Genomic DNA, 461,373 nt, shown 5'->3' with positions numbered 1-461,373 from the left:
CTTGCAACGTGCGAAAACTCTCGGGGCGCTTGCGGCGTTTGGGCTCGGGCTGGTAGTGCTCGGCCACAAAGGCGCGCAGCGCCTCCACCACTTCAGGCGCAGCAGGCACCTGCTCCACGGTTTCCTGCGCGTCCAGCCAGCGGCCGGCGTCGTGGTAGCTCAGGCTCACCGCCACGGCGCGGGCCAGGGGGACCTCGCCCATGCCCGCATCTTCATCGCGGCGCCACATCACAAACCAGCAGGGGGCCGGGGAGGTGAGGTTGAGGTGGTAACCCTCGGCATCGTCGCGGAACAGCTCCACGCGAAAGCCCGGGAACAGCCAGCGCTGCTCGTGCTCGTTTTGAAGGATCTGGCGCGGCTCGGTGCCAAAGGCGGGCTCGTTGATCACCACCTCGGCCAACGACCACCGCCAGGGCTGCCAGCGGTTGTTGATGTGCTCGCACCGCATGATCACGGCAACGTCGGTGTAGGGGCGCTCAGTCATGGGCGCAGACTTTACCCCGGCGCAGCCACCTCAGACAGTTATGCCCACAAAGCCCCGCAACCCGCGTGCGGATACGCGGCGCGTCAGGCGACTTCGCTGCCGGTGCCCTGCAACACCTCCACCGCCACTGCGCAGTACTTGAACTCCGGGATCTTGCCAAAGGGGTCGAGCGCGGCATTGGTCAGCAGATTGGCCGCCGCCTCCACATACGCAAACGGCATGAACACCGTGCCGCGCGGGGTGCCGTCGTCGCGCCGCACGCGCACCTGCACCATGCCGCGCCGTGAGCGGATGCCCACCAGCGCGCCGGGCGCCACGCCCAGCCGGGCGAGTTCGTCGCCATGCAGCGATGCGGTGGCCATGGGCTCGATGGCGTCCAGCACCGTGCTGCGCCGCGTCATGCTGCCGGTGTGCCAGTGCTCCAGCTGGCGGCCGGTGATGAGCACCAGCGGGTAGTCGGCGTCGGGCTTCTCTGCCGCCGGGATCACGCTGGCGGGTACCAGTTGCAGGCGCCCCGTGGGCGTCGGGAAGTTCTCGATGAAGACGATGGGCTGGCCAGGGTCGTCGGCCGTAAGGCATGGGTAGGTCACGCTGGAGTCGCGCTCCAGCCGGTCCCAGGTGATGCCCTCAATGCTGGCGTGCATGGCCTGGCGCATTTCTTCGTACACGGCGGCCACGCCCGATTCCTCGCCCGCATAGCTCCAGTCCAGGCCCATGCGCTGGGCGATCTGCTGAATGATCCACAAATCCGGCCGTGCATCACCCGGCGGGTTCAAGGCACGACGGCCCATCTGCACCATGCGGTCGGTGTTGCTGGCGGTGCCGGTCTTCTCGGGCCAGGCGCTGGCGGGCAGCACCACGTCGGCCAGCCAGGCGGTTTCGGTCAAAAAGATGTCCTGCACCACCAGGTGCTGCAGGCTGGCCAGCGCGTGGCGCGCGTGGTTCAGGTCGGGGTCGCTCATGGCGGGGTTCTCGCCCATGATGTACATGCCGCGCACCTTGTGCGGGTCGGTGTCGGGCGCCAGGGCCTTGTGCATGATCTCGACGACCGTGTAGCCCGGCGCTTCATCGAGCTTGGTGCCCCAGAAGTCTTCAAACCACGCATGCGCCCCGGCGTTGTCCACACGCTGGTAGTTGGGGAACATCATGGGGATCAGCCCCGCGTCGCTCGCGCCCTGCACGTTGTTCTGGCCGCGCAGCGGGTGCAGGCCGGAGCCGGGCTTGCCGATCTGGCCGGTGACGGCGCACAGCGCAATCAGGCAGCGCGCGTTGTCGGTGCCGTGCACGTGCTGGCTCACGCCCATGCCCCACAAAATCATCGAGGCTTTGCTTTTTGCAAACGCCCGTGCCACCTCGCGCAGCGCCTCGACCGGGATGCCGCACACCGGCGCCATGGCCTCGGGGCTGCAGCCCATCACGTTGGCCTTGAGCGCCTCGAAGTCCGTGGTGCGGTCGCGGATAAAGGCCTCATCCACCAGGCCTTCGTCGATCACCGTGTGGATCAGTGCGTTGAGCATCGCTACGTCGGTGTCGGCCTTGAACTGCAGGGTGCGCCATGCGTGGCGGCCGATGTCGGTGATGCGCGGGTCGGCCAGCACGATTTTGGCGCCGCGCTTGGCAGCGTTCTTCATCCAGGTCGCCGCCACCGGGTGGTTGGCCGTGGGGTTGGAGCCGATCACGAAGATCAGCTCGGCATGCTCCACGTCGTGCACCGGGTTGCTCACCGCGCCGGAGCCCACGCCTTCGAGCAGCGCGGCCACGCTGGAGGCATGGCACAGCCGCGTGCAGTGGTCCACGTTGTTGCAGCCAAAGCCCGTGCGCACCAGCTTCTGGAACAGGTAGGCCTCTTCGTTGCTGCCCTTGGCCGAGCCGAAGCCCGCCAGCGCCTTGAGGCCGTGGGTGTCGCGCAGGCTTTTGAGCTGGCCCGCCGCGAGGTCCAGCGCTTCGTCCCAGGTCGCCTCGCGGAACGCCGTGCGCCAATCGGCGCCGTAGGGCATCACCTCTTTCGGCACACCGGGCTTGCGAATCAGCGGCACAGTGAGGCGGTCGGGGTGGTGGGCGTAGTCAAAGCCGAAGCGCCCTTTCACGCACAGGCGGCCGTGGTTGGCCGGGCCGTCGCGGCCTTCGACGCTGATGATCTTTTCATCGCGCACGTTGTAGGTGATGAGGCAGCCCACGCCGCAAAACGGGCAGACCGAATCGACCTTGCGGTCCACCTTTTGCGAGCCGATGTGCGTCTTGGGGCTGAGCGCACCCGTGGGGCAGGCCTGCACACATTCGCCGCAAGCCACACAGGTGCTGGCCGCCATGGGGTCGTCGAGGTCGAACACGATCTTGGAATCCGCCCCGCGCAGCGCATAGCCGATCACATCGTTCACCTGCTCTTCGCGGCAGGCGCGCACGCAGCGGTTGCACTGGATGCAGGCGTCCAGATTCACCGCCATGGCGGGGTGGCTCAGATCAGGCGCGGGCTGCTCGCGGCGCAGGGCTTTGAGGGCCGGACGCACGGCCACACCCAGGCGATCCGCCCATTCGCTCAGCTCGCCGTGCTGGCCCACCGTTTCAGCAGTTTTTGAATCAAATTGGCCTGTAGCGCTTGATGGATAAGCGCCGCCAGCTATCAATTCAGGATTATCCAATTTGCCATCGTTCCACCGGTAGCCCACATCCGGCATGTCCGACAGCAGCATCTCCACCACCATCTGCTGGCTCTTGCGCGCACGCGGGCTGGCCGCCTGCACCTTCATGCCTTCGGTGGGTGCGCGGCAGCAGCTGGGGGCCAGCGTGCGCTCGCCCGCGATCTCGACCACGCAGGCGCGGCAGTTGCCGTCGGGGCGCAGGCCGTCGGTGTAGCAAAGGTGCGGAATCTCCACCCCGTGGCGTTGCGCGGCTTTCAGGATGGTTTCGCCAGGGTGGGCGGTGACGGGCTGGCCGTCCAGCTCAAAGGCCACACCGCAGGTTGGTTGCAACGCGCTCATGGCTGGGCTCCCTTCGGCAGTTGCTCGGCCAGCGGGCTGTTGCGCGGCTTGGGCAGGTCACCCGGCCAGGGGCCCTCGCCCACCTCGTGCGCAAAGTATTTGTGGATGCAGCGGATGGGGTTGGGCGCGGCCTGGCCCAGGCCGCAGATGGACGCATCGGCCATCACCTGCGCCAGGTCGTCCAGCAGCTCTTCATCCCACTGCGGCGCCTGCATCAGCGTGGCCGCCTTGGCCGTGCCCACGCGGCAAGGCGTGCACTGGCCGCAGCTTTCGTGTTCAAAAAAGCGCATCACGTTCAGCGCAGCATCGCGCGCACTGTCGTGCTGGCTGAGCACGATGACGGCGGCCGAGCCGATGAAGCAGCCGTAGGGCTGCAGCGTGTCGAAGTCGAGCGGGATGTTGTTCAGGCTGGAAGGCAGGATGCCGCCCGAGGCGCCGCCGGGCAGGTAGGCATACAGCTGGTGGCCGTCCAGCAAACCGCCGCAGTATTCGTCGACGAGTTCCTGCACGGTGATGCCTGCGGGCGCCAGCTTCACGCCCGGGTGCTTCACCCGCCCGCTCACGCTAAAGCTGCGCAGCCCCTTGCGCCCATGGCGGCCAAAGCTGGCAAACCACTGCGGGCCACGCTCGACGATGTCGCGCACCCAGTACAGCGTCTCGAAGTTGTGCTCCAGCGTGGGCCGGCCAAACAGCCCCACCTGCGCGATGTAGGGCGGGCGCATGCGCGGCTCGCCGCGCTTGCCTTCGATGCTCTCGATCATGGCCGACTCTTCGCCGCAGATGTAGGCGCCCGCACCCCGGCGCAGCTCGATGTGCGGCAGGGGGCATGGGGGCTGGGCATGCAGGTCGTCCAGCGCCTTTTGCAGCAACGCGCGGCAGCCGTGGTATTCGTCGCGCAGGTAGATGTAGACCGCCTCGGTGCCCACCACCTGGGAGGCGATGAGCACGCCTTCCAGAAAGCGGTGCGGGTCGCGTTCCAGATAGGTACGGTCCTTGAACGTGCCGGGCTCGCCTTCGTCGATATTGACCGCCATCAGGCGCGGCGCGGGTTGGTCCCGAACAATGCGCCACTTGCGCCCTGCCGGAAAGCCCGCGCCGCCCAGGCCGCGCAGGCCCGAGTCCTCCATGGCCGACAGCACGGCCTCGGCGTCCATCTCGCCGTTGACCAGCGCGGCGGCGGTCTGGTAACCGCCGTGGGCACGGTAGGTGGCCAAGTCGGTGTGTGCGGGACTGACGGAGTCCGGCTGTGCAGGCACGCTTTGCTCGGCCAGCGCTGCAATATCAAAATTGATAGCTGCTGGCGCTTGTGGATGAAGCGCCATGGCCCGATTTGGCATCGAACTGACCTTTTCCAGCACCGCATCCACGGTGGCGTGTGGCACCGGGCACTGGTGCACCACGGCCACCGGCGCCTGTTCGCAGCGGCCCACGCAGGGCACGGCCACCACCTGCACGCCGCCCTGCCCACCATCGAGGTTCATCGCAAGCAGACGCTCGGGCAGCGCGGCCAGCAACTCACGCGCGCCCGCCATGCTGCAGCTCAGGCTGTCGCACACCCGCAGCACCAGACGGGGCACCTGGGCATCCTCGCCGCGCACGATCTCAAAGTGGTGGTAGAAGCTGGCCACCTCGTACACCTCGGCCATGGGCAGATTCATCTGCTTGGCCAGCGCCACCAGGTGCCGGTCGTGCAGCACGCCGAAGTGGTCGTTCAGGCAGTGCAGGTATTCAATGAGCAGGTCGCGCCGAAAGCCTTCGGCCGGGCGCGCGCCCAGGAGTTGCGCCACATCGGCCATCGCGGCGTCTTCAGGCTGGCGGCCCTTGAGGCGGCTTTTGCGGCGGATGCGCTCGCGCATGTCGTCCGGTGTGCCCAGGGGCACGGCGGCGGTTGGCGGGGTGGTTTTCATCGGGCCGTCATACAGGAAGAGATCAAGCGCAGGCAGTGTGGCCGTCGCCCGCCATGGCGTCAATGCCGCAGTCCCACCGCCCGGGACAGCCCCCGCCGCCGGGCGCGGGCCCTCTCGCATCAAGTGTTCTTGCTGATCGAAATCGTCGGAAACTTGTTGGAGAAGTCCTTGGCCTGCTGCGCGATCTTCACCGCCACGTCGCGCGCCATCTTCTTGTAGATCTTGGCCACGTCCCCGTCGGGGTCGGCCACCACGGTGGGCTTGCCGCTGTCGGCCTGCAGGCGGATGCTCATGTCGAGCGGCAACGCGCCCAGGTAGTCCATGTGGTATTCGGCCGCCATCTTCTTGCCGCCGTCGGCGCCAAAGATGTGCTCCACATGGCCGCAGTTGCTGCACACATGCACGGCCATGTTCTCGACGATGCCCAGGATGGGCACGCCCACCTTTTCAAACATCTTGATGCCCTTCTTGGCATCGAGCAGGGCGATGTCCTGCGGCGTGGTCACGATCACCGCGCCGGTCATGGGCACGCGCTGGCTCAGGGTGAGCTGGATATCGCCGGTGCCGGGGGGCATGTCGATGATGAGGTAGTCCAGGTCCTTCCAGTTGGTCTGGCGCAGCAGTTGCTCCAGCGCCTGGGTGGCCATGGGGCCGCGCCAGATCATGGCTTCGTCCTGGTCCACCAAAAAGCCGATGGACATGACCTGCACGCCGTAGTTCTCCAGCGGCTCCATGGTCTTGCCGTCGTCGCTTTCGGGGCGGCGGTTGATGCCCAGCATCATGGGTTGGCTGGGGCCGTAGATGTCGGCGTCGAGCACGCCCACACTGGCACCCTCGGCGGCCAGGGCCAGGGCCAGGTTGGCGGCGGTGGTGCTTTTGCCCACGCCGCCCTTGCCCGAGGCCACGGCGATGATGTTCTTGACCTGGGGCAGCAGCTGCACGCCGCGCTGCACGGCATGGGCAATCACCTTGGTGGTGATGTTGACCGACACGTTCTCCACGCCCGCCACGCCCTTGGCGGCGGCCACCAGGCTGCGGCGCAGCTCGGGCACCAGGCTCTTGGCGGGGTAGCCCAGTTCCACGTCAAAGGCCACGTCGCCGCCTGTGATCTGCAGGTTGCGCAAGGCGCGGGTGCTGACGAAATCCTTGCCCGTGTGGGGATCCAGCACGCTGGAAAGTGCGGCCAAAAGGCCCTGTTCGGTGACTGCCATTCAATAAACTCCAGAAGAGGCGGGTAGTCTAGCGAAGCGCTTCGACCCCCTTCGCATGCAGGACAATGCGCACCGCTTCGACCGTCGCTCCTCTCCACAAAGGCCCCCGTGAAATTCAAGATGTCCGAGAACTCCCTGTTTGCCATGCTGTTGCGCTCGCCGTGGTGGATCAGCTTTGTGGTGGTGGGCCTCATCACGCTGGCGGCCGGGGCGTTGTTGCCCAAGGAATATTTTGTGGTGGGCGCGCTGGCGGGCCTGCCGATTTTTGTGGTGGGTTGCATTGCCGCATGGCGGCAACTGCGCGCGCCCCGCCCCGCCCAGGTGGCCGACATGCTGCAGTCCGTGGCGGGCATGCCGTGGCGCGACTTTGCCGACACCCTGGCCGCCGCCTGGGGGCGCGCGGGCTACAAGGTCGAGCGGCTGGGCAACACCACCAGCGGGGCGGACATGCGCCTGGCCCGCGATGGCAAAACCACGCTGGTCAGCGCCAAGCGCTGGAAGGCCAGCACCCACGGCGTGGAGCCGCTGCGCGAGCTGTTTGCCGCCATGCAGGCCCAAGACGCCCCGGCCGGTATCTACGTCGTGGCCCAGGGACAACTGAGCGATAACGCGCTGGTTTTTGCCCGCGACCACGCCATCGTCGTGCTGCAAAGCACGGCCGTGGCTCATCTGCTGCTGAGCCAGGGCTGACCAAGCGTCCGCCCGGGGTGGCCTCGCAAGCCAACCGCGCCGCCGCCAAGGCCGCGTGCGTAACTTACGGGTTTTCCCAGGCGAAACGGCCCAAGCTGCGCCCCCACACTGGCAACTCCACGTCGCCCTTTCGTTCGCACGCGGCCGACCGTCATTGCACACCGTCGCCTCTTTCATGCCATTCGCCCATTCAGAGCCCGCTCGCACATCCGCCCCGGCCGCACCCGCCACCCCGGCCACCGGCCTGCTGCTGACCGGCGGCGGCGCCCGCGCGGCCTACCAGGTGGGGGTGCTAGAAGCCATTGCCGACCTTCGCAATGCCTGCGGTGAAGGCAGCAGCCCCAACCCGTTTCCCATCATCACGGGCACATCGGCCGGGGCCATCAACGCGGCCGCCCTGGCTTGCGGCGCCGACCATTTCGACCGCGCGGTGCGGCGCATTGCGCGGGTGTGGCGCCAGTTTCATGCGGGTCAGGTGTACGGCGCCGATTCGCTCTCGGTGATGCGCAGCGGCGCGCGCTGGCTGACGCTGTTGTCGATGGGCTGGGCGCTGGCGCGGTGGAGCCGCATGCGCCCCAACTCGCTGCTCAACAATGCGCCGCTGGAAAAGCTGCTCGTAAAGATGGTGCCGCTGCCGCGCCTGCCACGGCTCATCCGCCACGGCCACCTCACGGCGCTGGCGGTGACGGCATCGAGCTACAGCTCGGGCGAACACGTGACTTTTTTCGAATCGGCAGACCCCGTCAAGCCCTGGGTGCGCTCGCAGCGCAAGGCCGCGCGTGACCGCATCACCCATGAACACCTGCTGGCTTCGTCGGCCATCCCGTTCATCTTTCCGGCCAAAGGCATCACGGTGGACGGCCACACCGAGTACTTTGGCGACGGCTCCATGCGCCAGTCCGCACCCATCGCCCCCGCCATCCACCTGGGAGCCGAGCGCATCCTGGTGATTGGCGCGGGCCGCATGCATGAACCCAAGGACGATGCCGCCACCAACCCCACGCCCACCTACCCCAGCCTGGCCCAAATTGCGGGGCATGCGCTGTCCAACATTTTTCTGGACGCCCTGTCGGTGGACGTAGAGCGTGTGCTGCGCATCAACCAGACCCTGTCACTGATCCCGCCCGAGGTGCGCGTACAAAGCGCGCTGCGCCCGGTCGATCTGCTGGTCATCGCGCCCTCGCAGCGGCTTGACGCCGTGGCAGCGCGCCACGTAGGCACACTGCCGGCGCCGGTGCGCGCCATGCTGGGCGCCCTGGGGGTCACCTCCAACATGACCGACGTGCGCGGCGCAGCGCTGGCCAGCTACCTGCTGTTCGAGTCGGGCTACACCCAGGAGCTGATGGCCCTGGGCCGGGCCGACACCCTGGCCATGCGCACCGAGGTGTGCCGATTCTTTGGCTGGACGGATGCAGGCGCCGACGTGCAGACCCTGCTGCACAGCTGATCCCTGCAGCCAAGCGGCTGCACACGGGGCCATGACCCCGTTGCGGCGGCCCCCTTGCCAACCGCCTAAAATCGCGGGTTCCGCCTGAGAAAGCTGCTTTTCATGACGTCATCCGCCCGCAAACTCTTCGTTACCACCGCCCTGCCGTATGCCAACGGCAACTTCCACATCGGCCACATCATGGAATACATCCAGGCCGACATCTGGGTAAGGTTTCAGCGAATGCAGGGCAACGCGGTGAACTTCGTCGGGGCGGACGACACCCACGGCGCGCCCATCATGATTGCCGCCGAAAAGGCCGGCAAGACGCCCCAGCAGTTCGTGGCCGACATTGCTGCGGGCCGCAAGCAATACCTCGATGGTTTTCACATCAGCTTTGACAACTGGCACAGCACCGATGCGCCCGAAAACCACGCGTTGGCCCGCCAGATCTACCGCGACCTGCGCGACCGCGCCGATGGCAGCCTGATCGAAGTGCGCACCATCGAGCAGTTCTTCGACCCCGAGAAGAACATGTTCCTGCCCGACCGCTACATCAAGGGCGAATGCCCCAAGTGCCATGCCAAGGACCAGTACGGCGACAACTGCGAGGTGTGCGGCACGGTGTACGCCCCCACCGACCTCATCAACCCGTTCTCGGCTCTGTCGGGCGCCAAGCCCGAGCTGAAGCACTCCGAGCACTTCTTCTTCAAGCTGTCGGACCCACGCTGCGAGGAGTTTCTGGAAAACTGGACGCAAGACGGCAAGCTGCAGCCCGAGGTGGCCAACAAGATCAAGGAATGGTTCACCGTCCGCACCAACCCCGATGGAACCACCAGCGAGGGCCTGGGCGACTGGGACATCAGCCGCGACGCGCCCTACTTCGGTATCGAGATCCCCGACGCGCCGGGCAAGTACTTCTACGTGTGGCTGGACGCGCCCGTGGGCTACCTGGCGTCGCTGAAGAACCTGCTGGAAAAGCGCGGCGAAAGCTACGACGCCTACATGGCCGACCCGGCGATGGAGCAGTACCACTTCATCGGCAAGGACATCGTCACCTTCCACACGCTGTTCTGGCCCGCCATGCTGCACTTCAGCGGCCGCAAGACGCCCAACAACGTGTTCGTGCACGGCTTTTTGACCGTCAACAACGGCGAGAAGATGAGCAAGAGCCGGGGCACCGGCCTGGACCCGCTCAAGTACCTGAGCCTGGGCATGAACGCCGAGTGGCTGCGCTACTACCTGGCCGCCAAGCTCAGCGCGCGCAACGAAGACATCGACTTCAATGCCGAAGACTTCATGCTGCGGGTGAACAGCGATTTGATCGGCAAGTACGTGAACATTGCCAGCCGCGCGGCAGGTTTCATTACCAAGAGGTTCGAAGGGAAACTTGTCTCAGTGTTTCTCCAAGGGGACACTAAGCCTGGTGCACCAGAAGATGAGGTTGACTCAGTGATCACGACGATCATGGCGGCCGCTCCTGGAATCAAGGACGCTTACGAGAATCGCGAGTACAGCAAAGTAGCCAGAGAGATCATGTATCTGGCCGATGCGGTCAACCAATACGCTGATGAAAAGAAGCCTTGGGTTCTAGCGAAGAATGAATCTGACTCTGGAAGCCTGCAGATTGTCTGCAGCGTCCTTGTGAATTGCTTCAGGCTCCTAACGATTTACTTAAAGCCTGTGCTGCCTGGCGTGGCGACACAAGTCGAAGAAATGCTTGGATTGGAGGAAAAGCCTCTCTCATGGATCGATACCACGACTTGCCTTCCTCATGGTCACGTAATCAAGCCCTACCAGCACCTCATGCAACGCGTCACCCCAGAGCAGCTTGAGGCATTATTTGAGGCTCCAGCGCAAGCAGAACAAGCGCCTGCAGCTACAGAAACCGTAGCAACCAGCTCCCATCCCGGTGGTGAGGAGCTCGCCCCCACCATCACCATCGACGACTTCACCAAGATCGACCTGCGCATTGCGCTGATCGTGAACTGCGAGGCGGTGGAAGGATCCACCAAGCTGCTGCGCCTGACGCTGGATGTGGGCGAAGGACGCACACGGAATGTTTTCTCCGGCATCGCCAGTGCTTACAAGCCCGAAGACCTGATCGGCAAGCACACCGTGATGGTGGCCAACCTGGCTCCGCGCAAGATGAAGTTCGGCGTGAGCGAAGGCATGGTGCTGGCCGCCAGCCACGGCGACGAGAAGGCCACCCCCGGCATCTACGTGCTCAACCCCTGGCCCGGCGCAACGCCCGGCATGCGGGTGCGCTGAGAGCGAGACGGGACCCCTCCATGCGCCGCCCTGTGGCCTGCGTCGTGGTGGGCGCTGCGCTGCTGCCGCCGCTGCTGGTCGGCTGCACAGTGGTGACGGTGGCCTCCACGGCGGTCAGCGTCACGGCATCGGCCGTGGGCTTGGCGGCGGATGCCGCCGTGGGCACCGTCAAGGTGCTGGGCAAAGGGGCGGGGATGGCTGCCAACGCCCTATCCAGCGGCGGCAATGCCACGCCCGACCACAGTGGCATCGAGATCCGGGAATCCATCCGGCCGGCCCCCACGGCCGATTGAGTCGCAGGGCTGCCAGGGCCCGCAACGTGCTCACTCGCCGGTATAGCGCCCTGGCCGGTGGCTGATCCACAAAAAGCCGCTCATCACCAGCACGGCCAGCACCGAATAGGCCACGCGGTCCACCGGCACGATGAACAGCGCCAGCAGCACCACGGTGCCATCAATCATCATTTGCACCTTGCCCGCCCGCATGCCGTAGCGCGCTTGCAGGTACAGCGACACCACGGTGGCCCCGCCCAGGCTGGAGCGGTGGCGCGCCAGGAACAGGCAGCCCGTGCCCAGCAGCAGCCCGCCCAGCAGCGAGGCGAACAGCGGGTTCAGGTAGTCCACATGCATCACATGCGGAAACAGCTCGGTCAGCAGCGACAGCAGGGCCACGCAGACAAACGTTTTGATGGTGAACTCGCGGCCCATGCGCGTCCAGGCGAACCAGTAAAACGGCAGGTTCACCACAAAAAACAGCTTGCCGAACGAGATGCCCGTGACGTAGTGCAGCAAGAACGCCACGCCCGCCGTGCCGCCCACCAGCAGGCCCGCCTGGTTGAACAACATGAGCGCCATGGCCACGAACAGGGTGCCCGCAAACAGCGCCTGCACATCTTCAAACGTGCCGTGGCGCAGGGAGGATGGCGGGGCGGAGGCGTCAGGCATGGGTGGGTTCATGGGGTAGGGGCAAGCAAGCAACGCGCCAGGCAGCGGGGCGGCTGACCGCTGCAATAACAGCAGCCCGCCGCAGGATTTTCAATCATATCGGCCTGTAGCGCTTATCCATAAAGCGCAACAAGCTATTAAATAAGTAGCACCAGAATCAACAGCAAGGGCCCACGGCACGGCCGCCACGGTTGCACTTCGTCACTGGCTCACTACACTGGGGCACCGGCCTGGGCCTTCCTTCCTCACCCGCTCCCTCTCCATCCATGCGTTTCTCGCTTGCCTTTCGCCCCCGTCTGCTTGATGCGTTGCGCGGCTACAGCCGCAGCCGCTGGATGGCCGACCTGGGTGCGGGCGTCACCGTGGGCATCGTGGCGCTGCCGCTGGCCATGGCGTTTGCCATTGCCAGCGGCCTCAAGCCCGAGGCCGGGCTGTGGACGGCCATCATTGGCGGCTTTCTGGTGGCCCTGCTCGGGGGCACCAATGTGCAGATTGGCGGTCCGGCGGGGGCGTTCATCGTCATCGTCTATGGCATCGTCGAGCGCTATGGCGTGGCCAATCTGCTGATTTCCACGGCCTGCGCGGGCGTGCTGCTGTTCCTGCTTGGGATGTTCAAGCTCGGCAGCCTGGTGCGCTTTGTGCCGGTGAGCATCGTCATCGGCTTCACCAACGGCATCGCGGTGCTGATCGGGCTGTCTCAGCTCAAGGACTGGATGGGGCTGGCCATCGACAAGATGCCGGGCAACTTCTTCTCGCAGGTGCACACGCTGGCCCTGCACATCGACAGTTTCAACCCCCATGCGCTCGCGCTGGGCGCTGCCTGTCTGGGTGGGCTGTTTTTATGGCCACGGCTGTTTGTGCAGGGCTCGCCCGTGCTGCGTGTGGCCGAGGGCCACACCGTGCGCCGCTTTGCGCGCATTCCGGCGCCGGTGGTGGCGCTGGTCACGCTCACGGTGCTGGCGCGCTGGCTGGAGATGCCGGTGGAGACCATCGGCACGCGCTTTGGTGGCATTCCGCAAGAGCCGCCGGCGTTCGCACTGCCTGATTTTTCGTGGGACACGGTGCGCCTGCTGGTCACGCCCACCGTCACGATTGCGCTGCTGGGTTCCATCGAGTCGCTGCTGTGCGCGCGTGTCGCCGACCAGGTGGCCACCGACCCGCACTACCGCAAGCACGACCCCAACCAGGAGCTGATGGCCCAGGGCGTGGCTAATTTCGTAGTGCCGTTCTTCGGCGGCATGCCGGTCACCGGCACCATTGCGCGCACTGTGACCAACCTGCGCGCGGGCGCCACCAGCCCCATTGCCGGCATGGTGCATGCGGCCACGCTGGCGGTGATCGTGCTGGTGGCTTCGCCGCTGGCGCTGCACATTCCGCTGGCGGTGCTGGCCGGCATCCTGCTGCATGTGGCCTGGAACATGGGCGAATGGCACGAGTTTGCGCGCCTCAAGCATTTCAGCAACCATTACCGGTTGCTGATGCTGGGCACGTTTTTTCTCACCGTGGTGTTCGACCTCACGGTGGCGGTGGAGGTGGGGCTGGTGCTGTCGTGCGTGCTGTTCGTGCGGCGCATGAGCGCGCTGTTCCGCGCCGAGCGCGTGCCCGCGTCTACCCCTGCAGCCCAGGACGCACAGGGGCTGGCCCTGGAACCCGGCCCCCGCCCCCACATGGCCTGGCACCTGCACGGCGCGCTGTTTTTTGGCGCGGCCGCCAAGATCGACCCCATCGTGCAGGCCGTGGAGGCAGGCCCCGAAGGCCCGGAAGTGGTGCTGGATGCACGCGACCTGTTCGCACTCGACACCACGGGCCTCGAAGGCCTGGAGCAGATCCTCAAGGCCGTGGGCCAGCGTGGCGGCGTGCTGTGGGTAGTGGATGCGCAGGAGCAGCCGCGCTCGCTGATGGAGCGCTCGGGCTTCAGCGCCCGGTTGGAAAACCAGAACGCTGCGCAGACGGCAGGCGCTGCTGCCAGTCGCCCGGTGCACAGCCCGTCCAGCGCCGAAACGCCCGGTTGAAGGCGCTGGCCTCGGAGAACCCCAGCCGCCGCGCAATGCGGGCAAACGACTCGGCCCCGCCCGCCACCGCCGCGCAGGCCAGCTGCTGGCGCACGCCATCGACCAGATCGGAATACCGCGCGCCCTCGCCCAGCAGGCGCCGCGCCAAGGCCTTCTCGCCCAGCCCGAACTGCCGCGCTGCCTGGGCGCGGCCGGGCACGCTGCCGTCCAGCGCCCCCGCCAGCCACTGCGCCACCTGGGTGCGCAGCGGCACCGGGGCCGACAGCGCGGCCAGTTGCGCCGACGCGTGGGCGCGGTGCAGGCTGGCCAGTTCCGTATCGGCCTGGGGCAAGGGGTGGTCAAGCACGGCGTTGTCCAGCAGCAGGCCGTTGAAGGCCTGCTCGAACTGCACTTCGGCGCCAAACACCTCGGCATAGACCGCCAGGTCGGCCATGGGCTGGTGGCTGAACTGCACGCGTACGGGCCGCAGGGGCTGGCCGGTCACCCAGCTGCTGACGCTCACCGTCGCGGCCAGCACCGCCTCGACCTGGTGGCTGCTGAAAGCCAGGTCACCCTGCTGCGGGTGATAGACCACCCAGCTCTGCGGCTCGCCAGTAAGCATCTGAAAGCGCCCGCCGTCGCTGATGAGCCGCTGGTATTGCTGCAGCAGGCCGATGGCGCTGCGCAGCGTGGCCGACGACAGCAGGATGAAGCTCACCACATTGAAACTGCCGGGCCCCACCATGCGCCCGGCGTTCAGACCGAACGCCGGGTCGCCCGTCAAGTCGGCGGCGGCGCGCCACAGCCGGGTGATGTCGTCCACCTGCCAGCGCGGCTCGGCCAGGCGCGCCAGCGGCACCCCCGCACGGGCCAGCAGATCAGTGCGCGCAAGGCCCTGGCGCTCGGCGGCGGCCAACACGGTGTTGACCCAACTCAGGGCCACGCTGGGCGCCAAAGTCAACATAAGCGGGCTCCAGAGTCAAGTGGAAATGCATCATAAAGCGCTATCGTCAGCCGCACAAAGAAACCGCAGAGGTTCACAACAAGGAGACAAACCATGGCAGCACAGCACCATGACGTGGTGATTGTTGGCGGCGGGCTGGCCGGTATCGTCACCGCGCTCGAATGCCTGCGCGCGGGTCGCAGCGTTGCGCTGGTGGACCGCGACACGCCCGAGCGACTGGGCGGCCTGGCCCTGTGGGCGTTTGGCGGCATGGCCCTGGTGGGCACGCCGCTGCAGGCGCGCATGAAGATCCCCGACACGCCCGAGACCGCGCTGCGTGACTGGGTGCGCTTTGGCGAACTCGACGCCAACGACGCACTGGCGCTGCAGTGGGCACGCCACTACGCGGAGCATTCGCGCGCCGGGGTCTACGACTGGCTGCTCGGCGAGGGCGTGAAGTTCATGCCCGCCGTCAACTGGGTGGAGCGCGGGCGCTTTGGCGACGGCAACAGCGTGCCGCGCTACCACATCGTCTGGGGCACCGCACGTGCGCTCGCGCGCCGCATGATCGCCGCGATGCGTGCGGCCGACACCGGTGGGCGGCTCACGGTGCTGCACCGCCACCGCGCCAGCGCCCTCGACCTGCAGCAGGGCCGCACATCGGGCGTGCTGGCGGTCAACGAAGAAACCGGCGCCGAGGTGCGGCTGTCGGCCCCCGAGGTGGTGCTGGCCATGGGCGGCATCAACGGCAGCCACGAACAGACGCGCGCCAACTGGCCTGCCGACCGCCCCATGCCCGCCACCATGCTCAACGGCGCCCACCCTTTTGCGGACGGCAAGATGCACCACTGGGTGGCCGAGGCGCTGGGTGCGCGCATCAGCCGCGCGGGCGAGATGTGGAACTACGCTGCGGGCTTTCCGCACCCGTTCCCACATTTCGAGGGGCACGGCCTGTCCACCATCCCGTGCAAGTCGGCGCTGTGGCTGGACCACCAGGGCCGGCGCATCGGCCCCGAGCCACTCGTCACCGGCTTTGACACCCACTGGCTGTGCCAGCGCGTGGCCGCGCAAGAGAAGCCCTGGACCTGGCACCTGCTGAACTGGCGCATCGCGGCCAAGGAATTTGCCATCTCGGGCGCCGAGCACAACCAGCGTATTCGCGACATGCAGTTCCCCGCGTTCCTCAAGGAGACGCTGCTGGGCAATCACCGCCTCGTCAAGCAGATGGCCGCCGAAAGCAAACACTTCCTGGTGGACGACACGCTCGCCGGCCTGGCCGCCAAGATGAACGCGCTGACCGGCTCGCAGGACGTGCCGCCCGGGGCGCTGCAGGCCACGGCTGACGCCTTCGACGCCAACTTCGCCAACGGCGCCAAGCTGCACAACGACGACCAGATCCGCCGCATCCTGCACGCGCGCCAGTGGGGGCCCGACAAGCTGCGCACCTGCACGCCCGCACCGCTGCAGCAGCCCGGCGCCGGGCCATACATCGCCATCCAGATGCAGCTGATCACGCGCAAGAGCCTGGGCGGCCTGCAGACCGACCTGGGCAGCCGGGTGCTCGATGGCGCCGGCCAGCCCATCGACGGCCTGTACTGCGTGGGCGAAGCGGCTGGCTTTGGCGGCGGTGGTGCCAGCGGCAAGCGCTCGCTCGAAGGCACCTTCCTGCCGGGCTGCATCCTCACGGCGCGCGCAGCGGCGCGGCACATGGCCCCCGGGAAATAAACTTCAAATCAGCCTCTAGCGCCCGTCCATAAAGCGCAAGCAGCTATCAAAAGGAGAGTCTATGAACGGCGCACAAGCCCTGATGAAGACCCTGGTCGATGCAGGCATCGACGTCTGCTTCACCAACCCTGGCACGAGCGAGATGCACTTTGTCGCCGCGCTCGACAGCGAACCCAAGATGCGCGCCGTGCTGGCGTTGTTCGAGGGCGTGGCCACGGGCGCGGCCGACGGCTACGCGCGCATGGCAGGCAAGCCCGCCGCCACATTGCTGCACCTGGGCTGCGGCCTGGGCAACGGCCTGGCCAACCTGCACAACGCGCGCAAGGGCCGCGTGCCCGTGCTCAACATCGTGGGCGACCACGCCACCAGCCACGTGCAGTACGACGCGCAGCTGCAGTCCGACATCGAGACCGTGGCCCGCAACGCCTCCCCCTGGGTGCGCACCTCGCGGAGCACCGCCCAGCTGTGCCAGGACGCTGCCGAGGCCATAGGCGTGTGCCAGGGGCCGCCGGGCCAGGTGGCCACACTGATACTGCCCGCCGACGTGTCCTGGAGCGATGGCGGGGTCAGCGCGCCGCCACCCACCCTTGCCTCACCTGCGCCAGCAGACAGCGCCACGGTGGACGCCATCGCCCAGGCGCTGCGGGGGCCTGGCAAGAAAGCCTTGCTGCTGGGCACGCGGGCCCTGCGCGCGCCCACGCTGATGGCGGCGGCGCGCATCGCCGCGCAGACCGGTGCCCAACTGTTTGCGGAGGTCTTTCCCACACGCATCGAGCGCGGCGCAGGCCTGCCATTGGTGGAGCGCATTGCCTATCTGGCCGAGTTGGCCTCCGTGCAGCTCACCGGGCTGGACCATCTGGTGCTGGTGGATGCCAAGGCGCCTGTGTCGTTCTTTGCCTACCCCGGCAAGAAGAGCTACCTGGTGCCCGAAGGCTGCCAACTGCACACCCTGGCCACCTTCGAGCAGGACGTGGCCACCAGCCTGGACCGCCTGGTGCAGGCCCTGGGCGCCGCCAGCGCCGCCCCCGTGCTGCAGGCGCCAGAGCGCCCGGGCCGACCGCGCGGCAAGTTCACGGCAGACAAGGTGTGCAAGGCCATCGGCCACCTGATGCCGGACAACGCCATCATCGTGGACGAGGCGCAAACCTCCGGCATCATGCTGCCCCTGTACACCGCAGGCAGCCCGCGCCACGATGTGCTCACCCTCACCGGTGGCGCTATCGGCCAAGGCCTGCCCAACGCCGTGGGGGCGGCCATCGCCAGCCCGGGCCGCAAGGTGATCGCGCTGGCAGGCGACGGCTCGGCCATGTACACGCTTCAGGCGCTGTGGACCATGGCTCGCGAGCAACTCGACGTGATTTCCATCGTGTTCAACAACCGCTCCTACGCCATCCTCAACGTGGAGCTGCAGCGCGTGGGTGCGGCGGGCGCTGGCGACAAGGCCCGCAGCCAGCTTGACCTGCGTACCCCGCCCATCCACTTTGCGGCGCTGGCCGAGGGCATGGGCGTCCGCGCGCGCCGCGTCACCACCACCGAAGAGTTTCTGGCAGCCTTCGAGCATGCCCTGCGCACGCCGGGCCCACACCTCATCGACGCCGTGGTGCCTCCCACGCTGGCAGGCCTGAAGCTGCGCGTGCTGCCACACCTGCTGAAGTCACTGGCCAGCCTGCCGCCGCCAGTGGCACGGGCATTGAAACGAAAACTTGCGCCCTGAATCAGCGCCCACCCTTGAACTCGGGCGCGTCCATGTCGTCGCCCGTCTGCGTACGCAGCACAAACTGGTCAGGGCCATAGATCACCGTGAAGGCCTTGGGCTGGTTGGGCGGCGCCACAAACCGCCAGTCGGCCCAGGTTTCATTCTTGAGGGTGTACGGCGTGACCTTGGCGGGCTTGCCCAGCAGGCGGCGCACCTCGTCCATGCGCATGCCGGGCATCACACGGGCAAAGTTCTCGGGCGTGAGCACCTGGCGCAACGCGGTCATGTGGCCATCGGGGCCGATGGTGATCATGTAGTTGACCTGGCCTGCGGGCTGGCGGTTGTACTCCAGCGTGCGGGCGCCGCCGGGCTCGTCCCAGACGTTTTCGGGCGCGCCAAAGCGGTCGCGCACATCGGCTTCGGTGGAGACGCCTTCTTTGAGTTCGCTGATGCGCTGGGGGTCGCAGGCGGCAAGGGCCAGCAAGGCAATAAGGGCGATGGCCACACGCGTGGGGGCGCAATAGTTCAAGGGCATGGAGGCTCCCGGTAAAATCCAGCAAAAGAGGTTAACAGTCCATGTCCATTTTCCGCCGCCCCGATTACCAATCCGATACCACCCAGTTCATCAACCAGCTCAAGGTCACCAAGCCTGAGCTGGAAAGCCAGCAGCTCGCGGGCCGCGCACTGCTGTGGGACAAGAAGGTGGACCGCAAGATCTGGAGCGAATACCGCGACGGCCAGGTGGAACAAAAGCCCTACGTCTACCAGACCAACGCCGATTGATTCATTCGGCCGTTCAGGCATAAAAATGGCCTCTAGCGCTTACCAGAAAAGCGCTAGCAGCTATATTTTCAGTAGCAATTCATGACCACTGCGCGCCAAGCCGACGCTGCCGACACATCGGCGGGCACTGCCGCGCAGGCCGACTCGGGCATGCCCGACGTGGTCGACCAAGTGGCACTGGCGCGCCTGTATGGCGAGCCGCTCTTTGCGCTGCCCACCGATCTTTACATCCCGCCCGACGCGCTCGAAGTCTTCCTCGAAGCCTTCGAAGGGCCGCTGGACTTGCTGCTTTACCTGATCCGCAAGCAGAACTTCAACATCCTGGACATCCCCATGGTGGGGGTGACCAAGCAGTACCTGGCCTATGTGGACGAGATCCGCAACCGCAATCTGGAGCTGGCGGCCGAATACCTGCTGATGGCGGCCATGCTGATCGAGATCAAGTCGCGCATGCTGCTGCCGCCCAAGAAGCAGGCCGAAGGCGAAGAGCCCGAAGACCCGCGTGCCGAACTGGTGCGCCGCCTGCTTGAATACGAGCAAATGAAGATGGCAGCCGCGCGCCTGGGGCAAATGCCGCAGTACGGGCGCGACTTCCTGAAAGCCCAGGTCTATATCGAGCAAAGCCTGCAGCCACGCTTCCCGGAAGTGCACGTGATGGATCTTCAAGAGGCCTGGCGCGACATTTTGAAACGCGCCAAGCTCGTGCAACACCACAAGATCACCCGCGAAGAGCTCTCGGTGCGTGAATACATGAGCATGGTGCTCAAAACCCTGCAGGGACGCCGCTTTGTGGAGTTCGAAGAACTCTTCACCCCCGAGCACGGCAGCACTGTGCTGGTGGTGACCTTCATCGCCCTGCTGGAGCTGGCCAAAGAGACGCTGATCGAGATCACCCAGGCCGAGGCTTTTGCGCCCATCTACGTGCGACTGGCCTATGTACCTGCATGACACCCCCTGAGTCGCCTTCGGCGCCTTCCCCCGCTCCTTCGGGAGGGGGACGCCACCGGTGGCCTGGCAAAGCCAGTTCCACGGTGGCACTGGCCTGGAGTTGCGCCCTTTTTCAAGGCAACGACGGACCCCTATGGCATCCCACGACTTCGACGTTCTCATCGTAGGCAGCGGCCTGGCCGGGCTGTCTGCAGCGCTGCACCTGGCCCCCACACACCGGGTGGCCGTGATCACCAAACGTGCGCTGCAAGACGGCTCGAGCGCCTGGGCGCAGGGCGGCATTGCCGCCGTGCTGGCCGACGACGACAGCTTTGCCGCCCACATCGAAGACACGCTGGAGGCAGGCGCGGGCCTGTGCGATCTGGCCACCACACGCTTTGTGGTCGAGAACGCGCCCGCATCCATCGCCTGGTTGCGCGAACTGGGCGTGCCTTTCACGCTCGAAGGCGACCACCTGCACCTCACGCGCGAGGGCGGCCACAGCGCCCGCCGCATTGCGCACGTGACCGACGCCACCGGCGCCGCCGTGCAGCGCACGCTCATCGACGTGGTGCGCAGCACGCCCGGCATCACACTGTTTGAGCAGCACACGCTGGTGGACGTGATCACCACCGAGAAGCTGGGATTGAGCGGCCACCGGTGCCTGGGCCTGTATGCGCACGACAGCGAGACCGACTCTGTCGTGACCTTCCGCGCACCGCAGACCATCCTGGCCACGGGTGGTGCAGGCAAGGTGTACCTGTACACCACCAACCCCGACACCGCCACGGGCGACGGCATTGCCGCCGCCTGGCGCGCGGGCTGCCGCGTGGCGAACATGGAGTTCATCCAGTTCCACCCCACGGGCCTGTACCACCCGCACGAAAAGTCCTTCCTCATCAGCGAGGCCGTGCGCGGCGAGGGCGGCAAACTGCTACTACCGCCCTCGGCCGGCGGCACCCGCTTCATGCTGGACCACGACCCGCGTGCCGAACTGGCGCCACGCGATGTGGTGGCCCGCGCCATCGACTTCGAGATGAAAAAACACGGCCTCGATTGCGTGCACCTCGACATCTCGCACCAAAGCGCCGCGTTTTTGCAAGAGCACTTCCCCAACATCCTCGCGCACTGCGCGTCGCTGGGCATCGACATCACGAAGGAACCCATCCCCGTGGTGCCGACCGCCCACTTCACCTGCGGCGGCGTGCTGACCGACCTGGCAGGTCGCACCGACCTGCCCGGCCTGTACGCCGTGGGCGAAGTGGCCTGCACCGGCCTGCACGGCGCCAACCGGCTGGCCAGCAATTCGCTGCTCGAATGCATGGTGTTTGCCCGCGCCGCCGCGCAGGCCATTGCCGCTGCATCCACGGCCGACCTGCCCACCGTGCCCGCGTGGGACGACAGCCGCGTGACCGATGCCGACGAGTCCGTCGTCATCTCGCACAACTGGGACGAGCTGCGCCGCTTTATGTGGGATTACGTGGGCATCGTGCGCACCAACAAGCGCCTGGAGCGTGCCACCCACCGCATCGCGCTGCTGCAGGGCGAGATCCAGGAGTTTTATGCCCACTTTCACGTCACACGCGACCTGCTGGAGCTGCGCAACCTGGTGCAGGTGGCCGACCTCATCGTGCGCAGTGCACAAATGCGCCGCGAAAGCCGGGGCCTGCACTACAGCCGCGACTACCCCGAGATGGCAGCCCCGGCAGCGCCCACGCTGCTGGTGCCCCCTGCGCGCCGGTGATACCCCAACACCCCGGCGACGCCCACCGCAGTACCATCCATAGGCCGCATTTGCCCGGTGCCACCTATCCCCCTTGTTCGGAAACACCCCATGCCCCACCTGACCGTCGAATACTCCAGCAACCTGCCGCTCTACCCCGAGGCTGAAACCCTGACGGCGTTGAATGCCGCGCTGTGCGCCCACCCCGAGGTGCAGGACGAAGCCGATGTGAAGACCCGCTTTATCGTGGCCGACAGCTTCGAGATTGGCACGGCACCAGCCCAACGCGCGTTTGTGCATGCACAGCTGCGCTTGCTCGCGGGCCGCTCGCCCGAGGCCAAAAAAGGCCTGTCCGAGCGGATTGCTGCCGTGCTGCGTGAACGCACGCCACGCCCGAGTGGCGTGCTGGTGCAGTTGAGCGTGGAAGTGGTGGACATGGACCGCGGTTCGTACGCCAAAGAACGGCTGTAAAAGCCCGTTCTCGACGGCGGTCTGGGCAGTGCATTTTCACCAGATCCACCACCGTCCGTCTAATCGTGATGCGCAGCCCCCGCATCCACGTCACCGCCCAGCGACCGGCCATAGCGCAGGGCTGGGCCGCAGGGCAGTGGCTACGCGCTGGCGGTGGCCATGGCCGGGAGTGGCCGGGGCGCCGCTGACAGCCTAGAGCCCCGCGCGATGGGGTTCTGACGGCTCGGAAATGTCGCGGATGGCCTCCCCCACACCACCCCCGTCGGCCTTGGTGGCCAGGTCACCCAACGACACGATGCCCACCAGACGCTGGTCCTTGTCGACCACGGGCAGACGGCGCACCTGCTGTTTGCGCATCGATTCAAGCGCCGATGCGACGGAGTCGCTTTCGTGGCAATACAACAGGCCTTCCGACATGATCTCGCTCAGGGGTGCTTGCATGCGCTCTTGCGCAACGGCGCGCACCACGATGTCGCGGTCGGTCACCATACCCACCATGCGCACGCCGTCGCACACGGGCACAGAGCCCACGTCCAATTCGCGCATGGCCTGCGCCGCTGCAGTGATGGTGTCGGTAGGGGCCATGGTTCGAATGCCACGGGTCATGATGTCGGAGACGGTTTGCATGGTGTATTTCTCGGTGAATGGGGGAAGGTAGGGTGAGAGTGAGTGGCGGTTTGCCATGGGCTCTGCGGTGGGGTGGCTGAACAATCTGCACATGAATGCCATGAACACCATGAGCGCCATGACGCCCTGTGCAATGCCATGGTCGTGCCGCGCCCGCAGGCTGTTTGTAGGAGGCGGCTTATAGGCCTGTCAGCCGTTGCAGGATCGGGGGCTCACAGACGAACCCCGCGCAGCAAAATGCATGCACCCATTGTGTTGCGCGACGCGTGGAAACAGCGCAGGCGCGGTGGTGATGGCCGGGCGTTGGCCCTGCGGGTTACGTGATTTTTTGCTCTCTTTTCAGGAGCAGCTTACGCTTATACCCAAAGCGGTAGCGGGCCAAAAGATGTTTTTTGCAACCATCCAGAGCCTTCCAAACCCTTCCCGTGGCTGATTTGAGCTGGCTTGCACACGCTTGGGCAGGCCTGGGCACGCTTGTGCAAACCCAGCCTGCTTTGCTGCAAAGCCTCAACCGGCGTGCAAGGTGGCGTTGAGCCAGCCGCGCAGGCTGTTGATAAAAGCCCAGCCTTGTACCTTGGGCACGTCTGTCACACGCAGCACGGCCTCGATCACCCGGCCCTCACGCAACGCCACCGCGCGGCCGATGCCGGGCAGCAGGCCCGATGACAGTGGTGGGGTTACCCAGCGGCCGTCCAGCAGGGCTGCGATGTTGCCGAAGGTGCCTTCGGTGATCTCCCCAGCCTCGTTCCACAGCACGGTGTCAAACACCCCGGGGGCCTTGGGCGCAAACGCCGCATAGTGCTCGCGGCGCGTGGTCTTGTGGCGCACGAACTCGCCATGCGCTGCCCCGAATGGGCGGTCGGCGAGCTGCAGGCGCACGGGTTCGGGCGTGGGCTGCAGCGCGTGGGCCTCGGCGCGCACACCACCGTCGGCCGCCAGCAGCAGGCGCACCCGCCACGCCCCGTTCATGTGGCGCAGCACGGCGATCTGCAGCTCCTGCCGCGCGGCGTGCGGGCTCCACAAAAAACCGAAGTGCGCCGCCGCCGCCCCCATGCGCAGGACGTGCAGGTCGGCGTGCTGGAGTTTTCCATCCCGCAGCGCCAGGGTTTCCAAAATCTCGAATGGCATGCTGGCCCGCTCCACGAAGGCGCGTTTGTGGCGCCACTCCTGCCATTCTGCATCCGCCTCCGCCCCCGACGTGATGCCGCTGCCAATGCCACAGGTCGCCGTAATGGCTTGGGCTTGCGCCGAGGCTCGCAGCACCACGGTGCGTATGGGCACGTTGAAGGTGGCGGCCACGCGGTGCGTTCCGTCGAGGCCCGCTTCGCCCACGGGCCGCACCACGCCCACAGCGCCGCAGTAAACGCCGCGCGGCGCACGCTCCAGCGCCCGGATCATCTGCATGGCCCGCACCTTGGGCGCGCCGGTGACCGATCCGCACGGGAACAGCGCCGCAAACACGTCGGTCAATGTGGTGCCTGGCCGCGTGCGTGCCGTCACGTCCGAGGTCATCTGCCACACCGTGGGCAGGGCCTGCGTGGCAAACAGGGCTGGCACGCGCACGCTGTGAGGCAGCGCGATGCGAGACAGGTCGTTGCGCAGCAGGTCCACGATCATCACGTTCTCGGCCCGCTCCTTGGGCGCCGTGCGCAGGTGCTCGGCATGCGCCGCGTCCTGTTCGGGCGTCGCGCCGCGCGGGGCTGTTCCCTTCATGGGGCGGGCCAGGATGGTGCCACCGCCCGGCGCGTCCTGCCAGTCGAAGAACAGCTCGGGCGATACCGACAGCACCTGCTCATCCCCCGCGTCGATGTACGCCGCATAGCCGCCGGGCTGGGCGCGCTGCAGCGCTGCGAACAGCGCGTTGGCGCTGCCCAGCAGCATGCCGGTGAGCGGCGCGGTGTGGTTGACCTGGTACAGCTCGCCGGCGGCTATGGCCTGCTGGATGCGGGCCAGGGCGGCGTCAAATTCGCCGCGGTCGTGGCCGCCGTGCCATTGCACTTGCGCGCTGCCCGGCACGTCCCCCTCGGGCCAGGCCTGGGGCGCTTCGTACACGGCAAACCAGGCCAGCGGCCCGTCGGCCGCCTGCGTTTGCAGGGCGGCATCGAATGCGGGGGCGGCCTCGTAGCGCACATACCCTACACACCAGTGACCGCGCTGGGCGGCAACATGCACCGCGTCGAGCACACCGCGCACGTCCGCCAACGCGTGGGCCACCAGCACCTCATGGGGGGCGCCAAAGGCGTGGCGCAGGCGCGGTGCGCTAGCGTCCAGCGGCTGTGTGAAGTCGATGCGTGATGTCACCATCAAAACAGGCCATAGCGCTTGATGAATAAGCGCTATCAGCTATCAATTAAAGAGCATCCTTGTCTGCAAAGAGGCTCAGGCTGAATAAATTCAGGCAGCCCCGAGGTGGGACACCAGAGCGGCGGCGGGTTGCCCGTTCTTGAGGGCTGCCGTGAAGGCCAGCATGCGATCAATCGGCTGGCGTGCACGCGGGATCAGGGCCGCATCCACCTCAATGGCATTGGCGCCGGTCTCGAGCACGCGCGCCACATCGGCTAGGCCGTTCATCGCCATCCAGGGGCAATGCGCGCAGCTCTTGCAGGTAGCGCTGTTGCCGGCGGTGGGCGCTTCGTAAAACGTCTTGCCAGGGTTGAGCCTGCGCAGCTTGTGCATCATGCCGTTGTCGGTGGCCACGATGAATTCGGTGGCATCCATCTCGCGCGCGGCCTTGAGGATGGCGCTGGTGGACCCCACCGCGTCGGCCAGGGCGACCACGTCGGCGGGGCTTTCGGGGTGCACCAGCACCTTGGCATTCGGGTGCTCCTTTTTGAGCAGTTCCAGCTCCAGTGCCTTGAACTCGTCATGCACGATGCAGGCGCCGTTCCAGAACACCATGTCGGCCCCCGTCTCGCGCTGGATGTAGGCGCCCAGGTGGCGGTCGGGCGCCCACAGGATCTTTTGCCCTGCAGCCTTCAAGGCCCCCACGATGTCGAGCGCGCAGCTGGACGTGACGAGCCAGTCGGCCCGCGCCTTCACCGCCGCACTGGTGTTGGCATACACCACCACGGTGCGGTCGGGGTGGGCATCGCAGAACACGCTGAACGCGTCGATGGGGCAGCCCAGGTCCAGCGAACAGGTGGCATCCAGGTCGGGCATGAGCACGGTCTTTTCGGGGCTCAGGATCTTGGCCGTCTCGCCCATGAAGCGCACGCCGCTCACCACCAGCGTCTGCGCGGCATGGTCGCGGCCAAAGCGGGCCATCTCGAGCGAATCGCTCACGATGCCGCCGGTTTCCTCGGCCAGGTCCTGCAGGTCCGGGTGCACGTAGTAGTGCGACACCATCACCGCGTTTTTCTCTTTCAGCAGGCGGCGGATCTTGTCTTTGAGCGCCGCGCGCTCAGACACAGAAGGCTCGGGCGGCACGCGTGCCCAGGCGTGTTTGGTGGCGCAGACGGAGCCCGATGCCGCCTCGTCAGGCTGCTCGTATTCGACGTCGATGCGTTGGAGGGTTGTGGTGCTCATGCCAGCTCCTGCAGGCGCATCGAGAAATCAGTGGCCTTCACGTCTTTGGTCAGGGTACCGATGGAGATGCGGTCCACGCCGGTTTCAGCCAGCTCGCGCAGGCCGTCGAGCGTGACGCCGCCCGAGATTTCCAGAATCGCGCGGCCTGCGTTGATGCGCACGGCTTCACGCAGCTGTGCCAGGGGCATGTTGTCCAGCAGCACCATCTTGGCGCCTGCGTTCAGCGCCTCGGTCAGCTGCTCCAGGGTTTCGACTTCGATCTCGATGAAGCTGGCCTGAGACGCCACCTTCTCGGCAGCGCGCAGCACCGCCGCCACGCCCCCCGCAGCGGCAATGTGGTTTTCCTTGATGAGGACGGCATCGTGCAGGCCCATGCGGTGGTTGGTGCCACCGCCCACGCGCACGGCATATTTCTGCGCGCGGCGCAGGCCCGGCAGGGTCTTGCGCGTGTCCACAATGTGCGCGCGCGTGCCAACCACCACATCCACATAGGTGCGGGTTTTGGTGGCCACGGCCGACAGCAACTGCAAAAAATTGAGCGCCGTGCGCTCGGCGCTCAGCAATGCGCGTGCATCGCCTTCGAGGGTGAGCACCACCTGGTCGGGTGCGCATTGCAGGCCTTCGCCCACATGCCAGGTGGTCTGCACCGTGGGGTCGAGGGCACGCAAAGCGGCCTCGACCCAGGGCGCGCCACACACCACGGCCGCCTCGCGCGCAAGGATGCGGGCGCGGGCGCGGCGGCCCGGGGGTATCAGGCCAGCGGTCAGGTCGCCGCCGCCCACGTCCTCTGCCAGGGCCCGGGCGACATCGGCGCGGGCAAGTTCGGTCACATCGTTGTCTTGGGGCTGTGGTGTCGAGTGCGTCATGGGGCGGGAGCATAACGGGATTGGCGTGCGCTCGGCGCTGACATAGACTCGCGGCAATTTTTTTCTCCGGGAGCCTCATGACCGCCGTCAACGCAGCCTCTGCCACGCCTTATGGAACCCTGCCCCCGGCATCGCCCCTGCCACAGCGCCGCCCCGTGAGCCTGCCGCGCCTGGCGCAGATGCGCGAAGCGGGCGAAAAAATCACGATGCTGACCGCCTACGACGCCACCTTTGCCGCCACGGCCGATGCGGCGGGCGTGGACTGCATCCTGGTGGGCGACTCGCTGGGTATGGTGTGCCAGGGCCTGCCCAGCACCGTGGGGGTGGCGATCGACACCATGGCCTATCACACCGCCAGCGTGGCGCGGGGGCTGCAGCGCGTGCAAGGCACGGCGTGGCTGATTGCCGACCTGCCCTATGGCACCTATGCCGAAAGCCGCGAACAAGCCCTGCGCAACGCCTGCACGCTGATGCAGGCGGGTGCCCACATGGTCAAGCTCGAAGGCGGTGGCTGGACAGCGCCCACCGTGGAGTTTTTGGTGCAGCGCGGCGTGCCGGTGTGCGCCCACCTGGGCCTCACGCCGCAAACCGTGCACGCGCTCGGTGGCTACCGCGTGCAGGGCAAAACCGACGATGCCGCACGCACGCTGCGCCAAGAAGCCCACGAGCTGCAAGACGCAGGTGCCGCCATGCTGGTGCTGGAGATGGTGCCCGCCGCGCTGGCCGCCGACCTCACCGGCGCGCTGGCACACTGCCACACCATCGGCATTGGCGCGGGCAATGGCACCGCCGGCCAGGTGCTGGTGTTGCACGACATGCTGGGCGTGAACCTGGGCAAACCGCCCAAGTTTGTGCACAACTTCATGGCAGACGCCGGCAGCGTGCGGGGCGCCATCGAGGCCTATGTGCTGGCCGTCAAACAGGGGCGTTTTCCTAACAATGCGCTGCACGCCTGGTAGCCCCCGAAAGTTCTGTCCGGGCTGCTGCCCTCTGCCTCCCACCTCCTGCGTTTTCGATCCGCCACACCATGCTCATCGCCCACACCATCTCCGATCTGCGCCAAGCCCTGGCCACCTACCGCCACCCCGCCTTTGTACCCACCATGGGCAACCTGCACGGCGGCCATATTGCCTTGGTGCGGCAGGCCAAACCGCTGGGCGACGTGACGGTGGCCAGCATCTTTGTCAACCGCCTGCAGTTTCTGCCCCATGAAGATTTCGACAACTACCCGCGCACCTGGGACGCCGACTGCGCACAGCTGCGGGCCGCCGGTTGTGACGTGTTGTTTGCACCGCGCGAGGCCGACCTGTACCCCGAGCCCCAGACCTTCACGGTGCACCCCGACCCGGCGCTGGCCGACATGCTGGAAGGCTACTTTCGCCCCGGCTTTTTTGTCGGTGTGAGCACGGTGGTGATGAAGCTGTTTGCCTGCGTGCTGGGCCAGACCGGCGGCACGGCCGTGTTTGGCAAAAAGGACTATCAGCAGCTCATGGTCATCCGCCACATGGTGCGGCAATTTGCGCTGCCCGTCACCATCGTGGCGGGCGAAACGAGCCGGGCAGCCGATGGGCTGGCGCTGAGCTCGCGCAACGGCTACTTGAGCGCCGCCGAGCGCCAGGAGGCCGTGGCGCTATCGCACGCGCTGCACCAGCTGGCGCAGCAGTGGCAAGAGACACCGTCCGCCCAGCCCGCGCACGAGCAGCAGGCCCGGGACACCCTGATCGCCCGTGGCTGGCAACCCGACTACCTCACCGTGCGCCGCCGCCATGACCTGCTGCCCGCCACCCCGGCGGATGCACCGGGCACGCTGGTGGCGCTGGGCGCTGCGCGGCTGGGCACCACCCGGCTGATCGACAACCTGGAGTTTTAAGGCGAGGTGCCCCCCGTCATGCACCCATGGGGCCGCCGTGACGCATTCGCACCTCCCCGCATCTACCAGCAAGGCGGCAACACGTCGCAACATTTTACTACTGAATTGATAGCTGCCTGCGCTTATACATCAAGCGCTACAGGCCAATTTCACTCAAATAGTCAAGAGCGTCCGCCGACAGCATCTTGCACAACGTCGTGCACAAAGCGCAGCTTGGCGAGCGCCTGGCCCGACAGCGCGAAGGGGTAGGCATCGAGCTGCCCAAGGCTTCGGGTGAGACTGTTGAGCAGCAGCGTGAGCGGCACCAGGTGCTGCACCATGGCATCAAAACCTGGCGCGGGCCGGGCAAAAGGGTCGACGGCGGTGCTGTGCTGGGCGCCGTAGATGCCGGGCACGGTGACCTCGGTGCCAAAACTGGCCGAGGTCTCCAGCAAATCAATCATGTGCAGGTAATGGGCCCACGTCTCGGCCCAGTCCTCCCAGGGGTGCGCGGCTGCATAGGCGCTCACATAGTGCGCGGCCCAGTTGCCCTGCGCATTGCCCCGGGCGTAATGTGCATCCAGTGCCGTGGTGTAGTCCTGGCGTTCGTCGCCGAACATCTGGCGAAAGGCGTCCATGCGCCCACCGTCACGCACCAGCTGGTCCCAATAGAAATGGCCCGACTCATGCCGCAGGTGGCCCACCAGGGTGCGAAAGGGCTCCCCCAGTGCGATGCGTCGGCTGGCGCGCACGTCGTCGTCCGCCTCGGCGACGTTGAGCGTGATGGTGCCGTTGAGGTGCCCCGTGAGCACAGCGGGCCAGCCGGGCACATCCGCCAGAAACTCAAACACCGGCCCGGTGCCGCCGGGCGCAGGCTCCAGCCGCAGGCGGGCCAGGGTGTAAAACAACCGCCGCTTGGCGGCCTCGATCTGCATCCAGCGCCCGATGTTGGTGGGCTCGGACAAGTCGGGCAGCACCCGCGTCTGGCGGCAAGACGCGCACAGGTCCGACGCATCGCCCACCGGCACCGCAAAATTGCAGGCCTGGTAGACGATCTGATTGCGGCACATGCGGTAAAGCCGCCCGGCGTGCTGCGCAGCGCCGTGGCCGCCCATGCACCGCCAGACGCCCGGACCGTCCTGGGGGGAAGGAGCCAGCGCCGCCATCACCAACCTATCGGGCAGAAACGCCAGCGTGTTGCCGCAGTGAACACACTGAACGCTGTCAAAAAAAACCAGATGACCACAATGGTCGCAATTGAGTGCCCGCATGGTGTGAAGCTTAACCCCCCGTGAGGCAGAGCAAATGCCCATGGCAAAAGATCTGCCGTGACTGATGCCATGGCTGGCCCCCGGAAACGCGCCGATGGTCACTTCGATGCGTGCTGGCGCGTCTGCACGCAGGATGAATGGGCACATCATGCTGCCACTCTTCAGATCGCCTTCGCCAGGACACTCCTGCAACGAGGGCCATGTTTTCTACAAGCAAGGCGCGTACCCAGTGAGATGAGCACCGCTGACATCCACCAATCCACAAAAAAACAGGCTCCAGTGGGAGCTGGAGCCTGCTGGGGCGTTGAAGGCCGCCAGGCATCAAGACCTGCGCACCTTGCGGTACGCCTTGGCCTCAACCGCCCGGTGGCCTCAAGCGGTTCGCTCAGGGGCGCACAACAATGCTGTTGCGCACTTCACGAACATGCTTGGTGGTGCGTGCAATGTTCTCGGCTTGGTTCTTTTCGGCTTGCGACTTGGCAAAACCCGACAGTTGCACCGTGCCGTTCAGCGTTTCCACGCTGATGGCGGTGGCGGAAACCGACTTGTCTTCAGCCATCTTGGCCTTGACGGCGGTGGTGATGCCAGCATCGTCCACATACGAACCAACCGTTTGCTGCTCGCGGGCTACAGAGCAGCCCGTAGCGGTAACGATGGTGATGCCAGCAACTGCTGCAAAAGCAAGGGCGCGTGCGTATTTCATGGTGTTTTCCTTTTTCAAGAATGGTTGGAAACGCGGGTGCTGGAACAATATCAGTCCACCGGTCTGTTGCACCCTCCGCGACCGGCGAACTGGGGGGAAAATCTGAAACGACTGGTATCAACGTTCCAGTAAATCCTTCATCTCATCAGCATGCTCTTCTTCGTCGGCCAGAATGCCTTCGAACATGCGTTTGGTCGTCGGATCCTTGTCGCCGATCAACGCGATCATCTGGCGGTAAGCCTCTACCGCGATGCGTTCTGCCACCAGATTGGCCCGCACCATCTCTCGCAGGTCCAGCGCGGTGTCGTATTTCGCATGGCTGCGGCTGACAAGCGTGTCGGGATTGAAATCCGGCTCGCCACCGAGTTGCACGATCCGCTTGGCGATCTGGTCCGCGTGCGCCGCTTCTTCATTCGCATGCACCATGAACTCATTCGCAATGGCCGGCGATGCCATGCCATGCGCCGTGAAGTGGTGGCGCTTGTAGCGCAACACACACACCAGCTCGGTGGCCAATGCATCATTGAGCAGTCGCACAATGGCATCGCGGTGGGGGCCGAACGCAGGGGTGACGGCGCCGTCATCCAGGTCCGTGGCGGCGGCATGCAGTGCCTGCATGTCCAGCGTCATGCCCTTTTCGCGGGATGGTTGTTGATCTTTTTTCATGGTTCGCCTGCGGGGTGGTTATTCAATCGGGGCGCGCTTTGGATCGATGAAGGGCTCACACGCCCTTGTGGGGGACCTGGGGCGCGAGCCTCTGTCACTCTCTCAGCAAGCAGCGCGCCGACGTGACATCCAGAACGCCAGCGTTGCAAGCGCCGCACCCGATGCCGCAGCAATCATCAGAGACTTGCCAGGCTGCTCCGCCACATATTTGCCCGTGATGTCCGCAGCCTGCTGCATCTGGCGACGAGCCCGGGCGCTGGTTTCAGCGCAGTAATCGATGCTGCGAGCCGCCAGATCTTGTGCACGGGCAGCCAATTCATCAATGGCTGGATCGGCTTTGCTGCGCAGTGCGCGCACGCCTTCTTGCGCCTTGTCCAGCGACTGGTCGGCCACGTCGCGTGTCGCCTGCACGGCGTCTTGCGCACTTTGCAGCACATCGTCGGTCAGGCTGCGCACGCCATTTTTTACGGTGTCGGTAGCAGTTTGAACATTCATGGAAACTCCTTGGGATGGGGTGAAACAGCGGGGTGTGGTGTCAAAACGGGTTACCCCTTTTTGAGCAGCCCCAGCACGAAGGTCACAACAGCCATGATCACGAACACGAAGAACAGGATCTTGGCGATGCCCACGGCACCGGCAGCAATACCGCCAAAGCCGAAGAGGGCTGCAATGAGTGCGATAACCAGAAAAACAACGGCGTAATGCAACATTTCCATCTCCTTGTGTAGTGGCCGGACTGCCGGCTGATCAGGTGGCGTGAACATTTGTTCGCCTGGATTCCAATGTAGGTGGCCCGGGGTGCCGAAGATGCCGGTCCCCGGCGCACCAGCGTGTCGGTGGTGTTGCGCCAGGGGTGTAGGACAGGACGCACTCCACCAAGGCGCTGACAAAAAGCAGGGGGCCCCCGCACACAGGCAGGCATCCGGCCGCAGGCGCAGCCCTGCACCTGCGCACGAAAGCCTTCCTGGCGCACTATCTGGCAACAAACGTCCGCGCACCCAAAGCGGCGTGCAAGTCAGGGAAAAAGCAAGCCACACGCCCCAAGAGCGAACGTGTGGAGAGCGCCCCGTGCCGCAACGGGCAATGCGCACGAGGTCGCCATCGAGCAGCACCGTGGTGCGCTCAACGGCACACCCCTGCCCTACGCCTTACCTGGAGGGCGCAAACCCAAGCGGGCTACACACGCACGACAGGCGATCGCGGGATGGGCAGCACGGCAGACAAGATGGTCCCGTTGCCAGGGCGGGAGGTGATGGTGAGCCGCCCACCTGCGGCCTCCACACGGTGGCGCATTCCCGCCAAGCCATGTGATGCGGGGCGCACGGCGCTGGGCTCAAACCCGAGGCCATCGTCACGCACGTCGACGGCAACATGGGTGGGATGAGCGTGCACCGATATCAGCACCTTTTTGGCATTGGCGTATTTGCCAACGTTGGTCAGGGCCTCTTGTACCATGCGGTAAACGGTCAGTTGCGATGCATCGGGAAGGTCCACCGTCTCCAGGCTGGTGTCCACCTCGATACCCGCGCGATCACCATATTCACGCGCCAAAATTTCCAGGGCCGCAGTCAAGCCCAGGTTGGACAACGACGAAGGACGCAGGTCTTCAATGATGCGGCGCTTGAGCGCGATGCCGCTGTTGAGCGTTTCCGTGAGGTGCTTGAGCCGCTCCGCGATGTCTGGCGCTGCGGCATCAATCTTGGATTTGAGGCGCGCCACATCCAGTTTGGCGGCAGTGAGCAAGGCGCCCAGTTCGTCATGCAACTCGCGCGCCAGATGCCCTCGCTCTTCTTCGCGCACCTGCTGCAAATGGTTGGCCAGTTCCGACAAGGTGGCGGTGCGCTCTCGCACCAGGCCTTCAAGGCGGTCGCGCTCGCGCTCAAGCAGCACCTGCTCGCGTTGATTGACCACCAGCACAGCATGGGCCTGCCGCAAGTACATGTAAAACGCCAGCAAGCCGATGGCGGTGACGGTAGCGATGCCGATGCGCGAAAGCGTGAGCGACTGCTCGATCTGCTCGCGGCCCGCCTGCACACGCTTGTCGCTGCGATCTATCAGCGCCATCGCATGTTTGCGAATGCCCTCCATGTGCTCCTTGCCCACATCAGTGTTCAAGATGAACTTCCAGGCGTCTTCGTTCCCCTTTCGGCGCAGGCGCAGACTCAACTCCATCTCGGCCAGCTTGCGCGATATTTGCTGCGAAAGCTGCGCAAATTCCTGCATGTCGTCGGGCGAGGAGAGGAACTGGTTGCGCAACCGGTCCATATTGGTCTGCACCGTGGAGATCGCCTTGTCGTAGGGCTCCAGATAACTTTCATTGCCGGTGAGCAGATAACCCCGCTGCCCGGTCTCCGCATCCAGCATGCTTTGCAGCAAGGTGTTGACATCGGCGCGCGTGGTCTGGCCCAGGGCCATTTGCTCGACAGCGTCCTGAGAACGCATGTGACCTGTCTCGTTGATACCGACCAGCACCATGGCCGCGAGCAACGCCATGGGCAGGCTCAGCGCCATCTTGCGGACCCGGGGCAACCAGCGCCGGGTGTTTTCTTTGAGGTTCATAGACTTATTCTGGATAATGTGCCATCACGTCGAAGTGGCCGCATCCCGGTGCGTATCACCGCAGGGCCCTTGGACATCAAAAAGCATTGGCAGCAGGACTGCCGCCTCTCGAAAGAAAAATCAATGATCAAGATCGGCATTGTGGATGACCATGCGATTGTTCGCTCTGGGCTGCGGCAGTATCTGTCGGAGCATGTGGACCTCCGCGTGGAAGGCGAAGCGGGCAATGGCCGTGAAGCCATTGATCTCGTGCGCAACAAGGAAATCGACGTGTTGTTGATGGACCTGTCGATGCCCGGCCAAAGCGGGCTGGATGCGCTGGCCATGTTGCGCGCCAAAGCGCCCGACATGGGCATTCTGATCTTGAGCGGCTACCCGGAAGAGCACTACGCGATCAACCTGATTCGCCAAGGTGCGAGTGGCTACCTGAACAAGGAATGCGAGCCGTCGGAAATCGTGGAAGCCATTCGCACCATTGCGCTGGGGCGCCGCTACCTCACCCCCGCCGTGGCCGAACTGCTGGCCCAGCAACTCAACCGCAAAGACGACGCACCGCCGCACGAGCAATTGTCCGAGCGCGAGTTTCAGGTGTTCCTCAAGCTTGCCAAGGGCGAGACGGCTGGCGACATCGCCAAGGCCTTGTCGCTCAGCGTAAAAACGGTGAGCACCTATCGCACGCGGTTGATGGAAAAGATGAGCCTGTCGTCCAACAGCGACCTGACCTATTACGCGCTCAAGAACCGGTTGATCGACTGATACAAAGGGCCCCAGCCCACGGCATCGTGGGCGGCGACGTCTGCGCGGCAAACCTGCGCACTCACATCGCCGACCCCATCGCCATCCCCCCACCGCACGGGTCCATCTAACGCGGGTGCCTGACGCAAAAAAATCACCGGTTGTCACGAAGGATCTGAGCAAAAACCACAGCGCCCGATGGACGTGCGATGGACGTGCGATGGGTGTGCGATGGGTGTGCGATGGGTGTGCGATGGGTGTGCGTGTTGCGCATGAAGGGTGACGCAGCCACACACCACCGTGGGCCGCTACCTCACTGGCGCGGAAGGGGGGAGGTGAAAACCGGGTGTCCAACGGAATCCCCACCTGTCACGGGACTCTGGCTGTGTTGAACACAGTAGTCCACCAGTGCATCGATTTCGTTGGACTTGTCGAACACGGCATCCACGCCCAGCTGGGCACAACGCATACGCACATCCGGGGTCGCGTAATTACTCAAAACCACCATTTTCTGATCCGGACGGCGGGTGCGGCAGGCAGCCAATACACCCAACCCACTGCCTTGGCGCAAAAACAAATCGACGATGGCCAGGTCCCACTGATCGCTGTGTGTGGACAGCCAGTTTTTGCCATCGTCTTCTGTTTCTGCGATGCCTACGGCCTCCACAGAGGCCAGCTCCTCCAGCGTCCCAATCAGGTTTTCGCGGATCGTGGCGTTGTCTTCAACAATGTAGGTGCGCAGCTTCACAGACAGTCCAAGTGTGCAAGCAGCGCAGAGGTGCGCTGTTCGTACTTTTAATTTAGGCGGTTACCAAGCTTGATTCTGCCAGCGACCATACGTTGGGCCTGTAGGAACTCTCCTACCGCGCCACACTGGACGTCACATGCGCCGCAGCTCCCGCACCACACACGGCGCAGGCGGGTGCGCGTTGCACACGCATGGTGCTCCATTCCATCGACCGGCCATCCAGCATCAGCAGCCGGCCAGACAACGACTGCCCGATGCCCACCACCAGCTTGAGCGCCTCCGCTGCCTGCAGGGAACCCACCACCCCCACCAGCGGTGCCAACACCCCCATGGTGGAGCAACGCACTTCCTCGAAATCCGCATCGGGCGCAAAGATGCAGGCATAACACGGCGACTGCGCATCACGCGGGTCCACGACGGTGATCTGCGCATCGAACTGGATCACCGCGCCTGCCACCAGCGGCTTGCCATGCTGCACACAGGCGGCGTTGATGGCCTGGCGCGTAGCGTAGTTGTCGCAGCAATCGAGCACCACCGTGGCCTGCTGCACCAGGTCTGCCAGGGCAGCGCCATCGACGCGGGTTTTCAGCACCGTAACGAGCACATCGGGGTTGATGGCGAGCATCGCCTGCGCTGCGGAATCCACCTTGGACATACCTACCCGCGCAGTGGTGTGCGCAATCTGCCGCTGCAGATTGGTGAGGTCCACCACGTCGTCGTCCACCAGGGTGATGTGGCCCACACCGGCCGATGCAAGGTAAAGCGCCGCAGGCGAGCCCAACCCACCGGCACCGATGATGAGCACATGAGCCGCCAAGATGCGCTCCTGCCCTTCGATACCAATCTCGTCGAGCAGGATGTGACGGGAATAACGCAGCAGCTGGTCGTCAGTCATGGAAGGGGCGGGACAAAAAAAGTAGGAGGAGGATATGAAAAAAGCCGGGCCTCTCGCGAGACCCGGCCTGGAAGGCTGTTGGATTGAAAGCGAACGCTCAATTCTCTTTCTTTTCTTCCTTGCGTTCAGTCAGCGTCTTGCTCACCAGCACGGAGCGGCCCTTGAGCTGGTTGAGCGCCTGTACCAACTGGAAGTCCTTGTCGTTGCCAAACTCGGGAATCTTGCGGTCCGCGATCGGCTTTTTGGCTTCTTCTTCCAGGAGCTTGCGGGCTTCGTCCCGGGCCTTTTCGCGGGTCTCGTCCTTTTGCTCGGCGCCCTGGCCGCTGGCCAGATGTTTATCAAGATCGGCTTCACGCAAGCGCAAGGCCGCAAAAATGTTGCCTTCTTCCGATTCGTCAATCATCACATCGGGCACGATGCCCTTGGCCTGGATGGACTTGCCGCTCGGCGTGTAGTAACGCGCCGTCGTCAGCTTGATGCCGGTGTCCGGGCCCAGAGGCCGCACCGTTTGCACCGAGCCCTTGCCAAAGGTCTGGCTGCCCATGATGGTCGCGCGTTTGTGGTCTTGCAAAGCGCCCGCCACAATTTCGCTGGCAGAAGCCGAGCCTTCATTCACCAACACCACCAGCGGTACAGCCTTGAGCGCTGCGGGCAGGCGGCGCAATGGGTCGCCCCCGCCACGGCGCTGATAGAACTCAGGGGCCGCCTTGTAGGTCGCCTTGCTGTCGGCCAACTGGCCGTTGGTGGTAACCACCGTCACGTTCTCGGGCAGGAAAGCGGCCGAAATCGCCACGGCGGCATCCAGCAGACCACCCGGGTCATTGCGCAAATCAAGCACCATGCCCTTGAGGTTGGGCTCCAGCTTGTAGACCTCTTCAACCTTGCGCACAAAGTCATCCACGGTACGGTCCTGGAACTGCGAGAGACGAATCCACGCATAACCGGGCTCCACCACCTTGCCCTTGACCGACTGGGTCTTGATTTCTTCACGCGTGATGGTGACGGGGAACGAGCGGTTTTCCTCCTTGCGGAAGATGGTGAGCGTGACCTTGGTGTTGGGCTCGCCGCGCATCTTTTTCACGGAGTCGTTGAGGGACAGGCCCTTGACGGCCGTGTCGTCAATTTTGGTGATCAGGTCATTGGTCTTGAGGCCTGCACGAAAGGCAGGAGAGCCTTCGATGGGCGACACGATCTTGATCAGCCCGTCTTCCTGGGTGATCTCGATGCCGACCCCCACAAAACGCCCCGTCGTGCCTTCGCGGAATTCCTTGAAGGACTTCTTGTCGAAATACTGGGAGTGCGGATCGAGGCTGGACACCATGCCCGAGATGGCGTCGGTGATGAGCTTCTTGTCGTCCACCGGCTCCACGTAATCGGTCTTGATGAGGCCAAAAACCGCCGAAAGCTGCTGGATTTCTTCCAGCGGCAACGGCGTCATGGCGCCACGGGCCATCGTTTGCAGAGACACCGTTGTGAGAGCTCCCGCCATCACACCTACCGACACCCACCCTGCAATTTTGAGTTTATGACCCATAAAGACACCTTTACCGCTTCAAAACAATATACACCGAGGCCCTGCCGCCACGCCGTCACAAAGGAAGGGTGCTGACAGGCTCTTAGAAGGGCCAATGCCGCCGCAGTTCCGCATGGAAGCTCACCTTGGCGTCAATTCGCAGGGATTTCCCCCGCTCTTTACCTGTGATTTACGCCTTGCCCTGCGATGCCACGGCCGCTGCGGCTTTGGCGGCTGCTTCGGCATCACCCAGATAGTAGTGACGCAGGGGTTTGAGGTCTGCGTCGAGTTCGTATACCAGTGGAATCCCGTTGGGAATGTTCAGTCCCACGATATCGGTTTCCGAGATATTGTCGAGGTACTTCACCAGCGCGCGGATCGAGTTGCCATGGGCGGCCACCACCACCCGCTTGCCGGAACGGATGGCGGGCGCCATGGCCTCGTTCCAGAACGGCAGCACGCGGGCTACGGTGTCTTTCAGGCATTCGGTCAGGGGCACACTCTCTGCTGTCACACCAGCGTAGCGGCGGTCGCCACGTTCGCTGCGGGGGTCTGTCGCTTCCAGCGCCGGGGGGGGCGTGTCATAGCTGCGGCGCCACACCAGCACCTGCTCGTCACCGTACTGCTTGGCCATGTCGGCCTTGTTCAGGCCCTGCAGGGCGCCGTAATGGCGCTCGTTCAGGCGCCAGTCCTTGACCACGGGCAGCCAGGTGCTATCCATTTCGTCCAGCGTGTACCACAGGGTATGGATGGCGCGCTTGAGCACGCTCGTGAAGGCCAGATCAAACTCATAGCCCTCGGCCTTGAGCAGCTTGCCCGCCGACATGGCCTGGGACACACCGGTGGGGGTGAGGTCGACGTCGGTCCAGCCGGTGAAGCGGTTTTCAAGGTTCCAGGTGGATTCGCCGTGGCGAATCAAAACGAGCTTGTACATGGTTTCCCCAGGAGAGACGGGTCAAAGAAATACGGACTAAAACCTAGCATTCTAGAATTACGCTGTTCGCCAACCCAAGGAATCTCCGTGAAATTCATTATTGATAACTGGTATCTGTTCATCGTGGCACTGGCCTCGGGCAGCCTGTTGCTGTGGCCGGTGCTCAAGAACGCCAGTGGCGGCTCGCTGACGCCCGCGCGCGCCGTGCAGCTCATCAACCGCGAAAAAGCGGTGGTCATCGACGTCTGCGAGACCGAGGAATTTGCCGCAGGCCACGTGACCGGCGCCAAGAACGTGCCGCTGGGCCAGCTCGAAGAGCGCCTGCCTACGGTGGTCAAGAACAAGGCCCTGCCCGTGGTGCTGGTCTGTGCCAGTGGCGCCCGCTCCAACCGCGCCGTCGCCATTGCCAAAAAGCTGGGCTATGACAACGCCCAGTCCCTGGCTGGCGGCCTCAAGGCCTGGCGCGAGGCCAGCCTGCCGGTGGAAAAAGCCTGAACCGGCCCCATCTGCCCCACACAGCCTTTTTTTTACCGTCTTCCCAACAAAGGACCGCCATGCAAGCCGTGAAGATGTACACCACTGCCGTCTGCCCCTATTGCACACGGGCCAAGCAGCTCCTCAAGTCCAAAGGGGTCGAGCAGATCGAAGAGATCCGCATTGACACCGACCCCGCCGCGCGCAGCCACATGATGGAGATCACCGGCCGCCGCACGGTGCCGCAGATCTACATCGGCGACACGCATGTGGGCGGGCACGATGACCTGGTGGCGCTGGATGGCCGCGGCGAGCTCATGCCCCTGCTGGGCGCCGCCTGACCCTGATTGGGCGCTGCATAATGCAGCCCCATGTGCCCGCTGCGGGAGCTGCTCCCCGGCGGGTTTTGTTTTGCTAGACATTTTGTAAAAGCTCAGAGACTTCACCATGGCCGATCAAGAAAACCCCGTGTTCCAGATCCAGCGCGTCTACCTCAAGGACATGTCGCTCGAACAACCCAACTCGCCCGGCATCCTGCTCGAACAAGAGCAGCCCAGCGTGGACATCCAGTTGGGTGTGGAATCGAGCCTCGTGGCTGAAGGCATCTACGAAGTGTCCGTGACCGCCACGGTGCAGACCAAGATCAAGGACAAGACCGTGTTCCTGGTCGAAGCCAAACAAGCTGGCATCTTCGAGATCCGCAACATCCCCCAAGACCAGATGGGCCCGATCATGGGCATCGCCTGCCCGCAGATCGTGTACCCCTACCTGCGTGGCAACGTGGCCGACATCGTCAACCGCGCCGGGTTCCCACCTGTGCACCTGGCCGAGATCAACTTCCAGGGCATGTACGAACAACAGCAGGCACAGGCCGCTGGCGAACCCTCGCCCATCACCACGCAGTAATTCTGAGCGCTTCGGGTCGGTGTAGAGATTTGTTATCTTTTCGGCCTCTAGCGCTTGATATATAAGCGCTACCAGCTATGAAAATCATAGTACTAGGCGCAGGCGCATGGGGTTCTGCCGTTGCAATGAGCGCGGCGCAGAACCCGGCCGGGCACGCCGTGACCCTGTGGGCCCGCGACGGCGCCCAGGCGCAGGACATGCGCAGGCAGGGGCAGAACACACGCTATCTGCCCGGCATCCCCTTCCCTTCTTCACTCACCGTGGCCGATGGCGACTTTGCACCGCTGTTGCCTGGTGCCGACCTGGTCATCGTGGCCACGCCCATGGCGGCGCTGCGCGGCATGCTGCAGGCACTGCGTGGCCACACCACGGCCATCGCGTGGCTGTGCAAGGGGTTTGAGGCCCCGCCGAGCGACCAGCCACAGGCTGTTGGGCTGCTAGCGCATGAAGTACAAGCGCTGATAGCTCCTGAACTCATAGCAGGCGCATTCAGTGGCCCCAGCTTTGCACAGGAAGTGGCACTGGGCCAGCCCACCGCACTGGTGGCGGCCAGCGCGCATGCCAGCGTGCGCGACGCACTGGTCAACGCATTTCACAGCCCCAGCGTGCGGGTGTATGCCAATGAAGACATCGTGGGCGTCGAGGTGGGCGGCGCCGTCAAGAACGTGCTGGCCATTGCCACGGGCCTGTGCGACGGCCTGGCGCTGGGGCTCAACGCCCGGGCGGCGCTCATCACGCGGGGCCTGGCCGAGATGACTCGGCTGGGCGTGGCCCTGGGCGCTCGGGCCGACACCTTCATGGGTCTGTCGGGCCTGGGTGATCTGGTGCTGACGGCCACGGGCGACCTGTCGCGCAACCGGCGCGTGGGCATGCTGCTGGCGCAAGGCAAAAGCCTGCAACAGGCCGTGGAATCGTTGGGCCACGTGGCAGAAGGCGTTTACAGCGCCCGCACGGTGGCACAACGGGCCGACATGGTGGGTGTGGATATGCCCATCACCCGTGCCGTGGTGGCGCTGCTCGATGGGCAGCTCACCCCTGCCGATGCCGTCGTCACCCTCATGGGTCGCGGGCCGGCCTCCGAACTGATTTGAACGCAGGCATGCGGGGCGGTGCCGTCCGCCCTCGGCCATCCAATAAATAGCCAGGACACACAAGTAAAAGGCCCTTCCGGCACGCCGGAAGGGCCTTTTGGGTTCTTGGCTTTGGCAGCGGAGCGTTCAAAACACTCCGAACAGCATCAACAACAGAACAACAGACAGTGGTACGCCGAGCAGCCAGGCAATGATGGGCATGGGGATCTCCTTGAAAGGGTTGGAAGGTCAGGTGTTTCCACTTTATTTCCGGCCCCGGAGATGCCTTGTCCGGCATCGCAGCGCATGCCCGTAGGCCCCTGCCTACCTGCGCTGCCAGCACACACGCCCCACATGGCCCACATGGCCCACCTGGCCCGCATGCAGCGACTGCGTTACAGGCCTTGCTCCAGCGCCAGCAGCTCGTCCACCGTCTGGCGGCGGCGGATCAGGCGGGCCTGGCCACCGTCGACCAGCACCTCGGCAATCAGGGGACGCGTGTTGTAGTTGGAGGACATCGAAGCGCCATAAGCCCCGGTGTCGTGAATCACCAGCAGATCACCCACCTGGGCTGCAGGCAGCTCACGCGGCAGCACCACACCGCCGTCACCCTGCGTGAACACGTCGCCCGACTCGCACAGCGGGCCCGCCACCACCGTGGGCTGCTCTGCCGCCGTGGAGCCATCGCGGCGCAGCACGCTCATGGCGTGGTAGCTGCCGTACATCGACGGGCGCATGAGTTCATTGAAGCCCGTATCAACCAGCACGAAGTGGTTGTTGCCCGCGTTCTTGGTGGCGCGCACCTGGCCCAGCAGCACGCCCGATTCGGCCACCAGGTAGCGGCCCGGCTCGATCTCCAGACCGAGTTGGTGGCCTACGATGGCCTCGGCCTGCTGGCGCGCGGCGTCCCACAGGCCGTGATAGTGCTGCGTATCGACCACCGGGTCGCCACTGCGGTACGGAATGGACAAGCCGCCGCCCGCCGAGATGGCGTGCAGGTCATGCCCCGCCGCATGGGCCATGCGCACCAGGTTGACCATGGCGCCACACACTTCCTGCAAGTGGCTGTAATCAACGCCCGAGCCGATGTGCATGTGCAGGCCCACCAGCTTCAGGCCGTGCTGCTTGATCGCAGCCAGCGCCGCAGGCAGGTCGGTGTGCCAGATGCCGTGCTTGCTGTGCTCGCCGCCGGTGTTGGTCTTGTTGCTGTGGCCATGGCCAAAGCCGGGGTTGATGCGCAGCCAGACGCTATGGCCGGGCGAGCGCGCGCCCAGCTGGTGCAGCATGTCGATCGAGCCAGCGTTGACGGGCACGCCATGCTCCACCACGCAGTCCAGCGTGGCGGCGTCAAACAGGTCGGCGGTGAAGACGATCTCGGACGGCTCGCCACCGGCCTGGTAGCCCGCCGCCAGCGCACGCAGGATCTCGCCGCGCGAGACGGCGTCCACCTTCACGCCCTGCTCGCGCATGAGTTTGAGGATGTGGATGTTGGAGCAGGCCTTCTGCGCAAAGCGGATGGTCTCGAAATTGGACACCTGCGCGATGCGCTGGCGGATGGTGGCCGCGTCATACACCCACAAAGGGGTGCCGAACTGGTCGGCCAGCGACCACAGCTGGGCGGGCGTAAAAGGGTTGGACATGCGAAATGGCTCCGGGCGTGAATACGTCAAGGCGCGAATGATGCTGCCTGTTTGGCATTCAGTCCAATGCTTTGCCAAGTGGCAGGCATTCAATCTGGATATGCTTGACGGCATGAACCCGCCCCCCGCCCCCCCCCTGCCCGCCCGCATCACCCACCGGCACATCGAGGTGTTTCGTGCCGTGATGACGGCGGGCAGCGCTACCGGCGCGGCCGATCTGCTGCACAGCTCGCAGCCCACCGTGAGCCGCGAGCTGGCGCGGCTCGAATCGCTGCTGGGCTATGCGCTGTTTGAACGCGTGCAGGGCCGGTTGCGCCCCAATGCACGGGCACTGGCGCTGTGGGATGAAGTGCAGCGCTCCTGGCAAGGGCTTGAACGCGTGGTGGACCGCGCGGTGGCGCTGGGGCGGTCAGACCCTGTGCAGTTGTCGGTCTTGTGTCTGCCTGCCCTGGCCCACGCGTTGCTGCCGGGCGCCACGGCCCGGCTCATGCAGGCCCACCCACAGGCGCGCCTGTCGGTCACGCCGCAAGAGCCGCCGCTGCTCGAAGAATGGATGAGCGCCCAGCGTTTTGACCTGGGCCTGTGCGAACAAACCAGTGCGCCCCCCGGCACCCGTGCCGAGGTGCTGCTCACGCTCGACGAAGTCGCCGTGTTGCCTGCAGGCCATCCGCTGAGCTGGCAGCCCGTGCTGCAGCTGGGCGATTTTGCCAACGCGTTTTTTGTGAGCCTTTCGGCGGAAGACCCCTACCGCCGCCTGATCGACGCCCATTTTGCTCAGGCAGGGGTGGCGCGCACGCTGCGGGTGGAGACCCACAGCGCGGCAGCCGTGTGCGCCATGGTGCAGCAGGGCCTGGGGCTGGCGATCGTCAACCCGCTGACGGCGCTGGCGGCGGCCAGCGACCGGCTGGTGGTGCGGCGCCTGGCGTTTTCGATTCCATTCAGCGTCACCGCGCTGCTGCCGCTGTACCGGGCGCCGCTGCCCGAGGTAGCGCCCATGCTGCAGGCGCTGCGTAGCGAGGCATCTGACATGGCCCAGCGGTTGCAGGCGCTGGCGTGAAGGGGTTTCTTCGCCTCAACAATGCCTCGCCAATGCCTCACCCACGCCCCATCAGGCGGCAGATTGCATGCTGCGCACCTTGACGGCAAGGCGCTCTTGCACTGCCGGTGAGACAAACTTGTGCACCTCGCCACCCAGCATGGCAATTTCGCGCACAAAGGTGCTGCTGATGAACTGGTATTTGTCGCTGGGGGTAAGAAACACCGTCTCGACCTGCGGCATCAGGCTGCGGTTCATGCCGGCCAGCTGGAACTCGTAGTCAAAGTCGGTCACGGCGCGCAGGCCGCGCACCATGGCCTTGCCACCACGCGACACCACAAAGTCGCGCAGCAGGCCCGAGAAACTTTCGACCTGCACCTGCGGGTACATCTTGACGGCGTCGCGCACCATCTCGATGCGCTCTTCGAGATTGAACAGGGTCTTTTTGTGATGACCCGCCGCCACGGCCACGATCACACGTTCAAACAACTGGGTGGCCCTGCGCACCACGTCTTCATGGCCCAGGGTGATGGGGTCAAAGGTTCCGGGGTACACGGCGAGCACGTTCTGGGCCATGGTTGTTTGTCTCCTCAATGGCGAAATGGTCGTTGGCCCCAGCTCGCTCAGAGTCTTTGGGGCCGCGTGGGCGGATTATGCAGTGCACTGCAACATGGGCGGCCCCCTGGTTGAGCAGACCCCCAACGCATGCACGCACCCAGGGGCTTGCGGCAGCAGCAGCCGCCCAACCCAGCAACCCAGCGCCGCTTCGGCAACTGCAGAGCCTCTGGCCCGTTGCGCAGAACCATTCAAAAACAATAGCTGCCAGCGCTTACGGAATAAGCGCTACAAGCCTATTTGGCTCAAAATTTCCTGCTACCAAGAGCCCCCGGTTCAGGCGGCCATTTGCAGCAGGTGCGCGTGCACGGCGCCCGCTTTGAGGTGGCGAAACAGCACCAACCCCAAGGGAGCCAGCTGGGCTTCGTCAAAGGCGGCAGGGGCTTCGAGATAAATGAAACCGGCGGGCGCCACGGCGCGGGCAGCGGCTTGCAGCGCGGGCTCGTAGAGCGCGCCGTCAAACGGCGGGTCCAGCAGCACCAGATCCAGACTGGCGGGCGCCGCCTGCTTCAGGGCCGCAACGCCATCACCGCGCTGCACACGCACGGCGGTGGCCTTCAGGCGCTGCTGCAGGGTGTGCAATTGCTCCACCAACGCCGCATCGCTTTCGACCAGTTGCACGGCGGCGGCACCGCGTGAGGCGGCCTCCAGCCCCAGCGCGCCGGTGCCGGCAAAGGCATCCAGGCAGCGCCAGCCGGTCAGGTCCTGGCCCAGCCAGTTGAACAGGGTTTCGCGCACGCGGTCGGGGGTGGGGCGCAGGCCGGGGCGCTGGGCCACGGGCAGGCGGGTGCGCTTCCACTGCCCGCCGATGATGCGGATTTCACCCGTGCCCTTAGGGGCGGTGGTGGCGGCGCCTTTTTTGGCACCGGCCTTGGCGCCTTTAGCCCCTTTGGCCGCCGGGGCCTCGGGCGGCGCGGCTTGGGCCGCGCGGGCCAGACGGCCGCCCGGCAAGGATTCAGGGCGCAGGGTGGAGCGGCTCATGGGGTGGGCTTTCTAATCGAGAGGTTACGTTGCCGTGGAGGGTAACGCAGCAAAGCGTTGCGCTCAGAACGTGAACACGTTCTCAGGGTTTTGCGCCCACCACCACGGTCACCATGCGCTCGGGCTGCAGCTTGCGCGCCATGGCGGTGCGCACCTGGGCCACGGTCAAGGCCTCGACCCTGTCGGTCCAATGGTCCAGGTAGTCCAGCGGCAGATCGTTCCAGGCGATGTTGGCCACATTGCCCAGCAGCTTCTTGTTGCTGTCGATGCGCAGCGCAAAACCGCCGATGAGGTTGTCCTTGGCGGCACGCAGCTCGGCCTCGGTCGGGCCGTCGGCCACAAACCGGGCAACCACTTCGCGCGAGACTTCGACGGCCTGGGCGGCCTGGTCGGGGCGCGTCTGCAGCCCCACGGTGAAGGCCCCTGCATGCAGGCCGGGCGCAAAGTAGCTGTACACGCTGTAGCTGAGGCCCCGTTTTTCACGCACTTCGTTGGTCAGCCGCGAAACGAACCCGCCGCCGCCCAGAATGTGGTTGCCCACCAGCAACGCCAAAAAGTCAGGGTCGCGCCGCGTAAAACCGGGCTGCCCGATCAGCACATGGGCCTGGGCCGACACAAACGGGATGTTCTGCTCGGACGGCGCCGTCAAGGCAGCCACCTCGCCCACAGCGGGCAAGGGTGCGCAGTTGGCCGTGGCGGGCAGGCGCGACAGCAGGGTGGCCACCAGCGTTTGGGCCTGGGCACGCGTCACGGCGCCCACGATGCTGAACTTGGCCCTGCAGGTGGCAATGCTCTGGCGGTGAAACGCCTGCATGTCGGTCACGCCGATGCGCGCGAGTGTTTCTTCGGTGGTGCGTGCGCCATAGGGATGGCTGCCATACACGGCGGACTCGAAGGCGTGGCCAGCCACGGTGGCGGGACGGGTGTTGGACTCTTTGATGCTGGCCACCCAGCGGGCGCGGTCGCGCTGCCAGATGTCGTTGCTCCAGCTGGGCTCGGCGATCTGCCGCGCCGCCAGGCGTGCGGCACGGTCGAGCAGCGGCGCATCGGTGAGCGAACGCAGCGTGTAGTGCAGCGCATCGTTGTCTGCACCAGCGTCAAAGCTGGCACCCAGGTCGGCCCAGGCTTCGCCCAGGGCGTTTTCGTCCAGCGCGGGCTCGGCGCCCGCCGCAGTCACGCCCTTGGAGGCCATGGCGGCCACGGCGTTGGCCAGGCCCGACTGCCCCGCCGGGTCGCGGCGGCTGCCGGCGTCAAAGTCGATCTGCACGTCCACCATCGGGACCACCGGGCTTTCGACCAGGTACACCTTGGCGCCGTTGGCCTCTGTCCAGTGCTGAATGGGCAGCAGCGCCCAGGCAGAATTTGAAGCAAAAATGGCTGTAGCGCTTACCAATAAAGCGCGAGCAGCTATGGTTTTAATAGTCATGATGTGATGAGGCGCCAGAACGGGTTCAGCGAATGGAAGCGCCCAGGGGCGACGCAGGGCGGGCGCTGCGCGCATCCAGCGGCTGGGGCAGCAAGGTGGCGACCGTGAGCTGGTCATCGCCAAAATACCGGCCCGCCACGGCCTGCACCTGCGCGGGGGTCACAGTGCGCAGCAGCGCCAGCAGGCGCTCGTTGGCGTCCAGCGGAAAGCCCTGCACCCAGTTGCCGCCCAGCTCCTGGGCCTGGCTCATCACCGAATCGCGTTCGTACACGGTCGAGGCGATCCACTGTGTCTTCACGCGCGCCAGCTCGGCCTCGCTCACGCCTTCGCTGGCCACACGGGCCACTTCGGCACGCAGGGCAGCTTCCACCTGGGCGGCCGTCTTGCCGGCTGTGGGCACGCCGCTGAGCATGAACAGGCTGGGCCCGCGCCCCGTGACCATGGCCGAGCTGCTGGCGCTGTCGGCCACGCGGTTGTCGCCCTGGGTCAACGCCCGGTCCAGCCGCGCGCCGTCGTAGCCGTTGAGCACGGCGGACAACACCATGAGTGCGAGCGCATCGCGGTCGGTGTCGGTCAGGTTGTCCACGCGCTCCAGGCTGGGCGTGCGAAACGCCAGGGCCACATACGCCTGCTCGGCAGGCGCCTTGACCGCAATGCGCCGCAGCCCCTGCTGCACGGGCTCGGTGCGCGGCTTGCGCACGGGAATGGCGTGCACCGGCAGGCTGCCGTAGTATTTCTCGGCCTGTTCACGGACCTTGGCCACATCCACATCGCCCGCCACCACCACCACCGCATTGGTCGGCGTGTACCACTGGTGGTGGAAGTTGCGCACGTCATCGGGCGTCATCGCATCGAGATCGCTCATCCAGCCGACGATGGGGCGGCGGTAAGGCGACGCATTGAAGGTGGCCGCAAAAAGCTGCTCGGCCAGCATGGCGCGGGGCTGGTCTTCGGTGCGCAAGCGGCGCTCTTCCTTGACCACCTCGATCTCTTTCTTGAACTCTTCGTCCGGCCACTGGTTATGGGCAAAACGGTCGGATTCGAGCCGCATCACGTCTTCGAGGCGGTTGGCCGGAATCTGCTGGTAATAACCGGTGTAGTCGCGGCTGGTAAAGGCGTTTTCACGCCCCCCCAGGGCGGCCACCCGCCGAGAGAACTCGCCCGGCGGGACGGTTTTGGAGCCCTTGAACATCATGTGTTCGAGCGCATGGGCCACCCCCGAGGTGCCGTCCACCTCGTCCATGGAACCCACGCGCACCCACACCATGTGCACGGCAGTCGGCGCCCGGTGGTCGGGCTGCACGATCAGCTGCATGCCATTTTTCAGCGTGAACTGTTGCGCGCCTGAAGCGGTGGCAGATGTCGCGGCAGAAGGTTGAGACACCGGTGGTGATGCCGCAAAAGCAGCCCCGGACGAGAGGCAGGCCACAAGGCCCAGAAGGGTGAAAGCGCGTTTCATAGAATGGAGTGATTCTAAGAACCCGCCAATGTTCAGTTTTTTCAAGAAGAAACCCAACCCCGCACCCAACGATGCGCCCGCAACGGCCCAGCCGCCAGGCGCCTCTGCACCCGCCGCGCCGGCCCCTGTGGCTGCGCCTATTGCCGCCCCACCATCCCTGGCGCCCACGCCAGCGGTTGCCACCACGGACCCCAGCGCTGCGGTAGCCGCACCGCCCCCAGGCCCTGCGGCGCCCCCTGCCCCCACGCCAGCGCCCCCTCCGGCCCCGGGGGGATTTGGATGGCTGCGCAACCCCTTTGCGGCCAAAGCCCCCGAAGTGGTGGCGCCGCCCGTTGCAACACCAGTCGCAACGCCTGTTGAGGAGCCCCCCCGGCCGATAGCGCCCGCTGCAGCGCCTGCTGCGGCGCCATTTGCCACGCCCACCACCACGGTACAGGGGCCCGCGCCCGTCAGGGCTGCGCAGCCGATGCCCGCCCCCGCCGTGGTGCCCCCGCCTGCGCCCGTTGCCGCTGTGCCACCCGTGGTTGCCGCCGAGCGCAAAGGCTGGCTGGACCGCCTCAAGACCGGCCTGCGCAAAACCGGCAGCAGCATCACCACGGTGTTCACCGGCACCCAAATCAACGATGCGCTGTACGAAGAGCTGGAAGAAGCGCTGCTGATGGCCGACACCGGCGTGAAGGCCACCACCCACCTGCTGACGGACCTCAAGCGCCGCGTGAAGGAAAACAAGACCACCGACCCCGCCGCAGTGAAGGGCCTGCTGGCCGATGCGCTGGCCGACCTGTTGCGCCCGCTGGAAAAGGCCCTGGTCATTGGCAAATACACGCCCACGGTGATCATGGTCGCGGGCGTCAATGGCGCGGGCAAGACCACCTCCATTGGCAAGCTCACCAAACACCTCGCCGACGAAGGCGCCGCCGTGCTGCTGGCGGCGGCCGACACCTTCCGCGCCGCTGCCCGCGAGCAATTGGGCGTATGGGCCGACCGCAACACCGTCGAGATCGTGAGCCAGGAAGGCGGCGACCCCGCCGCCGTGAGCTTTGATGCCGTCACAGCGGGCAAGGCCCGTGGCAAGGACGTGGTGCTGGTGGACACCGCCGGCCGCCTGCCCACGCAGCTGCATCTGATGGAAGAGTTGAAAAAGATCCGCCGTGTGGTGACCAAGGCCGATGCCACGGCCCCGCATGAGGTGCTGCTGGTGATCGATGGCAACACCGGCCAGAACGCGCTGGCCCAGGTGCGTTCTTTTGACGACGCCTTGCAGCTCACCGGCCTGATCGTTACCAAACTCGACGGCACGGCCAAGGGCGGCGTGCTGGCGGCCATTGCGCAGGAGCGCCCGATTCCCGTCTATTTCATCGGCGTCGGCGAAAAGCTCGAAGACCTCGAAACCTTCAATGCCCGCGAGTTTGCCCAGGCCCTGCTGACTTGAGAACTTGAGAACTATCGGATTGGGGGCTGGATGAACTCAACAACCCCCGATAGCGCGAAAAATTGCCGGGCCCGGCCGGCCACCCACCCGCCAACCGTCCCACGATGGCCCCACCGGGGCCATCTTCGCATTTACGAATCGCAACAATTCCCCCATGATGGGTCTCCACTGCAATAGCCAGGAGGCCCATGTTTATTGAGCTACTCAAAGGCGTAGCCCTGCTTTTGGCCCTGTGTTTCCTGCACGGGATCAACATCCGGGTGTGGCGCCAGCACCCCGGCGTGGGGCAGGTGCTGTCGGGGGTGATCTTCGGCAGCATTTGCCTGGTCGGCATGTTCGCGCCGGTCACGATCGTCCCCGGCGTCATTTTTGATGCGCGCTCGGTGGTCCTGAGCATGGCGGGGTTGTTCGGCGGGCCGTGGGTGGCGTGCATTGCGGCGGCGATGGCCATCACAGGCCGCCTCTGGCTTGGCGGCACGGGGATGGAGGTGGGCCTGCTGGTGATTGTGCTGTGCACCGCGCTCGGGCTGGTGTACCGCCACGGGCGCGCCCTGGGCCGGGTGGGTGTGGAGCCCGTGGCGCTGGCGCTGTTCGGCCTGCTGCTGCACACCGCCGTGATTGCGCTGTTTCAGCTGCTCCCTGCAGATATTTCGCAGCGCATCAACCAGACATTGACGCTGCCCTATCTGCTGACCTTTACGCCCGCCACGGTGGTTCTGGGCCTGCTGCTACGCGACGTGGAAGACCGCATGCGCACCGAACTTTCCCTCAAGGAAAGCGCCGCCCGGCTGCATGCGATTGCCCTGGCCATACCCGATGTGCTGCTGGTGCTGGACGCCCAGGGGCGCTATGTAGAGGTGTTGTCGTCAAACGACGCAGCGCTGGCCGCCAGCGCACCACAGCTTCTCGGAAAACGGATGGATGAGATGTTGCCACCCGAACAGGCCCGTCGTTTTATGGCGCTGATACAGGAAACCTTGCGGTCGGGCGCCACCCATACCCTTGAGTACGAGATGCTCACCCTTTCGGGGCTGCGCCTTTTTGAGGGGCGCACCCAGCCCCTGGGGGTGCAGGTGCGGGGCCAGGCGGCGGTGGTGTTCCTCGCCCGGGACATCACCGAGCGCAAACACACTGAAAGCGCGCTGCGCGAATCAGAGCTGCGTTTTCGATCGCTGCTGCTCAACATCCCGTCCATCTCGGTACAAGGCTATCTGCAGGACGGCACCACCACTTACTGGAACAAGGCGTCTGAACGCCTGTACGGCTACACGGCCGACGAAGCCTTGGGCAGCAACTTGCTCGACCTCATCATTCCGCATCCCCTGCGCGAGGCCGTGCGCACCGATGTGCAGCACATGTTCGCCACTGGCGAGGTCATCCCCGCCGGTGAGTTGCAAATGCGGCGCAAGGACGGTTCGGTGGTCGATGTGTTCTCGAGCCACGCCTACATCCAGGTGCCCGGTCAGCCCCCCGAGATGTTCTGCATCGACATCGATATCTCCGACCGCAAGGCCGCCGAAGAGGAAGCCCGCTACCTGGCGTTTTACGACGCGCTCACGCAGTTGCCCAACCGGCGCCTGCTGGTGGATCGGTTGCAGCAGGTGCTTATCCACGGTGCGCGCTCTGGGGCTAACACCGCGGTGTTGTTTGTGGACCTCGACAATTTCAAGACGCTCAACGACACACGCGGCCACGAGGTGGGTGATTTGCTGCTTCGCGAGGTGGCGCGGCGCCTGCGCGACTGCGTGCGCGAGCAAGACACGGTGGCACGCCTGGGCGGTGATGAATTTGTGGTGGTGCTGCAAAACCTGAGCAGCGACGCAAGCGAAGCCGCCGCGCAGGTGCGCACCCTCGGTGAGCTGATCCTCACCCGGCTGCGCCAGCCTTATGAACTGGCAGGGCACGAACACCACTCTTCGGCCAGCGTGGGGGTCACGCTGCTCAGCCACTATCGCGACTCTGTGGACGAGGTGCTCAAGCAGGCCGACATGGCGATGTACCGGGCCAAGGATGCCGGCCGCAACACCTTGCGTTTTTTTGACCCGGACATGCAGCAGGCGGTCAACCGCCGTGCGCTGATGGAGGCCGCGCTGCACAACGGCCTGCGCCAGTCGCAGTTCTTGCTGCTGTACCAGCCGCAGGTGGACGACCAGGCGCGCATCACAGGGGCCGAGGCGCTGGTGCGCTGGCAGCACCCGGTTCAGGGCATGGTCCCGCCGTCCGAATTCATCCCCCTGGCCGAAGAATGTGGGCTGATCCTGCCCCTGGGCGATTGGGTCATGGAGACCGCCATGCGCCAACAGGCGCAGTGGCGCACCGACCCGGCCCTGGAATCCCTGTGCCTTGCCATCAACGTGAGCGCACGCCAGTTTCTGCAAGACAACTTTGTGGAGCGCGTGCTCACGCTGCTGCAGCGCACCGGCGCCAACCCCACCCGCATCAAGCTGGAGCTGACCGAAAGCCTGCTGCTGGCCAATGTGGACAACGTGATCGCCACCATGCACGCCTTGCGTGCGCATGGGCTGGGCTTCTCGCTCGACGACTTTGGCACGGGCTATTCCAGCCTCAGCTACCTCAAGCGCCTGCCACTCGATCAGATCAAGATCGACCAGGGGTTTGTGCGCGGCGTGCTGCAACACCCCAGCGACGCAGCCATCGCACGCACGATCATTGCGTTGGCCGCAAGCCTGGGCCTGGGAGTGATTGCCGAAGGGGTGGAAACCACAGAGCACCATGCGTTTTTGCTGGCGCATGGCTGCAAGGCGTTTCAGGGCTACCTGTTTGGCCGCCCGCTGGCGCTGGAGGAATTCGAAAACCGGGCGCGCCGGGGTGCTATCGAGGCCCATCTCGCCCCTCACAGCCAGCCACACTGAGCTGCGGATGGCTGGGGGCAAGGAATATTCATCAAAAATGATAGCTACTTAGCCATGCCTGATAAGCGCAGCAACCTCATTTTTTTCAAATCCATTCGAAGGTGACATAGGGCAATTCCACGGGAACTTCAGGGCTTAGCACTCAATCACAGAGAGTGCTAATATCTTGGCTTAGAGGAAAGGATTCCCGGAATGACCACTCAATCTGGAACCGCGACGATGACTTTGGCTCCCACCAGCCCCTGGGGGCTTGTGCCCCCGCTGGGCAATCTGGACGCCTACATTTCGGCCGTCAACCGCCTGCCGCTGCTCACCCACGACGAAGAGCAGACCTATGCACGCCAGCTTAAAGAAAACAACGACCTGGGCGCCGCTGGTCGGCTGGTGATGTCGCACCTGCGCTTGGTCGTATCCATTGCCCGCCAATACCAAGGCTATGGCCTGCCCCATGGCGACCTGATCCAGGAAGGCAATGTGGGCCTGATGAAGGCCGTCAAACGTTTCGATCCCGACCAGGGCGTGCGGCTGGTCAGCTACGCCATGCACTGGATCAAGGCCGAGATCCACGAATACATCCTCAAGAACTGGCGCATGGTGAAGGTGGCCACCACCAAGGCGCAGCGCAAGCTGTTCTTTAACCTGCGGTCGATGAAGCAGAGTTTCAAGGCGGACGCCGCAGCGGCCGATGCAGCCACGCACCGCGACACCCTGTCTGACCACGAGATCGATGCGGTGGCCCGGCAGCTGAACGTCAAGCGGGAAGAAGTCATCGAGATGGAAACCCGCATGTCGGGCGGCGACGTGCTGCTTGACCCAGCTCCGTCTGACGATGGTGAACAGGCGTTTGGCCCCATTGCCTATCTGGCCGATGCCTCCCACGAACCCACGGCGATGATCGAATCCCGCCAGCGTGACGCCCTCGCCACCGATGGCATTGCAACGGCGCTGGCCAGTCTGGATGATCGCAGCCGCCGCATCGTTGAAGAGCGCTGGCTCAAGGTGAACGACGACGGCAGCGGCGGCATGACGCTGCACGATCTGGCGGCGGTGTATGGCGTCAGCGCCGAGCGCATTCGCCAGATTGAAGTGGCGGCAATGAAGAAGATGAAGAAGGCGTTGGCCGAGTACGCGTGAGCGTGGGTATCGAGCGGCGGTAACATCACGTTCTTGCAGAAGTAGCCTCGCGGGGCCCCAGTTCTGGGCCCCGCGTCGTTTTGGCCCCCGCATTTCTCAAGGAGATTGTGTTCTCATGTCACGCCGCCCCGTTTCCCGCCGCGCCTCGCTGCTGATCGCTCTGGCGGCCACCGCCGCGAGCCCCTTCGCTGCCCCTTCGGTGTTCGCCCAACAGCCGGTGGCCATGGCTGCCAGCACACCAACAGCATGGCCCACCAAGCCGCTCAAGATCATCGTCGGGTTTCCCGCGGGCTCGTCCCCTGACCTCACGGCGCGCACGTTTTCAGAGCCTTTGGCGAAAGCGCTGGGCCAGCCCGTGATCGTGGAAAACAAGGTCGGCGCGGGTGGCAATATCGGCGCCGACGCCGTTGCGAAGGCGCGTGATGACCACACCATCGGTCTGATGATTAATGGCAACATGACCATTGCCAAGCTGCTCAATCCTGCGGTGCCTTATGACCCACTCAAGGATTTGGCACCCCTTAGCCTGATCGGCACGTCGCCCCTCATTTTGACGGCGCCTGTCAGTCAGCCGGGGGTGCCGGCCACCGCCAGCGCTCGTGAGTTTTTTGCGGCGGCGCGCAGCAGCGGCGACAAATGGAGCTACGGCACGCCAGGTGTGGGCACGGTGGGCCACATTGGCACCGAGTTGCTCAAGGCACGCAGCAACATCAACCCGGTGCATGTGCCCTACCCCGGCTACCCCCAGGTGGCAAACGCCATGCTGGGCGGACAGCTCCAGATGGCGCTGTTGCCGCCCGCGCTGGCCCAAGCGCAGGTGCGTGCGGGCAAGCTGCGCGCGATAGGGGTCACGTCGGCTGGCCGCAGCCCGCTGGCGCCAGACGTGCCCAGCCTGGCGGAAGTGGGCATCCAGGGCTTCAACCTGGAGATCTGGAACGCTTTTGCGGCGCCATCCACCATGCCCAAGCCTGTTCAGGCCAAGCTTGCCGCACTCATCAGCGCGATTGCCCGCAGCGAGGATGTACGCACCAAGCTGTTTCAACAGGGCTGGCAGACAGTAGGCTCGTCACCCGAAGGGCTGGCCAACCGCATCAAGGCGGACACGAGCTTGATGGGGGGCGTGATCACGATGCGCGGCATCAAGGTCGAATAGCCTGGGTGAACACAACGCCGGCTGACGCAAGCCGGGGCCACCATCGTGGCCCTTTTAAACGCGTCAGCCCGCCGCTTCCGCCAGCAAGGTCTTGATGTCTGAGGCCAGGGCCTGGGCACCGCTGCCGTAACGGCTGTACACGCGCAGCCGCCCTGCGGGGTCGTACACATAGCTGCCCGCCGAATGGTCCATGGTGTAGCTGGTGGGCGTCTTGCCATCGACCTTCTTGAAGTAAATCTTGAAGTCCTTGGCGACAGCCGCCAGTTGCTCGGGTGTGCCGTGCAAGGCAAGGAAGGTGGGGTCAAAGTTCGCCATGTAGGCCTTCAGCACCTCGGGGGTGTCGCGCTCTGGGTCCACGGTGACAAAGATCCCCTGAAGGCGGTCACCGTCTTTGCCCAGCATCTGCTTGACTTCGGCGAGTTCGGCCATGGAGGTCGGGCACACATCCGGGCATTGGGTATAGCCAAAAAACACCACCACCACCTTGCCGGCGAAGTCCTTGAGGTGACGCGCCTGCCCGTTGTGGTCTGTCAGCGGGATGTCTTTGGCGTAGTCGGCCCCTGTGATGTCCACCCCCCGGAATTCGACCTTCTTTTCAGAACAAGCACCCAACAGGCCTGCAGCGCTTATGGATAAAGCGCAAACAGCTATCATTTTAAGAGCATTTCGTTTCAGCATGGGTTTTACAGCACGTAGTGGTCCACCAGCAATGCGGCAAACAGCACGCTCAGGTGAATGAGGGAAAAACGGAAGGTTTTGCGCGCCAGTGCATCCGAATAATTGCGCCACAGCGCAAAGCCGTAGCCACAAAAACCCGCACTCAGCAGCACGGCGGCAGCCAGGTAAATCCAGGAGCTCATGCCGTAAATGAAGGGCATCAGGCAACCGGCAAAAAGAATCAGCGTGTACAGAAACACCTGCAATCGGGTGAACTCATTGCCATGCGTCACCGGGAGCATGGGCAAACCGGATTTGCGGTAGTCCTCGACGCGGTACAACGCCAGCGCCCAAAAGTGCGGCGGCGTCCACAGAAAGATGATGAGGAACAGGATGAGCGCCTCAGGGCCCACGTCATTGGTCATGGCAGCCCAGCCCAGCACCGGCGGCATGGCGCCCGACGCCCCACCAATCACGATGTTCTGCGGGGTTAGCGGCTTGAGAATCACGGTGTAGACCACGGCATAGCCCACAAAGGTGGCAAACGTGAGCCACATGGTCAGCGGGTTGACCCAGAAGTACAGCAGCGCAGAACCCGCCACACACAACACGGCCGAGAACAGCAGCGTTTGCACGTTGGACAACTCGCCCTTGGCCGTGGGCCGCCAGGCAGTGCGCTTCATCTTCGCGTCGATGCCCTGCTCCACGATGCAGTTGAACGCGGCGGCAGCGCCCGCCACCAGCCACACCCCGGCACAGGCGACCACCATATGGCCAAACTGTGCTGCAGACGGCATGCCGGGCACGGCCAGCACCATGCCGATCAGGGCGCAGAAAACAATGAGCTGCACCACCCGTGGCTTGGTCAGCGCGTAAAACTGCTGCAGACGCGACGGTGAAGAAACAGCGATGGAGGGGGCGACACTCATACGGACACTCTCGAAGCGCCGGTGGGCGCGGAAAACTCTTGGGGCACGGTTGACACCGTGCGGCTGGACACCACGGCCCAGGTCAACACCACCACCAGGGCGGCTGCACCGCCCGTGTGCAACACAGCGGCCACCAAGGGCCAGTCCAGCACCACGTTGGACAAGCCCGTGGCCAGCTGCAACAAGGCCAAAACCGCCAGCCAGCGGGTCTGGGCAGGCAGCAGGCCCTGGCGGTGAAAACGCCAGCAGACCAGGCCTAGGGCGGCCAGCACCCCATACGCCATCAAACGATGTACGTAATGAATGGCCGTAAGCCCGGCAAAACCAATGTGGCTGCCGTCTTGCAACATACCGAGCTTGCGCCAGACCTGAAAGCCCTGGGCAAAGTCCATCATGGGCCACCAGTTGCCCTGGCATTTGGGAAAGGTGGTGCAAGCCAGCACGGCGTAGTTGGTGCTGACCCAACCACCCAGCACCACTTGCAGCACCACCAGCACCCCCGTGCCGATCAGCGCCCAACGCAGTCCTGCAGAGATGGCCACAGGCAAGCGGCCTTGCGCCCATTGGGTGTGGCGCACCGCCTGCACGCACAACAAGGCGAGCAGGACCAGCCCACCGATCAGATGCAGGGTGACGATGGCGGGAAACAGCTTCATCGTCACGGTCAGCGCGCCAAAAGCACCTTGCAGGCATACCCACAGCAGCGTGATGGTGGGCCACCACGGGCTGATGGGGGGCGCGTCTCCCATCCCGCGTCGTGCCCGGCGCTGTTGCACCCATGAGGAAATGGTCAACACGATGATGAGCACGCCGACGCCCGTGGCAAGGTAGCGATGGATCATTTCGACCCAGGCCTTGCCATGTGTGACCGGGCCTGTGGGCATGGCCTCCTGCGCGGCAGATATCTCGGATCGAGCGCCCACCGGGCTCGCGCTGCCATAGCAACCCGGCCAGTCGGGGCACCCCAGCCCGGAGTCCGTCAGGCGCGTGAAGGCACCAAACAGCACCAGGTCAAACGTCAAAAACAGGGTGAGCACCGTCAGTGTCTGAATGCGCCGCATGGGCGAGCTGCGGCGGTTGCGCACCCACACCCAGGCCAGCGGGCCCAACGCGATCACAAGGCCCAGCAGCATGACCTCTGCCACGGGCGCCAGATCGTAAAGTGGCTGTGTATCGGTCATTGGCTCGCCGGCCGCCCGGCCTCATCCCAGGACGCAGAGGCGCGCAGCAGGCGCTCCAGATCGCGCTTGGCCTTTGCAGCCCCATTGGAATCCATCGCAGCCGGAAACCGCATCATCCAGTTGCCCATGGGGTCCACCACATACAGATGCTCAGCCAGCTGATGGCCCTCGGCTGGCGCCAGCCAAGCGCCCAATGCCGCTGCATCCAAGCGCAGCACAGTCGCCTTCTGCAATGCCGGAGCCAAGACTTGTGGCGGGGTAGCGGCATCGTTGATGAGCCAGACCCAGTCCATCCGGTCCTTTTCCTTGCCTAAGCTCTCGCGCAATTGCCGCTGCAGATACAGATGCTTCTGGCAGGTGGTGTCGCAGTCGCCCCCCGCCACACTCACCAACAGCCATTGGCCCTTGAGCGATGCAAGCGACACGGGACCACCCTCCAACGTGTGGGCAGTGAGGTCGGGGATGGCGCGCTGGGGATTGATCAGCTCGCCGTAGTTGCGCCGCCCTTCGGGCCGAACCACGTAATAAGTGAAATAGGACGCGATCACGGGCGCTGCACAAATGCACAGGACACCCAGCATTTTCCAGCGCCCATGGCGCGCGCGCTGCGCCGTGACCACCGCGTCACCCGCCGAGGGCAGCGTGTGCACGGTCAGGCCCAGCGGATGCTCGTCGTCGGCCTCAGGGGGCAGACTGGCTGCGCGGGCGAATGAACCGTCGGACGATTTGAAACCAGACATAGAGAATTGCAATCAGGCCGCAGAGCCCGAACCATTGAAATGCGTAACCGTAATGTTTGTCGACGCCCGAGCCCACTACGAGCCAGTCGCGTTGCAAACCCTCGCTCGCTTCCCCCGTCTGCAACACCGTGAGCGGGGCCAGAGCCAAGCCGGTTTCGGAGCGAAAGGCAGCCAGGTCGAGATTTTGCCGGATGCGGGAAGACCCCTTCGTCGGGTCTCCCCCCTGAAACTCAAACAGGCGCGATGGCGCGGCGGCCACTCGCCCTTGAACACGCACCACCAGACCCTCAGCGGTCTGCACCGGGGGCACCTGCGTGCGGTCTTCAAAATTGCGTGGCACCCAGCCTCGCTGCACGAGCACCACTCCCGCCTTCGGCCCTTGCAGCTGCAAAGGCGTGAGAACAAAAAAACCAGGTCGCCCATGCATCTGGCGGTTGTCAAGAAACACGGTGTAGGCGGGCAACCAGCGCCCTTCCAGAACCACGGCGCGGTGAACCAGTCCCTGGTGGGCTTCATCGCCAGCACGCGCAGCATCAGCGCCGGCGGAGACCAACGCCGAGCCGTCAAGGGGTGCGAGGTGGCTGCGCGCGTCGAGCAGGCTTTGTAGCGCCTCCTTTTCGGCCGCACGCGACAGTTGCCAGCGGCCGAGCGATGCCGTCACCCACATACCCGCCACGGCCGCCGCCGCAATCATCCAAAAGCGCAGGTCCAGGGAACGTTGAGCGGTTGTCACAGGATAATGGGCTCCATGAAATACCTCGTACTGGTCGCGTTCATCGGCATTTTGGCCAGCCTGGCTTCAGCCCTGTTCTTCATGATGCGCAATGGCAGCAGCGACACGGTGGAAGGCAGGGAAAAACATAAGAGCAACCCTATGGTCCGGGCACTGGCCGTTCGCGTCGGCCTGTCGATTGTGCTGTTTGTCTGCATTCTGGTGGCATGGAAGCTGGGTTATATACAACCGACGGGCCTACCAATGGCCCGCTGATTGAAGATATCCCGCCAAGAAGCGCCACACCCCGGAGAAACATCTCCAAGCCCCAAGAAAAAAAGCGCCGCGAGGCGCTTTTTTCGTCGTGCGGGGTCGGCAGCTGCTTATTACATCCAATAAACGAGCACGTACAAGCCCAGCCACACCACGTCCACAAAGTGCCAATACCAGGCGGCACCCTCGAAGCCGAAATGCTTGTCGGCAGTGAAGTGGCCCTTTTGCAGGCGCAGGGTGATCACCAACAGCATCAACATGCCCAGAAACACGTGGAACCCGTGGAACCCGGTCAGCATGAAGAAGGTGGACCCAAACACGCCCGAGCTGAGCTTGAGGTTCAACTCTGTGTAGAGGTGAAAGTACTCATAACCCTGAACAAACAAGAACAGGATGCCGAGCAGCACGGTGGTCCACATGAACGCAATGGTCTTGCCACGTTTGTTCTCACGCAGGGCGTGGTGCGCAATGGTGAGCGTGCCCCCCGAGGTCAGCAGCAGCGCCGTGTTGATGGTGGGCAGCCAGAACGGTCCCACGGTCTGGAACGGTTCCACGATGCCAGCAGGAGAACCCGTGGCACCTACCGCCAAACTAGGCCATACCGCCTTGAAATCAGGCCAGAGCAATGCATTGTCCAGGCTGCCCAGGGCAGGCACCGAATGGGCACGAGCCCACCACAATGCGGTGAAGAACGCACCGAAGAACATCACTTCGGAGAAGATGAACCAGCTCATGCTCCAGCGGTACGACAGGTCGATCTTGTGACCGTATAGCCCACCTTCGCTTTCACGCACCGCATCACCAAACCACTGGTACAAAACGAAGAGCCACCAGACCATGCCCACGGCCAGGGAATATTTACCCCATTCGTGGCCATTGATCCATTGGGCAGCGCCCAGAATCACAAGGAACAGCCCGGCCGCAGCCATGACTGGATGGCGAGACTCGGCGGGCACAAAATAATACGGGGTTGTGCCGTGGGTTGATGCACTCATTTCAGCTCCTGACTCTCAAAATCTTTGTTTTCGGCTTCGTTTTCGGTATTTGAATCAACACCATCTCACACGATCCAATTGACCAGCCCGATCAAACCGAGCACCAGCAAAAAGACTGCGAACAGCCCCACGCCGATGATGTGCAACGGATTGAGTTTCTCGACATCCTGCTGGTACTCGCTGCCTTTTCGCAGCCCAATCAACGACCACGCCACGGCACGCACCGTGCGCAGGAAAGATCCCTTGCGCGCAACGGGCGATTCCGAGGGCTTCTTATTCATGATCCCGCCTTTTGTGCACCGACAACCGGCAAGGCAACCGCTGCGGTTGATTCGGGCGCAGGGGGTGTTTTGCCGCCCACTTCAAAGAAGGTGTAGGACAAGGTGATGGTCGTCACATCCTTGGACAGGCGCGGATCAATCACAAACGCCACAGGCCATTCCTTCTTTTCGCCAGGGTCCAGGGTGTACTGGTTAAAGCAAAAACACTCCAGCTTGTTGAAATGTGCAGCGGCCTGACGCGGAGCGTAACTCGGTATCGCCTGCGCAGCCATGCGACGGTTCTGCACGTTTTGAAACTCATACATCACCGTGGCGAGCTCGCCGGGGTGCACCTGAACCGAACGCTTGGCGGGTTTGAACTGCCACGGGCCACGCGCGTTGGCATCGAACTCCACCGTGATGGTGCGGGTCTTGTCGATCTGCGTGTTGGAAGGCACCTTCACGTCTTTGCCAGCGACGCCATTCCCGGGCACCTGCCGCTCGGAGAGCGACAGAATGTTGATGCCGGTCATCTCACAGATGTGTTTGTAGATCGGGATCAACACATAGCCGAAGGCGAACATGCCAGCCGCAATCACGACCAGCTTGCCGACCATCTTGGCGTTTTCGCGGTGCAGGCTCATGGGATCGTCGGCTCAGTGAGACAACATGGCAACCTTGACCATGAAGCCCACGAAGAAAACGGCGGCTACGGATGCCAGGATCAATGCCATCCGCAGGTTGCTCTTTTTCTGTTCGGGTGTCATGGGCACTGTCCTCAGCCAATCACGCGGGTTGCAGTCGCATCCAGCTTGGGTGGATTTTCAAAGGTGTGGAAAGGTGCTGGCGAAGGGACTTCCCATTCCAGGCCTTCCGCACCATCCCAGGGTTTTTGAGGCGCCTTGGGGCCAATGCCACGCATGGCGGGGAGCACGACAGCGATGAAGAAATACACCTGCGCCAAACCAAAACCAAAAGCACCTATCGAGGCCACCGCATTGAAGTCGGCGAATTGCATGGGGTAGTCTGCATAGCGGCGTGGCATCCCCGCCAAGCCCAGGAAGTGCATCGGGAAGAAGGTGACGTTAAAGAAAATCAACGATGTCCAGAAGTGGATCTGACCGCGGGTTTCGGAATACATCACACCGGTCCACTTGGGCAACCAGTAGTACACGCCGGCAAACATGGAGAACAGCGAGCCTGCCACCAACACATAGTGAAAGTGCGCCACCACGTAGTAGGTGTCCTGCAGCTGGATATCAATGGGCGCCATGGCCAGGATGAGACCGGTGAAGCCACCAATGGTGAACACGAAAATGAAACCCACGGCAAACAGCATGGGGGTTTCAAACGTCATGGAGCCGCGCCACATGGTGGCGACCCAGTTGAAGATCTTCACGGCCGTGGGCACGGAGATCAGCATCGTGGCATACATGAAAAACAGCTGGCCTGTCACCGGCATGCCGGTCGTGAACATGTGGTGGGCCCACACGATGAACGATAGGATGGCGATCGAGGACGTGGCATAAACCATGGAGGCGTAGCCGAACAGCTTCTTGCGCGCGAAGGCCGGCACGATCTGGCTGATGATGCCGAAGGCCGGCAAGATCATGATGTACACCTCGGGGTGACCGAAGAACCAGAAGATATGCTGGTACATCACCGGATCACCGCCACCGGCGGGGTTGAAGAAGCTGGTACCAAAGTGGCGGTCTGTCAGCGTCATGGTGATGGCACCGGCCAGGACTGGCATCACGGCGATCAACAGGTAGGCAGTGATGAGCCAGGTCCAGGCAAACATCGGCATCTTCATCAGTGTCATGCCAGGGGCACGCATGTTGAGAACGGTCACGATGATGTTGATCGAACCCATGATGGAGCTGGCACCCAGGATGTGCATCGCAAAGATGCCAGCATCCATGGAGGGGCCCATCTGCAGCGTGAGCGGTGCATACAGCGTCCAACCGGCTGCGGGTGCGCCACCGGGCATGAAGAACGAACTCACCAGGGTCAGTGCGGCGGGGATCATCAGCCAGAAGCTGAAGTTATTCATCCGCGCAAAGGCCATATCGGACGCGCCGATCTGCAGTGGAATCATCCAGTTCGCAAAGCCCACGAAGGCCGGCATGATGGCGCCAAACACCATGATGAGGCCGTGCATGGTGGTCAGCTGATTGAACAGCTCAGGGTTCACCAGTTGCAGGCCGGGCTGAAAAAGTTCGGCACGAATCAGCAGCGCCAAAACGCCGCCAATCATCAGCATCGTGAACGAAAACAGCAGGTACAGCGTACCGATGTCTTTGTGGTTGGTGGCAAACACCCAGCGGCGCCAGCCAGTGGGGCCGTGATGGTGGTCGTGGCCGTCGTGTGCGTGGTCGCCAGCGTGCCCGTGGTTGTCGAGAACTGCGCTCATTTTTGATTCCTCAATACGGTAGGGCGGTGATTACTTGCCACGCAGGGCTACGACTTCAGATGGCTGCACCAGCTGACCCGTCTTGTTGGACCAGTTGTTCTTGCTGTAGGTAACCACGGCAGCAATATCGGTGTCGCTCAGTTGCGCCCACGAAGGCATGGCACCGTTGTTTTGCCCCTTGAGCAGAACGTTAATCTGTTTGGAATGGTCTGCATCCAGAACCACGGCGGCACCGTCCAGCGGCTTGATGGGGCCAGCGCCCTTGCCATTGGCTTGGTGGCAGGCGGCGCAATTCGCTGCATAGACCTTCTCACCCCGCTTCAGGATGTCATCCAGCGCCCAGACCTTCGTGGGGTCGTCGAGCTTGGTGGCGGCCTTTTTCTTCTGATCACCCACCCATGCGGTGTAGTCCTCGGCAGACACCACCTTCACATGGATCGGCATGTAGGCGTGTTCCTTGCCGCACAGCTCGGCGCACTGGCCGTAGTAATCGCCGATTTTCTCGGCACGGAACCAGGTGTCGCGCACAAACCCAGGGATCGCATCCTGCTTGATGCCGAAAGCGGGCACCATGAAGGCGTGGATCACATCGTTGGCGGTTGTGATGATGCGGATCTTCTTGTTGACCGGCACCACCATCGGGTTGTCCACCTTGAGCAGGTAGTTGTCGGGAGCGTTCTTGACGTTGCCACTGTCAGACATGGCCCGGTGGCTGCTGTCCAGGGTAGAAATGAAAGCCAGGCCCTCGCCTTCACCATTGAGGTAGTCGTAACCCCACTTCCACTGGTAACCCGTGGTCTTGATGGTCAGATCCGCGTTGGTAGTGTCCTTCTGGGCTACCAGCACCTTGGTGGCTGGCAGAGCCATCATGATCACGATGACGAAGGGAACGATCGTCCAGATCACTTCCACTGTCACCGACTCATGGAAATTGGCTGCCTTCGCCCCCCTGGAGCGGCGATGCTTCCAGATCGAATAGAACATTACGGAGAACACTGCCACAAAGATCACGGTGCAGATGACCAGCATCATCCAGTGCAGGAATTGCTGCTCTTCTGCGATCTTGGTAACAGCTGGCGCCAAGTTCAACTGGTTGACTGCAGGGCCACCAGGCAGGTCTTGAACGGCATGGGCCGCAGAGCCCACCCATGCACCGGCAATCAGCAGCAGAGAAGCCAGCTTGTTGGAAATGCTCTTCATAGTTCTCACTTACTTCTAAGCCTCAAATTAACCAATGCCTTTCGCGCACCTGCATGGGGTCAGGTTGCACGCAAGGCCATGCGGATCTCCGACGCCAGAGCCGACCGGAGTTCAGGGCGTATATAACGCCCCACCTCTACCGAACGACCCTGCGCAGACAACTTGATCAGCGAGCGATCACCGGTTTTGGGCTCTACGCACACCCGGCCCCGGTCAAATTCAGCACGCTTGAGCTTGCCTGCAGTCTCCAGTTCCACCACGAGGCGTGAGCCCTGCAGTGAAATCCTCTCACCATCCGCCGCATGGCGGCCGTATGTTGCAAAAGCAACTCCCAAAACCAAGATCTCGAGCCATGCAAACGGCATCACCAAACGGGCCCCGAGCATCCAGAAGAACGCCGCGATCCCAAGAGACACCGCGCACAAGGACACATAGATCCAGCCCATTTGCGCCGGAGTTACCGAACAGTTGCGGACTAGACGCCAGTCAATGCGCTGACCCGACACCGTTGCAAAACGAAAAACCAAGCCCATCACCGGTCATGCTCACAAGACCGCAGGTTGCCCCGCGTTTCGTGCCGCTGGCACAACGGGGCGGCCTGCAAATTTGCGCGGGAAGATGCCCGAAATCCCTATAGCCAACAATTGTAGCGTGCCTTGTTCTATGTCATTGACAGAGAGTTACAGGCTAACCTTCTTTTCCGCCATTGCGCAACATGGTGCGCATGTCTTGTAGCGAAACGGCACTGCTGGAGCTCACACGGACACGCGGCGCTGGCTTGAAAGCGTGGCCATAAATGATCTCAAACGTCAGTGCCAACTGACCCCCGTGCTGCGAGCTGGCCAAGTGATCGCCCAACGCCTGGTAGAGCATGTCTCGCCAACGCCGGCCGCGCAATGAGGGAAAGCGATCAGGGTGCAGATTGCAGCCGAGCTCACGCAGCTCCTGGACGAGGCGCTCGGGCGTGGCAAACGTGAGGGTGATGCGCTCCATGTCCATGACCGGCTCGGCAAACCCTGCGTGCAGCAGCATGTCACCCCAATCGTGCATGTCGGTGAATGCATGGCCCGCAGGAGGCCACCCCAGCGCGGCATAGACCGCATGGAGCTCCTGCAGCGTATCGGGCCCGAGGCACGAAAACATCAAATAGCCGTCTACCGCCAAGGCGCGATGCCACTGCCCGATCAAGGCCTGCGGATCTGCCGCCATGTGCAACGCCATATTGGCCCAGAGCATTTGCGCACTGGCGTCGGCAGGCGGCCCAAACTGCACACTGCCTCCCGTCCAGCGGGCCGGCTTCCACCACGGCGTTGCAAGCGACTGGCGGGCCAAGGATTCACACCGCGCAGCGGTCTCGAAAACTTGAGACCTTGCACCTGGATAGCGAGCACTCACAAGCGCATGCGCCTGCAGCCCGCCCCGCACAGCATCCCAATGGCACCAAGCATCTGGCGCCTGTCGCAACCACTGCAAACGGTCCTCCATGCGCCGAGCCACCTCCTCGTGGAGCCAGGGTGACAAAACAGGGGCAGCAGCGTGCCAACGGGCCGCAGCAACAGGATCAACGGTGGGAGGGTGCTCAGAGGACATGGCAATACACAAGGACGCGCGAGTATATTGATTCATGCTTTTCAACGGTTTGCCAAGGATTTCGCGCTGGATGCATGCTGTGGCGGGCCGCGTTCCCAGCCAGTGCTCTGTCTGCCATGCCTGGCCATCGCAGCGGATCTGCAATGCCTGCGTGGCGCGTTTCGCACAGCCGACCGCCCGTTGCCAGCGCTGCGCGCTGCACGTGCCTTCGGGCGTGGCGGTATGCGGAGCCTGTCTGCGCAAGCCGCCGAGCTTCGACGCTTGCCTGGCGGCCGTGGACTACGCCTTCCCATGGGCCGATGTGCTGGCGGACTTCAAGTTCCGAGCGGACCCAGGGCTGGCCCGCACGCTGTCTGTCGTGCTGCGCAGCACCCCTTGGGTAGAGCCCGCCATCGAGGCGGCAGACCGGCTGCTGCCCGTGCCGCTGTCCACCGACCGGTTGCGTGCGCGGGGTTTCAACCAATCTGCCTTGCTGGCACACCACCTGGCCGCCCACAAAGCCGACCCACACACCCTGCTGCGCCTGCATGCCACCGAAGCGCAAAGCAGTCTGCCGCGCGCACAGCGGCTGCGCAATCTGCACGGCGCCTTCGCGGTGGAACCCGCACGGGCAGCCGCCCTGCGCGGCCAGCATGTCTTGCTGCTCGACGATGTCATGACCACCGGCGCGACCGCGCATGCGGCGACCCAGGCCTTGCGCGAGGCGGGGGTGGCGCAAGTCACGGTGGTGGTACTGGCACGCACGGCCGTCGATGGCACAGGTTGAGCGCCATACACCGGCGCTTTGCGCAAAAAGCGCCCACGCGCCGCGCCGCCCCCAACGCCACGGTTAACGCCAGGACACTTTTGTTTACGCGTGGTTGCGTGAAGAACAACCGGTGCGATGACAATAGCCTGCATGTTCCACATTGTTCTCGTCGAGCCCGAAATCCCGCCCAACACAGGCAATGTGATCCGCCTGGCGGCCAACACCGGCAGCCAGCTGCATCTGATTGAGCCCCTGGGCTTCTCCATGGAAGACCGGCAGATGCGGCGCGCGGGGCTGGACTACCACGAATACGCGAAGGTGCAGCGCCACGCAGGCTGGACGGCCTTTTTGCGCAATGCCCAGCCCGACCCGGCCCGCATGTTTGCCATGACCACCCATGGCTCCCAGCCCGTGCACTCCAATGGCTTCCTGCCCGGCGACTGGCTGGTGTTTGGCGCCGAAACACGCGGACTGCCACCCGAGCTGCGCGACACCTTTCCGCCCGCCCAGCGACTGCGTTTACCCATGGTACCCAACCAGCGCAGCCTCAACCTGTCGAATGCCGTCGCCGTGACGGTCTTCGAAGCCTGGCGGCAAAACCAGTTTGCGATGCCCCAGGTTCAGGGGCATTAAGACGCAGACGCATCCTGACAATGGCCAGAGGCCGCACTATGCGGCATCGCCAGCAGGCAAGCCCGGGCCACACGCGATCTGTTGGCGCAAGGCCATCGTTTTGCGCACCTGCTCGCTCAAAAAGTCCAGAAACACCTTGGTGCGCGCGGGCAGCATGCGGCCCGAAGGCAATGCGGCATACACGGTGTAGCGTGCGTAAATCCAGCCCGGCAGCAACTGCACCAGCTCGCCCCGCGCCAGGTGCTCACGCGCCAGCAGGCGCGGCGCCACGGCCACACCCATGCCATCCACCGCAGCGCGCAGCAGCACCTCCGTGCTGATCGACTGCAACACCACCGACGGCATATCCAGCTCTTGGGGTGGCTGCTGCCCATCCACGGGTAACAGCCGCAGCTTGCGGCCCAACCCAGGATGGTTCCGCGCCGCCATGCCCGAATCGCGCAGGTAGTCGTGCTGCAGCAGGTCTTGGGGCTGCTCAGGCAATGGCAAGCCCTTGCGCGCCAAGTAACCAGGGGCCGCCACCACGATGGATTCGCCCTGCATCAAGGGGCGGGCGACGATGTTGGCGTCAAAGTTCTCGGCCGCCACCATGAAGGTCACATCAAACTCGTCCACCCGGCCAGAAGCATAGGCATCGATGTCGATGTCCAGCATCAGCCGGGGGTGCAGTGCGTGCCAGTCGCCGAGCAGCGGCGCCAGGAAGTTGGTGGCCAGCACCGGCGACGCCACGATGCGGATGGTGCCGCGCAAGTCCCGCGTGCTGGCCGCAGCAGCCGCTTCAGCGTCTTCAATCTCATGCAGGATGCTGCGCACCCGCGCCAGATAGGCATCGCCCGCCTCGGTCAGGGCCAGCTTGCGCGTGGTGCGCTGCAGCAGCCGCGTGCCCAGGTGCTGCTCCAGGTCCGCCACCAGCCGCGTCACCACGGGGGGCGAGAGTTCAAGCCACCGTGCGGCAGCGGCAAAGCCGCCTTCGTCAACGACGGCCTGGAACACACGCATGGTCAGAAGCCTATCCATTTGGGGAAATTATGTTTTGACCACTGGTTGGATTATTTCTGTTTTGTGAATTATTCATTGCCAAGGATGCTATTTTTCAAAGGGATAACCCTCGGTACAGTTCAACCCATCGATGAGCGACACCCCACCGGGCACTCACCGAGGCAGGACAAGACAGGCTGTAACAGAAGACCCGCCTTGCCCGGATTGAACCCAACCATTGATCTGAAAGATACGACCATGACCAACTATCGCACTCTCGCTACTGTCGCCGCCCTCGCACTGAGCGCATTCGCTGCCAATGCCCAATCGAACAACGGCGATGCCTCCATCTACCCTTCGCTGCAATCCGCACCCAGCACACTCACCCGCGAAGCCGTGATCGCCGAACTGGTTAGCGCCCGCCAAAATGGCACCCTGCCCCAAGGCGGCGAATGGTATGACGTGCCCGCACCGCTGGCACTGTCTGGCCAGTCCACCACCACGGTGACCCGTGCCGAAGTGCGTGCACAGGCCGTGGCTGCAGCCCGCGCCGGCGAAACCGCCAACGGCAACAACTGATCGCCCCTTCGGCGCAGCATTGCTACGCCGTGCCCCGATCAGGGGCTCCTGACACAAAAGCCCGCAGACCCATGTCTGCGGGCTTTTGTCGTTAAGAACCTGCGCAGCGTGCGCGCCCCCGTTGTGCGGCGCCAGAGAGGTGCTGCTTAAAGCGCCGCGCCGAAGTTGCGGGCCAGCGATTCGGCCACGCACACGGGCTTGTCGCTGCCCTCACGCTCCACCGTCACCAGCCAGGTCATCTGCATGCCGTCGGGCGCCACGGGCTCGGCAGCTTGCAGCGTCAGGCGTGCGCGCAAGCGGCTGCCCACGGGCACCGGCGCCGTAAAGCGCACCTTGTTGAGCCCATAGTTCACGCCCATGCGCGCGCCCTCGATGGTCAGGCCCGTCTCGAAGAACTGCGGGATCAGCGACAGTGTGAGAAAGCCATGTGCGATGGGCGTGCCAAACGGCCCGGCCTTGGCGCGCTCAGGGTCCACATGGATCCACTGATGATCGCCCGTGGCCTGGGCAAACAGATTGACCTGTTCCTGCGTGATTGTGATCCAGTCGGTCACGGCGACCTCCTGGCCCACACAGGCGCTGACTTCGGAGTAAGAGCGGAAGATTTTCATCCAGGCAATGTAGCGTTGCCCCCCCACGCGCCTTGTCTGGCGCGGGACAGGTGTTTTCCCTCAGCGACCTGTCAGGCGTTGAGCCATGCACAGATCCCCTGCCATTGCTCCAGATCGCGCGCCACACGGCCCGGCGCCACATCGAACAGTGTGAGGCCGTGCGCCGCCAGGTGGATGTAGTTCTGCGTATCGCGCAGATACCCCAGCACCGGAAACCCCAGGCTGTCCACAAAGTGGTGCAACTGCTCGGCAGCCTTGGTGCGCACGTCCACGCGCATGCCCACGATGCCCACCTGCACGCCTGCCGCATGGCGGTGTTCGGCCAACTGGTCCAGAAAGGCGCGCGTGGCAAAGATGTCGAACACGCTGGGCTGCAGCGGCACGATGATCTTGTCGGCGAGCTTGAGCACGTCGTTCAAGCGCCAGCCGTGCAGGCCTGCGGGTGTATCGAGCACCGCATGCGTGGTGCCCTTGGGCGGGCGGCTGATCAGGTCCGAGCTGGCATCCCAGGCGCCGATGGGGCGCGCTGCCGGCGGACGCAGCCCCAGCCAGAGCCTGGCGGACTCCTGCCGATCGGTGTCGCCCAGGATCACGGGATGCCCCTGGCTGGCGTAATACCCCGCGATGTTGGTGGACAGCGTGGACTTGCCCACGCCGCCCTTCGGATTGGCGACAACAACGACTGGCATGACAACCTCCTTGGAATCTGCGCGTCTATGCAAATACAAGCAAAATCAGGCTCTAGCACTTTATGGATAAGCGCCACCAGCTATCAAAATCAAAGCATTTTCACGGCATCAGGCATGCTGCCCGCCGCGTTTCACGAAAAACAGCCCGGCACCCACCGCCATCAGCAAACCGCCAAAGACGCGGTTTTGCGCCTGCACCGCTTTTGCGCTGCGCATGAGGCGGCGCAGCGCGCTGGCACCAAAAGCGTAGCCATGCATCACCACCACGTCCACCGTCACCGTGGTGGCGGCCATCACCAGCAGTTGCGTCCACAGCGGGCGGTTATCGGTCATGAACTGGGGCAACACGGCCACCATGAAGATGATGCCCTTGGGGTTGGTGGCATTGGTCAGAAACCCCGTGAGGCAGCGCTTTTGCCAAGGGCCGGGGGGCGTGGCCTCGTCGCCATGCATCGGCGATGCAGCCCCGGCACGCCACTGGCTGAAACCGACATAGATCAGATAGCAGGCGCCCAGCACCTTCACCACGCTGAAAGCCACCTCGGAAGCCAGCAGGAGCGAGCCCACCCCCGCGCCCGCGATGACCAGAATCAGCAACAGCCCCAGTTGCAGACCCAGGATGGTGGCGCCGGTCTTGCGCACCCCATAAGAAAGGCCATGGCTCATCGACAACACGGCGCCAGAGCCTGGCGACACCGCGATCAGGCACGACGCCGCAAAAAAAGCCAGCCAGGTATGCAAATCCATGGGGTACACCGCCACAAGCCAAGAGGGGCTGAATCTTAGCAACGCCCGATGGTGCCAGCCAAAACATCCGCAGAAATGGCCGCCAGCGCCTAACAATCATGCCTTGCAAGCTATTCAATAAATAGCATGCATCACTCACCAACGCCATGCTTGGCCCAAGACATCGCCGCAGTGCCAAAATCCGTAGGCCCCGTCGGTTTTCAGTTCCATCGCAGCGCCCCGCCTGCACCGTTTGACGTCCACACCTGATTGCACCCATCTCCCATGGCACACGCCCCCACCTGGCTCACCTACGGTTTTCTGTACCTCACGGCCGCCGTGCTGGCCGTGCCTATCGCCAAGGCGCTGGGCCTGGGCGCCATCATTGGCTACCTCGCGGCGGGCATCGCCATCGGGCCCTGGGGGCTGGGCCTGGTCAGCAACGTGCAGGACATCCTGCACTTTGCCGAGTTCGGTGTGGTGCTCATGCTCTTTCTGGTGGGGCTGGAGCTGCAACCGAGCCGCCTGTGGGCGCTGCGCCGCCCCATCTTCGGCACCGGCACCGCGCAGGTGCTGGGCTGCGCGGCCGTGCTGTTTGCGCTGGGCGCCCTCGCCGGCCTGCCCTGGCGCGTGAGCCTGGTGGGCGCTCTGGGCCTGGCGCTGTCTTCCACGGCGATTGCGCTGCAGTCGCTGGCCGAGCGCAACCTCATGCGCACGCAAAGCGGGCAGGCGGGTTTCTCCATCCTGCTGTTCCAGGACGTGGCGGCCATCCCCATTCTGGCGATGCTGCCCGTGCTGGGCGCAGCCGCTGGCGAAGGTGCAGGCCACACGCCGAGCGAGATGGTGCTGGAGGTGCTCAAGATCGTCGGCGTGATCGCCGCCATCATCCTGGGCGGGCGCCTGCTGCTGCGCCCCGTGCTGCGCTGGATCGCCAAGAGCAAAACACCCGAAGTCTTCACCGCCGCCGCCCTGCTGCTGGTGGTGGGCATTGCCTATCTGATGGTGATCGTTGGGCTGTCGATGGCGTTGGGTGCCTTTTTGGCCGGTGTGCTGCTGGCCGACAGCGAATACCGGCGCGAACTGGAGGCCGACATCGAGCCCTTCAAGGGCCTGCTGCTGGGGCTGTTCTTCATCGCCGTGGGCATGAGCATCGACTTCGGGGTGATCCTGCGCTCCCCCGGCCTCATGGCCGCCATCCTGGTCGGTTTTTTGGCGGCCAAGGCCATCGTCATCTACGCGTTGGCCCGGCTCGTCAACATCCCCTACCAGGAGCGCCCGGTGTTCACGCTGCTGCTGGCCCAGGGCGGCGAGTTTGCGTTTGTGGTGTTCCAGGCTGCCGCCGGTGCCAGCGTGTTCCCGGCAGAGACGGCCTCGCTGCTCATCGGCGCCGTGGCGCTGTCGATGCTGATCAGCCCGCTGCTGCTGGTGCTGCTGGACCGCGTGCTGCTGCGCCGCTACGCCCGCCTCAAGATCACGCCCCAGGCCGAAGAAATCTCCGAGCCGCAAGAGGCGCCCATCATCATCGCGGGCTTCGGCCGCTACGGGCAGATCGTCTCGCGCGTGCTGCTGGCCGAGGGCATCCACACCACCGTGCTGGACCACAGCGTGGACATGCTGGAGGTGGCGCGCACCTTTGGCTACCGCGTTTTTTATGGCGACGCCACGCGGCTGGACCTGCTGCGCATCGCGGGCGCCGAGCGCGCCCGCATCCTGGTCGTGGCGGTGGACGACCCCGAGCAGTCCCTCAAGATCGCCAAGCTGGCCCGCGAGCACTTCCCGCACCTGCAGATCGTGGCCCGCGCGCGCGACATCACCCACTGGAACAAGCTGCGCGACCTGGGCGTGACCCTGGTGCAGCGCGAGCTGTTCGAGTCCAGCCTCAAAAGCGCCCACACCGTGCTGGAGCTGATGGGCCTGTCGGCCGCCGAAGCCACCACCTTCACCGACCGCTTCCGCAAACACAACATCGCCCTGGCCGACCGCATGTACCCGCACCACAAAGACCAGGCGAAATACATCGCCGTGGCCCGCGAAGGCCGCAGCCAGCTGGCCGAGCAGATGGCCAAGGAGCGGCAGGAGCACGCGGCGATCTCAGCGGCGGACGTGCCGTATCCGGGGTATGGAGGCACGGAAGGCACTGAGGGGAGCGATAGGAGCGCCAGCACCCAGGATTTGAACAAAAAGCAGCCGTAGCGCTTGTCTATAAAGCGCAAGATGCTATTCATTTAATAGTAAATCAGACATCCAGGACGGTGCGGACAGGTTTCGGATAAGGCATCCAGGGGAAACCCTGCTCCTGAACCTTGCTCACGAAAGTGGCGCGCAAATCGCTTTCGCGCCATTTGTTTGGCGCGATTTCTTTTCGGGACAAACACAGTGTCCCCTCGGTGGAGGCCCGCGGGCATCCAGCACACCATGCCTACGCCACCATCAGCCACACCAACAACCCGCACAGCGCAAACCACACCCGGCCGCAAGTTTTCGCTGCCCGCCTCAATCGTCACACATCAAACGATAACTATTCGCATTACAATGCTGCACTAACTGCCAGCCAACGTCCCCTTGCAACGTGAGCCAGCGCCCCCGCGTTTGTTGACCGCTCACCTTCATCGGGACCCCATGCCTTCTCTGCCCCTGCGCTTAGCGCACGCCCCGCGCTTCTCGTTGTCTGCGCGCCCGCTCTTGTCATCGGCCCGCCAGGCCACCCTCTTCGCCCTGACCCCGCTGGCCCTATGCCTCGCGCAAGCCGCCATGGCGCAGCAGGCCAGCGCACCGGCAGCAGACGCGGCAACGACAGCCCCCCAGCTCCAGGAAGTCCGCATCAACGCCAGCACCGAAAATGACATGGGCTTTGCCCCGGTGGAGGCGCAAACCGCCAGCAAGGCGCCCATGCGGCGGCTGGAGACGCCGCAGTCCATCAGCGTGGTCACGCGCGAGCAGATGGAGTCGCGGCAGATCACCAACGTGCAGCAGGCGCTGCAGACGGTGGCGGGGGTGAGCCCGGTCAACTTCGGGCGCCGGGGGTTTGATGACCTGAACATTCGGGGCTTTCGCTCTACCGAATCCATCCTGGTCGATGGCCTGGTGCAAAGCCCGGGCATGTGGGCCAAGCTGCAGCCTTATGGGTATGAGCGGTTTGAGGTGCTCAAGGGCTCGGCCTCGGTGCTCTACGGCCAGGTGCAGCCGGGCGGCATTGTCAATGCGGTGAGCAAGCGGCCCAAGAAAGAGGCGCTGAGCGAAGTGGGCGTGGAGGTGGGCAGCTTTGGCCAGCGCACGCTGCAGGCCGACATCAACCGGCCACTGTCTGAATCGGGCAAGACGGCGCTGCGCATCAATGCGCAGGTCTCCAACGCCGACGACCCCACGCAGTTGGTCTACCGCAAGGACCGCTGGTTTGCGCCGTCGCTCTCCATCGACCTGGGCGCACAGACCGACCTGGTACTGTTTGCCACCTACAGCCAGAGCGAGTGGATGCGCCAGCAGGGCATCACGCCCTATGGCACGCTGCTGCCCAACCGCAATGGCACGTTGCCCGTCACCCTGTTCACGGGCGACCCCAGCTTTGGGGTGTATGACGTGGAGAGCACCACGGTGGGTTACGCGCTGGAGCATCGCCTGTCGGATGCCATGACCTTCCGCCAGAACGTGCGCTACCAGACCGAGAAGGGCACGGGCAACTTTGTCTCCAACCAGGCGCTGCAGGCCAACCAGCGGTTGCAAAACCGCCAGGCGACACGCCAGTACCTGGACTACGACCTGCTGGCCACCGACACCTCGCTGCTGTCGCGCTTTGAGGCGCTGGGCGTCAAGCACCAGTTGGTGACGGGGCTGGACGTGCGCTCTGGCCACTCCTACCAGGCGCAGCGCCGCTGCACCATTGGTGCGCTGGACCTGTTCAACCCGGTCTATGGCATGGCCGCTACCTGCCCCACCAACCTCACGAGCGATGCCCCCGAAAAGCTCACTGTGATGGGCCTCTATGCGCAAGACCAGATCAAGTTCGGCCAGGGCTGGACGGCCCTGGTGGGCCTGCGCAGCGACTGGTCCACCAACGACATCGATGACCGGGTGGCCAACACACAAACCCGCCAGAAGGACAGCGCCACCACGCTGTCGGCCGGGCTGGTGTATGAGTTCAAGCCGGGCTGGTCGGCCTATGGCAGCTATGGCGAGTCGTTCTTGCCCACCTCGGGCCTCAGCTTCGCGGGTACGCCTTTCGTGCCCGAGACGGGCAAGCAGTGGGAGGCGGGCGTGAAGTACGAGGCGCCCGGCGGCCAGATCACTGGCGCGCTCGCCGTCTTTGACCTGGTGCGCCAGAACGTGACCACGTCCGACCCGGTGAACACGGGCTTCAGCGTGCAGACCGGCGAGCAGCGCGCACGCGGGCTGGAGCTGGAACTGGGCGCGGACCTGAAGAACGGCTGGAAGATCACGAGCGCCTACACCTACACACAGACCGAGGTCACGCGCGACAACAACGCGGCGATTGTGGGCAAGCCGCTCAACCTCACGCCGCGCCACACGCTCACGGCCTGGGCCACCTACAAGCTGCCGCAGTATCCGCGCGTGACGCTGGGCATGGGTGGGCGGTATGTGAGCGAGCAGATCGGCTCGTACCCCTTCACGCTGCCGTCGTACGTTGTGGCCGATGCGTCCATCAGCTATGTGGGCGAGAACTACCGCATCACAGCCGGTGTGAAGAACCTGTTCGACAAGGCGTACTACGACGGCGCGATCAACGCCAATGTGGTCTCGCCCGCGCTGCCGCGCAACTTCAGCGTGGGGCTGACGTACTTCTTCTGATCCTGCCGCGACCGACTCTGCCCGCAAGCCACCCATGACCAGCCAGCGCACACTCAACCGCCTTTTTGTCCTGCACTCCTGGGCCGGCATCGTCACCGGGCTCTTGCTGTTCATCGTGTGCTTCTCGGGCGCGGTGGTGGTGTTCAAGAACGAGATCGACCTGTGGGCCAACCCGTCGCTGGCGCAGTTGCCGCGCTCTGAACAACCTGCCTCGCTCGACGTGGTGCTGGCCCAGTTGCAGGCACGCTACCCCGGCGCCACGGTGGAGACCATCGCGCTGCCCGATGCCATCAACCCGAGCTACTTCGCGTTTGTGCGCGAGCGTGGAGCCCCGGCCCACACGCGCACCAAGGTGGCCTTGCGCTCGGACACCGGCGCAGTGGTGGGCCCGGTGGACAGCCAGCTCGGCCAATACCTGCGCATGCTGCATGTGTTTTTGTTCTTCGGGCCGCGGTGGATCGTGGGCTTTCTGGGCGCGGCCATGCTGGTGCTCATCATCACGGGCATCGTCATCCATCGCAAGATCCTGGCCGAGCTGTTCACCCAGCGCTGGGGCCGCAGCTTTCGCGTGGTGATGTCGGACCTGCACAAGTCCGCAGGCATCTGGGGGTTGGGGTTTCATATCCTGATCGCCACCACGGGTGCGTGGATGGGCCTGGCGCCGCTGTTCGAGCAGGGCTACAAGTACACCACCTCCCCTGCCGGGGTCACCACCCCCAAGCTGTCGCGCAAGGCCGAGGCCGCCGAGCCCGCCCCCATGCAATCGCTGGATGCGCTGTATGCCACCGCGCAGCAGGCCGTGCCGGGGCTGGAGGCGCGTTATGTGTCCCTGCGCCGCTGGGGCACGGGCACCGCCGAGGCGGGCTTCACCGGCAACCTGCGCGGCCACCTGGCCAGCACTGCGCGGGTGGACATCAATGCGGCCACCGGCGTGCCCCAAAAGGTGCACGACCCGCGCACGGCGGGCTTCTGGTCGCTGGTCAACGGGCTCATGGAGCCGCTGCACTTTGGCGACTTTGGCGGGCTGGCGCTCAAGTGGCTGTATTTCCTTTTGGGCATGACGCCCGCGTTTTTGTCGATCTCGGGCACGCTGATCTGGCTGGATGCGCGCCAGCAGCGCCGACGCGATGCCGGGGCCGTGCAGGGCACATCGGCCAACGGGGTCACAGCGGCGGGTTGAGCCCCGCTGCGCTCCCGACTTTTCTTCCCTGCATTCCCGTTATCTCTCGGCGCCCCACCATGCAACGCTTCTTCCTGGCCCTGCACGCCACCACGCCGGCCGCGCTCATCGTGGCCGTGTTCGTGCATTTGTGGGGGCCATCGGGCCTGCCGTCGCTGGCGCAGCGGCCCGTGTGGGCGACGTGGGTGCTCATCGGCGTGTGGCTGCTGATGTCGGCGGCGGCCGCGTGGGCCCTGCGCACGCTGGCGCTGTGGCGCGTGGCGCTGGGTGGCGCGGGCGCCATGCTGGCCATCGCTGGCGTCGTGGGCCTGGTGCTGGGCAGCGCGCACGCTCTGGGCATGGCAGCCAGCCTGGTCGCCCTGGGGCTGGTCTTTGGGGGTATCGCGGTTTTCATCGAGCCGCAGCGGGTGCAGGCCCGTCGGCGCAAGGCCGTGCGCCACGCCGCTGTGGCCACATCGGGCACTGCAGCGCACCCTGCAGCCCCACGCCCGCGCTGGCATCCGCGCAGATGGAGCCGCTGGGTGGTGCCTGCCCACCTGCCGTTCTGGCTGAGCGGCGTGCTGGCAGTGGATTCGTTCCGCCTGGCGCATATCGTGGCCATCGAACCCGCGCGCTCGTCGGGCATGCTGGGCCTGCTGCTCGCCTTCTTCGTGGCCCTGCCCGCTGCCACCTTGCGCCACTGGGCGCCCCGCACCGCCGTGCTGCTGTGGGCGCTGGCCGCGCTGGGCTATGGCGGCCTGGCGGCCAAGGCCGGGCTGGTGCAATGGGCCGTAGCGTCTGCGCTGTGCACCGTGGCGGCGGGGGCGCCGCTGCTGCTGCGCGCGCGGCGGGCGCTGCACTGGCGGCGGGCGGGCTACGGTGCACCGCACACACCCCACCCAGGTCCACACCACCACCCGACGGAGGCCGCATGAACGAACTCTTCAGCGCCAGCGCCGCGCTGGCCTCACTCATCGCACTGACCCGCTGGGCGCGCACCGTGCCCACGCGCGCCTGGGGCGACGGCACAGCCCCCACCACGGCGGCATCCCGGCGCGCCTGGGTCGTGGTTCTGGCCACCCTCGCGCTGCAGGCCCTGGCGGCCACCGCTGCGGCCGGGCTGGCCGCAGGGCTGGCGCTGGTGGTGGCTGCATGGATGGCGCTGGGCTGGCTGCTCGTACTGGCCATGAACCAGTGGCCCGCCCCCAGCCTGCGCTGGGGCCAACGGCTGGGGGCGCTGGGCGGTGCGGGCTGTGTGCTTGCGCTGGTCGGGCAGCTTTTGCGGGCGTGGGGCGTGGCTTAGAGCCGGCGCATAGGCTTTCAGATACAAACAGGCTACAACGCTTGATTGACAAGCGCCAGTAGCTATATTTTTAATAGCAATCAGCACCACAGGCAGCGTGTTGCAATCCCCTGCCTGCCCCCACGGCGCCACGGCACAATCGCGCCCATGAACCTGCCACTCGACGCCCCCTGGATTCACACCCTGCGCCTCACCCTGGAGGTGGCCGCCACCATTGCGTTCGCACTCTCGGGCGTGATCGCGGCGGCGCGCAAGCGGCTCGATGCCGTGGGCGTGTGTGTGGTGGCCTTCGTGGCCGCCTTTGGTGGCGGCACGCTGCGCGACCTGCTGCTGGACCAGCGGCCTTTCTTCTGGATCCGCCACACCGAATTCGTCTGGGGCATTCTGGCGCTGTGCATCGGCGCCATGCTGTTCATGCGCCAGCGGCACTTTGAGCCCACCGAACGCGCCATGCTGCTGCCCGACGCGATCGGCCTGGGCCTGTTTGCGGCCGTGGGGGTGGACATCTCCATCGCCCTTGGCATGCCGCCGCTCATCAGCGTGATGATGGGCGTGACCACCGGCGTGTTTGGCGGCGTGCTGCGCGACGTGCTGTGCAACGAGGTGCCCCAGGCCTTCAGCGACCACCGCCCTTATACGCTGTGCGCGTTTGCCGGCGGCTGGGCCGCCGTGGCCCTGCGCTACCTGCAGGCGCCGGACTGGGCGCCGCTCGTGGCCTGCGTGCTGCTCACGGCCGGGCTGCGCGGGCTGGCACTGTGGCGCAACTGGGAATTGCCGGCCTGGCGGGTGTGACCCACAAAACACCAGGGACAGCTGCCAGCGCGCGCTGCACGGCACACGGCCCATGGAACCACCGTGACAGCCCCGCGCGGCGGGAGCCTGCACACTGGCCGCAAGGAGCCTTCGAACCATGACCCAGGACCACCCCACGCCCGCCCACCTGCGCGCCACGGCCCTCATTGACAGCGACGCACCTGCCGTCCAGGCCTTTGCCGCTGAACACGCGCGCGGCACCACCGACCGCGAACGCGCCGTGGCCCTGTACCTGGCCGTGCGCGACGGCTTTCGCTACGACCCCTACCGCATCGACCTGTCGCCCCAGGGCATGACCGCCAGCACCGTGCTGGCCAACGGCTACGGCTGGTGCGTGCCCAAGGCCGCGCTGCTCACGGCCGTGTGCCGTGCGGCGGGCATCCCGGCGCGCATAGGCTTTGCCGACGTGCGCAACCACCTGAGCACTGAGCGCATGCGCGAGACCATGAAGACCGACCTCTTCATCTGGCACGGCTACACCGACATCTGGCTGGACGGCCAATGGCGCAAGGCCACCCCCGCCTTCAACATCGAGCTGTGCGAGCGCTTTGGCCTGCTGCCGCTGGAGTTCGACGGCGAGAATGATTCCATCTACCACCCGTTCGACAAGTCAGGCGCACGCCACATGGAATACGTGCAACAGCGCGGCGCGTTTGACGACTTGCCCCTCGCGCAGATCGTGGCCGACTTTCGCACGGTGTATGGCGGCTGGCTGCAGGGCGACGCCACCCGCAGCAGCCTGCAGGACGCCAGTTTTGCCAACGACATTGAAAAGGAAGCCCGCTGATGACGCACGCCCCCGAGAACGCCACCACTGCCCCCATCCCCGCAGGTTTTGCGCCCCTGAAGGCCGGAGGCCCCTACATCCAGCACAACGGCCCGCTGTATGTGCTGCACCAGGGCAACGTGGTGAAGTTCGGCTTTCGCGTGGAGCGGCGCCACACCAACCCCATGGGCAATCTGCACGGCGGCATGATGGCCACGTTCTGCGACATGCTGGTGCCGCTGTCGGTGCACCGCAAAAGCGACCAAGTGTCGAACCGCTTCTTGCCCACCATCAGCCTGCAGATCGACTACCTGGCCCCTGCCCCGCTGGGCGCCTGGGTGGAGGGCGAGGCCGAGCCGCTGCGCATCACGCGCTCCCTAGTATTTGCGCAGGGCCTGGTCACCGCCGACGGCGTGCCCTGTGCGCGGGTGAGCGGGGTGTTCAAAATCGGGCCTGCAGTGCCGCCAGCTGCGGTGGAGTAGCCTTCCTGGCTTGCAATAATTGAGTGATGGACAACTTCACGATCGCGCTTCTGATAGCCGCAGCTTGCGTCTTTGTCGCGGCCTCAATGTGGCGCCGCAACAGGAGCGAGAAGTGGAACGCATCGTACAGGTGCTACCAATGTGGCGCGTCGCTGCGCGGGGGGTCGAAGACCGTTCGCCTCCGGATGTCGGAGACGGGCCCGGCCGAGGTAGTCGACTTTTGCCATCGCTGCGCGCGGCATAGAGTCCTGTGGGGCTGGCTTGTGACCATCCTTGTGGCTCTCTCCATTGCGCTGGGATGGTACGTGGCTTCTCACTGAAAGCGTCCGGCACCCGACACGCGCATGCGGTCGAGCCTACTCCCCCAGCGCCCCCACCACAAACTCGACAAACCGCGCCAGCTTGGGCAGTTGCCGCCGGTCGGGCGCATACACCAGATGCACCGGGCGCGGCGCAGGTAGGCAGGACTGCATCACGGGCACCAGCGCACCGCTGGCCAGGTCGTCGGCCAGGAGCACCTCGGGCTGCATGATGAGCCCCAGGCCGCGCAGCGCCGCCTGGCGCAGGCCGTCGCCCTGGTTGCAGACGAAGCGCGCGTTCTCAGGCCAGAAGAACTCTTCCTTGCCGTCGCGCAGCGTCCATTCCACCCGGCGCTGCCACACCGAGTGGCTCAGGCACTGGTGGCGGGCCAGGTCAGCCGCATGCTCGGGCCTCCCGTGGCGCTGCAGGTAGACGGGCGCAGCGGCAATCACCATGCGGTAGGGGCGCAGCGGGCGCGCCACCAGGCCCTCGTCAGACACTTTGCCGATGCGCACCGCCACGTCAAAGCCCTCGCCCGCCAGGTCCACCACGCTGTCGGTGAGCTGCAGGTCCACGCGCACCTGGTCGTGGCGCTGCAGAAAGTCGGCCACCAGCGGGGCGATCACGTGGTTGCCCAGTGTGAAAGGCGCACTCACCCGCAGCAGGCCCTGGGGCACGGCGCGGCTGCGCTCCACGGCGGATTCGGCCCAGCGCACCTGCTCCAGCACACGCTTGCTGTCTTCGTAAAACGCAGCGCCCACCTCGGTCAGGCTGTTCTGGCGCGTGCTGCGCTGGAACAGGCGCGCGCCCAGGTGGGTCTCCAGCTGCTGGATGTGCTTGCCCACCATCACGGCGGATACCTGCAGCTGGCGCGCGGCGGCGGCAAAGCTGCCCGCCTCCACCACGGCCACCATGACTTCCATGTTGCGCAGCTTGTCCATGGCAACTCCCTCAATTCCTAATTAATGGTTAGTACAAGCATAACTTGCAGGTACTTTATGCACCGATTGATTAGCAAAAGAATCGGGCTGTCAGTTCCTCATCAACCCTTTTTCACACCCAAGGAAAACACCATGTCCAAGATTCTTCTCATCGGCGCCAGCGGCACCATCGGCCAGGCCGTGCTGGCCAACCTGGGCGCACGCCACGACGTGATCACCGTGGGCCGCAGCAGCGGCACGCACCGTGCGGACTTCTCGCAGCCAGGCACGGTCGCCCAACTGTTCGAGGCCGTGGGCAAAGTGGATGCCATCGTGAGCACGGCGGGCAACCTGCACTTTGGCCCGCTGGCCGACATGACGGCCGAGCAGTTCAACGTCGGCCTGCAAGACAAGCTGCTGGGCCAAGTGCAACTGGCGCTGGTCGGCCAGAAGTATCTGAACGATGGCGGCTCCATCACGCTGACGGCGGGCATCCTGTCGATCGAGCCCATCCGCAACGGCGCCAGCGCCACGGCGGTGAACGCAGCCATCGAAGGTTTTGTGGCAGCCGCCGCCATCGAACTGCCGCGCGGCCTGCGCATCAACGCCATCAGCCCCACGGTGCTGACCGAGTCGATGGGCAGTTACGGGCCGTTCTTTCCGGGGTTCGAGCCGGTGCCCGCTGCGCGCGTGGCGCTGGCCTACCAGCGCAGCGTGGAAGGCGCGCAGACGGGGCGTGTGTACCGGGTGCAATGATCTCGTCGACCCGAATGTGAAACAAAAATAGCTGCTACCGCCCTATAAATAAGCGGTAGCAGCTATCAATTTGGTAGCTTCAACAAATCTCGGCAGCGCTTAGTCCAGGCTAGCACCCGACTCCTTGACGACCTTGCCCCACTTGATGGATTCGGCCCGGATGAAGGCGGCAAACTGCTCGGGCGTTTCGCTGTAGGTCTCGGCGCCTTGCTCGTTGATCTTCTTCTTCACCTCGGCCTGGTTCAGCACCTTGACCAGCGCAGTGTTGAGCTTGGCCAGCACCGGCGCAGGCGTGCCCGCGGGCGCGAACATGCCAAACCACGAGGTGGCTTCGTAGCCGGGTACACCGGCTTCAGCGATGGTCGGCACGTTGGGCAGCTCGGGCGAGCGCTTGGCGGTGGTCACCGCAATGGGCACCAGCTTGCCGCTGCGCACATGCTGGATGGCCGAGGGCATGTTGTCGAACATGATGCCGATCTGGTTGCCCAGCAGGTCGGTCACCGCTGGTGCGCTGCCCTTGTAGGGCACGTGCACCATGTCCACCTTGGCCAGGCTCTTGAACAGCTCGCCAGACAGGTGGATGGAACTGCCGTTACCCGACGAGCCGAAGTTGACCTTGCCCGGGTTGGCCTTGGCGTAGGCGATCAGTTCCTTCACCGTCTTGTAGGGCTGCGCCGGGTTGGCCACGAGCAGGTTGGGCACATTGGCCACGCGCGTGAGCGGTGCAAAGTCCTTGATGGGGTCGAACGGCATCTTCTTGTACAGGCTGGCATTGATGGCGTGCGTGCCCACCGTGCCCATGAAGAGCGTGTAGCCATCCGCCGGGGCCTTGGCCACCACGGTGCCGCCAATATTGCCGCCCGCACCCGCGCGGTTGTCCACGATGACGGACTGGCCCAGCTCGGTGGTCAGTGCCTGGCCGATGATGCGCGCCAGGATGTCGGTGGTGCCGCCAGCTGCGAACGGCACGACGATGGTGACGGGCTTGGTGGGGTAGCCCGCCTGCGCAAAGGCACTGGCAGGAACGGCGCCTATGGCAGCAGTGGCCAACGCGGCCAGCAATGTGCGGCGCTTGGACGGAATGTGGATCGGATTCATGTTGTCTCCTCGATGGCGGGTAGGTGAAAAGGATGGCGATGCGATGCTGCGCGGGGCTGCCGTGCAACGGGCCGCTGCGGCGTCATGCTGCGAAAAGACGCAGCCATGGCGCCAGAAGCGCTTTGGTGGCCGCTGATTTATTCCTGCACGATCGACGAAGGGTGGTTGGCCAGCGGCGTCACCTTGATCTGCATGTAGGGAAACAGCGGCAAGCCGCTGAGGATGGTGTGCAGCTCGTCGTTGCTGGCCACGTCAAAGATGCTCACGTTGGCGTATTCACCCACGACGCGCCACAGGTGGCGCCACTTGCCGTCGCGCTGCAATTGCTGCGAATACGCTTTCTCTTTGCGCTTGATCTCGTCGGCCACTTCGGGCGCCAGCGTGGACGGGATCTGCACGATCATTTCAGCCATGAACAGCATGGGCTTCTCCTTGAAAACGGATGGAAAAAGAAAGGAAGAAAGAAAGGCGCTGCGCGCTCAGAGATGCGGCCAGACCAGCATCGTGGTCGCATAGATGGCACCCACCAGCAGCATGGAAACCACCGTGTAGCCCATGATGTCCTTGAGCTTGAGTTTGGACAGCGCGAGGGCCGGCAAGATCCAGAACGGCTGCACCAGATCGTTCCAGCCGTTGCCCAGCATCACGGACATGGCCGTTTGCGCCTGCGAAGCGCCCAGCGTGGTGGCCGCGTTGATCATGAACGGACCCTGCAGCACCCAGTGGCCGCCGCCCGAGGGCGCAAAGAAGTTGATGACGAACGAGCTGACGAGGCCCCACAGCGGCAGCGTGTCTGCCGTGGAGACGCTCACGAACACATGCGCAATGGACTCCACCAGCCCCGAGCCATGCATGATGGCCATGATGCCGGCATAGAACGGGAACTGCAGAACGATCCCGCCAATGGTCTTCACGCCTTCGTTGACCTTCTCCACATACTTCATCGGCGTGCCCAGCAGCAGCACCCCGAGAAACAGGATGAAGAAATTGATCATGTTCAGGTCGAGGTTGCCGCCCTTGATGAAATGCATGGCCACATACGCCATGCCGCACAGGCCGATCAGCAGGCTCAGCAGGCGGCTGTTGTTCAGGCGATAGGCCAGCGTCTTCTCATCGCCCAGCAACTGCTCGGCACTGGCGGGCTTGGCGTCGGCCACGGTGGCCGGGTCCAGCTCCACGACGGGCTCGCCTTTCTTGGGGTGCATGGTGGCGTTGAGCAGCGGCAACGCGATCAACACGGCCAGGCTGGTCAGCAAAATGGGCGCGGAGAAGATGGTCTGCGTGAGCGGGATCAACCCCATCGTGCCTTCAAAGGCATGGCCTTTGGTGGAGATGAGCACGGGGATGGTGGCCGAAAAACCCAGGCTATACATGGTGAAGCCCGTGTACGCCGCAGCGATGATCAGCGGGTAGTGCACGCCCTTGACCTTGAGCGCGAGTTTGCGCGCCATGATGCCCCCGATCACCAGGCCAAAACCCCAGTTGAGGTAGCTGCCCACGCAGCCCACGATGGTGGCCACGATGATGGCCTGGCGCGGCGTGTGCACATGCGATGCGATGCGGTCGAGAAAGCGGTCCACGATGGGCGCGGCGGCCAGCACGTAGCCCATCACCAGAATCACGGCCATCTGCGTGGTGAATGCCAGCAGGCTCCAAAAGCCCTTGCCCCAGTCCTGCACCACATCATTGATGGGGCGGTTTTCGACACCGAAAGCGAGCGCCATGGTCAGCAGCGTGAGCATGATCGCAAAAACAAACGGATCGGGCAGGTAGCGCCGCATCAGTTCGGTAAAGAAGGCGGTGATTTTCGACATGGAAGTTGTCTCTTGGTGTGTTGTGTTGTTGGGAACGAAAGGTGATCAGTGATTCGTGGCGCTGCGCATGCCGGTCGGCTGCGCGTCAGCCGTCTGGTGGCCGCAAAGCAGGCCATGCCAGCGGCGCGCAGCGCCACAGGGGGTTGTCGTCATACCCCCGCCACGCCCACGGTCATGCCGCCGCAGACGTAGAGCACCTGGCCGGTCACGAAGCCGCTGCGGGCATCGAGCAGATACGACACGGCGTGCGCCACGTCGTCGGGCGTGCCCACGCGCTTGACGGGCACTGATTCGATGATGGCTTTCGTGCGCGGCGCATCCGGTGGATTGGCGCGGTCGAACAGCTCGGTGCGGATGGGGCCGGGGCCGATGGCGTTGGCCGTGACGCCGTGGCGGCCCAGCTCCAGCGCCCACACGCGCGTCATACCGATCAGGCCCGCCTTGGTGGCCGAATACGCAGTGCGCAACTCCTTGCCCAGCGCCGCGCGCGAGGACATGTTCACGATGCGCCCGAAGCCCGCAGCCTGCATGCCCGGCAGCAGCGCCTGCATGCACTGCAGCGCGCAGCGCAGGTTCAAGGCGACCGCCAGATCGAACTGCTCGAGCGTCTGGTCGGCCGCTTCGGCGGGCACCACGATGCCCACGTTGTTCACGAGGCGCGTGATGGGCCCGCCCGCCAGCGCCTGCTGCAATGCGCGTGCGGTGTCGGCAGTGCTGGACAGGTCGGCCTGGATGCCGCCGGGCACGTGGCCCACCACACGGTCGATGATGACGGGCTCGTAGCCGTCGGCGCGGCAGCGCTCGGCCGTGGCGGCGCCGATGCCGGCACCGCCGCCTGTGATGAGAACGCGCTCACGCGAAGAAATGGTGGTCATGGAAGGTCACTCCAGGGAAATTTTTGGGGGGATGCAGCGCTCCGTCAGATCCGTCAGAGCACACACGGATCAGAGGAAACACTGGCCTGCGACATAGGCCTTGCGCCAACGCGTGAGCGTCACGCGCTCGAACAGGCCTGCGGCGTGAAAAGGGTCTGACTCGATGAAGCACTGGGCTTCTTCGCGCGTCTCCAGCGCCACCACATAGAGGCCACCGCCCAGGTCCGTGCCGTCGTCGGCCAGCTTGGCGCCGCATGCCAGCAGCAGGGTTTTGTTCTGGTCCAGGAATTCCAGATGCGCAGCGCGGGCAGCCTTGCGCACGGCTTGGTGTTCGGGTTTGTCGAAGGTTTCGATGATGAAAGGCACAACAGTCTCCTGGTGCACGGTAGTCCGGCACATTGCAACGCCGGTCATACGGCTGTGATGGGGGCTTGCGGGCAGTGCGCACTGCCCGCAACGGGGTGACGCTCAGACGGTGGCGACGGGCGTCACGGGCGAGGCGATGGCCCCGGGTAAATTCAACGGCGGTGCCGTCAGAAGGAATCGGTAGCGGCCGCGGACGCGCAGCCATGCGGCCAGCGGCGTCAGGTGCCACAGCTCACCCAGGTGCACACCCAGCTTGAACAGGCAGTGCTCGTGCAACGGCAGCGCCGCACAGCAATCGGCACCCGGGCGGGCGGGGTGCGCCTCCACGGCATAGTTGTCAGCGGCGATGGCGGCCAGCTGGCTGTCGGTAATCCACTGCAGCAGCTTGTCGTCACGGCCATCCAGCACCGCGCAACTGCTGGCGAGTGTGGCGGGGTCGGGGTGCTTGTGCATGCCCAGCACGACCTCGGCAAAGCCCGTGTGCAGGCAAACGATGTCGCCGGGCTCCACCGCCACGTGGTCGGCGTCCAGCACACGCATCAGCGTGTCGTAGCCCACCAGCGTGCGCGAGTCGCCCAGGTGGGCACGCAGGTCGACCATCACGCCACGGCCCTGCACGCCCGTGCGCGCCATGCCCTCGATGCCGAGCGCATGCGCGGCCGAGGTGCTGGTGGCGGCGCCGGGTGCGGCGGGCACGCCCGCATCCCGCACGTCGCTCGAGCCCACAACGTCGCGGCCAGCGGCATAGCCGTTGTAGTAAAGCGCCTCGGGCAGGCCGTCGCCATTGGCGTCGAACATCGAGCCCGCATGCGCCAGGCCATCCCAATGCGTGGAGTACTGCAGGTGCAGGATGGCCAGGTCGTCCGACAGCACGTCGGTGCGGCCCGGATCCAGATCGCCCAGCAGGCAGTTGAAATTGACCAGCCCCTTGCGCAACAACGGGCGCAGCACGGGCGGTTGGCGGTTGGGGTTGAGGGCGTTGCCGCCCGGGTAATCCAGCGGCAGGCTCAGCGAGAAGGCCAGGCCTTCCTGCACTTCGGCCACGCCCTGGCGCACCTTCTCGGGCGTGAGCAGATTCAGGCGCCCCAACTGGTCGTTGGGACCGAAGTCGCCCCAGTTGGAACCTTCAGGCCGGCGTTGCCAGCGGGGGTTGATGGGTTGTTGATCCATACGCAGTGTCTCGCACGCGGTAAACGGCGTTCACCGCGCCAGAAAGGCCGCCAGCGCGGCGTCGAACGCTGCCGGGGCTTCCAGGTTGGACAGATGCGATGCCGGCACTTGGGCCACCTGCGCCCCGGTGATCGCGGCCCGCATGGCCTGCGCATCGGCCACCGTGGTCACGGGGTCGGACGCACCAGCAATCAGCAACGTGGGCACGGCGGCGGTGCCGATGGCACCTATCGCATTGCGCAGATCGGCCTGGGCCAGTGCCTCGCAGCAGGCGGCATAGCCTTCGGGTGCAATGGCTGCGATCCAGCCCTGCGCGCGGCGCACCACCTCGGGTTGTGCGGCCACAAAGGCGTCTGTAAACCAGCGGCTGGGTGACGAGGCTGCGAGCTCGGCCATGGCGGCGGTGCCTTTGTCACGCACCAGGGCCGCACGCGCGATCCATCCGTCGGCCGTGCCGATCTTGGCGGCGCTGTTGGCCACCACGAGGTGGTTCAGGCGGTGGGGCGCATTCACGCCCAGCCACAGCCCAGTCAAGCCACCCATCGAGATGCCGCAGAAGCTGGCGCGCTCGATGCCCAGCGCATCCAGCAGCGCGATCACATCGCCGCCGAGCTGGTCGAAGGTGTAGGAGCCGGGCGCGACCACGCTACCGCCGTGGCCCCGCGTGTCGTAGCGCAGCACACGGTGGGTGCGGGCGAAGCGCGCAGCTTGCGCGTCCCACATCTCCAGCGTGGTGCCCAGGGAGTTGGAGAACACCAGCACGGGGGCCTGCGCAGGGCCGTCCATGCACACGCGAAAGCTGCCGGCGGGGGTGGTGATGGAGGAGATAGACACGGAATTCTTTCAGCGGGGTTGCCGTGGCTCAGACGCGTTCGAGGATCACGGCAATGCCCTGCCCCACGCCGATGCACATGGTGCACAGCGCGTACTGGCCCGCATGTTCGTGCAGGCGGTTGACGGCGGTGGTGACCAGGCGCGAGCCGCTGGCACCCAGCGGGTGACCCAGCGCAATGGCGCCGCCCCAGGCGTTCACACGGGCGTCGTCGTCCTTGAGGCCCAGTGCGCGCAACACGGCCAGGCCTTGTGCGGCAAAGGCTTCGTTCAATTCGATCACGTCCATGTGGTCGATGGTCAGGCCCGTTTGCGCCAGCACCTTGAGCGTGGCGGGCGTGGGGCCAAAGCCCATGATGCGCGGCGCCACACCGGCCACGGCCATGCCCACCACGCGGGCGCGGGGCTTGAGGCCGTATTTGGCGGCGTTGGCTTCATCGGCCAGCAGCAGCGCGCAGGCGCCATCGTTCACACCGCTGGCATTGCCCGCCGTCACCGTGCCATCGGGCCGCACCACGCCCTTGAGCTTGGCCAGCGCTTCCAGGCTGGTCTCGCGCGGGTGTTCGTCCTGGCTGACGGTGATGGCGTCGCCCTTTTTTTGCGGGATGTGCACCGGCACGATCTCGCGCGCCAGGTGGCCGTCCTTGATGGCGGCCACGGCATTGAGCTGGCTGCGCAGGGCCATGCGGTCCTGCGCCTCACGCTCGATGCCGAAGTCGGTGGCCACGTTCTCGGCGGTTTCGGGCATCGAACCGACGCCGTACTTTTCTTTCATCAGCTTGTTGATGAAGCGCCAGCCGATGGTGGTGTCATATACCGCGTTGTTGCGGCTGAACGCCGACTCTGCCTTGGGCATGACGAACGGGGCGCGGCTCATGCTCTCCACGCCGCCAGCAATCATCAACCCTGCCTCGCCCGCCTTGATAGCGCGTGCAGCGGTGCCGACGGCATCCAGGCCCGAGCCACAGAGGCGGTTGATGGTGGCACCGGGCACTTCGATCGGCAGGCCCGCCAGCAGGCTGGCCATGTGGGCCACGTTGCGGTTGTCTTCGCCGGCCTGGTTGGCGCAGCCATAAAGCACGTCGGTGACGGCCGCCCAGTCCACGCCGGGGTTGCGGTCCATCAGGGCCTTGAGGGGAATCGCGCCCAGGTCGTCGGTGCGCACGCTGGACAGGGCGCCGCCGTAGCGGCCGAAGGGGGTGCGGATGGCGTCGCAGATGAAGGCTTGGGTGGTCATGGTTTTGTCTCCTCGGTAGGGAATGGAATGGGTGCGTCGGTCAGGCCACGGGCCGTATGGGCAGGCCCACCAGTTGCTCCAGCTCGGCATGGGCCAAACCCGGCACCACATCGATGAGCTGCAGCCCGGTGGGCGTGCAGGCCAGTGTGCACAGATCGGTGTAGATGCGCTTCACGCAGGCGACACCCGTGAGCGGGTAGGTGCAACGCTCCACGATCTTGCTGGCGCCCTGTTTGGTCAGCAGATCCATCATCACCCAGGTCTGCTTGGCGCCAATGGCCAGGTCCATGGCGCCGCCCACGGCGGGGATGGCCCCAGGCTCGCCGGTACTCCAGTTGGCCAGGTCGCCCGTGGCACTGACCTGGAAGACGCCCAGCACGCAGATATCGAGGTGGCCGCCACGCATCATCGCGAAGCTGTCGGCGTGGTGAAAATACGCGCCGCCGGGCAGCAGCGTCACAGGCTGCTTGCCGGCGTTGATGAGGTCGTAGTCCTCCAGCCCCGCAGCGGGCGCGGGGCCCATGCCCAGGATGCCGTTCTCGCTTTGCAGAATGACTTCGCGGCCTTCGGGGATGTGATTGGCCACCAGGGTCGGCTGGCCGATGCCCAGGTTGACGTAAGCGCCGTCGTGGATGTCTTGCGCCACCCGTTGTGCCAACGCTTCTTTACTACGTTTTTGATAGCTGCTCACGCTTATTCCTTGTGCGCCATAGGCCGATTTGATGCCGATTTCTTGAAACCACCGGCCTGCGTGGCCGTGCGGTCGATCTTCACAACATGCGTCACATAGATGCCGGGGGTGACGATGGCCTCGGGGTCCAGCGATCCCAGCGTGACCACCTCGTGCACCGTGGCGATGGTGGTCTTGGCGGCAGTGGCCATGACAGGGCCGAAGTTGCGCGCCGACATGCGGTAAGTGAGGTTGCCCCAGCGGTCGCCTTTCTCGGCCTTGATCAAGGCCACGTCACCGTGGATGGGGTACTCCAGCACGTAATGTTTACCGTTGATCTCGCGCGTTTCTTTGGCGGAGCCATCTGCGTTGAGCGCGAGCTCAGTGCCATAACCTGTGGGACAAAAGAAGGCGCCAATGCCCGCGCCCGCTGCACGCAGGCGCTCGGCCAGATTGCCCTGAGGCACCAGTTCGAGTTCGAGCTTGCCGCTGCGGTACAACTCATCGAACACATAGCTGTCCACCTGGCGCGGAAAGCTGCAGATGATCTTGCGCACCTGCCCGGCCTTGAGCAGCGCGGCCAGGCCTTGGTCGGCGTTGCCCGCGTTGTTGTTCACCACCGTCAGGTCCCGGGCACCGTGGGCGATGAGCCCGTCGATAAGCTCGCCAGGAATGCCGGCTGTGCCGAACCCACCTATCAACACCGTGGCACCATCCTTCACCCCTTGAAGGGCCTGGGCCACCGAGTCCGCCAGTTTGTTGATCATCGAAACGCTTTCGTGATGTGCTTGACTGCAGTTTAGAATTTGTTCGCATACAGAACAAATGTTCACTTAGAGAATTATAGATCGTACACGTATGAATTCCCAAGCCTCTGAACCCAAAGACCCCAAACCGAGCGACAGCTATGTGCAGTCGTTCGCGCGCGGGCTGGAGGTGATCCGCTCGTTCAGCGCGGCCACACCGCAGCAGACGTTGAGTGAAGTCGCCGCACAAACCGGCCTGACCCGCGCAGGCGCGCGCCGCATCCTGCTCACGCTGCAGACGCTGGGCTATGTGGAGACGGACGGCAAGCTGTTTCGCCTGAGCCCGCGCATCCTGGACCTGGGGTTTGCGTACCTCTCGTCGCTGCCCATCTGGAACCTGGCCGAGCCGGTGATGGAAGACCTGGTGGAGGAGGTGCGCGAGTCGTCATCGGCCGCCGTGCTCGACGGCCTCGACGTGGTCTATGTGCTGCGCGTGCCCACCCACAAAATCATGCGCACCACACTGGGCGTGGGTTCGCGCCTGCCCGCGTGCTGGACGTCCATGGGCCGCATGCTGCTGGCCGGGTTGCCGGACGACGAACTGCAGGCCCGGCTGCAAGGCCACCCCATGCAGCGTTTTACCGAACACACCACCACCGATGGGGATGCACTGCTGGCCCACATCCGCCAGGCGCGGCAGCAAGGCTGGTGCCTGGTGAACCAGGAACTGGAAGAAGGTTTGATATCGATTGCCGCGCCGCTGACCAACCGCACGGGGCAGACGGTGGCGGCGCTCAACATCAGCGGTCAGGCCAACCGCACCAGTGCGGCAGTGATGCAGGAGAGCCTGCTGCCCGCGCTGCTGAGCGTAGCCCGGACCATCTCGCGCATGATGGGTGCGCCGAGAGGATAAGGGTCTTTCTGAAGGGGGCAGGACGATCCCCGACCAGCACTTGAAGGATCACCCATCGCAACGAGCGCCCAGAGCTGAAGCTCCAACCCTCGTCTTACGTGGATAGGGCGAGAACCGGAGCCGCAACACCGGTCGCTCGCCACGATGGGTGAAATCAGTTCTTGCGAAAGCCCAGCACCAACACCACGCCGCCGATAACCATGGCACCCAGGCTCATCCACTGCGGAATATTGACGGATTCTTTTTCCTTTACCGTCAGTTCCAGCGGGCCCAGCTTGGCCTGTGTGGTGTCCTTGGTAAAGCTGAAACCTCCGGTCAGAAAACCAGCCAGGCCGACGACGAGTAACAGGGCACCCACCACGCGCATTGCATTCATGAAAACTCTCCCAAACACCGGGCTGTGTTGACAGTGGCGCGGCGGGCCCGGCTCCCTTTGTTTGCGCAACGCCAATATAGGTCGCCCCCCGACCTGCACACGTAGGACACAGCCGTAGACCGGCGTAACCCGCCACCGCAACACAACCTCGCACACCCCGGGAAAAAGCCTGCGTGCTACCCTTGCGCCCCATGTTCAGCCCCTCCCAATCCGACGTGCGCCGCTTTCTCTGCGGGGTACACGCCAAGACCCAAAGCGGCGCCCCCATGGAGGCCATCGAAACGCTGGCCAGCCTGTGGATTGCCGAGCACCCTGAGTACAACGCCGACCTCGCAGACGCCGATGCCGCCGTGGCGCGCAATTACGACGAAACACCGGGCCAGACCAACCCGTTTCTGCACCTGTCGATGCACTTGTCCATCAGCGAACAGTGCAGCATCGACCAGCCACGCGGCATCCGCCAGGCGGTCGAGCTGCTGACCGCGCGCCTTGATTCACTGCACGACGCCCATCACGCGGCCATGGATTGCCTGGGCGAAATGCTCTGGGAAAGCCAGCGCGCCGGCCGCCCGCCCGATGGCGATGCCTACATTGCCTGCGTGCAGCGGCGCGCTACACGCGACTGAACGCACACACCAAGGCGCACTCCACTCATGCCAGGGCACGTGGGCCCCTCGGCGGATGGATTGGGGCCGCAGCAGCCGCGCCAGCGGCGTGGTAGTCGTGCGGCACCACCAACACATCACAATCGAGCCCCGCCACCAGCCCACGCGCCATGCTGCCCAGCAGCCAGTCAATCAGCACGTGCGGGCGTGCTTTTCCGACCACCACCAGGTCCGCTTTGCTGCTTTCCTTTTGCACTCGGACCTGCAAGACCGGGTCGCCACGCCCTGTCAGCGTGCCCACGCGGTTTCTTCGAACATCGAGTGAATCGGTGAAACGGACCGCACGGCCTTCCGCATTGTTCAAAGCGAGGCGCTCGTAAGCGTGCACCACCGAGAGTTTGGCGTCGGCGCAGCGCAATTTGGTTTGACTGCGCGAATCCAGGGCGTGAAAAAGCTCCATCGCAGCCCCGACTTCAAATCCACTGGCGTACCGAACCAGCGAGCGCGAAACCTGCGAGAAATCAACCGCCACCAAAAGCTGCTGGTACGCACCCGTGGCTGGCTGCTGAACCACCAGCACCGGGCAGGGGGCTTGCTGGATCACCTGCTCCAGCGTCGGGCCGCGCCAAAACTGGGGCCACGCGCGGTGCAACCGGCGGTCGATCACCAGCAGGTCGGCTTCGCGCGCCTGCGTCAGGACATCGGGCAGCAAGTCGTTCGAGCCACTCACCGCCACGGTGGTGATGCCGTGACGCCGCGCAATTTGCCGCCCACGTTGCTCCAGGCGCGCAAAGGGATCCGAGAATTTTGGACTCGGCACCTCGGCGCCATAAAGGATGCGCAGCTCCGCCTGGTGAGCGCGGGCAAGCAGCGCGGCACGGTCAAGGCACTGTTCGGCCTGGGCAGAAAAATCGGTGAGAGCAACAATGGTCTTGAGGCGCATGGGCATTCCTGTTTCGGTGGCGAGAGACGGCGTGGACAACCGTCGTCGGCTGCGTCATCGTCAGCCCCCGGTGGGCGCATTGCACACGGGGATCAACAGAAAAAGCGCCAGGAGCATGGGCAAGGTGGGCTGGACGCGCGCTCAAACCGCGCGCTCCATGCGCGCAACCAACGCAGACACCCACACGCCTGGCAAGGTGCCCGGCGGAACTGGATGACGCTGATGAAAGAAGGAAAGGTCCGCCGGGCTTAAGAATCTGCAGCCCGCGACGCTGGTTCCGAAGCACCCGTCCTTTGCGGCACACAGACATACGCAGCAGCCAGGCGGGGCCGTGCAATGGTGGCGCGGAGAGTGGAGACCAGGAAATGCATGTGTGCCATTTTAGGAAGCCCCATCCCCCAGGGCAACGAAGCCCCCACACGGCCTGCCAGATAGCGCAATGGGAATGGGCCATGCAAAGAGGGCAAGACCCCAACGCCCACTACGCCACGCCCTTTCTCAAAGCAAAACCCACAAACAACAAAGCCCGCATGCAGCGGGCTTTGTTGTTTGTGGGGGGTGGCGCAGAGGCGCCAAGTGCGCGAACTGGGGGACTCAGCGAAACCGCGACTGGGGCACAGTGTGCAGGTCACCGTCCAGACTGCCTACGTAGCCTGCAAGCGCCTTCAACTCTGCGTTGGTGAACTGCTTGGCAACACCGCCCATGATGGCATTGCCACGGCCCACACGCGCATTCTTTTCAGACTTGTAGGACTTGAGCGCCACATACAGATAGTCAGCATGCTGGCCTGCGATCTTGGGATAGGACGGGTCGATGGGCTTGGCGAAATTGTCACCGTGGCAAGACACGCAGGCACCCTTCTTGAGCAACTCGGCCACCTGCACGCTGGGCTCGCGCGTGGGCTTGGCGGGCAACTCAAGCGCCGTCTTGCCGTGCTGCTCGTAATAGGCCGCCACATCGGCGATGTCCTGGTCAGACAGGGAATCTGCAATGCCGCGCATCGTGGGGTGTTTGCGATCGCCCTTCTTGTAGGCGTCCAGCGCAGAGGCAATGTACTTAGCGTTTTGCCCTGAGATCATGGGCACCTTGTGCACCTCAGGAAAGCTGGCCTGATAGCCCGGAATGCCGTGGCAGCCAATACACATGGCGATTTTTTGCTTGCCGGCTTCCACGTTGCCCTTGGCTTCCTGGGCGTGGGACAAGGCGGTCACGGAAGCGACAGCCAGGGCAAATAGCGTGGTCAACGTTTTGTTCATTTTGCGCGCACAATCTCGTGGAAGTTCAGCTCTGGACTCTGGTCAGCTGTCGATTATAGCCAGCGCCTGTCAAGCCCATTCATCAACGATCCGGTGATTTTCCCTTATGAAATTTGAAGGCTCCCAGAACTACGTTGCCACCCAGGACCTGATGCTGGCCGTGAATGCAGCCATCACGCTGCAACGCCCGCTCCTCATCAAAGGCGAGCCCGGCACGGGCAAGACGATGCTGGCCGAAGAAGTGGCCCAGGCCCTGAACATGCCCCTGCTGCAGTGGCACATCAAGTCCACCACCAAGGCGCAACAGGGCTTGTATGAATACGACGCGGTGAGCCGCCTGCGCGACAGCCAGCTCAACGATGGTGACAGCGCCGAGCGTGTGAAGGACATCCGCAACTACATCATTCAGGGCGTGCTCTGGCAGGCCTTCACAGCCGACCGCCCCGTGGCCCTGCTGATCGACGAAATCGACAAGGCGGATATCGAGTTCCCGAACGACCTGTTGCGCGAGATCGACCGCATGGAGTTCTACTGCTACGAAACGCGCGAGCTCATCAAGGCCAAGCACCGGCCGCTGGTGTTCATCACGTCGAACAACGAAAAGGAACTGCCCGACGCTTTTCTGCGCCGCTGCTTCTTCCACTTCATCAAGTTCCCCGAAGCCGACACGATGCGCCAGATCGTCAACGTGCACTTCCCCACGCTCAAGAGCGAACTGCTGGGCGTGGCGATGAAGACGTTTTATGACGTGCGCAACCTGCCCGGCCTGAAGAAGAAGCCATCGACCAGCGAGTTGCTTGACTGGCTCAAGCTGCTGGTGGCCGAAGACATCCCGCTGGCGGCCCTGCAAAGCGGCGACAACAAGGTGGCGGTGCCACCGCTGGTGGGGGCATTGCTCAAAAACGAGCAAGACGTGAGCCTGTTTGAAAAGCTGGTGTTCATGAACCAGAGGAATCGCTAAGTGAGTGACGGCAACAGCGATACACGCCAACTTCTGGTTCACGGCCTGTCAGACGCCGTGGGCTTTGTGGGCGGCGCTTTGCTGGGCTTCTGGCTGGGCCAGCTGCTGGACCTGGACATCTTTGCGCCCGGCTACGGCACGGACAGCCTGATCGGCATTGCACTGGTGGGTATCGGCGGCGGCCTGGGCCTGCATGTGGCACGGCGCTGGCAAAACAGCCGCCGCAGCAAGCCCACCAAGGATTGATGAAGAGAGTTCACCCCATGGCCTTTGTAGAACCTGTCACCCTGCGTGATCGCGGCATCCGCCTTGAGCCCCTGGCGCTCGAACATGAAGAAGGCCTGCGTGCCGCCGCCGCCGATGGCGAGCTGTGGAAGCTGCGCATCACTTCGGTGCCCGAGCCCCATGACACCCGCGCCTATATCGAGGCAGCCCTCAAGATGCGCGCAGATGGCAACCGCTTTGCCTTTGCGGTGGTGAATGACGCCACCGGCACCCTGCTCGGCACCACCAGCTATCACGACATCCTGCCTGCCGTGAAGCGCGTGGAAATTGGCTACACCTGGTACCGCCAAAGTGTGCATCGCACCCACGTCAACACCACCTCCAAGCTGTTGATGATGGGCCACGCGTTCGACACGCTGGGCTGCCATGTGGTGGGCTGGCGCACCGACAACTACAACTTCGCGTCGCAGCGCGCCATCGAGCGCCTGGGCGCCAAGAAAGATGGCGTGATCCGCGGCCACGCCCTGCGCCGCGACGGTACCATTCGCGACACGGTGATGTACAGCATGCGATCGGGCGAGTGGCCAGAAGCCAGAGCCCAGTTGCTATATCTTTTAGAGCAGCATGCGCTTTACTGATAAGCGCTAGAGGCCAAAACAATGCTGATTGACTTCTTCTACACCCTGCGCACGGCCAAACTGCCGGTGTCGGTCAAGGAATACCTCACGCTGCTTGAAGCGTTGCAGGCCGGCGTGGTGGGCCCCAAGTCGGATGACGCATGGAGCCTGGACGACTTCTACAACCTCTCGCGCCTCACGCTGGTCAAGGACGAGAAGCACTACGACAAGTTCGACCGGGCCTTTGGCGCCTATTTCAAGGGTGTCGAAATGGTGGCCGACTTCACCAAGGAGATCCCCGCCGACTGGCTGCGCAAGATCCTGGAGAACGAGCTCACGCCCGAGCAAAAAGCAGCCATCGAGAAGATGGGCTGGGACGAGCTGATGGAGACGCTGAAGAAGCGGCTCGAAGAACAGAAGGAACGCCACGAGGGCGGCAACAAGTGGATCGGCACCGGCGGCACCAGCCCGTTCGGCCACGGCGGCTACAACCCGCAGGGCGTGCGCATTGGTGGCGCGGGCAAGAACAAGAGCGCCGTGAAGGTGTGGGAGCAGCGCGCCTACAAGGACTACGACGACCAGCAGGAGCTGGGCACGCGCAACATCAAGGTCGCGCTGCGCCGCCTGCGCAAGTTTGCGCGCGAAGGGCATGAGCTCGAACTCGATCTGCCCGATACCATCCGCAGCACGGCGGCCAACGCGGGCTACCTCGACATCAAGATGGTGCCCGAGCGGCACAACAACGTGAAGGTGCTGCTGCTGATGGACGTGGGCGGCACCATGGACGAACACATCCAGCGGGTGGAAGAACTCTTCAGCGCGGTCAAGAGCGAGTTCAAGCACCTCGAGTTTTATTACTTCCACAACTGCGTGTACGACTTCATGTGGAAGAACAACCGCCGCCGCTTTGCCGAGAAGTTCCCCACCTGGGACATCATCCGCAAGTACAACAAGGACTACAAACTGATCTTTGTGGGCGACGCGACCATGAGCCCGTACGAAATATTGCAGCCCGGCGGCAGCGTGGAATACAACAACGAGGAGCCCGGCGCCGAGTGGATTCAGCGGCTCACGCACGCCTTCCCCAAGTTTGCGTGGATCAACCCCGAGCCGCAAGGCGTGTGGCAGTACCGCCAGAGCATCAGCATCATCCAGCAGCTCATCGGCAACCGCATGTACCCGCTGTCGCTCAAGGGGCTCGAAGAGACCATGCGGCTGCTGTCAAAATAGGCCGTGATCCAGGTCGCGATCGCCCCAGCATGGACTGCACGTGGGCCGAACGTGAGCGCGTTTTGATTGCGCGAAACTGTCTTACAAAGGCGCGGGAGTTTTCGGGGCATAGTGGCGGGATGAAGGCACTGAGGGCGCCTTTGCGTCCCACAATGACCTCGCCCCCATATTCCCCCTATTGCCCATTCCCCTTCCATTTGCTGTGACCCTGTGTGTATTGCGCCCCGGCGCCCACTCTCCAACGCCGGCCCGATGGTCGGCGTTGCTGTTTTGCAGCGTGCTGTGCCTGCAGGGCTGCAGCCTGCTGCCCCTTGGCAAAGACAAGGACACCACGGCGAACGCCCCGGCCATCGCCGAATCTGCCGCACCGTCTTTTGCCGTGGTGGTACACGCGCCCGACGCGGTGCGCGAGACGCTGGAGCGCCACCTGGAGCTGCAGCGCTTTCGCAACCTGCCCGACCTGCAATCGAGCGAATTGCAGCGCCTGCTGGGCGCGGCCGATGCCAATGCGCGCGAGCTGCTGGGTACCCTGGGCTATTTCGCCCCGACCATCACGGTCGAACTGACCGACACGCCCGACAGCAAGCTCGCACCACGCACTGTCACCGTCACGGTGCAGCCGGGGCCACAGACCCGCATCACCAAAGCAGACATTGCGTTTGCAGAGCCATCCGCCGTCGACGCCAAGGCTGCGGCCCGCCGCGTGCAGCGTGTACAGCGCGACTGGTCGCTGACACCCGGCGAACCCTTCACGCAGTCGGCATGGGACAGCGCCAAAGCCGACGGCCTGCGCCAGTTGCAGGCCCACCGCTACCCCACTGCGCAGATCACCAACAGCCGCGCAGAAATCGACGCCGACACCCACGAGGCGCAACTCAGCGTGACGTATGACCCCGGCCCGCCCTACCGGTTTGGCGCCTTGCGTGTAGAAGGCAGCCAGCGCTACGACCCCGACGGCGCGCGGCGCCTGGCGCGCCTGCCCACCGGGGCGGTGTATGACGAAGCTGAAATGCTGGATGCCCAACTGCGCCTGGCCAGCAGCGGCTACTACGACGCCGTGTTCCTCACGCTCGACACCGACAGTGCCACCGCCCAGGCCGCACCCGTGGTGGCCCAGGTGCGTGAGGCGCCCCTGCAAAAGCTGGTGTTTGGCCCCGGCATCTCCACCGACAGCGGCGCACGCCTGTCGATGGAACACATCCACAACCAGATGTCGGGCCTGGGCTGGCGCGCGGTGAGCAAACTTTCGCTCGACCGCGAAACCAAGCTCGCCAGCACCGAATGGACTGATCTGCCCAACGACAACGGCTGGCGCTGGTTCACCGGCGGGCAACTGCAACGCGAAGCCACGGGCGACTACGACGTCAACAGCGCGCGCGTGCGCGCGGGCCGCAGCAAGAGCACCAAAAACATCGACCGCAATTACTTCCTGCAATACGACGATGCCAACACCCAAGGGGTCAACGCCCCCGTCTCCAGCACCGCCGTGAGCGTCAACTACGGCTGGACGGGCCGCTATTTCAACAGCGCCACGGCCCCCACCCGGGGCCACGGCATCGCCGTGGAGCTGGGCCTGGGCACCACACTGCGGCCCGAGCGCGACCCGTTTGTACGCACCCTGGTGCGCTGGCAGTCGTTCATCGCAGCGGGCCAGGTGGTGGACGCCACCGGTACCAGCCGCAACGCCCGCGTGGCACTGCGGGCCGACGCCGGTGCGGTGCTCGCACGTGAAGGCGCTCAAATCCCGGTCACGCAACTCTTTTTGACAGGTGGCGACACCACGGTGCGCGGCTACGGCTACCGCAGCATCGGTGCACGCACCAGCAACGACCTGCTCTATGGCGGCCGCTATCTGGCCGTCGGCAGCGTGGAATGGCAGCGCCCCATCGTCTACAACGGCGCCATGACCGATTGGGAAAGCACGCTGTTCATCGACGCGGGTGCGGTCGCCGACAAGGTGGGCGACCTGGCGCCGCGCATGGGCGTGGGCGCTGGCTTGCGCTGGCGCAGCCCGGTGGGGCCGCTGCAGGCTGATCTCGCCTATGGCATCAAAACCAAGGAAGTGCGCGTTCATCTGCGTTTGGGGTTCAGCTTTTGATGCGCGGCAAATTCTCCAAGCCCCGTGTGGCGGGCGCCGATTTCAGCGCAGGGTCTTCGAGCGCACCACGGCCACCGCCACGGCGCGCGCCCCGCGCCGTGCGGGCACTGGGCTGGCTGCTGCTGGTGCTGGTGGGGCTGTTGCTGGTGACGGGCAGCGCTGCCTGGTGGTGGGCGGGCAGCCATTCATCGCTGGCCACGGCGCTCACGCGCGCGGCGCCTTTTTTGCCGGTAGACCAGCAACTCGAAAGCCGCGAGGTTTCTGGCTCGCTGCGCAGCGGCGGGCGCATCGGCTGGCTGCGCTGGAGCAGCCCGAGCATGGCCGTCGAAATCACGGACATCCGCCTGGGCTGGCAACTGGCTCCACTGCTGCAGCGCCGCCTTGAACTGGGCGAGGTGCATGCCGCGCGGGTGCAGATCACAGCCCAACCCACACCCGATGCCACCCCCCCGGCGCCGCTCACACCACCGACCCAACTGGTGCTGCCCCTTCAGATCGGCGTTCCGTTTCGGGTGGACGAGATCGAGTGGGCCGGGCCACCCGCCGTGTTGGCCCACGGGCTTGCGGGCGCCTACCGCTTTGATGGCGCACAACACCGCCTGACGGTGGACAGCGTTGAGCTGGCCCAAGGCGTGTACAGCGCCCACGCCACGTTGCAGGCCCAGGCGCCGATGGCGCTGGACGCCGCAATGGATGGCACCGTGCACACCACCGTGCCCGGCAGCGGCACCGTGATCGAGCTCGGTGCCCGCGCCACGGTGCAAGGCACACTGGCCACGGCTGCAGCGCAATTGGTGGCGCAGGCGCAGGTGAGCCCCATGGTGGAGCCGCTGGCTAATTCCCCATCGACATTGCAGCCACCACGCACGCCTGGCGCAGCGGCAGCGGCAGCACCAGGCACGGCCAAAGCGAAAACTGCTGACGCCGCCCCGACCGAACCCATGCAGGCAAGCATGCAAGCCACCCTGGCCCCATGGGTGCCACAACCCCTGGTATCAGCCACCGCCACGCTGCACGCTGTCAACCTCGCAGCGCTGTGGCCCCAGGCGCCCATGACGCTGCTGCAGGGCACGGTCAAGGCGGGCCCGTCCCCGGCGGCAGCCACCACGCAGCCCAACGCACCCGCCCCCGCAAAATCACCGGCTGCCGCCCCGCCCCCTGGCTGGGCCATCGACGCCGATCTGCACAACACCCTGCCCGGCCCGTGGGATGAAGGGCGCCTGCCGGTCTCTGCGCTGCAAGCCCACGCCAGCTACGACGGCACCCGCTGGTCGGTGCCCGACGCCACGCTCCAGGCTGGCACCGGCAGCGCCACCGTGCAAGGCCACTACACCCCCGCCACCGGGGCCCTTGAAGGTGACGCCAGGCTCAACGCCTTGCGCCCAGGCAGCCTGCATACCGCACTCGGCGCAGCGCCTCTCTCGGGCGGCATCAGCGCCAGAATGCAAGGCGATGTGTTGCGTTTTAACGCCGATGTCCGCGCCCAGCCCCATACCCACGCGAAGGCAAGCGCCACCAAGGGCCACACGAGCACACGTGCTAGCGCCGCCACCGGCGCTGCCACGAGCGCTGCAGCTGCACGCAGCACACCCACCCCTCGCACCGCAGCGCTGCGCATTGACAAGTTCACGGCGCAGGGCAGCTGGCAGGCAGCGCCCACCGCAGCGGGCGAAAAAAACGGTGGCACCGTGCAGCTCGACCACCTGCTGCTCGACGCGCTCGAAGCAAGGGTGGAGGCCACTGCATTGCGCATTGCGCTGGGGGCGCAGTCTGTGCAATCCGCGCAAGGGCAATGGGTCGTCGCCGTGCCAGGCGCCACCGCCCGCGCCGACGGGCAGATGGCCCCCCGCAGTGGCGCGGGCAACCTGCAACTGCAGTTGAGCGACACCGCGCGCGCGCAGCGCTGGCTGGCGGCCTTGCCCGGTATCGGCTCGCCCCTCCAGAACGCCCTGCGGGGCGCTGGCGCCACGGGGGCGGCACAACTCACCGCCCGCTGGAAGGGCGGCTGGCAAACACTCGCAGACCAACTGGACGCAGCCCGCGCTGGCCGCACCCTGCCCGCAGGCAAAGACACCTTTGAATTGCAGGCCACGGTCAACGCCCCCCGGTTGAGCGTCACCCTGCCACCGTCGACCAAGGGCACGGCCACCGGCGGGCCCTCCACCCAATCCACCGAGGCCACCCAGGCCATCGAGCTGCGCGGCGTGACGGCAGAGCTGGCGGGCAGCCTTGCCAAAGCGACCCTGGCCCTGCGTGCCGAAGCCCGCCAACCGCCCCCCCTGGACCAACGCGCCAGCGTGCAAGCGCGGCTCTCTGGCGGGCTGGCGACCACGGGCCAGTGGCAGGCGCAAATCGACGAGCTGCGGCTGCAGGTGCAGGACGCGCAACGCCCCGGCCCGTGGGCGCTGCAACTGGCCGAGCCGGTGACGATCACCACCGGGGCACCCGCATCCAACCACGCGGCCAAAACGCCCGGGCCTTTGACATGGCAGGCCTCTGCAGGCCAGGCCCGCCTGACCGGCCCGTTGCCGGGCACCGTCACCCTGCGCTGGCAACCCGCGCAGCTGGTTGTGGGCGGTAACGCCCTGCCCCAGCTGCAAACCCAGGGCACCCTGCAAGGCCTGCCCATGGCCTGGGTCAACGCGCTGGGCCTGGGCGAAACGGGCGCGGCTGCAGGCCGCCCCGCGCAGCCGCTGCTTGAGCGCATGGGGTTGGCCACCACGCTGGTGCTGGACGGGCAATGGGACATCAACACCACCACCCCCACGGCACCGCGTGCCAGCGCGACCCTGCGGCGCGCGGGCGGCGATCTGAATATCCTGGCTGGCGACATGACCGCCGTGACTGCCGTGCAGAGCAGCGGCCAGGGCACGGGCGCAGGCGCCATGACCGTCATTGCCACAGAAGCGTCCCCCAAAGGCGCGACCGCAGCAGACGCCACAAAAGCCACCGCAGCGAACGCTACCGGCAACACAACCGCCGCCGCCAGCAGCAGCACCGCCAACACGCGTCCTGCGTCGTCAGCATCCGCGCCGCCGCCCCCTACCGCAACGGCCCGAGGCACCCCTGCGGGCGTCCGCCAGGCCGAGCTGTCGGTGCAACTGGAAGGCGACAACCTGCGCGCGCGCCTCGTCTGGGCCAGTGAACGCGCGGGCGACATCGACGCAAGCGTAACCACCCGCATCGCTATCGCCACCGCAGCCCGCCGCAGCCAGGCCGGCGCGGGCGCCCAGGCCACTCACCCCACCGCAACAACGCCCCCCGCCGTCACCTGGGCCGCCGATGCCCCGCTGGCGGGCACCCTGCGCGCGCGTCTGCCCGATGTGGGTGTGTGGTCGGCGCTGGCCCCGCCGGGCTGGCGGGTGCGCGGCACGCTCGACGCCAGTGCCACGCTGTCGGGCACCCGCAACGCGCCCCAGTGGGCGGGCACGCTCGGGGCCGATGACATGGCCGTGCGCTCAGTGGTGGATGGTGTAGACCTGCAGGGCGGGCGCCTTCGCGCCACGCTGCGCGGCAACCAGCTCGACATCACCGAGTTCAGCCTGCAAGGCGGGCACGGCAGCAGCGCACGCATTGCGGGCTACAGCGGCAACCGCACGGCGGCATCGCAAGACGGTGGCACGCTCACCGGCAAAGGCCGCATCACCTGGGGCGCCACCAGCGAGGCGCCCCCGGCTGCATCGGGCATGTCCGGCATCACCATGGCACTGCAGGCCGAAGCCCGCACCTTGCAGGTGATGGTGCGCGCCGACCGCCAGGTCAGCGTGTCGGGCCAGTTGCAAGCCCAGCTGCAGCAGGGCCAGATCAGCCTGCGCGGCAAGCTCACCACCGACCGCGCCACCATCATCCTGCCCGACGAGTCCGCCCCCAGCCTGGGCTCGGACGTGGTGGTGCGCTCGGCCGCCAAGGACCGCGCTGACCAGGCCAAGGCCCAGGCCGCCGCCAAGGCCAACCAGGCGGCGAGCCAGGTCGAGGCCGCCAAGCCCCCCGACATCGCCATCACCGTCAACCTAGGCAACGACTTTGCGCTGCACGGCCACGGCATCACCACCCGACTGACCGGCGAGGTGAACATCAGCAGCAACGCCGTGCCCGGCGCCCCGCCGCGTGTGACGGGCGAAGTGCGCACCGACCAGGGCCGCTACCGCGCCTGGGGCCAGATGCTGGACGTGGAGACGGGCCTGATCCGCTTCAACGGCCCCTACAACAACCCCTCGCTCGACATCCTGGCGCTGCGGCCCAACATCAGCGTGCGCGCGGGCGTGCAGGTCACGGGCAGCGCGCAGGCACCGCGTGTGAAGCTCTACGCCGACCCCGATCTGCCCGACGCCGAAAAACTCTCATGGGTGGTGCTGGGCCGCAGCGCCGCCGGTGGTGGCGCCGAAGCCGCCGTGCTGCAACAAGCCGCCCTGGCCCTGCTGGGCCGCAAGGGCGGCAGCGGCACGGCCAATTTGGCCAGCCGCGTCGGCCTCGATGAAGTCGGCGTGAAAGGCCCCGGCGCGGGCGAAGACGCCATGGCTGCCGCCCTCACCTTTGGCAAACGCCTGTCCAAAGACCTGTACATCACCTACGAACGCAGCCTGTCGGGCACGCTGGGCACGCTGTACATCTTCTACGACCTCTCGCGCCGCCTCACCCTGCGCGGCCAGACCGGCGAAAAAAGCGCGGTGGACATCATCTACACGGTGAAGTACGACTGAGGCTGCGCACGCCAGAGAGCGTGCGTGTGCCCACTACAATGCGCGGCTGTCTTGCCTCCTCGTAGTTCAATGGATAGAACGAGTGCCTCCTAAGCGCTAGATACAGGTTCGATTCCTGTCGAGGGGACCATCGACCAATCCGCAAGAGTCCAAACTCTTCCGGATTTTTTTATTTCCCCTTTGAAATCAGCATCTTAGCTGTCCGCACCCGTCCAGGCCCATCCACCCCCATCCGCGCAAATTGGGGGCACATTTGGGGGCACATTTTTCAAAAATGGGGGCACATTTCTTTTATGCCCCCACGCAAGGGCCAGATGCCCCATAGCTGAGGGCGGCCCCGGGGCGGTTTTCCGCACGCTAGTGGGCCAAAACAGACCCATCAAATCCACCGAACCCACCGCGCGGCGGCCGGTTGTGCCCCCAGTGCGGCCGCCAGATGCCCCCAGCCACGCCGGTTTGTGCCCCCACGCCTGAGCAGCCAAAACGCCGCCCCTGGAGAATTCGCCGTGCGCGTTTGGCCGGAAACAAACCCACGAAACCCACCGAACCCACCAACCGGCCGCCGGTTGTGCCCCCAGCCGCGCCGGTTTGTGCCCCCAGACCTGACCGGCCGCGCGATTTCTCTGCGCGCCATCGTCCAAAAATAACCCCCTCAAACCCACCACGCGGCGGGCCCCCGACCGGCTCGAAGTCCGCTTTTCGGCGCCCAAGCCGCCCACTTCGCCCAACTTCAGCATGTGTAGAGCGCACACACATGCAGCACTCGTTTGTCCGTAGCCATCCGTACATGACCATAGAGCCATGTACTCATCCACAGACATCCGAGACGCCCAAGACACCGCAGCCCAGCCGCTGCGCCCCTACCGCGACCGCCTGCTTCGCCTGGCGGATGTGAAGCACATGACGGGCCTAGGCCGCAGCAGCATCTATGCAGGCATTCAGGCCAAGTCCTTCCCGGCCGCCGTGAACCTGACAGCCCATGCGGTGGCCTGGCGTGAGTCCGATATCGATGCATGGATCGCTGACCGCCCTGCGGCAGCCACGCCCGTCGAACCGTCACAGGCGCCCAAGTCCAAGGCCCAGCGCTCCTCCGTTACCAAACGGAGCCGCCCATGAGAATGCGCTGCCCCCACTGCAAGAGCTGGGCGAACGTGCGCAACAGCGTGGAAGTCACCCCTTTGCTGCGCGAGCTGTTCCTGGTCTGCAAGAACGCCGCCTGTGGCCACACCTTCGCGGCCGCCACCGAGATCAACCGCACGCTGTCCCCCTCGGCCACGCCCGACCCGGCGATCCTGCTGCCCTTGAGCCCGCACGTCCGGCGCCGTGACGTGATGGAACAGATGGCCCGCCACCCCATGGCCCAGTGCGACCGCCTGCCTCCGGCAGAAGCCGACCGCCCGGGCGCTGATACCGACGCCACCGAGACCCACGCGGCCGCCCTGGCGCCGTAGGTCCACCCCCACCCCAAAGCACCACCGTGCGGAGCCGTTTTGCGGCTCTGCGGCCCGACCTACGCCCGAAGAACCCTGTTTGTCCCTTTTGCCCTTGATTCCCATGACCATCACCCCCAGCTCCTGCAGCCCTGGCCAGCCTGTTTGCCATCCGTGCAATACCGCACACGCCGCGAACTTGCCGCGCCAGTTCGCCTCCAAACACCCACCAGAATCCACCAAACCCACCACGCGTCGCTATACTTCGGGCGTTACGTCACAAAAAGGCGTAATCGGGATTGGTCTCCCGTGTAACCCGCTGCGACGCAAGCCGCAGCCTCTTCCGCAGAGTCTCTGCGGCTTGTTCGTTCGTGCCTCCATTTTTTGGCGGCTCGGGCAGGGAGCCGCAAGGCTCGCCGGTTCGCGCAAGCGGGTTCCCGGTAGACCAACCTGTTCGAGCCGCCGCCACCGATTGGTCTCGGTAGCGACGGTTTTTGCAAACCGAACTCGCTTGGAGGCCTCCCATGGCTGACCGTATCCCCACGGGCGCAAACGCGCCCTCTGCCGCCGCATGCGCGCAGGACTTTTCTTCTTCCTCCTATCGCCCCGCCTCGTCTCTCGTAATTGACGCGCAAGACAACGCGGCCGAACTGCGCACCGCCCTGCAAGGCTTTGCCGCTGTCGAGGCCCTTGTAACGCCGTACGGCGCGCAAGACAGCCAGAACGTGACGGCCTCGCGCGACCAGCTCGGCGCCCTGCTGCGCATGGTCAACAGCGAAATCAGCCGCCGGGTCGATGACCTGGAGGTGACGATTGCCAACCTGCGCGCAGCGCTGGCGGCGCGGGAGACCCTGCAATGAAGACCTACCTCATCAAGTGCATTGACGGGGCGGGCGCATTCCACCGCTACACCCAGCAGGCCGCATCCCATGTGGCCATTGAATCCGCAGCGTTTGACCGCTTTGGATATCTGCGTTTGCTGAGCGTGCGGAGGGTGTCATGAACGCGCCCGTTCGCCACAACCTCCAGCACGCCTACGAACAGAACCGCCAGCGCATCGCCCAGTTGTGGAGCGAGGCACAGGCCATTGCATCGGGCGATGCTGCAGACCGCTATTTGCAGCGCCAGGGCATCACCAGCACATCGCCCGATGCGCTGCGGCTGCATCCGGCGCTCGACTACTGGCACACCGACAGCCAGGGCCGCGCCGCATGCATTGGCACCTTTCCCGCGCTGCTCGCGGTGCTGGAAATCGACGTGCATCCGCAGGGCCTGTTCAAGCCTGCCGTGCGCCATACCGTGGCCCTGCAGCGCTTCTATCTGACCGCACGCGGCACGCCCGCCCCGGTGCCTTCGTTCATCAAGGCCACGGGCACGGATGGGCATATCAAGGGTGCGGCTGTGCGCCTGTCGGCCCCGCTGGTCCAGGCCGATGGTGTGGTGCTGGGTGTGGCCGTTGGTGTCGTGTCCGCGCTGCGCTTTGCGGCTGCCCTGCGCATACCGGTGTGGGCGGTTGCAGACGCTGCAGCACTCGCGCATTTCCGGTGGCCGCGTGAAGTGACGCATCTGCATGTGTTCACCGACACCAGCGAAGCGGCACACGCAGTGCCCGCCTGCGAGCTGGCGCGCAAGGCGGCGCGCTGCGGGCTCACCAGCTACGTGCAGACCATCACGCCGCCGCGCATGCCGCAGGCCTTGCACCTCTCCACGGCACACACCGCCCCCAACGTTTGAAGGAATCACCATGGCAAAGAACAAGGCCAACGCCACAAGCACGGGCGCGGCACACAACGACACCAGCACGCAGGCCCCGGCACCAACGGCAGCACCAACCCGCGCCCCGGCGCTGCAGTTCACCGTGTTCACCTCCACCGAGCCCGAACGGCTTACCAAGGTGCTGAGCCTGAACCGCGATGGCACGCTGAACAAACAGGCCGCCGCTTCGATGATGGCCGGGACCGCGCAGTGTGTGCGCGTGTCGGGCCTGCAAGAGCTGGCCAACGCACTGGACCAGCTCAACCCGGCCCAGGCCGTGGGCTGGGGTATCTGTGCGCAGGAACAGGCCGCCATCTTGGCCGAACGCGATGCGCAGGTGGACGAGGGAGTGAATGGCGTTCAGGGGGCCATCTCCCGCACGCGCCAGCACTTCGCGTTTCCGCGAGGGCCGGGCGTTCTGATGCTGGACCATGACGGCTGCCCGAATGGCGAACTGAACGCCGATGAACTGCGCCAGCGCTTGATCGATGCCTGCCCCGCGCTGGCTGATGCGCCCATGCTCTGGCGCCCGAGCTGCTCTGCGGGTGTGCAGGCGCCCGATGGGCGCGCACTCTCCGGGCTGGACCGCCATCGGCTCTACATCCCTGTGCGTGATGCCTCACGCATTCCCGATGCGGGCAAGACGCTGTTCACGCTGCTGTGGGCCTTTGGCCAGGGCTGGTATGAAGTCGGCCGCGCGGGACAAGCGCTCGAACGGTCCCTCATTGATGCGACGGTGTGGCAACCCGAGCGGCTGGACTTCTGTGCACCGCCGGTGCTGCTCGATGGCCTGGACCGGCCGGGCGCTGCTGCGCGCATCTATGGCGATCCTTCCGCCCTATTCGACCTGGGCCTGATCGAATGCGATGGCGAGACGCGCAAGCAGGTTCAGCACATGAAGCGGGCCAAGCGCGAGGCCATCGCCGGGCAATGCGCCACGCAGCGCGAGCGCTGGGCCAATGCCAAGGCGCCATCGCTTGCGATGCGGCGCGGCATACCGTTGGAGAAGGCTCGGGACGTGCTGGTGCGGGCCAGCGAGAAGCGCGTGTTGATGGGGCATTTCATGCTCACATCGGCGGAGGGTGAAGCGGTCTCCGTGGGCGAGATCCTCGACGCCCCGGACCGCTGGCACAACGCGCAGTTCGCGGACCCACTGGACCCGGACCAAGACCGCCGCGTGGCTGTCGTCAATCTCAAAAGCGGCCAGCGGCCCTACCTCTACACGCACCGCCATGGCGGCATGCGCTTTGAGCTGATGCGGCAATCGGCACGGGTGCAGATTGGCCGGGGCATGCGAGTGGCCACGACCGATGCGGTTCTGTCGGTTTTGAAGTCGCGCGGGGAGCTGTTCGACTACGGCGAGGGCGCAATTGCCTATGTCAGCGAGGGCAAGGCGCGGCCGGTGTCACCGGACTGGTTGACCGACCACATGGGGCGCGTGTGCGACTTCTATTCGGTGCGCAAGCGCAAGGACTCGGCCGGTGATGACCAGACCGAGGAAGGCGCCGAAGACGCGCCGCTGGGCGTGGCGCGCGCCATCCTGGCCAAGCATGGCGAGCGGGGGTTTAAGAAGCTGGTGGCCGTGGTCACGGCACCGACCTTGCGGCTCGATGGGAGCATTCTGGATCGCCCTGGCCACGATGACGTTTCCGGCCTGCTGTTCTACAGCGAGCATCCCAACCCACCGAAGGTGCCCAGCAGTCCTACGCCTGCGGACGCACTCGCGGCCCTGCGGTTCCTTTGGCGGCCTCTCGCGCTGTTCCCGCTGGTCGATGACGTGGCACGCGGTGTGGTGCTGCATGGGCTGCTGTCGGCCGCGTTGCGGGCCAGTCTGCCAACCGCTCCCGGTATCGGCCTGGACGCCCCGGCCGCTGGCAGCGGCAAGACCTTGCTCGCGCGCTGCATCGGCATCCTGGCGATGGGAAGTGACCCGGCCATCCTGCCGCCAGCAGACACCGACGAAGAAACCCGCAAGCGCCTGTTCGCCGTGCTGCGCGAAGGGCAGCGCGTGGTGCTGTGGGACAACGTGCGTGAGCCGCTGGGCTCTGCATCCCTGGATGCGTTCCTCACGGCCCCGACCTTTGCCGACCGCATCCTGGGCAGCAGCGAGACCATGACGCTGCCGAACCGGGCGCTGTTCATCGCCACGGGCAACAACCTGCGCATGACTTCGGACACCTGCCGCCGGGTGCTGACGGCTCGGATTGATACGCAGAGCGAGAAGCCGTACACGCGGGACTTTGCGTTCGACCCCGCGCAGATGATCACGAATGAGCGCCTGCAGTATGTGGTGGCGGCTCTGACCATCGTGCGGGCCTACATCACGGCCGGGCGGCCCAAGGTGGCCAAGGGGCGCACGGCGAGCTTTGAGCATTGGGATGATCTGGTGCGGCAGCCGCTGTGCTGGCTGGCGGGGCTGGTGCGACAGGCTGCTGACCCTGAGCTGCCGACCTTGGCGGACCCCATGGAGGCCGCTGCCAGGGCGTTCGAGCAAGACCCCGAGACAACCAAGCTCGCGGCGATGCTGGAGGCTTGGCATGCGGCGTTTGGCAGCATGCAGACGACAGTGGCCACAGTCATTCGCCGTGCCGATACCGACGACCGCCTGGGCAGCGCGGTGGATGACATTGCCGGGCAGTCTGGCCGTGTGAACTCCCGGATGCTGGGGCGCTGGATCGAGCGGATGACCGGGCGCATCGTGGCCGGAAAGCTGTTTGTGCGTGTGGGCCTGCGGGCGGGGGTTTTGCATTGGGCCGTTTCTCAGCTGCGCTCATCCACTCCCGCCAATCCCTTGGATGCGGATGCGCAAGGCCCGATGCAGGACGCGCCATTCGCTGACCTGAACCCACCAATTGGCACCAAACCCACCAACGGGGGCGATGTACAACAGCCGATGCAGGACGCGCCATCCGCTGGCCAGAACCCACCAATTGGCACCAAACCCACCAAACAGGCGCCCGCAACAGGTGCCCAAGGGGGCCGTTTGGTGGGTTTGGTGCCTTCTGGTGGGAGTTTGAAGGCCGATGGACGCGCCAGCGATGGAGCTACGGCGGATGACGTGGAGGTGTTCGAGTGATGACCGCGCCAACTTCACCCTTGGTGGGTTTGGTGGCAAATGGTGGGTTTCTGCCAGCGAATCGACCGACCACGATTTTCCCTGACGTCGATTCGCGCGAGCCCGCCGTGGTGGGTTTGGTGGGCTTTGGTGGGTTCTGTCCAGCGGATGGCGCGTCCACGTTTTGCGCTGACGCTGGATTGACCGATGCCGACAAGGCCCTGGCCACGGCCGCCCGGGGCATTCTGCAGACCCTCGAATCCGCAGGTTTGGCCCTGACCGTGACGGACACCGGAGCCTTGCAGGTCTCGCCCGCGAGCAGCTTGCGCCCTGACCAGCGGGTGGCCATTCGCGACCACCGCGCGGGCCTTGTGGCCCTACTGAGGTTGCGTGGCGCGCTGTTCATTGATGACGAGCGCCATCGCTGCAGGGACTGCATGCACCTGCAGCGCAAAGGGAACTGTGCGGTGGCCCAGCGTGGACAGATGCCCGGGGTCAATCCCTGGTTCATGCCTGCACCGGACGTGCTGCAGCACTGCCACTTCTTCCACCCGCATTCGCTGGAGCTGGGGGCGCTATGAACCAGCGCACCACATCACCCCAAGCGGCTGCGCCCAAGGTGGCCATGTCCGGTGCAGAGCGCCAGCGCAGGCACCGCGAGAAACGCAAGGCGGAGCTGCAGGCGCTGCGCACGGGTGGGTCGCTGGCCTTGCCTCTGCCCGTCCCTGCCCTGCGCGACGACGCCCAGGCGCTGCGCACGCAGCTCGATGCAACCCGCAAGCGCTGCGAGACGCAGGCCGCAGAGCTAACGGCCTTGCGTGCCAAGCATGAGCCCTTGGCGGTCCGTTTGCAGGTTTTGCGCACGGTGTTGCGGGCCCTCATCGGCAAGCTCTCACCAGCGACCCGGCATGTGGCGCGCAGCCATCTGCAGGAGACCGGGTTTATCGAGTGGCTCGATGCCGATTGAGCGCCTGGCCCCTGCATCTGTTTGTCCGCTGTTCCTTTGTTTCTTCTTTCTTCAACGCCCTTTTACTTTCAAGAGATCCACCATGTTCGCCAACGAAACCCAGGCCCGCGCGGCCTATGTGTCTGCCAATCGCAAGCTCGAATCCGCCCTGTCGGAGTACACCCAGGCGCGCAGCGCGCTGCACAAGATCACCGGGGAGTTCTCCGCCGCCGATCAGAAGCTGTCGCTGCAGTTCAGCACCGACTCTGGCCAGGCCCAGACCGCAGAAATCAAGCTCACCGATTGCTGAAAGGAATCACCACCATGACGACCACAAAGACCCCGATTCAAATTCAGCTGGCCCAGGCCCAGGCCGCATTCAATGAGGCAATGCAGCGGCTTGCCAATGCCCGCAAGGCGCACACCGAGGGGGCGGGCAAGGTCTATGCGCAGCTGCTGGTGCGCCATGCGGACCTGCGCGAGAAGATCGCCACCAATGAGGGCGCGGCCGAGGCGGCCACGAACGAATTCAAGCAGCTGCTCGCAGCTTCGAACTACGAGAAGACCAAGGCGGTGCAGTCGGCTTTGTTCACCAAGAACGATGCCCTGGCCATCGCGGAGGAACTGCGCACGGCGCTGGCGGATTCGGAGCGCACGTCTCTGGACATCCAAGCGGGTGCATCGAGTGCGGCCTCGGCCTTTGCAGATGCCCACGATGGGGCCTACACCGCCTATGCGCGGCTCGAAGCCTTCAAGGCCTTGGCGGACTGCGAAGAGAAGCTCTCGCGGGCCATGGCGCTGGTGACCCATGCGCCGGAGGCCTCGGGCATCGACAAGCTCAGTGGCGACGTGCAGGGCTACCGCATGGGGTTCATCTGGAACAGCTTGAAGGCGGCGGCGCTGGCGCGGCCGGAGGCGGAGAAAAAGCCACAGGTGGCTGAACTGGGTGTGCTGGAGCTGGGGGCGTTTGAGGGGCGTAAGTTCCTCAGTCCGATGCAGGTGCGGCAGTTGCGGGCGGAGGCCAGCGCTGCGGCCTGAGTGCCTCGATGAATGACGCCAGGGGCAGGCCCTGGTGCTGAAATGTAAAAGCCCCGGCAGTGATGTCGGGGCTTTTTTATTGGGTGGGATTCGACCAAGACCGGACTTTGCAGCCCGCTATTTCAGCCTCCGAAAGCAGAGACAATCTATGTCTTGGTGTTGGTCTTGTGGCGCCCCACGTGCGCTACCACCGCTACCTTTTCGTCCTTGTGCCAAGCCCAGTGGATTGAGAGACATGTGTCGGGCTGCTTCGCACCCAGGGTGATGTGTGGCGAGATGTCTAGTTCTTGGCCGTTGTAGGTTGCGGTGTACTCGCTGCTCCATTTGCCCTTAGATGTCTGTGATACATCATCGGCATAGTCGAAGCCTCGCGTTTTGAAAAGCTGGCGAATGGAGCCATTAGCTTTGCCTAATTCGATAGTCTCGCCCCAGATCGACGCTACTTCCTCCAGCGCTGTAAGCGCTTCCTGTACGCGTTCTGGATGCTTGTAGGGGGAGGCTGCGGCGGAAGAATGAGCAGACGGCAAGAAACGGACATTCTTGGATATGGCTTCTGTCTGTCGCACGACCTCTACAACGCTCGTCAGGGCCTCTGGCTCGGCGACGGCGTCTGGCGCTTGCAAGATAGAAGGAGTCAGGGCCTTCCAAGTGGTATGCGCAACTAGGGCCGCGGTGTTTTCGCGCAAGGTCTTGTTCTCTTGCAGCAGCTCCGCATTGGTAGCCTCTACTTTCTTGAGTTTCTGCTCCATCGTAATTAGGTCTTCGATGAGTTCGTCTTCAGACTTCGCTCCGCTGTTGCGAGCCGCCTCACGAGCCTCTCGCTCCGCCGTCGAGCGAATTCGCGAGATGGCGAGGGGCTCCACATGTCTAAAGGCCGCCGCATCAAAGACAATGTTGCTAAGTTGGCCGAGCGTGCGCTCGGTGGTATCAGCATCTTTGAACTGCCAGGGCATCCAAAGCGGGTGCGTGAACGGGTCAGACTGGACATTGAAACGAGGCCAGTACAGGCGAACAGCACCGCCAAAGCATGTCAAAGTTTTTCCGACTTCTTCAGTCAGTCTGAAGGCTGCCCACTTGTCGGCCAATTCGTAGACCTTGGCCACGCCGGCAAGACGTTCGGCTAACTCGTTTGAGTTGAACAATGGCATGTCATCCTGCACGCGCCTCGACACAAGAACGATGGGATACGGGCGAGTCGAGTCCGTAAGCTCGCTCACCAACAACTCGACGTGCTCTGCATCGACAAGCTCGGGCGTCAAACTGTAAGGGTAGCCGTCAAGGCGTATAGATCGAAGACGAGCGATGTCGCGGATGAGCCGAGGCGAGCCGAGCTTGATACTTGCGGGCGCGATCACCAGCTGTAAGCCGATCACGGCCAACTCCAGCGACAGAAGCAGCCCATCGCCTTGCCTGAGCAGGGATAAGGTGATGACCCATCCCAAGCTCTTGTCGTATTGGTCTGGGTAGGTCCACCTTAGGTCTACCAGTTGTTCGTCGGGCGCGTCCTTGGTGGTGTGATGCTGAATGGAGAGCTGGTGCCCTTCGGCGGGTGTGACAGCTAAGTCGCCTTCCCCCAGGCTCTGAAAAACGTCGACGGAGAGGCGTTGACGAAGGTACCAGTCCTGTATCCAGCGACCGACGTAGTTCAGTGAGGCTGAAACGTCGGATTGGTTGCCGACCTTAAGTGCTGTGGCATAAACGGTTCTCATACTTGCTGTCTCCCTCGATATAGTGGTCGGGTTTGTCTGCCGATCATCGCACTTCTGCTCAATTCCAGAGGATCGTTGATGCGTCAAACAACGTGTTCCATGTACCCGGAGCCGTCATTCATGAGTGGCCGAAAATGGCCGAATTCTGCCGCGTCACCACGACAAGGACGTCACGTAACCCACCGCCCCCTCTGGGTCTGAGTGTCTCGTAAAAAACCGTCAATTCCCGTCGTCTTTTTACAGCACCAAAACGCCCTCCAAGCCCCAGCAGGCCTCGCGCTCATGGGCTTCGCCAGTGTCGTCAGAATAGGGCTATTTAGCGGGCAGGCGAGGCGGGGTCTCCACTGCGCGCCACCCCTTTGCGTGGTAGCTGGTGCGAGGGTCGTCCCGGTCAAGATCATTCATCGGTGCTGACTGTCCCTGACCCTATGGCCGCAGCCAGGATGCCAGCTGTGGGCGGGAGCGGTCGGCACGTTCCAGGGGGCTGCTCTCTTGCCTGGGATGTACTTCTATACTCCACTCATGCGCCGCATCCTGAAGGTCTACCTGCTGATCACCGTCATGCTCATGCAGACGGTGGTGTGGCTGTCGCCCCTTGCCATTGGCGCGCAGAGTGAGCAGCTTGCTCACATGACAGTCCATGTCCAAGACATCGACCATCATCACCACGACGACGACTCGCTGCATCTGTCCTCTGACAGCGAAAGCACCGCGCCGCACTTTCATGTGGACGATGGTTTTCAGCCCATCGGATTGACAGCTCTCATTGTCGATGGAGGGTTCGCTTCAATGCCGAGCGCGCCACCTCATGCCTTCATTTCTGAGCCACCGACTGTCTTCCTCGACGGATTGCTGCGCCCTCCCAGCGCTACCGCCTAAGGTCCGCGCGACTCTCCGCTCGCGATTGCCGTAGCGGACCAATCCCAGATAAGTCGCCCGTCTTCACGGGCATGCCATGCCGTGCATGTACTGAGCCTCAATGGCTCGCTCTCGTGCGCGTGGCGTCGTCAACCCTCTTTCATTTCACACATGAACTTCTTCTCCATGAGACGCTTACTTGCTCTCACCTTGGGTGCCTCGCCCCTGCTCGCGCTTGCCCACGGCATTTCCGCCGAGGACCAGCAGCGCATGCTAAACGCTGGCTACTTCCACTACATCGAACTGGGGGCCCGGCACATGCTGACGGGTTACGACCATCTGCTGTTTCTGTTCGGCGTGGTGTTCTTCCTGACGACGTTTCGGGATGTGGCCAAATTCGTGACCGTCTTCACCATCGGCCACTGCATCACCCTCATCTTCGCGACGTACTTCAAAATCACCTGGAACTACTACTTGGTGGACGCCATCATTGCGCTTAGCGTGATGTACAAGGCGTTTGACAACAATGGCGGGTTCCAGAAGCACTTCGCGATGGAATCACCGAACCTGCTTTGGGCGGTATTCGGCTTCGGTTTGCTGCACGGCTTTGGCCTCTCTACGCGTCTGCAGCAGCTGCCGCTGGGTGACGACCCGATTGCCATGCTCTGGCGCATCCTGAGCTTCAATGTGGGCGTCGAGCTGGGGCAGATTGCTGCGCTCACGGTCATGGTGGGTGCTCTGGCGCTGTGGCGACATCGGCCGTCGTTCAAGCGAATCAGCTACGCGGCCAATCTGGCGCTGTTCTACGGCGGTGTGTACCTCCTGTTCACGCAGTTGCACGGCTACCAGCACGACAGCCACCCTGACAACTTCCGATTCCCTGCTGCAGAGCACCGGCACGCCCACGAGGATATGGACGTGGAGAACACGGAAGACAAAACCCGCGATGGACTCTGACCTGTCAATTTGCCCCTCAATCCCCGAACATCCAACCAAGGACTCATCATGAAAGCAATCATCCTCACCGCCACCCTTGTAGCCCTGCAATCCTTCAGCCCGATGGCCCTTGCCGACAAAGGCAGCAGCTGCCACTTCCATGGCAAAACTCCTGCGACGGAATCTGTCGTCACTGACTGCGCGACCCAGCGCCGCGATGCGCTGGTCAAGGCAGGCAAACTGGAAAGCTCCTGGCAGTCGGCCAAGCTCGGGACGCTGGAACTGGTGGATGGCAAGAAGGGAAAGGAGTGGAAAGCCACTTTCACAAACCCTACTGCCACCGACAAGACGAAGCAAAATCTGTATGTCTTCTTCTCGCATCCGGGTAACTTCATTGCCGCGAACTTCACCGGCCAGTAAGTGATGACACACGGGTCGCTTTCGCCCGTGCTCAGGGGCGGTCTGCTGGCGCTGCTGGCGGCCGCCCTTTTTGGGCTGAGCACACCCTTTGTCCAGCTGTGGGGCCGGGGCCTCGGACCGTTCACCACGGCAGGGCTTCTCTATGGCGGCGCAGGCCTCGTGGCCTTGTTCATCCGCCGCCCCAAAGAGCGCGAAGCGCAACTGCAGCGCAGTGATGCCGGTCGCCTGCTGGCCATGGCGCTGTTCGGTGCTGTCATCGGGCCCGTCGCTCTGGTATGGGGCCTGCAGCGCACCAGCGGTACTTCCGCGTCTCTGATGCTCACCCTTGAAGCCTTGTTCACCGCTTTGCTGGCTTGGCGCCTCTACGGTGAGACGGTCGACAGACGCGTTGTCCTGGCCATGGCCTCCATTCTGTCCGGTGGTGTGCTCCTCGCGCTTGAGCAAGGCTTGCAGGGAAATGTGCAACTGCTGGGCCTGGCTGCTGTCATGGTGGCAACGGCCGCATGGGGCGTGGACAACACCTTGTCGCGCGCTGTGGCTGACCGTGACCCCGGACAGGTAGTGCTTGCGAAATCAAGTCTGGGCGTCGTAGCGACCGTCCTGCTCGCTGTGTCGTTCGCTGAGCCTATGCCGAGCCTGTTTGCGGCTGGCGTGCTGCTGGGCATTGGCGCCACTGGCTATGGTCTGAGCCTGCGCTTCTATCTGCTCGCTCAGCGCACCTTCGGCGCAGCGCGCACGGGCTCCGTGTTCGCGTTCGCTCCGTTTATTGGAGCACTTGGTGCTTTTGGACTTGGGGAGCGCGAAGCGTCTGTGCTGCTGGTCCTGGGAGGTGTACTCATGCTGGCCGGGGTGGTCTTGCACTTGGTTGAGTCTCACGACCACGCCCACGCGCATGAGGCCCTGGAGCATGAGCATGCCCATATGCACAACGATGGTCATCACGACCACGGACATGAGCCCATGCCCCAAGGGGCTCACAGTCATCGTCACACGCACACGGCACTGGTACACAAGCACCCGCATGTGCCTGATTTGCATCATGGGCATAAGCACTGAACTTAGCCGGTGCTTTGCTGAGCATTCGGATATCACCGTCGCGCTGACCGCTCTCCATTCAAATAGTCCGCCCACCACTGCATCAACTTCGTCCGGTCAGCTATATACGTGGTCCGGTGGTAGGCCGCACGGATTTCGTTTTGCTCCCGGTGCGCCAGCTGCCGCTCGATCACATCCGGATTCCATCCGTGTTCGTTGGCCACGGTCGAGAACAAGGCCCTGAACCCGTGGGCTGTGGCGATGCTCTTGTAGCCCATGCGCGCAAGCGCTGAGTTGAAGGTGTTCTCGCTCAGCGGCTTGCTGGGGTAGTACGGGCTGGGGAACACCAGCTCGCGGCCGCCGCTGATGGCTTCGATCTTGTCCAGCACTTCGAGGGCTTGTTTACCGGGCAGGCACCGAAGCGAACACGGTGGAGCCCACCCGGGAACACTACCAGGTGGGCTACGCCCAGCACCTGCGCGATGCACTGCCCAACGCCACCTTTGTGGCGTTTACCGGCACCCCGGTGAGCGGCACCGACCGCGACACCCGCGCGGTGTTTGGCGACTACATCCACGTGTATGACATGCAGCAGGCCAAAGAGGATGGCGCCACCGTGGCCATCTACTACGAAAGCCGCATGGTCAAGCTGGGCCTGAAGGCCGACGAGCTGCCCAGCATCGATGCCGAGGTGGACGAACTGGCCGAGGACGAAGAAGAAAGCGTGCAGTCGCGCCTGAAAAGCCGCTGGGCTGCGCTGGAACAAGTGGTGGGTGCCGAGCCCCGCGTGGCCCGTGTGGCGCAAGACCTGGTGGCGCATTTTGAAGAGCGCAACACCGCCCAGCGCGGCAAGGCCATGGTGGTGAGCATGAGCCGCGACATCTGCGCGCACCTGTACAACGAGATCGTGCGCCTGCGCCCCGAGTGGCATAGCGCCGACCCCGAGCTAGGCGCCATCAAGATCGTGATGACCGGCAGTGCCAGCGACAAGGCCCTGCTGCGCCCACACATCTACAGCGCGCAGGTGAAGAAGCGGCTGGAAAAGCGCTTCAAAGACCCAGCCGACCCACTGCGCATCGTGATCGTGCGCGACATGTGGCTGACCGGCTTTGACGCGCCCTGCGTACACACGCTGTATGTGGACAAGCCGATGAAGGGCCACAACCTGATGCAGGCCATTGCCCGCGTGAACCGCGTGTTCAAAGACAAGCAGGGCGGCCTGGTGGTGGACTACATCGGCATTGGCAATGAGCTCAAAGCCGCCATGAAGGAATACACCGCTGCCCAAGGCCGGGGCCGCCCCACGGTGGACGCGCACGAGGCCTTCAGCGTGGTGCTGGAAAAGCTCGACGTGCTGCGCGCCCTGCTGCACGGGTTTGACTACAGCGGCTTTTTGACGGGCGGCCACCGCGTGCTCGCGGGTGCGGCCAACCACGTGCTGGGCCTGCCGCGCCAGGCTGGGCAGGATGGCAAGAAGCGGTTTGCCGACACGGCCCTGGCGATGAGCCAGGCCTTCACGCTGAGCTGCACGCTGGACGAGGCCAAGGCGGTGCGCGAGGAAGTGGCCTTCATGCAGGCAGTGAAGGTGCTTCTCACCAAGCGCGACATCACCGCAAAGCAGCGCACTGACGAACAGCGCGAGCTGGCGGTGCGCCAGATCATCAGCCAGGCGGTGGTGTCCGAGAGCGTGGTGGATATTTTTGACGCAGTGGGGCTGGAGAAACCCAACATTGGTCTGCTGGACGAAGGCTTTTTGGCCCAGGTGCGCGCGCTGCCCGAACGCAATCTGGCGGTGGAGCTGCTGGAACGCCTGCTGGAGGGCGAGATCAAGAGCCGCTTTGCCAGCAACCTCGTGCAAGCCAGGAAGTTTTCCGAGCTGCTGGGTGGGGTGATCGCTCGTTACCAGAACCGCAGCATTGAAACCGCGCAGGTGATGGAAGAGCTACTGGACATGGCCCGCCAATTCCGCGAGGCGCACGGCCTGGCCGACAAGCTGGGGCTGACCGAAGACGAGGTGCGCTTTTACACCGCGCTGGCCAACAACGAAGCCGCCGTGCGCGAGCTGACCGACGACACGCTGAAAAAAATCGCGCACGAACTGACGGACAACCTGCGCAAGAACCTGACGGTGGACTGGGCCGAACGCGAGAGCGTGCAGGCCAAGCTGCGCCTGATGGTCAAGCGCATCTTGCGCAAATACAAATACCCGCCCGACCTGGAGGCGGCAGCGGTAGAGCTGGTGCTGCAGCAGGCGCAGGCGCTGGGCGAAAGCTGGGCAGCCGCATAGCCCACACGTCCCAGCCACCAACGGCTGGCACCGTCCATCGCATTGCTACAAAAAAACAGAGCTACTCGCGCTTATCACTGTTGCGCCAGCGGTTGTTTTTGTTCAAATTTCTAATCCGCCTTGCCGGGTAACACTGGCGGGAGCATGGGCTTGGGGCTGAAATTTAATATTCACCAAAAATGAATCTTAGAATGCAGCGCACATTTGAATGCCACAAATAGTTGGGTGGCATATTGAATTGCATCAATAAACCCGTGCGCAGCGCGCGCACCCAAGAGGAAAGGCAGCCCACCGATGGACAGTGCAATACTGAGCTTGCTGGGGGCGTTTTTGCTCTCGATCATGGGGTTGTTTGTCTTCATCTGGTCGATGCGCAAGGGCCTGCTGGTGGAGAACCCCCGGGCTGCGTCGATCATTTTTGCGCCGGGTGAACTGGGCAAGGTGGATGACCCGGCGATTCACGGCAATGCCCAGGAGCGCCTGCCGGGCGCTGCGGCCGGGCCGGGCGAAGGCGAGCATGTGGCCGACCCGGACGAGTTGCGCACGCGCATAGCGGCCGATCACTCCAGCGCGTTCCCGGTGTTCATGTTCATTGCGTTTGCCTGCTTCTGGCTGGTGCTCGGGTCCATCGCGGGGCTGACGGCGTCGCTCAAGCTGCACATGCCCGACTGGCTGGTGGGCGAGGCCTGGCAGACCTTTGGGCGCATCCGCACGGTGCACCTCACAGCGGTGCTGTATGGCTGGATCACCAATGCCGCGCTGGGCGTGATCATCTGGCTGCTGCCGCGCCTGCTGCGCACGCACCTGGTGGGCGCCATGTGGGTGATGCTGGGCGGCGCGCTCATCAACACCGGCATTGCCAGCGCGATTGGGGCCATAGGCTCGGGCTGGACAGACGGCATGGAATACCTGGAGATTCCGTGGCAGATCGGCATCTTCATCGTGGCCGGGTTCATCTGCATCATCGGCCCAGTGCTCTACACGCTGGTCAACCGCAAGGTCGAGTCGCTGTATGTGAGCGTCTGGTACATGGTGGCGGCGCTGCTGTGGATTGCGCTGCTGTTCATCATCGGCAAGCTGCCCGGCGTGCACACGGGCGTGCAGCAGGCCACCACCAACTGGTGGTATGGGCATAACGTGCTGGGGCTGTGGTTCACGCCGATCAGCGTGGGTGCCATCTATTACTTTTTGCCCAAGATCATCGGGCGGCCAGTGCGCTCTTACAACCTGTCGATTCTGGGGTTCTGGACGCTGGCGTTCTTCTACGGCCAGGTGGGCGGCCACCACCTGATTGGCGGGCCGATCCCGGGCTGGCTGACCACCTTGTCGATCGTGCAGAGCATGATGATGATCATCCCCGTGGCGGCGTTCACCATCAACATGGCCGGCACCATGTGGGGCCGCATGCACTTGGCGCGCCAGTCGCCCACGCTGCGCTTCATGATGTTTGGCGGCTTCATGTACATGCTGTCGTCGCTGCAGGGCTCGCTGGAGGCGCTGCGCAGCGTGAACCAGGTGGCGCACTTCACGCATTTCACCGTGGCACATGCCCACCTAGGGGCCTATGCCTTTGTCACCATGGTGCTGTTTGGCGCCATCTATTTCATGCTGCCGCGGGTGCTGCACTGGGAGTGGCCCTATCCGCGCCTGATCACGCTGCAGTTCTGGCTGGCGGTGGTGGGCATCAGCATCTACTTCGTGGGGCTGACCATTGGCGGTTGGCTGCAGGGCCTGGCCATGCTGGATGCGTCCAGGCCGTTCATGGAGTCGGTGGCGGTGACGATTCCGTACCTGCAGTGGCGCAGTGTGGGGGGTTCGCTGATGGTGCTGAGCCACCTGATTTTTGTCGGCCATTTCCTGGCCATGGCGCTGCGCTTTGGCCCAACCCGCACGGGCGCTGCGCTGTTCACACGGCCCACCAAGGCCCTGGAGCTCGCACATGGAGAATGAAGTCAAGCTCGCTGCCGGTGCCATGGTGGCACTGGCCGTCGCCACAGCCGCGCTGGTGGTTTTGCCCTATCTGCAGGTGCGCGACATCACGCCGCCCGAAGGCCTCAAGCCCTATAGCAGCGCCGAGCTGCGCGGGCGGCAGGTGTATATCTCCAATGGCTGTGTGTATTGCCACAGCCAGCAGCCCCGTGACCGCAACCTGGGCCCCGACGGCGAGCGCGGCTGGGGCCGGGCGTCGGTGCCGGGTGATTATTTCTACGACAAGCCCCACCTGCTGGGCAGCATGCGCACCGGGCCCGACCTGTTCAACATCGGGGCGCGCCAGCCCAGCAAGGACTGGCACCTGGGCCACCTGTACCAGCCGCGTGCGTATGTCCCGGGGTCGATCATGCCGTCCTACCCGTACCTGTTTGAAGTGAAGGACGCCGCTGAGCCGGGCGACGAGACCGTCAAGCTGCCGCCGGGCCAGACGCCGTTTGGCAAGGTGGTGGTGGCGCGGCCCGAGGCGCTGGACCTGGTGAAGTATCTGCAGGGCTTGAACCACACCTACCCGGTGCTGCCACCCACCGTGCAGGCGGCTCCTGCGGCAGCAAAGCCCGCTCCCGCAACGCCGGCATCCTGATCCCCGTAAGAGGCCCCCATGACCCCCAAACCCGACACCTCCCACCAGGCGCAGGAGCGCGAAAACGCCGAACCCGAGGAGCGTATCCGCCCCGTGCCCCTGGCTGCTGTCGCCGTCACGCTGGCCATGGTGCTGTTTGGCGTGGTGTATATCTTTGTCTCCGAGCCGTTTGGCAATGCGGGCCTGGGCGACCGCCGCACCGTGGCCGACCTGTCGGGGCCCGTGCCGGCCGCCGCCGGGGCGGCCGTGGACGGCAAGGCCGTGTTTGCCGCGCAGTGTGTGGCCTGCCACCAGGCCACGGGCAAGGGCTTGCCCGGCGTTTTCCCACCGCTCGATGGTTCTGAATGGGTGCGGGGCGATGCGCGCACCCTGGCCAATATCCTGCTGCACGGCATCAACGGCGAGATCAGCGTGGCGGGCACCACCTACAACGGCGCCATGCCGTCGTTCCAGCAACTGGGGGACGCCGAACTGGCGGCCGTGGCCAGCTACATCCGCAGCAGCTGGTCGAACAAGTCCGAGGCCCTGCCCTCTACCCTGTTTGAGCAAGAGCGCAAAGCCGGCAGCGCCCGCACCACGCCGTTCGAGGGCGGTGCGGCCCTGAAGGCGCTGGCGGACAAACCCGCCTGACGCGCCGGGCCACCGCGCAGACACGCACAAGAAGAAAGGCCCACCTGCCATGCTGCGCACCGCCCTGCTGGCCTGTTTGCTGGCACTGGCCGGGTACGCCAGCGCCGCCTGGCTGACGCATGACTTCCAGATCTGGACAGCCGAAGGCGCACGCCGCCTGGAGGTAGCGCAGCACCCCGTGCCCGTGCCGCCCGTCACCGTGGACGGGCCCGGCATGGCCGCGCAACCACTGCCCGCACTGCTGGCGCAAGGCGGTGGTGTGACCCTGGTGGACTTCATCTACACGCGCTGCCAGACGGTGTGCCTGTCGCTGGGCAGCAGCTTTCAGCAACTGCAAGCCGCCCTGCTGGCCGACCGCGCTGCAGGTGCCCACGCAGGCGTGCGCCTGCTGTCCATCAGCTTTGACGACGCCCACGACACCCCCGCCGTATTGCAGGCCTACGCGCGCACCTTGCAGGCCGACCCGCTGGTGTGGAACTGGGTGCGCGTGCCCGATGTGGCACAGCAGCAGGCGCTGCTGCAGCGCCTGGGCGTGGTGGTGGTGCCCGACGGGCGCGGCGACTACGAGCACAACGCGGCCTTTCTGGTGCTGGACGCGCAGGGCCGCCTGGTGCGGGTGTTTGACCTGGCCGAGCAGCAGCTGGCGCTGGACTTTGCGCGCCACCTGGCCCAAGGGGGACGGCTGTGAGCGCGCGCCCCCTGCGCGCGGCCGTGGCCGCCATGTCCACCATTTCCGCCATACGGGCGCATACCACGCCCCAGCGCCAGGCGTGGGTAGGCGCTGCGCTGCTAGGGCTGTTGCTCGTGCCTGCGGTGCGCCAATGGCTCACCGCCAGCATGTGGCGGCACATGGTGCTGCAGTTTCCGTTGTGGATGCTGGCCGGGGCCTGGCTGGTGGCGGTGCTGCCGCCCACAGCACGCGCCCGTGTGGCTCGTTGGAACGCCTATGGCATCAGCGGTCTGGTGGGCGCTGGCGCCGCGCTGGCCGTGTTGATGGTGCCGCGCGTGCTCGACCTGGTGCTGGTGTCTGCGCCTGTCGAAGCAGCCAAGTGTGCCGCGCTGCTGCTCGCCGGCGCCGGGCTGCGGCTGTCCTGGCGGGCGGCAGGGCTGGTGGTGCAGGGCTTCTTTCTGGGCAACATGCTGCCCATGACCGCCGTGGTGGGGCAGTTGTATATCGACAGCCCGCTGCGCCTGTGCAACGCCTACCTGCTCGATGACCAGGCCCGCCTCGGCGCCTGGCTGGTGACAGCGGCAGCGCTGCTGGCCGTGGGCTGGCTGGCGCAAGTGGCATGGTGGGTGGTGCGGCGAGAGGCCCTGGTGATGCAGGCAGCCAGGACGGCACGCCCCTGAATGCTATTATTTTAATAGCTAATAGCGCTTTATCAGCAAGCGCCAGCAGCCATTTTTATCAAAACATCAAACCCCCTGTGGCACCTGCGCTGCGGTTGCCAGGGGCCGCCGTGCCGTGAGCGCGCTGCCCATCGACGCCGCCACGATGCAGCCAATGGCCAGCCACTGCACCATGCTCAGGTGCTCCCCCAGCAGGCCCATAGCGAGCACGGCAGCCACGGCGGGCTCCATGCTGATCATGATGCCGAAGGCCTCTTGGGGCAGGCGCTTGAGGGCCATCATTTCGAGCGAGATCGGGATGGCGCTGGACACCGCCGCCACCGCCAGGCCGGTGAGCAACACCGCAGGGGACAGCAGCGCCGCACCCGCATGCACCACACCCACCGGCACCACCACCAGCGCCGCCACCAGCAGGCCCAGCGACACCGAATGCCCCGCATGCAGGTGCCCGGCGCGTTTGCCAAACACGATGTACAGCGCCCAGAACACCGCCGCCGACAACGCGTAGAGCACCCCCACCGGGTCGAGTGCATCGGCGAGCGCCCCGGGGCCCACACCCAATGGCAGCAGCATGCCCAGCCCGGCGATGGCCAGCGCCACCCAGACAAAATCCATCGCGCGACGCGACGACCCAATGGCCACGGCCAGCGGCCCCGAAAATTCGATCGCTACCGCCAGGCCAAAAGGCAGCGTGCGCAGCGACATATAAAACATCAGGTTCATGCCGCCCAGTGCGGCGCCATAGCAGGCGATGGCCATCGCGTCGGCCCGCGCCAGGCGCCAGCGCCACGGGCGCCACAGCGCCAGCATCAATACGGCCGACAAACCCACCCGCACGGCCGTGGTGCCCTGTGCGCCCACCAGCGGAAACAAGCCGTGCTTGGCCCACGAGGTTCCAATGCCCAGGGCGGTGACCGAAGCAAAAACTGCCAGCAGCGGAAAAAAACGGTGAAAACGAGAGAAAGTCATGCGTGAAAATATAGTGCGGGTGCCGCGTGGTTTTTGCTCGAATTAACCACCCCGCACGCAACTTTCGCTCACCCTGCGGATGAATTCCATGCCCCCTTCCCCTGCGCTCGACCGTTTTGACCTCGCGATCCTCGACATCCTGCAAACCGACAACACCACGCCCCAGCGCGTGATTGCGCAGGCGGTGAGCCTGTCTGCGCCTGCGGTGCAACGGCGCATCCAGCGGCTGCAGGGCAGCGGCGTGATCCGCGCCAACGTGGCCGTGCTCGACCCGGTCAAGGTGGGCAAACCCCTGACCATCGTGCTGGAAGTGCACCTGGAAAACGAACGCCCCGACCGCACCGCCCCACTGCGCGCGCGCATTGCCGCTGAAGACGCCGTGCAGCAGTGCTATGGCGTAACCGGCGAGGCCGACTACCTGCTGGTGGTGACAGTGGCGTCGATGGCCGACTATGAGGCGTTGACGCGGCGGCTGTTTGAGGGCGATGACAACATCAAGCGGTTCAGAACATCGGTCGCGCTGGCCAGCCTCAAGACCGGGCTGCGCGTGCCGCTGGACCAGGCACTCCCAGCCGACTGATTACAGCCCCAACGCCTTGCGCACCTGCGGGCATTGCGCGGCGCGGGTTGCTACAGCTGAAAAGCCACGGCCCTCACCACGCCCTCTGCCACGTCGCGCACCCAGTGGGGTTGGTGTGCCTGGTAGGGGCTGGCCTTGGCCATCTGTTCGTCGCACCAGCGGTAAAGCCAGCGCAGATCGGTGGCGCCATAGAACGCTGTCATGGCTTCGTAGTTGAGGAACAGGCTGCGCGCATCCAGGTTCAGCGAGCCCGACAACGCAAAATCGTCGTCGATGAGGATGGCCTTGGCATGCACCATGGCAGGCGCCAGCCATATCTGCGCGCCTGCGGCCGCGAGCGCCCGCAAGGCGCGTTCGCGCGCCCAGTCTGCCAGCCGGTGGTTGGACCGCTGCGGCAGCAATAACGTGACCTGCACACCGCGCCGACAGGCCAGGCACCAGGCATCCAGCAGCGCATCGTCGGGCACAAAATAAGGGGTGACTGCAACGATCCGCTGCTGCGCGTGATACGCCCCGGCCAGCAAAAGGGTGTGCACCGTGTCGTCGGCATGGTCGGGGCCGCTGGGCACCCATTGGGCCAGCGCACCGTGGCCAGGCTCAGGGACCACGGCTTGGGGCGTTGTGGGCTCTTGTGCCCCGCCCGGGCGCACGTACCCATCCACTTCGGAGCGTACAGCGGCACTCGGCAAACCACTGGCAGCCGCCCAGTCGCGGTCAAACTGCGTGGTGGCCTGCATGGCCAGCGGGCCGCAGACCTCGTAACTCAGGTCGATCCAGGCCGATTGGCCGGGGCGGCCCAAAAAATACTCCATGGCCAGATTGCGCCCGCCACTCCACAAGTAGTGCTGGTCAGCCACGACCAGCTTGCGATGGTTGCGCAGGTTGGTGCGGCCGCGCATGGGGTTGTGAAACAGGGGCATGAAGCGCCGCACCGACACACCCGCGTCCTCCAGCGCCCGCAGCGTGCTGGCGCCAGCATGCAGGCTGCCCACAGCGTCCACCAGCACGCGCACCACAACCTGCCGTTGGGCTGCACGCAACAGCGCCTGGGCCACCTGGGTTCCGATGGCATCGTTGGCAAACACAAAGGTGCACAGGTCAAGGCTGCGCGTTGCGCTGTCGATGGTGCGCATGAGCCCCTGCAACGCCATGGCGCCATCGGCATGCCACGCGATGGATGTATTGCGCACCGCAGGGGCAAGCTCCATGCATGCCAACAGCTGTGTGGCCCACGCAGGGCCTGTCGCCTCGGCGGCGGGCGGGGGGCCGGCGCGCGCCACAGCAAGAGTGGCGGGCATCAGGGAGGCGGGCAGATCGGACACCCCCCGCGTGCGCCGCAGCGGGCGCGCAAACTTGCGTGTGCCAATCAGCAGAAACAGCGGCAGCGTGAGATACGGCAGCGCGGCCATGGCGATCACCCAGGCCACGGCGGCAGAGGGGTTGCGGCGTTGGTGCCCTATGCGTGTGGCAAGCACGTACACCAGCAGCCCCGCCATCACCAGCATGGTGTGCCCCAGGCCGGAGAGCACGGCCAGCCAGGTCACCGCGTACCGCCCGTAAACACCAGGGTCACCCGCAGCCCGCCCAGGCGCGGCGAGCTGTCCAGCCGCACGATGGCGCCATGGGCCTGTGCAATGGCCTGCACGATGGCCAGGCCCAGGCCGCTGCCCACAGCCCCTTCGGTGGTGACGCGCACAAAGCGCTGCATTGCACGTTCGCGGTGCTCAGGGGCAATGCCGGGGCCGCTGTCTTCGACCGTGAGTTCGGTCTGGCCGCCGCTAACGCGCACCTGCACATCCACCCGCCCATCAGGCGGCGTGTACTTGATGGCGTTGTCGAGCAGGTTGCGCGCCAGCATGCGCAGGGCCTCGGCGTTGCCGGGCACGGTGGCCGCGTCGGAGTCGAGCAGGCCCACGTCGATGCGGCGGGCCTGGGCGGCGGGGGCCACATCGGCCAGGGCGAGTTGCGCCACGGCGTGCAGATCCACGGGCTCGGTGGTGGCGGGGGTGCCGGCCTCTTGCCGCGCCAGCGTGAGCAGTTGCTCGATCAGGCGCGTGGCGCGGTCGATACCCGCCGCCAGCCGCTCAATCGCGGCGGCGCGCGTGGCATCGTCTCCCGCACGCTGCAGGCCCTGCAGTTGCAGGCGCAGCGCGGCCAGGGGCGAACGCAACTCGTGCGCGGCATCGGCCACAAAATGCTGCTGGGCATCGAAGGCGCGGCGCACGCGCTCGAACAGCAGATTCAGCTCACTCACCAGAGGCTGCACTTCGTCGGGCAATTGCACGTCGCTGACCGGCGAGAGGTCGTCCGCCTGGCGCCGGGCCAGTTGGCGGCGCACACGCTCGACCGGTGCCAGCGAGCGGCTGACGCCCCACCACACCACCAGCACCAGCAGCGGCGCCATGACGGCCAATGGCGCCAACGTGCGCAGCGCCAGCGTGCGGGCCATCTCGCGGCGCTTGGCCATGTTCTGTGCCACCTGAATCACCTGCGCACGCGTTTGCAGCGAAAACACCCGATAGGTCCCACCGCGTGCCTTCACGTTGGTGAACCCGAGCACCGCAATCTGCGGCAGCGCGGCATCCAGGGCCGATTCAAAAATGCGCAGGCCTTCGTTGGTCCAGACCTGCACGATGAACTCCTGGTTTTCGTCGCCCGGGTCAAGCCCCGGGGTATTGCCCTGGGCATCCACCGGCAGCCCGGAGCGCAGCGCCAACGCCGTTTGCTGCATGTGATAGTCGAACAGCGCATCGGCCTCGGCCAGGGCGCCCCGGTAGGCCAGCGCGCCTTGCACCGCCCCCGCGAGCACGATGGCAGCGAGCAGAAACACCAAAAGCCGCATGCGCAGCGAACGCGGCACGGCGGCCTGCAGCACGCGGTGCCAGGAGGTAGCTTGCCTCTGTGTCATCTCAATGGTCCATTGCGCTGCGCGCCCGCCAAGGGGTGTTTCATACCTTCGGCACCAGGTAACCCACACCGCGCACGTTGAGCAGCACCTCGGCGCCCAGTTTTTTGCGCAGACCGTGGATATACACCTCCACCGCGTTGCTGCTCACTTCGTCGCCCCAGCCATAGAGCTTGTCTTCGAGCTGCTGGCGCGAGAGCACCATGCCGGGGCGGGCGATCAGCGGCTCCAGCACCGCCCATTCGCGCGCCGACAGCACCACAGCAACGCCCTGCACCGTGGCCTCGCGCGTGGCGGGGTTGATGCAGACGCCCTTGTGCTCGTACACCGGCTCGGCCCGCCCCGCCGCACGGCGCAGCAGGGCGCGGATGCGGGCGAGCAATTCATCGAGGTCATAGGGCTTGAGCACGTAATCATCGGCCCCCGCATCCAGTCCCTCGATGCGCTGGGCCACGGCGTCGCGGGCGGTGGCCACCAGCACCGGGGTGCGGTTCTTTCGGGCGCGCAGGTCGCGCAACACGGCGAGGCCGTCGCGTTTTGGCAAGCCCAGGTCGAGCAGCACCAGGTCATAGGGCTGGGTGCGCAGGGCCGTGTCCGCTGCCTCGCCGTCGCGCGCCCAGTCCACCGCGTAGTGCTCGGCACGCAGCAGGTCCTGCACGGCCTCGCCGATCATGGGGTCGTCTTCAACAAGCAGCAGGCGCATGGTCCGACAAGCATAGCGAATGAAATGGAGAGGGCCACCGAAGTGGCCCCTTTGCAGGCGCTGAAGCGACCCGATGAGCGCTTTAAAGCCCGCTCAGCCCAGGCGAACAGGCACGAAGATCTTGTCGCCGTTGCGCTCTATCAGCAACGCCACCGACTTGCCCGCCTTGGCCATGGCGGCACGCACCTGGGTGATGTCTTTGGCTGGCACACCGTTGATGGCCAGCAGCACGTCGCCTGGCTGCACGCCGGCCGCTGCTGCGGGGCCGCGGGCCTGTTCTATCACCAGCCCCTCGGTTACTCCAGCCTCGCGGCGCTCTTGCGGGTCGAGTTGCCGCAGCGACAGGCCCAACTGGCCTTTGCCCACAGCGTCTTCGCTGCTCGCCTGTTTGGCGGCCTTGTCGCTGGCGTCTCCCAGCGTAGCTGTCAACTCCACGGGCTTGCCATGGCGCCACACCGACAGCCGGGCCTGCTGCCCCGGCTGCGCCTGGCCCACCCAGGCCGGCAGATCGCCCGATGCCACGATAGGCTGCCCATCGACCTGCCGAATCACATCACCGGGCTCCAGCCCCGCCTTGTCGGCCGGGCTGCCCTTGCTGACGCTGGCCACCAGCGCACCTTCGGGTTTGTCGAGCTGGAACGACTCGGCAAAGGCCTGGTTCACCTCTTGCACCGCCACGCCCAGCTGCGCATGCCGCACCTTGCCCGTGGCCACGATCTGGTCCTTGATTTTGGCGGCCAGTTCAATAGGGATGGAGAACGACACGCCCTGGTACCCACCCGAGCGGCTGTAGATCTGCGAGTTGATGCCCACCACTTCACCGCGCGCATTGAACAGCGGCCCCCCCGAGTTACCGGGGTTCACCGCCACGTCGGTCTGGATGAAGGGCACCAGGCTGTCATCGGGCAACGAGCGGCCCTTGGCGCTGACCACCCCGGCTGTCACGCTGTTTTCAAAGCCAAAGGGGGAGCCAATGGCGAGCACCCATTCGCCCACCTGCAGGTCGCGTGTGCTGCCCAGGCGCACGGTGGGCAAATCCTTGGCGCCAATCTTGAGCACAGCCACGTCGGTCTTGGGGTCGGAGCCCAGCACCTTGGCGCGGAACTCGCGCCGGTCGGTGAGCTTGACGATGACTTCGCTGGCGCCTTTGACCACATGGGCATTGGTCAACACCAGCCCATCGGGGCTGATGATGAACCCCGAGCCCTGACCATGTGTGGGCACATTGCGCGGTGCCTGCATGGCCGCACCTGGAATGCCGAACTGGCGGAAAAACTCGTAAAACGGGTCGTTGGGATCCATCTGCGGCATCTGGCGCTGATGGGCGGTGGGTTGGCCCTCTTCGTCATCGCCATCGTCACTGCCGCCCGCAGAAGCGCGGCTGGTGCCTGTCACGCTGATGTTGACCACGGCAGGGCCGTTTTGGGCGGTGATCTGCGCAAAACTGGGCAGGGTCGCGCCCGGTGTGGCCACGATCGGCGTCTGTGCCGCCGGCACCGCGCCCAATGCCGACGCATGGGCCTGGTGGTTCATCACAAGCCCTGCGCCCGTGCCGCCCAGCGCACCTGCGGCGACCAGGGCGAGAATCAGGCGGCGGGGAGAAAATGAAAGCGTGTTCATGCTGGTCTGCCTTTCCTAGCGGTGTTGCAATGGAAGGCAGTGTGGGCGCGCACACTTAGACGAAACTTAGACGCCTGTTCAAAGACGGCCTGCCGCGCAGCGTGCAACCCCCCGGGGCTACCGAAACCGGTACGCAATGCTCCCGCGCACCACCTCGCCCGGGGCCATCCACCGCACAGGAAACTCCGCGTGGTTGGGCGCATCAGGGAACTCCATGGGCTCCAGACAGATGCCGTCGCCCGGTTGCCACAACCAGCCAGCGGCATCCGTGCCTCGCCCGAGGTCCCGCGCCGGATCCGCCTTGAGACCGTGGCCCGCATACACCTGCACACCGGGTGCCGTCGTCCAGACTTCCATGGTGCGGCCGCCCATGGGCTCGCTGAGCACCGCCGCCATGCGAAGGCCTTCGATGCCCCACGGAGAACCGATGGGAGCCGTCAGCGGTGGCGGTTCATCCAACACCAGATAGTGGTCCAACCCACCGGCCCGCGACAGTTGCTCGTGCGGCGCCGCCACGGCATGACCCACCGTGCGGGGCTTGCGAAAGTCAAAAGGCGTTCCGTTGACAGACTCCAGCACACCTGTTGGGCACACATCGGCGGCCAGCGGCACATAGCGGCTGGCGGGCACCTCCAACACGTGGCCATGGGTGCTTCCCGCTCCGGCCAGGTTGAAGAACGCATGGCCGGTGATGTTGACCACGGTAGGCGCGTCGGAGGCCTCGGCGCTCCAGGCCACATGCAGGGCGTTGTCCGCCATGACCGCCAGGTGAAGCACCACGCGCACCGTGCCGGGTACGCCGTCATCCTCTGTGCGAAAAACATGGTGCAGCGTCATGGCGTCGGGCTGCACCTCATCGACCGCGAACACCTGAAACCTGCTGCCACGCGGTCCCCCATGGTGGTGGTGGGGGCCGCTGTTGGTGGGCAACTGCAGCGGTGACCCATCGGGCTGGGTGAGCGTGCCGCTGCGCAGGCGGCCTGCCCACCGGCCAATGATGGCTCCCATGGATTGCTGACCGTGCAGATAGCCGTCCAGGCTGCCGTAACCCAGAGCGACATCCACCAGCTGACCTTGTGCATCTGGCACAGCCACCTGCACCAGCCGCGCGCCGTGGTTGCTCACCGCCACCTGCATGCCACCCGCGCCACGCAGTGTGTACAGGTGCGTTCGCTGGCCATTGATGTTGCGTTCAAATGCCTGCGGCGAAAGCGTATGGGCCATGTTGCGGCGCCTATTTATCAAGACTCGCTGGGGTGGCGGCGGGTGTGTCGCGGGTCACCAACCAGATGCCACAGCACACCAGCACCAGCGCCAGCAGGTTCTTCCACTCCAGCAAGACCTCGCCCAGGAAGATGGCGGACAACACCGCACCAAAGATCGGCACGGTGAAATTGAACACCGTGATCTGGCTCACACGGTTGTGCTTGAGAAGCAGGCTCCACAGCGAGAAAGCCGCAGACGAAAGCAGCGCCAGGTACACAAGCAGCAGGGTGGACGCCACCGTAAAACCGGTCAATGCCCCACCCGAAGCCCAGCCAATGGCCAGCAGCGCGGCGCCACCAATCGCCAACTGCCAGCCGGTCATCACCACCGAATCCATGCGCTGCGACACCTGTTTGCCGTAAATGCTGGCGGCCGCCAGCACAAAAGCGGCGATCACCACACAACCTTCACCCAACAGCGTGAAGTCCAGATCGAATGAGCCCTGCCCCAGATTGACCACCATGACCCCCGCAAAACCCACCAGGCAGCCCCATAGCTTGGCATGGCTCAGGCGGTCGTTGTGATAGATCCAATGGGCCAGCAGCACGCTGAAGAACGTGCCGGTGGCGTTCATGATCGAGCCCTTGACGCCCGTGGTGTACGCCAGACCAATATAGAAAAACACGTACTGCAGCGTGGTCTGCGCCAGGCCTAGCACCACCAGTTCGCGCGCCGTGCTTTTGCCCAGGCCCCAGATGCTCTTGCGGGTAGCCAGCGCCAGCACCAGCAGCACCAGGCCCGCCCACAGAAAGCGCCATCCCGCAAAAACGAGTTTGGTGGGCACATCGTCGGCAGCGATGCCAAACCAGGCGTAGCCGCTCTTGATGGCGGGGTACGAACTGCCCCACAACAAGCAACACAGCAGCGCCACGGCCACCACGACCTTAGGGTCGGAAAAACGGGAAGAGCCCATGAGAAATCCATCCTTCTAGGACAACAGCCCGTGCAAGCACGGGCTGTGAAAGGGTCAAAGCGCAACAGCCGCCTTGTAGCGGCGCTGCCAGGGGATGCCGGGCCTTCAGGTAACCGGCGCGGGGTTGAACAGCACCAGCGCGTTGTGCAATTGCCAGGTTTCGGCCCAGGTCTTCTTGCGGCCACTGGCCACGTCGAGCAGCAGGTGAAACAGCTCCCACCCGAGCTCTTCGATGGTGGCGGTGCCATCCGCAATTTTCCCAGCGTTCACATCCATCAGGTCATGCCAGCGGCGGGCGAGGTCGCTGCGCGTGGCCACCTTGACCACAGGGCATTCGGCCAAGCCGTAAGGCGTCCCCCGGCCAGTGGTGAACACATGCAGGTTCATGCCAGCGGCCAGCTGCAGGGTGCCACAAATGAAATCGCTGGCAGGTGTGGCGGCATAGACCAGGCCACGCTGGTCGCGGCGCAATTTTTCGCCAGGCGCCAATACATGCGCGATGGGGGCCGATCCACTTTTGATGATGGAGCCCATCGCCTTCTCGGCGATGTTGGACAAGCCACCCGCCTTGTTGCCGGGGGTGGTGTTGGCGGCACGGTCCACACGGCCCCGGTCAAGGTAGCGGTCGTACCATCCCAACTCGCGCACTATGGACTCAGCCACTTCGGGGGTGGCCGCACGGCTGGTGAGCTGCTCCACGGCATCACGCACCTCGGTGTTTTCACTGAACATCACGGTGGCACCTGCGCGCACCAGCAGGTCCGCACAAAAACCCACCGCCGGGTTGGCCGTAACGCCCGAGAACGCATCGCTGCCGCCACACTGCACCCCCAGCACCAGCTCGCTGGCGGGAATGGTCTCGCGGCGGCGCGCATTCAGGCGCGCAAGATGCGGGCGCGCGCTTTGCACGATGTGGTCCAGCATGGACATGAAGCCCACGTGTTCTTCTGCCTGCAGGCAAACCGTTTCCGGCCCCAGGCCTGCATCACGCTCATCGGTGATGGGAAAGCTGCCGGGCGGCAGCAGGCGGTCGGGCTGCAGCTTTTCACAGCCCAGGCTCACCACCATGACTTCACCACCGAAATTGGGGTTGAGGCTGATGTTGCGCAGCGTGCGGATCGGAATGATCGCATCGGGCGCATCAATGGCCACCCCGCAGCCATAGGTGTGCTCCAGGCCAATCACGTCGTCCACATGAGGGTACTGCGGCATCAGCTCGGCCTTGATGCGGCGCACTGCCAGCGCCACAACGCCTGCCACGCACTGCACGGTCGTCGTGATGGCCAGGATGTTGCGCGTGCCCACCGAACCATCGGCGTTGCGGTAGCCTTCGAAGGTGTAGCCGGTGAGCGGATCTTGTGCCGGAGGTTTCACAGTGGCCATGGGCAGGCCTTCCAGTGCACGTGCCGAAGGCATCTGCAGCAGCCGCTCGTGCACCCAGCTGCCTGCGGCAATGGGCTTGAGCGCGTAGCCGATGGGCACGTTATAGCGGCGCACCACGTCACCTTCGGCCACGTCGCACAAAGCCACCTTGTGGCCCTGTGGCACCTTGTCGCGCAGGGTAACGCCCGCGCCCGGCACACCTTGCGGCAGCACCGTACCGGCGGGCAAACCACCATCGTTGGCAACAATGGCGACGTTGTCATCCGCATGCATGCGGATGGTGAGGGCATTTTGTGTCATCTGAGGAGCTTTTCAAACCGGCTGCAAAGGCAGCATCGTGACCCAGTTAGGGTTCAAACCGACCGCATGCTCGGACAGCAGCGTGAGTGCACCGGTACCAGGGGAGATGGCGTGCACGCCCACGCGATGGCTTGCCTGACCAGAAGCCACCAAGTGCCCCCCATTGGCCGCTATAGCAAAACCGCGAGGCTGCTGCTGCGTGGACCAGTGCCCCACGGGCGCCAGCGTCCCGTTCGCGGCATCGACCGAGAAACCCGCCAAGGTATGGCTGTTTCGCTCGCTCGTATAAAGCCAGCGCTCATCAGGACTCAAATGCAGGTCAGCACCCCAGGCGTCACCGTCAAACCCTTGTGGAAGGGTCGGCAGACTTTGCAGCAGGCGCAGATCGCCGCTGCCAACATCGACCGCAAGCACATGCACGAAGGCATCAAGCTCGCCGAGTACATAAGCACGATCCCCTCGCGTGTTGAAACACAGATGCCGAGGGCCCGTGCCCTGCGGCATCGCAAAGACGGGGGGATCGGTGGGCTGCAGCGCGCCGGATGAGGCATTCAGACCATAGCGATGCAACTGACCACCGCCCAGCGATGCGGCAAAAACGAAACGATTGTCTGGCGTGGCCAGCGCGCAATGCGCATGGCGGCCCGTAGTATAGGTGTGGGTGTCGTCGCTTGCCCCACGCACAACACCCCCGGCATCCACGGCTTGCACAGACACCATGTCGGCGCCATATGACGCGGCCAGCAGCCAGCGCCCCGTGCGATCCGTGCACAGATACGCCATGCTGGCCGGCAAGGGCGCCTCGGCAATGACCTGCGCGCGACCTGCGCGCGCATCCACTGCCAGCGTGACCACGGCCAGCGGGTCACTGCGCCGCGCCACATACAGGTGTCTTTTGTCGGGACTCAACGCCATGGGCATGAGTTGCCCCCCCAAAGGCAGCACCTGCTCAGTGCGCAGCTGGCCCGTGGCGGTGGCGAGGTGCAACACATGCAATTCACCGCTGTCGGCGCACGACACAAACACCACGCTATCACTCATCAGGCTATCGCTCATTGCTCATTGCTCATCACCGATTTCTTATAAACCCATCGCCCGTGGAAGCCACAACGAGATGGCAGGCACATAGGTGACCATGAGCAACACCACAAACAGCGCCATAAAAAACGGCATCATGGCTTTGGTGACCACCCCCAGCGGCAGCTTGGCCACCGCAGCGCCAGTGAACAACACAGTCCCCACAGGCGGCGTGATCAGGCCGATACCCAGATTGACCATCATGATCATGCCGAAGTGAACCGGGTCGACGCCCAGCATCTTGACCACAGGCAGCAAGATCGGGGTGAGGATCAGGATCAGCGGCGACATATCCATCAGGCAACCAAGCAGCAGCAGCATGACATTGATCATGCCCAGGATGACGTACTTGTTGTCCGACATGCTGGTCAGAAAAGCCGTGACCTTCATCGGGATCATCATCATCGTCATGAGGTAGCCAAAGGCAGCCGCAAAGCCAATCAAAATCATCACCACCGTGACGGTCTTGACCGTGCGGTGCACGAGCTTGGGCAGGTCGCGCCATTTGTAGTCGCGGTAGATGAACATCGTCACAAAAAATGCCCACACCACGGCGATCGACGCTGACTCATTGGCGGTAAAGATGCCCGAGAGAATGCCCCCGAGAATGATGACCATCGTCATCAGCCCCCACAGCGCCTCCACGCAGATCTTGAGCGCCTGTTTAAGCGGGATGACCTCTCCCTTGGGGTAGCCTTCGCGGTGAGCGGTGAACAGACACAACGCGGCAAGCGTCAGCCCCATGAGCAGCCCCGGAAGCACACCGGCCATGAACAGCGCTGCAATCGACACCGTGCCGCCAGCGGCCAGCGAATACAACACGGCGTTGTGGCTTGGCGGGATGAGGATGGCCTGCACCGATCCACTGACCGTGACGGCCGTGGCGAATGCCCGCGGATAGCCCTTTCGCTCCATTTCGGGAATCAGCACCGAACCAATGGATGCGGTGTCCGCCACCGACGAACCAGAAATGGCGCCGAAAAACGTAGAGGCCAGGATATTGACCAGCGACAGCCCTCCACGGATGAAGCCCACCAGCACGCCCGCAAATGCCACCAATCGCCGCGCCATGCCGCCTTCGGCCATGATGGCCCCGGCGAGCACAAAGAACGGTATGGCCAACAACGAGAACTTGTTGACGCCCGATGCCACCTGGATCATGACTGCATCCAGCGGCAAATCGATCCAGAGTGCACCCGCGAGGGCAGAAAGCCCCAGGGAATAGGCGATAGGCACGCCGATCAGCATCAGCGCAAAGAAGGTGCCCAAAAGTACAAGGGTGTCCATATCAGACGCCTTCCGTCAGTTCTTCGTAGCGCACCACTCGGCGGTGCGTCTGCGGACCAAAAAAACATTTTTCCAGAACGAAAATGAAAGTAATCGCTGAACCGATGGGCAATGGCGAATAGGTAGCCCCCACAGGCAACCAGGGCAACTCACTGATGCCTTGCCCCCAGGTCTCGATGCACAAGCTGGTGCCATACCAGGTCACAAAGCCGCAAATCGCGAGCATGAGCAAATCGACCACCCAAGTGGCTGCACGCTGAAGGAGCATAGGCAGCTTTTCAGTCAGCATGTTGACTGCAATGTGCCCTCCGGCGCGATAAGCCGCAGCGGCACCGACAAAAGTGAAAACCATCATGAGCAAAATGGCGATGGGCTCAGGCCATTGGGAACCTGTGCCGAGAACGTAGCGGCTGAAAACGCCCCACGGAATGATCAACGACATGAAGAAGATCGCCGTACCGGCGGCCCAGATGGTGGCCAGATACAACCGATCCATCCAGCGCAAAAAAGGGTGGTCCATAAGATGGATTTAAGGAGTAAAAGAATGCGCGACCACCCCTACCCAATGCAAGGGCGGGTGGCCGCGCCGAGTCGCGCAGCGTGCCTTACTTCACCGCCTCGATGCGCTTCATCAGGTCGGTGTAGTTAGAACCGTACTTGGCGCGCACAGTGGCCGTGGCATCGTAGAACGCCTTGTTGTCCACATTGATGAACTCCACGCCCGCCATCTTGAGTTTGGCGGTGTAGTCTTCAACACTCTTGTCCCACAGCGCGCGTTGTTCCATCTGCGCTTCACGGCCCAACTTCTTCATGAGTGCCTGGTCTTCCTTGGAGAGCTTGTCCCAGGTGGCCTTCGAAACCACGAGCAACTCTGGAATGATCAGGTGGTTGGTCTGCGTGTAGTACTTGGCGCCCGTGCTGAAATGGTTGCTGGTGAAGAAGCTCGGCGCATTGTTCTCGGCACCGTCCACCACGCCCGTTTGCAGCGCGGTGAACACCTCGCCATAACCCATCGAAATGCCATTGCCGCCCATGGCGTTCATGGTGTCCACAAACAACGGGTTGCCCATCATGCGAATTTTTTGCCCCTTGAGGTCAGCGGGTGTGCGCACAGGCTTTTTGGTGTACAGGCTGCGTGAGCCACCATCCATCCAGCCAATCGCCACCAACTTGGCAGGCGATGCACTGATCTTGGCCAGCAATTCGTCACCAATAGGGCCGTCAATCACCGCGCGCATGTGCTCCTGGTTGCGGAAAACGAAGGGCATATTGAACACATTTACTTCTGGCACCACCGTGCCAATGGGCCCCAGCGATGTGCGCAGAATATTGATGGCGCCCACCTGGGTCTGCTCGATCATTTCCTTTTCACCACCCAGCACGCCGCCTGGGAACGTCTGAATCTTCAGGCGTCCCTTGGTCGCTGCATCGAGTTTTTTGCCCATGTTCTCGACCGCTACCACGTTTGGATAGCCGGCGGGGTGAACGTCTGCGGCCTTCAGGACCATCGACGACTGCGCCAAGGCAGCGTGCGGAAGGAAAACCATGGAAGCCACGGCAGTGGCACAGACAGTCAGCAGGGAACGACGAAAGCTCATAGGTATCTCCGGTGCAATAAGTTGTTATGGAAGATGAAGGTCAGTCACTCACTCAAAGGGCCCCGTGCGCACAAACGGTCCTCCTTGATAGATCACAGCAGGATCGGTCAGGTCCGGATGCGGATCAGCCGCCTCGACCTGGGCGCGAAAGCGTTCGGAGCTGTCTTGTGGGCGGTAGCCAATATGGCGGGCCAAGGTGTTATCCCACCAGGTGGTGGTGTTGTCACCCATGCCGTAGATGATGCTGTGGCCCACCACGGGTGCGGTCAGGCTGGCGACCACGAGGCGCTCCAGGTCGTCGTAGCTCATCCATGTGGCCAGCATGCGGCGATTGCGCGGCTCGGGGAACGAAGAACCGATGCGCAGGCATACCGTCTCGATGCCATGGCGGTCAAAATAGAACCGTGAAAGATCTTCGCCAAACGCCTTGGACAAACCGTACAACCCGTCGGGACGGGCCGGGTCATTGATGCCCACCACCTCGTCCTGCCGGTAAAAGCCGGTCACATGGTTGGAGCTGGCAAACACCACCCGCTTCACGCCCTGTTTGCGGGCCGCCTCATACAGGTTGTACGCGCCAATGATGTTGGCCTGCAGGATGGGGTTCCACGCTTGCTCTGTCGATACACCGCCCAGGTGAACCACGGCGTCCACACCTTGCAGTAGCTCCAGCATGGCGGGCGCGTCCTCAAGCCGGGCGGGGCGCAACTCCTCACCCGGCGCCTGGGCCCCGAGATCTTCGATGTCCGTAATACGCAGCGTGGTGCAATACGCCTTCAGCCGGGTACGCAACTCACGCCCCAAACCCCCGGCAGCCCCGGTCAACAACAAGCGCTCAAATCGGATCGGAGTCGGGTGGCAGGGCATGGCTATTTCGATGGTTCTTGATACAGTGGTGGTACTAACAGTTGAACGTCATCAGTTGTCGTACAACGAAAACGCAATGTACTCCTTCTCACTACGACGCCACATAGGGATAACACCAAGCAATGAGCACTGACATAGCGCCGCGTCGCAAGCCCCGGACACTGGCCCTGGAACTGGTGGACTCGCTGGGCGACCGTATTCGTGAGGGCCGCCTGCAGCTGGGCGATAAGCTCCCCACCGAGGCCGCGATCATGAGAGAGTTCAACGTCAGCCGGACGGTGGTGCGCGAGGCCATCTCCAAGCTGCAGGCCTCGGGGCTGGTGGAAACCCGCCACGGTATCGGCACCTTCGTGCTGGGCCTGGGCCAGGCGCCGGGGTTCAAGATCACACCCGACCAGTTCAGCACGCTGCGCGACGTGATCGCCGTGCTGGAACTGCGCATCGGCATGGAGACCGAAGCCGCAGCGCTGGCCGCACAGCGCCGCACGGCCGCCAACATCACGGCCATGCGCGAAGCCCTGAACAACATCGCTGCAGCCGTGGATGCCGGACGCGACGCGGTGGCCGCCGACTTCCAGTTTCACCTTGAGATCGCACGCGCCACACAAAACAGCCACTTCGCCGAGCTGATGGGCACCCTGGGCAGCATGATCATCCCGCGCGCCCGACTGGATGCAACATCCACAGTGGCCGAGCCGGGCGACGACCGCCGACAGTACCTGCGCCGCGTCAATGGCGAGCATGAAAGCATCTACGACGCCATCGTGGGTCAGGACCCGGATGGCGCACGCGCGGCCATGCGCACCCACCTGGCCAACAGCCGTGAGCGCCGCCGCCGCGCCCAGACCGAAGCGCCATAAACCCGAGGGGCGTCGCCGGCTGCGCGCAACAGACGAAATCCCAACGCCGCAACGGCAACTCCCACCGCCGCCGACACAGGCCACCAAGGCGTGCCTCTGTGCCCGCACCATGCTCGGTTTTTTTGCCCCGCAGCTTCCACGCTTGTCACGCCCGTCGGCGACTAACCGCCCCCTAGCCAGAAGGGCTCATCAGTAGTTTCCCGCAGCGATTTTTCTTGTTTGTGTTGTACGATGACTTACAACTAGCGATGTGCTCCGCGCCTGAACACCTCAGCCTGCGAGTCATCGTTGCGACTTGACCACCGCCCTCTCGGAGACCCCTGTCCATGACCCCTCAAGAACTCAAAAGCGTGCTGAAGGCCGGCTTGTTGTCGTTCCCGCTGACCGACTTCGACAACAACCTGCGCTTTGCCCCCAAACCTTACGCCGCTCGGCTGGAATGGCTACAGCCTTATGGCGCATCGGCCCTGTTTGCAGCCGGAGGCACGGGCGAGTTCTTTTCGTTGGCTCCGCAAGAGTTCAGCGAAGTCGTGAAGGTGGCAGTGGACACCTGCCGGGGCCGCACGCCCATCATTGCAGGCGCTGGCGGCGGCACCACGCTGGCCATTGAATACGCCCAGGAAGCAGAGCGCCTGGGTGCACAAGGCATCTTGCTGCTGCCGCACTACCTGACCGAAGCCAGCCAGGACGGCCTGGTGGCGCACGTCAAGGCCGTTTGCCAGAGCGTGAAGATCGGCGTCGTGGTTTACAACCGGGGCGCCTGCCGCCTGACCCCGGCCAGCCTCATCACGCTGGCGGCGTCATGCCCCAACCTCATCGGGTTCAAGGACGGCATTGGCGACATCGAAGCGTTTGTGGCGATCCGCCAGACCTTGGGCGATCGTTTTGCCTATCTGGGCGGCCTGCCCACCGCCGAGGTGTTTGCAGGCGCCTACAAGGCCATGGGATGCCCGGTGTATTCGTCGGCTGTTTTCAACTTTGTTCCGAAGACGGCCATGGCGTTTTACAACGCCCATGCCGCTGGCGACACCGCCACCTGCGACCGCCTGATCCGCGACTTCTTTCTGCCGTATATCGCGCTGCGCAACCAGGGCCAGGGGTATGCCGTGGCCATCGTGAAAGCGGGCGCCACGCTGTCGGGCCACAGCGCAGGGCCGGTGCGCCCACCGCTGTCTGACCTCAAGCCTTCCGAAGTCGAACAACTGCGCGCCCTGATGGCGCCGCTGGGGCCGCAATGATGACGATGAGCACACCACGCATCACCAGCGTTCGCGTGGTCCCGGTGGCGGGCCGCGACAGCATGCTGCTGAACCTTTCGGGTGCACATGCGCCCTATTTCACGCGCAATCTGCTGATCCTCACCGACAGCGCGGGGCGCACGGGGGTGGCCGAAGTCCCCGGGGGGGAGCCCATCCGGCAAACGCTGGAAGACGCACGCCCCCTCATCGACAACGCCCGCGTGGGCGACTGGCAACGTGTGCTCAATGAAGTTCGCACCACCTTTGCGGGGCGCGATGCCGGCGGGCGCGGCCTGCAGACCTTTGACCTGCGCACCACCATCCATGCCGTAACGGCGGTGGAAACCGCCCTGCTTGACCTGCTCGGTCAACACCTGGAGGTTCCCGTCTGCGCGCTGCTCGGCGAAGGCCAGCAACGCAGCGCCGTGCCCATGCTCGGGTACCTCTTTTTTGTGGGAGACCGCCACAAAACCGACCTGCCCTACGACGCCGCCCCCGAGGCCGACGACGCGTGGCTGCGCCTGCGCCACGAGGCAGCCATGACCCCCGAGGCGGTGGTGGCCTTGGCTGAAGCGGCCCAGGCCCGCTACGGGTTTCAGGACTTCAAGCTCAAGGGCGGGGTGTTGCCGGGCGAAGCCGAGGTGGAAGCGATCCGCGCCCTCAAGGCCCGCTTCCCGCAGGCGCGCGTCACGCTCGACCCCAATGGCGGCTGGCTGCTCAAAGACGCCGTGCGGCTGCTGCGTGACCTGCATGGCACGCTGGCCTATGCCGAAGACCCGTGTGGTGCAGAGGACGGCTTTTCGGGCCGCGAAGTGATGGCCGAGTTCCGCCGCGCCACGGGCTTGCCCACCGCGACGAACATGGTCGCCACCGACTGGCGGCAGATGGTGCATTCGCTGTCGCTGCAGGCGGTGGACATTCCGCTGGCCGACCCGCATTTCTGGACCATGCAGGGTGCCGTGCGCGTGGCACAGACCTGCCGCGACTTTGGACTGACCTGGGGTTCGCACTCCAACAACCACTTTGATGTGTCGCTGGCCATGTTCACCCATGCAGCAGCGGCAGCCCCCGGTCGTGTCACGGCCATCGACACCCACTGGATCTGGCAGGACGGCCAGGGCCTGACGCAGCACCCCCTGCAGATCGTCAACGGCGAGGTGGCCGTGCCGACCGCGCCGGGCCTGGGCGTGACGCTCGACATGGATGCCGTGGAGGCCGCCCACCAGCTGTATCTGCAGCATGGCCTGGGCGCACGCGACGACGCAATGGCCATGCAGTACCTGTTGCCAGGCTGGGCCTTTGACCCCAAACGCCCTGCGCTCGTGCGCTGAGGCGCGCGGATCGGCACGGATGCCTGCGGGCTCCGGCTGATCTCCTCACTTTGCGCCAGCCCTATGGCCTTTGGGTTTGCACTTGATGGAGTGTGCTGGCGCGATCCCAAGCAAAGGCGGTGCGGCCACCCCATGGCGGCATGCCTTTTCAACGCTGACCGTTCCATCCATCCCAAAAAATCGAGGAGACAACATGACCCAACCATCGAAATCCAACACCGCCCTGATGGCTTGCGCCGCCCTCCTGGCTGGCGCCGCACCGTTGGCACAGGCCCAGTCGAGCGTGACACTTTTCACGCTGATTGATGCCAATGTCAGCCACTACAGCGCTGGCTCGCGTTCGGGCGCAGGCAGCGTGACCTCCATGAACGATGGCACCACCAACGGCCTCAATGGGTCGCGCTGGGGCCTGCGCACCACAGAAGACCTGGGCGGTGGCCTGAAGGCGGGCGTGCTGCTGGAAAGTGGCTTCAACGTGGACAACGGCGCTGCGGCCCAGGGCGGCCGCGCGTTTGGGCGGCAGGCGTTTGTGTCGCTGTCTTCCGCCACCGTGGGTGAAATACGTCTGGGCCGTCAGTACATCCTGGAAGACTCGGTGATGGGCCTGAGCAACCCCTTCACCAACGCCCTGACGCTGAACCCAGGCACGGGCGTTACCAATGCAGGCAAGGCGCTGCCCATGTGGCTCAACGCCCCACGTGCCGACAATGTGCTGCAGGTGCAGACCATCAACTACGGCGGCTTTCAGGCCGCAGCGCAAGTCGCCCCTGGCGAGAACACGGCAGACCGCTTTTATGGCGTCAAGCTGAGCTACAGCCAGGGCGCGCTCAACACCGCGATGTCGTACGAGTGGAACCGCGCGCGCGACTCAGGTGACAACGTGAACAAATCCCTCACGGTGGCGGCCAACTACCAGTTCGGCCCTGTCAAGGTCCTCGGTGGCGTGCAGCGCAACCGCGATCTGACCACCACCTCGGTCAATGGGGCCTTCACTGGCAACAGCCTCACGGTGACCGGCGACAGCACATTCACCATGGACCGCAGTGATGGCACCACCATCGGTGTCGAAGTGCCCGTCACGCAGTGGGTGCTGTTGGGAGCCAACTACACTCGCGTGAAATATGCCAACGCCGCTGGCCAGAGCAGCACCCTGGGCAAGGTGGCATTCGGCGCACGGTATGCCCTGTCCAAGAACACGTTCCTTTACGCCTCGGTGTCGCAAGCCACGGGTGACCTGAAAGACTTCATCAGCCAGAAGAGCGTGACGCAGGTGGGTCTGCGCACTGCCTTTTAAGCCATCCCCGGGGCGTGCCCCGCGTCGCTGGAGACGGTGGACACGCCCTGCCCTTTTCCCTCACTCCCTGAAACCACAGCCATGCATGCAAACCTGATTGGCGGCGCCTGGACCGACGGCGTCCGCACCTACCACAACACCAACCCCTCGGACACACGTGACGTGATCGGCGACTACGCCGTGGCCAGCCGCGAGCAGGCACTGGACGCCGTGGCCGCTGCACAGGCAGCGTTTCCCACCTGGAGTCTCTCGACCCCGCAGCAGCGTTTTGACGTCCTCGATGCCGTGGGCAACGAGATCATTGCCCGCAAGGCCGAACTGGGCGACCTGCTGGCGCGCGAAGAAGGCAAGACCCTGCCCGAGGCGATTGGTGAAGTGGGCCGCGCCGCCGCCATCTTCAAGTTCTTTGCCGGTGAAGCGCTGCGCCCCGGAGGCGAGGTGATGCCTTCGGTACGCCCTGGCATCGGCGTGGAGATCACGCGCGAGCCGCTGGGCATCATTGGCATCATCACGCCATGGAACTTCCCCATTGCGATCCCTGCCTGGAAGATTGCCCCGGCGCTGGCGTACGGCAACTGCGTGGTGTTCAAGCCCGCCGAAGTGGTGCCGGGCTCTGCCTGGGCACTGGCCGACATCCTGCACCGCGCGGGCCTGCCAGCCGGCGTGTTCAACCTGGTGATGGGCCGTGGCTCTGACGTGGGCCAGGTGCTGCTCGACGACGAGCGCATTGCAGGCGTGAGTTTCACAGGCTCGGTGGGCACCGGCCAGCGCGTGGCGGCAGCCTGTGTGCCACGCGGCGCGAAGATTCAGCTCGAAATGGGTGGCAAGAACCCGTTTGTGGTGCTGGACGATGCCGACCTGAACGTCGCCGTGGGTGCTGCCATCAACAGCGGCTTCTTCTCGACCGGCCAGCGCTGCACCGCCAGCAGCCGCCTGATCGTGACCGAAGGCATTCACGACCGTTTCGTGGCCGCCATGGTCGAGAAAATGAAAACCCTGAAGGTGGATGATGCCCGCAAGGCCGGCACCGACATCGGCCCCGTAGTGGACGACCGCCAGTTGGCCCAAGACCTGGAATACATCGGCATCGGCAAGCAGGAAGGCGCCACGCTGGCCTATGGCGGCGAGGCCCTGGCCACCAACGCGGACGGCGCCCCCGGCTACTACATGCGCCCCGCGCTGTTCACCGACACCAACGCGCAGATGCGCATCAACCGCGAAGAAATCTTCGGCCCGGTGGTCAGCGTGCTGCGCGTGAAGGACTACGACGAAGCGCTGGCGATGGCCAACGACACGCAGTTTGGCCTGGCCAGCGGCATTGCCACCACCAGCCTCAAACACGCGACCCACTTCAAGCGCCACGCCCAGGCGGGCATGGTGATGGTGAACCTGCCCACTGCGGGTGTGGATTACCACGTGCCGTTCGGTGGCCGCAAGCGCTCCAGCTACGGATCGCGCGAGCAGGGGCGGTATGCGGCTGAGTTCTACACCACGGTGAAGACGGCCTATACCCAGGCTTGATACATCGGCTGAGGGGACAGAGCGCGGGGCTGGCATTCGCCCGTGCCCGCGCATACGGGTCGTCGTCAGCCAGCGCACGTGCCCGCGCCGTCACCGATCACCGTCGGTGGCGCCCATGTCTGGCGCGCTGCTTTCGCGGTATTGAATGAAAAGTGGCTGCAGCGCTTATTTATCAAGCGCATGCAGCTACATAATTTATAGCATTCACTACCCACCTTCTCTGCATCTGCACAAACGCGCCGCGTGCAATTGCGCTCAGCGCCCCCGCACCGCCGGTATCATCGCCCCCATGACTGCCCGTCGAACCTTCATTGCTCTGCGCCTCTGGGTGCTCGCATGGTTCATGGCGTCTGTGGGTTTGGCCATCGCCTCGCCGCTGGTGCACCCGCAGTCCATCGAGGTCATCTGCTCGGGCGTTGGCACCATCAAGCTGCTGGTGCAAACCGACGACGGGCAGGTCGAAATGGGCACGATGGGCATGGACTGCCCCTTGTGCTCCACCGCGGGGGCACCGCCCCCCGCATTGGCGCTGCCCCACATCCTTCCGGCGCACCCGCTGGCGCATGCGCTGCAACCCGTCGAGGCCGCCCGCATGGCAGCGGTCACGGCTGCGCCTTTGCCCGCGCGCGGGCCTCCCGCACGCTCTTGAGCTGACGCCCCCTGTGGTGGCTGCGCCCATCCGGTAAACGGATGGGCCGGTGCCGCCATTCCCTGTCTGTCCGAAAGACGGCGCGCTCCTTCGCTCCCTATGGCGACTCACGGCACCGTGTTGCCATATCGCCATATCGCATATCGCCCCGTTGAGCGCGGGCCACGCCGTCGCGTCCCGAGCGTTTTTATGTCCCGTATTTCTTTTCTCCGCATCGCGGCCCCCTTGGCGTGCGCGCCTGCGTCACACGCTGCGGTGTTCCCGCTCTCGACGTTGTGCGCCAGCGTGCTGGCCACGCTGGCGCTGGCGCCCCTGCCAGGCCGCGCACAAAACGCGGCGGCGCCCACACTCCAAACCGTGGACGTGGTGGACGCTGCGCCCGCCAGCAACGGCAAACTCAACCTGGACACACCCACTGAAACCGGCAGCCGCCTGGGGCTGACCGCCCGCGAAACCCCCGCCTCGGTCACGGTCGTCGACCGCGCCACCATCGACGCCCGCGGTGCGCAAGACACGCAGGAAGTCTTGCGCTCCATCCCCGGCGTGACCGCCCACAACGCCCCCGGTTCCATGGCGGCCAGCTACCGGGGGTTTACCTCGAGCTCCGTCGCGCAGCTCTACAACGGCGTCAACCCGCAATACGGCAGCGCCACCCGCGCGGTGGACAGCTGGATCTACGACCGCGTCGAGGCCATTGGCGGGGCATCGAGCTTTCTTTTTGGCGCAGGCGGCGTGGGCGGATCGATCAACTACCTCACCAAAACTGCCGAGCGCAGCGACTTTGCCGAAGGCCAGGTGCGGCTGGGTTCGTACCGGCTCAAAGAGGTCTCCGTCGGCCTGAACCGCCGCATCGCGGGCAGCGACCACAGCGCTGCCCCCGCGCACTTTGCACGCATCGACATCAACCACAAGGACGCGGGCAGCTGGACCGAGGGCACCAAGACACAGGCCACGCAGTTGGCCACGTCGCTGCTGTCGGACCTGGGGAGCGGTTTCACCCACACCCTGGCCTATGAATACCAGAAGGACCACGTGGACCGGCCCTACTGGGGCACGCCGGTGCTGCAGCCTGCTGACGGCGCACTGCACATTGACCCGGCGACTCGATTCAAGAACTACAACAGCGCAGATGGCATGTACGAGCACCGCGTGCAGTGGCTGCGTTCGGTGTCGCAATGGCGTGTGTCGGATGCGCTGCAGCTCAAGAACACACTGTATGCCTATGACGCGCTGCGCGACTATCGCAACGTGGAGATCTACACCTTCAACGCCACCAACACGGCCGTCACACGCTCGTCGCCCTATCTGCAGCGGCACGACCAGGAGCTGGTGGGTAACCGGCTGGAAGGCACCTACCAGGGGCGGCTGGCCGGCAAAAAAAGCGACTGGGCCTTTGGTGTGGATGTGAGTGTCAACCGGCAAACCCGCTACCCGCAATCGGTGTCCACGACGGTGAGCACCGTCAACCCCTACCAGTTCAACACCGAGAATTTCTTCGACATTCCGGGTATCAGCCCAGGGTACAACCCTGACAAGGACAACAAGATCAGCACCACCGCGCTGTATCTGGAAAACCGCACGTTGGTGGCCCCGGCGGTCAACCTGGTGACGGCCTTGCGCCATGAACGCATCGGGTTGGACCTGGTCAACCGCCGCGCCGTCACGGCCAGCAGCCCCGCTACCTTCAGCCGCAGCTACCACCCCACCACCGGCCGCCTTGCAGTGGTGTGGGACATCGCCCCCGGCGCCAATCTGTATGCGCAGGCCTCGAACGCGGCAGACCCACCATCGGGCTCGCTGGCGTCGGCATCGTTCAGCGACGTGCGCAACAACAGCGAACTGACCACAGGCCGACAGACCGAGATTGGCAGCAAGTTCGACTTCTGGGGCGGCAAGGGCAGCGCCACGGTCTCGGTCTTCCAGATCCACCGCAAGAACATCGCATCACAAGACCTCAATAACCCCAACCTGACGGTCCTTGTGGGAGAGCAATCGTCCAAGGGCATCGAGCTGTCGGCGGGCGTGCGCCCCGACGCGCAGTGGCAGGTGCAAGGCAACCTCTCGCACACCCGTGCGCGGTATGAGAACTTCGTGCAGGGCGGCCTCTCGCGCGCGGGCAAGGTGCCTACGCTGGTGCCCCAAACCGTGGCCAACCTGTGGGTGTCGTACGCCATCACGCCGGCCATCACGGCCAGCGCCGGGGTACGCCATGTGGGCAAGGTGTATGGCGATACCGCCAACACGCAGTACTGGCCGTCCTACACGCTGCTGGACCTGGGCCTGGCCTGGAAGATCACCAAGGGCACCACACTGACAGGCCGCCTTCGCAACGCCACCGATCGCATCTACGCGGCCGAGGCGCGTTCGCAGGTGTACCTGGGTGCGCCGCGCACGTTCGACGTCACGCTATACACCGCGTTCTGAAGGGGGCCGCATGCTGCACGCCAAGCGCTGGCTTTTTCTCATCCACCGCTGGGTGGGCGTGCTGCTGTGCGCCTTCTTTGCCATGTGGTTTCTCTCGGGCATGGTGATGATGTATGTGGGCTACCCCAAGCTCACGCAGGCCGAACGCCTGGCCCACCTGCCGCCGCTGCACTCCGCCACACCAGGGCCTGAACGCCTCCTGGAGCCCGCGCAGGCGCTGCAGCGCGCGGGCATCAGCGGCCCCTTGTCGGACCTGCGCCTGGCCATGGCCAGCGGGGGCCGCGCCGTGTACCTGGTAGCACCCGCAACCCAGGGCCGCGCAGCCGCCCCACGCGCGCGCAAGCTGCCCGCAACCACCGTCATCGACGCGACCACGGGTGCCGTGCTGCAACGTGTGGATACGCAGCATGCCGTTGCCTCCGCGAGCGCCTTTGCGCAGGGCGCGCAGACTGCCATTCAGCACCTGGGCACGGTGGACGAGGACGCCTTCACCCACTCCCGCGCGCTTGATGTGCACCGCCCGCTGCACCGGTTGCACCTGGGCGACCCGGCGGGCACCATCGTCTACATATCAGGCAAGACGGGCGAAGTGGTGCGCGACGCCACCCTGAAGGAGCGCGCGTGGAACTACGCTGGCGCCTGGATCCACTGGCTGTACCCGTTTCGGGGCAATGTGTTCAACGACTACTGGACTGAGATCGTCAACTGGCTGTCCATCGCGGGCATCGTGTTGACCGTGACCGGCACGGTGGTCGGTGTGATGCGCTGGCGCTTTGCGGGCCATTACAAAACCGGATCACGCACGCCGTACCGCAGTTTCATGATGCGCTGGCACCATGTGTTCGGCCTGGTGTTCGCGCTCATCACATTCACCTGGATCTTCAGCGGGCTCATGTCGATGAACCCCTGGAAGATATTCGACAGCGGCGCAGCGCCGCTGCGCACCGAGGCCATGAACGGCGGCCCGTTGGTGTTGCCCGCCCAGGCAGCCTCGGTGCAGGCACTGCTGTCTGCCGCCCCACCCGACACACGCGAGCTGCGCTGGGTACGCGCCGTGGGCCACACCGTGGTGTTGGCACTCAGCCCCACAGGGGCCCCGGTGCTGCTGGGCGCCACCACGGCACAGCCCCATACGTTTGCGCCCGGCGCTGTCCAGCAGGCCGCCGCGCTGCTGCTGCCCTACCCCGTGGCCCACACCGACATGCTGCGGAACTACGACCTGTATTTCTATGACCGTGCGCCCCACACCATGACCGGCGCCGGCGACAAACCGCTGCCGGTGTTGCGCGTGGTGTTTGATGATCCCGACGCCACCTGGGTCCACGTCGACCCCCACACGGGCGCTGTTCTGGGCCGCACCGACAGCCACCGCCGCACCAGCCGCTGGCTGTTTGCCCTGCTGCACAGCTGGGACTGGCTGCCCCTGCTGGAGCGCCGCCCGCTGTGGGACAGCGTGCTCATCTTGCTGAGCCTGGGCGGCACGGTGATGAGCGTCACAGGGGTGGTAATTGGCTGGCGCCGATTGGGCATCAAGCTGCGCCAGCCACGGCCCGCTGTGGGGCGGTAGCCCGTGGGTAGCCCGTGACCGGGCCTACTCGGGCCTATGATGAATGTGCAGGTACCTCCTGTGACATCCTCCATGACGCCCTCCCCATCGCCCCCCGGCACCACCCCAGTGGGTTCCCACCCAGACCCAGCAGCCCCGCCGTCGCCGCCGAAACGGCTGTCCAGCCAGCCTTTGCGCACGATGGTGGTGTTGGGCACCGCCCTGGTGCTGCTGCTGGCATGGGCAACGATGGCCTTCGTGCTCAACGTGTCGTGGCGGGACGCGATGAATGCGCAGATCCGCCAGACCAGCAACCTGGCACTGAGCCTGGGCGAGCAGACCATCCGCGTGATGGCCACCGTGGACCAGGCCACGATCCGCATGCGCGACGCGGTGCAGGCGAATGACTTTGACAAGGCCGACTTCACACGGTTTGCCAATGAAACCGGGCTGGCCCCACAGATCCTGACGCAGCTCTCGCTGGTGGGGCCAGATGGGCGGTTTGTGGGCAGCAATATCGACCCCACAGGCGAGAAAACCGGCCCTATCAATCTGTCGGAGCGCGAGCATGTGCAGGTACATCTCGCCCCAAAGGCCTTGGAGGCCGCGCGCCTGCAGACAACCCCTAGCGGGCTATTCATCGGCAAACCGGTGGTGGGCAAGGTGTCGGGCAAGGCCACCATTCAGCTGTCGCGCAGCATTCCAGGGGCCAGCGGCGGCATCGCTGGCCTGGTGGTGGCCTCGGTCAACCCAGGCTACTTCGAGGACGTGTACCGGGGCGTGCAGTTGGGCAACACCGGGGTGGTGACCCTGATCGGCAACGACCGCGCAGTGCGCGCGCGCGTTATGGGGGGCAAAAGCGTGGGCATGGGCGACGTGGTGGCCCAAGCCGCGAACAACAACGCCGAAGAACTGGGCCGCAACGGCCACTACGTGCGCGCCAGTGGGCTGGACAACATTGAACGTATCTACGCCTACAGCCGCGTGGGTGACTACCCGCTGCTCGTCGTCGTGGCCACCAGCACCGGCGAAGCCTTGCGGGAGTGGCACGCCAGTCGCAATGTGGCGCTGTTCACCATAGGGCTGTTCAGCGCAGCACTGGTGGGGGCGGCCGTCATCTTCCTGCGCAGTGTGCGCAAACTCGAAAGCACCAACGCCGCACTGCACATCAGCGAGGCCCAGGCGCACTCCGCCAGCAAGGCCAAGAGCGAGTTTCTGGCGGCCGTCTCACATGAGCTGCGCACACCGCTCACCAGCATCCGGGGGTTTGCCGAGTTGATGGAACTGCGGCTGGACCAACCCCGCTACAAAGAGCAGGCCAGCCTGATCCGCAAGGCGGCCGACCACCTCAACGCCCTGCTTACCGAGATTCTGGATCTGGCCAAGGTGGAGGCAGGAGCCATGCCGCACACGCCCACCGAGCAGCAGGTGGCCGAGACCGTGCACTCCACGGCCGATTTCTTTGCGATCACGGCCGCCAACAACAACCTGCACCTCGACGTGCGCATCGCCCCCGCCGTGCCGCCCACCCTGTTGTGCGACGGACTGCGGCTCAAGCAGGTGCTCAACAACCTGCTCTCCAACGCCATGAAATTCACGGACACGGGCTCGGTCGCCATCGAGGTGGACACCGCTGGCGATACCGTGCGCTTTCACGTGGTGGACACCGGCCCCGGAATCCCAGAGCACCTGCATGAAACGATCTTCGAAAAATTCCGCCAGGGCAATGACCAGGTGAGCGCCCAACATGGTGGCACCGGCCTGGGGCTGGCGCTGTCCCGGGCACTGGCGGCACTGATGGGCGGCACGCTGACGCTTGTCTCCATCGAGGGCCAAGGGGCGCGATTCACGCTGACGCTGCCGCGCCCCCCTGTCACCCCACCTCCGGTTGACAGGCCCGCTACGGGCCTGTGACCTACTGCCGGCTGCGCAGTGTGCGGCTCAGCAATATCACCGGCACCAGCCCCACAGCCACCAGTGCCAGAGACGGCAGCGCCGCCTCGCCCAGACGCTCGTCGCGCGCGAGCTGGTAGGCCACCACGGCCAGGGTGTCACTGTTGAAGGGGCGCAGCACCATGGTGGCGGGCAGCTCTTTCATCACGTCCACAAACACCAGCAGCGCAGCCGCTGCGGTGGACCGCTTGAGCAGTGGCCAGTGCACACGCGCCATGAGGCCCACGGGGCCAGCGCCTAGCATGCGCGCCGAGGCATCCAGGCTCAGCGGGATACGTGCATAACCGCTTTGCATGGACTGCAGCGCCACCGCACAAAACCGCACCAGATAGGCCCACACAATGCCCAATGCCGTGGACGTCACCAGCGCGCCCACACCCCACTGCGGCACCGCCGCCTGCAGCCAGCCCACGGGCAGCAGCAAGCCCACCACGATGACGGCACCGGGCACGGCATAGCCCACACTGGCCAGTTGCACCACACCACGGGTGATGCGGTCAGGTCGGCGCCGCACCGCAAACGCCAGCGCCAGCGCAATCGCCACGGCGAACCCCGCCGTGATGCCACCCAGGCGCACGCTGTTCCAGGCCCAGTCCAGAAAACGCGCCCAGGGCAGCACCGACCAGTCGGCCGCCAGGGGCCGCAGCATGAAAACCACCGGGGCCACAAAACCCATGATCACCGGCACGGTGCAAACGGTCCACGCCATCCACCGGTGTGCGCCCACGAGCACAAGCGGCTGCGCCTCGGACGACCCCGCGCGCCCGCCACTGACCGCAAAACGCATGCGCTTCTGGGCGCGCTGCTCCATGTGCAACAGCGCCATCACCACCACCAGCAGCATCGTGGCCAGTTGCGCGGCCGCCAGGCGGTTGTCCATCGACAGCCAGGCCTTGTAGATGCCGGTGGTGAAGGTCTGGATGCCGAAATAGCTGGCCACGCCAAAGTCGGCCAGGGTCTCCATCAATACCAGCGCCACACCAGCGGCCACGGCCGGGCGCGCCAGGGGCAACGCCACGGCGCGGATGCGACGCGACAGCGGCGCACCCAGCAGGCGCGCGGCCTCCATGAGGTGGGCCGCACGTTCGCCCAGCGCCGTGCGAGCCAGCAGGTACACATAGGGGTAGAGCGAAAAGATGAACACCCACACGGCCCCGCCCAGGCTGCGCACCTCGGGCAGCAGGCGGCCTTCCAGGCCAAAGGTGTTGCGCAAGCCCACCTGCAGCGGGCCGCTGAACTGCAAAAAGTCGGTGTATGCGTAGGCCGTGACATAGGCGGGCATGGCCAGCGGCAACAACAGCAGCCATTCAAAGGTGCGGCGGCCCGGAAAATCGAACAGCGTCACGGTGGCCGCAGCGCCGGTGCCCACAAGGGCGGCGCCCAGCGCCACCAAGAGGCCCAGCCAGAGCGTCGTCCACACATACCCGGGCAAGATGGTGGCCGCCATCTCGCGCAGGATGGGGCCTGCCTGGGCATCGCCGGGCCCCGAAAGTGGCAGCGGCAGCCACGACGCCAGCACGGCCAGCACAGGCAGCGCCAGAAAACCCGCGAACAGGATCAGGGGGATGGAGCGAAAAGCAAAGGGTGTGCGGCGCAAGGAAGGGGGCTCGGCAGAAGAGTCAAAGCGCACGCCCGGTCCCGAAGAAACGATCCAGGACCGCCGGGGAATGCAAATGCGAATTTTAAGCATTCATGGCGCGCGGCCTAGAATATCGCCATGTTTCTAGAGGTCTCCCAACTCGAAGTGCGCTACCCCGGTCGCGCACAGGCCGCCGTACAAGGCGTCACGCTGAACCTGAATGCGGGCGACATCGGGGTGCTGATCGGGCCCTCGGGCTGCGGCAAAACCACATTGCTGCGTGCCGTGGCGGGGCTTGAGCCTGTCTCGGGGGGGCAGATCCGCCTGACGGGGCAGGTGGTGAGCAGCGCCACCGTCAACGTCGCACCAGAGCATCGGCGCATTGGCATGGTGTTTCAGGACTATGCGCTGTTCCCGCACCTGTCGGTCGGGCGCAACGTCGCGTTTGGCATCCACCAGTTGCCACGCGCCGAGCAGGCCGAACGGGTGGCCGAGGTGCTGCACCTGGTGGGGCTGGAAGGCAGCGAAAACCGCTTTCCACACGAACTCTCTGGCGGACAGCAGCAGCGTGTGGCCCTGGCCCGGGCGCTGGCGCCGCGCCCACAGCTCTTGCTGCTGGACGAGCCCTTTTCCAACCTCGACGTGGACCTGCGCGAGCGCTTGGCCCATGAGGTGCGCGGCATCCTCAAGGCGGCAGGCGCCACGGCGCTTTTCGTGACCCATGACCAGCTGGAGGCCTTTGCGATTGGTGACGTGATTGGTGTCATGCACGAAGGCCAACTGCACCAATGGGACGATGCCTACACGCTCTACCACCGGCCTGCCACCCGGTTTGTGGCCGACTTCATCGGGCACGGCGTGTTCGCCCCTGCCACGCTGGTCCAGCGCGGCAACAACGTGGTGGCACAGACCCCGCTGGGCGAACTGACCGATCTGGACGAATGCCCCATTCCCAGCAGCTACCCCGCAGGCGAATGCGATGTGCTGCTGCGCGCGGACGACGTGGTGCATGACGACCATGCGCCAGTGCAGGCGCAGATCCTGCGCAAATCATTCCGGGGATCGGAATTCCTGTACACGCTGCGCCTGGCCGACGGCCACACCCTGCTGGCCCATGTGCCCAGCCACCACGACCACGCGCTGGGCGAGTGGATCGGCATCCGCGCCCAGGTGGACCATGTGGTGACGTTCCCACGAACCTGACGGCGTGCAGCCCCTCAGGCTGCCGTACTGTTTGCATCAAATGTGCCTGTAGCGCTTATGCAGAAAGCGCCAATAGCTACTATTTTTATAGCGTACTCACATAAAAGGTTGCTGCCTGATTAGCGACCTGCCTCAGACGCCTTCTCTTCCCCACCCGTTCGGGCTGAGGTTCTAGGGCGCAGGCATCACGACTTGCCTTTGCGCTGCAACCCCTCCAGGCCATTGAGGTCCACCTGCGACAAATAACCCTGCAGGTCCTTGACGCTCACGTGGTTGCCTTCGATGCTGACCACCACGCCGTTCTTCAAAATGGTCTTGAACTCGGCATGGCTGCCGTCCTTCTCGTAGCGCTGGTGCAGGGTGCGGCCGCCCGACTGCCAGGTTTTCTCGGCGCTGGTCTGGTCTTCCTTCTCGCTCTCGGTCATGCCCATGGCCATCTGCGCCATCTGGCCCAGTCCCCCCACGTCGATGATCTCCAGACGCACCTGTTTGTCGTCACTGCCGTATTGCGCGCTGGCCTGGCTGGTGGGCAAACCCAGCGCAGCGCCATCCTGCACGTCGAAGCCTGTGCGCGGCAAGCCTGCCAGCTTTTCGGGCAGCGCTGCTTTCAGCGACTGTGCGGCAATGGCCTGGCCTCCGCCAAACATGCCTGCGGCCGCTTTGGCGGCGTTGCCCGTGGCCTCGGCCATGGCGGCCGGGTCCTGGCTCTTTTGGGCCTCCTCCATCTTGCGCGCGGCTTCTTCCATTTTTTTGCCCGCCGCTTCAAGGCCTGCGGTATCGATCGACACCTTGCCGCCCGGCGTGTTCATGGTAATGGCCGGCCCGGCAGCACCGCTGAACATGGCCCCACCACTGGGAATGAAGATCGAACTGACCGCCGCAATGATCACGCCCACCACGATGGCCGCCACGACCACAACCACGGTGTACACCACCGATTTCTCGGGCAGGTTCTTCATCAGGGCCGGCAAACCGGTGTAGATCAAATAGATGGAATACAGCGCGGCGAGAACCCCCAGCATGGACAAAGAGGGCAGCAGGCTGAACACGCCGCCCAACATGGCCGCCGTGCTGGCATACACCGCCACCTTGAGGGCCTGGATGGAACTCTTGCGCCCTCCGAACGTGGGGGCCAGTGCATCAATGATGAGCCCCAGCACCAACACGCCCACGAGGCTCAGCACATAAGACACCACCATGTTCACCAACCCCGACACAAAGGGCACCCGGATGGTAACGCCGAAGCCGCCAAAGCCGATCAGCGACATGCCGATGAAGCCACACACCGCCGGAATGGCGGCCAGGATCATGGCGTAGCGCGTGAACAAGGTGGGGACATCGGTGCTCTCGGCGTCGATGACGGCCCAGGTTTCCTTGGGTTGCAAAAGAATGTTCTTGATGCGTTCAATCAGGTTCACGGTGCCCTCCCGGCAGTGGATGGAACAGCCTGCACGGGGTGCGCAAGCGGAAAGACGAGAACGATACGGGCTACGGAATGCACCTGGCGGCTGTTGCACGTATTAGTCCGCACCGAACGTGGAATATGCACGTTTTTGTGGCCCGGAACCACCCTCAGCGTTGCGAAGAGCCACCAGTAGCCATCGCGCCCCACAAAGGCCACGCACAGCGTGCCATTGGGCCATTGGTCTATGCGGCCGAAGGCCCTGGTTGATGTGCCCCCGGCAGCCGGTGACCGGTCTCAGCCGCGCCTCAACTGGTCCACCGTGGTGTGCAGGTGCTCCGCCCAGGCGCGTCGATCACGGCCGGCGGGCAGCTCGGCAGGGCCGTAGTGCACCACGGCCTCGATGGGCGGTGCGCACAGCGTGCGCCAGATCGATCCCACCAGGGTTTCGTCGCCGATGTAGCTGGGCGCAAAACTGGTGGCACCCGTGGCCCGGTCGGCAAAACGCAACCCCACGGGCTGCACCGGCGACTGCGCGGCCACTGCGGCCTGCAGCAGGTTGGCATGAAAGGGAAGCATCGCGCGGCCGTCACCCGTGGTGCCCTCGGGGAACACGGCCAGCACTTCACCGCGCTCCAGCGCCTCTTGCATGGACCGCACCATGCGCAAGGCATCGCGGCGCGAACTGCGCTCGATATACAGCGTGCCCGCCGCGGTGGCCAAGGTGCCGATCAACGGCCAGCCCTTGACGTCGGACTTGGACACAAAACGGCAATGGCGTGCCGCGTGCATGACGGGAATGTCGAGCCAGGAGATATGGTTGGCCACCAGCATCACCGGCCCGGTGAGGGGCGGCTGCCCCACAACCCGCAGGTGCACGCCCGCCAGCGCCAGCAATTGCTGCGACCAGACCTGCACACGCGCATGCTGCTGGTCTGGCGAAAGCGTGGGAAAACGCAGTGCCACCACCCATAAACCATGGGCAATGTGGCCCACCAGACGCAGCAAGCGCCACACCGCACGCAACTGTTTCATGTCAATGGACCCGGGCGCAGGCGCTCTCCAGGCACCACGTCCATCGCACGCACGCGTGACCTTGGCGGCTGGTGACTGGGTCGTGCCCACAAGCGGCACGGCTGCGCGGCGCAGGCGTCATCGTTCAAAGGCGACCTGCCCACCCACCAGTGTCATGCGCACACAGCCCGGCAGCTCGTAGCCAGAAAACGGTGTGTGCTTGCCCTGGCTGCGCAATGCGTTTGCCTGCACCGTCCAGGCGGCCTGGGGGTCCAGGATGCAAATGTCACCCACGCCACCCTCCACGATCTGGCCCACGCTGGCCTGCAAGGTGCCCAGGGCATTGCCCAGCACCCGCGCAGGCTCGCAAGTCACGGCGGCCAGGGCGCGCTGCAGCGGCACGCCGCTGTCTTGCGACCACTTGAGCGCCAGGCTCAGCAACAGTTCCAGACCCGTGGCACCGGGTTCAGCTTCGGCAAACGGCAGGGTCTTGGCGTCTTCATCGACCGGCGTGTGGTCGGACACCAGCGCATCGATGGTGCCGTCGGCCAGCGCGGCGTTGAGCGCATCGCGGTCGCGCTGCTGGCGCAGCGGGGGCGACAGGCGCGCGCGGCTGTCGAAGAAGCCGATGTCCACGTCGGTGAGGTGCAGCGAGTTGATGCTCACGTCGGCCGTCACCTTGAGGCCATCGGCCTTGGCGCGGCGCACCAATTCCACGCCGGCAGCGCTGCTGATGCGGCACAGGTGCACACTGGCGCCGGTGGTCTTGAGCAGCTCGAAGATGGTGTGCAGCGCAATCGTCTCGGCCGCCACGGGCACGCCCGACAGGCCCAGGCGCGTGGCCAGCGCGCCACTGGCAGCCACACCTTTGCCCAGGTGCATCTCCTGGGGCCGCAGCCACACGGTGTAGCCAAAGGTGGCGGCGTACTGCAGCGCGCGCTGCAGCACCTGGGTGCTGGCCAGCGGCACCTCGGCCTGGCCAAAACCCACGCAGCCCGATTCGGTCAGCTCGGCCATCTCGGTCAGCACCTCGCCCTCGAGGCCGCGCGTGAGCGCGCCCAGGGGGAACAGCCGCGACTGGTGCAGCTTCTCGGCGCGGAACTTGAGCATCTCCACCAGCCCCGGCTCGTCGAGCACGGGGTCGGTGTCGGGCGGGCACACCAGGCTGGTCACGCCCCCGGCCACAGCGGCGGCCATCTCGGATTCAAGCATGCCTTCGTGCTCGTGGCCCGGCTCGCGCAGGCGTGCGGCCAGATCCACCAGGCCGGGCAGCACGATGCAGCCCGCAGCATCAATCACCCGCTTGGGCGCAAAGTCGGGCGGCACGCGGTTGACGCCGACGATGCGGCCCGCAGCGATGGCGATGTCACAGGTTTGGTCGAGGCCCGAAGCGGGGTCGATCACACGGCCGTTCTGGATCAGTATCTTCATGATTTCAAGCCAAATTGGCTGCTAGCGCTTTCTGGATAAGCGCTAGCAGCTATGAAAACAGGAGTATTCATTCCAAGCGTCATGCTTCATTACCGGCAACGATGGACATGACGGCCATACGGACCGCGATGCCAAAAGTCACCTGCGGCAGGATCACGGCCTGCGGCCCATCGACCACGGCAGAGTCGATCTCCACCCCCCGGTTGATGGGCCCGGGGTGCATCACGATGGCATCGGGTTTGGCCAGCTGCAGCTTTTCGGGCGTGAGGCCAAAGCTCTTGAAATATTCCTGGCTCGACGGCAGCAGCGCGCCAGTCATGCGCTCATTCTGCAGGCGCAGGGTGATGACCACGTCAGCGTCCTTGATGCCCTCTTCGAGCGTGTGGCACACGCGCACGCCCATCTGCGCCATGTCCGACGGCACCAGCGTGCGTGGGCCCACCACGCGCACTTCGGCGCAGCCCAGCGTGGTCAGGCCATGGATGTCGGAGCGTGCCACGCGCGAGTGCAGCACGTCGCCCACGATGGCCACGGTGAGGTTGCTGAAATCCTTTTTGTAGTGGCGGATGGTGTACATGTCCAGCAACCCCTGCGTGGGGTGGGCATGCCGGCCGTCGCCCGCGTTGATCACGTGCACATGGGGCGCCACATGCTGGGCGATGAGGTACGGCGCGCCCGACTCGCTGTGCCGCACCACGAACAAATCGGCTGCCATCGCGCTCAGGTTGGCGATGGTGTCCAGCAGCGACTCGCCCTTGCTGGCCGAGCTGCGCGCGATGTCGAGGTTGAGCACGTCGGCCGACAGGCGCTTGGCCGCGATCTCGAACGTGGTGCGCGTGCGCGTGCTGTTCTCGAAGAACAGATTGAACACGCTCTTGCCACGCAGGAGGGGCACCTTCTTGACCTCGCGGTCGTTGACGCTCACAAAGTTGGTGGCCGTGTCGAGAATGTGCGTGACGATGTCGCGCGGCAGGCCTTCGATGGACAACAGGTGGATGAGTTCGCCGTTGCCGTTGAGTTGGGGGTTGCGCTTGTGCAGCACGGTCAGGCCTCCTGGACTTGGAACTGGAAAGTGCCCTGGTCATTGCGCGCCAGGGCCAGCGACTGACTGCCTGGCAGCGCCACGCGGGCGGCGGCAAAGTCGGCCTGCACGGGCAGCTCGCGCCCGCCCCGATCGACCAGCACGGCCAGGCGCACGCTGGCGGGGCGGCCGTAGTCGAACAGCTCGTTGAGCACAGCGCGGATGGTGCGGCCGGTGTAGAGCACGTCGTCGAGCACCAGCACGTCGGCACCGTTCACATCGAACGGCAGCGCGGTTTGGGCGCCTGCGGCCAAACCGCGCTGGGCAAAGTCATCGCGGTGCATCACCGACGAGAGCACCCCGGCTGGCCCTTCCAGGCCCAGGTCCTTTTGCAGGCGCTCGGCCAGCCAGGCGCCGCCAGAGGCAATGCCCGCCAGGCGCGTGGTGGGGGTCAACATGCTGCGCACGCCGCGCAGCAGCTCGCGGTACAGCGCCTCGGCGTCAAGCACCAGACTGCCGGACATTCCGGGGGATGGGGTGGTCATGGGAGATTCCTCAAAAACTGTTCCAGAATGATGCAGGCGGACGCTGCGTCCGCATCCTTGGCACCACCCGCGATGGCCTCGGTGGTGCTGTAGCGCTCGTCCACCTCAAACACCTGCAGGCCGAATCGGCCGCGCAGCTGGCGGCCGAACTTGAGAGCGCGTGCGGTGTTCTCGTGGCTTGCGCCGTCTGGGTGGTAGGGCACGCCGATCACCAGGGCATCGGGCTGCCATTCCTTGATGCGCTCTGCCACTTGGGTAAAACGGGCATCGCCTTCGGCCTGGATGGTGCGCTGGGGCGTGGCGCTGCGCAGCATGCGGTTGCCCGACGCCACACCCGTGCGCTTGAGGCCGAAATCGAAAGCAAGAAAGGTCTGAAAATGCGCAGGAACGGCGGGCTGAACGGGCAAGCCGGTCATGCGTGCCCCGCCTCGGGCGACAACATCCAGGCCTTGAGCCCCAGCAGCGACAGGGCGCGGTCGTAGCGCTCGGGCACGGGAGTATCGAAGATCACCGACAGATCGGCCGCCACGGTCAGCCAGGCGTTTTCGGCCAGTTCGGATTCGAGCTGCCCCTCGCCCCACGACGCATACCCCAGCGTGATGAGCACGCGGCGGGGGCCTGCGCCCGTGGACAAGGCTTCGAGCACGTCCTTCGAGGTGGTCATCTCCAGCCCGCCAGGAATGGTCATGGTGGAGGCGTAGGCCGATTCGTCGGTTTCTGCGCTGTCCATGAGCATGGGCTCGTGCAGCACAAAACCGCGCTCGGTCTGCACTGGCCCCCCCTGGAATACGGGCTCCTTGGTGAGGTCTTCGCGCCGCAGGGACAGGTCCACCTTGTCAAAAAGGCCCTTGAGGGTGATATCCGAAGGCTTGTTGATGATGAGCCCCAGCGCGCCACGCTCGCTGTGCTCGCACAGGTAGACCACACTGCGCGCGAAAGACTCATCCTCCAGACCGGGCATCGCGATCAGGAAGTGATGCGTCAGGTTGATGGGCGCAGAATCGAAAGACATCCGGCAATTTTAACGGTGAACATGGCCCCGCCCTCCGAGCCTTCTTACCCCAGCGGTCTTGTCTGGTTCCGCCGCGACCTGCGCACGAACGATCAGGCCGCTCTGTACCACGCACTGGCACAGTGCCAGCAGGTGCACTGCGCCTTTGTTTTCGACCTCGATATCCTGGACACCCTGCCCCGGGGCGACCGGCGGGTGGCGTTCATCCGCGAGTCGCTGGTGGAACTGGATGAAACGCTGCGCGCGCTTTCCGGGCATGAACAGGGTGGCCTCATCGTGCTGCACGCGGTGGCCAGCGATGCCATTCCGGCACTGGCCAACACCCTGAGCGTGCAGGCCGTGTTTGCCAATCATGACGACGAGCCCCAGGCCCTGGAACGCGACCGTCGGGTGCGCACACGGCTGGCCGCTGCCGGGAGGGCCTTGCACACCTACAAGGACCACACCATCCTGGAGCGCAGCGAGGTGCTGGCGCAGAGCGGCAAGCCGTACAGCGTGTTCACGCCTTACAAGAACGCCTGGCTCAAGAAGATCGACGCTTTTCAGCTCAAGAGCTATCCCGTGGAGCGCCATGCACACCGCTTGGCGCCGCGCCCACAGCGTCATTGCCAACCCGTACCCACGCTCGTGTCGCTGGGCTTCGAGGCCACGGCCCTGTCGCAGCTCAAACTGCCCACCGGGGCGAGCGGCGCACAGCGGTTGTTCGACGATTTTCTCGGCCGCATCGCGCGCTACGAGGACACGCGCAATTTTCCGGCCGTGAAAGGGCCCAGCTACCTCAGCGTGCACCTGCGTTTTGGCACCATCTCACCACGCCTGCTGGCGCGCACTGCGCACAGGCTCATGCTCGAAGGCAATCCGGGCGCCACCACCTGGCTCAGCGAGCTGATCTGGCGCGACTTCTACTTTCAGATCCTGCACCACCATCCCCACGTGGTGGGCCACAGCTTCAAGCCCGCCTATGACGCGATCGAGTGGGAATCCGGCGCTGAGGCTGATGCCCTGTTTGCAGCCTGGTGCCAGGGACGCACCGGCTATCCGCTGGTGGATGCAGCCATGGCACAAATCAACCAAACGGGCTACATGCACAACCGTCTGCGCATGGTGGCGGCGAGCTTTCTCGTCAAAGACTTGGGTCTTGACTGGCGCCGGGGCGAGGCCTACTTCGCTACGCACCTCAATGACTTCGATCTGGCAGCCAACAATGGTGGCTGGCAATGGGCCAGCTCCAGCGGGTGCGATGCCCAGCCGTACTTCCGCATCTTCAACCCCGTCAGCCAGAGCGAAAAGTTTGACCCGGAGGGCCAATTCATCCGGCGTTACCTGCCGCAATTGGCCGGACTGCCTACCAAGGCGTTACACGCCCCCTGGCTGGCGCGCCCCCTGGAATTGCAGGAGGCAGGGATTCAACTGGGCACCCACTACCCTTTGCCCGTGGTTGAGCACGACGTGGCCCGGCACAAAACGCTGGCGCGGTACGCGGTAGTGAAATCAGCAACGGGCCTGAGCCCTCAGCGGTGAGCGGCCGGTAGCGGCTCATCTGGCCCGGGTTCATCGGCACTCATCTGCATACCTTCGCCCCCCAAGGAGGCACCCGCCGCCAGGCGCAGTCGCAAACGCACATCCGTGCGGTTGTCTGCGTTGGCAATGGCTTCTTCGGGCGAGATGGCGCCTGCCACGACCATGGACAACAGGGACTGGTCAAAGCTGCACATGCCCTGCTCCCCACTGCGGGTGATGGCCGTCTTCAACTCATCGATCTGCCCTTTCTGGATCAGCTCGGCCACGTAAGGCGTGAGCAGCATGATCTCTGTGGCGGGCACCAGCCCGCCAGCCAGCCCTGCGACCAGGCGCTGTGCCACCACAGCGCGCAGGTTGAGGGACAAGTCCATGAGCAGCCGGCGATGGGCATCTTCGGGGAAAAAATTCACAATCCGCTGCACCGCCTGGTTGGCATTGTTGGCATGCAGGGTAGACACGCACAGGTGCCCGGATTCTGCATAGTGCAGCGCATGCTGCATCGTGGCCCGGTCGCGGATCTCGCCGATCATGATCACGTTGGGCGCCTCGCGCATGGCACGGCGCAAGGCCTCGTCGTAGGACAGCGTATCAAGCCCCACCTCGCGCTGCGTGACCAGGGATTTCTTGTGGGCATGCAGGTATTCGATGGGGTCTTCGACCGTCAGAATGTGCCCGCCCGCATGGGTGTTGCGATGGTCCAGCAAAGAGGCCAGTGTGGTGGTCTTGCCCGAGCCCGCCGCGCCAACCGTCAGGACCAGGCCACCCTTGAGAAAAGCCAGCTGCTGGAGAACCGGCGGAAGGCCGAGGCCCTCCAGACTCGGGACCTTTGCAATGACATGGCGAATCACCATGCCCACCTGCCCCCGTTGACGATGCACGTTGACGCGAAAACGCTCACCGTCCGGTGTCTGGAACGAGAGATCGCACTCCATGGTGGTTTCAAACTCTTGCCGCTGTGCGTCCCGCAGGATGGAGTAGGCCATCTGACGAACATCTTCGGCCGACAGCACCTGCTGGGCGATCGGGGCGAAGGCGCCCTGCCGCTTGATGGTGGGCGGGGCCCCCGCCAGAAGGAAAAGATCGGACGCCCGCTCCCGAACCGCGAAGGCCAGGCATGCCAGCAAGCGGGTGTCACCTGGGGGGGAGGCCAAAGGCTCCATCATTGACTCGGACGAGAAAAGGGGCGCGAGCCCGCAGCACCACGCGCAATATGGTGCACACCACAGCCCCGCTGGCGAAAGCAGGGTCTGTGGGAGCAGCGCATGGTCAGGCCTCTGCGGCCGCCGCGATACGGGCGTAGTGCTGGATCAGGCTCAGCAACTCTTCGTCCGAATAGGGCTTGCCCAGATAGTGGTTGACGCCCAATTCCATCGCATGCTCGCGGTGCTTTTCAGCGATCCGCGAGGTGATCATGATGATGGGCAGATCGCGCAGGGCGCCATCTGCACGGATATTGCGCGCCAGATCGAAACCGTCCATACGGGGCATTTCGATGTCGGAGAGCACCACGGTCGGGCGCTCTTCCTGCAGGCGTTCCAGAGCCTGCAAACCGTCTGCCGCAAGCGCCACGCGATAACCTTCACGCTGCAGGAGCCGCTGCGTCACGCGGCGTACCGTGATCGAGTCATCCACCACCAGAACTAGCGGCACCTGGCTTGGCCCCGCCAATTGAGGGGATACCAGCGATTTTCCGGTGCCAACCACCTCTTGCCCATCGCGCTGCGGCGCCATGTTTGCGCCCAGGGCGCGTACTTGGTCGCCATACACCGTAGCCAAAGCCACCGGGTTGTAAATGAGCACCACGGCACCCGACGCCAGCACCGACATTCCGGCCAGGCCAGGCAAGCGGGACAGTTGGGGCCCGAGGTTCTTCACCACCACTTCCTGGTTACCCAAGACTTCGTCCACGTGCAGCGCGATGCGCTGGGCCGCACTGCGGAAAATCACCACCGGGCGGGTCTTGCCAGCGGGCTCGTTACTGCGCACGGAGGCCTGCAGCAATGCGCCCGACCAGAAGAACGGCAGTTTTTCCATGCCGTCATCGAAGAACCCTGTGCGGTACGCTTCTTCCAGATCGGAGGCCGACGTGCGCCGCACAATCTCCACCACGTTGGCAGGTACACCAATGGCCAGATCGCCCGCACGCAGCATCACCACCTGCGTGACGGCCGTGGTCAGAGGCAAGACCATGCGGAACGCGGCACCTTTGCCCGCTTCGGTGGAGGTTTCAATGCGTCCGCCCAAGGCATTGATTTCCGCACGCACAACGTCCATGCCGATACCGCGACCGGAAAGACCGGTAATTTCGGATGCGGTAGAAAAACCGGGCATGAAAATCAGATTGGCAGCATCTGTGTCGCTGAGCTCTGCATCCGAGGCCACGATACCTTGCGCGAGTGCTTTTTCACGAATGCGCGGCAAGTTCAATCCTGCACCATCGTCCCGGAACTCCACCGATACGTCGTTGCCTTCGTGCTTCAAGTCCACCGTGATGGTGCCCGATGCGGGCTTGCCTGCGGCAATGCGCAACTGGGGTTCTTCGATGCCATGGGCCACGCAATTGCGCAGCAGATGTTCAAACGCAGGCGTCATGCGATCCAGCACACCCCGGTCCATTTCAATGGAACCTCCGGTGATGTCCAGCTTGATCTGTTTGCCGGTTTCCTTTGATGCCTGGCGCACCACCGCATACAGACGCTCGGAGATGCCTTCGAACTCCACCATGCGGGTGCGCAACAGATCGCGCTGCAACTCCCGCGCCTGGCGCCCCTGGGCAATCAAGTCGTCTTCCGCGCCTTCCATGGCACGCTGCAGATTGCGCTGCACGGTGGCCACGTCGTTCACCGACTCGGCCATCATGCGCGTAAGTTCCTGCACGCGGGTAAAGCGGTCGAACTCCAATGGATCAAACCCAGCCGCTGAGTCTTTCGACAGTGCGAGTCTCGATTGCATTTGCGACTCAGCCTGCACCTCGATGTCTCGGAGCTGCTGGCGCAAGCGGTCAAGGTTGCCAGAAAGATCGGACAACGACGTACGGAACTGCCCCATGCGCGCATCCAGTCGCGAACGGCTGATCATCACCTCGCCAGCCTGGTTCACCAAGCGGTCGAGCATCTGTGCACGAACGCGCACCGACTGGTTGGCAGCCGCACGCAACGGAGCCAACTGGGACGGTCCAGGCAGTCTCACTGCGGGCGCCGCAGATGCAGCAGATGCAGCAGTCGTTGGCACCGCAGCATTGGCCTCGGTGGCTGGCAATCCAGTCACCGCGGCAGGCGCTTCAGAACCAGGGCGAGAAGCATGCACCGGCAGTGGTGTGACCGTATCCGCGGCGCCCTGGCCAATGGTTCGCAGCGCCTCGAAGTTGGCCTGCAGGCTGTCAAAGCTACCCTGCAGGGGTTCCACCTGATCGGACGTAACGGTGTCGACGTCGATCTGTTCGATGGCCGACTCCAACCTGTGTGCCATTTCACCCAAACGCATGGCACCCGCCAAACGCGAACTGCCCTTGAGCGTGTGCAATGCACGAAGCACCTCACTACGGGCACCCAGGTTATCTGGACGAGCAGCCCACTGACGCAACGCACCACCGAGTTGTGGCAACAACTCGGCTGCTTCTTCCTCGAAAATCGGAAAAAGATCGGGATCAATAACGTCAATCGCATCAATGTCATCGTCCGCGTCCGGACTCATGGCAATTGCGCGAGCGATGGCATCATCGATATGCTGATCGTGCTCTTGCAGCACCGAGGACAGCGCCGGGGCAACATGCCCCGTTGGCGCCACCATGGGGGCCGCTGGCTCAGGTGTTGCAACTTCAGGTGTTGCAACTGTTTGCGGGGCAAAACCGCCGACCGACTCCGCCCCGGCTTCGTCCACAAACGCTTGCAGGTCTTCTTCTGGCGGAGACAGGGTATTGGCAACCTCTGCTTCCAGAATTTGGCGCAGCTGATCCAAGACTTCAGGGCTTGGATCCTTCAGGAAACCTGCTGCAAACTGGTGCAACAATCGACGGATGTCCTCTGCCGCAGCCATAAAGGCCTGCGCTTGCTCCTGCGTTCCACCGGATTGCAGCTGCACATGCTGAAGAGCATGCTCAAGCACCCGCGCCAGATCGGACAATGCCGTAAAACCGACGGTTGCAGAGCTACCGGCCAGCGAATGCGAAAGTGCAACGGCGTTGTCAGGCAGGTGCTCATGCAGTTCCAGCGACCATTCCTGGAGACACGTTACCAAGCGACGCGACCACTCATCGGCCTCGTTCAGATAAACGTTGTAAAGAGGAATGCCGATACGCAGCGTATCGATCACCTTGACGGCTTCGTCGTTGGTGATTTCGTCTTGTGACAGCAGCTCCGACAATTCAGCAGTCTCTGCAGTTACCGGTTCAGGCGCAAGATCGGCTGCGGTAACCGATGCCAGGGCATCCGACCCCAGCGGCTCTGGCTCCAGCAAGCTCTCCAACTCTGCCGTGCTGAAAGACTCTAGGTCGAGCAATGGTGCCGTATCTTGGGGAGCTGCCTTGTCCAGCAATACAGACAAGTCTTCTGACGGAGTGGCCAGCGGTTGGGCTTCGGCCTGTGGCTCAAGGTCCGGGAGCTCCAGATCAAGCACAAAATCTGCGCTGGACGTATCGAGTGCCGCTGGCTCGCCGGGAGCGTCCATCAATGCGCTCTCAAAAACCGAAAAGTCGATTTCTTCAGCCACTGCAGGCTCGGATACATCACCGGTCGCGTCCGGAACATGGTCCGACATTTCGGTCGTCTGAAAGTCGACAACGGCCGGCTCATCCTCCACCACGGCCGGAATCGCTTCCACAGCGGATTCTGGAATCGTTGGCAGCGCTTCTTGAACTGCATCGGCCGCATTCACGCCGCTGCCAGCAGCAGCCGTCATAGAGGCACCAGGTTCCACAGCCAGTGCGAGAGGGACGAACGTTCCGTCAACCCGCATCGCATCTGCCGATTTACGGAAAGCCTCTGGCGCCCAGCCAGACACATCGCCCCGTGCGATTCCATCGGCCCAGCGAGCAAACGCATGGAGGGCATCCGACGACAACTGCAGCAGCTCGGGCTGCATGGGTTTTTGCTCAGCGAGCCAAACATTCAGCATCTGCTCCATAGACCAGGCGGCTTCGCCAAAGTCATTGAGCCCCACCATGCGCGAACTTCCCTTGAGGGTGTGAAACGCCCGACGCAGCGTTGTCTGCTCGCTCAGGTTGCCGGGCTCGTCCTTGAGCAGCGCGATCGCAGCCAACCCATTGCCCACCACTTCCCGAGCCTCTTCGAGGAAGACCTCCAGCAATTCATCTTCCACCTCAGGCTCGTCTGCGGGAGACGCAGCCGAAGCTGAGCCCGTTGAGACAGGCCCTGCCACGGCTTGCGCCAACGCAGGTACTTCTGGCGGTGCAGGTACTTCTTGCGGCGCGGGTACTTCTTGCGGCGCGGGTACATCGAAGCTGATCTCGGGAGCCAACGCTGCAGGCTCAACCGATGCAGGCGCCCCGATGGTAGGTGCCGGTTCGAAATCCGGGAAGGGCGCGAAGTCTGTGGGCTCGCTGGCTGGTTCTCGCACAGGAAAACGCGGCAACACGTCAGGAACCGGTGTGGCAGAGCGGGCCTCCAGCTTGGACGTTGCCTCTTCACTCGCATCCGATGCACGCGCACGGGTTTTACCCATGAGTATCCGCAGTTCTCCCAGCTCTTCGTCATAGACAAAAAGCTTGCGCGCCATCGTGCGTTGATAGCTCAGCATATCGATCAGGAAGCCGAGAGCACCCAGACTGTTGCCGAGCTTCTCAAAAACACCTTGGCGTTCGTCTTCGGGAATCTCGTTGATCAACAGGCGCTCTACCGTGTCGCGCATGCGGACCACCGCGAGCGACGCCTGATCCAGCCCAAGCACCGACAAGACACCGCGCATTTGCGCCAAGTGCCCCGGCACGGCCGCCAGGACTGTGGTGTCGGTATTGCGGAAAAACTGGTCCAGCGCTTTTTCCGCTTCACCCAACGTGATGCGCAGTTCATCTACCACGCTTCCCATGGTCTGGTTGTCGCTGACCCTGCGGTACAGCTCTTCCATCCATTGCTCCAGTGGCTCAGGCTCGGCACCGGCGCCTACAGCATCCAGCCGCTCGGCGAGACGGGTTGCGCGGGTCTCCATCTGGTCATCGGCAGCATCCAGCTCTTCAAAGGCCGCCTGGAGATAAAGCACCGATGTAGCAACCTCCATCGCCAGGGCCGCAGATGGCGGCTCTCCTGAGCGGGTAGTCGATTCAACGGCGCGCGTCAGCGCTAGCGCAAGATTCTCGCTGCCAGGGTGGAGCTTGCGCAGCGAATCACAGACCAGACTGAACTGGTCTGCTGCGGGCTTGAGCTTGTTGCGATCACCACCTGCCAATGCAGACCAAGTCTCCGTTGCGGAGGCAATCCGCTTACGGGCCTGCGTCAACACGGCCGGGTCAAAACGCCCGAACCGGGCGGTTTCATAGTCAACGGGCTTGAAGCGGTCCAGCGAAAATGCTTGCCTCACCGCACGAAGCGACGGTGCGGCGTCGTCGGGCAGGTCAGCGATGCGGGCCTGCGAACAGAAGAACAGAAGGTCCTGAACGAGTCGATCCACGATGGTTGGATCGCCTTTGGCGAGCGTTGCGTATTGCATGAGCACACGCGACGCCACACGCTTGACGTACACGTCGGGGGGCAGCAATCCCTTGCCGAAGGCTTCGAAAAAGCCCGCGCAGATTTTCCAGAAGGCCCGCGATTGACGATCCGTCTGTGCCGCGACGAAGCCCAGGCATGTATCCCGCAAGCTCAACGAAGCCTTGAGATCCCCCGACTTCACGATGCGCAATACGGCCGAATCCAGGCGTGCGCGAGCCTCCGCACCATAGGGCAACGGCGGCGCGGCAACTGCTCCTTCTGGTTCCCGGAAGCGTCGCTCCACAGGCCAGAGGTCTGCGGGGTGCACACGGTCTGCACCTGCCAACGCCTGCGCGTCTCGATACTGGGGGAACAAAGCCACGGGCGAGACGGATTTACCCGCCAGCACGGTTTCAAGGTATTCGATCAGGGCAAAACTCGCACGCTCAATCACCGCAGCAGCATCGTCGCTGCACGTTTCAGGGCGTTGAACGAATCTCTGTACTGCAGACTCCATAGAGCGCAGCAGCAAGGCAGGGGGCCCCATTCCCACCATCTCCAGAGCACCGCAGGCCTGATGCAACTGCTGGCGCGCAATGCGCAACGAGCCGGCATCTAGCGCTGCCAGATCGGACTCGCGCGCAGCTTCGGCATCGCGCACAAATCGGCGCATGGCCTTGACAGCGCCGTCGAGTGACTTGCGAAGTTCGTCAAGCACCCAAGCCAAAGGACCCAGGTCTTGATCTCCCTGGGCCCCGTCTGTGGCCGGTGCATTGTTGACATCAATAGATGACATGGATTCGTCCCCGGCCGCTATGAGCCAGCTGGTTGATGACTAATGCGTCAGGCAATTTTGAATCGAGCCACCGATTGCCGCAGTTCTTCAGCCATGTGCGAAAGCTCGCGCACTTGCTGCGCGGTGGTACGAGTACCCTCACCCGTTTGTTCAGTCACCGCAAAAATGTGCTGGATGTTGTCAGCCACTTCGTTGGCAAGAACGGCTTCGCGTGACGTCGAAGACGAGATTTGCTCAATCAGTTCCGCAAGACGGCGCGACACACGGTCAATTTCCGTCAGTGCCGTACCTGCGCTATCCGAGAGGCGCGCCCCTTCGACCACACCCTGCGTGGAGCGCTCCATAGCGGCCACAGCGTCTTGGGTATCGGTCTGAATGGCTTTCACCAGCGCAGAAATCTGGCGCGTTGCATCGGCAGAACGTTCAGCCAGACGCTGCACTTCTTCCGCCACCACCGAGAAACCGCGGCCTGCTTCGCCAGCAGAGGCGGCTTGGATGGCGGCATTCAGAGCCAGTACGTTCGTCTGCTCGGTAATGTCAGAAATCAGCTCAGTGATTTCGCCAATCTCTTGGGACGATTCACCCAGGCGCTTGATCCGCTTGGACGTATCCTGGATCTGGTCACGAATCGAGTTCATACCCCCGATGGCGTTCTGCACAGCCTGGAGACCAGAGTCGGCAGCTTGCAGCGATTGACGGGCCACCGTAGCGGACTCTTGCGCTTGCGTGGACACGTCGTTGATTCGGGTGGCCATGTCAAGAACGGAGCGGCCCGTTTCACGAATCTCGCGCAGCTGTTCGGTGGATGCGGCCAGCAGCTCGGTGGACGTGCTGTCTACCTGCGCAGTCGTTTGCGCCACGCGGGTTGCCGTGTTCTGCACGCTACCCACCAGCTGACGCAACTCTTCCACGGTGTAGTTCACCGAGTCAGCGATAGCGCCAGTGATGTCTTCCGTCACCGTGGCTTCTTGCGTCAAGTCACCTTCAGCCACCGACTGCAGTTCGTTCATCAAACGCAAAATGGCCGCCTGATTCGCGTCGTTGACGCGCTTGGCTTCTTGCTCCTGGCGCTTTGCATCTTTTTGTTGCGTTTCGGCTGCACTCTGACGACCCCGGCTATCCAGCAGTTGAACGCGCGAAATACCGAATCCGCACAGCAGCAAAAACAGACCCGACAAGGCCAGGGCCGCGAGCTGACCCACGCCTAGACCGGTTTGGGTGGACAACTTCGTTTGAAGTTCTTCCATCTGACGACGCAGCGGCTCGCTGTCGGCAATGATGGCGGACTGCGCTTCGCGCGCCGAAACCAGGCCTTGCAGATTGCCCAGAATGGCGCTGGCTTGGGTACGGGTCTGTTCGTAGAGCTTGAGCAAGGCATCAAGCTGCTCACGGGTTTGCACATCCTTGGTGGCGGTAAGACGCAGCTCTGGGCTGCCATCCAGCAAACCTTGTGCAATTTCCTTGAAAGAGTTCAAGTCCTTGCCCAACAGAAACACAGCCTCAGGGCTCACGCCTTCCATGGTCTGGAATTCGTTGGCCGATTTACCGATACGCTGGGTCAACATCACCAACTGGCCCGCAGCTGAGATTTCAGCGGCCGGCGCATTTTGCTGCAGCTTGAGCGACGAGACAGTTTCTGCGATTTCCAGCAAATCAGACGACTGGCGATTGATGGTGCGCAGAGCATCACCCACCTGCGTCAGAATTTTTTGCTGACCCATCACCACGCCAGCATTGCGCTCTGCGCGCTCCATCAACGGGTTGATTGCATCCAGATCCGACTTGAACGATTCGCCCAAAGATTGAACGCGGAGTTCTCCATCACCCGCATTGAGTGCGCGCACGTTGCGCGCCAACACGCCCGAACTCTCCACCACGTCGGGAAAGGCCTGGGGGCTACCCACCAGAGCCTGGGAAACGGACTTGGCCAGACGCTGGGACTGCATCAGCGATTGACCGGTAGCAGCCAGTTGCTGCGCGGAGCGATCCGCCTGCTGCAGCACCCAATAAACGACACCAGCCAACACCAACGCACCCACGGCCAAAAGTGCCAACAACCGGCGTTGATGACCCGCTGCTGTCGAGCTGCCCAACAGAGGCAAAGAAATCAGATCCTCATCCCCGTCTGACGAGGATGTCTCAGGGGTGTAACCATCCGGATCACCCTGAACGCTGTTCATTGCATCAGTTTGGTAAGAGTCACGCAACGGCGAACCGTCCAGCGCGCCGGTTGCTAGGACATCGTGCCCGTCGCCAGCCGCGCCCGTGGCCACACCGGCATCGCCGCCATCGGGCTTCCGGTTGAACATTTTTCCAAATTGATTGACGACAGACATGGTGCAGCCTTACAGAAGAACTCAAGCACTGATGCTTAGAAAAGCGGGATGTTGGGACAGGATCTGCAAGTTCAGTTCCTGCCAGCGCGCGCCGCTGGAATCGATATAGGTGGTGCCAAAAAAAGCAGGCGAATCCTCGGCAGGGCGTTCGGACGAAACAAACGCATCGGTCCCACGCAGCCCGGCAAGGCGATCCACTAGCAGCGCCGCATTGACATCCAATGCGGCGTTGAAGGCCAATAAACTGGCTTCTTGCAAGGCTTGGTCAGTGCGCGGCGCCACCACGCCCATCAACCCGGCGAGATCAACCACACCCACCAAACCGCCACGCAGATTGGCAACTCCGAGAAACCAGCTATGCGTATACGGAACGGCCTGCACCGAGCCCCAGGGGAAGATCTCCCCTGACTGGCCCAGTGGCAACAAATAAAAACTCCCAGCGGACTCGACAGCCAGCCAGGATGAAACAGACGCACCTTCGGTTCTTGCCGCCTGAAGGCGGCTAGCAAGCCGTGTTTGGAGGTCTCGAAGGGCTTCGCGGTTGGCCATGAGCGCGCCGCGGCCTCAGTTCAAAGCGTCAATTTTGGCCTGCAACTCGGCAGGATCAACCGGCTTGGTGATATAGCCGCGAGCGCCCTGGCGCATACCCCAAACACGATCCGTTTCCTGGTTCTTGCTAGTGCACATGATGATGGGCACGTCGGCATACAGAGGATCACGGGAAATGGCGCGCGTGAGCTGGAAGCCATTTTGGCCGGGCATTACCACGTCCATCAAAATCAGATCCGGCTTTTCTTCCGCCAAACGGCGAAAAGCCTCATCGGCATTTTCTGCGGTGCGGACCTGCATGCCTTTTTTCTGAAGCAGGTCGGTCAAAAACATCAACTCGGTCTTCGAGTCGTCGACGACCAGTACTTTCTGAATGGGCATTACATAGCTCCTTGTTGGGAATTGCCAAACTGTTGAACGGCTTGCAACAGTTGGTCTTTGGTAAACGGCTTGGTGAGATATTCCTGGCATCCGACCATGCGCCCACGCGCTTTGTCGAAAACGCCATCTTTGGAGGACAGCATAACCACCGGAGTATCTGCAAAACGGGCATTGCGCTTGATGATGGCGCAGGTTTGGTACCCATCGAGCTTGGGCATGAGGATGTCGCAAAAAATCAGCTGAGGCTGGTAATCATTGACTTTGGCCAAAGCGTCAAAGCCGTCGTCGGCCAACAAGACTTCGTGCCCCCCCTGCTTGAGAAAAATCTCGGCGCTTCGACGGATGGTATTGCTGTCATCCACCACGAGCACTTTGAAAGATGCGCCTGTTGTAGTCAATTGTCACTGCTCCCGATGGAGAAAATAAACAACGCTTCAGCAACAATGCTGAAGCGTCTCAAATCTGGACCATCTCGAAATCTTCCTTGCGGGCGCCACATTCAGGACAGGTCCAATTCATTGGTACTTGATCCCATGGTGTGTTGGGTGCTATGCCGTGCTCAGGTGAACCTTGGGCCTCGTCATAAATCCAACCGCAAATCAAACACATCCAAGTTTTAGAGTCCGTCACAGCTTAAAGGGCCTTCACATAGAATGCAACGATTGTATCTAGTCATCTCAGCCGCCTGCAGCTTCTGTGCCACCCTTCAAGCAGGATCTGGTCCATGACCAACAAAGCCCCGACAACTCCGCGCCCCTCTTCAGAGCCCATTGATATTGACAACGACGGCGCGGAGGATGCAAGCCCGGCGTGTGTGCTGATCTTCAATGCCAGCGACCCCAGTGGCGCGGGCGGATTGACCGCTGACATCACCACGGTGGCCTCGGTAGGCGGGCACCCTCTTGCGATCGTCACCGGGGCGTATGCCCGTGATACCGCTGAGATTTTTGACCATTTCTGCCTTGATGATGAAGCCGTCGCCGAACAGGCCCGGGCCGTGCTGGAAGATCTGCCGGTGCAGGCCATCAAGATTGGTTTTGTGGGCAGCCCAGAGACCATCAGCACCATCGCAGAGATCACCACCGACTACGACGAAGTCCCCGTGATCGCCTACATGCCGAACCTGTCCTGGTGGCGCGAGGAGCTGATCGACGAGTATCTGGACGCCTTTCGGGAATTGTTGTTACCGCAGACCTCAGTGTTGGTTGGAAACCACAGCACCCTGTGGCGCTGGCTGCTTCCGGACTGGACTGGCGATCGCAGCCCCACCGCCCGTGACATTGCGAGGGCGGCTTCAGAAGTGGGTGTGCCCTACACGCTGGTCACAGGCATCCCCCTGCCGGAGCAGTTTGTCGAAAACGTCCTGGCATCGCCGCAAACCATTCTGGGCAGCGGCAAGTTCGAGCTGTTCGATGCCACGTTCTCTGGCGCGGGCGACACCTTGTCGGCGGCGCTGACCGCACTTGTGGCCAGTGGTAACGACCTGGGCGAAGCCACCAGCGAAGCCCTTGGTTATCTCGACCGGTGCCTGGATGCCGGTTTTCGACCCGGCATGGGGCATATCGTGCCCGACCGCATGTTCTGGGCCCAACCTGACGACGACGAAGACGCTGACGGCGCCGATGACGAATCCCCCATTGATGAGGCACAGGCCCTTGAAGGCTTCGTGATGCCACCCCATGACACCAAACACTGATCTCAATATTGCATTGTTCGAGCGCGCCAAGGCGCTGATTCCTGGTGGCGTGAATTCGCCCGTGCGGGCCTTCAAGGCCGTGGGCGGCACGCCCCGCTTTGTGAAGCGCGCACAAGGCGCCTACTTCTGGGACGCCAACGACCAGCGCTTCATCGACTACATCGGCTCCTGGGGCCCCATGATCCTGGGCCACGGCCACCCGGCCGTGCTCGACGCCGTGCAGAAGGCCGCACTCGAAGGCTTCAGCTTCGGCGCGCCCACCGAGCGCGAAGTGGAGCTGGCCGAAGAAATTCTCAGCCTCGTGCCATCGATGGAGATGATCCGCCTCGTCAGCTCGGGCACCGAGGCGGGCATGAGCGCCATCCGCCTGGCCCGTGGCGCCACGGGCCGCAGCAAGTTCATCAAGTTCGAGGGCTGCTACCACGGCCATGCCGATTCGCTGCTGGTCAAGGCCGGCTCGGGCCTGGCCACGTTTGGCAACGCCACCAGCGCAGGCGTGCCGCCCGAGGTGGTGCAGCACACGCTGGTACTGGAATACAACAACGTCGCCCAGCTCGAAGAAGCCTTCGCCCTGCACGGCAAGGAACTGGCCTGCGTGATGATCGAGCCCATCGCCGGCAACATGAACCTGGTGCGCGCCAGCGTGCCCTTCATGCGCCGTTGCCGCGAGCTGTGCACCGAATACGGCGCGCTGCTGGTGCTCGACGAGGTGATGACCGGCTTCCGCGTGGCCCTGGGCAGCGCGCAAAGCGTGTATGCCAAGAGCATCCCCGGCTTCAAGCCTGACATCACGGTGCTGGGCAAAGTGATCGGTGGCGGCATGCCGCTGGCGGCCTTTGGGGGACCGCGCGCCATCATGGAACACCTGGCGCCACTGGGCGCCGTGTACCAGGCGGGAACGCTGTCGGGCAACCCCGTAGCCACTGCCTGCGGGCTGGCCACGCTGCGCGAGATCAAGAAGCCTGGTTTCTTTGACGCGCTTTCGGCCACCACCCGCTCACTGGTCGATGGCCTGGCTGCCGCAGCCGCGGCTGAAGGCGTGCCTTTCAGCGCCGACTGCGAGGGGGGCATGTTTGGCTTCTTCCTGCTACCCGAGCTGCCGCAGAACTATGCCCAGGTGCTCAAGACTGACAGCGGGCGTTTCAACCAACTGTTCCACGGCCTGCTTGATCGCGGCGTCTATATCGCGCCCGCGTTGTACGAGGCGGGTTTTGTGAGCGCCGCACACACGGTCCAAGACATTGCTGAGACGGTTGCAGTGGCACGCGACGTCTTCAAGACAATTCAAAAATGATAGCTGCTTGCGCTTATACATCAAGCGCTAGCGGCCATTTTTAGTACAAATCGGCGATTACAAGAGCCCGCGCAGCTCACGCGCGGCCTCCTGCAGCAGCGGCAACAGATCGCGTTGCAGAGTCCCCTCATCGACCTGTTTGGGCGAAGCCACCACATTCAATGCCGCCATCGTGTGGCCCTGCAGGTTGCGCAGGGGCACGGCCAGCGCATGGACGCCCAGCTCGTGTTCTTGCACCGCCAGGCAGTAATCGTCGCGGCGCACTTTGGTAATCGCCTGCCGCAGCGGGCCCACCTGCGTGATGGTGTGTGGCGTAAGGCGCTGCAGCGCGCACCGCTTGAGCCATGCGGTCAGCTCAGCCGGTGGCAGGGCCGCCAACAACACCCTGCCGGTCGACGTGGGATGCGCGGGCAAGCGCGCGCCCAGGTGCAGCCCATAGGCCAGCACCCGCGAGGGCGCACCATACACACCACTGCGCGCCACGATGACCACCTCACTGCCATCGAGCACCACGGCGGAGAAAGACTGTTGCGACTGTGCGGCCAGCCGGTTGAGCGTGGGCTGCAGCACACGGGGCAACCGCGCCGACGCCAGATAGCTGCCCGAGAACCGTAGCACCTTGGCCGCCAGCCAGAAATAGCTTCCATCCGTCTCCAGATACCCCAGATGCGCCAGCGTGAGCAGATGCCGCCGCGCAGCCGCACGCGTGAGCCCGGTGCGCTGCGCGGCCAGCGTGGCGTTGAGCCGCTGGCGCTCGGTATCGAAACTTTCGAGCACTGCCATGCCCTTGGCCATGCCCTCGATGAAATCTGCTTTGGCGATCGGCGTTGCAGCCATGGTGTCCTGGCAGTTATTTTTGAATGCGCGATGATCGCACAAAGAATCTGATCACCGCGCCATATCGCCAGCGCGCAGCACACCATTGACCCAAATCAACCTACGCTCCACCGCATCCCTTTCTGCTGCTTTTCCTGCCTTTGCGAGGTTCTTCATGCGTACCCAGGTTGCCATCATTGGTGCAGGCCCCGCCGGTCTGCTGCTCGGTCAACTGCTCTACCGATCGGGCATCGACGCCACCATCATCGAACAGCGCAGTCCCGGCTACGTGCTCGGCCGCATCCGCGCGGGGGTTCTGGAGCAGGTCTGCATGGACCTGCTGGACCAGGCTGGCGTGGGTGCACGCGCGCATGCCGAAGGCTTGCCGCACGACGGCATCGAGTTGTTGTTCAAGGGCCAGCGCCACCGCATCAACCTGCATGAGCTCACGGGCGGCAGCCGCGTGACGGTGTACGGCCAGACCGAAGTCACCCGCGACCTGATGGAGGCCCGTGCGGCCGAAGGGCTGACCACCGTGTATGACGCCAAAAACGTATCGATCCACGGGTTTGACGGCACCACCCCCGTGGTGCACTACGAAAAGGACGGACAGCAGCACACGATCGAATGCGACTTCATCGCAGGCTGCGATGGCTTTCACGGCGTTTGCCGCGCCAGCGCACCTGCCGATGTGCTCAAGACCTATGAACGCGTATACCCGTTTGGCTGGCTGGGTGTGCTGGCCGATGTGGCTCCGGTGTCGCACGAGCTCATCTATGCCAACACCGACCGGGGCTTTGCACTGTGCAGCATGCGCAGCGCCACACGCAGCCGTTACTACCTGCAAGTGCCGGACACCGACAAGATCGAGAACTGGACCATCGACAAGTTCTGGGCAGAACTGGGCAACCGGCTGGACCCCGAAGCCCGCGCCCACCTCGTCACAGGCCCCGCGCTAGAGATGAGCATTGCCCCACTGCGCAGCTTTGTGGCCGAACCCATGCGCTTTGGCCGCCTGTTCCTGGCGGGGGATGCCGCCCACATCGTGCCGCCCACAGGCGCCAAGGGCCTGAACCTGGCAGCCAGCGACGTGGGCTACCTGTGGAACGCGCTGACCGAGTTCTACAACGAGAAGTCCGCCGTGGGCATCGACACCTACTCCGACCGCTGCCTGCGCCGCGTATGGCGCGCCGAGCGTTTCTCGTGGTGGTTCACCTCGCTGATGCATCGCTTTCCCGACACAGGGGAGTTTGGCCAGAAGATCCAGGAAGCCGAACTGGAATATCTGGTGCACTCGCGTGCAGCCTCGGTCTCGCTCGCGGAGAACTATGTGGGTCTGCCGATGGACTTTGGCCAACACCGCGATACCCCAGCCAAGGCCTAGAAGACACGCGAACCGCACTCGGCCCATTGGGCAGAGCAGCCAGGGCAGCCGCAGGGTGCTCGACCGTCGCTGCCGGTTGCGAGGCGTCGAAAGGCCGCCGCCAAAGTCGGCACAGAGGTGCCAGAGGGAAAACAAGGCAAGGCCAGGCGAGCCGCCACACAACCTTCATGGCACCGTCACATCAGGGTGCGACCCTGCCTGGATTTACCAGGACTTTCCGCACCATGAATCGCCCTCCCCGATCTGATCGCCCATTGACCCATCTGCTGCGGCAGGACGCCGAAGGCGACCTGCAGTCGGCCCCCGCCGATGCCAGTCGCCGCGCGTTTGTGCGCCAGCTCGCGTTCGGTGCCACCGCGCTCGGCACACTGCCGCTGGCCGCATGTGGTGGCAGCGATGACGGCGCGCCCGCCGTTCAATTCGTCCACGGCGTGGCCAGCGGAGACCCGCTGAGCGACCGTGTGATCCTGTGGACCCGCATCACACCGCCCGCAGGCGACGCCGCGGACATTCCGGTGCGTTGGGAGGTCGCCACGGACGCCACCTTCAGCACGCTGGCCGCGCAGGGAACGGCCACCGCCACAGCCGCCCACGACTTCACGGTCAAGGTCGACGCCACGGGCCTCAAGGCCGGCACGGTGTACCACTATCGATTTGCAGCCTACGACACCACATCGCCTGCGGCCCGCACCCGCACCTTGCCCACGGGCAGCATCGCGCAGGTCAAGCTGGCCGTGTTCTCGTGCGCCAACTACCCGGCGGGTTATTTCAACGTGTATGCCGATGCAGCGCGCCGCAATGACCTCGACGCCACCGTGCACCTGGGCGACTACCTGTATGAATACGCGCGCGGTGGCTACGCATCGGCCAACGCCGAGCAGCTGGGCCGCCTGTCGCAACCGGCTACCGAGATCCTCTCGCTGGCCGACTACCGCCTGCGCCACGCGCAGTACAAGACCGACCCCGACCTGCAGGCGCTGCATGCCGTCGCCCCCATGATCGCGGTATGGGACGACCATGAAGTCGCCAACGACACCTGGGCCAATGGCGCCGAAAACCACCAAAGAGCCACCGAAGGCAGCTTTGCAGCGCGCAAGGCTGCGGCCATACAGGCTTACCACGAGTGGATGCCCACGCGCAATGCACAGCCCGAGCTGATCTACCGCAGCTTCAACTTCGGCAACCTGGTAGCGCTGCACATGCTCGACACGCGTTTGATCGGGCGCGACGAGCAAGCCGACTACACCCGCTTCTTCACCGCCACTGGCTTTGACGCCGCCGGCTTCACCGCCGCCGTGGGCGCTCCCACCCGCCAACTCATGGGCGCCACGCAAACCCAATGGCTGCAGCAGCAGATGGCCGCATCCACCGCCACCTGGCAGGTGCTGGGCCAGCAGGTGCTGATGGGGCGCATGAACATCCCCGCGCCCATCCTCATCGAAACCATTCAGCCCGGCGCGGGCGTGACGGTATCGCAATATGCCGCCCTCGTGGCCAAGGCGCAGACGGCGCCCGCCACGCTGACGGCTGCCGAAAAAGCCATCCTGGCGCAGCCGTCGATTCCCTACAACCTCGACGCCTGGGACGGCTACCAGGCCGCGCGCGAAACCGTGCTGGGCACGGCCCGCAGCCTGGGCAAGAACCTGGTGGTGTTGTCAGGCGACACGCACAACGCCTGGGCCAACGAACTGGCGGACATGGGCGGCAACGCGGCGGGGGTGGAATTCGCCACATCATCGGTATCGTCCCCCGGCTTCGAGGAATACCTGCCCAAGGAGAACCCGGCCACGCTGGCTGGCGCGCTGCAACAGCTCATCACGCCGCTCAAATACTGCGACACCTCGCGCCGGGGCTACATGCTGCTGACGGCCACCGCCACCGAATGCCGTGCCGACTGGGTGTACGTGAACACCATCACCAGCCGCAACTACACGGCCAGCACAGACAAGTCGCTCAAGGTGCTGGCCGGTGCCAGCGGGCGCGGGCGCATCGTGGCGGCCTGACCGCCCTAGGCGCCGATCAGGAGCGCAGACAACAAAAAAGCGGCCAAGGCCGCTTTTTTTCATGGAGTGAGGACCCGCGCCCTGACATCAGTGCCTGATCAGTGCCTGAAATGGCGCACGCCGCTGAACACCATGGCCACGCCGCGCTCGTTGGCGGCGTCAATCACTTCCTGGTCGCGCATGGAGCCGCCGGGCTGGATCACGCAGGTGGCGCCCGCATCGACCACCACGTCCAGGCCGTCGCGGAAGGGGAAGAAGGCATCGCTGGCCACGGCGGTTCCCTGCAAGGTCAGGCCGGCGTGCTGTGCCTTGATGCTGGCGATACGCGCCGAATCGAGGCGGCTCATCTGGCCCGCGCCCACGCCCATGGTCATGCCGCCCTTGCAGAACACGATGGCGTTGCTCTTGACGTACTTGGCGACCTTCCAGGCAAACAGCAGGTCTTGCATTTCTTCCAGCGAGGGCTGCTTGGTGGTGACCACCTTCAGGTCGGTCAGCGCCAGCTCGTGGTTGTCGGCCGTCTGCAGCAGCAGGCCCGAGCCGATGCGCTTGGCGTCCATCGCGTTGCGGCCACGTTCCCAGTCGGTCTTGCCGCCATGCGCTGGCAACGCGATCTTGAGCAAGCGCACATTGGCCTTGCCCTTGAAGATCTCCAGCGCCTCGGCCGTGAAGTCCGGCGCCATCAGCACCTCCACAAACTGCTTGCTGACCTGGGCGGCCGCAGCACCATCGACCACGCGGTTGAACGCGATGATGCCGCCAAAGGCGCTGGTGGGGTCGGTCTGGAAGGCCTTGCTGTAGGAGCTGAGTGCATCCAGACCCACGGCCACGCCGCAGGGGTTGGCGTGCTTGACGATCACACAGGCGGCGGCCTCAAAGCTCTTGACGCATTCCCACGCGGCATCGGCGTCGGCGATGTTGTTGTACGAGAGCTCCTTGCCCTGCAGCTGCACGCCGGTGACCAGCGAGCCGGGCGCGGGGTGCAGGTCGCGGTACAGCGCGGCCTGCTGGTGGCTGTTTTCGCCGTAGCGCAGGTCCTGCACCTTGGTGAAGATGCCGTTGCTCTGGCCGGGGAACAGTGCGCGCTGGGGCACGTAGGTTTCAGACAGCTTCTCGGCCTCGAAGGTGACGGACGAGAGGTAGTCGCTAATCGCGCCGTCGTACTGGGCGATGCGGTTGAACGCGGCCACCGACAGCGCGAAGCGCAGCTTGTCGGACAGCTTGCATGAACCTTGACTCTGGGTGGCCTTCAGTTCAGCCAGCACGGCCTCGTACTGGTCGGCCGAGGTGATCACGCCCACGTCTTTCCAGTTCTTGGCGGCGCTGCGCACCATGGCGGGGCCGCCGATGTCGATGTTCTCGATGGCGTCGACCAGCGTGCAGCCGGCCTTGGCCACGGTGGCTTCAAAGGGGTAGAGGTTCACCACCAGCAGGTCAATGGTGTCGATGCCGTGCGCCTTGAGCGCAGCCATGTGTTCGGGCAGCTCGCGGCGCGCCAGCAGGCCGCCGTGCACCTTGGGGTGCAGGGTCTTCACGCGGCCGTCGAGCATCTCGGGGAACTGCGTGACCTCGGCCACCTCGGTCACCGGCAGGCCCTCTTTGGCCAGCAGCTGGGCGGTGCCGCCGGTGGAGAGCAACTTGATGCCCAGCGCGTGCAGGGCTTTGGCAAAGTCAACGATGCCGGTCTTGTCAGAGACGGAGAGGAGTGCGTTCATGGTGGTGGTGAAGGTTTTTAATAAAATCGTGCTCTAGCGCTTATGTATCAAGCGCAAGTAGCTATGAATAACAGAGCATCCAGCCTCTACAGAAGCCTGTGCTCGACCAGCTTCTTGCGCAGAGTATTGCGGTTCAGGCCCAGCCATTCGGCGGCGCGCGACTGGTTGTTGTCGGCGTGGGTCATGACCACTTCCAGCAGCGGCTTTTCGACCAGGCGCACCAGCATGTCGTACATGCCGTCCGGCGCCTCGCCACCCAGGTCACGAAAATAGCCCTGCAGGCTTTCGCGCACGCATTCCTCAATGTTTTTTTTGCTCATGCAATGGTTCCCTCTTGTTCTTCTGAGTCCGCATCCACATCGGTGACCATCGGCAGCCGGTCCATCTGCTGCCCCAGGGCATCCAGGTAGTCGGCCACGGCCTGCCACTGCGTGGTGCAGTCTTCTATCGTGTTGATCTGTTGCCGCAAGGCCTCGCCACCGGGCAGTGCACGCAGATACCAGGCGATGTGCTTGCGCGCACTGCGCACGCCAGTGAGCTCGCCATACAGGCTGTAGTGGTCGTGCAGATGGTCCAGCAGCAGGCGCCGCACCTCAGCAACCAGCGGCGGCGCCAGGTGTTCTCCGGTGGCCAGAAAATGGCCGATCTCGCGAAAAATCCAGGGCCGGCCCTGCGCCGCGCGGCCGATCATGATCGCGTCGGCGCCGGTAGCGGCTAGCACATCGCGCGCCTTCTCGGGCGAGGTGATGTCGCCGTTGGCCACCACGGGCACGCGCACGGCGGCCTTGACGGCGGCGATGGTGTCGTATTCGGCAAAGCCCTTGTAGCCCTGCTCGCGGGTGCGGCCATGCACGGTGAGCATCTGCACACCCGCCGCCTCAAACTGCCGGGCCAGCGCCACGGCATTTTTGTGCTGCTGGCACCAGCCCGTGCGCATCTTGAGAGTGACCGGCACGTTGTGGGGCGCACAGGCCAACACCACGGCCTCGGCAATCTGCACGGCCAGGGCTTCGTTCTGCATCAGCGCAGAGCCTGCCCATTTATTGCACACCTTCTTGGCCGGGCAACCCATGTTGATGTCAATGATCTGCGCGCCCCGCTCCACGTTGTAGAGCGCGGCCTCGGCCATCATGGGGGCATCGGTGCCAGCAATCTGCACGGCAATGGGCCCGGGCTCCCCTTCATGGTTGGCCCGGCGCGAGGTTTTGAGGCTGTTCCACAAATCCTTGCGCGACGTGACCATCTCGCTCACGGCATAACCCGCACCGAGCTGCTTGCACAACTGCCGAAAAGGCCGGTCCGTGACACCCGCCATGGGGGCCACAAACAGACGATTCGCCAAGGGGATATGGCCGATGTGCATGAAGATGATGGGGAGGGCAGCAGTTGCTGAAAAAGGAGGCGGGATTGTACCTGCTCAAAATTTCAGCAACTGAAATACGCACGGCCCCACCGTGGGGATCAATACATCCCTCCCCTTTTGGCCTGCGTACCACGGCACCTATGCCCCATACCCCAGTCGGTTCAGCCAGTGCGCCTACAAAGGGGCAAAGGGGGCAAAGGGGGCGATCACAGCCGACGCAGACGGCTCGGCCCCCTTAGCGGGCAGCCAAGTCCGTCTCCGCCACATCGGGCGCCAGCGGCTTGCGCTGCGCAAAGTGCCACCAGGCATCGGGCAGGTTGTCAAACTGATGGCGCGCCATGAGGGCGCTCAGCCAGAGGCGGTTGTGCTGCACGTCGGGCGAGAAACCGCTCGCTCTCCCGGCAGCGCCCGCTAACACGGCGCCGGAAGGGGTGCCCATGTCCACCTCATGGCCATCCGCCAAAGGCCCACGCACCACCTTGCTGGCTTTCACGCCATCTATCACCTGCACCTGCACCCGCAAGCCACCGCTGTCTGCCTGGCAGGTGGTTTTGAGCGCCATGCCCTGCGCTTGCAATTCGGCAGCAATGTTTTTCAGGGATTCACGCGCTGAGGATTCGCTGCGGCATCCCAACGCGTTGTGCGCAGCCGCGGCTATCGAGGCCCCGGCGGGCTCCCCTGTGTTTGTCTGCACGGCCGCCTGTGGGCTGTGCGCGCAGGCGGCCAGCACGAGTGCCGCCGCCACGGACGACCAGCGCGTACAACCCGATGCCGCGGCGATGCGCGAAAACAGACGGCGATGTGGCGTGGTTGAAATGACGGGCATGGGGTCCTCCGGGAATTCTTCTGGGCTTCAATGGCTCAACGATATAAAACGAGCCCTTTCCGAGACATCCGAGCAAAGCGCGGCTCGGTGTAGGACAGCGCCCCCAGGCGGGAACATCCGCCATGTGCGCCCCTACACTCGTTGCCATGGAAAACTGGACCCACCTGCTGCTCGAATGGCTGGCCCTGCCGCAGTTTGGCCTGAGCACCGTCTTCATCGTGTCCTTTATCTCGGCCACGCTGCTGCCCCTGGGCTCAGAGCCGGCGGTGTTTGGCCTCATCAAGCTCAACCCCGACCTGTACTGGCCTGCCATTGCCGTGGCCACGCTGGGCAACACCCTGGGCGGCGGCGTGAGCTGGTGGATGGGGCTGGGCGCGCACCGCGCCTGGGATGCGGCACGGCGCCACCGGCGTGCCGGCCGCCCCACCGACGCCGAGACCAAACCGGCGCGTGAGCTCAGCCGCACCGAGCGTCGCGCACGCATCTGGCTGCGCAAATGGGGGGCCAAGACCTGCCTGCTGAGCTGGCTGCCCGTGGTGGGCGACCCGCTGTGCGCCGTGGCTGGCTGGCTCAAGCTGCCGTTCTGGCCCTGCCTGGCCTACATGGCGGTCGGAAAATTCTTGCGCTACCTGGTCATGACGAGCGTGCTGCTGTATTTCATGCCGGGCCATCTGGCGTTCTAGCAGGCCCGCACGCTGGGCCCGGCGGAGGCAGCAGCAGCCCCCAATCGACCGGCCGGGTGGTGTCCACATGCACCGTCAGCGCCTCTTCAGCGGGCGAGAGCGGCTGGGCCGCCGCCCATTGCGATTCCAGCACCTGTACCGAGGCCTCCGATGCATCGCCACCCGCCTGCTGGCGGCTGCGCACCCGTTCGCGCAGCACCGCAAGGGGCGCCTCGAACGACAGGATGCGGCACCGCACCTGTACCTGCGCCGCCAGTGCGATGAAGCGCTGGCGCATCGCCGGGTTCAGGAATGTCGCGTCCACCAGCACCGTGTAGCCCGCAGCCAGCGCCCAACGGGCCGCCTGCGCCAGCGCCTCGTGGGTGCGCTGCGAGGCATCGGCTGTGTAGATGCCGCCCGGCACCACCGCGCTCGACGCCTGCGGCGGCAGGCCGAACAGCCGCTTGCGCTCCACATCGGCGCGCACGCGCACCACGCCCCGGTCGGCAATCAGCGTCTGCGACTGCGTGCTCTTGCCCGCGCCAGAGAACCCGTGCGCCAGCCACAGCTCCACGGCGCGGGGCTGGATGAAGTGAAGCGCCAGGGCCAGATAGCGCTGCAGCACCCGCAGGCTGACCGCGTGCTCATCGCCTCCACCCTCCCCCTCCATCTGCGCGAGCCGCAGGCCCGCCACGCGGGCGCGCACCAGGGCCCGGTACACGCGGTAGTACTGCAACACTTGCAGACCGGCGTAGTCGCCCGTGTGCTCCAGCCAGGCATTCAGAAAGCGCCAAGCCAGGTCGGCGCGGCCACGCGCTTCCAGGTCCATGGCCAAAAAGGCAATGTCGGCCACGCAGTCGATCCAGCGCAGCGCCGGGTTGAACTCGATCGCATCGAACAGCTGCGGCTGCCCGTCGATCAGCACCAGATTGGCCAGGTGCAGGTCGCCGTGGCATTCGCGCACCCGCCCGGACTGCAGCCGCTGCTGGAACACCGGCCCCAGCGCCGCACCTTGTGTGGCACACCACTGCGCCACCTGCTGCAGCGCGAGGCCCATCGCTGGCAGATCCCGCGCCACTTGCGGCTTCAGCGCCGTCAGGCCATCCTGCACCGGCGCTACCACTGCCTGGGCGGTGCCCCAGCCCTGCTCGGGCGTGGCCACTGCCGCACTGGCATGGAACTGCGCGACCTGCTGCGCCAGGGCGTCGATGTGGCCGGGCAGCAGGCGCTGCTGCTCCAGCAGGTGGCTGAGCAGCGCCTCCTGCGCAAAGCGGCGCATGCGCACGGCGGGTTCTGCGTCCACCGGGGCCGCATCGATGGGCTGCAGCCGCAGACTGGTTGCCGTGCCGCCCAGCACCACCAGCCCCAGGTACAGCGCTGGCGCGGTGCGGCGGTTGATGCGCAGCTCTTCCTCGCAGGCGGCGCGCCGCAGCGCGGGGGTGCTGAAGTCCAGGAAATCCAGCTTCAGCGGCTTTTTGAACTTGTAGACAAAGTCACCCGCCAGCAGCAGCCAGGAGATATGGGTTTCGATCCAGTCCACGGTGCCGGTGGGGTGGCCAAAGGCCTCGGGGCTGCGCTGCAACTGGCGCAGGCGCTGCTCGGTGGCGGCATAGGCGTCAACCAGGGCTTCGGGGTGCATGGGCGAACCTGTTCTTTTCTCTGTCAGGGGGTGCGGACCGTGACGCGGGCACCATCGGTCAGCGCAGCGGGCGGGTACACCACGACCTGCGCGCCCGCTTGCAGCCCCTCCTTCACCCAGGCGTGGGTGCTGCCGCGCGCCTCCAGCACCACCGGTGTGCGCCGCGCCCGGCCCCCCTCGACCACAAACACCGCCATGCGCGGCGCTGGGGTATCCGCCATGGGGGCCGATGCGGCGGCGTCGCTGCCGGGCAGCGGGAACAGCGCGCTCACGGGCACTAGCGTGGCGTCCGGCGCCTCGCGGGTGAGCACGCGCGCCACCACGCGATAACCGTCGCCCAGCGCCGCCCACTGCGCGGGCGGGCTGGTCAGGTCTATCAGCACGTTGACCCTCTGTTCTTCCACACCCAGCGCCGACACCTTGGTGAACGCCGCCGGCTCCACGCTGCGCACGCGTCCTTGCAACACTCCCGGCCCACCCCAGCGCTCGATGCGCACGGGGCTGCCGGGGCGCACCTGCAGCGCATCAGTAGACAGCAGCGGCGCCACCACTTCGAGCTGCGCGGTGTCGCCCACCTCGACCAGTACGGTGCCCAGCGCGACCACGCCCTCGCTGGCCTGCGCCACGCGCAGCACGCGGCCGGCCACAGGGGCCAGCACCTCGAAGGCCTTGCCAACCTGCGCGCCGCCGGGCCGCTGCACCACGTCGAGCGCTGCGCGGGCCTGGGCCAGATCGGCGCGTGCCACCTGCTGGTCCTGCACCGCGGCGTCGGTGTCTTTGTCGGCCGCCTGCAGCGCCAGGCGCTCGGTATCGAGGCGCGTGGGGGCCACAAAGCCCTGCTGCGCCAGCTGCTCGCTGCGGCGCAGGTCGTTGCGGGCCTGCTCCTGCGCCACCCGGCTGCGCTCGATGCGCACAGCGGCGCGCTGCACATTGGCCTGGGCGGCGGTGACGCGCGCCTGCTGCTCGCGCAGGCTGCGCTCGTCGAGCAAGACCGGCATGGCCGGGGTGATGCGCGCCACCACATCGCCCACCTGCACCGCGTCGCCCTCGCGCAGCGCGATGCGCGCCAGCCGCCCGGCCAAGGGCGCAGAGATGCTGTAGCGGTCGCGCAGGCGGGTCTTCGCGTCTTCGTCGATGCCCGCCTCAAAGCGGCCCTGCACCACGGCGGCAGCCTCCACCTGCAGCGGCCGGGGCGCAAACGCCCACGCCAAGAATGCGCCCAGCACCACCAGTGCCCCCACGCCCAGCATCACCGTTTTCTTTTGCATTGCCCTGTTCCTGTTGCTTGCATTGTTTGGCGTGTTGGCCGCCGCCTATTCACGCGTCTTGAGCGCAGCCACCATGTCCAGCCGGTCGATCTGCCTGCGCACCACGAGGGCACTGGCCACGCCCGCCACCACCACGCACAGACCAGCCCAGGCATAGGTGCGCGCACTGATGACCACCGGAAACAGAAACTGGTCGTTCTTGAGCAGCTCCACCAGCAGGTGCACCAGCCCCCAGCCCATGGCCATTCCCAATGGCAGCGCCAGCGCGATGCCAATCGCCAGCTCGCCCAGCAGCAGCGCCGACACCTCGCCCCGCGTGAACCCCAGCACGCGCAGGCTGGCCAGCTCCCAGGTGCGCTCGGCCAGCGCAATGCGCGCATTGTTGTAAACCACACCCACCGCAATCACGGCCGCAAACAGCGTGAGGATGGTGCTCATGATGCGCACATTGCGCGCACTCACATCCTGCATGTTGCGCAGCAGCGTAGCCTTGCTGAAGGCGCCCGCCACGCGCGGCAGGGCCTTGGTGGCTTCGAGAAAACGCGCTTCGGAGCCGGGCTCCAGCGCCACATCGAACTGCGAGGCCACATCGCCCTCCTGCAGCCAGCGGTTGAGCACGTCGCGCTGCACATAGGCGTTCAGGCCCATCATTTCGCGCACAGTGGCCTGCACCGGCACATACAGCATGCGCTGGCGGCCCTCCAGCACCTCCACACGCACGCTGTCGCCCACGTGCACCCCGAGCTTGTCGGCCAGGCGATCGGTGAGCAGCAGGCCCGCTTCGGGCACGGGGCTCTGGCGGCCATCCACATCGATCACGCGCAGCAGTTGCGCGCCCGGTGCCACGCCTTGCAGCCCCACCCGCTCGCTGCGGTGGCCATAGGCCATGCGCACCGCCACGCTGCGCGTGGGCTCCACGCCCGTCACCCCCGGCAGGCGCGCCAGTTGCAGGCGGGCCAGGGCATCGACCGGCTCGGTCATCCATACATTCACATCACTGCGCATCGCGAGGTGAAAGGTGGTGTCCACAATATGGTCGATGGCATCGCGAAAGAAGTTGCCCATGACCACGATGGCCACCGCCGCCGCCGTGCCACCAATGGTGAGCGTGGTGCGCAAGGGCTTGCGCTCCATGTTGCGCAGAATCATGCGCAGCCCGGCCGGAATGCGGCGCACCCCCAGGCGCTCCAGCACCGTGCGGCGGTACCGGCCCGGGGCCGGCGGGCGCATGGCCTCGGCCGGGGCCAGGCGCACAGTGGCCCCGATCGCGCTGAGCGTGCCCAGCAGGGCCGTGGTGCCGGTGACGCCCGCGCCCACCAGAATCAGCCAGGGCGCAATGCGGTGCTCGAACACCGGAAAGAAGAAGAATTCGGAATACAACCCGGTCAGCATCGTCCCCAGCCAGTGGCCCAGCGCCACACCCAGTGCCAGCCCCGCCGCCACGATCACGGCCACCAGCTTGAGGTAATGCCCGGCAATGGCGGCATTGGCATAGCCCAGCGCCTTGAGCGCCGCAATCTGCTCGCGCTGCGTGGCCACCAGGCGCGAGAGCACCACATGCAGCAAAAACGCCGCCACGGCCAGGAAGATGGCCGGCAGCAAGGTGCCCATCACGCGCTGCTCCTTGATTTCGTTGTCCAGCATGGCGTGCGATGCCTGGTCCTCGCGGCCCCGGGCGTCGCGCCCGCCGTAGGGCGCGAGCAGGCGCAAGAGGCCATCGAGCACGGCGGGCTCGGAGGCCTGCGGCGCCAGCTTGACGGCCACGCGGTTGAATGCGCCCTGCATGTCGTAAGCCGCAGCCAGCGCCTCGTGGTCCACCCAGAACACGCCGAAGCCGCGCAGGTCGGGCATGCCCGCCATGCCCGCGAAGATGTATTCGGGCGACAGCGCCGTGCCCACGATGCGCAGGGTGCGGCGCTTGCCATTGACCAGCGCCATCAGCTCGTCGCCCGGGTGCAGGCCGCGCGCGCGGGCAAAGCCTTCGGACACCAGCGCATCGATGGCGCTGTCGCTGCGCCCCTGCCCCGCACCGGGCGGCGCCAGCGCCCGGCCGCTGCGCACCGTGACCTGGTTCATGCGCGGCGGCTGGCGCAGATCCACGCCGATGAGCTGGCCGATGATGGGATCGACCAAGCCTGGGATCTCCACGCGCACCACCTGCTCCACCGTCACCTGCACATCGGCCACACCGGGCACGCCGCGCAGCACTTCGGCCAGCGCCAGCGGTGCGCGCTTGACGGCGGCAAACGCATCGGCAAAGTGGCCCTGGGCATAAAACCGGTCACGCGCCAGCGCCAGCGAGTCCACCGCCGACAAGGTGGTGATGAAACCGCCCAGGCCGCTGGCCACCACCAGCGCGATGGTGAGGGCCTGGCTCCACATGCGGCGCAGGTCGCGCAGCAGTTTGCGGTCGAGGGCCTTCATCTTTTTTGCCGCCGGGCCGCCCCAAAGCAAAAAGCGGCCCCCGTGAGGGACAGCGGACCACGCGCAGCGGGGAAACGTGGGGGCGTTGTTTTTTTCACCATGACAGCTCCGAAGGCGACCGCCGGTGCGCGTTGCGCTCAATGCGCTGGATGGTGCCGTCCACCAGATAGACCACGCGGTCGGCCATGGCGGCGATGGCCGCGTTGTGCGTGATGACCACGGCCGTGGTGCCCAACTCGGCGTTGATGCGGGCGATCACCTCCAGCACCATCTTGCCGGTCTGGTAGTCGAGCGCGCCCGTGGGCTCGTCGCACAACAGCACGTCGGGGCGCTTGACGATGGCGCGGGCAATCGCCACGCGTTGCTGCTCGCCGCCCGACAGCTGCGCCGGGAAGTGGTGCTGGCGCGGCGTGAGCCCCACCAGCGCAATCGCCTCGTCGATGGGCATGGGGTGGGGCGCGATGTCGGTGACCAGGGCCACGTTCTCGCGCACCGTCAGGCTGGGAATCAGGTTGTAGAACTGAAAGACAAAACCCACATGCTCGCGCCGATAGCGGGTGAGCGCGCTCTCGCTGGCGCCGCTCAGGGCGTGGTCAGCAAAGCGCACCTCGCCGCTGGTGGGCACATCCAGCCCGCCCAGGATGTTGAGCAGCGTGGACTTGCCGCTGCCCGAGGCACCCAGCAGCACGACGAACTCGCCGCGCACGATGTCCAGATCGACATCGTGCAGCGCCCGCACCTGCACTTCCCCCGTCTGGTAGGTCTTGCACAGATTGCGTGCATGGAACACCACGCTGGCGCCAGGCACTGCAGGGGGTTGAGCAACAAGGGCATCGGGCATCGGAGGCAGCGCTGTACGCCGGGCATGAAGACGATGCCGTACAGTGTGGACGCTGCTTGACGCGTGTCAACCGCGCTGGATCAAGCAAAAGGCACAAAACGGCAATTGCCGCGCAAGCCGGCATTGCGGCAAGCACCCACGCCCATCTGCACCCGCAGAGAGATCGCAGCCCAAATAGCTCCTAAAAACATAGCTTCTTGCGCTTTATCCATAAGCGCTGCAGGCCAATTTGTTCAATATTCTCAGCCCAAACCGCCCTGCCAACCCGCACTCAGAACGTGTTCACGATCTCAGGCGGTGGCACTGCCCCGGCGCGTCCACCACCCCTCTAGGCTGTACACCAGCAACGCGGTCCAGATCAACACAAAACCCACCAGACGCGCCGGCTGGAATGGCTCGTTAAACAGCCAGACCCCCAGCGCGAACTGCAGGCTGGGGGAGATGTATTGGAGAATGCCCATCGTGGCCAACGGAATCAGGCGCGCGCCCGCCGCAAACAGCAGCAAGGGCACGGCGGTCATGGGGCCTGCCACCAGCAGCCAGGCCACGGTGGCTGCATCCCCCTGCACCAGCGCGCCCTGCCCCTGCGACGACCAGACAGCGAGCGCTGCCACCGCCACGGGCGCCAGCATCATCGTCTCCAGCGCCAGCCCCTCCAGCGCGCCCAGCGTGGCCACCTTGCGCATCAGCCCATAAAAGCCAAAGCTCAGGGCCAGCACCAGCGCAATCCAGGGCAGGCGACCGGCCTGCACCGCCAGCCACAACACACCAGCGGCGGCCACTGCCACGGCCAGCCACTGCCCGGGCCGGGGCCGTTCGTGCAGGAAGACAAAACCCAGCGCTACATTCACCAACGGCAAGATGAAGTAACCCAGGCTGGCATCCACCACATGCTGGTTCTGCACCGCCCATACATAAGTGAGCCAGTTGCCCGACAGCAGCAGCGCCGACACCGCAAACGCCCCCAGCACCCTGGGCTGCCCCCACAGCGCGCGCATCCAGCCCCAATGCCTGCGCACGGCCAGCACCACAAAGACGAATACCAGCGACCACACGGTGCGATGCACCACGACCTCCAGCGCGGGCACATGGGCCACCTGCCGGAAATACAGCGGAAACAACCCCCAGGCCACATAGGCAAGGGCGGCATAGACAATTCCTGGGGTCATGGGACGGGTTGAAAAAAAAGAAAAGAAAACCATGCGGGCCACACCAGCGGCCCCACCGACGCATAAAAAAATCCCTGCAACCGCCAGGCAGTGCAGGGACAGGGGCCTGAGAACGTTTTCACGATCTCAGCACAGGGCTGCAGGGCCCCGTACCACGGGTCAGACGTTGAACAGGAAATTCAGCACATCGCCGTCCTTGACGACGTATTCCTTGCCTTCGGCGCGCATCTTGCCCGCATCCTTGGCGCCCTGCTCGCCCTTGTAGGCAATGAAGTCATCAAAAGCAATGGTCTGCGCGCGGATGAAGCCGCGCTCGAAATCGCCGTGGATCACGCCAGCCGCCTGGGGAGCCGTGTCGCCGATATGGATGGTCCAGGCACGCACTTCCTTCACGCCAGCGGTGAAGTAGGTCTGCAGGCCCAGCAACTTGAACGCACCACGGATCAGGCGGGCCAGGCCCGGCTCGCTCTGGCCCATCTCGGCCAGGAACATGTCGCGGTCTTCGTCGCTCATTTCAGCCATCTCGGCTTCCATCTTTGCGCAGATGGCTACCACAGGGGCGTTCTGGCTCGCGGCGTATTCTTTGAGGCGGTCGAGGAAGGGGTTGTTCTCAAAGCCATCTTCGCTCACGTTGCCGACAAACATCGCGGGCTTGGCCGTGATCAGGCACAGGGACTTGAGCAGGGGCTGCTCTTCCTTGGTGATCTCGACCGACCGCGCGGGCTTGCCTTCATTGAGCGCGGCCTGGATGCGCGTGAGCAACGCCACCAGCTTGGCGGCGTCCTTGTCGTTGCCCGACTTGGCGGCCTTGGTGTAGCGGTTGAGCGCCTTTTCCACGGTGCCCATGTCGGCCAGACACAGCTCGGTCTGGATGACTTCGATGTCAGAGATCGGGTCGACACGACCGGCCACGTGGATCACGTTGTCGTCTTCAAAGCAGCGCACCACATTGACGATGGCATCGGTTTCGCGGATGTGGGCCAGGAACTGGTTGCCCAGGCCTTCGCCCTGGCTGGCACCCGCCACCAGGCCGGCGATGTCCACAAACTCGACGATGGCAGGCACGATGCGCTCGGGCGAGATGATCTCGGAGAGTTGCAGCAAGCGGGGGTCTGGTACTTCCACCACGCCCACATTGGGCTCAATGGTGCAGAAGGGATAGTTCTCGGCGGCAATGCCAGCCTTGGTCAGCGCGTTGAAAAGAGTGGACTTGCCGACGTTGGGCAGGCCCACGATGCCGCATTGGAGGCTCATGGCAGGGCTTTCTAGGATTCGGAGACAAACCGCCCATTTTACGGCCCCTCCAGCACATCCCCCATCGGGCGACTGCCAGCAAGGTCATTCGAACCGCAAATCAGCAGCAATACGCTGCCCCACACGCAGCGTCTGGCCGGCCCCCTGGCGCACGATCGCGTTCATGCCAAAGGTGATGGCACCGCCCACGCGCTTGTCCTGGCGGTAGGTGCGCAGCGTGTCGCTCACCGATGGGTCGATCTCGGCGGTGGCAGGGTCCACATTGGGGATTGGGCAACGCGCACAGGGCTTCACAGGCTGCAGGTGGACACCTTCAGGCTCGCCCACGTCCACGCGCACCATGTCCACCCGGTCTTCGTCGTGCGCGCCCACACCGCCCAGCACGATATTGGGACGAAAACGTTCAATGCCCACCGGCGCGTGGCCCGCCGCCAGAAGCCGGCCATTGAACTCATCAATGGAGGCTTCGCTGGTGACCAGCAAGGGAAAGCCGTCCGCAAACTGGGTGGGTGCCTCGATCCCGCCCGTCCAGTCCAGGCTCGACAGGCGCCGGACCTCCGGGTCAAACCGAATGAGTCGGCAAGCTTGCCCCAGAAAATCGGTAAACCACTGGGCCGCCACGGCCCCCATGTCCCATGCGGGCACCGTATCGCGCCACACGGTCACGGTCGCTGGAGCCTCGACCTGGTCCATCGCCACATGCAGCGCCAGCATGCCGGGAGCACGGAGCACCATTTCGTCACTTTTGAGCTGCGGCCGAATCAGCGCCATGCGAGGCAGGACACGTTGGGTCAGAAACATCCCATGGGCATCCACCACCATCCACGCGCGATCAAGATCCAGCCCGGTTTCCGTCAAATGGGCCTCCTGCACTTCAATGCCAGCGCACGACTTGACGGGGTAAACAAACAGGCGCGCGATCGTGCCGGACAGATCGGAATCGGGGTTAAAACGCACGCCAGATGCTCCTGAAAAAATGGCCATGGGGGAGAAGCCGCAATTTTGCACTGAGCGGCGGGTCCATAAGCCACCTCCTACAATGACCCTCATGGCGCAAACCTTCGACATCTGTATACGCGGCAGCGGCATCGTGGGCAAAACCCTCGCCCTGCTGCTGGCCCGTGACCGGCTGAAAGTGGCGCTGGTGCCCGCGCCAGTCTCCTCCAACGCGGCCGCAACCGACGTGCGCGCGTATGCGCTGAACACGGCGTCGCGCGGGTTGCTCGACTCTCTGCGCAGCTGGCCCGATGCAACACATGCCACCGTCGTCAAACAGATGCAGGTGGCGGGTGACGGGGGCGGCGCGGTCCACTTTGACGCGATGGTGCAGGGCGTCGATGCGCTTGCGTGGATCGTTGATGTGCCTGCGCTGGAAGCCCGCCTGTCCGAGGCCCTGCGCTTTCAGCCCCAGGTAGAGATCCTGGACGCCCCAGTCGCCGCGCCGTTGACCGTCGTTTGTGAAGGCCGCGCCAGCAGCACGCGCGCCGAATTCGGCGTCAATTTTCAGGTCACGCCGTATGCCCAGCAGGCCATCGCCACCCGCTTGCACTGCGAGCGCCCCCATGGGCAAGTGGCCCGGCAATGGTTTTGCGCCGACGGCATTCTGGCTTTTCTGCCCCTGGACGGGCCACAGGGGCACTCGGTAGCGGTGGTGTGGTCAGTCCCTCAGGAGCGGGTGGCGGCGCTGATGGCGTTGACTGCGCAAGAGTTTTCGCAGGCGCTGCAAACCGCCAGCCAGGACACGCTGGGAGTTCTCACCTTGTGCGCAGACCGTGCAACATGGCCGCTACAGCTGGCAAAAGCCGACCGCTGGTGCGGCAGCGCACCGGCAGAAAGCAAAACTCCTCACAGCTGGGTACTGGCGGGCGACGCTGCCCACAACGTGCATCCGCTGGCTGGACAAGGCCTCAACCTTGGCTTGGCCGATGTGCAGGCATTGGCTGATGTTTTGCGCAAGCGCGACTACTGGCGCAGCGTGGCGGATCTGCGCTTGCTCAGGCGCTACGAGCGAGAGCGCAAGGCCGCCTTGGTGACCATGGGTTTGGCTACCGACGGGTTGCAGCAACTTTTCTCCCGCACAGAGGCACCGTGGCATGCGCTGCGCAATCTCGGGATGAAGGGCTTTGAGCACAGCGGCCCTTTGAAAGAATTCATCACCCGCCGAGCCATGGGCGTGTATTGAAGCAGCGCCTTCGCACCCCGCCGCATCACGAGACTTTGATTGAACGAAAGCACCATGAAACTGACCACCACCTTGCTGACTCTGGCCGCAGCCACGTTGAGCTTGTGCGCCACTGCCCAGGAAGCAGACATTCGCAAGGCACTTGCTGAGCGCATTCCCCAGATGGACAAAATCGACGAAGTGCGCCCAACGCCCATGGCCGGGCTCTATGAGGTGCGTATTGGCACCGATCTGTTCTACACAGACGCCAAGGGCAACTATGTGATCCAGGGTGAACTCATTGATGCCAAAGCACGCCGCAACCTGACGGAAGACCGCATCAACAAGCTGACGGCCGTGAATTTTGCCGCCTTGCCACTCAAAGATGCCATCACCATCGTGCGGGGCGACGGCAAACGCAAAGTGGCGGTGTTTGAAGACCCCAACTGCGGATACTGCAAGCGATTTGAGCGTGACATGCAGAACGTGAACAACGTCACGGTGTACCTTTTCCTGTATCCCATCCTGAGCCCCGACTCTGCCGAGAAATCGCGCAACATCTGGTGCGCCAAGGACAAGGCGGGCGCGTGGCAGGACCACATGGTGCGGGACAAACACGCCGCTGCGGCAAGCTGCGACACCAGTGCATTGCAGCGCAATCTGGCTTTCGGTAAAAAATACAAGATCACCGGCACACCGACGGTCATCTTTGCCAATGGCACCCGGGTGCCCGGCGCAATTGGCGCCCAGGAAGTTGAAAAACGCCTGGCAGAAGCCAGCAACGAAGCCCCCGCCACCACGAACTAAGGCACTGCGCCCGAGGGGGCGCCCCTCACCGCCACAGTCCGATTCAAGCCCATGCCTACGCCCCGCCCCATCCAGCCCGCAGACATTCACTACCGCATCGAACCCACAGACCTTCACGCCCATCTGTTCACCGTGACGCTGACGGTGCTGCAGCCCGCCGCAGCGCAGGAGGTAGCGCTGCCGGTTTGGATCCCCGGCAGCTACCTGATTCGAGAGTTCGCAAAAAACCTGCAGCAACTGAAAGCGCGTCAGGGCAGGCGAGACGTCACGCTGGTCCAGCTGGACAAACACCGCTGGCGGGTGGACTGCGCAGCGGGCAAACCGCTGGAGCTCTCCTACACGGTGTGCGCCTACGACAACTCGGTGCGGACCGCCTGGCTGGATGTATCGCGCGGTTTCTTCAACGGAACGAGCCTGTGCCTGCAAGTGCGGGGTCAGGAAAAACAACGCCACATCCTCGAAATTGCCAACACCCCCGCCACCGCACAATGGTCGGTAGCCACGGCGCTGCGGACCCTTGCCACAGACAAGAACGGCTTCGGCCTCTACGCCGCCTCAGACTATGACGAGCTCGTGGATTGCCCAGTAGAAATGGGCATGTTCTGGATGGGTCGATTCAAGGCCTGCGGCGTCTCCCATCAGTTTGTCGTGGCTGGTGCCATGCCGTCGTTCGATGGCAAACGCCTCTTGGCCGACAGCCAAAAAATCTGCGAAACCGCCATACGCTTCTGGCACGGAGAGGGTAAAACGCCATTTCGAAGCTACGTATTCATGTTGAATGCCGTAGGAGATGGATACGGAGGGTTGGAGCACCGCAACTCCACCGCACTGATCTGCGGACGGCGCGATCTGCCGCGCCAAGGCGAGGCAAAAGCCAGCGACGGCTACACCACCCTTCTTGGCCTGATCAGCCACGAGTACTTTCACACCTGGAACGTCAAGCGGCTTCGCCCCGCTGAATTTGCGAGCTACGACTACACCCGAGAAAACCACACAGAGCTGCTGTGGTTCTTTGAAGGGTTTACCAGCTACTACGACGACTTGTTGCTGCGCCGGGCCGGCCTGATTGACGACGCGACGTACCTCAGGCTCATCACAAAAATCATCAACCAGGTGCTGCAAACGCCTGGTCGCGCCGTGCAGACGGTTGCCCAGTCCAGCTTTGATGCCTGGGTCAAATACTACCGGCAGGACGAAAACACCCCCAACGCAACGGTCAGTTACTACACCAAGGGCTGCCTTGTGGCGCTGTGCCTGGACCTGACATTGCGCAAAGAGGGCAAAACAACACTGGACGAGGTGATGCGCGCACTGTGGGCGCGCACCAACGGCGGCCCCATGACCGAAGCGGACCTGCGCGACGTACTCCAGCAAATGTCCGGACGCTCCTTCAATGCCGAGCTGGAACGATGGGTGCACAGCACCGACGACCTTCCTTTGGCGGACCTGCTGGCCACCCATGGGGTCACCCTGCAGGCCCAACCACCTCAACTGGCCCAACGCCTGGGGCTTCGTGTCACTGAGAACCACGGTGTGCAGATCAAGTCCGTCTTGCGCGGGGGGATTGCAGAACGAGCCGGAATGGCACCTGGCGACGAGTGGCTGGGCATCGACGTACAAAAGCAGGGTTGGCGCATCAGCAAGCTCGATGACGTTGTGTTCTATGCGGGGAAGGAAACCACGCTGGAAGCCCTGATTGCGCGGGACGGCCGACTGCTGCGGTTGCCGTTGTCCCTGACCGATCGGACAACCACCGAAGCATCCACAACGCACCCACCCAAAAAAGCGCGCAGCAGTGCGTCAGCGGTCGCTCCAGTCTCCGACACGATGGGTCTGGTCACCAACGACCCCGCCAAACTCGCAGGCTGGCTGGCTGGGGTAAGGATCGCACCCCATCACACCATTGCGCCCTGCTGCCCCCCTCGCCCAATCGGGGTTGGGTATATTCCCTCAGCTGTCACCAGAACCACAACCCAGGAGCCCTCATGAGCTACGAAACCATCGAAGTCCGCGTTGAAGCGGACAAGGTCGGCATCATCACCCTCAACCGCCCCAAGCAACTCAACGCACTGAACGACCAGTTGATGGACGAACTGGGGGCCGCCCTGAAGGCGTTTGATGCCGATGAGAAGATCGGCTGCATGATCGTGACAGGCAGTGAAAGGGCGTTCGCCGCCGGAGCCGATATCGGCGCCATGGCCAAATACAGCTTTGCCGATGCCTACAAGGGCGACTACATCACCCGCAACTGGGAAGCGATCCGCTCCATCCGCAAGCCCGTCGTTGCGGCGGTCAGTGGCTTTGCGCTGGGAGGCGGTTGTGAACTGGCGATGATGTGCGATTTCATCATTGCGGCAGACAACGCCAAGTTTGGCCAGCCGGAAATCAAACTGGGCGTCATCCCCGGCGCGGGCGGCACGCAGCGCCTGCCACGCGCTGTCGGCAAATCAAAAGCCATGGACATGGCTTTGACGGGCCGCATGATGGATGCCACCGAAGCGGAACGCGCAGGCCTTGTCAGCCGCGTGGTGCCCTACGAAAAAATGATGGATGAGGCGCTGGCTGCAGCCATCACCATCGCAGGGTTCTCGCAGATTGCCGTCATGGCCGCCAAGGAATCCGTCAACCGCGCGTTCGAAGGCTCGTTGTCTGATGGCGTGATGTTTGAGCGCCGCCTCTTTCACGCCCTGTTTGCGACGCAGGACCAAAAGGAAGGCATGGATGCTTTCGTGAACAAACGAGCTGCGATCTTCTCAAACCAATAAATTTTGTTCTATAATATCGGACTGCGGTGGTATAGCTCAGTTGGTTAGAGCGCAGCATTCATAATGCTGATGTCGGTGGTTCAAGTCCACCTACCACCACCAAACCCAAAAAACCCACAGCGCGCTAACGCCCTGTGGGTTTTTTCTTTCCCAGTTCCACTTGAGGCGATTTGCCCGAACCCGTAGGCCGTTCTTTCCCGGCCTGCCCTAGAATCGCGAATTCAGCCCCTGGATGTAAACCATGAACCGCTGCCTCTTCGTCGCCCCATACAGTCCCCGTCCTCCAAGCCGCTTGCGGCACTTGTTGTTTGCAGCACTGGCGTGTGGAGCGCTAGCAACCGCTTTACCTGCCGCGGCACAAACACTGCCTGGGCTGGGCCTCAGCCGCCCGTTCCCTGATGCCGCGCTGCGTGGCACGTTGACCTTCACAACGACAACACAAGCGCAACTCAACGGCAAGCCTATTCGCGTTGCACCCGGCATGCGGCTGTTCAGCCCGCAGAACACGCTCATCATGACGCATTCGGTGCTTGGCAAGACCTTCAAGGTGAACTATGTGCTGGAGGTGAGCACCGGCATGCTTCACGCCGCCTGGATCCTGACCGAAGGCGAGGCCGCAAAGCCGCTCAAGGGCAGTGATGCGGTGATCACGAACATCACGACCGAGTCGGGCTCTGCGCTGAAATAACGCCGTCCCGGCGCGCCTGGGCGGTTGCGCCGTTAACGAATTCACCTTTTATGCACTCCTGAACACAGGGGTGTCTGTTTGCTATTTGCGAATTGCCATGGCCAAAAAAGTCTTCATCAAAACCTTCGGCTGCCAGATGAACGAGTACGACTCGGACAAGATGGCCGACGTACTGCACGCCGCGCAGGGCTATGAACCCACGCAAAACGTGGACGAGGCGGACCTGATCCTGTTCAACACCTGCTCGGTGCGCGAAAAAGCGCAGGAAAAAGTCTTCAGCGACCTCGGCCGCATCAAACACCTCAAAGCACGGGGCGTGAAGATCGGCGTCGGCGGATGTGTGGCCAGCCAGGAAGGCGCCGAGATCATCAAGCGCGCGCCCTATGTCGATGTGGTGTTCGGCCCGCAAACCCTGCACCGCCTGCCCGAGTTGCTGAACCAGCGTGACCGGCAAGACCGTCCGCAGGTGGACATCAGCTTTCCTGAAATCGAGAAATTCGACCATCTGCCGCCAGCCCGGGTAGAGGGCGCAAGTGCCTTTGTCTCGATCATGGAAGGTTGCAGCAAATATTGCAGCTACTGTGTGGTGCCGTACACCCGCGGTGAGGAAGTGAGCCGCCCGTTCGACGACGTGCTCGTGGAAGTCGCAGGGCTGGCGGACCAGGGAGTCAAGGAAGTGACGCTGCTGGGCCAGAATGTGAACGCTTATCTGGGCAAGATGGGCGGCACCAGCGAAAACGCAGACTTTGCGCTATTGCTCGAATACGTGGCAGAGATTCCGGGCATTGAGCGCATCCGTTACACCACCAGCCACCCCAACGAATTCACACCACGGCTGATCGACGCCTACGCCCGGCTGCCCAAGCTGGTCAGCCACCTGCACCTCCCGGTGCAACACGGCTCAGACCGCATCCTGATGGCCATGAAACGCGGCTACACCGCCATGGAATACAAGAGCACGGTGCGCAAGCTGCGCGCCATCCGCCCTGATTTGGCCATGAGCAGCGATTTCATCGTGGGCTTTCCTGGCGAGACCGAAGAAGACTTCAACAAGATGATGAAGCTCATCGATGACATCCATTTTGACAACAGCTTCAGCTTCATCTTCAGCCCCCGCCCGGGTACACCTGCCGCCGGGCTGCACGACGATACCCCCCATGACGTGAAGCTGCGCCGCCTGCAACACCTGCAGGGCGTCATCAATGCCAACATCAAGTCGATCAGCGAAAGCCGCCTCGGCACGGTGCAACGCATTCTTGTGGAGGGCACCTCCAAGCGCGACAGCACCGAACTCATGGGCCGCACGGAATGCAACCGGGTGGTCAACTTCGCGGGGCAAGCTCGCCTGGTGGGGCAAATGGTGGACGTAACGATCACTGAAGCCAAAGCCTACACACTGCGGGGCGAAGTGCTCACTCATGAGGCAGCGCACGCAGCGTGAGGCGTTGCACACCCCTGACACGATGCCTTTAGAAAGCAGCCTGCCAAACACGGGATCGGTCAAAGTCAGTGGCCCGCTCAGTGGCCTGTCGTTCCAGCAATTGCTGCTGCTGGCGTTTTTGCTGATTGCCGGACTATTGGGCGTGAGTTCGCTGCGGGCACTGCACACGCTGGAGCAGTTGATGCTTCAAAGCCGCCACGGCACGGCACAAGCGGCCTCCTTGAGCAATGCTGCACAGGGGTTGAACCAGCGCGGCCAGGCACTGGAGCGTGCCGCCCGGCAGTCACTGGTGCTGCGCGACGCCACATTGCGCCGCAGCTTTGACGAGATGTCCATCGACGCATTGGTGCTTCTGGACCAACTGCAAAAAGGCGGAATTCCCGAAGAGCAATCCACACAGTGGCGTCTTCACCTCGATACCGTCAAAGGATTGCTTGATGCACCACCCTCGCTCGCGCTGGACAACGAGCAGCGGGTCGCCGAGGAATTTGTCGCATTGGATAGCCTCCATGCCGCTATCGCGCAGGCGGTGCAAGACACCAATATGCGGCGCAACCAGGACCTTCAAGGCCGGATCGAAGACAGCCGCCGCAACGTCACGCACCAGGTGGTTGGCGTGATTGTGTTGGCCCTGGTCCTCGCACTGGCCCTGGGCATCTGGCTGGCACGCCCCTTCAAACGACTGGAACGGACGATCCAGAGGCTGGGGGAAAACCGGCTTGATGAAGCCATCGCGATCTCCGGCCCCGATGACGTGCGTCGACTGGGCCAGCAGCTCGAATGGCTCCGCCTTCGGCTGCAGGAGCTTGATACGGACAAGGCACGTTTTCTGCGCCACGTCTCGCACGAACTCAAAACGCCGCTGGCAGCGTTGCGCGAAGGCGTGGCACTGCTGCAGGATGGTGTGACCGGAGAACTCAACCCTGGTCAGCATGAGGTCGCGCAAATTCTGCACCACAACACGCGAGTGCTCCAAGACGAAATCGAGGCACTGCTGCGTTTCAATGCGGCGGCCTTTGAGGCGCGCCAGCTCAAACGCAGTGATACCGACCTGCTGGCGTTGCTGGAAGCGCAAGTTGAAGCCCAGCGCCTGCAGTGGCAAGCCCGGGGACTGCGAGCCGTCGTGGAAGGCTCCTCGGTGTCAATGCAGGTGGATGCGGACAAGATGGCATCGGCCATCAGCAACCTGCTATCGAACGCCATCCGCTTTTCACCCAAAGGTGGCATGGTGCGCCTGGTCCTTTCGCAGCGTGCAGGATGGGTGCAGGTGGACGTTTTGGACGAGGGCCCCGGTGTGGCTGCGGCCGATCGGGGCCACATCTTCGAGCCTTTCTACCGGGGGGGCCGCCAACCCGACGACGCAACGCGTGGAACCGGCATTGGCCTGTCTATCGTTCAGGAATACGTGGCCGCCCATGGGGGCCGGGTGCGGCTCATTGAAGAAGGCGCCCACACCTTTTTTCGCATAGAACTACCGAATGCAGCCTAGTTGCACCCCTCCCATAACCCCAACGATCCCGTGGCGGAGTCGGCACGCCGGCATCTTGTCGATGGTTGTGAGCCTTGTGCTGGCGGGCTGCCAGGCGCCCATGATGCCCAAGCGGGTGTCGCAACCACCACCCGATCCCACCAGCTGGGTGACGACATCTCCAGCGGCCAATGCGCCAACAGATGCAGACTCATCGCCCTCGGCTGCCCCCACAACGCCCGCCACGGCGGATCCGGTGCAGCGGGTGCTGGCCCAGACGGATAGGATTTTGAGCATGCCCGCCCCAGAGCTGGGCAAGGAGATTGCCCGCCTAAGCGCTACCGAAGAGACGGCAGCAGAAAAAACACTGGTGCTGGCCATCGCTTTGTCCCACACCCGCCAGGCCGTGGATACTGCGCGCGCCCTCGGCCTGGTGCAACGGGTGTTAGCCAACAACGCCACAGACGAAGCACAGGCACTGCAGCCGCTGGCACGCCTGGTTGAAGCGCGCCTGCTGCAACAGCGACGGCTTGAAGACCAACTGGAGAAGCAAAGCCAGCAGTTGCGTGACACGCAGCGCCGCAACGACCAGCTCAACGAGCGCCTGGAGGCGGTGCGTGCCATCGAACGCAGCCTGACCACCCGCCCGGTCTCGCCGCCCTCCGCGCCTGCGCCAGCCCCCGGCAGCAACACGCAACGACCGGCCCCCTGACGCCCCCACACCAGAAGATTGAGCGAGACAACCAGCCATGGCTACACCCCCGTCTATCAACAACCGCCGCCTGGCCCCCGCTGCGCGTCTCCTGGTGGTCGATGACGATGCCGACATGCTGAGACTGCTGTCACTGCGGCTGAAGGCAGCGGGATACGAAGTGATCGCCGTGGGTTCTGCCGAAGCGGCACTGGCCCAGCTGGACACGGCGCGCCCCCAACTCGTGTTGAGCGACGTGCGCCTGCCAGGGCGTGACGGACTGGCCTTGTTTGACGAAGTGCGTGCGCGACATCCGTCGCTGCCGGTGATTTTGCTGACCGCACACGGCACCATTCCCGATGCAGTGGAGGCCACATCGCGCGGTGTCTTTACCTACCTGACCAAACCCTACGACGGCAAAGATCTGTTGGAAAAGATTGGCCAGGCGCTGGCCCTGAGCGCGCCCGTTGCCACCCATGCACACGCCAACGAAGACTGGCGATCGGAGATCGTGAGCCGATCCAACCGCATGACGGACCTGCTGGCCGAGGCGTACATGGTGGCGCAGTCGGATGCCAGTGTGCTGTTGCTGGGCGACAGTGGTGCCGGCAAGGAGCTGCTGGCGCGCGCTATTCACCGCGCCAGCCCACGGGCCAACCGCCCGTTTGTGGCAGTCAACTGCGGCGCCATCCCTGAAGCGCTGCTCGAATCGGAATTGTTCGGACACGTCAAAGGGGCGTTCACCGATGCGGTAAGCAACCACAAAGGGCTTTTTCAGGCGGCCGAGGGGGGCACGCTGCTGCTCGACGAAATTGGTGACATGCCCCCGGCGCTGCAGGTCAAGCTGCTGCGTGTACTGCAAGAGCGCGCCGTGCGCCCCGTGGGAGCCAGCCAGGCCACGGCGATTGACGTGCGCATCATCTCGGCCACCCACCGCGATCTGGAAGCCGCCATGGCGACCGCCCAGTTTCGCGAAGACCTGTATTACCGCCTCAACGTCGTCACGCTGGCGCTGCCCACACTTGGCGAGCGACGCGAAGACATTGCGCTGCTGGCCAACTACTTCCTCGACAAGCTCTCGCGCAAATACGACAAACGGCTGTCGGGTTTTGCGCCCGAGGCGCTCAAGGCACTGACCATGGCCACATGGCCCGGCAATGTGCGCCAGCTCTACAACGTGGTGGAACAAGTGTGCGCACTCTCCACCACGCCGCTGGTGCCTCTCACCCTGGTGCAGCGCGCCCTGCGCACACCCTCCACCCAAGTGCTGAGTTTTGCGGAAGCGCGCCAGCGCTTTGAGCGTGAATATCTGGTGGGCTTGCTCAAGATGACCGATGGCAACGTGGCCGACGCCGCCGGCCTGGCCCAGCGCAACCGGACCGAGTTCTACCGCCTGCTGCAAAAGCACGAACTCACACCGGGTCACTTCAAGAACGATACGCCCGGCGTGGATGGTGTCGCTGACGAGCGACACGACTAAGTTGTTGATTCACTGAGGTTTTCATCCCTGGCTGCGGCCATCTGTCGCCCTTTGGCGACAAAACAGGGGTGAAAAGCGGCCCCCTACCGCAGTGCACAAACACTTACAAGCAAAAAGACCGATAAGTCGTTGATATAGAACGACTTTTCAATGCTGGCACGGGGTTTGCCCTAGTAGCCCGCATGCAGGCTTCTTTTTTTACTCCATCTTCACCGTTCTCGCGGCGCACCCAGTGGCTCGCGGTGGTGCTGGGCGCCGTGCTGTTGACAGGCACAGCACAGGCACAGGGCTTCGATTTTGAGCGCGTGACGCAGATCGCCCGAGAGCGCGCCCAAAAGCCATATCAGCCAGTCAGCAACAAGCTGCCAGCGGATCTGGCCCCGCTCAACTACGACCAGGTTCGCGACATCCGCTGGCGCCCTGAGCGTGCGCTGTGGCGCAAGGAAAACCTCGCGTTCGAAGCAATGTTCTTCCACCTGGGCCTGTACCAGACCACGCCGGTGCTGATCAACGAAGTGACCCCACAAGGCACACGCCACATCCGTTACAACCGCGCGGATTTTGACTACGGCAAGAACGAGGTCCGGCCCGAGACCTGGGGTGACCTGGGCTTTGCCGGCTTCAGGCTGCACAACCCCTTGAACTCCAGTGCGTACAAAGACGAACTGGCAGTGTTTCAGGGCGCCAGCTATTTTCGTGCGCTGGGCAAAGGGCAGCAGTACGGCCTGTCTGCGCGCGGGTTGGCCATTGACACGGCGGGCGCAGCACCCGGCCAAGGCGAAGAGTTTCCGCGCTTCACCGAGTTCTGGCTCGTCAGGCCCGAAGCCAACGCCACCACGGTGACCGTGTACGCGCTCCTGGATTCACCCCGTGCGAGCGGTGCGTATCGCTTTGACATCCAACCCGGCGCACAGACCACCACCACCGTTCACAGCCGCGTTTTTTTACGCACCGGCTCCGGCACGGGCAACCCCATTGCCACGCTGGGTATCGCCCCGCTGACGAGCATGTTCTTTTTTGGCGAGAACCAGCCCCGCAAGGACGACTTCCGGCCCGAGGTGCATGACTCGGATGGTCTGATGATCGCCACCGGCGAAGGCGAATGGTTGTGGAGGCCCCTGCAAAACCCCAAGCAGACGTTGGTGACCTCTTTTGCCACCAAGAACCCCATAGGTTTTGGGCTGATGCAACGTGACCGCCAGTGGGCCAGCTACGAAGACGTGGAAGCCCGCTATGAACGCCGCCCCAGCGCCTGGGTGCGCCCGCTGCACAACTGGGGGGCGGGCCGTGTGGAGCTGGTTCAGCTGAACACGCCCGATGAAACACACGACAACATCGTCGCCTACTGGGTGCCCGCGCAGATGCCCGCCCCCGGTCAGCCGCTGGAATTCGCCTACGAGCTGAGCTGGCAGGGCGATGACCAGCAGCGCCCACCCAGTGCCTGGGCTACCCAGTCGCGCCGTGGCATGGGCTACACGAAACAAAGCGCCGAAACCTTGCGCCAACAAACCCAGTACGTCGTCGACTTCGATGGGCCGGCCCTCCTGGCCCTGCCTGCCGACGCCACGGTCAAAGCGGTGGTGACCAGCGATGCCAACGGCCAGGTGCTCGAAAACATGGCCTATCGCAACCCTGCCACAGGGCAGTGGCGCATGACGGTTCGCGTACAGCGCACCGACGCCCACCGGCCCGTCGAGCTGCGCGCTTTTCTTCAACACGATAACCACGCTGTGAGCGAAACATGGACGCACATCATTCTTCCCGAGTAAACCCCAGAGAGCGCCACGGCGACACCGCTCAGCGCAGTGCGTTGCGTGAGGAACGCCACCCCAATTCGGTCACGGCGCCCCCGCTCAACCGAGGCTCCATGGCGCCGGTGCCCTGGCGGGGGTTCTGGAACAGTCTGAGTACCGCATTGCTGCTGCGCCTGACCGGTTGCCAAGCCGCGCCACAGGCCCCGCAGCCTGCACAGCCTGACAACCCAACGAGCACCGCCTGGCAAACCGGTGCGCAGCGCCGCCGCTGGACTTTTGCATTGCTGACCCTGCTGACCACCACGCTCGCGAGTTATTTGTTTGCCAATGTGCAGCCTGTCTATGACAACGCCTGGCTGAGCTATGGACAGATTGCGCTGTTTGCACTGCTCTCCGCCTGGGTAGTCACAGGCTTTCTGACCGGCCTGATGGGGTTTTGGGTGATGGTGCGCGGCGACAAACACGCCCTGTCTGTGCGCAGCGTCACGGCGCACACGCTGGCGCCAGGGGCCCGCACCGCCATCATCATGCCGATCTGCAATGAAGACGTGGCCACGGTATTTGCCGGCCTGCGGGCTACCTGCGAGTCAGTGGCCTCCACCGGGCATGGCGCCACGTTTGATGTGTTTGTCTTGTCAGACAGCTACGACAGCGGCATTGCCGCAGCCGAGCGCGCCGCCTGGGAGGACCTGCGTACCGCACTGGCCGAACACGGCCAACAGCCCCAGGTGCAGGTGTATTACCGCCTGCGCACGCGCCGCACACACCGCAAAGCGGGCAATGTGGCCGATTTTTGTCGCCGCTGGGGCAAGGACTACCGTTACATGGTGGTGCTGGACGCCGACAGCGTGATGAGCGGCGATTGCATCGTCTCGATGGCCAAGCTGATGGAAGCCCACCCCAGCGCCGGCATCATCCAGACGGCCACCCAGGCCATCGGCCACGTCACACTGCACGCACGCGCACAGCAGTTTGCGTCGCGCGTCACCGGCCGGCTGTTCACGCTGGGCATGCAGTATTGGCAGTTGGGCGAGTCGCACTATTGGGGCCACAACGCCATCCTGCGTGTGGAGCCTTTCATGCAGCACTGTGCGCTCGCCCCCATCAAGGGCAAAGGCGGTTTGGCGGGCGGCATCATGTCGCACGACTTTGTGGAGGCTGCGTTGATGCGCCGCGCTGGATACCACGTGTGGCTGGTCTCCGACCTGATCGGCAGCTATGAGCAACAGCCACCAGACCTGCTGGCCGAGCTGCAGCGCGACCGTCGCTGGTGCCAGGGTAACCTGCAAAACGCCCGTCTCGTGGCCGAACCCGGCATCCACCCTGTGCACCGCTCGATGTTCATCACAGGGGCCATGGCCTACCTGTCGGCGCCGCTGTGGCTGGCGTTTCTCACGCTGGGCACGGCGCTGTGGCTGTCGGGCGCCAAGCTGGTGGCCGACTGGCATATCCTGCCCACCGAGTTGCTCGCGCTCTGGGGATGGACGCTGTGCATGCTCTTTCTGCCCCGCATCCTGGGCGTGACGGCCGTGTTCATGCGCCACGAGCAAAAGGAGTACGGAGGCGCTTTCAGCTTGCTCAAAAGTGCCGTGCTGGAAAGCGTGCTCGCCATCCTGCAAGCCCCCATCCGCATGCTGGCGCATTCGCTGTTTGTACTGATCGCGTTGACCGGCCTGAAGCTCGAATGGAAGTCGCCCCCGCGCGAAGCCCATGCCGTGCCTTGGTTGTACGCGGTACGCCAGCTGGCCCCCATGAGTGCGGTGATTGCCTTGTTGGGCGTCGGGGTCGCGCTAATCGACAGCAGCGCGCTGCTGTGGCTGCTGCCGGTGGGCCTGCCTTTGGCGCTGGCCATTCCGCTGGCGGTTGTCACCAGCCAGATCGCCTTGGGCAAGGCCCTGCGTGCCCAGCGCCTGCTGCTGATCCCCGAGGAAGCATGGTCGCCGCCCGTGTTGCGCCGCGCCTGGCTGCATGCCAGCCAGCTGTCTGCCGCAGTGCTGCTCAAGGCTGCGTGAGCCGGCCAGCGTGCACCTTGTAGCGAACGGCGCCCACCCACAAAAAAACCGGCCCTCACCGGTTTTTTGTTTTGCTCACTTATTGATAGCTGATAGCGCTTTATGTATAAGCGCTAGAGGCCAAAAATGCTTAAAAATCAGAAGGGCATCTTGGGCATACCGCCACCGCCCATGCCTTTCATGCCGCCCATTTTTTTCATCATCTTCATCAGTCCGCCGCCCTTCATCTTCTTCATCATGTCCTGCATCTGCTCAAACTCCTTGAGCAGGCGGTTGACCTCCTGAACCTGCACCCCGGCGCCGTTGGCAATGCGTTTTTTGCGGGTGGCCTTGATGATTTCGGGCCTGCGGCGTTCCTTGGGCGTCATGCTCTGAATGATGCCTTCCTTGCGCTTGATGTCCTTCTCGGCCTTGTCCATGTCCACCGCACCGGCCTTGGCCGTGAGGTGAGACGGGAGCTTGTCCATCAGGCTGGACAACCCGCCCATCTGCTTCATCTGCTGGATCTGCGAGAGGAAATCGTTCAGATCGAACCCATCGCCACTCTTGACCTTGGCCGCCAGCTTTTGCGCGGCCTCCATGTCCACCCCGGCGGTGACCTGCTCCACCAGCGCAACGATGTCGCCCATGCCCAGAATACGGCCCGCATGGCGCTCGGCATCGAACACCTCCAGGCCATCGAGTTTCTCGGACACGCCCGCAAACTTGATGGGGGCTCCCGTCACCTGCCGCACCGACAACGCCGCACCGCCACGCGAATCGCCATCAAGCTTGGTCAGCACGATGCCGGTCAGCGGCAGCGCCTCTTTGAACGCCTTGGCCGTGTTGATGGCATCCTGGCCCTGCATGGCATCTACCACGAACAAGGTCTCGACCGGCTTCAGTGCGGCGTGCAGGTCCTTGATTTCTTTCATCAAGGCTTCGTCGATGGCCAGGCGGCCGGCCGTATCGACCAGCAGCACGTCGAAGTAATGCTTCTTGGCGTAATCGAGCGCCGCCAGCGCGATATCCAGCGGCTTCTGGTCGGGCGTGCTGGGGAACCACTCGGCGCCGGCCTGCTGGGTCACCGTCTTGAGCTGCTCAATGGCGGCCGGGCGGTACACGTCGCCCGAAACGGTCAAGACCTTCTTCTTGCGCTTTTCGATCAGGTGCTTGGCCAGCTTGGCCGTGGTGGTGGTTTTACCCGCCCCCTGCAAGCCTGCCATCAAAATGATGGCAGGCGGCTGGGCCGCCAGGTTGATGTCCGCCACGCCTTCACCCATGGTGGCCGCCAGCTCGCGGTTAACGATGCTGACCAGGGTCTGGCCGGGCTTGAGCGAGCCAAGTACCTCTTGTCCCAGCGCCTTTTCCTTGACGCGCGCAATGAAATCACGCACCACCGGCAAGGCCACGTCGGCCTCCAGCAGTGCCATGCGCACTTCGCGCAGCATGTCCTGCACGTTGGATTCGGTAATGCGGGCCTGGCCACGCATCTCCTTGACGAGGCGCGAGAGTTTGTCGGTAAGGGCGGAGGCCATAAAAGAAGTTCCGGTGTTGCCTGTGCACGGTCAACGCAGCCGTTGAAGGCACAAGCCCGCCAGGGCGCTGGCGGTGGGCGAAAGGCTAAACTGTGACCCATGATTTTACCCAGTGCTTCCCCCGCCAGCTGGCTGCTGGCCCTGGCTGCTGCCGTGGCCTATGCCGTGCCCGCCGCAGCGGCTTCGCGCATGAGTGCGGTGGCCGCACGCAATGCACTGCTTGTGGCCTGGCTACTGCACGGCGCCGTGCTGGTGTGGGGGCTGTGGGGCGATACGCCCCGGTTTGGCTTTGCGCCCGCGTTGTCCATGACAGCGTGGCTGGTATTGACGGTGTATGCGGTGGAGCGGCAGCTGTTTCCGCAGATGCAGGCCCGCTGGGTGCTCGCCGCCCTGGGGGCCGCCGCCATCGTGTTGGCCCTGCTTTTTCCGGGGCAACCGCTGCATGTTCAAGCGTCGGCCTGGTTGCCGCTACACCTCGCACTGGGCATCGCCTGCTATGGCTTGTTCGCCGCAGCGGTCGTGCATGCCTGGCTGATGACCCGTGCCGAGCGCCACATTCGCCAGGCGGAAGACCCGCGCAGCGGTATCCCACTGCTCACGCTGGAGCGCCTGACCTTTCGTTTTGTCGTCGCGGGCTTTATTTTGCTGACCGCCACGCTAGCCGCGGGCTGGCTGTTTGGTGAAACCCTGTATGGTCGCGCCTGGCGATGGGACCACAAAGCCATTTTCTCGCTGCTGTCGTGGGTGACCTTCGCCACCTTGCTGCTTGGCCGCGCACGTTTTGGTTGGCGCGGGCGCAATGCCGTGCGGGTGCTCTACACCGGCTCTGCCCTGTTGCTGCTCGCCTACGTGGGCTCCCGTTTTGTTCTCGAAGTTGTATTGGGCCGCAGCACATGAAGTACCTGGTCTTGCTGGTTGTCCTGGCGGTGGCCATCGGCGTCTGGCGCAGCCGACGCGCACCGGGCGCCGCCACGCAAAACACCCCGCCGCCGCCCCTGGCGTTGCCACAGGACATGCCTGCCTGTGCACATTGCGGCATACACATCCCCAAGGCTGAAGCCCTGATGCTTGGCAACCAGGCCTATTGCTGCGCCGAACACCGGCGCCTCGGCCCCGCCTGACGCCATGTACGGGTTGCCAGCCAGTAGCTTCATGCCCACTGTGGATGCGCCGTTTGTGCGGATGTGGCGCGGGTTTCTGACCGGTCGCGTCATGGTGGCGTTTGCCCTGGTGGTTCTGCAGGGCGCCGGCCAAATCATGAACCAGGCTACAGAACCGGCCGTGCTCGCGGTTTGCCTCGTGTATCTCGTGGCCACCGCGTTGCTTCGCGGTCTGGCCCGGCGCGGGCCACCGTCTCCCAGTGCCGGGCCCCAATGGCTCCCATCCATTGGCGTGGACCTTGTCGCCATCACCGCATTGCAGTTATTGCATGTGGGCAGCATGAACTACACCCCTTTGTTCGGGCTGCCCATTCTCATGGCAGCCGTGCTGGGCACACTCACGCTGGCGCTGGGAACCACTGCGGCCGTCACCTTGCTGCTCCTGGCGTGGGCCTGGTGGCTAGGGACCCGTGCAGGCGGAGACGACGCACAGCGTTACCTGCAAAGCGCGCTCACCGGCACGGGCTACTTCATCCTGAGCTACCTGACCCACCAGCTGGCCACCCGCCTGACACGCGAGCAGGAATTGGCGCAACAGAGTCGCATCGCGGCCAGGGTACAGACCCAGGTCAGCGCACTGGTTATCCAGAATCTGACCGATGGCGTGCTGGTGGTGGACGAAAACGACGTCGTCCGCATTGCCAACCCTGCGGGTTTGCAATTGCTGGGTGGCGACACACTGCCTGAATTACCTTTCACCCTCGCATCAGAGCCAGCGTGGCAGCCCCTGGTGTTGTTGGCCCAACGCAGCTTTCGGCGGGAGCAACCCCTGACGGCGGACGTGGACTTGCTGCGCCCAGGCAAAAGCCCCATGGGCTTGCATGTGCGCACTTGGCTTACATCCATGCAGGAGGCTGCAAAACCGTCGCGCGCCGAGCGCCTGTGCGTGATGTTTCTGCATGATCTGCGTGAAATGGAAGCCCGGTTGCGCACCGAGAAACTGGCGGCCATGGGCCGAATGTCCGCCGCCGTCGCCCACGAAATTCGCAACCCCCTCGCGGCCATTGTTCAGGCCAATGCATTGCTGGAAGAGGACCTGCAAGACCCAGGGCACCTGCGCCTGGCGCGCATGGTGCGGCAAAACGCTGATCGCCTGGCCCGCATTGCCGAGGAGGTGCTGGATATCGCCCGTGTCCAGCACCAGATCAGCCACGCCCCCGCTGCGACGGTGCCGCTCGATGAAACGGTCGCTCAGGTATGGAGCGACTGGCAAGCCCAGAATCCGTGTGAACGCCGTGCGGTCGTGATGCTTGGCGCGGGCGCCACGCAGGTGGAGTTTGATGCCGAGCACCTGCGCCGCGTCCTGGTGAACCTGCTGGACAACGCCTTGCGCTATATGGGCCAGGCGCCCGACTCCCTGTCGATCACAACGCGCGCTACGGCTGGTGGTCAGGTTAGCCTGCAGGTGTGGAGCGACGGCGCTCCCATGGACAAATCGGTAGAGCGGCATCTGTTTGAGCCCTTCTTCTCCTCGGAGAGCCGCTCCAGCGGGCTGGGCCTCTATATTTGCCGGGAACTGTGCCAGCGCCATGGCGCATCCATCAGCTACCAACGGCTGCACCACACTACGCTGCGGGGCGAGACTGGCGGAAATGCTTTCACCGTCAGCTTCCGCCGCACCACCCGTCCCGCAGATACCGCCACGCTTTTTGACACCATCGTGGTCTGAACCGCATTGCCATGAACGCTCCCAACGCATCCATTCTTGTTGTAGACGACGAGCCCGATCTGCGCACCTTGTACGAGCTCACGCTCTTGCGCGAGGGTTATCGCGTGGAGACGGCATCCACCGTGCAGGAGGCACGCGATCAGCTCAAGGCCCACCGGTTCGACGCCGTGATCACCGACATGCGCCTCCCCGATGGGTTTGGCATGGAGCTACTGCAGGACCTGCGCGATCAGCAACGCCGGGAGCGTTGTGTGGTCATGACCGCTTATGGGTCGGCCGAGAACGCCGTGGAAGCCCTGCGCGCTGGCGCTTTTGATTACCTGACAAAACCCGTGGACCTCAAGCAGTTCCGCTCGGTGGTGGCATCCGCCATACAAGGCACAGGCGGCGTGCCAGCGCCGCGCGCAGCACGCAGTACCGGCAACCCAGGCCGTCCATCGGCGGCCTCTGGCGAGCTTGCTGTTTCTGGCGCAGCGCTGGACCGGCTGGTGGGTGAATCAGAGGCACTGCGCAACGTCAAGCAGCGGGTGGCCAAGGTATCGCGGGGCATGGCACCAGTGCTGATTCATGGGGAGTCCGGCACCGGCAAGGAGCTCGTGGCCCAGGCATTGCACGCCCACAGCCAGCGTGCGGATGGGCCACTGATTGCAGTGAACTGCGGTGCAATTCCAGAAAATCTGCTCGAAGCCGAGTTTTTCGGAGCCCGTAAGGGCTCGTACACCGGCGCGTCGCAAGACCGCGATGGCTACTTTCAGGCCGCTCGGGGCGGCACCCTGTTTTTGGACGAAATCGGCGACCTGCCCCTGGCCATGCAGTCGAAGCTGCTGCGAGCGATCCAGGAGCGCAGCGTGCGCCCCCTGGGCTCTACCCAAGAGGAGACGGTGGATGTGCGCATCGTGAGCGCGACCCACCGCGACCTCGCGGCAGATGTCCAGTCCGGCCGATTCCGGCAGGATCTGTATTACCGCCTCAACGTGATCGAGATCCTGATCCCGCCGTTGCGCGAGCGGCGCGATGACCTGCCTGCGCTGTGCGCCGCCTTGCTGGCACGCATCTCGCAGGAGTCCGGAATGCCCGTACCCGCACTGACCGAGGACGCATTGAATGCCATTGCAGCCCACCCACTGACAGGCAATGTGCGGGAGCTGGAAAACCTGCTGCACCGCGCGGTAGCCCTCAGCGACGGCGATGAATTGACGGTGGATTGGCCATCACGTCCGGTCAACCCACCGGCGGGAACACGCATGGTGGCCTCGCCAGGCACATTGCTCGCATCCCCGGACACAGTGCAGAACAGCCCGTCGAAGCCCTCCGCCCCCAACGGCTGTACCGATCCCCTTCCCACTGACCTGCAGGCATGGCTGGACCAACAAGAGCGTGAAATCCTGATCCGTGCCCTGCGCGAGGCTGGCTTCAACCGCACAGCGACCGCCGCCAGGCTGGGTATCAGCCTGCGCCAGATACGCTACCGTATCGCCCGCCTCAACATCGCGGCGCCGAACGATCAAGACCCGAATGACGATATCGGATGACATCCAGGACGCAGGCGTGAGCCCCTGGGACGGTGGCTGGCACCGCTTGGCACGGAGAGTGCCCTCACCCAACTTCGGCCAGCGCCCCGTTTCAAGCGGCGCAGTGGATCTGATCGTGGTGCATTCGATCAGCCTGCCCCCTGGCGAATATGGCAACGGGGCTGTGCAGCAGCTCTTTACCAATACCCTGAATTGGGACGCACACCCCTACTTTCAGCGTATTCGCGGACTTCAGGTGTCCAGCCATTTTTTTGTCGAGCGCACAGGGGATCTGTGGCAATTTGTGGATTGCGACCAGCGCGCCTGGCACGCGGGCCCATCCAGCTACCGGGGCCGCAGTAATTGCAACGATGACTCCATCGGCATTGAGCTGGAAGGGCTGGAAGGGCTCACCTTTGAGCCGGCGCAATACCGCACGCTGGCCACGCTCTGCCAGGACATTGCCGCACGCTACCCCGTTCGGCATATCGCAGGCCATGAACACATTGCACCGGGCCGCAAGGGCGATCCAGGCCCGGGCTTTGACTGGGCCGAACTGCAAAACGCGCTGCAGTGGCAAGCGGGGCTCTTTCCGCAAAAGTCAACCCCGCCTTTCGCGTAATCAAGGGTTTTCCCGAATCTTCTGCGCTCTTTGCGCCAAACCACGACACTCGCATCCCCGTATGGACAGCGCGTGTCCACGCGGCTGCTGAAGCAAAAGTCTCCGCGAGACTGCGCCAAGTCAAGGTTTGGCCCCTGGAATGCCCCATGCACAAGGCCTTGGAGCCGACCCGAAACAAGCGTGAAACCGGCTGGTAACAGACAGCTTCAGCAGCCGTGTGAATATAGCGCTGTACACTACCGGTAGTGTCTTGCTACCATCACACCCACTAGCTATAGCGTGTGGAAAGCAACCCACCTTTCCCACCTTCCTCGCACGCAACGCCCCTCGGCGCACTGAATTCGCCTTTCCCGACAGCTCCCAAAGGACCTCTCAAATGCAAGCTGCTCTGACCCCTGCATCGACCACCAACACGCTTGGTCACCCCTCTACGACCGCTGACGCCTCGCCTGCCGAACAACCGGGTAGCGCAACGCTGACCCACTATCAAATCATCCGCCGCAACGGCTCGGTTGTCCCGTTCGAGCCGCAGAAAATAGCCGTCGCCATGATGAAGGCCTTCCTCGCCGTGCATGGCACCCAGGGTGCCGCCTCCGCCAGCGTGCGCGAGGTCGTTGACACGCTGACCCAGAACGTCGTGCGCGCACTCGTACGGTCACGCCCGGGCGGCGGAACCTTCCACATCGAAGACGTGCAAGACCAGGCCGAACTCGGCCTGATGCGTGGCGGCCACCACGAAGTGGCCCGCGCCTACGTTCTCTACCGCGAACGCCGCACCCAAGAGCGCGCCCACCAGCAAGAGCAGAAAACGCACTCGGTGCCCGCACTGCACGTGATTGACCTCGGCCAGCGCGTTCCACTCGACGAAGCACGCCTGCTGGGCCTTATCCAGTCTGCCTGCGCCAACTTGGGCGCCGACATCCAGGCGGCCCCCATAGTGGCAGAGACCATGCGCAACCTATATGACGGCGTACCCATGGACGAGGTGTACAAGGCGTCCATCCTGGCGGCCCGCACGCTGATCGAGAAAGACCCCGACTACACCTACGCCACCGCGCGCCTGCTGCTGCACACCATCGTGCGCGAAGTCCTGGGCCGCGACGTTATCCAGAGCGATATGGGCCAAGCCTATATCGACTACTTCCCACAGTTCATCCAGAAGGGCGTGGAGAATGACCTGCTGGATGAACGCCTGCAGCAGCAGTTCGACCTTCGGCGCCTGGGTGCCGCCCTTAAGGCCGACCGCGATCTACAGTTTGACTACCTGGGCCTGCAAACCCTGTACGACCGGTACTTCCTCCACGTCAAAAAGACCCGCATCGAACTCCCCCAGGCATTTTTCATGCGCGTAGCCATGGGCTTGGCACTGAATGAGGCCGACCGCGAAGCCCGTGCGATTGAGTTCTACGAAGTGCTGTCGTCCTTCGACTTCATGTCGAGCACGCCCACCCTGTTTAACGCCGGCACGCTGCGCTCGCAACTCTCCAGCTGCTACCTCACCACGGTGCCCGACGACCTGGATGGCATTTACGAGTCGATCAAGGAAAACGCGCTGCTTTCGAAGTTCGCGGGCGGCCTGGGCAACGACTGGACCCGCGTGCGTGCGCTGGGCAGCCACATCAAAGGCACCAACGGCGAATCGCAAGGTGTGGTGCCATTCCTCAAGGTGGTCAACGATACGGCCGTGGCGGTGAACCAGGGCGGCAAGCGCAAGGGCGCTGTCTGCACCTACCTGGAAACCTGGCACCTCGACATTGAAGAGTTCCTGGAACTGCGCAAGAACACCGGCGACGACCGCCGCCGCACGCACGACATGAACACGGCCAACTGGATTCCCGACCTGTTCATGCGCCGCGTGATGGAAAAGGGCACCTGGACCCTGTTCTCGCCCAACAACGTCCCCGACCTGCACGATCTGTTCGGAGCCGACTTCGAGAAGGCCTATGTAGCCTACGAAGAAAAGGCCGCCCGTGGCGAGATCAAGCCCGCCAAAACGGTGCAAGCCACTGACATGTGGCGAAAGATGCTGACCATGTTGTTCGAGACTGGGCACCCATGGATCACGTTCAAGGATGCATGTAATGTGCGTTCGCCCCAGCAACATGCAGGCGTGGTGCACTCGTCCAACCTTTGTACCGAGATCACGCTGAACACCAGCGACACCGAGACCGCCGTCTGCAATCTCGGCTCGGTCAATCTGCTTCAGCACATCAAAAACGGGCAGATCGACCACGACAAGCTCAAGAAGACCATCACCGTGGCCATGCGCATGCTGGACAACGTGATCGACATCAATTACTACGCCGTCAAAAAAGCGCGTGACTCCAACCTGCGACATCGCCCCGTCGGTCTGGGCCTGATGGGCTTTCAGGACAGCCTGTATGAGCTGCGCATTCCCTACGCCTCTCAAGCGGCTGTGGAATTTGCAGACCAGTCGATGGAGGCCATCTGCTACTACGCCTACTGGGCATCCACCGAGCTGGCCAAAGAACGGGGTCAGTATTCAAGCTACAAGGGCTCGCTGTGGGACCGTGGAATCCTGCCATTCGATACGCTGGACATGCTCGCCAGTGCACGGGGTGGTTATGTAGAAGTCGACCGCTCTTCCTCCCTCGACTGGGATGCTCTGCGCAAGAAGATTGCCCAGGACGGCATGCGCAACTCCAACTGTGTTGCCATCGCCCCAACGGCGACGATCTCCAACATCATCGGCGTGGATGCATCGATCGAACCATCGTTCGGCAACCTCTCGGTCAAGTCCAACCTGTCGGGCGAGTTCACCGTCATCAACGGGGGGCTGGTAAGGGATCTCAAGCGCCTTGGCCTGTGGGACGACGTAATGATCATGGACCTCAAACATTTCAAAGGTTCGTTGCATCCCATTGATCGTGTGCCGCAGGACATCAAGGCCTTGTATTCGACCGCGTTCGAGGTGGAATCGCAGTGGCTGGTGGAAGCCGCATCACGCCGCCAGAAATGGATCGACCAGGCACAGAGCCTGAATATCTACATGGCAGGCGCATCAGGCAAGAAGCTCGACGATACCTACAAGCTTGCCTGGATTCGTGGCCTCAAGACCACTTACTACCTGCGCACCCAAAGTGCGACACACGTCGAAATGAGCACGGTGAACACGCGCCAACTCAACGCAGTTTCGTCCGGCAATGAGGGCGCGACAAACAGCGCTTCGGCGTCCGCTCAGGGCCAATCGAGCGCACCGGAAGTGACCGCCGCAGTGCCGGCCACAGACGTTCAGTTTTCAGCCATCGACGATCCAGGTTGCGAAGCCTGCCAATAAAAACTTCGCGCGCAACGCCTCGCATGCAGTTGAGGCGTTGCGCATGTGCTGTGAAGCAACAAAACCTTGCTGCATAACGCTTCAGTGCTTTTCTTTTCGCAGCACTGCTTTCATAATCCGAACACTGGAAAACCTATGCTGACCTGGGACGAAGAAGTCAAGCCCTCATCGCAAAATCAACGGGACGGTGGTCTGAACAACAGCCACCCGGCGGGACAACCGCCCCTGTCTTTCCTTGCCGATACAACGTCACCTGCCATCGCTACCCGCCCCGCTGTGGACAGCGCCCAAGCCCCTGCTTCGACAGCATCCCATCGTCGGGTCAATGCGGCAGACAAGCGCATCATCAATGGACAAACCGACGTCAACCAGTTGGTTCCATTCAAATACAAATGGGCTTGGGAAAAGTACCTCGCCACCTGCGCCAACCACTGGATGCCCCAAGAAGTGAACATGACGCGTGATATCGCGTTGTGGAAGGACCCCAACGGCCTCACCGAAGATGAACGCCGCATCATCAAGCGCAACCTGGGCTTTTTCGTCACCGCAGATTCGCTAGCGGCCAACAACATTGTTCTTGGCACCTATCGCCACATCACGGCCCCCGAGTGCCGCCAGTTTCTGCTGCGCCAGGCGTTCGAGGAAGCCATCCACACCCACGCTTACCAGTACATCGTTGAGTCGCTGGGGCTGGACGAGGGCGAGATCTTCAACGCCTACAACGAAGTGCAGTCGATACGCGACAAGGACGAGTTCCTGATCCCGTTCATCGAGGCCATCAGCGATCCAAACTTCCATACCGGCACGCATGAGAACGACCAGACCCTGCTCAAGTCGCTGATCGTCTTTGCCTGCCTGATGGAAGGCCTGTTCTTCTATGTCGGCTTCACGCAGATCCTGGCACTGGGCCGGCAGAACAAGATGACCGGTGCTGCCGAACAGTACCAGTACATCCTGCGCGACGAGTCCATGCACTGCAACTTCGGCATCGATCTGATCAACCAGCTCAAGCTCGAAAACCCACACCTCTGGACGGCCGAATTCAAGGAAGAGATCAAGGCCCTCTTCATGAAGGCCGTCGAGCTCGAATACAAGTACGCAGAAGACACCATGCCCCGTGGCGTGCTGGGCATGAACGCCTCCATGTTCAAGGGCTATCTGCGGTACATCGCCAATCGACGTGCGACCCAGATCGGGCTGGAAACACTGTTCCCGAACGAAGAAAACCCGTTCCCGTGGATGAGCGAAATGATCGACCTGAAGAAGGAACGCAATTTCTTTGAAACCCGGGTTATTGAATACCAATCCGGTGGTGCGCTGTCCTGGGACTAGCGCCTTTTCGCATCACACCACCATGGATTTCTACACCACGCCCCACATTGACTGCGCCACGAAGCGCTGCGGTGTGGCGCGTTTCCGTGTTCATGGGGTTGGAGTTTTTATCCATCCCCATGGATCGCTTGCTGTCCATAGCAGACAGGAAGTGCTCTTTGCAAATTGACCCAAGGAGAACATGATGGCAACTGCGAAAAAACCGACTGCAAAAAAGGCAGCCCCCGCGAAGAAAGCCGCTCCCGCCAAAAAGGCTGTAGCAGCGAAGAAGGCCGCTCCTGCCAAGAAGGCAGCTGCTCCGGCCAAGAAAGCCGCTCCCGCCAAAAAGGCTGTAGCAGCGAAGAAGGCCGCTCCTGCCAAGAAGGCAGCTGCTCCGGCCAAGAAAGCCGCTCCCACCAAAAAGGCAGTAGCAGTGAAGAAGGCCGCTCCTGCCAAGAAGGCAGCAACTCCGGCCAAGAAAGCCGCTCCCGCCAAAAAGGCTGTAGCAGTGAAGAAGGCCGCTCCTGCCAAGAAGGCAGCTGCTCCGGCCAAGAAAGCCGCTCCCGCCAAAAAGGCAGTAGCAGTGAAGAAGGCCGCTCCTGCCAAGAAGGCAGCAACTCCGGCCAAGAAAGCCGCTCCCGCCAAAAAGGCTGTAGCAGCGAAGAAGGCCGCACCTGCCAAGAAGGCAGCAGCAGCTCCGGCAAAGAAGGCTACTCCCGCCAAAAAAGCGCCCAAGGCGCCTGCCCCTGCGGCATCTCCTGCAGCACAAACCACGCTGAATCCTCAGGCGGCATGGCCTTTCCCCACGGGCAACAAGCCCTAAGCCCAGCCTCGCATGACAGGCTCAACCCGGTGCCATGCACCGGGTTTTTTTTGCTCACTGGGTGTTGTCGCATCAGGCATATTTACCCGCCAACCCATCCTTATGGGTGCGCCGATGGACTGATGAGCGGCCTTCTGCACCTCAATCTGGCGTGAAATCCAGCACGTAATTCTGAGGGCCTCGCTGCGCAATCTTGAGGGCTCCCATGCGGTTGCCAAGTTGTGCGCAACGGTCCAGTGACCAGCCCCTTTCCAACCCGAAAAGCAATGCTCCGCGCCAGGCATCGCCGCATCCTGTGGGGTCAACCACTTGCACAGGCACGCCTGCCGGAACGTGGGTTTTCTCGCCATCAGCCCAAACTTCACAGCCCTCAGCCCCCAGCGTCACAAAGAGGCCTTGGACCTTGCGAGAGATTTCGGCGAGAGTCCATCCCGTGCGATCGCACAGCATTTTCCCTTCGTAGTCATTCACGGCGACCCAAGACGCCTGCTCGATGAATTGCGCCAGCTCTTCGCCGTTGAACATAGGCAAGCCTTGCCCTGGATCGAATACAAAAGGAATCCCCGCTGCAACGAACTGTGCCGCGTGCTCAAGCATGGCATCGCGTCCGTCAGGGGCAATAATTCCCACCGCCACGGCCGAATCCGGGGCGATACGGTTGAAATGCGCCTGCATCATGGCCCCAGGGTGAAACGCGGTGATCTGGTTATTATCCCGGTCCGTCATGATCATGGCCTGGGCTGTATAGGTGTCCTGCACCTGGCTCACATAGTGTTCACTGATGCCCAGGGATTGCAAGCGCTGCAGGTAGTCACCCCCATCACTCCCCAGCATGGCCATGGGCAAAGGCTCCCCCCCCAGCAGCTTGAGGCTATAGGCAATATTGCCAGCACAACCGCCAAAATCACGGCGCAAGGAAGGCACCAGGAACGACACATTCAGGATGTGCAACTGGTCAGGCAGTATTTGCTCTGCAAATCGCCCCTCAAAAGTCATGATGGTGTCGAATGCAAGAGAACCACAGATGAGGGCAGCCATATAGAGTCAATCGGTTGAGGGAAGAGATTTCAGGGATAAAAAGCCAGCAAACGGTATCCCGCCACGCGCGCGCCACCGGTAGTAACGATCACAGAAATGGAGGTCGCCCACTCACCGTGCGCCGCAAGTTCTGGAGGGGCAGCCATGTCATTCGGCAGCATGACCCTGCGCAGCACAGGTTGGTCTTGGGCGTCGGTCAATGTCAACTCAACAGCAGGCATGGCCACGGGTGTGGTTGCCTGGCTTTTAACGACAAGGGTGAGTTGATAGCTGTCTCCTCGCGCCTTGTTAAAAGAAGAACTGTCAATGACCACGTCGGAAATCTGGCGTGGAGGCGCTATGTCGCAATGAAAGGCCTGACACAGCTTCATCAACCAAGGCCTCGTGCGAGCATCCATGACGGCGATGCGATCACGCTCCTGCACTGCCACTTGCACAGTCAATCCCAAGACCGACAGTAAAAGCAACAACACGAGCAACAACCGGACAACAGGCTTGCGCCAGAAGGCCTTGCGACGCGCTGTCACCACAAAACTGACTTCACCGGCGGGATCTGCAACGGCATTGTCATCGTCTTCCACATCCTGCTGGGCATCTGACAACTTTTGAGGTTTCGCGCGCAAAAATGCCGCTGGGGAATCATCCTCTACCAAGGCCAATGTCGCTGTTTCATTCTTCGGCGCCGGTAGGATCGGCTCTGGTGGAGGCAAGGAATGTGGCAACTCCCCGGATAGCGGAGGGGGGCCTGCAGCCACACCGTCATCACGCGCAGCCGTCGGAGCACAAGCCGACTCGGGAATATCCAGCGGTGGGTATCCGCGTTGTGCAAGCCAGGGATCAGCCTCCCGTTCGGACACCTCGGCATCTGGCTTCAAGACGGCAGGTGCATGCGCATCACCAAAGAGGCGTTCCTCCTGCGCAAGCCGTGCCAACTCGCTTTTGTCCACCGAGGCCCCTGACACCGACTCGGGGTGCGATGACTGCTCCACGGGCACCGCGGTTGTATTTGGAGCGGAAGCACCGTCTCCCTTTGCTTCGCCCGCAGGCGAAAACGCATTGATGGCACTGGTCGCCGTAGGCACCGGCGATCTGCGTGTATGCCAAACGAACGGCGCAACCAGATCATGTTCCGGCCCGGTCTCTCCAGCCGCAAGAAATGCCGGTAATGTCGGAGCAGGAATGTCGAGCACAGGTGCACTGGTGCCCTGCGACTGCGCAAGATCCATCCATGGCGCACTGTCTAGCGGGCTCCGCACCTCCAGAACAGGCCCGCTCGGTGTAGCCGTTGGTGCAGGGGCTTCCTGAGCGCGGCTGCCCCACGCCCGTACCACCTCAGCCTTGCGCACAACGGCCACGGGCGGCGGCCGCACATCTGTCAAAGAAACATCAGGTAAAAGTGCTGAGGGGGGCGCAGGCAACAGATGTGCCGAGGCATCAAAGACCTCTTTGCATTGACCGCACCGCACCCATCCTTCCGATATGCGCAACTGATCTGCCACGACTTTGAATGACGTGGCGCAAGACGGACAGCGAGTGATCTGGCTCATCAACAGTGAATTGTAGGGTTCGCCCCTCGCCTCGAAAAGCGGGGACCGCGCAAGCTCAGCGCTTGGCGGTCATCAGTATCCATCCATCTTCGGTATCGGCCACCTCCAGTGCAAGCCACGGGGCGTAGGCCTCCTTCAACTCGTCTGCCTGGCGCTCAAGAATGCCAGCCAGCACAAGATGACCACCCGGCGCCACATGACTACACAACAAAGGCGCGAGAACACGCAATGGCGTGGCAAGGATGTTTGCCAACACCGTCTGGTATTCGCCCCGCGCCTTGTCTGGCAGACCTGCCTGCAAATGCACTTCGTTGGCTTGCGCATTGTGTGTGGTGGACTCCACAGCTGCAGGGTCGATATCCACGGCATCGATCTCTAACGCGCCAAACTTGGCCGCTCCAATCGCCAAGATGCCCGACCCGCATCCGTAGTCCAGTACGCGCCCTAGCGGATTGCGTGCTTGCTCTGCCTGCATTGCACCATTGCGTGCAATCCAGCGCAGGCACATGCGCGTGGTGGGGTGCGTGCCCGTTCCAAAAGCCAGCCCTGGGTCCAGGCGAATGCTGCGCACAGCTTGCGCTGGCAACTCATGCCAGGTGGGAACGATCCAGAAATCGGGCGTGACGTCGACCGGCGTGAACTGCGACTGCGTGAGCCGCACCCAATCCTGCTCCGGCACCTGTGCAATACCGAGCACCTGACAACCTGCAAAAAAATCCTGCACCACCAGCAGCTCTTGCGCCTCACGGGCGGCGGCCTCTGCTGGGAACAGTGCAACCACCCTGCTGCGTTGCCATCCGTCCTTGGGCGGCGGCATGCCGGGCTCTCCGAACAGCGCCTGCTCAGCATCAGTCTGGGCATCGGCATCCTCCACCGAGACACTCAGTGCATCCAGAGCGTCCAGCGCATCACTGATCGCCTCGACACTATCTTCAGGACACATCAGACTCAGCTCAAACATAGACGCCTCTCAGAAAAAATGAAATGCTGGCACCCGTTGCCAGGAGCCAGCATAAGAACGTGTTCACGATCTAAGAACGACCCGCGCAATACAACGATATCAGCGCTTGTGCTGCGACAGCCACTCTTCCAGGTAATGGATGTTGGTGCCACCGGCCATGAACTTTGCATCCACCATCAACTCACGGTGCAACGGCACATTGGTGTTGATGCCTTCGATCACGGTTTCCGCCAGCGCAGTGCGCATGCGGGCCAGCGCCTGCTCACGCGTATCGCCATGAACAATGATCTTGCCGATCATCGAGTCATAGTTGGGAGGCACGAAATAGTTGGTGTACGCATGCGAATCCACGCGTACCCCTGGCCCCCCTGGTGGGTGCCAAGTGGTGATTCGCCCTGGCGATGGAGTGAACTTGTAGGGATCTTCCGCGTTCACACGGCATTCGATGGCATGTCCGCGGATTTCAATCTGCCGCTGCGTGAACGGGAGCTTTTCGCCAGCCGCCACCATGATCTGGGTGCGCACAATATCCACCCCCGTGATCAGCTCAGTGACCGGATGCTCGACCTGCACACGCGTGTTCATCTCGATGAAGTAGAACTCACCGTTTTCGTAGAGGAATTCAAACGTGCCCGCACCGCGGTAGCCGATTTTCTTGCAGGCCGCCACGCAGCGCTCGCCTATGCGTTCGATGAGCTTGCGCGGAATGCCGGGCGCAGGCGCCTCTTCGATCACTTTCTGGTGGCGCCGCTGCATGGAGCAATCGCGCTCACCCAGATAGACCGCATTGCGGTGCTTGTCGGCCAGAATCTGGATTTCGATATGGCGCGGGTTCTGCAGGAATTTTTCCATGTAGACCGCTGGATTGCCAAATGCAGCGCCGGCCTCGGCCTTGGTCATCTGCACAGCATTGACCAGTGCAGCCTCGGTGTGCACCACGCGCATGCCGCGCCCACCACCACCGCCGGCAGCCTTGATGATCACGGGATAGCCCACTGCCTTGGCGATGCGCCGGATCTGCACCGGATCGTCGGGTAGTTCGCCTTCCGAGCCGGGCACACAAGGCACACCGGCCTTGATCATGGCCTGCTTGGCCGAGACCTTGTCGCCCATGGTGCGGATGTTTTCGGGCGTCGGGCCAATGAACTGGAAACCGCTCTTTTCCACACGCTCGGCAAAATCGGCGTTCTCACTCAGAAAACCGTAGCCGGGGTGGATGGCTTCGGCATCAGTGACCTCGGCGGCCGAGATGATGGCCGGCATGTTCAGATAGGAAAGCGGTGAGGGCGCTGGCCCAATACACACGGCTTCTTCGGCGAGCTTGACGTATTTGGCGTCACGGTCAGCCTCGGAATACACCATCACGGCCTTCACGCCAAGTTCATAGCAGGCGCGCTGGATTCTCAGGGCGATTTCGCCGCGGTTGGCGACAAGTATCTTCTTGAACATGCGCACCTTATTCGATAACGAACAACGGTTGCCCGTATTCAACAGCCTGGCCGTTTTCACCAAGAATGCGCGTGACGGTGCCCGACTTGTCCGCTTCGATTTCGTTAAGAATCTTCATCGCCTCAATGATGCAGATCGTTTCGCCTTCCTTGACCTGGCTCCCCACTTCAGCAAAGGGCTTGGCGCCGGGGCTGGAAGAGCGGTAGAAGGTGCCGACCATGGGCGACTTGACGATGTGCCCCGCAGGCACGGCCGCTGGTGCGGGCAGCTCGGCCACAGGGGCCGCTGCAGCGGCTGGTGCCTGCATGGGCGCTGGCACATATTGCTGGGCAACAGCGCCGCCACTTTTGACGATGCGGACCTTACCCTCTGCCTCGGTGATTTCGAGTTCGGACACATTTGACTCGGATACAAGGTCAATCAGGGTTTTGAGTTTTCGCAGATCCATGGAAGCTCCAACGGCTATAAAACTAAATAGGGCGCGAATTTACTCCAATTTCGCCCTTCCCCGGTCTTTGCATGACATTTTTCGCAAACTGCGAAGCCGAAATGTCTGCTCCACAGCAGTCGAATTTACGTAAACCCCACGCATTGATCCGGGTGCTTCACTTCAAATTCACCCACGCCTGGAGGTCTTGCTCGGTAACTTGGCCCATTTTACGATGCAGCACCCGCCCGTCTGCTCCAAACACCACACTGAACGGAAGCCCGCCCGTCAGATTGCCGAGTGATCGGCCCAGATCCGTGCCACCCAAACCGGCCAGCCCGACCGGAAAATCCAGCGGAATCCGCGTCAAAAACTTGCGCACGGCAGATGGCTGATCAATGGCCAAACCCAGAACTTGCCAACCTTTGGCCGCGTGTTCGCGATAAAAGGCATTCAGCATGGGAAGCTCCTGCACACAGGGCGGACACCAGGTGGCCCAAAAGTTCAGTAATAAGGGTTTGCCAGCCATGGAGGCCAGCGAAACGCCCCCGCCCTCCGGCTTGTCGAATTCCATATTCCAAAGGACCTGCTCAGCGCCGGCTTCGACAGCGTGGGGCTGAAACCGCCACCAAGCCAAGCCCGCACCACCCAGCGCCGCCGCACCCGCCACCCCCGTATAAAGCAAGCGACGACGGGCGGGTGACGGCGCAGCGTCCGCAGCGCCGGATTCGGGCAAGGGAGAAAATTTCGTCATGGATCGGTTTTTTCTTCGAGAAGGCGGCGCACTGCCGTCAGATCGCCACGCGGCGTGCGCCCTTTGGTATCGGGCTTCAATGCACCCCGCAAATCATCCAGGTCATAGACAAGCAGGTGCACACCGATGATCTCATTGAGCTCAGGCGATTTGCTGCCAATGCTCAAGGCCTCCACCGGTTCGCCATGAAAGCCTGGCACCGTTCGCGGGTCATAGTCCACATGATGGTCTATCAATGCTATTTCTGCTGATTTGGGGTCATCACAAAACAATTGCAGATAAACGTCTGACAAACGTGTGGCCGTGCCGTGCCACACGGCGCCACCCAAGTGGGGGCGAAATGGCGCCATGCGCTCCATCCAGACGAGTGCCAACTGCCGCAGCGCACGCAATTCGCGCGGCTGAGTGTCTGCGCAAAAAATCTGGATGTATTCACGCACCGCTTCCTCGACCTGGTCGTTGTCTGGCAGCGGCGTGCGGGCAGGCAAGCCCATTTCGCGCAGGGCGCGGCGCTTGGCAGCCCCCCATTCCAGCCCCTCTTCCACCGCCAGCCGGGCTGTGGTGTGGGCGATTTCTTCGCTCAAAGATGTGTGCATGGCGGCTTGAAAGACAACGAAGAGAACCCCCATTGTGGCGCGAGCGGCCGCAGTGGCCTACGGCTTCACCCCCGGTACGGTGAGGCTTATGCCTCACTCCGGTGCTGCATGCGAGCGAGCCGATCACGGACACGGACACAGACCCAGTGCATGTCGCATACCGATTGGCTACCCGAATACACCAACGATCCAAGACCCCAGCCAAAGCAACACACCTGTGGTCCTTAGAATCTGCGCCCATGCATATACACATACTCGGCATCTGCGGCACCTTCATGGGAGGTCTCGCCGCGCTCGCGCGCGAGGCAGGGCATACGGTAACGGGCTGCGATGCGGGTGTCTACCCACCGATGAGCGACCAGCTCCGTGCGCTTGGCATTGACCTCGTTGAAGGTTTCGGCGCAGAGCAGATGGCCATCCAGCCTGACATGTTTGTCATTGGGAACGTGGTCAGCCGCGCAAGGCTGCCCGACGGCACACCCAAATTCCCGTTGATGGAAGCCATTCTGGATGCCGGTGCGCCCTACACCAGCGGCCCCCAGTGGCTGGCCGAGCATGTACTGCAGGGGCGCCATGTGCTGGCGGTGGCGGGAACACACGGCAAGACCACCACCACGTCCATGCTGGCATGGATTCTGGAGTGCGCGGGACAGCAGCCGGGCTTTTTGATCGGCGGCGTGCCGTTGAACTTTGGCCGGTCAGCGCGCCTGGGCGCCCCTCAACGCCCTGCGCCTGGCCAGGGACTACAGGGTGCGGCCCCTTTGTTTGTCATTGAGGCCGACGAATATGACACGGCCTTTTTCGACAAGCGCAGCAAGTTCGTGCATTACCGGCCCCGCACTGCGGTGCTCAACAACCTCGAATTCGACCATGCAGACATCTTTGAAGACCTGGCGGCCATAGAGCGGCAGTTCCACCACTTGGTTCGCACGGTGCCACCCTCAGGCCGTGTGGTTACCAACGGGCTCGAAGAGAGCCTTGCCCGCGTGCTGCACACCGGCTGCTGGAGCGAAACGACCAGCTTCGGGGCGGCCGTGAGCGATTTTCGCGCGCAAGGCGACCCGCAATCGTTTGACGTGATGCACCAGGACAAAAAAGTCGCGCAGGTGCAATGGGCACTGACCGGCGTTCACAACCAGCTCAACGCGCTAGCGGCCATTGCAGCCGCCCATCACGTTGGCGTGCCCCCAGAGAAAGCGGCCGACGCATTGGCCACATTCCAGAACGTCAAGCGCCGCATGGAGTTGCGGGGGACGGTGCACGGCATTGCGGTGTACGACGATTTTGCGCACCACCCGACGGCACTGCGCACCACGCTGGATGGCCTGCGCCGCAGCCTTGGCGGCAGCGAACGCATCCTGGCGGTGTTTGAACCGCGCAGCAACACCATGAAGTTGGGCGCCATGAAAAGCCAGCTGCCCTGGGCGCTGGAGCCTGCGAATTTTGCGTTTTGCCACACCGCTGGGTTGGACTGGGATGCGGCTCAGGCACTTGCGCCGCTGGGCGTGGGCCCCGGGCTGCGCGCTCAAGTCGCGCCGGATATCGACACCCTCATCGACCAGGTGAAGAAGGTGGCCCGTCCCGGCGATCATGTGGTGTGCATGAGCAATGGTGGCTTTGGCGGGATCCACGCCAAATTGCTGCAAGCACTACAAAAAAATAGCAGCTAGCGCTTATCAGATAAGCGTTAGCTGCCAATTTGGCATCTAAACCACCGTCAGAACGTGACCGCCATCGCGGGCACGTCGACCCTCACGATGGGCCGGGCCAGTGCGGCACTGGCAGCGCGGGCAAACGTCAGCGACCAGTCGGCGTCGCCCATTCGGGAGGCCCCTGCGGCGTGGGCCACCGTCAGCACTTTGTCTGCCAGCAGCACCTTGCCGCTGGCGCGCAAGGGCTCGCAGTCGAGCGAGATGAACTGATCATCCAACCACCGCCGCGCGGCCTCATGACCCATGGGCTCAGCGCCGCCAAGGTCAAAATGAAACTCCTGATTTTCGGCCAGTTTGACCGACACCTCGCTGTGCATGATGGATCGCCTTTCTAATGAGGTTCAAGCCCGGGAGTGCTCCGAAAAGGAGCACCCTGAAACCGGAGTTTAGGCCCTGCCGAGACTGCCTTGGTGGCAATCAAGGCCAGGCCAACCCTGTCACTCAGCGCGCGCGGCGCGCCTTCACCGCATCCGACAGCCCTGCCAGCGCTTGCAGCGAATCGTCCCAACCCAGGCATGCGTCGGTGATGCTTTTGCCGTATTCCAGTGCACTTGGCAGGTCCTTGCCGGGTGTGAACTTCTGCGCGCCCGCCGCCAAGTGGCTTTCCAGCATCAAGCCGAACACACTGCGCGAGCCCGCCGCGACTTGGGCGGCGATGTCACGGGCGACGTCGAGCTGCTTTTCGTGCTGCTTGCTGCTGTTGGCATGGCTGCAATCGACCATCAAGGTGGCGGGCAGCTTGGCGGCTTCGAGGTCTTTGCAAGCGGCTGCCACGCTGGCGGCATCGTAGTTGGGCGCCTTGCCACCGCGCAGAATGACGTGGCAATCGGGGTTGCCGTTGGTATTGACGATGGCGACCTGGCCATTCTTGTGCACCGACAGGAAGTGATGACCTCGGCTGGCCGACTGAATGGCATCGGTAGCAATCCGGATGTTGCCATCGGTGCCATTCTTGAAACCGATGGGTGCGGAAATGCCCGAGGCCAGTTCGCGGTGCACCTGGCTTTCGGTGGTTCGTGCACCAATAGCCCCCCAACTGATGAGGTCGCCGATGTATTGGGGCGAGATCACGTCCAGGAACTCACTGCCTGCAGGCATGCCCAGCCGGTTGATCTCGATCAGCAGCTGTCGCGCAATGCGCAGGCCTTCGTCGATGCGGTAGCTTTCATCGAGGTAGGGGTCGTTGATAAGGCCCTTCCAGCCCACGGTGGTGCGCGGCTTTTCAAAGTACACGCGCATCACGATTTCCAGGGTGTCGGCGTACTGGGTGCGAGCAGCCATGAGGCGCCGTGCATATTCGACAGCGGCAACCGGATCGTGGATGGAACACGGACCGATCACCACCAGCAGGCGATCATCCTTGCCCGCCATGATGTTATGGATGTTCTTGCGGGTCTGGGTGATCAGCGTTTCGACCGGCGTGCCGCCAATCGGGAAAAAGCGAATCAGATGCTCTGGGGGAGGCAACACGGTGATGTCCTTGATACGTTCGTCGTCGGTCTGGCTGGTTTTCTCGACGCTGCGGTACCAGGCATCGCTGGAGGGGTTGGTGGGAGCCGTCATGGTTGCATCCTCGTGGAGTAGAAGTAATGGATAAAAAACGGAGGGCAGAAAAACAAAAACCGCCGGGCTTTGCAGCGTCGGCGGTTGGTATGGGGAGGTTGTGTTTGCTTGCGCGTTGGCCTCTCATCCGCCTGGGACTGAGATAAAAAACCAAAAATAAAACGCGCTACGAACTGGCATGGCAAACAATGTAGCACAGGACTGTGGTGTGGCAGCAATTCCATGCTGTTGTGATTGCACGACAAAAACGGGTACATCCCTCATAGCTGCAGCCCGGTTTAACGTGTCAGCCGGTTCAGCCACGCGCGGACCCGCTGCACGGCTGACAACTTGTGCGCCGGTGCGGCATCAGGCAAATCAGTGGAAGGATCGCTTTGGTGCTCATACATGTCGATGAGCAAAAGTGCCTCGCCCAGCGTGCGCCAGGCCAACAGTTCGAAATGGTCAAAACTGGCACCTTCCTTGGCACTGCGTCGATCCAGCATCTGCTGCCAGTCGGTAGCGGCATTGCGCAACTCGCGCAGCGCGCGCTGATAGGCACCAAACTCATACAGCGCATGCCAGGCAGAGCCCAGCCCGGTCAAGAACAGTTGGTGCTCACGCGCGCAAAGCACGAGTGCAGCGACGCGGCGCGTGATGTCTGCCGTGTCGGTGCTGGTGCGGCGAGCGCGCACCGCTTCGTCGATGTGCGTGGACAAAAGCCCCAGGCTATCGCGTAGCTGGCGCGAGTCTTCATCGGCCACACCCTCGCGCAGAAATCGGCTGATGTCGCCAAATGACTGGAGGGTCAACAGATGACTGGGACGCGTGGCAGGCATGGTGTGGAAGACATTTTGCACCGCGCGCGCTCGTTTGACGCGCCCATGAAAACGACCATGGCGACAGATATGCGGGTGAACGGGCATCGCCCCCCGCTTTTCGCCATCACCATCACCTTCAGGCCATCAAGCGGTTCCGCCCACCGTCAAACCTTCGATGCGCAGTGTGGGCTGGCCCACACCGACCGGGACACTTTGGCCCTCCTTGCCGCAGGTACCCACGCCGCTATCGAGGCGCATGTCGCTGCCAATCATGGTGACCTTCTTGAGCGATTCAGGGCCGCTACCAATGATGGTTGCACCCTTGACAGGGTATTGGATCTTGCCGTTCTCGACCCAATAGGCTTCGCTGGCAGAGAACACGAACTTGCCCGAAGTGATGTCCACCTGCCCGCCCCCGAAATTGGTGGCATACAAGCCCTTCTTGATGCTCGCGACGATTTCTTGCGGGTCCTTGTCGCCGCCCAGCATGTAGGTGTTGGTCATGCGTGGCATGGGGATGTGCGCATAACTTTCGCGGCGGCCGTTGCCGGTGGGCGCCACACCCATCAGGCGCGCGTTGAGCGAATCCTGGATGTAGCCCTTCAAGATGCCGTCTTCGATCAGCACATTGCGCTGGCTGGCGTGGCCTTCGTCGTCCACGTTGAGAGAGCCACGGCGATCAGCGATAGTGCCATCGTCCAGCACCGTCACGCCCTTGGCGGCCACCCGCTGGCCAATGCGGCCACTGAACGCGCTGGAGCCCTTGCGGTTGAAATCACCCTCCAGGCCATGCCCGATGGCCTCGTGCAGCAAGATGCCGGGCCAGCCGGAGCCGAGCACTACGGTCATCTCGCCTGCCGGGGCGGGGCGCGACTCCAGGTTGACCAAAGCGGCATGGACGGCCTCATCCACATACCGATTCATCTGCTCGTCATCGAAGTAGGCTAGGCCAAAACGCCCGCCACCGCCCGCAGAGCCCATCTCGCGGCGGCCATTGTGTTCGGCAATGACGGTGATGGACAGCCGCACCAACGGCCTCACATCGGCCGCCAAAGTGCCGTCGGCGCGAGCCACCAGCACCACGTCGTATTCGCTGGCGAGGCCGGCCATCACCTGCGCCACACGCGGGTCTTTGGCGCGGGCACGTTGCTCCAACTTTTCAAGCAGCGCCACCTTGGCCGTGCTGTCCAGCGATGCAATCGGGTCTACGCCGGGGTAAAGGCTTCGCCCTAACGCTATCTTTTTTGGAGCTACCCGCACTTTGCCAGCCTGCGCCACAGACGAAATAGACCGCACAGTGCGGGCCGCATCCAGCAACGAGGCTTCGGAAATATCGTCCGAGTAGGCAAACGCTGTTTTCTCGCCACTGACCGCACGCACGCCCACGCCCTGATCAATGCTGAACGAGCCGGTCTTGACGATTCCCTCCTCCAGACTCCAGCCTTCGCTGCGCGTGTACTGGAAATAAAGGTCCGCATCATCCACCTGGTGGCTGCGGATCTCGGCCAAAGCCCGGGCCAGATGGCCTTCGTCCAGGCCAAAAGGCGTCAACAACAGGTCACGGGCAACGTCAATGCGCTGGCTGGTGGCCGCGCGCTGGGGCGCGGCAGTGGTGGAGCGAAAAGTCATGGGGCCATTTTAGGCGCGAGGCCATGCCCGGCGCCGGGGCCGCTATCAAGCCCCTTCCCGAGAGCTGCCAACGTGCCAAACGCCCCCCGTCCCCCCGCCTTCGGTGCCTCTAGAGCGCGGGCTTGGGGTCTTTGGTGTCTTGCTTCTGCGCGCGCGCCACCGACATCAGGATACCCAGCGCCAGCCCCAGGGTGACCATGGCGGTGCCACCGTAACTAATGAACGGCAGCGGTACCCCGACCACGGGCAAGATGCCGCTGACCATGCCCATGTTCACAAAGGCATAGGTAAAGAAAATCATCGACACGGCCCCGGCCATCAGGCGCCCAAATAGGTTGCCCGCCCCCGCGGCTATGGCCAGGCCGCGCCACACCAGCAGCAAAAAGCAGATGATCAAAAAGAGGTTGCCTGCAAGCCCGAACTCCTCCGAGAACGCGGCGAAGATGAAGTCGGTAGTGCGCTCGGGAATGAACTCCAAATGGGTCTGCGTGCCTGCCATGAAGCCTTTGCCCCAAAAACCGCCCGAGCCAATGGCGATCATGCCCTGGATGATGTGAAACCCTTTGCCCAGCGGGTCACGCGATGGATCCAGCAACGTGCAGATGCGTTGCTGCTGATAGTCGTGCAGCACCACCCAGCGCACGCCGTCCGCGCACAACTGGTCACCCAGCAACACCAGGGCAAAAATGCCGGCCCCGCCAATGAGCACAGGGGGCAGGATCAGCTTCCACGACAGACCTGCGAAAAAGATCACGGACAGGCCTGCGGCCAGCACCAGCAACGAGGTGCCGAGGTCTGGCTGTTTCATGACAAGCCCGACCGGAATCGCCAGCAACAAACCCGCAGCCGCAAAATCAAGCGGCCGCAACGCACCCTCCCGCTTTTGAAACCACCAGGCCAGCATCAACGGCATGGCAATTTTCAGGATTTCGCTGGGCTGGATAACGACCCCCATGTTGATCCAGCGTTGCGCGCCCTTTTTGGTGATGCCGAACAGCGCCACCGCCACCAGCAGCGTCACGCCAGCCACATACAGCGGCACAGCGCAGGCCATGATCTTTTGGGGCGGCACCTGGGCCACCATGAAGAGGATGCCCACTGCAATCAGCATGTTGCGCCCGTGGTCGGCAAAACGCGTGCCATGGTCATAACCGGACGAATACATCGCCAGCAATCCGGCGCAGGCCAACAAGATCACCAACGCCAGGAGCGGAAGGTCGAACCCCCGAAACAGGGGCATGAGGCGCTGCAACAGCGTGGGTTTTTCAAAAACGACGGCCATGCCGCAATTATCGGGCCGCCGTTGGTTTCGGGGACCGACCTGTGCACATCAATCCGCCTGCCGGAAGGCCATCACCGCTTGATTGCGCAGGGTACGCAGCAGGCCAAGCGCCTTGTCGTCCACCACGATACCTCCGGCGCTGGACTGGTCGGCATAAATCAACGCAAAAGGCTGCCCCTTGATCTGCAGGGGCAACAGCAGGAAGGACGGGGCATTGACCCCCGTGCGGTACCACTCAGGCAAACGTGCACGCATGCGGGGCTCAGTGGCGTCATTGATGAGCGTATCGGCACCACGAACACACACGGCAGCAAACAGATCGCCGGGCGTCTTGAGTGGCACCTTCATGGCACGCACGGCCACGTCGCTGTCTTCGCCCAGGCCAAAACGGCCCGTCAGCATGTCACTGCGGGCGTCGCGCAGGCAAAAGACCATGCGCCTAAACCCCAGTGCACGAAACATGGTTTCGAGAATCATGCGCAGCACGTCATTGAGCTGAAAACTCTCGACCATGGCGTTGGTGATGTCCTGCACACCCGCAGCCAGCACCTCATTGACCTGCGCCGCCAACACAGCGCCCCCGGCCTGCGGCGCCAGAACAACCGGCAACGGCTCGGGCGGTGGACCGCCTCGCAACTCGTGCGCTCGCAAGGCATCATCGGGCGTGCCATCGGAACCTGCTGCACCGCCGGCACCCGTCGGGGGCGGCAACTTCAACAGCCGCGCGGCTGGCGAGCCGGGCTCCACACGCAACTCCAACGCCTGGGCCAACGCCACCAATTTGTGGCGTGCGCGCAGGGTGGCCTGGGCAATGGCCTCGGCCGACAGCGCCAGGGGCCGCGCGTACTGTGCGCCGATCTGCGCGAGGTCGTTCTCCAGCGATGCGGCCTCATTGAACAACAGTGCGCTGGCCACTTCGTTGGCAGCCATGGCGACCCATCGCAGACGTTCCACCCCCGATTCGGGGGCCCGCTGCATGGGCGAACCCAGTGGCTTGCGCATGCAGCGCTGCAGACTCTCTGGCAGGCACCACACGCGCGCCACGCCTACGCCCAGGTCTTCAAAGCCCAGCCCCAACACCTGCAGGGACGCCAATGCCTCGGCGTCGTCCGAACGGCCCGTTGCCACCAGATCACGCACCTGCCGAGCCTCCTCGGGGAAATAAAACTCGCAGAGCATGCGCCCGAGGTTCTGGAACATGGCGCCGATGAAGGCCTCCTCGGCCGACGGGCTGCTGGCAAACAACTCGGCCGCCACCGACCCGGCCATCATGGCGCGCAAAAACTCCTCACGCATTTTGTCGGCGTGTGCCTTGTCCTGCATGTGATCCAGCAACACAAGGCTGAGCGCCATGTTCCGCACCGCGTTGAAACCCACCAGGCTCACCGCACGCGATACCGTGCTGATAGCGCCCCCACGGCTGGCCTGGGCGTAATGCACGCTGTTGACCAGACGCAGCAGCTTGTTGGTCAACGCCACATCCTTGAGGATTTCGTGCGTCAGGTCGCTGATGCTGTCGTCTTCGGAATTGGCCACCCGCTGGATTCGCGCCACCGAATCCGACAGTGCCGGAAAATCGCTTTTGTGTCGCATGCGGCGCAACAAGAAGTCCAGCGTCGCATTGTTCGCCGCCGTCGGTGCGCTGGCGGGCACCGCCCAACCGCGCAGCGCATCCCGAAAATCAGCCGCCGAGCCATACCGTTGGTCTGTGTCGCGCGCCGTGGCGCGCTGCAAGAGCGCGCGAAGCCCCTCATCCACGCCCGGCCCCAAGGCTTGCTGCAACCCCGCCACATCCGGCAAGGGCGGTGTCGCGTTTTTGGGGTCGGTGGACGACCGGCCGGTAAGCAGTTCGATCAGGACAAGGGCCGCCGAATACACATCCGCAGATGGCGTTGGCGAAGTGCCCCCCGATGCATCGGCCATATGGGAGGAATTTGGTGCGGATGCAGCCATGCCAAAGCCCATCACGCGGGCATGGCGCTGGGCGTCGATCACGATGTTTGAAAGCCTGAGGTCACCGTGCACCAGTCCCGCCTGGTGGGCCGCATGCAGGCCGTCAAGCACCTCCACCATGAAGGCCACCGCATCGGAAGGGGTACACCGCCCTTGCAGGGCCAGATGTTCGGCCAGCGTGCGGCCAGGCACATACTCTTGAACGACGTAAACCTGCACGCCCTGCATATCGGCCTCGAAGACTTGCACGATATGCGGATGCACAAGACCCACGGCCTGGCGAACCTCGTGCAGCCACTGCTGCTGCATCAAAGGAGTCTGCTCTGGCATGGGACGCATGATCGTCAGCATCACCTCGCGCTGCAGGCGCGGGTCGAAAGCCAGCCAGACGGTACCTTTGGCACCCTCGCCCAGCTGTTTCTTGAGCTCAAACCTTCCCACCAAGGTGGACGGCTTTTCGCTGCCGCCGAACGCCCATCGTCTGGCTGAGGAAAGCGGGGCAAAATCGGTCATGGTGCGGGTGGCAAAACATGGCGTCACACGGTGTGGCACCCTTTATGCCACCCATCTTAAGACCTGCGCAACCGCACAGGCACGAGTGATTCCCCTGCCCTCAATTTGTCTTTGCCATGACCACCACGCACCTTTTGTATCTGCACGGCTTTCGCTCTTCTCCTGCGTCAGCAAAGGCGCGCCAGATGGCAGCTCACGTGGCCAAAAATCACCCTGAGCTCACCTTTTGGTGCCCACAACTACCGCCCTCGCCACGTGCCGCCATGCACGAGGTGGCGCGGGGCATTGCCCATTGGCCGCACGGCACCATGGCAGTCATCGGATCGTCACTGGGCGGTTTCTATGCCAGCTGGGTCGCCCGGCACGCGGCGTGCCCCAGCGTGATGATCAACCCCGCCGTAGACCCGGCCCGCGACCTCGCGCGCTACATCGGCGAGCAAACCACGTGGCAAAACCCTGCCGAGCGGTTTTATTTCTTGCCGGAATATATCGATGAGCTGGCGGCGCTCGACACAAGGGGTACCCCGCCGGCAGCTGCCGAACTGGTCATCATTGCCAAAGGCGACGAAGTGCTTGACTGGCGCGAAATGGCCGGGCGCTACCCCCAGGCCCACCAGATTCTCCAGGAGGGCGGGGACCACGCACTGGGCAATTTTGCGGACTACATCCCCCGCATCGCAGAGTTTTTGCAGCTTATTGCGTAGTTGGCGTGGCGCTGCCCCGTGCGCCACTCCCGTCAACGTGATGAACGCGGCGCAAGGCGCCGGCCCGTCTCTTGCCAGCGTGCGTAGTCTTGCGGGTACGCAGCCCGGTAGCGCTCCATATGAAACGCCGCATCATCGTCCAGGCCCAGCATCACTGCGCTCTCGATCAGAGGCTCAATCACGCGCGGCTCGGGCGAAAAATGCAGTAACTTGTTGGCCACCGCAAAAACTTGGCTCGCGTTGTCCTGCGTGAGCCCGACGGTGGTGAGCAATGCAAAATCGACCTGGTCCGTAAAAAATGGGGTGGCGCCCACCTTGCGCACCGTATCGTCGCGCAAGGCGGGCGCACGTTGGTCCAGCGGCAGATAAAGCTGGCTTACGCGGTAAAAATCCCAGGCGACATAGCCCCCAAAAGCCTCGCCCCCCAACACCAGGCAAACCACGCCCAACCGAAACACCGGCGCATGCACCCACGGCGGCAATGGCCATGGGCACAGCAAAAACACGGCAAGCAGAGCGACCAACTGAAAAGGTCCGTACCACAGCGGAAACTCCAGCAGGCTGTGCAAACCGATAACAGCCAGGATGCCCCAAGCCAGCTGGCGCGGCGGCTGGCGTTCTGCCCAGGGGCGACTGCACAACACCCAGGCGACCACTGCACCACAGGCCACCACCGCCAATGGCAAACCCAGTTCGACCGCCAATTGCAAAGGCAGGTTGTGGGCGTTGTCCAGCAGCACACAAAACCGCGCGCCGGGAAACTGGGTCACATAGTGGGCGTAGTCCAGTTCGCCCCAACCCCACCCCCACCACGGCCTCTGCATGATCAGATGCACCACGTTCGACCACAGCACGGTGCGGCTGGTGCAGCCCGGCTTTTCGACCAACAGCCGGGTAAAAAGCCCCTCGGTGGCCGTGCCGCTCGTGGCCTCCAGAACCACCGGCAAACCCCAGGCGGCCAGCCCATACAAGAACAGCGCCGCCAGCACAAAACCCCAGGGCCGGCGCGCGCCGGCCACCGGCCACAGGGCCAGCAACCCCACCACCAGCACCCACTGCAGTGCACCGGTACGTGACGCAGTGGCCGCACTGGCGGTAGCCAGCAGCGCCAGCACAAGGAACATGACGCCGTTCACAATCCATCGTGCAGCGCGCTGCCACCTGATCGCACAGCGCGCCACCAGCGCTGGCGAGCGGTGCTCAAACAGCCAAAATGCCGCAAGCACCCCCATGCTGATCAGTGAGGCCTGCTGATTGCGCTGGCGCAGATTGCCAATGGCCTGGCCCAGCACCGAAGGCTGGACCCCAGCAATCCCCGGGTCGCCCAGAAAATACTGGAGCAAACCGATCACACCCGCCACCAACGAGGCGCACAACAGCCCCACCGCCAAATGGGGGGCTGAGACCAGTGCCCAGGCAGAGGGCCCGGCGACGGCACTGCTCGTCGATGGCCCCCCGGGGAGCCGCTGGCCACGCACCACGGCCAACAACACCAAAACGGCGCCGCAGCCCCACGAAAACAACACCGGCCAGAAATTATTGCTGGGGGCCCGGGTAAAGCAAAACAGAAACGGCAACGCCACAGCCAGCCAAGTCAAAGGTGCGGCAACGGCGGCAAAAGGCATGTCAGGGGGCAAGGACCAGCGTGAAAGAAGCTCGGATCATAGGGGGAGCGAGGGCCTCCGTCTTGATCGCAGAGACATCCCTGAAAGGGGCAAGCCAGAGGGAGATGACTCCCACTTCGCGGGCCTTCGGCACGCCAGACCCGCCACAGGCATCGCAGACAACGCTGCGCCAGAGAATACCCAGGGTTTTAAAAAAGAACACCCGCGCGACCACAACGGAGCGGAAAAGCGCCCAAAACGTTGCCTTCGCGCTTCCGAACGTCATGAAAATTGCGTTGCTTTCCGATCTGCATCTGGCCGCACACCCGCAGACACTGTCCGCGCAAGACGCCGACGCCGAGGCGGCCATACTGGCGGGAGATCCTGGGGCCAGATGCGATGTGCCGGATCGGCCCCTGCGCTCGCGACAGCGCTATGGAACAGGCTTGCACGCCGCGCCGGGACGCGAGGCCTCCTTCAGCCAGGCGATCAGGTCCGACCGCTCGGCGGCGTCCTTCACCCCGGCATAGCCCATGGTGGTTCCAGGCAACGCCTTCATGGGATCTTTCAAGAAAACGTTGAGCGACTTCTCATCCCACACCCACGGGCTCTCTCGCATGGCCTTGGAATAGGCGTTGTAGCCGGGCGCGGTGCCAGCATGGCGCCCAAACAGCCCGCAGTGCTGCGGACCGGTGCGATTGCCCTCGATCGCATGGCAGGCGGCGCAGCGCGCGTACACCTGCTCACCGCGCGCCAGCGCTGCGGCGTCCGGCGCCGCGCTGGCACCGGTGGCGAGCAGGCCGCCCGCCAGCCCCAGCGCCATGACAAGCCGGCGCGGCGTCATGACATGAAGGCCGAAGGCACGGGAGCCTCACCCAGGGCCTGGCGCAGCACGGCCCAGTGCATGGCCTCGTCGCCCAGGATGCTCGCGGCGACCTGCGCCAGCGCGCGGTCCGCAAACAGGGGCACGGCGCCCAGGTAGGCCGAGATCGCGCCGCGCTCCAGACCGGCTGCGAGGCGCAGCACGTCGGCCTCCACCTTGAGCTTTTCCACGGGGAAGTGGTATTCCTCCTTGGCCACCACGGGCTTGCCGCCGAGCTTTTGCACCGTGCTGGCAATGGCCGCCGCATGCTCTTTGTGGTGCCCCTGGAACGCGACGGCTACCGGCAACACCGCCTTGCTGAGCAGGCCGCTTTCCGCGCCCACCTGGTAGGCCGCCACCGCCTCCAGCTCCGCGCCAAGGGCGGTATTGAGGATGCGCACATCGGCCTCCAGCTCCTGGGCGCTCACCTTGGCACCGGCCGCCAGCGCGTCGCGCCCGCCCAGCAAGGCCACGGCGCTGGCCGACAGCACGGCGGCGCCGGATGCCGACATGGCGCGGCGGCGCGAGAGAAACAAGGCCTGCGAGGGGACATAAATAGAAGGGTTCTTCATGGTTTTCTCCGTGGGTTGATGAATCGTTGCGCCGGCATCTGGAACGGCCGGCAAATCTGAACAAGGTGGCTCTGGTCAGGCGCAGCGCTGCAGGCCGTACGCGCGGTACGGCCAGACAGGACGGGGTCGCCAGAGGGGTGTTTTGGCCGCGCTCAGTGCCGCGCAATGAGATGGCGCTGCTGCAGCTCCGCCACCACATGGCGCACGACCTGGTCGCAGCGCTCACCGGCAAAGGCAAAGACGCTCTCGGCATGCGCCTCGATCTGTGCGCCAAGCGCATCGCGTAGCAGGGATCGGGCGCGCAGGTAGCGGGTCTTGACGACGGCGTCGCTCACCTGCAGGCAATACGCCGCCTCGTCCACGCTCATTTCCTGCACGGCGCGCAGGATGAATACGCTGCGGTAGATGGGCGGCAGCCCCTCGATGGCGGACTGCAGCAGGGCGCGCAGCTCGGTGCGTGCCAGCACGGATTCGGGCGATACGCCTGGGGGGGCGCTAAAGGACATCATGTGCTCCGGAGAAGGCTCGTGGTCCAGATCCTGGGCATCGACCAGCACCGACCGGCCGCGCTTGCGAAGCGCGTCCAGCGCCACGTTGATGGCAATGCGCGTCATCCAGGTCGCCAGCGATGCACCCCCCTGAAAATCCCGCAGCCGGGTGAAGGCGCGCAGGTAGGTTTCCTGCACCACGTCCTGCGCCTCGGCATCGTCGGAGACCACCCCGCGCGCTGCACGGAACAGCACCCGGTTGTGGCGCCGCATGATGGCTTCAAAGGCACTCTGCTCTCCTTGCAGAGCGCTCGCCACCAGCTGTTCGTCGGAACAAGGCGTGGGAACGGTTGGCTGAGCGTGGGCTAGGGACAAGGACTGCATGGTGGGCTCGCTTTTTTGGGGCTCGTGACCATTGGACGCTGAGGACACCAAAAAGGTGACAGCCCCCCGAATATCCGCAATGGCCGCATGCCCGGGCCTGCTGCGCACTCCGCGCCAGAATGGCCCCTGTATCGTTGCCACGGAACCCGCCCATGAAAATCGCTCTGCTCTCCGACCTGCACCTGTCCGTGCAGCCCCTGGAACTGCCGCACACCGACGCCGATGTCGTCGTTCTGGCCGGCGATCTGCAACGCCCTGCACAAGGCATGGCCTGGGCACGGCAGTTCAACCGGCCCACGCTCTACGTCGCTGGCAACCACGAGTTCTATGGCTCCGACCTGGTGAGCACCATGGCTGCCCTGCGCACCGAGGCGCAGGGCAGCCAGGTGCGCGTGCTGGAACGCGAGGAGTGGCGCCATGGCGGCGTGCGCTTTCTGGCCTGCACGCTGTGGTCGGACTACCGGCTGTTCGACTCGCCCGCGCAGCGCGAGGAAGGCCTGAAAAAGGCGCAGGCGTTCGTGCGCGACTTCAGCCGCATCGGTTTGACCCCGGATTTCCCGGATCGTTTTACGCCCGCCGTCTCGCAAATGCTGTTTGACCAATCCGTCGCCTGGCTCGAAGCGCGCTTTGCCGAGCCCTTCGATGGCCCCACGGTAGTGGTCACGCACTTTGCGCCCTCCCCCGGCAGCATTGCGCCGCAGTTTGTCGGCTCACCGCTGAACGCCTGCTTTGTCTCCAACCTGGAAGCGCACATCCTGCGCTGGCAGCCCCGCCTGTGGCTGCACGGCCACGTGCACCACAGTTGCGACTACCAGGTGGGCGCCACGCGCATCGTGGCCAACCCGCGCGGCTATGCGCCCAAAGGCGTGGTCGAAAACGTGCAGTTCGCGCCCGGCCTGCTGATCGAGATCTAAGCGCCTGCTCAAGGCGCCTGGTCTGGGGACGTCCTGGCGTCGACATCCCCAGACCAGGCGCCCGCAGTGACCCGGGCGGCCATGGGACAATCCCCCTCTATGCACGCACTGTTTGAAGAAGCCGGCAAATTCATGGCCGGTCGTATCCTTTCCGAGGCCGACACATCCGCCCAGGTCGAACTGGACTCTGGCAAACGGGTCAAGGTCAAGGCCGCCAATATTCTGCTGAAATTCGAGAAGCCAGCCCCGGCTGAGTTGATCGCGCAGGCGCAGGCCGTGGCCGACACCATCGAGCTCGACCTGGCGTGGGAGTTCGCACCCGAAGACGAGTTTGGCTTTGCCGACCTGGCGCGCGACTATTTCTCGGAGAACGCCACCCTGATCCAGCAGGCGGGGGCACTGTTCAGGCTGTACGACGCACCGCACTATTTCCGCCGCGCGGGCAAAGGCCGGTTCAAGAAGGCGTCGGCCGAGATCCTGCAGCAGGCGCTGGCCGCCATCGAGAAGAAAAAAGCCGTGCTGGCGCAAATCGACGACTGGGCCGCAGCCCTGGGCCGGGGCGAATGCCCACAGCCCATTCGCGACCAGCTCTACAAGATCCTGTTCAAGCCCGACAAGAACGCGCCCGAATACAAGGCCGTGGTCGAGGCCAGCCGCGCCACCCACATGGCACCGCTGCCGCTGCTGCAAAAGGCGGGCGCCATCGACTCGGCCTACCAGTTTCACTGGAAGCGGTTTTTGTTCGACAACTTCCCCAAGGGGACGGGGTTTCCCGCACTCACCGCCCCCCAGCCGCCCGACGATCTGCCGCTGGCCACCGTGCAGGCCTATTCGATCGACGACTCGCAGACCACGGAAATCGACGACGCCCTGTCAGTGCAGGGCCTGGGCACCGGGACGGTGACCCTCGGCATCCACATCGCAGCACCGGGGCTGGCCATCGTGCCCGGCACGCCACTCGACCAACTGGGCCGCAACCGCCTGTCCACCGTGTACATGCCTGGCTACAAGATCACCATGCTGCCCGACGAGGTGGTGCAGATCTACACGCTGGACGAAGGCCGCGCCAACCCGGCCGTGTCGCTCTATGTGACGATCAACGAAGCCACGCTGGAGATCACTGCGACCGAAACCAAACTCGAGCGCGTGCCCGTGGTCGCCAACCTGCGCCACGACCAACTCGACCACATCGTGACCGAGGCCTGGCTGTCCGACCCGACACTTCAGATAGAAAACACCCCCCAGCGCTTGATGGAACTGCGCGAGCAGCTATCATTTTTGCACCGCCTGGCCAAAAGCCTCAAGGCCCAGCGCGAAGTGGTGCGCGGCAAGCCCGAGAACTTCAACCGGCCGGACTACAACTTCCGCCTCGTCGGCAACAACCGCGGCGAGCCCGATGGCACCGAGCAGGTGCAGATCAGCACGCGCCAACGCGGCGCTCCGCTCGATCTGATCGTGGCCGAAGCCGCCATCGTGGCCAACAGCACCTGGGGCCTGATGCTGGCCGACCATGGCGTGCCCGGCATCTACCGCAGCCAGGCCAGCATGGCGCCGGGCGTCAAAGTGCGCATGGGCACCAAGGCGCTGCCGCATGCGGGCATTGGCGTCAAAGCGTATTCGTGGGCCACATCCCCCCTGCGCCGCTACACCGACCTGGTCAACCAGTGGCAGATCATTGCCTGCGCGCGCCACGGCAAAACGGCCGCGCTGGCCGCTCCGTTCAAGCCCAAGGACGCCGACCTGTTCTCCATCATCAGCAGCTTTGATGCAGCCTATAGCGCCTACAACGGCTACCAGGCGGGCATGGAACGCTTCTGGACCCTGAAGTACGTGGAGCAGAACGGCATCACCGAGCTGAACGCTACCGTGTTCAAGGAAGGCCCGGGCGGCAGCTTCCTGGTGCGGGCGGATGACATTCCGCTGGTCTTCCCCGTGCTCGGTGCGCAGAACCTGCCGCGCGGCGCGCGCCTGAAGGTCAAGCTGGGCGAGGTGGACGAGATCACGCTGGACATCCACGGCACCGTGATCGAGCGCCTGGACGACCCGGCGGACGCCAGCGACGACGGCCCGGGGGACGATGCCGAGGACGACGACACTGTGGCCGGGCCCATTGCCATTGCGGTGGACGTGAACGAGGCCCCCGCCGAAGCCGCTACGGCAGCCCCGGCCGCCTGAGGCTCCCCGAGGTCCCTTGATGTCCCCTGATAATCGCCGGCGATGAAACTCCCTGCCTTCCTCCGCACCTTCAGCACGCTGCAGCTGGCGCTGGGCGTGTCGATTGCCGTGCACGCTGCGCTGATCTCCGTGCGCTTCATCGACCCCGAGGGCTTCAACCGCGTGTTTCAGGACACGCCGCTGGAGGTCATCCTGGTCAACGCCAAGTCCAACGAGCGCCCTGACAAGGCCCAGGCGATTGCCCAGGCCAACCTGGCAGGCGGCGGCGATGCGGAAAAGGGCCGGGCCACCAGCCCCATGCCCTATTCGGCGTTGACAGCCGTTGGCGACGACTACGAAGAAGCGCAGCGCAAGATGGACGCGATGCAGGCGCAGCAGGCCCAGCTTTTGACCCGGCTGCGCAAGCAGCTGGCCACCATGCCAGAGCCCGACCTGCGCCAGCCCAGCCAGAACTCCGAACAGGCCACGGAGCAAGAAAAACGCCGCCAGCTGGTCAAGCTGCTGGCCGAGATCGAAAAACGCATCAACGAAGAAAACTCGCGGCCCAAAAAGCGCTACATCAGCCCGGCCACGCGTGAAGAAGCCTACGCGGGGTACTACGACACGGTGCGCCACAAGGTCGAAGACAAGGGCACTGAAAACTTCCCCGAGCAGGCCGGGCGCAAGCTCTACGGCGAGCTGACCATGATCGTTACCGTCAACCACGACGGCCGCGTGCTCGAGACCGAAGTGGTGCAAGGCTCGGGCAACGGCACCCTGGACCGGCGCGCCGAAGCGATCGCCCGCGCCTCGGGCCCCTTTGATGCGTTCACCCCTGAAATGCGCAAAAAGGCCGACCAGATCGCCATGGTGGCGCGCTTTAAATTCACCCGCGACCAAACCCTGGAAACGGTCGTGAAATAACCCCGCCGAGTCGCCTTCAGCGCCAAGCCACGGCGGACAACACCCGTGGCAAGGCAAGCGCCCGGCCGATGGCACCCGAGGGCTGGCGCTTCTGGCAACGCTGCACGACACACGACACACGCACCCTATAGCCCCCATGACATCTTCCGCTGACCTGTATTGCGTGATGGGAAACCCGGTGGCGCACAGCCGCTCACCCGCCATCCACGCCCGCTTCGCCGAACTCACGGGGCAAGCCATCGCCTACGAGCGGCGCCTGGTGCCCATGGACGGTTTTGTGCAGGGCGTGCGTGATTTCATCGCCGAAGGCGGCCGTGGCTGCAATATCACCGTGCCCTTCAAGATCGAAGCGCCACAGCTGGCCACCCACTGCAGCGAACGGGTGCGGCTGGCCGGTGCCGCCAATGTGCTCACGTTCGGTGCGGACGGCGGCATTCACGCCGACAACACGGACGGACTGGGCCTCGTGGCCGACATCACCCGCAACGCCGGCGTTTCACTGGCGGGGCGAGACGTACTGCTGGTGGGCGCGGGCGGCGCCGCTGCCGGTGCCCTCGGCCCTCTGCTGCAGGCTGGCGTGCGCCACATCACCGTGGCCAACCGCACCCTCGACAAGGCACAGGCGCTGGTGCAGTCGCACAGTGCACTCGCAACGCTACAAAAATCAGAGCTTATAGCGCTTACCCCACAAGCACTAGAGGCCAATTTCGATGTCATCATCAATGCCACCGCCAGCAGCCTGTCGGGTGCCGATGTGCCGGTACCCGCCCACGTGCTGCGCCCCGGCAGCCTGGCTTGCGACATGATGTATGGCCCGGCGGCCCAGGGGTTTCTGGACTGGGCCCGCCGCCACGGCGCCACGCCGCGCGACGGTCTGGGCATGCTGGTCGAGCAGGCTGCCGAAGCCTTTTTGCTATGGCGCGGCGTGCGCCCGCCGTCGGCCCTGGTGCTGCAAGAAATGCAGCAGGCTGCCTGAACCACCACGGACAAAAGGAGACAGGTCGCGATGAAAGCCGTGTTGCGCTGGCTAGGACTGGTGGTGCTCGCCCTGCTGGCACTGCAGTTGTTCTTCGTGGTGCGCATCGCGGCCATGGTGGTGATCGACCCGGAATCCACCAGCTTCCAGCGCTCCGAGGCCTGGACGCTGCTCACCACCAAAGGCAACGTCCCCTGGCGCCAGCAGTGGATGCCCTACGCCAGCATCTCCGACCAGCTCAAACGCGCCGTCATCGCCTCGGAAGACGATGGCTTTGTGAGCCATGACGGCGTGGACTGGAACGCCATCGAAAAAGCCTGGGAGCGCAACGCCAAGGCCGAAGCGCTGGCCAACAAGGCACAGGCCCGCGCCCCCGACCGCCCCGTGCGCGCCCCCAAGATCCGGGGGGGCTCCACCATCACGCAGCAACTGGCCAAGAACCTGCTGCTGTCGGGCGAACGCACCCTGCTGCGCAAGGGCCAGGAGTTTGTGCTGACGCTGCTGCTCGAACAGCTTTTGAGCAAACAGCGCATCCTGGAGATCTACCTCAACAACGTGGAATGGGGCGAAGGCGTATTCGGCGCCGAGGCGGCCGCGCAGTACTACTTTCGCAAAAGCGCCAGCCGCCTCAGCACCGCAGAAGCCGCGCGCTTGGCGGTGATGCTGCCCGCGCCCAAGCGTTTTGAAAAAACGCCGGGGTCGGCTTATCTGGCGGGGCGGACGCGGACCATTCTGGCGCGAATGGGGAGTGCGGAGTTGCCGTGAGCGCTTGAGGAAGACTTGAGTCTGTTCAAGCTCCGGATTCGGCCGAAAGAAGTCAGCCAAGCAAGCCGCCACAAGCTCACATCCCCCGCAACTCCGTCTTCAACACTTTCCCATAACTGTTCTTCGGCAGCGCCTGCACCCACCGGTATTCCTTCGGCCGCTTGAACCGCGCAATGTGCTCCAGGCACAGCGCATCCAGCACCGCATCAGCCACCGCCCCGCCCTCGCCCGCGATGAGGAAGGCCACCACCACCTCGCCCCATTCGGCATCGCGCTGGCCCACTACGGCCACCTCGTGGACCTGGGGGTGGAGCAGCAGCACCTCTTCCACCTCGCGCGGGTAGATGTTGGAGCCGCCGGAGATGATCACGTCCTTGGACCGGTCCTTGAGCGTGAGAAACCCGTCGGCATCCAGCGCGCCCATGTCGCCGGTGTAGAGCCAGCCGTCGCGCAGGGTCTGTGCCGTGGCGGTGGGGTTGTTCCAGTAGCCGGGCATCACGGTGTCGCCGCGCACCACCACCTCGCCAGTCTCGCCCGTGGGCACGGGCTGGCCTGTGGCATCGACCACACGCACCTCGACCAGCGACTGCGCCACGCCGACCGACACCATGCGCTCGGCCCAGCGGGGGTGGTTGCGGTCGGCCAGTTGGGCGCGCGACAGGGCGGTGATGGTCATGGGGCTTTCGCCCTGGCCGTAGATTTGCGCAAAGCGGTGGCCCATCACGGCCAGGGCGTTGCGCAGGTCGTCGGCATACATGGGGCCGCCGCCATAGACGATGGTCTTGAAGCCAGTCACATCGGCGCCCGTGGCGCGCACATGGTCGACCAGGCGGTGCACCATGGTGGGCGCGGCAAACAGGGTGAGCTGGCCGACCGATGCCGCCAGCTGCACCAGCTCCGCCGGCTCAAAGCCACCCGACAGCGGCACCACATGCCGCCCGCCGCGCAGCACCTGCGCGTAGTTGTAGAGGCCCGCACCGTGCGACATGGGCGCAGCGTAGACCATGGCGTCGCCGGGCAGGATGTCGTCCACATCGGTGAAGTAGCAGGCCGTCATGGCCAGCAGGTTGCGGTGGGTCTGCATCACGCCTTTGGGGCGGCCGGTGGTGCCTGAGGTGTAGAACAGCGAGGCCACGTCGTGCGGCGCGCGGTCGCACACGTCCATGGGCGCGTGGGCGACTGCGGCGCGGTATGCGTCGGAGCCGAAGACCAACACCGCCTCAGGCGGTGCACCCGCCTCGCGCACGGCGGGCGCCAGCTCTGCAGAAGTCAGCACCACGCGTGCGCCGGAGTCGGCCAGCACGTAGGCCAGCTCTTTGGAGTGCAGCTTGTAGTTGACCGGCACGGACACAGCCCCCGCCCACAGGATGGCGTGCAGGGCCTCGAGGTATTCGGGCGCATTGGCGGCGTAGATGGCCACCCGATCGCCCGGGGCCACGCCGTAGGTGGAACGCAAGCACCCGGCCAGGGCCGCTGTGCGGGCACCCAAGCCGGCATATGCCCACAACACCTTTTCGCCCCGCAGCACGGCCGGATGGTCAGGGTAAAGCAGCGCGCTGCGGCGCAGCAGGTGGGCGATGTTCATCGTGTTCGCCCCCGCATTCGCGCACCGCTGACCCCAGCGATGGCATGGCCGCATCGGCTGGCAACCCCAGCCCGCCGCGCCAAAGACCACCGCGCTCCGTTCACGATTGCAACGCCCATTTTCTGACCTTTCAAACATCCACCCAGGCTCTTCTAGCGAATGCTAGTGATGCACTCGATAAATGTCGTACGTCGAAATCGCCGTCTTCAGACGTGCGGCGAGTTCCATCACTACTATTCGCTAGAAGAGCCTCCACCCACAAGCGACTGCACGCACTGTAGGCAAACCGGGGCGCGCTGAACAGCGCTCCTAGGGGAAACCCACAAGTGCCGATGCACACCGCCGATGTGTCCATGCCGAAGCAGCGGGCGGCGGATGACTCCCGCTGCCGTGCTTTGCAAGGCTTCTGGCATGAATCGCTTCATTATTCATAGCTGTTAGCGCTTATGCAATAAGCGCTAGAGGCACTTTTTATACAAAATACCCGGCAGACACCAAGGCCTGCATGGACAAGGACTGTGCCCGCTGTGCAACAAGGCGGTGCCCCTTCAGCCCCGAAGAGCATCCGCGCCCGCAGGCCCTATGCCACGGCGTTGTGCCCATGACAAAATCTGCCAATGCTTTCCTCCTCGGACCCTGTCGCCTCCATCATCCCGGCCATGTCGCTGGACTCGACATCGGACAACGCCATGACCGCGTTGTCGCGCCTGGCACTGGGGCCCGTCCACACCGACCATTACCTGGCGATTTTCGAGCGGTTTGACGACGCCGGTCGTACCAGAACCACCTGGAACTGGGCGGCCTGCCTGTTCACGCTGAACTGGATGGTGTTCCGGCAGCTGTGGGGCGCCGCGCTCGTGTACGTGGCTGCGGCCGAAGGGCTTGCACTGCTGGTGTTTGGCCTGGGGCGGTCCTTTCTGCAATGGCCTCAGGGTGTGGAATGGGGTGTGCTGGGTGCCGTCGCACTCATGGCCTTTGCCGTGCCGGGGTTGTATGGCGATGCCATCCTGTACGCAGACATCCGCAAACGCGTTGCCCGCGCGCTGGCCGCGTCCCGCACCGTGCCCGAGGCCTGCGTTTTGCTCGAAAAGCAGGCCAGCTCACGCCAACGTTTGCAGGGCCTGGTGCTGATTAACATCGTGCTTGCCGCAGCCGCCGGGCTGGTCTATCTCATGCTGCCCCCCGCCGGGATAAAACCCCTGGCCCTGGAACGTGCTGTCACGGTGGCAGACGCTACAACAGCCTCTGTCTCCGCCGCCGCAGCCGTCAAAGCCAGCGCCGCCTTGGAAACCAGCGCGCCCGCCGCACCGCAAGCCGCCCTTGCAGAGCCTGAAGCGCCGACGAAAGAAGCCGCACCAGAGGCCGCTGAAACGGCGCCCACGCCCACGCCCACGCCCACGCCCACGCCAGCACCAGCACCAGCACCAGCACCAGCACCGAGGCCCGAGCCCCCTGCCCCGCCACCACCACCCACCACCAACAAAAGTGCCACGAACAAGCAGGCATCAGCCACGTCCGGCAGCGCTGCCTCTGTCGCCCACCAGGCACCAGACGCCCCCGCAAAAGTCACCAGCCCCCCCGTCCAACGCCACGCGGGTGCCAGCCGACCGGCAGCTTCGACCAAAAGCAAGGTGCCCGCCCCCACAGCCTCGGCAGCCTTGGTCGCGCAGCCGGCGGGTGCCACCGTGGGGACCGCATCGGGCTATTACATCAACGTGGGGCTTTTCGCCGATGAAGCCAACGCGCGCAAGGCGCAAGCGCGGCTGCTCAACGAAGGGATTCCCGCCTTTCGTCAAGAGTTGAACAACGCCAATGGGCGGCGCATACGGGTGCGCGTGGGTCCCTACGACAGCCGCGCAGCGGCAAATGCCGCAGCCGCGTCGATTCGCGCAATGGAACTGGACGCTGTGGTGTTCAAGCAATAACCCACCCGCAGCAGTCCAGCAGCGCTGGTTGCCAGGAGCGGTGCCGCGAACGAGCAGCGGATTCACCCGCGCTCGGCGCGAGCCCGCTTCATGCAGACGATTGCACCCACTGCCGTACCTCGTGGACGACCCATTGCGGGTCATCCAACGGCAAGTCATGCCCCGCAATGGGATGCATGCGCAGCGGACTGCCCCACGCACTGGCGATGGCCTGCGAGCATTGGCTTGCCACCAGCCGGTCACGGCAGCTGCCCAGCAGCAAGGTGGGGGCCCCTGGCGCAGCAGCTGGTGCGCGGTAGCGGGCGGCCGCCACCAACTGGCGCAGTGCATTGCGCCATGACACCGGCCGCTGTCTGCGCAAGGCCACCCATTGCGCCACCACCGGGCTGCACGCTTGGGCGCGCAGGCTTGTCATGCGCACAACGATCCGTTCTGCCGCCTCTGCTGCACGCCATTGCCACACCAGTTGCGCCAGCGCAGCAAGGTTGTGAGGACGCAGGCGGCGATAGAACGGGTTGAAGGGCCGCATGCTGGTATTGATGAGCACGCAGCCCGTCACCTCATCGGGCGCTGCATGGGCCCACTCGATAGCGACCATGGCGCCCAGGGACATGGCAAGCAGGTGATACGGCGGCGCTATGGCGCGCAGCGCCAGTTCATGGCGGCATGCCTGCACCATGGCCTGCACCGACAGGGGCGACGGCAGGGCGTGAAACTGGCCATTGCCGGGCAGATCCAGCGCCAACACACGGTCGCCAGGCAAGGCTTGCTGCAGGCGCGCCACAAAGCCCCCCCAGTGCGCGGACTCGCGGGTCAGCCCGCGCAGCAGGATCCATTGGCGGGGCATGGTTGGCGGCACGTTTCGTCCGCCCTCAGTACCAGATCGCCAGCGCGTCCGCACGGCGCTGTGCACGCTGCTCTGGCGCCGGCGCCCAGCGCGCGTGGCTGCACGCCGCACGCGACAGGAAGTCCAGCAGCGAAAGATGCCGCCGCAACACGCGCTGCTGCCGGTGGTTGATGAGCGGGTTGAAGATGCCGTTGCGCGAGAACAGCTGCCGTGGGTTCTTCTTGATCCACAGCCATGAACCCATCTCCAGCGTGAGCGGCAGAAAGGTGTGTGCCGGGACAGCTTGGCAGGCCTGCAGATAAAGGTGGTCCCACAGGTCGCCGTGAGCGAGGTATTGCGCGCTCTGCGGTTCAAAAATGTACTGGTGGTTGCTGTGGGCCTGCAGATAAATTTCTTGCAGCGCATGCAGCTCTGCCAGGTGCGGTATGGGTTTACGGGTGTGCGCAAACGGGAACCACAGCCGGTCCTTGATACCAAACCCCGAGTGGCAGTCCAGCGCAATGCTGAACGGCCGCGCGAGCAGCTGCGCGGTCACCACCTCGCACAGCGCCTGGCTTTCCACCTCCATGGCATCGCCCTGGCGTCCCCGGTACCAGGGCAGCCCCGCACTCACCCGTTGCCCGCCGATCCCGAAAGGCACGCGGTCGACGGCATCCACCGGTGCGTTGCGCATCAGGTCCACGCCACGCGGATTGGCCCGCGTGGCAGACCACATGCCCCCTGGGTTGACGATGGGCATGAAGACCAGCCGCACGCGCTCCAGCTGCTGGTGCAGCGTGGTGTCCCACTGCAGCCGCATGACCACGTTCTGCAGGTAGGCAATCACCACCTCGGCCCCGATGCGCTCAAGCCCATGCACACCGCCAAAAAACCCCACCGCAGGCACATCCAGCCCCGGGTTGCCCACACCGATGGCATAGATGGGAAAGCGCTGCCCTGATGCCATGGACACCTGCCGAACCACCTGCACCTGCAGATGGGACCCACCCCGCTCTATGATTTTCTCCAACGCCAGAAGCTCGGGAAGCATGTTCAGGATGAGGGTGGTGAGGGCAAGGCGGGGTGCACGACGGTACGAACCGGTACGTACCCGACACAAGGATATCCGTGGCCTGCACGCACCGATAGCCCCCAGGGCGCAGGTGTGTGGATTCAGCCAAACGACGCGAAACCGTCACACAACAGCGTTACCTTGCGAGCCATCACAACCCTTTGCAAGAGGCGCGCCATGCTCTGGAAATTGCTCGGATTGCAGCGGCTGCTGGATGATCTGTTCGATGAACGGACCTGGCTGAGTTTTGACCTGCCCCGCACCTATGGGTGGACCTATGACGATGCGCCGCCCCCAGCGCAAGACTGAGACCTATCGCTGGGCCCTGTGGCTCGGCACGCTGGCATGCGCCGCAGCGGGGGGCATGGTGGAACTGGTAGCCCTGCAGCGCTCGCGCTACCACCTGTGGCGCGAGCGGCACCAGACACCAGCGCACCACTGAGCGCGTGCCCTCGAATGCGCCCTGCCGGCCAGGGCACGCCGCATTCGCTCACACCCTCCGCCCCCATTCATGCTTCGCCCGCCGGTGCGCCATGCACGAACCCGACCCTGACCCCCGCGAAGAAATCGCCAACAGCAGCAGCCACGGCCTGGCGCTGCTGGCCACCTGCCTGGCGACACCCAAGCTGCTGGCGTCGGCGCAGCCCCTTGGCGCCCGGGCATATGCCGGTGTGGCGATCTTCGCGGCCACCATGGTGCTGCTGTACGGGGCGTCAACGGCCTACCACGCGCTGCCGCCCGGCAGGGCCAAGCAATGGTTCTTGAAGCTCGACCACGCAGCCATCTACCTATTTATTGCTGGCAGCTACACGCCTTTTGCCCTCAGCCAGCCCGCTTCCTCGCAGAGTGTGGTGGCGCTATCGCTGGTGTGGGCCGCTGCAGCGGCGGGTTTTGTGACGAAGGCGCTCGCGCGGACCCCTTCCACGCGGTGGTCTACAGCCCTGTATATCGCCATGGGCTGGCTGGTGCTGGGCGCGGCGCTGCCACTGATCCAACCCATGCCACCGCTGGGTGCCGCGTGGCTGATCATTGGTGGAGCGGCGTACACGGTGGGGGTGGCCTTCTTCGCGCTGGACGCAGGGGTTCGCTATGCGCATGCGGTGTGGCATGCGTGCGTGGCCGCAGGCACCACATGCCACGTTTTTGCAGTGCTGAGTGTGATGGCGCACGCGGCCGTGTGACCCTGCTGCAGCGGCGCATCCCGCCGTGCGGCGCAGAGGCCATCGCCCAGCCGACGCACCGGCGGCCAGCGAGAATCCGGTGCCGTTGCATCTGCCTGTTTCAATGCTCGATACCCCGCGTTTGTGCAAGCGCCCGCAGCGCGTAGGACGTGGGCTATAGGCTCTTCGCGGCATCGCCCCTAGAATCGGTCGCCCCTCTCGACAATTCGAGCGGGCACCCAGCAACTCTGAATAACTAAGAAACTTCCATCATCATGGCAACTGCAAAGAAAACCCCGGCCCCCGCAAAGAAGGTCGTCAACAAGGCCGCAGCGCCTGCAGCCAAGAAGGCCGCACCCGTCGCCAAAAAGGCTGCGCCCGCAGCAAAGAAGGCTGCACCAGCCGCCAAAAAGGCTCCGGCAGCTGCCGCCAAGCCCGTCGCTGCCACACCCGCAGCACTGAAGCCCATCAAGACGGCTTTCAACAAAACCGCACTGATTGCGCATCTGGCTGAACAATCGGGTGTCGATCCCAAGGCCGCCAAGGCCGTTCTGGCCTCGCTCGAAGCCGCCATCCTGGCGTCGGTGCACAAAAAGGGTTCTGGCGAATTCACGCTGCCTGGCGTGCTGAAGATCGGCCTGCAACAAGTCCCGGCCAAGAAAAAGCGCTTCGGCAAAGACCCTTTCACGGGCGAAGAGCGCTGGTTCCCTGCAAAGCCCGCATCGGTCAAGATCAAGACCCGTGCGCTCAAGAAGCTCAAGGACGCCACGGCCTGATTGCCCGGCCGGCACCTGGCCTCGTCGTTCGCAGCCTGTGCGTGAAGGGCGGATGACCAGACGCTGTGGGGGCGCATCAAGTGCCCCCACAGCGTCTGCACGGTGTGACGGCACGAAGAGGTCTGCCCCCGGGCCGCGCGCTCTGCGTGTTCACCACCTTGGCGCCGGGGCCCCTGGCGCTTTGCAGGCCACCTGTCCACAGTCATCAGCGATGACCGGTCGCGTGGCCCCGACCTGATGTCCGGCACAACGCCACGCCTGACAATCCATGGCTCCATCGCATGCGGCGTCTGCAGCGCGAGCCCCACGCCATGACCATGCCAGACGGTGCCCGCACACCATCACTTCATGCCGCGAACATCGGGCGCCGGTAGCGCACGATGCGCACTCCTGGTCTGTCACGCACGCAGCACTGCCCTCTGCCGCAGCTGTAACAACTGCAACGCACCTGTAGCCAGCCGGTTCACCCCGGCATTCCTGCGAAAATAGCGGGCTTTGCCTGTCGGGGCCTATTGCCCCTGGTTCACCCTTTACGAGGTGCGACACAAGGCTGTCATTGGCCCCAACGGGATGTCCCTGCACCACTCCTCCTCTTCTCTCAACAGCACACGACTTGTGGCTCTGCTTCAGCAGTGGAACGAGGCGGAGCGTGCCCGTGCGCAGCCGTTCGACACGGCCGAGCAACTGGGCCATTGGCTGGGAACGGTCGGCGCGGTCAAGCTCAGCCGGGCGTTACACGCCATCGAATCGCTGCCAGTGGCTCGGCCAGGCCTGGGCGGCATGCCAGACGTGCAGTTACTCGACAAGGCGTTTCAATCGACCAGGGCCGAAGTGATGGACCTCATTCGAGCCCCTGCCACGCCGCTGCGGCCGGTGCGTGAACGGGCCGACAACACTCCCATTGCAGAGCCCGATCCCAGCGCAGGGGCTGATTTTGCGGCGCTCGCGCCGCGTTATCTCGCCTTGCAAAAGCAGATGGAGATCAAACTGAATGGTCTGCGCACGCAGATACGCGCCTGCCTCTCCAGGGGTAGCCACACACTCAGGCAACTGGCGGCGCTGGATGCGGTCATGGAACAGCTGCTGGGCGAACGCGAGCAGCGGCTGTGGGCATTGCTGCCGACCCAATTGGAAAAACGCCTCGCGGCCCGGCGCAGCGAGCATGAGCAAGCACTGGAGCGCTCCGGGCAAGCCGATGAACCGCAACGATGGCGCAAAGCGGGCGGCTGGCTGTGGGCGTTCGAGCAGGATTCACAGGCGTTGCTGCTGGCAGAAATGCAGGTGCGCCTTCAACCGATCATGGGCCTGCTGGAAGCGGCCCACAACGAAAAGAACGGGTTAACAGGATGAACAGAAGTTTGATGGCGGCCATCTTCGGGGCCGGCCTGGCGGTGATCCTTTGGGTAGGCTGGGGTTTTTGGGGAACCAGCCCGCTGGCGTTGACCATGACGTTTGTGATGGGGGGCGTCTACGTGGTGGGCGCCTATGAGTTGCTGCGGTTCCGTGCAGCGACGGCATCCTTGATCGCGGCACTGCCTGTCGGCACCTCAGGACCCGTCGCGGATCTGGAAGAATGGCTCGCACGCTTGCACCCCGCCCTGCGCCACCCCGTGCGCCAGCGCATCGAGGGCGAACGTGTTGCGTTGCCGGGCCCCACCCTGACCCCGTATCTGGTGGGATTGCTCGTGATGCTGGGCATGCTGGGCACTTTTCTTGGCATGGTGGTGACGTTCAATGGCGCGGTGTTCGCCCTGGAGTCCTCGTCCAGCCTTGAATCGATCCGTGCCGCACTGGCAGCCCCTATCAAGGGGTTGGGCCTGTCGTTCGGCACATCGGTGGCAGGTGTGGCGGGATCGGCCATGCTCGGCCTGCTGTCGGCCCTGGGTCGCAGCGAGCGGCTGCAAGCCGTGCGCCTGCTCGATGCAGCCATTCCCACGGCTTTCCGGTCGTTCTCGTCGGCACACCGACGCGATGAGATGTTCCACGCACTGCAAGCGCAAGCGCAGGCCATGCCGCTGATCGCCGAGCGCCTGCAGGGCCTGGCAGAAGGCCTGGAACTTCGCAACAAGCAGCTGGGTGAACAAATGCTGGCCCAGCAACAGGCGTTTCATCGCGACACCTCGTCGGCGTATACCGACCTGGCCAGCGCCGTGGGGACATCGTTGCAAGACAGCCTGCATCACAGCGCGCGCCAGGCGGGAGAGACCATCCGGCCCGTGGTCGAGCAAGCCATGTTGGCGCTGGCGCAAGAATCACAGAGCGCACACGAACGGCTGCGCGATGCCACCAACGTGCAGATGCACGCACTGTCATCCCAATGGGAAACCATGGCACACCAAGTGGCCGATACATGGGCTACCGCACTGCAGCGCCATACGCAGGCCCAGGACACGCTGCTGGTAAAAATCGACGACACCCTGCAGTCGGTGATGCAAACGCTGGAGCAGCGCTCCGCCGCGCTGCTGGTGTCTTTGCAGGAAACGGTGGCGCAATCGCACACCACCCAGCTCGCGGCAGACCAGCAGCGCCTGCAAGGTTGGAGCCAGTCCATGCAGGAAACAGCCAGCGCGCTTTGCACGCAGTGGGAGCGTGTGGGTGCACAAGCCGCGCAGCAGCAGCGCGGTGTGGGCGTCGCACTCGAAGACGCTGCCACCCGAATCACCCAAGGTATCAGCGAGCAGATGGCCCAGGTGCTGGGCAGTGCGGCCCGCTGGACCGAGCAGACCGATGCCCTGATGCGCGCCCGCATGCAGGCCGAAACCCAATGGGAGCAGGCACAAGGCCAGCGCATGGATGCGCTGGCGGGGGTGTGGCGCACGGAGCTGTCCGCACTGCGAGACGCAGAGGCCACGCGCGGCCAGGCCGCCATCGAACGGCTGGATGCCTTGCAAGGCGCGGTCGCCACGCATCTGGCCACTCTCGGCGCTGCCCTTGAAGAGCCGCTCACCCGCATGCTGCAAACCGCCTCCGAGGTGCCACAGGCCGCAGCAGGTGTCATCACCCAGTTGCGCCAGGAAATGGCACAGCTGAGCGAACGCGACAACGCGGCGTTGTCGGAACGCACGGCCATCACAGAGCAGATGGGCACCCTGCTGCACTCGGTGAACACGGCCACGCTGCAGCAACGCGCGGCCATCGAGTCGCTGGTCGCATCGGCTGCGTCTGTGCTGGAGCAGGCCGGCCAGCAATTCGCCCACTTGCTGGATGCGCAGACGACGCAGATGGATGGCGTGGCCGCGCACGTCAGCGCCAGCGCCGTGGAGTTGGCCAGCCTGGGCGAGTCATTCAGCCACGGCGTTGCGCTGTTCAGCGCCAGCAACCACAAGCTTGTGGAAGGCCTCTCGGGCGTGGAGAACACCCTCAGCCAGGCGATGGCCCGCAGCGATGAACAACTGGCGTATTACGTTGCGCAGGCGCGCGAAGTCATCGATCTGAGCATCTCGTCCCAAAGAGGCATTGTCGAGGACCTGCAACGGCTTCATGAGCGGGCAGGCGCGCGGCCGCAAGAGATTTCCGCATGACCGGCATGGACGACACACTGGACGATGCCACCGAACAGACCGCCCCGGTGTGGGCCGTTTTCGGTGACCTCATGGCGGGCCTGCTGGGCGCTTTTGTGCTCATCCTGGTGGGCGTTCTGGTGGTACAGATCGACCTGGTGGCCAGTTTGAAGCAGGAAGTCGAAAAGCGCCAGATGGAGGAAAAGCGCAGGATGGCGCTCGAAAAGGCGCTCGCGATCCCACTGGCCAGCGGCCGAGTGACTGTCAACAATGGCCGCATCGGCATCAGTGGCAGCGTGTTGTTTTCCACGGGCTCCGCAGACCTTCGCGCTGAAGGCCGCCAACTGCTGGAGAGCCTGGTGCCGCCTTTGCAGGTCTATCTGCGCGAACGCGACGAGATGCTGATGGTGAGCGGCTTCACCGACAATACCACCTTGCTGCGCGGCCCCAATCAGCGCTTCGCGGACAACCTGGAGTTGTCGGCACAACGGGCACTGACCGTGGCCCGCGCACTGATTGACGTGGGCATGCCGTCCTCCCAGGTGTTTGCAGCGGCTTTTGGCGCGGAACAACCCGTGGCGGACAACGTGGATGAGCATGGACGCGCAAAAAACCGCCGCGTCGAGATGGCGCCGGTGCCCAAAGCTGCCCACCTGAAAAATTCAAACACTACCACGCCCCATGAGTGACTCAACGCTGGAGTCCTTGCGGTCCGAAGGCGCTCATCAACACGATCCTGTGCGTTTTCGCTACCTCGAAACACTGGATCGCAGAATGCGCTTGCAACCGGCGGCCGTGCAAGTGCTGCTGGAGCGCAAGCTGCACGAAGCGCTTGTCGCGTACCAACATGACGCCCGCACGCTCCAGGCCGCACCAAACCACGCACAGAACCACGCACCGAAGCCCCCCGCAGAGAACGGCTTGTCCCAGCTCAATCGTGACTTGAACACACGCGCGCGCGCCGATGCCAACCAAGCGCTGGTGGATGGTACGCAGAGCATGTCCGACCTGCGCAGCGTGCGCCAATTCAGCGAGGTCTGGTCGAAAATTTCAGCAGAAAAGCAGGTGACACAGGCCTTGCACGCTGGGCCTGAAAACGCGGGGCCGCTCAATTCGCACAAACTCATGTTGCGCTCTTTGAACCTGATGCGCACGCTCTCGCCAGACTATCTGCGGCACTTTTGGGCGCAGATGGACAGCCTTTTATGGATGGAGCGGATGAACGCAGGCTTTGCCGCACCCTCGGCGAAACCTGCGCGCCAAGGCCGCACCAAGCTCAAGCTGTGAAGTGGCGAGCGGGCCCGCAGGGCCTGACCCGTCACCTCATCAGCCTTCACTCAGGCGGCGCGCAAGGCGTGGGTTTCGCGCGCGAGCTGGGTGATATGCGCCCAATTGCCTTCTCGCACGGCTTGCGCCGGCGTGAGCCATGACCCCCCCACGCAACGCACGTTGGGCAATTCAAGGTATCGGGGTGCCGTGGTCGTGTTGATGCCCCCTGTGGGGCAAAAGCTCACCTGGCCAAAGGGACTCGCCCACGACTTGAGCAGCGGGATGCCACCCACGGCTTCAGCAGGGAACAGCTTCAGGAACGAGAAACCATCGGCCAGCGCCCTCATGATTTCGCTGGACGTGGACACGCCAGGCAACAGGGGCAGGTGCAGGCTCTTGCAGGCGCTGCCGACTTCAGAGGTGTAGCCAGGGCTCACCGCAAAGCGGGCACCGGCTTCGCTGGCGCGGCGTGCGTCATCGGCATTGAGCACGGTGCCCACGCCCACCACGGCTTCGGGCAAATGGCGCGCAATGGCTTCAATTGCTGGCAGGCCGGCTGCGGTGCGCAGCGTCACCTCCAACACCTTCACCCCCCCGGCCAACAGCGCTTGCGCCAAGGGCAACGCGTCCTGCAGACGGTCAATCACGATGACGGGAATCACCGGCCCGTGGCTGGCGATGTCTAGCGGATTCATGGCGGTTGCGCCAGGTGGGTTTACAGCCATGTGCAGGCTCCTTGTTCAGCACCGCCAGCGTTGCGGCGAAAGTTAGTGAAAAGTTCACGGCCAAAGCCGGTTTGGGAGGCCGGTGTGTGGGGCGCCGGTGTGCGTGCGGCCCATTCGGCCTCATCGACCAGGACGTCCAGTCTGCCGGCCACAGCGTCGACCCGCACGATGTCACCGTCGCGCACCAGCGCCAGTGGCCCACCAGCGAGCGCTTCGGGCGTGACGTGGATGGCCGCCGGCACCTTGCCAGACGCACCGCTCATGCGGCCATCGGTGACCAGCGCCACCTTGAAACCCTGGTTCTGCAGCACGGCCAGGGGGGGCGTGAGCTTGTGCAACTCGGGCATGCCATTGGCCTGCGGGCCCTGGAACCGCACCACCGCCACCATATCCTGCTGCACATCGCCCGCGCTGAACGCGGCAAGCAACGCCTCCTGCGAGTCAAAAACACGAGCGGGCGCTTCGATCACATGCCGGTCATCGGGCACGGCCGACACTTTGATCACCGCGCGGCCAAGGCGCCCTTGCAAGAGGCGAAGGCCACCGGTGGCAGAAAACGGCTGGCTCACCGGCCGCAGCACGGAGGCATCACCCGACACGGCCGGGGCACTCTGCCCCCCGGCGGCAATGCCGCCTGCATTCACACTGAGCACGTCGGGATGCATCAGGCCATTGTTCAACAGCTCGCGCAAAATCCATGGGGGCCCGCCTGCGGCCTCAAACTGATTCACATCGGCATCGCCATTGGGATAAACGCGGGCGAGCAGCGGCACCGCCGCCGAGAGCTCGTCGAAATCCGTCCAGTCGATCAGGATGCCGGCGCTGCGTGCAATGGCCACCCAGTGAATCAGGTGGTTGGTGGAGCCGCCCGTTGCGAGCAACGCCACCATGGCGTTGACGATGCAGTGCTCATTCACCAAATGACCAATGGGGGTAAAGCGCTGGCCACGTTTGCCGATGTCCAGCACCGTGCGCACCGCCTGCCGGGTGAAGGCTTCGCGCTCTTCGGAGCCCGGCGGCGCAAAGGCCGCGCCCGGCACGTGCAGGCCCATCGCTTCGAGCAGCATCTGGTTGCTGTTGGCCGTGCCGTAGAAGGTGCAGGTGCCGGGGCTGTGGTACGCGGCGGATTCGGCCTTGAGCAACTCGTCGCGGCCCACCAAGCCTTGCGCATATTGCTCGCGCACCTTGGATTTGTCCTTGTTCGACAGGCCCGTGCCCATGGGCCCGGCAGGCACAAAAACGCAGGGCAGATGCCCATAGTGCAGCGCGCCAATCAGCAGGCCCGGCACGATCTTGTCGCACACCCCCAGCAGCAGTGCACCATCAAACACATCGTGGGACAGCGCCACCGCAGTGGCCATGGCGATGACATCGCGCGAGAACAAGGACAGCTCCATGCCCGGCGTGCCCTGCGTGACACCATCACACATGGCGGGCACGCCGCCGGCGACCTGCACCGTGGCGTTGTGCCGCGCCGCTTCGTCGCGCAACAGCGCAGGGAAGCTGTGGTACGGCTGGTGGGCCGACAACATGTCGTTGTAGGCCGTCACCACGCCAATAGTGGGCGCCTTCTCCACGGCGATCTTGAATTTCTCGGCGCCCGGCAAGGCAGCGTATGCATGCGCCAGGTTGGCACAACCCATGCGGTCTTGTGCTGGTTTGCGGTGAATCATGGCGTCCACGCCGGCAAGGTAGGCCGAGCGGGTGGGCGCACTGCGCTGAATGATGCGCGCCGTCACGCGCGCTACGACTGAGTGCATGGGGAATGCTCCATCGGTGGGTGGGGTTTGGCCTGCTGGCAAACCTGAATCTGAGGCCCTAGAATGTAACTCGATAACCGAATCACATCAATCCATGACCTTCCAGCCATTGCCGCTACCGCCCTCCGAGTTGGGCGAATCGCCCTTCTGGCACCCTCTCGAAAAGCGCCTTTACTGGTGTGATATACAGGGCTTCAGGGTCCATGCCTGGGATCCCGCCACCGGGCTTCACCTGCAGTGGCCTACCCCCAGCGAGCCCGCCTGTTGCGCCCCTGTTGCGGGCGGCGGGCTTGTAATCGGGTTACGTGATGGTTTCTATTTTCTCAACACCACCACGGGCGCGCTGCAATGCCTGGCGTTGCTGCCAGTAGCATGGCATGACCCCCACAGACTGCGTCTGAATGACGGCCGCTGCGACAGCCAGGGGCGCTTCTGGGCAGGCTCGGTCGTGACGCCCCGCACCCATCCCGACGCTGCGCTGTGGCGGCTGGAAGCGCTGGCGCACGGTGGTTACGCGGTGGAGTGCATGGCGGGCGACAACTTCACCGCCAATGGCCTGGCGTTCAGCCCCGACGACCGGTTCATGTATTGGTCCAACACCCCCGAACACCGCATCGACCAGTTTGCGTTCAATGCGCAAACCGGCACTATCACCCACCGCCAGCCGTGGGTGCAATTTGAGCGCAAGGTAGATGGCAAGCCTTACGGGGGGCGGCCTGACGGCGCGGCGGTGGACGTGCAGGGCAACTACTGGGTCGCCATGTACGAAGGGGCCTGCGTGCTGCAACTCTCCCCCAGCGGCAGCGTGCTGCAGCGCATGACCACGCCCGTCGAATGCCCCACGATGGTGTGTTTTGGCGGGGACGACCTGTGCACGCTTTATGTCACGTCGGCACGCAGTGGGCGGCCGCAGGCAGAGCTGGAGGCACCGACTCCGGCAGGCTCGCTGTTCAGCGCGCGCGTGGAAGTCGCCGGTCTGCCCGTGAACTTCTTCCCCATGGGTGTGGCGTAATTATCAAAATTGATAGCTGCTCACGCTTGCCCATCAATCGCTAGAGGCCTAAAAGGCTTCAAAACCCGGCCCCACGCCATTGCAGGGCCGCCAACACATCAAAGCATGCCCCCATGTTGTGGTAGTCGACCTTGCCCGCGTTGCTCTTTTCGCGGGTGTGGTTGAGGTTGCGGCCATCCAGGATGCGGAACCAAGCACCGTGCTCGTGGTCCACGAAGTGCTGCCAGCAATACGCCCAGATGCGGTCATACCAGTCCCCATAACGCGACTCGCCAGTATGCAGTGCCAGCAAGGCAGCCGCTGCCATGCTCTCGGCCTGCACCCAGTGGTATTTGCCGTCGTCGCAGATGCTGCCATCGGGCGCCATGCCGTAGTAAATGCCGCCGTGCTTGGCATCCCACCCAACGGTCAACGCCTCATCAAACAGGAATCGCGCACACGGTGCATGCCAGTCGGCGGGGGCCAGCGCATCGAGTTGCAGCAGCAGCTTGGCCCACTCGGTCTGGTGGCCGATCTGAAACCCCCAGGGCCGAAAGATGTTGGTCCGGTCGTGGCGGTTGTAGTCCCAGTCAAGCGACCAATCGCTGCGAAAGTGCTCCCAGATCCACCCCACCCGGCCCTGGGTGAGCGCCGCCTGCTTCTGGCAAACGCCGTGGGCCAACTGCTCGGCGCGCTGCAGGTAGCGCTGCTCGCCCGTGGCGCGAAACGCGGCCATCAGGGCTTCACAGGCATGCATGTTGGCGTTCTGCCCCCGGTAGCCTGACAGCACCCACGCGGGCGTTGCCTCGTCGGCATACAGGCCTGCGGCTGGCTGCCAGAAATGGCGCTCCGCGGTGTCGAACGCTTCGGCCAGCCATTGCCGCGCTTCGGGCAAACCGGCTTCGTGCGCACGCGCATACGCCAGCATGACAAACGCCATGCCGTAGCAATGCCGCGTGGCGTCCAGCACCGTCGCACGCCCCTGGTGCCAGTCGATCAACCACGCATAGCCACCGGTGGCGGGGTCGAGAAATGCGGTGCGCAAGAATCGGACGGCATGCGCCATGCGCTCGCGGTAGGGCGCTTCGCCGGTCACTTGCCACAGCAGCGCATGGGTCACCACAAACCGTGTCGCGCTGACCAGGTGGCGCGTGCGTTCGTCATAGACAGTGCCATCGTCCAGAAAGAAGTGGTACATGCCCCCCGAGGGATCGGTGGCGACGGGGTCGTAGAACGCCATGGTCTGGCGGATATGGCCACGCAAGAAATCGGGCGACCGGAAATCAGGCTGCGATGCTGTCATGGGTTGGTCTCTGCCCTCAAGAATGTCACGCCTGCAGTCACCGGCAAGGGATGCGCCGGGTTTCAGAGCGGGGGTGTCGGGTGTGTCTGTTGACGATGGGTTGTGATTGTTCGCAGAGACGATCACATGCTGCGCAGTCGCGCCAGCAGGCCCGCTGTGGAGGCATCGAGCCCCGCCACGTCGCCCGACTCCAGCCGCTCCTCCAGATTCCTGGCCAGCACCTTGCCCAGCTCCACACCCCACTGGTCAAAGCTGTTGATGCCCCACAGGCAGCCACTCACGAACACGCGGTGCTCCTGCAATGCAATCAGCGCCCCCAGCGATGCGGGCGTGAGGGATTCAAGCAGCAAAAAGGTGCTGGGCCGGTTGCCCGGAAAGTGCCGGTGGCCGTCGTCGCTGCGTTGACCCTCCATCAGTGCCTGCGCCTGCGCCAGCGCATTCGCCAGCAGCTTGTGGTGGTGCCCCGGCAGCGGGTGCGTGGGCTGGCGCACCGCAATCACCTCCAGCGGAATCACGTCCGTGCCCTGGTGCAGCATCTGGAAAAACGCATGCTGGCCATTCGTGCCAGGCTCACCCCACAACACGGGCGATGTGGCGACGGCCAGAGGTTGGCCATCGAGCGCAACCCGCTTGCCATTGCTCTCCATCTCCAACTGCTGCAGGTAGGCAGGCAGCCGCCGCAGCGCCGCATGGTAGGGCGCGATGCAGCGGGTGGTGAAGCCGTGAAAGTTGCGGTACCAGACATCGAGCAAGCCCAGGCGTACCGGCAGGTTCTGCGCGAGGGGCGCCGTGCGAAAGTGTTCGTCCATCGCATGCGCGCCGGCCAGCAGATCCCTGAAACCGGCGGAACCAATCGAGATCGCCAAGGGCAGGCCAATGGCCGACCACAGCGAATACCGCCCGCCGACCCAGTCCCAAAAACCAAAGGTGGTGGTGATGCCCAGCGCCTGCGCTGCGTCGACATTCGTGGTGAGCGCCACAAAATGGCGCCCCACGTTGTGCCCCCCTCCTGCGGCAAACCAGGCCAGTGCCGAGCGGGCGTTGGTCATGGTTTCCGTGGTGGTGAAAGTCTTGGATGCGACAAGGAACAAGGTGCTTTCGGGCCGCAGCGTCTTGAGCACCGTATGCAGCTCATGGCCATCCACATTCGACACAAAATGCAGCCGCTTGGTGGGCATGCGAGATGCCTCCAGCGCCAGCACGGCCATGTGGGGCCCCAGGTCTGAACCACCGATGCCGATGTTCACCACATCGGTGATGGTGTCGTCCGCCCGCACGGCGTCGGCATACACCAGCATGGCATCGAGGGTGGTGTGCACATCGGCCAGACGCTGCGGCGTCTCTGCCACATCACCGGGCAGCACCAACCCGGCCGGGCGGCGTAGCAAGGTGTGCAGCACGGCACGGTGTTCGGTGGCGTTGATGGCCTGCCCTGCAAACATCGCATCGCGGTGCTGCGCCAGACCACAGGCACGCGCCAGATCAAGCAACAACGTTTCGGTCTCACGATCCCACAGGTTTTTGGAAAGATCCGCAAACACGTGGGGTGCCGCCTGGCAAAAATGGGCGAAACGGTCAGCGTCTTCGGCAAAGGCATCGCGTATGTCCAGGGTGCGCCCCCGGGCGGTGAAATGGGCCTGCAAAAGAGGCCAAGGATCAGTCTGGTCGCAACGGGTAGGCATGGTTGGCATGTCGGCGGTAAGTTGAAACGCGCCGAGATAGTAACTTGATCAGTAACTTGATTACACAAATAACACGGGCGCTTCGTGTTTTTTCTGGTGACAAAAGGCATTAGCGCCTTAAAAATAGCCCAAAACCCATGTAACGTGATTACAATTTCACGCAATAAAATGATCCCTACATCACGGAGACACCATGAGTTTTGACCTCGTCCTGTTTGGCGGCACTGGTGACCTGGCGTGGCGCAAACTCATGCCCGCATTGTTTCAGGCGTTCCGCCATGGCACGCTCCCGCAAGGCGGTCGCATCATTGCCGTGGCCCGCGATGATCTGAGCGACGAACAATACCGCAGCCTCATCCAGTCTCGGTTTGACAGTGTGGAACTGGCCAAGCGCCCCACCCCGGACGAGTTCGAGCGTTTTGGCGCACTGCTGCATTACCTGCGCATGGACCTGTCGCAAACACAGGACTACGCGCGCCTGGCCGACATGCTGCGCGAGCGTGGCGCCGAATCGGTGGTGATGTATGTCGCCACCGCACCCAGCCTGTTCACCAATGTGTGTGAACAAATCGCCGCAGTGGGTCTGAACGGCCCCACCACGCGCGTGGTGCTGGAGAAACCCCTGGGCCACGACCTCGCATCGAACCAGGCCATCAATGACACCCTGCGCCGTGTGCTCAAGGAAGAACAGGTCTTTCGCATCGACCACTACCTGGGCAAGCCATCGGTGCAGAACCTGTTTGCATTGCGCTTTGGCAACGCCTTGTTCGAACCCCTGTGGCGGCGCGAGAACATCGCCAACATCCAGATCACCATTGCCGAAGAGCTGGGCGTGGAGACACGCGGCGCCTTCTACGACCAGACCGGTGCGCTGCGCGACATGGTGCAGAACCACGCACTGCAGTTGTTGTGTGCCATTGGCATGGAGCCACCGATCAGCTCCAGCGCCAACGCCATCCGCGACGAAAAGCTCAAGGTGCTGCAGTCGCTCAAGCCCTGGACGCCGGAGACCATCGGCCAGCATGTGATTCGCGGGCAATACGCCGCAGGCAACCACCAGGGCCAGCCGGTGCCCGGCTACGCGCAGGAAAAAGGGGTGGCCCCACACAGCACCACCGAAACCTTTGTGGCGCTGCGCACCGAGATTTCCAACTGGCGCTGGGCGGGCGTGCCGTTCTATATCCGCACCGGCAAACGGCTGGCGGGGCGCGACGCGCACATCGTCGTCAACTTCCGGCCCGTGCCCCACCCCATCTTCAAGACGCCAGCAGGCGCAGCCAACCGGTTGGTGATCAACCTGCAGCCCAAGGACGGGCTGGAGCTGCACCTGATGGCCCAGGGCGCCGCCCAGCACCAGGCCGAACCGGCCCTGTCGCAAGTGCATTTGAACCTGGACTTCGACCAGCGCTTTGGCGCCGAACGCGTGGGCGCCTACGAGCGTCTGCTGCTGGATGTGATTGCCGGCCGCCTGAACCTGTTTGTGCGCAGCGACGAGCAGGAAGAAGCCTGGCGCTGGGTCGAGCCCATTCTTCAACATTGGAAAGATGACGCGGCGGGCCCACGCCTCTACCCGGCCGGCACCTGGGGGCCCCGTGCCGCGAGCGCCATGATCGCGCGGGACGGACATTGCTGGAGTGAAGAGATGTGATGGGCCTTGCGGCCAGATCAGACGGCTGCTGGCGGCCCATCGCCGCCAGACAGCATGCCTGACAACAAGGTGAAAGGCCCCTCGGGGCCTTTTTTTATGGACCGACGGCACAGGTCAGGGGCCAGGCACCGGCCCCACCAATTCAATCGGCAAGCCATCTGGGTCGGCGATGAACGTGAAAGACGCGCCCGTCACCGGATCGGTTCGCACGGGCTCGGCCACCACGCCATGGGCAGCCAGCAAGCGCAGACTCGCCGCCATATCGGCCACACGCAGCGCCAGGTGGCGCAGCCCGCAGGCCTCGGGGAACGAGGGGCGTGCGGGGGGCGAGGGGAAAGAGAACAACTCAAGCTGCGTACCGTCGGGCAACTGCAGGTCCAGCTTGTAAGACTGGCGCTCGGCGCGGTATTGCTCGTGCACCACGGGCAGACCCAGAACCTCGGTGTAGAAACGTTTGGAGCGGGCGTAGTCGGATGCGATGAGGGCCACATGGTGCATGCCCAGGGGCCGCAAAGCGGGGGGCGGGGGGCTCGCCACGGCGCCTACTCCGTGCCGGCGATGTCCAGCGCACGCGATGCGCCATACAGTGCCGGGGTGGCGCTGGGGTCGATGATCCAGCACGGGATGGACGCAAGGTAGGGCTGAAAGCGGCCCTTGGACTCGAACCGTGCGCGGAACGAGGATTTGTCGAACCACGTGCCCAGACGCGGCACCATGCCGCCGCCAATGAACACGCCGCCGCGCGCGCCCAGGGTAAGGGCCAGGTTGCCCGCCACGCTGCCCAGAAAGCCGCAGAACAGGTCCAGCGCCTCCAGCGCCAAAGCATCGTTGGACTGCAGCGCCAGCTCGGTCACCTGAGCGGCCGAGCTGACCTCCTTGCCGCCACGCTGCGCGAGCCTGCGCAGCGCGTGGTACAGGTCCACCAGCCCGGCGCCCGACACGGCGCGCTCGGCCGACACGTGGCCGTAGCGCTCTTGCAGGATGGCCAGCACATCAAATTCGCGCTGCGTCTGCGCCGCCAGCGACACATGCCCGCCCTCGCCTGACAAAGGCACTCCGCTGCTGGAGCCCGGCGGAAACACCAGCCCCGACACGCCCAGCCCCGTGCCCGGGCCCAGCAACGCAATCGCAGCCCCCGACACGGCCTCGCCGCCACCCACGGGGCGCAGCAGGTCGGGCGTGAGCAGGGGCAGCGCCAGTGCCAGCGCGGTGAAGTCGTTGATGACCACCAACCGCTCGAAACCAAACGCCTCGCGCACCGCGCGCTGCGAGAAGCTCCAGCTGTGGTTGGTCATGCGGATGGCATCGCCCGTGACGGGGTTGGCAATGCCGAACGCCGCCTCGCGCGGCGTGGGCACGCCCACCTCTTTCAGATAGGCCGACAGCGCCGCGTCCACGGTGGGGAACTGCGCGCACGGCAACACGCGCGTGTCGTTCAAAGGGCCGCCCGGCTCGATCTGCCAGGCCAGGCGGATATTGGTGCCGCCGATGTCGGCGAGAAGGCGCTGAGGGTGCATAGGAAAAAGATGGAGACCAAAGGTCACACGCCCCCGCTGCCCTGCGGCAGATGGCGGTCTGTGGGTTGCAAATGCTACTATTTGTATAGCTAATTGCGCTTGATGGATAAGCGCTGGAGCCTCTTTTTACCTGAATTGCCCTTTCAGGCAAAGACCAAAGTCCCTTCTTGGGTTCGTATGGCTACCCAGCGACCGGGGCTCGCTCGTCTCAGCCCGTCAATCGCTCTTCGGACTTCGCGTCGAACCAGTGGGCGTTGGCCGGTGCCACGGTCAGGCCCACGTGGTCGCCCGGCTGCACGCGGGTTTGTGCGTCGGTGCGCAGCGTAACGCTGCCTGCGGCGGTGTCCACCATCACATAGGTATCGGGGCCCGTGGGCTCCACCACGCTCACGGTGCCACGCCAGGGGGCGCTGTCTTGCATCACCAGGTGCTCGGGGCGCACACCCAACATCACCTCGGCGGCGGACAGGGGCGCCGCCAGATCGAGCGAGGCCCCTTGCAAGGCAAAGTGCCCGGCCGCCTGCGTACCGCGCAGCAGGTTCATGGTGGGCGAGCCGATAAAGGTCGCCACATAGGTGTTGGCCGGGCGGTTGTAGATCTCGTCGGGCGTGCCAAGCTGCTGCACCACGCCGCCCTTCATCACCGCAATGCGCGAGCCCAGCGTCATGGACTCGACCTGGTCATGCGTGACGTACACGCTGGTGATGCCGCTGGCCTGGTGCAGGCGCTTGATCTCGGCGCGCATCTCCACGCGCAGCTTGGCATCAAGGTTGGACAACGGCTCGTCGAACAAAAAGAGCTGCGGCTGGCGCGCGAGCGCCCGGCCCATGGCCACGCGCTGGCGCTGGCCACCCGACAGCTGGCTGGGCCGGCGGTCCAGCAAGTGGCTGATCTGCAGCATGGCCGCCACCTCGTCGATGCGCTTTTGGCGCTCGGGCTTGGGCATCTTGCGCATCTCCAGCGCAAAGCCGATGTTGTCGGCCACAGAGAGCGTGGGGTAGAGCGCGTAGCTCTGGAACACCATGGCAATGTCACGGTCGCGCGGGGGCATGCCCACCACGTTCTTGTCGGCGATGCGAATCTCGCCTTCGGTGGGCTCGTCCAGCCCGGCGATGATGTTGAGCAGCGTCGATTTGCCGCAGCCCGAGGGGCCCACGAGGATCAGGAACTCGCCCGGGGTGACATGGATGTCGATCTTGCGCAGCACCTCCACGCTTTTGTCGCCCTTGCCAAAGCGCTTGTTGATGCCTGCGATGTCCAATGAAGACGCCATGATTCTTTATCCCTTGACGGCGCCCGCCGTGAGGCCGCGCACAAAAAATTGACCCGCCAGCACATAGATCACCATCGTGGGCAAACCCGCGATGATGGCGGCGGCCATGTCCACGTTGTAGGCCTTCACACTGCTGGAGGTGTTGGCCAGGTTATTGAGCCCCACGGTGATGGGCTTGGAGTCGGTGCCCGAGAACACCACACCAAACAGAAAGTCGTTCCAGATGTTGGTGAACTGCCAGATCAGCGTGACCATCACGATGGGGGTGGACAGCGGCAGCACGATGCGCCAGAAGATCTGCCAGAAACTCGCCCCGTCCATGCGGGCGGCGTTGACCAGCTCTTTCGGAATGGCGGCGTAATAGTTGCGAAAGAACAGTGTCGTGCCCGCCAGGCCCGCCAGGCAGTGAATGAACACCAGCCCGGTGATGGAGCTGGACAAACCCATCCAGCCCAGAATCTGGCTCATGGGCAAAAGCACCACCTGGAACGGCATGAACACCCCAAACAGCAGCAAACCAAACAGGGTGTCGCTGCCGCGAAACTTCCACAGGCTGAGCACGTAGCCGTTGAGCGCGCCCCACACGGTCGAGATGAGCACCGCAGGCACCGCCATCATGACGGAGTTCCAGAAGAACGGTTGCAGCCCGTTGCAGTCCACGCCCGTGCAGGCACTGGACCACGCGCTGGACCAGGCCGCACCATTGAAGGCACTGGGCAGTGCCAGCAGCGATGTGGAGCGGATCTCCTGCGCGTCCTTGAACGAAGTCACCAGCATGGCGTACAGCGGAAGCAGGAAGAAGACTGCAGCCAGCGCCAGCACGGCATAGACCAGCAGGCGACCGATAGAGGGCACCCAGGGAGTTTTAGCGGTCATGGGGTTTGCTCCGCAGTTCGCTGTAAAGGTAAGGGATGACCAACGCCGCCACGGTCGCCAGCATCATGGTGGCGCTTGCAGCGCCCAGACCAATCTGCCCGCGCGAGAACGACATGGTGTACATGAATGTGGCGGGCACATCGGTGGAGAAACCCGGCCCGCCCGCCGTGAGCGCCATCACCAGGTCAAAACTCTTGATGGCCAGATGCGACAACACCATGACCGTGGAAAAGAACACCGGCCGCAGCGCGGGCAACACGATGCGCCAGTAAACGCGCGGCAGCGACGCGCCATCCACCTGGGCCGCCTTGATGATGCTGTCGTCAATGCCACGCAGCCCGGCCAGGAAAAGCGCCATCGCAAAGCCTGCGCTCTGCCAGACTCCAGCGATCACCACGCAGTAGATCGCCTTGTCGGTATCCACCAGCCAGTCGAAGCTGAAGCCCGGGAACCCCCAGTCGCGCACCAGCTTTTCGATGCCCACGCCGGGGTTGAGCAGCCACTTCCAGGCCGTGCCCGTGACGATGAACGACAGCGCCATGGGGTAGAGATAGATGGTGCGCAAAGCGCCTTCGGCGCGGATCTTCTGATCCAGCAGCACCGCCAAGATAACGCCGAGCAGCAGCGAGCCCCCGACGTAGCCCAGGCCGAAGATGCCCAGGTTCTTGAGAGCGACCCACCAGCGGTCCATCTCCCACAGCCGCTCATATTGCGCAAGGCCCGCCCACTCGTAGTTCGGCAACATGCGCGACGCCGTGAAGCTGAGCACGCCGTTCCAGGCCATCAGGCCATAGATAAACGCGAAGCCCAGAACAAACGCGGGGGCCACCACCAGCTTGGGCAGCCAGGTTTCAAAGGAATTCTTGGTCATGACCACAGAAAAGGTTGTGCATGTGCCTGCATCACAAAAAAATGGGGGCACGCTCGGAGTGCCCCCCAAAGAACAAAGTAACTCGCACTAACTCACTCACTCTCTCTCACTCAAAGACGTCTCGTTGCCGGGCGTGCCCCCTGGCCATGCAGCCATGGCGCGCGCCCGGTCTCAAAGCGCAATGACTTACCACCAGACCTCATATTGCACGCCCACCAACGTGCGCGAAGTCTTGCCATTGGCACCGAATGTGGCGGCATTGGCCACCGCAGCCGCCTGGTTCCAGTTGGCCTTGGTTACATACAAGCGCAACTCGGGGCGTGACCAGAAGTCTTCTGACAGCGCCAAGGCGGCGGCCAGCGTGACCTTGCTCAGACGCTGGTCCGGCCCGGCACCCTTGCGGGTGGTGGTCGACAACTCGGCCAGGCCCTTGAAGTTCTTGGTGAAGGCATACGAACCGCGGCCACCCAAGGAGAAGTCCTTGGTTTCCACACCCGTCAGATCCGCCTTGTTCGTCTGGTAGCCGATCAGCGCCTGGCCACCCAAGGGGCCGAATTGCCAGCCGATCGAATCCGCAATGCGGTTGACACGCTTGCCTGCGGATGTGCCGTCGATGGACTCAAACTCGCCGTCGATCCGGGCGTGCCCGCGCGAGGTTTGCAGGTAGAGCGCGTTGCTCATTCCGGGCAAGAGGAAGTCCTTCTGGTTGTGCAACAGCGAAATACCAGAGCCCGAACCCCCGTTGACCTGGCCCGAACCGCTCACCGACGTCAGCAGCACGCGCAGTTGTCCGCCGGGGTTGGTATTGATCTCTGAAAAGTCGGCGTTGAGGCGATTGGCCTTCACGCCGTTGGGCAAACTGCCGTCAAACTTGTCGCCCGAGAAAATGCCCAGGCCCAGCTTGGCGCCCCCCAGAGGAATGTCGGTGACGCCTGCACCCTGGTTGTCACCGTAGTTGAGCAGGAAGTTGTCAACGATGTGCACATCCTGAATCCGCAGGCGGCGCTGGCCGGCCCAGAACTTGGCTTCGGGCGCAAACGACAGGCCGCTCATTTCCACGTACGCCTGCTCGGTGGTGATATCGCCACTACCCCATTTGGCGGGCATGTAGTTCACCTTCCACTTGACACCACCGGCTTCAAAGGTGCGTGCAAAGTTAAGCTCGATGCCGTTGTCACCTTCATTGCCAAGGCGGTATTTTTGCAGCTCGCCACCCAGTGCCAGATTGCCTTTGACACCATCGGAGTGATTGAATACCGGCCCCCCGCGGGAGTAACCGTTGAACTCGAAGCCTGCTACGTCCATAGCAAAGGCACCATTTGCGCATGCGGCGGCCAAAGCCACCGCCAACAGGCGGTTTCTTTTCATCATGAAGAATCCCTCAGAGGTTTATTTGGTTTTCGCGGCGGTCGCGATCTTTTTCACAGCATCAGCGACGCTGATCTTGTCGTCATTCCAGAACTGGCTGACCACATCCTTGATAGCACCCTCTGTAGCGGGTGCAATTGCCATGCCGTGCGCCACGCTGGGCAACAGGCTGCCGCTTTTGGCGGTGTCGGCAAAGTCTTTGGCAGATGCCTTGGCGCAATCGTCAAACTTGTCCATGCGCATACCGGCACGCACCGGAATAGAACCCTTGTTGAGGTTGAAGACTTCTTGGAACTCGGGGCTCATGATGGAGGTCGCCAGATCGCTTTGTGCCTTCTGGGCCGCTGGATCCTTGAGCTTGAACATGATGAACGAATCAATGTTGAAGGTGTAGGAGGTCGTGGTGCCAGGCGCTGGCGCGCACAGGAAATCCTTGCCCGGCACCTTGTTGGCCGCCAGGAACTCGCCCTTGGCCCAGTCACCCATCAGCTGAAAGCCCGCCTTGCCCTGAATCAACATGGCCGTGGCCAGGTTCCAGTCGCGGCCAGGTGCGCCCGAGTCGGTGTAGGACTTGATGCGGCGAAAGGTTTCGAGCGATTTTTTCATCGCGTCGCTGTTGATGGCCTTGTCATCGAGCTTGACCAGGGCATCGTTGTAAAACTTGGCGCCGCCCACCCCCAGCACCACCGACTCAAAGGTGGTGAAGTCTTGCCAGTTCTGACCGCCATGGGCCACCGGAATCAGGCCGGCAGCCTTGAGCTTGTCGGCAGCGGCAAAGAATTCGTCCCAGGTCTTGGGCATGCCGGCGACACCGGCCTTCTTGAGCGCCTCGGAGCTGCCCCACATCCAATTGACGCGGTGCACGTTGACCGGGGTGGCCACGTAAGAGCCCTTGTACTTCATGACATCTGCCACGACCTTGGGGAGCAATTCATCCCATTTTTCGGCCTTGGCCACCGGGTCCATGTTGGCCAGCACGCCTTCCGCAGCCCACTCCTGGATGGCAGGGCCTTTGGTTTGGGCCGCCGACGGGGGGTTGCCCGAGATCACGCGGCTTTTGAGCACCGTCATGGCGCTGTCGCCGCCGCCACCGGCCACAGCGAAATCGCGCCATGTGTGGCCCTTGGCCTGCATGATTTTCTTGAGCTCGGCCACCGACTTGGCCTCACCTCCCGAAGTCCAGTAATGCAGCACCTCCACCTCTCCCGCGCTGGCAGACATCACCACCGCCAGGCCCACCGTCGCTGCGGCAATTTTTGAAATCTTCCACATACCCTTGTCTCCTCGATGTTTGAATCCGTTGGTGCGCCGTCTTACCGGTGCCATTCAGCGCAGCCGTTACTTTAATTACAATAATTAATTCAACGATTGGTGCTTTCCCTGAGAGCCCCACACCGCCCGCTCCAAGGGCCGTTTGTTATGCTCATTCCATGGCCACGCTACTAATTGTCGAAGACGACGCCCTGCTGCTCGACGCACTGACAGGCCAACTCAAACAACAGGAATACGACGTCTGCACGGCGTCCAGCGTGGCCCAGGCCATGGCGGTTTTGCAGACGCAGGCGGTGGACGGCATCATCCTGGACCTGGGTCTTCCGGGGGCCGATGGCATGGAGCTTTTGACCTGGGCACGCACCCACATCGCGGGCCTTCCGGTGCTCATCCTCACGGCGCGCGACGGCGTGGAAGACCGCGTGCTTGGGCTCAACGCCGGGGCCGACGACTACATCACCAAACCCTTCAACATGCAGGAGCTGCAGGCCCGTCTTCAGGCCATGCTGCGCCGCGCGCGGCAGCCCGCATTCACGCAGGCCAACCAAGCCCATGGCAGCGCTGGTGCGGGCCACACCACCATTGGCCTCCTGACGCTCGACCATGCCAGCCATTGCGCGACCCTCCACGGGGCCCAGCTCGAACTCACGCTGCGCGAGTGGGAGCTGCTGGAGCTGCTCGCCCAGCGCTGCGGCGAAGTGGTCACCCGCGACGATGTGCTGGCCGCCTGGCGTGCCAGCCCGCTGGAGCCGGGGCAAGCGGCGGCACCGCTCAACTCCAACGCGCTGGAGGTGTATGTGCACCGCCTGCGCAAGAAGCTCGACCCCTCCAATCTGGTGATCCGCAACATCCGCGGCCTCGGCTACATGCTGGCCAAACCGGCAGATTGAACCGGCACCGCGGCAGGCTACAAGCCCCCTCCCACACCCTTTCCAACACAGCCACCATGCGACAGGTTCCGGGGGTTTCCCTTCAGCGCAAGCTGCTGCTGTGGCTGCTGCTGCCACACCTTGTGTTGTGGCTGTTTGGCGGGGTTCTGGCGTGGCGCCTGGCGCTGCAAAACGGCGAAAAAGGCATTGACCAGGCGCTGACCCAATCGGTGCGCGCACTGGCTCGCCAGATCAAACCGATTGGCGATGGTCTGCTGGTGGACTTCCCCAAAGCCGCGCAAGACATCCTGGAGCAAGACCCGGCAGACCGCATCACCTACATGGTGTCATCGCCCCCCGGCCGTTTCCTGCTGGGCAACACCCAGTTGCCACAGCCGCCGGCCATGGACGTTGCCGTGGGTGAGACCTTCCTGTACCACGCGCAGGTCGACGGCAAGCCGGTCAGGGTGGCCCTGCTGGACGTGGACTATGGCACCCCGCAGTCGCGCCAGCGCCTGCGGGTGCAGGTGGCACAGAGCCTGACGGTGCGGGAACGCATCGCGCGCGAATTGCTCGCGCAACTGCTGATCCCGATGGGGCTGATTGGTCTGGCCCTGGGCGCACTGGTGTATGCCGGCGTGGCGCGCGGCCTGCAGCCGCTCAAGCGGCTGCAGGCGCAGATTGACCAGGCTGGCGCGCTGTCCCAAGGCGGCACCAGCGCCCCATTGCCGCCCATTGAGCTGACCTCTGCACCGCAAGAGGTGCAATCGCTGGCCAGCACCATCAACCGGCTGCTCGACACCGTGGCGCGCGGGCAGCAAAAGGAAAAACGATTTTTGAACGATGCGGCGCACCAGCTGCGCACGCCGCTGGCCGGGTTGATAGGACAGACAGAGTTGGCGCTGCATGAAAGCCACGAACCCGCTGTTCAAGCCCGTTTGCAAAAAGTGCTGGCGGCCGCACAACGCAGCGCGCACCTGGTGCACCAGCTGCTGCAGCTGGCCCGCTCGGAATCGAACGTGGACCTGCAGTCCATCAACCTGGCCGCGCTGGCCCGTGAGGTGGCCCGAGAATGGGCCGCCCGGGCCCTCGCGCAAGGCATGGACCTGGGTTATGAGGGCAACGACCAACTGGAGGTGCTGGGCCAGCCGCTGCTGCTGCGCGAGGCCCTGAACAATCTCATTGACAACGCCTTGCACTACGCGGGTCGGGGCGCCACCGTCACGGTGCGCGTGTCCACCACGCCGGGGCGCTGGGCCGTGCTGGCGGTCGAAGACGATGGCCCCGGGGTGCCTGCGGCGCACCTGGCCGAGATGTTTGCGCGTTTCTGGCGCGGGTCCGACAAAGCGGGCGGCTGCGGGTTGGGTCTGTCGATTGTGGAAGGTATTGCGCTGCTGCACGGTGGCCAGACAGTGGCCGAGCCCGTAACGCCGCACGGCCTGCGCGTGGGGCTGAGGATTCCGCTGCGTTGAGCCGCAACAATCATCGCGCCCAAGCACGCAGCGCAGCGCCTGGAGAGCGTTTAAGCCCCCGGGTATCGCCGTGCGCCGCGCGCCCTGCGCCCTGGTTCGCCACCAACGCCAAAACCGCCAGACACTTCAAAAAGTATAGCTACTAGCGCTTGATAGATAAGCGCTAGAGCCCTATTTGACTTAAAAAATGAGACGGCAGCCGTGCCGCAGCGTCAGGCGGCGAGAATCAGTTTTTCGAGCTTGACTGCGTCCACGGCAAAAGCGCGAATGCCCTCGGCCAGCTTCTCGGTGGCCATGGCGTCTTCGTTGAGCGCAAAGCGAAACCCGGCCTCGTCGTAGTGGACGGCGGGCAGGTCCATGCCTTTGGCCGCTGCGGCGTTCAGCGCGGGTTGCAGCGGGGCATCGCTGGCTGCGAGCTGGGCGAGCAGTTCGGGCGCAATGGTCAGCAGGTCACAGCCTGCCAGCGCCGTGATCTGGCCCACGTTGCGAAAGCTCGCACCCATCACCTCGGTGGCAATGCCAAAACGTTTGTAGTGGTTGTAGATCTGCGTGACCGACAACACACCGGGGTCGTTGGCGCCGGCGCGTGCCGCTTCGTCCCAGCTTGCGCCCGCCTGCTTTTTGTACCAGTCGTAGATGCGGCCCACAAAAGGCGAGATCAGCTGCACCTTGGCCTGGCCACAGGCCACGGCCTGGGCAAACGAGAACAGCAGCGTAAGGTTGGTGTGAATGCCGCGCAGCTCCAGCTGTTCGGCGGCCTTGATGCCCTCCCAGGTCGCCGCGACCTTGATGAGCACGCGGTCGATGTGGATGCCTTCGGCTTGGTACAGCTCGATGAGGCGTTCGGCGCGCGTAACGGTGGCGCTGGTATCAAAACTCAGGCGTGCATCCACTTCAGTGGAGACGCGGCCCGGGATGGTGGCCAGGATCTCACGGCCAAAGCGCACCAGCAGCCGGTCGATGATTTCGTCCATCGGGCGGCCCTGGTACTGCGCCACGGTGTCTTTCAACAGCGGCGCGTATTCGGGCTTTTGCACCGCCTTCAGGATCAGCGATGGGTTGGTGGTGGCGTCCTGGGGCTTGAATTGCGCCAGTTGCTTGAAGTCGCCAGTGTCGGCAACCACGGTGGTGAACTGTTTGAGGGCATCGAGTTGGTTCATGCTGCCATTATTCCGCATCGGGAAAACTCAGTCGGTACTACCAACCACCGATACGCCATGGGCACCGAGCCCCAACTGCACCTCGTCCCCCACGGCCAGCACGTCATCCAGGTCGGACGACACCACAAAAATGCGGCCGATCGCGGTGTCGAAGGTGTATTCATGCACGGCCCCCAGATACGCGGCTTTGTCGAGCCGGGCTGCCAGCAGCCCTTCGTCCGCACCCTGGCGCTGAACACGCCAGGCCTCGGGCCGCACCGCCACCTTGACCGGCCCGCCACGCACCACCGCCTGCTGCGGGCGCAGTGTCAAAGGCCCCAGCAACACGGTACCGTCGCCCTGCGCAACGGCCGGGAACAGCGAGGCCTCGCCCATGAAACCCGCCACGAACTCGCTGCGCGGCGTTTCGTACAGCTCGCGCGGTGAGCCGCGTTGCGCAATCAACCCCTGGTTCATCACAATGATCTGATCGCTCACGGCCATGGCTTCGCTCTGGTCGTGGGTCACGTAGGCCACGGTAAGCGACAGGCGCTGTTGCAGGGCACGGATCTCCTCGCGCATCTCGCGGCGCAGGCGCGCATCGAGGTTCGACAAGGGTTCGTCAAACAGCAACACTTCAGGCTCCAGCACCAGCGCACGCGCAAGGGCCACACGCTGCTGCTGGCCGCCCGACAGCTCGCTGGGAAGGCGGTCGTCAAACCCCACCAGCCCTACGCCACGCAACGCCTCCACGGCGTGGGTGCGCGCAGGTTCCTTGGGCTGGCCCGACATGCGCAGGCCATAGGCCACGTTCTCCACCACGTTCATGTGCGGAAAGAGCGCATAACTCTGGAACATCATGCTCACGTTGCGCTGCGCCGGCCCCAGCGTGGTCACGTCTTTGCCGCCAATAAAAATCTCGCCGGACGTGGGTGACTCCAGACCGGCGATCATGCGCAGCGTGGTGGTCTTGCCACAGCCCGAAGGGCCCAGGATGGTGGTGAGCGTGCCGCGGGGCACCTCAAAACAGATGCCCTTGACCGCCAGCGGCGCTTCGCGGTCGGTGCCATAGCGTTTGGTGACGTTGCGAAAGACGATACCTGCGCCACTGTTGTTCATGAAAGCTCTTAGGGTGGAAGATGAATCAATGCGCAGCGGCGGGCGCCACGCGTGCAACACCACGGCGCCCCAGCTTGCGTTCGCCCACCAGCAGCTGGATGAGCCCGATGGCGGCCGCCATGAGGAAGATGAGCACGGTGCAATAGGCCAGCGCCACGCCATAGTCGCCGTTGCCCACGCGGCCGATGATGTAAGTGGTGGCCAGTTCGTTTTCGGCCGTGACCAGAAAGATCACCGCACTCACGGTGGTGATGGCACGCACGAAGCTGTACACCAGCGCGGCCACCAGCGCCGGCTTGAGCAACGGCAGCACCACGTGGCGCAGCGTCTGCACGCTGCCCGCGCGCAGCATGAGCGAAGCTTCATCCAGCGACCGATCGAGCTGCTTGAAGGCCGCCGTGCCCGCCCGCACCCCCACGGGCAAATTGCGGAACATGAAGCACAACACGATGATGAGCGCCGTGCCCGTCAGCTCGAACGGCGGCACATTGAAGGCCAGGATGTAGCTCACGCCCAGCACCGTGCCCGGGATGGCAAAAGCCAGCAACGCCGCAAACTCAAAAGCGCCCTGCCCCCGGAACTCGGTGCGTGCCAAAAGCCACGCAATGCCAATACCCAACACGGCCGTGAGCGGCGCAGAGATGGCCGCGAGCTTGATGGTGGTGAAGAACGAGTTCCACGCCGTGCCCGCCCACACCACGCCGAACGGTCCCCATTCCAGGCCAAACGCCGTGCGAAAGTGCTGCAGCGTGATGGTGTAGTCGCGCCCCCAGGTCTGCACAAAACCACCAGCCAGCGCGAACAGATACACCACCAGGGTGAAGGCCATCCACGGCAGCGCCACCGAATGCACCACGCGCCGCACCGAGGCGGGCAGCGGCATGGCCATGCCCGCATCGCCTTTGCCCGACACCGTGGTGAAGTTTTGTTTGCCCAGCAGTCCACGCTGAATGGCAAACACCGTGAGCGCAAAAAACGTCAATATCCAGGCCAGCGACGCCGCGCGCCCCTGGTCGTATTGGGCGCCGACGATGGCAAAAAAGATTTCGGTGGAGAGCACCGAAAAATCCCCACCGACCACGATGGGGTTGCCAAAGTCAGCCATGCTTTCGATGAAACCCACCAGAAAGGCGTTGGCCAGCCCCGGCTTGAGCAACGGCAGCGTGACCGACCAAAAGGTTTGCAGCGGGCTGGCGCGCAGGGTTTGTGCGGCTTCTTCCAGGCTGGGTGCCACGCCCTGCACAACGCCCCGCATGATCATGAAAGCGATGGGGGCAAACGCAAACGTCTGCGCCACCCAGATCCCCAACCAGCCATAAAACCAGCGCGTGGGCGTGATACCCAACGCGGCCTCCAGAAACTGGTTGAACACACCCGCGCGGCCAAACAGCAGGATCAGCCCCAGCCCCACCACAAAAGGCGGCGTGATGATGGGCAACAGCGCCACCACATTGAGCGGCCGCGCAAACCGGCGCGACGTGCGCTCGGCCATCAGCGCCATGAAGGCGCCCAGAAGCGTGGTGCTGGTGGCGGTCATCAGCGCCAGGAACAACGTGTTCCACGCCACGCCACAGCGCTGCCCGCCCGCGAGACAGGCCATGCCAAAGTTGCGTTCTTGTGCGATGCGTTCCCACAGCGCGGCCAGCGAGAAGGGCCCCTCCTCCAGAAAAAATGCCGCCGACAGGGCCTTGAGCACCGGGAACACGATGAACAGCGCGAGCAGGCTCCCACCGCCCAATACAGCCGCCGCCACAAAAAGGTCACCCTTGAAAAACCCGCGCCGCGCCACCCCAAACGACAGCAGCATCAGCAATGCCGACAACACCACAAAACCACCCCAGCCCATGCCGGGCTGGCGGGCGCCGAGCTCGCCCAGGCTCTGCGTCATCCATTCAAACGCCCAGCCGCGCGCACCAATAGAAAACCCGCTCAGCAGCAGCGCCAAAAGCCCCAACCCGCCCGCACCAACCAGCCATGCGCCCTGCCTGCGCCCCGCCGCCAGCAAAACGCCCACACCCGCCGCCCCCAAGCCCGCAAGCCCCAGCAGCAACCACGGCCGCCCCCAGCGCACCCCCTGCAGCAGGCCATTGCCCGCCTGTTCGTCGCTCCACACCCGCGTCACTGCGAGCAGGCCATTGCTGTCTTGCTGCGCATACCAGGGTAAAAGCACGTATCCCAGCAAGCCGATCAGCAGCCAGATCCACAACGGCCGGTTCACCGACACCAGAGGCCGGGTGAACGTGTGGCGCGGATTGGAGGGTGGTGTGGCCGACGCCACTGCCGCTGCTGTCATGGAAGGGCCCGACACACGCACGCGTCAGCGCGAGCCGTTTTGCACTTCTTTTTCCCAGCGTGCAATCAGACGGCGACGCTCGGCGCTGGCACCGTATTTGGCATAGTCGTAGTTGATGAGCTTGATTTTTGAAGGGTCCGTCATCCGGGGGTCCTTGGGCACCTGCGTGTTGCTGGGCAGCTGAAACTGCTTGGCCGCCAGGCCAAACTGCTGGCCACCGGGCGTGAGCGCCCATTCGTAGAACTTCTTGGCGGCCTCGGTGTTGGGGCCGTTCTTGACGATGCTCATGGAGCCCACCTCGGCGCCCGTGCCTTCCGAAGGCGTGGCCGAACCGACAGGAAAGCCATTGACCGCCTCGGTCGTCACGTCGTGCACAAAGCTGATGGACACCGTCGTCTCGCCGCGCGCGGCGGCCTTGACCGGCGCTGTGCCCGAGCGGGTGTAGGTGCTGATATTGGGGTGCAGGGCCTTGAGGTACTCAAACGCTTTTTCTTCACCCATGATCTGCACCAGCGTGGCGATCATGGTGTAGGCCGTGCCACTCGATGCCGGGTTGGCCATCTGCACCTCGCCCTTGAACTCGGGCTTGAGCAGGTCGGCCCATGACTGGGGCGGGTTGAGCTTGCGCTTGGCCAGCAGCTCCTTGTTGTAGCCAAAACCCAGCGGGCCGAGGTACACGCCCACGGTGCGGTACTTGGAATCAGCCGCCTGCTTTTGCGCCCAGGGATAGAGCTGCGCGAGCTGCGGCGACTTGTATTCGAGCGTGAGGCCCTGCTCGGCCGCCTGCAGGTGCGGGTCGCCCGTGCCGCCAAACCAGATATCGGTCTTGGGGTTGGCGCGCTCAGCGTTGAGCTGCGCCAGCGCCTCGCCCGAGCCCTTGGCCGTCATGTTGACCTTGGTGCCTGTGGTCTTGGCATACACGGTGGACATCAGGTTGCACCACTCGGCCTGCACCGAGCAGATGATGTTGACCTGCCCTTGCGCCATCGCACCAGAAGCGGCTGCGGCCAAGACCGCGCCCGTGATCGCGCTTTGGATCGCCGCTTTGACCGTGCCTGTGGGGATTTTTCGCATGGGGCGCCCTTCTTTTGGGGTAACGTAGTTACCGCTGATCATAGGACGGGGTCTGCCAGCGGAACCACCGGGAATACGCGTAAACGAGGGGCTGCCGCCTTGCGGAGGGATGTGCCATGGAACCGGAACCCAGTTACATTAATTCCTGCCCATCGAAAGCCCCATGACCACAGCCACCGCAGCCCTTGCCGACGACACCGCCCAGAGTGTGTGGGTGCTGCCACGGCACAGGGCCTCTGAACCCCGCCCAGGCCGCTGACATGCTCGACCGCATCACCGCCTCGTTGTCTTCGCTGGCCCCTGCCGAACAGCGCGTGGCCAAACTGGTGTTGGCTGACCCCCGCGCTTTTGCCCGCCTGCCCGTGCGCGAACTGGCCGAACGCGCGCACGTGAGCAAGCCCACGGTGGTGCGCTTTTGCCGCAGCATCGGCTACGACGGCCTGGCCGATTTCAAGCTCAAGCTCGCCGGCAGCGTGAGCGAGGGCGTGCCCTTCATTCACCGCAGCGTGGACGCCGACGACAAAACCGGCGATGTGCTGGTGAAGGTGGTGGACAACGCCGTGGCCGCCTTTTTGCAATACCGCAATGCCGCCAGCACCATGGCGCTGGAGCGCGCAGCCGAAGCCATTGCCGCCACCTGGAAAACCGGCAAACGCATCGAGTTTTACGGCGTGGGTAACTCGGGCATCGTGGCCCAGGACGCACAGCACAAGTTCTTTCGCCTGGGCGTCACCTCCATCGCCACCAGCGACGGCCACATGCAGGTGATGAGCGCCACGCTGCTCGGCCCCGGTGACTGCGCCGTGATCATCTCCAACTCGGGCCGCACCCGCGACCTGATGGATGCCGCCGACATCGCCCGCAAGAACGGCGCCACCACCATCGCCATTACCGCCAGCGGCTCGCCCCTGGCCAGCACCTGCCAGATCCACCTGGCCGCCGACCATCCTGAAGGCTACGACCGCTACAGCCCCATGGTCTCGCGCCTCATGCATTTGCTCATCATTGACGTGCTGGCCACCTGCGTGGCGCTGCGCATCGGCAGCTCGCTGCAGCCTATCCTGCAGCAGATGAAAGAGAACCTGCGGGCGAAGCGGTACGCGTGACGCCTTGGGCTTTGGCTTGGGGTGTTTCAGGCCGCTAGCGCTTATGGGAAAAGCGCGAGGCGCTACAGAATTAGCAGCGCCCAGAGCAACTGCTGCGCAGGGCATACAACCACCAAAACCTGTGCGCAAACGCACATACCGCACAGAAGTGCCCCGCGAGACTACAAGCCCTCTATCCAATCCACCAAAGCGCAAGGGACGCACCATGAAAGCCACTACCTCCACATCCAGCCCCAACACCGACGACGCCGGCAAGCTGTTGCTGCGTGTTTCCATCGGCCTGCTGGTGCTGCTGCACGGCATCTTCAAGATCACGCATGGCGTGGGCTTTATTGGCGGCATGCTCGACAAAGCAGGCCTGCCGGGCTTCTTGGCCTACGGTGTGTACCTCGGTGAGGTGGTCGCACCGCTGATGATGATGCTGGGCGTGGGTGCCCGCGCCGGCGCGGCACTGGTGGTGGTCAACATGCTGGTGGCACTGGGGCTGGTGCACCTGGGCGACCTGTTGGCCATGACCAAGCAAGGCGGCTGGGCGCTGGAGCTGCAGGGCCTGTACTTGTTTGGCGCACTGGCCGTGGTGCTGCTGGGCGCGGGCCGCTACAGCGTGATGCAACCCAGCCGGTTGAACTGAGAATGGCGTGAGCGTGCCCGCCCTTGCGCGCGTGCCCTGGCAGACACGCCGTGTGACGCCAAGACATTCAGTTTGAATGAAATAGGGCTCTAGCGCTTACACATCAAGCGCAATCTGCTACGAAAAAAAGAGCAAAACCCTGCCACACACGCACCTACGGACCGTTGTCTGCACCAACGGGCCCGGCTGCAACCGGTGGGCGCGCAGGGAGGCCGGCCACCGCCCCACAGCGGGTCATGGCGACCCACGACGCTGAGCCATGACGGTGCGCGAGGGGCTGCGTTGAACACGCCCCCCTGGCACGTCGCGCTTTAAATGCGCCCTTCTTCCACCGCGTGGCAGGCGATGCGGATGCCGCCAATGCTCTGCAGCTGGGGGCGCTCCGCGCGGCAGCGGTCGTTGACGTGCGGGCAGCGCGGGTTGAAGGCGCAGCCGGGTGGCGGGTTCAAGGGGTTGGGCACCTCGCCCTGTACCGGCGTGCGCGCCTTGCCGGTGTCGTGCATCTTGGGGATGGCATCAAGCAGCATGCGCGTGTAGGGATGGCGCGGCGTTTTGAACAACGTGTGTTTGTCCGCCAGCTCTACCAGGCGCCCCAGGTACATCACCCCCACCTGGTCGCTTACGTGGCGCACCACGGCAAGGTTGTGGCTGATGAACAGATAGGTGAGCTGCCGCTCGCGCTGCAGGTCCTTCATGATGTTGAGCACCTGCGCCTGCACCGACACGTCCAGCGCGCTGGTGGGCTCGTCGCACACCAGAAACTCGGGCTCGGTGGCCAGGGCACGGGCGATGGAGATGCGCTGGCGCTGGCCGCCCGAGAATTGGTGCGGGTACTTGACCATGTCCAGCGGCGACAGGCCCACCGACTGCAGCAGCTCGCCCACGCGTGCTTTCAGCTCGGCCTTGTCGGTGATAAGACCGTGTTCCTTCAAGGGCTCGCCAATGATGTCTTCGACCAGCCAGCGCGGGTTCAGGCTCGCATAGGGGTCTTGGAAGATCATCTGGATGCGGCGGCGCATGGCCTTGGCGTTGTTGCCCTTGAACGCGGCGTGCGCGTCCTGTCCGTCAAAGGTGAGGCCACCGCGTGTGGGCTCATACAGCCCCACCAGCAAACGTGCCACGGTGCTTTTGCCGCAGCCAGACTCGCCCACCAGGGCCAGCGTTTTGCCTTTTTCGATCTCGAAACTCACACCGTCCACCGCATGCAGCAGGGTGCGTGGCTTGCGTTCGAGCACGCGGTTGAGCCAGGGGGCAGATACGTCGAAAGTTTTGGCCAGGTCGTACGCCTGAACCAGTGGCGCGCTTGGAGCCGGGGCGGGTGCGGATACGGATGCGGGCACAGAGGTCGCGCCCGACGCCGGGGTATTGGCTGTGGCGGCGCTCATGCAGCGGCCCTCGCAGGGGTAGCGCCCGCGTGCAGCCAGCAGGCGGCGCGTGTGGCGCCTGCGTCCATCAGATCGGGGCGTTCGGTCATGCAGCGGTCAAAGGTTTGGGGGCAGCGCGGGTTGTAGGCGCAGCCGCGGGGGATGGCGTTCAGGCGGGGCATGGCGCCGTCGATCTGGTTGAGCCGCTCGCGGTCTTGCTCCATGTCGGGGATGGAGGCCATGAGCCCTGCGGTGTAAGGGTGCGATGGCTGGTTGATCACGTCGTGCACCGGGCCGATTTCGGCCACGCGGCCCGCATACAACACCGCGACGCGGTCGCAGGTCTCGGCGATGACGCCCATGTCGTGGGTGATGAGCATCACCGCGGCTCCCCGCGATTTGCAGATGTTTTTCAGCAGCTGGATGATCTGCGCCTGGATGGACACATCCAGCGCCGTGGTGGGCTCGTCGGCCACGATGAGCTTGGGCTCTGCCGCCAGGGCCAGCGCAATCACCACCCGTTGGCGCATGCCGCCCGAGAACTGGTGCGGGAAGTGGTCCACACGCTCGGCCGCGGCGGGGATGCCGGTATCCTGCAGCAGCGCGATGGCCCGCTGGCGCGCTTGCGCAGGCGTGACGGGCAGATGGGCCAGGATGGTTTCGGTGAGCTGGCGCCCCACGGTGTAGAGCGGGTTCAGCGAGGTCAGCGGGTCTTGAAAAATGGCACCGATGCGGCGCCCACGGATGTGGCGCATATCCTCGTTGCTGAGGTTGTCGATGCGCTGCCCTTCCAGAACGATCTCCCCCGAGGCCACGCGGCCCGGTGGCTCCAGCAGGCCGATGATGGCCGCACCGGTGAGCGATTTGCCCGCGCCGGACTCTCCCACCACGCCCAGGATCTCGCCGGGGGCGATAGAAAAGGAGATGTCGTCCAGCGCGCGCAGGGTGCCACGGCGGCTGGGGAATTCAACAACAAGATTTTTGACTTCGAGTAATGACATATCAGTGATCCATTGCACAAGCACGGTCGTCGCCCGCGACCACTGCGGAACTGGCTTTGCCAGGCCGCTGGCGGTGTTCCCCTTGGAGGGAAGGCGCGAAGCGACTCAGGGAGGTCATCGAAGCCTTGGATTCAACGCGTCACGCAGCCAGTCCCCCAACAGGTTCACCGACAGGGCAATCAGCACCAGCATCGCGCCCGGGAACACGGTGATCCACCATTCGCCAGAAAACAGGTAGTCGTTGCCCACCCGAATCAAGGTACCCAGCGAAGGCGATGTAGGCGGTGCGCCCACACCCAGGAACGACAGCGTGGCCTCGGTAATGATGGCCGTGGCCACCTGGATGGTGGCCAGCACCATCACCGGCCCCATGACGTTGGGCAGCACATGTTTGCGCATGATGCGCAGTGGCGAAACCCCCGTCACCCGCGCAGCCTGCACATATTCCTTGTTGCGCTCGACCAGCGTGGAGCCACGCACGGTGCGGGCGTATTGCACCCAGCCGGTGAGTGATATCGAAATGATGAGCACACCAAATGCCAGCGATTCGTGGGCGTTGGGAAACAGCGCGCGGCCCACACCGGCAATCAGCAAGGCCACCAAAATGGCGGGAAAGGACAGCATCACGTCACACAGACGCATCAGCACCGCATCCACCCAGCCCCCGCGAAACCCGGCGAGCAGCCCGAACGCAACACCCACCACCACCGACAGCGCCACCGAGGCGATGCCCACCACCAGAGAAATGCGGGCGCCGTAGATCAATGCCGACAGGATGTCGCGGCCCTGGTCATCGGTGCCCAGCGGGTACTTCAGCGATCCCATTTCGCTCCAGGCTGGCGGCAGCCGCGCATCGCTGAGCTCCAGCGTGCTCAGGTCAAACGGGTTGTGCGGTGCCACCCAACCGGCGAACAGCGAGCAGAACACGCAGACCAGCGCGATGACCGCCGCGAGCATCGCCACGGGCGACGTCCGAAAGCTGTAGCCCACATCGCTGTCGAACCAGCGGGCAAGGGTGTTTTTCATCGCTGGACCGCTCCAAGGTGAAGAAGCCGCCCCAACGGGGGGCATCGAACTACGCGAAGCGAGGGAGCGTGGGGGTCGTTTTTCATGGAGGGGAAACCGGTGAACAGGCAACAACACACAGGGCTCGTGACCACCGTGTGTTGTTGCTGGCTATGCAGAGCCGATAGTGTTGTCTTCGTTGCGTTGCGTTGCGGTGCGCTAAGTGCAGTGCGTCAGGTTCACTGCGGCGTGCCTCTTACTTGGGGGCAATGCTGATCCACTTGAAAGGCATGAAGTTGTCGGCCAGCTGCACCAGCTTGACCTTCTTGCTCACACCCCAGGCCAGCGCCTGCTGGTGCAACGGCAGGTGGCCAATGTCGGCGCTGTGCAGGGCAAAGGCTTCCTTGATCATGGCGTTGCGCTTCGTCTTGTCGTTCTCGATCAGTATCTTCTTGGCCAGCTCATCGACCTTGGGATTGCAGTAGGCGCCCAGGTTGAACTGGCCCGCACCGGTCTTGTCGTCGGGGCAGATCATCAACGCATTGATTGCGTTGTGTGCGTCATAGGTGGTCGGCGTCCAGCCCAGCATGTAAAAGCTGGTGTCCCGGCGCAGCACCTTGGGGAAATACGTGCCCTTGGTTTCTGCCTGCAAGTTGATCTTGACGTTGATTTTTGACAAATTGGCCGCCACGGTCTGGCAGATGCGTCCATCGTTCACGTAGCGGTCGTTGGGGCAGTTCATGCTGACCTCAAAGCCGTTGGGGTAACCCGCCTCGATCATGAGCTTCTTGGCGGCCTCGACGTCGTAGGGCAGACGCTTGGCATCAGGTTGAAAGCCGTTGATGCCCGGGCCGACCATCAGTGCCGACGGGTTGGAGGCACCACGCATCACGGTCTTCTTGATGCCGTCGATGTCGATGGCCTGGTAGAAGGCCTGGCGCACACGCTTGTCCTTGAAGGGGTTCTTGCCCTTGACGTTGGAGTACAGCAACTCGTCGCGCTTTTGGTCCATGCCCAGGAAGATCGTGCGCAGCTCAGGGCCGGTGATGGCGCGTGCCGTGGCGCTGTTGTTGATGCGCTCGATGTCTTGCACGGGCACTGGTTCCATCACATCGACTTCACCCGACAACAGGGCGGCTACGCGGGTGGCATCGTTACCGATGGGGGTGAAGATGACTTCAGCGGCGTTGCCTTCGATCTTGTCCCAGTAAGTGCCGTTGCGCACGAATACAGAGCGCACGTTGGGCTGGCGCTCACGCAGGCGGTAAGGGCCCGTGCCGTTGGCGCGGAACGATGCCGCGTTCTCAATGCCCTTGCGGCGGTCCACGGGGGTGACAGCCTGATTGGCTTCACACCACTTCTTGCTCATCATGTAAGACTGGGTGATCACATCCGGCAAGATGGGCTGCGGTGCCACGGTTTCAATCTCGACCGTGTGGTCGTCGATCTTGCGCACCAGCTTGATATCGCTGTTGGTGGCCTTCATGTCCGAGCCATCGCCCTTCATGCGGCCAAAGCTGAACACCACATCGTCGGCGGTGAAGGGCGTGCCATCGTGAAACTGCACGCCCTTGCGCAGCTCGAAGCGCCACACCGTGGGCGCTGTCTGCTTCCAGCTGGTGGCCAGGGCCGGGGCCAGACTCAGGTCCTTGTTGCGGCCCACCAGAGGCTCGTACACGTTGCTCGTCACGCTGAGCTGGAGCGACTCGTTGAGCGAGTGAGGATCCATCGAGAGCGCATCGCCTTGGTTGGCGATGCGCACTGTCTGCGCATTGCCAACCAAACTCGCCGACATCAGCGCCGCAAACAAAGCGGTCACGGCGATCTTTTTCTGAAATGTCATGGAAATCTCCTGGTAGTGGGACGAAAGGGTGAAAGCGCAGAGGGGCCTGTGGCGCGGTGAATCAGTGGAGCGGCGGGGAAGAGAAGAGGGACAAGAGAAGGGACAACCGCGGGGATTGATGCAGCGTGCCAACGGGGTTCAAGGGGTGGGCAAGGGCATGGCTTGCTCGACGAGGCCCGCGTGCAATGCGGCACCGAGCGGCAGAATGTCGTCGTTGAAGTCGTAGCGGCTGTTGTGCAGCGCGCTCCCACTCGACCCCGTTCCCTGCCCGATGCGCAGGTAGGCGCCCGGCTTGTTCTGCAGCATGAACGAGAAATCCTCAGCGCCCATGCTGGGCTCCAGGTCTCGCACCACGTGATCAGCCCCCAGCAAGGATTCCGCTACATCGCCTGCAAAGATGGCCTCGCTCTCACTGTTGATGGTGGCGGGGTAAATGCGCTCATAGTGCACGGTGGCCGTTGCGCCAAAGCCCAAGGCAATCGCGTTGCACAGCTCCTTGAGGCGTTTTTCCACCATCTCCTGCACCAGCGGATCGAAGGTGCGCACGGTGCCCACCAGGGTGGCCGAACCCGGCAACACGCTGAATGCCCCCAGATCGCCGGCCTGCACCGCACACAAGCTGACCACGGCGCTGTCGATGGGTCGCACATTGCGCGACACAATGCTCTGAGCCGCCGTGATGATGTGTGCAGCCACCAGCACCACGTCCACCGTCTGATAGGCATGGGCGCCATGGCCGCCGCGGCCGGTGATCTCGATGGTGAAGCGGTCAGCAGCCGCCATCATGGGGCCCGAGTTGATCCCCACGGTGCCGGGCTTCATCGATGGCCAGTTGTGCATGGCATAAATGGACTGCACCGGGAATCGGTCGAACAGGCCATCCTCCATCATCACGCGCGCCCCGGCAAAGCCCTCTTCCCCAGGCTGAAAAACGAGCACGGCCGTGCCGTCAAAATTCCGCGTTTCGGCCAGATACCTTGCCGCGCCCACAAGCATGGCCGTGTGGCCATCATGGCCACAACCATGCATGAGGCCGGGCTTGCTCGACTTCCACGAAAAGTCGTTGTGCTCTGCGAGAGGCAATGCATCCATGTCGGCGCGCAGCCCAATCATGCTTGCACTGGATGTGCTGCGACCACGAATCACGCCCACAACGCCAGTGCGACCGATGCCCTCATGCACCTCGTCTACACCACACAGCTTGAGCGCCTCAGCCACACGTTTGCCGGTGTAGATCTCTTCGAAGCCGAGTTCAGGGTGGGCGTGCAGGTCACGCCGCAAAGCAGTCAGCTCAGGGTGGTATTGGGCGATATGTGCGAACGCCCGGCCGCCCGCTTTCAAGCGAGGTCCTTGCATTAATGGCCTCCAGTTTTTCCAACGCGCAGGCGGGGATCCACGGCAAAGTACAGCAGATCGACCACCAGATTGATGACGACAAAAATCAAGGCAATCAGACACAGGTATGCGGCCATCACGGGGATGTCCGCAAACGTGACAGCCTGAATGAACAACAGGCCCATGCCGGGCCACTGGAACACGGTCTCGGTGATGATGGCGAACGCAATCAGCCCGCCGAGCTGCAATCCCGTGATGGTGAGCACAGGCACCAGTGTGTTCTTGAGCGCGTGGCCGAAGTGAATGGCCCGGTCCGACAGCCCCCGGGCGCGCGCGAATTTGATGTAGTCGGTGCGCAGCACTTCCAGCATCTCGGCGCGGACCAACCGCATGATGAGGGTGAGCTGAAAAATCGCGAGCGTGATGGCTGGCAGTGTGATGTGGTGCCAGCCCTTGAGGGTGAGCAGACCGGTACTCCACCACCCGACCTGCATGACCTCACCGCGCCCAAAACTGGGGAACCAGCCCAAGGTCACCGCGAACACAAGAATCAGCAAAATACCGATCAAGAAGGTGGGCAAAGACACCCCCAGCAACGAAAGCGTCATGATCAACTGGCTGGTGAAGGTGCCGCGCTTGAGCGCTGCATACACCCCCATGGGGACACCCACCACCAGGGCCAAAACGGCAGCGACCAATGCCAGTTCAAGCGTCGCCGGAAACCGCTCGGCAATCAGGCGCGATACCTTGGCGCCCTGGCGCAAGCTCAAGCCGAATTCGCCTTGTGCGGCATTCACCAGAAAATGCCAGAACTGCACCAGGAACGACTTATCCAAACCCAGTGCCGCGCGCAACTCGCGGATCTGCTCAGGCGAGGCATCCTGGCCCAACAAAAACACCACAGGGTCTCCGACATACTGAAATAGCATGAAGGAAATAAAGGCCACCGTGACCATAACAATCACAGCCTGAATCAGGCGGCGCAATATGAAAGCAAGCATTAGTAAAGCGAGAAATAACGGGACATGCTAACAGGGAAGGAGACGAACGATACCGATGGTTTTCGAGACTGGCGCCGCCGAAAAATCACTTGCGGTATCAGGTTCGCTTTCCTTTTTCAACACGTGTCGACAGCCACTGACGCGCCCCTGAAACGACGACAAGAAGTCGCCATCATTGAATGAATCCTTTGTGGCATGTGGTCGGCGAACCGAGGGATGCACCGTCATCTCAATCCCTTTCATTTCCACCCCTTCATAAAACCTGCGCCGTCAACAGATGTCCATCAGTCCAGGGTCCGCTGGCATCCTCGAGACGTCCAAACACTCGCTTGGCGCAGAGCACTTGTCAAACTACACGCACAACGCGTGCCAACTCCACACATTGACTTCGGCGATTCAGAATCCCACACCACCGTCGCAAAAGGAGCCGTTCGCACCAGACGATGGTGCACATCGAGAAAGAAAAAGGCCGGGTTGCTATTGCTAGCAACCCGGCCTTCTCTTTGAAAACCAGTGCGGCTCGCTTTACGAAAGCAGCACTTTTTTCCCCACCAATTTCTTAGAAACGGTGGCGCAAGCCCACCGTGACGCCATTGCGGGAGGTTGCACCGTTGGCGAATGTGATGTTGCCACCCTTGATTTTGGTGTTGTCCAGTTCAAGGTATGCGTCCGTGCGCTTGGAGAACGCGTAGTCGGCAGCGAAGGTCAGGAAGTTGACGCTGGCGTCAACCGCCGAGGTGGCACCGCTCTGCTTGGCATGGAAGAAATGCGCACCCAGATTCAGCTGAGGCGTAACCTGATAGCCAGCGCCAATCTTGTAGATGGACCGCTTGTTCGCATTCAGGAACATGGCGCCGCCACCGAAACCACCGTTGGCAGCCGAACCCCACATTGCGCCAAGAACCCCGGCATCCGCTGCCGACAGGTTGGTGTCTACCTTGTTCTCGCCATAACCCAGGTTGAAGTACATCGGGCCCGTGCGGTAAGAACCACCCAGCGTCCAGGCCTTGATCTTCTTGCCCGAGGCGAATTCATAGTCTTGATAACCAAGGCCTGCGGCCAACCCGTCGGCAGCGTAGCGGACGTAGCCGCCCATGGTCTTGCCACCGGTGGCAGCCTTTTCGTCAAACGAGTACTGCAACGCACCACGAATAGGGCCGACTTCAGCCGTGTACTTGACCATGTTGTCGGCGCGCGCCAGCAGGGAGAAGCCAATTTCAGGCTTGTACGCCTCCATATAAGGCGAGTAGGGGTACGAAGCATAGGTGGACGTCACCAGATCGAACAGCACGTTGTACTGGCGACCCAGTGTCACGCGGCCAAAACCGCCTTGCAGGCCCACCCAAGACTGCTGGAAGTAAGAGCCATTGGGGTAACCGCCTGCGACAGAACCCGTGTCTGTTGTGAATCGGTTTTCCAGATTTACCAGCGCCTTGGTGCCACCACCCAGGTCTTCGCTGACGTTGATACCCCAACGGCTTTGCGACATGCCGCCACCGATCATCTGGCTTGCTGCCTGTGTCGGGTCAGGATTGCTGATGTGGCGATAGCCCACATCCACGATGCCGTACAGCTGCACGGAGCTGGCACCGGCTTGTGCAAATGCGGAACCCGAAACGAGAGCAATGGCTCCCAGGGCAACGAGTCTTTTGGCGGCAACTTTGTTCATAAATCCCGTCTCTTTCTATGGTTGATGGAGCACGTATCTATGGTAGTAATCGCACCCTCAGATGGAACGCCTTGTTGCACATTCCCTACACAGGCTTTCCCTAATAGAACGGTCGTTCGATTTTTTTAGAAGGCAGCGAAACAAGGCCATGAACGGGGGTTTTTAAAAAAATTCCGCCACCTACCAGTCTGACCGCACGCGGATTGGGCAGCCTCGCCCGCGTTCATTGACGCATATTTGGATTGATTTGCATGCGGCATCGCCAGGTGAACAAACCCTCGGCCATACCCGTCCACGCGGCGCAGGCAGACCGGGCGTTGTTTCGGCATGCGTTGCGCAGCCATAGATAGTGCCAACAGCCCCTACCACCCCAACACGCGCTTGTGCAAAACCGTGCGCTGGTTCTTCCAGCATCGCGACCGCAAGCCAGGGATAGACAGAAGGACCCTTGCATCACTGACAGAACCACTCGCAACATCAGCGCCTGGATTCACTTCACGGATTGACCCCGGCATGCTGAATTTCACTGCAGGTCATTTAAACCACCGCCGTCAATGCGCTGCGCAATGCGGCACCAGCCTATAGGCACCGTGTTGAAGGGGTATGCCCATGAAAAAAGCCACCCAGCTTTCGCTGGATGGCTTTTTTTGGTTTTCATGGCAGCGGGCACTAAGCCCGCGTGTCATTAGAACGAGTGGCGAACGCCGAACTCGTAACCGTTGACGTTCTGGCCAGCAGGCGTAACGAACGTCAGGCCACCAGGAGTCGCGCCGAAAGTAGCTGCACCCTTGTTGTTGACATGAGCGTAGGTGCCGTACAAAGCAGTGCGCTTGGACAGGTCATACACATAACCAACGGCGAGCTTGTTCGCGTCGTTGTCGCTATTCTTCTGGTCCACGTGGTTGTAAGACAGACGAACGGTACCTGGGCCCACGGGAGCCGTCAGGCCCAACAGGTAGCTTTGGAACTTGGTTTGAACGTCAGCCTTGTTCTTTTCTTGGTTGAAGCCGATGAAAGGCTTTACAACACCCAGGTCATAGCTGGCGAAAATGTTGAATTGGTCAGCGTCTTGAGCGGCAGTAGCGCCACGGCCCTTAGCGAAGGCAATAGCGGTGTCCAGAGGACCGTTGCGGTAGCCAACACGTGCGCCGAAGTAGTCGCCAGTCTTGTCATAGGCAGCGTTCGATGCGGTTTCGCCGAACACGTACTGCACTTGACCGTAGATGCCGCCCAGGTTCGAAGGCAGGATGTAGCTGATGCCGTTGCCCTTACGGGTTTCGATCACGCCAGCGAAGTGGTTCTTGCCGATCGAAGCGCCAACACCGTTATCGCCGAACACGTCAGCAGCGGTGGAGTTGACATAACCAACGGTCAGTTCACGACCCAGACGCACTTCACCGAAGTTGCCCATCAGGCTGATCGTGGAACGACGCTTGAATTCGAAGCCAGGACCTGCAGCGCCGCCGCCAGCACCGGTGCCGGTGTCATTGGACATGCCGCCTTCGAGCCAGAAACCTGCGCTCAGGCCGCCACCGAGGTCTTCAACGCCACGGAAGCCCAGACGGCTGGAAGCGATACCGCTGTTGGTCAGGCCAGTGACGGAGTTACCGCCACCAGAAACGCGGCCAACGCCAGCGTCAACGATACCGAACAGCGTGACGGATGATTGAGCCATTGCAGCGCCGGAAGCAGCAGCCAGCACAGCCAAGGCAATCAGGGATTTTTTCATTGCGAGTTACTCCAAGGTTAAACATCGGGCGCCGGAACGGGGGGTCTATGGTGAAAATCACCTGCACAGTCCCGCCGGTTTCCCGGGCCAACCTCCTGGTGGGGAAGTTGCGCTTATTGCACCAGACCCGGCCCGGTTGCGCAAAGGAATTCCCTCACAATCACCCCGAAATGGAAAATCCGTTGCAGTGCTGCAACAGATCGGAGCACCAGGGCGTGCCGTAAATACCCCGAGATTTACCCGAAAAAGCATTCAAATATTTTGTATCAACGTGCAATTGATGTTTCCACGCTTTAAACGCACACAAAGGCCTTTATGGACTCGCTATTGATCGCCGCAGACAACGCGCTCCGCACACTTTTTGCCAAACCCAGAGCCACCGAAGAAACCCCGGCGCACGGATTGGCGGAAGGAGATCTTTCGCCGTCGGAGAAAAAGCTGGCGGGTGCGCTGATGCGCGTCAATCACGTGGGGGAAGTCTGTGCCCAGGCCCTTTACTCAGGCCAGGCGCTCGTGACACGCGATGAGCCACTTCGGAATCATCTCCAAATGGCGGCCCGTGAAGAAACCGACCATCTGGCGTGGACGCAGCAGCGGCTTGACGCGCTCGGGGCCCGGCCCAGCCTGCTCAACCCATTGTGGTTTGCGGGCGCATTTGTGTTGGGCGCTGCGGCGGCCAAGATCAGCGACCGCACCAGCCTGGGGTTTGTGGTGGAAACCGAAAATCAGGTAGCCGCCCATCTGCAAAGCCACTTAGATCGGCTGCCAGCGCAGGATCTGGCCTCCCGGGCGGTGGTGGCCCGCATGAAATCCGACGAAGAGCGGCATGCCGACCAGGCCCGACAATCCGGTGCGAGGGCATTGCCCGCACCGGCGCGCGCTGCCATGCGGCTCGCCGCCAAGGTCATGACCACCACGGCACACTACCTTTGATACCCGCTGCGCAATCCCCTGCGCGACACGGCGCCTGACGACAGCACCTTTCGCCCACTTCGCCAGAGTCTGCGCCGCACGCCGTGACGCTTCGAAAATCAGGCTTCCACCACCTCAAAGCCCGTGGTGATGTGGGCCGTTTTGCCCAGCATGACGCTGGCCGAGCAGTATTTATCGTGGCTCATGGCAATCGCACGCTCCACGGCTGCTGGTGGAATCCCTTTGCCCGTCACCGTGAAATGCATGTGGATCTTGGTGAACACCTTGGGGTCTGTTTCGGCGCGCTCTGTGGTCAGCTTCACGCTGCAGCCACGCACGTCATGGCGTCCGCGCTTGAGGATCAGCACCACGTCGTAAGCGGTGCACCCCCCCGTGCCGGCCAACACGGTCTCCATGGGCCGAGGGGCAATGTTCTGCCCGCCATTGGCGGGATTGGCGGCATCGGGCGCGCCGTCCATGGTCAAGACATGACCGCTACCAGTTTCGGCCACAAACCCCATGGCGGAGCGTGTTCCGGCGCCGCCTGTCCAACTGACTGTGCATTCCATTGTTGTTTCTCCTGTATGACACGTGGTTTTTTTCGCACGAATTGGCCGGGCGAAATAAATGAGACGCGAATTTTGCTGCATCGCAACACAACTCGCGCTAAAATTTATACCAAGCGCTGCTGATTCAGAAAATGCTGGAAGCAGATGGCAAGAAGCCCAGAACCTGGCTTTTGGTGCTTGCCCCGCAACGATTGTCTCCTCCATCTCCTCAAAGGATGGATTCAGCCCCAGGCCTCACGGCCCGGGGCTTTTTTTTGCCCGCTCTCACCCGCTGGCGCCGCACCGCCACCAGGAGCACGGCAATACGACGGCCTATGATTGAGGCCCGTCACCGCACCCGGTGGCGGTTCTCCTCAGCCTCCGTCATGACCCAGCACCTCACCCCCGCCGACTACCTCAAGAAAATCCTGACTGCCCGTGTCTATGACGTGGCCGTGGAGTCGGCCCTGGAGCCCGCCAAGAACCTTGGCCGCCGACTGCACAACAAGGTGCTGTTGAAACGTGAAGACCAGCAACCGGTGTTCAGCTTCAAACTGCGCGGCGCCTACAACAAGATGGCGCACCTCACGGCCGAGCAGCTGCAGCGCGGCGTGATTTGTGCATCAGCCGGCAACCACGCCCAAGGCGTGGCCATGAGCGCGCAGAAGCTCGGGACGCGGGCCGTGGTCGTCATGCCCACCACCACGCCGCAGCTCAAGGTCGATGCCGTCAAGACGCTGGGCGGAGAAGTGGTGCTGCACGGCGACAGCTACTCGGACGCCTACGACCACGCGGCGCTTTTGCAAAAGGAGCAAGGGCTGACGTTTGTCCATCCGTTTGATGACCCGGACGTGATCGCGGGCCAGGGCACCATTGCCATGGAGATCCTGCGCCAGCTGCAAAGCCTGGGCAGCAACCAGCTCGATGCCGTGTTTGTCGCCATCGGCGGCGGCGGACTCATCTCGGGCGTGGCCAACTACATCAAGGCTGTGCGCCCGGAGATCAAGGTGATCGGCGTGCAGATGAACGATTCGGACGCGATGATCCAGTCGATCAAGGCGCACGAGCGCGTCACGTTGCCCGACGTGGGCCTGTTCTCCGACGGCACGGCGGTCAAGCTGGTGGGCGAGGAGACCTTCCGCGTGGCGCAGGACTTGGTGGATGAATACGTCACCGTCGATACCGATGCCGTCTGCGCGGCCATCAAGGACATCTTTGTGGACACGCGCAGCATCGTCGAACCCGCCGGTGCGCTGGCGGTGGCGGCCATCAAGCAATATGTGGCCACGCACAAGACCAAGGGTGAGACCTACGCCGCCATTCTCTGCGGCGCCAACATGAACTTCGACCGCCTGCGCTTTGTGGCCGAGCGCGCCGAGGTGGGCGAGGAGCGCGAAGCCCTGTTTGCAGTCACGATCCCCGAAGAGCGCGGCAGCTTCCGCCGCTTTTGCGAGGTGGTGGGCGGCCTGCCCGGCGGCCCGCGCAACGTGACCGAGTTCAACTACCGCATCAGCGACGCCGCCCGGGCCCATGTGTTTGTGGGCCTGACCACGCAAGGCAAGGGCGAGTCCGAAAAGATCGCCAAGAACTTCAACCGCCACGGCTTCGAGGCGCTGGACCTGACCCACGACGAGCTGGCCAAGGAACACCTGCGCCACCTGGTGGGCGGCCATTCGGCGCTGGCACAGGACGAGCGGCTGATGCGTTTCACCTTCCCCGAGCGGCCGGGCGCGCTGCTCAAGTTTTTGAGCCTAATGCAGCCCACCTGGAACATCAGCCTGTTCCACTACCGCAACCAGGGCGCGGACTATGGCCGCATCCTGGTGGGCATGCAGGTGCCGCCCGAAGACAAGGAGACGTTTGACGCCTTCCTGGACACGCTGGGCTATCCCTACGTCGAAGAGACGCTGAACCCCGCCTACCGGTTGTTCTTGCGCTCAAAATGACGGGGGAAATGGTCAAAATGGCCTCTAGCGCTTATCCATCAAGCGCTGGCAGCTATCAAATTTGACACCCTATTGCCCCCATTGCCCGTACAAGATGCAAGCCCTGCGCCACTATCTGCTGGCCGTGCAGTTCTTCACGCGCATCCCCGTCACCGGGCGGCTGGCGGACTGGGTGGGCTACAGCCCCGCCATGCTGCGGGCCAGCGCGGCGCACTTTCCGGGCATCGGCTGGCTGGCGGCGCTGCTGTCCACGGCCGTGTATGCCGCGCTGCACTGGGCGCTGGCGCCCAACCCGCTGGCCCCGGCCGTGGCCGCCGCGTTCTGCACCATCGCCACCGTGCTGATGACCGGCGGTTTCCATGAAGACGGCCTGGCCGACGTGGCCGACGGCCTGGGCGGCAGCAGCGACCGCGAGCGCGCGCTGGACATCATGAAGGACTCGCGCATCGGCGCCTTTGGGGCCATGGCCCTGGTGCTGGCGCTGCTGTCCAAGCTCAGCCTGCTGGCCCTTTTGGGCACACACAGCCTGTCGGCGGCCCTCGCCGGACTGGTCGGGGGGCATGTGCTGTCGCGCTTTTGGCCGCTGCTGATCGTGCGCAGCCTGCCGCACGTAGGCGACACGGCCCGGTCCAAAAGCAAACCGCTGGCCGATCAGATCTCGGGGGCAGCCCTGGTGGTCGCAGGTTTTTGGTGTTTTATGCCGCTAGCGCTTGTTGCATATGCGCTACCAGCTCTTTATTTTATAGCAGCCTCGCTGATGAGCGGCGTGGCGGCGGCCTGGATGGCGCGCTGGTTTGCCCGCCGGTTGCAGGGCTTCACCGGCGACTGCCTGGGCGCCACACAACAGGTCAGCGAGATCGGGTTTTATCTGGGCGCAGCCCTGGCGCTGCGGTGGATGTGAGCCCCGCGCCAACCGCCCGCCTGTGGCTGGTGCGCCACGCAGCACCGGTGGTGGCACAAGGCACCTGCTATGGCGCCTTGAACATCCCTGCCGATGCCACGGCCACCCACGCAACCGCCGTGCGCCTGGCGGCCACCCTGCCCTCTGCGCCGCAGGTTTTCTATTCACCGCTACAAAGATGTGAGCAGCTTGCGCTTGATCTACAAGCGCTGAGGCCCGATTTGACCTTTAATTCTGACCCGCGTCTGCGCGAGATGGATTTCGGCGTGTGGGAGGGTCGGCTGTGGGACCACATCCCCAAAAGCGATATCGACGCCTGGACAGCGGCATTCGCCACCCATGCGCCCGGCGGCGGCGAGCGCCTGAGCACCATGCTCATGCGGGTGTCCGCCGCACTGCGGTCTGCGCAGCAGCTGGCGGCTGACCGCGCCACCGCCGGCTCAGAAAGCGCCGTGAAGAATGTGGTGTGGATCACCCATGCCGGGGTGGCGCGTTGCGTGCACTGGCTGCAGCGCCACGGCCAGGGCGTGTTGCCCAGCGCGGGCGAGTGGCCCCAGGCCGCACCGGGCTGGGGCAAGTGGGAGATCAGGACCCTGGCCTGAGCGGCATGTCCAGCGTGAGCGTGGGGGGGCCGCCGATATCGGCGCCCAGCTGCGCCTGGCGCGGCCCCAGCGCCTGCAACACCAGGCCCTGGTCCACGGTGGCGCCCAGGCGAAAAGGCTTGGCGGGTTTGCCGTCCACCGCAATCAGCGCCGCGCCGCCCCCACTGCTGCGCCCCGAAAGCACGCCGATCAAAGCAAACCGGCTCGCCAGAGTGGCCGCTGGCGCAGCGGGCGCTGCAGCCGAAGGCACGGCACCCAGCAACCGTGCGAGCCCCTGGGCATCCAGCGCCACCGAAGCGGGCGCAAGGGCCGGAACGGCCACAGCGCCCCCAGGGCCAGACAGGCGCAAGCCCCAAAAAACCACACTGGCGCCCGCGGCCGCCCAGAGCGCCAGAGTCCCCAGGCGGACGCTCCATTTGCTGTACGAATTGGTCACCATGCGGGGATTATGATTCACGCGATTCGACCATCCCGAGAGATTGCCTGCAGTGAACACATCCTTCCCCCTTCTCTTGCGCTCCGCCCGCCGCCGCGTTGTCACCCAGGTGGCCCGGGGTTTCACCCTGATCGAGCTGATGGTGGTGCTGGTCATCATCGGCGTGCTCGCCGCCCTCATCGTGCCCAACGTGCTGGAGCGCGCCGACGACGCGCGTGTGACCGCCGCCCGCACCGACATCACCAACATCATGCAGGCGCTCAAACTCTACCGCCTGGACAACCAGCGCTATCCCACGGCCGAGCAGGGCCTGCAGTCGCTGATCGTCAAACCCACCTCGGGCCCGGTGCCCAACAACTGGAAGCTCTACCTCGAAAAGCTGCCCAACGATCCCTGGGGCCGCCCCTACCAATACCTGAACCCCGGCATCAAGGGAGAGATCGATGTGATGTCGTTCGGCGCCGACGGGGTTTCCGGCGGTGAAGGCAAGGATGCGGACATTGGCAGCTGGCAGTGAGAACGTGGCCCCCACGGTCGTGCACTGCATGTCGGTCGCTGCGCAGCGACGGTATCGACCACGCCCATGAATACCGGTTTTCCGTTTCTTTGGCGGGTGGCCCAGGTCGTGGCTTTACCGACTGCGCAATGCACCGTCGCCAGGGTTCGATAAACCCATGACACGGCGGCCCCGGGGCTTCACCCTGCTTGAACTGCTGGTGGTCATCAGCATCATGGCCCTGGCCACGGCCGGGGTGGGGTTGGCCATGCGCGACGGCGGGCAGACGCAGCTGGAGCGCGAGGCGGCGCGGCTGGCCGCTCTGCTGGAATCCGCCCGCGCACAATCGCGGGCCGCAGGGGTGCCCGTGGTCTGGCGTGCGCTGCCCCAGGGTTTCCGTTTTGAGGGCTTGCCGCCCAGCGCGCAGGCCGCCCTGCCCACCCAGTGGCTCGATGCGGGAACCACCGCACGCGGGCAGGCGGTGTTGCAGCTGGGGCCCGAGCCCCTCATCAGCCCGCAGCAGGTGCTGATCACCCACCAGTCGCACCCCGAACGCAGCCTGCGCATTGCCACCGATGGCGTGCGCCCGTTTACCGTGGACTCCGTGCAGTGAATTGCCCGCCCATGCGCTTGCCGCGCCAGCATGCCGGCTTCACCCTGATCGAGGTGATGGTGGCGCTGGCCATCGTGGCCATCGCCCTCATGGCGGGCCTGCAGGCCACCACCGCGCTCACGCGCAATGCGCTGCGGCAGTCGGACATCGTGCTGGCTCAGCTGTGCGCCGAGAACGAACTGGTGAAGGCACGGCTTTCGCGCCAGATGCCCAGCGTGGGCGACACCCGCCTGACCTGCGAGCAGGCCGGCCGCCAGCTGCAGGTGCTGACCATCGTGCGTTCCACCCCCAACCCGAGCTTTCGGCGCATTGATGCACAGGTGCTCGATGGCGACAACTCCATATTGCGCATCTCCACCATCATCGGACGGTATTGATGGGACATCCCCCTGAGGCGCTACGCGCCTTCCCCCTTCTCTCGCAACGCTGCGCGCTGCGGGAAGGGGGACGACGCACTCGCACGCAAGTGAAACGCTGCCTTTGCATCGTGGCGGCCCTTGCTCGGCGTCCCACGCCTGGACCGCGCCCCAATGAACGGCGGCGGCAAGTCGGTCATCGTCAGTTCGGCTTCACGCTCATCGAGCTGCTGGTGGCCATCAGTGTGATGGCGCTGATCGCCGTCCTGAGCTGGCGCGGGCTCGACGGCATGGTGCGGGCACAAGAAACCACGCGCCAGCGCGCCGATGAAATGCTGGTGCTGCAGGCCGCTCTGGGCCAGTGGGGCACGGATCTGGACGCATTGATGTCCATTCCCCACACCACCCCGCTGGACTGGGACGGCCAGGTGCTGCGCATGACACGCCGCAGCAGTGCGGTGCCCGACGAAGGTGCGCTGGTGGTGGCCTGGACACGCCGTCATGCCAGCGGCGCGGACGGCAATGGCCAATGGCTGCGCTGGCAGTCCGCCCCGGTACGTACGCGCGACGAATGGCAGCAGGCCTGGGACCAGGCCGCGCAATGGGCCCGCACGCCAGGCGACGCCGAGCGGCGCCTTGAGGTCACGTTGCTGCCACTCGAGAGCTGGCAACTCTTTTATTACCGCGGCGGCGCCTGGTCAAACCCGCTGTCCAGCACGGGCACCACCACAGGTGCCACCACCAGCGGCTCGGCGGTGATCCCTGATGGTGTGCGCCTTCAGATCACCCTGCCACCGGGCCAGGCGCTGGCGGGGCAACTCACGCGCGACTGGGTCAACCCGGTGCTCGGCGGGGGACGGTCATGAGCCCCGCCCTGAGCGGCTGCACCGCGTCTCCATTGAGCGGCTGCACCGCGCCCTCCTTTGGGGACGCCACCCGCAGCCTGGCAAAGCCCGGCCCGCAGTGGCCCTGGCCTGGGGCGCGCCGGTTGCATAGGGCGCGCGGCGCCGCGCTGCTGGCCGCCATGCTCACCGTCACGCTGGTGGCCACCTTTGCAGCCGCCGCCATGTGGCAACAATGGCGGGCGGTGGAGGTCGAAACGGCAGAACGCGGCCGCGTGCAGTCGGCCTGGATACTCATTGGCGCGCTCGACTGGTCGCGCCTTATCTTGCGCGAAGACGGGCGCACGGGTGGCGCCGACCACCTGGCCGAGCCCTGGGCCGTGCCGCTGCAGGAAGCGCGGCTGTCCACCTTTCTCGCCGCCACCAACAACGTGAGCCAGGTGGACGACGCCAGCACCGACACCACCGAGGCTTTTCTCTCGGGCCAGATCTCGGACATGCAGGCGCGCCTGAACATCACCAATCTGGTGGAAGGCGGCCAGGTGCAGCCGCTGGCCTTGCGGCAATTCACCCGGCTGTTCGAACGCCTGGGCCTGCCCGAACAACAACTGAGCCTGCTGGTGGACGCCATGCGCCGCGCGCAGGCCGACAGCACCAGCCCCAGCACCAACAACCAGGGCAACACCGCGCCGCTGATGCCGACCACCGTCAGCCAACTGGGCTGGCTGGGCCTGACCCCGGCCACGGTGGCGACGCTGGCGCCCCACGTGGCGCTGCTGCCCGTGCGCACCCCCGTGAACCTCAACACTGCCGGCATCGATGTGTTGATGTCCGCGATCGACGGGATCGACAGCGCCAGCGCGCAAAAAATCGTGCAAAGCCGCGAGTCAAGCCATTTCAGGACACTCAGCGATGCGCAAAAACTGGTCGGAGAGACGGTGACCCTCGACAGCAATAGCTTTGCAGTGGCATCGGGTTACTTCGAGGTCCGGGGTCGCCTGCGCCTGGGCGACACGATGCTGGACGAGCGTTCGCTGGTTCGCAAGATCGGCATGGACGTCACCACGCTGTGGCGCGAACGCGGTGCCTTCGACCGCGACACCCCGACGCCAGGCACATTGCGCTGACCATGCCCCGCCTTTTCACCACACGCCCCCACGTCGCCACGCGGTCACGCCCGCCCCCTAAAATGGCCCGCACTACCCGCCCATGAGCACCCTGATCCTTTTCCTGCCGCCCGCCCGCCCGGGGCCCGCCACCGAATACAGCTACACGCTGACGGCTGACGGCCACACCGCCACGCGCCACGCCACCGCCCCTGCGGCATTACTGCCCGAACCCACGCGCCCCGGCGGCGAGGTGGTGGCCGTGGTGCCCGCACGTGCGCTGTCGTGGCAGCGGTTGCAAATGCCTGCGGGCGTGCCCTTGGGCGCTGGCCAGCAGACACCGCGCCTGCGGTCGGTGCTGGAAGGCCTGCTGGAAGACCGCGTGCTCGACGATGTCGCGCAATTGCATTTCGCGCTGCAGCCCGGCGCCCACAGTGGTGAACCCGTGTGGGTGGCCGTGTGTGACCGCACCTGGCTGCGCGAGCACCTGCAGACCCTGGAGGCCGCTGGCCGCCGCGTCGCTCGCGTGGTGCCCGAATTCGCCCCCGGCCCCACCGCTAGCGGCGCCCCCGAGCTGTGCGCCTTGGGCACCCCCGACGAAGCCTACGCCGTCCTCACCGGCCAGGGCGAACACCTGGGGGTGGCGGTGGTGCCGCTCACACCGATGGCATTAACCCTGGCGCTCATGGGAACCGGCCTGGCCCCTGCCGGCGAAGCCTCTCCTGAAAACACCCCGCTGGCCGTGCGCGCCGAGCCTGCCGTGGCAGCCCTGGCCGAGCGCACACTGGGCCAGCGCGTGGCCCTGCAGACCCCGGGCGAGCGGGCCCTGCAGGCGGCGCGCGGCGACTGGGACCTGGCGCAATTCGATCTCGCCAGCACCGGCCGCACGCGGGCTTTGCGCAAGGTCGGCAGCGTGGCCAGTGCCTTGCTTTACGCCCCCCAATGGCGCGCTGCGCGCTGGGGCGCTGCCCTGCTGGTGGTGGCGCACTTGGCGGGGCTCAATGCGTGGGCCTGGCAAGAGCGCCAGGCGCTGGCCGCCAAACAGATCCAGGTGCGCGCCGTGCTCACCCAGAGCTTCCCCAAGGTGCAGGTGGTGGTCGATGCGCCGGTGCAGATGGAGCGCGAGCTGGCGCAGCTGCGCCAGGCTGCAGGCAGCGTCTCGGCCCGCGACCTCGAACCCCTGCTCGCCGCTGCCGGTGCGGCCCTGCCCGATGGCCACCGGCCCACGGGCATCGAATACACCCCCGGTGAGCTGCGCCTGCGCGGCGTGACCCTGACCCCGGATGAAGAAACCGCACTTTTTGCCCGCCTGCAAGCCGCGGGCTACCAGGCACGCATGAACGACGGCAGCCTGATGCTGCGCAGCGAGGTGAACCCATGACCGGCCCATTGGCGCTGAACGAGCGCTGGCGCGCACTGGCCCCGCGCGAGCAAAGCCTGGTGCTGTCCGCTGGCGCCTTGGTGGCCGCGGCCCTGCTGTGGTGGCTGGCCATCGCCCCGGCCTTGGCCACACTGCGTGCCGCCCCGGCAAGGCATGCCACGCTGGACACGCAGCTGCAGAACATGCAGCGCCTGCAGGCCGAGGCGCAGCAGTTGCAGTCCGCCCCCAAAACGGGCCCCGGCGACGCCGTGGGCGCGCTGCGCATGGCGCTGACCCAGCAGCTGGGCAAAACGGCCCAACTCAATGTGGTGGGCGACCGCGCCACCGTCACCCTGAAAGCGGCGCCAGCCGATGGGTTGGCCCAGTGGCTGGCGCAGGCACGCAGCAATGCCCGCACCACACCGCTCGAAGCCCGCCTCACGCTCAGCGGCGCAGCGGCCGCAGCACCGGCCGCACCCACCCCCGTGGTGCTGGGCGGCCAGTCCCTCGCCGCGCCCGCCCGGTGGGATGGCACGCTGGTGCTGGCGTTGCCCGCGCCCACGCGTTGATTTCTGCCCCCCGCGCCATTCCATTCCATTGAGCCTTACTCCTTCACACCCCGTGCTCCGCAACACCCGCACCCGATCGGCCCCAGTCACTGCACCGCGCACAGCGTGGGGCTGGGCGCTGGTGGGCGCCTTGCTGGGCGTGTTGCCTGCGATCGTGGCCTTCGTCCCTGCGCGCTGGCTGGCCGATGGGGTGGCCCAGGCCACGGGCGGACAGCTCTTGCTGCTGCAGCCCCGAGGCACCGTGTGGACCGGATCGGCGCAACTGGTGCTGACGGGTGGCAACGCCAGCAATGACCGCACGGCCCTGCCCAGCCGCGTGGACTGGCAATTGCGCCCCACATGGAGCGGCATGCGTGCGCAACTGTCTGCCAGTTGCTGCACGCCCAAGCCCTTGCAAGCCCAGGCCCACCTTGGCTGGGCCAGCATGCAGCTGACCGTGGCCGACGGCCAGAGCCAGTGGCCCGCCGGCTTGCTGACCGGGCTGGGCACGCCCTGGAATACCCTGCAGCCGCAGGGCCAACTGGTGCTGCAGACGCAAGGGTTCGTGGCGCGCTGGGCCGCCGGCCGCATGGTGCTGGCCGGCCAGGCACAGCTCGACGCGCGTGCCATGTCTTCGCGCCTGTCCACGCTGCGCCCCATGGGCAGCTACCGGCTGGTCGTGCAGGGGGGCGATGTGCCCACCCTCACACTCAGCACGCTGGAAGGCGCCCTGCAGCTCAGTGGCACGGGCCAATGGGTGGGCCAGCGCCTGCGTTTCACCGGCGAAGCCACTGCCACGCCCGAGCGCGAAGCAGCGCTGTCGAATCTTCTGAACATCATCGGACGGCGCAGCGGCGCGCGCTCCATCATCACCGTGGGTTGAACCTATGACCTTCCTGTTTTCGCCGCGCCTGCGCTTCACTATCAAAACAATAGCTGCTAGCGCTTTATTGACGTGCGCTAGCGGCCAAATATTTGCCCAAACTGGTGCAGGCAACGGCAGCGTGCGCTCGGGCGAACCCGTCACGCTCAACTTTGCCAACGCCGAGATCGAGGCCGTGGCCCGCACCATGGCCACCATCACCGGCCGCAACGTGGTGGTGGACCCACGCGTGAAGGGCCAGCTCAACCTGGTCACCGACCGCGCCGTCACCCCGGCCGCTGCGTTTCAGCAGTTTTTGGCGGCCCTGCGCTTGCAGGGCTTCACGGTGGTGGAGGCGGCAGGCCTGTACAAAGTGGTGCCCGAGGCCGACGCCAAACTGCAAGGCGGCAGTGTGAGCGTGGTGCAGGGCAGCGCGGGCAGCGCGCCTGCGGGCGGGCAGATCGTCACGCAGATCTTCAAGCTCAACTTCGAGAGCGCCGCCAATCTGGTGCCGGTGCTGCGCCCGCTGATCAGCCCCAACAACACCATCAACGTGAACCCCGGCAACAACTCGCTGGTGATCACCGACTATGCCGACAACCTGCAGCGCCTGGCGCGCATCGTTGCGGCCATGGACGTCGCCAACGCCAGCGACGTGGAGGTGATTCCCCTGCAAAACGCCATCGCGTCCGACCTCGCGCCGCTGGTGGCCCGCCTGCTCGAAGGCGGCGGCAGCGCAGCGCCCGCCGCAGCCCCGGGCCAGGCCGACACGTCATTCAAGACCACGCTGATCGCCGAGCCCCGCAGCAACTCGCTCATCCTGCGCGCGGCCAACCGGGCACGGGTGGCGCAAGTGCGTGCGCTGGTGGACCGGCTGGACCAACCGCCGGCACCGGGCAGCAGCGCGGCCAGCGGCAACATCCATGTGGTGTACCTCAAGAACGCCGATGCCACCAAACTCGCCACCACGCTGCGGGCCGCCATGGCGGCCATGGGCAATGGCAGCGGCGGCGGCGGGGCCAGCACGGGGGGTGGCTCCAGCGCGCCCGCCGCCAACACCGGCCTGAGCACGGGCGGCTCGTTGTCGTCGAGCAGCGGCAGCACCTCATCGGGCAGCTCCAGCAGCGGCTCGGGCCTGGGCGCAGGCAGCTCCATGGGCACCAGCAGCACCAACAACAACCAGCCCTCCACGGGCGGGCAGATCCAGGCCGACCCCACGACCAATTCGCTCATCATCACCGCGCCCGACCCGCAATACCGCCAGCTGCGCGCGGTGATCGACAAACTCGACGGCCGCCGGGCGCAGGTGCTGGTGGAGAGCCTGATCGTCGAGGTCTCGGCCAACAAGGTGGCAGAGTTCGGCATCCAGTGGCAAAGTGTTCTGGGCAAAAACGGCGATGGCACCGTGGGGGTCATCGGCACCAATTCGAACACGTCAGGCATCAACATCCTCAGCGCTACTGCGGCAGTGGCATCAGGCAACTACAGCTCACTGACTGGCAGTAGCGGCCTCGGCAATGGCCTGAACCTGGCCCTGGCACCGCGCATCAACGGCCAGTACTACCTGGGTGCGTTGGCCAACTTTCTGCAAAACAGCGGCGACGCCAACGTGCTCTCCACCCCCAACCTGATGACGCTCGACAACGAAGAGGCGCGCATCATCATCGGCAACAACGTGCCGTTTGTGACCGGCTCGTATGCCAACACCACCGGCAGCAGCACGGTCAACCCGTTCACCACCGTGGAACGCAAGGACGTGGGCCTGATGCTCAAGGTGCGTCCGCAGATCAGCGAGAACGGCACGGTGAAGATGGCGATCTACCAGGAGGTCTCCAAGATCGACAGCTCCACGCTCAAGGACACCAACGGCCCCACCACCAGCAAACGCTCCATTGAATCGAACGTGGTGGTGGATGACGGCAACATCATCGTGATTGGCGGCCTGCTGGAAGACAGCTATTCACAGGCGGAAGACAAGGTGCCGCTGATGGGCGACATCCCCGTGCTGGGCAACCTGTTCCGCAGCGAGAACCGGTCGCGCAAGAAGACCAACCTGATGGTCTTCCTGCGCCCCATTGTGGTGCGCGACAACGCCACCAGCGATGCCCTGATGATGGACCGCTACGAAGCCATCCGCGGTCTACAGCAAGCCACGCAGCCGCCCCAGCGAACCATGCTGAACTCGGTGTCGGGCGCCCCCGTGTTGCCCGCGCTGCCACAGCGCGCGGAGCCCCTGCCCTCCACCTTGACGGTGCCGCTGCCCGCATCCTCGCTGTTGCCGCCTGCCGACCCCGCCCTGGCGGTGCCCGTGGCGCCCACGCCTGCGGCGCGCTGAGGAGCCGGCCGCCCATGCGCCACCCCCTGCCCTACGCCTTTGCGCGCACCGCCCAGCTGCTGCTGGAGGACGACGGCCACCAGCTGGTGCTGTGGCACGGCCCCAACCCCGATGCGTGCGCGCTGTCCGAAGTGCTGCGCAAGCACGCCGTGCAGCAGCTGCTGCCGCTCGATGCCCCCGCCCTGGCCCAGCGCATCAGCGCGGCCTATTCGCACAGCGAATCGAGTGCCGCCACGGTGGTGAGCGAGGTCGAGAGCGACGCCGACCTCTCACGCATGATGCAGGAGCTGCCAGCGGTCGAGGACTTGCTCGAATCGGCGGGCGATGCGCCCATCATCCGCATGCTCAACGCCCTGCTCACGCAGGCCGCACGCGACGGCGCCAGCGACATCCACATCGAGCCGTACGAGCGCCATTCCAGCGTGCGCTTCCGCGTGGACGGCAGCCTGCGCGAGGTGGTGCAGCCCAACCGCGCGCTGCACGCCGCCCTGATCTCGCGCCTGAAGATCATGGCCGACCTCGACATCTCTGAAAAGCGCCTGCCGCAGGATGGCCGCATCAGCCTGCGCCTGGGTACCCGCGCCATCGACGTGCGCGTTTCCACCCTGCCCAGCGCCCATGGCGAGCGCGCCGTGCTGCGCCTGCTGGACAAAAGCGAAAGCAAACTGAGCCTGGAAGCCGTGGGCATGCAGGGCGAGACGCTGCGCCGCTTCGAAGGCCTGATCAGCCAGCCGCACGGCATCATTTTGGTGACCGGGCCCACAGGCTCGGGCAAAACCACCACGCTGTATGCGGGCCTGGGGCGGCTGGACGCCACGCGCAACAACATCATGACGGTGGAAGACCCCATCGAGTACGAGCTGCCCGGCGTGGGCCAGACCCAGGTCAACAGCAAGATCGAGCTGACTTTTGCCAAGGCCCTGCGCGCCATCCTGCGGCAGGACCCGGACATCATCATGATCGGCGAAATCCGCGATTTCGAAACCGCGCAGATCGCCATCCAGGCCTCGCTCACCGGTCACTTGGTGCTCGCCACGCTGCACACCAACGATGCGGCCAGCGCCGTCACACGCCTGACCGACATGGGCGTGGAGCCGTTTTTGCTGTCGTCGTCGTTACTCGGGGTACTGGCCCAGCGCCTGGTGCGCAAGTACTGCAGCCATTGCCACGGAACTGGAGCCCCCACGCTTAGCACTGGCGTGTCCTCGCTGCCCCCCGAGGGGGCGCCCCTCGCCTTGGGGCGGCCCGGCGGCTCGGGGGTCGGCTGCGAGCATTGCGGCCAGACGGGCTACACGGGCCGCACGGGCGTGTTCGAGCTGCTGGTGACCACCGACGCGATCCGCGCGCAGATCCACAACAAGGCCTCAGAAGCCGACATCCGCGCCGCCGCACTGGCCGGGGGCATGAAGCTCATGCGCGACGACGCCGAGCGCCTGATTGCAGAAGGCATTACCAGCCGCGAAGAAGTGCTGCGGGTGACGCGGGACTGAGCATCGCCAGCGTGCCAGCCTTCGACTGGCGGCAGGCACGGCCACCCGTAACGGGCGGCATTTCACTACATTTTTTATAGCTGCTTGCGCTTTCTGGATAAGCGCTAGCAGCCAAAAACACCTGAAATCAACGGATCTGTAGTGCGGGCTGACGCGGGCCCTGCATGGCCGCAGGCGCCGCCGACGCGACGGGTGCCGCCGCGCTGAAGGCCGGCGGCAACGCCGCCCCCTCGCGCAGCTTGAACTGGCTCACGGCACTGGTCAGTTGGTGCGCCTGTTCGCGCAGGGATTCCGACGCAGCGGTGGACTCCTCCACCAGCGCCGCATTCTGCTGGGTCATCTGGTCAAGCTGGGTGACCGACTGGCTGATCTGGCCGATGTTGTCGCTCTGCTCGGCCGACGAGGCGGTGATCTCCGCAATGATGTCGGAGACCCGGCGCACGCTGCTCACGATCTCGGTCATGGTCTGTCCGGCCTGGCTGACGAGGCGCGAACCGTCTTCGACCCGCTCCACCGAGGAGCCGATCAGGTTCTTGATCTCCTTGGCGGCCTCGGCGCTGCGCTGCGCCAGGTTGCGCACCTCGCTGGCCACCACGGCAAAACCCCGGCCCTGCTCACCGGCGCGCGCGGCCTCCACGGCGGCGTTGAGCGCCAGGATGTTGGTCTGGAACGCGATGGAGTCGATCACACCCGTGATGTCGGCGATCTTGCGCGAGCTGGTCGTGATCTGGTCCATGGTGGTGACCACCTGCGACACCACGGCACCGCCGCGCGCTGCCACTTCGGCAGCCGACGAGGCGAAATCGCTGGCCTGGCGCGAAGATTGCGCACTTTGCTGCACGGTACTGGTGAGCATCTCCATCGACGAAGCGGTCTCTTCGAGGTTGGCGGCGGTCTGCTCGGTTCGATGGCTCAGGTCGTGGTTGCCGCTGGCGATTTCACCGCTGGCCGTGGCAATGTTGCCCGCCGCGTCCTGCACCTGGCGCACCAGGCCACGCAAGGCATCCTGCATGCGGCCCATGGCCGACACCAGTTGGCCCACTTCGTCCTGGTTCATGGCTGCCACATCGCGCGACAGGTCGCCGCTGGCAATGCGTTCGGCCAGCTCCTGGGCCTGCCCCAGCGACTTGGTGATGGAGCGCACGCTAAAGAAGGTGAGTGGAATCAGCACGGCCAACCCCAGCACCAGGCCAATACCGATCAGCGCCGACATGGTGGACGTGCGCGACTCGACGCCTGCGCGGGCCTCGTCCATCTGCGCGCGGGCCGTAGTGGCAAGGCTGGAGAACAGCTTGTCGGTAGCCTCCATGTGGACCTTGAGCCGGTCGGCATAGGCGCCGCCTCCCGCACCGTCGAGCTGTGCGCGCTCAATCTGCTCGAAGATGGGAGAAATGCCGGTTTCGTACTGCTTGATCTCGGCCAGCGACTTGTCGATGGAGTCGACAAAGGCGGCATCGCCCGACTGCACCTGGCGCACATCGGCCAGGCTCTTGCGCAGGGAGGCCAGGGTCTTGGCCCAGGTTTCGCGCAGTGCGGACACCTCGACCGAGTTGTTGAAGTTGATGATGATGTCTTTTTCGGTCCGGCGCAGGTCACCCAGGGTGGTGCGCAGCTCGGACATGTCGGTCAGGGTCTGCACGCGTTCTGAAAACAGCACCTGCAGGGTGCCCCGCGTTCGGTCCAGGGCCACATAACCCATGGCACCGATGACGACCAGAAGGATCAGGGAAAAGACGGTTCCGAAGTAAAGACGCGTGCGGATGGAGAAGCGGCCCAGAGCGTTCATGGCTCTTCCTTACATTTTTTAACAGACAGTTCAGCATAGCAAATTTGGTGCCACACACACCCCCAACCTTCTGGGCCAGGGGTGGGCGGGACTATATGCCGGGCAGGGCCGTCCACCCCACAGGGTAAGCACGGCCCCGGGGGCCTGTTTCAGGGAATCCTCGGGGCCAGTAGCTGCACTTATTGCACCACGCTCACACCGGCTTGAGCGGGATGTACAACTCGCCCCCGTTCTTCTGGAATTCCACGGCCTTGGTCTGCATGCCCTGCGCCAACGCATCGGCCTCGGCCACACCCTTTTGCTTTGCGAAGTCGCGCACTTCCTGGGTGATCTTCATGGAGCAGAACTTGGGGCCGCACATGGAGCAGAAATGCGCCACCTTGGCCGAGTCTTTGGGCAGGGTTTCGTCGTGGTATTCCTTGGCCGTCTCGGGGTCCAGGCCCAGGTTGAACTGGTCCTGCCAGCGGAAGTCGAAACGTGCCTGGCTCAGCGCATCGTCGCGCGAGCGGGCGCCGGGATGGCCCTTGGCCACATCGGCTGCATGCGCGGCGATCTTGTAGGCAATGATCCCTTGCTTGACGTCGTCGCGATCAGGCAGGCCCAGATGCTCCTTGGGCGTCACGTAGCACAGCATGGCCGTGCCCATCCAACCGATCATGGCGGCGCCAATGGCGCTGGCAATGTGGTCGTAGCCCGGTGCGATGTCGATGGTGAGCGGGCCCAGGGTGTAGAACGGTGCCTCATGGCAGGTCTTGAGCTGCTCGGTCATGTTGGCCTGGATCATGTGCATGGGCACGTGGCCTGGGCCTTCGATCATGGTCTGCACGTCGTGCTTCCAGGCCACCTGGGTCAGCTCGCCCAACGTGTGCAGCTCGGCGAACTGGGCTTCGTCGTTGGCGTCCGATGCACAACCGGGGCGCAGGCCGTCGCCCAGGCTGAACGACACGTCGTACGCCTTCATGATGTCGCAGATGTCCTCGAAGTGCTCGTACAAAAAGCTCTCGCGGTGGTGGGCCATGCACCACTTGGCCATGATGGAGCCGCCGCGCGAGACGATGCCCGTGCGGCGGTTAGCCGTGAGGTGGATGTAGGCCAGGCGCACGCCGGCGTGGATGGTGAAGTAGTCCACACCCTGCTCGGCCTGCTCCACCAGCGTGTCGCGGAAGATTTCCCAGGTCAGGTCTTCAGCCACGCCGCCCACTTTTTCGAGCGCCTGGTAGATCGGCACGGTGCCAATCGGCACGGGCGAGTTGCGCACGATCCAGTCGCGCGTGGTGTGGATGTTCTTGCCAGTGGACAGGTCCATCACGTTGTCGGCACCCCAGCGGATCGCCCACACCAGCTTTTCCACTTCTTCTTCAATGCTGGACGTGACGGCCGAGTTGCCGATGTTGGCGTTGATCTTGACCAGGAAATTGCGGCCAATCGCCATCGGCTCCACCTCGGGGTGGTTGATGTTGGCGGGGATGATGGCGCGCCCCCGGGCCACCTCGTCGCGCACGAATTCGGGCGTGATGATGCGCGGGATGCTCGCGCCCATGGGGTTGCCCATCAGGCGCTTTTCACGGCCGGCGTCGGCCATGTACTGCTCCATCCACACGCGCTTGCCGTTTTCGCGGATGGCCACGTATTCCATCTCGGGGGTGATGATGCCTTTGCGTGCGTAGTGCATCTGCGTGACGTTGGCACCCACTCCATTCGTCCTTTTGGCGCGCAGCGGCTTGCGCTGCAGGGCGGCAGCTTCGGCACGCAGCTGGGCGAGGCGCGTGGCGTCTTCGCTCTTTTGGCCATCGTCCAGCGCCACGGGCGCGCGGCCTTCGTAATGCTCCACATCGCCACGGCCGGTGATCCAGCCGCCGCGCACGCTGGCCAGGCCCTGGCGCACATCGATCACGGCATTCGGGTCGGTGTAGGGGCCGGAGGTGTCGTACACGCTGACCTGCTCGCCATTGGTCAGCGCGATGTCGCGCACGGGCACGCGCAGGTCGGTGTGCAGACGGCCGGGGATATAGGCTTTGCGGGATGCGGGGAAGGGCTCGCGCGTGCGTGCCAGCAGCTCGGCAAACTTCTCGGTGCTGGCCAGTTTGGCGTGGGGATCGGGGGCATTCATGGGCAGGTCTCCTGGTTCCGGTGGCGGTGGGGTCTGCTCCGGAATGGACCTGTGCGCCCCTCGGGTGGCTGCGCATGGCAGCACCTGAGGCATGGCGTGCCCACAAGGACTGCGGGCACGGGGACAAGGAGGTCGGCTCTTCTTCCGCCGGTATGAACCGGATCAAGTTCGTCGGGTTCGCAAGGCCTGCCGAATTTCTTCAGCCACCTCGCATCTCAGCGCTTACGCACACCCCGGAGCAGGCGCGAGTATAGGCCAGAGCTCGAAAAGATTGGCCCCCGAGCCCATGCGCCAGTGCCTAACCCAGCCGTCCAACAAGAACGACGGCAAAGAAACACACACCCGCGATCAGGGGCCACTTGAGGACGATAAACCCCAGGCGTTTGTAGCGCGCCTGCCCCGTGCCCGCATAGAAAGCAAACAACACAGCGGCCGTGAGCAACAGCAGCATGGCCAGCCAGCGAACTATCAGCATGGTGAAAACCTACCCAGCGCCCCGATCACCAGGCGCGCACCGGCTGCGAGAAACCGCTTGGCGCCTGGCGGTCGTCCTCGAACGTGACCACCTCCCAGGCGTCGCGCTGGGCCAGCAACTCCCGCAAGAGCAGGTTGTTCATGGCGTGGCCTGACCGAAACGCGCTATAGGCAGCCAGCAGGGGTTTGCCGATCAGGTAAAGGTCGCCCATGGCATCCAGAATCTTGTGTTTGACGAACTCATCGTCATAACGCAAACCATCGCTGTTGAGCACCTTGTAGTCATCCATCACGATGGCGTTGTCGAGCCCGCCGCCCAGCGCCAAACCGTGTGAGCGCATCATCTCCACATCGCGTGTGAAACCAAAGGTGCGTGCCCGGGCAATGTCGCGGCTGTAGTTGCCTTTGCCCAGATCAAACTCCACGCGTTGCCCCGTCGAGTCCACGGCGGGGTGGTCAAAATCAATTTCAAAGCTGAGTTTGTAGCCATGGTAGGGCACCAGCCGCGCCCACTTGACCGCGGCGCCCTCGCCTTCACGCACCTCCACGGGCCGCGTGACGCGAATGAAACGCTTCGGTGCGTTCTGCAGTTCCACCCCCGCACTTTGCAGCAGGAATACGAACGACGCGGACGACCCATCGAGGATCGGCACCTCTTCGGCCGTGATGTCCACATAGAGGTTGTCGATGCCAAGGCCCGCGCAGGCAGACATCAGGTGCTCGACCGTATGCACCTTGGCGCTGCCCACCGAGATGGTGGATGCCAGCCGGGTGTCCGTCACCGCCTCGGCGCGGATGGGGATGTCCACCGGCTCGGGCAGATCAACCCGGCGGAACACGATGCCCGTGTCCGGCTGTGCAGGCCTCAAGGTCAGTTCGACCCGCTGGCCGCTGTGCAACCCGACGCCTACGGCGCGGGTCAGTGTCTTGAGAGTGCGTTGCTGGAGCATGTGCTTATTTTAGTTTCTGCGGCCATACAACGCACGGGACAGCGCTGTCAGCACATGGTTAGCGGCTACACGGGGCCGCCAGCCAAAAAAACAGGCGCAATATCGCGTTTTCACGTACAGCCGGCCCACCCCTCTTCAACGCACAATCGAAACGTGCAGGCTTGTATCTCATGCACTGCATGGCGCCCCGCACCGCTGCGTCGCGACCACAGAACTCACACAACCCACAGACTACAAACCGGCTCCCTGTCTCCGGAAACCCGATGAGCAAACTCAGCTTCAAAATGAAAATCATGCTCATGATCGGCGCGGCGCTTGCAGCGCTGCTGATCATGTCCGTTGCGTCACTGGTCCAGGAGCGGCGGCTGATCACCGACTCGCGCAAGGACATGCTGACCACCGCTGTGCAATCTGCGCGCAGCATCGTGGCAGCCTATCAGGCCAAGGCGGCCAGCGGCGCAATGCCACAGGAAGAAGCGCAAAAAGCCGCCAAAGACGCCCTACGTATGGCACGGTATGGCGGCGCCGACGGCAAAACCGAGTATTTCTACATCTGGACCACCGAAGGGGTTGGCGTGATGCACCCCTTCAAGACCGAATGGGACGGGCAGGACATGCTCGGAAAGGTCAAGGATGGCTCCGGGGTAGACATCATCGGAATGCTTGTGAATGGCATGCGCAGCAGCAAAGACGGCACGGCATTTGTGCCCACGATGTTCGCCCGTCCCGGGCAACAGACCGCCGTGCCAAAGTTGCAATACATCATCAAGGTGGATGGCTGGAACTGGATGGTGGGCTCCGGGCTTTACACCGATGACGTGGACATCCTGCTGCGCCAGGCCCTGCTATCGCGCCTGGTGTTGGTGGTGGCGATCTTTCTCGTGGTGGGGGTGATTGGCTGGTTCGTGTCGCGGTCGGTGCTGCGCCAGATCGGTGGCGAGCCGGCAGAAGCCATTGCCGTCATGTCAGAAGTGGCGCAGGGCAACCTGGACACCCCCATTCCCAATGCCCACCCAGGCTCGATGCTCGACGGCCTCGCGCACATGGTGACCTCGCTGCGACGCCTGGTGACCGACGTGCGTTCGGCCACCGACAGCATTGCCACGGCGTCGACCGAAATTGCCCAGGGCAACAACGATCTGGCCCACCGCACCGAAGACACGGCCAGCAATCTGCAGACCACGGCCAGCAGCATGGAGGAGCTGACCAGCACCGTCAAGCAGACGTCGGAATCCGCCCATACCGCCAACCAGATGGCGACATCCGCCGCCGAAGTGGCCGCGCGCGGAGGCCAGGTGGTGGCGCAGGTGGTGTCCACCATGCAAGACATCAACGCCAGTAGCAAGAAGATCAGCGACATCATTGGCGTCATCGACGGCATTGCGTTTCAGACCAACATCCTCGCATTGAACGCAGCCGTGGAAGCCGCACGTGCTGGCGAGCAGGGCCGGGGTTTTGCCGTGGTGGCCAGTGAAGTGCGCAGCCTTGCGGGGCGCAGTGCAGATGCCGCCAAGGAGATCAAGGCGCTGATCGGCGCGTCGGTCGAGAAAGTCGAGTCCGGCACGCAACTGGTGGGCAATGCGGGCGAGACCATGACGGAAATCGTCGCCAGCGTGCAACGGGTGACCGACATCATTGGGGAAATCCGCGCGGCCACATCTGAACAGAGCCAGGGCATTGCACAGGTCAACACGGCCGTGAACCAGCTCGATCAGATGACCCAGCAGAACTCCGCCCTGGTGGAAGAGTCCACCGCCGCTGCCGACAGCTTGCGCGAACAGGCGGTCAAGCTGACCCAGGTGGTGGCACTGTTCCGCGTCAATGGCAATGCCAGTGCAAACACCAGAGCCACCACGCCAGCGCCCGCCGCCGCGCACCGGCCGTCGCCCAGCCCGGCACCGAGACCGGCTGCGGCCCCGGCGGTTCGCGCAGCAGGGCCACGGCCAGCCTTGGGCAAGCCGACGGCATCGGGCAAGGCGCCCGCTGCGCGGCCAGCACCCACGGCCCGGGCCCCGGTAGCGGCTTTGCCCAGCGCGGCAAACAGCAACAAAAAATCCACGCCCGACAACAACGACGATTGGGAATCGTTCTAGGCCTGAAAGAGCACCGGTGGCGTCGTGGGGAGGCACATCGGGGCCTCCCCGTGTGCCAATCACCGCCAATATCAAGGCCAAGGCGAATACCGCAGCCCTATAAAAGAAGCCCTGCCAGCGGACACTGGCAGGGCTTCTTCTTTTGCCGCCTGATTCACCCCATGGTGATTCGGGCGGCCCGGTGCTTACCGATCAGTCGGCCTGTTTGCGCAGGAACGCGGGGATTTCCAGATCGTCCATGCCGCCAGACGACAGCGCGTCCACGCGGGCTGCTGCCTGGGTGCGGTTGGTGCGCCAGACGCTGGGCACCGACATGCTGCCGTAGTCTGCCTGGCCCGTGCTGGCGTGCCCTCCTTGCAGGCCCCCCACCGCGCCCATTGCGCCCACGCCAGCAACAGGCATCTGGTAGGCGATGTTGTCGGTGCCTGTGCGCAGACCGCCTTGCACCACCGAGATGGGCTGGCGGCGCGCGTTCTGACGCGACAGGCCCGTGGCCACCACGGTCACGCGAATCTCTTCGCCCAAGGTTTCGTCATAGGCGGCACCAAAGATCACGTGCGCGTCGGTCGAGGCATAGGCATTGATCGTGTTCATGGCCTGGCGCGACTCGGACAGCTTGAGGCTGCCCTTGCTGGCCGTCACCAGCACCAGCACGCCCTTGGCGCCCGACAGGTCGATGCCTTCGAGCAGCGGACAGGCGATGGCCTGCTCAGCCGCAATACGGGCACGATCGGGGCCGCTGGCCGTGGCCGTGCCCATCATCGCCTTGCCGGGCTCACCCATCACGGTGCGCACGTCTTCAAAGTCGACGTTCACCTGGCCGTATTCGTTGATGATTTCAGCGATCCCGCCCACGGCGTTCTTGAGAACGTCGTTGGCATGGGCAAAGGCTTCGTCCTGGGTGATGTCATCGCCCAGCACATCGAGCAGCTTCTCGTTGAGCACGACGATCAGCGAGTCCACGTTGGCTTCCAGCTCGGCCAGGCCGTCATCGGCGTTCTTCATGCGGCGGCCGCCTTCCCAGTCGAAAGGCTTGGTGACCACGCCCACGGTCAGGATGCCCATTTCCTTGGCAATGCGCGCAATGACGGGGGCAGCGCCCGTGCCCGTGCCGCCACCCATGCCAGCCGTGATGAACAGCATGTGCGCACCCTGGATGGCGTCGCGGATGTCTTCCACGGCGGCTTCGGCCGCATCACGCGCCTTTTCGGGCTTGCCGCCCGCACCCAGGCCGCTACCACCGAGCTGGATGACACGGTGGGCCGAACTGCGCGTCAGTGCCTGCGCGTCGGTGTTGGCGCTGACAAACTCCACGCCTTGCACGCTGCGGGCAATCATGTGTTCAACGGCGTTGCTGCCGCCGCCGCCCACGCCGATCACCTTGATCTGCGTGCCCTGGTTGAATTCTTCGGCTTCGATCATTTCGATGGACATCTTGGAGCTCCTGTTTCTAGATTCGTATGCAATTGCCAAATGGGGAAGAAGGTGTTGGGTAGGGGGGAGCGCGGCGGTCCTGTACATCGCCATCGCGCCCGCGGTATTCGGTGTGGGCTACCGCGCGCCAGCCAGAGGGGATATTTCATGGTCAGAAATTCCCCACGATGAAATCCTTGAAGCGGCCGAATGCGGTCTTCATCGACCCGCTCTTTTGTGCCACCTTGAAGCCGCGCAACCGCGCCAGGCGCGCTTCTTCGAGCAAGCCCATCACGGTGGCGGCACGGGGCTGGGCCACCATGTCGGACAAGGCGCTGGAATACTTGGGAATGCCGCGACGCACGGGCTTGAGGAAGATGTCCTCGCCCAGCTCGATCATGCCGGGCATGACGGAGCTGCCGCCCGTGAGCACAATGCCCGACGACAGCACTTCTTCATAGCCCGACTCGCGGATCACCTGCTGCACAAGCGAGAAAATTTCTTCCACGCGTGGCTCGATCACACCCGCCAGCGCCTGCTTGCTCAGCATGCGCGGGCTGCGGTCGCCCAGGCCAGGCACCTCCACCTGGGCCTCGGGGTCGGCCAGCAACTGCTTGGCGTAGCCGCTTTCGACCTTGATGTCTTCGGCGTCTTTGGTGGGCGTGCGCAGCGCCATGGCGATGTCGCTGGTGATGAGGTCACCCGCAATCGGGATCACCGCCGTGTGGCGAATCGCACCCCCGGTGAAGATGGCCACGTCAGTGGTGCCGGCACCAATGTCCACCAGCACCACGCCCAGCTCGCGCTCATCGTCGGTCAGCACGGCCTGGCTGCTGGCCAGCGGGTTGAGCATGAGCTGCTCGACCTCCAGCCCGCAGCGGCGCACGCACTTGATGATGTTTTCGGCCGCGCTCTGCGCACCGGTCACGATGTGGATCTTGGCCTCCAGGCGGATGCCGCTCATGCCGATGGGTTCCTTCACGTCCTGCCCATCGATCACGAATTCCTGCGGCTCCACCAGCAGCAGGCGCTGGTCGCTGCTGATGTTGATGGCCTTGGCGGTCTCGACCACGCGCGCCACGTCAGCCGAGGTGACTTCCTTGTCCTTCACCGCCACCATGCCGCTGGAGTTGAGCCCACGGATGTGACTGCCCGTGATGCCGGTGTACACACGCTGGATCTTGCAGTCGGCCATCAGTTCGGCTTCTTTGAGCGCCTGCTGAATGCTCTGCACCGTGGCATCAATGTTGACCACCACACCGCGCTTCAAACCGTTGCTCGGGGCCACCCCCAGGCCTGCGAGCTTGAGCTCGCCATTGGGCAGAACCTCGGCCACCACGGCCATGACCTTGGCCGTGCCGATATCCAGCCCTACCACGACATCTTTGTATTCTCTTGCCATATCAGTCCCTGCCCTTCTCTGTTCTGTCCCGCTGCACCACGGCGTGCTGCAACCTTCGCTGAATGTTCTGTGTCACGTCCCATCACCTCCTGCGCACGGCTGTGGCTGGGCGCGTCACATTGGCACTCACGGTGGTCACCCCGCGCAGCTGCAGCGCGTACCCTCCGGCATGCCGCAGGTCTGCGGACTCCAGCGCATCGACACGCCGCCCGTATTGCGCAGCGACCTGCGTCAGGGTGCGCACAAACCGCCTTGTGCGCTGCACCAGTTCCTGCTCATCACCGCCACCAAGTTCCACGACTGCTTCGCTATCGAGCGTGGCGCGCCAGCCGCCCCGCCCCGTCAACTCAAGCTCTGACACTTCCAACCCGAGGGGCGTGAACAGGGGCGCCAGCACGCCATATATCTGCAGCACCTCGGCAGAGCTTCCGACCGGCCCCGACAGGCGCGGCAACCCTTCCTGCTCCACGTCGTCCACGTTGGCCTCGAACACCTCGCCGTGGCTGTTGACCAGCGCCGAACCTGCCTCGGGGCCCCAATAGGCGACGGCATCCTGCTCCTGCAGCTGTACACGCAGGCCGCCGGGATACTCGCGCCGCACCTGCGCGCGGCGCACCCAGGGCACCTGCTCGAAGGCCTCGCGCGCAGCCCGCAAGTCCACCGTAAAGAAATTACCGGCAAGATGAGGCCCCACGTTGGCCCGCAGCGTCACCGCGTTGTTGTGCACCAGATCGCCGTCCACCACGATGCGGGCAATCGCAAAACCCGGGTAGCGAAACACCCACCAGGCGCCCGCTGCCAGCACCAGCGCGGCACAGCCCACGAACAGGACCGACGCGGTCAGGTTCATGAGCTTGACGTCCAGTGGCGCTGGCAGGGTGTTGTTCATTCGCGCGCGCCTCCCGCCGGTGCGGCAGCAGCAGAAACAACAACGGCAGCGGTGTCGAGCGCAGCGGCAGCCAACAGGCCCACACACAGGTCCTCGTAGCTGATGCCAGCCGCCCGTGCAGACATGGGCACCAGCGAATGCCCGGTCATGCCGGGGGATGTATTCATCTCCAGCAAAAACGGCTTGCGGTCGCTCGCCCGGATCATCAGGTCGGCCCGGCCCCAACCCCGGCAGCCCAGCGTGCGGTAGGACTCCAGCACGATGCGCTGGATCTCGCGCTCCTCGGCCTCGGGCAGGCCGCTCGGGCACTGGTACTTCACATCGTCGGTGAAATACTTGTTCTGGTAGTCGTAGGCGCCATCGGGTGCTGCAATGCGAATCACCGGCAGCGCGCGCGCCGCAGCCCCCTGGCCCAGCACGGGGCAGGTCACTTCCTCGCCCTCGATGAATTCCTCGCACAGCACGTCGGGGTCATAGCAGGCAGACAAGGTCACTGCGTCCTGCATGTCCGAATAGCCACGCACCTTGGTCACGCCAATCGACGAGCCCTCGCGCGGCGGCTTGACGATCAGCGGCAAACCCAGCTCGTCGGGCACCAGGCGCACCACTTCGCGCTGCTGGCGATCGGGTGCCAGCCACACATAACGCGGCGTGGGCAGGCCCTCGGCGGTCCAGACGCGCTTGGTCATGACCTTGTCCATCGCAATGGCCGAGGCCATCACCCCCGAGCCGGTGTACGGGATACGCAGCAGCTCCAGCGCACCCTGCACCGTGCCATCTTCGCCGTGGCGGCCGTGCAGGGCAATGAAGCAGCGCGCGTAGCCATCCCGCTTCAAATCGCTCAGGTTGTTGTGCGCCGGATCGAATGCATGGGCGTCCACACCGCGCGAACGCAGGGCCTGCAGCACCCCCTTGCCCGACATCAGCGACACCTCGCGCTCGGCCGATTCGCCGCCCATGAGCACCGCCACCTTGCCCAGGGTTTTCACGTCAACATTTGGATCAAAAAGGCTCATTGCGCAATCCCCTCCAGCGCTGCCAGCTCACTATTTTGTAGCATCTCAACCACCTTGCCGGGCACGGCGCCAATGGAGCCTGCGCCCATGCACATCACCACATCGCCCGCGCGGGCGTTGTCGGCAATGGCCTGCGGCATGTCGGCCACGTTATCGACGAACACCGGCTCCACCCGGCCCGCCACCCGCAGCGCGCGCGCCAGCGAGCGGCCATCGGCCGCCACCACGGGGGCCTCGCCCGCGGCATACACCTCGGTCAACAGCACCGCGTCGGCGTTGCCGATGACCTTGACGAAATCCTCAAAACAGTCGCGCGTGCGGCTGTACCGGTGGGGCTGAAACGCCAGCACCAGACGGCGCCCAGGGAACGCGCCGCGCGCCGCCGCTAGCGTGGCGGCCATCTCCACAGGGTGGTGGCCGTAGTCGTCGATCACGGTGAAGACGCCACCATCTTTGGCGGGCAGGTCGCCGTAGCGCTGAAAACGCCGTCCCACGCCCTTGAAGCCGGAGAGCGCACGCTGCACGGCTTCGTCCGGGATGTTCAGCTCCACCGCCACGGCAATGGCCGACAGCGCGTTGAGCACGTTGTGCTCGCCCGCGAGGTTGAGCACAACGTCCATGTCGGGCAGCGTGACGCCATTGCGCCGCTGCACGGTAAAGCACATTTGCCCGGCTTCGGCCCGCACGTTGATGGCGCGCACCTGGGCGTCTTCCGAGAAGCCGTAGCTCGTGATGGGGCAGGTCACGCTTTGCAGAATGTCGCGCACGGCCGGGCTGTCCACGCACAGGATGGCCGTACCATAGAACGGCATGCGGTGCAGAAAGTCGACGAACGCGCCCTTGAGCCGGCCAAAGTCGTGGCCATAGGTCTCCATATGGTCGGCGTCGATGTTGGTCACCACGGCCATCACCGGCAGCAGGTTCAAGAACGACGCGTCGGACTCGTCGGCCTCGACCACGATGTAGTCGCCGCTGCCCAGCTTGGCGTTCGCGCCAGCGCTGTTCAGGCGCCCGCCAATGACGAAGGTAGGGTCCAGCCCCGCCTCGGCCAGCACGCTGGTCACCAGGCTGGTGGTCGTCGTTTTGCCATGGGTGCCGGCAATGGCGATGCCTTGCTTGAGGCGCATCAGCTCAGCGAGCATGAGCGCACGCGGCACGACCGGGATTTTCTTGTCACGCGCAGCCAGCACCTCAGGGTTGTCGGCCATCACGGCGGTGGAGGTGACCACCGCATCTGCACCATGGATGTGGGCCGCCGCGTGACCCAGACAGGTCTTGATGCCCAGGCCCTGCAGGCGGCGCAGCGTGGCGCTGTCCGCCAGGTCTGAGCCCGAGATGCTGTAACCCAGGTTGAACAGCACTTCGGCGATACCGCTCATGCCGGCACCGCCCAGGCCTACGAAGTGGATGTGGCGAATCGCGTGTTTCATGCTGCAAGCTCCTCGCAGGCTGTGACCACTTCGCGGGTGGCGTTGATTTTTTGCATATTTTTGGCCTTGAGCGCTGTATCCACAAGCGCAGGCCGCTCCATATTTGATAGCATTTTTGCCAACCCTTCGGGCGACAGATCGCGTTGCTGCACCAGCCAACCGCCGCCCGCGTCCACGAGGAACTGCGCATTGGTCGTCTGGTGGTCATCCACCGCTGACGGGAACGGCACAAACACGGCGGCCGCACCCACGGCGGCGATTTCGGTCACTGTGCTCGCGCCAGCGCGGCAGACGATGACATCCGCCGCCGCAAACGCACTGGCTGTGTCGTCAATAAAAGGCGTCAGCTCGGCCTCCACGCCCGCGGCCGCATAGTGGGCGCGCAGCGCGTCAATCTGAGTGGCACCACTTTGGTGAATCACCTGGGGGCGCGTTGCAGCGGGCATCAGCGCCACGGCCTGGGGCACGATCTCATTGAGTGCGCGCGCCCCCAGACTTCCCCCCACCACCAGCAGACGCAGAGGGCCGGTGCGTCCGGCAAAACGCTCGACCGGGCCGGGCTGCTGCGTGAAGGCCGTACGCAGCGGATTGCCCACCCACTGGCCCTTTTTGAACACATGGGGGAAGGCGGTGAACACGCGATCGGCCACGCCAGCCAGCACCTTGTTGGCCATGCCGGCCACCGAGTTCTGCTCATGCAGCACCAGGGGCTTGCCAGCGAGCACGGCCATCATTCCGCCCGGAAACGTGATGTAGCCCCCCAGGCCCACCACCACGTCAGGCTTCACACGGCGCACGACCTGCAGCGCCTGCCAGAACGCGCGCAAAAGGCGCAGCGGCAGCAACGCCAGGGTGGTAATGCCCTTGCCGCGCACGCCCGAGAAGTCGATCAGCTCCAGCGCAAAGCCGTGTGGAGGCACGATGCGCGACTCCATGCTGCCCGGAGCGCCCAGCCAGTGCACACGCCAGCCGCGCGCGCGCAGTTCTTCAGCGACAGCGAGCCCCGGAAAGATGTGGCCGCCCGTGCCACCAGCCATGATGAGTGCGACTTTCTGGCTCATACGCGGCCTCCGCGCATAAGTGCTGCGCATTCAGCATCGCTGGCGCGCTGCTGCAGTCTGTTTTGGTGAAACAAACTGCTCATACGCGGCCTCCGCGCATGAGCAGTTTGTTTTCATAATCCACACGCAGCACGATGGCCAGGGTCACCAGGTTCACGAGGATCGCCGAGCCGCCGAAGCTCATCAGGGGCAGCGTGAGCCCCTTGGTGGGCAGTGCGCCCAGGTTCACGCCCATGTTGATGAACGCCTGGAAACCGATCCAGATCGCCACGCCCTGGGCCACAAGCCCCGAGAACACGCGGTCCAGCGCGATGGCCTGGCGGCCGATGTGCATGATGCGGCGCGTCATCCACAGGAACAGCACGATGAGCACCAGCACACCCACCAAACCAAACTCCTCGCCAATGACGGCCATCAGGAAGTCGGTGTGCGCCTCGGGCAGCCAATGCAGCTTTTCGACGCTGCCGCCCAGGCCCACGCCAAAAATCTCGCCACGACCGATGGCGATCAGCGAGTGCGAGAGCTGGTACCCCTTGCCCAGCGCGTGTTGTTCACTGAACGGGTCCAGATAGGCAAACACCCGCTCGCGCCGCCAGGGCGAGCTGGCGATCATCAAGGCGAAGGCGCCCACCAGCACCCCGGCAATCAAGAAGAACATGCGGGCGTTGACGCCACCCAGAAACAAGATGCCCATGGCGATCACGGCCACCACCATGAAGGCGCCCATGTCCGGCTCGGCCAGCAACAGCACACCCACGATGGCCACCGCCGCGCCCATGGGCAGCACGGCACGGAAGAATCGCTCCTTGACCTCCATCTTGCGCACCATGTAGTCGGCGGCATAGATGAGCACGGCCAACTTGGCCACCTCGGACGGCTGGAACCCCACGGGCCCGATGGCCAGCCAGCGGCGCGCACCATTGACTACCTTGCCCACGCCGGGCACCAGCACCGCCACGAGCATGAGCAACGCAACCACGAACAGCCAGGGCGCCACGCGCTCCCACAGCACCATGGGTACCTGAAAAACGAGCAATGCCGCCACAAAACCCACCACCAGATACAAGGCGTGGCGGGTCAGAAAATGGGTCGATGCGTAGTTGGCAAAACGGGGGTTGTCAGGCATGGCGATCGATGCGGAATACACCATCACCAGCCCCCAGGCCAACAACGCCACCACCACCCACAGCAGCGCCTGGTCGAACCCCAGCACGCTGGCCGGGGTGCTCGACGAGCGGCGGTATTCCATGCCCCCCACCCGCACGGGCAACACGTCGGCCGCCTTGCCGGGCAGGCCACCAAACCAGCTCGACACCCGCTGAAAGCGCTGCCCCAGGTGGTTGACCCATGCCGTCATGCCAAGCCCTCCGCCGACTGGCCGGCGTCGTCCGCCAGGGCCCGCACGGTGTCGCAAAACACCTGTGCACGGTGCTCATACCCCGTAAACATGTCAAAGCTGGCACAGGCAGGCGACATCAATACGGCGTCGCCCACATGGGCCCGCTGCGCAGCCAGGCCCACCGCCTCGGGCAGGGTCTCTGCGTTGAGCAGCGCCACACCCGTCTCTTGCAACGCCGCGCGGATCAGCGGCGCGTCGCGGCCAATCAGCACCACAGCGCGCGCATGGCGTGCGACCGGTGCGGCCAGCGGCGCAAAGTCCTGCCCTTTGCCGTCCCCCCCCAGAATGACCACCAGGCGGCGCTCGGCACCCAGCCCGGTGAGGGCCGCCACCGTGGCGCCCACGTTTGTGCCTTTGCTGTCGTCAAAAAATTCCACACCGTTGACCACGGCCACGGGTTCGACGCGGTGCGGCTCACCCCGGTATTCGCGCAGGCCGTACAGCATCGACGCCAGTGGGCAGCCCGCAGCGGACGCCAGCGCCAGGGCCGCCAGTGCGTTCACCGCGTTGTGGCGACCGCGGATGCGCAGTGCATCGGCCGGCATGAGGCGCTGAATGTGCAGGTCTTCCTCGGCCTCGTTGCGGCCGCGCTTGCGCGTTTCGTCCGCATCCATCGCGCGCACCAGCCAGGGCATGCCGCTCACGACCTCAATACCAAAATCGCCCGGGCGCCGGGGCATGTCACCGCCAAAGGTGAGATGCGTGCGCACCTGCGGTTTCTGCAGCTTGACCTTGACGGGCGGCGGCACTGGCTGGGGAGCCCCCACGCTTGCCACTGCGTGTGCTGCGCTGCCCCCCAAGGGGGCTGCTGCCGCCTTCGGGCGGCCGGGCGGCGGCAGCATGCCCATCACGGCAGCGTCTTCACGGTTCAGGATCATGAGGCCCGTTTGGCCGAAGATCCGGGCCTTGGCGGCGGCGTAGGCGTCGATGTCGCCATGCCAGTCCAGGTGGTCCTGGGTGATGTTGAGCACCGTCGCTGCGGTGGGCTCAAAACCTGTGACGCCATCGAGTTGAAAACTCGACAGCTCCAGCACCCACACATCGGGCAGCGTGTCCGCATCCAAGTGGCTGGCCAGCGTGTCGAGCAACGTGGGGCCGATATTGCCCGCCACGGCCACGCGGCGACCCGCACGCTCCACCAATTGACCGGTGAGTGAGGTGACAGTGGTTTTGCCATTGGTGCCGGTGATGGCCAGCACCGCCGGCGCATAGCCATGCGATGCATGCAATGCGGCCAGCGCCGCAGAATACAAGCTTAATTCGCCTCCAACGCTTATTCCACCATCGCTGGCAGCTACAAATACAGGAGCAACCGTAGCGGGACTCAACCCGGGCGATCGATAGACCGCGTCAAGATTCTGCCCCTGTACCAAGGTGGCATCGAAAGCGCCCGGCACGAATCGGACGTCGGGCATCTCTTGCTGCAGCACCGCCAGTTGGGGCGGGGCCACGCGGGTGTCTGCCACGGTGACCTGTGCACCACAGCGCGCGCACCAGCGCGCCATGGCCAGGCCCGAAGCGCCCAAACCCAAAATAAGAATGTGACGGCCTTGTAGCAACGCACGCAGGCTGTCGCCAGGCCGAACTGCAGGCGCTGCGGATTCGGTGACCGCAGCGTCGGGCGTGGCAGCAACGTCGTCTTCGGTCAACGCCAGCGCTGCGGGAGCCGCGTCGGGGGTTGCTACGTCAGCAAAAATCTGCGCCACAAAGTCGGCCGCAGCCTTGGCGGCCGAGACGGCGGGCACCGCTTCAGGGTCCCAGGCATGGCCCGCACCCGCAGCTTTGGATGCCGGCGCCTGGGTCAGATCCCCGTCGGCGGCGGGCTCTGGTGGTGGGCTGACGGTGGACTCATCTGGCCCGGCCAGCAGTCCGTCATCGCCCGCAAGCGTTGCCGCAGCCACGTCAGCGGTATGAGCGACCACACCATCCCCGCCCTCGGCGGCGGGGTTCTTCTGCGCCTGCGGAACACGGCCTCCATCCGCCTCTGGCGAACCCTCCGGTGCCCCAGGCGCGGCCGCGCCGATCCCTGCCTCGGCGGGCATGGTGTCGGGCGCACCGGGGTGAGCGGGGTGGAGGGGGTCGTTCGGGTTCATCGCAATTTCAGGGTGGTCAGGCCCACCAGACACAACAACATGGTGATGATCCAAAAGCGCACCACCACCTGCGTTTCTTTCCAGCCACTCTTTTCAAAGTGGTGGTGCAGTGGCGCCATCTTCAGCAGGCGGCGGCCTTCGCCGTACCGTTTTTTGGTGTACTTGAACCAGACGACCTGCAGCATCACCGACAGCGCCTCGACCACGAAAATGCCGCCCATGATGGCCAACACGATCTCCTGGCGCACGATGACGGCGATCGTGCCCAGCGCTGCGCCCAGCGCCAAGGCGCCCACGTCGCCCATGAACACCTGCGCCGGATGGGCGTTGAACCACAGGAACGCCAACCCCGCGCCCGCCATGGCCGCGCAAAAGATCAGCAACTCGCCCGAGCCCGGAATGTGCGGGAAGAACAGGTATTTGGAATACACCGAGCTGCCCGTGACATAAGCGAACACGCCCAGCGCCGAGCCAACCATCACCACCGGCATGATGGCCAGGCCGTCAAGGCCGTCGGTCAGGTTGACCGCGTTGCTCGACCCCACGATCACCAGGTAGGTGAGGATCACGAAACCCAAGACACCGAGCGGATAGCTGATTTCCTTGAAAAACGGCAGTTGCAAACCCGCCTTGGTAGGCAGGTCCATCGAGAAGCCCGACTGCACCCAGCCCACAAACAGTTCCCACACCTTGCCGTTCGAGCTTTCGGAGATGCTGAACACCAGGTACAGCGCCGCCATCAGTCCAATCACCGACTGCCAGAAATACTTCTCACGCGAACGCATGCCCTCGGGGTCCTTGTTGACCACCTTGCGCCAGTCGTCCACCCAGCCAATGGCGCCAAACGCCAGCGTCACGACCAACACGATCCAGACGAAACGGTTGGACAGGTCAAACCACAGCAGCGTCGAGATGGCAATCGACATGAGGATCAGCACGCCGCCCATGGTGGGCGTGCCACTTTTGGACAGGTGCGACTGCATCGCGTAGCCACGAATCGGCTGGCCGATCTTGAGAGAAGTGAGCAACCGGATCACCCTGGGCCCCGCCACCAACCCGATCAACAAGGCGGTCATGGCCGCCATCACCGCACGAAACGTGAGGTACTGGAACACGCGAAAAAAACCGAACTCGGGCGACAACCCCTGCAGCCATTGCGACAGCATCAGCAGCATGGCGCACCTCCGGCGTTGGGGTGTGAATGGGGTGCATTGAGCACCAACAGGGGTTCAGTGGGTTGCGCCATGGGGGCCCTCCGGTGCCTGGATCAAGCCGGGCTGCTTGGGTTGTTGTTCTTGTTTTTGTTCATGCGCCGAGGGTTGCGCGGTGGAGACGATGGCCTCCACCACCCGCTCCATGGCCATGAAGCGGGACCCTTTGACCAGCACGCTGCCGACCAGCGGCAGTGCTTCGCGCACGCCGTCCAGCAATGCGCTCAACTCCGTGAAATGCCGGGCATTGCCATGCGCCACCGCCGCATGCCTGGATTGCGCACCCAGTGCAAAAAGTTGGGGAATGCCTGCCGCCCGGGCGTGTGTACCGGCTTCCGCATGGAACTGTGGCCCTTGGTCGCCCACCTCGCCCATATCGCCAATCACCAGCAGTTGAGGCTGCGGGAGCTCGGCCAGCACGTTAATGGCTGCGCGCATGGAATCGGGGTTGGCGTTGTAGGTGTCGTCCACCACCGTGATGCTGCGGCCCGCGCATGGCACGCTGAATGCACGTGAACGCCCCTTGACCGGTGCGAAATCGCTCAGCCCCTGTGCAATGGCTGCGGGTGGCACCCCTGCGGCCAACGCACAGGCGGTAGCGGCCAGCGCATTGGTCACGTTGTGGCGCCCCGCGATGTGCAGCCGGGTAGACAACGCGCCCTGTGGCGTGGCCACCGTGACGGCCCAGGCGCCGTTGTGCCACGTGGCGTTGGTGCAGGTGACATCACCATCCGCACCAAACGTCATACACCGGCGCCCGTCGGCCAAGGTGTGCCACAGGCCGGTGTAGGCATCGCCTGCAGGGAACACGGCCACGCCGTCGGCGGGCAGGCTGGCAAAAACCGAGCCGTTTTCGCGGGCCACTGCTTCTACCGTGTGCATGAACTCCAGGTGCTCGCGCTGCGCGTTGTTAACCAGCGCCACCGTGGGCCGCGCCATGGCCACCAGCGTGGCGATTTCGCCAGGGTGGTTCATGCCCATTTCGATCACTGCAGCGGCGTGGCTGGCGCGCAGGCGCAGCAACATCAAGGGCACGCCGATGTCGTTATTGAAATTGCCTTGCGTGGCAAACGCCGCGTCGCCTTTCCAGGCGCGCAGAACGGACGCGATCATCTGCGTCACCGTGGTCTTGCCGTTGCTGCCGGTCACACCGATCAGCGGCACATCCCACTGCGCGCGCCAGCCTGCCGCCAGCACGCCCAGTGCCGCGAGGCTGCTGGGCACTTCGATACCGGCGAGGCCCGCAGCGTCGAGCCCACCGTGAGCGATGGCGGCCACAGCGCCAGCGGCGCGGGCTTGGGGCAAAAAGGCATTCGCATCAAAACGCTCACCCTTGAGCGCCACGAACAGGTCGCCGCCCAACAGGCTGCGCGTATCGGTGTGCACACGCACGAACGGCGTGGCACCATCTCCCACCAGACGGGCCGACGGAATAGCAGGCTGCAACAGCGCATACGCCTGCTGCAAGGTCATCATGGCCGGGCCGGGCAAACCGGATTGGCCGGGCGTGATTTTGTCCATCGGTGTCATGCCCATGTGCGGGCTCCTCGGGCCTGCAGCGCACTTTGTGCGTGGGCCATGTCGGAAAACGGCAAGCGCACGCCTGCTGCCTCCTGGGTGTCTTCGTGGCCTTTGCCGGCAATCAGCACCACATCGGCCGCCTGTGCCTGCCCAATGGCGTGGGCAATCGCCGCAGCGCGGTCGGGCTCGGCGACCACCGTATCCCCGGCAATCGTGCCTTGCAAGATCTGGTGAATGATCACGGCGGGGGCTTCGCTGCGGGGGTTGTCGCTGGTGACCAGCACGTGATCGGCCTGTTGCTGTGCCACCGCGCCCATCAGAGGGCGCTTGCTCGCGTCTCGGTCGCCACCGCAGCCAAAAACACACCACAATGCGCCGCCACGCTCGGCCGCCAGCGGACGCAATGCACGCAGTGCCTTGTCCAGGGCGTCCGGGGTGTGCGCATAGTCCACGGCCACCAGCGGTTGACCCGCAGCCACCAAGCGCTGCATGCGCCCGGGCACAGGTTGCAGGCGGCTGCAGACATCCACGGCATCGGCCAGGGCAACCCCCAGGGTGCGCAGCGTGGCCAGTACACCCAGCAAGTTCAGGACGTTGTACTGGCCGATCACACGGGTTTGCACTGGGTGGCAGTCGGTGCCTTCCACGACGGTGAACCGCAGCCCCTGCTCACCGAGCGCGATGTCGCGGGCGCACAAGCGCGCATCGCGGTCCATCGCGATGCTCCACAGGTCGAGCGCAGAACCGGTCAGCTCCGCGTGCAGCTGCATACCCACGGGGTCGTCGATATTCACCACCGCCGCCTGGAGTCCGCTCCAGTCGAACAGTGCGCGCTTGGCCAGCCAGTAGTCGGCCATGCTGCCGTGGTAGTCGAGGTGGTCTTGGGTGAAATTGGTGAACACCGCCACCCGCATGTGCGTGCCGTCCAGCCGCCGCTCTGCCAGGCCGATGGACGACGCCTCGATGGCGCAGGCGCCCAAGCCCTGATCGGCAAACTCCGCGAACGCGCGTTGCAAGCGCACCGGGTCGGGAGTGGTCATGCCGGTGGAGGTGAGTGCGGGGGCAAGCCCCATGCCCAGCGTGCCGACAATGGCGCAGCGCTTGCCTCCCGCCGCACCCGAATCGGCCAGCAGATTGAGCGCGTCCGCCAGCCACCAGGTGGTACTGGTCTTGCCGTTGGTGCCCGTGACGGCCAGCACATCCATGCGGTCGGAGGCGTGGGCAAACCACTGCGCGGCAATCAGCCCCGTGGCCGCCTTGAGGCCCTGCAGCGACGCGATGTGCTCGCCGTCGAGCGCAAATGCCTCCACGCCCGCGTGCTCTACCAGGCAGGCGGCGGCGCCGCGCACCAGCGCATCGGCCACGTGGGCGCGCCCGTCGGTGGCCGCGCCGGGCCACGCAATGAAGCCATCGCCTGGGGCTACGAGGCGGCTGTCTGTCTGCAGCGTGCCGGTGACACGGCTACGCAGCCATTGAACCGCATCCTGGGGGGAATGGATCAACCGCATCACAGTGGCTCCTCCACCGTGTTGGCCACGATCTGGGGTTTGACGGCCATGTCGGGCTGCACGCCCATCATGCGCAACGTCTGCTGCACGACCTCACTGAACACAGGCGCCGCCACTGCGCCGCCGTAATACACGCCGTTGCTGGGCTCATCCACCATCACGGCCACAATGATGCGCGGCTTGTCGATAGGTGCCATGCCGGTGAACCAGGCGCGGTATTTGCCCGATGCATAGTTTTTGCCCACCTGTTTGCGCGCCGTGCCTGATTTGCCGCCCACCGAGTAGCCCACGGTCTGGGCTTGCTGGCCCGTACCACCAGGGCCGGCGGCCATCTGCAGCATCTTGCGCACCTGGTCGGACGTGCGCTCAGAGAACACAGGCACGCCGACAGCGGCATGATCGGACTTGAGCATGGTGGCGGGGATCACGCGCCCGCCATTGGCAAACACGGTGTAGGAGCGCGCCATCTGAAACAGGCTGGCCGACAGGCCGTAGCCATACGACATGGTGGCCTGCTCGATCGGGCGCCAGCTTTTATAGGGGCGCAACCGGCCCGTGACCACGCCTGGGAAATGCAGCTGCGGCTTCTGGCCAAATCCGGCGGCCGAGAAGGTCTCCCACATTTCGCGCGCGGGCATCTGCATGGCGATCTTGGTGGTGCCAACGTTGCTCGACTTCTGGATCACACCTTCGACCGTCAATACCCCATGGTTGCTGGTGTCGGAAATGGTGGAGCCGGTGATGGTGACCCGCCCGGGGTTGGTATCCACGATGGTGTCGGGGCGCACACGGCCCGTCTCTAACGCCAGCCCGATGGTGAAGGGCTTCATGGTGGAGCCTGGCTCAAACACGTCGGTCAGCGCGCGGTTACGCAGTTGCTCACCGGTCAGGTTCTGGCGCTTGTCGGGCACATAACTCGGGTAGTTGGCCAGCGCCAGCACCTCGCCCGTGTGCGCATCAAGCACCACCACGCTGCCTGCCTTGGCCTTGTTCGCCAACACCTGGTCGCGCAGCTTCTGGTAAGCAAAAAACTGCACCTTGCTGTCAACGGACAGCTGCAGGTCGCTGCCGTCCTTCGGGGGCACTGTCTCGCCCACACTTTCCACCACGCGCCCAAGGCGGTCCTTGATCACGCGACGCGACCCGGGCCTGCCCGCCAGGTCTTTGTCGAAGGACAGCTCGATACCTTCCTGCCCATGGTCTTCCACGTTGGTGAAGCCGACCACATGTGCTGCGGCTTCACCTTCTGGGTATTGGCGCCGGTATTCCTTGCGCTGGTAGATGCCCTTGATATCCAGTGCGGCAATCTGCTGGCCCACGTCCCAGTCAAGCTGGCGCTTGATCCAGACAAAGGTCTTGTCCTCATCGGCCAGCTTCTTTTGCAGCTCGGCTTGGGACATATCGAGCAATTTGGCCAATTGCTTGAGCTTGGCACGAATTTCGGGCTTGTCCTGATCCACATCCTCAGGGATCGCCCAAATGCTGGCCGCGGGCACACTGGAGGCAAGGATCAATCCGTTGCGATCCAGAATCCGACCACGGTTGGCTGGCAGCTCCAGGGTGCGGGCAAACCGCACTTCGCCCTGGCGCTGAAAAAATGCGTTGTCAAACACCTGCACATAGGCCGCACGCGCACCCAGCCCCAAAAACCCCAGTGCAATCGCGGCCACGATGAATTTGCTGCGCCAGACGGGCGTCTTGCTGGCCAGCAGCGGGCTGGACGTGTAAAGAACGCTGCGGCTCATGGCTGCACGCCCCCTGACTGCGAAGGTGCCGCTGCAGATGCAGATGCAGGTGCGGCTGGCGCCACGCCCTGGGGATCGGACACATACTGCGTGATGGCCGGCGTGGCCGTGCGCATGTTCAGTTGGGCCCGTGCAATTTTTTCGACGCGCAGCGGCGTCGCCTGTGCACGTTTTTCGACCTGCAGGCGCTGATGCTCGGTCTCCAGCCGTCGCGCCTCGGCAGTGGCCCGGTCCAGCTCGGTGAACAGGCGACGCGACTCATACTGGGTGTGCACCAGGTAGATCGCGCTGGCCATCACAGCCAACAGCAGGACGACGTTGAGCCTTGTCATATCAGTTGCCTGCACCGCCGCATGAAACCGGCCTGGCCCAAGCCAGACACGCCGAGCCGGGCCCGCCCCAAAGCGAGAGCGCGGCTCCCGTGAAAGGGGAAGGCGTGAAGCGGCACAGGGAGTTCTTCATCATTCCACCTCGGTGCGCTGGGCCACCCGCATGATCGCGCTGCGCGAACGGGGGTTGGCGGCCACTTCTGCGGCACTGGGCTTGATGCGGTCCATCGCCATCAGCTTCATCGGCTGCGGCGCCGCAAAGGGTGCACGCCGGTCGTACACCTCTTTGGAGTGTTTGGCGATGAACTGCTTGACGATGCGGTCTTCCAGCGAGTGAAAGCTGATCACCACCAGCCGCCCGCCCGGCTGCAGCACCGACAGGCTGGCCTCTAGCGCTTGTTGCAATTCTTCAAGCTCGGCGTTGATGAAAATCCGAAGAGCCTGAAATGTGCGCGTTGCAGGGTTCTGGCCCGCCTCGCGGGTTTTGACCGCGCCAGCCACGAGATCGGCCAACTCTGCAGTGGTTGCAAGGGGGCCCCGCTCCTCGCGCCGAGCAACAATCGCCTTTGCAATGGGGCCAGCAAACCGTTCTTCACCGTAGTCACGTATCACCTCCGCAATCTGACCGACTTCGGCCGTGGCCAACCAATCGGCCACGCTTTCGCCGCGCGTGGGGTCCATGCGCATATCCAGCGGGCCGTCAAAACGAAAACTGAAACCCCGCGTGGGGCTGTCGATCTGGGGTGAACTCACGCCCAGGTCCATCAACACACCTGCAGCACTGCCCGCAGGCAGGTCTGCAAGATGGCGAAAACCTTCATGCCGAATGGAAAAACGCGCATCGGTGATGCGCGTTGCTTCGGCAATGGCTTCGGGGTCCTTGTCAAAGGCCACAAGACGCCCTTGTGGCCCTAGCCGCAGCAGGATGAGGCGCGAATGCCCCCCACGCCCAAAGGTTGCATCCACCCAGGTGCCCGCAGGATCGGGGCCGGCGGCCGCCAGAAGGGCATCCACGGCTTCGTTCAGCAGGACGGTGGTGTGTTGCAAAGGAGAAGGGGTCACGGCGGGCCTTAAAAGGAGAAGTCCTTGAAGACATCCGGCATATCGCCCTGCATGGCCTTGGCTTCCTGCTCGTCGTAGGTCGCCTTGTCCCAGAGTTCGAAATGATTACCCATGCCCAAAAGCATGGTGTCTTTGGAAATACCGGCTGCCTCGCGCAGTTCGGGCGAAACCAGCACGCGGCCTGTGGCATCCATATCCACGTCCATGGCATTACCAAGAAAGATGCGTTTCCACCACTGCGCAGACATGGGCAGTTGCGCAATACGCTCGCGGAACTTCTCCCATTCAGGGCGGGGAAAAACCATCAGGCAGCCGTGCGGGTGCTTGGTGATGGTGAGTTGACCCGAAGCGGTGGCCGCCAACACGTCACGATGCCGGGTCGGCACAGAAAGCCGACCCTTCGCATCGAGACTTAGCGATGAGGCACCTTGAAACACGGACGATTCCCAACTCTGTTCTGAAACCTTCAGGGCCCAATAATGGACCCGAAGGGCACTTTTCACCACTTAATTGCACTTTTTTGCACTGTATCAGGAAAAGGCTACCGAACAAGAGGGCGTCCACCAAAGTTTTTCAATGAAATCAACAACTTAGGCGTGTTTTTGCAGGCACCAAAACACCAAAAGTCGTTCAAAAATAAGAACTTACGGACGCCTATGAAAGTGACCTCTCAAGGCGCCGCGACCTCGTCACAGGATGTAGCGGGAAAGGTCTTCGTCCTGGCTCAGCGTCTGCAGACGACCGTCCACATACGGGCCGTCGACCGTGATGGTCTGGCCCGACAGTCGCGTGGCATCGAAACTGACCTCATCCAGCAGCCGCTCCATCACGGTAGACAGACGGCGGGCACCAATATTTTCAGTGCGTTCGTTCACATCGAAAGCAATCTGCGCCAAGCGCGTGATGCCTTCGCTAGAAAAATCGAGCGTCACGCCTTCTGTGGCCAGCAACGCCTGGTATTGCTTGACCAGCGACGCGTGGGTTTGCGTGAGGATGGCCTCGAAATCCTGCACCGACAGGGATTCGAGTTCCACGCGGATCGGGAAACGCCCCTGCAACTCAGGAATGAGATCACTGGGCTTGGACAAATGAAAGGCGCCCGAGGCAATGAACAGGATGTGATCCGTCTTGATCATTCCGTATTTACTGGACACCGTGGTGCCCTCCACCAGCGGCAGCAGATCGCGCTGCACGCCCTGGCGCGATACGTCCGAGCCACTTGTTTCCTGGCGCGTGGCCACCTTGTCGATCTCGTCGATGAACACGATGCCGTTTTGCTCGGCGTTGGCAATCGCACGCGCCCTGATCTCTTCCTCGTTCACGAGTTTGGCGGCTTCTTCGTCGGCAATGAGCCGCAGAGCCTCGGGGATCTTGAGTTTGCGGGTCTTGCGTTTTTCGGCCCCCATGTGGCTGAACATGCCGCGCAATTGCTCGGTCATCTCCTCCATGCCCTGGGGGCCCATGATCTCCAGCGCGGGGCGGTTTTCAGCCACGTCGATCTCAATGTCCTTGTCGCTGAGCGAGCCTTCGCGCAGCTTCTTGCGGAACACCTGCCGCGCCGTGTTGTCCGTCACCGGCTCGGTGCCTGCACCCGCGCGTGCTGGGGGGATCAACACGTCCAGGACGCGCTCCTCCGCTGCGTCCTCGGCCAGGGTGCGCACTTTTTTCATCTCGGATGCGCGCGTCTGCTTGACGGCCATCTCGGCAAGGTCACGGATGATGGAGTCCACATCCTTGCCCACATAACCCACCTCGGTGAACTTGGTGGCCTCCACCTTGATGAAGGGGGCATCGGCCAGTTTGGCCAGACGGCGGGCGATCTCGGTCTTGCCGACACCGGTGGGGCCGATCATGAGGATGTTCTTGGGTGTGATCTCGTGGCGCAGGCTGCCTTCGACCTGCTGGCGGCGCCAGCGGTTGCGCAGCGCAATGGCCACGGCGCGCTTGGCACTGGCCTGGCCAACGATGTGGTTGTCGAGTTCGGAGACGATCTCCTGGGGAGTCATGGACGACATGGTGTGTCTGCCTTCGGAATTCAATATAAAAGTGGCCACTAGCGCTTTATCCATACGCGCAAACAGCTATCAAAAAGTGAGCAATAGAACACAATCGCTGTCACTGCGACGGTTCGCGCCGTGGTGCCCCCAAGCGTTGCCAAAGCGCCCATCGGGGCGACCCATCGGCTCAGAGCGTCTCGATGGTGTGGTTCATGTTGGTGTAGATACACAACTCACCGGCAATCTCCAGGGACTTCTTGACGATGTCCTGTGCAGACAGATCGGTGTGGTTGAGCAGCGCCTTGGCGGCGGAGTGGGCATAGGCACCGCCTGAGCCAATGGCCACGATGCCCTGCTCGGGCTCCAGCACATCGCCACTGCCGGTGATGATGAGTGAAGCACTCAAATCGGCCACGGCCAGCATGGCTTCGAGCCGGCGCAGCACACGGTCGGTGCGCCAGTCCTTGGTGAGCTCAATGGCGGCGCGCGTAAGGTGGCCCTGGTGCTTTTCGAGCTTGGCTTCAAACCGCTCGAACAGGGTAAAAGCATCGGCCGTTGCGCCCGCAAAGCCGGCAAGCACCTTGCCGTGGTGGAGCTTTCGGACCTTGCGTGCCGTGCCCTTGACGATGATGTTGCCCAGAGTGACCTGCCCATCGCCACCAATAGCCACCTGAATGCCCTCAGGGGTCTGGCGGCGCACGCTCAGGATGGTGGTGCCATGAAACACCGGATTGTCTTTTGATGATTCCATAGCTGGGGCAGATGAGGGTTACACCCCCATTTTTCAAGCCTTTTTCAAGCCGCTCGCAGCACCAGGCCGGCGAATGCCCGTGGAGCACAAGCAATGGCTAAACGCCCCACCACACCCCATCCGCGCGTCAGTTCTTGCGTGGCACCACCCAGGCGTGCTCGTTGATGCCGATCACGTTGAAGAAAATGGCTACCAGGCGGTGCAGGTTGTGGAACTGAATCACGGTCCCCTGCCCTTGCTGTTCAGCCGCCCAGTTGAGCACCGAGCCAGCGGCGGCAAAGTCCACGCGAATGAGCTTGTCGCAGGCAATGGCGAGCGGAACGCCCGGGCGCACAAGCGCCACAAACGGCGCCAGCAATGGCGTGGCATCACCGTCGATATGGCCGCTGAGCTGTGCGGCAGGGCTGGCATCCTGCGGCGCCGACATGGACTGATCACCCAGATCGGACGCCATAAAATCACTCTCTACAGCCAACGGCGCTGAACCCGACGACACGCCTTCGTTGTCGGAATACCCGCAGCGCGGCGACACCCAGGACGGTGGGGACACCTCGTAGGTCACGCAATAGTCCAGCGCGACCAGTTCAAACTCGTCGGGTTTGCCCATGAGCCGCATCGCGGCCATGCGCAGGCGCCACCACTCAGGGCTGCTGGACCGGTCGCCAGACTGCGTCTTGGTCTCCAACAGGGCGTTGAGTTTTTCCACGCCCGAAAACACAAACTGTCCATCGCGATCTGCCCACTGGGTCACTTGATCGGCCAGCAACGGCACGGCAGCTTCGTCAATGGACACCAGGCGCGACCAAGACAACGTCCACGGAGCGGCGGAGCGGGCCAAAGAAGCCTGCAAGGCCGCCACCGACGAAACCGCCAGCGTCGCGGGGGCGTTCCAGCTGAAATCGCGGCGCATGGGCGCCACGGGCTCCGCTGAGGCGGCACCTGCCGCCACAGGTTTGGCCATGCCCAACTGTTCAGGCATGGAGAACCACGTCGGCGCAGAGCGGCTGAAACGGGCCGCAAAATCAATGGCCAATGTATCGAAGCGGTCATGCTGGCCGATGGCACGGTACAGGTCAAACAGCGTCATCCAGATTTCGAGCTGCTGCTCGGGCTCATCTTGCTGGTGCTGTGCCAGCACTTCGAGCAGGCCAGACTCGGCACCCGCATGGTCGCCATTGGCAAACCGTATGGCAGCTTCTTCTAGGTCGGGTTCGTGCACGAATTCCTCCGGTTCGAATACGGGCGCGGGTGCAGCCATGGGGATTTCGGGGCTGAATGACGCTTCGCCCACCTGGTGACCCGCACGCATGGTGGCATCCGTGCCGCCAAACTTGCCGATGGCCATGCTGTCATCGGCAAACAGGGGCTTAACGGGCGCCTTGTTTTCCAGGGGGGTGGACAGGCTGCCGGGAGCCGTGGGCGCATAGGCCCGCGCGTGGGCAGAGTCAGACGTCTCGGTGCTGGATTCTGGCATCACACCCGGCTGGGTGGGGGCGTCAGCGCCCTGCTTGCTCTTCCACCATTGCTGAGACATCTGCGCCTCGATCTCGTCGATCTTCTTGAGCGTGACGGCCCGCTCGTCGGGCGATGCCATGCTGCTTTGAAAGAACGAAGGCCGGCCTGCGGCATCTTCCACGCGATGGCCCTGCAGCACCTCGCGCTGGCGCAGCTTGCGCAGCTGGTCGAACTCGCGGCGCCGCACAAAATCGTTGCGGCGCTTGCGCTCGATCATCTCCTTGAGCATCTGCTTGCTGTACTGGCTCTCCCGGTCGTCCTGGATGGAGTCCAGTTCGGTCCAGTTGACCGTGGGATTGCGCACAAACCGCACCACCTTTGACAGCAGTCCGCCAGGTGGGGTTTCTTCCTTGCTCATGGCTCGGGGTGCGGGGTGCGCATGGTGATCATCGGGCAGGTGTCGCTTAGTCCCCAAACATCTTCTGTTTGAGTTCGCGGCGCTGTTGAGCTTCCAGTGACAAGGTGGCCGTGGGGCGGGCGATCAGTCGACCCACGCCGATGTTCTCCCCGGTCTCGTCACAAAAGCCATAGTCGCCGGCGTCAATACGGCCAATGGATTGCTCGATCTTCTTGAGCAACTTGCGCTCGCGGTCACGGGTGCGCAACTCCAGAGCGTGTTCTTCTTCAATCGTCGCACGATCGGCAGGGTCAGGCACCACCACGGTGTCTTCCCGCAGGTGCTCGGTGGTCTCACCCGCACTGTTGTGGATTTCCTGCTTGAGGTGCACCAGCTTCAGGCGGAAAAACGCCATCTGCTTTTCATTCATGTACTCGCTGTCGGGCATGGCCAAAACTTCGGCGTCCGTCAGTTCTTCGGCAGACTTGGTTTTCCAGTTGTTCGCCAGCTTGGGGTCTTTTTTGGCAGCCGTGAAGGTGGGGTGCACTTGCGCGGTCGTGGGCATTGTGTGTAAGTAACTGGCCTTGGCAGCGGTCGAAGCCACTGCCTGTGCCATGGATGGTACGGTCAATTGGGCCAGTCGTGAAGACGGCCGGGTGGTGCGCACCGGCACCAATGAGCCGGCCTGCAACACCTGGGCCACTTCGGGCGCCGCAGCGGCTGCGGCGGGGCTGGCGGTTGTTTTGGGCACCGCTGCAGCCTTGGCAGTGGCCTTTGCAGCAGCTTTGGGTGCCGCTGGGGCGGCGGCGCTTTTCGCCGCGGTAGGGGTTGCCTTGATGGCACCCTTGGATTTGCTGGTGTCGGCTTTCACTTCCTGGTCTCCTCGCAATACGGGCAGGCCCCAGCTGTTTTCACAGCCAAGGGCGGGTGGCAAGCCTTCCGGGGTTTTACCGGGGCGCGATTGTATCGACCTCGGCGGGTGCAAACGAAAACGTTGCAGATACAACACAAACCCCTCGACGCGCCGCAGCCGGCAATACGCCAGCGAATGTCACACCAGGCTTTGCTCAAGGCCTTGCAGGAAGATATCCTTGGGTAGGTCGATACCGATAAAAACCATCTTGCTGGTGCGCGCTTCCCCTTCGGCCCACTGAGGGCCCAGGTCGCTGCCCATGAGCTGGTGCACGCCCTGGAAGATCACCTTGCGCTCGGTGCCTTTCATGTTCAGCACGCCCTTGTAGCGCAGCATGCGGGGGCCGTAGATGTTGACGATGGCACCCAGAAAATCCTCCAGCTTGGCAGGGTCAAAGGGGCGGTCCGAGCGGTAGACAAAGCTCTTCACGTCGTCGTCATGGTGATGGTGGTGCCCATGGCCATCGCCGTGCTTGTGGGACGGGTGGTCGCAATGCTCGCCGTCCGCATGATCGTGGTGGTCATGCTCATGACCGTGGTCGTGCTCGTCCTCTTCCTTGAGGAAGTCCGGGTCGATGTCCAGCTTGGCATTGAGGTTGAAGCCCCGCAGGTCCAGCACTTCCTTGAGGGGCACCTCGCCAAAATGCACCGCCTTGATGGGCGCGCGCGGATTCATGTGCTTCAGGCGATGGATCAGCGCGTCGGTCTCGTCCTTGGACACCAGGTCGGTCTTGGACAGGAAGATTTGGTCCGCAAACCCCACCTGGCGACGCGCCTCCTGGCGGTCGTTGAGCTGCTGCGGCGCATGCTTGGCATCGACCAGCGTGATGATGGAGTCGATCAGATACGTTTCGGCGATTTCCTCATCCATGAAGAAGGTCTGCGCCACCGGGCCTGGGTCGGCCACGCCGGTGGTCTCGATCACGATGCGCTCGAAATCAAGCAGGCCCTTGCGCTTTTTGGCCGCCAGAAGTTGCAGCGTCTCGCGCAGGTCTTCGCGAATGGTGCAGCAGATGCAGCCATTGCTCATCTGCACGATCTGCTCCTTGGACTCGGTCACGAGGATGTCGTTGTCGATGTTCTCTTCGCCAAACTCGTTCTCGATCACGGCGATCTTCTGGCCATGGGCTTCGCTCAGCAGGCGCTTGAGCAAAGTGGTTTTGCCTGCGCCCAGAAAGCCGGTGAGGATGGTGACGGGGATGAGGGACATGGAAGAAGGCCTTGTGGATTGCAAAGGGCGCCGCAGGCCAGACAGCCCGGGCCGGAGCCGCAAAGGTGGGGAGTTTAGCGGCTGAATCAAGCCCCGCCTGCGCACGGGCGCCCTGGGAAACACGGGGGAGCCGTGTGCCGGAACACTCTACGATAGGCCCCTTGAGGCGTCTTTTGGCCCTCCTCCACCATGACGCTGCCCATCCCCGCCCGCCACACGCCACCGTCCATCGAAGGTTTCGACCTGGCGCACTGGCAGGCGCTGGCCGACAAGCGCCTGGACCACCCCTGGCAGGCGCTGCCGGACCACGTTCACCGCTCCAGCGCCGGGCGCCCATGGCAGGGGCTGGCGGTGTGGCACCAGGTGGGCCCCGTGGGCGACCTGTACGTGCCCGCCCACAGCAACTGCGTGATTCTGGTGCGCCGGGGCAACCCCACGCAGCTGCTGCAACGCCACGGAGACCTGGTGGGCGAGAGGCTCTGGCAGCGTGGCGAAGCGGTGATCCTGCCCGGCGACACCCCGAGCTTCTGGCGCAGCTCGGCCGTGCGCGACAACATCCACATCGACCTGGCCCCCGCCTGGCTGCAGCGTGCCGCAGGCGAGGACGTGGCGCTGGGCCAGTGTTTTGGCCGCAAGGACCCGGTGCTCGCAGCCTTTGCCGACCTGCTGCTCGCGTCGCTGGACAACAACGCCTCGCTGCAACCCGCATTTGGCGAACACATCGCGATGGGCATTGCCATCCACCTCGTCGAAAACTACGCACTGCGCAGCGAGCGCCCGCGCACCGGCGCCACACTCACCTCGCGCCAGATGCGCCAGCTGACCGAGGCCGTGATGGCCGGCCTGCACGAACCCTGGCCGGTGGCCCGCCTGGCCGACATCGCTGGGCTCAGCCCCTTTCACTTTGCGCGCGCTTTCAAGGTGTCGTTTGGCGCCACGCCCCATGCCTGGGTGCACTTTCAGCGCATGGAGCTGGCCGCACGGCTGGTGCGCGATTCGCGCAAGCCCCTGCTGGAAATCGCCTTGCTCACCGGTCATCCCTCGGCGGCCCACTTCAGCCACGCCTTTCGCCGCCACTGGGGCGTTACGCCTTCGGACTACCGTCGCTCGTAGCGCACCCCGTCGCCCTGAACTGGCATCACCCCGCCGCGCGACGCCCAGGTTTTCCCCTAGGTCCGCAGCTTTGCGATACCCACCGCAGGAATTGGAAAGCAGCCCATGCGCCGTTGCGGCACAGTCGCACCGCACCCCATCGGTGGCACACCAAAAAATCAGGAGACAACACATGACAACCCGCCGACAGTTCGCTGTCCAACTCTCCAGCCTGGCCGCGCTGGGCACGGGCATCGTCCCTGCCGCACGCGCGCAGCAGCAGCCTGACCTGGCTCGCCTGCTGGTGGGCTTTCCGCCCGGGGGCAGCACCGACAACGTGGCCCGGCGCCTGGCCGAGAAACTGCGCGGCACCTACGCCGCCAACGTGCTCGTGGAGAACAAGCCCGGCGCGGGCACCCAGATTGCCGTGAGCACCCTCAAGGACGCCGTGCCTGACGGCACCACGCTGCTGCTGTCGCCGCCCTCCCCGTTTACCGTGTACCCCTACACCTATCGCAAGCTGCCCTACGCGCTGGAGGACGTGGCACCCGTGTCCATGGTCTGCACCTTCCCGTTTGCGCTGGCCGTAGGGTCGGCCGTGCCCGACAGCGTGCGCACACTGCAGGACTTTGTTGCCTGGGCCAAGGCCAACCCGGGCAAGGTCAGCTTCGGCTCGCCAGCTTCGGGCTCCACGCCGCACCTGGTGGGCAGCGTGCTGGGCAAGATGGCAGGCATCGACTTCACCCACATTGCCTACCGGGGCGATGCGCCGGGGCTGCAGGACCTGATGGGCGGCCAGATACCGGCGTATTCGACGGTGCTGGGCAGCTACCTGCCGCACCTCAAATCCGGCCGCCTGCGCCTGCTGGCCGTCTCGGGCACCGAACGCAGCGCCTTCGCACCCGACCTGCCCACCTACCGCGAGCAGGGCTTTGCGCTGGACATGACCGAATGGTTCGGTGTGTTTGTGCCCGCGCGCACACCTGCAGCCACCGTGCAGCGCGTTGCCGAGGCCGTGCGCGCTGCCGTGGCCCAGCCGGACTTCGTGCGCGGCCTGGCGGAATTCGGCATGACGGCGCGCTCGTCCACGTCACAAGAACTGGTCACACGGCTGCGCGCCGAGGCCGAGCAGTGGCGGGGGCACGTCAAAAGCATTGGCTTCACGGCGGACACCTGAGAAGAGAAGGCGAAAGAACCGTTTCATGACCACCCCGACAGCCTTGCCCCTGACAGCCTCGCCCCCTGTCGAAACCCCGGACACCCTGCTCTGGCAGCCCAGCGCCGCGCGCCGCGAGCGCGCCCTCATCACCGCCTTCGAGGGCTGGCTCGCGCGCGAGCGTGGCTTGCGCTTTGGCGGCTACGAAGCCCTGTGGCAGTGGTCGGTGGACGAACCCGAAGCGTTCTGGAGCGCGCTGCTGGCCTTCTTCGACGTGCCCATGGCCCAGGCCCCGCGCCGCATGCGTTCGGACGACCCCATGCCCGCCACCCAATGGTTCGAAGGCGCGCGCCTGAACCTGGTGGACACCGTGATGCGCCACGCAAACCCGGACTCGCCACTGCACACACCGGCCATCGTGTTCGAGGGCGAGTCCGGCGGCGCGGTCGATATCTCGTGGCCCGAACTGCGCCGCCAGGTGGGCGCGCTGGCGCACACGCTGCAGGCGCTGGGCGTGCAGCCGGGCGACCGCGTGGTGGGCTACCTGCCCAACATTCCGCAAGCGGTGGTGGCCTTTCTCGCAGCGGCCAGCATCGGCGCGGTGTGGGCGCTGTGCGCGCCCGACATGGGCCCCGTGAGCGTGGGCGACCGCTACCGCCAGATCGAGCCCAAAGTGCTGGTCGCCGTGGACGGCTACCGCTACGCGGGCAGGCCGTTTGACCGCCGCGCCGCGCTGGGCGACATTCTGGACCAGTTGCCCACGGTGAGCCATGTGGTCTGGGTGCCCTGCCTCGACCCGGCGGCAACGCCCCCGGCGCAGGCGCAGGCCCGCACCGTGGTGCCCTGGGCCGAGGCGGTGGCGGGCAACGCCCCGCTGCAACCCGTGGCGCTAGCGCCCGACCATCCGCTGTGGACGCTGTATTCGTCCGGCACCACGGGCCTGCCCAAGGCCATCGTGCACGGCCACGGCGGCGTGCTGGCCAACAGCCTGGCGACCATGGTGCTGCACAACGACCTGCACCCCGGCGACCGCGTGCTGTGGGCGGTCAACACCTCATGGATGGTCTGGAACGCGCACGTCATGGGCCTGCTGGGCGGCGCCACCATCGTGCTGTACGACGGCTCCGTCACCGGTGCAGGCGGCGCGGGCGCCGAGCCCGACTGGGCGCACCTGTGGCGCCTGGTGGGCCGCCTGCGCGTGACCACCTTCGGCGTGGGCGCCGCCATCCACCACGCCTGCCTGAAGGCGGGTGTGGTGCCCCGGCAGGAGGCAGACCTGTCGGCCCTGCACACCGTGTGCTCCACCGGATCGCCGCTGTCGCCCGAGGCCTACCGCTGGCTCTACCGCGAGGTCAAGGACGACTTCTGGCTCAACGTGGTGTCCGGCGGCACCGACATTGCCGGGGGCTTCCTGGTGGGGCTGCCCACGCTGCCCGTGCGCCTGGGCGAGATGCAATGCCGCGCGCTGGGCGCCAGCGTGCACGCCTGGAACGACGCGGGCCAGCCGGTGATGGACGCAGTGGGCGAGCTGGTCTGCACCCGCCCCCTCCCATCGATGCCGCTGTACTTCTGGGGCGACGCCGACGGCACGCGCTACAAAGAGAGCTACTTCGACACCTTTCACGACGCCGAACAGCGCCCCGTGTGGCGCCAGGGCGACTGGCTGCGGCTGGTGGCCCGACCCGAGGCCGTGGGCGGCATCATCTACGGCCGCTCGGACGCCACCATCAACCGCCAGGGCGTGCGCATGGGCACGGCCGAGCTGTACCGCGTGGTCGAAGGGCTGGACGATGTGCTCGACAGCCTGGTGGTGGATCTGGAATACCTGGGCCGCCCGCCGTACCTGGCGCTGTTCGTGCAATTGCGCGCAGGCGCCACGCTCGACGAGCCACTGCGCCAGCGCATCGGCCAGGCGCTGCGCAGCGCGCTGTCGGTGCGCCATGTGCCCGATGAGATCCTGCAGGTGCCGGTGATCCCCAAGACCATCACGGGCAAGAAGCTGGAGCTGCCCATCAAGAAGCTGCTGCTGGGCCACCCGGCCGAGCGGGTGCTCAACCGCGACGCACTGGCGCAGCCCGACAGCATCGACTGGTTTGTGCAGTTCGCTGACGACTACCTGGCACGCACAGCGCCATCCGAACTACAAAATTGATAGCTGCTAGCGCTTTATGGACAATCGATAGAGGTCAAAAACACCTAATTTTCCACATACCTCAGACGCCTCTCTTCCCCACCCGTTCGGGCTGAGCCCGAACGGGTGGCGTGGTATCAAGGCAAATAGCTATTAAGGCCAAATTGGCCTCTGGCGCTTACAGCATGAGCGCAAGCAGCTATAAAAAACGAAGCATCGCTGTGCTGCACCTCGCCACAACGCCAGGCCCACGCGCAGATGCCCGATGCCGGGCTGAACGCAGCCCCGCCCAGAAACGGGCCGTCATGCGAGTCCCCCCGCACCGTCTCACCGCTGTCGCCACCGTCGCTACCGTCGCCGCAGCCTTTGGCGATGGCTGATTCAAAAATCCAGGGGTGGCGGCGCAGCAGTGGCGTGCACGGGGCGTTGTGGTGTGGTGGCCGACCTGGCTGGCGTGGCTGGCGGCTCACGGTCGCACCCCAAACCGTGCACAATGATTAAAAGTAATTTTTTGTATTTGCACGCCTCTGGATGCATGACGACGCACCGAGCGATCTGACCGGTGCGACGGCCGAGCCCTCATTCACAAGACCGCATAGCAGCACATCGCAACCCGAGGCTCCAATCCACGCGCCTGCAAAAGTGGCTGGCGCCCTACGAAGCTGACGAGCCACTGGCCGCCACTTTTCGTGCCCAGCAACTGCAGGCCGTACTGCGCCTGACGCCGCTGGCAATGGCGGTGAAAATCTTCAACGGCGCCATCCTCGTCTACCAATTGGCGGCGCACGCCCCCTGGCTCTGGCTCTGGCTCTGGCTCTGGATGCTGGCGCTGATCTTTGTGGCCGCACAGGGCACGCGGGCATGGATGCGCGCGCGGGGCAGTGCCCCCCGGCGAATGGCATCGACCAAAGCCATCCGCCGGGCAGCACGCCACGCGGGTATGCTGGGCGCGCTGTGGGGAACCATCCCTGCGGTGCTGCTCGCATCGGTTGCCCCACAGCGCCAGATGGTGATCCTGGCCATCAGCTGCGGGATGACCTGCGCGGGCGGTTTTGCGCTGGTCACCGTGCCCGAGGCCGCCATCAGCTACGTGCTGCTGCTGGGCCTGGGGTCGGCCATCGGGCTGGCACAGGCGGCCAGCCAGCCGGGCATGCTGACCCTCCTCTGTCTGCTCATGGCCTATGCGCTGATAGTGATTGCATCCGTGCGTGTCGTGGCCCGCTCCTATGGCTCGCGGCTGACCGCCGAGGCGCAGGCCGCACACCAGGAGCAGATCGTGGGCCTGCTGCTGCGTGACTTTGAAGAAAACACCAGCGACTTCCTGTGGGAAGTGTCCAACACCGGCGCCCTGCTGCATTCCTCGACCCGGCTCGACAAAGCCCTGCGCTACGACCGTCAAACCGACCCTGAGCTTGGCCTGGTGGCACTGCTTGCCCGTACCCACGCGGGCACCGTGCTCGACGGCGTAGACCCTGCCCCCTATCTGCAAACGCTGCAGACGGCGCTGCAGGGCACACAACCGTTTCGCGACCTGCTGGTGCTGGTCGTCATCGACGGCCGCCTGCGTTGGTGGGCGCTCACAGCCAAACCCGTGGTGCGGCTAGGCCACACGCTGCCGGACTGGCGCGGCGTGGGTGTCGACATCACGCAAAAGAAACACGCCGAAGACGAGAGGCACCGGCTGGCACATTTCGACGTGCTGACCGGGCTGGCCAATCGCCGCCACTTTCAGCTCCGGCTGCAGCAGCAATGTGCGCGGGAAGATGCGGGCGCAGGGGCTGCGGCGCTGCTGTGCCTGGACATGGACAACTTCAAACGCGTCAACGACGCATACGGCCATGGCAACGGCGACCTGCTGCTCAAAGCCGTGGCCCAGCGCATGGCGCAGGTCATTCGTGGCCGCGACCTGGTGGCCCGGCTGGGGGGCGACGAGTTCGCCATCGTGCTCGACGGCGCCAGCACCCGCGAGGAGGTGCAAGTGTTTTGCGACCGCTTGCTGCGCACCATTGAGCAGCCCTGCGATCTGGCAGGCGTCTCCATCACGCCCCAGCTCAGCATCGGCATCGCTTTTTTGCCACGCGACGGCAACCATGTGGACGCCCTGCTGCACCACGCCGACCTGGCGCTGTACGAGGCCAAGGTGCGCGGGCGGGGTCACGCCCAGTTCTTCTCGGCAGAGATGGACCAGCGCGCCCAACGACGCATTGCGCTCGAAGACGGGTTGCGCAGCGCCCTGGCTCAGGGCCAGTTGCACCTGGTGTACCAACCGCAGTGGCTGCTCGACTCGGGCCGCATCGCGGGGGTCGAGGCCCTGCTGCGCTGGACCAGTGAACGCTTTGGCAACGTGTCGCCCGCAGAGTTCATCCCCGTGGCCGAAGAGGCTGGGTTGATTCGGGACATCGGGTTGTGGGTGCTGGAGACCGCCTGCATGGCCGCGCACCAGCTGCCAGCCGACCTGGTGGTCTCGGTCAACCTGTCGGTGTGCCAGTTCGACGACGCCCAGCTGGCCGACAAAATCTTGCAGGTGACCGAGCGCTGCGGCCTGCCCCCCAAACGCCTGGAGCTGGAGATCACCGAGTCGGTGTTTTTGCAGGACACCGACGACGTGATGGCCACGCTGCACCGGCTGCGCCAGGCCGGGGTGCGCATTGCGCTGGATGATTTCGGCACCGGCTATTCGTCATTGGCTTATCTGCGCAGTTTTCCGTTCGACCGGCTCAAGATCGACCGCTCGTTCATCGCCCCCATGGAGAGCAGCCCCGAATCGGAGGCCATCGTGCAGTCGGTGATCACGCTGGCCCAGGGCCTGCACATGGAGACCACCGCAGAAGGCATCGAGACGGTCGAACAAGCGCAGCTACTGCAGACGCTGGGTTGCGTGATGGGCCAGGGTTTTTACTTTGCCCGGCCGCTCGATCTGGCAACCGTGAAGGCCTTTATCGCCGCACACCCGCCCGCCACGACACCTTGACGGGCATCTGGCCGCCTTTCGTTTTTTCCATCGCGCGGGGCGGCCCCAAGTGCCCCCCCAACAAACAGCGGCAGGCGCGCGTGGGGTCAATCCGGCTTCTTCCGCGCACGCGGATGCGCCGCGTCATACACCTTGGCCAGGTGCTGAAAATCGAGCCGTGTGTACACCTGCGTGGTGGTGATGTTGGCGTGGCCCAGCAACTCCTGCACCGCGCGCAGGTCGCCACTGCTTTGCAGCAGGTGGCTGGCAAACGAGTGGCGCAGCATGTGCGGGTGCACGGGCGTGGTCAGCCCCGCCTGCTGGCTGCGCTGGCGCAGGCGCAGCCAGATCGACTGCGCCGTGAGCCGGGCGCCGCGCTGGCCCACGAACAGCGCCGCATCCAGCCGTGCGGAGCCCTCCCCGCCGAAAGGCGTCGCGCGCAGCGCGAGCCACGTTTGCAGCGCCTGGGTGGCAGCGCGGCCCACCGGCACGCTGCGCCGTTTGCTGCCTTTACCAAAAACGTGGGCCTCGCCGGCGTCCAGATCCACCCAGCCCCGGCCCAGGCGCTGGGTGTCGGCACTGGGAACGGCATCCAGCCCGGCCAGCTCACCCACCCGCAGGCCACAGCCATACAGCAGCTCGACCATGGCCGCATCGCGTGCCTCCAGCCACGGGTCGGCGCCCGTATTGTCAAACTCGGCCAGGCGCACGGCGTCGTCCACGCCCAGCGCCTTGGGCAAGGGCTTGGGCGCTTTGGGAGCGCGCACATCCTGCACCGGGTTGTGGGGAATCAGCCCTTGCCGCCCGGCCCAGGTGAAAAAACCGCGCCAGCCCGAGAGGATGAGCGCAATGCCCCGTCCGCTGCGCCCGCCGCTGTGCATCTGCGCCACGAAACGGCGGATGTGCGCGGTCTGCAGTTGCAGCAGCGGCACATGCACGCCGTCCGCAAACTGCGCGAGCTTTTCAAGGTCCAGGGTGTAGAGCGTGAGCGTGCGCGCCGCCAGCCGCTTTTCGACGCGCACATGCTCCAGGTAGCGCAGGACGTGCGGGTCGAGCGTGGTGGGCGTTTCAGACATTTGCCGTGGCCGATCCGCCGCCGTGTTGGTGCTGGTGCTGGCTCGCGGGCTACTTCAGCCGCAGCAGTGCGGCACTGGCGAGTTCTGCCATGCGCGACAGAAAATCGGTGCCCATCGTGGCATCAAAACGCTGTGGGTCTTGCGAGCCCAGCACCAAGAGGCCAAATGCGGGCGTGGCGCTGTCGATGGCGCCTTCGCGCAGTGGCAGCAGGGCCAGCGACTGGGCGGGTTCGCCCGCCTCGCTGGCCAGCCAGCCTGCGGGCTCGAAGCCCAGGTTGGGGCCGCAGAACGGCATGGTCAGCGACGAAGCGAACGCGCGCGCATCCTCGCTGGCCCCCTGGGTAAAGTCGGCGTCGATGTACGGAGCGGCCACCTCCCACACACGCACCGCAGCCTGGGGCACGTCGAACAGGGTGCGCACGCCATCGATCACGGCCTGGGGCAGGTCGAACGGGTCGCGCACCAGCAGCAGCGCGCTCGTCCACTGGTGCACCTTCTGGGCAATCGCTGCGTTGTCGGTGCTGTTGCGCACCATTTCCATGACGCGCTGCTCCAGCCCCTTGATCTTCTCGCGCAGCATCTCGGCCTGGCGCTCTTGCAGGCTCACGGCGCGCGCCCCATGCGGGCTGGTGATCTGCACGCTGGCCAGCACCTCGGCATGGCGCTCAAAGAAACCTGGCGTGTGGGTCAGGAACTGGGCGATGTCTTCTTCGGTGATCGGAGGGATGTGGGAGGTCATAAGAGGTTGTCAGGAATGTCGATCTGGCCTTCAAACACCGTGGTGGCGGGGCCAGTCATGAAAACAGAATCGGTGTCGGCACCACTCCAGGCAATGGTGAGGCGGCCGCCGCGCGTGTCCACCTGAACCTCGGTGTCCAGCAAGCCCAGGCGGATGCCCGACGCCACGGCCGCGCAGGCGCCTGTGCCACAGGCCAGGGTTTCGCCCGCGCCGCGCTCAAACACGCGCAGCCGCACATGGGTGCGGTCCACGATCTGCAGATAGCCCGCGTTCACGCGCTGCGGAAAACGCACATGGCGCTCGATCAGCGGACCCGTCTGCGCGACCGCAGCCGTGTCCACATCGTCCACCAGTTGCACGGCGTGGGGGTTGCCCATGGAAGCAACCACTACCAAAACAGGAGCTACTCCCGCTTGCTTATCAAGCGCCAGGGGCCACTTTTGCCCCAAACCCTGCTGTACGGGTGTGAGACCGGCGGTATCAAACGGCACCTTGGCCGGGTCAAACTCGGGGCGGCCCATGTCCACCGTGACACGGCCGTCACCCGTGAGGCGGGGCGCAATCACGCCGCTTTTGGTCTGTACGCGGAGGGTGTCCTTGCGCGACAGGCTCCGGTCGTGCACAAATCGCGCAAAGCAGCGCGCGCCGTTGCCACACTGCTCCACCTCGCCGCCATCGGCGTTGTGGATCACGTATTCAAAATCGATGCCCTCACCCGGCGAGGGCCGCACGGTGAGGATCTGGTCGGCCCCGACACCGAAGTGTCGGTCTGCCAGGAAACGGTATTGGGCCGTGCTCAGCCCCAGACGGCCCTGGGTTTCGTCGAGCACCACGAAATCGTTGCCCGCGCCTTGCATTTTGGTAAAGCGAATCTGCATCCGCCAGATTATCGTCGGTGGTGCCCCAATAACCTCAGACTGCGCCGGTTTCACCGCCCTATTAGGCTTGCGCTCTTTTGGCGCCGCTGTGGCCGCCACCAGCAAGGACTCTTCCATGCCCGATCTCTCCGCGTTCCCCATCACCCACAAATGGCCCGCCCAGCACCCCGATCGCCTGCAGCTGTATTCGCTGCCCACGCCCAACGGCGTGAAGGTGTCGATCGCGCTCGAAGAACTGGGCCTACCCTACGAGCCGCACCTGGTGAGCTTTGACACCAACGACCAGACCTCGCCCGAATTCCTGTCGCTCAACCCCAACAACAAGATCCCCGCCATCCTCGACCCCAACGGCCCGGGCGGCCAGCCGCTGGCGCTGTTCGAATCCGGCGCCATCCTGCTGTACCTGGCCGACAAGACCGGCCAGCTGATCCCCCCGGATGCCGCCGCGCGCTTCGAAACCATCCAGTGGCTGATGTGGCAGATGGGCGGCGTGGGGCCCATGTTTGGCCAGCTCGGGTTCTTTCACAAGTTTGCGGGCAAGGACTTTGAGGACAAGCGCCCGCGCGACCGCTACGTGGCCGAATCGCGGCGCCTGCTGGGTGTGCTGAACCAGCGCGTGCAGGGCCGCCAGTGGGTGATGGGCGACACCTACACCATTGCCGACATCGCCATCTGGCCCTGGGTGCGCAACCTGGTGGGGTTTTACGAGGCGCGCGATCTTGTGGGCTTTGATGCCTTCCCCGAAGTGCAGCGCGTGCTGGCGGCCTTCGTGGCACGCCCTGCCGTGGCCAAGGGTCTGGCCATTCCGGCACGGGGCTGACCAGCGGTTTTGTCGCCCGGCCGCCCCAAGACAAAAGCCGGCTCCCTCGGGGCGCAGCGGTTCGTAAAGCGGCAGAGCGGCATAGCGGCGGCGCGTAGGGCCCACTTTTTTGCCTGCCTTTGATGTCGATCAGGCAGGCCGATGGGCATGCGGCGCACCGGCACCTACCATGGCGCTTCACAAAAGGAGGGGTGCCCCATGGGATTGACCGTCGAAGTGCTTGATCAGTTGGAGGTGTGCAACCCCCAGGCAGCCGCCAACGCCGCGCTGAAAGAGAACAGCGCCATCGCGCTGATCGAATTGCTGGAAATTTTGTGGACTTGTGGGCTGGAGAGCGCCAACACGGTGATCGACGCCACACTGCTGCGCCTGCAACAGCTGCGCGCCATGCGCTGAGGGGCCGCAGCGCAACAAGGCCGCTCAACCCATGCGCTGCTGCAAAAAATCCAGAAAACAGGCAATGCGCGCCGCCAGCTGCGTGTTGCGGTAATACACCGCGCTGATGGGCTGGCGCACGTCCACCGTGTCTTTGGCCAGCACCTGCACCAGGTCACCCCGCGCGCGGTCGGCGGTGGTCATGAAGTCTGACAGGCACACCATGCCCACGCCCTGCAGCGCCAGCTGGCGCAGGGTTTCGCCGCTCGATGCCGTGATCTGCGGCGCCACCGGCCATTCATCCCCATGGGTGCCGCGCAGCGGCCAGCGGTTGAGCGACTCGGGCTGTGTGAAGCCCAGCAGCGTGTGCCGCGCCAGGTCCTGCACGGCCCGGGGCTTGCCCTGGGCCTCCAGGTACGCGGGGCTGGCCAGCACGCGGATGCGGCTGGTGCACAGCGGCCGTGCATGCAGGGTGGAGTCGCGCAGATGGCCGATGCGGATGGCCACGTCGGTGCGGCGCTCCAGCAGGTCGATGTTGAGTTCGTCGGTGTCCAGCTCCAGCGTGATCTGCGGGTAGGCCTTGCGAAACGCGGGCACCAGCGGCACCACCGCATGCAGCATGAAGGGCGTGGCCGCGTTCACACGCAGGCGGCCTGCGGGCTGCTGGCGGCGCGCGGCCATGTGCTCTTCGGCGTCGTCGATGGACGCGAGGATGGCGCGCGTGCGCTGCAGGAAGGCGTACCCCTCTTCCGTCAACTCGGTGCGGCGCGTGGTGCGGCGCAGCAGTGTGGTGTCGAGCTTTGTTTCCAGCCGCGCCAGTGCCCGGCTGACGCCCGAGACCGTCTGGCCCAGCGCGTCAGCCGCCGCCGTGATGGAGCCGCCATCCACCACGGCCACAAAGGCCTGCAACTCTTCCAGCGTGGTTTTCATCAATGCCCCGGCGTTCTCATTGTTGATTTCAAATCAATTATCAATGGATTACAACCGTCTTTTTCTGCAAGACTGAAGCGCCCACACTCCGTCCCATGTTCACAGGAGTGTTTCCATGCCCATTGCCTTGCTCGCGCTGACGCTCAGCGCTTTTGCCATCGGCACGACCGAGTTCGTGATCGTTGGCCTGCTGCCCACCGTGGCGGCGGATCTGTCCATCACCATCCCCTCGGCGGGCCTGCTGGTCAGCCTGTATGCGCTGGGTGTCGCCATCGGCGCGCCGGTGCTCACGGCCCTCACCGGCAAGCTGCCGCGCAAGGCGCTGCTGCTGTCGCTGATGGCGCTGTTCACGGTGGGCAACCTGCTGGCCTGGCAGGCGCCCAGCTACGAGACGCTGGTGGCCGCGCGCATCCTCACCGGCCTGGCGCACGGTGTGTTCTTCTCCATCGGCTCGACCATCGCCACCGGCCTGGTGCCGCGCGAGAAGGCCGCCAGCGCCATTGCGATCATGTTCACCGGCCTCACCGTGGCCCTGGTCACCGGCGTGCCGCTGGGCACCTTCATCGGCCAGCACTTTGGCTGGCGCGAGACCTTTCTGGCCGTGTCGGCCCTGGGCGTGGTGGCCTTGATCGGCAGCGCCATCTTTGTGCCGCGCCACATCGCCCACACACCGCCCGCCTCGCTGCTGCAGCAGGCGAAGGTGCTGGCCGAACCGCGCCTGCTGCTGGTGTATGCCAAGACAGCCATCGGCTACGGCGGCACGTTCATCCCATTCACTTTTCTCGCGTCCATCCTCACCGACATCTCAGGCTTCAGCGCAGGCGCGGTGGGCTGGGTGATGCTGGTGTACGGCGTGTCGGTGGCCGTGGGCAACCTCTGGGGCGGCCGGCTGGCCGACCGGCTGGGGCCCATCCCGGCGCTGCGCATCATCTTTGCGCTGCTGGCTGCTGTGTTGTTGTTGCTGCAGTTCACCGCGCCCTACCCCTGGCTGGCGGTAGGCACCGTGCTGCTGTGGGGCGCCGTGGCGTTTGGCAATGTGCCGGGGCTGCAGGTGTATGTGGTCAAGCAGGCCGAGCGCTTCACGCCGCAGGCGGTGGACGTGGCCTCGGGCCTGAACATCGCCGCCTTCAATGTGGGCATTGCGGGCGCCGCCTGGGCCGGTGGCCTGATCGTGACGCACCTGGGCCTGCAACACACGCCCTGGATCGGCGCCCTGGTGGTGCTGGTGTCGCTGGCCCTCACGCAGTGGAGCGGCGTGCTCGACCGGCGCAGCGGCATCCCCGTGCGCTCAGCGGGCCCGGTGCCCGTGGGGCACTGAGCCCTCCCCCACACCTCTCCTTCTTTCTTTTCGTTGCTGGAACCGCCATGACTTCTTCCACCCCTTCTTCTCCCCTCCTCCCCGCCTTCGGCGTCGGCACCTTTCGCCTCAAGGACCAGGTCGCCATCGACTCCGTGCGCAACGCCCTCGACCTGGGGTACCGCGCCATCGATACGGCGCAGATCTATGGCAACGAAGCCGCCGTCGGCCAGGCCATTGCTGACAGCGGCGTGCCGCGCGGTGAACTGTTCATCACCACCAAGGTCTGGACCGAGCACCTGGCAGGTGACAAGCTCATCCCCAGCCTCAAAGACAGCCTGACAAAACTGCGCACAGACCATGTTGACCTCACACTGATCCACTGGCCCTCACCCGGCGGCGCGGTGCCCGTGGCCGAGTTCATGGGCGCGCTGGCCGAGGCCCGAGCCCTGGGCCTGACGCGGCAGATCGGCGTGTCAAACTTCAACATCGCCCTGCTGCGCGAAGCCATTGCCGCCGTGGGGGCGGGGGCCATCGCCACGCACCAGATTGAGCTGCACCCCTACTTGCAAAACCACGCCGTGGCGGAGTTCGCGCGCAGCCAGGGCATTCACACCACGTCGTACATGACGCTGGCTTATGGCAAGGTGCTGGCTGACCCGGTTGTGCAAGCCATCGCCCAGGCCCACGGTGCCACGCCCGCGCAGGTGGCGCTGGCCTGGGCCCTGCAACTGGGTTACGCCGTGATTCCGTCGTCCACCCAGCGGGACCACCTGGCCAGCAACCTGAAGGCCCGGCAACTGCGGCTGTCAGACACCGACCTGGCACAAATCGCGGCGCTGGACCGTGGCGAGCGCCTGGTCAACCCCGAAGGCCTGGCACCTGCCTGGGACTGAGACCGTGAACCCGTTCTGAGAACGGTGCTTGCCCATATTGGCAAGCACCGCGCCTTGCAGCTCCTCGATAATGGGCCGATGCCCCGCATCACCCAACAACTGCACCCCCACCGCGAACCCGTAGCCACCCGCCCCGCCGCCACCGTGCTGCTGCTGCGCGATGCGGCAGGCACACCAGCAGGCTTGGGCGGCGGGCTCGAAGTCTTGATGACCCGGCGCTCGGACAAGGCCAGCTTTGCGCCCGGCGCCTATGTGTTCCCCGGCGGCGGCATCGATGCGCTCGATGCCGCGCCCGCCACACACGCCACCGCCGACCGCCGCCCCGCGCAAAGCGACCTGCACCTCACCCAGGCCATCGCCGCCATCCGCGAGAGCTTCGAGGAGCTGGGCATCCTGCTGGCCCGCCATGCAGACGGCCGCATGGCGAACGCGGCGGACATCGCCGCCATCGACCGCCACCAGCCGTTTGCCGCGCAGTGCCAGGCGCGCGGCCTGCGCCTGGCGGCCGACAGCGTGTACCTGCTGGCCCACTGGACGGCCGACCGCGACCTGGCGCGCCGCTTTGAGGTGCCGTTCCTCGTGGCCCGCATGCCCGAGGGCCAGGAGCCCGTGGCCGATGAATCCGAACAGTTCGAGCCCGTGTGGGTGCGACCTGCCGATGCGCTGGCGCGGCACGACGCCGGGCAGTTCTTCATGATCTTCCCCACCATCCGCACGCTGCAGCGCCTGGCAAAATTCGCCAGCACCCAGGCGGTGCTGGACGCGGTGGCGCACGAGCAGCCGCTGTGGGTGAGCTGCCCGCGCGCAGGCCTCCTGGCGGGCAAGGAAGCGCGCTACATGGAAGATGAAACGCCCTTTGGCGAACTGGCGCTGGTGTGCCCCGACGGGCAGATCGTGCACCCGCTGGACTGGCAGACCGAACGCCCCGTGCCCCTGCTGCGCAACCTGCAGCGCCTCACCGCGCCCAACCCCGGTGTGATGACCGGCCCCGGCACCAACAGCTACCTGGTGGGCGGCCCGTCCACGGGCTTCATCGCCATCGACCCGGGCCCGGCCGATGCCGAGCACCTGGACAAGCTCTGGCGCGCCGCCGGGGGCGACATCCGCATGATCGTGTGCACCCATTCGCACCCCGACCACTCGCCAGGCGCCGCGCCACTGCAGGCGATGTGCGTGCAGGCGGGCAAACCCAGGCCGCCCATCCTGGGCCTGCCATCGGCCCCCACGGCCCGCGCCGCCAGCCAGTTCACGCCCGACCGGCCGCTACAAAATAATGAGCCGCTTGCGCTTGCTGGACAAGCGCCAGAGGGCAAAATCACCCACACCCTGCAGGTCATCCACACCCCCGGCCATGCGGCCAACCACCTGTGCCTCTTGCTGGTGGAAGACGCCCTGCTGTTCAGTGGCGACCACATCCTGAACGGCAGCACCACCGTGATCGACCCGCCCGACGGCAACATGGCCGACTACCTCGACTCGCTCGACCGGCTCGATGCCGTGTGCGCTGAACACGGCGTGGAGTTCATCCTGCCCGCGCATGGCTATGTGCTGGGAGGCCCGGTCAACGGGGCGCGCGGCGCCATCGCCAAGCTCAAGGCCCACCGCCTGGCGCGCGAGGCCAAGGTGCTGGCCGCCATGCAGGCACTGCCCCAGGGCAGCATTCAAGAGTGGGTGCAGCACGCGTATGACGACGTGCCGCCGCGCATGTGGCCCGTGGCGCAGCGCTCGCTGCTGGCGCATGTAGAGCGCATCCGCTCTCTACAACCTGGCAATAACTGAACAACAAGAACACCCAACCGCATTCATTCAATGACCGACAAGAACCCTGACCCCACCCACATCCGCCTGGCCAAACGCGTGGCCGACCAACTGAGCTGCTCGCGCAGCACGGCCGAGCAATTCATCGAAGGCGGCTTTGTGAGCGTGGACGGCCAGGTGGAAGAAGCCCCCGGCACCCGCGTGCGCCCCGACCAGGCCGTGACCGTGGCACAAGACGCCAGCCTGCTGGAGCTGACACCGGTGACGCTGCTGCTGCACAAGCCGGTGGGGTTTGAAGCCGGCCTGGGCCTGCCCAGCGCACCCACAGGGCAAGCGGCCCACGCCAGCCGCAGCCAGGGCGCGCAACAGGCGCTCACGCTGCTCAATGCCGCGTCCCACCTGGCCGAAGACGCCTCGGGCATCCGCGTGCTGCAGCGCCACTTCAAGCAGCTCGAATGCTTCACGCCGCTGCCCACCGAGGCCAGCGGCCTGGTGGTCTACACGCAAGACAAGCGCATCGCGCGCAAGCTGGCCGAAGACATCGAGTCGCTGGAGCAGGAGTGCACCGTCGAGGTCAAGGGCGACATCGCGCCGAATGGCCTGCAGCGCCTGTGCCACGGCCTCACGTTCAACGGCCGCCCGCTGCCGCCCATCAAGGTAAGCTGGCAAAGCGAGACCAAGCTGCGTTTTGCGCTCAAGGGCATCCGCCCGGGCCAGATCCCTGCCATGTGCGACGCCGTGGGCCTGCAGGTAGTGGCCATCAAACGCATCCGCATCGGCCGCGTGCCGCTGGCCAAGGTGCCCGAGGGGCAGTGGCGCTATCTGCAGCCGTGGGAGAAGTTCTGAGAGGATGTTGAGCGGCTGCCTGGGCCACCCTAAAACCGATATATACGCGATCGGCAGCGTGCCCTTCGCACAGGCTGACATCACTCTCGTGTTCCGTTTCTCATCTCATGAGATCGCCGCGGAGGCGCCCGTTGATCTTTGACGGGACAGCGGCCCAGGGCCAAGTTCTCTCCCCCCCACAGCTGGCCGCTAACATCGGCTGTCGGAGCACAAGATCAACAACACAAGAAGGCAGGAGACATGACCATGAATGACATCACCAAGGAAGAACTCAAAAGCATCGTTTTTGTGACAGCTGTCAATGAGTGCGAAATGAGCGACCAAGTTCAGGTTCCTATTGAAGCCTTCGATGCAAACACGTATCGGCACTTCCTCAACGTGGCGTTGTCAAAGAGAGCGAAAGCCGACCATGAAGGCGCCCCTGGAGGAGGGGCAAAAAGCGTGGCCGATCTCACCGAGGCAATCAAGCACCTCGATCACATTCTTTCGAAGTAATCGGGAAGGTGGCGCGGCATCTTGCCGCAGCACCACGGCGAAAATCATTGTGTTTTTATATCCGTCACCCCGTCAATCAGCGCAGCGTTGTCGACTGCTCAATAATGCCGCCGCTGGCAGTTTCTGCTGGTTGCGTAACCCGGCGAATCCGCATAGGAATGTGCGCATGAAAAAACGAGATTGAGGCGCGAGAAACGCCTCCCCAGACGTTTCGTTCAGCGCCCTTCGCAGCGCATGCACGCTCCTTAATGCATAGCTATCAGCGATTGATACATAAGCGCTAGAGCCCTATTTGATTAAAAAAATGGGGGACTTCCCCGCTGCTACACTGCGCAGCACTCTGGAGGGAGTTCATGAACCAACAACAGTCCAATCGCCTGGAGGGGCCCATGTCCACCTTCATGCCGCAAACCATCGACGCCTACCCGCTCGAATTCACCGGCAGCGGGGGCGAATATTTCCGTGTCTGGATCGTCAACGTGCTGCTCAGCATCGTCACGCTGGGCTTTTACACGCCCTGGGCGCGGCGGCGCACGGCGCAGTATTTCTACAGCCACACGCTGGTGGCGGGCAGCCCGCTCGAATTCACCGCGCAGCAGCGCCGCATGGTGATGGGGTTTGTACTGCTGGTGCTCATCACGCTGGCCTACAACATCGCAGTCCGCACCGGGCAAGACACGGCGGTGGGGCTTTTCTTGCTAGGCGGCGCCGTGCTGGCCCCCTTCATCTGGGCCAGCGCCATGCGGTTTCGGCTGGGTGCCACGCGCTGGCGCGGCCTGCGCCTGCAGTTCACTGCGGGCTGGAAAGAGGTCTATCTGGCCAGCTGGCCGGTGTTTGCACTGGCCCTGGTGTGGTTTGGCGTGTTTTTTGGCATGCAGATGTTGTCGCCCGAGGTGGCCAATGCGCTGCAGGCCGCTGAGGAAGAAGTCCGCAAGCCGCGTATGCCCACCTTCACGGCCGCCATGGCGGGCCTGCTGGTGCTGGGCCTGGTGCTCACGGTGTTGTGTGTCATTCGCCTCGAATACAACTACAAAAGCCTGCTGGTGCTGCGCGCGCAGGTGGGCGCCGAACGGGGCCGCTGGAAGCCGGTGTACATGGATTTCGTGAAGGTGTGGCTGGCCACCGTGGCGGTGTTTGTCGCGACGGTGGTGGCCGTCTGGGCACTGGTTTTCGTCCTGGCGGGCAGCTCCATCGCGATGGCCGTTGCCTCCAGCAAAAGCTTGGGGCTGTGGATGGTAGTCATCCTCATCGCCGCGTTCGTCGGCGGTGTTTTTCTGATGTTCCTGGCGTCGGCACCCGCCCGCGCCTACCGCGAGGCCCGCATGTTCCAGCTGATGTGGAACAACATTGGCGTGAGCCATCTGGCGCGCTTCAAATGCCACTTGCCCAGCGGCCGCTACGTGTGGCTGCGCATCAAGAACATGCTGCTCACCCTGGTCACCCTGGGCCTGTATCGCCCGTTTGCGCGGGTCAGCGAATACCGCATGAAGGTGGAATCCGTCACGCTGCACGTCAAGGGCGGCGTGGAGCAGGTGGCAGGCGTCATGGTGCGCCAGCAGCAAGGGGGCCTGGGCGATGCCCTGGCGGATGCTGCTGGCCTCGACCTGATCGGATGACACACACGCCATCCCCACAGACCGGCGGCCCGCCTTCGCCAGCGGACGCCGTGGAACGGGCTCTGCCAGGCCACGGGCGTCGTCCCCCTTCCCGCGAAGCGAGAGAAGGGGGAAGCCGCGCAGCGGCTCAGGGGGATATCCCCTTGCTTCCCGGGCGCTGGTTCAACGGCCTGAGCAGCAAGGCCCAGCCGGTGATGGTGGGCCTGCAACCTGCGCCACGAGGCCCGTCGCTGGTGCTGCACCCGCTGTCGCAAGCCGGTGCATCCCCCACCACGCTCACCCATGACCAGGTCGGCTGGCCCGAAGCGTGGAACGAGCGCCGTCCGCCCCAGCGTGTGGTGGTGGACCTGCGCGACCAGGGCAGCCTGGAGATCGACGCCGTGGCCGAATGGCGCGCCGCCCTCGCCGCCGCCGGCAACCGCCCGGGCATCGCCCAGCGCATGCAGACCCGCTGGCCCCTGCTGCTCGGCGTGGCCCTGGCCGCCGTGGTGGGGCTCACGCTGTTTTACCGCTATGGCACACCGTGGGCCGCCACGCAGCTGACGCGGTTTGTGCCACTGGCGTGGGAAACCAGCGTGGCCGACAACGCGCTCAAGCAGATGGATGACGGCACCCTCAAGCCCAGCAAGCTGACCCGCGAACGGCAGGCCGCGCTCAAGGCCCGCTTTGATGCCCTGGTGCAGCAGACACCCGCCACGCTGCACCGCTACCCGCAATACCGCCCCCCGCTGTCGCTGGAGTTTCGTGCAGGCATGGGTGCCAATGCCTTCGCCCTGCCCGGCGGCAAGATCGTGATGACCGATGGCATCGTCAAGGCCGCGGCCGAAAAGGGCCTGCCCGACGATGCACTGGTGGGCGTGCTGGCCCACGAAATGGGCCACGTCGTGTACCGCCACACCACCCGCATGGTGGTGGAGCAAGGCGTGCTCAACATGGGCCTGGGCCTGGCGCTGGGGGATGTGTCGGGCATCGTATCGACCGGCGCATCGGTGCTCACGGGCCTGGCCTATAGCCGCAGCCACGAACGCGAGGCCGACTGCTACGCCATCGACCTCATGCGCCACGCCGCGCTGCCGACCGCCCCCATGGGCAAGCTGCTGCTGGCGATTGCGCACGACGAAGAGAAAGAAACCAAGGAAACGAAAGAAGGCGAACGCAAAGAGGCGGCTAGCGCCAACCCTGCGCAGGCCAGCAGCACACCGGGCAGCGGCCCCGCGTCGGTCGGTAAAGACAACGCCCAGGACCAGAGCCATGAAAAAAACAAGGGAAAGGCCCGCGCCGAAATGGAAGCGCACCCTGTCTGGTCCCTGCTGAGCAGCCACCCCGAGACCATTGCGCGAGCCACTGCGCTGGAGCAGGGGCAGTCGCCGCACTGCGCGTCGCGCTGAACATTGCGCACGGTTCGCAGTCTGCGGCGAGAATATCAAAAACAATAGCTGCTAGCGCTTACTCCATAAGCGCTAGAGCCCTATTTCATTCAAAAGTGTGAAGCACGCCGATAAGCCGGATTCTGTGCACCACTGACCCTCTTGCGAAGGCCCGCAGTGTGACCGCCATTAATCTGGGCCGGGTGTCGCCACCACGGCTCGGTGCTACCTACCCGCCAACTCTGCGGAACCACATCAACGTTGGCCTACTTGGTATTGCTGCGCGTAGAGATTGCCCGTTTCACCCCCAGTGGTCTGCCTTGCGGCACTCCCCCGGGACTCGTCTCTGTTGCTCTGATCCTCACCTCACGGTGGGCAGCCGTTAGCTGCTACGCTGTCCTGTGCAGTCCGGACGTTCCTCCAGTGCCTGGTTTCCCAGATTGCACCAGCGGCGGTCTGGCGTGCTTCACGGGGTAGATTATCGCCGACCCGAAGCCTTCGAGCCCCCGTTTTCCTCAGGACAACACCATGACCACACCCACCACCACCCATTTCGACACCGCCGCCCGCGATTGGGACCAGCGCCCCATGTCGCAGCAACTGGTTGTTGTGCCCGAGCGCCTGCTGGCGCAGCTGCCTTTGCAGGCCAACGACCATGTCCTCGATTTCGGCGCGGGCACGGGTCTGCTGTCTACCGCCATTGCGCCCAAAGTGGCGCAGGTGACGGCGCTCGACATGTCGGCCGCCATGCTGCAGGTGCTGGATGAAAAGGGTTTGGCCAACATCACCACGCACCATGGCGACATCTTTGACGGCCTGCCCGGGTACTACCATGCCGTCGTCAGCTGCATGGCCCTGCACCATGTGGCGGACACCGCAGCGCTGCTGCGCGCATTTGCGGCCGCACTGCACCACGGCGGTCGCATTGCGCTGGTGGACCTGTACCAAGAGGACGGCAGCTTTCATGGCGACAACGCCGCCAAGGGCGTGCAGCACCTGGGCTTTGTGCCAGACCACTTGCAGGCGCTGGCCGAGCAAGCCGGTTTTGTGGACATCGCGTTCAGCGACATCCTGCACGTGCAGCAAAGCAATGGGCGGACCTATCCGCTGTTCCTGATGACCGGGCGCAAGCCTTGATGGCCCGGGAACAGGTGCCAGCGCGGTAAGGGGTTGCCCACCGGGCATATCCATATGGCCATTGCTGCAGAACAACTGGTTCAGAATGCGCATCACATCCCCTCTTTGCACCTCACAGGAGACGCCATGAAAGCCAACAACATTCTGCAAACCATCGGCAACACGCCCCACGTGCGCATCAACCGCCTGTTTGGCGAGGGCGCCAATGTGTGGATCAAGTCCGAGCGCAGCAACCCCGGAGGCTCGATCAAGGACCGCATTGCGCTGGCCATGGTCGAAGACGCCGAAAAGTCGGGCGCGCTGAAGCCTGGCGGCACCATCATCGAGCCCACCTCGGGCAACACCGGCATTGGCCTGGCGCTGGTGGCGGCGGTCAAGGGCTACAAGCTCGTTTTGGTGATGCCCGACAGCATGAGCATTGAGCGCCGCCGCCTGATGCTGGCCTACGGCGCCAGCTTTGATCTGACGCCCAAGGAAAAAGGCATGAAAGGCGCCATTGCCCGCGCCGAAGAGCTGCAGGCGCAAACGCCGGGCTCGTGGATTCCCCAGCAGTTCGACAACCCGGCCAATATCGATGTGCATATGCGCACCACGGCCCAAGAGATCCTGGCCGACTTTCCCGATGGCCTCGATGCCCTCATCACCGGCGTGGGCACGGGCGGGCACATCACCGGGGTGGCGCGCGTGCTCAAGGCCCGATTCCCGCAACTCAAGGTGTTTGCGGTAGAGCCTTCGCTCTCGCCCGTGATCTCGGGCGGCCAGCCCGGGCCCCACCCGATTCAGGGCCTGGGCGCCGGGTTCATCCCCAAGAACCTCGACACCAGCCTGCTCGACGGCGTGATCCAGGTGGATGCAGAGCCTGCGCGCGAATACGCCCGCCGCAGCGCCCGCGAAGAAGGCATGCTGGTCGGCATCTCCTCGGGGGCCACGCTCGCGGCCATCGCACAAAAACTGCCCGAGCTGCCCGCTGGCGCCAAGGTGCTGGGCTTCAACTACGACACGGGCGAACGCTACCTGTCGGTCGACGGTTTTCTGCCGGCTTAACGCCTGCGCCGGGCCGCGTCACGCGGGGCCCGGCGCAGGCGGAAGGCGGACGCCGCCAGCGGCTTTGCCGTTGTGCGCGCCCACCCCATACGCCGATCTCACACGCCGATCTCACACGCCTGTTGCAGACAGGGCCGGTGAGGAACGGCCAGCACAACGGTGAGCAGGAGGCCTTTCATTTCGCCGCCACAGCACAGACCAACGGCCACCCGTCCTACAGCGGCAGCGCACACGGGCCGGAACAATCGTTACACATCCCGTCAGCCCCGGCCATCGTCGCGTCGGGGGGCCTGGCGGGGCCAGTTCACCACGATTGTTGCCATGGCCCCAAACCCCCCACAGCCCATCGCGTTCAAGGTTCTGACCGTGAACGTGCACAAGGGCTTCACCACCTTCAACCGGCGTTTCATGCTGCATGAGTTGCGCGAAGCCGTGCGCGATGTTGCCGCAGACCTGGTGTTCCTGCAGGAGGTGCAGGGCACGCACCATCGACACGCCACCCGCCTGTCGAACTTTCCGCAAGTGCCGCACTACGAGTTTTTGGCCGACACGATCTGGTCGCAATACGCCTACGGCCGCAACGCCGTGTATGACAACGGCGATCACGGCAATGCGCTGCTGTCCAAGTTCCCTATCGTTCACTACGAAAACCACGACATCTCCATCTCGGGCCCGGAGCGTCGCGGCATGCTCCATTGCGTGCTGAAGCCGCCAGGCCACCACCTGCCGGTGCATGCCATCTGTGTTCACCTGGGGTTGCAAGAGGCACACCGCCAACAACAGTTGCTGCGCGTTTGCAAGCTTGTGCGCAGCTTTCCCGCCAACGAACCCGTGGTGCTGGCCGGCGACTTCAACGACTGGCGCCACCGTGCCCACGCGGTACTGCGCGAAGGCGCAGGGTTGGAGGAGGTTTTTGTCAACGCCTTCGGGCGCGCCGTGCGCACCTTTCCGGCCAACATGCCCTTGCTCGCGCTCGACCGCATCTACGTGCGCAACGCCGCCGTGTACTCGCCCCTGGCACTGCCCAAAAAGCCCTGGGACAAGCTGTCGGACCACGCCCCCCTGGCCGCGGAGATTCTGTTATGACCCGCCTTCATAAAAATCAACACCCGCGCCGCTGGGTGCCTGGCAATCACTTCGAGCTGCTGGAGAACGGTGAGGAGTTCTTTCCGCGCGTGTTCGAGGCCATCGCGCAAGCCCGCCGCGAGGTGATGCTGGAGACCTTCATCCTGTTTGAGGACAAGATCGGCCAGGCCTTGCACGCCGCCCTGCTGGGCGCCGCGCAACGCGGCGTGCAGGTGCATGTGCTGGTGGACGGTTTTGGCTCGCCCGACTTGTCGGACCGCTATGTGGGCAGCCTGACCGAGGCAGGGGTGCGCTTTCGCATTTTTGACCCGGGGCGCAGCTTCATGGGGCAACGCCTGAACGTGCTGCGCCGCATGCACCGCAAGATCGTGGTGGTGGACGGGCAGCTGGGTTTCATTGGCGGCATCAACTATTCAGCCGACCATGTGGCGGACTTCGGGCCCGAAGCCAAGCAAGACTATTCGGTGCAGGTGCGCGGCCCCATCGTGGCGCAGATGCACCACTTCACCCGCGAAGCGGTGCTGGACGATGCCGGCCGCAAACACCAGCCCAGCGCCAGCATCACGGGGCGCCCGCACGCCGGCACGGCCCGCGCGATGTTCGTGACGCGCGACAACCACCACCACACCAATGACATCGAGCACCACTACCGCGTGGCCTTGCGCACCGCGCGCCACCGCGTTGTGATTGCCAATGCGTATTTCTTCCCGGGCTACCGCTTCATCCGCGAGATGCGGCGTGCCGCGCGCCGTGGTGTGGACGTGCGCCTGATTTTGCAGGGCCAGCCGGACATGCCGATCGTGAAAGCCGCCGCCAGCCTGCTGTATGACCACCTGCTGCGCGCCGGTGTGCGCATTTATGAATACTGCGACCGGCCCCTGCATGGCAAGGTCGCCCTGGTGGACGATGAGTGGGCCACCGTGGGCTCCAGCAATCTCGACCCGCTGAGCCTGTCGCTCAACCTGGAGGCGAACGTGATCATCCAGGACAACGCGTTCAACGCCCGGCTTCACCGCCGCCTGTCGCACCTGATGGACAACAGCTGCAAACAGGTTGAGGCCACCGCACCCAGCCGCTGGGACGGGCTGCGCCTGCTGCGCAGCTACGCGGTGTTTCACCTGATGCGCTGGTTTCCCACCTGGGCGGGCTGGCTTCCGCGGCACCAGCCTGTCATCGCGCTGGCCAGCCCGCAAGAGGTGGGCGTACCCAACGTGCCGCCCGCCCAACCGGGCGCGGCGGCCTGACGCAGGCTGCATCCTCGTACCCTTGCGCATTCCCCCGCACCGTCGCCGCCTATGCCCGTTTCTCTGCATCCCCCCGCCCCTCGCACCGTGCCCCAGGTCGAAGATGGACGCCTGCACCATCGGCGCAGCCTGGACGCAGGTGCTGATGCCCACAGGGATGCGGATGCGCCCATCGATGCCTTTGGGCACGACGGCAAAGGTGGTGCCGCAGCCAACGCCGGGCTTTGGGGCCGGCTGCACCAGCAACGCTGGTGGCCCTGGCTGGCCACGGCATTGAGCGGTGCATTCATTGTGTTCGTGGGTTTTTTGCTGTTCCGCCAGGCCAGCAAGGTGGACTGGGGGACCGTGTGGCGGGCGTTTCTGGCACTCCCGGCCACCGTGCTGCTCGCAGCAGGCGCGCTCGCCTGGTCCAGCCACCTGCTCTACAGCACGTTCGATCTGGTCGGGCGCCACTACACGCGGCACGGCCTGACGGTGGCACGCGCCGTGGGCATCACCCTCATTGCCTACCCGTTCACGCTGAACCTGGGCTCGATCATCGGTGGGGTGTCGGCGCGCTACCGGCTGTATTCGCGCCAGGGTGTCGGCGTAGGGCAGATCGGCCAGATTGTCGGTCTGTCCATCATCACCAACTGGCTCGGCTATTTTGTGCTGGCGGGGGCCGTGTTCTGGGCGTGGACGCCGCAGTTGCCCGCCGGGTGGCAGATCAGCAGCCTGCAATTGAGCTGGATCGGTGCCGCGCTGGCGGGTGTCACGGTGCTTTATGTGGCGCTGTGCGTGTGGCGCAAGGGGCAACCACTCACGCTGCGCGGCCACACCTTTCCCATGCCGGATTGGCGCGTGGGCCTGCTGCAGGTGGCCCTGTCCACCACCAACTGGATGCTGATGGGAGGCGCCATCTGGGTGCTGACCCGGCAACAGGCCCCTTACGCGGCCGCACTGGCCACTGTGCTGCTGGGTGCCATTGCGGGTCTCATCTCCCGCATCCCTGCGGGCCTGGGCGTGCTGGAGGCCGTGGGCGTGGCGGTGTTGTCAGCCTATCTGCCCGCACCACAGGCGCTGGCTGCCATCCTGGCCTACCGCACGCTGTATTTCTTTGCGCCGCTGGTGCTGGCCGCAGTGGCTTTTGGTGCCACCGAACTGTGGTGGCGCCAACGGCCACCGCACGCAGCGACTGCGCAGTCGTTGCCCGCGTAGCCGCCCCACCACGCGCGCGCACCGCAGCCTAGCTCCCAAAAATTCTAATAAAAATAGCCTCCAGCGCTTATCCATCAAGCGCAAGAAGCTATCATTTTTGCAGCTCACACGGATCCACCCTGGGGCCCCAGGCGCCTGCAGCACTGCGCGACGCTGGCCCGGTAAAATCGCAGCCCCACGACTTTGCATCCGCCCGATCGACACGGGCCCGCAAGACCATGATCCGACTCTCTGAAATCCGGCTGCCCTTTACCGTGGCCGAAGCCCCCGAGGCGCCGCTGCGCGCCGCTGCCGCCAAAACTCTGGGCCTGGCAGATGCCGATATCGCCCACCTGCATGTTTTCAAGCGCAGCTTCGATGCGCGCAAGGCCGACCTGCTGGCGGTGTACATCGTGGACCTCACGCTGGCCCAGCCTGCGCGCGAGGCCGCTGTGCTGGCGCAGTTTGCGGGCAACCCGCACATCCAGCCCACACCCGACATGGCCTGGCACCCCGTGGGCCAGGCGCCCGCCAACCTGCCCCTGCGCCCCGTGGTGGTGGGCTTTGGGCCCTGCGGCATTTTTGCGGCGCTGGTGCTGGCGCAAATGGGCTTCAAGCCCATCGTGCTGGAGCGCGGCAAGCCCGTGCGCGAGCGCACCAAGGACACCTGGGGCCTGTGGCGCAAGCGCGAGCTGCATGCCGAAAGCAACGTGCAGTTTGGCGAAGGCGGCGCAGGCACCTTCAGCGACGGCAAGCTCTACAGCCAGATCAAAGACCCGCGCCACCTGGGCCGCAAGGTGATGAACGAGTTCGTGAAGGCTGGCGCGCCTGAAGAAATCTTGTACGTGGCGCACCCGCACATCGGCACCTTCAAGCTGGTGAAGGTGGTGGAGAACCTGCGCGAGCAGATCATCGCACTGGGTGGCGAGATCCGCTTTGAACAGCGCGTGACGGACGTGATCATTGAAGGCACTGGCGATGCGCGCCATCTGCGCGGCCTCAAGGTGCTGAACCAGGCCACCGGCGAAACCACTGAGCTGCGCGCCGACCACGTCGTGATGGCCCTGGGCCACAGCTCGCGCGACACCTTTGCCATGCTCTACGAGCGCGGCGTGGCCATGGAGGCCAAGCCGTTTTCCATCGGCTTTCGCATCGAACACCCGCAAAGCGTCATCGACCGCGCCCGCTGGGGCCGGCACGCGGGCCACCCGCTCTTGGGCGCGGCCGACTACAAGCTGGTGCACCACGCCGCCAATGGCCGCGCGGTCTACAGCTTTTGCATGTGCCCCGGCGGCACCGTGGTGGCTGCCACCAGCGAGCCAGGGCGCGTGGTGACCAACGGCATGAGCCAGTATTCGCGCAACGAACGCAATGCCAACGCGGGCATGGTGGTGGGCATTGACCCCAGCGACTACCCCACCGATGCGGCTGCATTTGAAGCGCAGCTGGGCAGCACCTATGGTGCCGAGACGCTGCCCGCCGGGCAGTTTCACCCGCTCGCGGGCCTTGTGCTGCAGCGCCAGCTTGAATCCAACGCCTTTGTGCTGGGCGGCGGCGACTACAGCGCGCCGGGGCAACTGGTGGGCGACTTCATCGTGGGCAAGCCGTCCACCCAACTGGGCGCGGTCGAGCCCTCCTACAAACCCGGCGTGGCGCTGGGCGACCTGCACGCCGCCCTGCCCGGCTATGCCATTGAGGCGCTGCGCGAGGCGCTGCCAGCGTTTGGCCGCAAGATCAAGGGGTTTGACATGCCCGACGCGGTGCTGACCGGCGTGGAGACCCGCACCTCCTCGCCACTCAAGATTGGGCGCGGCGACAACCTGCAAAGCCTGAACACAGCGGGCCTGTACCCGGCTGGCGAAGGTGCCAGCTATGCGGGCGGCATTCTGTCGGCCGGTGTGGACGGTATCAAGGTGGGTGAGGCCGTGGCGCGCGCGTTGCTGGGCATCACCACCTGAAAAAAAGAAGGTGGCGGCAAGGGCCAGGCCCCCACCGCCCGGTCAGCGCAGCGCCTTGAAGCTGCCCGCTGCACCGTGGGTTGTTGCACTGCCAGCGCTGGCCGGCAAGCGGAACGCCTCCACCAGTTCCGCCAACTGCTGGGCTTGTACCCGCAGGCCCTGTGCCGCCGCCGATGATTCCTCGACCAGCGCTGCGTTCTGCTGCGTCATCTGGTCAAGTTGCGAGACGGCCTCGCCCACCTGGCTCAGGCCCGTGGTCTGCTCACGCGCGGCGGTGCTGATCTCGCCAATGATGGTGGCCACCTGCTGCACGGACTGAACGATCTCGCCCATGGTGTCGCCCGCAGCATGGACCAGCTGCGTGCCCTCGTCCACCTGCCGCACGCTGTCGCTGATGAGTCCGCCGATCTCTTTGGCCGCCGTGGCCGAGCGCTGGGCCAGGCTGCGCACTTCGCTAGCCACCACCGCAAAACCCCGCCCCTGCTCACCGGCGCGGGCGGCCTCCACAGCCGCGTTGAGGGCCAGGATATTGGTCTGGAAGGCAATGCCATCGATCACGCTGGTGATGTCTGCAATGCGGCGCGACGACAGCGCGATGCCGTCCATGGTGCCGACCACGCGGTCCACGGCCTCGCGCCCGCGCTGGGCGACGCTGCTGGCACCGGTGGCCAAAGTGCTGGCCTGGGCTGCCGCATCGGCGCTGTGGCGCACGGTGGCCAGCAGTTCCTCCATGCTGGCGGCAATTTCTTCGAGGTTGGATGCGGTCTGCTCGGTGCGGGCCGACAGGTCGCTGTTGCCCGCCGCGATCTCGCTGCTGGCCCCGGCCACAGAGGTGCTGGCCTGGCGCATGCCCACCACCAGCTCTGCAAGCCGGGCCTGCATGCCGCCCAGGCGCGCCAGCAAGGCCTGCAGTTCGTCGCGGCTGCCGAGGGACGCCAAGGGCACTTGCGAGGTGAGGTCGCCCTCGGCAATGCGGTCAGTGACCGCGGCCGCGTGGGCCAGTGGCCGCAAGATGGACCGCGAAAACACCCAGGCACACAAGAGGCTCAGCACCAGCCCCACCGCCGAGCCTGCGGCCAGCAGGACGATGCCCTGGCTGGCGCTGCGGGCAGCGGCTTCGCGGTCATCCGCCACCCGTTGCTGCTGAAAGGCAGCGAGTTTGTCCACGGCTGCTGCGTAGGCGTCTGCAGCGGAGCGCAACTGGTTGGCAATGGCATCGGCAGGCAAGGCCTCGCCCGCCTTGCGGCGCTTGACGAGGTCGTCGCGCACGGTGCGAAAACCGTTTCCGGCCTTGTCGATGGCGTCAAACAAGGTTTGTGAGGCCGCATCGTCCGCCAGCACATCCAGCCGTTTGCGCACTTCGTTGGACCGCGCCGATGTGAGCTTGCGGTCTGCATCAATGCGCGCGGCATACGCGGGGTTGTCGATCTCCAGCAAGGTCTCGGCGCGGGCCGAGCTGATGACAACGATGGAATGCAGCTCCCGCGCCAGCACCGCGCGTTCGGACGCCGCACCGCCCAGCTCATCGGCAATGTGCTGCAAGCCGGACAGCCGCCAGATACCCCCCCCCGCAGACAGCGACATCACCAGACAGACAACGCCAAAGGCCAGCGCCAGGCGAACAGCAACACGCAGGTGGGAGATGGACATAAAAAATTCCGCGACAAGAAAACGAACGATGAACACCGGACAGCCCGGCCCTCCAGGAGAGCAAGGGGTCGGCTTCAGGGTATCGACAAGTAGTTACACCTTCTTGAATCGCGCACGGAAGGTTTGCCCGACGGTAATGGCCAGCAATTCATGAAGGGCGTCCTAAAAAAAATGCCGCCGGGGCAGGCGAGCCCCGGCGGCAACAAGATAGGCAAACACCGCGCAGCGCGCGGTGAGCCTTCAGACCTGCGCGTTCTGCAGCGCGGCAATGCGCTCTTCAATCGGTGGGTGGGTGCTGAACAGCTTGCCGATGCCACCGGCAATGCCCATGGCGGCCATGCTCTTGGGCAACTCGGCCGGATGCATGCCGCCCAGGCGGGCCAGGGCGTTGATCATGGGCTGGCGACGCCCCATGAGCTGGGTGGCGCCCGCGTCGGCGCGGAACTCGCGCTGGCGGCTGAACCAGGCCACGATCATGGCCGCCACAAAGCCCAGCACGATGTCGAGCACGATGGTCGTCACGTAGTAGCCGATGCCGGGGCCGGACCGGTTTTCGTTGTTCTTGTTCAGGAAACTGTCCACCGCGTAACCGATCACGCGCGACAGGAACACCACAAACGTGTTCATCACGCCTTGGATCAGGGTCATGGTCACCATGTCGCCGTTGGCGACGTGGGCTATCTCGTGGCCGATCACGGCCTCGACCTCATCGCGGGTCATGCCCTGCAGCAGGCCGGTGGACACGGCCACCAGCGCGGAGTTCTTGAACGCGCCCGTGGCAAACGCATTGGGGTCGCCCTCAAAGATACCCACTTCGGGCATGCCGATCTTGGCTTCGGTGGCGAACTTGCGCACGGTCTCGACAATCCAGCGCTCATCGGGCGAGCCCGAGCCGTCGATCACGCGCACGCCCGAGCTCCACTTGGCCATGGGTTTGCTGATGAGCAACGAGATGATGGCGCCACCAAAGCCCATGACGAGCGCGAAGCCCAGCAACGCGCCCAGGTTCAGGCCATTCGCCGTGAGGTAGCGGTTGACGCCCAGCAGGCTCGCCACCACCCCCAGCACGACAACGACGGCCAGGTTGGTCATCACAAATAAAAGAATCCGCTTCATGGAATGATCTCTCCGTGGGATAAACAACAATGGGTGTTTGCTGGCTCAGATGGGGGCCGCAGGCTGCGCTTCAAGCGCCTGCCCAACGAACCGCAGAGCCAGCAGCGCCGCGATTTCATCGCGCTATGGTAGGTGCAAACCCGCACCGAAGCCTTATCACACAAGCCTTGACGGGAATTAGGAAACAGATGCCATGCGCAGTGGCCGGAACACCTGCGCATCGGCATAAAAGCCCGGTGCTTCGTTGGCAGGCCACCAGGCGGGGACCCCCAGCACGGGCAGCGGCACAAAGGGCTTGGCGACCCAGGGCTGGGGCTGCAGGGCCTGCGCGAGCCAGGCATCCAGGTTTGCTATTGAATGAATAGTGGCAGGCGCTTGATACACGTGCGCTACCATCGGTTTTCGCGGTGAAACCAGCTTTTCGAGCAGCGCGTGGCCGAACAACACCAGCCGGGCCTCGCCCCACAGTGGCCGCAGGTCGATGAACAGGCGCTGCCAGTCCCGCGCCCTGAGCGCATCCCACAGGGCATCCGGCGCCTGCAGCAGCGCTCCGTTTTCGTCGAACACCGTGAGCGCATCGCGCAGCGGCCCGCGCACGGCCTGCACACCATCGGTGGCGATGGCCTGGGCCTGCAGTTCATTCAGGCGCCGCTTGGTGTGCGGAAACCGCAGCCAGACCAGGCCGTTGAAAAAGTCGTGCAGGTTGTCGCGGGTGGGGACCTGGCGGGTGTCCCAGATGTACTGCTCGTAGGCGGTGCCTTCGGGCAGTTCGGACTGGGGCACAAAAACCACCGGAGCACCCGGCGGCGCGGCCGTCTGCAACGCCCGGTGCACGCAAAGATCACCCTGCAGCTGCTGGGCCAGGGGTTGGCCCAGGCCCCGCCACGGCTCCAGCCAGGGAGTACGCCAGTCAATGGCGTCGAAGGTGTGGCTTACACCAACCGCCACGGCAACGCTTCACCCGCGCGCAGGGGCTTGAGCTCTGCTTCGCCAAACGCAAAACTGTCGGGTGGCGTCCACGACTCGCGGCGCAAGGTGATGGTGCCGGTGTTGCGCGGCAGGCTGTAGAAGTCGGGGCCGTGGAAGCTGGCAAAGCCTTCGAGCTTATCGAGCGCACCCGCGTTGTCGAACGCCTCGGCATACATCTCGATGGCGGCGTGGGCCGTGTAGCAGCCTGCGCAGCCGGTGGCGTGTTCCTTGAGGTGCGCGGGGTGCGGCGCGCTGTCGGTGCCCAGGAAGAACTTGTTGCTGCCACTCGTAGCGGCTTGCACCAGCGCCACGCGGTGCGTCTCGCGCTTGAGCACGGGCAGGCAGTAGTAGTGGGGGCGCACGCCGCCGATGAAAATGGCGTTGCGGTTGTACAGCAGGTGGTGCGCCGTGATGGTGGCAGCGGTGAAGCGGTCGGCCTGGGCCACGTAGTCGGCAGCGTCTTTGGTGGTGATGTGCTCGAAGACGATCTTCAGCTCAGGGAAGTCGCGGCGCAGCGGGATCAGTTGCTGCTCGATAAATACCGCCTCGCGGTCGAACAGGTCGATGTCGCTGCTGGTCACCTCACCATGCACGAGCAGCAACAAACCGGCCTTCTGCATGGCTTCGAGCGTTTTGTAGGTCTTGCGCAGGTCGGTCACGCCCGCGTCGCTGTTGGTGGTGGCGCCTGCGGGGTAGAGCTTGCACGCCACCACGCCAGCGGCTTTGGCGCGCGCGATTTCTTCGGGCGGCAGGTTATCGGTGAGGTAGAGCGTCATCAGTGGCTCAAACGACATGCCTGCAGGCACGGCGGCCAGGATGCGCTGCTTGTAAGCCAGGGCCTGCTCGGCCGTGGTCACGGGCGGGCGCAGGTTGGGCATGATGATGGCGCGCCCAAACTGAGCGGCGGTGTGCGGCACGACGGTGTGCAGGGGCTCGCCGTCGCGCACGTGCAGGTGCCAGTCGTCGGGGCGGGTGATGGTGAGGGTGGAAACGTCGGCGGAGGGGGGGGTGTGGGGGGCGGCTGTCATGGGCAGCATTGTCCCATTGGCAAGATGACTCCTATTTTCATAGCTGCCAGCGCTTTACTGGTAAGCGCTAGGGGCCAAAATGGTCAAAACCAGACACACCAACCCGACCCTTCGCCCACGATGCCCACCACCCGCCCGGGGCGGCTGGTCGTGGATGGCGCGCCCGCCCGGGGCGGCCCGCTTGGACGCAACCTCAGCCGAAAAGCGCGGCCCCAGAGTTGCATGACGGCACCCCCCCAAAAAAAAGCGCCCGAAGGCGCTTTTCTCGATGGGGGGCAACACGGCACATCAGTGCTGCAGGATCTTGTTGAGAAAATCCTTGGTGCGCGGCTGGCGGGCGTCGGGGTTGTTGAAGAAGTCCTCTTTCGAGCAGTCCTCCAGGATCTTGCCGCCCACGTCCATGAAGATCACGCGGTTGCTCACCTTGCGGGCAAAGCCCATTTCGTGGGTCACACACATCATGGTCATGCCTTCGTTGGCCAGGCCCACCATCACGTCCAGCACTTCGCCCACCATTTCGGGGTCGAGCGCCGAAGTGGGCTCGTCGAACAGCATCACAATGGGGTCCATGCTGAGCGCACGTGCAATGGCCACCCGCTGCTGCTGGCCGCCCGACAGCTGGCCAGGGAACTTGTCCTTGTGGGCCGTGAGGCCCACACGTTCCAGCATCTTGAGGCCGCGCTTTTTGGCGTCGTCCTTGCTGCGGCCCAGCACCTTGATCTGCGCGATGGTCAGGTTGTCCGTCACGGACAGGTGCGGGAACAGCTCGAAGTGCTGAAACACCATGCCCACACGGCTGCGCAGCTTGGGCAGGTCGGTCTTGGGGTCGTGCAGTGCAACGCCATCCACGGTGATCTCACCCTTCTGGAAGGGCTCCAGCGCGTTGATGGTCTTGATCAGCGTGGATTTGCCCGAACCCGAGGGCCCGCACACCACCACCACTTCACCTTTGGTGATGGTGGCTGAACACTCATTGAGCACCTGCACCGGGCCATACCACTTCGATACGTTTTTGAGTTCGATCATGTTTTATTCCTCAATCTCTCGGATCACCGGATGATGGCAATCTTCTGGTGCAGGCGCTTGACCATCCACGACAGCGCGTAGCACATCACAAAATACAGAACCGCTGCAGCCAGATAGGCCTCGATGGGGCGGCCAAAATTCTTGCCCGCCACCTCAAAGCCCTTGAGCATGTCGTAGGCGCCGATGGCGTAGACCAGCGAGGTGTCCTGGAACAGGATGATGGTCTGCGTGAGCAGCACCGGCAGCATGTTGCGAAACGCCTGTGGCAGCACCACGAGCTTCATGTTCTGACCGTAGGTCATGCCCAACGCCTGCCCTGCGTACACCTGGCCGCGCGAGATCGACTGGATACCTGCCCGCATGATCTCGCTGAAGTACGCCGCCTCGAACGCGACAAAGGTCACGATGGCCGACACCTCGGCGCCGATGGGGCGGCCGATGATGGCCGGCACCAGCAGGAAGAACCACAGGATCACCATCACCAGCGGAATGCTGCGCATGCCGTTGACGTAGATGGTGGCCGGCACATCCAGCCACTTGCGGCCCGACAGGCGCATCAGTGCCAGCACCGTGCCAAAAAACACACCCCCCAAGGTGGCAATCAGCGTGAGCAACAGACTGAAGTACAGCCCCTTGAGCACGAAGTTGCTGATCAGGTCCCAGTTGTAGAACGAAAAGTCGAGATTCATCATGTCAGTGCCCCCCGCCCGCGCTGGCCGTCAAGGCCACACCGGGGATACGCACGCGCTTTTCGACGAAGGCCATGATCCGGTTGATGGCAAAGGCCGAAACGACATAGAGCGCCGTCACCGCCAGATAGACCTCAATGCCACGCGAGGTTTCTTCCTGCGCCTGCATCGCAAACATGGTCAGCTCGGCCACCGACACGGCAAACGCCACCGAAGAGTTCTTGAAGATGTTCATCGTTTCGCTGGTCAGCGGCGGGATGATGATGCGAAAGGCCATCGGCAGTAGCACATAGCGGTAGGTCTGAAAGGTGGTGAAACCCATCGCCAAACCCGCATAACGCTGACCACGCGGCAGGGCCTGAATCCCCGCGCGCACCTGCTCGGCAATACGTGCCGAGGTGAAAAAACCCAGTGCCAGCACCACCAGCACAAAACCCGGAACCTGCTTGAGCGCCGGAATCAGGCTGGGCAACACGTGGTACCACAGGAAAATCTGCACCAGCAGCGGAATATTACGAAAAAGCTCCACCCAGGCGTTGCCCAGGCGCACGATCATCGGTCGGTCCTGCAAGGTACGCACCGTGCCGATAAGCGCACCCAACACAAGCGCCAGCACCAAGGCCAGCAACGAAACGGATATGGTCCAGCCCCAGGCCGACAGTATCCAGTCCAGATAAGTGACTTCACCGCCCTTGCCAAAGCAGCCTTGCACAACCTCTCTGTCCATGGTGTCCTGGCAGAACACCTGCCAATCCCAACTCATAGGATCACCCCTTTAATTCTTGGTATTGCCGTTGGAGGCACACCCATGCCAATCCAACAAAAAAGCCCCTTCAAACCGGTTGGCCGAAGGGGCACAGGCGTTCAGAAGATTACTTCTTGACGTAGTCTTCCATGGGCTTGCTGTTGGGGTTTGCCCACGCAGCCTTGGTGGCTTCAGACATCGGCAGGCCGACCTTGGTGTTGGTGGGTGGCACGGGTTGCATGAACCACTTGTCGTACAGCTTGGCCAGCGAGCCGTCGGCGATCTGGCGCTTGATGGAATCGTCTACCGCCTTCTTGAAGGCAGGGTCATCCTTGCGCAGCATGCAAGCGATGGGTTCCACCGACAGCACTTCGCCCACGATCTTGTAATCGGCTGGGTTCTTGGACTTGGAGATGTTGGCCGCCAGGATGGAGCCATCCATCACGAACGCGTCCGCACGGCCCGTTTCCAGCATCAGGAAGCTGTCTGCGTGGTCCTTGCCAAATACTTCCTTGAAGTCGATGCCGCCAGCACGTTCGTGCTTGCGCAGCGTTTGCACCGAGGTGGTGCCGGTGGTGGTAACCAGCGTCTTGCCGTTCAGGTCCTTGATCGACGTGATGCCCGAATTGGCCTTCACGGCGGTACGCACTTCTTCCACATACGTGGTCACCGCGAAAGCCACGTCCTTCTGGCGGGTGGCATTGTTCGTGGTGGAGCCGCACTCCAGATCCACGGTGCCATTGGTCACCAGGGGAATACGGTTTTGCGAAGTGACGGGCTGGTACTTGATGTCCAGCTTGGCCAGACCCAGCTGCTTCTGGATGTCGTGCAGGACGATCTCACCCATTTCGGTGTGAAAGCCTACGAACTTGCCGTTACCCAACGTGTAGGAGAGACCGGAAGACTCGCGCACACCCAGCGTGACGCTGCCCGAGGCCTTGATCTTGGCCAACGTGTCGTTGGCCTGCGCGAAGGCGCTACCAGCGGCCAGCGCGGCGACGGCAATTGCCAGCAGATGTTTTTTCATGTGAATGATCTCCTTTTGGGTGAAACGTAAACAAAATTCTGAAGTCTCAAAGGCCCCGGGTTGGCCGGTGCCGATGAACTCCAACAGGGGGAATCGTGATTGTGCAGGCAGGCGCAACTCAGAAGGGCACCCTGTCAGTAGGGTATTTCCAGAAGTCGCGCAACAAATAACTGACCGGAAGGCTCAGCACTGTATTGCCTGGAGGTATGGGTTTGGCAAACCACTTGTCGTAGATGGGGTAGATCTCGTGGCTGGTGATGAGTCGGCGCATTTCATCGTCCACCAGCTTTTTGAATTCAGGGTCGTCCTTGGGCAGCATGATCGCCAGGGGCTCAGTGGTCATGAAGCGGCCCACGATTTTCAGCGCCTTCGGGTCGGGCCGCCCCGCTGCCAGGCCATAAAGCAGCACATCGTCCATGACAAAGGCATCAGCCTCGCCCTTTTCCACCATTTCAACGGCTTTGGCATGGTCGGCCGCCTCCAGGATGGTAATACCCATCAGGCGCTCGCGGTTGGCCTGGACAGCGGCCTTCAGGGGTGTGGAGCCTTTGGTGGACACCAGTTTTTTGCCGTTGAGATCTTCCACGCGGTCGATGGTGCTGGTGGACTTGACCAGCAGGCGCGCGCCAGTGATGAAGTGAGGAACCGTGAAGGAAACCAGCTCACGCCGCTCGGCATTGTTGGTGGTTGAGCCGCACTCCATGTCGGCCTTGCCTTGTGCCACCATGGTCACACGATTGGCAGAGGTGACGGGCACCATCTCGATGCCCATGTCCTTCTTGCCCGTTTTCTTGCGCACCAGCTCTGCCATGCGCAGGCACAGGTCGAGCGCATAGCCCACCGGTTTGCCCGAACTGCTGTCAATGTACGAAAAAGGCACCGATGACTCACGGTAGGCGATGACCAGTTTGCCGCCTTCGGCCACACGCTCCAGCACGCCAGCCTGCACCGACATGGACGCAACACAGCACAGGGCAGCAAAGCCCCTGGTGTATCCCCAACGCTGAATGGTCATGTGATGCCTTAATGAATGGACAGTCGGCCTGAGCAATCTTTGTGCCACGGCATGTTTACCCCAGCAAAACCGCGGTAACCGATCCGACTAGGGCGTGACTGTACGTTTCCCTCTGGGGGATTTCCAATGCCGTTTGCGCGCACAACTATGCAAACTGTTTATGTCCGTATTTACCCTTAGCATGACCCTGACTGCGCCTGCAGATAGTTCCAGAGCGCCTGCGCCATGCCTTTGGGCTGCTCTTTGCCATTGGGTTTTTCGCGGTAGGCACGCACGTCCATCGTCATCTCCAGGCCCTCGGTGTCGGCAGGAGCCGCACTGACCAGGCGGCGCGAGCGCAGTTCTTTTTTCACCGCGCTGTGCGGCAAAAAGGCCAGGCCGTGGCCTTCAAGCGCCATCGCCTTGAGGCCTTCGGCCATGTCGGTTTCGTACACGCGCTCCAGATGGATGGGTGTTTGCGACTGTTTGAGAATCAGCTCCGTCACCCGCCCCAGATACGCGCCAGGCGCATAGCCCAGATACGGCAAGGGCTGGCCCGCACGCCCCGGCAGGCGGTGCAGCGGCTGGCCGTCGGCATCTGCCTTGCTGTAGGGAGACAACACCTCTTGCCCCAGGCTCACCATTTCGTAGCGGTTGGCGTCGAGCTGAAAAGGTTGCGAAGGATGGTGATAGGCGATCAGCAGATCGCAGCCGCCTTCCACAAGCCGCATCACGGCATCGTGCACGTTGAGCGCAATCAGCCGGCTTTTGAACGGCCCGAACTTGTCGTGCAGGTTCGACACCCACGCAGGGAAAAACGTGAACGCCAGCGTGTGTGGCACCGCAAACTCGATCATGTCCTTGCCGGCACTGGTATGCGCGCGCATCATGGCCCGGGTGTTTTGCAGCGCCTGAAGCATCTCCAGCGCCTGGTCATACAGCGTTTTGCCAGCGGGGGTGAGCCGGGTGGGGTACGAACTGCGGTCCACCAGATCGGTGCCCGCCCAGCCCTCCAACGCCTGGATCCGCCGCGAAAAAGCCGGTTGGGTCACGTGCCGCAACTGCGCTGACCGGCTGAAGCTGCGCGTTTCCGCAAGACTGACGAAATCTTCAAGCCACTTGGTTTCCATCGCCCGCATTATCCGCCCGCGCCCCAGGGTGTGCAGGGCAGGGCCATGAGGGTTTACACAGAGCCAGCGACCCCGGCCAACGATGTGCATGCATAGCAACCCATCGCATAATAGAAAGCGGCGCCATCGCGCTCTGTGTCGAAGCCCCTGGTGCACAACACTGCCGGGCAGGGCGACCCTCATAGATATTTCGTCTTCTTCTCCTTTCCCTGCCCCATGTCCTCCTCCACCCCCCCAGGGCCAGAGACCGACGCAGCCCCCTGCGCGGCAATTGCCGAGGCCGAGCCCCGCTCGCTGCGCCTTGAAGACTGGCTCACCGTCATCGTCATGGCGGCCCTCGCACTCATCACCTTTGCCAACGTGCTGGTGCGCTACTTCACCAATTCGTCGTTCGCCTGGACCGAAGAAATCTCCGTGTTCCTGATGATCGCCCTGGCGCTCATCGCAGGCTCTGCCGCCGTGGCGCGCGACCAGCACATCCGCATCGAATACTTTGCCGAGGGCGGCTCTGCGCTGCGCAGCAAGCGCCTGTCCATGCTCGGCGCGGCCACCGTGGCCCTGCTTTTTGGCGTGATCGCCGTGCTGAGCGTGCGCGTGGTGTGGGACGACTACAGCTTTGGCGAGACTTCGCCCGGCATTGGCGTGCCGCAGTGGTGGTATTCGATCTGGCTGCCCGTGTTCTCGGCCCTCATCACGGCGCGCGCCGTGGGCCTGTTCATCCGCCGCAGCCGCAGCACGACGGTCAGCGGGGGCGCTGCAGCCTCCAAGGACGCCCAGCCATGATCGCCACGCTGCTGTTTGTGGCCTTCCTGGGCCTGATGTTTGTGGGCGTGCCGATTGGCGCCGCCTTGGGCTTGGCGGGTGCCGCCGCCATTGCGCTGGCCAATGCCGACAGCCAATGGTTCGGCCTGCTGGCCGTGCCGCAGAACTTCTACGCCGGGCTGGGCAAATACCCGCTGCTCGCCATCCCGATGTTTGTGCTGGTCGGCTCCATCTTCGACCGCTCGGGCGTCGCGCTGCGCCTCGTGAACTTTGCCGTGGCCATCGTCGGGCGCGGCCCGGGCATGCTGCCGCTGGTGGCCATTGCCGTGGCCATGTTCCTGGGCGGCATCTCAGGTTCGGGGCCGGCCAACGCGGCGGCCGTGGGCGGCGTGATGATCGCGGCCATGTCGCGCGCGGGCTACCCGCCTTCGTTCTCGGCCAGCGTGGTGGGCGCGGCAGCGGCCACCGACATCCTGATCCCGCCGTCCGTCGCGTTCATCATCTACTCGGTGCTGGTGCCGGGCGCCTCGGTGCCCGCGCTGTTTGCTGCCGGCATGATTCCGGGCGTCCTGGCTGGTGTGGCGCTGATCGTGCCCGCCGTGTGGATGGCACGCAAACACAAGATGGGCGCGCTCGAAGCCACCATGCCCCGCCCGCCGTTCTGGAAGAGCCTGCGCGAGGCCACCTGGGGCCTGGCCGCTCCGGTGCTGATCCTGGGCGGCATGCGCGCGGGTTGGTTCACGCCGACGGAGGCCGCCGTGGTGGCGGTGTTTTACGGCCTGTTTGTGGGCATGGTGATCCACCGCACGATCTCGGTGCGCGACCTGTTCCCTATCCTGCGCGAGTCGGGCGAGCTGTCGGCCGTGATCCTCATCGTGGTGTCGCTCGCGGGTATTTTTGCTTTTTCACTGTCCACACTGGGCGTGATCGACCCCGTGGCCAACGCCATCGTGAACTCGGGCCTGGGCGAGTACGGCGTGCTGGCGCTGCTCATCGTGTTGCTGATCACCGTGGGCATGTTCCTCGACGGCATTTCGATCTTCCTGATCTTCGTGCCGCTGCTGCTGCCCATCATGAATCACTACCACTGGGATCCGGTGTGGTTCGGCGTGATCCTGACCCTGAAGGTGGCCCTGGGACAGTTCACGCCGCCGCTGGCCGTGAACCTGATGGTGTCGTGCCGCATCGCCGGTGTGCGCATGGAGTCCACCGTGCGCTGGGTGGGCTGGATGCTGTTTGCCATGTTCCTCGTGATGGTGCTCGTGATCGCCTTCCCGCAACTGGCACTGTGGCTGCCCGCCCGTCTGGGGTATTGAAATAATGATCAAAACACCCGCTAACGCAGAACTGACAAGCGCTAACAGCTAGATTTTTTATAGCAAGGAGACTGAGACAATGAAACTGCGCACCTTCCTCACTTCCGCCGTGGCCGCTGCCGCCGCGCTGGCTTTCACCGCGCCTGCCGCCATCGCACAGACCGCCTACAAGAGCGAATACCGCATGTCGCTGGTGCTGGGCACCGCCTTCCCCTGGGGCAAGGGCGGCGAGCTGTGGGCCAACAAGGTCCGCGAGCGCACCAATGGCCGCATCAACATCAAGCTGTACCCGGGTGTCTCGCTGATCCAGGGCGACCAGACGCGCGAATTCAGCGCGCTGCGCCAGGGCGTGATCGACATGGCCGTGGGCTCCACCATCAACTGGTCGCCCCAGGTCAAGGCGCTCAATCTGTTTTCGCTGCCCTTCCTGTTCCCTGATTACGCTGCCATGGACGCGGTGACCCAAGGCGATGTGGGCAAGCAGATTTTCGCCACGCTCGACAAGGCGGGCGTGGTGCCCCTGGCCTGGGGTGAGAACGGCTACCGCGAGATCTCCAATTCCAAGCTGGCCATCAAGAGCCCTGCCGACCTCAAGGGCCTGAAGATCCGCGTGGTGGGCTCGCCCCTGTTCCTGGACACCTTCACCGCCCTGGGCGCCAACCCCACGCAGATGAGCTGGGCCGACGCACAGCCCGCCTTTGCCAGCGGCGCCGTGGACGGCCAGGAGAACCCCATCGCCGTGTACCAGGCCGCCAAGCTGCACACCGTGGCCCAGAAGCACATCACCATGTGGGGCTACGTGAACGACCCGCTGGTGTTCGTGGTGAACAAGGACATCTGGGCTTCGTGGAGCCCCGCCGACCGCGAGATCGTGAAGCAGGCCGCCATCGACGCCGGCAAGGAAGAAATCGCGATTGCCCGCAAAGGCATGGTCGAGGCCGACAAGCCCCTGCTCAAGGACATCGCCGCCCACGGCGTGACCGTGACGCAACTGGGGGCTGCCGAACGTGACGCCTTCGTCAAAGCCACCCGCCCCGTGTACGAAAAGTGGAAGGGCCAAATCGGCGCCGACCTGGTGACGAATGCCGAGAAGGCGATTGCGGCGCGCAAGAAATAAAGCTATCAAAAAAATAGCGACCAGCGCTTATTCATAAAGCGCTGACGGCTTTTTTACGCTATTTTCGGGTAAGAGACGCTTTTCCCATCGGACGATAACGCCACGTCTTTGCGCGCCTCCAGCAAGGCGCAGACCTGCTGTGCCACGGATTTGGGGTCGGCCGCCTTGGCGGCATGAGTCTCGATGAACTTGAGCAGCCCCGCTCGGCGCGTGGGCTTGTTGCCGGGCATCTTTTTCAGACTGGCGAGCACATGCTGCGCAATCTGCGCCGCTACAGGCATGGGGGTGGCTTTCTTGGCGGCAGGCGCAACAACCTTACCGGTTTTTGGGGTGACCTTCTTGGCGGCAATGGGTGTCGGAGGCTTTTTGACACCTTGCTTGGCCGCTGCGGCTTTTGGGGCTGCCACCGATTTCTTCGCTGCGGCGGAAGGCTGGGCAGCGGCGGGATGAACGGCGGTCTTTGGGACGGCAGGCATGAACGGGGCTTGCGAAACCTCGACGACGGGACGCCATGCATCAGGCGCCCGAGCCAGTCCAAGGCGACGGGCACGCACAAGCACCCACGCGCGCTGCGCCAACGCCGCCTTGTCACGCACCGGTTCACGAATCAATGCCTCCACCAAGGCCTGCCCATCGGCCGACAGCGTGGGCCTCCTTTCCAATGGAAGCTTGCGCAGATGCACGATGGCACGCCACGCCATCTGCGCGGCCGATGGCTCGGCGGCAAGCGCCGCTGGCGGCAGAGCCGCGCAAGGGACGGGGGGCGGGGACAGTGGCTTGGGTTTGGGCTTGAGCGCGGCGGGCGCTGCTTTCGGTTTCGCTGGGGGCTGGACGGGCGGCGCGGGCAGTCTGCGGAACTCGCGCCGCGTGGCATCAAACCCCAGCTCGCGCGCGTGCTCCAGCATCGGGTCATAGCCTGTGTCATTCGACACCACCACAAACCGCTCCTGCGGCTGGCGGGCTGAGATGTAGCCGATGTAGTAGCTCAGCTGAAAGTCGAGCGCATTCTTGCCCGTACCAGAACGGGGCACCAAGATCACTTTGCTGGAGCCGAAAGCAAGCAGATGGCTGGAAGCATCCACCTTCTGCTGCGGGCCGTGGAACAGCCACACATCGGAGCCCTCGGGCACCAGTGCGCGCAACTCTGGTCCCTTGGGCTGCACGTTTTCCCAATCGATGAGCAAATGGCTCTTCGGGCCGGGTGCAGGCTTCTCAGGATACTTGGCCGGGTGCTTCCCTGCGTTCTTGCGCAGCTTGTGCTCCACGGCCTGCTCCACATCCACCCCCGTGCAGTCCGCCAGCTGCAGCAGGTACAGCAACACGTCGGCCATCTCATCACCCACACGCTCTTTGTCGGCTGCATCCCGGGTGAGCGTGTGAGACTGCTCGGTGGTCAACCACTGGAACAGCTCCAACAATTCCGCCGCCTCCACCATCAGAGCCATGGCAAGGTTCTTGGGCGAGTGGTAGGGCTGCCAGTCGCGCGCGGCGGCAAAGTCGCGCAGCCGCTCTTGCAAGGCTTTGATGTCCATGGTGATCTCACAAAGGGCGGTAAAAGCGATGCACCGGCAAACGCTTTCATATTGATAGCTTTTAGCGCTTACCTATCAAGCGCCAGAGGCCTATTTGACTATATAAATTGCAATACCCATCGCCGGGCGCTGCGGGGGCGGTCGCCATCACAATCAAGAAAAGCCGGAGCGCAAACGTAACCAACTTTATCTTGCGTACACATTTCCCCCCCAAAATTCCAGCAACACTGACTCCTCGCTTCCCATGCCGTTTCTTCTGAACACCGGCCGCCCGGCCGACGCGGGCTCGCTGACGCCGTCTCTCCAACCCCTCCAACCGACTCTCCCGACCACAGTGCGGCAAAACCCCTGGGCTCGCCTCTGTGTCGCGGCGCTGGGCATCAGTGTCCTGGCGGCCTGCTCGGGCAAGGATTCGTCCACCCAGCCGGGGGCCAACAAAGCGGCCAACGAGCCCACGGTGGGCGTGGTGGTGCTGGCCACCGAAAACCAGACCCTGAGCACTGAGTTGCCGGGCCGGACCACCGCGTTCCAGAACGCCGACATCCGCCCGCAGATCAACGGCATCATTCAAAAGCGTCAATTCACAGAAGGCTCTTTGGTCAAGGCCAACCAGCCGCTGTACCAGGTGGACCCTGCCACTTACGAGGCCGCGCAGGCCAGCGCGCAGGCGGTGCTGGCCAAGGCCCAGGCTACCGCCCGCACCGCCCAGGTCAATGCCAAACGCAATGCAGCGCTGGTCGAGATCGACGCGATCAGCCGCCAGGTCTTTGACGAAAGCCAGGCGCTGGTGCAACAGACACAGGCGGACGTGGCCGTGGCACAGGCGGCCCTGGAGGCGGCGCGCATCAACATGCGTTACACACGCATCCTGGCGCCCATCTCCGGGCGCATCGGGCTGTCGGCCGTGACCGCAGGCGCGCTGGTAACGGCCAACCAGGCCACGGCGCTGGCCACCATCCAGCAGCTCGACCCCATCTACGTGGATATCACGCAGTCCAGCGCAGACCTGTTGCAGCTTCGCAAGCAGTGGCAGGAGGGCAAATTCACGCGCGTGGATGCCAGGCAGGCCAAGGTGCGGCTCGTTCTGGAGGATGGCTCGACCTACCCGCTGGAGGGCACGCTGCAATTCACCGGCACGGCCGTGAACCCGACCTCGGGCGCCATCACCCTGCGCGCGACGTTCCCGAACCCAGACCACTTCCTGATGCCTGGCATGTATGTGCGCGCCCAGCTGGCCACCAGCGTCGCACCGCAGGCCTTGCTGATTCCCCAGGAGGCCGTGATCCGCAACCCGGCCGGGGCGCCGAGTGTGCAGGTGGTGGAGGAAGGCAACAAGCTCGTCAAACGCCCGGTGGAGCTGGGCCAGGCGGTGGGCAATCGCTGGCTGGTGATCTCCGGCGTCAAAGCCGGCGACAAGGTGATGGTGGACGGATTCCAGAAGGCCCGCCTGGGGCAGACGGTCAAGCCCACGGTGGTCCCGCCGCGCGAGCAGGCGGCGCCTGCTGCAACGCCCCCAGCCTCTGCGGCTTCTGCGGCATCCTCTGCGCGCCTATAGCGTGCGCCAGCGCTTCAGCCAGCCCCCAAGAACCCGCCCCCGTTTGACCGACCCGCGACCCCACACCGTCTGATCCATGGCCCAGTTTTTCATCAACCGCCCGGTCTTCGCCTGGGTGCTGTCCATCGTCATCATGCTGGCGGGGGCGATGTCCATCTTCACCCTGCCGCTGGAGCAATACCCCGACATCGCTCCGCCCCGCGTCACGATCAACACGACCTACACCGGCGCATCCGCCGAGACCGTCGACAACTCCGTGACGCAGGTGATCGAGCAGCAGCTCAAGGGCATCGACAGCCTGCTGTACATGGGCTCCACCAGCGACTCTGCGGGCCGCTCGCGCACCACCCTGACCTTCTCCCCCGGTGCCAACATCGATGTGGCGCAGGTGCAGGTGCAAAACAAGCTGCAGGCAGCGATGAACCGCCTGCCTGAAGCCGTCAAGAGCCGCGGTGTGTTCGTGAACAAAGGCGGGCAGGACTACCTGGTCACCTATGTATTCACCTCGCCCGACCCCTCCGTGACGCAGGTGGCCATTGGCGACTACATCTCCAGCAACGTGGTGGACGTGATCGCCCGCCTGGACGGCGTGGGCGACGTGACGGTGTTCGGCACCCCCTACGCGATGCGCATCTGGATCGACCCCGCCAAGATGGAAAAGCATGCGCTCATGCCGTCGGACCTGATTGCCGCGCTCAACGCCCAGAACGCGCAGGTCTCGGCCGGGCAGCTCGGCCAGCAACCGGCGCCCGCCGGGCAGATGCTCAACGCCACCATCACGGCACGCACCAAGCTGCAGACAGTCGAGGAATTTGAAAACATCGTGCTCAAGTCGGGCACCGATGGCTCGGTGGTGACCATGGCCGACGTGGCGCGCGTGGCCCTGGAGGCAGACAACCTCACCATCAAATCACGCCTGAACGGGCAGCCAGGTGCCGGCATTGGCATCGTGCTGGCCGACGGCGCCAACGCCATGGAGGTGGCCGATGCCGTGGCACGCAAGATGGCGGAGCTCAGGCCCTTCTTCCCGGACGGAATCAACGGTGTGGTCAGTTCAGACTCCACGCCTTTTGTGCGCGCCTCCATTGAAGAGGTCGTCAAGACCCTGGCCGAAGCCATGCTGCTGGTGGTGATCGTGATGTTCATCTTTTTGCAGAACTTCCGCGCCACGATGATCCCCGCCATTGCCGTGCCCGTGGTGCTGCTGGGCACCTTCGGCGTGCTCTCTGCGCTGGGCTACTCTATCAACATGCTCACCATGTTCGCCATGGTGCTGGCCATCGGCCTGCTGGTGGACGATGCCATCGTCGTGGTCGAAAACGTCGAGCGCGTGATGAGTGAGGAGGGTCTGTCTCCCAAAGAGGCCACGCGCAAGTCCATGAAAGAAATCACCCCGGCGCTGGTGGGCATTGGCCTCACGCTGGCGGCGGTTTTCATCCCGATGGCCTTCTTCACGGGCTCCACCGGGGTGATCTACCGGCAGTTCTCGATCACCATCGTCTCGGCCATGGCCTTGTCGGTGTTTGTGGCGCTGACGCTCACCCCGGCGCTGTGCGCCACGTTGCTCAAGCCCATCGAGAAGGGGCACCATGCGGCCCACGACGGCCCTCCACGGCGTGGCCTGCTCGGCCTGAACGACCGCTTCTTCGCCTGGTTCAACCGCAGCTTTGACCGCACCGCCAACCGCTACCAGCGCGCCGTCGGCGGCCTGCTCAAGCGCAGCATCCGCATGGTCGTCATCTATGCGGCGATCCTTGTCGGTGTGGCACTGTTGTTCAAGACGCTGCCCACATCGTTCCTACCCAATGAGGACCAGGGCTTCGTCACCGCGTCCATCACCTTGCCATCCGGTGCCACCGACGAGCGCCTGGGGGTGGTGCTCAACGAGATCAAGGACTACTTTCTGGCCCGCCCCGAGGTGCTGCGTGTGAACTCCATCGCGGGCAACAACGGCAACCAGAACTCGGGCAACATGTTCATCCGGCTCAAACCATGGAGCGAGCGTCCGCTGCGCAGCCAGTCGGCGGAAGTCATGGCACGGCAAGCCACCAAGGATCTCGCGCACATCCGGGACGCCCGCATTTTTGTATCGCTACCGCCGGCCGTGCGGGGGCTGGGCTCCAGCGCTGGCATCAACTTTATGCTCAAGGACCTCAACGGCCTGGGGCAAGACGCTCTCACCGCCGCCAAAGACCAGCTCTTCGAGCTGACCCGCGACTACCCGCAGCTGACCAACGTGCGCACCACCAACTTCGACAACACATCGGAGCTCAAGATCCGCATCGACGACCGCAAGGCGGCGGCCCAGGGGCTGTCCACGGCCGACATCAACAGCGTGTTGTCCAGCGCCATGGGTGGCACCTACGTGAACGACTTCGTGCACCAAGGCCGCGTCAAGCGGGTGTATGTGCAAGGCGACGCTCCCTACCGCATGCTGCCGCAGGACATCGGCCAGTGGGGGGTGCGCAACCGCAGTGGCGAGATGGTGCCGTTTTCGACCTTCGCCACCACGTCCTGGACCAGCGGGCCGCCCCAGCTGATGCGCTACAACGGCAGCCCTGCCATGGAATTGCAGGCAGAGACCCCACCAGGCACCAGCTCTGGCGACGCGATGATGGCCATCGAGGAGATCATGAAGAAACTGCCTGTGGGCATTGGCATGGAATGGACGGGGGCCTCATTGCAGGAGCGCCGGTCCGGTTCGCAGGCCCCCATGCTCTACGCGGTCTCGATCCTGTTTGTCTTTCTGTGCCTGGCTGCGCTCTACGAGAGCTGGAGCGTGCCGTTTTCGGTGATGCTGGCCGTGCCCCTGGGGGTGATTGGCGCTTTGCTGGCCACGTACACACGCGGGATGAGCAACGACGTGTACTTTCAGGTGGGGCTTTTGACCACGGTGGGACTGGCCTCCAAGAACGCGATCCTGATCGTGGAGTTCGCGGTGCAGTTGCAAAACCAGGGCAAAAGCCTGTATGACGCCACAGTAGAAGCCGTGCGCATGCGCCTGCGCCCCATCCTCATGACCTCGCTGGCCTTTGGCTTTGGCGTATTGCCCCTGGCCATCGGCACCGGCGCGGGCGCGGGCGGCCGCCAGGCCATTGGCACCGGCGTTCTGGGGGGCATGGTGGCATCCACCACGCTGGGGCTGTTCTTTGTTCCCGTGTTCTTCCTGCTGGTGCGCTCATGGGTCACCTCGCACCAGCCCGCCCCGCCGCCGCCCCCTAGCCGCGTACCGGATGCAGAGGAAGCACAGGCATGACACGTTGCACTTACCCCGCACGCCACAACAGCGCCTCTGGCATTACCAAAGCCCTGTTGACGCCTCTTTGCACGCTGCTGATTCTGGCCGGCTGCACCAACCTGGCGCCCCGTTACGATCGCCCCCCGGCCCCGGTTCCAGCGGCACTGGACAACGTGGCCACCACCTCGGACACCGTTGACGCCTATGCCCCCGTGCGCTGGGATGCGGTGGTGCAGTCAGCACCATTGCGGGAGGTCATCGCGCTGTCGTTGCAGAACAACCGCGACCTGCGTGCCGCCGTCCTGGCCATTGAGCGCGCGCAAGCCCAGTACGGCGTGAGCCGTGCCGACCGCTTGCCCACCGTGACAGGCACGGCGCAAGGCAGCCGGGCCCGCACCGCCGCAGACCTGACCACGGCGGGTCGCCCCCAGATCAGCGAGCAGTTCAGCGCGCAACTGGGCGTGACGAACTACGAACTGGATTTTTTTGGCCGTGTGCGCAATCTCAATGAAGCCGCCTTGCAGGAGGTCTTGAGGGTCACCGACAGCCAGCGCAGCGTGCAGCTGAGCCTGGTGGCCGAGGTGACCAACGCCTGGCTCACATTGGCCGCCGACCAGGCACGCCTGGCGCTGACCCGCGAAACACTGCGCTCGCGCGAGGCATCCTATGCCCTCACAGAGCGCACCTATCGCCTGGGGGGCACCTCGGGCTTGGTGCTGGCGCAGAACCAGACCACGGTGGACAGTGCGCGCGCCGATGTCGCCACGCTCACCAGCCAGGTGGCACGTGACCGCAATGCGCTGCAGTTGCTGGTGGGCGCGCCTGTTCCCCCCGCGTTGCTGCCCCCCGTCGAACCGGTGCTACCCGCACCCGCCGCAGCACGCATGGAAGAAGCCCGCCGCGGCGAGCGGGCTACGCAGGTCGCGGCGCCCGTGTGGATGCTGCGCCAGGACGCACTGCAACTGCTGGCCGCGCCCGCGCAGATCCCATCGAGCGTATTGCTGTCGCGCCCCGACGTGATGGCGGCCGAACGCAGCCTGCAGGCGACGTACGCCAACATTGGCGCCGCGCGCGCTGCCTTCTTTCCCAGCATTTCGCTCACCGCCAGCCTGGGCACGGCAAGCAACGAGTTGTCGGGGCTGTTTGGTAGCGGCAACGCGCTGTGGAGCTTCGTGCCCCAGATTCGCCTGCCGATCTTCGACGGTGGCCGCAACCAGGCCAACCTGGAAGTTGCCCAAGCCAACCAGAAAATCGCCCTCGCACAGTATGAGAAAGTGATTCAAACCGCTTTCCGCGAAGCGGCCGATGCGCTGGCCGAGCGCGCCACACTGACCGACCGCATCGCCGCACAAACCGCACTGCTGGCGGCCACAGAACGCGTCTATGCCTTGTCAGAAGCCCGCTTCAAGGCCGGTGCCGACAACTACCTCACCGTGCTGGATGCGCAGCGCTCGCTCTATGCAGCGCAACAGACGCTGTTGAGCCTTCAACTGGCCGAGCAGACCAACCGCATCACGCTGTACAAGGTGCTGGGCGGGGCCTGAACGACCGCCCCAGGGCTAGGCCAGGGTCAGGGCCAGGCCCACGGCCCGCGTTGCGCCCCCGGTCAGACCGGGGAGACGGGTATCTCGCCAGCGAAGTGTCGGCGCGCGTTCTCGACAAAACGATCCACGGAGGCTTGCACCGCTTCTGGCGACCAGCCCGCCACATGCGGAGTGAGCACCACGCTATCGAGCGCCCGCAACTCTGCGGGCGGGGCGGGTTCGCTTTCGTACACATCCAGCCCCGCACCCGCGACACGGCCACTTTGCAGGGCTTGCGCAAGCGCCTGGGTGTCAATGACGCTGCCACGCGCGATATTGACCACATAGCCGCGCGGCCCCAGCGCATCCAGCACCTGGGCATTCACCAGGTGCCGCGTGCCTGCGCCGCCCGGTGTGGCCACCACCAGAAAATCAGCCCATTGCGCCAGTGCCGCCACGTCCGCAAAGTAACGGTGGGGCACATCGGGGCGCGCCGTGCGGTTGTGATAGCCCACCTCCATCTCAAACCCCAGCGCACGTTGCGCAATTTTCTTGCCGATGGTTCCCAGACCAATGATGCCCATGCGTTTGTGCGATACATTGGGCGGCAGGGGCAAGGCCGTGCGCCAGACGCCCTGTCGTGTCAGGCGGTCCAGCTTCGGGATGCCGCGCACGGCCGCGATCAGCAGACCCCAGGCATGGTCAGCCACACAATCGTCGTTGGTGCCCGCGCCAGTGGCCACCACGATGCCCCTGGCCTTCGCGTGCTGCACCGCAATGTTTTCATACCCGGCGCCCAACGCGCAGATCAGAGACAGCTGCGGCAAGGCATCGATCTGGTCCACGCTCAGGCCCGTGGAGCCGATGGTCAGCACCGCGGTGATGCGCCCGCCGTGGGTGGCGATGGCCGCCTGCGCTTGCACGGCATCGGGCGCGTAGATCAGATCGAACGATTGCGACAACTGGGCGCAGTGTTCCTCAGACAAGAACATCAGGGCAAGCAGGACAGGCTTCATGGGACAGAATGAATCAAGAAGAAAAGGGAAGTGTGCATGCAGCGGTCAGTGGATGAGCGCGTTTGCCGTAAACCACGGCGCTCGAAACCGGCATGCCCCAGGCCAGTGCCGCCGTGGAACCGTGAAACTGGTTTTGCCGGGTCACGGGTGGCAGCCCCCTGCGGGGGGAAGGCGCGAAACAACACAGGGGGCCTCTTTACCCGCCATCGCTTTGCTGCAACGCCCACATGCTGGCATAGCAGCCGCCTTGCGCCAGCAGTTGCGCATGGGTGCCGCGCTCGATGATGTGACCAGCGTCCATCACCAGAATTTCGTGCGCCTCCACCACCGTGGACAGGCGGTGCGCAATGAGCAGCGTGGTCTTGTTGTGCGCCGCGCTCTGCAGCTCTGCCTGGATGGCACGCTCGTTGGCCGAGTCGAGGGCGCTGGTCGCCTCGTCAAAAATGAGAATGGGCGGGTTCTTGAGCAGGGTGCGCGCAATGGCCACCCGCTGCTTTTCGCCGCCTGACAGTTTGAGCCCCCGCTCGCCCACCATCGTGGCATAGCCCTTGGGCGTGCTGGCAATGAAATCATGGATGCGCGCGGCACGGGCCGCGGCTTCCACCTCGGCCTGGGAAGCGCCGGGCCGGCCATAAGCGATGTTGTAGGCCACGGTGTCGTTGAACAGCACGGTGTCTTGCGGCACGATGCCAATAGCCTGCCGCACACTGGTCTGTGTCACGCCGCGAATCTCTTGCCCTGCAATGGTGATGCGGCCCTGCTGAATGTCATAGAACCGAAACAGCAACCGCGCCAGCGTGGACTTACCCGAGCCCGAAGGGCCCACCACCGCCACGGTCTTGCCGGCGGGGATCTCAAAACTCACACTTTGCAAAATGGCGCGCCCGCCTGCTGCGGCGTCACCGGGGTCGTACGCAAAGTACACGTTCTCAAAACGCACCGTGGGGGCGTCGAGCCCCGCCAAAGCTTGCGCACCAGGCGCGTCTGCCACCTCGCGCTCCTTGTCCATCAACACAAACATCTTGTCCAGATCGGTGAGGCTTTGTTTGATCTCGCGGTAGATCACGCCCAGGAAGTTGAACGGGATATACAGCTGGATCATGAAGGCATTCACCATGACCAGGTCACCCAGTGTCATGCTCCCATCGACCACCCCTTGGGTGGCACGCCACAACATCGCCACCAAGCCCAGCGCAATGATGAACTGCTGGCCCGCATTGAGCATGGACAGTGTGGTCTGGCTCTTGAGGCGCGCCAGGCGCAGGCGCTCGAGGCTTTCGTCGTAACGGCGGGCTTCAAAACCTTCGTTGTTGAAGTATTTGACGGTTTCGTAGTTGAGCAACGAATCCACCGCCTTGGTGTGTGCCGCCGAATCAAACTCGTTGGCCTGGCGGCGGAACTGGGTGCGCCACTCGGTCACCAGCACCGTGAAGGTGATGTAGAACACCAGCGCAGCCAGCGTGATCCACGCGAACCAGGCATCGAACTTGATGGCCAGCACCGAGAGCACCAGCACCACCTCCACCAGCGTGGCTACCACGTTGAACAGCGTGAACGAGATCAATGACTCGATGCCGCGCACGCCCCGCTCGATGTCACGCGTCATGCCCCCGGTCTGGCGCTCCAGGTGAAACCGCAGGCTCAAGGCATGCAGGTGTTGGAACGTTTCCAGCGCAATCGACCGCGCTGCGCCTTGTGTGGCCTTGGCAAACACCAGTTCGCGCAGCTCGGTGAACAGCGAGGTGGACAGCCGCAGCCCGCCATAGGCCACCAGCAGGCCCACCGGCACCACCAGCAGCGCGGCAGGCTCGCTTGGTTTGAAGTTCATCGCATCCACCAGTGTCTTGAGCAGCAGGGGCACGCCCACATTGGCGAACTTGGCGCCCACCATGAACACAATGGCGCCCACGACGCGCCACTTGTAGCGCCACAAATAGGGCAAAAGGCGGTGAAGGGTCGCCCAATCGGAATGAGCGGGTGCGGTGCTGCCAGAAGCAGGAGGCGCGGTTTCGCCGTGGTGGCGCATGGGGGACAATTCCAGTCGTTGTTGTTTTACTTTGACCGACCCGGCGGATGCCCAGGTAGACCTTGCAAGGGCTTGCCACGCGGTGAGACCAGAGGTTTCCCGCAGACAGGCTCAGCCGTTTATTTACTTACATTGTCGAGATTGTGCCCATGTCCGCCGTTTTCAGCCCACCGCCCGCCGCATTACCCACCGACAAAGAGCTGGTGCTCAAGGTCATCCCCATGCCTGCCGACACCAACGGCAATGGCGACATTTTTGGCGGCTGGGTAATGGCGCAGGTGGATTTGGCGGGCTCGGTGCTGCCCGCACGCTACATGCAAGGGCGCATGGCCACCGTGGCGGTCAATGAATTCGTGTTCAAGCAGCCCGTGCGCGTGGGCGACATCCTGTCGTTTTTTGCATCGGTCGCACGCGTGGGCAACACCTCTATCACCGTGCAGGTGGAGGTGTATGCCGAGCGTTTTTCAGACCAGGGCCGCTACGTCAAAGTCACGGAAGCCAAGCTGACGTATGTGGCCATCGATGACCAGGGACGGCCCCGCGCGGTGCCCCACCCCGTGGCAACCGCCTGAGCACACACTGAACGCAGCGCGTGTGCGCGTATGCCGCCTGCTCAAACAAGGCGACAGCTCCCGTTGGCCCCGGGAACATTGGCCCCGGGAAATTGGCCCCGGGAAGTGCAAAGGACACTGACAGGCATGGCAGCCGCTGCGCCCGTTGGATGGGCTGCGGCTGGAGTCTGAAAGAAAGGTGCTTTTCAGGCCACGGCTAGCGCAGCCTGCTCCACGCGCGTTGGGGGCGCAACGCGTTGCACGCCGCCGCTGGCGGCAACACTATGGGCCAGACCGGATTCAATCTCACCCGTCAGCTGCCCGCCCTCTTCCACCACCAGTTTGCCGTAGCGGATCTTGCCGCTGACCTTGCCTGTGCTGTAAATCACGAGCTTTTGGCGCACGGTCAGCGAGCCATTGAATTCGCCGTGGATCTCCGCGATATCAATTTCTGCGGAGCCCTTGAATGCCCCATGCTCCGAGATATGGATCACGCGCGAATCCATGGTGGCCTCCACCGTGCCCTCCACCACCAGCGTGTCGCAATCGGTGATCTCCACGCCCTTGAGCTTGATGTTGGGGCCCACGGTCAGCTTGCTGCCGGTAGAGTCGCCCGCCACGGATTTGGGCGCCACGGGGGTAGCCGACGATGGCACGGACACGGAACTACTGGCTGCTGCACCACCTAAAACCGATGACGGTGAGGTGCTCTGACGGGGTTGAAACGACTCGGGTTCACGCTTGCCAAAGAAGGGGTTTTGCACGGCCATCAGATCTCCTTGAAAAGAGACCCATCGTAGGTTTCAGGCCCTATGAAAGATGCCCCCGTTACGCAAGAACGGTAACCAAACGGTTCTCTCGTAGCATGCACTTGCAAGGCTTGCGGTATCACACATCCGTTGCGTTACATCCTTCATTGCGCCGGCCTCGGCGCATGACCGTTCCGCTCTCTTTTGATGGTGCGGAGCACGACGCGCCGCCCACACGACTGACGCATCCCAACGCGGCGGCAGGTCACGCAAGGGCCCAGCGCCTCCCGGCAAGGGCCCCGTCGCCACGCCCAAGCGGCGCAGCGAAGCCCTCATTCAAGAGACGATGTACGCCGCAGCCCCTGCCGACATGATCTGCCCGTCCGGCCCCAAAAACTCCATGCGCGTGCTGGCCACGCGCGAGCCCAGGCGCAACACGTGGGCGCGCAGCTCAAAATGGCTGCCGATGCCCGGGCGCAGGTAGTCGATGCGCAAATCAATGGTGCCCAGCTTGGCAAAGCGGTGCAGGCGCTGCTCGGGCAGTTCGTCCATGTGCTTTGCGCCAATCGCGGCCATGACCGCCAGCCCACCCATCGCGTCAAGCCCCGCGCTGATGACACCTCCGTGGATGCGGTTGTACGCATAGTGCCCCACCAGCTCCGGCTTCATCTCGATACGCCCCACCACGCCTTCGGGTCGAAGCGATGTGATCTGCAGGCCCAGCACTTTGTTGAACACGATCTTCTCCTCAAAGATCGACTTCAGTCCGGCGATGAATTCAGGTTCGAACGGCTGTGACGGCGTGTTGATGGCTTGGCTCATGGAGTTCCTGTGGGGCGCGGCCCGCTGCGGGCTTTCAATGCTGGACGAATAGATTGCTATTAATTTAATAGCTTTAACCGCTTTACCAATAAGCGTTAGCTGCATTTTTATATAAAAACATCATAGCAACTTCGCCAACAGGCCCAGTGGCCGCGGCGACAAAATCACCGGGTGCATCGACCCGATCCGATGCCACGCGCCTGACCCACGCTGGATCTGTTGCCACCAAGAGCCCTGGCCTTTTTCTGCAGCGCAGTCCGGGTTTATCAGACGCAACCCTTATTGCACCGGGCGGCACCCTGCGTCAATATGCACAGCCGCCAGCGCGTCCCGAATCTCCATCAGGGTTAGCACCGAGTGCGGGGTGCGGCCAGCGCAGGCACCATTATTTATGCAAAGCAATCGCTTTGTAAAAATACTCTGGGAGAGCCTGGGTGCAATTTGTGCAACTGTTGATCAGCGGTATCTCCCAAGGGTGTATCTATGGGTTGATCGCACTCGGATTTGTGCTCATCTACAAGGCCACCGAAACGGTGAGCTTCGCGCAAGGCGAGTTGATGATGCTGGGTGCCTTCTGCGGCCTGGCGCTCATGACGGTGCTGGGGTTTCCCTTCTGGGCGGCGGTGCTCGCCAGCATCCTGGCCATGGGCCTTTTTGGCGTGGTGCTCGAGCGCGCGGTGATCCGCCCCATCCTGGGCCAGCCCGCCTTCTCCATCGTCATGCTCACCATCGGCATCGGGTATGTGCTGCGCGGGCTGGTGACCATGATCCCCAACATCGGCACCGAAACGCACACCCTGCCCGTGCCCTACAAGGACCTGTCTTTTCGCCTCGGCGCACTGGTGCTCAACGCCGAGCAGCTGGTGGTGATCGCCGCCACCGCTTTGTTGTGCGTGTTGCTGTTTGCACTGTTTCGCTACAGCAAGCTGGGCATTGCGATGCAGGCGTCGTCGCAAAACCAGCTGGCGGCCTACTACATGGGCATCCCTGTGCAGCGGCTCAATGGCCTGGCCTGGGGCCTGGCCGCCGCCGTGGCCGCGGTGGCGGGCTTGCTGCTGGCGCCCATCACCTTCGTGCACGCGAACATGGGTCTCATCGGGCTCAAGGCCTTCCCGGCCGCCGTGGTGGGCGGTTTTGGCAGCCTGCCGGGCGCTATCGTGGGCGGGCTGGTCATTGGCATTGTCGAATCGCTCTCGGGCTTCTATCTGCCCGATGGTTTCAAGGACACGGCCGCGTACATCGTGGTGCTGATCATGCTGATGGTGAAGCCCAACGGACTGTTCGGCGAAAAGCTGCGCAAGAAGGTGTGACCCCATGAGATTCATCTTCAAGACCAGCTACGAACAAGACCTGCGCCTGGCCAAACATGGCGGGCATGTCTTCTGGTACAGCCTGCTGGCCGTGGCGCTGGTCGCAGCGCCCTGGGTGGCGCCCGAGTATTGGCTGGCCCAGCTCACCTTTGTGCTGATCTACGCCATCGTGGGCCTGGGGCTCATGTTGCTGGCGGGGTTCACGGGGCTGTTCTCGCTCGGGCATGCGGCCTTCCTGGGCGTGGGGGCGTACACGCAAGCCGTGCTCACGGGCATGGGCTGGCCATTTGCGCTGTCGCTAGCCTGCGCGGCGGGGTTGTCGGCCGCCGTGGGCGTGGTGGTGGGGCTGCCCGCGCTGCGGGTGAAGGGCATCTACCTGGGCATGGCCACGCTGTCGTTCGGCTTCATCGTGGAGGAGGTGTTCGCGCGGTGGGAGTCGGTGACGGGCGGCAACTCAGGCAAGCACCTGGTGCCACCGCAGATCGCGGGCTACTCGTTCGAATCCACCGAGTCGTTTTACTTTTTGTGCCTCGTGATCGCTGTGGTCAGCACGCTGGCCATTCTGAACCTGCTGCGCTCGCCCACGGGCCGGGCCTTTGTGGCGATTCGTGATTCAGAGATCTCGGCGCAGAGCATGGGCATCCACCTGGCGCGCTACAAAACGCTGTCGTTCTCGATATCGGCCGCACTTGCCGGCATCGGCGGTGCGCTGTATGCCCACAAGCTGCAGTTCATCTCGCCAGATCAGTTCAACATCCTGCAGTCCATCGACCTGCTGCTCATGATCGTGATCGGTGGGCTGGGATCGGTGCATGGCGCGTTCCTGGGCGCGATCTTCCTGATCTCGATGCCCCAGCTCATCTCGCTCAGCAAAGATTGGCTCCCCACCGCCATCGGCCAGGCGCCAGGGCTGCAGGCGGTGGTCTATGGCGTGGTGCTGATCGCGTTTGTGCTGTTCGAGCCCATGGGCCTGTATGGCCGCTGGCTCAAGGTGCGCACCTGGCTGCAGATGTTCCCGTTCTACCGCAAGGGCCTGTTCAAGCGGCAGAAGTCGTTCCAGAAATCGGATCGCTTGAAATGAGCGCGGCGACCACCATGAACCCAGACGTGCTGCTTTCGGCCCAAAACCTCAGCGTGCGCTTTGGCGGCGTGCTGGCGGTCAACAACGTGAGCTTTGACGTGCGCCGTGGCGAGGTGTTCACCCTCATCGGCCCCAACGGCGCGGGCAAGACGACGGTGTTCAACCTCATCAGCCGCATCTACACACCCACGACCGGCACCATCGCGTACGCGGGCCCGGGCGGAGCCCTGCTGCCGCTGACGGACCAGCCGCCGCACAAGGTGGCAGGCCTGGGCATTGCGCGCACCTTCCAGAACATCGAACTCTTCGAACACGCCAGCGTGCTGCACAACCTGCTGATAGGCCGCCACACCCGGCAGCACAGCAGCCTGTGGGCCGAGATGTTCTTCACCCGCAAGGTGCGCGAAGGCGAAATTCAGGCCCGCGAGAAGGCCGAGCAGGTCATCGACTTTCTTGACCTGCAGCACTACCGCGACACCATGGTCGCCGGCCTGCCGTATGGCGTGCGCAAGGTGGTGGAGCTGGCCCGTGCGCTGTGCACCGAGCCGCAACTGCTGCTGCTCGACGAGCCCTCGTCGGGCCTGAACGTGGAGGAGACCGATGACATGGCCTTCTGGATTCAGGACATCCAGCAAGAGCTGGGCATCACCGTGCTGATGGTGGAGCACGACATGTCGCTTGTCTCCAAGGTGTCCGACCGCGTGCTGGCGATGAACCAGGGCGAGGTGGTGGCGATGGGCACGCCGCGCGAGGTGCAGACGCACCCCGGCGTGGTGGAGGCGTACCTGGGCACCATCGACGACGTGAGCAACCTGCGCCGCCCGGCGGGCTCCAGCATGGGAGTCCGCACATGAACGCCGTGCTGTCCACCCCCGCCACCAGCCCGGCGGCCAGCACCGCTGACCAGCCCCTGCTGCGCCTGCAGAACGTGGAGAGCGCCTACGGCCCCATCAAGGCCATCCGGGGCGTGAGCCTGCAGGTGCGGCGCGGCGAGATCGCTGCCGTGCTGGGCAGCAACGGCGCCGGCAAGACGACGATCCTCAAGACCATCAGCGGCATCATCGCCCCGCGCAAGGGCTCCATCGAATTCCAGGGCGCCGACATCACCGCCAACGACCCGGCCGCCATCGTGCGCCGGGGCCTCATGCATGTGCCCGAGGGGCGCGAGGTGTTTGCGCTGCTCTCGGTGCGCGACAACCTGCTCATGGGCGCCTACACGCGCAGCGACGCTGATGCTGTGGCCCGCGACATCGAAACGGTGTATGGCTACTTCCCCATCCTGAAGGAGCGCGCCGCGCAGGATGCCGGTTTGCTCTCGGGCGGGCAGCAGCAGATGCTGGCCATCTCGCGTGCGCTCATGGCCAACCCCGAGCTCATCCTGCTGGACGAGCCCAGCCTGGGCCTGTCCCCAAAGCTCACCAAGGAGATCTTCGAGATTGTGGTGCGCATCAACCGTGAGCGCGGTGCCACCATCTTGCTGGTGGAGCAGAACGCCAACATGGCGCTCAACGCATCGGACTACGGCTACGTGCTGGAAAACGGCCGCATCGTGATGGAAGACAGCTGCGAGCGCCTGCGCGAGAAGGACGACATCAAGGAGTTCTACCTGGGCATGAAGGATGTCGGCGTGCGCGGAGAGCGGCGCTGGAAGAAAAAGAAGACCTGGAGATAAGCGCAAATGTCTAACCTCTGGGACCTCGACCACATCCAGCCCGCAGGCACCGACGTGCTCGCGGGCGACACCATTGCCGCCATGTTCTGGAACGCCGTGGCCGAGCGCGGCCCGCGCGTGTGGATGCGCCAGAAGGAGCTGGGCATCTGGAAGAGCTGGACCTGGGACCAGACGGCCGAGGCAGTGCGCGAGATTGCGGGTGGCCTGATGTCGCTGGGTTTTGCGCCGGGTGAATGCGCGTCCATCCTCTCGAACACCAACATCGAATGGGTGCTGGCCGACCTGGCCGTGCTGAGCTGCGGCGGCGTGGCCAATGGCATCTACCCCACTGATGCAGCGGCGCAGGTGCACTACCTGAGCGAAGACTCTCGAACCACCGTGCTGTTTGTGGAAGACGATGAACAGCTCGACAAGGCGCTGGAAGTGCGCGATGGGCGGCCCCTGCTGCGCAAGGTCGTGGTGTTCGACATGGAAGGCCTGCGCAGCCTCAACGACCCCGGTGTGATGAGCCTCGCGGCCCTGCGCGAGCTGGGCCGCGCCTGGAATACACAACACCCCGACGCACTGATGCAGCGCGTGAAGGCCTGCCGCCCCGAAGACCTGGCCATTCTGGTCTACACCTCGGGCACCACGGGCAAGCCCAAGGGCGCCATGCACACGCACGGTGCGCTCACCTACACCGTGCGCGGCTACAACACGCTCATCTCGCGCAGCGAGGCGGACGAGACCATTTGCTTTTTGCCGCTGTGCCACATTGCCGAGCGCATGGGGGGCGAATACTTCTCGCTGTACACCGGCGCGCGCCTGAACTTTGTGGAGAACCCCGACACCGTGCCCGAGAACGTGCGTGAGATCGCACCCACCGTGTTCACCGCCGTGCCCCGGGTGTGGGAGAAGTTCTACTCCGGCGTGATGATTGCCCTGAAGGAATCCACGCGCATGCAACAGGCGGCCTATGCCTGGTCGATTGGCGTGGGTACCCGCATTGCAGACCGCGTGCTGGCAGGCCAGCCGGTGGGTGGGCTGCTGAAGGCGCAGTTCATGCTGGCGCGTTTTCTGGCGCTGAACAACGTGCGCAAGCTCATCGGCATCCACCGTGCGCGCTTCCTCGTCACGGGCGCAGCGCCCATCTCGCCCAATCTGGTGAAGTGGTATCTGGCGCTGGGCGTGCCCATGCTGGAGGTGTGGGGCATGACCGAGACCTGCGGCGCCTCCACCGGTATGCCGGCCAGCCGCATCAAACCGGGCTCCATCGGCCCGGCGGCCAGCTACAACGAGGTGCGCATCGACCCCGCCACGGGCGAGATCCTGGTGCGTGGCCCCAATGTGTTCAAGGGCTACCTCAACCAGCCCGAGAAAACGGCCGAAACCATCGACCCCGAAGGCTGGCTGCACACAGGCGATGTGGGCCTGATCGACGCCGATGGCTACCTGCGCATCACCGACCGCATGAAGGACATCATCATCACGGCGGGCGGCAAGAACATCACGCCGAGTGAGCTGGAGAACGAGCTCAAGTTCAGCCCCTACGTCACCGACGCGGTGGTCATTGGCGACAAGCTGCCCTACCTCACGGTCATCATCATGATCGACCAGGAGAACGTGGAGAAGTACGCGCAGGACAACGACGTTCCGTTTTCCAACTACGCCAGCCTGACCCGCACGCGCGAGGTGCAGGAGCTGATTCAGGCCGAGATCGACCGCGTCAATACCAAGTTCGCCCGCGTGGAGCAGATCAAGAAATTCTTCCTGCTCGATACGCAACTCACGGCCGAGGATGAAGAGCTGACGCCCACCATGAAGCTCAAGCGCAAGCTGGTGCAGCAGAAGTACGCGCCCCAAATTGACGCCATGTACCGCTAGGGGCGGGCCTTCGACAGGCACAGGCTGAACAGATGGGGGGGAGGGCTCGGTTTTGGTGCGGGTTCGCACCCCACAAACCGTTCGGGCTGAACCTGTCGAAGCCAAGGCACGCCGCAAGCCAGCGCCCGATCCGAGATAGGGAAAGTGCTGGTGCCCCACCCTGGGCATCGTTCTATAACGAGCGATCGTTTTTGTTTCGATCCAACCGAAGGAGACGTGTCATGAAGTTTCATCACATCGCCGCGCTGGCCCTCGTGACTGTGTCCGGCGCCTACGCGCAGGCGCAGCCCAGCCAGGGCGTAAGCAAGGACACCATCACGCTGGGTTCCATCCAGGATCTGTCGGGCCCGCTGGCGGGCTTTGGCAAGCAGGTGCGGCTGGGCATGATGCTGCGCGTGGACGAGGCCAATGAGCAAGGCGGTGTCAACGGCCGCAAGCTTGACCTGAAGGTGGAAGACTCGGGCTACGACCCCAAGAAAGCCGTGCTGGCCGCGCAGAAGCTCGTGAACCAGGACAAGATCTTCATGATGATCGCGCACATCGGCACGGCGCAAAACCTGGCGGCCATGCCCGTGCAGTTCAGCAAGAACGTGATCAACTTCTTCCCGGTGACGGCCGCGCGCGAGATGTACGAGCCCTTCCACAAGCTCAAGTACTCGTTTGCCGCCACCTACTACGACCAGATCCGCCTGGCCCTGCCCAAGCTCGCCAAAGAAAAGAGCGCCAAGAAGATCTGCACCATCTACCAGGACGACGAGTTTGGCCTGGAAGTAGAACGCGGCGGTGAAGCGGCGCTCAAAGCCATGGGCATGGAATATGCCGAAAAGACATCGTTCAAACGCGGCGCAACCGACTTCTCATCGCAAGTGGCCAAGATGAAGGCGGCCGGATGCGACTTCGTGGTGCTCGGAACCATCATCCGCGAGACCATCGGCACCATTGGCGAGGCGCGCAAGACGGGCTTCAACCCCACCTTCCTGGGCTCCAGCGCGGCCTATACCGACCTCATCCACAAGCTGGGTGGCAAGCCCATGGACGGCCTGTACGCCACCATGACGGTGCAACACCCCTATCTCGATGAGTCATCGCAACCCATCCGCTTCTGGGCCAACAAATACAAAACCAAGTTCAACGAAGACCCCACGGTGTTCTCCGTGTATGGCTACAGCGCGGTGGACGCATTTATCCGGGCCGCGCAGAAGGCAGGCCCCAACCTGACCACCGACACCTTCATCAAGGCCATGGACACCATGGTGATACCGACAGACATGTTCGGCAGCTCGGAAGCCACCTTCAGCCCCACCAAACGGCTGGGTAGCGATCTGTCACGGCTGTCGCAGATTCAGGACGGCAAGTGGAAGGTTGTTTCTGACTATGTAAAGCCCTGAATAAGTCCTGGCGCTCGCAACAGGCCGCCCCCGGGCGGCCTTCTCGTTTGCGAGGAGATGCACAACACCCACTTGCATGGCAGAATTTAACAAAGCATCTGCTTTTTATAAATACCCCACCATGATCGAACGCACCCTCTTTCAGCCCGACCACCAGGCCTTTGCCGACAGCTTTCGCCGCTTCATCGAGAAAGAAGTGACGCCCCACCACGCCGCCTGGGAAGACCAGGGCTACGTGGCGCGCGAGGTGTGGAGCCAGGCGGGTGCCAACGGTTTTCTGTGCATGAGCCTGCCTGAGGAATACGGCGGCGCCGGGGCCGACAAGCTGTATTCGGTGGCACAGATGGAAGAGCTGGCACGCGCGGGCACCACAGGCATCGGCTTTGGCCTGCACAGCGAGATCGTGGCGCCGTACATCCTGCACTACGGCACCGAAGAGCAAAAGCAAGAGTACCTGCCGCAGATGGCCAGCGGCTCAGTAGTGGGCGCCATCGCCATGAGCGAGCCCGCTGCGGGCAGCGACTTGCAGGGCATCAAGACCACGGCCATCAAGAGTGCGGACGGTTCGCACTACGTGCTCAACGGCAGCAAGACCTTCATCACCAACGGCTGGCATGCCGACCTGGTGATCGTGGTCGCCAAGACCGACCCGGCTGCTGGCGCCAAGGGCACCAGCCTCTTCCTGGTGGAGCGTGGCATGCCCGGCTTTGAAAAAGGCCAGCGCCTCAAAAAGATGGGCATGAAGGCGCAGGACACCTCCGAGCTGTTCTTCACTGACGTGAAAGTACCCGCCGCCAACCTGCTGGGCGGCCCCGCAATGGAAGGACGCGGCTTCATCTGCCTAATGGAACAACTGCCCTGGGAGCGCCTGCAGATCGCCATCACCGCCGTGGCCGCCGCCCAGGCCGCCATCGACTGGACGGTGGACTACGTCAAGCAGCGCAAGGTCTTCGGCCAGAGCGTGGCTGCCTTCCAGAACACCCGCCACACCCTGGCCGAGCTGCAAACGCAGGTGCAGGTGGCCCGCGTGTTCGTGGACAAATGCTGCGAGCTGATCGTGCGCGACCAGCTCGACACCCAGACCGCCAGCATGGCCAAGTACTGGACGACCGACCTGCAGTGCAAGGTGATGGACGAGTGCGTGCAGCTGTTTGGCGGCTACGGCTATATGTGGGAATACCCCATCACCCGCGCCTACGCCGATGCACGCGTGCAGCGCATTTACGGCGGCACCAACGAGATCATGAAAGAAGTGATTGCGCGCGCCATGGGCCTGGGCAAATAGCGCCATGAAAGGTGCCATGCACAGTGCCATGCCCCACGCGATGGATGGTGCCATGAACAGCGCCACGGCTAGCGCCGCGATGGACGCCAAACGCCGTCACAGATACCAGGCGGCGCGGGCTTCCTCGGGGCTCAGCGGTGCACCGGGGCGGCGGTCGGTGACATTCAGCCAGGAGCGCACACCCTGGCTGCCGCTCAGCGCGCGCATCAGCAGCAAGCCTGCGCCAATGCCGCGGATGGCCGCCGCGCTGCGGCTGGGCGCCATGAAGGCCGCCACCGCCAGCGCACTGGATGCTGCCAGCACGACATGGTGCTCCAGCGCAAACCCTTCGCGCGTGTCGTCGTATTCGATAGCGCTGCGCGCCATGCGCTGCAATGCAGAAGATGTATTTCGTTCCATGGCCAGAAATGTAGATAGCAACCGCCGAACGATAGTGCAAAAACCACTGCACCCGCGTCAGAAAGCACCTTGTAGTGGCGTGAGCCAGCCCAGCGGCTTCACCGCCCCATCTGCTTGAAGTTTAGAGAAACCACCGGAGACCATTCATGACCGAAGCCTATGTATTCGACGCGTTGCGCACCCCGCGCGGCAAGGGCAAGAAGGACGGCACCCTGCACGAGGTCAAGCCCATCGACCTGCTCGCGGGCCTGCTGACCGAGCTGCAAGCCCGCCACCGCTTTGACACCGCCGCAGTGGACGACGTGGTCATGGGCATCGTCTCGCCCGTGGGCGAGCAGGGCTCGGTGTTGCCCAAGGTGGCCGCGCTCAAGGCCGGGTGGGACTTTCGGTGCGCGGGTGTGCAGGTCAACCGCTTCTGCGCATCCGGCCTCGAAGCCGTCAACATGGCCGCGCAGAAAGTGCGCAGCGGCTGGGAAGACCTGGTGGTGGCGGGTGGTGTAGAGAGCATGAGCCGCGTGCCCATTGGCTCCGACGGCGGCGCCTGGGCGCAAGACCCCGCCACCAACTCCGCCACGCTGTTCGTGCCCCAAGGCATCGGCGCCGACCTGATCGCGACGCTGGACGGCTACACCCGCGCCGATGTGGACGCCTTCGCACTCGAATCGCAACGCCGCGCCACCGCTGCGCGTGCGGCGGGTTACTTCAAGAACTCCGTCGTGCCCGTGCGCGATTTCATCGGCCAGACCATCCTGGCCGAGGACGAATTCATCAAGCCCAAGACAACCCTCGAAGGCCTGGGCGCGCTCAAGCCCTCGTTCGAGCAACTGGGCGGCATGGGCTTTGACGCCGTGGCGCTGCAGCGCTACCCGCAGGTGGAGCGCATCCACCATGTGCACCATGCGGGCAATTCGTCGGGCATCGTCGATGGCGCAGCCGCCGTGCTCATCGGCAACGAGGCCGCCGCCAAGGCCCACGGCCTCACGCCGCGCGCGCGCATCGTGTCCACGGCGCTGAGCGGTGCCGACCCCACCATCATGCTCACCGGCCCCGTGCCCGCTGCCAAGAAGGCGCTGGCCCGCGCGGGCATGACCATTGACCAGATCGACCTGTTTGAGGTGAACGAGGCCTTTGCCGCCGTGCCCATGCGCTTCATGCGCGAGCTGGGGGTGCCCCACGACAAGGTCAACGTGAACGGCGGCGCCATCGCCATGGGCCACCCGCTGGGCGCCACGGGCGCGATGATCCTCGGCACCCTGATTGACGAGCTGCACCGCCGGGGCCAGCGCTATGGCCTGGCCACGCTGTGCGTGGGCGGCGGCATGGGCATTGCCACCATCGTTGAACGTATCTGAACGGGCAGGAGACAAGAACATCATGCAAACCATCCGCTACGAACTCATCCCCGCCCAGGGCACCGAAGGCCAGGTCGCCGTCATCACGTTTGACGAAACCAACTCCCCTGTCAACACCATGTGCCGCCAGTGGCAGCAAGAGCTGGGCGAGGTCACGGCCCAGGTGCTTGGCGACCGCGAACGCCTGGGCACTGCGCTCAAAGGCATCGTGCTCGCATCCGCCAAGACCAGCTTCTTTGCCGGTGCCGACCTCAAGGCCACCATGCGCCTCGCACCCGCCGATGCGCCCAACGCGTTTGGCGAAATCGAGCGCATGAAGAAGCACTTCCGCACGCTCGAAACCCTGGGCATCCCCGTGGTGGCCTGCCTCAACAGCGCGGCGCTGGGCGGCGGGTGGGAGGTAGCCCTGGTCGCCCACTACCGCATTGCTGTGGCCGACCCCAAGATCCAGTTCGGTCTGCCCGAGGTCACGCTGGGCCTGATGCCCGGCGCCACCGGCGTGACCAAGATGACGCGCCTGCTGGGCCTGATCGGCGCGCAGCCCTACCTGCTGGAAGGCAAGCTCTTCAACCCCGCCGAAGCGCTGGAGCTGCAACTGGTGCACGAGCTGGTGGCCACGCGCGATCAGCTGCTGCCCGCCGCCCTGGCCCACATCGCCACCCACCCGCACGCCGTGCAGCCGTGGGACGACAAGAATTACAAAATGCCCGGCGGCACACCCGCCAGCCCCAAGATTGCAGGCGCCCTCACCGTCGCGCCCGCCATGCTCAAGAAGACCACGCGCGGCCGCTACCCCGCGCCCGAGGCGGCCCTCGCCGCCATGGTCGAAGGCGCGATGGTGGACTACGACACCGCCCTGCGCATCGAAAGCCGCTACCTCGCCCGCCTGATGACCGGCCCCGTGGCGCGCAACATGATCAACACGTTCTTCTTCGACATGAACGCGATCAAGAGCGGCAAGTCACGCCCTGGCTCGGCCCCGCGCTACAAGCCCCAAAAGGTCGGCATCCTGGGCGCCGGCATGATGGGCGCAGGCATTGCCTGGGCCCAGGCCAGCCGGGGCATCGCCACCGTGCTCAAGGACGTGAGCGCGGAGAAGGCCGAGGCCGGCAAGGCCTACAGCGCCAAGCTCACCCAGGCCCGCGTGGACAAGGGCCGCATGACGGCCGAGGCGCAGCAAGCGCTGCTCTCGCGCATCACGCCCACCGCCAGCGCGGCCGACCTGGCGGGCTGCGACCTCATCATAGAAGCCGTGTTTGAAAGCCGCGACCTGAAAGCCAAGGTCACACAAGAAGCCGAGCCGCAATTGGCACCCGGCGGCTTCTTTGCCAGCAACACCTCCACCCTGCCCATCAGCGGCCTGGCCACGGCCAGCAGCCGGCCTGAGAAGTTTGTCGGCATCCACTTCTTCAGCCCCGTGGACAAGATGAAGCTGGTGGAGATCATCCGGGGCAAGCGGACCGATGACGAAACCGTGGCCCGCGCGTTCGACTACGTGCAGGCCCTGGGCAAAGTGCCCATCGTGGTCAACGACTCACGCGGCTTCTACACCAGCCGCACCTTCGGCACCTTTGTGATGGAAGGCGCCGCCATGCTGGGCGAAGGCATCCCCGCCGCCGCGATTGAAAACGCCGCCATGCAGGCCGGCCTGCCCGTGGGCCCGCTGGCCGTGCTGGACGAAACCGCGCTGACCCTGAGCGTGCACGTGCTGGACCAGACCCGCGCGGACTATGCGGCCGAAGGCAAGACCTACACCGCCACACCTGGCGAGCTGCTGGTGGAACGCATGGTCAAGGAACTAAAGCGCCCCGGCCGCGTCGGTGGCGGCGGCTTTTACGACTACCCCGCAGGCGCCAAGAAGCACCTGTGACCGGAGTTGAAGCCTCTGTTCGAGAAGCCCGACGCGGAGTGGAGCGCGCAGGAGATTCAGGACCGTTTGCTCTACCGCCAGGCCATCGAAACCGCGCGCTGTCTGGCCGAGGGCGTGCTGACCAGCGTGCATGACGCGAACATTGGGTCGATTTTTGGGATTGGGTTTCCGGCGTGGACGGGAGGGGCGATGCAGTTCATCTACGGAACGGGTGTTGAGACGTTCCTCAAGCGTGCTGATGAACTGGCGGCCAAGCACGGGACCGGGTTTGCGCTGGATGTGAAGGCGCAGGCTTTGATTGAAGCGCCTCGGCCGATTTACTAAATCAAAGCCTCCGCTATGAAAGAACAGAATTGGCGTAGCCGATCCACTGGCACACTAGCAGAGAAAAGTCACAGCGGAGATCGGAATGGGAAAAAAATCGCGGATAAAAAGAGAGCGACGCGAAGCTGTCACAGATGATGCACCAGAGCTCGTGCTAGATAACACTAGGGATTCTCTGCACGAATCCCTGTGAGATGTGATTGAACAGGCCTGAAGCCCAGACAATAAGCGCATGAAGCAAAGCAGCCTGGGCCTGAGCAATACCATCAAGCGCACACGCAAGCGCGAGTTCCTTGATGCGATGGAGTTGGTGGTGCCCTGGGCCGAGTTGGTCTCGCTCATTGAGCCCTACGCCCCAGAGATCGGACGCCGGGGCCAGCAGCCCTTTGCAGTGCAGACCCTGCTGCGCATCCACTTTATGCAGCAGTGGTTCAAGCTTAGCGACCCAGCCATGGAAGAAGCACTGCACGACGTGCCAGCCTTTCGGGACTTTGCCGACCTGTCTCACTGGGACGAACACATTCCCAGTGAATCGAGCATCCTGCGTTTTCGGCATCTGCTGGAGCGCCACAAACTGGCCGATCAGATCCTCGCTACGGTCAATGCCCTGCTGCAAGCCAAAGGGCTGCAACTCAAAGCAGGCACGGTGGTGGATGCCACGCTGATTGCGGCGCCGACGTCCACCAAGAATGAAGGCAAGGCACGAGACCCCGAGATGCATCAAAGCAAGAAGGGCAACGAGTGGTACTTTGGCATGAAGGCTCACATTGGCGTGGATGCGGATTCAGGCCTGGTGCACAGCGTGCGCGGCACCAGTGGCAATGTGAACGACGTGATAGAAGCCAACAGCCTGCTGCACGGGCAAGAAACGGATGCCTTTGGCGATGCGGGCTACCAAGGAGTGGACAAGCGGCCCGATGCCAACAAGAACGTGCGCTGGCATGTAGCCATGCGCCCGGGGTTGCGCCGGGCTTTGGACAAAAACAAGCCTGTGGATGCGCTGATCGACCAACTTGAACGCACCAAGGCCAGCATCCGGGCCAAGGTGGAGCACCCGTTTCGGGTGCTCAAGCAGCAGTTCGGGTACGTGAAGGTGCGCTACCGGGGGCTCATGAAGAACACGGCGCAGATCGTCACGCTGTTTGCGCTGGGCAATCTGTGGATGGCAAGGCACAAGTTGCTGGCCTGCATGGGGCAGGTGCGCGTGCAGGGGGCTTAATGCCCCGCGAAACCGGGCAATGGCCCTCGCGCAGCGCCTGCCGGGAGTGCCCAATGACCCAACGCGGGCGCTGTTTTAGTTCGGGCATCGCTACGGCACAGCCAGAACCGATTTGTGAAGAGCTTCCCTAGAAGTCTCTACAAATATGCTGGACCTGAAAGTGTAGATAAAGTATTCCGCTCACCTGGATTTGTGACGCTCAAATGCGGATACCCATGGGCCTGTCCGAGTTTCCGTGTGTGAGGCTCGCTGAACCTTCACCGATATTGTGAAGGTGAATGAGTATCTTACGTGCTCGATTTCGTGAACCGGTCCTCGTAGAGGATCGCAAATTGGTTCATCGCTGACTTCCAGTTGTTGGCTGCCCGCCCCCAGTCTTCGGCGATGTTGCGCAGTGCCAGCCAGATTAGCTTGGTGGCTGCATCGTCACTGGGGAAGTGCCCTCGGGTTTTGATGATCTTGCGCAGCCTCGCATTCACGCTCTCAATCGCGTTGGTCGTGTAGATCACGCGGCGCACCTCGGGCGGGAAGGCAAAGAACGGTATGACCTTGTCCCAGACCCTGCGCCAGGCGCCCACGACAGTGGGGAACTTCTGGCCCCAGGGCCCGGCTTCAAACGCAGTCAACTCGGCCTCAGCGGCCTCGGCGCTCACCGCCGTGTAGATCGGTTTGATGGCCGTGGCCAGGCTCTTGCGGTCCTTCCATGACGCAAAGTCCAGGCTGCCCCGGATCAGGTGCACGATACAGGTCTGCAGCGTAGTGGCCGGGAACACTGCGCCCAGCGCCTCTGGCATGCCCTTGAGCCCGTCGGTGACGGCGATCAGGATGTCATGGACCCCGCGCGTCTTCAGGTCGTTGAAGACCTTCATCCAGAACTTGGCTCCCTCGGTGTTCTCGATCCAGATGCCCAGGATATCGCGGCTGCCATCGGGCAGCACGCCCAGGGCCAGATAAACGGCCTTGGAGCGCACCACGGCTTCCTCGCGGATCTTGACCCGCAGCGCGTCAAAGAACACGACCGGGTACATCGACTCCAGCGGGCGACTCTGCCAGGCCGTGACCTCGCTCATCACGGCGTCGGTGACGCTGCTGATGAGGTCGGGCGAGACGTCCACCGAGTACATCTCGGAAAGAAAGCCCTGGATCTCGCGCACCGTCATGCCGCGCGCGTACATGGCGATGATCTTGTCATCAAAGCCCGTAAAGCGGCGCTCATGCTTGCCAATGAGTTGCGGCTCGAAGGTGCCCTCGCGATCGCGGGGGACGTCGATGCGCAAAGCGCCGACGTCGGTGAGAACGGTCTTGGCGCTCTTGCCATTGCGGTGATTGGTGGCAGCCCCTTCGGGTTTGGCCTGACCGGGCGCGTAGCCCAGGTGGTGACTCATCTCGGCGCCCAGTGCGCGCTCCAATACGACCTCTTGAACTGCTGGAAGATGCCCTCAAGCTCGGCTGGCGTCACCGGCCCGGGGATCAGTTGCTCAAGCGCTACGGCTGAGAATTGTGGCTGCGCCGCCTTGTCCGCTGCTGCGGTTGTCTTCGTCTTGCGTGGCATTCATGCTCCTTGTTGACATGCTATGCCTCACACACAAAACTTCTGACAGGCTCATACCCATCTGAGTTCAACGATCCCTATGAGCTTTTTCTCACAATGGATTTCACGGCGAGACCAGAGTTGATCGCCTTCTACGGTGACGTCGTGGGGGAAATTCCCCAACTACCCACTACCTGCTTCTCCCGTTCCCCTGCGGTCCCCCCAATGTGGGCACACTATGCAAGTAATCTCCAAGGATTCGTTCTTGAGATTGATGAACAACGCCTCTCAAAAATCTTTCCCAGTAGTGGCTTCGGCGACGTTGACTACCAAGATGAACCAAGCGCTGCCGTCGCAGAAAATCTCTATAGAGCCTATGCAATAGGGAAATTTCGCTACATGCACTTTCTAAGACGCTCAGTTTTTAGTGCCGCCTACTACACCAAACAATCCTGTTGGGCATATGAAAAAGAGCGACGCATGATCATCGATGAAGCCGATGTACGAAAGCTAGATGGACTGACTCTTCTCGATGTTCCGACTTCATATGTGAAGTCCATCATTTGCGGTCCGCGTGCGAAAGACGACTTGGTCAACCAACTACAAAAAGAGGCCGTTAAAAACAGCTGCGGGTTTTTTCGAATGCGCATTGGAAGAAGCACAGGGATCCCGCACTTCGACTCTCCGTCGGGACAGAAATTTGCGTTCTGTGACGAAAAGCTCTCACCAGTTGCTGCTACCTGCCGTACTTGTAGCGAGCCAATCAAAGCAGATCGAACCCATTGCTCATGGTGTTTGATTGACGACTCACACCGGCAAAATGCTGCTCAGAAAAACTCGTTCCGGCTGCTTGATCAATACGGAATTCTCGGTTCATACATGGAAGGAATAAGGGCTATAGAGAGCAGTAACCGCCGATAATCTCCGTAGATCGGTTTAACACAGCGTATCCCTACGCCGCTCCATCCCGGGGCAGGAGTGTCGGCTTACGCCATTCGGCTGACCCGACCTAAGACGCCATAACCCGATCTCATCCTTGCAAATTGATCAGCTGGCGATCAATTTGCAGGAATGAACAAGCAGGCAAAGGAACGCGCCAGCCTTTATGGCATGACCGCAGTCTTCAACCCCAACATCCCCCGCGCCTCCTGCGGCGACGCCACCTCCCGCCCCGCGTTGCGCGCGTACTGCGCCAGCTGTTCAATCAACGGTCCGTTCGAATCCGCCTTGGTCCCGTCCGGCAGATAGAACGTGTCCTCCAGCCCCGTGCGCAGATGCCCGCCCAGCTCTGCCACGCGCTGGTGCACGGGCCAGATCTCGCTGCGGCCGATGACGGTGGCTTGCCAGGGGGCGTCCTTGATCTTGAGCTTGAGCAAAATGGGCAGCAGGTCCGGGTCCGCAGGCATGCCGGATTCGACGCCCATCACAAAGTTGTATTCGGGCAGGCCTTGGGTGTACATGCCGGTCTGCACATACATCTCCACGCAGCGCACGATGCCCACGTCAAAGCATTCAAACTCGGGCAGCGTGCCGGTCTCCAGCATCACGTCGATGAAGTCCTTGACCTTGGCGGGCTGGTTGTCGAACAGCATGGGCGGCCAGGCCCAGGTGCCGTTGCTGCGCACCTTCAGGTAGTTGAGCGAGCCGGCGTTGCAGGCCGCCATCTCGGGGCGGGTGGCGCGCAGGCAGTCGAGCGGGCCTTGGTAATTGGGGCCGACCACGCCGGTGGTCTGGTTGATGATCAAACCCGGGCAGGCCTCGCGCATGGCTTGCACGCAGTTGCGCGCCACCTGCGGGTCCCAGCTGGGCAGGTGGCCCTTGCCGGGCTCCTGGTTGCGAAAGTGCACGTGCACCACGGCGGCGCCAGCGTCGTACGCACGGCGGGCCTCTTTTGCCAGTTGCTCGGGCGTGACGGGCACGTGGTGCTGGCCGGGGTCCGTCAGCACGCCGGTGATGGCGCAGGTGATGATGGCTTTGTTGCCGTGGTCGGTGCTGTGCATGGTGGCTGTCTCCTTCATTCAAATGCCGAGCTGTTTTGCAGCCAGGTCCTTCATGATCTCTTCCGCACCGCCGCCGATCATCATGACCTTGACCTCGCGGTAAATGCGCTCGCTGACGGTGCCGCGCATGAAGCCCATGCCGCCCAGGATCTGCACGGCCTGGTCGGCGCAGAACTGCATGGTTTGGGTGGCGTGGTTTTTCAGCAGGCAGACGTTGGCAACCAACTCGGGGCCGGTGCGCCCCGCGTCGGCCTGCGCGGCCACGGATTCGCACCACGCGGCGGTGGACTGGATGCGCATCTGCATGTCCACCAGCTTGTGGCGGATGACCTGGTGCTCGACCAGCGCGGCGCCAAAGGTCTTGCGCTGGCGAGCCCAGGCCAGGGCCTCGTCGTAGCAGGCCTCGGCAAAGCCCAGGGCCGACGCGGCGAGGCCAAAGCGCTCGCCGTTGAAGTTGGCCATGATGATGCGAAAGCCCGCGCCCTCTTCGCCCAGCAGGTAGCGGGCGGGCACACGCACGCTGTCAAAGCGCAGGTGGGCGGTGTCGGAGCAGAGCCAGCCCATCTTGTCGAGCTTGCTGCGCGACAGGCCTGCGCTGTGGCCCGGGATGAGCAGCATGGAGATGCCTGCGCTGCCCTTGCATCCGACCTCCCCGGTCCTCACAGCCACCGTGATCCAGTCCGCGCGCATGCCGGAGGTGATGAACACCTTTTCACCGTTGACGATGTACTCATCGCCCTCACGCCGCGCGGTGGTCTTGAGCTGCGCCACGTCCGACCCGCCACCGGGCTCGGTGATCGCCAGCGCGGCAATCTGTTCGCCCGCCAGCACCGGTGGAATGACCTCGGCGCGCACCGCGTCGCTGCCATGCGCCAGCACGGGCGGAAGGCCGATGTTGTGCGACAGCAGGCTGGCCAGCACACCGCCGCTGGCGCCATGGCGGCTGAGCGCGCGCCACAGTGGCAGGCGAAGCAGGTAGCTGGCGGGCGTGCCGCCGTACTGTTCGGGGTAGCCCAGCCCCAGCAGGCCCAGGTCGGCCGCGCGGCGGTACAGGCTGCGAGGGAATTCACCGGCGGCATCCCACGCGTCCACATGCGGCGCGATCTCGGTGCGGGCGAATCGGGTGACGGTGTCGGTGAGGGCGGTGCGGTCTTCATCGCTGGCCACCGCCGTCGTTACACCCGTGCCGGTCGTGGCCGTCATGCGGTGGCTCCTGGCGTGGCGGGCGCAAAGCGGGCCAGCACCTGGCCGGGCGACACCTGCTGGCCGGGCGCGACCAGCAGCTCGGCCACTGTGGCGGCCACGGGGCATGCCAGGCTGTGTTCGAGCTTCATGGATTCGATGACCAACACGGTGTCGCCTGCCGCCAGCGCCTGCCCTGCAGCCACAGGCAGCGCGACCACCTTGCCGTTGAAGGGCGCGCGCAGCTCGGTGGCGCCACCGGCGGCACCTGCGCGCGCGGCGGGCTCCCACGATGCGTCTTCCATCCAGCCGTCCACGCCGCCCGCTTGCCAGTGCCATCGCAAGGGGGCCACGCGCAAGGTGCGGACGGTGTGGTCAGCCTGCACGCCGCCCTCTGCCCCGCTGCGCGTGGTGGTGCGTATGGCGCCGCCGGGGTGCGGGGTGAGTTGCACGGTGGTGGTATTCAGCTGGCCCGTGGTCGCGTCTGTGTGCTCCACGTGCAGCCGGCCCGCGCCCAGCTCGCGCACGGCAAGCGCGTGCACTTCGCCCTGGTGGCGCAGGCGCAGCGGGCGGGCCAGGGTGCAAGGCAGGCTTGCGGAGGCTGGCGCAGAACAATTTGAAGTAAAAATGGCCGATAGCGCTGATGGGATAAGCGCTGATAGCTCCTCTTTCAATAGCGACGCTTGCAGCTCTTTGGCATGCTCGGCCAGAAACGGCACCAGCGCTTTGCCGTCGCGAAACACTGGGTGGCCAAGGCACGCTGCCAAAAACGCGCGGTTGGTGAGCAGGCCCAGCACGCTGGTGCCCTGCAGCGCGCGGACCAGCGCGTCAATGGCATCGGCCCGCGTGGCGGCGTGCACGATGAGCTTGCCCAGCATGGCGTCGTAGTGGGGCGATACCTCGGCGCCCTCTTCTAGCGCGTGATCGAAGCGCAAGGCGCCCATGGCAGTGCGCTCGAAGGCTGCGGCAGGCGGCGCGCTGAAGTGCAGCACGCGGCCGGTGTGCGGGCGAAAGTGCGCGTCTTCGGCGCACAGGCGCACTTCGATGGCGTGGCCTTGCAGATGCACCTGGTCTTGCGTGAGCGGCAGCGGCTCGCCACGTGCCACGCGGATTTGCCATTCCACCAGGTCCAGCCCCGTGAGCGCTTCGGTCACCGGGTGCTCCACTTGCAGGCGGGTGTTCATCTCCATTAAGAAGAATTCAGCCCCATCCAGAAGGAATTCCACCGTGCCCGCACCCACATAGCCAGCGGCCTGCGCCAGCGCCACAGCGCAGGCGCCCATGCGCTCGCGCAGCGCTGCGTCCACGGCGGGGCTGGGGGACTCCTCAATGACCTTCTGGTGGCGGCGTTGCACCGAGCAATCGCGCTCGCCCAGGTGGATGCACGCGCCGTGGGCGTCGGCAAAGATTTGCACCTCCACATGGCGGGGCTGCAGCAGTGCGCGTTCGATGAGCAAGTCACCACAGCCAAAGCCCACCAGCGCTTCGGACCGCGCGCTGGCCAGTGCGGCGGGCAGTTGCGCCGCATCGGTGACTAGCCGCATGCCGCGCCCTCCCCCACCCGCCACGGCCTTGACCATGGCGGGGTAGCCGATGCGCGCGGCCTCTTGCGCAAAACGTTCATCACTCTGGTCGTCCCCCGCATAACCCGGCAGACAGGGCACCCCATGCGTGGCCGCCAAAGCCTTCGCACCGGACTTGCTGCCCAGCGCACGTATGGCGGCGGGCGCGGGGCCGATCCAGGTCAGGCCCGCATCGACCACCGCTTGGGCAAAGTCGGCGTTCTCGCTGAGGAAGCCATATCCGGGATGTACAGCATCGGCACCTGTAGCTCGGGCTGCGGCCAGCAGCTTGTCGGTACGCAGGTAGGTGTCGGCGCTGGCTGCGCCGCCTAGCGCGACGGCCTGGGTGGCTTCGCGCACATGTTGGGCGTTGGCATCGGGGTCGGAGTAGACGGCGACCGTTTCGATGCCCATGCGGTGAGCGGTGTGGATGATGCGGCGGGCGATCTCGGATCGGTTCGCTACAAGTATCTTTTTCATGGTTTCGCACTCCAGGGTGGTGCCTTGCGCGCAGCAAACGCCACCAGCCCTTGCGGCGCCTCGGACCCACGCAGCGCTTGCGCAAAAGCAATCGCCGCTTCATCCAGCAGCGCAGGCAACGGCGTCTCGGACTGGGCCAGCAATAAGCGTTTGGTGGCGGCCACGGCCTGCGGCGCTGCGGCGACGTGGCGCGCGATGACGGCTTGCACAGCAGTCTCCATGTCGCCAGCGACCACCTCATCCACCAGCCCTGCGCGTTGAGCTTTCGCAGCATCCCAGCGCTCCCCAGTAAGCAAACACCGCCGCGCCGCCACTGAGCCAAGGCGCCGTACCACAAAGGGCGCAATCTGCGCAGGCACGATGCCCAGCGTGACCTCGGGCGTGGCGAACTGCGCGCTGGTATGGGCCAGCACATGGTCGGCGCAGCACACGATCCCAAAGCCGCCACCCAGGGCCGCGCCCTCCACCGCCACGATGAGCCACTGCGGAAGTGCGCACAGGGCCTGCAGCAACGCGCCAAAGCGGCGGTTCAGTGGCACCAGCGGGTCGGCTGTGCCGGCAGCCAGGGGCTGGCCAATGGTCTTGGCAAAGCCGCCCAGGCTGCCCCCCGCGCAGAAGTGCCCACCGGCACCGCGCAACACCACGCCGCGCAGGTCGGCATCGGCCGCAGCCTGCTCACACGCGGCTATCAAACCGTCCACCATGGCTTCTGACAGCGCATTGCGGCTGGCCGGGTCGTTGAGCGTCCAGGTTTCCACGCTGCCGCTGGCAAGCGGCGCGCGGTCGATCACCAGCGAATCAGCCATGTCAGTGCACGGGCCGCTTGGCGATGCCCATGAGCTTGGCGAGAATGCCCAGCATCACTTCATCCGCGCCCCCGCCGATGGACGCCAGCCGCCCGTCGCGGTACATGCGCGAGACCTTGTTCTCCAGCGTGAAGCCCATGCCGCCCCAGAACTGCAGGCAGGTGTCGGGCACCTCGCGGTTCAGGCGGCCGGCCTTGAGCTTGGCCATGCTGGCGAGCTCCAGCACGTCCTGCCCGTTCACGTACAGATCGCAGGCGCGGTAGGTGAGCGCGCGCAGGGCCTCGACCTCGGTCTTGAGCTCGGCCAGCTTGAACTGCACCCACTGCTGGTCGGCCAGCGTGGCGCCAAACAGCTTGCGCTCCTGCGCGTAGTCGATGGTCCACTGGATGCAGTGGTTCAGCGATTCAAGCGTGCTGGCGGCGCACCACAGGCGCTCTTCCTGGAATTGCTGCATCTGGTAGATGAAGCCCTGCCCTTCGGCACCGATGCGGTAACGCTGCGGAACGCGCACCTCGTCAAAGTAGATCAGGCCGGTGTCGCTGCTGTGCATGCCGATCTTGCGGATCTTTTGCGCCACCTCGATGCCCTTGGTGAGCTTGCCACCCGGGCCATCGCGCATGGGCACCATCACCAGGCTCTTGTTCTTGTGCACGGGGCCTTCGCCCGTGTTGACCAGCATGCACATCCAGTCGGCCTGCAGGCTGTTGGTGATCCACATCTTCTGGCCGGTGATCACGTAGTCGTCACCATCCTTGCGCGCCACGCTTTTGATGCCCGACACATCGCTGCCCGCCGCAGGCTCGCTCACGCCAATGCAGCCCACCATGTCGCCCGCAATCGCAGGGGCCAGAAAGTTCCGCTTGAGTTCTTCGCTGCCGTAGCGCGCCAGCGCCGGGGTGCACATGTCGGTCTGCACGCCGATGGCCATGGGCACGCCGCCGCAGTGGATGTGGCCCAGCGCCTCGGCCATGGCCAGGCTGTAGGAGTAGTCCAGCCCTGCGCCGCCATATTCCTCGGGCTTGCACAGGCCCAGCAGGCCCAGGTTGCCCATCTTCTTGAAGACCTCGTGTGCGGGGAAGATCTCGGCCGCTTCCCATTCGTCCACATGGGGGTTGATCTCTTCGTCGATGAAACGCTTGAGGGTCTTCTGGATCTCGCGGTGCTCGTGTGTGAACTGCATGGTGCTTGTCTCCTGCTGTTGCGTCTGTGTGTTGGTGTGCCTGCAAACCTCGATCACGAAAGCTGAAACTGCCCCAGCGGCTGGGGCCGCCCGTTGAGCACCAGCTCCACCTGGTGCGCGCCGGGGTAGTGGGTGCGTGTGGTCATCTGCTGCAGTGACAGCGTCTTGCCCACCGCCACGGTGGCGCCGGGGGCGATGTCCAGCGTCTGCAGCTTGAACACCTTGGGCGCCGCACCGCCGTGGGCCTTGACGTAGTGCACCTTCAGGTCCGCCAGCACGCGCTGGGGCTGGGGTGTGGGGTTGTGCAGTTCGACCTCGATGCGCACCTTGTCGCCGATGCGTGCGCGGGCGGGCAGCACGCGCGCGGCCCGCACATCCAGCGCCACGGCATGGCCCACGCCCAGGGCATCGAGCGCAGCGGCGTCGCCGCGTTTGATGAGAAAACGCAGGCCGTGGCGCACCAGGGCCTCGCGCGGTGCGGGCGCGCCCTGCAGCCAGGTGCGCGCGGTGCCCACGGCCAGGTCGGGGTGGTCCTTGGCGATGTCGCCCAGGTGGTTGGCCACGGAGCGACGCACGTAGGACGATGGGTCGTCCTTGAGCGCATCGAGCAACGGCAGGGCCAGTTGCGGGTTGTTCTGGAATGCAGGCAAACGCGGCGCCCAGGGCAGGCGGGGCCGCGTGCCTTCGCTCACCAGACGGCGCACATGGGCGTTGTCGTCCTGCGCCCAGTCGTGCAGCCGCGCGAGCGTGGCGCCCTGGTGGTGCAGCAGGTAGGGGCGAATGCAGAACTCCGCCGTAAAGCGCTGAGTGAGCGCGTGCTGCGCGACCATGGCCGCCTCAAAGTGCGCGAGCCCCTGTACGCCGATGTACATGCTGTATGGCAGGTACAGAAATGCGCTGTAAGGGCGGTCAGCCGCATCGGGCTCACCCGCCGCATCGATACCCATCGGCGGGTCCATCGAATCGACCAGCACACCCAGCGCACGCGGCACGTCTTGCGGCAGGTGTATCTGCAGGGCCTGCGCAATGCGCTGGCCGCGCGCCATCAGCTCCAGCGATTCGTAGCCGGGCTCGATCTGGCGCAAGAACGCCTTGGTGTCGAAAGACCGCCACGCGCGCCGCACCATGGCCGCGATGCGCGGGGGCACGGTGTCGTTCAGCAGGTATTTGAGAGGCTCGGCCATGTCGCGCTGGTGATATCGCCTCTTACATCCGCGCCACGCCAAAGCTCAGGGGCCGCAGCGTGCGGGCCTGCGCCTCGGCACAGGTGTCCAGGCAAAACGCCAGCACGGCCCGCGTGTCGCGCGGGTCGATCACGCCGTCGTCCAGCAGCAGACCGCTGGTGTAGAGCGCATCGGCCTGGGCCTCGAACATGGCGACGATCTTGTCGAACTGTGCCTGCGATTCGGCCGGGTCGGGCGTGATGCCTTTGCGCGCCAGCGCCGCCTCGGTCACGATCTGCATGGTGCGCGCAGCCTGCTCGCCGCCCATCACCGCCGTCTTGGCACCGGGCCAGCTGAACAGGAAGCGCGGCGCATAGCCGCGCCCGCACATGCCGTAGTTGCCCGCACCAAAGCTGGCGCCGCACTGGATGGTGATCTGCGGCACGGTGGCGTTGGTCACGGCCTGGATCATCTTGCTGCCGTGCTTGATCATGCCGCCCTGCTCGCTGTCCTTGCCCACCATGTAGCCCGTGGTGTTCTGCAGGTAGATGATGGGGTGGCCCAGCTGGCACATCCACTGGATGAAGTGCGTGGCCTTGTTGGCGCCCGCCACGTCGATGGGGCCGTTGTTGCTGATGAAGCCCACCGCATGGCCCTGGATGTGGCCCTGCGCGCACACGGTGGCCATGCCGTAGCGGGCCTTGAATTCGAGCAGCTCGGAGCCGTCCACCAGCCGCGCCATCACCTCGCGCATGTCCACGGGTTGGCGCAGGTCGGCAGACATCAGGGCCAGCAGGTCGTCGGCGGGCAAGGTGGGCCCGGGTGCGCTGGTTCGCCGGTGCGTACTCCACCCCAGCTGCGCCACCACATCGCGTGCCAGGCCAATGGCCTCGCGGTCGTCCTGGGCCAGGTATTCGCCCAGGCCAGAGACCGCCGTATGCATCTCGGCGCCGCCCAGCTCCTCCTCGGTAGCGATCTCGCCAGTAGCGGCCTTGAGCAACGGCGGCCCGGCCAGAAAGGCGCGCGAGCGGCCCTGCACCATGATGACCACGTCCGACAAGCCGGGCATGTAAGCGCCGCCTGCAGTGCCCGAGCCGTGCTGCACGGTGATGACCGGAATGCCCGCTGCCGACAACCGCGCGAGGTTGCGGAACAGCGTGCCGCCGTGCACAAAGCCCTCCACGCGATAGCGCATGAGGTTGGCGCCCGCGCTCTCGACCAAGTGGATGAACGGCAAGCGGTTTTGCAGCGCGATCTCCTGCACGCGCAAAATCTTTTCCAGGCCCATGGGCTGGATGGCTCCGGCCTCGATGCCCGAGTCGCTGGCCACCACCATGCAGCGCACGCCACTCACAAAGCCGATGCCCGCGACCATGCCGCCACCGGGCACGGACTTCTCGGGGTCTTTCACGTCCTGCAGGTAGCCCGCCAGCGTGCACAGCGGCAGCCAGGGCGCACCCGCATCCAGCAGCAGTGCCACCCGCTGGCGCGGCAGCAGCTGGCCGCGTTTTTCAAACTGGGGCAGCGACCGGGCCGAGGCGGCGGCGGCACGCTCTTCCAGCGCGCGCAGAGCATGAAGGCGGGCCTGCAGCGCTGCGCGGCGCTGGGTGGCCTCGGCGCTGCCTGGGTTGAAGCGGGAGGTGAAGACGGCAGTCATGCGGCCTCGGTCTTGGGGGTATGGGAAGGTGCAAACACCTGCGGCACCTGTGCGCGGTGAAAGCCGTCAAACGGCTGCACGGCCGGGTGTGCTGCAGCGGTGGCACCGGGCGGGCGCTGCGGCCAGCCCATGCGCACCTGGGGCCGTGCGCCGTCCACCCGCAGCGTGGTGCCGCTGATGAAGCTGGCTGCCGGGCTGAGCAAAAAGGTGATGGCCGCCGACACCTCGGCCTCGTTGCCAAAGCGGCCCAGCGGCACCGTGCGCGGCATGGCGCGCAGCATGTCGGCCGCCTCGGGCGGGTAGTTGTCCATGCCGCTGGAGGCGATGTAGCCCGGCGCCACAGCGTTCACGCGCACACCGCTGTGCGCCCATTCCAACGCGGCGGTTTCGGTGAAGCTGACCATGCCCGCGCGCGCAGCCCCGCTGTGCCCCATGCCCGGCATGGAGCCCCACATGTCGGCCACGATGTTGACGATGGAGCCACCGTGCTGCGCCATCCACTGCCGATAACACTCACGCGCCATCAAAAAGCCGCCGGTGAGGTTGGTGTGCAGCACGGCCTCCCAGCCCTTGGCGCTGATGGATTCGAGCGGCGACATGAACTGCCCGCCTGCGTTGTTGACCAGCGCATCGATGCGACCCTGCGCAGCGATGATCTGCTGCACCAGCGCCACCACGCCTCCTTCGGATCGGATGTCGCACACCTCGCAGGACACACGGCCGCCATCGGCAGTGATCTCTTCGGCCACGGCCAGCAACTTTTCTGGCTTGCGCCCCACCAACACCACATGCGCGCCCAGGTGCGCCAGCTCATGTGCCGTGCACCGGCCAATGCCCGAGCCGCCGCCGGTGACGACCACCACCTGGCCCTGAAACAGGCCCGGAGCAAACACTGACTGGTAGGCGTTGCGCGCGGTGGGGGCCATGGTGACTCTGCCTTGATGGGGTTTTTTGTTATGAACGGATGAACAAGGCCAGCGCCTCGTCGGTGAGCGCGTCGAGCGATTTGCCCTTCTTGGGCGAGAACCACTGCACCGCCCAGTTGAGCGCCCCAAAGATGAACAGCCGCGCCACGCCGGGCTCGGCCTGCAGCGCACCCTGCTTTGCCAGCGCTTCCAGCACGGGCATCCAGGTGGCCTCGTAGCTGTCCTTGATGCGGGCAATGCCCTTGCGCTGCGCAGGCGTGAGCGAACGCCACTCGTAAAGCATCACAGGGATGAAGCTACTGCGCGGCCCGAGCAGGATCTCGAAGTGGTGGCGAATGAGCGTGTGCAACTGCTCGCGCGGCGTGGCCGCGGCGGGCAGTGCATCGAGTGCCTGCTGCTGGCTTTGCGTGGCCATGGTCATGCCCTCGCTCATTACGGCGTAGAGCAGCGCGCTTTTGCTTTCGAAGTGGTAGAAGGGCGAGCCGCTGTGCATGCCTGCGGCCGCCGCAATGTCGCGCGTGCTGGTGGCGGCAAAGCCCTGGGTGCGGAAGAGCTTGGCCGCGCCGTCCATGAGCTTGCGGCGGCGATTGCCGTCGTCCAGTTCCTCGGCGGTCTTGCGGGGGCGGCCACGGGGGCGGCGGGTAGGGGTTGCCTCCACAGTGGCTGCGTTGGCGTCGGAGGAGGCTACGGCCTTGCTGCCAGTGCGGGCCGGCGGTTTCTTGGGAGCGGGGGCGATGGCGCTGGTGCGCGGCACGGGTGAATCCATGCAGGCACGATAGCAAAACTGTTTATTTTTAGCAAGCAAGTGCTTTGTAAAAATAAATGGCTTGTCTGATCGTGATTGCTACGGGTGCTTTTTGAGGTGAAGCGCCAGTATTGACTACCTGATTTGCTATGTGTTTGTAATCAAACGGCGTGATTGTGCGAAGGGTGGAGGCCGGGAGTCGCCCGGCGTGCGAGTAACTTTCTTTCGCGTCGCCGAAAGAAAGTCACCAAAGAAAGGGCGACCCTACTGCGCGCGTCCCTCCACTGCGCTACGGGCAACCTGCGATGCTCGGACAGGCGGGGCGCCGCAGAACTCACTGCGCGCTACGCGCTCCGCTCAAACAACTGCGGCAAGTCAGTGCACGAAGTGCGTGTGTCCTTCGGCACACGCACGCACCCCCTGCCCTGCGCTTATCGGCACGCGCAGAAGGGAACCCGGGGAGCGGACATCCACACGGGCCATTGCTTCGCTACGCTGCGCTCGACCCAGTCTTGCGGGCGCAAGCGCCACGCGCTGCGAAAGCTGGGCCGAGCAAAGCGATGGCCCGAACGGATGTCCGGCTGTTTGGATGTTCGGCTGCCCACCCCCTGCTGGCTGCGCCTGCGGCGGGGCGGTTGCGGGGTGGCATGGGCGTCGAAGCGCCCATGCTTCGTGCTCTGACTCGCCGTGGTTGTCCGAGCGGCGCGCGCAGCGCAAAGCGAGTTCCACGGCGCACCCCGCAACCGCCCCTCCGCAGGTTTGCCCCTTCGCACAGCGAAGGGGTCGCAGACTGGGGGTCGCCTTTTCTTTGGTGACTTTCTTTTGGCGAAGCAAAAGAAAGTTACTCGCACGCCGGGCGACTCCCGGCTCCCGCACTCAACACGGGCATGCAGTAGCCAACGCACAAGAGCCTCGACAGGCCCAACCCGAACGGATGGGACGAGAACAAAACTGTAAAAACAATAGCTGCCAGCGCTTTCTGCGTAAGCGCCCGCAGCCAAAAAACTTCAACACCAGTGACTCAAACCGCGCTGAAATCCGGCTTACGCTTGTAGCGAAACCGACGTCGGCCTGCCACGCAGTCCACGCCGCTGACGCGCCTACCTACCTTCAGACTGCGCTGAAGTCGGGGCGGCGCTTTTACCGAAAGATCATCCAGCCCGCTACGCGGTCTGCACCGCTACCGCGGCGGCCAGATTTCAGCTCTTGCTGAAATCAGGCTTTCTCTTTTCCATAAACGCCGAAAACGCCTCCCGCGCCGCAGGCTCGCGCAACATGCGACCAAAGCTCTCGCCCTCTTCCGCCATCACTTCCAACACCTTCGCCGTCTGCCCACCCTTCATCAACCGCTTGGTTTCGATGAGCGACGACAACGGCTTGGCCGCCAGCTTCTTCGCCTGCGCCTGCGCGACGCCATTGCATTCGGTCGGCGGCACCACACGGTTCACCAGGCCGACTTCCAACGCAGCCTCGGCCATGAAAGGCTCGCCCAACAGCAAGGCTTCGGCAGCGCGGTGATAACCCAGCATCTGCGGCACCAGCAGGCTCGATGCGGCTTCAGGGCACAGGCCCAGGTTGACGAACGGCATGGAGAACGCCGCGTTGTCGCCCGCATAGACCAGATCGCAATGGAACAGCATGGTGGTGCCAATGCCCACGGCCGGGCCGCAGACCGAGGCGATCACGGGCTTGGGGAAGGCGGCGATGCCGCGCAGAAAACGGAACACGGGCGAGTCCTGCGTGGCAGGCGGCTGCTGCAAAAAGTCGCCAATGTCGTTGCCCGCGCTGAAGATGGCCACATCGCCCTGGAACACGACCACGCGCACGCTGGCGTCGGCCTTGGCGGCGTCGAGCGCATCGGCCATGGCAGCATACATGTCGCGCGTGATGGAGTTCTTCTTGTCCACGCGGTTGAAGGTGACGGTGGTCACGCCCGCTTCGGAGTGGACGAGGATGTCTTGGGTGGTGGCTTCGGTCATGGTGGTGAAAGTTCCGGGGTCTGGATGATGATGATGACGGGGAAAGGAATGCACGGCGCAGAGCAACAGGCCGACTTCCTATTCCTTGTAATAAACGATCTGGTGGCTGGTGGCGAGCATGGTGCCCGCCTCGTTCCAAAGCTGCACGGTCTGGTCGAAGAAACCGTTGCGGAACTCCTGCCCGCGCGCCTGGCCGAGCAGGAAGCCCGTGCCCGTGGCCTGCAGCTGCTCTGCCGTGGCGTGGAAGTACACGGTGATGGACACCGTGCCCGCAGGCACCTGGCGCGCACGGCGCAGCCACACGCGGGGGAAGAACACATCGGCCAATGCAGACAGCGCCACAAAGTCGAGCGGCCGGGGTGGTGTGTCGCGCATCCACAGCTGCGTCAGGCTGTGGTCTCCGCTGCCGTCCCAGGTGCGCGGGATGAAGCCGGAGATAGGGCGCATCTCATAACGGTTAAGCCACTCCACGGCACCCAATGGGGCGACGATGGCCTTTTGTTCTGCGGGGGGCGGCACCTGGGGCATGGGCACATCGCCCACGCTCCAGGTCTCGCGGCGCACCGCCGTGACGGCGGTAGCGGTGGTGGTGACCACCGGCGCGCCGTCGGCACCGGCCTGCAGGATCGACAGCGTCCAGTGCTGGGTCGATCGGTTGGTGCGCACGGGCGTTGCCTGCACCGTGAACGCACCGGCTGTCAGGGCGCCCGCGTAGTTGACGGTGAGCGACAGCGGGTCGCCCAGCCGGTCAGGGTGCTGCAGGACAGCCTGCAGCAGCGTGGCAGCGGTGACGCCGCCAAACGGGCCCACCATGTTCCAGTAGCCGGGGTGGGTCTGCCCTTCGTACTGACCGGTCGCAGAGGACGAGGCCGTCAGCTGCAGCGCTTCGTCCAACGGGTGGATGGAGGAAGACGGCGATGAATGGGAAGAGGAAGAAGTCATGTTGCAAGTGTGCCGCGAAACGACCGCTCAGACCGTCGTACCGGAGACTTCGTGACGGGGCATGGCACCGCCGCCCAGAGCAGCCAGCGCTGCCACCGCACGCGGCCACAGGCTCTGGCGGAACTGGTCGCGAAAGAAACCAAAGTGCCCGATGCGCCGCACCTGCACGTCAGCTGGCGTAATGCTCTCCACACGGCGCGCGGCGTTGGCGTACAGGTTCACCAGGTTGTGCGTGCCGCGCAAGGTCATCAGCTCGTCGTCTGCCATCGACAGCGCCAGCACGGGGAACCGCACCGCGCCATAACTCTGCGCCACCGCTGGCCCCTCGGCGCCCACGCTGTAAGCAGGGTCCAGGCACCAGCGGCGCCACTGCAGGATCACACCCGCAGGCAAGTCACCCACCTTCTTGAGCGCGCGACCCGGAAAATACCCGCACAACCGCGTGGCCAGCGGCACCAGCACCCACCAGAAATACGGGACGATGCGCTTGAGCTGCGGCGCGTTGTCGCGCCAGTAGCCGCTGCCCGCCGCCACGCTGAGCAGGCCAGCCACCTGTTCCGGCCGCTGAAGCAGACCGGGCAACTGCGCGCCCAGGCTGTGGCCTAGCAAGTACAGCGGCTGCGCCGGTAGCGCGGCCTTGGCGGCAGAGATCACCGCCTCGTAGTCGTCGGCCCAGTCAAACAAATCGGCCTTCACATCGCGCATGGCGCCCTGCAGCGAATCACCGTGGCCCCGGTAGTCGAACGTGGTGACCCGAAACCCCTGCTGCGCCAGCCACAACGCAAAGGCCCCATAGAACGACTGCCGCACCCCCATGGCCCCGCCAATCACGACGCTGGCGCGCGCAGCGCCATCGGGCTCATAGACACGCAGCGCCAGCGCTACCGCGCCATCGGCACCGTGGACCTGCAAGGTTTGCTTGTTCATATCTGTCTCCTTGGTTCACACCGATCTGCGTCGGTTTGAAAAGAAAACGATGCGGCCCTGTCTTCCCACCCCACCCTCAAGGGCGTAGCGAGCGGGATGAGCTGCTAGGCGGACGGAGCACAGCCACCGGAACGTACTCAAGGTACGTGAGGATGGCGAGCACCGCCCAACGACGCAGATCGCCCGCTCGGTAGCCAGCCAACAATCAAACAGCTTCGAAGATGCCGGCGGCGCCTTGTCCCATGCCTACACACATGGTCACCATCCCGTACTTGAGCTTGTTGCGCCTCAATGCATGCACCACCGTCGCCGAGCGAATGGCCCCCGTGGCCCCCAGCGGGTGCCCCAGCGCAATGGCCCCACCCATCGGGTTCACCTTGCTCGGGTCCATCCCCAGCGTGTTCATCACGGCCAGCGACTGCGCCGCAAACGCCTCGTTCAGCTCAAACCAGTCCATGTCCTGCAGGGTCAGGCCCGCATAGCGCAGCGCGGCAGGGATGGCCTCGATGGGCCCGATGCCCATGATGTGCGGCGGCACGCCCTTGGCTGCGTAGCTCACGAAACGCGCCAGCGGTGTGAGGCCAAAGCGCTTCACGGCCGACTCGCTGGCCAGGATCAACGCACCGGCGCCGTCGCTGGTCTGCGAGCTGTTGCCCGCCGTCACGCTGCCGCGCGCAGCAAACACCGTCTTGAGCTTGGCCAGGCCTTCCAGGCTGGTGTCGGGGCGTGCGCCTTCGTCCATGCTGACGATGCGCGTCGTGGCAATGGTCTCGCCTGTTTCCAGGTTGGCCGTGCGGTCGGTCACTTCGATGGGGGTGGTCTCGTCGGCAAAGTAGCCCGCCTGTTGCGCGGCCAAGGCCTTTTGGTGCGAGGCCAGCGCAAACGCGTCTTGTGCGTCGCGGCTCACCTTCCACTGCTGGGCCACCTTCTCGGCCGTGAGGCCCATGCCGTAGGCAATGCCTACGTCGCCATCGCGCTCGAAGATGCTGGGTGACAGGCTGGGGCTGTTGCCCATCATGGGCACCATGCTCATGCTTTCCACACCAGCAGCAATCATCACATCGGCCTCGCCCACGCGGATGCGGTCGGCCGCCATCTGCACGGCCGACAGGCCCGATGCGCAAAAGCGGTTGACGGTGATGCCGCCCACGCTGGGGGGCAGGCCAGCCAGCACGGCACCGATGCGCGCCACGTTCAGGCCTTGTTGCGCCTCAGGAATGGCGCAGCCGCAGATGATGTCCTCGATGGCCTTTGGGTCGAGCCCGGGCACTGCCGCCAGCGCGGCTTTGAGCGTGGTCGCCAGCAGGTCATCGGGACGCATGTTGCGGAAGAAGCCGCGGTGCGAACGCCCGATGGGCGTGCGCGTGGCAGCGACGATGTAGGCTTCCTGGACTTGTTTGGCCATGGGGTAACTCCTTCAATTCTTGGCGGGGCGGCTGGCTGGAACCCAGGCCCACGTAAATACACATTCGACCGGCTCGATGCCAGCCTCGTCGGTCACGGTGACGGTGACCTGAACCTCGCCCTTGTCGCTGGCCTGCATGGCGGCGCACTGCTCAGGCGTGAGCGTGGCCACGGCCTTGAGGCCGCCTGTGGCGCGCTTTTTGAACGCCATGCTGAACTGCTTGGCCAACGGGGTGCAGTCGTCGCGCACGTTCATGCCCACGACCATGCCGGTGGCCGTTTCGGCCAGCAGGTTCATGGCCGAGGCGTGCACGCCGCCAATGTGGTTCTGCACGCGGTGCTCGTTGGTCAGGCGCACCTCGACCCGCTCGGGCGTCAGCGACACAAACCGGACCCCGGCCGTGCCGGTGAAAGGCACCGCACGGCGCAGGATGATGTTCTGCACAAAGCCGCGCATGAACGCGGGGGCCTCGTCCAAGCGCATCAGCGAGCGCTGCAGTTTGTTGGGGGCGCGGTCCGCCATGACTAAGGCCATCAGTTGCGTACCGGTTTGCCGGTAGACAGCATGCCCAGGATGCGCTCTTGCGTCTTGGGGTGCTCGATGAGCGCGCAGAACGCCTTGCGCTCCAGCGTCATCAGGTACTCCTCGCTCACCAGCGTGCCGGCGTCCACGTCGCCGCCGCACACCACTTCCGCAATCAGGCTGGCGATGTGGAAGTCGTGCTGGCTGATGAAGCCGCCGTCCTTCATATTGACCAGCGAGCCCTTGATGGTGGCAATGCCGCTGCGGCCCGCCACCGGGAACAGGCGCTTGTGCGGGGCGCGCCAGCCGCCGTTGGCCAGGGCCTTGGCTTCGTTGATGGCCACGTACAGCAGCTCGTCCTTGTGCGGCACGATGACGTCGCTGTCGAGCAGGTAGCCCAGCTTGCGCGATTCGAGCGCGCTGGTGCCCACCTTGGCCATGGCGGCGGCGGTGAAGCCTTCGGTCAGGAAGGGCAGGATGTCCTTGCCCGTGGAGGGGGCGGCGTTCTCGGCCGCACGGCGGGCGATGTAGGTCAGGCCGCCCGCGCCGGGCACCAGGCCCACGCCCACTTCGACGAGGCCGATGTAGCTTTCCATGTGCACCACGCGGCGGGCCGAGTGCACGGCCAGCTCACACCCACCGCCCAAAGCCAGGCCGCGCACGGCCGAGACCACGGGCACGTTGGCATAGCGGATGCGCAGCATGGTGTTCTGCAGCTCTTGCTCGGCGCCTTCGATGGCGCTGACGCCCGCGATCATGAACGCGGGCAGCATGGCCTGCAGGTCGGCACCGGCGCTGAAGGGCTCGTCGCCCGACCAGACCACCACGGCCTTGTAGTCCTTCTCGGCGATGTCCACCGCCATCGCCAGGCCTTCGGCCACGTCGGGGCTGATGGCGTGCATCTTGGTCTTGATGCTGGCAATGACGACTTCGTCATCCAGCGTCCACAGGCGGATCGCATCGTCTTCGTGCAGCGTCTTGCCTGCGGTCGTGAAGTCAGGCAGCGTTTCACCCAGCAGTTTCTCGGGGAAATGCTGCTTGGCGTAGACGGGCAAAGCGCGACGCGCTATGAATTTATTAGCAGATGCGCTCCATGAGCCTTGTGCGGTGTGCACGCCACCGGCTTCGGCCACGGGGCCCTTGAACACCCACTCGGGCAGCGGCGCCTTGCTGAGCGCCTTGCCGGCATCGATGTCTTCCTGGATCATCTTCGCCACGTCGAGCCAGCCCGCCTCTTGCCACAGCTCAAAGGGGCCTTGCTTCATGCCGAAGCCCCAGCGCATGGCCTGGTCCACGTCGCGGGCGTTGTCCGCAATGGTGCCCAGGTGCACAGCGGCGTAGTGAAAGCTGTTGCGCAAAATGGCCCAGAGAAACTGGCCTTGCGCGCCCTCGGCGTTGCGCAGCAGCTTCAGGCGCTCGGCAGCGGGCTTCTTGAGCATGCGGCCATACACCTCGTCGGCCTTCTGGCCGCCGGGCACGTACTCTTCGGATTCCAGGTCAAAGCGCAGCACATCGCGGCCAACCTTCTTATAGAAACCGGCCTTGGCCTTCTGGCCCAGGTTGCCCAGCTCCAGCAGCTTTTTCAGCACGGCGGGCGTTTCAAAGCTGGCGTAGAACGGGTCGCTGTTCTCGTCCAGGTTGTCCTGCAGCGTCTTGATGACGTGGGCCATGGTGTCGAGGCCCACCACGTCGGCGGTGCGGAAGGTGCCGCTCGATGCGCGGCCGAGCTTCTTGCCCGTGAGGTCATCCACCACGTCGAAGGTCAGGCCGAAGTTCTCGACTTCCTTCATCGTGGCCAGCATGCCGGCGATGCCAACGCGGTTGGCGATGAAGTTGGGCGTGTCGTGTGCGCGCACCACGCCTTTGCCCAGGCCGCTGGTGACGAAGGCTTCGAGCTGGTCGAGCACCTCGGGGGCGGTGGTGGGGGTGTTGATCAACTCCACCAACGTCATGTAGCGCGGGGGGTTGAAGAAGTGGATGCCGCAAAAGCGCGGCTTGATGTTCTCGGGCAGCGCTTCGCTGAGCTTGGTGATCGACAGGCCCGAGGTGTTGGATGCCACGATGGCGTGCGGCGCGACGAAAGGCGCGATCTTCTTGTAGAGGTCGAGCTTCCAGTCCATGCGCTCGGCGATGGCCTCGATGATGAGGTCACAGTCGCGCAGTTGCTCCAGATGCTCTTCGTAGTTGGCCTGGCCAATCAGCGCGGCATCGTCGGCCACACCCAGTGGGGCGGGCTTGAGCTTCTTGAGGTTGTCAATGGCACGGGTGACGATGCCGTTCTTGGGGCCCTCTTTGGCCGGCAGGTCGAACAGCACCACGGGCACCTTGACGTTGACCAGGTGCGCAGCAATCTGCGCGCCCATCACGCCCGCGCCGAGCACGGCGACTTTCTTCACTTGGAATCTTGACATCGGTATTTCTCCAGAAGGGCGGCAGCGGCTGGCGCCCTGCCCTCGTTGTTGTGTGTGCCGTGCCAGCGCTCGGCGCACACGGTGTTGTCGTCGTTACTGGACCCGGATCCAGGTCTGGGTGCGCCCAAAGGGGCCGATGGAGCCGCGCACTTCGAGCTTCTTGCCGCCCTCGACAGGCGTCATGCGCAGCGTGTAGTTGCGACCGTTCTCGGGGTCGAGAATCTTGCCGCCCTCCCACACCTCTTTGCCTTCAGCCTTCTTGGCGCCACGGATGATCTCCAGGCCCAGCAGCGGCTTGTCCTTGCGGTCATCGCTGCATTCCTTGCACAGGTCCTCGGGCTTGGCGTCCTTGGCCAGACGCTTTTCGAGCACGCCGTTCAGGCCGCTGCCGTTGTCGCGGATGCGGATTTCTGCCTTGGCCTCACCGGTCTTGTCGTCGATGTTGCGCCACAGGCCCTCGGGCGTCATCTGCGCCCAGGCGGGCACCGAAGCCGCTACAAAAACAATAGCTGTTACCGCTTTATACATATACGCTCCATGGCAAAAAGGCTTGAAATCCGGCGTCCGCTGAGTAGCGGCAATCAGGCCAGGGCCAGATTGGTGTCCATCAGCACCTTGCTGCCTGCGCGTGCGGTGCGCATCAGCGTCGCGGTCTCAGGGAACAGCTTGGCGAAGTAGAAGCGGGCTGTCTGCAGCTTGGCGCCATAGAACGGGTCGGTGTTGCCTGCAGCGATTTCGCGCAGCGCGACCTGGGCCATGCGGGCGAACAGGTAGCCAAACACCAGGTGGCCGGCCACGCGCAGGTAGTCCACGGCGGCAGCGCCCACTTCGTCGGGGTTCTGCAGGCCCTTGAAGCCGATCTCGGTGGTGAACTTGGTCATCTGGTCGGCCAGGTAGGCGACGGGGTTGATGAACTCGGCCATCTTCTCGTTCACGCCTTCTTCTTCCACCAGGGCCCCCACCAGCTTGCCAAACTTGCGCAGCGTGGCACCGTTGTTGCCCAGGATCTTGCGGCCCAGCAGGTCCAGCGACTGGATGGTGTTGGTGCCTTCATAGATCATGTTGATGCGGTTGTCGCGCACGTACTGCTCCATGCCCCATTCCTTGATGAAGCCATGGCCGCCGAAGACCTGCATGCAGGCGTTGGTGGCAATGTGGCCGTTGTCGGTGATGAAGGCCTTGACGATGGGCGTCAGCAGCGCCACCAGTTCGCCTGAATCCTTGCGCACCTTTTCATCGGGGTGGTTGTGTTCCTTGTCGAGCAGCAGCGTGCAGAAGATCTGCAGCGCGCGGCCCCCTTCGGCATAGGCCTTGGCGGTGAGCAGCATCTTGCGCACGTCGGGGTGCACGATGATGGGGTCGGCTTCCTTGTCCTTGGCTTTGGTACCCGACAGACTGCGCATCTGGATGCGGTCCTTGGCGTAGGCCAGCGCGTTCTGGTAAGCCACTTCGGTCAGGCCCAGCGACTGGTTGCCCACGCCCAGGCGGGCGGCGTTCATCATCACGAACATGGCGGCCAGGCCCTTGTTGGGCTGGCCCACCAGGGTGCCGATGGCGCCGTCGATGGCGATCTGCGCGGTGGCGTTGCCGTGGATGCCCATCTTGTGCTCCAGGCCCGTGCAGAAGATGGGGTTGCGCTCGCCCAGCGATCCGTCGGCCTTGATGTTGAACTTGGGCACGACGAACAGGCTGATGCCCTTGCTGCCCTTGGGTGCGTCGGGCAGGCGGGCCAGCACCAGGTGCACGATGTTGGTGGCCATGTCGTGTTCACCGGCACTGATGAAAATCTTGTTGCCGGTGAGCTTGTAGGTGCCATCGGGCAGCGGCTCGGCCTTGGTGCGCAACAGGCCCAGGTCGGTGCCGCAATGGGGTTCGGTCAGGCACATGGTGCCGGTCCACTCGCCGCTGGTGAGCTTGGGCAGGTACAGGGCCTTTTGCTCGTCGGTGCCGTGGGCATGCAGGGCTTCATAGGCGCCGTGGCTCAGGCCGGGGTACATGGTCCAGGCCTGGTTGGCCGAGTTCATCATCTCGTACAGGCACTGGTTCAGCACGAAAGGCAGGCCCTGGCCGCCGTAGGCGGTATCGCAGGAGAGCGCGGCCCAGCCGCCTTCGACATACTTGGCGTAGGCGTCCTTGAAGCCGGTGGGGGTCTTCACTTCGTGGGTGGCCTTGTCCAGCACGCAGCCTTCGGTGTCGCCGCTGATGTTGAGCGGGAAAGCGACTTCGGCTGCGAACTTGCCAGCCTCTTCGATCACGGCGTTGATGGTGTCCACATCCACTTCGGCGTGGGCCGGCAGGGCCTTGAATTCATCGCTGACCTTGAGCACTTCGTGCATGACGAATTGCATGTCGCGCAGGGGCGGCGTATAGGTAGGCATGGGTTTACTCCTTGGATGTGGTGGTTTGGTTGGAAACTTTGCGGCGCTTGGTGGCCGCAGGGGCCGCTGCAGCGGCGGTTAGCGTCTCGGCGCTGTAGCGCGCCAGGATGTTGTGAAAGCCCTGCACCGCACGGCCCATGGAGCCGGGGGTTTGCAGAAAACGCGCTTCGTAATGCAGCGCGAGGATGAGGCCGTGGATTTCAAAAAGCATCTGCTCTTCATTCGTGTCGGCGCGCAATTCGCCCAGCTCCTTGCACTGCTCGATGGCGCGGCGCATTGCGGCGTGCCAGGTCAGCACCGAGCTGGCCAGCGCATCGCGCACGGGGCCGGTGCGGTCGTCAAACTCCACCGCACCACTGATGTAGATGCAGCCCGAGTCGATTTCGATGGAGGTGCGTTTCATCCAGTTGTCGAACAGCGCAGAAAGGCGCGCCACGCCACGCGGCACAGACATCGCGGGGTAGAACACCTCTTGCTCGAAGCGGGCGTGGTATTCGCGAACCACCGAAATCTGCAGCTCTTCGCGTGAGCCGAAGTGCGCAAATACGCCCGACTTGCTCATGCCGGTGACGTCGGCCAGCGCCCCGATGGACAGGCCCTCCAGCCCAATGTGGGTGGCCAGGCCCAGCGCGGCCTCGACAATGACGGCCTTGGTCTGCTGGCCTTTTTGCATCGCACGCCCGGTGCCACTGCGGGAGCGCGGAATGCGGGTAATGGTGCTGGATTCGGGGAGGGAGGGCATGCGTGCAAAATAAAAACGAACGTTCGTTCTATTCTGCAACAAATTCAGCGCCCAGCCAAATCCCTCCAAAAAAATAGGGAGCGGCGCTCAAAGGTGTGTCGCCGCCGCGTCACCCCGGGTATTTACCGATGCCCACAGACACAGCTGCGGCATCCATGCAGCGGCCTACAGCATCAGCGCGAGGCTCGCCTCCAGGTGTTCGGTAGGCTGGCGCTTGAAACCGGAGCGAGCATAGCGCTGCAGGCGTCCCACAGCAAATGCCGCGAGCACACTGGCCGCCACCTGGGCGTCCACCGTGGGCGTGGCCGACGCCGCCGAGGCCCCGCGCAGACACTGGCGCAGGGTGGACTCGATGCGGTCAAAAAACTGGTTCATGCGCTGCTGAAGGCGCTCATGCTCAAACACCAGCGCATCGCCCACCATCACCCGCACCATGCCGGGGTTGCGCTCACCAAACTGCAATAGCAAAGCCACAATGCGCGCCGCCTGGCGGGTGCCGACCTCGGGGGATTGCGCGGGATCGGGCGCGTCGCGCCCCGTGATCTGGCCGACCAGGGTGAACACGGTCTGCTCGATGAAATCAATGAGCCCTTCAAACATCTGCGCCTTGCTGGCGAAGTGTCGGTAAAGAGCGGCCTCGCTGACCGACAGGCGCGCCGCCAATGCCGCCGTGGTGATGCGTTCAGCGCCCGGCTGCTCCAGCATGGAAGCCAGCGCCTGCAGGATCTGCACGCGCCGCTCGCCCGGCTTGGGGCGTTTGCGCGCACTCGGTGCTTCAGTTGCATCGACAGGAAGGACGGGCTCGGGAATGGGCAAAAAGTCAGACATGCAGGGCAAAGGTTCCGATAAGGCCCATCGGCCAATGGTGTCAGGCTCGCCCCATTGCGGCCGAATGGGCAGCGTGGGGCCGCGAAAAGGCGTAAGTCATGTGTGGAAATGATTCTCGCACACGCCCTGCGAACACCTTCCACGCCGCCGCTCGCGCCGCCTCACCCACGGGCCATGCATGAACAGCCGCCCGCCAGACGATCCCGATCCCCCTTCATCATCGCCATCGCCATCGCCATCACGCAAACCGCACCGTCACCAACAGCCCACGGCCATGGGGGCCCTGGTCCAGCGTGAGGGTTGCGCCATGCACCCGGGTGATCTCGTCGGCAATCGCCAAGCCCAGGCCCGTGCCTTCGCCCCCTGCGCCGGGCACCCGGTAAAAGCGCTGCAGCACACGCGCGCGCTCGTCCTCGGGCACACCGGGGCCATCGTCTTCGACCTCGACAAAGGCCTTGGGCAGGCCCGTTCGCCCAAGGCGCAGGCCGCAGCGGATGGTGACCACCCCCCCCGGCTGGGTGTACCTGATGGCGTTGTCCACGAGGTTGGACAACAACTCCCGCAACAACCACCCATGGCCGGTGACGTGGACTGGCTGCATGTCCAGCCCCAAATCAAGTCCCTTGCCTGTGGCCGCATCCAGAAACGTCTCCAGCAGCGATTCACAGAGGTCTTTGATGTCCACCCGCTGTGGCGGCTGTGCGTCCAGGCTGCGGGCATCCGCGCGCGACAGTGCCAGCAACTGATGCGCAAGCTGCGAAGTGCGACGGGTGGCGTTGCGCAGCTTTTCGATCTGATCGACTCCTAAAACAATAGCACCTTGCGCTTGTCCCTCTTGGGTTGGAGGCTGTTTTTTATCAAAGTCTGACGGCAGGCTGCGCGAGGGAGCCGCCGCCTTCGCCATCATGGCCCAGGCCTCCACCTGGGCCTGCAGGCCCGCCAACGGGGTGCGCAGCTGGTGCGCGGCGTCTGCCACAAAGCGGCGTTGTCCTTCGGCCTGTGCGTTGACCAGCGCAAACAAGTGGTTGAGCGAATGCACCAGAGGCCGCACTTCATCGGGCGAGGCTGCTTCGTCAATGGGGCTGAGGTCGCGCGGGGACCGGCGCTCCACCGCCTCGGCCAGCACCACCAGCGGTTTGAACGCCTGGCGCACGGCCCAATGAATGGCAAACCCCGCTGCCATCAACAGCACCAGATTGGGCAGCAGCACGCGCAGCAGCAGCTGCTGCGCCCACTTCTGGCGCGGGTCGGAGCCATCGGCCAGGGCCACCACCAGCTCGCCAGCGCCAGTGCGCCCACGCTGCACCGCCACCCGGTAGGTCACGCCCCCATACTCCACGCTGTGAAACTCGGGCGCCTGGGTGGTGGGCACGGTGCCATTCACCCACTCGTCGCCCAGCAGCAGCAGCCCTGCCGTATTGCGCACGCTGTAGCCGGAAAACCCCGCATTCAGCCGCAGAAAATCCTCGATCGGCGGTGCAAGCAGCAGCAACGGCGGCTCGTTGTCGTGAATGGGCGGCGCCAGCACCGAATCGGCCAGCGCGGGCATCAGCCGCAGCAGCCGCTGATCGTGCTGCACCGCCGCCTCATCGGCCGAGCGGTAGTCCAGCCACACGCCCACCATCGCCAAAAGGCACAGCGGCAACACCAGCATCAACAGCAGGCGGGTGCGCAGGTCGGAGGTCATCGCCCGCAACCCGAAACGCGGGGCATGGGGCTTTTGATGCAGCATGGCGAATAGGCGCGCGCTGTGCCGGAATCAGGACGTCTGGAGTTCCAGCCGATACCCAAACCCACGGATGGAGCGCAAGGCCACGCCATGGGGTTCGAGCTTGCCGCGCAACCGCGACACATAGACCTCGACCGCATTGGGCGTGATCTCTTTGTCCCAGCCCGTCAGCGCCTGCAGGAGTTTGTCCTTGCTGGCCGGCTTGGGGGCATTGATGAGCAGATATTCCAGCACCGTCCACTCGCGCGGCCCCAGGTCGATGCCCAACTCGCCATCCACGCCGCGGATGCAGGCACGTCGGCCGGCGGTGTCCAGCTCCAGCGGGCCAAAACTCAGCACCGCCGTGGTGGCCGCCTGCGAGCGGCGCAGCAGGGCCCGCAGGCGTGCCAGCAGCTCGGGCAACTCAAAGGGCTTGACCATGTAGTCGTCCGCCCCCAAGTCGAGCCCCTGCACCCGGTCATGCAGGGCGTCGCGGGCAGTCAAGATCAGCACCGGCATCGCCGGGTTGGCCATGTCGGGGCGCCGCAAGCGGCGGGTCAGCTCCAGGCCGTCCATGGCCGGCAGGCCGATGTCGATGATCGCGGCATCAAATGATTCGGCGCGCAACACCTCTTCAGCGCGTTCACCGCTGCCCACCCAGTCCACCGCATAGCCCGCGTCAGACAGCCCCAGCTTGATGCCGCTGGCCACCATCACATCGTCTTCAACCAGCAACAGCCGCATGCCAGTGCCTCCCTGCGCTGTGCGCCGCCCACAGCCCACGAGACGGGCGCCCCCTCTCCCGCGCAGCGGCAGAGGAGGACAACGCGAAGCGGCTCAGGGGGTGTTTCACTTCAATGGCTACGGATCATCGTCCCATACGCCTGATCGGTCAGGATCTCCAGCAACAGGGCATGGGGCACGCGCCCATCGATGATGTGCACTGCGTTGACACCGGCCTTGGCGGCATCGAGGGCACCGGCGATCTTGGGCAGCATGCCGCCCGAGATAGTGCCGTCCTCAAACAGCTCGTCGATGCGGCGGGCGGTGAGATCGGTGAGCAAGTTGCCCGCCTTGTCCAACACGCCGGGGGTGTTGGTCAGCAGCATCAGCTTTTCCGCCCGCAGCACGGTGGCGAGTTTGCTGGCCACCACGTCGGCATTGATGTTGTAGCTCTCGTTGTTCTCGCCAAAACCAATAGGGCTGATGACCGGGATAAACGCATCGTCCTGCAAGGCCTTGACCACACTGGGGTCGATGGAGACGATGTCGCCCACCTGCCCCACATCGTGTTCGATGGAGGGGTCTTTGTTGTCGAGCAGCTTGAGCTTTTGCGCGCGGATCATGCCGCCGTCACGGCCCGTCAGGCCCACGGCCTTGCCACCGGCCTGGTTGATCAGGCCCACGATGTCTTGTTGCACCTCACCGGCCAACACCCACTCGACCACTTCCATGGTCTCGGCATCGGTCACCCGCATGCCCTGGATGAACTCACCCTTCTTGCCCAGACGATTGAGTGCCGTCTCAATCTGCGGGCCACCCCCATGCACCACCACCGGGTTCATGCCCACCAGCTTGAGAAGCACCACGTCTTCGGCAAAATCCGCCTGCAGCGCCGGGTCTGTCATGGCATTGCCGCCATATTTGATGACCATGGTTTTGCCATGGAACTTGCGGATATAGGGCAGCGCCTGGGCCAGAATTTCAGCCTTGTCGCGTGGTGCAATCGAAAGAAGGTCGGTCATGGAGGCGTGCCATCCGCAGAAATTGATGAGGCGCAAATTGTGCCGCATCTGCGGGCCGCGCCGCTGCAGGCGGGCACACCATCTTTCAGCGGCGAAGCCAGTGGGGAACCTTGAACCGCACGATGGCCATGTACGCCATCACATAGCTGATCACAAACAGCCCACAAAACGCCATGAGCAAAGGCGTGTTGTTCCAGAACAGCACCGCAGGCACCACGGTCAGCAGGGTAAAACCCCACAGGTAAGGCGATGTGCGGTTGTTGCGCATCAGCACGCGGCGCGATTCATCGTCGTGAAACACCCCGCGCACGATGCGCCGGTAAATCAGTTGGTGAAAATGCAGCGCGTCGGCCACCCCGGGCGACACCCCCCGCACCGCCTTGCGGTAGATCGAAAAAACCGTTTCCCACACCGGATAGATCAGCAACAACATGGGAAACCACGGCGACACATCGGTGTTGCGCTGCACCAGAGAGATGCTGGCCATGGCAATCACCACACCCCAGACATACGCCCCGCCATCACCGGCAAACAACATGCCACGCGGATAGTTCCACACCAGAAACCCCGCCGTGGCGGCAGCAGTGGACACCAGCAACGCTGCCAAGGCGCGGTCACCCACCTGCAGCGCCACATGCGCCAGCGCAAGGCACACAATCAGCGCCACCATGCCCGCCAGGCCGTTATAGCCATCAATGATGTTGAAAGCATGGGGCAGGCCCGCAACCGCCAGGACCACGATGGCCACGCCCAGCCAAGGGGCAGTTGCCAGCACGGCGTCCAGCCAGGGCCAGCCCACACTGGGCAGGGCGAGACCGAGCAGCCCGACCGCAAGGCCGCCCGAAGCCGCCGTGAGCGTCAGGCGGTAGCGCACCGACAAGCGCTGGGTCACGTCCTCGGCAATTCCGCCAAGGGCAGCGGGTAACAACACCACGAGCCACGCCCACGCCCAGGCGCCCAATTTTAAAGAACCAGGGTCGCCCCACAGTGTTGTCTGCCAGATGCCCAAACCCCAGCTCAACGCCATGCCAACCAGCAGTGCAGCGCCGCCCAGGCGGGGAACATCGCCCAAATGAAAGCGCTGTGGCATGGCATCGCCATACACAGAGGCATGTCCACGCCCCCATCGAACGATAAGACCTGCAGCCAACGCCGCCACCAGAAAACCAACCACAGACAACCAAATCATGGGGCGCCGATCGTACCCTTGGTGGCGGGGGTCACGGTTAGCAAGTGTTGCGCCTGGCGGTAAACAGGCGATCTCCACAAGAGCCAAAGGCTTCGCACATGCCACGCCAGATGATTCAACCGGCGCCCACTGGCGCGTTGGCCCGCATGGATGATCTGCACCGGCGCCTTCACCAGGCGGAGCCCCCGCAATCGCAGGCGCAGGCAAAAATCCACATCTTCGCAATACATGAAATACCGCTCGTCAAACCCTCCCACGTCCCGCCAAACGGCACCGGGTAGCACCAGGCAAGCGGCGTTGACCCAGTCCACACGGGTTTCGGAGCGCCCCAGCAGGCGCCTGCGCAACAGCGCCAGAGGGGACGGGACTTCGCGCTCGCTGTCCTGCACCCGACCGTGTTCATCCAGCTGTACCGGATAACTGCACCCCGCGCCCTGCAGCGCAGCGGTCTGCGTCAACGCGGCAAACGGATCATGCCCACCCAGACCAACGTCAGGATTGAGCACGCAGACGAAATCCTCTGTCGCGCTGGTCAGCGCCCGGTTGTGATTCGCGCCAAACCCGGCGGGCCTCTCATTTTTGACGACTTGTAATATGAAGGGCCATCCCGCCGCAGGCGCTTTCGGCGGTGCTTCGTGCAGGTTTTGTGTCAGCACCACACGGCGCACCGTGGCAGCGGAAAACCTGGCCAGATCCTCCAGCAAGGCCTGCACACAAGGGCCATGGCCGTGGCTGATCACAGAGACCACAAGGGAGGACGGCGAAGAAAATGGAACATTCATCAAGGCGGTGATTGTCCCTGTTCTGGCGCACTACCCGGTTACAAATGCGCAGCGCCCGCCGTCATAATCCCCGGATGACGCATTCAATGGAAGATTTGCACGTTTATCTGCGCAGCATTACCCCGGGCGAGCGCACCTCTTTATCGGTGTTGGCGGGCCTGGTGCGCAACCAGTCCACGGTGCTAGATCTGGGCTGCGGCAGCGGCGCCCTGGGGCTGCACCTTTCTGCCACGCAGGATTGCACGATGGATGGCGTGACCCTCAGCGAAGCCGAGGCAGCCCATGCACGCCCCCATTACCGGCGCGTAGTGGTGGACAACTTGGAATCCTGTGACTTGGTTGCCACCTTTGCAGGCAACCGCTATGACTTCATCGTGTGCGCGGACGTGCTGGAACACCTGAGCCGCCCCGAACAGGTGCTGGCCGCCTGCCGCCAACTGCTCCAGCCAGACGGAAAGCTGCTCATTTCCGTGCCCAATGCCGGATACAGCGGCCTCATTGCCGAATTGCTGGGGGGGGAATTTCTCTACCGCGAGGAAGGCCTGCTGGACCGCACCCACCTGCGTTTTTTTACGCGCCGCTCACTGACCCGCTTTCTCGGCGAACACCGCTGGGGGCTTGACTCGATCGACACCATCGCCCGTGAATTGCCGGAATCGGAGTTCAACGTCGCCTTTGACAGCCTGCCACCCTCCGTGGCCCGGCACCTGCTCGGCGCGCCCGATGCCTTGACGTATCAGTTCATCTGCGTCGCCCACCCGGTCGCTCAACCGCAATTGACCGAGGGGCCAACGCCACCGACCGGTGCGCCGGCCCAGGCGCGGTTCACGGCCCAGCTCTATCTGGGCTACAACGGCCAAGACGGCCAATACGCAGAGTCCACAAAACTCACCACGACCGGCACCATCGGCACAGAGCGCCAAACCCTGCGCTTCGCTTTGCCACGCCAGAGCCAGCCGCTATCCCACCTGCGCCTGGACCCGGCCGACCGTGCCGGCTTTCTGCACCTGTACCGCATCACCTTGCGCAATGCGCAAGGTGATGCGGTGTGGGAATGGGATGCACAGACCAGCCCACGCTCTTTGCTGGCAGCCACACCGCACAGTCAGATCGTCTGGCACGCGCCCCTGCCAACAGTCTCCGACGCTACCCTGCTGCTGCTCGCGGGCGACGACCCCTGGTTTGAGCTGCCCATTGCGCCTGAAACACTGGCCGCCTGCCCGCCAGAAGGCATGGTTCTCGACATCCAACTGGGCTGGCCCATGTCTGCGGATTACTTGGCGCTTTCCGGCAGCGTGCAGCCCCTGCACGATCGCATCGCCCAACTCGAAACCAGCACCCGCGATATCCAAGGCCACCTGAACCAGGTGCAAACCACGCTGGCATCCGCCCAAAGCCGTAACGCACTGCTCGAAGAAAGCAACCAGGCCGCCACACGCCAGCGTGCCACTTGGCAGTTGGAAGCCACCCGCCTGCAGCATGACTACGACGAGCTTGCCCAGCACCTGAAAAACATCGAGTCCTCCACCGTGTTCCGCGCCACCCGCCCCCTCGTGCACGCCAAGATGCGCATTGATCGCCTTTTGGGCCGCGCCCCCCGCAGCACCCCCGCCCAGCCAGTGCCCACACCCGTTCCGGCACCCGACCATCCGGTGGACATCATCGTCCCCGTGTACCGAGGCCTGGCCGACACCCGCCTGTGCATCGACTCGGTGCTCGCCAGCGCCAACCAGAGCACCTACCGACTGATCGTCATCAACGACGCCAGTCCCGAGCCCGAAGTCACCGACTGGCTGCGTGAGCGGGCTGCCCAGGACAGCCGCATCACCCTTCTCGAAAACCCCGACAACCTCGGCTTTGTTGGCACGGTCAACCGGGGCATGGCGCTGAGCACCAGCAACGATGTGCTGCTGCTCAACAGCGACACCGAAGTCGCCAACGACTGGCTCGACCGTATCCGCAGCGCTGCCTATGGCGATGCCAAGGTAGCGTCGGTCACCCCGTTCTCCAACAACGCCACCATTTGCAGCTACCCCCGGTTCTGCAAGGACAACAGCCTGCCGGCCGGCTATGACACCGCCCGGCTCGATGCCCTGTGTGCCCAAACCAACCCCGGCGTGGTGGTCGATGTGCCCACGGGCGTGGGCTTTTGTATGTACATCCGCCGCGACTGCCTGGCGCAGGTGGGCCTGTTCGACACCGATAACTTCGGCAAAGGCTACGGCGAAGAAAACGATTTCTGCCAACGCGCCGCTGAGGCTGGGTGGCGCAACCTGCACCTGCTGGACACCTTCGTGCTGCACACCGGCGGCGTCAGCTTTGGGGACAGCAAAAGCCCCCGCGAAAAAGCCGCGATGGAAACGCTGCGCCGCCTGCACCCGCGCTACGAAAGCGCCGTGATGGCCTTTGTGCGCGAAGACCCCGCCCAGGCATATCGCATGGCGATTGACGCAGCCCGTATCGTGCAGGCAGGGCTGCCTGTGGTTCTGGCCGTGCTGCACGACCGCGCGGGAGGCACGGTGCGCCACGTCCGTGAGCTGGCGCAACACCTGAGCACCCAGGCCACCTTTCTCACACTGACACCCGCACCGGATCGCTGCGTCAGCCTCCAGCTGGCGGGCGAAGGCGAAGGTTTTCAACTCGTTTTCCGCATCGCAGACCAATACCCCGACCTGGTGCAGGTGCTGAGACAACTGGGCGTGCGGCACATTCACTACCACCACCTGCTGGGGCACGACGCAGCCATCGCAGACCTGCCCAACCAGTTGGGAACCACCTACGACTTCACCGCGCACGACTACTACAGTTACTGCACCCACATATCGCTTACCGGCAGTGACAACCGCTACGCCGCAGAACCCCACCCGGGCGAATGCGCCTGCTGCTCTCCGCATGATCCTGCCCCCGCAGGCACCGGCACCGTGGCCGACTGGCGCCACCGCAACCGGCACTTCCTGACTGCGGCGCGCGTCGTGATCGCGCCGAGCCAGGACGCCGCTCGGCGCATGGCCGCCTTTGCGCCGGGTGCACGCGTCCGTGCTGTGCCCCACACCGATCTCGCAGGCAATGGCTTCCCACCAGAACTCCCCCTTCCCGCACCGCAACCCCACCCGGCGAATGCGCCACTCAAGATTGCCGTGATCGGCGCACTCAGCGCCATTAAGGGGGCTGACCTGCTGGAAGCCGTGGCGATGGAGGCCGCCAAACAACAAGCGCCTGTGGAGTTTCATCTGCTGGGCTATGGATACCGGCATCTGCAAACTCAGCCCCGCGCGAGGCTAACCATCCATGGCGCCTACGACGAGAAGGATTTGTCCGGCCTGCTGCAATGGCTACAGCCAGACCTGGCGTGGTTCCCCGCGCAATGGCCTGAAACCTACAGCTACACCCTCAGCGCCGCATTGCAGGCGGGCTTGCCAGTGGCGGTGCCTGACATCGGTGCCTTTGCGGAGCGCGTGGCGGCGCGGCCATGGAGCTGGGTCTGCGACTGGGACCGGTCAGCGATGGAATGGGTGGACTTCTTCCGTCAAATCCGTGTCCAGAACTTTGCCAGCGCAACGCCACCAGCCCTTGCGCCACAGGCCCAGCTGACACCGCAAGACGACGTATGGAGCTATCGGAATGATTATTTGGCGAGCACAGCCCAAGTTACGGCAGGCACTGCCACAACTCCACCGGACCACACCACCATCGCACGCTATCTGCCGCAACCCGCAGCAGGCGCTAATGCGCGCTCTGCGGCACTGAACGCACTTGTCTACTTGCGCTCGCTGCCACTCCTGCGAGGCGCTGCACTGCGCATACCAGCGCACTGGCAGCGGCAAGTCAAGAATTGGCTACGGGCATAGCCCGCCCGGTCCGCACGGCGGCCAACCATCGGGAACCGGCCCGGATACCGGGCTTCTCCACGCCGTACCACGATAGCAACGCAAGCAACACGACGGGCACCAGCGACAGCAACATGCAGGCCATCAACGACCACCCCTCCCGCAAACACAGCGCTGTCGCGGCCTGTTGCACCGGAAAAGCGTAAATGTAAACACCATAGGAAAGGTCAGCCTGCACTCTGGCCACGCCCAGCGGCTCAGAGCGGCCGACATGTGCCACATAGAACGTGCCAAAGACGATGCCCCCCCACACCAAGCCCTGAAGCAGCAAGGCATTGGTTTCATAAAGAGCGCATACGCCAGCCAATACAGCGATCACCCCCATCCACCGACGCGGACGAATCCCATAGGCGGCCATCGTGCTTCCCATGAAGAAGGGGACTCCGAAGCCGCAAAAATCCCGCCAGCGGAACACGTCAGCCAAAGCCCCCCCAACACCCTCGATGGCGGCATCCCAGTGTCCTATCCGAGCAAGTTCCCACAGCAGTGCCAAAACGATGGCCCCCACCGGATAAACCCAACGGCGCCCGCGCGCGCCCCAGGCTATCGTGGCCAGCAAAAAGTACATGGTCAGTTCGTACCTGATCGTCCAAAGCGAGCCATTCACAGCGCGCGCAAACGGATTGGATTCAAACACCCCAGGTAAAGTCTGCACAGTGGCCACGCCCACCGCGTTGTTGACAAGATTGAGCCATGTCGCAGAAGACTGCCAATAGTCTCTAGAGGACAGCGTCGTGACCGACCAACCCAGAATGCACACCGAAAAGGCCACCGCCACGATGAGCCCAGGGAAGATTCGCATCATCCGCTTGATCCAGAAGGCAATCCAGTCGGGCTCGCGCGACCAGCTTTGGCACACTAGGTAGCCACTGATGAAAAAAAACACATAAACCGCCAACGAACCCAGGCTGTGCCCCGGGAAAGGCACCGGCAGATGCAAGCGGTATAAAAAATCCCCATGGGCTACAAAAACAGCCAAAGCGGCTACCAAGCGCAACAGGTTGAAACGGTTGTTCCGATTAGTCAGTCCCATAGGTGTTTTGATCGTTCGCTACAGCAAATCGCCAGCGCGGAAGGCGCACCACCGAAGCGGAGCGAACATGTGCCGATTGTCCTCTCGCCCCCCCCCAACAGAGCCATCGCTGCCACCAACCGTTTGAGTTGTCGGGCACTTGCCACTCAGACCTCTCACGGCAATTCAAAAATGCATTCACACTGCCACCCGACTTGGCAAATCGGGCGGCCCAGCGCGACCCAGCATGCGTTTCAGACGCAAGGCCGGGGCTTCCACCAGATGCCAGGATGCATATCCCGCCGACCACGCCAAGATCAGTGCGAGCGATAGGCTAGCCAAGAAAGGCAGTTGAGGACAGACAGCCTGCACCACCTGCTGAATGGGGCATCCCAGCACATAGATCCCGTACGAAGGATCGCCCGCGCGATGCAGCCATGAAAACACAGGCGCCCTGCGCGTTCCCCAGTAAACCAGCAATGGTGGCAACAGCAACAGTCCGGCCGAGTGCTCCAGCTTCGCCCCAAAAAAAAGGGCCGCAGCCAACGGAATCACCGCCAGAACCAACCTCCGGGCATGGAGCAGAAATACATCACGAAACAAAGCAATCAGCCCGCCACAGGCGAAGTAAGCGGGGTACTCCAACCAATGGCGCATGGTTCCTGTCAAATCTGCATTGCGCATGACCAGAAAAAAGGCCAGATACCCCAACGTCGCCAGGCATGCAAACACCCGCCTGCGCATCACACCCAGCACGCCCGCTGCGGCCAGTACTCCGTAGCACATGAGCTCCATCGGAATCGTCCACAACGGCCCGTTCATCAAACCGGCGAGCGGATTGGCCGGAAAGACGCCCGGCAAGTTCACGTAAGCGTCCACCAGCAATAGATTGCGCCAGTGCTCCAGGGTTGCCGGATGCGTCCAGAACTCCCGCAGCGGCAGCGTGGTGAACATAGGTCCAAACAGCAGCACATCTGCCAGAATCGCCACCAACATGCCTGGCCACAGCCTCAATAGGCGCTTGGCAACAAATGCCAGCACACGAGGATCGCGCAGCCAACTCAGGGTGACAAGGTATCCACTGACCGTGAAGAATGTCATTACCGCAACGCCCCCCACCATGTCGGAATGCAGCCATGCTGGCGGCCGCGTACCGGTGATGTGGAAATGGTGACTAAAGATCACGGCAGACGCGGCTCCGATGCGCAGTGCATTGAACGCGTTGTGATGTTCGGTGGACGGCGACGTACTCAAGGCCCTCACTCCTTGCGCAGCAACAGCATAATCTCGTTGTTGAGCACCCACTCGCGCGGGTAGCTCTCGAGCAGAAGCGCCGGTATCTCTCTCTCCACATTGCGCCGCTCTTGCCTCTCCAGGCGAAAGCCTGCCTCTTGCGCAAACGCAACAAGCTCATCCGCCGTCAGGCGGTTAAGTGCCTGGTACTCCTTGAACACAAAGCGCTTGTATCCATCGACCCCGAAATCGGCAAAGCCGAAATCCACTTCAGCGGCATCGATGGGGCCATCGTGGTTCTGGATGACCTGCCAGAGTTCGTCTTCGCTGGCAAGCAGGTGGTGCCAGGGCACTTCGTCATAGCGGCGCAAGTGCGAACCATAAGGCGAATAGAACAGTGGTTCGATCTGGAGGAAGAAATAGCCCCCCGGCCGCAAACAGGCATGCAGGTCGGCCAGGATGGGGGCAAGCTGGTCACGCTGCACGTGCTCAAAAGTGGACCAACTCATGATGCCATCCACCAGCGCGCGTTTGCCCGCCAATGAAGCACCCGGCCGGATGGTCTCAAACGTCAATGCCGACGGAAGGCGCGCCATGCCCAATTGCTCGCGCGCAATGCGAGGCAGCTTGGCATATTCGCGGCGGATGTCCACGCCATGGATGGCCGTTGCGCCATGGCGCAAAACAAGAGACAGATCGGTGATACCGTCGCCACAGCCAAAGTTCAGGAACCTGGCGGTCCGCATGTCCAGCACCCCGTCCATCCACTGATGAACCACATCTGCGGCGTATTCGAAGTGTGCGCGGAACCATTCGTCGGTGATCTTCTGTGCATCCCAGGGCGCCAATCCTGAAATCCGCTCCTGAAGCTTGAGCATCCATTTCATTGCGGACCTGCCTTCCGAAAAGGTGCCCTGGGCGACCGGGCCAAGGTAGCGTCAGGACTTGCGCAGCACATAAGCGTCCTGGTGGTTCCAGAAGTGCACCGGCATTTTGTGAACGAGTTTGTCGGCGCCAACCGTTTCGGCAATACGTGCCAAAACAAACGCTTCAGACGTGAATGTGGTTCCGTACTCTTGCTCATCGATCGCTGTGGATTCGCTGGATGCCGCAAAGAAGTAGCCTTCATCGTCCAGTGTCACGTGGTCGAAATTCGCGGCCTTGATGCCGTGGGTGCTGAAAACCAGCAGACCGCCAGGGGCCACCGCCTCGTACAACACCTTGAGCCAGCGCGACCAGGTGGAGCGCGGCAGGTGGCTGAAAAGTGAAAGAACGAACACCAGTTCGTAGCGCGCAGGCCATTCCACTTTTTCAGGCACGCTGGCAGACGGAAAACCGTCTACGCCAAACGTGCTGCGTGAGAACTCCACAGCGCTCGGGACCACATCCGACACCACCACCCGCTGAGCGCTCAATGCTTTGACGAGATGCCGGGTAAAGCGGCCGTGCCCGCTTGCAAACTCCAGAACGCTAGGCGTCTTGAGCAAGGGCTGGTCCACGGCCTCCAGAAGGATCATCAGCTCCGAAAGAGTGCGCCAGCCATCGGCAAGGTAATCGCGCAAGGGATTGCGGCTCGAGTGGTGACCTGCAAAGAATCCAAAAATATCGTCCTGCGCGGAGATTGTGCAGTCGAGCCCCATCACATTGGAAAATGAGCCCACCAAGTCATGCTTTTCGATGAGTGCATGCGCGGCCAGAAGGGCGTCACGCTCATCTCTCGCTCTTGCCAGCACCTGGGCGGCGCCTGTTCGATTGCCTTGAGAGAGCAGCTCTTGCCCCTCAGCCAGTAAACGTTGGCCCAGGCTGGTTTCATTGGATATCGTTGTCATATGGCTATGGATTATCTCGTGCGCTCGCAACGGCGCCGCTGGCGCGCGCGGCGGCTACAGCGCCTCAGCTCCAGTGGTGTGGCAGGCGAACCAACCCCGGCAAAGGTTTGGGGAAAATGAAACGAAAATGCAAGAATTGGAACCACTCGTCGTAAACAGCCAGACCGGTCTCGTCAAACAGAAACGCGCTGATCACGTAGTCACCACTGTGCAGTGGCAGATCTGGAAAACTCAGAACGGAACGCCAGGTACCGTCTGGTAGCAAGACGGGCGCGGCTCCATCCTCGTGGGTGGCCAACGAAGTGATCCCCACACCTTTCGACTGCTCGATCATGAAGCCAATGTGAGGACGCTCCTGGCCCCGCCCACGGGCAGTGATGGTCACGACAAGATCCTGCCCGTTCAGCAGGCGCGGCTGGTCCCCCTCCTGTGCATCGCCAAGATTGGCGACCTCCACGCTCAGAAGACAAGCGCTGCCGCCCTCTACCGCACCCTGGCGGCCGTGGGGCAACTGCGGCGGAGCGACCTCTTCTTTTACGGCCTCTGGCAACGCCTGGCCCGTGATTGCTTTTGCAGCGGCGTCCCGCAGCCGCGTGTGCACGTCGTAGGCTGCTAACACCGCCTCGGTTTCACCGAACTGCTCCACTTTCCCACCTTTAAGCCACAGAGCGCGGTCGCAAAGGTGGCGAATGTGATAGGGGCTGTGAGAGCAAAAGAGAATGGTGCAGCCGTTGTTGCGGAACGCCGTGATGCGCTCCACACATTTTTTTTGGAAATTCTGGTCACCCACTGCGAGTGCTTCATCAATGATGAGCAGGTCGGGCTGGATGGCAGTGACCAGCGCAAACGCCAAACGCACGGTCATACCCGACGAGTAGGTTTTGACAGGGCGGTCCAACGCCTCACCCAACTCGCAGAACGCAATGATGTCTGGCTCCAGTCGCAGCATCTCCTCGCGGTCGATGCCGATCAGGCTCCCCGCAAAATAGAGGTTGTCGCGGCCACTGAAATCGGGGTGAAACCCCGCCCCGAGCTCCAGAATCGCCGTTACCCGACCCACCCGGTCGATGCGGCCCTGGCTGGGCTGCAGCGTACCGGCCAGAAGCTTGAGCAACGTGCTTTTACCCGCCCCGTTGTCACCAATCACGCCAATACATTCGCCGCGTTGCAGCACAAACGATACGTCGCGCAGCGCCCAGTGGCTCTGGTGCGTGGCCCGCCCCGTCAGCAGGGCCTTGAGGCGGGTTCTTGGCGACGGATAGAGCTTGTACTCCTTGCAAACATCCTGCACCCGAAGCACAGCACCGGGCATGGCAATGTTCGCCGCTGGGGCAGCGTGGGATGCACTCATAACCAGTCCACCAATTGATCGCGGCTTCGCTCAATCAACGTATTGAGCACAAACACGAGCAAGGCACACCACGCCATGGAAACCCACCACACACTAGCAGACGGCCAGGCCCCCTGCAGCAAAATTTGCTGATAGCCTTGTACCGGCGCCGTGATGGGGTTGAGCCATAAAACCCACCGCCACCGCTCAGGGAACAGCGTGATGGGAAACAGCACAGGCGACAGATAAATACCCACGGAGAGCAGAAACCCGACCATCTGCACCGTGTCGCGGAGTGCAGCCGCCAAAATGGCCAACACGTAAGCCAGCAACATGCAGATCACCCACTGCAGCAGCGCCAGCAACGGCAGCGACACCACGGGCAACGCAAACTGGTGCAACGGCGTGTAAGCCAGCGCCACCAGCAGCAGCAGCGGGGCAAAGACCACCGCGCTGGCAAGGACGGAGCGCACCACAAACAGCACCGGCGGCAGGGGGTTTTTGTGCAACAAGCCCCCGGCTTCCAGCAGGCTGTTCATACCGCGCGAAAGTCCGTCGCAGAATGCCATCCACGGCAGCGCTCCCACAATCAGAAACGTACCCACCGCATGGGTGGGCGCCCCCTCGCCGAGGCGCATGGCAAACACCACGTCAAACACGAGATAGTAGGCCGCCACCGTGAGCAGTGGTTGCAGATAGGGCCACACAATGCCTGCGGCGGTGCCCGCATGGCGGGCTGCGACCTCACGGCGCGTCAGCACCCACACTAAGGAACGGGCACTCCAAACAGCGCGCAGTTCGTTGCTAAACGCATGCAGCATTTTTTATTGTTGCGAGCCCATGGCGCCATGGGCCCGCCCTCATCAAAACCAAACCGATGAAACTACCACGTTTCTGGCAAAACTCACGGGCTCAGCTACCAGAATGCACCGCTACATAGAGCAAAGCCAGCATGATGCACGGCTTGGACGCGCGCTCTTCTGGCCGGTTTATGACATCAAGGCTTGGTGGGGGTCGCGCTTGTAGGATTCGCGGGTGCTACCAGCTTGTCGACGGTGGCCTTGATGGCGGCATCGTCGAGCTTCACCGTCTCTTCGAGAGACTTGGCGAGTTCATTGCGGCCCTTTTGCTGCTCGGACTGGCGTACTTTGGCCATCAATGCGGGCTTAACGTCATCAAACGGCTGTTGGCCCTTGGGCTTGCGAGCAACCAGTTGCAGCAGGTGATATCCAAACTGGGTCTTGACCAGATCGCTCACATCACCGGGCTTTTGCAACGCGAAGGCGGCAAGATCAAATTCAGGCACCATGCGGCCCGAGGCGAAGAAACCTAAATCACCGCCATTGGCGGCACTGCCAGGGTCTGCCGAGTGCGCTTTGGCCAAAGCTGCAAAATCACCACCGGCGCGAATCTGCTTGAGCAAATCTTCTGCCTTGGCCTTGGCGGCAGCGTCCGTATCTTTGTCAGTGGATGCGATCAGGATATGACGCACCTGCACCTGTTCGGGCTGCACAAACTCAGCCGATTGTGCCTGGTAGATGGTTTTCGCCATGGCTTCCAGCTTGGCGTCAGCCGGAGTGTTCGATTTGTCGACCTGCACCAACAGAGCGTCGGACAACACCTTATCGCGCGCCAATGCCAGGGCCGCGGCCACCTCGGGGGTCTGAGCAAGCCCCTCGGCCTGCGCGCGCTGGGCCAATGCACGGCGGGTATACAAATTAGTGACCAGCAAGTTCATTGTCTTGGGCTGGGTCAGCACCTGGGGGCGCACTTCAGGTGGAATACGCTGCACGTCTGCGGTCACATCGGCTGCCGTGATCTGCACATCGCCTGCGCCTTTGACAGAACCCTTTGCCAATACGGGCTCGGCAGCCTGTGCCGCAAACACAAGACAAGGGGCCAACAGAACAGCCGCCCATTGTTGCCGCCACACGCCAGGTGACGTCATGGTTTTTGAAGCACGATTCAGAACACTTTGACCAGTTTTACGCATAGGTAGGGAATCTTAAAAAAAGGTGAGGCGCGCATAAACAATGGCAGCGCACCATGCAAAAAAAAAGGCGGGTTGCCCCGCCTTTTTTTGGATTTCGCTTTGCAGCGAAAAGTTCAACCGCCGAATTAACGGCCGTAACGGTGACCCCAGGTCAGGCCGAACGTGCTGGCGAAGCCTTGGGCAGCCGAGTCGTTCTTCATCTTGATGAACGCATCGCCCAGGATTGGCAGGCCGCCAGTGAACGCATTCGTGTTGTTCGCACCAACGAAGGCATTGGCAGTAGACACCAGCGTCCAGCCGTTCACGTAAGGCGAAGCCATCGTGGTAGCGGTCAGATCGCTGCTGGAGCCCAGCACCTTGCCCGAAGAGAACGACAGCACGCTGGTCTCACCGCACAGTGCCAGTTGGCTAGCAACAGCAGGCGAGAAGATTGGCGCATTGCCCGTGGTGGTTTCTTCACGGTCGAAGAAGCGCATGGCGTCTGCATTCACGCAGATGTTGCCACGGCTGTCCACTTGCGTGTTGCCTGGGTAGAACCATTCGTCAGCCAGACCGTGGGTAGCAGCAGCCACCACTGGCAGAGCTGGGCCCGTTGCAATAACGCTCAGGTCAGAGTACAGGCGGTAGTTGGCAGCAGAGGTGGTAGCAGCCTTGTAGTTAGCAGCAACGCTGTAACGACGGGTAGGCATGGAGAACACCCAGTCGGTCTGAGCCGAAATGCCAGTGTCCAGAGCGTACTGGTTGGAGACCGACGTGCGCGACAGAGCGGCAGTCAGGGCAACAGCTTGCAGCTTAGGCAGGTTGGCATCACCAGCAGCACCAGCAGGAGCTTGAGCAGCCAGGTAAGGCGTCGACATGTCTGGCAGGTCGATGAACAAAGGCGTCACCACAGGGCCCGTCACCGAAGCCTTGGCGAAGTCATTCACCAGCGTACGCAGCAATGGGTCAGCCGTGTAGGTGTCAGCGCTCTTGTTAGCCGTGGCGAAGAATGCGCCAGAGCCAGCATCGGTTTGTGGGAAGTGCACGTAGTTGGCGGCACCAGCGGCACCAGCGGCAGCCACACGCGCTTCAATAGCGGTTGCGGAGCCAGAGAATGCAGTGGTTTGCGCCAGGTTCAGGATGTACCAGTCAGCCGACAGGCCCGTGGTGGCAGCGCCAAAACCAACCGACGCTGCGTGAGCAGCTGCGGTGTAGTTGGTCATAGCGATTTCGTCCAGCAGCGTGCGCGAAGCAGAGCCAGCCACGGAGCAAGGAGCGACGCCGCTGGCGTGCTTGATAGCCGTGTACAGCACCGAGTTGGCAGTGCCAGCTGCACCAGCCACTGTACCGCTGGAGGTTTGCGTGCTGGTGTACAACTTGACGGACGGGATGTCAGCCATGTTGAAGATTTCAACGTAGCCTTCACGCGTGCCATTCACATTGGTCGTTGCGTTCAGACGAGCAGTGGCGAAAGCCGTGCCCGTAGCGGGGATGGCAGGCACCGTGCAGCTCTTGTCTGCGGAGTACAACACAGCAGCGCCGTCAGCGCCTTGCAAGACAGCACCAGTCCACACGTCGCCAGGCGACAGGAACAATTGGAAATCCTTGACGTCGTCCGAGTTGGCAGCGCCACGGAAACGAATCTTCACAGCCTTGCCGTTTGCACGGTCGGTGTTGCTCAGATGGATCACGGACATGTTGCCGTTTTGGGCCGTGTAGTAAGGAACCACCAGCATGTGACCGACGTTGTTGGAATTAACTTCCAACACAGTAGCGTTTACAGCGACTGCACCAGCAACACCTGGCTCAGCAGCAACGTTGGTACCCAACACAGCGCCAGTAGCCGCTGCACCAGGAGCGAACACGTCCGCCTGGGCCACACCGGCAAAGCCACCAACCATGGCAGCAATGCTCAGTGCCAATACATTCTTTTTCATGCTTTAACTCCAGTTAAAAAAATAAGCGCAACTACCACGATTGATTACGCCCGGGAATCCTAGCACAGCCCTTTGAAAAACATGCCAAGAAGCCAACTCGCCCATCAATCAGTTGCTACAGCGCAACAAAAACCTGTCAATCTACCGTACCGCGCCGCGCCGATAGCCATCGCGACCAGTGAATATACACAAACTCATCGCATCAAAGCGCAAAACAAATCGCTACCCGGTAAAGTGTTGCTATTCGGCCATGCACCGCGTTCAGGGCGCCTCAAAACGCCACCATTGGCCTTGTTCCAGCACCCAGGTGTCGTCAAGATACGTCGTGACGACTGGCAAGTTCAACCCTGGGACCATAGGCTTCGCAGTCAGGCTGATGCGGGCGGTGCAGCGGTCTGGCGCCTCGCACGTTACCTTGGCAACGCCGGTGTCGCGCAGGTTTGCGCCTGCACCAAATTGCCCGACAAAGTCTTTTTCGCTCTTCAGGTCACGATAGGCTGGTGCCAGCAAGGCGTACGCCGTTTTGGGGTCTGCACTGGCACGGGCCTTCCAATACGTGGCAGCGCGGCTTTCGACCTGCTGCTCAGGCGTTTGAGGCCCCATAGAGGCACAACCGGCGAGCGCGGCGAATGCGGTGATAGCCAGTGCCGCGCGGGCGCTGTGTTTGCGAAGATTTGTCATGTAAGTCTTTACTCCTGCTAATGGGTATAGGGTGTTGAAACAGTCACTGCGATCCTCAGGGCAGTATGCAGTTCCATGAATCAGGACCGCCAACGACAGCCCCGGCAACCAATGTTGCGTTTATTTACTGGGGGGAGTACATACCGGGCGCAACTGGTGGTTGCGCTGGCAGCACACGCGCGTCAGCGGGGCCGGGCTGGCGCAGCTCCAAGACCTTCAGGCCCTTGAGACGCTCGCGGAGGTCTTCACTGACTTCGCGGATTTCGGGGTCGGTGCGCACCACACGCGGGGTGATGATCACCAGCAGCTCTGTACGGTCGCCACCACGCTTGTTGGTGCCAAAGAGGTTGCCCACCAAGGGGATGTCTTGCAACAGGGGCACGCCACTCTTGCCACTGGTTTGGCTGTCTTTGATCAGCCCCCCTAACACGATGGTCTCGCCAGACCGCACAGCCACCTTGCTGCTGATCTGCCGCTGCATGAACGTAGGCTGCGTGGACGCAGACGCCCCCTCCGAGGTGTCGGTGACCGTCTGGTCGATCTGCATGGTCACAAGGTTGCCAGCGTTTACCGAAGGCGTCACCGCCAGGTTAACGCCCGTGTCCTTATATTGCACCGAGCTGGTCTGTGCATTGGCGTTGTCGATGTAGTTGGTGGTGGAAGTCACCACGGGCACCTGGTTACCCACTGACATCATGGCGGTATGGTTGTCAAGCACCATGAGCGAGGGGCTGGAGATCATCTTCACTGCCGTTTTTTCAGACAGCGCACTGAGTACCACGCGCACCTTGCCCACGGAGTTGGTGAGGGCATAGGTAAACCCCGACCCGGCGGCCACGGCGAGGTTACCCGTGTTGCCGCTGTTATTCTTGCTGCTGGACAGCTGCCCCACGCCATCGTATTTGCCAGTGGCGCCGCTCAGCGCCCATTCCACCCCAAAATTGAGGCTGTCATTGAGCGTGACCTCGACGATGGAGGCTTCGATCAGCACCTGAGTGGGCGGCAGATCCAGTCTTTTGAGCGTGGATTCGATTTTGGAGAACTCGTCACGCGAACCCCACACCAGCAACGTGTTGTTGAGCTCGTCTGCCATGACACGCACATTGCCGATGGCGGCCACCGTCGGTGCCGCCTGGCCTTGGTTGTTTGCCCCCGATGCGGCCGTGTTGCCAAATGCCGAGCCGAACTGCCCCATGGAGCTGCCTGTGGCTCCTGTGCGCCCGGCGCTGCCAAAGCTGCTTTGCCGGTTCAGGCTGTTGTTGCCAAACGCATTGACGTTTTGACTGTTGCCAAAACTTCCCCCTGTGCTGCCATAGTTGGAATTGAGCCCCGGCGCCACGCCGCTGTTGGCAGCGGGTTGCGCGGCCACGCCGCCAAAGATGCCATTGAGCACGCTGGCCAAATGGGCCGCATTGCCGTTTTGCACGCGATAGATGAACAACTGCGCGCCACTGCCCCCGTTGCTGGGGAGGTCGAGCTTTTCGATCCAGCGGCGTGCTTGCTCAAGGTATTCCGCGCGGGGAGTTACGACCAAAATACTGTTGATGCGCGCGATGGGCATCACACGCAGCGCGCCATACAACGGGTTGCCTTCACCCAGCATGGCCATGCTGCCCCCCGCACCTTGCTGCGCCGTCTGTGCGCCCGCAATGGCGGATGCCCCCGGCCTGGCGGCGGCCGCGCCAGCGGTAGAAGCTGCACCGCCCCCACCGCCGACCAGCTGCAGGGCACTCTCTACCTCGGCGACGGTGGCGTACTTGAGCGGGAAGACGCCCACCGACATTCCTTTGAGCAAATCCACATCAAAGGTGTTGACCATCTCCAGCCAGCCTTCGGCCTGGGTGCGGGTTCCGTTCATGACGAGCAGGTTGCGCACCGTGTCAACGCGAAGGATGGCATCTGGCGCCACCATGGGCCGCAGAATGGCGGCCATTTCACCAGCGCCGATATATTGAAGCGGAATGACAATGGCCCCGAAGCCGGGGGACAGGGGCGTGCCCGGGCGGGCCTGACGCACGTCGGAGCCCGCGTTGCGCAACGCGTCGGCGCGCCCCACGTGGTAGGTGCCTCGCGCATCGCGCGCCATCGCCAAGCCATTCGCCTGCAGGGCACTTTCGAGAAGGAATACGGCTTGATCCGGCGAGATGGCGTTGCGGCTGGCCAAGGTGACAGTGCCTGCGATGGGGGGATGCAGCACATAGGGCACACCCATGATATCGCCCAGCACCGTGCGCACAACATCTGCCACAGGAGCGTCTTCAAAGCTGAACGTGAGCGGTGCGCCCGAAGGCGTTGCCACCGGGCGGGCAGGTGCAATGACCTGGTCATTGCCACGAATAATGCGGGGGCGGCTTTCAGGCTCCGCAGACTGTGAACCCAGTGGCGTTGATTCTTCTGCAGGCTTGGCGCCACTCACCGCAGACGATGCGCCTGCCGCTGCTTCACCCAAAGGTTTTGCTGTGGGCGTCGTGGTATTGGGTGCGACTTGGGCCCACGATGTACCGCTCACGCTCTGCACGGTAGCGCAGACGAGCAACGAATAGCCGAAGCGAGTGAGATTCATTATTTCAATTGCCTAAGATTGCTTGCGGGTTGACGAACCACCGGGCTCGTGGAAGTCAAGGCCCAAAACTGGGAGTGGGCCGCGGTTTTGGCGGGGCCGCAGCTGCAGCGGCTGTGCTTTCGCCCCCACCTGAGTTTGTGCCGGGTGTAGAGCGGGCCGCCGCCTCGGGACGGGCCACGGCCGGTGCAGACGGTGCAGCCTGGGCTAGACCGGTGTATTTGCTGACGTCAGCGCGCTGCATGTTCAGCGTCTGGGATTGATCACCCCGCGTGAACGTGGCCTGGCGATCACCCAGGCTTTTCAGGGTCCACCCTTCGACTCCCTGGTTTTGCTGAATGCGGTGCTGTTTGCCGTTGATCAGCAAAATGACATAGCCGGTTTTGTCTCCTCGCACGATACCCGTCAAGCGCGCAGTGCTCAGGTGGTCGGGGGGCTGCGCGGGCTGCTCGGGCGGTGGCGGGGGCGGCGGGCGGCGCGTGATAGAGAACAGGGGCCGCTCCAGCATGGCTAAAAACCGACTGGCATCGACCTGTTTGTCGGGCATAAAAGGCGGGACCAGGTTCGCAAGATCGGCGCGCAATGGCTCCGGGGCACGCCAATGAATGTTGCGCGGCGTGCCGTCGGGCCTGAGCCACATCAGCGCGATCAGGCAGAGCAACGCAAGATTGACTGCGGCGAGTGCACCCACTGCACGTATCTTCATGCGCTTCATGTGCGATCTTTCAGCACACTGAGTGAAAATTGGGTGGTCAACCTGGGAGCCACTTTTGGATTGACGGCACTGAGCCCGCCTATCAGCTGGATTTGCAGCCCATCAATGATGATCGCTGGTGTCTGGCTCCCCAGAACGGTCAAAACCCCTTGAAGAGCGAGCAAGTCGCCATCGGCCTGAACCTTGAGTGCGATACGGTCATAGCCCCGGTCATCCTTGGGTTGCAAGACCTGGCTACTGCTGATCTGCATGCCTGCGGCGCCAAAGATTTCGCGCACATGCTGTTGCGCGGCATTGCCCGCCTGGCTGACATCCATCGCTGCAGGGTAGACGTACTGGGTCTGCGCCTGCCC

At 64.1% G+C, this 461,373-nt stretch carries 403 protein-coding genes, 2 tRNA genes, 1 other RNA gene, 6 pseudogenes and 1 riboswitch (2 of these 413 only partly in view); of the genes and pseudogenes, 179 read left to right on the top strand and 233 right to left on the bottom strand.

The annotated features are described in order from the left end of the window. The 4 genes from KI609_RS05410 to apbC form a co-directional block, all read right to left on the bottom strand. On the bottom strand, positions 1-484 hold the 5' portion of the coding sequence (locus tag KI609_RS05410; protein ID WP_226447891.1) for a DUF3305 domain-containing protein. 98 nt of this gene lie to the left of the window's left edge; the window shows 484 of its 582 coding nt (coding positions 1-484); it begins with the start codon at positions 482-484; the stop codon falls past the left edge of the window. A gap of 83 nt (positions 485-567) precedes the next feature. Beyond that, positions 568-3,462 carry a formate dehydrogenase subunit alpha gene (fdhF, locus tag KI609_RS05405; RefSeq protein WP_226447890.1) on the bottom strand — a complete coding sequence of 965 codons (2,895 nt, stop codon included), beginning with the start codon at positions 3,460-3,462 and terminating at the stop codon, positions 568-570. Beyond that, positions 3,459-5,369, bottom strand: a complete 1,911-nt coding sequence (locus tag KI609_RS05400; RefSeq protein WP_226447888.1) for an NAD(P)H-dependent oxidoreductase subunit E — start codon at positions 5,367-5,369, stop codon at positions 3,459-3,461. The genes fdhF and KI609_RS05400 overlap by 4 nt, the downstream gene beginning before the upstream one ends. A 119-nt stretch (positions 5,370-5,488) precedes the next feature. Next, positions 5,489-6,580, bottom strand: coding sequence for an iron-sulfur cluster carrier protein ApbC (apbC, locus tag KI609_RS05395; RefSeq protein WP_226447885.1), 1,092 nt, complete (start codon positions 6,578-6,580; stop codon positions 5,489-5,491). 108 nt (positions 6,581-6,688) lie between these two features. Between apbC and KI609_RS05390 the strand changes: the two genes are divergently transcribed. The 4 genes from KI609_RS05390 (at position 6,689) to KI609_RS05375 (ending at position 11,260) form a co-directional block, all read left to right on the top strand. Next, positions 6,689-7,270, top strand: a complete 582-nt coding sequence (locus KI609_RS05390; protein ID WP_413463375.1) for a restriction endonuclease — start codon at positions 6,689-6,691, stop codon at positions 7,268-7,270. 175 nt (positions 7,271-7,445) lie between these two features. Continuing rightward, on the top strand, positions 7,446-8,717 hold the full coding sequence (locus tag KI609_RS05385; RefSeq protein WP_226447882.1) for a patatin-like phospholipase family protein: 1,272 nt from the start codon (positions 7,446-7,448) through the stop codon (positions 8,715-8,717). Between the two features lie 102 nt (positions 8,718-8,819). Next, positions 8,820-10,967 (top strand): methionine--tRNA ligase, encoded by a 2,148-nt coding sequence (metG, locus tag KI609_RS05380; protein WP_226447880.1) that lies wholly within the window; start codon positions 8,820-8,822, stop codon positions 10,965-10,967. A gap of 20 nt (positions 10,968-10,987) precedes the next feature. Continuing rightward, complete coding sequence (locus KI609_RS05375; RefSeq protein ID WP_226447878.1) at positions 10,988-11,260, top strand: hypothetical protein; 273 nt, start codon at positions 10,988-10,990, stop codon at positions 11,258-11,260. 30 nt (positions 11,261-11,290) lie between these two features. Here the strand turns inward: KI609_RS05375 and KI609_RS05370 are convergent, their stop codons facing one another. Next, positions 11,291-11,911, bottom strand: a complete 621-nt coding sequence (locus tag KI609_RS05370; RefSeq protein WP_226447876.1) for a YitT family protein — start codon at positions 11,909-11,911, stop codon at positions 11,291-11,293. 266 nt (positions 11,912-12,177) lie between these two features. On the opposite strand from KI609_RS05370, the gene KI609_RS05365 reads away from it, so the two are divergent. Continuing rightward, complete coding sequence (locus tag KI609_RS05365; RefSeq protein WP_226447874.1) at positions 12,178-13,923, top strand: SulP family inorganic anion transporter; 1,746 nt, start codon at positions 12,178-12,180, stop codon at positions 13,921-13,923. Here the strand turns inward: KI609_RS05365 and KI609_RS05360 are convergent. After that, a complete protein-coding gene (locus tag KI609_RS05360) occupies positions 13,826-14,866 on the bottom strand; it encodes an AraC family transcriptional regulator (RefSeq protein ID WP_226447872.1) in 1,041 nt (346 codons plus the stop codon). The genes KI609_RS05365 and KI609_RS05360 overlap by 98 nt on opposite strands. A gap of 93 nt (positions 14,867-14,959) precedes the next feature. Here KI609_RS05360 and KI609_RS05355 point away from each other — a divergent pair, with 93 nt between their 5' ends. Beyond that, a complete protein-coding gene (locus KI609_RS05355; protein WP_226447870.1) occupies positions 14,960-16,570 on the top strand; it encodes an FAD-binding protein in 1,611 nt (536 codons plus the stop codon). Between the two features lie 61 nt (positions 16,571-16,631). Further along, the gene (locus KI609_RS05350; protein WP_226447868.1) at positions 16,632-18,284 is read left to right on the top strand and encodes an acetolactate synthase large subunit; all 1,653 of its coding nucleotides are present in this window, start codon (positions 16,632-16,634) and stop codon (positions 18,282-18,284) included. Position 18,285: 1 nt separating this feature from the next. Here the strand turns inward: KI609_RS05350 and KI609_RS05345 are convergent, their stop codons facing one another. After that, positions 18,286-18,801, bottom strand: a complete 516-nt coding sequence (locus tag KI609_RS05345) for an outer membrane protein assembly factor BamE (RefSeq protein WP_226447866.1) — start codon at positions 18,799-18,801, stop codon at positions 18,286-18,288. A gap of 41 nt (positions 18,802-18,842) precedes the next feature. On the opposite strand from KI609_RS05345, the gene KI609_RS05340 reads away from it, so the two are divergent. The 4 genes from KI609_RS05340 to KI609_RS05325 all read left to right on the top strand — a co-directional run bounded on the left by KI609_RS05340 (position 18,843) and on the right by KI609_RS05325 (position 22,170). Continuing rightward, positions 18,843-19,049 carry a DUF3460 family protein gene (locus KI609_RS05340; RefSeq protein WP_226447864.1) on the top strand — a complete coding sequence of 69 codons (207 nt, stop codon included), beginning with the start codon at positions 18,843-18,845 and terminating at the stop codon, positions 19,047-19,049. An 81-nt stretch (positions 19,050-19,130) separates the two neighbouring features. After that, positions 19,131-19,997: a segregation and condensation protein A gene (locus tag KI609_RS05335; RefSeq protein ID WP_226447862.1), complete on the top strand. Its 867-nt coding sequence runs from the start codon at positions 19,131-19,133 to the stop codon at positions 19,995-19,997. A 133-nt stretch (positions 19,998-20,130) separates the two neighbouring features. Further along, positions 20,131-21,720, top strand: coding sequence for an L-aspartate oxidase (gene nadB, locus KI609_RS05330; protein WP_226447860.1), 1,590 nt, complete (start codon positions 20,131-20,133; stop codon positions 21,718-21,720). Positions 21,721-21,810: 90 nt separating this feature from the next. Then, positions 21,811-22,170: a 5-carboxymethyl-2-hydroxymuconate Delta-isomerase gene (locus tag KI609_RS05325; RefSeq protein ID WP_226447857.1), complete on the top strand. Its 360-nt coding sequence runs from the start codon at positions 21,811-21,813 to the stop codon at positions 22,168-22,170. 192 nt (positions 22,171-22,362) lie between these two features. Here KI609_RS05325 and KI609_RS05320 read toward each other — a convergent pair whose 3' ends face one another. From KI609_RS05320 to nadC, 4 genes are all read right to left on the bottom strand, one after another. After that, the gene (locus tag KI609_RS05320) at positions 22,363-22,797 is read right to left on the bottom strand and encodes a CBS domain-containing protein (protein ID WP_226447855.1); all 435 of its coding nucleotides are present in this window, start codon (positions 22,795-22,797) and stop codon (positions 22,363-22,365) included. Positions 22,798-23,304: 507 nt separating this feature from the next. After that, a complete protein-coding gene (locus KI609_RS05315; RefSeq protein ID WP_226447853.1) occupies positions 23,305-25,101 on the bottom strand; it encodes a chorismate-binding protein in 1,797 nt (598 codons plus the stop codon). Between the two features lie 90 nt (positions 25,102-25,191). Next, a complete protein-coding gene (nadA, locus tag KI609_RS05310) occupies positions 25,192-26,322 on the bottom strand; it encodes a quinolinate synthase NadA (RefSeq protein WP_226447851.1) in 1,131 nt (376 codons plus the stop codon). Next, positions 26,319-27,188, bottom strand: a complete 870-nt coding sequence (gene nadC / locus KI609_RS05305; RefSeq protein WP_226447849.1) for a carboxylating nicotinate-nucleotide diphosphorylase — start codon at positions 27,186-27,188, stop codon at positions 26,319-26,321. Before nadC ends, nadA begins: the two co-directional genes overlap by 4 nt. A 77-nt stretch (positions 27,189-27,265) precedes the next feature. Between nadC and panB the strand changes: the two genes are divergently transcribed. Together panB and panC are read left to right on the top strand one after the other, a co-directional pair. Next, the gene (gene panB / locus KI609_RS05300) at positions 27,266-28,147 is read left to right on the top strand and encodes a 3-methyl-2-oxobutanoate hydroxymethyltransferase (protein ID WP_226447847.1); all 882 of its coding nucleotides are present in this window, start codon (positions 27,266-27,268) and stop codon (positions 28,145-28,147) included. A 68-nt stretch (positions 28,148-28,215) separates the two neighbouring features. Beyond that, entirely contained in the window at positions 28,216-29,058 is an 843-nt protein-coding gene (gene panC, locus KI609_RS05295; protein ID WP_226447844.1) for a pantoate--beta-alanine ligase, read from the top strand. A 161-nt stretch (positions 29,059-29,219) separates the two neighbouring features. On the opposite strand, the gene KI609_RS05290 is transcribed toward panC, so the two are convergent. The 6 genes from KI609_RS05290 to KI609_RS05265 form a co-directional block, all read right to left on the bottom strand. Continuing rightward, on the bottom strand, positions 29,220-30,308 hold the full coding sequence (locus tag KI609_RS05290) for a putative zinc-binding metallopeptidase (protein WP_226447842.1): 1,089 nt from the start codon (positions 30,306-30,308) through the stop codon (positions 29,220-29,222). A gap of 385 nt (positions 30,309-30,693) precedes the next feature. Then, positions 30,694-31,011 (bottom strand): BON domain-containing protein, encoded by a 318-nt coding sequence (locus KI609_RS05285; protein WP_226447840.1) that lies wholly within the window; start codon positions 31,009-31,011, stop codon positions 30,694-30,696. A 117-nt stretch (positions 31,012-31,128) separates the two neighbouring features. Then, complete coding sequence (locus KI609_RS05280; protein ID WP_413463374.1) at positions 31,129-31,677, bottom strand: ferritin-like domain-containing protein; 549 nt, start codon at positions 31,675-31,677, stop codon at positions 31,129-31,131. 102 nt (positions 31,678-31,779) lie between these two features. After that, positions 31,780-32,172 carry a hypothetical protein gene (locus tag KI609_RS05275; RefSeq protein ID WP_226447838.1) on the bottom strand — a complete coding sequence of 131 codons (393 nt, stop codon included), beginning with the start codon at positions 32,170-32,172 and terminating at the stop codon, positions 31,780-31,782. 50 nt (positions 32,173-32,222) lie between these two features. Next, entirely contained in the window at positions 32,223-32,387 is a 165-nt protein-coding gene (locus tag KI609_RS05270; protein ID WP_010463174.1) for a DUF1328 domain-containing protein, read from the bottom strand. Positions 32,388-32,853: 466 nt separating this feature from the next. Next, positions 32,854-34,236, bottom strand: coding sequence for a CHASE3 domain-containing protein (locus KI609_RS05265; protein ID WP_226447836.1), 1,383 nt, complete (start codon positions 34,234-34,236; stop codon positions 32,854-32,856). Positions 34,237-34,359: 123 nt separating this feature from the next. On the opposite strand from KI609_RS05265, the gene KI609_RS05260 reads away from it, so the two are divergent. Beyond that, positions 34,360-34,992 carry a response regulator transcription factor gene (locus KI609_RS05260; protein ID WP_226447833.1) on the top strand — a complete coding sequence of 211 codons (633 nt, stop codon included), beginning with the start codon at positions 34,360-34,362 and terminating at the stop codon, positions 34,990-34,992. Between the two features lie 292 nt (positions 34,993-35,284). Here KI609_RS05260 and KI609_RS05255 read toward each other — a convergent pair whose 3' ends face one another. From KI609_RS05255 to gpmA, 4 genes are all read right to left on the bottom strand, one after another. Beyond that, positions 35,285-35,719 carry a response regulator gene (locus KI609_RS05255; protein WP_226447831.1) on the bottom strand — a complete coding sequence of 145 codons (435 nt, stop codon included), beginning with the start codon at positions 35,717-35,719 and terminating at the stop codon, positions 35,285-35,287. 112 nt (positions 35,720-35,831) lie between these two features. Further along, positions 35,832-36,614: a HesA/MoeB/ThiF family protein gene (locus KI609_RS05250; RefSeq protein WP_226447829.1), complete on the bottom strand. Its 783-nt coding sequence runs from the start codon at positions 36,612-36,614 to the stop codon at positions 35,832-35,834. 97 nt (positions 36,615-36,711) lie between these two features. Continuing rightward, the gene (locus KI609_RS05245; protein WP_226447827.1) at positions 36,712-38,148 is read right to left on the bottom strand and encodes a S41 family peptidase; all 1,437 of its coding nucleotides are present in this window, start codon (positions 38,146-38,148) and stop codon (positions 36,712-36,714) included. Positions 38,149-38,317: 169 nt separating this feature from the next. Then, entirely contained in the window at positions 38,318-39,061 is a 744-nt protein-coding gene (gene gpmA, locus KI609_RS05240; RefSeq protein WP_226447825.1) for a 2,3-diphosphoglycerate-dependent phosphoglycerate mutase, read from the bottom strand. Positions 39,062-39,148: 87 nt separating this feature from the next. Between gpmA and KI609_RS05235 the strand changes: the two genes are divergently transcribed. The 4 genes from KI609_RS05235 (at position 39,149) to KI609_RS05220 (ending at position 41,532) form a co-directional block, all read left to right on the top strand. After that, a complete protein-coding gene (locus KI609_RS05235) occupies positions 39,149-39,556 on the top strand; it encodes a rhodanese-like domain-containing protein (RefSeq protein ID WP_226447823.1) in 408 nt (135 codons plus the stop codon). A 59-nt stretch (positions 39,557-39,615) separates the two neighbouring features. Further along, positions 39,616-39,876 (top strand): glutaredoxin 3, encoded by a 261-nt coding sequence (gene grxC / locus KI609_RS05230; protein ID WP_226447820.1) that lies wholly within the window; start codon positions 39,616-39,618, stop codon positions 39,874-39,876. A gap of 106 nt (positions 39,877-39,982) precedes the next feature. Further along, positions 39,983-40,441 (top strand): protein-export chaperone SecB, encoded by a 459-nt coding sequence (gene secB / locus KI609_RS05225; RefSeq protein WP_226447818.1) that lies wholly within the window; start codon positions 39,983-39,985, stop codon positions 40,439-40,441. A gap of 77 nt (positions 40,442-40,518) precedes the next feature. Continuing rightward, a complete protein-coding gene (locus tag KI609_RS05220; RefSeq protein ID WP_226447816.1) occupies positions 40,519-41,532 on the top strand; it encodes an NAD(P)H-dependent glycerol-3-phosphate dehydrogenase in 1,014 nt (337 codons plus the stop codon). 374 nt (positions 41,533-41,906) lie between these two features. Here KI609_RS05220 and lysA read toward each other — a convergent pair whose 3' ends face one another. Beyond that, positions 41,907-43,151 carry a diaminopimelate decarboxylase gene (gene lysA / locus KI609_RS05215; RefSeq protein WP_226447814.1) on the bottom strand — a complete coding sequence of 415 codons (1,245 nt, stop codon included), beginning with the start codon at positions 43,149-43,151 and terminating at the stop codon, positions 41,907-41,909. A gap of 112 nt (positions 43,152-43,263) precedes the next feature. Between lysA and KI609_RS05210 the strand changes: the two genes are divergently transcribed. Next, positions 43,264-44,208 (top strand): LysR family transcriptional regulator, encoded by a 945-nt coding sequence (locus KI609_RS05210; protein WP_226447812.1) that lies wholly within the window; start codon positions 43,264-43,266, stop codon positions 44,206-44,208. Positions 44,209-44,259: 51 nt separating this feature from the next. Here the strand turns inward: KI609_RS05210 and coaD are convergent, their stop codons facing one another. The 4 genes from coaD to KI609_RS05190 all read right to left on the bottom strand — a co-directional run bounded on the left by coaD (position 44,260) and on the right by KI609_RS05190 (position 48,668). Next, positions 44,260-44,763 carry a pantetheine-phosphate adenylyltransferase gene (coaD, locus tag KI609_RS05205; protein ID WP_226447810.1) on the bottom strand — a complete coding sequence of 168 codons (504 nt, stop codon included), beginning with the start codon at positions 44,761-44,763 and terminating at the stop codon, positions 44,260-44,262. 315 nt (positions 44,764-45,078) lie between these two features. After that, positions 45,079-45,783, bottom strand: coding sequence for a 16S rRNA (guanine(966)-N(2))-methyltransferase RsmD (rsmD, locus tag KI609_RS05200; protein ID WP_226447808.1), 705 nt, complete (start codon positions 45,781-45,783; stop codon positions 45,079-45,081). A gap of 82 nt (positions 45,784-45,865) precedes the next feature. Then, positions 45,866-47,209, bottom strand: coding sequence for a M16 family metallopeptidase (locus tag KI609_RS05195; protein ID WP_226447806.1), 1,344 nt, complete (start codon positions 47,207-47,209; stop codon positions 45,866-45,868). 25 nt (positions 47,210-47,234) lie between these two features. After that, entirely contained in the window at positions 47,235-48,668 is a 1,434-nt protein-coding gene (locus KI609_RS05190) for a M16 family metallopeptidase (RefSeq protein ID WP_226447804.1), read from the bottom strand. A 28-nt stretch (positions 48,669-48,696) separates the two neighbouring features. Between KI609_RS05190 and ftsY the strand changes: the two genes are divergently transcribed. From ftsY to KI609_RS05170, 4 genes are all read left to right on the top strand, one after another. After that, positions 48,697-50,100 carry a signal recognition particle-docking protein FtsY gene (ftsY, locus tag KI609_RS05185; protein WP_226447802.1) on the top strand — a complete coding sequence of 468 codons (1,404 nt, stop codon included), beginning with the start codon at positions 48,697-48,699 and terminating at the stop codon, positions 50,098-50,100. Between the two features lie 188 nt (positions 50,101-50,288). Next, a complete protein-coding gene (locus KI609_RS05180; protein WP_226447800.1) occupies positions 50,289-52,973 on the top strand; it encodes an EAL domain-containing protein in 2,685 nt (894 codons plus the stop codon). A gap of 192 nt (positions 52,974-53,165) precedes the next feature. Next, on the top strand, positions 53,166-54,107 hold the full coding sequence (rpoH, locus tag KI609_RS05175) for an RNA polymerase sigma factor RpoH (protein ID WP_226447798.1): 942 nt from the start codon (positions 53,166-53,168) through the stop codon (positions 54,105-54,107). 115 nt (positions 54,108-54,222) lie between these two features. Further along, entirely contained in the window at positions 54,223-55,260 is a 1,038-nt protein-coding gene (locus KI609_RS05170; RefSeq protein ID WP_226447796.1) for a Bug family tripartite tricarboxylate transporter substrate binding protein, read from the top strand. A gap of 63 nt (positions 55,261-55,323) precedes the next feature. Here KI609_RS05170 and KI609_RS05165 read toward each other — a convergent pair whose 3' ends face one another. The 5 genes from KI609_RS05165 to KI609_RS05145 are packed head-to-tail and all read right to left on the bottom strand — an operon-like array spanning position 55,324 to position 59,500. Further along, positions 55,324-55,938, bottom strand: coding sequence for an SCO family protein (locus KI609_RS05165; RefSeq protein ID WP_413463373.1), 615 nt, complete (start codon positions 55,936-55,938; stop codon positions 55,324-55,326). 5 nt (positions 55,939-55,943) lie between these two features. Continuing rightward, a complete protein-coding gene (gene cyoE / locus KI609_RS05160) occupies positions 55,944-56,846 on the bottom strand; it encodes a heme o synthase (RefSeq protein ID WP_226447794.1) in 903 nt (300 codons plus the stop codon). Continuing rightward, positions 56,843-58,027, bottom strand: coding sequence for a COX15/CtaA family protein (locus KI609_RS05155; protein ID WP_226447792.1), 1,185 nt, complete (start codon positions 58,025-58,027; stop codon positions 56,843-56,845). The genes cyoE and KI609_RS05155 overlap by 4 nt, the downstream gene beginning before the upstream one ends. Continuing rightward, positions 58,024-58,767, bottom strand: a complete 744-nt coding sequence (locus KI609_RS05150) for an SCO family protein (RefSeq protein WP_226447790.1) — start codon at positions 58,765-58,767, stop codon at positions 58,024-58,026. The genes KI609_RS05155 and KI609_RS05150 overlap by 4 nt, the downstream gene beginning before the upstream one ends. Next, positions 58,709-59,500 carry an SURF1 family protein gene (locus KI609_RS05145; protein WP_226447788.1) on the bottom strand — a complete coding sequence of 264 codons (792 nt, stop codon included), beginning with the start codon at positions 59,498-59,500 and terminating at the stop codon, positions 58,709-58,711. Before KI609_RS05145 ends, KI609_RS05150 begins: the two co-directional genes overlap by 59 nt. Positions 59,501-59,515: 15 nt before the next feature. Here KI609_RS05145 and KI609_RS05140 point away from each other — a divergent pair, with 15 nt between their 5' ends. After that, entirely contained in the window at positions 59,516-59,755 is a 240-nt protein-coding gene (locus KI609_RS05140) for a twin transmembrane helix small protein (protein WP_226447786.1), read from the top strand. Between the two features lie 110 nt (positions 59,756-59,865). Here the strand turns inward: KI609_RS05140 and KI609_RS05135 are convergent, their stop codons facing one another. From KI609_RS05135 to KI609_RS05100, 8 genes are all read right to left on the bottom strand, one after another. Next, positions 59,866-60,747: a cytochrome c oxidase subunit 3 gene (locus KI609_RS05135; protein WP_226447784.1), complete on the bottom strand. Its 882-nt coding sequence runs from the start codon at positions 60,745-60,747 to the stop codon at positions 59,866-59,868. A gap of 65 nt (positions 60,748-60,812) precedes the next feature. Beyond that, the gene (locus KI609_RS05130) at positions 60,813-61,028 is read right to left on the bottom strand and encodes a DUF2970 domain-containing protein (RefSeq protein WP_226447782.1); all 216 of its coding nucleotides are present in this window, start codon (positions 61,026-61,028) and stop codon (positions 60,813-60,815) included. Further along, on the bottom strand, positions 61,025-61,651 hold the full coding sequence (locus KI609_RS05125) for a cytochrome c oxidase assembly protein (protein WP_226447780.1): 627 nt from the start codon (positions 61,649-61,651) through the stop codon (positions 61,025-61,027). The genes KI609_RS05130 and KI609_RS05125 overlap by 4 nt, the downstream gene beginning before the upstream one ends. A gap of 12 nt (positions 61,652-61,663) precedes the next feature. Further along, positions 61,664-61,774 carry a cytochrome oxidase small assembly protein gene (locus KI609_RS05120; RefSeq protein ID WP_226447778.1) on the bottom strand — a complete coding sequence of 37 codons (111 nt, stop codon included), beginning with the start codon at positions 61,772-61,774 and terminating at the stop codon, positions 61,664-61,666. An 11-nt stretch (positions 61,775-61,785) separates the two neighbouring features. Then, the gene (gene ctaD / locus KI609_RS05115) at positions 61,786-63,420 is read right to left on the bottom strand and encodes a cytochrome c oxidase subunit I (protein WP_226447776.1); all 1,635 of its coding nucleotides are present in this window, start codon (positions 63,418-63,420) and stop codon (positions 61,786-61,788) included. 30 nt (positions 63,421-63,450) lie between these two features. Then, on the bottom strand, positions 63,451-64,620 hold the full coding sequence (gene coxB / locus KI609_RS05110) for a cytochrome c oxidase subunit II (RefSeq protein WP_226447774.1): 1,170 nt from the start codon (positions 64,618-64,620) through the stop codon (positions 63,451-63,453). A 59-nt stretch (positions 64,621-64,679) separates the two neighbouring features. Further along, positions 64,680-65,156 carry a DUF2244 domain-containing protein gene (locus KI609_RS05105; RefSeq protein WP_226447771.1) on the bottom strand — a complete coding sequence of 159 codons (477 nt, stop codon included), beginning with the start codon at positions 65,154-65,156 and terminating at the stop codon, positions 64,680-64,682. 151 nt (positions 65,157-65,307) lie between these two features. Further along, positions 65,308-66,210 (bottom strand): biotin synthase, encoded by a 903-nt coding sequence (locus KI609_RS05100; protein ID WP_226447769.1) that lies wholly within the window; start codon positions 66,208-66,210, stop codon positions 65,308-65,310. Positions 66,211-66,244: 34 nt separating this feature from the next. Between KI609_RS05100 and KI609_RS05095 the strand changes: the two genes are divergently transcribed. Together KI609_RS05095 and trmL are read left to right on the top strand one after the other, a co-directional pair. Further along, positions 66,245-66,976: a ComF family protein gene (locus KI609_RS05095; RefSeq protein WP_226447767.1), complete on the top strand. Its 732-nt coding sequence runs from the start codon at positions 66,245-66,247 to the stop codon at positions 66,974-66,976. 132 nt (positions 66,977-67,108) lie between these two features. Next, the gene (gene trmL / locus KI609_RS05090; protein WP_226447765.1) at positions 67,109-67,591 is read left to right on the top strand and encodes a tRNA (uridine(34)/cytosine(34)/5-carboxymethylaminomethyluridine(34)-2'-O)-methyltransferase TrmL; all 483 of its coding nucleotides are present in this window, start codon (positions 67,109-67,111) and stop codon (positions 67,589-67,591) included. Between the two features lie 36 nt (positions 67,592-67,627). On the opposite strand, the gene KI609_RS05085 is transcribed toward trmL, so the two are convergent. Beyond that, on the bottom strand, positions 67,628-68,608 hold the full coding sequence (locus tag KI609_RS05085) for a LysR family transcriptional regulator (RefSeq protein ID WP_226447763.1): 981 nt from the start codon (positions 68,606-68,608) through the stop codon (positions 67,628-67,630). Between the two features lie 219 nt (positions 68,609-68,827). Between KI609_RS05085 and KI609_RS05080 the strand changes: the two genes are divergently transcribed. Next, positions 68,828-69,148: a DUF4148 domain-containing protein gene (locus KI609_RS05080; RefSeq protein ID WP_226447761.1), complete on the top strand. Its 321-nt coding sequence runs from the start codon at positions 68,828-68,830 to the stop codon at positions 69,146-69,148. Between the two features lie 146 nt (positions 69,149-69,294). Here the strand turns inward: KI609_RS05080 and KI609_RS05075 are convergent, their stop codons facing one another. The 3 genes from KI609_RS05075 to KI609_RS05065 all read right to left on the bottom strand — a co-directional run bounded on the left by KI609_RS05075 (position 69,295) and on the right by KI609_RS05065 (position 71,195). Next, positions 69,295-69,759, bottom strand: a complete 465-nt coding sequence (locus tag KI609_RS05075) for a MaoC family dehydratase (protein WP_226447759.1) — start codon at positions 69,757-69,759, stop codon at positions 69,295-69,297. Between the two features lie 71 nt (positions 69,760-69,830). After that, positions 69,831-70,448 (bottom strand): ParA family protein, encoded by a 618-nt coding sequence (locus tag KI609_RS05070; protein ID WP_226447757.1) that lies wholly within the window; start codon positions 70,446-70,448, stop codon positions 69,831-69,833. Between the two features lie 108 nt (positions 70,449-70,556). Beyond that, positions 70,557-71,195: a LysE family translocator gene (locus tag KI609_RS05065; RefSeq protein WP_226447755.1), complete on the bottom strand. Its 639-nt coding sequence runs from the start codon at positions 71,193-71,195 to the stop codon at positions 70,557-70,559. A 264-nt stretch (positions 71,196-71,459) separates the two neighbouring features. On the opposite strand from KI609_RS05065, the gene kefC reads away from it, so the two are divergent. The 8 genes from kefC (at position 71,460) to KI609_RS05025 (ending at position 80,500) form a co-directional block, all read left to right on the top strand. Continuing rightward, on the top strand, positions 71,460-73,367 hold the full coding sequence (kefC, locus tag KI609_RS05060) for a glutathione-regulated potassium-efflux system protein KefC (RefSeq protein ID WP_226447752.1): 1,908 nt from the start codon (positions 71,460-71,462) through the stop codon (positions 73,365-73,367). Positions 73,368-73,793: 426 nt separating this feature from the next. Further along, entirely contained in the window at positions 73,794-75,977 is a 2,184-nt protein-coding gene (locus KI609_RS05055; protein WP_413463372.1) for a TonB-dependent siderophore receptor, read from the top strand. A gap of 34 nt (positions 75,978-76,011) precedes the next feature. Beyond that, a complete protein-coding gene (locus KI609_RS05050) occupies positions 76,012-77,157 on the top strand; it encodes a PepSY-associated TM helix domain-containing protein (RefSeq protein ID WP_226447750.1) in 1,146 nt (381 codons plus the stop codon). A gap of 59 nt (positions 77,158-77,216) precedes the next feature. Beyond that, positions 77,217-78,071: a hypothetical protein gene (locus KI609_RS05045; RefSeq protein WP_226447748.1), complete on the top strand. Its 855-nt coding sequence runs from the start codon at positions 77,217-77,219 to the stop codon at positions 78,069-78,071. Continuing rightward, on the top strand, positions 78,068-78,439 hold the full coding sequence (locus KI609_RS05040; RefSeq protein WP_226447746.1) for a hypothetical protein: 372 nt from the start codon (positions 78,068-78,070) through the stop codon (positions 78,437-78,439). Before KI609_RS05045 ends, KI609_RS05040 begins: the two co-directional genes overlap by 4 nt. 147 nt (positions 78,440-78,586) lie before the next feature. Beyond that, positions 78,587-79,231: a trimeric intracellular cation channel family protein gene (locus KI609_RS05035; RefSeq protein WP_226447744.1), complete on the top strand. Its 645-nt coding sequence runs from the start codon at positions 78,587-78,589 to the stop codon at positions 79,229-79,231. A gap of 118 nt (positions 79,232-79,349) precedes the next feature. Next, positions 79,350-80,039, top strand: a complete 690-nt coding sequence (locus KI609_RS05030) for a transglutaminase-like domain-containing protein (RefSeq protein WP_226447742.1) — start codon at positions 79,350-79,352, stop codon at positions 80,037-80,039. Further along, positions 80,039-80,500 carry a PaaI family thioesterase gene (locus KI609_RS05025; RefSeq protein ID WP_226447740.1) on the top strand — a complete coding sequence of 154 codons (462 nt, stop codon included), beginning with the start codon at positions 80,039-80,041 and terminating at the stop codon, positions 80,498-80,500. The genes KI609_RS05030 and KI609_RS05025 overlap by 1 nt, the downstream gene beginning before the upstream one ends. 356 nt (positions 80,501-80,856) lie before the next feature. Here the strand turns inward: KI609_RS05025 and KI609_RS05020 are convergent, their stop codons facing one another. Beyond that, on the bottom strand, positions 80,857-81,741 hold the full coding sequence (locus tag KI609_RS05020; RefSeq protein ID WP_226447738.1) for a LysR family transcriptional regulator: 885 nt from the start codon (positions 81,739-81,741) through the stop codon (positions 80,857-80,859). A gap of 132 nt (positions 81,742-81,873) precedes the next feature. Between KI609_RS05020 and KI609_RS05015 the strand changes: the two genes are divergently transcribed. Beyond that, positions 81,874-82,476, top strand: a complete 603-nt coding sequence (locus tag KI609_RS05015) for a short chain dehydrogenase (protein WP_226447736.1) — start codon at positions 81,874-81,876, stop codon at positions 82,474-82,476. Positions 82,477-82,575: 99 nt separating this feature from the next. Here the strand turns inward: KI609_RS05015 and KI609_RS05010 are convergent, their stop codons facing one another. The 10 genes from KI609_RS05010 to KI609_RS04965 form a co-directional block, all read right to left on the bottom strand. Continuing rightward, positions 82,576-83,574, bottom strand: a complete 999-nt coding sequence (locus tag KI609_RS05010) for a Bug family tripartite tricarboxylate transporter substrate binding protein (protein ID WP_226447734.1) — start codon at positions 83,572-83,574, stop codon at positions 82,576-82,578. Positions 83,575-83,711: 137 nt separating this feature from the next. Then, the gene (gene catC, locus KI609_RS05005) at positions 83,712-83,996 is read right to left on the bottom strand and encodes a muconolactone Delta-isomerase (RefSeq protein WP_226447732.1); all 285 of its coding nucleotides are present in this window, start codon (positions 83,994-83,996) and stop codon (positions 83,712-83,714) included. 57 nt (positions 83,997-84,053) lie between these two features. Further along, complete coding sequence (locus KI609_RS05000) at positions 84,054-85,388, bottom strand: short-chain fatty acid transporter (protein WP_226447730.1); 1,335 nt, start codon at positions 85,386-85,388, stop codon at positions 84,054-84,056. A 149-nt stretch (positions 85,389-85,537) separates the two neighbouring features. Next, positions 85,538-86,263 carry an SDR family oxidoreductase gene (locus KI609_RS04995; RefSeq protein ID WP_226447728.1) on the bottom strand — a complete coding sequence of 242 codons (726 nt, stop codon included), beginning with the start codon at positions 86,261-86,263 and terminating at the stop codon, positions 85,538-85,540. 69 nt (positions 86,264-86,332) lie between these two features. Continuing rightward, entirely contained in the window at positions 86,333-86,629 is a 297-nt protein-coding gene (locus tag KI609_RS04990; protein ID WP_226447726.1) for a YciI family protein, read from the bottom strand. 102 nt (positions 86,630-86,731) lie between these two features. After that, positions 86,732-87,799, bottom strand: coding sequence for a cyclase family protein (locus KI609_RS04985; protein WP_226447724.1), 1,068 nt, complete (start codon positions 87,797-87,799; stop codon positions 86,732-86,734). A gap of 30 nt (positions 87,800-87,829) precedes the next feature. Next, entirely contained in the window at positions 87,830-88,585 is a 756-nt protein-coding gene (gene pcaD / locus KI609_RS04980; RefSeq protein ID WP_413463418.1) for a 3-oxoadipate enol-lactonase, read from the bottom strand. A gap of 76 nt (positions 88,586-88,661) precedes the next feature. After that, positions 88,662-89,867 carry a 3-oxoadipyl-CoA thiolase gene (pcaF, locus tag KI609_RS04975; protein WP_226447720.1) on the bottom strand — a complete coding sequence of 402 codons (1,206 nt, stop codon included), beginning with the start codon at positions 89,865-89,867 and terminating at the stop codon, positions 88,662-88,664. A gap of 40 nt (positions 89,868-89,907) precedes the next feature. After that, the gene (locus tag KI609_RS04970) at positions 89,908-90,558 is read right to left on the bottom strand and encodes a 3-oxoacid CoA-transferase subunit B (RefSeq protein WP_226447718.1); all 651 of its coding nucleotides are present in this window, start codon (positions 90,556-90,558) and stop codon (positions 89,908-89,910) included. Between the two features lie 2 nt (positions 90,559-90,560). After that, complete coding sequence (locus KI609_RS04965; protein ID WP_226447716.1) at positions 90,561-91,304, bottom strand: 3-oxoacid CoA-transferase subunit A; 744 nt, start codon at positions 91,302-91,304, stop codon at positions 90,561-90,563. A 91-nt stretch (positions 91,305-91,395) separates the two neighbouring features. On the opposite strand from KI609_RS04965, the gene KI609_RS04960 reads away from it, so the two are divergent. Then, on the top strand, positions 91,396-92,196 hold the full coding sequence (locus tag KI609_RS04960; RefSeq protein ID WP_226447714.1) for an IclR family transcriptional regulator C-terminal domain-containing protein: 801 nt from the start codon (positions 91,396-91,398) through the stop codon (positions 92,194-92,196). A gap of 154 nt (positions 92,197-92,350) precedes the next feature. Here KI609_RS04960 and KI609_RS04955 read toward each other — a convergent pair whose 3' ends face one another. Further along, complete coding sequence (locus KI609_RS04955) at positions 92,351-92,572, bottom strand: hypothetical protein (protein WP_226447712.1); 222 nt, start codon at positions 92,570-92,572, stop codon at positions 92,351-92,353. Between the two features lie 191 nt (positions 92,573-92,763). Between KI609_RS04955 and KI609_RS04950 the strand changes: the two genes are divergently transcribed. Beyond that, complete coding sequence (locus tag KI609_RS04950) at positions 92,764-93,198, top strand: DUF1841 family protein (protein ID WP_226447710.1); 435 nt, start codon at positions 92,764-92,766, stop codon at positions 93,196-93,198. Positions 93,199-93,223: 25 nt separating this feature from the next. Here the strand turns inward: KI609_RS04950 and KI609_RS04945 are convergent, their stop codons facing one another. After that, positions 93,224-94,120 (bottom strand): universal stress protein, encoded by an 897-nt coding sequence (locus KI609_RS04945; RefSeq protein WP_226447707.1) that lies wholly within the window; start codon positions 94,118-94,120, stop codon positions 93,224-93,226. A 594-nt stretch (positions 94,121-94,714) separates the two neighbouring features. After that, a complete protein-coding gene (locus KI609_RS04940) occupies positions 94,715-95,377 on the bottom strand; it encodes a c-type cytochrome (RefSeq protein ID WP_226447705.1) in 663 nt (220 codons plus the stop codon). A 106-nt stretch (positions 95,378-95,483) separates the two neighbouring features. On the opposite strand from KI609_RS04940, the gene KI609_RS04935 reads away from it, so the two are divergent. The 18 genes from KI609_RS04935 (at position 95,484) to KI609_RS04850 (ending at position 113,432) form a co-directional block, all read left to right on the top strand. Continuing rightward, a complete protein-coding gene (locus KI609_RS04935) occupies positions 95,484-96,338 on the top strand; it encodes an AAA family ATPase (RefSeq protein ID WP_226447703.1) in 855 nt (284 codons plus the stop codon). Further along, on the top strand, positions 96,339-96,584 hold the full coding sequence (locus KI609_RS04930) for a hypothetical protein (protein WP_226447701.1): 246 nt from the start codon (positions 96,339-96,341) through the stop codon (positions 96,582-96,584). Between the two features lie 17 nt (positions 96,585-96,601). Beyond that, positions 96,602-97,201, top strand: a complete 600-nt coding sequence (locus KI609_RS04925; protein WP_226447699.1) for a GNAT family N-acetyltransferase — start codon at positions 96,602-96,604, stop codon at positions 97,199-97,201. Between the two features lie 21 nt (positions 97,202-97,222). Further along, positions 97,223-98,410, top strand: coding sequence for a vWA domain-containing protein (locus tag KI609_RS04920; protein ID WP_226447697.1), 1,188 nt, complete (start codon positions 97,223-97,225; stop codon positions 98,408-98,410). 202 nt (positions 98,411-98,612) lie between these two features. Beyond that, positions 98,613-100,508: an autotransporter assembly complex protein TamA gene (locus KI609_RS04915; protein ID WP_226447695.1), complete on the top strand. Its 1,896-nt coding sequence runs from the start codon at positions 98,613-98,615 to the stop codon at positions 100,506-100,508. Positions 100,509-100,769: 261 nt separating this feature from the next. Continuing rightward, positions 100,770-101,111: a hypothetical protein gene (locus KI609_RS23005; protein ID WP_226450190.1), complete on the top strand. Its 342-nt coding sequence runs from the start codon at positions 100,770-100,772 to the stop codon at positions 101,109-101,111. Further along, positions 101,021-105,208, top strand: a complete 4,188-nt coding sequence (locus tag KI609_RS04905) for a translocation/assembly module TamB domain-containing protein (protein WP_413463417.1) — start codon at positions 101,021-101,023, stop codon at positions 105,206-105,208. Before KI609_RS23005 ends, KI609_RS04905 begins: the two co-directional genes overlap by 91 nt. A 55-nt stretch (positions 105,209-105,263) precedes the next feature. After that, a tRNA-Arg gene (locus tag KI609_RS04900) sits at positions 105,264-105,338 on the top strand. 671 nt (positions 105,339-106,009) lie between these two features. Further along, on the top strand, positions 106,010-106,324 hold the full coding sequence (locus tag KI609_RS04895; protein WP_226447692.1) for a helix-turn-helix transcriptional regulator: 315 nt from the start codon (positions 106,010-106,012) through the stop codon (positions 106,322-106,324). Further along, positions 106,321-106,659, top strand: a complete 339-nt coding sequence (locus tag KI609_RS04890; protein WP_226447690.1) for an ogr/Delta-like zinc finger family protein — start codon at positions 106,321-106,323, stop codon at positions 106,657-106,659. The genes KI609_RS04895 and KI609_RS04890 overlap by 4 nt, the downstream gene beginning before the upstream one ends. Positions 106,660-107,162: 503 nt before the next feature. Continuing rightward, complete coding sequence (locus KI609_RS04885; RefSeq protein WP_226447688.1) at positions 107,163-107,498, top strand: hypothetical protein; 336 nt, start codon at positions 107,163-107,165, stop codon at positions 107,496-107,498. Next, positions 107,495-107,641 (top strand): hypothetical protein, encoded by a 147-nt coding sequence (locus tag KI609_RS04880; RefSeq protein WP_226447686.1) that lies wholly within the window; start codon positions 107,495-107,497, stop codon positions 107,639-107,641. Before KI609_RS04885 ends, KI609_RS04880 begins: the two co-directional genes overlap by 4 nt. After that, positions 107,638-108,372, top strand: coding sequence for a hypothetical protein (locus KI609_RS04875; RefSeq protein WP_226447684.1), 735 nt, complete (start codon positions 107,638-107,640; stop codon positions 108,370-108,372). Before KI609_RS04880 ends, KI609_RS04875 begins: the two co-directional genes overlap by 4 nt. 10 nt (positions 108,373-108,382) lie before the next feature. Beyond that, positions 108,383-111,469 carry a hypothetical protein gene (locus KI609_RS04870; protein WP_226447682.1) on the top strand — a complete coding sequence of 1,029 codons (3,087 nt, stop codon included), beginning with the start codon at positions 108,383-108,385 and terminating at the stop codon, positions 111,467-111,469. Further along, positions 111,469-112,029, top strand: a complete 561-nt coding sequence (locus tag KI609_RS04865; RefSeq protein WP_226447680.1) for a hypothetical protein — start codon at positions 111,469-111,471, stop codon at positions 112,027-112,029. Before KI609_RS04870 ends, KI609_RS04865 begins: the two co-directional genes overlap by 1 nt. Continuing rightward, a complete protein-coding gene (locus KI609_RS04860) occupies positions 112,026-112,415 on the top strand; it encodes a hypothetical protein (protein ID WP_226447677.1) in 390 nt (129 codons plus the stop codon). Before KI609_RS04865 ends, KI609_RS04860 begins: the two co-directional genes overlap by 4 nt. An 82-nt stretch (positions 112,416-112,497) precedes the next feature. After that, positions 112,498-112,704, top strand: coding sequence for a hypothetical protein (locus tag KI609_RS04855; protein ID WP_226447675.1), 207 nt, complete (start codon positions 112,498-112,500; stop codon positions 112,702-112,704). A gap of 14 nt (positions 112,705-112,718) precedes the next feature. Beyond that, the gene (locus KI609_RS04850; protein WP_226447673.1) at positions 112,719-113,432 is read left to right on the top strand and encodes a hypothetical protein; all 714 of its coding nucleotides are present in this window, start codon (positions 112,719-112,721) and stop codon (positions 113,430-113,432) included. A 146-nt stretch (positions 113,433-113,578) separates the two neighbouring features. On the opposite strand, the gene KI609_RS04845 is transcribed toward KI609_RS04850, so the two are convergent. After that, positions 113,579-115,141 (bottom strand): hypothetical protein, encoded by a 1,563-nt coding sequence (locus tag KI609_RS04845; protein ID WP_226447671.1) that lies wholly within the window; start codon positions 115,139-115,141, stop codon positions 113,579-113,581. 522 nt (positions 115,142-115,663) lie between these two features. Between KI609_RS04845 and KI609_RS04840 the strand changes: the two genes are divergently transcribed. The 4 genes from KI609_RS04840 (at position 115,664) to KI609_RS04825 (ending at position 118,411) form a co-directional block, all read left to right on the top strand. Beyond that, on the top strand, positions 115,664-116,020 hold the full coding sequence (locus KI609_RS04840; protein ID WP_226447669.1) for a hypothetical protein: 357 nt from the start codon (positions 115,664-115,666) through the stop codon (positions 116,018-116,020). Positions 116,021-116,185: 165 nt separating this feature from the next. Beyond that, entirely contained in the window at positions 116,186-116,956 is a 771-nt protein-coding gene (locus KI609_RS04835; RefSeq protein ID WP_226447667.1) for a HupE/UreJ family protein, read from the top strand. A gap of 48 nt (positions 116,957-117,004) precedes the next feature. Continuing rightward, positions 117,005-117,355 (top strand): DUF6488 family protein, encoded by a 351-nt coding sequence (locus KI609_RS04830; protein ID WP_226447665.1) that lies wholly within the window; start codon positions 117,005-117,007, stop codon positions 117,353-117,355. A gap of 3 nt (positions 117,356-117,358) precedes the next feature. Then, positions 117,359-118,411, top strand: coding sequence for a DMT family transporter (locus KI609_RS04825; protein ID WP_226447663.1), 1,053 nt, complete (start codon positions 117,359-117,361; stop codon positions 118,409-118,411). A gap of 32 nt (positions 118,412-118,443) precedes the next feature. Here the strand turns inward: KI609_RS04825 and KI609_RS04820 are convergent, their stop codons facing one another. Beyond that, positions 118,444-118,779 carry a tyrosine-type recombinase/integrase gene (locus KI609_RS04820; RefSeq protein ID WP_226447661.1) on the bottom strand — a complete coding sequence of 112 codons (336 nt, stop codon included), beginning with the start codon at positions 118,777-118,779 and terminating at the stop codon, positions 118,444-118,446. A gap of 44 nt (positions 118,780-118,823) precedes the next feature. Here KI609_RS04820 and KI609_RS04815 point away from each other — a divergent pair. Beyond that, positions 118,824-120,677 (top strand): annotated as a pseudogene (locus tag KI609_RS04815) (type I restriction endonuclease subunit R); the annotation flags it as partial. Between the two features lie 170 nt (positions 120,678-120,847). Here KI609_RS04815 and KI609_RS04810 read toward each other — a convergent pair. After that, positions 120,848-121,021 (bottom strand): hypothetical protein, encoded by a 174-nt coding sequence (locus KI609_RS04810; RefSeq protein ID WP_226450608.1) that lies wholly within the window; start codon positions 121,019-121,021, stop codon positions 120,848-120,850. Between KI609_RS04810 and KI609_RS04805 the strand changes: the two genes are divergently transcribed. Genes KI609_RS04805 through KI609_RS04785 form a run of 5 tightly spaced genes read left to right on the top strand, consistent with a single transcriptional unit; the run spans position 120,972 to position 125,229 of the window. Next, the gene (locus KI609_RS04805; RefSeq protein ID WP_226447659.1) at positions 120,972-122,627 is read left to right on the top strand and encodes a cbb3-type cytochrome c oxidase subunit I; all 1,656 of its coding nucleotides are present in this window, start codon (positions 120,972-120,974) and stop codon (positions 122,625-122,627) included. The genes KI609_RS04810 and KI609_RS04805 overlap by 50 nt on opposite strands. Then, positions 122,617-123,249, top strand: a complete 633-nt coding sequence (locus tag KI609_RS04800; RefSeq protein WP_226447657.1) for a cbb3-type cytochrome c oxidase subunit II — start codon at positions 122,617-122,619, stop codon at positions 123,247-123,249. The genes KI609_RS04805 and KI609_RS04800 overlap by 11 nt, the downstream gene beginning before the upstream one ends. 18 nt (positions 123,250-123,267) lie before the next feature. Beyond that, positions 123,268-123,879, top strand: a complete 612-nt coding sequence (locus KI609_RS04795) for a c-type cytochrome (RefSeq protein ID WP_226447655.1) — start codon at positions 123,268-123,270, stop codon at positions 123,877-123,879. 49 nt (positions 123,880-123,928) lie between these two features. Beyond that, positions 123,929-124,567, top strand: coding sequence for an SCO family protein (locus tag KI609_RS04790; RefSeq protein ID WP_226447653.1), 639 nt, complete (start codon positions 123,929-123,931; stop codon positions 124,565-124,567). Beyond that, a complete protein-coding gene (locus tag KI609_RS04785; protein ID WP_226447651.1) occupies positions 124,564-125,229 on the top strand; it encodes a hypothetical protein in 666 nt (221 codons plus the stop codon). Before KI609_RS04790 ends, KI609_RS04785 begins: the two co-directional genes overlap by 4 nt. Before the next feature lie 66 nt (positions 125,230-125,295). On the opposite strand, the gene KI609_RS04780 is transcribed toward KI609_RS04785, so the two are convergent. Then, on the bottom strand, positions 125,296-126,198 hold the full coding sequence (locus KI609_RS04780) for an EamA family transporter (RefSeq protein WP_226447649.1): 903 nt from the start codon (positions 126,196-126,198) through the stop codon (positions 125,296-125,298). 88 nt (positions 126,199-126,286) lie between these two features. Here KI609_RS04780 and KI609_RS04775 point away from each other — a divergent pair, with 88 nt between their 5' ends. Then, on the top strand, positions 126,287-126,778 hold the full coding sequence (locus KI609_RS04775) for an Lrp/AsnC family transcriptional regulator (RefSeq protein ID WP_226447647.1): 492 nt from the start codon (positions 126,287-126,289) through the stop codon (positions 126,776-126,778). Positions 126,779-126,828: 50 nt separating this feature from the next. Here the strand turns inward: KI609_RS04775 and KI609_RS04770 are convergent, their stop codons facing one another. From KI609_RS04770 to KI609_RS04715, 12 genes are all read right to left on the bottom strand, one after another. Beyond that, positions 126,829-128,322, bottom strand: a complete 1,494-nt coding sequence (locus KI609_RS04770) for a phospholipase D-like domain-containing protein (protein WP_226447645.1) — start codon at positions 128,320-128,322, stop codon at positions 126,829-126,831. Next, positions 128,319-129,686, bottom strand: a complete 1,368-nt coding sequence (locus KI609_RS04765; protein WP_226447643.1) for an ATP-binding protein — start codon at positions 129,684-129,686, stop codon at positions 128,319-128,321. Before KI609_RS04765 ends, KI609_RS04770 begins: the two co-directional genes overlap by 4 nt. A gap of 40 nt (positions 129,687-129,726) precedes the next feature. Beyond that, positions 129,727-130,386 (bottom strand): response regulator transcription factor, encoded by a 660-nt coding sequence (locus tag KI609_RS04760; protein WP_226447641.1) that lies wholly within the window; start codon positions 130,384-130,386, stop codon positions 129,727-129,729. A 93-nt stretch (positions 130,387-130,479) separates the two neighbouring features. Next, on the bottom strand, positions 130,480-132,006 hold the full coding sequence (locus tag KI609_RS04755) for a DegQ family serine endoprotease (RefSeq protein WP_226447639.1): 1,527 nt from the start codon (positions 132,004-132,006) through the stop codon (positions 130,480-130,482). Between the two features lie 117 nt (positions 132,007-132,123). After that, positions 132,124-133,230, bottom strand: a complete 1,107-nt coding sequence (locus KI609_RS04750) for an aldose epimerase family protein (RefSeq protein ID WP_226447637.1) — start codon at positions 133,228-133,230, stop codon at positions 132,124-132,126. Positions 133,231-133,240: 10 nt separating this feature from the next. After that, positions 133,241-134,185, bottom strand: coding sequence for a DMT family transporter (locus tag KI609_RS04745; RefSeq protein WP_226447635.1), 945 nt, complete (start codon positions 134,183-134,185; stop codon positions 133,241-133,243). 105 nt (positions 134,186-134,290) lie between these two features. Beyond that, positions 134,291-135,868: a galactarate dehydratase gene (garD, locus tag KI609_RS04740; RefSeq protein WP_226447633.1), complete on the bottom strand. Its 1,578-nt coding sequence runs from the start codon at positions 135,866-135,868 to the stop codon at positions 134,291-134,293. Positions 135,869-135,880: 12 nt separating this feature from the next. Then, positions 135,881-136,924: a lactonase family protein gene (locus KI609_RS04735; protein ID WP_226447631.1), complete on the bottom strand. Its 1,044-nt coding sequence runs from the start codon at positions 136,922-136,924 to the stop codon at positions 135,881-135,883. Between the two features lie 24 nt (positions 136,925-136,948). Next, positions 136,949-138,232: a TRAP transporter large permease gene (locus KI609_RS04730; RefSeq protein ID WP_226447629.1), complete on the bottom strand. Its 1,284-nt coding sequence runs from the start codon at positions 138,230-138,232 to the stop codon at positions 136,949-136,951. 1 nt (position 138,233) lies between these two features. Further along, entirely contained in the window at positions 138,234-138,752 is a 519-nt protein-coding gene (locus tag KI609_RS04725; protein WP_226447627.1) for a TRAP transporter small permease, read from the bottom strand. A gap of 85 nt (positions 138,753-138,837) precedes the next feature. Next, positions 138,838-139,830, bottom strand: coding sequence for a TRAP transporter substrate-binding protein (locus KI609_RS04720; protein ID WP_226447625.1), 993 nt, complete (start codon positions 139,828-139,830; stop codon positions 138,838-138,840). Between the two features lie 48 nt (positions 139,831-139,878). After that, positions 139,879-140,697, bottom strand: coding sequence for an NAD-dependent epimerase/dehydratase family protein (locus KI609_RS04715; protein ID WP_226447623.1), 819 nt, complete (start codon positions 140,695-140,697; stop codon positions 139,879-139,881). Between the two features lie 122 nt (positions 140,698-140,819). Between KI609_RS04715 and KI609_RS04710 the strand changes: the two genes are divergently transcribed. From KI609_RS04710 to KI609_RS04670, 9 genes are all read left to right on the top strand, one after another. Then, on the top strand, positions 140,820-141,557 hold the full coding sequence (locus KI609_RS04710; protein ID WP_226447621.1) for a FadR/GntR family transcriptional regulator: 738 nt from the start codon (positions 140,820-140,822) through the stop codon (positions 141,555-141,557). A 326-nt stretch (positions 141,558-141,883) separates the two neighbouring features. Then, the gene (gene kdgD, locus KI609_RS04705; RefSeq protein WP_226447619.1) at positions 141,884-142,795 is read left to right on the top strand and encodes a 5-dehydro-4-deoxyglucarate dehydratase; all 912 of its coding nucleotides are present in this window, start codon (positions 141,884-141,886) and stop codon (positions 142,793-142,795) included. After that, positions 142,792-144,126, top strand: a complete 1,335-nt coding sequence (locus KI609_RS04700; RefSeq protein WP_226447617.1) for an enolase C-terminal domain-like protein — start codon at positions 142,792-142,794, stop codon at positions 144,124-144,126. The genes kdgD and KI609_RS04700 overlap by 4 nt, the downstream gene beginning before the upstream one ends. A 193-nt stretch (positions 144,127-144,319) precedes the next feature. Continuing rightward, entirely contained in the window at positions 144,320-145,420 is a 1,101-nt protein-coding gene (locus KI609_RS04695; RefSeq protein ID WP_226447615.1) for a porin, read from the top strand. An 81-nt stretch (positions 145,421-145,501) separates the two neighbouring features. Continuing rightward, positions 145,502-146,941: an aldehyde dehydrogenase family protein gene (locus KI609_RS04690; protein WP_226447613.1), complete on the top strand. Its 1,440-nt coding sequence runs from the start codon at positions 145,502-145,504 to the stop codon at positions 146,939-146,941. A 289-nt stretch (positions 146,942-147,230) separates the two neighbouring features. After that, complete coding sequence (locus KI609_RS04685; protein ID WP_226447611.1) at positions 147,231-147,590, top strand: DUF2946 family protein; 360 nt, start codon at positions 147,231-147,233, stop codon at positions 147,588-147,590. 189 nt (positions 147,591-147,779) lie between these two features. Further along, the gene (locus KI609_RS04680) at positions 147,780-150,014 is read left to right on the top strand and encodes a TonB-dependent receptor (RefSeq protein WP_226447609.1); all 2,235 of its coding nucleotides are present in this window, start codon (positions 147,780-147,782) and stop codon (positions 150,012-150,014) included. Between the two features lie 10 nt (positions 150,015-150,024). Further along, positions 150,025-151,581, top strand: coding sequence for a PepSY-associated TM helix domain-containing protein (locus KI609_RS04675; protein ID WP_226447607.1), 1,557 nt, complete (start codon positions 150,025-150,027; stop codon positions 151,579-151,581). 72 nt (positions 151,582-151,653) lie between these two features. Further along, positions 151,654-153,474 carry an ATP-binding protein gene (locus KI609_RS04670; protein WP_226447605.1) on the top strand — a complete coding sequence of 607 codons (1,821 nt, stop codon included), beginning with the start codon at positions 151,654-151,656 and terminating at the stop codon, positions 153,472-153,474. Between the two features lies 1 nt (position 153,475). Here the strand turns inward: KI609_RS04670 and KI609_RS04665 are convergent, their stop codons facing one another. Next, the gene (locus tag KI609_RS04665; RefSeq protein WP_226447603.1) at positions 153,476-155,110 is read right to left on the bottom strand and encodes an ABC transporter permease; all 1,635 of its coding nucleotides are present in this window, start codon (positions 155,108-155,110) and stop codon (positions 153,476-153,478) included. A gap of 120 nt (positions 155,111-155,230) precedes the next feature. On the opposite strand from KI609_RS04665, the gene KI609_RS04660 reads away from it, so the two are divergent. Further along, positions 155,231-156,295, top strand: a complete 1,065-nt coding sequence (locus KI609_RS04660) for an ABC transporter ATP-binding protein (RefSeq protein WP_226447601.1) — start codon at positions 155,231-155,233, stop codon at positions 156,293-156,295. A gap of 185 nt (positions 156,296-156,480) precedes the next feature. On the opposite strand, the gene KI609_RS04655 is transcribed toward KI609_RS04660, so the two are convergent. The 7 genes from KI609_RS04655 to KI609_RS04625 form a co-directional block, all read right to left on the bottom strand. Then, entirely contained in the window at positions 156,481-157,713 is a 1,233-nt protein-coding gene (locus tag KI609_RS04655; protein ID WP_226447599.1) for a Yip1 family protein, read from the bottom strand. A 281-nt stretch (positions 157,714-157,994) separates the two neighbouring features. Next, positions 157,995-158,732, bottom strand: coding sequence for a lysophospholipid acyltransferase family protein (locus tag KI609_RS04650; RefSeq protein WP_226447596.1), 738 nt, complete (start codon positions 158,730-158,732; stop codon positions 157,995-157,997). A 117-nt stretch (positions 158,733-158,849) separates the two neighbouring features. Continuing rightward, positions 158,850-160,142, bottom strand: coding sequence for a dihydroorotase (locus KI609_RS04645; protein WP_226447594.1), 1,293 nt, complete (start codon positions 160,140-160,142; stop codon positions 158,850-158,852). A gap of 79 nt (positions 160,143-160,221) precedes the next feature. Then, the gene (locus KI609_RS04640) at positions 160,222-161,184 is read right to left on the bottom strand and encodes an aspartate carbamoyltransferase catalytic subunit (protein WP_226447592.1); all 963 of its coding nucleotides are present in this window, start codon (positions 161,182-161,184) and stop codon (positions 160,222-160,224) included. A 2-nt stretch (positions 161,185-161,186) separates the two neighbouring features. Further along, positions 161,187-161,708 (bottom strand): bifunctional pyr operon transcriptional regulator/uracil phosphoribosyltransferase PyrR, encoded by a 522-nt coding sequence (gene pyrR, locus KI609_RS04635; protein ID WP_226447589.1) that lies wholly within the window; start codon positions 161,706-161,708, stop codon positions 161,187-161,189. Then, positions 161,705-162,124, bottom strand: a complete 420-nt coding sequence (ruvX, locus tag KI609_RS04630; RefSeq protein ID WP_226447587.1) for a Holliday junction resolvase RuvX — start codon at positions 162,122-162,124, stop codon at positions 161,705-161,707. The genes pyrR and ruvX overlap by 4 nt, the downstream gene beginning before the upstream one ends. Beyond that, positions 162,121-162,720: a YqgE/AlgH family protein gene (locus tag KI609_RS04625; protein WP_226447585.1), complete on the bottom strand. Its 600-nt coding sequence runs from the start codon at positions 162,718-162,720 to the stop codon at positions 162,121-162,123. The genes ruvX and KI609_RS04625 overlap by 4 nt, the downstream gene beginning before the upstream one ends. A gap of 21 nt (positions 162,721-162,741) precedes the next feature. On the opposite strand from KI609_RS04625, the gene KI609_RS04620 reads away from it, so the two are divergent. Then, the gene (locus tag KI609_RS04620) at positions 162,742-164,241 is read left to right on the top strand and encodes a cryptochrome/photolyase family protein (protein ID WP_226447583.1); all 1,500 of its coding nucleotides are present in this window, start codon (positions 162,742-162,744) and stop codon (positions 164,239-164,241) included. On the opposite strand, the gene KI609_RS04615 is transcribed toward KI609_RS04620, so the two are convergent. The 7 genes from KI609_RS04615 to KI609_RS04585 form a co-directional block, all read right to left on the bottom strand. Continuing rightward, the gene (locus tag KI609_RS04615) at positions 164,232-165,401 is read right to left on the bottom strand and encodes a PilT/PilU family type 4a pilus ATPase (protein WP_226450185.1); all 1,170 of its coding nucleotides are present in this window, start codon (positions 165,399-165,401) and stop codon (positions 164,232-164,234) included. The two genes, KI609_RS04620 and KI609_RS04615, sit on opposite strands and share 10 nt — an antisense overlap. Positions 165,402-165,507: 106 nt before the next feature. After that, on the bottom strand, positions 165,508-171,678 hold the full coding sequence (locus KI609_RS04610; protein WP_226447581.1) for an Hpt domain-containing protein: 6,171 nt from the start codon (positions 171,676-171,678) through the stop codon (positions 165,508-165,510). Positions 171,679-171,725: 47 nt separating this feature from the next. Continuing rightward, entirely contained in the window at positions 171,726-174,014 is a 2,289-nt protein-coding gene (locus KI609_RS04605; protein WP_226447579.1) for a methyl-accepting chemotaxis protein, read from the bottom strand. A 21-nt stretch (positions 174,015-174,035) separates the two neighbouring features. Continuing rightward, on the bottom strand, positions 174,036-174,563 hold the full coding sequence (locus tag KI609_RS04600) for a chemotaxis protein CheW (RefSeq protein WP_226447577.1): 528 nt from the start codon (positions 174,561-174,563) through the stop codon (positions 174,036-174,038). A gap of 15 nt (positions 174,564-174,578) precedes the next feature. Then, positions 174,579-174,944: a response regulator gene (locus KI609_RS04595; RefSeq protein WP_226447575.1), complete on the bottom strand. Its 366-nt coding sequence runs from the start codon at positions 174,942-174,944 to the stop codon at positions 174,579-174,581. Then, positions 174,944-175,342 carry a response regulator gene (locus tag KI609_RS04590; RefSeq protein ID WP_005796099.1) on the bottom strand — a complete coding sequence of 133 codons (399 nt, stop codon included), beginning with the start codon at positions 175,340-175,342 and terminating at the stop codon, positions 174,944-174,946. The genes KI609_RS04595 and KI609_RS04590 overlap by 1 nt, the downstream gene beginning before the upstream one ends. 58 nt (positions 175,343-175,400) lie before the next feature. After that, complete coding sequence (locus KI609_RS04585) at positions 175,401-175,574, bottom strand: rubredoxin (RefSeq protein ID WP_081470105.1); 174 nt, start codon at positions 175,572-175,574, stop codon at positions 175,401-175,403. 94 nt (positions 175,575-175,668) lie between these two features. Here KI609_RS04585 and thiD point away from each other — a divergent pair, with 94 nt between their 5' ends. Beyond that, complete coding sequence (gene thiD / locus KI609_RS04580; protein ID WP_226447562.1) at positions 175,669-176,640, top strand: bifunctional hydroxymethylpyrimidine kinase/phosphomethylpyrimidine kinase; 972 nt, start codon at positions 175,669-175,671, stop codon at positions 176,638-176,640. Next, positions 176,624-177,934, top strand: a complete 1,311-nt coding sequence (hemL, locus tag KI609_RS04575; protein WP_226447560.1) for a glutamate-1-semialdehyde 2,1-aminomutase — start codon at positions 176,624-176,626, stop codon at positions 177,932-177,934. The genes thiD and hemL overlap by 17 nt, the downstream gene beginning before the upstream one ends. A 57-nt stretch (positions 177,935-177,991) precedes the next feature. Here the strand turns inward: hemL and KI609_RS04570 are convergent, their stop codons facing one another. Beyond that, positions 177,992-178,771, bottom strand: coding sequence for an IclR family transcriptional regulator C-terminal domain-containing protein (locus KI609_RS04570; RefSeq protein ID WP_226447558.1), 780 nt, complete (start codon positions 178,769-178,771; stop codon positions 177,992-177,994). Positions 178,772-178,925: 154 nt separating this feature from the next. On the opposite strand from KI609_RS04570, the gene pobA reads away from it, so the two are divergent. Then, positions 178,926-180,134, top strand: a complete 1,209-nt coding sequence (gene pobA, locus KI609_RS04565; protein WP_226447556.1) for a 4-hydroxybenzoate 3-monooxygenase — start codon at positions 178,926-178,928, stop codon at positions 180,132-180,134. Between the two features lie 224 nt (positions 180,135-180,358). Next, on the top strand, positions 180,359-182,137 hold the full coding sequence (locus KI609_RS04560) for an alkaline phosphatase D family protein (protein ID WP_226447554.1): 1,779 nt from the start codon (positions 180,359-180,361) through the stop codon (positions 182,135-182,137). Positions 182,138-182,235: 98 nt separating this feature from the next. Here the strand turns inward: KI609_RS04560 and purH are convergent, their stop codons facing one another. From purH to KI609_RS04540, 4 genes are all read right to left on the bottom strand, one after another. Further along, on the bottom strand, positions 182,236-183,852 hold the full coding sequence (gene purH, locus KI609_RS04555; protein ID WP_226447552.1) for a bifunctional phosphoribosylaminoimidazolecarboxamide formyltransferase/IMP cyclohydrolase: 1,617 nt from the start codon (positions 183,850-183,852) through the stop codon (positions 182,236-182,238). Positions 183,853-183,938: 86 nt separating this feature from the next. Beyond that, positions 183,939-184,172: a Fis family transcriptional regulator gene (locus tag KI609_RS04550; protein WP_226447550.1), complete on the bottom strand. Its 234-nt coding sequence runs from the start codon at positions 184,170-184,172 to the stop codon at positions 183,939-183,941. Beyond that, positions 184,169-185,215 carry a tRNA dihydrouridine synthase DusB gene (dusB, locus tag KI609_RS04545; RefSeq protein ID WP_226447548.1) on the bottom strand — a complete coding sequence of 349 codons (1,047 nt, stop codon included), beginning with the start codon at positions 185,213-185,215 and terminating at the stop codon, positions 184,169-184,171. Before dusB ends, KI609_RS04550 begins: the two co-directional genes overlap by 4 nt. Positions 185,216-185,450: 235 nt before the next feature. Further along, the gene (locus KI609_RS04540; protein ID WP_226447546.1) at positions 185,451-186,041 is read right to left on the bottom strand and encodes a M15 family metallopeptidase; all 591 of its coding nucleotides are present in this window, start codon (positions 186,039-186,041) and stop codon (positions 185,451-185,453) included. Positions 186,042-186,187: 146 nt separating this feature from the next. Between KI609_RS04540 and KI609_RS04535 the strand changes: the two genes are divergently transcribed. Continuing rightward, positions 186,188-186,724: a YqaA family protein gene (locus KI609_RS04535; RefSeq protein WP_226447544.1), complete on the top strand. Its 537-nt coding sequence runs from the start codon at positions 186,188-186,190 to the stop codon at positions 186,722-186,724. Here KI609_RS04535 and KI609_RS04530 read toward each other — a convergent pair. From KI609_RS04530 to KI609_RS04500, 7 genes are all read right to left on the bottom strand, one after another. Beyond that, a complete protein-coding gene (locus KI609_RS04530) occupies positions 186,699-188,342 on the bottom strand; it encodes an AAA family ATPase (protein ID WP_226447542.1) in 1,644 nt (547 codons plus the stop codon). The genes KI609_RS04535 and KI609_RS04530 overlap by 26 nt on opposite strands. Positions 188,343-188,365: 23 nt before the next feature. Continuing rightward, the gene (locus tag KI609_RS04525; RefSeq protein WP_226447540.1) at positions 188,366-189,610 is read right to left on the bottom strand and encodes an efflux RND transporter periplasmic adaptor subunit; all 1,245 of its coding nucleotides are present in this window, start codon (positions 189,608-189,610) and stop codon (positions 188,366-188,368) included. A gap of 45 nt (positions 189,611-189,655) precedes the next feature. Beyond that, positions 189,656-192,034: an ABC transporter permease gene (locus KI609_RS04520; protein ID WP_226447538.1), complete on the bottom strand. Its 2,379-nt coding sequence runs from the start codon at positions 192,032-192,034 to the stop codon at positions 189,656-189,658. Positions 192,035-192,128: 94 nt separating this feature from the next. Beyond that, positions 192,129-192,875, bottom strand: coding sequence for an ABC transporter ATP-binding protein (locus KI609_RS04515; RefSeq protein ID WP_226447536.1), 747 nt, complete (start codon positions 192,873-192,875; stop codon positions 192,129-192,131). 290 nt (positions 192,876-193,165) lie between these two features. After that, the gene (gene rarD, locus KI609_RS04510; RefSeq protein WP_226447534.1) at positions 193,166-194,044 is read right to left on the bottom strand and encodes an EamA family transporter RarD; all 879 of its coding nucleotides are present in this window, start codon (positions 194,042-194,044) and stop codon (positions 193,166-193,168) included. A 159-nt stretch (positions 194,045-194,203) separates the two neighbouring features. Further along, positions 194,204-195,298, bottom strand: a complete 1,095-nt coding sequence (gene ychF / locus KI609_RS04505; protein ID WP_226447532.1) for a redox-regulated ATPase YchF — start codon at positions 195,296-195,298, stop codon at positions 194,204-194,206. A gap of 84 nt (positions 195,299-195,382) precedes the next feature. Continuing rightward, on the bottom strand, positions 195,383-196,282 hold the full coding sequence (locus KI609_RS04500) for an MOSC domain-containing protein (RefSeq protein ID WP_413463371.1): 900 nt from the start codon (positions 196,280-196,282) through the stop codon (positions 195,383-195,385). 64 nt (positions 196,283-196,346) lie between these two features. On the opposite strand from KI609_RS04500, the gene KI609_RS04495 reads away from it, so the two are divergent. The 12 genes from KI609_RS04495 to mdoH all read left to right on the top strand — a co-directional run bounded on the left by KI609_RS04495 (position 196,347) and on the right by mdoH (position 210,565). Then, a complete protein-coding gene (locus tag KI609_RS04495; protein ID WP_226447529.1) occupies positions 196,347-197,480 on the top strand; it encodes an FAD-dependent monooxygenase in 1,134 nt (377 codons plus the stop codon). Between the two features lie 54 nt (positions 197,481-197,534). Next, positions 197,535-198,266, top strand: coding sequence for a DsbC family protein (locus KI609_RS04490; RefSeq protein WP_226447527.1), 732 nt, complete (start codon positions 197,535-197,537; stop codon positions 198,264-198,266). A gap of 51 nt (positions 198,267-198,317) precedes the next feature. Continuing rightward, positions 198,318-200,255 carry a M61 family metallopeptidase gene (locus tag KI609_RS04485; protein WP_226447525.1) on the top strand — a complete coding sequence of 646 codons (1,938 nt, stop codon included), beginning with the start codon at positions 198,318-198,320 and terminating at the stop codon, positions 200,253-200,255. Continuing rightward, on the top strand, positions 200,252-201,031 hold the full coding sequence (locus KI609_RS04480; protein ID WP_226447523.1) for an enoyl-CoA hydratase: 780 nt from the start codon (positions 200,252-200,254) through the stop codon (positions 201,029-201,031). The genes KI609_RS04485 and KI609_RS04480 overlap by 4 nt, the downstream gene beginning before the upstream one ends. A gap of 25 nt (positions 201,032-201,056) precedes the next feature. Further along, positions 201,057-201,133, top strand: a tRNA-Met gene (locus KI609_RS04475). A 139-nt stretch (positions 201,134-201,272) separates the two neighbouring features. Continuing rightward, positions 201,273-201,719, top strand: a complete 447-nt coding sequence (locus KI609_RS04470) for a hypothetical protein (protein WP_226447521.1) — start codon at positions 201,273-201,275, stop codon at positions 201,717-201,719. Positions 201,720-201,816: 97 nt separating this feature from the next. After that, a complete protein-coding gene (gene miaB, locus KI609_RS04465) occupies positions 201,817-203,160 on the top strand; it encodes a tRNA (N6-isopentenyl adenosine(37)-C2)-methylthiotransferase MiaB (protein ID WP_226447519.1) in 1,344 nt (447 codons plus the stop codon). Positions 203,161-203,182: 22 nt separating this feature from the next. Further along, on the top strand, positions 203,183-204,649 hold the full coding sequence (locus tag KI609_RS04460) for an ATP-binding protein (protein ID WP_226447517.1): 1,467 nt from the start codon (positions 203,183-203,185) through the stop codon (positions 204,647-204,649). Positions 204,650-204,710: 61 nt separating this feature from the next. Continuing rightward, positions 204,711-205,340, top strand: a complete 630-nt coding sequence (locus KI609_RS04455; protein WP_226447515.1) for a hypothetical protein — start codon at positions 204,711-204,713, stop codon at positions 205,338-205,340. Between the two features lie 37 nt (positions 205,341-205,377). Next, positions 205,378-206,799 carry a sigma 54-interacting transcriptional regulator gene (locus KI609_RS04450; RefSeq protein ID WP_226447512.1) on the top strand — a complete coding sequence of 474 codons (1,422 nt, stop codon included), beginning with the start codon at positions 205,378-205,380 and terminating at the stop codon, positions 206,797-206,799. A 182-nt stretch (positions 206,800-206,981) separates the two neighbouring features. Further along, complete coding sequence (locus KI609_RS04445; RefSeq protein WP_226447510.1) at positions 206,982-208,568, top strand: glucan biosynthesis protein G; 1,587 nt, start codon at positions 206,982-206,984, stop codon at positions 208,566-208,568. Continuing rightward, on the top strand, positions 208,541-210,565 hold the full coding sequence (gene mdoH / locus KI609_RS04440) for a glucans biosynthesis glucosyltransferase MdoH (RefSeq protein WP_226447508.1): 2,025 nt from the start codon (positions 208,541-208,543) through the stop codon (positions 210,563-210,565). Before KI609_RS04445 ends, mdoH begins: the two co-directional genes overlap by 28 nt. 137 nt (positions 210,566-210,702) lie before the next feature. Here the strand turns inward: mdoH and ffh are convergent, their stop codons facing one another. Next, a complete protein-coding gene (gene ffh / locus KI609_RS04435; RefSeq protein ID WP_226447506.1) occupies positions 210,703-212,082 on the bottom strand; it encodes a signal recognition particle protein in 1,380 nt (459 codons plus the stop codon). Positions 212,083-212,181: 99 nt separating this feature from the next. Between ffh and KI609_RS04430 the strand changes: the two genes are divergently transcribed. The 9 genes from KI609_RS04430 (at position 212,182) to KI609_RS04390 (ending at position 222,476) form a co-directional block, all read left to right on the top strand. Further along, the gene (locus KI609_RS04430; RefSeq protein WP_226447503.1) at positions 212,182-212,979 is read left to right on the top strand and encodes an inner membrane protein YpjD; all 798 of its coding nucleotides are present in this window, start codon (positions 212,182-212,184) and stop codon (positions 212,977-212,979) included. After that, on the top strand, positions 212,976-213,203 hold the full coding sequence (locus KI609_RS04425) for a PP0621 family protein (protein ID WP_226447501.1): 228 nt from the start codon (positions 212,976-212,978) through the stop codon (positions 213,201-213,203). Before KI609_RS04430 ends, KI609_RS04425 begins: the two co-directional genes overlap by 4 nt. Before the next feature lie 4 nt (positions 213,204-213,207). Then, positions 213,208-214,911, top strand: coding sequence for a two-component system sensor histidine kinase NtrB (locus KI609_RS04420; protein ID WP_226447499.1), 1,704 nt, complete (start codon positions 213,208-213,210; stop codon positions 214,909-214,911). A gap of 11 nt (positions 214,912-214,922) precedes the next feature. Further along, complete coding sequence (locus KI609_RS04415; RefSeq protein WP_226447497.1) at positions 214,923-216,443, top strand: sigma-54-dependent transcriptional regulator; 1,521 nt, start codon at positions 214,923-214,925, stop codon at positions 216,441-216,443. Continuing rightward, positions 216,427-217,044, top strand: coding sequence for a 1,6-anhydro-N-acetylmuramyl-L-alanine amidase AmpD (ampD, locus tag KI609_RS04410; RefSeq protein ID WP_226447495.1), 618 nt, complete (start codon positions 216,427-216,429; stop codon positions 217,042-217,044). The genes KI609_RS04415 and ampD overlap by 17 nt, the downstream gene beginning before the upstream one ends. A 376-nt stretch (positions 217,045-217,420) precedes the next feature. Further along, entirely contained in the window at positions 217,421-220,342 is a 2,922-nt protein-coding gene (locus tag KI609_RS04405) for a ribonucleoside-diphosphate reductase subunit alpha (RefSeq protein ID WP_226447493.1), read from the top strand. Between the two features lie 135 nt (positions 220,343-220,477). Further along, positions 220,478-221,674, top strand: a complete 1,197-nt coding sequence (locus tag KI609_RS04400) for a ribonucleotide-diphosphate reductase subunit beta (RefSeq protein ID WP_226447491.1) — start codon at positions 220,478-220,480, stop codon at positions 221,672-221,674. 22 nt (positions 221,675-221,696) lie between these two features. Beyond that, positions 221,697-221,843: a hypothetical protein gene (locus tag KI609_RS04395; RefSeq protein WP_226447489.1), complete on the top strand. Its 147-nt coding sequence runs from the start codon at positions 221,697-221,699 to the stop codon at positions 221,841-221,843. A 15-nt stretch (positions 221,844-221,858) separates the two neighbouring features. Then, entirely contained in the window at positions 221,859-222,476 is a 618-nt protein-coding gene (locus KI609_RS04390) for a histone (protein WP_226447487.1), read from the top strand. 141 nt (positions 222,477-222,617) lie between these two features. On the opposite strand, the gene KI609_RS04385 is transcribed toward KI609_RS04390, so the two are convergent. From KI609_RS04385 to KI609_RS04350, 8 genes and pseudogenes are all read right to left on the bottom strand, one after another. Next, positions 222,618-223,514: a carbohydrate kinase family protein gene (locus tag KI609_RS04385; protein WP_226447485.1), complete on the bottom strand. Its 897-nt coding sequence runs from the start codon at positions 223,512-223,514 to the stop codon at positions 222,618-222,620. Positions 223,515-223,543: 29 nt separating this feature from the next. Further along, entirely contained in the window at positions 223,544-224,740 is a 1,197-nt protein-coding gene (locus KI609_RS04380; RefSeq protein WP_226450180.1) for a DUF3426 domain-containing protein, read from the bottom strand. Between the two features lie 255 nt (positions 224,741-224,995). After that, positions 224,996-225,061, bottom strand: a pseudogene (locus KI609_RS23000) (MJ0042-type zinc finger domain-containing protein); the annotation flags it as partial. Positions 225,062-225,116: 55 nt separating this feature from the next. After that, positions 225,117-226,022, bottom strand: coding sequence for a 50S ribosomal protein L11 methyltransferase (gene prmA, locus KI609_RS04370; protein ID WP_226447483.1), 906 nt, complete (start codon positions 226,020-226,022; stop codon positions 225,117-225,119). A 99-nt stretch (positions 226,023-226,121) separates the two neighbouring features. Continuing rightward, a complete protein-coding gene (gene accC / locus KI609_RS04365; protein ID WP_226447481.1) occupies positions 226,122-227,471 on the bottom strand; it encodes an acetyl-CoA carboxylase biotin carboxylase subunit in 1,350 nt (449 codons plus the stop codon). A gap of 7 nt (positions 227,472-227,478) precedes the next feature. Next, complete coding sequence (gene accB, locus KI609_RS04360; RefSeq protein WP_226447479.1) at positions 227,479-227,919, bottom strand: acetyl-CoA carboxylase biotin carboxyl carrier protein; 441 nt, start codon at positions 227,917-227,919, stop codon at positions 227,479-227,481. A gap of 157 nt (positions 227,920-228,076) precedes the next feature. Then, positions 228,077-228,652, bottom strand: coding sequence for a TlpA family protein disulfide reductase (locus KI609_RS04355; protein WP_226447476.1), 576 nt, complete (start codon positions 228,650-228,652; stop codon positions 228,077-228,079). After that, positions 228,649-229,248 (bottom strand): hypothetical protein, encoded by a 600-nt coding sequence (locus tag KI609_RS04350; RefSeq protein WP_226447474.1) that lies wholly within the window; start codon positions 229,246-229,248, stop codon positions 228,649-228,651. Before KI609_RS04350 ends, KI609_RS04355 begins: the two co-directional genes overlap by 4 nt. Positions 229,249-229,487: 239 nt before the next feature. On the opposite strand from KI609_RS04350, the gene mpl reads away from it, so the two are divergent. Next, positions 229,488-230,918 (top strand): UDP-N-acetylmuramate:L-alanyl-gamma-D-glutamyl-meso-diaminopimelate ligase, encoded by a 1,431-nt coding sequence (gene mpl, locus KI609_RS04345; protein ID WP_226447472.1) that lies wholly within the window; start codon positions 229,488-229,490, stop codon positions 230,916-230,918. 47 nt (positions 230,919-230,965) lie between these two features. On the opposite strand, the gene KI609_RS04340 is transcribed toward mpl, so the two are convergent. The 6 genes from KI609_RS04340 to KI609_RS04315 all read right to left on the bottom strand — a co-directional run bounded on the left by KI609_RS04340 (position 230,966) and on the right by KI609_RS04315 (position 238,700). Next, positions 230,966-231,277, bottom strand: coding sequence for a hypothetical protein (locus tag KI609_RS04340; RefSeq protein WP_226447470.1), 312 nt, complete (start codon positions 231,275-231,277; stop codon positions 230,966-230,968). A 124-nt stretch (positions 231,278-231,401) separates the two neighbouring features. Beyond that, on the bottom strand, positions 231,402-232,523 hold the full coding sequence (locus KI609_RS04335; protein WP_226447469.1) for a 3-deoxy-7-phosphoheptulonate synthase: 1,122 nt from the start codon (positions 232,521-232,523) through the stop codon (positions 231,402-231,404). 278 nt (positions 232,524-232,801) lie between these two features. Next, complete coding sequence (locus KI609_RS04330) at positions 232,802-233,341, bottom strand: hypothetical protein (protein WP_226447468.1); 540 nt, start codon at positions 233,339-233,341, stop codon at positions 232,802-232,804. A gap of 126 nt (positions 233,342-233,467) precedes the next feature. Continuing rightward, the gene (gene tldD / locus KI609_RS04325; protein WP_226447467.1) at positions 233,468-234,952 is read right to left on the bottom strand and encodes a metalloprotease TldD; all 1,485 of its coding nucleotides are present in this window, start codon (positions 234,950-234,952) and stop codon (positions 233,468-233,470) included. A 109-nt stretch (positions 234,953-235,061) separates the two neighbouring features. Further along, positions 235,062-236,234, bottom strand: coding sequence for a rod shape-determining protein RodA (gene rodA, locus KI609_RS04320; protein WP_226447465.1), 1,173 nt, complete (start codon positions 236,232-236,234; stop codon positions 235,062-235,064). A gap of 48 nt (positions 236,235-236,282) precedes the next feature. Then, a complete protein-coding gene (locus KI609_RS04315) occupies positions 236,283-238,700 on the bottom strand; it encodes a serine/threonine protein kinase (RefSeq protein ID WP_226447463.1) in 2,418 nt (805 codons plus the stop codon). A gap of 116 nt (positions 238,701-238,816) precedes the next feature. Here KI609_RS04315 and KI609_RS04310 point away from each other — a divergent pair, with 116 nt between their 5' ends. Continuing rightward, positions 238,817-239,404 carry a YqiA/YcfP family alpha/beta fold hydrolase gene (locus KI609_RS04310; RefSeq protein ID WP_226447461.1) on the top strand — a complete coding sequence of 196 codons (588 nt, stop codon included), beginning with the start codon at positions 238,817-238,819 and terminating at the stop codon, positions 239,402-239,404. 32 nt (positions 239,405-239,436) lie between these two features. Here the strand turns inward: KI609_RS04310 and KI609_RS04305 are convergent, their stop codons facing one another. From KI609_RS04305 to KI609_RS04285, 5 genes are all read right to left on the bottom strand, one after another. Further along, the gene (locus KI609_RS04305) at positions 239,437-241,029 is read right to left on the bottom strand and encodes a PglL family O-oligosaccharyltransferase (protein ID WP_226447459.1); all 1,593 of its coding nucleotides are present in this window, start codon (positions 241,027-241,029) and stop codon (positions 239,437-239,439) included. 1 nt (position 241,030) lies between these two features. Beyond that, positions 241,031-241,294, bottom strand: a complete 264-nt coding sequence (locus tag KI609_RS04300) for a hypothetical protein (protein ID WP_226447457.1) — start codon at positions 241,292-241,294, stop codon at positions 241,031-241,033. A 147-nt stretch (positions 241,295-241,441) separates the two neighbouring features. Continuing rightward, on the bottom strand, positions 241,442-241,852 hold the full coding sequence (locus KI609_RS04295; protein ID WP_226447455.1) for a c-type cytochrome: 411 nt from the start codon (positions 241,850-241,852) through the stop codon (positions 241,442-241,444). After that, positions 241,849-242,442: a ferritin-like domain-containing protein gene (locus KI609_RS04290; protein WP_226447453.1), complete on the bottom strand. Its 594-nt coding sequence runs from the start codon at positions 242,440-242,442 to the stop codon at positions 241,849-241,851. Before KI609_RS04290 ends, KI609_RS04295 begins: the two co-directional genes overlap by 4 nt. Before the next feature lie 152 nt (positions 242,443-242,594). Then, the gene (locus tag KI609_RS04285; protein ID WP_226447451.1) at positions 242,595-243,314 is read right to left on the bottom strand and encodes an RNA polymerase sigma factor; all 720 of its coding nucleotides are present in this window, start codon (positions 243,312-243,314) and stop codon (positions 242,595-242,597) included. A gap of 152 nt (positions 243,315-243,466) precedes the next feature. Between KI609_RS04285 and KI609_RS04280 the strand changes: the two genes are divergently transcribed. From KI609_RS04280 to mtgA, 5 genes are all read left to right on the top strand, one after another. Beyond that, positions 243,467-244,228 carry a metallophosphoesterase family protein gene (locus KI609_RS04280; RefSeq protein WP_226447449.1) on the top strand — a complete coding sequence of 254 codons (762 nt, stop codon included), beginning with the start codon at positions 243,467-243,469 and terminating at the stop codon, positions 244,226-244,228. 99 nt (positions 244,229-244,327) lie between these two features. Next, the gene (locus KI609_RS04275) at positions 244,328-246,403 is read left to right on the top strand and encodes a ribonuclease catalytic domain-containing protein (RefSeq protein ID WP_226447447.1); all 2,076 of its coding nucleotides are present in this window, start codon (positions 244,328-244,330) and stop codon (positions 246,401-246,403) included. 42 nt (positions 246,404-246,445) lie between these two features. Continuing rightward, positions 246,446-247,306 (top strand): energy transducer TonB, encoded by an 861-nt coding sequence (locus tag KI609_RS04270; RefSeq protein WP_226447445.1) that lies wholly within the window; start codon positions 246,446-246,448, stop codon positions 247,304-247,306. A gap of 136 nt (positions 247,307-247,442) precedes the next feature. Beyond that, the gene (gene aroE, locus KI609_RS04265; protein ID WP_226447443.1) at positions 247,443-248,282 is read left to right on the top strand and encodes a shikimate dehydrogenase; all 840 of its coding nucleotides are present in this window, start codon (positions 247,443-247,445) and stop codon (positions 248,280-248,282) included. Positions 248,283-248,312: 30 nt separating this feature from the next. Then, a complete protein-coding gene (gene mtgA, locus KI609_RS04260; protein WP_226447441.1) occupies positions 248,313-249,047 on the top strand; it encodes a monofunctional biosynthetic peptidoglycan transglycosylase in 735 nt (244 codons plus the stop codon). A 76-nt stretch (positions 249,048-249,123) separates the two neighbouring features. On the opposite strand, the gene KI609_RS04255 is transcribed toward mtgA, so the two are convergent. Next, the gene (locus KI609_RS04255) at positions 249,124-250,632 is read right to left on the bottom strand and encodes an AMP-binding protein (RefSeq protein ID WP_226447439.1); all 1,509 of its coding nucleotides are present in this window, start codon (positions 250,630-250,632) and stop codon (positions 249,124-249,126) included. 617 nt (positions 250,633-251,249) lie between these two features. Here KI609_RS04255 and KI609_RS04250 point away from each other — a divergent pair. Next, positions 251,250-252,557: an SPOR domain-containing protein gene (locus KI609_RS04250; protein WP_226447437.1), complete on the top strand. Its 1,308-nt coding sequence runs from the start codon at positions 251,250-251,252 to the stop codon at positions 252,555-252,557. A gap of 88 nt (positions 252,558-252,645) precedes the next feature. Here the strand turns inward: KI609_RS04250 and KI609_RS04245 are convergent, their stop codons facing one another. Both KI609_RS04245 and KI609_RS04240 read right to left on the bottom strand, forming a co-directional pair. After that, positions 252,646-253,404, bottom strand: coding sequence for an alpha/beta fold hydrolase (locus tag KI609_RS04245; RefSeq protein ID WP_226447435.1), 759 nt, complete (start codon positions 253,402-253,404; stop codon positions 252,646-252,648). 25 nt (positions 253,405-253,429) lie between these two features. Next, on the bottom strand, positions 253,430-254,434 hold the full coding sequence (locus KI609_RS04240; protein WP_226447433.1) for a M14 family zinc carboxypeptidase: 1,005 nt from the start codon (positions 254,432-254,434) through the stop codon (positions 253,430-253,432). 198 nt (positions 254,435-254,632) lie between these two features. Here KI609_RS04240 and KI609_RS22880 point away from each other — a divergent pair, with 198 nt between their 5' ends. The 8 genes from KI609_RS22880 (at position 254,633) to KI609_RS04205 (ending at position 261,178) form a co-directional block, all read left to right on the top strand. Continuing rightward, positions 254,633-254,764 (top strand): hypothetical protein, encoded by a 132-nt coding sequence (locus tag KI609_RS22880; protein WP_264181367.1) that lies wholly within the window; start codon positions 254,633-254,635, stop codon positions 254,762-254,764. Beyond that, on the top strand, positions 254,733-254,897 hold the full coding sequence (locus tag KI609_RS04235; protein ID WP_226447431.1) for a hypothetical protein: 165 nt from the start codon (positions 254,733-254,735) through the stop codon (positions 254,895-254,897). The genes KI609_RS22880 and KI609_RS04235 overlap by 32 nt, the downstream gene beginning before the upstream one ends. 91 nt (positions 254,898-254,988) lie before the next feature. Next, positions 254,989-255,636: a PAQR family membrane homeostasis protein TrhA gene (gene trhA / locus KI609_RS04230; RefSeq protein WP_226447430.1), complete on the top strand. Its 648-nt coding sequence runs from the start codon at positions 254,989-254,991 to the stop codon at positions 255,634-255,636. Between the two features lie 254 nt (positions 255,637-255,890). Further along, positions 255,891-256,391 carry an HU family DNA-binding protein gene (locus tag KI609_RS04225; protein WP_226447429.1) on the top strand — a complete coding sequence of 167 codons (501 nt, stop codon included), beginning with the start codon at positions 255,891-255,893 and terminating at the stop codon, positions 256,389-256,391. A gap of 570 nt (positions 256,392-256,961) precedes the next feature. Then, positions 256,962-257,741 (top strand): DUF3348 family protein, encoded by a 780-nt coding sequence (locus KI609_RS04220; RefSeq protein ID WP_226447428.1) that lies wholly within the window; start codon positions 256,962-256,964, stop codon positions 257,739-257,741. Beyond that, complete coding sequence (locus KI609_RS04215) at positions 257,738-259,912, top strand: DUF802 domain-containing protein (protein ID WP_226447427.1); 2,175 nt, start codon at positions 257,738-257,740, stop codon at positions 259,910-259,912. Before KI609_RS04220 ends, KI609_RS04215 begins: the two co-directional genes overlap by 4 nt. Further along, complete coding sequence (locus tag KI609_RS04210) at positions 259,909-260,580, top strand: OmpA family protein (RefSeq protein ID WP_226447426.1); 672 nt, start codon at positions 259,909-259,911, stop codon at positions 260,578-260,580. Before KI609_RS04215 ends, KI609_RS04210 begins: the two co-directional genes overlap by 4 nt. Further along, positions 260,573-261,178 (top strand): DUF2894 domain-containing protein, encoded by a 606-nt coding sequence (locus tag KI609_RS04205; protein WP_226447425.1) that lies wholly within the window; start codon positions 260,573-260,575, stop codon positions 261,176-261,178. Before KI609_RS04210 ends, KI609_RS04205 begins: the two co-directional genes overlap by 8 nt. 50 nt (positions 261,179-261,228) lie before the next feature. On the opposite strand, the gene eda is transcribed toward KI609_RS04205, so the two are convergent. Together eda and edd are read right to left on the bottom strand one after the other, a co-directional pair. Beyond that, entirely contained in the window at positions 261,229-261,885 is a 657-nt protein-coding gene (gene eda, locus KI609_RS04200; protein ID WP_226447424.1) for a bifunctional 4-hydroxy-2-oxoglutarate aldolase/2-dehydro-3-deoxy-phosphogluconate aldolase, read from the bottom strand. Then, positions 261,876-263,645, bottom strand: coding sequence for a phosphogluconate dehydratase (edd, locus tag KI609_RS04195; RefSeq protein WP_226447422.1), 1,770 nt, complete (start codon positions 263,643-263,645; stop codon positions 261,876-261,878). The genes eda and edd overlap by 10 nt, the downstream gene beginning before the upstream one ends. A 94-nt stretch (positions 263,646-263,739) precedes the next feature. Between edd and KI609_RS04190 the strand changes: the two genes are divergently transcribed. After that, positions 263,740-264,657: an SMP-30/gluconolactonase/LRE family protein gene (locus KI609_RS04190; protein ID WP_226447420.1), complete on the top strand. Its 918-nt coding sequence runs from the start codon at positions 263,740-263,742 to the stop codon at positions 264,655-264,657. Between the two features lie 58 nt (positions 264,658-264,715). Here KI609_RS04190 and KI609_RS04185 read toward each other — a convergent pair whose 3' ends face one another. Beyond that, positions 264,716-265,939, bottom strand: a complete 1,224-nt coding sequence (locus tag KI609_RS04185) for an AGE family epimerase/isomerase (RefSeq protein ID WP_226447418.1) — start codon at positions 265,937-265,939, stop codon at positions 264,716-264,718. A 122-nt stretch (positions 265,940-266,061) separates the two neighbouring features. Continuing rightward, positions 266,062-267,621 (bottom strand): glucose-6-phosphate isomerase, encoded by a 1,560-nt coding sequence (gene pgi, locus KI609_RS04180; RefSeq protein WP_226447416.1) that lies wholly within the window; start codon positions 267,619-267,621, stop codon positions 266,062-266,064. A gap of 193 nt (positions 267,622-267,814) precedes the next feature. Here pgi and zwf point away from each other — a divergent pair, with 193 nt between their 5' ends. Further along, positions 267,815-269,269, top strand: coding sequence for a glucose-6-phosphate dehydrogenase (zwf, locus tag KI609_RS04175; protein ID WP_226447414.1), 1,455 nt, complete (start codon positions 267,815-267,817; stop codon positions 269,267-269,269). Between the two features lie 114 nt (positions 269,270-269,383). Here the strand turns inward: zwf and KI609_RS04170 are convergent, their stop codons facing one another. The 7 genes from KI609_RS04170 to KI609_RS04140 all read right to left on the bottom strand — a co-directional run bounded on the left by KI609_RS04170 (position 269,384) and on the right by KI609_RS04140 (position 276,446). After that, positions 269,384-269,767, bottom strand: a complete 384-nt coding sequence (locus KI609_RS04170; protein WP_226450178.1) for a VOC family protein — start codon at positions 269,765-269,767, stop codon at positions 269,384-269,386. A 44-nt stretch (positions 269,768-269,811) separates the two neighbouring features. Beyond that, positions 269,812-270,786 (bottom strand): glucokinase, encoded by a 975-nt coding sequence (glk, locus tag KI609_RS04165; protein WP_226447412.1) that lies wholly within the window; start codon positions 270,784-270,786, stop codon positions 269,812-269,814. Positions 270,787-270,994: 208 nt separating this feature from the next. Further along, positions 270,995-272,059, bottom strand: a complete 1,065-nt coding sequence (locus KI609_RS04160) for an ABC transporter ATP-binding protein (RefSeq protein ID WP_226447410.1) — start codon at positions 272,057-272,059, stop codon at positions 270,995-270,997. 6 nt (positions 272,060-272,065) lie between these two features. Next, positions 272,066-272,935 (bottom strand): carbohydrate ABC transporter permease, encoded by an 870-nt coding sequence (locus KI609_RS04155; protein WP_226447408.1) that lies wholly within the window; start codon positions 272,933-272,935, stop codon positions 272,066-272,068. Then, a complete protein-coding gene (locus KI609_RS04150; protein WP_226447406.1) occupies positions 272,925-273,806 on the bottom strand; it encodes a carbohydrate ABC transporter permease in 882 nt (293 codons plus the stop codon). The genes KI609_RS04155 and KI609_RS04150 overlap by 11 nt, the downstream gene beginning before the upstream one ends. A gap of 186 nt (positions 273,807-273,992) precedes the next feature. Continuing rightward, complete coding sequence (locus tag KI609_RS04145; protein ID WP_413463416.1) at positions 273,993-275,111, bottom strand: carbohydrate porin; 1,119 nt, start codon at positions 275,109-275,111, stop codon at positions 273,993-273,995. An 84-nt stretch (positions 275,112-275,195) separates the two neighbouring features. After that, on the bottom strand, positions 275,196-276,446 hold the full coding sequence (locus KI609_RS04140) for an ABC transporter substrate-binding protein (RefSeq protein ID WP_226447402.1): 1,251 nt from the start codon (positions 276,444-276,446) through the stop codon (positions 275,196-275,198). A 158-nt stretch (positions 276,447-276,604) separates the two neighbouring features. Here KI609_RS04140 and KI609_RS04135 point away from each other — a divergent pair, with 158 nt between their 5' ends. Both KI609_RS04135 and KI609_RS04130 read left to right on the top strand, forming a co-directional pair. Beyond that, positions 276,605-277,336, top strand: a complete 732-nt coding sequence (locus KI609_RS04135) for a response regulator transcription factor (RefSeq protein WP_226447400.1) — start codon at positions 276,605-276,607, stop codon at positions 277,334-277,336. A gap of 56 nt (positions 277,337-277,392) precedes the next feature. Then, entirely contained in the window at positions 277,393-278,787 is a 1,395-nt protein-coding gene (locus tag KI609_RS04130; RefSeq protein ID WP_226447398.1) for a sensor histidine kinase, read from the top strand. A gap of 212 nt (positions 278,788-278,999) precedes the next feature. Here KI609_RS04130 and tal read toward each other — a convergent pair whose 3' ends face one another. The 4 genes from tal to KI609_RS04110 are packed head-to-tail and all read right to left on the bottom strand — an operon-like array spanning position 279,000 to position 284,325. Continuing rightward, complete coding sequence (gene tal, locus KI609_RS04125) at positions 279,000-279,947, bottom strand: transaldolase (RefSeq protein ID WP_226447396.1); 948 nt, start codon at positions 279,945-279,947, stop codon at positions 279,000-279,002. Between the two features lie 27 nt (positions 279,948-279,974). Then, a complete protein-coding gene (locus tag KI609_RS04120) occupies positions 279,975-281,045 on the bottom strand; it encodes an ABC transporter ATP-binding protein (protein WP_226447394.1) in 1,071 nt (356 codons plus the stop codon). A gap of 25 nt (positions 281,046-281,070) precedes the next feature. Beyond that, positions 281,071-283,338 (bottom strand): ABC transporter permease, encoded by a 2,268-nt coding sequence (locus KI609_RS04115; RefSeq protein WP_226447392.1) that lies wholly within the window; start codon positions 283,336-283,338, stop codon positions 281,071-281,073. A 24-nt stretch (positions 283,339-283,362) separates the two neighbouring features. Further along, a complete protein-coding gene (locus KI609_RS04110; protein WP_226450176.1) occupies positions 283,363-284,325 on the bottom strand; it encodes an ABC transporter substrate-binding protein in 963 nt (320 codons plus the stop codon). 347 nt (positions 284,326-284,672) lie between these two features. Between KI609_RS04110 and KI609_RS04105 the strand changes: the two genes are divergently transcribed. After that, positions 284,673-285,518, top strand: a complete 846-nt coding sequence (locus KI609_RS04105; protein WP_226447390.1) for a MurR/RpiR family transcriptional regulator — start codon at positions 284,673-284,675, stop codon at positions 285,516-285,518. A gap of 205 nt (positions 285,519-285,723) precedes the next feature. Further along, positions 285,724-286,149 carry a DoxX family protein gene (locus tag KI609_RS04100; protein ID WP_226447387.1) on the top strand — a complete coding sequence of 142 codons (426 nt, stop codon included), beginning with the start codon at positions 285,724-285,726 and terminating at the stop codon, positions 286,147-286,149. A 311-nt stretch (positions 286,150-286,460) separates the two neighbouring features. Here the strand turns inward: KI609_RS04100 and KI609_RS04095 are convergent, their stop codons facing one another. The 8 genes from KI609_RS04095 to KI609_RS04060 all read right to left on the bottom strand — a co-directional run bounded on the left by KI609_RS04095 (position 286,461) and on the right by KI609_RS04060 (position 297,096). After that, a complete protein-coding gene (locus KI609_RS04095) occupies positions 286,461-287,534 on the bottom strand; it encodes an ABC transporter ATP-binding protein (protein WP_226447385.1) in 1,074 nt (357 codons plus the stop codon). Continuing rightward, positions 287,531-288,514, bottom strand: coding sequence for an ABC transporter ATP-binding protein (locus KI609_RS04090; protein WP_226447383.1), 984 nt, complete (start codon positions 288,512-288,514; stop codon positions 287,531-287,533). Before KI609_RS04090 ends, KI609_RS04095 begins: the two co-directional genes overlap by 4 nt. Positions 288,515-288,628: 114 nt before the next feature. Further along, the gene (locus KI609_RS04085) at positions 288,629-289,540 is read right to left on the bottom strand and encodes an ABC transporter permease (protein ID WP_226447381.1); all 912 of its coding nucleotides are present in this window, start codon (positions 289,538-289,540) and stop codon (positions 288,629-288,631) included. A gap of 235 nt (positions 289,541-289,775) precedes the next feature. After that, positions 289,776-291,362: an ABC transporter substrate-binding protein gene (locus tag KI609_RS04080; protein ID WP_226447379.1), complete on the bottom strand. Its 1,587-nt coding sequence runs from the start codon at positions 291,360-291,362 to the stop codon at positions 289,776-289,778. A gap of 138 nt (positions 291,363-291,500) precedes the next feature. After that, on the bottom strand, positions 291,501-292,718 hold the full coding sequence (locus KI609_RS04075) for a M20 aminoacylase family protein (RefSeq protein ID WP_226447377.1): 1,218 nt from the start codon (positions 292,716-292,718) through the stop codon (positions 291,501-291,503). Continuing rightward, positions 292,718-293,698 (bottom strand): ABC transporter permease, encoded by a 981-nt coding sequence (locus KI609_RS04070; protein ID WP_226447375.1) that lies wholly within the window; start codon positions 293,696-293,698, stop codon positions 292,718-292,720. The genes KI609_RS04075 and KI609_RS04070 overlap by 1 nt, the downstream gene beginning before the upstream one ends. Before the next feature lie 559 nt (positions 293,699-294,257). Continuing rightward, positions 294,258-295,367 (bottom strand): porin, encoded by a 1,110-nt coding sequence (locus tag KI609_RS04065; protein WP_226447373.1) that lies wholly within the window; start codon positions 295,365-295,367, stop codon positions 294,258-294,260. A 685-nt stretch (positions 295,368-296,052) separates the two neighbouring features. Beyond that, positions 296,053-297,096: a porin gene (locus KI609_RS04060; protein ID WP_226447371.1), complete on the bottom strand. Its 1,044-nt coding sequence runs from the start codon at positions 297,094-297,096 to the stop codon at positions 296,053-296,055. Positions 297,097-297,411: 315 nt separating this feature from the next. Between KI609_RS04060 and coq7 the strand changes: the two genes are divergently transcribed. After that, the gene (coq7, locus tag KI609_RS04055; RefSeq protein ID WP_226447369.1) at positions 297,412-298,029 is read left to right on the top strand and encodes a 2-polyprenyl-3-methyl-6-methoxy-1,4-benzoquinone monooxygenase; all 618 of its coding nucleotides are present in this window, start codon (positions 297,412-297,414) and stop codon (positions 298,027-298,029) included. Between the two features lie 98 nt (positions 298,030-298,127). Here the strand turns inward: coq7 and KI609_RS04050 are convergent, their stop codons facing one another. Next, entirely contained in the window at positions 298,128-298,577 is a 450-nt protein-coding gene (locus KI609_RS04050) for an OsmC family protein (RefSeq protein WP_226447366.1), read from the bottom strand. Between the two features lie 365 nt (positions 298,578-298,942). On the opposite strand from KI609_RS04050, the gene ilvA reads away from it, so the two are divergent. The 3 genes from ilvA to KI609_RS04035 all read left to right on the top strand — a co-directional run bounded on the left by ilvA (position 298,943) and on the right by KI609_RS04035 (position 302,005). Next, positions 298,943-300,502 carry a threonine ammonia-lyase, biosynthetic gene (ilvA, locus tag KI609_RS04045; protein ID WP_226447364.1) on the top strand — a complete coding sequence of 520 codons (1,560 nt, stop codon included), beginning with the start codon at positions 298,943-298,945 and terminating at the stop codon, positions 300,500-300,502. Between the two features lie 94 nt (positions 300,503-300,596). After that, positions 300,597-301,403, top strand: a complete 807-nt coding sequence (gene cobS, locus KI609_RS04040; RefSeq protein ID WP_226447362.1) for an adenosylcobinamide-GDP ribazoletransferase — start codon at positions 300,597-300,599, stop codon at positions 301,401-301,403. Beyond that, complete coding sequence (locus tag KI609_RS04035; RefSeq protein WP_226447360.1) at positions 301,400-302,005, top strand: histidine phosphatase family protein; 606 nt, start codon at positions 301,400-301,402, stop codon at positions 302,003-302,005. The genes cobS and KI609_RS04035 overlap by 4 nt, the downstream gene beginning before the upstream one ends. Here the strand turns inward: KI609_RS04035 and KI609_RS04030 are convergent. Next, positions 301,989-302,444 carry a type II secretion system protein N gene (locus KI609_RS04030; RefSeq protein WP_226447358.1) on the bottom strand — a complete coding sequence of 152 codons (456 nt, stop codon included), beginning with the start codon at positions 302,442-302,444 and terminating at the stop codon, positions 301,989-301,991. The two genes, KI609_RS04035 and KI609_RS04030, sit on opposite strands and share 17 nt — an antisense overlap. 49 nt (positions 302,445-302,493) lie before the next feature. Between KI609_RS04030 and gspG the strand changes: the two genes are divergently transcribed. The 10 genes from gspG (at position 302,494) to gspE (ending at position 312,449) form a co-directional block, all read left to right on the top strand. Beyond that, complete coding sequence (gene gspG / locus KI609_RS04025) at positions 302,494-302,958, top strand: type II secretion system major pseudopilin GspG (protein WP_413463370.1); 465 nt, start codon at positions 302,494-302,496, stop codon at positions 302,956-302,958. 157 nt (positions 302,959-303,115) lie between these two features. After that, positions 303,116-303,550: a prepilin-type N-terminal cleavage/methylation domain-containing protein gene (locus KI609_RS04020; protein ID WP_226447356.1), complete on the top strand. Its 435-nt coding sequence runs from the start codon at positions 303,116-303,118 to the stop codon at positions 303,548-303,550. Between the two features lie 11 nt (positions 303,551-303,561). After that, entirely contained in the window at positions 303,562-303,927 is a 366-nt protein-coding gene (gene gspI / locus KI609_RS04015; protein ID WP_226447353.1) for a type II secretion system minor pseudopilin GspI, read from the top strand. 89 nt (positions 303,928-304,016) lie between these two features. Further along, positions 304,017-304,772: a type II secretion system protein J gene (locus KI609_RS04010; RefSeq protein WP_226447351.1), complete on the top strand. Its 756-nt coding sequence runs from the start codon at positions 304,017-304,019 to the stop codon at positions 304,770-304,772. Further along, positions 304,769-305,875: a type II secretion system minor pseudopilin GspK gene (gene gspK, locus KI609_RS04005; RefSeq protein ID WP_226447348.1), complete on the top strand. Its 1,107-nt coding sequence runs from the start codon at positions 304,769-304,771 to the stop codon at positions 305,873-305,875. Before KI609_RS04010 ends, gspK begins: the two co-directional genes overlap by 4 nt. An 82-nt stretch (positions 305,876-305,957) precedes the next feature. Next, positions 305,958-307,235: a type II secretion system protein GspL gene (gene gspL, locus KI609_RS04000; protein ID WP_226447346.1), complete on the top strand. Its 1,278-nt coding sequence runs from the start codon at positions 305,958-305,960 to the stop codon at positions 307,233-307,235. Beyond that, the gene (gspM, locus tag KI609_RS03995) at positions 307,232-307,783 is read left to right on the top strand and encodes a type II secretion system protein GspM (protein WP_226447344.1); all 552 of its coding nucleotides are present in this window, start codon (positions 307,232-307,234) and stop codon (positions 307,781-307,783) included. Before gspL ends, gspM (KI609_RS03995) begins: the two co-directional genes overlap by 4 nt. A 52-nt stretch (positions 307,784-307,835) precedes the next feature. Continuing rightward, complete coding sequence (gene gspN, locus KI609_RS03990; RefSeq protein ID WP_226447342.1) at positions 307,836-308,645, top strand: type II secretion system protein N; 810 nt, start codon at positions 307,836-307,838, stop codon at positions 308,643-308,645. Positions 308,646-308,649: 4 nt separating this feature from the next. Next, entirely contained in the window at positions 308,650-310,959 is a 2,310-nt protein-coding gene (gspD, locus tag KI609_RS03985) for a type II secretion system secretin GspD (protein ID WP_226447340.1), read from the top strand. A 14-nt stretch (positions 310,960-310,973) separates the two neighbouring features. Next, entirely contained in the window at positions 310,974-312,449 is a 1,476-nt protein-coding gene (gene gspE, locus KI609_RS03980; protein ID WP_226447337.1) for a type II secretion system ATPase GspE, read from the top strand. Here gspE and KI609_RS22995 read toward each other — a convergent pair. The 5 genes from KI609_RS22995 to lpxC form a co-directional block, all read right to left on the bottom strand. Beyond that, positions 312,409-312,570, bottom strand: coding sequence for a hypothetical protein (locus tag KI609_RS22995; protein ID WP_413463369.1), 162 nt, complete (start codon positions 312,568-312,570; stop codon positions 312,409-312,411). The genes gspE and KI609_RS22995 overlap by 41 nt on opposite strands. A gap of 6 nt (positions 312,571-312,576) precedes the next feature. Continuing rightward, entirely contained in the window at positions 312,577-314,235 is a 1,659-nt protein-coding gene (locus KI609_RS03975) for a methyl-accepting chemotaxis protein (RefSeq protein ID WP_226447335.1), read from the bottom strand. A gap of 193 nt (positions 314,236-314,428) precedes the next feature. After that, positions 314,429-316,345, bottom strand: a complete 1,917-nt coding sequence (gene thiC, locus KI609_RS03970) for a phosphomethylpyrimidine synthase ThiC (protein WP_226447333.1) — start codon at positions 316,343-316,345, stop codon at positions 314,429-314,431. 122 nt (positions 316,346-316,467) lie between these two features. After that, positions 316,468-316,591, bottom strand: a riboswitch (TPP riboswitch). Between the two features lie 52 nt (positions 316,592-316,643). Next, positions 316,644-316,820, bottom strand: coding sequence for a hypothetical protein (locus KI609_RS03965; protein WP_226447331.1), 177 nt, complete (start codon positions 316,818-316,820; stop codon positions 316,644-316,646). A 25-nt stretch (positions 316,821-316,845) separates the two neighbouring features. Further along, entirely contained in the window at positions 316,846-317,769 is a 924-nt protein-coding gene (gene lpxC, locus KI609_RS03960) for a UDP-3-O-acyl-N-acetylglucosamine deacetylase (RefSeq protein WP_226447329.1), read from the bottom strand. A 263-nt stretch (positions 317,770-318,032) separates the two neighbouring features. Here lpxC and KI609_RS03955 point away from each other — a divergent pair, with 263 nt between their 5' ends. Then, positions 318,033-319,862 (top strand): methyl-accepting chemotaxis protein, encoded by a 1,830-nt coding sequence (locus KI609_RS03955; protein ID WP_226447327.1) that lies wholly within the window; start codon positions 318,033-318,035, stop codon positions 319,860-319,862. 192 nt (positions 319,863-320,054) lie between these two features. On the opposite strand, the gene ftsZ is transcribed toward KI609_RS03955, so the two are convergent. From ftsZ to KI609_RS03855, 20 genes are all read right to left on the bottom strand, one after another. Beyond that, positions 320,055-321,296, bottom strand: coding sequence for a cell division protein FtsZ (gene ftsZ, locus KI609_RS03950; RefSeq protein WP_226447324.1), 1,242 nt, complete (start codon positions 321,294-321,296; stop codon positions 320,055-320,057). A 151-nt stretch (positions 321,297-321,447) separates the two neighbouring features. Then, on the bottom strand, positions 321,448-322,677 hold the full coding sequence (gene ftsA / locus KI609_RS03945; protein ID WP_226447322.1) for a cell division protein FtsA: 1,230 nt from the start codon (positions 322,675-322,677) through the stop codon (positions 321,448-321,450). 82 nt (positions 322,678-322,759) lie between these two features. Further along, on the bottom strand, positions 322,760-323,566 hold the full coding sequence (locus KI609_RS03940; protein ID WP_226447320.1) for a cell division protein FtsQ/DivIB: 807 nt from the start codon (positions 323,564-323,566) through the stop codon (positions 322,760-322,762). After that, a complete protein-coding gene (locus KI609_RS03935; RefSeq protein ID WP_226447318.1) occupies positions 323,563-324,582 on the bottom strand; it encodes a D-alanine--D-alanine ligase in 1,020 nt (339 codons plus the stop codon). Before KI609_RS03935 ends, KI609_RS03940 begins: the two co-directional genes overlap by 4 nt. After that, the gene (gene murC, locus KI609_RS03930; protein ID WP_226447316.1) at positions 324,579-326,012 is read right to left on the bottom strand and encodes a UDP-N-acetylmuramate--L-alanine ligase; all 1,434 of its coding nucleotides are present in this window, start codon (positions 326,010-326,012) and stop codon (positions 324,579-324,581) included. The genes KI609_RS03935 and murC overlap by 4 nt, the downstream gene beginning before the upstream one ends. After that, positions 326,009-327,073 (bottom strand): undecaprenyldiphospho-muramoylpentapeptide beta-N-acetylglucosaminyltransferase, encoded by a 1,065-nt coding sequence (murG, locus tag KI609_RS03925; protein WP_226447314.1) that lies wholly within the window; start codon positions 327,071-327,073, stop codon positions 326,009-326,011. Before murG ends, murC begins: the two co-directional genes overlap by 4 nt. A gap of 79 nt (positions 327,074-327,152) precedes the next feature. Beyond that, positions 327,153-328,430, bottom strand: coding sequence for a putative lipid II flippase FtsW (gene ftsW / locus KI609_RS03920; RefSeq protein ID WP_226447312.1), 1,278 nt, complete (start codon positions 328,428-328,430; stop codon positions 327,153-327,155). Further along, positions 328,427-330,565: a Mur ligase family protein gene (locus KI609_RS03915; protein WP_226447310.1), complete on the bottom strand. Its 2,139-nt coding sequence runs from the start codon at positions 330,563-330,565 to the stop codon at positions 328,427-328,429. The genes ftsW and KI609_RS03915 overlap by 4 nt, the downstream gene beginning before the upstream one ends. After that, a complete protein-coding gene (mraY, locus tag KI609_RS03910) occupies positions 330,562-331,740 on the bottom strand; it encodes a phospho-N-acetylmuramoyl-pentapeptide-transferase (protein WP_226447308.1) in 1,179 nt (392 codons plus the stop codon). The genes KI609_RS03915 and mraY overlap by 4 nt, the downstream gene beginning before the upstream one ends. A gap of 54 nt (positions 331,741-331,794) precedes the next feature. Further along, positions 331,795-333,312: a UDP-N-acetylmuramoyl-tripeptide--D-alanyl-D-alanine ligase gene (locus KI609_RS03905; RefSeq protein ID WP_413463368.1), complete on the bottom strand. Its 1,518-nt coding sequence runs from the start codon at positions 333,310-333,312 to the stop codon at positions 331,795-331,797. Then, positions 333,303-334,805, bottom strand: coding sequence for a UDP-N-acetylmuramoyl-L-alanyl-D-glutamate--2,6-diaminopimelate ligase (locus tag KI609_RS03900; protein ID WP_226447306.1), 1,503 nt, complete (start codon positions 334,803-334,805; stop codon positions 333,303-333,305). The genes KI609_RS03905 and KI609_RS03900 overlap by 10 nt, the downstream gene beginning before the upstream one ends. Then, positions 334,805-336,550: a peptidoglycan D,D-transpeptidase FtsI family protein gene (locus KI609_RS03895; protein WP_226447304.1), complete on the bottom strand. Its 1,746-nt coding sequence runs from the start codon at positions 336,548-336,550 to the stop codon at positions 334,805-334,807. The genes KI609_RS03900 and KI609_RS03895 overlap by 1 nt, the downstream gene beginning before the upstream one ends. After that, positions 336,547-336,882 carry a cell division protein FtsL gene (gene ftsL / locus KI609_RS03890; protein ID WP_226447302.1) on the bottom strand — a complete coding sequence of 112 codons (336 nt, stop codon included), beginning with the start codon at positions 336,880-336,882 and terminating at the stop codon, positions 336,547-336,549. Before ftsL ends, KI609_RS03895 begins: the two co-directional genes overlap by 4 nt. Before the next feature lie 129 nt (positions 336,883-337,011). Next, positions 337,012-337,941 (bottom strand): 16S rRNA (cytosine(1402)-N(4))-methyltransferase RsmH, encoded by a 930-nt coding sequence (gene rsmH / locus KI609_RS03885; RefSeq protein ID WP_226447300.1) that lies wholly within the window; start codon positions 337,939-337,941, stop codon positions 337,012-337,014. Between the two features lie 8 nt (positions 337,942-337,949). Beyond that, positions 337,950-338,378: a division/cell wall cluster transcriptional repressor MraZ gene (gene mraZ / locus KI609_RS03880; RefSeq protein WP_057271900.1), complete on the bottom strand. Its 429-nt coding sequence runs from the start codon at positions 338,376-338,378 to the stop codon at positions 337,950-337,952. Between the two features lie 252 nt (positions 338,379-338,630). Continuing rightward, positions 338,631-339,956 (bottom strand): ATP-dependent protease ATPase subunit HslU, encoded by a 1,326-nt coding sequence (gene hslU, locus KI609_RS03875; protein WP_226447298.1) that lies wholly within the window; start codon positions 339,954-339,956, stop codon positions 338,631-338,633. A 169-nt stretch (positions 339,957-340,125) separates the two neighbouring features. After that, the gene (hslV, locus tag KI609_RS03870) at positions 340,126-340,689 is read right to left on the bottom strand and encodes an ATP-dependent protease subunit HslV (protein ID WP_226447296.1); all 564 of its coding nucleotides are present in this window, start codon (positions 340,687-340,689) and stop codon (positions 340,126-340,128) included. Positions 340,690-340,816: 127 nt separating this feature from the next. Further along, positions 340,817-342,562, bottom strand: a complete 1,746-nt coding sequence (locus KI609_RS03865; protein WP_226447294.1) for an STAS domain-containing protein — start codon at positions 342,560-342,562, stop codon at positions 340,817-340,819. A 46-nt stretch (positions 342,563-342,608) separates the two neighbouring features. Continuing rightward, a complete protein-coding gene (dksA, locus tag KI609_RS03860) occupies positions 342,609-343,412 on the bottom strand; it encodes an RNA polymerase-binding protein DksA (RefSeq protein WP_226447292.1) in 804 nt (267 codons plus the stop codon). A gap of 180 nt (positions 343,413-343,592) precedes the next feature. Then, a complete protein-coding gene (locus KI609_RS03855) occupies positions 343,593-344,663 on the bottom strand; it encodes a CobW family GTP-binding protein (protein ID WP_226447290.1) in 1,071 nt (356 codons plus the stop codon). A gap of 189 nt (positions 344,664-344,852) precedes the next feature. On the opposite strand from KI609_RS03855, the gene KI609_RS03850 reads away from it, so the two are divergent. The 3 genes from KI609_RS03850 (at position 344,853) to KI609_RS03840 (ending at position 349,063) form a co-directional block, all read left to right on the top strand. Continuing rightward, positions 344,853-345,776 (top strand): helix-turn-helix domain-containing protein, encoded by a 924-nt coding sequence (locus KI609_RS03850; RefSeq protein WP_226447288.1) that lies wholly within the window; start codon positions 344,853-344,855, stop codon positions 345,774-345,776. Between the two features lie 172 nt (positions 345,777-345,948). Then, positions 345,949-346,932: a Bug family tripartite tricarboxylate transporter substrate binding protein gene (locus KI609_RS03845; protein ID WP_226447286.1), complete on the top strand. Its 984-nt coding sequence runs from the start codon at positions 345,949-345,951 to the stop codon at positions 346,930-346,932. A 25-nt stretch (positions 346,933-346,957) separates the two neighbouring features. Continuing rightward, positions 346,958-349,063: an acetoacetate--CoA ligase gene (locus KI609_RS03840; protein WP_226447284.1), complete on the top strand. Its 2,106-nt coding sequence runs from the start codon at positions 346,958-346,960 to the stop codon at positions 349,061-349,063. A gap of 128 nt (positions 349,064-349,191) precedes the next feature. Here the strand turns inward: KI609_RS03840 and KI609_RS03835 are convergent. Beyond that, a pseudogene (locus KI609_RS03835) lies at positions 349,192-349,452 on the bottom strand (23S rRNA (cytosine(1962)-C(5))-methyltransferase RlmI); the annotation flags it as partial. A 152-nt stretch (positions 349,453-349,604) separates the two neighbouring features. Between KI609_RS03835 and KI609_RS03830 the strand changes: the two are divergent. After that, complete coding sequence (locus KI609_RS03830) at positions 349,605-352,013, top strand: putative bifunctional diguanylate cyclase/phosphodiesterase (protein ID WP_226447282.1); 2,409 nt, start codon at positions 349,605-349,607, stop codon at positions 352,011-352,013. 86 nt (positions 352,014-352,099) lie between these two features. Here the strand turns inward: KI609_RS03830 and KI609_RS03825 are convergent, their stop codons facing one another. The 3 genes from KI609_RS03825 to dapF are packed head-to-tail and all read right to left on the bottom strand — an operon-like array spanning position 352,100 to position 354,685. Continuing rightward, on the bottom strand, positions 352,100-353,068 hold the full coding sequence (locus KI609_RS03825) for a tyrosine recombinase XerC (RefSeq protein ID WP_226447280.1): 969 nt from the start codon (positions 353,066-353,068) through the stop codon (positions 352,100-352,102). A gap of 49 nt (positions 353,069-353,117) precedes the next feature. Continuing rightward, positions 353,118-353,807 carry a DUF484 family protein gene (locus KI609_RS03820; protein WP_226447278.1) on the bottom strand — a complete coding sequence of 230 codons (690 nt, stop codon included), beginning with the start codon at positions 353,805-353,807 and terminating at the stop codon, positions 353,118-353,120. Next, entirely contained in the window at positions 353,804-354,685 is an 882-nt protein-coding gene (gene dapF, locus KI609_RS03815; RefSeq protein ID WP_226447276.1) for a diaminopimelate epimerase, read from the bottom strand. The genes KI609_RS03820 and dapF overlap by 4 nt, the downstream gene beginning before the upstream one ends. 115 nt (positions 354,686-354,800) lie before the next feature. Here dapF and KI609_RS03810 point away from each other — a divergent pair, with 115 nt between their 5' ends. Both KI609_RS03810 and KI609_RS03805 read left to right on the top strand, forming a co-directional pair. Further along, positions 354,801-355,505 carry a glutathione S-transferase N-terminal domain-containing protein gene (locus tag KI609_RS03810; RefSeq protein ID WP_226447274.1) on the top strand — a complete coding sequence of 235 codons (705 nt, stop codon included), beginning with the start codon at positions 354,801-354,803 and terminating at the stop codon, positions 355,503-355,505. 198 nt (positions 355,506-355,703) lie between these two features. Next, on the top strand, positions 355,704-355,901 hold the full coding sequence (locus KI609_RS03805; protein WP_226447272.1) for a hypothetical protein: 198 nt from the start codon (positions 355,704-355,706) through the stop codon (positions 355,899-355,901). A 24-nt stretch (positions 355,902-355,925) separates the two neighbouring features. Here KI609_RS03805 and KI609_RS03800 read toward each other — a convergent pair whose 3' ends face one another. After that, complete coding sequence (locus KI609_RS03800) at positions 355,926-356,810, bottom strand: LysR family transcriptional regulator (protein WP_226447270.1); 885 nt, start codon at positions 356,808-356,810, stop codon at positions 355,926-355,928. 115 nt (positions 356,811-356,925) lie between these two features. On the opposite strand from KI609_RS03800, the gene KI609_RS03795 reads away from it, so the two are divergent. From KI609_RS03795 to KI609_RS03765, 7 genes are all read left to right on the top strand, one after another. After that, positions 356,926-358,128 carry an MFS transporter gene (locus KI609_RS03795; RefSeq protein ID WP_226447268.1) on the top strand — a complete coding sequence of 401 codons (1,203 nt, stop codon included), beginning with the start codon at positions 356,926-356,928 and terminating at the stop codon, positions 358,126-358,128. A gap of 47 nt (positions 358,129-358,175) precedes the next feature. Beyond that, positions 358,176-359,003, top strand: a complete 828-nt coding sequence (dkgB, locus tag KI609_RS03790) for a 2,5-didehydrogluconate reductase DkgB (protein ID WP_226447266.1) — start codon at positions 358,176-358,178, stop codon at positions 359,001-359,003. 78 nt (positions 359,004-359,081) lie between these two features. After that, on the top strand, positions 359,082-360,782 hold the full coding sequence (locus KI609_RS03785) for an MBL fold metallo-hydrolase (protein WP_226447263.1): 1,701 nt from the start codon (positions 359,082-359,084) through the stop codon (positions 360,780-360,782). A gap of 30 nt (positions 360,783-360,812) precedes the next feature. Further along, positions 360,813-361,607, top strand: a complete 795-nt coding sequence (locus KI609_RS03780; protein ID WP_226447261.1) for an rRNA pseudouridine synthase — start codon at positions 360,813-360,815, stop codon at positions 361,605-361,607. Between the two features lie 246 nt (positions 361,608-361,853). Continuing rightward, positions 361,854-362,102 (top strand): hypothetical protein, encoded by a 249-nt coding sequence (locus tag KI609_RS03775; RefSeq protein ID WP_226447259.1) that lies wholly within the window; start codon positions 361,854-361,856, stop codon positions 362,100-362,102. A gap of 389 nt (positions 362,103-362,491) precedes the next feature. Continuing rightward, positions 362,492-363,718, top strand: coding sequence for a YjgN family protein (locus tag KI609_RS03770; protein ID WP_413463415.1), 1,227 nt, complete (start codon positions 362,492-362,494; stop codon positions 363,716-363,718). Between the two features lie 194 nt (positions 363,719-363,912). Next, positions 363,913-365,106: a M48 family metallopeptidase gene (locus tag KI609_RS03765; RefSeq protein WP_226450170.1), complete on the top strand. Its 1,194-nt coding sequence runs from the start codon at positions 363,913-363,915 to the stop codon at positions 365,104-365,106. A 95-nt stretch (positions 365,107-365,201) separates the two neighbouring features. Here KI609_RS03765 and rnpB read toward each other — a convergent pair. After that, positions 365,202-365,553: RNase P RNA component class A (rnpB, locus tag KI609_RS03760), an RNA gene on the bottom strand. A 60-nt stretch (positions 365,554-365,613) separates the two neighbouring features. Between rnpB and KI609_RS03755 the strand changes: the two genes are divergently transcribed. From KI609_RS03755 to KI609_RS03730, 6 genes are all read left to right on the top strand, one after another. Then, entirely contained in the window at positions 365,614-366,222 is a 609-nt protein-coding gene (locus KI609_RS03755; RefSeq protein ID WP_226447255.1) for a class I SAM-dependent methyltransferase, read from the top strand. A 126-nt stretch (positions 366,223-366,348) separates the two neighbouring features. Next, the gene (gene cysK / locus KI609_RS03750; RefSeq protein WP_226447253.1) at positions 366,349-367,266 is read left to right on the top strand and encodes a cysteine synthase A; all 918 of its coding nucleotides are present in this window, start codon (positions 366,349-366,351) and stop codon (positions 367,264-367,266) included. A gap of 321 nt (positions 367,267-367,587) precedes the next feature. Further along, positions 367,588-368,352: an endonuclease/exonuclease/phosphatase family protein gene (locus tag KI609_RS03745; protein ID WP_226447251.1), complete on the top strand. Its 765-nt coding sequence runs from the start codon at positions 367,588-367,590 to the stop codon at positions 368,350-368,352. Next, positions 368,349-369,596 carry a cardiolipin synthase ClsB gene (gene clsB, locus KI609_RS03740; RefSeq protein WP_226447249.1) on the top strand — a complete coding sequence of 416 codons (1,248 nt, stop codon included), beginning with the start codon at positions 368,349-368,351 and terminating at the stop codon, positions 369,594-369,596. The genes KI609_RS03745 and clsB overlap by 4 nt, the downstream gene beginning before the upstream one ends. A gap of 51 nt (positions 369,597-369,647) precedes the next feature. After that, the gene (locus KI609_RS03735) at positions 369,648-370,793 is read left to right on the top strand and encodes a lysylphosphatidylglycerol synthase transmembrane domain-containing protein (protein WP_226447247.1); all 1,146 of its coding nucleotides are present in this window, start codon (positions 369,648-369,650) and stop codon (positions 370,791-370,793) included. A gap of 218 nt (positions 370,794-371,011) precedes the next feature. Further along, positions 371,012-372,730, top strand: a complete 1,719-nt coding sequence (locus KI609_RS03730; RefSeq protein ID WP_226447245.1) for an NAD(P)/FAD-dependent oxidoreductase — start codon at positions 371,012-371,014, stop codon at positions 372,728-372,730. Positions 372,731-372,772: 42 nt separating this feature from the next. On the opposite strand, the gene KI609_RS03725 is transcribed toward KI609_RS03730, so the two are convergent. The 10 genes from KI609_RS03725 to KI609_RS03680 all read right to left on the bottom strand — a co-directional run bounded on the left by KI609_RS03725 (position 372,773) and on the right by KI609_RS03680 (position 383,104). After that, positions 372,773-374,380 (bottom strand): methyl-accepting chemotaxis protein, encoded by a 1,608-nt coding sequence (locus KI609_RS03725; RefSeq protein WP_226447243.1) that lies wholly within the window; start codon positions 374,378-374,380, stop codon positions 372,773-372,775. A gap of 240 nt (positions 374,381-374,620) precedes the next feature. Further along, positions 374,621-375,496, bottom strand: a complete 876-nt coding sequence (gene htpX, locus KI609_RS03720; RefSeq protein ID WP_226447241.1) for a protease HtpX — start codon at positions 375,494-375,496, stop codon at positions 374,621-374,623. A 177-nt stretch (positions 375,497-375,673) separates the two neighbouring features. After that, entirely contained in the window at positions 375,674-376,444 is a 771-nt protein-coding gene (locus tag KI609_RS03715; RefSeq protein WP_226447239.1) for a DUF3025 domain-containing protein, read from the bottom strand. Then, on the bottom strand, positions 376,429-377,493 hold the full coding sequence (gene pyrC / locus KI609_RS03710; RefSeq protein ID WP_226447237.1) for a dihydroorotase: 1,065 nt from the start codon (positions 377,491-377,493) through the stop codon (positions 376,429-376,431). The genes KI609_RS03715 and pyrC overlap by 16 nt, the downstream gene beginning before the upstream one ends. Before the next feature lie 288 nt (positions 377,494-377,781). Then, complete coding sequence (locus KI609_RS03705; protein WP_226447235.1) at positions 377,782-378,519, bottom strand: amino acid ABC transporter ATP-binding protein; 738 nt, start codon at positions 378,517-378,519, stop codon at positions 377,782-377,784. Positions 378,520-378,542: 23 nt separating this feature from the next. Beyond that, the gene (locus tag KI609_RS03700; RefSeq protein WP_226447233.1) at positions 378,543-379,211 is read right to left on the bottom strand and encodes an amino acid ABC transporter permease; all 669 of its coding nucleotides are present in this window, start codon (positions 379,209-379,211) and stop codon (positions 378,543-378,545) included. 1 nt (position 379,212) lies between these two features. Further along, the gene (locus tag KI609_RS03695; protein ID WP_226447231.1) at positions 379,213-379,971 is read right to left on the bottom strand and encodes an amino acid ABC transporter permease; all 759 of its coding nucleotides are present in this window, start codon (positions 379,969-379,971) and stop codon (positions 379,213-379,215) included. 109 nt (positions 379,972-380,080) lie between these two features. Then, positions 380,081-380,980 (bottom strand): amino acid ABC transporter substrate-binding protein, encoded by a 900-nt coding sequence (locus tag KI609_RS03690; protein WP_226447229.1) that lies wholly within the window; start codon positions 380,978-380,980, stop codon positions 380,081-380,083. Positions 380,981-381,098: 118 nt separating this feature from the next. Beyond that, complete coding sequence (locus tag KI609_RS03685) at positions 381,099-381,995, bottom strand: amino acid ABC transporter substrate-binding protein (protein WP_226447228.1); 897 nt, start codon at positions 381,993-381,995, stop codon at positions 381,099-381,101. 176 nt (positions 381,996-382,171) lie between these two features. Beyond that, positions 382,172-383,104: a LysR family transcriptional regulator gene (locus KI609_RS03680; RefSeq protein ID WP_226447227.1), complete on the bottom strand. Its 933-nt coding sequence runs from the start codon at positions 383,102-383,104 to the stop codon at positions 382,172-382,174. Between the two features lie 216 nt (positions 383,105-383,320). On the opposite strand from KI609_RS03680, the gene KI609_RS03675 reads away from it, so the two are divergent. The 3 genes from KI609_RS03675 to KI609_RS03665 all read left to right on the top strand — a co-directional run bounded on the left by KI609_RS03675 (position 383,321) and on the right by KI609_RS03665 (position 386,299). Next, positions 383,321-383,887 (top strand): TRAP transporter small permease, encoded by a 567-nt coding sequence (locus KI609_RS03675; protein WP_226447226.1) that lies wholly within the window; start codon positions 383,321-383,323, stop codon positions 383,885-383,887. Further along, the gene (locus tag KI609_RS03670) at positions 383,884-385,182 is read left to right on the top strand and encodes a TRAP transporter large permease (protein WP_226447225.1); all 1,299 of its coding nucleotides are present in this window, start codon (positions 383,884-383,886) and stop codon (positions 385,180-385,182) included. Before KI609_RS03675 ends, KI609_RS03670 begins: the two co-directional genes overlap by 4 nt. A 79-nt stretch (positions 385,183-385,261) precedes the next feature. Beyond that, positions 385,262-386,299, top strand: coding sequence for a DctP family TRAP transporter solute-binding subunit (locus KI609_RS03665; RefSeq protein ID WP_226447224.1), 1,038 nt, complete (start codon positions 385,262-385,264; stop codon positions 386,297-386,299). 53 nt (positions 386,300-386,352) lie between these two features. On the opposite strand, the gene KI609_RS03660 is transcribed toward KI609_RS03665, so the two are convergent. Continuing rightward, complete coding sequence (locus tag KI609_RS03660) at positions 386,353-387,552, bottom strand: PIN domain-containing protein (protein WP_413463414.1); 1,200 nt, start codon at positions 387,550-387,552, stop codon at positions 386,353-386,355. Beyond that, positions 387,526-387,831, bottom strand: a pseudogene (locus tag KI609_RS03655) (nucleotide pyrophosphohydrolase); the annotation flags it as partial. The gene KI609_RS03660 and the pseudogene KI609_RS03655, both read right to left, overlap by 27 nt. A gap of 244 nt (positions 387,832-388,075) precedes the next feature. Here KI609_RS03655 and KI609_RS03650 point away from each other — a divergent pair. From KI609_RS03650 to KI609_RS03640, 3 genes are all read left to right on the top strand, one after another. Beyond that, entirely contained in the window at positions 388,076-389,386 is a 1,311-nt protein-coding gene (locus tag KI609_RS03650) for an efflux RND transporter periplasmic adaptor subunit (protein ID WP_226447223.1), read from the top strand. Positions 389,387-389,462: 76 nt separating this feature from the next. After that, positions 389,463-392,642 (top strand): efflux RND transporter permease subunit, encoded by a 3,180-nt coding sequence (locus KI609_RS03645; protein ID WP_226447222.1) that lies wholly within the window; start codon positions 389,463-389,465, stop codon positions 392,640-392,642. Then, entirely contained in the window at positions 392,639-394,168 is a 1,530-nt protein-coding gene (locus KI609_RS03640; protein WP_226447221.1) for a TolC family protein, read from the top strand. The genes KI609_RS03645 and KI609_RS03640 overlap by 4 nt, the downstream gene beginning before the upstream one ends. Before the next feature lie 62 nt (positions 394,169-394,230). Here KI609_RS03640 and KI609_RS03635 read toward each other — a convergent pair whose 3' ends face one another. Next, positions 394,231-395,163, bottom strand: coding sequence for a 2-hydroxyacid dehydrogenase (locus KI609_RS03635; protein ID WP_226447219.1), 933 nt, complete (start codon positions 395,161-395,163; stop codon positions 394,231-394,233). Between the two features lie 196 nt (positions 395,164-395,359). Next, positions 395,360-397,189: an ABCB family ABC transporter ATP-binding protein/permease gene (locus KI609_RS03630; RefSeq protein ID WP_226447217.1), complete on the bottom strand. Its 1,830-nt coding sequence runs from the start codon at positions 397,187-397,189 to the stop codon at positions 395,360-395,362. 149 nt (positions 397,190-397,338) lie between these two features. Between KI609_RS03630 and KI609_RS03625 the strand changes: the two genes are divergently transcribed. After that, positions 397,339-397,761 (top strand): acyl-CoA thioesterase, encoded by a 423-nt coding sequence (locus KI609_RS03625; RefSeq protein ID WP_226447215.1) that lies wholly within the window; start codon positions 397,339-397,341, stop codon positions 397,759-397,761. Positions 397,762-397,946: 185 nt separating this feature from the next. Here KI609_RS03625 and KI609_RS03620 read toward each other — a convergent pair whose 3' ends face one another. Both KI609_RS03620 and KI609_RS03615 read right to left on the bottom strand, forming a co-directional pair. Further along, positions 397,947-398,510 carry a bactofilin family protein gene (locus KI609_RS03620; RefSeq protein WP_226447213.1) on the bottom strand — a complete coding sequence of 188 codons (564 nt, stop codon included), beginning with the start codon at positions 398,508-398,510 and terminating at the stop codon, positions 397,947-397,949. A gap of 315 nt (positions 398,511-398,825) precedes the next feature. Beyond that, entirely contained in the window at positions 398,826-399,311 is a 486-nt protein-coding gene (locus tag KI609_RS03615; protein ID WP_226447211.1) for a thioesterase family protein, read from the bottom strand. A gap of 434 nt (positions 399,312-399,745) precedes the next feature. Here KI609_RS03615 and KI609_RS03610 point away from each other — a divergent pair, with 434 nt between their 5' ends. From KI609_RS03610 to KI609_RS03580, 7 genes are all read left to right on the top strand, one after another. Continuing rightward, positions 399,746-400,621 (top strand): branched-chain amino acid ABC transporter permease, encoded by an 876-nt coding sequence (locus tag KI609_RS03610; RefSeq protein ID WP_226447208.1) that lies wholly within the window; start codon positions 399,746-399,748, stop codon positions 400,619-400,621. A 4-nt stretch (positions 400,622-400,625) separates the two neighbouring features. Next, on the top strand, positions 400,626-401,702 hold the full coding sequence (locus KI609_RS03605) for a branched-chain amino acid ABC transporter permease (RefSeq protein WP_226447206.1): 1,077 nt from the start codon (positions 400,626-400,628) through the stop codon (positions 401,700-401,702). A 14-nt stretch (positions 401,703-401,716) separates the two neighbouring features. Beyond that, positions 401,717-402,556: an ABC transporter ATP-binding protein gene (locus tag KI609_RS03600; protein ID WP_226447204.1), complete on the top strand. Its 840-nt coding sequence runs from the start codon at positions 401,717-401,719 to the stop codon at positions 402,554-402,556. After that, positions 402,553-403,374, top strand: a complete 822-nt coding sequence (locus tag KI609_RS03595; protein WP_226447202.1) for an ABC transporter ATP-binding protein — start codon at positions 402,553-402,555, stop codon at positions 403,372-403,374. The genes KI609_RS03600 and KI609_RS03595 overlap by 4 nt, the downstream gene beginning before the upstream one ends. A gap of 6 nt (positions 403,375-403,380) precedes the next feature. Continuing rightward, positions 403,381-405,237: an AMP-dependent synthetase/ligase gene (locus tag KI609_RS03590; protein WP_226447200.1), complete on the top strand. Its 1,857-nt coding sequence runs from the start codon at positions 403,381-403,383 to the stop codon at positions 405,235-405,237. 221 nt (positions 405,238-405,458) lie between these two features. After that, positions 405,459-406,625 carry an ABC transporter substrate-binding protein gene (locus tag KI609_RS03585; RefSeq protein ID WP_226447198.1) on the top strand — a complete coding sequence of 389 codons (1,167 nt, stop codon included), beginning with the start codon at positions 405,459-405,461 and terminating at the stop codon, positions 406,623-406,625. A 121-nt stretch (positions 406,626-406,746) separates the two neighbouring features. Next, complete coding sequence (locus tag KI609_RS03580; protein WP_226447196.1) at positions 406,747-407,910, top strand: acyl-CoA dehydrogenase family protein; 1,164 nt, start codon at positions 406,747-406,749, stop codon at positions 407,908-407,910. Positions 407,911-408,006: 96 nt separating this feature from the next. Here KI609_RS03580 and KI609_RS03575 read toward each other — a convergent pair whose 3' ends face one another. Further along, positions 408,007-408,309, bottom strand: a complete 303-nt coding sequence (locus tag KI609_RS03575; protein WP_226447194.1) for a hypothetical protein — start codon at positions 408,307-408,309, stop codon at positions 408,007-408,009. A gap of 146 nt (positions 408,310-408,455) precedes the next feature. On the opposite strand from KI609_RS03575, the gene KI609_RS03570 reads away from it, so the two are divergent. The 3 genes and pseudogenes from KI609_RS03570 (at position 408,456) to KI609_RS03560 (ending at position 413,074) form a co-directional block, all read left to right on the top strand. Next, positions 408,456-409,661 carry an acetyl-CoA C-acetyltransferase gene (locus tag KI609_RS03570; protein ID WP_226447192.1) on the top strand — a complete coding sequence of 402 codons (1,206 nt, stop codon included), beginning with the start codon at positions 408,456-408,458 and terminating at the stop codon, positions 409,659-409,661. A gap of 22 nt (positions 409,662-409,683) precedes the next feature. Next, a pseudogene (locus KI609_RS03565) lies at positions 409,684-411,855 on the top strand (3-hydroxyacyl-CoA dehydrogenase NAD-binding domain-containing protein). Between the two features lie 232 nt (positions 411,856-412,087). After that, positions 412,088-413,074, top strand: coding sequence for an IS5 family transposase (locus tag KI609_RS03560; protein WP_226447190.1), 987 nt, complete (start codon positions 412,088-412,090; stop codon positions 413,072-413,074). 287 nt (positions 413,075-413,361) lie between these two features. On the opposite strand, the pseudogene KI609_RS03555 reads toward KI609_RS03560, so the two are convergent. After that, positions 413,362-414,626: pseudogene (locus KI609_RS03555) on the bottom strand (IS256 family transposase). Positions 414,627-414,722: 96 nt separating this feature from the next. Here KI609_RS03555 and KI609_RS03550 point away from each other — a divergent pair. Then, a complete protein-coding gene (locus tag KI609_RS03550; RefSeq protein WP_226447188.1) occupies positions 414,723-415,526 on the top strand; it encodes a DUF2971 domain-containing protein in 804 nt (267 codons plus the stop codon). Between the two features lie 182 nt (positions 415,527-415,708). Here KI609_RS03550 and KI609_RS03545 read toward each other — a convergent pair whose 3' ends face one another. From KI609_RS03545 to KI609_RS03430, 24 genes are all read right to left on the bottom strand, one after another. After that, on the bottom strand, positions 415,709-416,605 hold the full coding sequence (locus KI609_RS03545) for a 3-keto-5-aminohexanoate cleavage protein (protein ID WP_226447186.1): 897 nt from the start codon (positions 416,603-416,605) through the stop codon (positions 415,709-415,711). Positions 416,606-416,623: 18 nt separating this feature from the next. Next, on the bottom strand, positions 416,624-417,808 hold the full coding sequence (locus tag KI609_RS03540; RefSeq protein WP_226447184.1) for an acyl-CoA dehydrogenase family protein: 1,185 nt from the start codon (positions 417,806-417,808) through the stop codon (positions 416,624-416,626). Further along, positions 417,805-419,829, bottom strand: a complete 2,025-nt coding sequence (locus KI609_RS03535; protein WP_226447182.1) for an acetyl/propionyl/methylcrotonyl-CoA carboxylase subunit alpha — start codon at positions 419,827-419,829, stop codon at positions 417,805-417,807. The genes KI609_RS03540 and KI609_RS03535 overlap by 4 nt, the downstream gene beginning before the upstream one ends. Then, complete coding sequence (locus tag KI609_RS03530; protein WP_226447180.1) at positions 419,826-420,635, bottom strand: enoyl-CoA hydratase/isomerase family protein; 810 nt, start codon at positions 420,633-420,635, stop codon at positions 419,826-419,828. Before KI609_RS03530 ends, KI609_RS03535 begins: the two co-directional genes overlap by 4 nt. 1 nt (position 420,636) lies before the next feature. Next, complete coding sequence (locus KI609_RS03525; RefSeq protein WP_226447178.1) at positions 420,637-421,815, bottom strand: acyl-CoA dehydrogenase family protein; 1,179 nt, start codon at positions 421,813-421,815, stop codon at positions 420,637-420,639. 53 nt (positions 421,816-421,868) lie between these two features. Further along, on the bottom strand, positions 421,869-422,999 hold the full coding sequence (locus KI609_RS03520; protein ID WP_226447176.1) for a DNA alkylation repair protein: 1,131 nt from the start codon (positions 422,997-422,999) through the stop codon (positions 421,869-421,871). A gap of 22 nt (positions 423,000-423,021) precedes the next feature. After that, positions 423,022-424,635, bottom strand: a complete 1,614-nt coding sequence (locus KI609_RS03515; protein WP_226447174.1) for an acyl-CoA carboxylase subunit beta — start codon at positions 424,633-424,635, stop codon at positions 423,022-423,024. After that, positions 424,632-425,561 carry an SDR family oxidoreductase gene (locus KI609_RS03510; RefSeq protein WP_226447172.1) on the bottom strand — a complete coding sequence of 310 codons (930 nt, stop codon included), beginning with the start codon at positions 425,559-425,561 and terminating at the stop codon, positions 424,632-424,634. Before KI609_RS03510 ends, KI609_RS03515 begins: the two co-directional genes overlap by 4 nt. A gap of 28 nt (positions 425,562-425,589) precedes the next feature. Further along, the gene (locus KI609_RS03505) at positions 425,590-426,327 is read right to left on the bottom strand and encodes a TetR/AcrR family transcriptional regulator (RefSeq protein ID WP_226447170.1); all 738 of its coding nucleotides are present in this window, start codon (positions 426,325-426,327) and stop codon (positions 425,590-425,592) included. A 1,178-nt stretch (positions 426,328-427,505) separates the two neighbouring features. After that, a complete protein-coding gene (locus KI609_RS03500) occupies positions 427,506-428,285 on the bottom strand; it encodes an enoyl-CoA hydratase (protein ID WP_226447168.1) in 780 nt (259 codons plus the stop codon). A gap of 78 nt (positions 428,286-428,363) precedes the next feature. Further along, the gene (locus KI609_RS03495; RefSeq protein WP_226447166.1) at positions 428,364-429,227 is read right to left on the bottom strand and encodes an acyl-CoA thioesterase; all 864 of its coding nucleotides are present in this window, start codon (positions 429,225-429,227) and stop codon (positions 428,364-428,366) included. Positions 429,228-429,254: 27 nt separating this feature from the next. Then, a complete protein-coding gene (locus KI609_RS03490; protein ID WP_226447164.1) occupies positions 429,255-430,154 on the bottom strand; it encodes an alpha/beta fold hydrolase in 900 nt (299 codons plus the stop codon). Between the two features lie 205 nt (positions 430,155-430,359). After that, positions 430,360-431,559, bottom strand: a complete 1,200-nt coding sequence (locus tag KI609_RS03485; RefSeq protein ID WP_226447161.1) for an acetyl-CoA C-acyltransferase — start codon at positions 431,557-431,559, stop codon at positions 430,360-430,362. A 12-nt stretch (positions 431,560-431,571) separates the two neighbouring features. After that, on the bottom strand, positions 431,572-432,081 hold the full coding sequence (locus KI609_RS03480) for a DUF4442 domain-containing protein (RefSeq protein ID WP_226447159.1): 510 nt from the start codon (positions 432,079-432,081) through the stop codon (positions 431,572-431,574). Between the two features lie 11 nt (positions 432,082-432,092). Beyond that, positions 432,093-434,492: a 3-hydroxyacyl-CoA dehydrogenase/enoyl-CoA hydratase family protein gene (locus KI609_RS03475; RefSeq protein WP_226447157.1), complete on the bottom strand. Its 2,400-nt coding sequence runs from the start codon at positions 434,490-434,492 to the stop codon at positions 432,093-432,095. A 93-nt stretch (positions 434,493-434,585) separates the two neighbouring features. Then, positions 434,586-435,020: a DUF2147 domain-containing protein gene (locus tag KI609_RS03470; RefSeq protein WP_226447155.1), complete on the bottom strand. Its 435-nt coding sequence runs from the start codon at positions 435,018-435,020 to the stop codon at positions 434,586-434,588. Positions 435,021-435,073: 53 nt separating this feature from the next. Then, on the bottom strand, positions 435,074-436,870 hold the full coding sequence (locus tag KI609_RS03465) for an acyl-CoA dehydrogenase C-terminal domain-containing protein (RefSeq protein ID WP_226447153.1): 1,797 nt from the start codon (positions 436,868-436,870) through the stop codon (positions 435,074-435,076). A 4-nt stretch (positions 436,871-436,874) separates the two neighbouring features. Next, complete coding sequence (locus KI609_RS03460; RefSeq protein WP_226447151.1) at positions 436,875-437,612, bottom strand: TetR/AcrR family transcriptional regulator; 738 nt, start codon at positions 437,610-437,612, stop codon at positions 436,875-436,877. Between the two features lie 165 nt (positions 437,613-437,777). Next, entirely contained in the window at positions 437,778-438,440 is a 663-nt protein-coding gene (gene slmA / locus KI609_RS03455) for a nucleoid occlusion factor SlmA (protein WP_226447149.1), read from the bottom strand. 238 nt (positions 438,441-438,678) lie between these two features. Beyond that, complete coding sequence (locus KI609_RS03450; protein WP_226450166.1) at positions 438,679-440,127, bottom strand: sensor histidine kinase; 1,449 nt, start codon at positions 440,125-440,127, stop codon at positions 438,679-438,681. A gap of 72 nt (positions 440,128-440,199) precedes the next feature. Beyond that, entirely contained in the window at positions 440,200-440,892 is a 693-nt protein-coding gene (locus KI609_RS03445; protein WP_226447147.1) for a response regulator transcription factor, read from the bottom strand. A gap of 110 nt (positions 440,893-441,002) precedes the next feature. Next, the gene (gene argB / locus KI609_RS03440) at positions 441,003-441,893 is read right to left on the bottom strand and encodes an acetylglutamate kinase (RefSeq protein WP_226447145.1); all 891 of its coding nucleotides are present in this window, start codon (positions 441,891-441,893) and stop codon (positions 441,003-441,005) included. A gap of 85 nt (positions 441,894-441,978) precedes the next feature. Further along, positions 441,979-443,082 carry a glycosyltransferase family 4 protein gene (locus KI609_RS03435; RefSeq protein WP_226447143.1) on the bottom strand — a complete coding sequence of 368 codons (1,104 nt, stop codon included), beginning with the start codon at positions 443,080-443,082 and terminating at the stop codon, positions 441,979-441,981. Continuing rightward, positions 443,079-443,864: a glycosyltransferase family 2 protein gene (locus KI609_RS03430; protein ID WP_226447141.1), complete on the bottom strand. Its 786-nt coding sequence runs from the start codon at positions 443,862-443,864 to the stop codon at positions 443,079-443,081. The genes KI609_RS03435 and KI609_RS03430 overlap by 4 nt, the downstream gene beginning before the upstream one ends. Before the next feature lie 74 nt (positions 443,865-443,938). On the opposite strand from KI609_RS03430, the gene KI609_RS03425 reads away from it, so the two are divergent. Further along, positions 443,939-447,712, top strand: a complete 3,774-nt coding sequence (locus KI609_RS03425) for a methyltransferase domain-containing protein (RefSeq protein ID WP_226447139.1) — start codon at positions 443,939-443,941, stop codon at positions 447,710-447,712. Here the strand turns inward: KI609_RS03425 and KI609_RS03420 are convergent. The 12 genes from KI609_RS03420 to gspM (KI609_RS03365) all read right to left on the bottom strand — a co-directional run. Further along, positions 447,690-448,784 (bottom strand): acyltransferase family protein, encoded by a 1,095-nt coding sequence (locus KI609_RS03420; protein WP_226447137.1) that lies wholly within the window; start codon positions 448,782-448,784, stop codon positions 447,690-447,692. The genes KI609_RS03425 and KI609_RS03420 overlap by 23 nt on opposite strands. Positions 448,785-448,961: 177 nt before the next feature. Beyond that, on the bottom strand, positions 448,962-450,017 hold the full coding sequence (locus KI609_RS03415; RefSeq protein ID WP_226447135.1) for an acyltransferase family protein: 1,056 nt from the start codon (positions 450,015-450,017) through the stop codon (positions 448,962-448,964). A gap of 5 nt (positions 450,018-450,022) precedes the next feature. Next, a complete protein-coding gene (locus KI609_RS03410; protein ID WP_226447133.1) occupies positions 450,023-450,883 on the bottom strand; it encodes an SAM-dependent methyltransferase in 861 nt (286 codons plus the stop codon). Between the two features lie 51 nt (positions 450,884-450,934). Then, positions 450,935-451,825 carry a class I SAM-dependent methyltransferase gene (locus KI609_RS03405; RefSeq protein WP_226447131.1) on the bottom strand — a complete coding sequence of 297 codons (891 nt, stop codon included), beginning with the start codon at positions 451,823-451,825 and terminating at the stop codon, positions 450,935-450,937. Between the two features lie 64 nt (positions 451,826-451,889). Then, on the bottom strand, positions 451,890-453,137 hold the full coding sequence (locus tag KI609_RS03400) for an ABC transporter ATP-binding protein (RefSeq protein WP_413463413.1): 1,248 nt from the start codon (positions 453,135-453,137) through the stop codon (positions 451,890-451,892). 35 nt (positions 453,138-453,172) lie between these two features. Beyond that, positions 453,173-453,976, bottom strand: coding sequence for an ABC transporter permease (locus KI609_RS03395; protein WP_226447126.1), 804 nt, complete (start codon positions 453,974-453,976; stop codon positions 453,173-453,175). Between the two features lie 176 nt (positions 453,977-454,152). After that, positions 454,153-455,103, bottom strand: coding sequence for a peptidylprolyl isomerase (locus KI609_RS03390; protein WP_226447124.1), 951 nt, complete (start codon positions 455,101-455,103; stop codon positions 454,153-454,155). Positions 455,104-455,273: 170 nt separating this feature from the next. Then, a complete protein-coding gene (locus KI609_RS03385; RefSeq protein ID WP_226447122.1) occupies positions 455,274-457,064 on the bottom strand; it encodes a cell surface protein in 1,791 nt (596 codons plus the stop codon). A gap of 261 nt (positions 457,065-457,325) precedes the next feature. Then, on the bottom strand, positions 457,326-457,745 hold the full coding sequence (locus KI609_RS03380) for a hypothetical protein (protein ID WP_226447120.1): 420 nt from the start codon (positions 457,743-457,745) through the stop codon (positions 457,326-457,328). 124 nt (positions 457,746-457,869) lie between these two features. Then, entirely contained in the window at positions 457,870-460,308 is a 2,439-nt protein-coding gene (gspD, locus tag KI609_RS03375; RefSeq protein WP_226447118.1) for a type II secretion system secretin GspD, read from the bottom strand. 55 nt (positions 460,309-460,363) lie between these two features. Beyond that, positions 460,364-461,011: a hypothetical protein gene (locus KI609_RS03370; protein WP_226447110.1), complete on the bottom strand. Its 648-nt coding sequence runs from the start codon at positions 461,009-461,011 to the stop codon at positions 460,364-460,366. A 5-nt stretch (positions 461,012-461,016) separates the two neighbouring features. Further along, positions 461,017-461,373: the 3' portion of a type II secretion system protein GspM gene (gene gspM, locus KI609_RS03365; protein WP_226447108.1), read on the bottom strand. 207 nt of this gene lie beyond the right edge of the window; 357 of the gene's 564 nt are visible here — the last part of the coding sequence; its start codon lies beyond the right edge, outside the window — the gene reads right to left on this strand; the stop codon is at positions 461,017-461,019.

It is taken from the genome of Acidovorax radicis (assembly GCF_020510705.1).
Taxonomy (GTDB): domain Bacteria; phylum Pseudomonadota; class Gammaproteobacteria; order Burkholderiales; family Burkholderiaceae_C; genus Acidovorax; species Acidovorax radicis_A.
This window is presented reverse-complemented; position numbering and strand designations above follow the sequence as displayed.

Excerpts from the sequence above, each read along its gene's own strand:
- KI609_RS04605 (WP_226447579.1), bottom strand. The coding sequence starts at position 174,014 with ATGTCTGTCGTCAATCAATTTGGAAAAATGTTCAACCGGAAGCCCGAT.
- KI609_RS04520 (WP_226447538.1), bottom strand. The coding sequence starts at position 192,034 with ATGAAGGCCCTCGACCGCAAACTGCTGCGCGACCTGCGCCGCATGTGG.
- KI609_RS03575 (WP_226447194.1), bottom strand. The coding sequence starts at position 408,309 with ATGGAACGAAATACATCTTCTGCATTGCAGCGCATGGCGCGCAGCGCT.
- KI609_RS04445 (WP_226447510.1), top strand. The coding sequence starts at position 206,982 with ATGCAGGCTTCTTTTTTTACTCCATCTTCACCGTTCTCGCGGCGCACC.
- KI609_RS03545 (WP_226447186.1), bottom strand. The coding sequence starts at position 416,605 with ATGCACAGCACCGACCACGGCAACAAAGCCATCATCACCTGCGCCATC.
- KI609_RS04395 (WP_226447489.1), top strand. The coding sequence starts at position 221,697 with ATGGATTTCTACACCACGCCCCACATTGACTGCGCCACGAAGCGCTGC.
- KI609_RS04855 (WP_226447675.1), top strand. The coding sequence starts at position 112,498 with ATGTTCGCCAACGAAACCCAGGCCCGCGCGGCCTATGTGTCTGCCAAT.
- KI609_RS04775 (WP_226447647.1), top strand. The coding sequence starts at position 126,287 with ATGCCCCCTTCCCCTGCGCTCGACCGTTTTGACCTCGCGATCCTCGAC.
- apbC (WP_226447885.1), bottom strand. The coding sequence starts at position 6,580 with ATGGCAGTCACCGAACAGGGCCTTTTGGCCGCACTTTCCAGCGTGCTG.
- KI609_RS04535 (WP_226447544.1), top strand. The coding sequence starts at position 186,188 with ATGGAAAACTGGACCCACCTGCTGCTCGAATGGCTGGCCCTGCCGCAG.
- KI609_RS03530 (WP_226447180.1), bottom strand. The coding sequence starts at position 420,635 with ATGGCTGATTCGCTGGTGATCGACCGCGCGCCGCTTGCCAGCGGCAGC.
- KI609_RS04550 (WP_226447550.1), bottom strand. The coding sequence starts at position 184,172 with ATGAGCAAAAAAAACATTGAGGAATGCGTGCGCGAAAGCCTGCAGGGC.
- KI609_RS04135 (WP_226447400.1), top strand. The coding sequence starts at position 276,605 with ATGGCCACGCTACTAATTGTCGAAGACGACGCCCTGCTGCTCGACGCA.
- KI609_RS03705 (WP_226447235.1), bottom strand. The coding sequence starts at position 378,519 with ATGATCGAACTCAAAAACGTATCGAAGTGGTATGGCCCGGTGCAGGTG.
- KI609_RS03650 (WP_226447223.1), top strand. The coding sequence starts at position 388,076 with ATGCCGTTTCTTCTGAACACCGGCCGCCCGGCCGACGCGGGCTCGCTG.
- KI609_RS05155 (WP_226447792.1), bottom strand. The coding sequence starts at position 58,027 with ATGACCGATACACAGCCACTTTACGATCTGGCGCCCGTGGCAGAGGTC.
- gspK (WP_226447348.1), top strand. The coding sequence starts at position 304,769 with ATGAGCCCCGCCCTGAGCGGCTGCACCGCGTCTCCATTGAGCGGCTGC.
- KI609_RS04130 (WP_226447398.1), top strand. The coding sequence starts at position 277,393 with ATGCGACAGGTTCCGGGGGTTTCCCTTCAGCGCAAGCTGCTGCTGTGG.
- fdhF (WP_226447890.1), bottom strand. The coding sequence starts at position 3,462 with ATGAGCGCGTTGCAACCAACCTGCGGTGTGGCCTTTGAGCTGGACGGC.
- KI609_RS04305 (WP_226447459.1), bottom strand. The coding sequence starts at position 241,029 with ATGCCTTTTGCCGCCGTTGCCGCACCTTTGACTTGGCTGGCTGTGGCG.
- KI609_RS04140 (WP_226447402.1), bottom strand. The coding sequence starts at position 276,446 with ATGTGGAAGATTTCAAAAATTGCCGCAGCGACGGTGGGCCTGGCGGTG.
- KI609_RS04285 (WP_226447451.1), bottom strand. The coding sequence starts at position 243,314 with ATGCAGTCCTTGTCCCTAGCCCACGCTCAGCCAACCGTTCCCACGCCT.
- KI609_RS04525 (WP_226447540.1), bottom strand. The coding sequence starts at position 189,610 with ATGCAAAAGAAAACGGTGATGCTGGGCGTGGGGGCACTGGTGGTGCTG.
- KI609_RS22880 (WP_264181367.1), top strand. The coding sequence starts at position 254,633 with ATGCTCTGGAAATTGCTCGGATTGCAGCGGCTGCTGGATGATCTGTTC.
- purH (WP_226447552.1), bottom strand. The coding sequence starts at position 183,852 with ATGAACGCACTCCTCTCCGTCTCTGACAAGACCGGCATCGTTGACTTT.
- KI609_RS03435 (WP_226447143.1), bottom strand. The coding sequence starts at position 443,082 with ATGATTTGGTTGTCTGTGGTTGGTTTTCTGGTGGCGGCGTTGGCTGCA.
- KI609_RS04685 (WP_226447611.1), top strand. The coding sequence starts at position 147,231 with ATGACTGCCCGTCGAACCTTCATTGCTCTGCGCCTCTGGGTGCTCGCA.
- KI609_RS03955 (WP_226447327.1), top strand. The coding sequence starts at position 318,033 with ATGAGCAAACTCAGCTTCAAAATGAAAATCATGCTCATGATCGGCGCG.
- KI609_RS05195 (WP_226447806.1), bottom strand. The coding sequence starts at position 47,209 with ATGACTATTAAAACCATAGCTGCTCGCGCTTTATTGGTAAGCGCTACA.
- KI609_RS03820 (WP_226447278.1), bottom strand. The coding sequence starts at position 353,807 with ATGACCTCCCACATCCCTCCGATCACCGAAGAAGACATCGCCCAGTTC.
- thiC (WP_226447333.1), bottom strand. The coding sequence starts at position 316,345 with ATGAATGCCCCCGATCCCCACGCCAAACTGGCCAGCACCGAGAAGTTT.
- KI609_RS03895 (WP_226447304.1), bottom strand. The coding sequence starts at position 336,550 with ATGAGCCGCAGCGTTCTTTACACGTCCAGCCCGCTGCTGGCCAGCAAG.
- KI609_RS04960 (WP_226447714.1), top strand. The coding sequence starts at position 91,396 with ATGAATTCCCAAGCCTCTGAACCCAAAGACCCCAAACCGAGCGACAGC.
- KI609_RS04070 (WP_226447375.1), bottom strand. The coding sequence starts at position 293,698 with ATGCTTGCTTTCATATTGCGCCGCCTGATTCAGGCTGTGATTGTTATG.
- KI609_RS04890 (WP_226447690.1), top strand. The coding sequence starts at position 106,321 with ATGAGAATGCGCTGCCCCCACTGCAAGAGCTGGGCGAACGTGCGCAAC.
- KI609_RS04690 (WP_226447613.1), top strand. The coding sequence starts at position 145,502 with ATGCATGCAAACCTGATTGGCGGCGCCTGGACCGACGGCGTCCGCACC.
- KI609_RS05335 (WP_226447862.1), top strand. The coding sequence starts at position 19,131 with ATGACCACTGCGCGCCAAGCCGACGCTGCCGACACATCGGCGGGCACT.
- KI609_RS04245 (WP_226447435.1), bottom strand. The coding sequence starts at position 253,404 with ATGCCCCGCCAATGGATCCTGCTGCGCGGGCTGACCCGCGAGTCCGCG.
- KI609_RS03600 (WP_226447204.1), top strand. The coding sequence starts at position 401,717 with ATGAACCCAGACGTGCTGCTTTCGGCCCAAAACCTCAGCGTGCGCTTT.
- KI609_RS05275 (WP_226447838.1), bottom strand. The coding sequence starts at position 32,172 with ATGAATGTTCAAACTGCTACCGACACCGTAAAAAATGGCGTGCGCAGC.
- dusB (WP_226447548.1), bottom strand. The coding sequence starts at position 185,215 with ATGCACATCGGCCATATCCCCTTGGCGAATCGTCTGTTTGTGGCCCCC.
- gspD (WP_226447118.1), bottom strand. The coding sequence starts at position 460,308 with ATGAATCTCACTCGCTTCGGCTATTCGTTGCTCGTCTGCGCTACCGTG.
- KI609_RS04715 (WP_226447623.1), bottom strand. The coding sequence starts at position 140,697 with ATGCCCTGCCACCCGACTCCGATCCGATTTGAGCGCTTGTTGTTGACC.
- pcaF (WP_226447720.1), bottom strand. The coding sequence starts at position 89,867 with ATGACCACCCAAGCCTTCATCTGCGACGCCATCCGCACCCCCTTCGGC.
- KI609_RS04105 (WP_226447390.1), top strand. The coding sequence starts at position 284,673 with ATGCTCGACCGCATCACCGCCTCGTTGTCTTCGCTGGCCCCTGCCGAA.
- KI609_RS03395 (WP_226447126.1), bottom strand. The coding sequence starts at position 453,976 with ATGCTGCATGCGTTTAGCAACGAACTGCGCGCTGTTTGGAGTGCCCGT.
- KI609_RS03850 (WP_226447288.1), top strand. The coding sequence starts at position 344,853 with ATGACGCTGCCCATCCCCGCCCGCCACACGCCACCGTCCATCGAAGGT.
- mtgA (WP_226447441.1), top strand. The coding sequence starts at position 248,313 with ATGAAAGCCGTGTTGCGCTGGCTAGGACTGGTGGTGCTCGCCCTGCTG.
- KI609_RS03490 (WP_226447164.1), bottom strand. The coding sequence starts at position 430,154 with ATGAACAAGCAAACCTTGCAGGTCCACGGTGCCGATGGCGCGGTAGCG.
- KI609_RS03370 (WP_226447110.1), bottom strand. The coding sequence starts at position 461,011 with ATGAAGATACGTGCAGTGGGTGCACTCGCCGCAGTCAATCTTGCGTTG.
- KI609_RS03620 (WP_226447213.1), bottom strand. The coding sequence starts at position 398,510 with ATGGCCGTGCAAAACCCCTTCTTTGGCAAGCGTGAACCCGAGTCGTTT.
- KI609_RS04220 (WP_226447428.1), top strand. The coding sequence starts at position 256,962 with ATGTCCCTGCACCACTCCTCCTCTTCTCTCAACAGCACACGACTTGTG.
- KI609_RS04850 (WP_226447673.1), top strand. The coding sequence starts at position 112,719 with ATGACGACCACAAAGACCCCGATTCAAATTCAGCTGGCCCAGGCCCAG.
- KI609_RS03810 (WP_226447274.1), top strand. The coding sequence starts at position 354,801 with ATGCCCGATCTCTCCGCGTTCCCCATCACCCACAAATGGCCCGCCCAG.
- eda (WP_226447424.1), bottom strand. The coding sequence starts at position 261,885 with ATGGCTGTAAACCCACCTGGCGCAACCGCCATGAATCCGCTAGACATC.
- panB (WP_226447847.1), top strand. The coding sequence starts at position 27,266 with ATGACCGCCGTCAACGCAGCCTCTGCCACGCCTTATGGAACCCTGCCC.
- KI609_RS03730 (WP_226447245.1), top strand. The coding sequence starts at position 371,012 with ATGATCCGACTCTCTGAAATCCGGCTGCCCTTTACCGTGGCCGAAGCC.
- KI609_RS04570 (WP_226447558.1), bottom strand. The coding sequence starts at position 178,771 with ATGGCTGCAACGCCGATCGCCAAAGCAGATTTCATCGAGGGCATGGCC.
- KI609_RS03665 (WP_226447224.1), top strand. The coding sequence starts at position 385,262 with ATGAAACTGCGCACCTTCCTCACTTCCGCCGTGGCCGCTGCCGCCGCG.
- KI609_RS05095 (WP_226447767.1), top strand. The coding sequence starts at position 66,245 with ATGCTTTTCAACGGTTTGCCAAGGATTTCGCGCTGGATGCATGCTGTG.
- KI609_RS04755 (WP_226447639.1), bottom strand. The coding sequence starts at position 132,006 with ATGAACACGCTTTCATTTTCTCCCCGCCGCCTGATTCTCGCCCTGGTC.
- argB (WP_226447145.1), bottom strand. The coding sequence starts at position 441,893 with ATGACCGACCTTCTTTCGATTGCACCACGCGACAAGGCTGAAATTCTG.
- KI609_RS03480 (WP_226447159.1), bottom strand. The coding sequence starts at position 432,081 with ATGGCGGACCGCGCCCCCAACAAACTGCAGCGCTCGCTGATGCGCTTG.
- slmA (WP_226447149.1), bottom strand. The coding sequence starts at position 438,440 with ATGTCTGACTTTTTGCCCATTCCCGAGCCCGTCCTTCCTGTCGATGCA.
- edd (WP_226447422.1), bottom strand. The coding sequence starts at position 263,645 with ATGCACTCAGTCGTAGCGCGCGTGACGGCGCGCATCATTCAGCGCAGT.
- KI609_RS04310 (WP_226447461.1), top strand. The coding sequence starts at position 238,817 with ATGACCACCACGCACCTTTTGTATCTGCACGGCTTTCGCTCTTCTCCT.
- KI609_RS04120 (WP_226447394.1), bottom strand. The coding sequence starts at position 281,045 with ATGAACAACAGTGGCGCAGGTATCGTCTTTCGCAACGTCACCAAACGC.
- trmL (WP_226447765.1), top strand. The coding sequence starts at position 67,109 with ATGTTCCACATTGTTCTCGTCGAGCCCGAAATCCCGCCCAACACAGGC.
- KI609_RS04060 (WP_226447371.1), bottom strand. The coding sequence starts at position 297,096 with ATGAAAAAATCCCTGATTGCCTTGGCTGTGCTGGCTGCTGCTTCCGGC.
- KI609_RS03865 (WP_226447294.1), bottom strand. The coding sequence starts at position 342,562 with ATGAGCAAGGAAGAAACCCCACCTGGCGGACTGCTGTCAAAGGTGGTG.
- KI609_RS04645 (WP_226447594.1), bottom strand. The coding sequence starts at position 160,142 with ATGAAGATACTGATCCAGAACGGCCGTGTGATCGACCCCGCTTCGGGC.
- KI609_RS04235 (WP_226447431.1), top strand. The coding sequence starts at position 254,733 with ATGACGATGCGCCGCCCCCAGCGCAAGACTGAGACCTATCGCTGGGCC.
- grxC (WP_226447820.1), top strand. The coding sequence starts at position 39,616 with ATGCAAGCCGTGAAGATGTACACCACTGCCGTCTGCCCCTATTGCACA.
- KI609_RS04185 (WP_226447418.1), bottom strand. The coding sequence starts at position 265,939 with ATGACAGCATCGCAGCCTGATTTCCGGTCGCCCGATTTCTTGCGTGGC.
- panC (WP_226447844.1), top strand. The coding sequence starts at position 28,216 with ATGCTCATCGCCCACACCATCTCCGATCTGCGCCAAGCCCTGGCCACC.
- KI609_RS04470 (WP_226447521.1), top strand. The coding sequence starts at position 201,273 with ATGAACCGCTGCCTCTTCGTCGCCCCATACAGTCCCCGTCCTCCAAGC.
- KI609_RS05400 (WP_226447888.1), bottom strand. The coding sequence starts at position 5,369 with ATGAAAACCACCCCGCCAACCGCCGCCGTGCCCCTGGGCACACCGGAC.
- KI609_RS04380 (WP_226450180.1), bottom strand. The coding sequence starts at position 224,740 with ATGGATCTTGCGCAGTCGCAGGGCACCAGTGCACCTGTGCTCGACATT.
- KI609_RS03410 (WP_226447133.1), bottom strand. The coding sequence starts at position 450,883 with ATGAAATGGATGCTCAAGCTTCAGGAGCGGATTTCAGGATTGGCGCCC.
- pobA (WP_226447556.1), top strand. The coding sequence starts at position 178,926 with ATGCGTACCCAGGTTGCCATCATTGGTGCAGGCCCCGCCGGTCTGCTG.
- dkgB (WP_226447266.1), top strand. The coding sequence starts at position 358,176 with ATGACTTCTTCCACCCCTTCTTCTCCCCTCCTCCCCGCCTTCGGCGTC.
- KI609_RS03735 (WP_226447247.1), top strand. The coding sequence starts at position 369,648 with ATGCCCGTTTCTCTGCATCCCCCCGCCCCTCGCACCGTGCCCCAGGTC.
- mraY (WP_226447308.1), bottom strand. The coding sequence starts at position 331,740 with ATGCTGCTGATGCTGTCGCAATGGCTGCAGGGGTTGTCGCCCGAGTTC.
- KI609_RS03475 (WP_226447157.1), bottom strand. The coding sequence starts at position 434,492 with ATGTCAAGATTCCAAGTGAAGAAAGTCGCCGTGCTCGGCGCGGGCGTG.
- KI609_RS05385 (WP_226447882.1), top strand. The coding sequence starts at position 7,446 with ATGCCATTCGCCCATTCAGAGCCCGCTCGCACATCCGCCCCGGCCGCA.
- KI609_RS04295 (WP_226447455.1), bottom strand. The coding sequence starts at position 241,852 with ATGACGCCGCGCCGGCTTGTCATGGCGCTGGGGCTGGCGGGCGGCCTG.
- coxB (WP_226447774.1), bottom strand. The coding sequence starts at position 64,620 with ATGAAGAGCATTTCCAACAAGCTGGCTTCTCTGCTGCTGATTGCCGGT.
- gspD (WP_226447340.1), top strand. The coding sequence starts at position 308,650 with ATGACCTTCCTGTTTTCGCCGCGCCTGCGCTTCACTATCAAAACAATA.
- KI609_RS03465 (WP_226447153.1), bottom strand. The coding sequence starts at position 436,870 with ATGCCTACCTATACGCCGCCCCTGCGCGACATGCAATTCGTCATGCAC.
- miaB (WP_226447519.1), top strand. The coding sequence starts at position 201,817 with ATGGCCAAAAAAGTCTTCATCAAAACCTTCGGCTGCCAGATGAACGAG.
- KI609_RS05320 (WP_226447855.1), bottom strand. The coding sequence starts at position 22,797 with ATGCAAACCGTCTCCGACATCATGACCCGTGGCATTCGAACCATGGCC.
- pcaD (WP_413463418.1), bottom strand. The coding sequence starts at position 88,585 with ATGGACGGCCCTGCGCAGGCCCCCGTGCTGGTGTTCTCCAACTCCCTG.
- KI609_RS05170 (WP_226447796.1), top strand. The coding sequence starts at position 54,223 with ATGTCACGCCGCCCCGTTTCCCGCCGCGCCTCGCTGCTGATCGCTCTG.
- KI609_RS03390 (WP_226447124.1), bottom strand. The coding sequence starts at position 455,103 with ATGACGTCACCTGGCGTGTGGCGGCAACAATGGGCGGCTGTTCTGTTG.
- rarD (WP_226447534.1), bottom strand. The coding sequence starts at position 194,044 with ATGACCCCAGGAATTGTCTATGCCGCCCTTGCCTATGTGGCCTGGGGG.
- KI609_RS03640 (WP_226447221.1), top strand. The coding sequence starts at position 392,639 with ATGACACGTTGCACTTACCCCGCACGCCACAACAGCGCCTCTGGCATT.
- KI609_RS03485 (WP_226447161.1), bottom strand. The coding sequence starts at position 431,559 with ATGGCCAAACAAGTCCAGGAAGCCTACATCGTCGCTGCCACGCGCACG.
- KI609_RS04950 (WP_226447710.1), top strand. The coding sequence starts at position 92,764 with ATGTTCAGCCCCTCCCAATCCGACGTGCGCCGCTTTCTCTGCGGGGTA.
- lysA (WP_226447814.1), bottom strand. The coding sequence starts at position 43,151 with ATGTCCAACCCTTTTACGCCCGCCCAGCTGTGGTCGCTGGCCGACCAG.
- pyrR (WP_226447589.1), bottom strand. The coding sequence starts at position 161,708 with ATGACCACCCCATCCCCCGGAATGTCCGGCAGTCTGGTGCTTGACGCC.
- KI609_RS04675 (WP_226447607.1), top strand. The coding sequence starts at position 150,025 with ATGCTGCACGCCAAGCGCTGGCTTTTTCTCATCCACCGCTGGGTGGGC.
- KI609_RS03470 (WP_226447155.1), bottom strand. The coding sequence starts at position 435,020 with ATGTATAAAGCGGTAACAGCTATTGTTTTTGTAGCGGCTTCGGTGCCC.
- KI609_RS04765 (WP_226447643.1), bottom strand. The coding sequence starts at position 129,686 with ATGACACAGAGGCAAGCTACCTCCTGGCACCGCGTGCTGCAGGCCGCC.
- KI609_RS03675 (WP_226447226.1), top strand. The coding sequence starts at position 383,321 with ATGTCCTCCTCCACCCCCCCAGGGCCAGAGACCGACGCAGCCCCCTGC.
- KI609_RS03800 (WP_226447270.1), bottom strand. The coding sequence starts at position 356,810 with ATGAAAACCACGCTGGAAGAGTTGCAGGCCTTTGTGGCCGTGGTGGAT.
- KI609_RS05315 (WP_226447853.1), bottom strand. The coding sequence starts at position 25,101 with ATGGTGACATCACGCATCGACTTCACACAGCCGCTGGACGCTAGCGCA.
- mpl (WP_226447472.1), top strand. The coding sequence starts at position 229,488 with ATGCATATACACATACTCGGCATCTGCGGCACCTTCATGGGAGGTCTC.
- murC (WP_226447316.1), bottom strand. The coding sequence starts at position 326,012 with ATGAAACACGCGATTCGCCACATCCACTTCGTAGGCCTGGGCGGTGCC.
- KI609_RS04485 (WP_226447525.1), top strand. The coding sequence starts at position 198,318 with ATGCCTACGCCCCGCCCCATCCAGCCCGCAGACATTCACTACCGCATC.
- KI609_RS04925 (WP_226447699.1), top strand. The coding sequence starts at position 96,602 with ATGGCCTTTGTAGAACCTGTCACCCTGCGTGATCGCGGCATCCGCCTT.
- zwf (WP_226447414.1), top strand. The coding sequence starts at position 267,815 with ATGAGTTTTGACCTCGTCCTGTTTGGCGGCACTGGTGACCTGGCGTGG.
- KI609_RS04835 (WP_226447667.1), top strand. The coding sequence starts at position 116,186 with ATGAGACGCTTACTTGCTCTCACCTTGGGTGCCTCGCCCCTGCTCGCG.
- ruvX (WP_226447587.1), bottom strand. The coding sequence starts at position 162,124 with ATGACCGGCTTGCCCGTTCAGCCCGCCGTTCCTGCGCATTTTCAGACC.
- KI609_RS05065 (WP_226447755.1), bottom strand. The coding sequence starts at position 71,195 with ATGGATTTGCATACCTGGCTGGCTTTTTTTGCGGCGTCGTGCCTGATC.
- KI609_RS04425 (WP_226447501.1), top strand. The coding sequence starts at position 212,976 with ATGAAGTACCTGGTCTTGCTGGTTGTCCTGGCGGTGGCCATCGGCGTC.
- KI609_RS05130 (WP_226447782.1), bottom strand. The coding sequence starts at position 61,028 with ATGAATAAGAAGCCCTCGGAATCGCCCGTTGCGCGCAAGGGATCTTTC.
- ftsZ (WP_226447324.1), bottom strand. The coding sequence starts at position 321,296 with ATGTCCATCGAAATGATCGAAGCCGAAGAATTCAACCAGGGCACGCAG.
- KI609_RS03900 (WP_226447306.1), bottom strand. The coding sequence starts at position 334,805 with ATGCGGTTGATCCATTCCCCCCAGGATGCGGTTCAATGGCTGCGTAGC.
- KI609_RS04780 (WP_226447649.1), bottom strand. The coding sequence starts at position 126,198 with ATGACTTTCTCTCGTTTTCACCGTTTTTTTCCGCTGCTGGCAGTTTTT.
- KI609_RS05010 (WP_226447734.1), bottom strand. The coding sequence starts at position 83,574 with ATGAATCCGATCCACATTCCGTCCAAGCGCCGCACATTGCTGGCCGCG.
- coq7 (WP_226447369.1), top strand. The coding sequence starts at position 297,412 with ATGGACTCGCTATTGATCGCCGCAGACAACGCGCTCCGCACACTTTTT.
- KI609_RS04335 (WP_226447469.1), bottom strand. The coding sequence starts at position 232,523 with ATGACGGCTCCCACCAACCCCTCCAGCGATGCCTGGTACCGCAGCGTC.
- KI609_RS05365 (WP_226447874.1), top strand. The coding sequence starts at position 12,178 with ATGCGTTTCTCGCTTGCCTTTCGCCCCCGTCTGCTTGATGCGTTGCGC.
- KI609_RS03645 (WP_226447222.1), top strand. The coding sequence starts at position 389,463 with ATGGCCCAGTTTTTCATCAACCGCCCGGTCTTCGCCTGGGTGCTGTCC.
- rsmD (WP_226447808.1), bottom strand. The coding sequence starts at position 45,783 with ATGAGCCGCTCCACCCTGCGCCCTGAATCCTTGCCGGGCGGCCGTCTG.
- KI609_RS04985 (WP_226447724.1), bottom strand. The coding sequence starts at position 87,799 with ATGGATCAACAACCCATCAACCCCCGCTGGCAACGCCGGCCTGAAGGT.
- KI609_RS05285 (WP_226447840.1), bottom strand. The coding sequence starts at position 31,011 with ATGAAATACGCACGCGCCCTTGCTTTTGCAGCAGTTGCTGGCATCACC.
- KI609_RS05140 (WP_226447786.1), top strand. The coding sequence starts at position 59,516 with ATGAAATACCTCGTACTGGTCGCGTTCATCGGCATTTTGGCCAGCCTG.
- KI609_RS05120 (WP_226447778.1), bottom strand. The coding sequence starts at position 61,774 with ATGACACCCGAACAGAAAAAGAGCAACCTGCGGATGGCATTGATCCTG.
- rpoH (WP_226447798.1), top strand. The coding sequence starts at position 53,166 with ATGACCACTCAATCTGGAACCGCGACGATGACTTTGGCTCCCACCAGC.
- KI609_RS03855 (WP_226447290.1), bottom strand. The coding sequence starts at position 344,663 with ATGTCCCTCATCCCCGTCACCATCCTCACCGGCTTTCTGGGCGCAGGC.
- KI609_RS04670 (WP_226447605.1), top strand. The coding sequence starts at position 151,654 with ATGACGCCCTCCCCATCGCCCCCCGGCACCACCCCAGTGGGTTCCCAC.
- ctaD (WP_226447776.1), bottom strand. The coding sequence starts at position 63,420 with ATGAGCGCAGTTCTCGACAACCACGGGCACGCTGGCGACCACGCACAC.
- KI609_RS04215 (WP_226447427.1), top strand. The coding sequence starts at position 257,738 with ATGAACAGAAGTTTGATGGCGGCCATCTTCGGGGCCGGCCTGGCGGTG.
- KI609_RS05345 (WP_226447866.1), bottom strand. The coding sequence starts at position 18,801 with ATGCCCTTGAACTATTGCGCCCCCACGCGTGTGGCCATCGCCCTTATT.
- KI609_RS03430 (WP_226447141.1), bottom strand. The coding sequence starts at position 443,864 with ATGAATGTTCCATTTTCTTCGCCGTCCTCCCTTGTGGTCTCTGTGATC.
- KI609_RS04540 (WP_226447546.1), bottom strand. The coding sequence starts at position 186,041 with ATGCCCGTCATTTCAACCACGCCACATCGCCGTCTGTTTTCGCGCATC.
- ftsW (WP_226447312.1), bottom strand. The coding sequence starts at position 328,430 with ATGACGGCATGGGTCAACCACCTGGGGCAGCGCTTTCAGCGGGTGTCG.
- KI609_RS04495 (WP_226447529.1), top strand. The coding sequence starts at position 196,347 with ATGGCGCAAACCTTCGACATCTGTATACGCGGCAGCGGCATCGTGGGC.
- KI609_RS05040 (WP_226447746.1), top strand. The coding sequence starts at position 78,068 with ATGAACGAACTCTTCAGCGCCAGCGCCGCGCTGGCCTCACTCATCGCA.
- KI609_RS04095 (WP_226447385.1), bottom strand. The coding sequence starts at position 287,534 with ATGAGCGCCGCCACAGCCAATACCCCGGCGTCGGGCGCGACCTCTGTG.
- KI609_RS03505 (WP_226447170.1), bottom strand. The coding sequence starts at position 426,327 with ATGGATTCACCCGTGCCGCGCACCAGCGCCATCGCCCCCGCTCCCAAG.
- glk (WP_226447412.1), bottom strand. The coding sequence starts at position 270,786 with ATGCACCCTCAGCGCCTTCTCGCCGACATCGGCGGCACCAATATCCGC.
- KI609_RS05125 (WP_226447780.1), bottom strand. The coding sequence starts at position 61,651 with ATGAGCCTGCACCGCGAAAACGCCAAGATGGTCGGCAAGCTGGTCGTG.
- KI609_RS04455 (WP_226447515.1), top strand. The coding sequence starts at position 204,711 with ATGGTTGTGAGCCTTGTGCTGGCGGGCTGCCAGGCGCCCATGATGCCC.
- KI609_RS03445 (WP_226447147.1), bottom strand. The coding sequence starts at position 440,892 with ATGCGGCTGTTGCTGGTTGAAGACGATGTGATGGTGGCCAGCGGCATC.
- KI609_RS04490 (WP_226447527.1), top strand. The coding sequence starts at position 197,535 with ATGAAACTGACCACCACCTTGCTGACTCTGGCCGCAGCCACGTTGAGC.
- mdoH (WP_226447508.1), top strand. The coding sequence starts at position 208,541 with ATGGACGCACATCATTCTTCCCGAGTAAACCCCAGAGAGCGCCACGGC.
- KI609_RS04825 (WP_226447663.1), top strand. The coding sequence starts at position 117,359 with ATGACACACGGGTCGCTTTCGCCCGTGCTCAGGGGCGGTCTGCTGGCG.
- gspE (WP_226447337.1), top strand. The coding sequence starts at position 310,974 with ATGCGCCACCCCCTGCCCTACGCCTTTGCGCGCACCGCCCAGCTGCTG.
- KI609_RS04515 (WP_226447536.1), bottom strand. The coding sequence starts at position 192,875 with ATGCCCGATGCCCTTGTTGCTCAACCCCCTGCAGTGCCTGGCGCCAGC.
- KI609_RS04340 (WP_226447470.1), bottom strand. The coding sequence starts at position 231,277 with ATGCACAGCGAGGTGTCGGTCAAACTGGCCGAAAATCAGGAGTTTCAT.
- lpxC (WP_226447329.1), bottom strand. The coding sequence starts at position 317,769 with ATGCTCCAGCAACGCACTCTCAAGACACTGACCCGCGCCGTAGGCGTC.
- KI609_RS05210 (WP_226447812.1), top strand. The coding sequence starts at position 43,264 with ATGAACCCGCCCCCCGCCCCCCCCCTGCCCGCCCGCATCACCCACCGG.
- KI609_RS04940 (WP_226447705.1), bottom strand. The coding sequence starts at position 95,377 with ATGAACAAAACGTTGACCACGCTATTTGCCCTGGCTGTCGCTTCCGTG.
- ychF (WP_226447532.1), bottom strand. The coding sequence starts at position 195,298 with ATGAGCCTCCAATGCGGCATCGTGGGCCTGCCCAACGTCGGCAAGTCC.
- trhA (WP_226447430.1), top strand. The coding sequence starts at position 254,989 with ATGCACGAACCCGACCCTGACCCCCGCGAAGAAATCGCCAACAGCAGC.
- KI609_RS04155 (WP_226447408.1), bottom strand. The coding sequence starts at position 272,935 with ATGACCGCTAAAACTCCCTGGGTGCCCTCTATCGGTCGCCTGCTGGTC.
- garD (WP_226447633.1), bottom strand. The coding sequence starts at position 135,868 with ATGACACAAAATGCCCTCACCATCCGCATGCATGCGGATGACAACGTC.
- KI609_RS04650 (WP_226447596.1), bottom strand. The coding sequence starts at position 158,732 with ATGAAACAGTTGCGTGCGGTGTGGCGCTTGCTGCGTCTGGTGGGCCAC.
- KI609_RS05190 (WP_226447804.1), bottom strand. The coding sequence starts at position 48,668 with ATGAAACGCGCTTTCACCCTTCTGGGCCTTGTGGCCTGCCTCTCGTCC.
- KI609_RS04840 (WP_226447669.1), top strand. The coding sequence starts at position 115,664 with ATGCGCCGCATCCTGAAGGTCTACCTGCTGATCACCGTCATGCTCATG.
- KI609_RS04660 (WP_226447601.1), top strand. The coding sequence starts at position 155,231 with ATGTTTCTAGAGGTCTCCCAACTCGAAGTGCGCTACCCCGGTCGCGCA.
- KI609_RS03625 (WP_226447215.1), top strand. The coding sequence starts at position 397,339 with ATGTCCGCCGTTTTCAGCCCACCGCCCGCCGCATTACCCACCGACAAA.
- KI609_RS03915 (WP_226447310.1), bottom strand. The coding sequence starts at position 330,565 with ATGAACCCGAACGACCCCCTCCACCCCGCTCACCCCGGTGCGCCCGAC.
- KI609_RS04430 (WP_226447503.1), top strand. The coding sequence starts at position 212,182 with ATGATTTTACCCAGTGCTTCCCCCGCCAGCTGGCTGCTGGCCCTGGCT.
- KI609_RS05100 (WP_226447769.1), bottom strand. The coding sequence starts at position 66,210 with ATGTCCTCTGAGCACCCTCCCACCGTTGATCCTGTTGCTGCGGCCCGT.
- KI609_RS04790 (WP_226447653.1), top strand. The coding sequence starts at position 123,929 with ATGCTGCGCACCGCCCTGCTGGCCTGTTTGCTGGCACTGGCCGGGTAC.
- KI609_RS04810 (WP_226450608.1), bottom strand. The coding sequence starts at position 121,021 with ATGATCGAGAGCAAAAACGCCCCCAGCAAGCTCAGTATTGCACTGTCC.
- KI609_RS04750 (WP_226447637.1), bottom strand. The coding sequence starts at position 133,230 with ATGGCCCATACGCTTTCGCCGCAGGCATTTGAACGCAACATCAATGGC.
- KI609_RS03590 (WP_226447200.1), top strand. The coding sequence starts at position 403,381 with ATGTCTAACCTCTGGGACCTCGACCACATCCAGCCCGCAGGCACCGAC.
- KI609_RS04710 (WP_226447621.1), top strand. The coding sequence starts at position 140,820 with ATGAGCACTGACATAGCGCCGCGTCGCAAGCCCCGGACACTGGCCCTG.
- KI609_RS03450 (WP_226450166.1), bottom strand. The coding sequence starts at position 440,127 with ATGACCTCCGACCTGCGCACCCGCCTGCTGTTGATGCTGGTGTTGCCG.
- KI609_RS04945 (WP_226447707.1), bottom strand. The coding sequence starts at position 94,120 with ATGCGCCTCAAGACCATTGTTGCTCTCACCGATTTTTCTGCCCAGGCC.
- KI609_RS05375 (WP_226447878.1), top strand. The coding sequence starts at position 10,988 with ATGCGCCGCCCTGTGGCCTGCGTCGTGGTGGGCGCTGCGCTGCTGCCG.
- accB (WP_226447479.1), bottom strand. The coding sequence starts at position 227,919 with ATGGATCTGCGAAAACTCAAAACCCTGATTGACCTTGTATCCGAGTCA.
- KI609_RS03825 (WP_226447280.1), bottom strand. The coding sequence starts at position 353,068 with ATGTCTGAAACGCCCACCACGCTCGACCCGCACGTCCTGCGCTACCTG.
- KI609_RS04610 (WP_226447581.1), bottom strand. The coding sequence starts at position 171,678 with ATGTCATCTATTGATGTCAACAATGCACCGGCCACAGACGGGGCCCAG.
- KI609_RS03585 (WP_226447198.1), top strand. The coding sequence starts at position 405,459 with ATGAAGTTTCATCACATCGCCGCGCTGGCCCTCGTGACTGTGTCCGGC.
- KI609_RS04460 (WP_226447517.1), top strand. The coding sequence starts at position 203,183 with ATGCCTTTAGAAAGCAGCCTGCCAAACACGGGATCGGTCAAAGTCAGT.
- KI609_RS04955 (WP_226447712.1), bottom strand. The coding sequence starts at position 92,572 with ATGAATGCAATGCGCGTGGTGGGTGCCCTGTTACTCGTCGTCGGCCTG.
- KI609_RS04730 (WP_226447629.1), bottom strand. The coding sequence starts at position 138,232 with ATGGACACCCTTGTACTTTTGGGCACCTTCTTTGCGCTGATGCTGATC.
- KI609_RS03405 (WP_226447131.1), bottom strand. The coding sequence starts at position 451,825 with ATGACAACGATATCCAATGAAACCAGCCTGGGCCAACGTTTACTGGCT.
- KI609_RS04275 (WP_226447447.1), top strand. The coding sequence starts at position 244,328 with ATGCACGCACTGTTTGAAGAAGCCGGCAAATTCATGGCCGGTCGTATC.
- KI609_RS05035 (WP_226447744.1), top strand. The coding sequence starts at position 78,587 with ATGAACCTGCCACTCGACGCCCCCTGGATTCACACCCTGCGCCTCACC.
- KI609_RS03635 (WP_226447219.1), bottom strand. The coding sequence starts at position 395,163 with ATGAAGCCTGTCCTGCTTGCCCTGATGTTCTTGTCTGAGGAACACTGC.
- KI609_RS04735 (WP_226447631.1), bottom strand. The coding sequence starts at position 136,924 with ATGAGCGATAGCCTGATGAGTGATAGCGTGGTGTTTGTGTCGTGCGCC.
- KI609_RS04920 (WP_226447697.1), top strand. The coding sequence starts at position 97,223 with ATGCTGATTGACTTCTTCTACACCCTGCGCACGGCCAAACTGCCGGTG.
- KI609_RS03580 (WP_226447196.1), top strand. The coding sequence starts at position 406,747 with ATGATCGAACGCACCCTCTTTCAGCCCGACCACCAGGCCTTTGCCGAC.
- KI609_RS04390 (WP_226447487.1), top strand. The coding sequence starts at position 221,859 with ATGGCAACTGCGAAAAAACCGACTGCAAAAAAGGCAGCCCCCGCGAAG.
- nadB (WP_226447860.1), top strand. The coding sequence starts at position 20,131 with ATGGCATCCCACGACTTCGACGTTCTCATCGTAGGCAGCGGCCTGGCC.
- KI609_RS05025 (WP_226447740.1), top strand. The coding sequence starts at position 80,039 with ATGACGCACGCCCCCGAGAACGCCACCACTGCCCCCATCCCCGCAGGT.
- KI609_RS04830 (WP_226447665.1), top strand. The coding sequence starts at position 117,005 with ATGAAAGCAATCATCCTCACCGCCACCCTTGTAGCCCTGCAATCCTTC.
- rodA (WP_226447465.1), bottom strand. The coding sequence starts at position 236,234 with ATGGCCGTCGTTTTTGAAAAACCCACGCTGTTGCAGCGCCTCATGCCC.
- KI609_RS03550 (WP_226447188.1), top strand. The coding sequence starts at position 414,723 with ATGGATTTCACGGCGAGACCAGAGTTGATCGCCTTCTACGGTGACGTC.
- KI609_RS04170 (WP_226450178.1), bottom strand. The coding sequence starts at position 269,767 with ATGCACCATGTGGCCCTCATCGCATCCGACTACGCCCGCTCCAAACGT.
- KI609_RS03840 (WP_226447284.1), top strand. The coding sequence starts at position 346,958 with ATGACCACCCCGACAGCCTTGCCCCTGACAGCCTCGCCCCCTGTCGAA.
- KI609_RS04595 (WP_226447575.1), bottom strand. The coding sequence starts at position 174,944 with ATGCCCATTCAGAAAGTACTGGTCGTCGACGACTCGAAGACCGAGTTG.
- KI609_RS03460 (WP_226447151.1), bottom strand. The coding sequence starts at position 437,612 with ATGCCCTCCCTCCCCGAATCCAGCACCATTACCCGCATTCCGCGCTCC.
- KI609_RS04600 (WP_226447577.1), bottom strand. The coding sequence starts at position 174,563 with ATGGCCAACCGCGAAGCCCTTCGAGACCTCCAAACACGGCTTGCTAGC.
- dapF (WP_226447276.1), bottom strand. The coding sequence starts at position 354,685 with ATGCAGATTCGCTTTACCAAAATGCAAGGCGCGGGCAACGATTTCGTG.
- KI609_RS04205 (WP_226447425.1), top strand. The coding sequence starts at position 260,573 with ATGAGTGACTCAACGCTGGAGTCCTTGCGGTCCGAAGGCGCTCATCAA.
- KI609_RS04800 (WP_226447657.1), top strand. The coding sequence starts at position 122,617 with ATGGAGAATGAAGTCAAGCTCGCTGCCGGTGCCATGGTGGCACTGGCC.
- KI609_RS04065 (WP_226447373.1), bottom strand. The coding sequence starts at position 295,367 with ATGAACAAAGTTGCCGCCAAAAGACTCGTTGCCCTGGGAGCCATTGCT.
- accC (WP_226447481.1), bottom strand. The coding sequence starts at position 227,471 with ATGTTCAAGAAGATACTTGTCGCCAACCGCGGCGAAATCGCCCTGAGA.
- KI609_RS05245 (WP_226447827.1), bottom strand. The coding sequence starts at position 38,148 with ATGGGTCATAAACTCAAAATTGCAGGGTGGGTGTCGGTAGGTGTGATG.
- KI609_RS04405 (WP_226447493.1), top strand. The coding sequence starts at position 217,421 with ATGCAAGCTGCTCTGACCCCTGCATCGACCACCAACACGCTTGGTCAC.
- KI609_RS03670 (WP_226447225.1), top strand. The coding sequence starts at position 383,884 with ATGATCGCCACGCTGCTGTTTGTGGCCTTCCTGGGCCTGATGTTTGTG.
- ftsL (WP_226447302.1), bottom strand. The coding sequence starts at position 336,882 with ATGACAAGGCTCAACGTCGTCCTGCTGTTGGCTGTGATGGCCAGCGCG.
- KI609_RS04935 (WP_226447703.1), top strand. The coding sequence starts at position 95,484 with ATGAAATTTGAAGGCTCCCAGAACTACGTTGCCACCCAGGACCTGATG.
- KI609_RS04150 (WP_226447406.1), bottom strand. The coding sequence starts at position 273,806 with ATGACCAAGAATTCCTTTGAAACCTGGCTGCCCAAGCTGGTGGTGGCC.
- KI609_RS03515 (WP_226447174.1), bottom strand. The coding sequence starts at position 424,635 with ATGACTGCCGTCTTCACCTCCCGCTTCAACCCAGGCAGCGCCGAGGCC.
- KI609_RS04845 (WP_226447671.1), bottom strand. The coding sequence starts at position 115,141 with ATGAGAACCGTTTATGCCACAGCACTTAAGGTCGGCAACCAATCCGAC.
- ftsA (WP_226447322.1), bottom strand. The coding sequence starts at position 322,677 with ATGGCAAGAGAATACAAAGATGTCGTGGTAGGGCTGGATATCGGCACG.
- KI609_RS04415 (WP_226447497.1), top strand. The coding sequence starts at position 214,923 with ATGAACGCTCCCAACGCATCCATTCTTGTTGTAGACGACGAGCCCGAT.
- KI609_RS04420 (WP_226447499.1), top strand. The coding sequence starts at position 213,208 with ATGTACGGGTTGCCAGCCAGTAGCTTCATGCCCACTGTGGATGCGCCG.
- KI609_RS04190 (WP_226447420.1), top strand. The coding sequence starts at position 263,740 with ATGACCTTCCAGCCATTGCCGCTACCGCCCTCCGAGTTGGGCGAATCG.
- KI609_RS03755 (WP_226447255.1), top strand. The coding sequence starts at position 365,614 with ATGACCACACCCACCACCACCCATTTCGACACCGCCGCCCGCGATTGG.
- KI609_RS03795 (WP_226447268.1), top strand. The coding sequence starts at position 356,926 with ATGCCCATTGCCTTGCTCGCGCTGACGCTCAGCGCTTTTGCCATCGGC.
- KI609_RS04240 (WP_226447433.1), bottom strand. The coding sequence starts at position 254,434 with ATGCTTCCCGAGCTTCTGGCGTTGGAGAAAATCATAGAGCGGGGTGGG.
- gspM (WP_226447344.1), top strand. The coding sequence starts at position 307,232 with ATGACCGGCCCATTGGCGCTGAACGAGCGCTGGCGCGCACTGGCCCCG.
- KI609_RS04695 (WP_226447615.1), top strand. The coding sequence starts at position 144,320 with ATGACCCAACCATCGAAATCCAACACCGCCCTGATGGCTTGCGCCGCC.
- cysK (WP_226447253.1), top strand. The coding sequence starts at position 366,349 with ATGAAAGCCAACAACATTCTGCAAACCATCGGCAACACGCCCCACGTG.
- pgi (WP_226447416.1), bottom strand. The coding sequence starts at position 267,621 with ATGCCTACCCGTTGCGACCAGACTGATCCTTGGCCTCTTTTGCAGGCC.
- KI609_RS03560 (WP_226447190.1), top strand. The coding sequence starts at position 412,088 with ATGAAGCAAAGCAGCCTGGGCCTGAGCAATACCATCAAGCGCACACGC.
- KI609_RS04875 (WP_226447684.1), top strand. The coding sequence starts at position 107,638 with ATGAACGCGCCCGTTCGCCACAACCTCCAGCACGCCTACGAACAGAAC.
- KI609_RS03495 (WP_226447166.1), bottom strand. The coding sequence starts at position 429,227 with ATGACTTCTTCCTCTTCCCATTCATCGCCGTCTTCCTCCATCCACCCG.
- KI609_RS04745 (WP_226447635.1), bottom strand. The coding sequence starts at position 134,185 with ATGGGCTCTTCCCGTTTTTCCGACCCTAAGGTCGTGGTGGCCGTGGCG.
- KI609_RS04330 (WP_226447468.1), bottom strand. The coding sequence starts at position 233,341 with ATGCCTGCCACGCGTCCCAGTCATCTGTTGACCCTCCAGTCATTTGGC.
- nadC (WP_226447849.1), bottom strand. The coding sequence starts at position 27,188 with ATGACGCACTCGACACCACAGCCCCAAGACAACGATGTGACCGAACTT.
- KI609_RS04250 (WP_226447437.1), top strand. The coding sequence starts at position 251,250 with ATGCTTTCCTCCTCGGACCCTGTCGCCTCCATCATCCCGGCCATGTCG.
- KI609_RS05340 (WP_226447864.1), top strand. The coding sequence starts at position 18,843 with ATGTCCATTTTCCGCCGCCCCGATTACCAATCCGATACCACCCAGTTC.
- KI609_RS04720 (WP_226447625.1), bottom strand. The coding sequence starts at position 139,830 with ATGAGCTTTCGTCGTTCCCTGCTGACTGTCTGTGCCACTGCCGTGGCT.
- KI609_RS04805 (WP_226447659.1), top strand. The coding sequence starts at position 120,972 with ATGGACAGTGCAATACTGAGCTTGCTGGGGGCGTTTTTGCTCTCGATC.
- metG (WP_226447880.1), top strand. The coding sequence starts at position 8,820 with ATGACGTCATCCGCCCGCAAACTCTTCGTTACCACCGCCCTGCCGTAT.
- KI609_RS04270 (WP_226447445.1), top strand. The coding sequence starts at position 246,446 with ATGAAACTCCCTGCCTTCCTCCGCACCTTCAGCACGCTGCAGCTGGCG.
- KI609_RS05265 (WP_226447836.1), bottom strand. The coding sequence starts at position 34,236 with ATGAACCTCAAAGAAAACACCCGGCGCTGGTTGCCCCGGGTCCGCAAG.
- ffh (WP_226447506.1), bottom strand. The coding sequence starts at position 212,082 with ATGGCCTCCGCCCTTACCGACAAACTCTCGCGCCTCGTCAAGGAGATG.
- KI609_RS05000 (WP_226447730.1), bottom strand. The coding sequence starts at position 85,388 with ATGTCGAAAATCACCGCCTTCTTTACCGAACTGATGCGGCGCTACCTG.
- KI609_RS03725 (WP_226447243.1), bottom strand. The coding sequence starts at position 374,380 with ATGTCCATCTCCCACCTGCGTGTTGCTGTTCGCCTGGCGCTGGCCTTT.
- KI609_RS04620 (WP_226447583.1), top strand. The coding sequence starts at position 162,742 with ATGGCCCCGCCCTCCGAGCCTTCTTACCCCAGCGGTCTTGTCTGGTTC.
- KI609_RS03615 (WP_226447211.1), bottom strand. The coding sequence starts at position 399,311 with ATGAGCCAAGCCATCAACACGCCGTCACAGCCGTTCGAACCTGAATTC.
- KI609_RS05015 (WP_226447736.1), top strand. The coding sequence starts at position 81,874 with ATGTCCAAGATTCTTCTCATCGGCGCCAGCGGCACCATCGGCCAGGCC.
- KI609_RS04480 (WP_226447523.1), top strand. The coding sequence starts at position 200,252 with ATGAGCTACGAAACCATCGAAGTCCGCGTTGAAGCGGACAAGGTCGGC.
- KI609_RS04885 (WP_226447688.1), top strand. The coding sequence starts at position 107,163 with ATGGCTGACCGTATCCCCACGGGCGCAAACGCGCCCTCTGCCGCCGCA.
- KI609_RS03935 (WP_226447318.1), bottom strand. The coding sequence starts at position 324,582 with ATGAGCCTTTTTGATCCAAATGTTGACGTGAAAACCCTGGGCAAGGTG.
- cobS (WP_226447362.1), top strand. The coding sequence starts at position 300,597 with ATGCAAGCCCTGCGCCACTATCTGCTGGCCGTGCAGTTCTTCACGCGC.
- KI609_RS04315 (WP_226447463.1), bottom strand. The coding sequence starts at position 238,700 with ATGACCGATTTTGCCCCGCTTTCCTCAGCCAGACGATGGGCGTTCGGC.
- KI609_RS03605 (WP_226447206.1), top strand. The coding sequence starts at position 400,626 with ATGAGATTCATCTTCAAGACCAGCTACGAACAAGACCTGCGCCTGGCC.
- KI609_RS04080 (WP_226447379.1), bottom strand. The coding sequence starts at position 291,362 with ATGACATTTCAGAAAAAGATCGCCGTGACCGCTTTGTTTGCGGCGCTG.
- KI609_RS03745 (WP_226447251.1), top strand. The coding sequence starts at position 367,588 with ATGGCCCCAAACCCCCCACAGCCCATCGCGTTCAAGGTTCTGACCGTG.
- gpmA (WP_226447825.1), bottom strand. The coding sequence starts at position 39,061 with ATGTACAAGCTCGTTTTGATTCGCCACGGCGAATCCACCTGGAACCTT.
- KI609_RS04895 (WP_226447692.1), top strand. The coding sequence starts at position 106,010 with ATGTACTCATCCACAGACATCCGAGACGCCCAAGACACCGCAGCCCAG.
- KI609_RS05180 (WP_226447800.1), top strand. The coding sequence starts at position 50,289 with ATGTTTATTGAGCTACTCAAAGGCGTAGCCCTGCTTTTGGCCCTGTGT.
- kdgD (WP_226447619.1), top strand. The coding sequence starts at position 141,884 with ATGACCCCTCAAGAACTCAAAAGCGTGCTGAAGGCCGGCTTGTTGTCG.
- KI609_RS05290 (WP_226447842.1), bottom strand. The coding sequence starts at position 30,308 with ATGCGGGCACTCAATTGCGACCATTGTGGTCATCTGGTTTTTTTTGAC.
- murG (WP_226447314.1), bottom strand. The coding sequence starts at position 327,073 with ATGAGCCAGAAAGTCGCACTCATCATGGCTGGTGGCACGGGCGGCCAC.
- KI609_RS05050 (WP_226447750.1), top strand. The coding sequence starts at position 76,012 with ATGACCAGCCAGCGCACACTCAACCGCCTTTTTGTCCTGCACTCCTGG.
- tal (WP_226447396.1), bottom strand. The coding sequence starts at position 279,947 with ATGAACCAACTCGATGCCCTCAAACAGTTCACCACCGTGGTTGCCGAC.
- KI609_RS04290 (WP_226447453.1), bottom strand. The coding sequence starts at position 242,442 with ATGAAGAACCCTTCTATTTATGTCCCCTCGCAGGCCTTGTTTCTCTCG.
- KI609_RS04615 (WP_226450185.1), bottom strand. The coding sequence starts at position 165,401 with ATGGAGCCTTTGGCCTCCCCCCCAGGTGACACCCGCTTGCTGGCATGC.
- ftsY (WP_226447802.1), top strand. The coding sequence starts at position 48,697 with ATGTTCAGTTTTTTCAAGAAGAAACCCAACCCCGCACCCAACGATGCG.
- KI609_RS04860 (WP_226447677.1), top strand. The coding sequence starts at position 112,026 with ATGAACCAGCGCACCACATCACCCCAAGCGGCTGCGCCCAAGGTGGCC.
- KI609_RS05165 (WP_413463373.1), bottom strand. The coding sequence starts at position 55,938 with ATGCTGAAACGAAATGCTCTTAAAATGATAGCTGTTTGCGCTTTATCC.
- prmA (WP_226447483.1), bottom strand. The coding sequence starts at position 226,022 with ATGTTTGAGCTGAGTCTGATGTGTCCTGAAGATAGTGTCGAGGCGATC.
- KI609_RS03780 (WP_226447261.1), top strand. The coding sequence starts at position 360,813 with ATGACCGACAAGAACCCTGACCCCACCCACATCCGCCTGGCCAAACGC.
- clsB (WP_226447249.1), top strand. The coding sequence starts at position 368,349 with ATGACCCGCCTTCATAAAAATCAACACCCGCGCCGCTGGGTGCCTGGC.
- KI609_RS03630 (WP_226447217.1), bottom strand. The coding sequence starts at position 397,189 with ATGCGCCACCACGGCGAAACCGCGCCTCCTGCTTCTGGCAGCACCGCA.
- KI609_RS04115 (WP_226447392.1), bottom strand. The coding sequence starts at position 283,338 with ATGACAGCAGCGGCAGTGGCGTCGGCCACACCACCCTCCAATCCGCGC.
- KI609_RS04725 (WP_226447627.1), bottom strand. The coding sequence starts at position 138,752 with ATGGACCACCCTTTTTTGCGCTGGATGGATCGGTTGTATCTGGCCACC.
- KI609_RS05020 (WP_226447738.1), bottom strand. The coding sequence starts at position 81,741 with ATGGACAAGCTGCGCAACATGGAAGTCATGGTGGCCGTGGTGGAGGCG.
- KI609_RS04160 (WP_226447410.1), bottom strand. The coding sequence starts at position 272,059 with ATGGCGTCTTCATTGGACATCGCAGGCATCAACAAGCGCTTTGGCAAG.
- KI609_RS05350 (WP_226447868.1), top strand. The coding sequence starts at position 16,632 with ATGAACGGCGCACAAGCCCTGATGAAGACCCTGGTCGATGCAGGCATC.
- KI609_RS04560 (WP_226447554.1), top strand. The coding sequence starts at position 180,359 with ATGAATCGCCCTCCCCGATCTGATCGCCCATTGACCCATCTGCTGCGG.
- KI609_RS03700 (WP_226447233.1), bottom strand. The coding sequence starts at position 379,211 with ATGATGAATCTCGACTTTTCGTTCTACAACTGGGACCTGATCAGCAAC.
- KI609_RS03785 (WP_226447263.1), top strand. The coding sequence starts at position 359,082 with ATGCCCCGCATCACCCAACAACTGCACCCCCACCGCGAACCCGTAGCC.
- KI609_RS03975 (WP_226447335.1), bottom strand. The coding sequence starts at position 314,235 with ATGAACGCTCTGGGCCGCTTCTCCATCCGCACGCGTCTTTACTTCGGA.
- KI609_RS04530 (WP_226447542.1), bottom strand. The coding sequence starts at position 188,342 with ATGCACCCCGAAGCCCTGGTTGACGCCTATGCCGCCACCGAGCAGCGC.
- KI609_RS04030 (WP_226447358.1), bottom strand. The coding sequence starts at position 302,444 with ATGGTGACCAATTCGTACAGCAAATGGAGCGTCCGCCTGGGGACTCTG.
- aroE (WP_226447443.1), top strand. The coding sequence starts at position 247,443 with ATGACATCTTCCGCTGACCTGTATTGCGTGATGGGAAACCCGGTGGCG.
- KI609_RS03905 (WP_413463368.1), bottom strand. The coding sequence starts at position 333,312 with ATGGGCATGACACCGATGGACAAAATCACGCCCGGCCAATCCGGTTTG.
- KI609_RS05070 (WP_226447757.1), bottom strand. The coding sequence starts at position 70,448 with ATGCCAGTCGTTGTTGTCGCCAATCCGAAGGGCGGCGTGGGCAAGTCC.
- KI609_RS03685 (WP_226447228.1), bottom strand. The coding sequence starts at position 381,995 with ATGACCATTCAGCGTTGGGGATACACCAGGGGCTTTGCTGCCCTGTGC.
- KI609_RS03965 (WP_226447331.1), bottom strand. The coding sequence starts at position 316,820 with ATGCTGATAGTTCGCTGGCTGGCCATGCTGCTGTTGCTCACGGCCGCT.
- KI609_RS04145 (WP_413463416.1), bottom strand. The coding sequence starts at position 275,111 with ATGGACGTAGCAGGCTTCGAGTTCAACGGTTACTCCCGCGGGGGGCCG.
- KI609_RS04355 (WP_226447476.1), bottom strand. The coding sequence starts at position 228,652 with ATGACGAAATTTTCTCCCTTGCCCGAATCCGGCGCTGCGGACGCTGCG.
- KI609_RS03520 (WP_226447176.1), bottom strand. The coding sequence starts at position 422,999 with ATGGCCGAGCCTCTCAAATACCTGCTGAACGACACCGTGCCCCCGCGC.
- hslU (WP_226447298.1), bottom strand. The coding sequence starts at position 339,956 with ATGTCGTCCATGACTCCCCAGGAGATCGTCTCCGAACTCGACAACCAC.
- KI609_RS04280 (WP_226447449.1), top strand. The coding sequence starts at position 243,467 with ATGAAAATCGCTCTGCTCTCCGACCTGCACCTGTCCGTGCAGCCCCTG.
- KI609_RS05360 (WP_226447872.1), bottom strand. The coding sequence starts at position 14,866 with ATGTTGACTTTGGCGCCCAGCGTGGCCCTGAGTTGGGTCAACACCGTG.
- KI609_RS04110 (WP_226450176.1), bottom strand. The coding sequence starts at position 284,325 with ATGGCGCAAGGGCAGGTCAACATCATCTGCTCGGTGCAGGCCGAGTGG.
- KI609_RS03400 (WP_413463413.1), bottom strand. The coding sequence starts at position 453,137 with ATGCCCGGTGCTGTGCTTCGGGTGCAGGATGTTTGCAAGGAGTACAAG.
- KI609_RS05250 (WP_226447829.1), bottom strand. The coding sequence starts at position 36,614 with ATGACTGACGACCAGCTGCTGCGTTATTCCCGTCACATCCTGCTCGAC.
- KI609_RS03525 (WP_226447178.1), bottom strand. The coding sequence starts at position 421,815 with ATGCAGTTCACACACGAGCACCGCGAGATCCAGAAGACCCTCAAGCGT.
- KI609_RS04050 (WP_226447366.1), bottom strand. The coding sequence starts at position 298,577 with ATGGAATGCACAGTCAGTTGGACAGGCGGCGCCGGAACACGCTCCGCC.
- htpX (WP_226447241.1), bottom strand. The coding sequence starts at position 375,496 with ATGAAGCGGATTCTTTTATTTGTGATGACCAACCTGGCCGTCGTTGTC.
- KI609_RS05055 (WP_413463372.1), top strand. The coding sequence starts at position 73,794 with ATGCCTTCTCTGCCCCTGCGCTTAGCGCACGCCCCGCGCTTCTCGTTG.
- KI609_RS05220 (WP_226447816.1), top strand. The coding sequence starts at position 40,519 with ATGAAAATCATAGTACTAGGCGCAGGCGCATGGGGTTCTGCCGTTGCA.
- KI609_RS04625 (WP_226447585.1), bottom strand. The coding sequence starts at position 162,720 with ATGTCTTTCGATTCTGCGCCCATCAACCTGACGCATCACTTCCTGATC.
- KI609_RS03420 (WP_226447137.1), bottom strand. The coding sequence starts at position 448,784 with ATGGGACTGACTAATCGGAACAACCGTTTCAACCTGTTGCGCTTGGTA.
- KI609_RS04085 (WP_226447381.1), bottom strand. The coding sequence starts at position 289,540 with ATGAAAAACACCCTTGCCCGCTGGTTCGACAGCGATGTGGGCTACAGC.
- KI609_RS03510 (WP_226447172.1), bottom strand. The coding sequence starts at position 425,561 with ATGGCCCCCACCGCGCGCAACGCCTACCAGTCAGTGTTTGCTCCGGGC.
- KI609_RS04450 (WP_226447512.1), top strand. The coding sequence starts at position 205,378 with ATGGCTACACCCCCGTCTATCAACAACCGCCGCCTGGCCCCCGCTGCG.
- ilvA (WP_226447364.1), top strand. The coding sequence starts at position 298,943 with ATGACCCAGCACCTCACCCCCGCCGACTACCTCAAGAAAATCCTGACT.
- kefC (WP_226447752.1), top strand. The coding sequence starts at position 71,460 with ATGGCACACGCCCCCACCTGGCTCACCTACGGTTTTCTGTACCTCACG.
- KI609_RS04965 (WP_226447716.1), bottom strand. The coding sequence starts at position 91,304 with ATGATCAACAAACTGGCGGACTCGGTGGCCCAGGCCCTTCAAGGGGTG.
- KI609_RS05260 (WP_226447833.1), top strand. The coding sequence starts at position 34,360 with ATGATCAAGATCGGCATTGTGGATGACCATGCGATTGTTCGCTCTGGG.
- KI609_RS05370 (WP_226447876.1), bottom strand. The coding sequence starts at position 11,911 with ATGCCTGACGCCTCCGCCCCGCCATCCTCCCTGCGCCACGGCACGTTT.
- KI609_RS03845 (WP_226447286.1), top strand. The coding sequence starts at position 345,949 with ATGACAACCCGCCGACAGTTCGCTGTCCAACTCTCCAGCCTGGCCGCG.
- KI609_RS04090 (WP_226447383.1), bottom strand. The coding sequence starts at position 288,514 with ATGTCATTACTCGAAGTCAAAAATCTTGTTGTTGAATTCCCCAGCCGC.
- KI609_RS05270 (WP_010463174.1), bottom strand. The coding sequence starts at position 32,387 with ATGTTGCATTACGCCGTTGTTTTTCTGGTTATCGCACTCATTGCAGCC.
- catC (WP_226447732.1), bottom strand. The coding sequence starts at position 83,996 with ATGCTGTTCATGGCTGAAATGATCGTGCAGATCCCGTCCACGCTGGCG.
- KI609_RS04255 (WP_226447439.1), bottom strand. The coding sequence starts at position 250,632 with ATGAACATCGCCCACCTGCTGCGCCGCAGCGCGCTGCTTTACCCTGAC.
- gspI (WP_226447353.1), top strand. The coding sequence starts at position 303,562 with ATGCGCTTGCCGCGCCAGCATGCCGGCTTCACCCTGATCGAGGTGATG.
- KI609_RS03500 (WP_226447168.1), bottom strand. The coding sequence starts at position 428,285 with ATGACCGAAGCCACCACCCAAGACATCCTCGTCCACTCCGAAGCGGGC.
- KI609_RS05085 (WP_226447763.1), bottom strand. The coding sequence starts at position 68,608 with ATGGATAGGCTTCTGACCATGCGTGTGTTCCAGGCCGTCGTTGACGAA.
- cyoE (WP_226447794.1), bottom strand. The coding sequence starts at position 56,846 with ATGAGTGTCGCCCCCTCCATCGCTGTTTCTTCACCGTCGCGTCTGCAG.
- KI609_RS03765 (WP_226450170.1), top strand. The coding sequence starts at position 363,913 with ATGGTGGGCCTGCAACCTGCGCCACGAGGCCCGTCGCTGGTGCTGCAC.
- nadA (WP_226447851.1), bottom strand. The coding sequence starts at position 26,322 with ATGAGCACCACAACCCTCCAACGCATCGACGTCGAATACGAGCAGCCT.
- KI609_RS03535 (WP_226447182.1), bottom strand. The coding sequence starts at position 419,829 with ATGAAAAAGATACTTGTAGCGAACCGATCCGAGATCGCCCGCCGCATC.
- KI609_RS04500 (WP_413463371.1), bottom strand. The coding sequence starts at position 196,282 with ATGGCCATTTTTTCAGGAGCATCTGGCGTGCGTTTTAACCCCGATTCC.
- KI609_RS04995 (WP_226447728.1), bottom strand. The coding sequence starts at position 86,263 with ATGACCACCATTTCTTCGCGTGAGCGCGTTCTCATCACAGGCGGCGGT.
- KI609_RS04350 (WP_226447474.1), bottom strand. The coding sequence starts at position 229,248 with ATGCACACATCTTTGAGCGAAGAAATCGCCCACACCACAGCCCGGCTG.
- KI609_RS04020 (WP_226447356.1), top strand. The coding sequence starts at position 303,116 with ATGACACGGCGGCCCCGGGGCTTCACCCTGCTTGAACTGCTGGTGGTC.
- KI609_RS05280 (WP_413463374.1), bottom strand. The coding sequence starts at position 31,677 with ATGAAAAAAGATCAACAACCATCCCGCGAAAAGGGCATGACGCTGGAC.
- KI609_RS04680 (WP_226447609.1), top strand. The coding sequence starts at position 147,780 with ATGTCCCGTATTTCTTTTCTCCGCATCGCGGCCCCCTTGGCGTGCGCG.
- secB (WP_226447818.1), top strand. The coding sequence starts at position 39,983 with ATGGCCGATCAAGAAAACCCCGTGTTCCAGATCCAGCGCGTCTACCTC.
- KI609_RS05355 (WP_226447870.1), top strand. The coding sequence starts at position 14,960 with ATGGCAGCACAGCACCATGACGTGGTGATTGTTGGCGGCGGGCTGGCC.
- KI609_RS05135 (WP_226447784.1), bottom strand. The coding sequence starts at position 60,747 with ATGAGTGCATCAACCCACGGCACAACCCCGTATTATTTTGTGCCCGCC.
- ampD (WP_226447495.1), top strand. The coding sequence starts at position 216,427 with ATGACGATATCGGATGACATCCAGGACGCAGGCGTGAGCCCCTGGGAC.
- KI609_RS04225 (WP_226447429.1), top strand. The coding sequence starts at position 255,891 with ATGGCAACTGCAAAGAAAACCCCGGCCCCCGCAAAGAAGGTCGTCAAC.
- KI609_RS05325 (WP_226447857.1), top strand. The coding sequence starts at position 21,811 with ATGCCCCACCTGACCGTCGAATACTCCAGCAACCTGCCGCTCTACCCC.
- KI609_RS03540 (WP_226447184.1), bottom strand. The coding sequence starts at position 417,808 with ATGACGGCCACGACCGGCACGGGTGTAACGACGGCGGTGGCCAGCGAT.
- KI609_RS05150 (WP_226447790.1), bottom strand. The coding sequence starts at position 58,767 with ATGTCTGGTTTCAAATCGTCCGACGGTTCATTCGCCCGCGCAGCCAGT.
- KI609_RS03775 (WP_226447259.1), top strand. The coding sequence starts at position 361,854 with ATGAATGACATCACCAAGGAAGAACTCAAAAGCATCGTTTTTGTGACA.
- KI609_RS03695 (WP_226447231.1), bottom strand. The coding sequence starts at position 379,971 with ATGAGTTGGGATTGGCAGGTGTTCTGCCAGGACACCATGGACAGAGAG.
- KI609_RS04880 (WP_226447686.1), top strand. The coding sequence starts at position 107,495 with ATGAAGACCTACCTCATCAAGTGCATTGACGGGGCGGGCGCATTCCAC.
- KI609_RS05075 (WP_226447759.1), bottom strand. The coding sequence starts at position 69,759 with ATGAAAATCTTCCGCTCTTACTCCGAAGTCAGCGCCTGTGTGGGCCAG.
- gspL (WP_226447346.1), top strand. The coding sequence starts at position 305,958 with ATGAGCACCCTGATCCTTTTCCTGCCGCCCGCCCGCCCGGGGCCCGCC.
- KI609_RS03770 (WP_413463415.1), top strand. The coding sequence starts at position 362,492 with ATGTCCACCTTCATGCCGCAAACCATCGACGCCTACCCGCTCGAATTC.
- KI609_RS03940 (WP_226447320.1), bottom strand. The coding sequence starts at position 323,566 with ATGAACAACACCCTGCCAGCGCCACTGGACGTCAAGCTCATGAACCTG.
- KI609_RS05045 (WP_226447748.1), top strand. The coding sequence starts at position 77,217 with ATGCAACGCTTCTTCCTGGCCCTGCACGCCACCACGCCGGCCGCGCTC.
- KI609_RS04100 (WP_226447387.1), top strand. The coding sequence starts at position 285,724 with ATGAAAGCCACTACCTCCACATCCAGCCCCAACACCGACGACGCCGGC.
- pyrC (WP_226447237.1), bottom strand. The coding sequence starts at position 377,493 with ATGACAGCCGCCCCCCACACCCCCCCCTCCGCCGACGTTTCCACCCTC.
- KI609_RS04870 (WP_226447682.1), top strand. The coding sequence starts at position 108,383 with ATGGCAAAGAACAAGGCCAACGCCACAAGCACGGGCGCGGCACACAAC.
- tldD (WP_226447467.1), bottom strand. The coding sequence starts at position 234,952 with ATGACTTTTCGCTCCACCACTGCCGCGCCCCAGCGCGCGGCCACCAGC.
- hemL (WP_226447560.1), top strand. The coding sequence starts at position 176,624 with ATGACACCAAACACTGATCTCAATATTGCATTGTTCGAGCGCGCCAAG.
- thiD (WP_226447562.1), top strand. The coding sequence starts at position 175,669 with ATGACCAACAAAGCCCCGACAACTCCGCGCCCCTCTTCAGAGCCCATT.
- KI609_RS03805 (WP_226447272.1), top strand. The coding sequence starts at position 355,704 with ATGGGATTGACCGTCGAAGTGCTTGATCAGTTGGAGGTGTGCAACCCC.
- KI609_RS04795 (WP_226447655.1), top strand. The coding sequence starts at position 123,268 with ATGACCCCCAAACCCGACACCTCCCACCAGGCGCAGGAGCGCGAAAAC.
- KI609_RS03570 (WP_226447192.1), top strand. The coding sequence starts at position 408,456 with ATGACCGAAGCCTATGTATTCGACGCGTTGCGCACCCCGCGCGGCAAG.
- KI609_RS04210 (WP_226447426.1), top strand. The coding sequence starts at position 259,909 with ATGACCGGCATGGACGACACACTGGACGATGCCACCGAACAGACCGCC.
- KI609_RS03385 (WP_226447122.1), bottom strand. The coding sequence starts at position 457,064 with ATGAAAAAGAATGTATTGGCACTGAGCATTGCTGCCATGGTTGGTGGC.
- KI609_RS04865 (WP_226447680.1), top strand. The coding sequence starts at position 111,469 with ATGACCGCGCCAACTTCACCCTTGGTGGGTTTGGTGGCAAATGGTGGG.
- KI609_RS04700 (WP_226447617.1), top strand. The coding sequence starts at position 142,792 with ATGATGACGATGAGCACACCACGCATCACCAGCGTTCGCGTGGTCCCG.
- KI609_RS03690 (WP_226447229.1), bottom strand. The coding sequence starts at position 380,980 with ATGAAAAAACATCTGCTGGCAATTGCCGTCGCCGCGCTGGCCGCTGGT.
- KI609_RS03680 (WP_226447227.1), bottom strand. The coding sequence starts at position 383,104 with ATGGAAACCAAGTGGCTTGAAGATTTCGTCAGTCTTGCGGAAACGCGC.
- KI609_RS04300 (WP_226447457.1), bottom strand. The coding sequence starts at position 241,294 with ATGACGTTCGGAAGCGCGAAGGCAACGTTTTGGGCGCTTTTCCGCTCC.
- KI609_RS04760 (WP_226447641.1), bottom strand. The coding sequence starts at position 130,386 with ATGCGCCTGCTGCTTGTTGAAGACGACCCCATGATCGGCGAGGCCGTG.
- KI609_RS04385 (WP_226447485.1), bottom strand. The coding sequence starts at position 223,514 with ATGGCTGCCCTCATCTGTGGTTCTCTTGCATTCGACACCATCATGACT.
- coaD (WP_226447810.1), bottom strand. The coding sequence starts at position 44,763 with ATGGCCCAGAACGTGCTCGCCGTGTACCCCGGAACCTTTGACCCCATC.
- KI609_RS04075 (WP_226447377.1), bottom strand. The coding sequence starts at position 292,718 with ATGCAAGGACCTCGCTTGAAAGCGGGCGGCCGGGCGTTCGCACATATC.
- KI609_RS03425 (WP_226447139.1), top strand. The coding sequence starts at position 443,939 with ATGACGCATTCAATGGAAGATTTGCACGTTTATCTGCGCAGCATTACC.
- KI609_RS03595 (WP_226447202.1), top strand. The coding sequence starts at position 402,553 with ATGAACGCCGTGCTGTCCACCCCCGCCACCAGCCCGGCGGCCAGCACC.
- hslV (WP_226447296.1), bottom strand. The coding sequence starts at position 340,689 with ATGGAATCATCAAAAGACAATCCGGTGTTTCATGGCACCACCATCCTG.
- KI609_RS05030 (WP_226447742.1), top strand. The coding sequence starts at position 79,350 with ATGACCCAGGACCACCCCACGCCCGCCCACCTGCGCGCCACGGCCCTC.
- KI609_RS05080 (WP_226447761.1), top strand. The coding sequence starts at position 68,828 with ATGACCAACTATCGCACTCTCGCTACTGTCGCCGCCCTCGCACTGAGC.
- KI609_RS03380 (WP_226447120.1), bottom strand. The coding sequence starts at position 457,745 with ATGACAAATCTTCGCAAACACAGCGCCCGCGCGGCACTGGCTATCACC.
- KI609_RS04400 (WP_226447491.1), top strand. The coding sequence starts at position 220,478 with ATGCTGACCTGGGACGAAGAAGTCAAGCCCTCATCGCAAAATCAACGG.